General features: G+C 64.9%; 396 protein-coding genes, 3 tRNA genes, 3 rRNA genes, 6 pseudogenes and 1 riboswitch (2 of these 409 only partly in view). Of the genes and pseudogenes, 133 read left to right on the top strand and 275 right to left on the bottom strand.

Annotated elements, in window-relative coordinates:
- A protein-coding gene (glnA, locus tag J5251_RS13620; protein ID WP_139003746.1) for a type I glutamate--ammonia ligase crosses the window boundary here: on the bottom strand, positions 1–565 show its 5' portion. The gene continues 776 nt to the left of window position 1, outside the view; only the first 565 of its 1,341 coding nucleotides appear in the window; the start codon lies at positions 563–565; the stop codon falls past the left edge of the window.
- Positions 566–711: 146 nt separating this feature from the next.
- Between glnA and panB the strand changes: the two genes are divergently transcribed.
- A complete protein-coding gene (panB, locus tag J5251_RS13615) occupies positions 712–1,590 on the top strand; it encodes a 3-methyl-2-oxobutanoate hydroxymethyltransferase (protein WP_208574249.1) in 879 nt (292 codons plus the stop codon).
- A gap of 36 nt (positions 1,591–1,626) precedes the next feature.
- Here panB and J5251_RS13610 read toward each other — a convergent pair whose 3' ends face one another.
- On the bottom strand, positions 1,627–1,791 hold the full coding sequence (locus tag J5251_RS13610; RefSeq protein ID WP_139003748.1) for an SPOR domain-containing protein: 165 nt from the start codon (positions 1,789–1,791) through the stop codon (positions 1,627–1,629).
- Positions 1,792–1,871: 80 nt separating this feature from the next.
- Between J5251_RS13610 and map the strand changes: the two genes are divergently transcribed.
- Positions 1,872–2,750 carry a type I methionyl aminopeptidase gene (map, locus tag J5251_RS13605; protein WP_208574248.1) on the top strand — a complete coding sequence of 293 codons (879 nt, stop codon included), beginning with the start codon at positions 1,872–1,874 and terminating at the stop codon, positions 2,748–2,750.
- 52 nt (positions 2,751–2,802) lie between these two features.
- Positions 2,803–3,615, top strand: coding sequence for a polyphosphate--glucose phosphotransferase (gene ppgK / locus J5251_RS13600; protein WP_208574247.1), 813 nt, complete (start codon positions 2,803–2,805; stop codon positions 3,613–3,615).
- Positions 3,616–3,708: 93 nt separating this feature from the next.
- Here the strand turns inward: ppgK and nrdR are convergent, their stop codons facing one another.
- Complete coding sequence (nrdR, locus tag J5251_RS13595; protein WP_139003751.1) at positions 3,709–4,209, bottom strand: transcriptional regulator NrdR; 501 nt, start codon at positions 4,207–4,209, stop codon at positions 3,709–3,711.
- Positions 4,210–4,321: 112 nt separating this feature from the next.
- Positions 4,322–5,671, bottom strand: a complete 1,350-nt coding sequence (hisD, locus tag J5251_RS13590; protein WP_244250674.1) for a histidinol dehydrogenase — start codon at positions 5,669–5,671, stop codon at positions 4,322–4,324.
- Positions 5,672–5,850: 179 nt separating this feature from the next.
- Between hisD and J5251_RS13585 the strand changes: the two genes are divergently transcribed.
- Positions 5,851–6,381, top strand: coding sequence for a flavin reductase family protein (locus tag J5251_RS13585; RefSeq protein WP_240792901.1), 531 nt, complete (start codon positions 5,851–5,853; stop codon positions 6,379–6,381).
- Positions 6,382–6,393: 12 nt separating this feature from the next.
- Here J5251_RS13585 and dnaE read toward each other — a convergent pair whose 3' ends face one another.
- The 23 genes from dnaE to dinB all read right to left on the bottom strand — a co-directional run bounded on the left by dnaE (position 6,394) and on the right by dinB (position 33,573).
- Positions 6,394–9,936 (bottom strand): DNA polymerase III subunit alpha, encoded by a 3,543-nt coding sequence (gene dnaE, locus J5251_RS13580; RefSeq protein ID WP_139003823.1) that lies wholly within the window; start codon positions 9,934–9,936, stop codon positions 6,394–6,396.
- A gap of 61 nt (positions 9,937–9,997) precedes the next feature.
- Positions 9,998–10,954 carry an RluA family pseudouridine synthase gene (locus J5251_RS13575; protein ID WP_208574246.1) on the bottom strand — a complete coding sequence of 319 codons (957 nt, stop codon included), beginning with the start codon at positions 10,952–10,954 and terminating at the stop codon, positions 9,998–10,000.
- Positions 10,926–11,534 carry a signal peptidase II gene (gene lspA / locus J5251_RS13570; RefSeq protein WP_208574245.1) on the bottom strand — a complete coding sequence of 203 codons (609 nt, stop codon included), beginning with the start codon at positions 11,532–11,534 and terminating at the stop codon, positions 10,926–10,928. Before lspA ends, J5251_RS13575 begins: the two co-directional genes overlap by 29 nt.
- A gap of 132 nt (positions 11,535–11,666) precedes the next feature.
- On the bottom strand, positions 11,667–12,362 hold the full coding sequence (locus J5251_RS13565) for a DivIVA domain-containing protein (protein ID WP_208574244.1): 696 nt from the start codon (positions 12,360–12,362) through the stop codon (positions 11,667–11,669).
- A 164-nt stretch (positions 12,363–12,526) separates the two neighbouring features.
- Positions 12,527–12,814 carry a YggT family protein gene (locus J5251_RS13560; RefSeq protein ID WP_074702604.1) on the bottom strand — a complete coding sequence of 96 codons (288 nt, stop codon included), beginning with the start codon at positions 12,812–12,814 and terminating at the stop codon, positions 12,527–12,529.
- A 72-nt stretch (positions 12,815–12,886) separates the two neighbouring features.
- Positions 12,887–13,420 carry a cell division protein SepF gene (locus J5251_RS13555; protein ID WP_208574243.1) on the bottom strand — a complete coding sequence of 178 codons (534 nt, stop codon included), beginning with the start codon at positions 13,418–13,420 and terminating at the stop codon, positions 12,887–12,889.
- 44 nt (positions 13,421–13,464) lie between these two features.
- Positions 13,465–14,235 (bottom strand): YggS family pyridoxal phosphate-dependent enzyme, encoded by a 771-nt coding sequence (locus J5251_RS13550; RefSeq protein WP_208574242.1) that lies wholly within the window; start codon positions 14,233–14,235, stop codon positions 13,465–13,467.
- The gene (locus J5251_RS13545) at positions 14,232–14,942 is read right to left on the bottom strand and encodes a polyphenol oxidase family protein (RefSeq protein ID WP_208574241.1); all 711 of its coding nucleotides are present in this window, start codon (positions 14,940–14,942) and stop codon (positions 14,232–14,234) included. Before J5251_RS13545 ends, J5251_RS13550 begins: the two co-directional genes overlap by 4 nt.
- A gap of 35 nt (positions 14,943–14,977) precedes the next feature.
- Positions 14,978–16,183: a cell division protein FtsZ gene (gene ftsZ / locus J5251_RS13540; protein WP_139003759.1), complete on the bottom strand. Its 1,206-nt coding sequence runs from the start codon at positions 16,181–16,183 to the stop codon at positions 14,978–14,980.
- A 205-nt stretch (positions 16,184–16,388) separates the two neighbouring features.
- On the bottom strand, positions 16,389–17,279 hold the full coding sequence (locus tag J5251_RS13535) for a cell division protein FtsQ/DivIB (RefSeq protein ID WP_208574240.1): 891 nt from the start codon (positions 17,277–17,279) through the stop codon (positions 16,389–16,391).
- Positions 17,280–17,443: 164 nt separating this feature from the next.
- Positions 17,444–18,874, bottom strand: a complete 1,431-nt coding sequence (gene murC / locus J5251_RS13530) for a UDP-N-acetylmuramate--L-alanine ligase (RefSeq protein ID WP_208574239.1) — start codon at positions 18,872–18,874, stop codon at positions 17,444–17,446.
- The gene (murG, locus tag J5251_RS13525; protein ID WP_139003762.1) at positions 18,871–19,977 is read right to left on the bottom strand and encodes an undecaprenyldiphospho-muramoylpentapeptide beta-N-acetylglucosaminyltransferase; all 1,107 of its coding nucleotides are present in this window, start codon (positions 19,975–19,977) and stop codon (positions 18,871–18,873) included. Before murG ends, murC begins: the two co-directional genes overlap by 4 nt.
- A gap of 29 nt (positions 19,978–20,006) precedes the next feature.
- Entirely contained in the window at positions 20,007–21,362 is a 1,356-nt protein-coding gene (gene ftsW, locus J5251_RS13520; RefSeq protein ID WP_208574238.1) for a putative lipid II flippase FtsW, read from the bottom strand.
- A gap of 18 nt (positions 21,363–21,380) precedes the next feature.
- Complete coding sequence (gene murD / locus J5251_RS13515) at positions 21,381–22,925, bottom strand: UDP-N-acetylmuramoyl-L-alanine--D-glutamate ligase (protein WP_208574237.1); 1,545 nt, start codon at positions 22,923–22,925, stop codon at positions 21,381–21,383.
- Positions 22,907–24,016, bottom strand: a complete 1,110-nt coding sequence (mraY, locus tag J5251_RS13510) for a phospho-N-acetylmuramoyl-pentapeptide-transferase (RefSeq protein ID WP_139003765.1) — start codon at positions 24,014–24,016, stop codon at positions 22,907–22,909. Before mraY ends, murD begins: the two co-directional genes overlap by 19 nt.
- Positions 24,013–25,539, bottom strand: coding sequence for a UDP-N-acetylmuramoyl-tripeptide--D-alanyl-D-alanine ligase (locus J5251_RS13505; RefSeq protein ID WP_208574236.1), 1,527 nt, complete (start codon positions 25,537–25,539; stop codon positions 24,013–24,015). Before J5251_RS13505 ends, mraY begins: the two co-directional genes overlap by 4 nt.
- A gap of 6 nt (positions 25,540–25,545) precedes the next feature.
- Entirely contained in the window at positions 25,546–27,192 is a 1,647-nt protein-coding gene (locus J5251_RS13500; RefSeq protein ID WP_208574235.1) for a UDP-N-acetylmuramoyl-L-alanyl-D-glutamate--2,6-diaminopimelate ligase, read from the bottom strand.
- Positions 27,192–28,970 carry a peptidoglycan D,D-transpeptidase FtsI family protein gene (locus J5251_RS13495; RefSeq protein WP_244250672.1) on the bottom strand — a complete coding sequence of 593 codons (1,779 nt, stop codon included), beginning with the start codon at positions 28,968–28,970 and terminating at the stop codon, positions 27,192–27,194. The genes J5251_RS13500 and J5251_RS13495 overlap by 1 nt, the downstream gene beginning before the upstream one ends.
- A 36-nt stretch (positions 28,971–29,006) precedes the next feature.
- Positions 29,007–29,735, bottom strand: a complete 729-nt coding sequence (locus tag J5251_RS13490; protein ID WP_208574234.1) for a hypothetical protein — start codon at positions 29,733–29,735, stop codon at positions 29,007–29,009.
- On the bottom strand, positions 29,732–30,721 hold the full coding sequence (gene rsmH / locus J5251_RS13485) for a 16S rRNA (cytosine(1402)-N(4))-methyltransferase RsmH (RefSeq protein ID WP_208574233.1): 990 nt from the start codon (positions 30,719–30,721) through the stop codon (positions 29,732–29,734). The genes J5251_RS13490 and rsmH overlap by 4 nt, the downstream gene beginning before the upstream one ends.
- A gap of 200 nt (positions 30,722–30,921) precedes the next feature.
- Complete coding sequence (mraZ, locus tag J5251_RS13480) at positions 30,922–31,353, bottom strand: division/cell wall cluster transcriptional repressor MraZ (protein WP_208576174.1); 432 nt, start codon at positions 31,351–31,353, stop codon at positions 30,922–30,924.
- Positions 31,354–31,684: 331 nt separating this feature from the next.
- A complete protein-coding gene (locus tag J5251_RS13475; protein WP_208574232.1) occupies positions 31,685–32,065 on the bottom strand; it encodes a DUF3040 domain-containing protein in 381 nt (126 codons plus the stop codon).
- Positions 32,066–32,247: 182 nt separating this feature from the next.
- Positions 32,248–33,573, bottom strand: coding sequence for a DNA polymerase IV (gene dinB, locus J5251_RS13470; protein WP_244250671.1), 1,326 nt, complete (start codon positions 33,571–33,573; stop codon positions 32,248–32,250).
- 113 nt (positions 33,574–33,686) lie between these two features.
- Between dinB and J5251_RS13465 the strand changes: the two genes are divergently transcribed.
- Positions 33,687–34,790 (top strand): polyprenyl synthetase family protein, encoded by a 1,104-nt coding sequence (locus tag J5251_RS13465; protein ID WP_208574231.1) that lies wholly within the window; start codon positions 33,687–33,689, stop codon positions 34,788–34,790.
- A 56-nt stretch (positions 34,791–34,846) separates the two neighbouring features.
- Here J5251_RS13465 and J5251_RS13460 read toward each other — a convergent pair whose 3' ends face one another.
- Positions 34,847–35,200 (bottom strand): Rv2175c family DNA-binding protein, encoded by a 354-nt coding sequence (locus tag J5251_RS13460; protein ID WP_171059248.1) that lies wholly within the window; start codon positions 35,198–35,200, stop codon positions 34,847–34,849.
- 218 nt (positions 35,201–35,418) lie between these two features.
- On the opposite strand from J5251_RS13460, the gene J5251_RS13455 reads away from it, so the two are divergent.
- Both J5251_RS13455 and pknB read left to right on the top strand, forming a co-directional pair.
- Positions 35,419–36,966 carry a lytic transglycosylase domain-containing protein gene (locus J5251_RS13455; protein ID WP_208574230.1) on the top strand — a complete coding sequence of 516 codons (1,548 nt, stop codon included), beginning with the start codon at positions 35,419–35,421 and terminating at the stop codon, positions 36,964–36,966.
- A 102-nt stretch (positions 36,967–37,068) separates the two neighbouring features.
- A complete protein-coding gene (gene pknB, locus J5251_RS13450; protein ID WP_432264401.1) occupies positions 37,069–39,123 on the top strand; it encodes a Stk1 family PASTA domain-containing Ser/Thr kinase in 2,055 nt (684 codons plus the stop codon).
- Positions 39,124–39,150: 27 nt separating this feature from the next.
- On the opposite strand, the gene J5251_RS13445 is transcribed toward pknB, so the two are convergent.
- On the bottom strand, positions 39,151–40,536 hold the full coding sequence (locus J5251_RS13445; protein ID WP_208574229.1) for a class II 3-deoxy-7-phosphoheptulonate synthase: 1,386 nt from the start codon (positions 40,534–40,536) through the stop codon (positions 39,151–39,153).
- Between the two features lie 103 nt (positions 40,537–40,639).
- Positions 40,640–41,596 carry a lysophospholipid acyltransferase family protein gene (locus tag J5251_RS13440; RefSeq protein WP_208574228.1) on the bottom strand — a complete coding sequence of 319 codons (957 nt, stop codon included), beginning with the start codon at positions 41,594–41,596 and terminating at the stop codon, positions 40,640–40,642.
- A 158-nt stretch (positions 41,597–41,754) separates the two neighbouring features.
- Between J5251_RS13440 and J5251_RS13435 the strand changes: the two genes are divergently transcribed.
- From J5251_RS13435 to J5251_RS13425, 3 genes are all read left to right on the top strand, one after another.
- Positions 41,755–42,528, top strand: a complete 774-nt coding sequence (locus J5251_RS13435) for an alpha/beta hydrolase (RefSeq protein WP_208574227.1) — start codon at positions 41,755–41,757, stop codon at positions 42,526–42,528.
- Positions 42,521–43,006 (top strand): hypothetical protein, encoded by a 486-nt coding sequence (locus J5251_RS13430; protein WP_208574226.1) that lies wholly within the window; start codon positions 42,521–42,523, stop codon positions 43,004–43,006. The genes J5251_RS13435 and J5251_RS13430 overlap by 8 nt, the downstream gene beginning before the upstream one ends.
- Positions 43,007–43,176: 170 nt before the next feature.
- The gene (locus J5251_RS13425; RefSeq protein WP_244250670.1) at positions 43,177–44,991 is read left to right on the top strand and encodes an AMP-dependent synthetase/ligase; all 1,815 of its coding nucleotides are present in this window, start codon (positions 43,177–43,179) and stop codon (positions 44,989–44,991) included.
- Positions 44,992–45,017: 26 nt separating this feature from the next.
- Here J5251_RS13425 and J5251_RS13420 read toward each other — a convergent pair whose 3' ends face one another.
- A complete protein-coding gene (locus tag J5251_RS13420; protein WP_208574225.1) occupies positions 45,018–46,433 on the bottom strand; it encodes a mycothione reductase in 1,416 nt (471 codons plus the stop codon).
- Between the two features lie 193 nt (positions 46,434–46,626).
- Entirely contained in the window at positions 46,627–50,052 is a 3,426-nt protein-coding gene (locus J5251_RS13415) for a pyruvate carboxylase (RefSeq protein ID WP_139007431.1), read from the bottom strand.
- A 306-nt stretch (positions 50,053–50,358) separates the two neighbouring features.
- Between J5251_RS13415 and J5251_RS13410 the strand changes: the two genes are divergently transcribed.
- Entirely contained in the window at positions 50,359–51,198 is an 840-nt protein-coding gene (locus J5251_RS13410; protein ID WP_139007432.1) for a ParA family protein, read from the top strand.
- Positions 51,199–51,298: 100 nt separating this feature from the next.
- On the opposite strand, the gene J5251_RS13405 is transcribed toward J5251_RS13410, so the two are convergent.
- The 14 genes from J5251_RS13405 to J5251_RS13340 all read right to left on the bottom strand — a co-directional run bounded on the left by J5251_RS13405 (position 51,299) and on the right by J5251_RS13340 (position 63,440).
- Positions 51,299–51,889, bottom strand: a complete 591-nt coding sequence (locus J5251_RS13405) for a MerR family transcriptional regulator (RefSeq protein ID WP_139007433.1) — start codon at positions 51,887–51,889, stop codon at positions 51,299–51,301.
- A 219-nt stretch (positions 51,890–52,108) separates the two neighbouring features.
- Entirely contained in the window at positions 52,109–52,615 is a 507-nt protein-coding gene (locus J5251_RS13400; protein ID WP_139007434.1) for a bifunctional nuclease family protein, read from the bottom strand.
- A gap of 11 nt (positions 52,616–52,626) precedes the next feature.
- Positions 52,627–53,358 (bottom strand): transcriptional regulator FtsR, encoded by a 732-nt coding sequence (gene ftsR / locus J5251_RS13395; protein WP_240793298.1) that lies wholly within the window; start codon positions 53,356–53,358, stop codon positions 52,627–52,629.
- Between the two features lie 21 nt (positions 53,359–53,379).
- Positions 53,380–53,862: an FHA domain-containing protein gene (locus tag J5251_RS13390; RefSeq protein ID WP_139007462.1), complete on the bottom strand. Its 483-nt coding sequence runs from the start codon at positions 53,860–53,862 to the stop codon at positions 53,380–53,382.
- A gap of 81 nt (positions 53,863–53,943) precedes the next feature.
- Positions 53,944–54,330, bottom strand: a complete 387-nt coding sequence (gcvH, locus tag J5251_RS13385; RefSeq protein WP_139007436.1) for a glycine cleavage system protein GcvH — start codon at positions 54,328–54,330, stop codon at positions 53,944–53,946.
- 204 nt (positions 54,331–54,534) lie between these two features.
- Positions 54,535–54,608: transfer RNA gene (locus J5251_RS13380), tRNA-Pro, on the bottom strand.
- Between the two features lie 88 nt (positions 54,609–54,696).
- Positions 54,697–56,253 (bottom strand): ribosome biogenesis GTPase Der, encoded by a 1,557-nt coding sequence (gene der / locus J5251_RS13375; RefSeq protein WP_139007437.1) that lies wholly within the window; start codon positions 56,251–56,253, stop codon positions 54,697–54,699.
- A 124-nt stretch (positions 56,254–56,377) separates the two neighbouring features.
- A complete protein-coding gene (cmk, locus tag J5251_RS13370) occupies positions 56,378–57,082 on the bottom strand; it encodes a (d)CMP kinase (RefSeq protein WP_139007438.1) in 705 nt (234 codons plus the stop codon).
- Complete coding sequence (locus J5251_RS13365) at positions 57,079–58,197, bottom strand: prephenate dehydrogenase (protein WP_208574224.1); 1,119 nt, start codon at positions 58,195–58,197, stop codon at positions 57,079–57,081. Before J5251_RS13365 ends, cmk begins: the two co-directional genes overlap by 4 nt.
- A gap of 3 nt (positions 58,198–58,200) precedes the next feature.
- Complete coding sequence (locus tag J5251_RS13360) at positions 58,201–59,313, bottom strand: pseudouridine synthase (RefSeq protein WP_208574223.1); 1,113 nt, start codon at positions 59,311–59,313, stop codon at positions 58,201–58,203.
- A gap of 31 nt (positions 59,314–59,344) precedes the next feature.
- Positions 59,345–59,977 (bottom strand): SMC-Scp complex subunit ScpB, encoded by a 633-nt coding sequence (scpB, locus tag J5251_RS13355; protein ID WP_208574222.1) that lies wholly within the window; start codon positions 59,975–59,977, stop codon positions 59,345–59,347.
- Complete coding sequence (locus tag J5251_RS13350) at positions 59,970–60,890, bottom strand: segregation and condensation protein A (RefSeq protein ID WP_208574221.1); 921 nt, start codon at positions 60,888–60,890, stop codon at positions 59,970–59,972. Before J5251_RS13350 ends, scpB begins: the two co-directional genes overlap by 8 nt.
- On the bottom strand, positions 60,890–61,777 hold the full coding sequence (locus J5251_RS13345; protein ID WP_139007443.1) for a ParA family protein: 888 nt from the start codon (positions 61,775–61,777) through the stop codon (positions 60,890–60,892). Before J5251_RS13345 ends, J5251_RS13350 begins: the two co-directional genes overlap by 1 nt.
- Positions 61,778–62,039: 262 nt before the next feature.
- On the bottom strand, positions 62,040–63,440 hold the full coding sequence (locus tag J5251_RS13340; protein WP_244250669.1) for a cation:dicarboxylate symporter family transporter: 1,401 nt from the start codon (positions 63,438–63,440) through the stop codon (positions 62,040–62,042).
- 124 nt (positions 63,441–63,564) lie between these two features.
- Between J5251_RS13340 and J5251_RS13335 the strand changes: the two genes are divergently transcribed.
- Together J5251_RS13335 and J5251_RS13330 are read left to right on the top strand one after the other, a co-directional pair.
- Complete coding sequence (locus J5251_RS13335; RefSeq protein WP_208574220.1) at positions 63,565–65,259, top strand: sensor histidine kinase; 1,695 nt, start codon at positions 63,565–63,567, stop codon at positions 65,257–65,259.
- The gene (locus tag J5251_RS13330) at positions 65,252–65,965 is read left to right on the top strand and encodes a response regulator (RefSeq protein WP_244250668.1); all 714 of its coding nucleotides are present in this window, start codon (positions 65,252–65,254) and stop codon (positions 65,963–65,965) included. Before J5251_RS13335 ends, J5251_RS13330 begins: the two co-directional genes overlap by 8 nt.
- 17 nt (positions 65,966–65,982) lie before the next feature.
- On the opposite strand, the gene J5251_RS13325 is transcribed toward J5251_RS13330, so the two are convergent.
- Positions 65,983–67,899 carry an acetate--CoA ligase gene (locus tag J5251_RS13325; RefSeq protein ID WP_279633626.1) on the bottom strand — a complete coding sequence of 639 codons (1,917 nt, stop codon included), beginning with the start codon at positions 67,897–67,899 and terminating at the stop codon, positions 65,983–65,985.
- Positions 67,900–68,066: 167 nt separating this feature from the next.
- On the opposite strand from J5251_RS13325, the gene J5251_RS13320 reads away from it, so the two are divergent.
- Genes J5251_RS13320 through J5251_RS13305 form a run of 4 tightly spaced genes read left to right on the top strand, consistent with a single transcriptional unit; the run spans position 68,067 to position 72,334 of the window.
- Positions 68,067–68,723: a GntR family transcriptional regulator gene (locus J5251_RS13320; RefSeq protein WP_208574218.1), complete on the top strand. Its 657-nt coding sequence runs from the start codon at positions 68,067–68,069 to the stop codon at positions 68,721–68,723.
- Positions 68,720–70,255 carry an MmgE/PrpD family protein gene (locus tag J5251_RS13315; protein ID WP_208574217.1) on the top strand — a complete coding sequence of 512 codons (1,536 nt, stop codon included), beginning with the start codon at positions 68,720–68,722 and terminating at the stop codon, positions 70,253–70,255. The genes J5251_RS13320 and J5251_RS13315 overlap by 4 nt, the downstream gene beginning before the upstream one ends.
- Complete coding sequence (gene prpB / locus J5251_RS13310) at positions 70,256–71,161, top strand: methylisocitrate lyase (RefSeq protein ID WP_208574216.1); 906 nt, start codon at positions 70,256–70,258, stop codon at positions 71,159–71,161.
- 30 nt (positions 71,162–71,191) lie between these two features.
- Positions 71,192–72,334: a bifunctional 2-methylcitrate synthase/citrate synthase gene (locus J5251_RS13305; RefSeq protein WP_139007451.1), complete on the top strand. Its 1,143-nt coding sequence runs from the start codon at positions 71,192–71,194 to the stop codon at positions 72,332–72,334.
- A 91-nt stretch (positions 72,335–72,425) separates the two neighbouring features.
- Here the strand turns inward: J5251_RS13305 and J5251_RS13300 are convergent, their stop codons facing one another.
- The 27 genes from J5251_RS13300 to argC all read right to left on the bottom strand — a co-directional run bounded on the left by J5251_RS13300 (position 72,426) and on the right by argC (position 104,396).
- Positions 72,426–72,914, bottom strand: a complete 489-nt coding sequence (locus J5251_RS13300) for an 8-oxo-dGTP diphosphatase (protein WP_139007452.1) — start codon at positions 72,912–72,914, stop codon at positions 72,426–72,428.
- Between the two features lie 39 nt (positions 72,915–72,953).
- A complete protein-coding gene (gene xerD / locus J5251_RS13295; RefSeq protein ID WP_208574215.1) occupies positions 72,954–73,934 on the bottom strand; it encodes a site-specific tyrosine recombinase XerD in 981 nt (326 codons plus the stop codon).
- 6 nt (positions 73,935–73,940) lie between these two features.
- Positions 73,941–74,624 carry an NUDIX domain-containing protein gene (locus tag J5251_RS13290; RefSeq protein ID WP_139007454.1) on the bottom strand — a complete coding sequence of 228 codons (684 nt, stop codon included), beginning with the start codon at positions 74,622–74,624 and terminating at the stop codon, positions 73,941–73,943.
- A gap of 2 nt (positions 74,625–74,626) precedes the next feature.
- Positions 74,627–76,333, bottom strand: a complete 1,707-nt coding sequence (locus J5251_RS13285; protein WP_139007455.1) for a CTP synthase — start codon at positions 76,331–76,333, stop codon at positions 74,627–74,629.
- Between the two features lie 124 nt (positions 76,334–76,457).
- Positions 76,458–78,182 (bottom strand): DNA repair protein RecN, encoded by a 1,725-nt coding sequence (recN, locus tag J5251_RS13280; RefSeq protein WP_208574214.1) that lies wholly within the window; start codon positions 78,180–78,182, stop codon positions 76,458–76,460.
- On the bottom strand, positions 78,179–79,171 hold the full coding sequence (locus J5251_RS13275; RefSeq protein WP_139007457.1) for an NAD kinase: 993 nt from the start codon (positions 79,169–79,171) through the stop codon (positions 78,179–78,181). The genes recN and J5251_RS13275 overlap by 4 nt, the downstream gene beginning before the upstream one ends.
- The gene (locus J5251_RS13270; protein WP_208574213.1) at positions 79,168–80,022 is read right to left on the bottom strand and encodes a TlyA family RNA methyltransferase; all 855 of its coding nucleotides are present in this window, start codon (positions 80,020–80,022) and stop codon (positions 79,168–79,170) included. Before J5251_RS13270 ends, J5251_RS13275 begins: the two co-directional genes overlap by 4 nt.
- Before the next feature lie 7 nt (positions 80,023–80,029).
- Positions 80,030–80,251: a hypothetical protein gene (locus tag J5251_RS13265; protein ID WP_139007459.1), complete on the bottom strand. Its 222-nt coding sequence runs from the start codon at positions 80,249–80,251 to the stop codon at positions 80,030–80,032.
- Between the two features lie 44 nt (positions 80,252–80,295).
- Positions 80,296–81,279 carry an HAD-IIA family hydrolase gene (locus tag J5251_RS13260; protein ID WP_208574212.1) on the bottom strand — a complete coding sequence of 328 codons (984 nt, stop codon included), beginning with the start codon at positions 81,277–81,279 and terminating at the stop codon, positions 80,296–80,298.
- 4 nt (positions 81,280–81,283) lie between these two features.
- Positions 81,284–82,066: a hypothetical protein gene (locus J5251_RS13255; protein ID WP_244250667.1), complete on the bottom strand. Its 783-nt coding sequence runs from the start codon at positions 82,064–82,066 to the stop codon at positions 81,284–81,286.
- Positions 82,067–82,239: 173 nt separating this feature from the next.
- The gene (locus tag J5251_RS13250) at positions 82,240–83,091 is read right to left on the bottom strand and encodes a hypothetical protein (RefSeq protein ID WP_208576238.1); all 852 of its coding nucleotides are present in this window, start codon (positions 83,089–83,091) and stop codon (positions 82,240–82,242) included.
- Between the two features lie 437 nt (positions 83,092–83,528).
- Positions 83,529–83,645, bottom strand: a 5S ribosomal RNA gene (gene rrf / locus J5251_RS13245).
- Positions 83,646–83,851: 206 nt separating this feature from the next.
- Positions 83,852–86,994, bottom strand: a 23S ribosomal RNA gene (locus J5251_RS13240).
- A 458-nt stretch (positions 86,995–87,452) separates the two neighbouring features.
- A 16S ribosomal RNA gene (locus tag J5251_RS13235) occupies positions 87,453–88,976 on the bottom strand.
- Together the 16S, 23S and 5S rRNA genes form the textbook arrangement of a ribosomal RNA operon.
- 605 nt (positions 88,977–89,581) lie before the next feature.
- Positions 89,582–90,892, bottom strand: coding sequence for a tyrosine--tRNA ligase (gene tyrS, locus J5251_RS13230; RefSeq protein ID WP_139006041.1), 1,311 nt, complete (start codon positions 90,890–90,892; stop codon positions 89,582–89,584).
- Between the two features lie 13 nt (positions 90,893–90,905).
- Positions 90,906–93,161, bottom strand: a complete 2,256-nt coding sequence (locus tag J5251_RS13225; protein ID WP_139006040.1) for a HelD family protein — start codon at positions 93,159–93,161, stop codon at positions 90,906–90,908.
- 127 nt (positions 93,162–93,288) lie between these two features.
- Entirely contained in the window at positions 93,289–93,828 is a 540-nt protein-coding gene (locus J5251_RS13220) for an adenine phosphoribosyltransferase (protein WP_139006039.1), read from the bottom strand.
- Between the two features lie 107 nt (positions 93,829–93,935).
- Positions 93,936–94,580: a DNA-3-methyladenine glycosylase gene (locus tag J5251_RS13215; protein ID WP_139006038.1), complete on the bottom strand. Its 645-nt coding sequence runs from the start codon at positions 94,578–94,580 to the stop codon at positions 93,936–93,938.
- Positions 94,580–95,578: an SRPBCC domain-containing protein gene (locus tag J5251_RS13210; protein WP_171059412.1), complete on the bottom strand. Its 999-nt coding sequence runs from the start codon at positions 95,576–95,578 to the stop codon at positions 94,580–94,582. Before J5251_RS13210 ends, J5251_RS13215 begins: the two co-directional genes overlap by 1 nt.
- Before the next feature lie 202 nt (positions 95,579–95,780).
- On the bottom strand, positions 95,781–97,202 hold the full coding sequence (argH, locus tag J5251_RS13205; protein WP_208574211.1) for an argininosuccinate lyase: 1,422 nt from the start codon (positions 97,200–97,202) through the stop codon (positions 95,781–95,783).
- A gap of 2 nt (positions 97,203–97,204) precedes the next feature.
- Positions 97,205–98,413 carry an argininosuccinate synthase gene (locus J5251_RS13200; protein ID WP_208574210.1) on the bottom strand — a complete coding sequence of 403 codons (1,209 nt, stop codon included), beginning with the start codon at positions 98,411–98,413 and terminating at the stop codon, positions 97,205–97,207.
- Between the two features lie 40 nt (positions 98,414–98,453).
- Complete coding sequence (locus tag J5251_RS13195) at positions 98,454–98,975, bottom strand: arginine repressor (protein WP_139006034.1); 522 nt, start codon at positions 98,973–98,975, stop codon at positions 98,454–98,456.
- Between the two features lie 23 nt (positions 98,976–98,998).
- Positions 98,999–99,961: an ornithine carbamoyltransferase gene (gene argF, locus J5251_RS13190; RefSeq protein WP_208574209.1), complete on the bottom strand. Its 963-nt coding sequence runs from the start codon at positions 99,959–99,961 to the stop codon at positions 98,999–99,001.
- Positions 99,958–101,304 carry an acetylornithine transaminase gene (locus J5251_RS13185; protein WP_208574208.1) on the bottom strand — a complete coding sequence of 449 codons (1,347 nt, stop codon included), beginning with the start codon at positions 101,302–101,304 and terminating at the stop codon, positions 99,958–99,960. The genes argF and J5251_RS13185 overlap by 4 nt, the downstream gene beginning before the upstream one ends.
- A complete protein-coding gene (gene argB, locus J5251_RS13180; protein ID WP_139006031.1) occupies positions 101,301–102,209 on the bottom strand; it encodes an acetylglutamate kinase in 909 nt (302 codons plus the stop codon). The genes J5251_RS13185 and argB overlap by 4 nt, the downstream gene beginning before the upstream one ends.
- Positions 102,210–102,216: 7 nt before the next feature.
- A complete protein-coding gene (argJ, locus tag J5251_RS13175) occupies positions 102,217–103,368 on the bottom strand; it encodes a bifunctional glutamate N-acetyltransferase/amino-acid acetyltransferase ArgJ (protein WP_139006030.1) in 1,152 nt (383 codons plus the stop codon).
- Positions 103,365–104,396, bottom strand: coding sequence for an N-acetyl-gamma-glutamyl-phosphate reductase (gene argC / locus J5251_RS13170; RefSeq protein ID WP_139006029.1), 1,032 nt, complete (start codon positions 104,394–104,396; stop codon positions 103,365–103,367). The genes argJ and argC overlap by 4 nt, the downstream gene beginning before the upstream one ends.
- A 156-nt stretch (positions 104,397–104,552) precedes the next feature.
- Between argC and J5251_RS13165 the strand changes: the two genes are divergently transcribed.
- From J5251_RS13165 to J5251_RS13155, 3 genes are all read left to right on the top strand, one after another.
- Positions 104,553–105,518: a quinone oxidoreductase family protein gene (locus tag J5251_RS13165; protein WP_139006028.1), complete on the top strand. Its 966-nt coding sequence runs from the start codon at positions 104,553–104,555 to the stop codon at positions 105,516–105,518.
- 73 nt (positions 105,519–105,591) lie between these two features.
- Positions 105,592–109,467: a Pls/PosA family non-ribosomal peptide synthetase gene (locus tag J5251_RS13160; protein ID WP_432264400.1), complete on the top strand. Its 3,876-nt coding sequence runs from the start codon at positions 105,592–105,594 to the stop codon at positions 109,465–109,467.
- Positions 109,464–110,876, top strand: a complete 1,413-nt coding sequence (locus J5251_RS13155) for a M1 family metallopeptidase (RefSeq protein ID WP_208574207.1) — start codon at positions 109,464–109,466, stop codon at positions 110,874–110,876. Before J5251_RS13160 ends, J5251_RS13155 begins: the two co-directional genes overlap by 4 nt.
- On the opposite strand, the gene J5251_RS13150 is transcribed toward J5251_RS13155, so the two are convergent.
- The 3 genes from J5251_RS13150 to pheS all read right to left on the bottom strand — a co-directional run bounded on the left by J5251_RS13150 (position 110,842) and on the right by pheS (position 115,270).
- On the bottom strand, positions 110,842–111,564 hold the full coding sequence (locus J5251_RS13150) for a 4'-phosphopantetheinyl transferase family protein (RefSeq protein ID WP_139006027.1): 723 nt from the start codon (positions 111,562–111,564) through the stop codon (positions 110,842–110,844). The genes J5251_RS13155 and J5251_RS13150 overlap by 35 nt on opposite strands.
- 79 nt (positions 111,565–111,643) lie before the next feature.
- Positions 111,644–114,187, bottom strand: coding sequence for a phenylalanine--tRNA ligase subunit beta (pheT, locus tag J5251_RS13145; RefSeq protein ID WP_139006026.1), 2,544 nt, complete (start codon positions 114,185–114,187; stop codon positions 111,644–111,646).
- Between the two features lie 3 nt (positions 114,188–114,190).
- Positions 114,191–115,270, bottom strand: coding sequence for a phenylalanine--tRNA ligase subunit alpha (gene pheS, locus J5251_RS13140; protein WP_139006025.1), 1,080 nt, complete (start codon positions 115,268–115,270; stop codon positions 114,191–114,193).
- Positions 115,271–115,503: 233 nt separating this feature from the next.
- Between pheS and J5251_RS13135 the strand changes: the two genes are divergently transcribed.
- Positions 115,504–115,932, top strand: coding sequence for a hypothetical protein (locus J5251_RS13135; protein ID WP_139006024.1), 429 nt, complete (start codon positions 115,504–115,506; stop codon positions 115,930–115,932).
- A gap of 54 nt (positions 115,933–115,986) precedes the next feature.
- On the top strand, positions 115,987–117,048 hold the full coding sequence (locus J5251_RS13130) for an Rv2578c family radical SAM protein (protein ID WP_208574206.1): 1,062 nt from the start codon (positions 115,987–115,989) through the stop codon (positions 117,046–117,048).
- Positions 117,049–117,210: 162 nt separating this feature from the next.
- Here J5251_RS13130 and J5251_RS13125 read toward each other — a convergent pair whose 3' ends face one another.
- Positions 117,211–117,657: a (deoxy)nucleoside triphosphate pyrophosphohydrolase gene (locus J5251_RS13125; protein ID WP_240793140.1), complete on the bottom strand. Its 447-nt coding sequence runs from the start codon at positions 117,655–117,657 to the stop codon at positions 117,211–117,213.
- Positions 117,658–117,831: 174 nt separating this feature from the next.
- Between J5251_RS13125 and J5251_RS13120 the strand changes: the two genes are divergently transcribed.
- Positions 117,832–119,091 carry an MFS transporter gene (locus tag J5251_RS13120; RefSeq protein WP_208574205.1) on the top strand — a complete coding sequence of 420 codons (1,260 nt, stop codon included), beginning with the start codon at positions 117,832–117,834 and terminating at the stop codon, positions 119,089–119,091.
- Here the strand turns inward: J5251_RS13120 and J5251_RS20685 are convergent.
- The 5 genes and pseudogenes from J5251_RS20685 to infC form a co-directional block, all read right to left on the bottom strand.
- Positions 119,025–119,258 (bottom strand): annotated as a pseudogene (locus J5251_RS20685) (cation diffusion facilitator family transporter); the annotation flags it as partial. The gene J5251_RS13120 and the pseudogene J5251_RS20685 overlap by 67 nt on opposite strands.
- Positions 119,259–119,291: 33 nt before the next feature.
- Positions 119,292–120,203: a TrmH family RNA methyltransferase gene (locus J5251_RS13115; RefSeq protein ID WP_208574204.1), complete on the bottom strand. Its 912-nt coding sequence runs from the start codon at positions 120,201–120,203 to the stop codon at positions 119,292–119,294.
- Positions 120,204–120,248: 45 nt separating this feature from the next.
- The gene (rplT, locus tag J5251_RS20680; RefSeq protein WP_139006018.1) at positions 120,249–120,953 is read right to left on the bottom strand and encodes a 50S ribosomal protein L20, sunset domain variant; all 705 of its coding nucleotides are present in this window, start codon (positions 120,951–120,953) and stop codon (positions 120,249–120,251) included.
- Between the two features lie 117 nt (positions 120,954–121,070).
- Positions 121,071–121,265, bottom strand: coding sequence for a 50S ribosomal protein L35 (gene rpmI / locus J5251_RS13105; RefSeq protein ID WP_074702678.1), 195 nt, complete (start codon positions 121,263–121,265; stop codon positions 121,071–121,073).
- Between the two features lie 139 nt (positions 121,266–121,404).
- The gene (gene infC / locus J5251_RS13100) at positions 121,405–122,391 is read right to left on the bottom strand and encodes a translation initiation factor IF-3 (RefSeq protein WP_244250665.1); all 987 of its coding nucleotides are present in this window, start codon (positions 122,389–122,391) and stop codon (positions 121,405–121,407) included.
- Between the two features lie 363 nt (positions 122,392–122,754).
- On the opposite strand from infC, the gene J5251_RS13095 reads away from it, so the two are divergent.
- Positions 122,755–123,186, top strand: a complete 432-nt coding sequence (locus tag J5251_RS13095) for a DUF1844 domain-containing protein (RefSeq protein WP_208574203.1) — start codon at positions 122,755–122,757, stop codon at positions 123,184–123,186.
- Positions 123,187–123,244: 58 nt separating this feature from the next.
- Here J5251_RS13095 and J5251_RS13090 read toward each other — a convergent pair whose 3' ends face one another.
- From J5251_RS13090 to J5251_RS13065, 6 genes are all read right to left on the bottom strand, one after another.
- Positions 123,245–124,093 (bottom strand): SseB family protein, encoded by an 849-nt coding sequence (locus J5251_RS13090; protein ID WP_244250664.1) that lies wholly within the window; start codon positions 124,091–124,093, stop codon positions 123,245–123,247.
- 5 nt (positions 124,094–124,098) lie between these two features.
- A complete protein-coding gene (gene priA, locus J5251_RS13085) occupies positions 124,099–124,842 on the bottom strand; it encodes a bifunctional 1-(5-phosphoribosyl)-5-((5-phosphoribosylamino)methylideneamino)imidazole-4-carboxamide isomerase/phosphoribosylanthranilate isomerase PriA (protein WP_139006015.1) in 744 nt (247 codons plus the stop codon).
- Positions 124,843–125,041: 199 nt separating this feature from the next.
- A complete protein-coding gene (hisH, locus tag J5251_RS13080) occupies positions 125,042–125,683 on the bottom strand; it encodes an imidazole glycerol phosphate synthase subunit HisH (protein ID WP_139006014.1) in 642 nt (213 codons plus the stop codon).
- A complete protein-coding gene (gene hisB / locus J5251_RS13075) occupies positions 125,680–126,297 on the bottom strand; it encodes an imidazoleglycerol-phosphate dehydratase HisB (protein WP_139006013.1) in 618 nt (205 codons plus the stop codon). Before hisB ends, hisH begins: the two co-directional genes overlap by 4 nt.
- A gap of 75 nt (positions 126,298–126,372) precedes the next feature.
- Complete coding sequence (locus J5251_RS13070) at positions 126,373–127,467, bottom strand: histidinol-phosphate transaminase (protein ID WP_139006012.1); 1,095 nt, start codon at positions 127,465–127,467, stop codon at positions 126,373–126,375.
- A gap of 61 nt (positions 127,468–127,528) precedes the next feature.
- On the bottom strand, positions 127,529–127,903 hold the full coding sequence (locus J5251_RS13065; protein WP_139006011.1) for a LysM peptidoglycan-binding domain-containing protein: 375 nt from the start codon (positions 127,901–127,903) through the stop codon (positions 127,529–127,531).
- 275 nt (positions 127,904–128,178) lie between these two features.
- On the opposite strand from J5251_RS13065, the gene lexA reads away from it, so the two are divergent.
- Entirely contained in the window at positions 128,179–128,943 is a 765-nt protein-coding gene (gene lexA, locus J5251_RS13060; protein ID WP_139006010.1) for a transcriptional repressor LexA, read from the top strand.
- A 312-nt stretch (positions 128,944–129,255) separates the two neighbouring features.
- Here the strand turns inward: lexA and J5251_RS13055 are convergent, their stop codons facing one another.
- Positions 129,256–131,289 carry an ATP-dependent DNA helicase gene (locus J5251_RS13055; RefSeq protein ID WP_432264426.1) on the bottom strand — a complete coding sequence of 678 codons (2,034 nt, stop codon included), beginning with the start codon at positions 131,287–131,289 and terminating at the stop codon, positions 129,256–129,258.
- Positions 131,282–132,829, bottom strand: coding sequence for a GTPase HflX (gene hflX, locus J5251_RS13050; protein WP_208574202.1), 1,548 nt, complete (start codon positions 132,827–132,829; stop codon positions 131,282–131,284). Before hflX ends, J5251_RS13055 begins: the two co-directional genes overlap by 8 nt.
- Positions 132,830–133,244: 415 nt before the next feature.
- Here hflX and J5251_RS13045 point away from each other — a divergent pair, with 415 nt between their 5' ends.
- A complete protein-coding gene (locus J5251_RS13045; RefSeq protein WP_208574201.1) occupies positions 133,245–133,856 on the top strand; it encodes a class I SAM-dependent methyltransferase in 612 nt (203 codons plus the stop codon).
- Between the two features lie 2 nt (positions 133,857–133,858).
- Here the strand turns inward: J5251_RS13045 and dapF are convergent, their stop codons facing one another.
- The 6 genes from dapF to J5251_RS13015 all read right to left on the bottom strand — a co-directional run bounded on the left by dapF (position 133,859) and on the right by J5251_RS13015 (position 139,374).
- The gene (gene dapF, locus J5251_RS13040) at positions 133,859–134,794 is read right to left on the bottom strand and encodes a diaminopimelate epimerase (protein ID WP_139006007.1); all 936 of its coding nucleotides are present in this window, start codon (positions 134,792–134,794) and stop codon (positions 133,859–133,861) included.
- Complete coding sequence (gene miaA / locus J5251_RS13035; RefSeq protein WP_208574200.1) at positions 134,791–135,714, bottom strand: tRNA (adenosine(37)-N6)-dimethylallyltransferase MiaA; 924 nt, start codon at positions 135,712–135,714, stop codon at positions 134,791–134,793. The genes dapF and miaA overlap by 4 nt, the downstream gene beginning before the upstream one ends.
- Before the next feature lie 13 nt (positions 135,715–135,727).
- Positions 135,728–137,257: a tRNA (N6-isopentenyl adenosine(37)-C2)-methylthiotransferase MiaB gene (gene miaB / locus J5251_RS13030; protein ID WP_208574199.1), complete on the bottom strand. Its 1,530-nt coding sequence runs from the start codon at positions 137,255–137,257 to the stop codon at positions 135,728–135,730.
- Positions 137,258–137,330: 73 nt separating this feature from the next.
- Positions 137,331–137,807, bottom strand: coding sequence for a regulatory protein RecX (locus J5251_RS13025; protein ID WP_431188578.1), 477 nt, complete (start codon positions 137,805–137,807; stop codon positions 137,331–137,333).
- 87 nt (positions 137,808–137,894) lie between these two features.
- The gene (gene recA, locus J5251_RS13020; RefSeq protein WP_139006004.1) at positions 137,895–138,947 is read right to left on the bottom strand and encodes a recombinase RecA; all 1,053 of its coding nucleotides are present in this window, start codon (positions 138,945–138,947) and stop codon (positions 137,895–137,897) included.
- 205 nt (positions 138,948–139,152) lie between these two features.
- Positions 139,153–139,374: a DUF3046 domain-containing protein gene (locus J5251_RS13015; RefSeq protein ID WP_139006003.1), complete on the bottom strand. Its 222-nt coding sequence runs from the start codon at positions 139,372–139,374 to the stop codon at positions 139,153–139,155.
- A 62-nt stretch (positions 139,375–139,436) separates the two neighbouring features.
- On the opposite strand from J5251_RS13015, the gene J5251_RS13010 reads away from it, so the two are divergent.
- Positions 139,437–139,928 carry a MarR family winged helix-turn-helix transcriptional regulator gene (locus J5251_RS13010; protein WP_139006002.1) on the top strand — a complete coding sequence of 164 codons (492 nt, stop codon included), beginning with the start codon at positions 139,437–139,439 and terminating at the stop codon, positions 139,926–139,928.
- A 98-nt stretch (positions 139,929–140,026) separates the two neighbouring features.
- Here the strand turns inward: J5251_RS13010 and J5251_RS13005 are convergent, their stop codons facing one another.
- The 6 genes from J5251_RS13005 to dapA form a co-directional block, all read right to left on the bottom strand.
- The gene (locus J5251_RS13005) at positions 140,027–140,467 is read right to left on the bottom strand and encodes a helix-turn-helix domain-containing protein (protein WP_074702696.1); all 441 of its coding nucleotides are present in this window, start codon (positions 140,465–140,467) and stop codon (positions 140,027–140,029) included.
- Positions 140,468–140,609: 142 nt separating this feature from the next.
- Complete coding sequence (locus J5251_RS13000; protein ID WP_208574198.1) at positions 140,610–141,110, bottom strand: CinA family protein; 501 nt, start codon at positions 141,108–141,110, stop codon at positions 140,610–140,612.
- Positions 141,107–141,706 carry a CDP-diacylglycerol--glycerol-3-phosphate 3-phosphatidyltransferase gene (gene pgsA / locus J5251_RS12995; protein ID WP_208574197.1) on the bottom strand — a complete coding sequence of 200 codons (600 nt, stop codon included), beginning with the start codon at positions 141,704–141,706 and terminating at the stop codon, positions 141,107–141,109. The genes J5251_RS13000 and pgsA overlap by 4 nt, the downstream gene beginning before the upstream one ends.
- Before the next feature lie 18 nt (positions 141,707–141,724).
- Positions 141,725–144,565: an FtsK/SpoIIIE family DNA translocase gene (locus tag J5251_RS12990; RefSeq protein ID WP_208574196.1), complete on the bottom strand. Its 2,841-nt coding sequence runs from the start codon at positions 144,563–144,565 to the stop codon at positions 141,725–141,727.
- A 138-nt stretch (positions 144,566–144,703) separates the two neighbouring features.
- Entirely contained in the window at positions 144,704–146,395 is a 1,692-nt protein-coding gene (locus J5251_RS12985) for a ribonuclease J (RefSeq protein ID WP_139005998.1), read from the bottom strand.
- An 8-nt stretch (positions 146,396–146,403) separates the two neighbouring features.
- Entirely contained in the window at positions 146,404–147,315 is a 912-nt protein-coding gene (gene dapA / locus J5251_RS12980; protein WP_139005997.1) for a 4-hydroxy-tetrahydrodipicolinate synthase, read from the bottom strand.
- A 139-nt stretch (positions 147,316–147,454) separates the two neighbouring features.
- On the opposite strand from dapA, the gene J5251_RS12975 reads away from it, so the two are divergent.
- The gene (locus J5251_RS12975; protein ID WP_139005996.1) at positions 147,455–148,657 is read left to right on the top strand and encodes a heparan-alpha-glucosaminide N-acetyltransferase domain-containing protein; all 1,203 of its coding nucleotides are present in this window, start codon (positions 147,455–147,457) and stop codon (positions 148,655–148,657) included.
- A 98-nt stretch (positions 148,658–148,755) separates the two neighbouring features.
- Here J5251_RS12975 and J5251_RS12970 read toward each other — a convergent pair whose 3' ends face one another.
- From J5251_RS12970 to J5251_RS12920, 11 genes are read right to left on the bottom strand one after another with little or no spacing between them, the layout of a single operon-like run.
- Positions 148,756–149,244, bottom strand: a complete 489-nt coding sequence (locus J5251_RS12970; protein WP_139005995.1) for a hypothetical protein — start codon at positions 149,242–149,244, stop codon at positions 148,756–148,758.
- Positions 149,237–149,995 (bottom strand): 4-hydroxy-tetrahydrodipicolinate reductase, encoded by a 759-nt coding sequence (gene dapB / locus J5251_RS12965; RefSeq protein ID WP_139005994.1) that lies wholly within the window; start codon positions 149,993–149,995, stop codon positions 149,237–149,239. The genes J5251_RS12970 and dapB overlap by 8 nt, the downstream gene beginning before the upstream one ends.
- A 16-nt stretch (positions 149,996–150,011) precedes the next feature.
- A complete protein-coding gene (locus J5251_RS12960) occupies positions 150,012–150,443 on the bottom strand; it encodes a molybdenum cofactor biosynthesis protein MoaE (protein ID WP_139005993.1) in 432 nt (143 codons plus the stop codon).
- Complete coding sequence (locus J5251_RS12955; protein WP_431188576.1) at positions 150,433–151,050, bottom strand: MogA/MoaB family molybdenum cofactor biosynthesis protein; 618 nt, start codon at positions 151,048–151,050, stop codon at positions 150,433–150,435. Before J5251_RS12955 ends, J5251_RS12960 begins: the two co-directional genes overlap by 11 nt.
- Positions 151,047–151,532, bottom strand: a complete 486-nt coding sequence (gene moaC / locus J5251_RS12950; RefSeq protein ID WP_139005992.1) for a cyclic pyranopterin monophosphate synthase MoaC — start codon at positions 151,530–151,532, stop codon at positions 151,047–151,049. The genes J5251_RS12955 and moaC overlap by 4 nt, the downstream gene beginning before the upstream one ends.
- Entirely contained in the window at positions 151,520–152,734 is a 1,215-nt protein-coding gene (locus J5251_RS12945; RefSeq protein WP_208574195.1) for a molybdopterin molybdotransferase MoeA, read from the bottom strand. The genes moaC and J5251_RS12945 overlap by 13 nt, the downstream gene beginning before the upstream one ends.
- Before the next feature lie 29 nt (positions 152,735–152,763).
- A complete protein-coding gene (locus J5251_RS12940) occupies positions 152,764–154,434 on the bottom strand; it encodes a molybdopterin-dependent oxidoreductase (protein WP_208574194.1) in 1,671 nt (556 codons plus the stop codon).
- 49 nt (positions 154,435–154,483) lie between these two features.
- Positions 154,484–155,551 carry a sulfate/molybdate ABC transporter ATP-binding protein gene (locus J5251_RS12935; RefSeq protein ID WP_139005989.1) on the bottom strand — a complete coding sequence of 356 codons (1,068 nt, stop codon included), beginning with the start codon at positions 155,549–155,551 and terminating at the stop codon, positions 154,484–154,486.
- Entirely contained in the window at positions 155,548–156,435 is an 888-nt protein-coding gene (locus J5251_RS12930) for an ABC transporter permease (RefSeq protein WP_139005988.1), read from the bottom strand. The genes J5251_RS12935 and J5251_RS12930 overlap by 4 nt, the downstream gene beginning before the upstream one ends.
- A complete protein-coding gene (modA, locus tag J5251_RS12925) occupies positions 156,432–157,259 on the bottom strand; it encodes a molybdate ABC transporter substrate-binding protein (RefSeq protein WP_244250663.1) in 828 nt (275 codons plus the stop codon). The genes J5251_RS12930 and modA overlap by 4 nt, the downstream gene beginning before the upstream one ends.
- The gene (locus J5251_RS12920; protein ID WP_139005987.1) at positions 157,256–157,675 is read right to left on the bottom strand and encodes a TOBE domain-containing protein; all 420 of its coding nucleotides are present in this window, start codon (positions 157,673–157,675) and stop codon (positions 157,256–157,258) included. The genes modA and J5251_RS12920 overlap by 4 nt, the downstream gene beginning before the upstream one ends.
- Positions 157,676–157,789: 114 nt before the next feature.
- Here J5251_RS12920 and moaA point away from each other — a divergent pair, with 114 nt between their 5' ends.
- Both moaA and J5251_RS12910 read left to right on the top strand, forming a co-directional pair.
- Positions 157,790–158,896 carry a GTP 3',8-cyclase MoaA gene (moaA, locus tag J5251_RS12915; protein WP_139005986.1) on the top strand — a complete coding sequence of 369 codons (1,107 nt, stop codon included), beginning with the start codon at positions 157,790–157,792 and terminating at the stop codon, positions 158,894–158,896.
- 7 nt (positions 158,897–158,903) lie between these two features.
- On the top strand, positions 158,904–159,179 hold the full coding sequence (locus J5251_RS12910; RefSeq protein WP_139006047.1) for a MoaD/ThiS family protein: 276 nt from the start codon (positions 158,904–158,906) through the stop codon (positions 159,177–159,179).
- 142 nt (positions 159,180–159,321) lie between these two features.
- Here the strand turns inward: J5251_RS12910 and J5251_RS12905 are convergent, their stop codons facing one another.
- The 9 genes from J5251_RS12905 to J5251_RS12865 form a co-directional block, all read right to left on the bottom strand.
- A complete protein-coding gene (locus tag J5251_RS12905; protein WP_139005985.1) occupies positions 159,322–160,809 on the bottom strand; it encodes an alanine/glycine:cation symporter family protein in 1,488 nt (495 codons plus the stop codon).
- Between the two features lie 241 nt (positions 160,810–161,050).
- The gene (locus J5251_RS12900; RefSeq protein ID WP_139005984.1) at positions 161,051–162,427 is read right to left on the bottom strand and encodes a M16 family metallopeptidase; all 1,377 of its coding nucleotides are present in this window, start codon (positions 162,425–162,427) and stop codon (positions 161,051–161,053) included.
- A 66-nt stretch (positions 162,428–162,493) separates the two neighbouring features.
- Positions 162,494–164,752 (bottom strand): polyribonucleotide nucleotidyltransferase, encoded by a 2,259-nt coding sequence (locus J5251_RS12895; RefSeq protein ID WP_208576165.1) that lies wholly within the window; start codon positions 164,750–164,752, stop codon positions 162,494–162,496.
- A gap of 328 nt (positions 164,753–165,080) precedes the next feature.
- Positions 165,081–165,350: a 30S ribosomal protein S15 gene (rpsO, locus tag J5251_RS12890; RefSeq protein WP_139005983.1), complete on the bottom strand. Its 270-nt coding sequence runs from the start codon at positions 165,348–165,350 to the stop codon at positions 165,081–165,083.
- A 150-nt stretch (positions 165,351–165,500) separates the two neighbouring features.
- Positions 165,501–166,481, bottom strand: a complete 981-nt coding sequence (locus J5251_RS12885; RefSeq protein ID WP_139005982.1) for a bifunctional riboflavin kinase/FAD synthetase — start codon at positions 166,479–166,481, stop codon at positions 165,501–165,503.
- A 103-nt stretch (positions 166,482–166,584) separates the two neighbouring features.
- Positions 166,585–167,028 (bottom strand): hypothetical protein, encoded by a 444-nt coding sequence (locus J5251_RS12880; RefSeq protein WP_171059411.1) that lies wholly within the window; start codon positions 167,026–167,028, stop codon positions 166,585–166,587.
- Positions 167,029–167,042: 14 nt separating this feature from the next.
- Entirely contained in the window at positions 167,043–167,417 is a 375-nt protein-coding gene (locus J5251_RS12875) for a hypothetical protein (protein WP_139005980.1), read from the bottom strand.
- A complete protein-coding gene (gene truB, locus J5251_RS12870) occupies positions 167,417–168,325 on the bottom strand; it encodes a tRNA pseudouridine(55) synthase TruB (RefSeq protein ID WP_276608395.1) in 909 nt (302 codons plus the stop codon). Before truB ends, J5251_RS12875 begins: the two co-directional genes overlap by 1 nt.
- A gap of 61 nt (positions 168,326–168,386) precedes the next feature.
- Entirely contained in the window at positions 168,387–168,869 is a 483-nt protein-coding gene (locus J5251_RS12865) for a nucleoside deaminase (protein ID WP_139005978.1), read from the bottom strand.
- 197 nt (positions 168,870–169,066) lie between these two features.
- Between J5251_RS12865 and J5251_RS12860 the strand changes: the two genes are divergently transcribed.
- The gene (locus J5251_RS12860; protein ID WP_208574193.1) at positions 169,067–170,203 is read left to right on the top strand and encodes a ScyD/ScyE family protein; all 1,137 of its coding nucleotides are present in this window, start codon (positions 169,067–169,069) and stop codon (positions 170,201–170,203) included.
- A gap of 104 nt (positions 170,204–170,307) precedes the next feature.
- Here the strand turns inward: J5251_RS12860 and rbfA are convergent, their stop codons facing one another.
- The 5 genes from rbfA to rimP form a co-directional block, all read right to left on the bottom strand.
- Positions 170,308–170,778, bottom strand: coding sequence for a 30S ribosome-binding factor RbfA (gene rbfA, locus J5251_RS12855; protein WP_139005976.1), 471 nt, complete (start codon positions 170,776–170,778; stop codon positions 170,308–170,310).
- Positions 170,779–170,856: 78 nt separating this feature from the next.
- Positions 170,857–173,772: a translation initiation factor IF-2 gene (gene infB, locus J5251_RS12850; RefSeq protein ID WP_139005975.1), complete on the bottom strand. Its 2,916-nt coding sequence runs from the start codon at positions 173,770–173,772 to the stop codon at positions 170,857–170,859.
- A 136-nt stretch (positions 173,773–173,908) separates the two neighbouring features.
- Positions 173,909–174,310 carry a YlxR family protein gene (locus J5251_RS12845; protein WP_139005974.1) on the bottom strand — a complete coding sequence of 134 codons (402 nt, stop codon included), beginning with the start codon at positions 174,308–174,310 and terminating at the stop codon, positions 173,909–173,911.
- Positions 174,311–174,372: 62 nt separating this feature from the next.
- On the bottom strand, positions 174,373–175,350 hold the full coding sequence (gene nusA / locus J5251_RS12840; protein WP_208574192.1) for a transcription termination factor NusA: 978 nt from the start codon (positions 175,348–175,350) through the stop codon (positions 174,373–174,375).
- 1 nt (position 175,351) lies between these two features.
- Positions 175,352–175,966 carry a ribosome maturation factor RimP gene (gene rimP / locus J5251_RS12835; RefSeq protein ID WP_139005972.1) on the bottom strand — a complete coding sequence of 205 codons (615 nt, stop codon included), beginning with the start codon at positions 175,964–175,966 and terminating at the stop codon, positions 175,352–175,354.
- A gap of 113 nt (positions 175,967–176,079) precedes the next feature.
- Here rimP and J5251_RS12830 point away from each other — a divergent pair, with 113 nt between their 5' ends.
- Both J5251_RS12830 and J5251_RS12825 read left to right on the top strand, forming a co-directional pair.
- Complete coding sequence (locus tag J5251_RS12830) at positions 176,080–177,315, top strand: DUF4439 domain-containing protein (RefSeq protein ID WP_208574191.1); 1,236 nt, start codon at positions 176,080–176,082, stop codon at positions 177,313–177,315.
- A complete protein-coding gene (locus J5251_RS12825; protein WP_208574190.1) occupies positions 177,312–178,295 on the top strand; it encodes an aminoglycoside phosphotransferase family protein in 984 nt (327 codons plus the stop codon). Before J5251_RS12830 ends, J5251_RS12825 begins: the two co-directional genes overlap by 4 nt.
- A gap of 30 nt (positions 178,296–178,325) precedes the next feature.
- Here J5251_RS12825 and J5251_RS12820 read toward each other — a convergent pair whose 3' ends face one another.
- From J5251_RS12820 to J5251_RS12745, 16 genes are all read right to left on the bottom strand, one after another.
- Positions 178,326–179,135 carry a TSUP family transporter gene (locus J5251_RS12820; protein ID WP_139005969.1) on the bottom strand — a complete coding sequence of 270 codons (810 nt, stop codon included), beginning with the start codon at positions 179,133–179,135 and terminating at the stop codon, positions 178,326–178,328.
- On the bottom strand, positions 179,132–180,931 hold the full coding sequence (locus J5251_RS12815; RefSeq protein WP_208574189.1) for a proline--tRNA ligase: 1,800 nt from the start codon (positions 180,929–180,931) through the stop codon (positions 179,132–179,134). Before J5251_RS12815 ends, J5251_RS12820 begins: the two co-directional genes overlap by 4 nt.
- Before the next feature lie 131 nt (positions 180,932–181,062).
- Positions 181,063–181,989, bottom strand: a complete 927-nt coding sequence (locus J5251_RS12810) for a GNAT family N-acetyltransferase (RefSeq protein ID WP_432264399.1) — start codon at positions 181,987–181,989, stop codon at positions 181,063–181,065.
- A complete protein-coding gene (ispG, locus tag J5251_RS12805) occupies positions 181,943–183,109 on the bottom strand; it encodes a flavodoxin-dependent (E)-4-hydroxy-3-methylbut-2-enyl-diphosphate synthase (RefSeq protein WP_139005967.1) in 1,167 nt (388 codons plus the stop codon). The genes J5251_RS12810 and ispG overlap by 47 nt, the downstream gene beginning before the upstream one ends.
- A gap of 90 nt (positions 183,110–183,199) precedes the next feature.
- Entirely contained in the window at positions 183,200–183,490 is a 291-nt protein-coding gene (locus J5251_RS12800; protein ID WP_139005966.1) for a YciI family protein, read from the bottom strand.
- A gap of 34 nt (positions 183,491–183,524) precedes the next feature.
- The gene (locus tag J5251_RS12795; RefSeq protein WP_208574188.1) at positions 183,525–185,075 is read right to left on the bottom strand and encodes a hypothetical protein; all 1,551 of its coding nucleotides are present in this window, start codon (positions 185,073–185,075) and stop codon (positions 183,525–183,527) included.
- A gap of 92 nt (positions 185,076–185,167) precedes the next feature.
- On the bottom strand, positions 185,168–186,535 hold the full coding sequence (locus tag J5251_RS12790; RefSeq protein ID WP_139005964.1) for a M50 family metallopeptidase: 1,368 nt from the start codon (positions 186,533–186,535) through the stop codon (positions 185,168–185,170).
- A complete protein-coding gene (gene dxr / locus J5251_RS12785) occupies positions 186,532–187,743 on the bottom strand; it encodes a 1-deoxy-D-xylulose-5-phosphate reductoisomerase (protein ID WP_139005963.1) in 1,212 nt (403 codons plus the stop codon). Before dxr ends, J5251_RS12790 begins: the two co-directional genes overlap by 4 nt.
- A gap of 111 nt (positions 187,744–187,854) precedes the next feature.
- Complete coding sequence (locus tag J5251_RS12780; protein WP_139006044.1) at positions 187,855–188,520, bottom strand: NAD(P)H-binding protein; 666 nt, start codon at positions 188,518–188,520, stop codon at positions 187,855–187,857.
- Between the two features lie 61 nt (positions 188,521–188,581).
- Positions 188,582–189,391: an HpcH/HpaI aldolase/citrate lyase family protein gene (locus tag J5251_RS12775; RefSeq protein WP_139005962.1), complete on the bottom strand. Its 810-nt coding sequence runs from the start codon at positions 189,389–189,391 to the stop codon at positions 188,582–188,584.
- A complete protein-coding gene (locus J5251_RS12770; RefSeq protein ID WP_139005961.1) occupies positions 189,391–189,945 on the bottom strand; it encodes a MaoC family dehydratase in 555 nt (184 codons plus the stop codon). The genes J5251_RS12775 and J5251_RS12770 overlap by 1 nt, the downstream gene beginning before the upstream one ends.
- Positions 189,942–190,595: a CoA transferase subunit B gene (locus J5251_RS12765; RefSeq protein WP_139005960.1), complete on the bottom strand. Its 654-nt coding sequence runs from the start codon at positions 190,593–190,595 to the stop codon at positions 189,942–189,944. Before J5251_RS12765 ends, J5251_RS12770 begins: the two co-directional genes overlap by 4 nt.
- A gap of 2 nt (positions 190,596–190,597) precedes the next feature.
- A complete protein-coding gene (locus J5251_RS12760; RefSeq protein WP_139005959.1) occupies positions 190,598–191,368 on the bottom strand; it encodes a CoA transferase subunit A in 771 nt (256 codons plus the stop codon).
- Between the two features lie 39 nt (positions 191,369–191,407).
- A complete protein-coding gene (locus tag J5251_RS12755; RefSeq protein ID WP_208574187.1) occupies positions 191,408–192,583 on the bottom strand; it encodes an acyl-CoA dehydrogenase family protein in 1,176 nt (391 codons plus the stop codon).
- On the bottom strand, positions 192,576–194,660 hold the full coding sequence (locus tag J5251_RS12750; protein WP_208574186.1) for an acetyl/propionyl/methylcrotonyl-CoA carboxylase subunit alpha: 2,085 nt from the start codon (positions 194,658–194,660) through the stop codon (positions 192,576–192,578). Before J5251_RS12750 ends, J5251_RS12755 begins: the two co-directional genes overlap by 8 nt.
- Before the next feature lie 5 nt (positions 194,661–194,665).
- Positions 194,666–196,270: a carboxyl transferase domain-containing protein gene (locus J5251_RS12745; protein ID WP_208574185.1), complete on the bottom strand. Its 1,605-nt coding sequence runs from the start codon at positions 196,268–196,270 to the stop codon at positions 194,666–194,668.
- A 159-nt stretch (positions 196,271–196,429) separates the two neighbouring features.
- Here J5251_RS12745 and J5251_RS12740 point away from each other — a divergent pair, with 159 nt between their 5' ends.
- Both J5251_RS12740 and J5251_RS12735 read left to right on the top strand, forming a co-directional pair.
- Positions 196,430–197,092 (top strand): SACE_7040 family transcriptional regulator, encoded by a 663-nt coding sequence (locus J5251_RS12740; protein WP_208574184.1) that lies wholly within the window; start codon positions 196,430–196,432, stop codon positions 197,090–197,092.
- A 34-nt stretch (positions 197,093–197,126) separates the two neighbouring features.
- Positions 197,127–197,594 carry a GNAT family N-acetyltransferase gene (locus J5251_RS12735; protein WP_139005954.1) on the top strand — a complete coding sequence of 156 codons (468 nt, stop codon included), beginning with the start codon at positions 197,127–197,129 and terminating at the stop codon, positions 197,592–197,594.
- Positions 197,595–197,598: 4 nt separating this feature from the next.
- On the opposite strand, the gene J5251_RS12730 is transcribed toward J5251_RS12735, so the two are convergent.
- Genes J5251_RS12730 through pdhA form a run of 3 tightly spaced genes read right to left on the bottom strand, consistent with a single transcriptional unit; the run spans position 197,599 to position 201,109 of the window.
- Positions 197,599–199,005, bottom strand: a complete 1,407-nt coding sequence (locus J5251_RS12730; protein ID WP_208574183.1) for a dihydrolipoamide acetyltransferase family protein — start codon at positions 199,003–199,005, stop codon at positions 197,599–197,601.
- Positions 199,005–200,015 carry an alpha-ketoacid dehydrogenase subunit beta gene (locus tag J5251_RS12725; protein WP_139005952.1) on the bottom strand — a complete coding sequence of 337 codons (1,011 nt, stop codon included), beginning with the start codon at positions 200,013–200,015 and terminating at the stop codon, positions 199,005–199,007. The genes J5251_RS12730 and J5251_RS12725 overlap by 1 nt, the downstream gene beginning before the upstream one ends.
- Positions 200,012–201,109 (bottom strand): pyruvate dehydrogenase (acetyl-transferring) E1 component subunit alpha, encoded by a 1,098-nt coding sequence (gene pdhA, locus J5251_RS12720; RefSeq protein ID WP_208574182.1) that lies wholly within the window; start codon positions 201,107–201,109, stop codon positions 200,012–200,014. Before pdhA ends, J5251_RS12725 begins: the two co-directional genes overlap by 4 nt.
- Before the next feature lie 213 nt (positions 201,110–201,322).
- Between pdhA and J5251_RS12715 the strand changes: the two genes are divergently transcribed.
- Positions 201,323–201,820, top strand: coding sequence for an Lrp/AsnC family transcriptional regulator (locus J5251_RS12715; RefSeq protein WP_139005950.1), 498 nt, complete (start codon positions 201,323–201,325; stop codon positions 201,818–201,820).
- A 24-nt stretch (positions 201,821–201,844) separates the two neighbouring features.
- Positions 201,845–202,916, top strand: a pseudogene (ald, locus tag J5251_RS12710) (alanine dehydrogenase).
- Between the two features lie 116 nt (positions 202,917–203,032).
- Here the strand turns inward: ald and J5251_RS12705 are convergent.
- Both J5251_RS12705 and J5251_RS12700 read right to left on the bottom strand, forming a co-directional pair.
- A complete protein-coding gene (locus tag J5251_RS12705; RefSeq protein ID WP_139005949.1) occupies positions 203,033–204,649 on the bottom strand; it encodes a solute symporter family protein in 1,617 nt (538 codons plus the stop codon).
- Positions 204,649–205,020: a DUF485 domain-containing protein gene (locus J5251_RS12700; protein ID WP_139005948.1), complete on the bottom strand. Its 372-nt coding sequence runs from the start codon at positions 205,018–205,020 to the stop codon at positions 204,649–204,651. Before J5251_RS12700 ends, J5251_RS12705 begins: the two co-directional genes overlap by 1 nt.
- Positions 205,021–205,284: 264 nt before the next feature.
- On the opposite strand from J5251_RS12700, the gene J5251_RS12695 reads away from it, so the two are divergent.
- From J5251_RS12695 to J5251_RS12680, 4 genes are all read left to right on the top strand, one after another.
- Positions 205,285–206,487 carry a histidine kinase gene (locus J5251_RS12695; protein WP_139005947.1) on the top strand — a complete coding sequence of 401 codons (1,203 nt, stop codon included), beginning with the start codon at positions 205,285–205,287 and terminating at the stop codon, positions 206,485–206,487.
- Between the two features lie 88 nt (positions 206,488–206,575).
- Positions 206,576–207,295 (top strand): LytR/AlgR family response regulator transcription factor, encoded by a 720-nt coding sequence (locus J5251_RS12690; RefSeq protein ID WP_139005946.1) that lies wholly within the window; start codon positions 206,576–206,578, stop codon positions 207,293–207,295.
- Positions 207,292–207,783: a hypothetical protein gene (locus J5251_RS12685; protein WP_348272918.1), complete on the top strand. Its 492-nt coding sequence runs from the start codon at positions 207,292–207,294 to the stop codon at positions 207,781–207,783. Before J5251_RS12690 ends, J5251_RS12685 begins: the two co-directional genes overlap by 4 nt.
- Complete coding sequence (locus J5251_RS12680) at positions 207,780–209,273, top strand: cation acetate symporter (RefSeq protein ID WP_139005945.1); 1,494 nt, start codon at positions 207,780–207,782, stop codon at positions 209,271–209,273. The genes J5251_RS12685 and J5251_RS12680 overlap by 4 nt, the downstream gene beginning before the upstream one ends.
- A gap of 12 nt (positions 209,274–209,285) precedes the next feature.
- Here the strand turns inward: J5251_RS12680 and J5251_RS12675 are convergent, their stop codons facing one another.
- The 6 genes from J5251_RS12675 to rpsB all read right to left on the bottom strand — a co-directional run bounded on the left by J5251_RS12675 (position 209,286) and on the right by rpsB (position 214,350).
- Positions 209,286–209,876: a DivIVA domain-containing protein gene (locus tag J5251_RS12675; protein WP_139006042.1), complete on the bottom strand. Its 591-nt coding sequence runs from the start codon at positions 209,874–209,876 to the stop codon at positions 209,286–209,288.
- Between the two features lie 113 nt (positions 209,877–209,989).
- Complete coding sequence (locus J5251_RS12670; RefSeq protein ID WP_139005944.1) at positions 209,990–210,916, bottom strand: phosphatidate cytidylyltransferase; 927 nt, start codon at positions 210,914–210,916, stop codon at positions 209,990–209,992.
- Positions 210,916–211,473: a ribosome recycling factor gene (gene frr, locus J5251_RS12665; RefSeq protein ID WP_139005943.1), complete on the bottom strand. Its 558-nt coding sequence runs from the start codon at positions 211,471–211,473 to the stop codon at positions 210,916–210,918. Before frr ends, J5251_RS12670 begins: the two co-directional genes overlap by 1 nt.
- A gap of 113 nt (positions 211,474–211,586) precedes the next feature.
- Complete coding sequence (gene pyrH / locus J5251_RS12660) at positions 211,587–212,336, bottom strand: UMP kinase (protein ID WP_208574181.1); 750 nt, start codon at positions 212,334–212,336, stop codon at positions 211,587–211,589.
- Positions 212,337–212,514: 178 nt separating this feature from the next.
- Positions 212,515–213,354 carry a translation elongation factor Ts gene (gene tsf / locus J5251_RS12655; protein WP_139005941.1) on the bottom strand — a complete coding sequence of 280 codons (840 nt, stop codon included), beginning with the start codon at positions 213,352–213,354 and terminating at the stop codon, positions 212,515–212,517.
- Between the two features lie 126 nt (positions 213,355–213,480).
- Complete coding sequence (rpsB, locus tag J5251_RS12650; RefSeq protein WP_208574180.1) at positions 213,481–214,350, bottom strand: 30S ribosomal protein S2; 870 nt, start codon at positions 214,348–214,350, stop codon at positions 213,481–213,483.
- 470 nt (positions 214,351–214,820) lie between these two features.
- Between rpsB and J5251_RS12645 the strand changes: the two genes are divergently transcribed.
- Positions 214,821–215,408, top strand: coding sequence for a M23 family metallopeptidase (locus J5251_RS12645; protein WP_208574179.1), 588 nt, complete (start codon positions 214,821–214,823; stop codon positions 215,406–215,408).
- A 19-nt stretch (positions 215,409–215,427) separates the two neighbouring features.
- On the opposite strand, the gene J5251_RS12640 is transcribed toward J5251_RS12645, so the two are convergent.
- From J5251_RS12640 to J5251_RS12615, 6 genes are all read right to left on the bottom strand, one after another.
- Positions 215,428–216,618, bottom strand: coding sequence for an acyl-CoA dehydrogenase family protein (locus tag J5251_RS12640; RefSeq protein WP_208574178.1), 1,191 nt, complete (start codon positions 216,616–216,618; stop codon positions 215,428–215,430).
- 244 nt (positions 216,619–216,862) lie between these two features.
- Positions 216,863–216,936, bottom strand: a tRNA-Ile gene (locus J5251_RS12635).
- Positions 216,937–217,027: 91 nt separating this feature from the next.
- Positions 217,028–218,233 carry a glycosyltransferase gene (locus J5251_RS12630; protein ID WP_244250661.1) on the bottom strand — a complete coding sequence of 402 codons (1,206 nt, stop codon included), beginning with the start codon at positions 218,231–218,233 and terminating at the stop codon, positions 217,028–217,030.
- A 57-nt stretch (positions 218,234–218,290) separates the two neighbouring features.
- On the bottom strand, positions 218,291–219,208 hold the full coding sequence (locus J5251_RS12625; protein WP_139005936.1) for a DMT family transporter: 918 nt from the start codon (positions 219,206–219,208) through the stop codon (positions 218,291–218,293).
- A 57-nt stretch (positions 219,209–219,265) separates the two neighbouring features.
- Positions 219,266–219,919 (bottom strand): CDP-alcohol phosphatidyltransferase family protein, encoded by a 654-nt coding sequence (locus tag J5251_RS12620; RefSeq protein ID WP_139005935.1) that lies wholly within the window; start codon positions 219,917–219,919, stop codon positions 219,266–219,268.
- Positions 219,920–220,020: 101 nt separating this feature from the next.
- Positions 220,021–220,863, bottom strand: coding sequence for a phage holin family protein (locus tag J5251_RS12615; protein ID WP_208574176.1), 843 nt, complete (start codon positions 220,861–220,863; stop codon positions 220,021–220,023).
- Between the two features lie 220 nt (positions 220,864–221,083).
- Between J5251_RS12615 and J5251_RS12610 the strand changes: the two genes are divergently transcribed.
- Positions 221,084–222,505: a GH1 family beta-glucosidase gene (locus tag J5251_RS12610; protein ID WP_208574175.1), complete on the top strand. Its 1,422-nt coding sequence runs from the start codon at positions 221,084–221,086 to the stop codon at positions 222,503–222,505.
- 97 nt (positions 222,506–222,602) lie between these two features.
- Here J5251_RS12610 and J5251_RS12605 read toward each other — a convergent pair.
- The 11 genes from J5251_RS12605 to J5251_RS12555 form a co-directional block, all read right to left on the bottom strand.
- Positions 222,603–222,675, bottom strand: a tRNA-Asn gene (locus J5251_RS12605).
- Positions 222,676–222,847: 172 nt separating this feature from the next.
- Positions 222,848–224,893 carry a DNA primase gene (gene dnaG / locus J5251_RS12600; protein ID WP_208574174.1) on the bottom strand — a complete coding sequence of 682 codons (2,046 nt, stop codon included), beginning with the start codon at positions 224,891–224,893 and terminating at the stop codon, positions 222,848–222,850.
- A 161-nt stretch (positions 224,894–225,054) separates the two neighbouring features.
- On the bottom strand, positions 225,055–226,359 hold the full coding sequence (locus J5251_RS12595) for a deoxyguanosinetriphosphate triphosphohydrolase (RefSeq protein ID WP_139005931.1): 1,305 nt from the start codon (positions 226,357–226,359) through the stop codon (positions 225,055–225,057).
- Positions 226,343–227,524 (bottom strand): tRNA dihydrouridine synthase DusB, encoded by a 1,182-nt coding sequence (dusB, locus tag J5251_RS12590; protein WP_208574173.1) that lies wholly within the window; start codon positions 227,522–227,524, stop codon positions 226,343–226,345. The genes J5251_RS12595 and dusB overlap by 17 nt, the downstream gene beginning before the upstream one ends.
- A 127-nt stretch (positions 227,525–227,651) precedes the next feature.
- Positions 227,652–229,097, bottom strand: coding sequence for a YibE/F family protein (locus J5251_RS12585; RefSeq protein WP_244250660.1), 1,446 nt, complete (start codon positions 229,095–229,097; stop codon positions 227,652–227,654).
- Positions 229,098–229,179: 82 nt separating this feature from the next.
- On the bottom strand, positions 229,180–230,091 hold the full coding sequence (locus J5251_RS12580; protein WP_208574172.1) for a GNAT family N-acetyltransferase: 912 nt from the start codon (positions 230,089–230,091) through the stop codon (positions 229,180–229,182).
- A gap of 76 nt (positions 230,092–230,167) precedes the next feature.
- Complete coding sequence (locus tag J5251_RS12575; RefSeq protein WP_208574171.1) at positions 230,168–231,556, bottom strand: glycine--tRNA ligase; 1,389 nt, start codon at positions 231,554–231,556, stop codon at positions 230,168–230,170.
- A gap of 357 nt (positions 231,557–231,913) precedes the next feature.
- Positions 231,914–233,869, bottom strand: a complete 1,956-nt coding sequence (locus tag J5251_RS12570; RefSeq protein WP_208574170.1) for an HNH endonuclease signature motif containing protein — start codon at positions 233,867–233,869, stop codon at positions 231,914–231,916.
- A 151-nt stretch (positions 233,870–234,020) separates the two neighbouring features.
- Positions 234,021–234,233, bottom strand: coding sequence for a hypothetical protein (locus tag J5251_RS12565; RefSeq protein ID WP_208574169.1), 213 nt, complete (start codon positions 234,231–234,233; stop codon positions 234,021–234,023).
- A 68-nt stretch (positions 234,234–234,301) separates the two neighbouring features.
- Complete coding sequence (locus J5251_RS12560) at positions 234,302–235,513, bottom strand: hypothetical protein (protein WP_208574168.1); 1,212 nt, start codon at positions 235,511–235,513, stop codon at positions 234,302–234,304.
- Positions 235,510–236,517, bottom strand: a complete 1,008-nt coding sequence (locus J5251_RS12555; protein ID WP_208574167.1) for a DMT family transporter — start codon at positions 236,515–236,517, stop codon at positions 235,510–235,512. The genes J5251_RS12560 and J5251_RS12555 overlap by 4 nt, the downstream gene beginning before the upstream one ends.
- A gap of 102 nt (positions 236,518–236,619) precedes the next feature.
- On the opposite strand from J5251_RS12555, the gene J5251_RS12550 reads away from it, so the two are divergent.
- The gene (locus tag J5251_RS12550; protein ID WP_139006621.1) at positions 236,620–236,847 is read left to right on the top strand and encodes an RNA-binding S4 domain-containing protein; all 228 of its coding nucleotides are present in this window, start codon (positions 236,620–236,622) and stop codon (positions 236,845–236,847) included.
- Positions 236,848–236,977: 130 nt separating this feature from the next.
- Here the strand turns inward: J5251_RS12550 and J5251_RS12545 are convergent, their stop codons facing one another.
- A complete protein-coding gene (locus tag J5251_RS12545; RefSeq protein ID WP_139006620.1) occupies positions 236,978–237,628 on the bottom strand; it encodes an alpha/beta hydrolase in 651 nt (216 codons plus the stop codon).
- Between the two features lie 81 nt (positions 237,629–237,709).
- Here J5251_RS12545 and J5251_RS12540 point away from each other — a divergent pair, with 81 nt between their 5' ends.
- A complete protein-coding gene (locus J5251_RS12540) occupies positions 237,710–238,558 on the top strand; it encodes an SGNH/GDSL hydrolase family protein (protein WP_139006619.1) in 849 nt (282 codons plus the stop codon).
- 13 nt (positions 238,559–238,571) lie between these two features.
- Positions 238,572–239,867, top strand: coding sequence for a winged helix DNA-binding domain-containing protein (locus tag J5251_RS12535; protein WP_244250659.1), 1,296 nt, complete (start codon positions 238,572–238,574; stop codon positions 239,865–239,867).
- A gap of 60 nt (positions 239,868–239,927) precedes the next feature.
- Here J5251_RS12535 and metX read toward each other — a convergent pair whose 3' ends face one another.
- Positions 239,928–241,007: a homoserine O-acetyltransferase MetX gene (metX, locus tag J5251_RS12530; RefSeq protein WP_139006631.1), complete on the bottom strand. Its 1,080-nt coding sequence runs from the start codon at positions 241,005–241,007 to the stop codon at positions 239,928–239,930.
- A gap of 81 nt (positions 241,008–241,088) precedes the next feature.
- Entirely contained in the window at positions 241,089–242,408 is a 1,320-nt protein-coding gene (locus tag J5251_RS12525; protein ID WP_139006618.1) for a bifunctional o-acetylhomoserine/o-acetylserine sulfhydrylase, read from the bottom strand.
- Positions 242,409–242,474: 66 nt separating this feature from the next.
- Positions 242,475–242,589: riboswitch (SAM riboswitch) on the bottom strand.
- 110 nt (positions 242,590–242,699) lie between these two features.
- On the opposite strand from J5251_RS12525, the gene J5251_RS12520 reads away from it, so the two are divergent.
- Positions 242,700–243,341 (top strand): VOC family protein, encoded by a 642-nt coding sequence (locus J5251_RS12520; protein WP_139006617.1) that lies wholly within the window; start codon positions 242,700–242,702, stop codon positions 243,339–243,341.
- Positions 243,342–243,453: 112 nt separating this feature from the next.
- On the opposite strand, the gene J5251_RS12515 is transcribed toward J5251_RS12520, so the two are convergent.
- Positions 243,454–244,242, bottom strand: a complete 789-nt coding sequence (locus tag J5251_RS12515) for a CPBP family intramembrane glutamic endopeptidase (RefSeq protein WP_139006616.1) — start codon at positions 244,240–244,242, stop codon at positions 243,454–243,456.
- Positions 244,243–244,384: 142 nt separating this feature from the next.
- On the opposite strand from J5251_RS12515, the gene J5251_RS12510 reads away from it, so the two are divergent.
- Complete coding sequence (locus J5251_RS12510; protein ID WP_208574166.1) at positions 244,385–244,984, top strand: TIGR03086 family metal-binding protein; 600 nt, start codon at positions 244,385–244,387, stop codon at positions 244,982–244,984.
- 64 nt (positions 244,985–245,048) lie between these two features.
- On the opposite strand, the gene hutI is transcribed toward J5251_RS12510, so the two are convergent.
- The 5 genes from hutI to J5251_RS12485 form a co-directional block, all read right to left on the bottom strand.
- Positions 245,049–246,281: an imidazolonepropionase gene (gene hutI, locus J5251_RS12505; protein WP_139006614.1), complete on the bottom strand. Its 1,233-nt coding sequence runs from the start codon at positions 246,279–246,281 to the stop codon at positions 245,049–245,051.
- Positions 246,278–247,732, bottom strand: a complete 1,455-nt coding sequence (locus J5251_RS12500; RefSeq protein ID WP_208574165.1) for an amidohydrolase family protein — start codon at positions 247,730–247,732, stop codon at positions 246,278–246,280. Before J5251_RS12500 ends, hutI begins: the two co-directional genes overlap by 4 nt.
- Positions 247,729–248,928 carry an allantoate amidohydrolase gene (locus tag J5251_RS12495; protein ID WP_139006612.1) on the bottom strand — a complete coding sequence of 400 codons (1,200 nt, stop codon included), beginning with the start codon at positions 248,926–248,928 and terminating at the stop codon, positions 247,729–247,731. The genes J5251_RS12500 and J5251_RS12495 overlap by 4 nt, the downstream gene beginning before the upstream one ends.
- A 71-nt stretch (positions 248,929–248,999) precedes the next feature.
- A complete protein-coding gene (gene hutU, locus J5251_RS12490; protein ID WP_208574164.1) occupies positions 249,000–250,682 on the bottom strand; it encodes a urocanate hydratase in 1,683 nt (560 codons plus the stop codon).
- A gap of 50 nt (positions 250,683–250,732) precedes the next feature.
- A complete protein-coding gene (locus J5251_RS12485) occupies positions 250,733–251,437 on the bottom strand; it encodes an IclR family transcriptional regulator (protein ID WP_244250658.1) in 705 nt (234 codons plus the stop codon).
- Between the two features lie 200 nt (positions 251,438–251,637).
- On the opposite strand from J5251_RS12485, the gene J5251_RS12480 reads away from it, so the two are divergent.
- The 3 genes from J5251_RS12480 to J5251_RS12470 all read left to right on the top strand — a co-directional run bounded on the left by J5251_RS12480 (position 251,638) and on the right by J5251_RS12470 (position 255,482).
- The gene (locus J5251_RS12480) at positions 251,638–252,666 is read left to right on the top strand and encodes an ABC transporter substrate-binding protein (RefSeq protein ID WP_208574162.1); all 1,029 of its coding nucleotides are present in this window, start codon (positions 251,638–251,640) and stop codon (positions 252,664–252,666) included.
- Positions 252,667–252,715: 49 nt separating this feature from the next.
- On the top strand, positions 252,716–254,296 hold the full coding sequence (gene hutH / locus J5251_RS12475; RefSeq protein WP_208574161.1) for a histidine ammonia-lyase: 1,581 nt from the start codon (positions 252,716–252,718) through the stop codon (positions 254,294–254,296).
- Positions 254,297–254,360: 64 nt separating this feature from the next.
- Entirely contained in the window at positions 254,361–255,482 is a 1,122-nt protein-coding gene (locus J5251_RS12470; protein ID WP_208574160.1) for a sialate O-acetylesterase, read from the top strand.
- 62 nt (positions 255,483–255,544) lie between these two features.
- Here J5251_RS12470 and J5251_RS12465 read toward each other — a convergent pair whose 3' ends face one another.
- The 3 genes from J5251_RS12465 to tdh are packed head-to-tail and all read right to left on the bottom strand — an operon-like array spanning position 255,545 to position 258,834.
- Entirely contained in the window at positions 255,545–256,552 is a 1,008-nt protein-coding gene (locus J5251_RS12465) for a DUF695 domain-containing protein (protein ID WP_139006606.1), read from the bottom strand.
- 10 nt (positions 256,553–256,562) lie between these two features.
- Positions 256,563–257,777: a glycine C-acetyltransferase gene (locus J5251_RS12460; protein ID WP_208574159.1), complete on the bottom strand. Its 1,215-nt coding sequence runs from the start codon at positions 257,775–257,777 to the stop codon at positions 256,563–256,565.
- Positions 257,778–257,787: 10 nt separating this feature from the next.
- On the bottom strand, positions 257,788–258,834 hold the full coding sequence (gene tdh / locus J5251_RS12455; RefSeq protein WP_208574158.1) for an L-threonine 3-dehydrogenase: 1,047 nt from the start codon (positions 258,832–258,834) through the stop codon (positions 257,788–257,790).
- 271 nt (positions 258,835–259,105) lie between these two features.
- Here tdh and J5251_RS12450 point away from each other — a divergent pair, with 271 nt between their 5' ends.
- The 7 genes from J5251_RS12450 (at position 259,106) to J5251_RS12420 (ending at position 268,913) form a co-directional block, all read left to right on the top strand.
- Positions 259,106–260,314 carry a cytochrome P450 gene (locus tag J5251_RS12450; protein ID WP_244250657.1) on the top strand — a complete coding sequence of 403 codons (1,209 nt, stop codon included), beginning with the start codon at positions 259,106–259,108 and terminating at the stop codon, positions 260,312–260,314.
- 151 nt (positions 260,315–260,465) lie between these two features.
- Positions 260,466–261,806 (top strand): helix-turn-helix domain-containing protein, encoded by a 1,341-nt coding sequence (locus J5251_RS12445; protein WP_244250656.1) that lies wholly within the window; start codon positions 260,466–260,468, stop codon positions 261,804–261,806.
- Positions 261,807–261,825: 19 nt separating this feature from the next.
- Complete coding sequence (locus tag J5251_RS12440; protein WP_208574157.1) at positions 261,826–263,355, top strand: DHA2 family efflux MFS transporter permease subunit; 1,530 nt, start codon at positions 261,826–261,828, stop codon at positions 263,353–263,355.
- A 143-nt stretch (positions 263,356–263,498) separates the two neighbouring features.
- Positions 263,499–265,022 carry an acetaldehyde dehydrogenase ExaC gene (gene exaC / locus J5251_RS12435; RefSeq protein WP_139006602.1) on the top strand — a complete coding sequence of 508 codons (1,524 nt, stop codon included), beginning with the start codon at positions 263,499–263,501 and terminating at the stop codon, positions 265,020–265,022.
- Between the two features lie 2 nt (positions 265,023–265,024).
- Entirely contained in the window at positions 265,025–265,426 is a 402-nt protein-coding gene (locus J5251_RS12430; protein ID WP_208574156.1) for a DUF779 domain-containing protein, read from the top strand.
- A gap of 260 nt (positions 265,427–265,686) precedes the next feature.
- Entirely contained in the window at positions 265,687–267,843 is a 2,157-nt protein-coding gene (locus J5251_RS12425) for an amylo-alpha-1,6-glucosidase (RefSeq protein WP_208574155.1), read from the top strand.
- Between the two features lie 14 nt (positions 267,844–267,857).
- Positions 267,858–268,913 (top strand): glycosyltransferase family 4 protein, encoded by a 1,056-nt coding sequence (locus tag J5251_RS12420; protein WP_208574154.1) that lies wholly within the window; start codon positions 267,858–267,860, stop codon positions 268,911–268,913.
- A gap of 22 nt (positions 268,914–268,935) precedes the next feature.
- Here J5251_RS12420 and J5251_RS12415 read toward each other — a convergent pair whose 3' ends face one another.
- The 3 genes and pseudogenes from J5251_RS12415 to J5251_RS20675 form a co-directional block, all read right to left on the bottom strand.
- The gene (locus J5251_RS12415) at positions 268,936–269,022 is read right to left on the bottom strand and encodes a hypothetical protein (RefSeq protein WP_244250952.1); all 87 of its coding nucleotides are present in this window, start codon (positions 269,020–269,022) and stop codon (positions 268,936–268,938) included.
- Positions 269,019–269,333: a hypothetical protein gene (locus J5251_RS12410; protein ID WP_208576237.1), complete on the bottom strand. Its 315-nt coding sequence runs from the start codon at positions 269,331–269,333 to the stop codon at positions 269,019–269,021. Before J5251_RS12410 ends, J5251_RS12415 begins: the two co-directional genes overlap by 4 nt.
- A pseudogene (locus tag J5251_RS20675) lies at positions 269,264–269,413 on the bottom strand (phosphotransferase); the annotation flags it as partial. The pseudogene J5251_RS20675 and the gene J5251_RS12410, both read right to left, overlap by 70 nt.
- Between J5251_RS20675 and J5251_RS12405 the strand changes: the two are divergent.
- On the top strand, positions 269,342–269,569 hold the full coding sequence (locus J5251_RS12405) for a hypothetical protein (protein WP_208576236.1): 228 nt from the start codon (positions 269,342–269,344) through the stop codon (positions 269,567–269,569). The pseudogene J5251_RS20675 and the gene J5251_RS12405 sit on opposite strands and share 72 nt — an antisense overlap.
- Positions 269,570–269,653: 84 nt before the next feature.
- Here J5251_RS12405 and gatB read toward each other — a convergent pair whose 3' ends face one another.
- From gatB to J5251_RS12305, 20 genes are all read right to left on the bottom strand, one after another.
- Positions 269,654–271,168, bottom strand: coding sequence for an Asp-tRNA(Asn)/Glu-tRNA(Gln) amidotransferase subunit GatB (gene gatB / locus J5251_RS12400; RefSeq protein ID WP_139006597.1), 1,515 nt, complete (start codon positions 271,166–271,168; stop codon positions 269,654–269,656).
- Complete coding sequence (gene gatA, locus J5251_RS12395; RefSeq protein WP_208574153.1) at positions 271,168–272,697, bottom strand: Asp-tRNA(Asn)/Glu-tRNA(Gln) amidotransferase subunit GatA; 1,530 nt, start codon at positions 272,695–272,697, stop codon at positions 271,168–271,170. The genes gatB and gatA overlap by 1 nt, the downstream gene beginning before the upstream one ends.
- A gap of 4 nt (positions 272,698–272,701) precedes the next feature.
- Entirely contained in the window at positions 272,702–272,998 is a 297-nt protein-coding gene (gatC, locus tag J5251_RS12390) for an Asp-tRNA(Asn)/Glu-tRNA(Gln) amidotransferase subunit GatC (RefSeq protein ID WP_139006595.1), read from the bottom strand.
- 59 nt (positions 272,999–273,057) lie between these two features.
- Positions 273,058–273,558, bottom strand: coding sequence for a GNAT family N-acetyltransferase (locus J5251_RS12385; RefSeq protein WP_208574152.1), 501 nt, complete (start codon positions 273,556–273,558; stop codon positions 273,058–273,060).
- Positions 273,559–273,643: 85 nt separating this feature from the next.
- A complete protein-coding gene (locus tag J5251_RS12380) occupies positions 273,644–274,345 on the bottom strand; it encodes a hypothetical protein (RefSeq protein WP_208574151.1) in 702 nt (233 codons plus the stop codon).
- 58 nt (positions 274,346–274,403) lie between these two features.
- The gene (locus tag J5251_RS12375; protein WP_208574150.1) at positions 274,404–274,892 is read right to left on the bottom strand and encodes a DUF2087 domain-containing protein; all 489 of its coding nucleotides are present in this window, start codon (positions 274,890–274,892) and stop codon (positions 274,404–274,406) included.
- A 35-nt stretch (positions 274,893–274,927) separates the two neighbouring features.
- Entirely contained in the window at positions 274,928–277,174 is a 2,247-nt protein-coding gene (gene ligA, locus J5251_RS12370) for an NAD-dependent DNA ligase LigA (protein WP_208574149.1), read from the bottom strand.
- Between the two features lie 56 nt (positions 277,175–277,230).
- Positions 277,231–277,932, bottom strand: a complete 702-nt coding sequence (locus J5251_RS12365; protein ID WP_139006590.1) for a hypothetical protein — start codon at positions 277,930–277,932, stop codon at positions 277,231–277,233.
- A gap of 87 nt (positions 277,933–278,019) precedes the next feature.
- A complete protein-coding gene (locus J5251_RS12360) occupies positions 278,020–279,624 on the bottom strand; it encodes a serine/threonine-protein kinase (protein ID WP_208574148.1) in 1,605 nt (534 codons plus the stop codon).
- Positions 279,621–281,075: an FHA domain-containing protein gene (locus tag J5251_RS12355; RefSeq protein WP_208574147.1), complete on the bottom strand. Its 1,455-nt coding sequence runs from the start codon at positions 281,073–281,075 to the stop codon at positions 279,621–279,623. Before J5251_RS12355 ends, J5251_RS12360 begins: the two co-directional genes overlap by 4 nt.
- Complete coding sequence (locus J5251_RS12350) at positions 281,075–281,929, bottom strand: PP2C family protein-serine/threonine phosphatase (protein ID WP_208574146.1); 855 nt, start codon at positions 281,927–281,929, stop codon at positions 281,075–281,077. Before J5251_RS12350 ends, J5251_RS12355 begins: the two co-directional genes overlap by 1 nt.
- Entirely contained in the window at positions 281,926–283,254 is a 1,329-nt protein-coding gene (locus tag J5251_RS12345) for an RDD family protein (protein WP_208574145.1), read from the bottom strand. Before J5251_RS12345 ends, J5251_RS12350 begins: the two co-directional genes overlap by 4 nt.
- Positions 283,239–285,794: a transglutaminaseTgpA domain-containing protein gene (locus J5251_RS12340; protein WP_244250655.1), complete on the bottom strand. Its 2,556-nt coding sequence runs from the start codon at positions 285,792–285,794 to the stop codon at positions 283,239–283,241. The genes J5251_RS12345 and J5251_RS12340 overlap by 16 nt, the downstream gene beginning before the upstream one ends.
- The gene (locus J5251_RS12335; protein ID WP_208574144.1) at positions 285,791–287,134 is read right to left on the bottom strand and encodes a DUF58 domain-containing protein; all 1,344 of its coding nucleotides are present in this window, start codon (positions 287,132–287,134) and stop codon (positions 285,791–285,793) included. Before J5251_RS12335 ends, J5251_RS12340 begins: the two co-directional genes overlap by 4 nt.
- A complete protein-coding gene (locus J5251_RS12330) occupies positions 287,134–288,108 on the bottom strand; it encodes an AAA family ATPase (RefSeq protein ID WP_139006584.1) in 975 nt (324 codons plus the stop codon). The genes J5251_RS12335 and J5251_RS12330 overlap by 1 nt, the downstream gene beginning before the upstream one ends.
- A 69-nt stretch (positions 288,109–288,177) precedes the next feature.
- Entirely contained in the window at positions 288,178–294,261 is a 6,084-nt protein-coding gene (locus J5251_RS12325) for an Ig-like domain-containing protein (RefSeq protein WP_244250654.1), read from the bottom strand.
- 295 nt (positions 294,262–294,556) lie between these two features.
- Positions 294,557–300,697 (bottom strand): Ig-like domain-containing protein, encoded by a 6,141-nt coding sequence (locus J5251_RS12320; RefSeq protein WP_208574143.1) that lies wholly within the window; start codon positions 300,695–300,697, stop codon positions 294,557–294,559.
- 170 nt (positions 300,698–300,867) lie between these two features.
- Positions 300,868–302,013 carry an adenylate/guanylate cyclase domain-containing protein gene (locus J5251_RS12315; RefSeq protein ID WP_171059462.1) on the bottom strand — a complete coding sequence of 382 codons (1,146 nt, stop codon included), beginning with the start codon at positions 302,011–302,013 and terminating at the stop codon, positions 300,868–300,870.
- A complete protein-coding gene (locus tag J5251_RS12310; protein WP_208574142.1) occupies positions 302,000–302,584 on the bottom strand; it encodes a PH domain-containing protein in 585 nt (194 codons plus the stop codon). Before J5251_RS12310 ends, J5251_RS12315 begins: the two co-directional genes overlap by 14 nt.
- Before the next feature lie 36 nt (positions 302,585–302,620).
- Entirely contained in the window at positions 302,621–303,508 is an 888-nt protein-coding gene (locus tag J5251_RS12305; RefSeq protein ID WP_208574141.1) for a biotin--[acetyl-CoA-carboxylase] ligase, read from the bottom strand.
- A 231-nt stretch (positions 303,509–303,739) separates the two neighbouring features.
- Here J5251_RS12305 and J5251_RS12300 point away from each other — a divergent pair, with 231 nt between their 5' ends.
- Both J5251_RS12300 and J5251_RS12295 read left to right on the top strand, forming a co-directional pair.
- Positions 303,740–305,335 (top strand): acyl-CoA carboxylase subunit beta, encoded by a 1,596-nt coding sequence (locus J5251_RS12300; protein ID WP_139006579.1) that lies wholly within the window; start codon positions 303,740–303,742, stop codon positions 305,333–305,335.
- The gene (locus tag J5251_RS12295) at positions 305,332–305,679 is read left to right on the top strand and encodes an acyl-CoA carboxylase subunit epsilon (RefSeq protein WP_244250653.1); all 348 of its coding nucleotides are present in this window, start codon (positions 305,332–305,334) and stop codon (positions 305,677–305,679) included. Before J5251_RS12300 ends, J5251_RS12295 begins: the two co-directional genes overlap by 4 nt.
- 86 nt (positions 305,680–305,765) lie before the next feature.
- On the opposite strand, the gene J5251_RS12290 is transcribed toward J5251_RS12295, so the two are convergent.
- Positions 305,766–306,626, bottom strand: a complete 861-nt coding sequence (locus J5251_RS12290) for an SDR family oxidoreductase (protein ID WP_208574140.1) — start codon at positions 306,624–306,626, stop codon at positions 305,766–305,768.
- Between the two features lie 88 nt (positions 306,627–306,714).
- On the opposite strand from J5251_RS12290, the gene J5251_RS12285 reads away from it, so the two are divergent.
- Positions 306,715–307,182: a MarR family winged helix-turn-helix transcriptional regulator gene (locus J5251_RS12285; RefSeq protein ID WP_208574139.1), complete on the top strand. Its 468-nt coding sequence runs from the start codon at positions 306,715–306,717 to the stop codon at positions 307,180–307,182.
- Between the two features lie 111 nt (positions 307,183–307,293).
- Positions 307,294–308,205, top strand: coding sequence for an SDR family oxidoreductase (locus J5251_RS12280; protein WP_208574138.1), 912 nt, complete (start codon positions 307,294–307,296; stop codon positions 308,203–308,205).
- 7 nt (positions 308,206–308,212) lie between these two features.
- Here J5251_RS12280 and J5251_RS12275 read toward each other — a convergent pair whose 3' ends face one another.
- The gene (locus tag J5251_RS12275) at positions 308,213–309,472 is read right to left on the bottom strand and encodes a serpin family protein (RefSeq protein WP_244250652.1); all 1,260 of its coding nucleotides are present in this window, start codon (positions 309,470–309,472) and stop codon (positions 308,213–308,215) included.
- Positions 309,473–309,649: 177 nt separating this feature from the next.
- Here J5251_RS12275 and J5251_RS12270 point away from each other — a divergent pair, with 177 nt between their 5' ends.
- The 3 genes from J5251_RS12270 to J5251_RS12260 all read left to right on the top strand — a co-directional run bounded on the left by J5251_RS12270 (position 309,650) and on the right by J5251_RS12260 (position 314,052).
- On the top strand, positions 309,650–311,389 hold the full coding sequence (locus J5251_RS12270) for a DUF885 domain-containing protein (protein ID WP_208574136.1): 1,740 nt from the start codon (positions 309,650–309,652) through the stop codon (positions 311,387–311,389).
- A gap of 165 nt (positions 311,390–311,554) precedes the next feature.
- Entirely contained in the window at positions 311,555–313,000 is a 1,446-nt protein-coding gene (locus tag J5251_RS12265) for a dicarboxylate/amino acid:cation symporter (RefSeq protein ID WP_208574135.1), read from the top strand.
- 386 nt (positions 313,001–313,386) lie between these two features.
- Positions 313,387–314,052 carry a Maf family protein gene (locus J5251_RS12260; protein ID WP_244250651.1) on the top strand — a complete coding sequence of 222 codons (666 nt, stop codon included), beginning with the start codon at positions 313,387–313,389 and terminating at the stop codon, positions 314,050–314,052.
- A gap of 47 nt (positions 314,053–314,099) precedes the next feature.
- Here the strand turns inward: J5251_RS12260 and J5251_RS12255 are convergent, their stop codons facing one another.
- Both J5251_RS12255 and J5251_RS12250 read right to left on the bottom strand, forming a co-directional pair.
- Positions 314,100–314,798: a hypothetical protein gene (locus tag J5251_RS12255; RefSeq protein ID WP_208574134.1), complete on the bottom strand. Its 699-nt coding sequence runs from the start codon at positions 314,796–314,798 to the stop codon at positions 314,100–314,102.
- Complete coding sequence (locus tag J5251_RS12250) at positions 314,795–315,916, bottom strand: serine/threonine-protein kinase (protein ID WP_244250951.1); 1,122 nt, start codon at positions 315,914–315,916, stop codon at positions 314,795–314,797. Before J5251_RS12250 ends, J5251_RS12255 begins: the two co-directional genes overlap by 4 nt.
- A gap of 312 nt (positions 315,917–316,228) precedes the next feature.
- Here J5251_RS12250 and J5251_RS12245 point away from each other — a divergent pair, with 312 nt between their 5' ends.
- A complete protein-coding gene (locus J5251_RS12245) occupies positions 316,229–318,013 on the top strand; it encodes an acetyl/propionyl/methylcrotonyl-CoA carboxylase subunit alpha (protein ID WP_208574133.1) in 1,785 nt (594 codons plus the stop codon).
- A 257-nt stretch (positions 318,014–318,270) separates the two neighbouring features.
- A complete protein-coding gene (locus J5251_RS12240; RefSeq protein ID WP_074698676.1) occupies positions 318,271–318,537 on the top strand; it encodes a GlsB/YeaQ/YmgE family stress response membrane protein in 267 nt (88 codons plus the stop codon).
- Positions 318,538–318,606: 69 nt separating this feature from the next.
- On the opposite strand, the gene J5251_RS12235 is transcribed toward J5251_RS12240, so the two are convergent.
- Positions 318,607–320,010, bottom strand: coding sequence for an MFS transporter (locus tag J5251_RS12235; RefSeq protein WP_139005803.1), 1,404 nt, complete (start codon positions 320,008–320,010; stop codon positions 318,607–318,609).
- A 192-nt stretch (positions 320,011–320,202) separates the two neighbouring features.
- Between J5251_RS12235 and J5251_RS12230 the strand changes: the two genes are divergently transcribed.
- Positions 320,203–321,411 carry a Bcr/CflA family efflux MFS transporter gene (locus J5251_RS12230; RefSeq protein WP_208574132.1) on the top strand — a complete coding sequence of 403 codons (1,209 nt, stop codon included), beginning with the start codon at positions 320,203–320,205 and terminating at the stop codon, positions 321,409–321,411.
- A gap of 48 nt (positions 321,412–321,459) precedes the next feature.
- Here the strand turns inward: J5251_RS12230 and J5251_RS20520 are convergent, their stop codons facing one another.
- Complete coding sequence (locus J5251_RS20520; RefSeq protein ID WP_279633593.1) at positions 321,460–321,582, bottom strand: hypothetical protein; 123 nt, start codon at positions 321,580–321,582, stop codon at positions 321,460–321,462.
- A gap of 119 nt (positions 321,583–321,701) precedes the next feature.
- On the opposite strand from J5251_RS20520, the gene J5251_RS12225 reads away from it, so the two are divergent.
- The 3 genes from J5251_RS12225 (at position 321,702) to J5251_RS12215 (ending at position 325,387) form a co-directional block, all read left to right on the top strand.
- The gene (locus J5251_RS12225; protein WP_208574131.1) at positions 321,702–322,025 is read left to right on the top strand and encodes a hypothetical protein; all 324 of its coding nucleotides are present in this window, start codon (positions 321,702–321,704) and stop codon (positions 322,023–322,025) included.
- A 59-nt stretch (positions 322,026–322,084) separates the two neighbouring features.
- Positions 322,085–324,586: a Tex family protein gene (locus tag J5251_RS12220; protein ID WP_244250650.1), complete on the top strand. Its 2,502-nt coding sequence runs from the start codon at positions 322,085–322,087 to the stop codon at positions 324,584–324,586.
- 180 nt (positions 324,587–324,766) lie between these two features.
- A complete protein-coding gene (locus tag J5251_RS12215) occupies positions 324,767–325,387 on the top strand; it encodes a DUF3060 domain-containing protein (protein WP_208574129.1) in 621 nt (206 codons plus the stop codon).
- A 251-nt stretch (positions 325,388–325,638) separates the two neighbouring features.
- Here J5251_RS12215 and J5251_RS12210 read toward each other — a convergent pair whose 3' ends face one another.
- Together J5251_RS12210 and J5251_RS12205 are read right to left on the bottom strand one after the other, a co-directional pair.
- The gene (locus J5251_RS12210) at positions 325,639–326,379 is read right to left on the bottom strand and encodes an SGNH/GDSL hydrolase family protein (protein ID WP_208574128.1); all 741 of its coding nucleotides are present in this window, start codon (positions 326,377–326,379) and stop codon (positions 325,639–325,641) included.
- Between the two features lie 183 nt (positions 326,380–326,562).
- Entirely contained in the window at positions 326,563–327,966 is a 1,404-nt protein-coding gene (locus J5251_RS12205) for an NAD(P)H-quinone dehydrogenase (RefSeq protein ID WP_139005809.1), read from the bottom strand.
- Between the two features lie 111 nt (positions 327,967–328,077).
- On the opposite strand from J5251_RS12205, the gene J5251_RS12200 reads away from it, so the two are divergent.
- Complete coding sequence (locus J5251_RS12200) at positions 328,078–328,878, top strand: purine-nucleoside phosphorylase (protein WP_139005810.1); 801 nt, start codon at positions 328,078–328,080, stop codon at positions 328,876–328,878.
- Positions 328,879–328,890: 12 nt separating this feature from the next.
- Positions 328,891–330,771 (top strand): phospho-sugar mutase, encoded by a 1,881-nt coding sequence (locus J5251_RS12195; RefSeq protein ID WP_208574127.1) that lies wholly within the window; start codon positions 328,891–328,893, stop codon positions 330,769–330,771.
- 94 nt (positions 330,772–330,865) lie between these two features.
- Here J5251_RS12195 and J5251_RS12190 read toward each other — a convergent pair whose 3' ends face one another.
- Both J5251_RS12190 and nirD read right to left on the bottom strand, forming a co-directional pair.
- Positions 330,866–331,783, bottom strand: a complete 918-nt coding sequence (locus J5251_RS12190) for a sirohydrochlorin chelatase (RefSeq protein ID WP_244250649.1) — start codon at positions 331,781–331,783, stop codon at positions 330,866–330,868.
- Positions 331,780–332,202 carry a nitrite reductase small subunit NirD gene (nirD, locus tag J5251_RS12185; protein WP_208574126.1) on the bottom strand — a complete coding sequence of 141 codons (423 nt, stop codon included), beginning with the start codon at positions 332,200–332,202 and terminating at the stop codon, positions 331,780–331,782. Before nirD ends, J5251_RS12190 begins: the two co-directional genes overlap by 4 nt.
- Positions 332,203–332,582: 380 nt before the next feature.
- Between nirD and nirB the strand changes: the two genes are divergently transcribed.
- From nirB to J5251_RS12170, 3 genes are read left to right on the top strand one after another with little or no spacing between them, the layout of a single operon-like run.
- Positions 332,583–335,360 (top strand): nitrite reductase large subunit NirB, encoded by a 2,778-nt coding sequence (nirB, locus tag J5251_RS12180; protein WP_208574125.1) that lies wholly within the window; start codon positions 332,583–332,585, stop codon positions 335,358–335,360.
- A gap of 2 nt (positions 335,361–335,362) precedes the next feature.
- On the top strand, positions 335,363–336,391 hold the full coding sequence (gene cobA / locus J5251_RS12175) for a uroporphyrinogen-III C-methyltransferase (protein ID WP_208574124.1): 1,029 nt from the start codon (positions 335,363–335,365) through the stop codon (positions 336,389–336,391).
- The gene (locus J5251_RS12170; protein WP_208574123.1) at positions 336,388–337,596 is read left to right on the top strand and encodes a uroporphyrinogen-III synthase; all 1,209 of its coding nucleotides are present in this window, start codon (positions 336,388–336,390) and stop codon (positions 337,594–337,596) included. Before cobA ends, J5251_RS12170 begins: the two co-directional genes overlap by 4 nt.
- A 158-nt stretch (positions 337,597–337,754) precedes the next feature.
- Here J5251_RS12170 and J5251_RS12165 read toward each other — a convergent pair whose 3' ends face one another.
- Positions 337,755–338,093: a hypothetical protein gene (locus J5251_RS12165; protein WP_139005816.1), complete on the bottom strand. Its 339-nt coding sequence runs from the start codon at positions 338,091–338,093 to the stop codon at positions 337,755–337,757.
- 145 nt (positions 338,094–338,238) lie between these two features.
- Entirely contained in the window at positions 338,239–339,702 is a 1,464-nt protein-coding gene (locus tag J5251_RS12160; RefSeq protein WP_139005817.1) for an aldehyde dehydrogenase family protein, read from the bottom strand.
- 258 nt (positions 339,703–339,960) lie between these two features.
- Between J5251_RS12160 and J5251_RS12155 the strand changes: the two genes are divergently transcribed.
- From J5251_RS12155 to J5251_RS12145, 3 genes are all read left to right on the top strand, one after another.
- On the top strand, positions 339,961–340,746 hold the full coding sequence (locus J5251_RS12155; protein ID WP_208574122.1) for a VOC family protein: 786 nt from the start codon (positions 339,961–339,963) through the stop codon (positions 340,744–340,746).
- A 150-nt stretch (positions 340,747–340,896) separates the two neighbouring features.
- A complete protein-coding gene (locus J5251_RS12150; protein ID WP_208574121.1) occupies positions 340,897–341,733 on the top strand; it encodes a hypothetical protein in 837 nt (278 codons plus the stop codon).
- 133 nt (positions 341,734–341,866) lie between these two features.
- Complete coding sequence (locus tag J5251_RS12145) at positions 341,867–342,100, top strand: hypothetical protein (RefSeq protein ID WP_208574120.1); 234 nt, start codon at positions 341,867–341,869, stop codon at positions 342,098–342,100.
- A gap of 52 nt (positions 342,101–342,152) precedes the next feature.
- Here the strand turns inward: J5251_RS12145 and J5251_RS12140 are convergent, their stop codons facing one another.
- From J5251_RS12140 to J5251_RS12125, 4 genes are all read right to left on the bottom strand, one after another.
- Positions 342,153–343,055: a formate/nitrite transporter family protein gene (locus tag J5251_RS12140; RefSeq protein WP_139005836.1), complete on the bottom strand. Its 903-nt coding sequence runs from the start codon at positions 343,053–343,055 to the stop codon at positions 342,153–342,155.
- A 138-nt stretch (positions 343,056–343,193) separates the two neighbouring features.
- Complete coding sequence (locus J5251_RS12135) at positions 343,194–343,991, bottom strand: class I SAM-dependent methyltransferase (RefSeq protein WP_139005837.1); 798 nt, start codon at positions 343,989–343,991, stop codon at positions 343,194–343,196.
- A 9-nt stretch (positions 343,992–344,000) separates the two neighbouring features.
- Positions 344,001–345,536 (bottom strand): putative bifunctional diguanylate cyclase/phosphodiesterase, encoded by a 1,536-nt coding sequence (locus J5251_RS12130; RefSeq protein WP_208574119.1) that lies wholly within the window; start codon positions 345,534–345,536, stop codon positions 344,001–344,003.
- A gap of 82 nt (positions 345,537–345,618) precedes the next feature.
- On the bottom strand, positions 345,619–347,274 hold the full coding sequence (locus J5251_RS12125) for an ATP-binding protein (protein WP_208574118.1): 1,656 nt from the start codon (positions 347,272–347,274) through the stop codon (positions 345,619–345,621).
- A 168-nt stretch (positions 347,275–347,442) separates the two neighbouring features.
- Here J5251_RS12125 and deoC point away from each other — a divergent pair, with 168 nt between their 5' ends.
- The 4 genes from deoC (at position 347,443) to J5251_RS12105 (ending at position 350,675) form a co-directional block, all read left to right on the top strand.
- Entirely contained in the window at positions 347,443–348,114 is a 672-nt protein-coding gene (gene deoC, locus J5251_RS12120; RefSeq protein WP_208574117.1) for a deoxyribose-phosphate aldolase, read from the top strand.
- A 56-nt stretch (positions 348,115–348,170) separates the two neighbouring features.
- A complete protein-coding gene (locus J5251_RS12115) occupies positions 348,171–348,410 on the top strand; it encodes a hypothetical protein (protein ID WP_139005840.1) in 240 nt (79 codons plus the stop codon).
- A 293-nt stretch (positions 348,411–348,703) separates the two neighbouring features.
- Entirely contained in the window at positions 348,704–350,050 is a 1,347-nt protein-coding gene (gene nhaA / locus J5251_RS12110; protein ID WP_139005841.1) for a Na+/H+ antiporter NhaA, read from the top strand.
- 223 nt (positions 350,051–350,273) lie between these two features.
- A complete protein-coding gene (locus J5251_RS12105; RefSeq protein WP_139005842.1) occupies positions 350,274–350,675 on the top strand; it encodes a hypothetical protein in 402 nt (133 codons plus the stop codon).
- A gap of 49 nt (positions 350,676–350,724) precedes the next feature.
- Here the strand turns inward: J5251_RS12105 and J5251_RS12100 are convergent, their stop codons facing one another.
- Positions 350,725–351,555: a response regulator transcription factor gene (locus tag J5251_RS12100; protein ID WP_208574116.1), complete on the bottom strand. Its 831-nt coding sequence runs from the start codon at positions 351,553–351,555 to the stop codon at positions 350,725–350,727.
- Positions 351,556–351,768: 213 nt separating this feature from the next.
- Here J5251_RS12100 and J5251_RS12095 point away from each other — a divergent pair, with 213 nt between their 5' ends.
- Both J5251_RS12095 and J5251_RS12090 read left to right on the top strand, forming a co-directional pair.
- Positions 351,769–353,487, top strand: coding sequence for a sensor histidine kinase (locus J5251_RS12095; RefSeq protein ID WP_208574115.1), 1,719 nt, complete (start codon positions 351,769–351,771; stop codon positions 353,485–353,487).
- A 50-nt stretch (positions 353,488–353,537) separates the two neighbouring features.
- Entirely contained in the window at positions 353,538–354,176 is a 639-nt protein-coding gene (locus J5251_RS12090; RefSeq protein WP_208574114.1) for a VanZ family protein, read from the top strand.
- A gap of 24 nt (positions 354,177–354,200) precedes the next feature.
- Here the strand turns inward: J5251_RS12090 and J5251_RS12085 are convergent, their stop codons facing one another.
- From J5251_RS12085 to J5251_RS12075, 3 genes are all read right to left on the bottom strand, one after another.
- Positions 354,201–355,727, bottom strand: a complete 1,527-nt coding sequence (locus J5251_RS12085; protein WP_244250648.1) for a M20/M25/M40 family metallo-hydrolase — start codon at positions 355,725–355,727, stop codon at positions 354,201–354,203.
- A gap of 205 nt (positions 355,728–355,932) precedes the next feature.
- Positions 355,933–356,958, bottom strand: coding sequence for a M20/M25/M40 family metallo-hydrolase (locus tag J5251_RS12080; protein WP_139005845.1), 1,026 nt, complete (start codon positions 356,956–356,958; stop codon positions 355,933–355,935).
- A gap of 23 nt (positions 356,959–356,981) precedes the next feature.
- Positions 356,982–357,836, bottom strand: a complete 855-nt coding sequence (locus J5251_RS12075; protein WP_139005846.1) for a hypothetical protein — start codon at positions 357,834–357,836, stop codon at positions 356,982–356,984.
- 301 nt (positions 357,837–358,137) lie between these two features.
- Between J5251_RS12075 and J5251_RS12070 the strand changes: the two genes are divergently transcribed.
- Both J5251_RS12070 and J5251_RS12065 read left to right on the top strand, forming a co-directional pair.
- A complete protein-coding gene (locus J5251_RS12070) occupies positions 358,138–359,451 on the top strand; it encodes a UDP-glucose dehydrogenase family protein (protein WP_171059402.1) in 1,314 nt (437 codons plus the stop codon).
- A 114-nt stretch (positions 359,452–359,565) separates the two neighbouring features.
- Positions 359,566–360,483: an HNH endonuclease gene (locus J5251_RS12065; protein WP_139005847.1), complete on the top strand. Its 918-nt coding sequence runs from the start codon at positions 359,566–359,568 to the stop codon at positions 360,481–360,483.
- Between the two features lie 9 nt (positions 360,484–360,492).
- Here the strand turns inward: J5251_RS12065 and J5251_RS12060 are convergent, their stop codons facing one another.
- Positions 360,493–360,771, bottom strand: a complete 279-nt coding sequence (locus J5251_RS12060; RefSeq protein WP_139005848.1) for a DUF1707 domain-containing protein — start codon at positions 360,769–360,771, stop codon at positions 360,493–360,495.
- A gap of 281 nt (positions 360,772–361,052) precedes the next feature.
- On the opposite strand from J5251_RS12060, the gene J5251_RS12055 reads away from it, so the two are divergent.
- The 4 genes from J5251_RS12055 (at position 361,053) to J5251_RS12040 (ending at position 364,290) form a co-directional block, all read left to right on the top strand.
- On the top strand, positions 361,053–363,152 hold the full coding sequence (locus J5251_RS12055; RefSeq protein ID WP_208574113.1) for a M1 family metallopeptidase: 2,100 nt from the start codon (positions 361,053–361,055) through the stop codon (positions 363,150–363,152).
- 115 nt (positions 363,153–363,267) lie between these two features.
- Complete coding sequence (locus J5251_RS12050) at positions 363,268–363,477, top strand: helix-turn-helix domain-containing protein (protein WP_139005850.1); 210 nt, start codon at positions 363,268–363,270, stop codon at positions 363,475–363,477.
- A gap of 77 nt (positions 363,478–363,554) precedes the next feature.
- Positions 363,555–364,055: a DUF2505 domain-containing protein gene (locus J5251_RS12045; protein WP_139005851.1), complete on the top strand. Its 501-nt coding sequence runs from the start codon at positions 363,555–363,557 to the stop codon at positions 364,053–364,055.
- Between the two features lie 13 nt (positions 364,056–364,068).
- Positions 364,069–364,290: an SCO4848 family membrane protein gene (locus tag J5251_RS12040; RefSeq protein ID WP_139005852.1), complete on the top strand. Its 222-nt coding sequence runs from the start codon at positions 364,069–364,071 to the stop codon at positions 364,288–364,290.
- Positions 364,291–364,440: 150 nt separating this feature from the next.
- Here the strand turns inward: J5251_RS12040 and J5251_RS12035 are convergent, their stop codons facing one another.
- Both J5251_RS12035 and J5251_RS12030 read right to left on the bottom strand, forming a co-directional pair.
- Positions 364,441–365,133 carry a TMEM175 family protein gene (locus J5251_RS12035; protein ID WP_244250647.1) on the bottom strand — a complete coding sequence of 231 codons (693 nt, stop codon included), beginning with the start codon at positions 365,131–365,133 and terminating at the stop codon, positions 364,441–364,443.
- Between the two features lie 13 nt (positions 365,134–365,146).
- Entirely contained in the window at positions 365,147–366,436 is a 1,290-nt protein-coding gene (locus J5251_RS12030) for a S8 family serine peptidase (protein ID WP_244250646.1), read from the bottom strand.
- A gap of 425 nt (positions 366,437–366,861) precedes the next feature.
- On the opposite strand from J5251_RS12030, the gene J5251_RS12025 reads away from it, so the two are divergent.
- The 3 genes from J5251_RS12025 (at position 366,862) to J5251_RS12015 (ending at position 368,578) form a co-directional block, all read left to right on the top strand.
- Positions 366,862–367,155: a DUF1540 domain-containing protein gene (locus J5251_RS12025; RefSeq protein ID WP_139005855.1), complete on the top strand. Its 294-nt coding sequence runs from the start codon at positions 366,862–366,864 to the stop codon at positions 367,153–367,155.
- Between the two features lie 313 nt (positions 367,156–367,468).
- Positions 367,469–367,894: a PRC-barrel domain-containing protein gene (locus tag J5251_RS12020; RefSeq protein ID WP_139005856.1), complete on the top strand. Its 426-nt coding sequence runs from the start codon at positions 367,469–367,471 to the stop codon at positions 367,892–367,894.
- Positions 367,895–368,107: 213 nt separating this feature from the next.
- Entirely contained in the window at positions 368,108–368,578 is a 471-nt protein-coding gene (locus J5251_RS12015) for a DUF4383 domain-containing protein (RefSeq protein ID WP_139005857.1), read from the top strand.
- A gap of 280 nt (positions 368,579–368,858) precedes the next feature.
- Here the strand turns inward: J5251_RS12015 and J5251_RS12010 are convergent, their stop codons facing one another.
- The 3 genes from J5251_RS12010 to J5251_RS12000 all read right to left on the bottom strand — a co-directional run bounded on the left by J5251_RS12010 (position 368,859) and on the right by J5251_RS12000 (position 373,290).
- The gene (locus tag J5251_RS12010; RefSeq protein WP_139005858.1) at positions 368,859–369,707 is read right to left on the bottom strand and encodes an LssY C-terminal domain-containing protein; all 849 of its coding nucleotides are present in this window, start codon (positions 369,705–369,707) and stop codon (positions 368,859–368,861) included.
- Positions 369,708–369,714: 7 nt separating this feature from the next.
- The gene (locus J5251_RS12005; protein WP_208574111.1) at positions 369,715–370,197 is read right to left on the bottom strand and encodes an SRPBCC family protein; all 483 of its coding nucleotides are present in this window, start codon (positions 370,195–370,197) and stop codon (positions 369,715–369,717) included.
- A gap of 177 nt (positions 370,198–370,374) precedes the next feature.
- Positions 370,375–373,290, bottom strand: a complete 2,916-nt coding sequence (locus J5251_RS12000) for a GH25 family lysozyme (RefSeq protein WP_244250645.1) — start codon at positions 373,288–373,290, stop codon at positions 370,375–370,377.
- A gap of 288 nt (positions 373,291–373,578) precedes the next feature.
- On the opposite strand from J5251_RS12000, the gene J5251_RS11995 reads away from it, so the two are divergent.
- Together J5251_RS11995 and J5251_RS11990 are read left to right on the top strand one after the other, a co-directional pair.
- The gene (locus tag J5251_RS11995; protein WP_139005860.1) at positions 373,579–373,824 is read left to right on the top strand and encodes a hypothetical protein; all 246 of its coding nucleotides are present in this window, start codon (positions 373,579–373,581) and stop codon (positions 373,822–373,824) included.
- 68 nt (positions 373,825–373,892) lie between these two features.
- Positions 373,893–374,924: a matrixin family metalloprotease gene (locus J5251_RS11990; protein WP_208574110.1), complete on the top strand. Its 1,032-nt coding sequence runs from the start codon at positions 373,893–373,895 to the stop codon at positions 374,922–374,924.
- A gap of 45 nt (positions 374,925–374,969) precedes the next feature.
- On the opposite strand, the gene J5251_RS11985 is transcribed toward J5251_RS11990, so the two are convergent.
- Positions 374,970–375,110, bottom strand: a complete 141-nt coding sequence (locus tag J5251_RS11985) for a hypothetical protein (protein WP_208574109.1) — start codon at positions 375,108–375,110, stop codon at positions 374,970–374,972.
- A gap of 409 nt (positions 375,111–375,519) precedes the next feature.
- On the opposite strand from J5251_RS11985, the gene J5251_RS11980 reads away from it, so the two are divergent.
- Positions 375,520–375,945, top strand: coding sequence for a hypothetical protein (locus J5251_RS11980; protein ID WP_139005862.1), 426 nt, complete (start codon positions 375,520–375,522; stop codon positions 375,943–375,945).
- On the opposite strand, the gene J5251_RS11975 is transcribed toward J5251_RS11980, so the two are convergent.
- The 3 genes from J5251_RS11975 to J5251_RS11965 all read right to left on the bottom strand — a co-directional run bounded on the left by J5251_RS11975 (position 375,942) and on the right by J5251_RS11965 (position 380,035).
- Positions 375,942–378,032: a transglycosylase domain-containing protein gene (locus tag J5251_RS11975; protein ID WP_171059405.1), complete on the bottom strand. Its 2,091-nt coding sequence runs from the start codon at positions 378,030–378,032 to the stop codon at positions 375,942–375,944. The two genes, J5251_RS11980 and J5251_RS11975, sit on opposite strands and share 4 nt — an antisense overlap.
- A gap of 86 nt (positions 378,033–378,118) precedes the next feature.
- A complete protein-coding gene (locus J5251_RS11970) occupies positions 378,119–379,444 on the bottom strand; it encodes a DUF2254 domain-containing protein (RefSeq protein WP_139005863.1) in 1,326 nt (441 codons plus the stop codon).
- A gap of 30 nt (positions 379,445–379,474) precedes the next feature.
- Complete coding sequence (locus tag J5251_RS11965; RefSeq protein ID WP_205676826.1) at positions 379,475–380,035, bottom strand: hypothetical protein; 561 nt, start codon at positions 380,033–380,035, stop codon at positions 379,475–379,477.
- A 234-nt stretch (positions 380,036–380,269) separates the two neighbouring features.
- Between J5251_RS11965 and J5251_RS11960 the strand changes: the two genes are divergently transcribed.
- Complete coding sequence (locus J5251_RS11960) at positions 380,270–380,773, top strand: hypothetical protein (RefSeq protein WP_139005864.1); 504 nt, start codon at positions 380,270–380,272, stop codon at positions 380,771–380,773.
- A gap of 29 nt (positions 380,774–380,802) precedes the next feature.
- Here J5251_RS11960 and J5251_RS11955 read toward each other — a convergent pair whose 3' ends face one another.
- Complete coding sequence (locus J5251_RS11955) at positions 380,803–381,153, bottom strand: hypothetical protein (RefSeq protein WP_208574108.1); 351 nt, start codon at positions 381,151–381,153, stop codon at positions 380,803–380,805.
- An 872-nt stretch (positions 381,154–382,025) separates the two neighbouring features.
- Here J5251_RS11955 and J5251_RS11950 point away from each other — a divergent pair.
- Positions 382,026–383,600, top strand: coding sequence for a GAF domain-containing protein (locus J5251_RS11950; protein ID WP_139005866.1), 1,575 nt, complete (start codon positions 382,026–382,028; stop codon positions 383,598–383,600).
- Here J5251_RS11950 and J5251_RS11945 read toward each other — a convergent pair.
- A complete protein-coding gene (locus J5251_RS11945; protein WP_139005918.1) occupies positions 383,597–384,289 on the bottom strand; it encodes a response regulator transcription factor in 693 nt (230 codons plus the stop codon). The two genes, J5251_RS11950 and J5251_RS11945, sit on opposite strands and share 4 nt — an antisense overlap.
- 219 nt (positions 384,290–384,508) lie before the next feature.
- On the opposite strand from J5251_RS11945, the gene J5251_RS11940 reads away from it, so the two are divergent.
- Positions 384,509–384,856, top strand: coding sequence for a hypothetical protein (locus J5251_RS11940; RefSeq protein ID WP_139005867.1), 348 nt, complete (start codon positions 384,509–384,511; stop codon positions 384,854–384,856).
- Positions 384,857–384,881: 25 nt separating this feature from the next.
- On the opposite strand, the gene J5251_RS11935 is transcribed toward J5251_RS11940, so the two are convergent.
- Both J5251_RS11935 and J5251_RS11930 read right to left on the bottom strand, forming a co-directional pair.
- Positions 384,882–385,436 (bottom strand): hypothetical protein, encoded by a 555-nt coding sequence (locus J5251_RS11935; protein WP_139005868.1) that lies wholly within the window; start codon positions 385,434–385,436, stop codon positions 384,882–384,884.
- A gap of 73 nt (positions 385,437–385,509) precedes the next feature.
- On the bottom strand, positions 385,510–385,971 hold the full coding sequence (locus J5251_RS11930; protein WP_171059406.1) for a MarR family winged helix-turn-helix transcriptional regulator: 462 nt from the start codon (positions 385,969–385,971) through the stop codon (positions 385,510–385,512).
- A 125-nt stretch (positions 385,972–386,096) separates the two neighbouring features.
- On the opposite strand from J5251_RS11930, the gene J5251_RS11925 reads away from it, so the two are divergent.
- From J5251_RS11925 to J5251_RS11910, 4 genes are all read left to right on the top strand, one after another.
- On the top strand, positions 386,097–387,923 hold the full coding sequence (locus J5251_RS11925; protein WP_240793129.1) for an ABC transporter ATP-binding protein: 1,827 nt from the start codon (positions 386,097–386,099) through the stop codon (positions 387,921–387,923).
- A gap of 36 nt (positions 387,924–387,959) precedes the next feature.
- Positions 387,960–388,112 (top strand): hypothetical protein, encoded by a 153-nt coding sequence (locus J5251_RS11920; RefSeq protein ID WP_171059407.1) that lies wholly within the window; start codon positions 387,960–387,962, stop codon positions 388,110–388,112.
- Positions 388,113–388,205: 93 nt separating this feature from the next.
- A complete protein-coding gene (locus J5251_RS11915; RefSeq protein ID WP_139005870.1) occupies positions 388,206–388,646 on the top strand; it encodes an Hsp20/alpha crystallin family protein in 441 nt (146 codons plus the stop codon).
- A 259-nt stretch (positions 388,647–388,905) separates the two neighbouring features.
- Positions 388,906–390,582, top strand: a complete 1,677-nt coding sequence (locus J5251_RS11910) for a RecQ family ATP-dependent DNA helicase (protein ID WP_276608394.1) — start codon at positions 388,906–388,908, stop codon at positions 390,580–390,582.
- 52 nt (positions 390,583–390,634) lie between these two features.
- Here the strand turns inward: J5251_RS11910 and J5251_RS11905 are convergent, their stop codons facing one another.
- Positions 390,635–391,921 (bottom strand): alanine racemase, encoded by a 1,287-nt coding sequence (locus tag J5251_RS11905; RefSeq protein ID WP_244250644.1) that lies wholly within the window; start codon positions 391,919–391,921, stop codon positions 390,635–390,637.
- 162 nt (positions 391,922–392,083) lie between these two features.
- Between J5251_RS11905 and J5251_RS11900 the strand changes: the two are divergent.
- Positions 392,084–392,338: pseudogene (locus tag J5251_RS11900) on the top strand (polyphosphate kinase 2); the annotation flags it as partial.
- Positions 392,339–392,340: 2 nt separating this feature from the next.
- Here J5251_RS11900 and J5251_RS11895 read toward each other — a convergent pair.
- Positions 392,341–392,940 (bottom strand): annotated as a pseudogene (locus tag J5251_RS11895) (polyphosphate kinase 2); the annotation flags it as partial.
- A gap of 120 nt (positions 392,941–393,060) precedes the next feature.
- Here J5251_RS11895 and J5251_RS11890 point away from each other — a divergent pair.
- Positions 393,061–393,558 carry a GNAT family N-acetyltransferase gene (locus tag J5251_RS11890; RefSeq protein WP_139005872.1) on the top strand — a complete coding sequence of 166 codons (498 nt, stop codon included), beginning with the start codon at positions 393,061–393,063 and terminating at the stop codon, positions 393,556–393,558.
- Positions 393,559–393,613: 55 nt separating this feature from the next.
- Positions 393,614–394,822, top strand: coding sequence for an MFS transporter (locus J5251_RS11885; protein ID WP_208574107.1), 1,209 nt, complete (start codon positions 393,614–393,616; stop codon positions 394,820–394,822).
- Here the strand turns inward: J5251_RS11885 and J5251_RS11880 are convergent.
- Positions 394,819–395,841, bottom strand: coding sequence for a LacI family DNA-binding transcriptional regulator (locus J5251_RS11880; protein WP_139005874.1), 1,023 nt, complete (start codon positions 395,839–395,841; stop codon positions 394,819–394,821). The genes J5251_RS11885 and J5251_RS11880 overlap by 4 nt on opposite strands.
- A gap of 156 nt (positions 395,842–395,997) precedes the next feature.
- Between J5251_RS11880 and J5251_RS11875 the strand changes: the two genes are divergently transcribed.
- Both J5251_RS11875 and J5251_RS11870 read left to right on the top strand, forming a co-directional pair.
- On the top strand, positions 395,998–397,113 hold the full coding sequence (locus J5251_RS11875; protein WP_139005875.1) for a Gfo/Idh/MocA family oxidoreductase: 1,116 nt from the start codon (positions 395,998–396,000) through the stop codon (positions 397,111–397,113).
- On the top strand, positions 397,110–397,940 hold the full coding sequence (locus tag J5251_RS11870) for a TIM barrel protein (protein WP_139005876.1): 831 nt from the start codon (positions 397,110–397,112) through the stop codon (positions 397,938–397,940). Before J5251_RS11875 ends, J5251_RS11870 begins: the two co-directional genes overlap by 4 nt.
- Positions 397,941–398,016: 76 nt before the next feature.
- On the opposite strand, the gene J5251_RS11865 is transcribed toward J5251_RS11870, so the two are convergent.
- The 6 genes from J5251_RS11865 to J5251_RS11840 all read right to left on the bottom strand — a co-directional run bounded on the left by J5251_RS11865 (position 398,017) and on the right by J5251_RS11840 (position 404,273).
- Positions 398,017–399,039 carry a Gfo/Idh/MocA family oxidoreductase gene (locus J5251_RS11865; protein ID WP_139005877.1) on the bottom strand — a complete coding sequence of 341 codons (1,023 nt, stop codon included), beginning with the start codon at positions 399,037–399,039 and terminating at the stop codon, positions 398,017–398,019.
- Positions 399,040–399,058: 19 nt separating this feature from the next.
- Positions 399,059–400,162, bottom strand: a complete 1,104-nt coding sequence (locus J5251_RS11860; RefSeq protein ID WP_139005878.1) for a Gfo/Idh/MocA family protein — start codon at positions 400,160–400,162, stop codon at positions 399,059–399,061.
- Complete coding sequence (locus J5251_RS11855; RefSeq protein ID WP_139005879.1) at positions 400,159–401,163, bottom strand: Gfo/Idh/MocA family protein; 1,005 nt, start codon at positions 401,161–401,163, stop codon at positions 400,159–400,161. The genes J5251_RS11860 and J5251_RS11855 overlap by 4 nt, the downstream gene beginning before the upstream one ends.
- Before the next feature lie 51 nt (positions 401,164–401,214).
- Positions 401,215–402,120 (bottom strand): ATP-binding cassette domain-containing protein, encoded by a 906-nt coding sequence (locus J5251_RS11850; protein WP_139005922.1) that lies wholly within the window; start codon positions 402,118–402,120, stop codon positions 401,215–401,217.
- Between the two features lie 50 nt (positions 402,121–402,170).
- The gene (locus J5251_RS11845) at positions 402,171–403,211 is read right to left on the bottom strand and encodes an ABC transporter permease (protein ID WP_139005880.1); all 1,041 of its coding nucleotides are present in this window, start codon (positions 403,209–403,211) and stop codon (positions 402,171–402,173) included.
- 66 nt (positions 403,212–403,277) lie between these two features.
- On the bottom strand, positions 403,278–404,273 hold the full coding sequence (locus J5251_RS11840) for a substrate-binding domain-containing protein (RefSeq protein ID WP_139005881.1): 996 nt from the start codon (positions 404,271–404,273) through the stop codon (positions 403,278–403,280).
- 303 nt (positions 404,274–404,576) lie between these two features.
- Here J5251_RS11840 and J5251_RS11835 point away from each other — a divergent pair, with 303 nt between their 5' ends.
- Together J5251_RS11835 and iolB are read left to right on the top strand one after the other, a co-directional pair.
- The gene (locus J5251_RS11835; protein WP_139005882.1) at positions 404,577–405,317 is read left to right on the top strand and encodes a GntR family transcriptional regulator; all 741 of its coding nucleotides are present in this window, start codon (positions 404,577–404,579) and stop codon (positions 405,315–405,317) included.
- A gap of 55 nt (positions 405,318–405,372) precedes the next feature.
- Entirely contained in the window at positions 405,373–406,275 is a 903-nt protein-coding gene (gene iolB, locus J5251_RS11830; protein WP_208574106.1) for a 5-deoxy-glucuronate isomerase, read from the top strand.
- 28 nt (positions 406,276–406,303) lie between these two features.
- On the opposite strand, the gene J5251_RS11825 is transcribed toward iolB, so the two are convergent.
- A complete protein-coding gene (locus tag J5251_RS11825) occupies positions 406,304–407,329 on the bottom strand; it encodes a LacI family DNA-binding transcriptional regulator (RefSeq protein WP_208574105.1) in 1,026 nt (341 codons plus the stop codon).
- Positions 407,330–407,689: 360 nt separating this feature from the next.
- Between J5251_RS11825 and J5251_RS11820 the strand changes: the two genes are divergently transcribed.
- Genes J5251_RS11820 through J5251_RS11810 form a run of 3 tightly spaced genes read left to right on the top strand, consistent with a single transcriptional unit; the run spans position 407,690 to position 410,829 of the window.
- Complete coding sequence (locus J5251_RS11820; protein WP_208574104.1) at positions 407,690–408,967, top strand: phytanoyl-CoA dioxygenase family protein; 1,278 nt, start codon at positions 407,690–407,692, stop codon at positions 408,965–408,967.
- Complete coding sequence (gene iolG, locus J5251_RS11815; RefSeq protein WP_208574103.1) at positions 408,930–410,051, top strand: inositol 2-dehydrogenase; 1,122 nt, start codon at positions 408,930–408,932, stop codon at positions 410,049–410,051. The genes J5251_RS11820 and iolG overlap by 38 nt, the downstream gene beginning before the upstream one ends.
- A 7-nt stretch (positions 410,052–410,058) precedes the next feature.
- A complete protein-coding gene (locus J5251_RS11810) occupies positions 410,059–410,829 on the top strand; it encodes an SDR family oxidoreductase (RefSeq protein ID WP_208576149.1) in 771 nt (256 codons plus the stop codon).
- A gap of 12 nt (positions 410,830–410,841) precedes the next feature.
- On the opposite strand, the gene J5251_RS11805 is transcribed toward J5251_RS11810, so the two are convergent.
- From J5251_RS11805 to iolC, 8 genes are all read right to left on the bottom strand, one after another.
- Positions 410,842–411,246 (bottom strand): tautomerase family protein, encoded by a 405-nt coding sequence (locus J5251_RS11805; RefSeq protein WP_139005886.1) that lies wholly within the window; start codon positions 411,244–411,246, stop codon positions 410,842–410,844.
- Positions 411,247–411,459: 213 nt separating this feature from the next.
- Complete coding sequence (locus tag J5251_RS11800) at positions 411,460–412,332, bottom strand: sugar phosphate isomerase/epimerase family protein (RefSeq protein WP_139005887.1); 873 nt, start codon at positions 412,330–412,332, stop codon at positions 411,460–411,462.
- A 94-nt stretch (positions 412,333–412,426) separates the two neighbouring features.
- Positions 412,427–413,440 (bottom strand): Gfo/Idh/MocA family protein, encoded by a 1,014-nt coding sequence (locus tag J5251_RS11795; protein ID WP_208574102.1) that lies wholly within the window; start codon positions 413,438–413,440, stop codon positions 412,427–412,429.
- A gap of 46 nt (positions 413,441–413,486) precedes the next feature.
- Positions 413,487–414,407: a sugar phosphate isomerase/epimerase family protein gene (locus J5251_RS11790; protein ID WP_208574101.1), complete on the bottom strand. Its 921-nt coding sequence runs from the start codon at positions 414,405–414,407 to the stop codon at positions 413,487–413,489.
- Positions 414,408–414,463: 56 nt separating this feature from the next.
- Positions 414,464–415,960: a CoA-acylating methylmalonate-semialdehyde dehydrogenase gene (locus J5251_RS11785; RefSeq protein WP_208574100.1), complete on the bottom strand. Its 1,497-nt coding sequence runs from the start codon at positions 415,958–415,960 to the stop codon at positions 414,464–414,466.
- A gap of 50 nt (positions 415,961–416,010) precedes the next feature.
- Entirely contained in the window at positions 416,011–417,957 is a 1,947-nt protein-coding gene (gene iolD, locus J5251_RS11780; RefSeq protein ID WP_208576148.1) for a 3D-(3,5/4)-trihydroxycyclohexane-1,2-dione acylhydrolase (decyclizing), read from the bottom strand.
- Between the two features lie 14 nt (positions 417,958–417,971).
- Positions 417,972–418,889: a Cgl0159 family (beta/alpha)8-fold protein gene (locus J5251_RS11775; RefSeq protein WP_208574099.1), complete on the bottom strand. Its 918-nt coding sequence runs from the start codon at positions 418,887–418,889 to the stop codon at positions 417,972–417,974.
- Positions 418,886–419,878, bottom strand: a complete 993-nt coding sequence (gene iolC, locus J5251_RS11770) for a 5-dehydro-2-deoxygluconokinase (RefSeq protein WP_208574098.1) — start codon at positions 419,876–419,878, stop codon at positions 418,886–418,888. Before iolC ends, J5251_RS11775 begins: the two co-directional genes overlap by 4 nt.
- Before the next feature lie 272 nt (positions 419,879–420,150).
- Between iolC and J5251_RS11765 the strand changes: the two genes are divergently transcribed.
- Complete coding sequence (locus J5251_RS11765) at positions 420,151–421,218, top strand: ROK family glucokinase (RefSeq protein ID WP_139005893.1); 1,068 nt, start codon at positions 420,151–420,153, stop codon at positions 421,216–421,218.
- Positions 421,219–421,263: 45 nt separating this feature from the next.
- Here the strand turns inward: J5251_RS11765 and J5251_RS11760 are convergent, their stop codons facing one another.
- The gene (locus tag J5251_RS11760) at positions 421,264–422,061 is read right to left on the bottom strand and encodes an alpha/beta fold hydrolase (RefSeq protein ID WP_208574097.1); all 798 of its coding nucleotides are present in this window, start codon (positions 422,059–422,061) and stop codon (positions 421,264–421,266) included.
- A gap of 141 nt (positions 422,062–422,202) precedes the next feature.
- On the opposite strand from J5251_RS11760, the gene J5251_RS11755 reads away from it, so the two are divergent.
- Positions 422,203–422,934 carry a GAF and ANTAR domain-containing protein gene (locus tag J5251_RS11755; RefSeq protein WP_208574096.1) on the top strand — a complete coding sequence of 244 codons (732 nt, stop codon included), beginning with the start codon at positions 422,203–422,205 and terminating at the stop codon, positions 422,932–422,934.
- Positions 422,935–423,131: 197 nt separating this feature from the next.
- Here J5251_RS11755 and J5251_RS11750 read toward each other — a convergent pair whose 3' ends face one another.
- The 3 genes from J5251_RS11750 to J5251_RS11740 all read right to left on the bottom strand — a co-directional run bounded on the left by J5251_RS11750 (position 423,132) and on the right by J5251_RS11740 (position 426,413).
- Entirely contained in the window at positions 423,132–423,962 is an 831-nt protein-coding gene (locus tag J5251_RS11750) for an alpha/beta fold hydrolase (protein ID WP_208574095.1), read from the bottom strand.
- A gap of 98 nt (positions 423,963–424,060) precedes the next feature.
- On the bottom strand, positions 424,061–424,960 hold the full coding sequence (locus J5251_RS11745; RefSeq protein ID WP_208574094.1) for a diacylglycerol/lipid kinase family protein: 900 nt from the start codon (positions 424,958–424,960) through the stop codon (positions 424,061–424,063).
- A gap of 76 nt (positions 424,961–425,036) precedes the next feature.
- Positions 425,037–426,413, bottom strand: coding sequence for a protein kinase domain-containing protein (locus J5251_RS11740; protein ID WP_208574093.1), 1,377 nt, complete (start codon positions 426,411–426,413; stop codon positions 425,037–425,039).
- A gap of 644 nt (positions 426,414–427,057) precedes the next feature.
- Between J5251_RS11740 and J5251_RS11735 the strand changes: the two genes are divergently transcribed.
- Positions 427,058–427,768: a TetR/AcrR family transcriptional regulator C-terminal domain-containing protein gene (locus J5251_RS11735; RefSeq protein ID WP_208574092.1), complete on the top strand. Its 711-nt coding sequence runs from the start codon at positions 427,058–427,060 to the stop codon at positions 427,766–427,768.
- Between the two features lie 65 nt (positions 427,769–427,833).
- Here J5251_RS11735 and surE read toward each other — a convergent pair whose 3' ends face one another.
- From surE to J5251_RS11720, 3 genes are all read right to left on the bottom strand, one after another.
- Positions 427,834–428,610, bottom strand: a complete 777-nt coding sequence (gene surE, locus J5251_RS11730) for a 5'/3'-nucleotidase SurE (RefSeq protein ID WP_208574091.1) — start codon at positions 428,608–428,610, stop codon at positions 427,834–427,836.
- Entirely contained in the window at positions 428,607–429,593 is a 987-nt protein-coding gene (locus J5251_RS11725) for a 1-phosphofructokinase family hexose kinase (protein ID WP_208574090.1), read from the bottom strand. The genes surE and J5251_RS11725 overlap by 4 nt, the downstream gene beginning before the upstream one ends.
- A 155-nt stretch (positions 429,594–429,748) precedes the next feature.
- Positions 429,749–430,402: a DUF2278 family protein gene (locus J5251_RS11720; protein WP_208574089.1), complete on the bottom strand. Its 654-nt coding sequence runs from the start codon at positions 430,400–430,402 to the stop codon at positions 429,749–429,751.
- Between the two features lie 579 nt (positions 430,403–430,981).
- Here J5251_RS11720 and J5251_RS11715 point away from each other — a divergent pair.
- The gene (locus J5251_RS11715) at positions 430,982–431,980 is read left to right on the top strand and encodes a S1C family serine protease (RefSeq protein ID WP_208574088.1); all 999 of its coding nucleotides are present in this window, start codon (positions 430,982–430,984) and stop codon (positions 431,978–431,980) included.
- Positions 431,981–432,476: 496 nt separating this feature from the next.
- Here J5251_RS11715 and J5251_RS11710 read toward each other — a convergent pair whose 3' ends face one another.
- Together J5251_RS11710 and J5251_RS11705 are read right to left on the bottom strand one after the other, a co-directional pair.
- Positions 432,477–435,344 (bottom strand): S8 family serine peptidase, encoded by a 2,868-nt coding sequence (locus J5251_RS11710; RefSeq protein ID WP_208574087.1) that lies wholly within the window; start codon positions 435,342–435,344, stop codon positions 432,477–432,479.
- Between the two features lie 210 nt (positions 435,345–435,554).
- Positions 435,555–436,151, bottom strand: coding sequence for a hypothetical protein (locus J5251_RS11705; protein ID WP_208574086.1), 597 nt, complete (start codon positions 436,149–436,151; stop codon positions 435,555–435,557).
- A 257-nt stretch (positions 436,152–436,408) separates the two neighbouring features.
- Here J5251_RS11705 and J5251_RS11700 point away from each other — a divergent pair, with 257 nt between their 5' ends.
- Entirely contained in the window at positions 436,409–438,229 is a 1,821-nt protein-coding gene (locus J5251_RS11700) for a calcineurin-like phosphoesterase C-terminal domain-containing protein (RefSeq protein WP_208574085.1), read from the top strand.
- Positions 438,230–438,318: 89 nt separating this feature from the next.
- Positions 438,319–440,145: a calcineurin-like phosphoesterase C-terminal domain-containing protein gene (locus J5251_RS11695; protein WP_244250643.1), complete on the top strand. Its 1,827-nt coding sequence runs from the start codon at positions 438,319–438,321 to the stop codon at positions 440,143–440,145.
- An 89-nt stretch (positions 440,146–440,234) separates the two neighbouring features.
- Here the strand turns inward: J5251_RS11695 and J5251_RS11690 are convergent, their stop codons facing one another.
- Entirely contained in the window at positions 440,235–441,920 is a 1,686-nt protein-coding gene (locus J5251_RS11690) for a DUF222 domain-containing protein (protein ID WP_208574084.1), read from the bottom strand.
- Positions 441,921–442,358: 438 nt separating this feature from the next.
- Between J5251_RS11690 and J5251_RS11685 the strand changes: the two genes are divergently transcribed.
- Entirely contained in the window at positions 442,359–443,717 is a 1,359-nt protein-coding gene (locus J5251_RS11685; protein WP_208574083.1) for a hypothetical protein, read from the top strand.
- Between the two features lie 5 nt (positions 443,718–443,722).
- Here J5251_RS11685 and J5251_RS11680 read toward each other — a convergent pair whose 3' ends face one another.
- On the bottom strand, positions 443,723–444,199 hold the full coding sequence (locus J5251_RS11680) for a universal stress protein (RefSeq protein ID WP_208574082.1): 477 nt from the start codon (positions 444,197–444,199) through the stop codon (positions 443,723–443,725).
- A gap of 164 nt (positions 444,200–444,363) precedes the next feature.
- Positions 444,364–447,165: a hypothetical protein gene (locus tag J5251_RS11675; protein ID WP_208574081.1), complete on the bottom strand. Its 2,802-nt coding sequence runs from the start codon at positions 447,163–447,165 to the stop codon at positions 444,364–444,366.
- Between the two features lie 347 nt (positions 447,166–447,512).
- Here J5251_RS11675 and J5251_RS11670 point away from each other — a divergent pair, with 347 nt between their 5' ends.
- The 3 genes from J5251_RS11670 to J5251_RS11660 all read left to right on the top strand — a co-directional run bounded on the left by J5251_RS11670 (position 447,513) and on the right by J5251_RS11660 (position 450,122).
- Complete coding sequence (locus J5251_RS11670; protein WP_208574080.1) at positions 447,513–448,934, top strand: alpha/beta hydrolase family protein; 1,422 nt, start codon at positions 447,513–447,515, stop codon at positions 448,932–448,934.
- A 30-nt stretch (positions 448,935–448,964) separates the two neighbouring features.
- The gene (locus J5251_RS11665) at positions 448,965–449,549 is read left to right on the top strand and encodes a DUF3237 domain-containing protein (RefSeq protein WP_208574079.1); all 585 of its coding nucleotides are present in this window, start codon (positions 448,965–448,967) and stop codon (positions 449,547–449,549) included.
- Positions 449,550–449,957: 408 nt separating this feature from the next.
- A complete protein-coding gene (locus J5251_RS11660; protein WP_171059430.1) occupies positions 449,958–450,122 on the top strand; it encodes a hypothetical protein in 165 nt (54 codons plus the stop codon).
- Positions 450,123–450,288: 166 nt separating this feature from the next.
- On the opposite strand, the pseudogene J5251_RS20370 reads toward J5251_RS11660, so the two are convergent.
- A pseudogene (locus tag J5251_RS20370) lies at positions 450,289–450,451 on the bottom strand (helix-turn-helix domain-containing protein); the annotation flags it as partial.
- 716 nt (positions 450,452–451,167) lie between these two features.
- Here J5251_RS20370 and J5251_RS11655 point away from each other — a divergent pair.
- Positions 451,168–451,515 (top strand): hypothetical protein, encoded by a 348-nt coding sequence (locus tag J5251_RS11655; RefSeq protein ID WP_208574078.1) that lies wholly within the window; start codon positions 451,168–451,170, stop codon positions 451,513–451,515.
- Between the two features lie 101 nt (positions 451,516–451,616).
- Here the strand turns inward: J5251_RS11655 and J5251_RS11650 are convergent, their stop codons facing one another.
- Positions 451,617–451,913, bottom strand: a complete 297-nt coding sequence (locus tag J5251_RS11650) for a hypothetical protein (RefSeq protein WP_139006189.1) — start codon at positions 451,911–451,913, stop codon at positions 451,617–451,619.
- Between the two features lie 487 nt (positions 451,914–452,400).
- Here J5251_RS11650 and J5251_RS11645 point away from each other — a divergent pair, with 487 nt between their 5' ends.
- From J5251_RS11645 to J5251_RS11635, 3 genes are all read left to right on the top strand, one after another.
- Complete coding sequence (locus J5251_RS11645; protein WP_139006190.1) at positions 452,401–453,018, top strand: TetR/AcrR family transcriptional regulator; 618 nt, start codon at positions 452,401–452,403, stop codon at positions 453,016–453,018.
- 107 nt (positions 453,019–453,125) lie between these two features.
- On the top strand, positions 453,126–454,367 hold the full coding sequence (locus J5251_RS11640) for an MFS transporter (RefSeq protein WP_208574077.1): 1,242 nt from the start codon (positions 453,126–453,128) through the stop codon (positions 454,365–454,367).
- A gap of 32 nt (positions 454,368–454,399) precedes the next feature.
- Entirely contained in the window at positions 454,400–456,049 is a 1,650-nt protein-coding gene (locus J5251_RS11635; protein WP_244250642.1) for an amidohydrolase, read from the top strand.
- Between the two features lie 89 nt (positions 456,050–456,138).
- Here J5251_RS11635 and J5251_RS11630 read toward each other — a convergent pair whose 3' ends face one another.
- Both J5251_RS11630 and J5251_RS11625 read right to left on the bottom strand, forming a co-directional pair.
- Positions 456,139–457,098, bottom strand: coding sequence for a 2-hydroxyacid dehydrogenase (locus tag J5251_RS11630; RefSeq protein WP_208574075.1), 960 nt, complete (start codon positions 457,096–457,098; stop codon positions 456,139–456,141).
- A 51-nt stretch (positions 457,099–457,149) separates the two neighbouring features.
- A complete protein-coding gene (locus J5251_RS11625) occupies positions 457,150–457,857 on the bottom strand; it encodes a GntR family transcriptional regulator (protein WP_244250641.1) in 708 nt (235 codons plus the stop codon).
- A gap of 179 nt (positions 457,858–458,036) precedes the next feature.
- On the opposite strand from J5251_RS11625, the gene J5251_RS11620 reads away from it, so the two are divergent.
- The 4 genes in view from J5251_RS11620 to J5251_RS11605 are tightly spaced (at most 52 nt apart) and all read left to right on the top strand, a layout consistent with a single transcriptional unit that may run on beyond the window.
- On the top strand, positions 458,037–459,101 hold the full coding sequence (locus J5251_RS11620) for an Ldh family oxidoreductase (protein WP_244250640.1): 1,065 nt from the start codon (positions 458,037–458,039) through the stop codon (positions 459,099–459,101).
- A 52-nt stretch (positions 459,102–459,153) separates the two neighbouring features.
- Complete coding sequence (locus tag J5251_RS11615) at positions 459,154–460,215, top strand: DctP family TRAP transporter solute-binding subunit (RefSeq protein WP_139006196.1); 1,062 nt, start codon at positions 459,154–459,156, stop codon at positions 460,213–460,215.
- A complete protein-coding gene (locus J5251_RS11610; protein WP_139006197.1) occupies positions 460,212–460,763 on the top strand; it encodes a TRAP transporter small permease in 552 nt (183 codons plus the stop codon). The genes J5251_RS11615 and J5251_RS11610 overlap by 4 nt, the downstream gene beginning before the upstream one ends.
- A 10-nt stretch (positions 460,764–460,773) precedes the next feature.
- A protein-coding gene (locus tag J5251_RS11605) for a TRAP transporter large permease (RefSeq protein WP_208574072.1) crosses the window boundary here: on the top strand, positions 460,774–461,373 show its 5' end (the start). The gene runs 681 nt beyond the window's last position; 600 of the gene's 1,281 nt are visible here — the first part of the coding sequence; it begins with the start codon at positions 460,774–460,776; the stop codon falls past the right edge of the window.

The raw sequence follows: 461,373 nt of genomic DNA, 5'->3' as shown, positions 1-461,373 counted from the left end.
CTTCATGATGGCTGAACTCCACGGAGATGCCGACGTTCTCCAGCATTGTCACGGCGGTGCGGCGGAAATCCTGGGCCACGCCGCCGGGAACATGGTCGAAATACCCGGCGCGGTCTACCGGCACCGGCACACCGTCGGGGCCGAGCTCCTGCGACTTAAGCAGATAGAACTCGATTTCCGGATGGGTGTAGCAGGTGAAGCCCATGTCGCCGGCCTTGCGCAGGGTCCGCTTCAGCACGTTGCGCGGATCCGCAACAGACGGTTTGCCGTCGGGTGTGAGAACGTCGCAGAACATCCGCGAGGTCTGTTCCGCCTCGCCGCGCCAGGGCAGGATCTGGAAGGTCGAAGGGTCCGGCTGGACCAGCATGTCGGATTCGAAGACACGAGCCAACCCCTCGATGGACGAGCCGTCGAAGCCAAGTCCCTCCTCGAAGGCGCCCTCGACTTCCGCAGGAGCCAGCGCCACGGACTTTAGCGAACCGACGACGTCGGTGAACCAGAGACGGACGAAGCGCACGTCCCGCTCTTCGATGGTTCTCAGGACAAATTCCTGCTGACGGTCCATGGATATCCTTCCGCGCCTGGCCACGGCAAAGCCTCCGGCTTGCCTGCTTACTACTGTACTTAGCCTAATGCTCCCGGGCGCCTGTGCCGTGCAACAGTGACGGGTGCGGCTGGAGTGAACAAAGGCCGCGGCATTAGGCTCTACCCATGACCTCACAGACTTCCGGCGCCGAACAGCCCGCCCCGTACGGCGCGGGTGCCGGCGCTCATCGGCCGTCCGGATCCAAACCGGTGTCCCGTGTCCGCATCCATCACCTGCAGCAGGCCAAGGACAACGGCCAGCGATTTGCCATGCTCACCGCGTACGAGCAGTACACCGCCGAAATCTTCGATGAAGCAGGTGTCGAAGTCCTGCTTGTTGGCGATTCCGCCTCCAACAACGTGTACGGCAACGAGACGTCTCTGCCGGTTACCGTCGATGAACTGATTCCGCTCTGCCGCGCGGTGAGCCGTTCCGCCAGACGCGCCCTTGTCGTGGTTGACCTACCGTTCGGCAGCTATGAGGTCTCCCCCGCCCAGGCGATCGAGAGCTCCGTACGGTTTATGAAGGAAGCCGGCGCCCACGCCGTCAAGATGGAAGGCGGAGCCTTCTACGCAGACTATGTCCGCGCCATGGTCCAGGCGGGCATCCCCGTTATGGCGCACATCGGCTTCACCCCGCAAAGCGAACATTCACTTGGCGGCTACCGGGTGCAGGGCCGCGGCGAAGACGCGCAGCGGGTTGTTGACGACGCGCTGGCACTCGAAGCTGCCGGCGCGTTTGCCGTCCTGATGGAAATGGTGCCGGCCCAGGCCGCCGCGGACGTGGACAAGGCCCTCCACGTCCCCACCATCGGCATCGGCGCCGGCGCTTCCACGACGGGGCAGGTGCTGGTGTGGCAGGATATGGCCGGGCTGCGCGGCGGTAAACTCGCCAAATTCGTCAAGCAGTACGCCGACCTACGCGCGACGCTGTCGGACGCCGCCAAGGCCTACGCCGACGACGTCCGCAACGGTTCCTTTCCCGGCCCGGAGCACTCCTTCTAGCTGCCCCGCACCAGCGGTTCCGCGCGCTGGAAGGCGCTACTCGTCGTCGTCCGCGTCCCAGGCCTCGTTGCGCTGCTGCACTTTTTCGAGCGCCTTTTCCGCTTCCTCGCGGGTTTCATAAGGACCGATGAGCTGCGTCCAGTCGGACTGTGCCCCCACTTCGACTTCGTGGGTGACGACGTTGTACCAGAACTCCGGCATTTGGCTACTCCCTTGCGTTGCGGCTGCTCGGCCCGTACGGATTAGCGCCCGATAGCGGACCGGGTTATAAGATCGATGGTATGCCCCACAACGTAGCAACAGCACCCCTGGGCACCCTTGTCCAGGGAACCGTCAGTCCAGTCCGGCCCGTTCCGACGTCGATTCCCCGGCCCGAGTACGTCTGGAAGCCGGCGCCGGCCAAGTTCACCGGCTCTGAGATCAAGGACGCCGAGACGATCGAGCGGATCCGGGTGGCGAGCAAGATTGCTGCGCAAGCGATTGTCGAAGTGGGCAAGCATATCCGCCCTGGCGTCACCACCGACGAACTGGACAAGGTGGGTCACGAGTTCCTGCTTGACCACAGGGCCTACCCGTCGTGCCTTGGCTACCGCGGGTTCCCGAAGTCGCTGTGTTCTTCCGTGAACGAAGTCATCTGCCACGGCATACCGGACACCACGGTGCTGCATGATGGCGACATCGTCAATATCGACATCACCGCTTACATCAACGGCGTCCACGGGGATACCAACTACACCTTCCTCGTCGGTGAGGTTGACGAGGAGTCCAGGCTTCTGGTTGAACGCACCCAGGAATCACTGAACCGCGCCATCAAAGCAGTTGCCCCGGGCCGCCAGATCAACGTCATCGGCAGGACCATCCAGTCCTATGCCAAGCGCTTCGGCTACGGCGTGGTCCGGGACTTCACCGGCCACGGCGTCGGCGAAGCCTTCCACTCCGGACTGATCATCCCGCACTATGACGCCGCTCCCGCGTACAGCACGGTCATGGAACCGGGCATGGTGTTCACCATCGAGCCCATGCTGACGCTGGGCACCATCGAGTGGGATATGTGGAACGACGATTGGACCGTCGTGACCAAGGACCGCAAGCGGACCGCGCAGTTCGAACACACCCTCGTGGTGACCGACTCCGGCGCGGAAGTCCTGACTTTGCCCTGAGACGCCAGTAGGCTGATGGCCAGACGTATTCGAACGACAGTGCGGAGATCCCATGCCCAGCAGCGCCGACGAGAAGGCTGTCAAAAAGGCAGCCCGGTCAGTCATTGGCATTGACATCGGCGGAACCGGCATCAAAGGCGGCATCGCAGACCTGAAAAAGGGCAAACTGCTGGGCGATCGCTTCCGCATCGACACTCCCCGTCCTTCCACCCCCGAGGCAGTTGCCGACGTCGTGGCAAAGATCGTGGAAGAACTGTCCTCCCGCCCGGAAGCCCCGGCGGCCGGCAGCCCGGTCGGTGTTACGTTCCCCGCCATCATCCGCCACGGGGTCGCCAAATCCGCCGCGAACGTGGACCCCAGTTGGGTGGACACCGACGTCGACGCACTGCTCACCCGGAAGCTGGGGCGGGAAGTCCAGGTCATTAACGACGCCGACGCCGCGGGCCTGGCCGAAGCACGTTACGGAGCGGGTGAAGGAGTCGAGGGGACGGTGCTGGTCATCACCTTGGGGACCGGCATCGGTTCGGCCTTCATCCATGACGGCAAACTCATACCGAATGCGGAACTCGGGCACCTGGAGATCGACGGTTTCGATGCCGAGACCAAGGCATCAGCTACTGCGCGTGAACGCGACGGACTGGACTGGGACGCCTATGCGGTGCGTCTGCAACGCTATTTCTCCCATGTCGAGTTCCTGTTCTCGCCCGAACTGTTCATTGTCGGCGGCGGCATTTCCAAGCGCAGCCAGGACTTCCTCCCCAAGCTCGATCTCAACACCAAGATCATTCCCGCCGAGTTGAAGAACAACGCCGGTATTGTGGGCGGAGCTCTGCAGGCAGCGCTCAGTTTCAAGTACTTCAAGTAAGGAAAAAGGGCCCGCAGCAGCGGACCCTTCCCTGTGGTGCCGGTGGCGGCCATGGCTTCCCCTCCGTGGCCGCCACCGGAAACTGTGGCGTTGTTACTGTGCGGTCAACGGCCGCTGAGTTCCTGAGGGGCCCTGGTTCTTACCGGCCTCCGCTTCAACCCGCAGCCGGTCTATCGCGGCTTCGAAATCCTCAAGGGAGTCGAACGCCTGATAGACACTGGCGAACCGCAGGTAGGCCACCACATCCAGATTCTTCAGCGGCCGAAGAATCGCGAGACCGACTTCGTGGGCGTCGATTTCCGCTGCCCCGCTGGACCGGATGGATTCCTCCACCTCCTGGGCCAGCATGGCCAGGTCGTCCTCAGTCACGGGGCGGCCTTGGCAGGCCTTCCGAACGCCGTTGATGACCTTGGCCCGAGAGAACGGCTCCGCCACGCCGGAACGCTTTAGAACGCTCAGGCTGGTGGTTTCGAGGGTGGTGAATCGCCGGCCGCATTCAGGACACAGCCGACGTCTGCGGATGGCCGAGCCATCATCGGTCAGGCGGCTGTCCACGACCCTGGAATCAGGATTACGGCAGAACGGACAGTACATACCGGATCCTTTCGTGTTCCAGACAGCAACTGAACAATCATAAAACTACATCTTGCGAATTACAAGCGTGTTATTACTACATCTTGTGTCTGCGCCAGACTGCGGCGCGTGGTTATGGGAATCTGACGGTGACAGCATCCCCATGCGCCGGCAGGTCTTCCGCCGTCGCCAGCGAAACAATGTGCCCGCCTACTTCGCGGAGCGCACGCTGATCATAGTCGATAATCTGGATGGCTTTCAGGAACGTGGTGACGTTGAGGCCGGACGCGAAGGTAGCGGTCCCGCTCGTCGGCAGGACATGGTTGGAGCCGGCGCAGTAATCGCCCAAGCTTACCGGCGAATAGTTGCCCACAAATATGGCGCCTGCGTTGCGGACACGCGCGGCGATCCCCGAAGCATTCACCGTGTGGATCTCGAGGTGCTCCGCCGCATAGGCGTCACAAACCGCAATGCCGTGCTCGACGTCGTCAACCATGATAACGCCGGACTGGGGTCCGGAAAGGGCCTCGCGAACCCTGTCAGCGTGCTTCGTGCCGCCAATTTGGACAGCAAGTTCCCGACGGACGGCCTCAGCCAGTTTCTCCGACGGCGTCACCAGCACGGATGCGGCATGGGGATCATGCTCCGCCTGGCTGATTAGGTCGGCCGCGACGAAGGCCGGCTCCGCGCTGTCGTCCGCAAGGATCGCAATTTCAGTGGTGCCCGCCTCCGCGTCAATACCCACCACGCTTTTAACGAGGCGCTTGGCGGTGGCGACAAAAACGTTGCCGGGACCGGTGACCACATCGACCGGTGCCAGCGCGGGACCGAAATCATTGGCGGGAACACCGTAGGCAAACGCCGCCACTGCCTGCGCGCCGCCGATGGCGTAGACCTCGTCAATGCCCAGCAGACGGGCGGCAGCCAGAATCGTTGGGTGCGGCAGGCCTCCGAAGTCTTTCTGCGGTGGTGAGGCCAAGGCGATCGAGCCAACGCCGGCGGCGATCGCCGGCACGACATTCATCACCACAGACGAAGGATAGACCGCCAGCCCGCCCGGGACGTACAGGCCCACCCGCGAAACCGGTACCCACTTGTGCGTAACCGTAGCGCCTGCGGCGATCTCCACCGTGGCATCGGCGGGCTTCTGCGCGTCGGCAAAGACCCGCGCCCGTGCAATGGACTCTTCCAGAGCGGCACGGACCGCAGGATCAAGTGCCTCCAGCGCTCGGACCAATTCTTCCTGCGGTACGAGGGGGTGCCGCTGCTGCACGCCGTCAAACCGCAAAGCAAGTCCGGCCAGCGCCGTGAACCCGTCGCTTCGCACCTTGTTGATGATCTCCTCGACCGCATCCGAGGCAACGTCAAAAGTCGTCTCTGCGCGGGGCATGGCGGCCTTCAGTTCTGCAGTATTTAAATGGCGCCCGCGCAGGTCCAAAAGGGGAAACTGGGAAAAGGATTCAACGTTCGAAGCAGGATTCACGTTTCCATTCTACTGAGCCGGGTCCAGTCGTTTGCTGCCGGCGGCCGTGGTTGAGGAGCAGGCAGGAAAATTAGCACAACTTAACACAATGCCCTGCGCCGCCTGATGCCGAATACGCTGAACATTAATGGGTCAGGATGTCTTCTGTCCCCACCGAGTAGTTCTGGAGAAAAATTGTTGTGAGTGCCGAATCCGCAGCAGCTCAGTCTGTCACGCCCGCCGAGCAACTGCTGGGAACCACCTTCCGGGAGGTCTTCCGGCGGCACGCTGCCGGCGTGGCAATTCTCACCGTTGAGTACGAGGGCAAGCCCTTTGGCTTCACGGCGACCTCGGTGGCGTCCCTGTCGGCGGAGCCACCACGCTTCACCTTCAACATGGCCCGCTCCAGCTCATCCTGGCCCGCCGTCGCGAACTCGACCTATATTGGCGCGCATATTCTCGGCCAAGACAACCGCGGGCTCGCCGACCGCTTCGCCCGTACGAAAGACCGCTTCAGCGGAGACCATTGGGAAGCAGGTCCTTACGGCGTTCCTCTTCTCAAGGATGTCCATGCCTATCTGGTCGGCAAGATCCAGATGCGCGTGTCGTTCGAAAACAACGCTGTGGTGATCGTCGAGGTGGTGGAAGGCTCCCTCGGCGACGAAGCGACGCCGCTGCTGTACCACGGCGGCTCCTACATGCGCCCAAGCCCGCTCGAGTACCAGATCTAAGTCCCGGAGGCGTTAGACGTCGAGGCAGGCGGGGCCCAGCAGCACCTTAAGATCCCCAAAGAGCGACGGCGTGGGGTTGACCCGGAGATCGACGCCAAGCTTCATCACTTCCACTTTCCGCGAGCTGTTCAGCCGTACCTGGACTTCGGTGGTTCCCGGGTGTGTCCGCAACACATCGCCAAGGGAAGACACCACGGTCTCGGTCGCCTTGAAGCTGGCCATGGAAATTACCACCGGTCCGGAATGGCCATCGCTGAGGTCAGGAACCGTCAGCTCCTGGGCATTCAGCGTTACCGCGCCGTCATCACGGCGTTGCAATCTGCCGCGGACGACGACGATCAGGTCTTCGGCCAGAATGGTCGAGATCGGTCCGTACACCTGGCCGAAGAACATCACTTCCATGGAGCCGCCCAGATCTTCCACCTCGGCACGGGCGTACGCGTTGCCGCTGTTCTTGGCGATCCGGCGCTGCAGGGAGGTGATCATTCCGGCAATGGTGACGATGGCACCGTCCGCCGGACCGTCTTCGCCGATGACGGAGGTGATCGTCATGTCCGCATGCTGGCTCAGCAGACCTTCCAAGCCCTGAAGCGGATGGTCCGAGACATACAGGCCGAGCATGTCGCGCTCGAACGCCAGTTTGTCCTTCTTGTCCCATTCCGGCAGATCCGGAACTTCCACGGCCAGTCCGCCGGAGGATTCACCGCCGTCGTCAAAGGCGCTAAAGAGATCGAACTGGTTGGCGGCCTCGTTGCGCTTAAGCACAATGACGGAGTCAACCGCTTCTTCATGGATCATGGCCAGGGCACGGCGCGGATCGCCGAGCGAGTCGAATGCGCCGGCCTTGATCAGTGATTCGATGGTCCGCTTGTTGCAGACAACCGCGGGAACCTTCTGAAGGAAATCGCTGAACGAGCTGAAGTGCCCCTTCTCCTCGCGGGCGGCAACCATGGCGTGGACCACGTTGGCGCCGACGTTGCGGATGGCGCCCATGCCGAACCGGATGTCCTTACCCACCGGAGTGAAGTTCAGGCTGGATTCGTTGACGTCCGGCGGAAGCACCGTAATGCCCATGTGGCGGCACTCATTGAGGTACATGGCGAGCTTGTCCTTGTCGTCACCGACGGAGGTCAGCAGCGCAGCCATGTATTCGCCCGGATAATGCGCCTTGAGGTACGCCGTCCAATAGGACACGACGCCGTACGCGGCCGAGTGTGCCTTGTTGAACGCGTAGTCCGAGAACGGGAGCAGGATATCCCACAGCGTCTTGATGGCTGCGGCGGAATAGCCGTTGTCCTGCATACCCTTTTCGAAGCCGGCGTACTGCTTGTCCAGTTCCGACTTCTTCTTCTTGCCCATGGCACGCCGCAGAATATCTGCCTGGCCGAGCGAGTACCCGGCCAGTTTCTGCGCGATCGCCATAACCTGTTCCTGGTAGACGATCAGGCCGTAGGTTCCGCCCAGGATTTCGGCCAGCGGCTCCTCAAGCTCCGGGTGGATGGGAGTGATCTCCTGCAGCCCGTTCTTGCGCAGCGCGTAGTTATTGTGCGCATTAGCGCCCATCGGCCCGGGGCGGTACAGCGCAAGCACCGCGGAAATGTCTTCGAAGTTATCCGGCCGCATGAGCTTCAGCAGGGACCGCATCGGACCGCCGTCGAGCTGGAAGACTCCCAGGGTGTCGCCGCGGGCCAGCAGGGCGTAGGAGTCAGGATCATCCAAGGTCAGGTCCTCAAGCACCAACTCGAAGTCCCGGTTCATCTGGATGTTTTCCAGCGCGTCGGTGATAATTGTCAGGTTCCGCAGACCAAGGAAGTCCATCTTGATCAGGCCGAGGCCCTCACAAGTCGGATAGTCGAACTGCGTGATGACCTGGCCGTCCTGCTCACGGCGCATGATCGGAATGATGTCGATCAGCGGATCAGAGGACATGATCACACCGGCCGCATGGACGCCCCACTGCCGCTTCAGGCCCTCGAGCCCGAGCGCGGTTTCGAAGACCTTGGCTGAATCCGGATCCGACTTGAGCAGCTCCCGCAGCTCTTCGGCCTCGCTGTAGCGCTTGGCCTCCGGATTGTGGACGTCCTGCAGCGAAATGCCCTTGCCCATGACGTCAGGCGGCATCGCCTTGGTCAGCCGCTCACCCGTCGAGAAGGGGTAACCCATCACGCGCGAAGAGTCCTTCAGCGCTTGCTTGCCCTTGATGGTGCCGTACGTGACAATCATGGCCACCCGCTCGTCGCCGTACTTCTCGGTGACGTACCGGATGACCTCCGAGCGGCGCCGATCATCGAAGTCGACGTCGAAGTCAGGCATGGACACACGGTCCGGGTTTAGGAACCGTTCGAAAATCAGACCATGCTTGAGCGGATCGAGGTCCGTGATGCGCATGGCATACGCCGCCATTGAACCGGCACCCGAACCACGGCCCGGTCCTACCCGGATACCGTTGTTCTTGGCCCAGTTGATGAAGTCGGCCACGACCAGGAAGTACCCGGGGAAGCCCATCTGGGAGATAACGCCGACTTCGTAGTCCGCCTGCTTGCGGACGTCGTCGGGAATACCTGCCGGATAACGGTAATGAAGGCCCTTCTCAACCTCCTTGATGAACCAGGACTCCTCGTTCTCGCCTTCCGGAACGGGGTACCGCGGCATGTAGTTGGCCTGGGTGTTGAACTCGACGTTGCACCGTTCGGCGATAAGCAATGTGTTGTCGCAGGCCTCCGGGTAGTCGCGGAAAATTGCGCGCATCTCGGCCGGAGATTTCAGGTAGAACTCATCGGCGTCGAACTTGAAGCGCTTAGGATCGGCCATCGTCGAGCCGGACTGGACGCACAGCAGCGCCGCGTGGGCCTTGGCGTCCTCGGCATGTGTGTAGTGCAGATCGTTGGTTGCCACCAATGGCAGCTGCAGCTCGCGGGCCAGCTTGAGCAGATCCGCCTGGACATTGCGCTCGATGTCCAGGCCGTGGTCCATCAGTTCGCAGTAAAAGTTCTCCGGCCCCAGGATGTCCCGGAAATCCGAGGCCGCCTGCATCGCTTCCTTGTAGAGGCCCAGCCGCAGCTTCGTCTGCACCTCGCCCGAGGGGCAGCCCGTGGTGGTGATCAGGCCCTTGCCGTAAGTCTGCAGCAGGTCCCGGTCCATGCGGGGCTTGTACAGGTACCCCTCAAGTGACGCCAGCGACGACATGCGGAACAGATTGTGCATGCCCTCGGTCGTCTCGGCCCACATCGTCATATGCGTGTACGCGCCGGCGCCCGAGACGTCACCGCGGCCACCGTCGCCCCAGCGGACACGGGTCTTGTCCGACCTCGCCGTGCCGGGCGTCAGATAGGCTTCCACCCCGACGATCGGCTTAATGCCCGCGTTGTTGGCCTTGTTCCAGAAATCGAAGGCCCCAAAGACAAAACCGTGGTCCGTGGTGGCCACGGAGTCCATGCCCAGTTCATGGGCATGTTCGAAGAGATCCGTCAGGCGGGCTGCGCCGTCAAGCATGGAGTATTCGGTGTGGTTGTGGAGATGTACAAACGAATCAGTACCGGAAATCGAGCTAGTCACAGTTGCCACCACTTCATTCTAGGCGGGCACGTCTCATGCCGCGGTTCCGCCGTCGTACAGATCAGACCCGGTGTTCGGCCAGTGCATCCAGTGCGTAGGCCAGATCCTGGGGATATTCGCTTTCGTACTCCACCCATTTGCCGGTGACCGGATGGTCGAAACCGAGTTTCTTGGCGTGGAGCCATTGCCTGGTCAGGCCCAGTTCGGCCGCGAGCTTCGGATCCGCCCCGTACGTCAGGTCCCCGGCGCACGGGTGCCGGAGGGCGGCGAAATGAACGCGGATCTGGTGTGTCCGCCCTGTTTCCAAGTGAACTTCGACCAACGAAGCCTTTCCGAACGCTTCAATCACCTTGTAGTGGGTGATCGAGTTCCGCCCGTCCTCCACGACGGCGAAGCGCCAGTCGTAGCCCGGGTGCCTGCCGATGGGGGCGTCGATGGTTCCTTCGAGCGGATCCGGCAGGCCCTGCACCAATGCGTGGTAGACCTTGTCGACCGTACGTTCCTTGAAGGCCCGCTTCAGCAGTGTGTATGCGTGCTCTGTCTTTGCCACGACCATGACTCCCGACGTGCCGACGTCGAGCCGGTGCACAATGCCCGCACGCTCCGCCGCGCCGGACGTGGAAATCCTGTATCCCAGTGCGGCCAGTGCCCCCACCACCGTGGGGCCGACCCAGCCGGGCGAGGGGTGGGCTGCCACTCCGACAGGCTTATCAATCACGACGAAGTCATCATCATCACCGAGAACCTTCAAATCTTCCACCTCTTCGACGACGATCTCCAACGGATCCCGCTCTTCGGGTCTGCGGATTTCAAGTTCTCCGGTGTCCGGCAACCGGTCCGATTTGCCCAAGACTTTGCCGTTAAGCCTGACGTTGCCCGCTGTGCACAACGCCGCAGCCGCCGAACGCGATATGTCCAGCAAGCCTGCTATTGCCGCGTCGGCACGTTTGCCCGACGTCTCCGGGTCAAGGGAGAACTGGTGAAGCTGATCAGGCACCGCGCTGCTCCGTGTTGCCATCTTTCGGCGGCTGTTTTCCGGACGATACGCGTTCGCCGTCGATGCCAATGCCCATGAAGGTCAGAATGCACCAGAGTATTACGCCGCCGACCACAGCGGAATCCGCAATATTAAAGATGGCGAAATTGGGGAACGCGATGAAATCCACGACGTGGCCAACACCGAACGATGGTTCCCGGAAGAGCCTGTCCGTCAGGTTCCCCAGCGCACCGCCAAGAAGAAGGCCGAGGGCGACGGACCACCAAGCCGAACGGACCTTGCGCGCGTAGAAGATGATGGCACCGGACACCAGGACCATCACTATCGTAAAGACCCATGTGTAGTCCTGGCCGATCGAAAACGCAGCGCCGGAATTCCGGATGAAGTGCCAGTGCAGCAGCGGGGGCAGCACCGGAATGATGTCGCCCTCCGTCATGGTGCTGACGACCCACCATTTGGTCAGCTGATCGAAGAGGTAGGCAAACACGGCGCAGCTTGCCAGGATCAGGACAAAACCAGCAGGGCGCCGGTTGCGGACACCGGTGTGCTGGCTTTCAATGCGGCTGTCCGCGGGCTGGTCCGCGGAAGATGGTTCAGACATGATTCTTTTCTAACGGCAATAGCGGATGGCGGCACGGAAGCCGGCTAGAGAAATGGCCGGTGTCAGGGAACTCCCGGCACCGGCCATCCTTACCCTTGGACAAGGGCTCAAAACTGGGTCAAGCTGAGGACTCTAGCTCTCCTTGACGTCCGGAGTCGCGAAGGATCCACGGGCTTCCAGATCGCGCAGCTGGCCCTCGATGTAGGCCTTGAGGCGTGAACGGTAGTCCCGTTCGAAGCCGCGCAGCTGCTCGAGCTTGCGCTCCAGTACAGCCTTCTGCTGCTCCAGAGAGCCCAGCGTCTTGCGGCTCTTCTCTTGTGCATCGTTGACGAGAGTGCTCGCTTCCATCTGAGCTTCGGCAATGATCTTGTCGCGCTGCTCGACGCCGGCGTTGACATATTCGTCGTGAAGCTTCTGCGCCATGGCCAGAACGCCCGCGGCGGACTCGGCAGTGGCTGCGTGGCCGCCACCGGCTGCCGGAGCGGCCGGTGCCGGAGCACTGACCACGGGAGCGGCCGCCGTAGCGGGAACAGTCGCTGCGGGCTTCTCGCGCTTAGGCTCTTCCTTGACCTCCTCCTGCGGCTCCTCTTCCTTGGCCGGTTCGACCTTGGGAGCGGCTGCAACAGGGGCCGGGACGTTACCAGCGGATGACTGGCCCGAGGTGGCTTCGCCGAGCTTCTTACGGAGCTCGTCGTTTTCCTGGTTCAGCCTGCGCAGTTCTACGACGATTTCATCAAGGAAGTCATCGACCTCGTCCTGGTCGTATCCTTCACGGAACTTCGTCGGTTGGAACCGCTTGTTGACAACGTCTTCTGGCGTCAGAGCCATGTGGTCACCTCATACTGGTTCTTGTGGATCATGATTTCGTGCCAATGCACTCATGACAACGGTAGCGAATAATCGCCATGACGATTTACATTCACTAGGGATATCTGAATCAGAGTATATCTTTTCGAACTTGAAAACTAACCGCGCCTGGAGCAGGTCAGTCCCTAGGCAAGGCCTGCAACGATGAACAACGCAATGCTCGTCAGAATGAAGAGCACCAGGAATGCCAGGTCCAGCGCAAAGCCGCCGATGCGCAGCGGCGGAATCATCCGTCGCAGTGCCCTCAGCGGTGGATCAGTCACAGCATAGATGGCCGATGCAGCCACCAAGGCGACGCCACGCGGGCGCCATTGCCGGGCAAAAGTCTGGACAACATCAAAAACAATGCGGATAATCAGCGCCAACTGGAACAGCATGAGCACTAAATACAGCAGAGCAAAAATAATGGACACGCGGGTTCCACGATTCCTAGCGGTAGACGAGCAGTTAAAATGAGCATACTGCCGTATGGGCAGGATGCTCCGCTAGCTCTGGTTGAAGAATGTCGCCTGGTGGTCGCTGGCCTGCTTATCCTCGCCGAGTACTTCCATGGTCGACGGCGAGAGCAGGAACACCTTGTTGGTGACCCGTTCAATGCTGCCGTGCAGTCCGAAAACCAGTCCGGCGGAGAAGTCGACCAGGCGTTTGGCGTCGGCTTCACCCATGTCGGTCACGTTCATGATCACGGGAATACCATCGCGAAAGCTTTCACCAATGATCTTCGCGTCATTGTAGGAACGGGGATGGACTGTAGTGATCTGACGCAGCACGGATGACTCCTCACGGGACGACGGGGCACGCTTGATCGGCGTAACGGGAGCACGATATTCCTCCGCCACCGGCTTCAGGGGCGACGGCGCGCTCTCCACCCGGCGCTCCTCACGGCTCTGTTCCACACGCTGGTCCTCGTCCCGGTTCTGAGGTTCCTTGCTGGGCGACTCGTTTTCCTCGAACTCGTAGTGCTCGTCACCGTCGGCGAGCCCAAGATAGATCATTGTCTTGCGCAAAGCGCCGGCCATGGTTAGCTCCTATCGTGTCTTCAACACTGCTCTCGCCAAAAACGCTACCTCAAAGCAGGTCTCGGTCCGAGGACATCTGAGCCGACACGCAGGTGTGTCGCCCCGGCCGCTATGGCCGGCTCCAGGTCCTGGCTCATGCCAGCGGAGACCATCCATGCGTCCGGAAAAATTTCGCGCAGGCTGGCCGAATAATCCATTAACCGGCCAAAGGCCGGAACCGGGTCCGTTCCAAGTGGCGCAACGGCCATTAAGCCGCCCAGCCGGAGACCATTCGCTGCGTCAATGGCGCGCGCGAGTTCCTCTATCTGCTCCGGTTGGGCGCCTCCTCGAGGACCGGCCGCCTCCCCCGTCCCGGGCACCTCCGTGCGCTCATCGAGGTCCACCTGGATCAGGCACAGCAGTTCCGGCCGCGGGGGTTGGTCGGCGGCGCTGCGGCGTTCCTGCTCAACGGCAATCGCTTTATCCAGGGCGCCGATCAAAGAGGAACGGTCCACTGAATGCACGGCGTGCGCGTACCGCACCACAGACTTGGCCTTGTTCTTCTGCAGCTGCCCGATGAAGTGCCAGCGAAGAGACTCCCCTGCCGCGGTGTCCGCCAGCTCCGCCGCTTTTTGCGAGGCTTCCTGGTCCCGGTTCTCCCCCACATCCGCAACACCGAGCGCCGCTAGCGCGGCCACGTCGGCGGCGGGAAAGAATTTCGTCACCACAATCAATTCGGGCACAGGACCGGTGCGTCGGGCAGCAGCGTCCTCAATTCTCGTCCGCACCTTCGTCAGGTTTCGGCGAAGCTCCTCAGTCCTGTCCATGTCAGTCATTTCTCTCTCCATACGAGGCCCGCGAAGCGGCCTGTCTGCGGATCGCGCCGGTAGGAGAACAACCGGGAATCCTCGAGGGTGCATCCGTCCAACCGCCGCGTTTCCACGCCCATTGTTTCCAATTGGCCCGCCGCGCCGGCCGGCAGGTCCAAAGCCGGCGTTCCCCAAGAAGTTTCAGAGTACAGCTGCGGCAGTTGCTCACAGGATGCCGTCCTCATGAGACCGGGGACCTCGTAACAGCGCCCGCAGATCGAAGGACCAATCCATGCCCGGATGCCCGACACCCCCGCGGCCCGCAGTTCGGAGACCGTGTTCACCAGGATTCCATCCAGCAATCCCCGCCTGCCTGCGTGCGCGACGGCGGACGCAAGTCCTCCGCCCGCGGTGGAACCAACGAAGACGACCGGCAGGCAGTCGGCCACCATCACCGCAAGCGGCACGTCCGCTTCCGGTGATACGAGCGCATCAATTTCCGTTTCCGGCGGAGGCCCCGGCTGCGCGGTCGATGCCATGCCCACGTAGGCGGAATGGACCTGGTTCATGAAGCGCAACGAGCCAGGTTCCATGCCCAGTTCGGCCTCTAACATTCTGCGTCTGTCCTGGACAGCCGCCGGCACATCGCCCACATGCAAAGCAAGATTGCCGGCAGCCTTGTCGGTAAACGCCACCCACAGGCCGTCGCCGACCTGTTCACGCCACCAAAGCACTGCCGGCAATCCTGTCTGTTGTCGCGTTGTCGGTTCTATTTGAGGAAATCCGGGACATCCAGGTCATCCGTGCGGCCGGCCGTCAGATCCGGCTCGACGACGGCAGGCAGGTCTACGTCGAAGCCTGCATCAGCCGGGACGTCGTAACGCTGCGGCATCTGCCCCCAACTGCCGCTGGAAGCTGCAGGCGCGGCTGCCGGGACGTGTGCGTGCTCGGCAGGCTGGGACGGCGGGACGGCCGGCGCTGCCGGGGCGTTCGCGGGCTTCTGCGCAGGCTGCGCTGCGGACGTAACATCCACCTGGTCAAAACCCGCGGCAATAACAGTGACGCGGGCCTCGTCGCCGAGGGCATCGTCGATGACCGCACCGAAGATGATGTTGGCCTCCGGGTGGGCCACTTCCTGCACGAGGCGGGCGGCCTCGTTGATTTCGAACAGACCAAGGTCCGATCCGCCCTGGATGGAAAGCAGCACGCCGTGCGCACCGTCGATGGATGCTTCCAGCAGCGGTGACGCGATGGCCAGTTCGGCCGCCTTGACTGCACGGTCCTCGCCGCGGGCGGAACCGATACCCATGAGTGCCGAGCCGGCGCCCTGCATGACGGACTTCACGTCAGCGAAGTCCAGGTTGATCAGGCCCGGCGTCGTGATCAGATCGGTGATGCCCTGGACGCCGGACAGCAGGACTTGGTCGGCCGAGCGGAAAGCGTCGAGCATCGACACGTTGCGGTCGCTGATGGAGAGCAGCCTGTCGTTGGGGATCACGATCAGCGTATCCACTTCATCGCGCAGCGTCTCGATACCGCTTTCGGCCTGGTTCGACCGCCGACGGCCCTCGAAAGTGAAAGGACGTGTAACGACACCGATGGTCAGCGCTCCCAAAGAACGCGCGATACGTGCCACCACCGGAGCGCCACCGGTACCGGTGCCACCGCCTTCACCGGCAGTTACGAAAACCATGTCGGCGCCGCGAAGCACCTCTTCGATTTCCTCAGCGTGGTCTTCGGCAGCCTTGCGGCCAACTTCCGGATCAGCGCCTGCGCCGAGTCCACGCGTTAGTTCACGCCCTACATCCAGCTTGACGTCCGCATCGCTCATAAGCAGAGCCTGCGCATCAGTGTTAATAGCAATGAACTCCACGCCGCGGAGCCCTACCTCGATCATTCGGTTGACGGCGTTCACTCCACCGCCGCCGATGCCGACGACTTTAATGACGGCCAAGTAATTTTGCGGTGCTGCCACGTCCTGTGTCCCTTGTTCGAATCTGTGCACTGATCAATTCCGTCAGGCCGGAGCGGACACCGGCCCAATGGTTCACTCGGTAACCTTAACCCTCAACTTGAGGGTTAGAGTTATGTCAAGTAACTTCTATTCCGAGACGCTAGGCGCATCCCCGGCGTCATGCAACGACCGCTGCCGCGTGTCGCTTTTCTGTGTAGATTGAGTTTCAACGCGTGACCGGCATGGTCGGGGTCGAAACGTCGTAAACCTCTACCTCAACGTCTGGTTCGGGCGCATTGAGCAGCGCTTCGAAAACCTTGGCCTTCAACTCAAGCTGGCTGTCATTGCCCCACAGCACCTTTTGACCGTTGGCCAGCTGCAGCTCAACCGAGTCGATTGACTTGGCCGATGCGTGTTCCAACTCAGCCAGGACATCCGCTGGAAGTGCACTGAGGACAGCGGTGATAGTCCGGAATATCTCCTGGTCCTTGCTGGCAGCACTTTCGTCAATCAACGGCAGCTCAGCGGACTTGCGCTCTTTCACCGAGCCGATCCGTTTGCCTTCTGCATCGATCAAGGCGAACGTTTTGCCCGTTTCCAGGACGGCGACAGGAATTCGTTCCGTGATTTCCACAGCGAGTTCCGAGGGCGGCCGGGCCTCGACAGTAACGTCCAGAACGGCCGGCAGCCCCTCGAGCAGCGGCCGAACGTCGTCGTCGCCGACCTGTGGCAACGGTTGCTCTTTCAGCGGCGCAAGTGCCTCGTCGACCGTTTCCTCCGACGTCAAATCGGTGCCGCTGACCGTAATGGTCTTGATCGCGAGGACCGGAGAGAAAACCAGTACCAAAATCAGCGCCACTACCAGTACCGCTGCCGCTCCGGCGCCGATCCAGATTCGGCGGCGCAGCTTCCTTCCGGGCGGTTCCGGAAATGCCACGACGGTTGTACTGCGCGGGGCAGGCCCAACCTTCTCTTCCGGAACGGAGCCGGATCCGGTTGCGCCGGACGTGGCCGTGTTTTTCTTGCGCACCTTCGGTCGTGCCGGTTTTGCCGCCGGCGCCGTCCTCGTCCCGGTTTCCGCCGGCAGGACACCAACTTTGCCGGAATTGACCCGCACGTTCCCGCGGGCTGCTTGGGTAGCAGCCTGCCGCCCCGCAGAACCCGACGCTGGCTGTTGAACCGCATCATCCGCGCGTCTGGCGGACTCGTCCGCAGGGGACAGCGGAGCCTGTTTCCGGGAACCAGCAGGAGTCACGGGTCTGCGCGGCTTCCTGCTAACCATCAAGCCGCGCCGTCCGCTGTCCGCTGGGTCAGGCGTTCTACCAACTGTGGGCCAAATTGCGTGACGTCCCCGGCGCCCACGGTCATAATGATGTCGCCCCGCCGGGCCCGGTCGACCACTGATTTCAGCGCCCGGTCCGGGTTCTGCTCGTATCCGCCGGGCCGCTCGAGCCGGGACGTGATTAGCTCACTGGTCACACCGGGAATGGGATCTTCACGCGCCGGGTAGATATCGAGCACGGTCACCGAGTCCGCCAGCGACAAGGCCTCCGCAAACTGTGCGGCAAATTCCCGCGTCCGAGAGAAAAGGTGCGGCTGGAACAACACATGGACTCCGTGGCCGCCGGCAACCTTTTTCGCCGCTGACAAGGCCGCGTGAACCTCGGTCGGATGGTGGGCATAGTCGTCGAAGACCCGGACTCCGTCTGCCTCGCCCTTCGCCTCAAAACGGCGTGCAGCCCCGGTGAATCCAGCCAGTCCGTCTGCAGCAGCGGCCGGATCAACACCGCTGCAAAGTCCGACGGCGAAGGCCGCCGTCGCATTGCGGATATTGTGTGCACCGGGCACTTGGAGCCGGAGCTCGTGCCGCTGCCCGTCGACGACGATCCAGCTGCTGCTGGTCCCCGCGGAAAAACCGCTGTCTTCAATGCGCACGTCCGCATCGGGCGAATATCCGTAGCCGAGGATGCGGTGGCGCGCGCCGGACTCCCGAACCCTGTCCGCCAGATCGCGCGCCCCCTGGTCGTCTACGCAGACGATAAGTGTTCCGTCTTCAGGCAGAAGGGCAGCGAAGTTGTCGAAGGAAGCGTAAACGGATTCGGCCGAACCGTAGTGGTCCAGATGGTCGGCCTCCACGTTCGTGACCACAATGACTTTCGGACGGTAGTTCAGGAACGAACCGTCCGATTCGTCAGCTTCGGCCACGAACAGTTCACCGGCACCGTAGGCCGCATTGACCCCAAGCGCGGCCACGTCCCCGCCGATGGCAAAAGACGGTTCCTTGCCCGCGGCCTGCAGCATGACGGTAACCATCGCCGTCGTCGTTGTTTTGCCGTGGGTACCGGCGATGGCGATCAGCTGCTGCGATCCGATCGAAGCGGCCAGCGCGACGGAACGGTGGATGATGTTCAGTCCCGCGGAGACCGCCGCCTGCAACTCGGCGTTATCGGGACGGATGGCCGTTGAGACGACTACGGTGTCCGCGTCCGCAACATTGGCTGCGTCATGGCCGATGTAGACCTTCGCCCCCAGCCGCTCCAGCTGGCCCAGAACCTTGGAGTCGCGGCTGTCGGAACCGGAGACATTGACGCCCCGGGCCAGCAGGATCCGGGCGATCGCGGACATGCCCGCACCGCCGAGTCCGACAAAGTGGACGCTGCCCAGATCCTCAAAAGCAAGTTCCCGGGTTGTATGGAAATCAACCGCTTTCACTGCTGCCTCCCTGTGGCTTCGAAAACCATTGCCGCCATGCGTGTATCTGCGTCCCGGATGCCCAGCCCGGCGGCGGCCGTTGCCATGGCCTGCAGCTTGTTGTGGTCATGCAGCAGTGCAGGCAGTTCTGCCGTTGCCCAGTCAGGCGTGAAGTCGGCGTCCTTGACCATCACCGCTCCCCCGGCCCCGACGAGGTCCGCGGCATTCAGTGCCTGCTCGCCGTTGCCATGCGGCAGCGGAACAAGAACAGCCGGCAGGCCGACGGCAGCGATCTCGCAGACAGTAGCTGCGCCGGCCCGGGCCAGCAGCAGATCTGCTGCGGCGTAGACGTTTTCCATACCGTCCACGAATTCGACTTGGTGGTAGCCGGGAACGCTGACCAGGCTGCCGTCGGCCTCCCGAAGCTCTTTCCCTTTGCCTGTTATGTGCAGGGTCTGGATACCGGCCGCCGCAAACTTCTCCAGCGACGCCCGGATGGTGCGGTTGATGCTGGCGGCGCCCGAGGATCCGCCCGTAACGATCAACGTTGGCTTATCCTGTTCCAAACCCAGCCGGTCCCTCGCAGCGGCACGCGCAGCGGACCGGTCCAGGGTTGAGATTTCCCGACGCATCGGCATTCCGACCCAGGTGGCATCAGGCAGCTTGGTGCTCCGGAACGCCACCGCCACGTCATCGGTCAGCCGGGCACCGACGCGGTTCGCCAGCCCCGGGCGGGCATTCGCCTCATGGATCACCAGCGGCACCTTGGCCAGCTTGGCAGCGATGTACATGGGCGTGCTGACGTACCCGCCAACACCGACGACGACATCCGCTCCCGCGCCTTCGATGATGCTGCGGGCCTGCTTCACCGCCGTGCCGAACCGGAACGGCAGTTTAAGCAGATCCAGGGAAGGACGACGCGGGAATGGAACCCGCTCGATCGTGGCCAGCTCATAGCCGGCAGCGGGAACCAGCCTGGTTTCCATGCCTGCAGCCGTGCCGACGGCCAGAATTGCGGCGTCGGGTGCCTGCTCCCGGATGGCTCCCGCGATGGCCAGCAGAGGGCTGATGTGTCCGGCGGTGCCGCCGCCGGCGAGAACCACGGACGGTTCATGGGTCTTCATAAAAGTACTGGTACCTTCTGCCTCGGTCATTACTTGCTGATGTTTCCGGCTGGCTCCGGAGCCAGCCGCTGCGCCAGGTTCCTGGCACGTTTCTTGGCGCGGTTCCTGCCCGCCCGGGCATCAGGCCGGGCAAAAGATAACAGTACCCCGACCGCGGCAAGTGTGATGGTCAGGGCCGACCCGCCGTAGGAAATGAACGGCAGCGGAACACCGACGACGGGCAGCAGCCCGGTCACCACGCCCATGTTCAGGAACGCCTGGCCAATGAGCCACACCATGATGGAGCCGCCGAAGATCCGGACGAACGTATCGTTCTGCCGCATCACCGTACGCACTACCGCAACCGCCATCAAACCGAACAAGAGGACGACGACGAAGGTGCCGAGCAGCCCCAGCTCTTCTCCGATGATGGCGAAGATGTAGTCGTTGTGTGCTTCCGGAATCCAGTTGTACTTTTGCCGGCTCTGTCCGAGGCCGACACCCCACCAGCCGCCCGACGCCAGCGCGAACAGGCCGTTGCACGACTGCATGTTCAGGCCGGTGGTGACCTCGCAGCTCTGGTCCAGCCACATGGTGATGCGGCCCATCCGGTTGGGGCTCGCCACGACCATGACCAGCACACCGGCTACCGCCACCAGCCCAGCCGAAACGAACATTTTCAGCGGAGCTCCGGCGAAAAACATCGCCCCTGCAAGAATAAGCATGAGGATCATTGCAGTACCCAGATCCCTGCCCAGCAGCACTAAGCCGATGATCAAACCAGCGCCCGGTACAACAGGAATGACCAGATGCTTCCAGTCCCGCAGCAGGTGTTCCTTGCGGACCAGAACTGTAGCCATCCACAGCGACATGCCAAGTTTGGCGACCTCGGACGGCTGGCCGGTCATCCCGCCCGGGAGCTTGATCCAGTTGCGGTTGCCGCCGACCGACTCGCCTAGCGGAGTGAACACCAGAAGCAACAACACCACCGAAATGGCCAGTGCAGGCCAGGCAAGCTTCTGGTAGGCCTCCGGGCTGAGCCGGGACAGAATAAGCATCACTGCAATTCCGAGACCGGCGAACACGCCTTGTTTCAGGAATAAGCTGAAGGGTGACTCGCCGTCGGCAATGGATTCCACGGCGGATGATGAAAGCACCATCAGCAGGCCAATGGCAGTCAAGGCCAGGGCCGAACCCAGGATGAGGTAGTAGCTGAAACCGGTCGGTTCCTGACCGGTTCCCTCAATCCGGTCGAGCAGTGCCTTGGCTTTGACCAGCAGCCCGGTTTTGCTCCCCTCGGGGCCTTCCTCCGGACTCCGGAGCTTCCTGACGGCGGAACCGGCCGACCGGGCAGACGCCTTCGACGCCGGTTTCCGGGATGGTTCCCGGTTGGGCGTGTTGACCATTACTGCTCCTTACGGGCTCTACGCCTGACCTTCCTGAATGCCACGGACCGCTTCGATGAATGCATCGCCGCGATGGGCGTAGGACGTGAACTGATCCATGGAGGCAGCCGCCGGAGCCATCAGCACGGTATCCCCGTCTACGGCAATTCCTGCTGCCGCGGCCACAGCTGAAGCCATGATCTTCCCCCCGGTGACATGTTCGTCTCCGCCCGCGGGCTCTCCGTTATCAGTGTCTCGCGCCGGAACCGTGATCACCGGAACATCCGGAGCGTGTCGCTCCAACGCCGCCAGTAAGCCCGTGCTGTCCTGGCCAATAACGACGACGGCTTTCAACCGTCCGCTGTGTGCAACGACGAGTTCGCTGTAGTCCACACCCTTGGACAATCCGCCGGCGATCCACACCACCGAGGAGAACGCCGCCAGCGAGGCCGCCGCCGCGTGTGGATTGGTTGCTTTGGAGTCGTTGACCCAGAGCACTCCGTCGATTTCGGCGATTTTCTGGATTCGGTGCGCGCCCGGGTTGTAATTGCGGATGCCGTCGCGGACCGCGGCCGGTTCCACCCCATAGGCACGGACCAACGCTGCGGCCGCAAGCGCGTTGGCCACGAGATGCCGCGGGGCCAGTTCGCCCAAGTCCGTCAAGGCCGCCAGCTCAGCTGCCGAGTCCTTGCGTGCTTCGATAAAGGCGCGGTCAACAAGAAGATTTTCGACTACGCCGACCATGCTCACGGCAGGCATACCGGTGGTGAAGCCGATGGCACGGCAGCCCTCCACGACGTCAGCCTCTTCCACCATCGCCTCGGTCTCACGCTGTTCGGCGTTGTAGACGCAAGCAACCTTGGTGTTCGCGTAGATCTTGGCCTTGTCCGCAAGATAGTTCTCGTACGAACCGTGCCAGTCCACATGGTCCTGCGCGATGTTCAGGCAGACGCTGGCCAGCGGCGAGAGCGAATGGGACCAGTGCAACTGGAAGCTGGAGAGTTCGACGGCGATCACGTCATAGCCCAGCGGGTCCCGGATGGCATCCAGAATGGGGGTGCCCACGTTGCCGGCCGCAATGGCCCGCAGTCCGGCCGCCTGCAGCATCGAAGCTGCCAGGCCTACTGTTGTGGTCTTTCCGTTGGTCCCGGTAATGACGAGCCATTCGGCGGTCCGCCGCCCGGCACGCTCGCGTACCCGCCAGGCAAGCTCCACATCGCCCCAGATGGCAATCCCGGCTGCAGCGGCAGCCGCGAGCAGGGGCTGCCGCGGGCTCCAGCCGGGAGAGGTGACCACGAGTTCGGCAGGTTCGCCGTCAACCAGCGGAAGCGACTGGGTGTGCTCAGGCCCCAGCAGCACCTGATGCGCACCGACGATTTTCAGCGTGTCCGCCTTGGCCCGGTTTTCCTCTGTGTCCTGGGCGTCGACCAGAACCACTTTGGCTCCGAGTTCAATCAGCGTGTCCGCCGCAGAGAAGCCGGACAGGCCTATGCCGGTGACGACCACCCGCAGTCCGGGCCAGTCTGCGTCCCAGGATGTCAGTGATTCAAGCCGTTCGTTTGTGCTCACAGTCCAACAACCCATTCAGCGTAGAAGATGCCCAGTCCTGCAGCCACGCACAGGCCGGCTATGACCCAGAACCGGACCACCACTGTCACCTCGGCCCAGCCTTTGAGCTCGAAATGGTGCTGCAGCGGTGCCATCTTGAAGACGCGTTTGCCGCCGCTGAGTTTGAAGAACGCAACCTGGATGATGACCGAGAGGGCAATCAGGACAAACAGGCCTGCCAGGACGACCAGCAGCAACTGGGTGCGTGAAAGGATCGCGAAACCGGCGATGGCGCCGCCGAGGGCGAGCGATCCGGTATCGCCCATGAAGATCTTGGCAGGCGAGGTGTTCCACCACAGGAAGCCGATCAGGGCGCCGCAGAGCGACCCGGCCAGCAGGGCAAGATCCATCGGGTCCCGGACCTCGTAGCAGACCTCGCCCGGCACCTTGACGGAACCGCAAGCCTGATTGAACTGCCAGATACCCATAAGCATGTAGGCGCTGAACACCATGACGGAGGCGCCTGCCGCCAGGCCGTCGAGCCCGTCGGTCAGGTTCACGCCGTTGGTAGCTCCGGTCACGATCAGGTTGGACCAGATAATGAACAGAATGGTGCCGAGCACGGTGCCGCCTGCGGCCAGGTCCAGCCACGGTATATCGCGGACCACGGAGATGTTCATCGACGCTGGAGTGCGCCCGGCCTCATCCGGGAAGTTCAGTGCCAGGATGGCGAACAGCACGCCGACGATGCCCTGGAGCACAATTTTGGACCAGGCCCGCAGTCCCAGGCTGCGCTGCTTCGAGATTTTCAGGAAGTCATCCAGGAAACCAACCAGCCCCATACCGGCCATCAGCAGCAGCAGCACGCCGCCGGAAACGGTGGGACCGGGGTGGTCCTGGTTCATCATCCATTCGAGCAAGTGCGTGCCGAAGTAGGCGATGACAACAGATCCGACAATGACGGTCCCGCCCATGGTCGGCGTACCGCGCTTGGTGTGGTGCGAAGTCGGACCGTCATCACGGATGAACTGGCCGTAGCCTCTTTTGACGAGCAACCTGATGAACAGCGGCGTGCCGACGAGGGCAAGCACCAGAGCCATTGCCGAGCCGATAAGCAGGGAAATCACGACTGGATACCTCCCTCTGCAGGAATCGGTGTTTCTGCTGCGCCGGACGGCGGGGCAGGTGGGGACGGCTCACGCAGCGCTACCTGGTCTCCGAGGTGCCGCAACCCGGCACCGTTGGAGGACTTGAACAGCACCAGGTCGCCCGGTCGCAGGTCCCGTTGGAGCATCTTGTAGGCATCTTCCGGCGTCTCGACGAACGTGGATTCATCGCCCCAGGAGCCCTCCATGACGGCTCCGGTGTGCATGGCTCTGGCCCCGGTGCCCACCACGATCAGCTTCGCGATGTTCAAGCGGACCACAGTCCGCCCGATCGCGTCGTGCTCGTGGATGGAATCCTCGCCTAGCTCCAGCATCTCGCCGAGTACTGCCCAGGTACGCCGTCCCTCGCCGCGGCCAAGTTCGGCCAGGGTCCGCAAGGCGGCACGCATCGACTCGGGGTTCGCGTTGTAGGCGTCATTGATGACCGTTACACCGTCCGGCCGCTCGGTGCGTTCCATCCTCCAACGGGACGCCGGGCCGCGGCCGTTCAGGCCGCTGGCGATCAGCTCGGCGCTGATGCCAAGCGACCAGGCCGCGGAGGCCGCTGCCAGCAGGTTGGTGACATGGTGGATGCCGATCAGCCCGGAAACAATCCGGCTTTCGGTTCCATCAGGAAAGCGGACCGTCAGTTCCGGGTGCCCGGCGGCATTGGTGCGCACTTCGGTGGCGCGCAAAACTTCAGCCCCGGCAGCATCCGGCGAGAACCCGGCGTCGGCGGTGAAATAGAGCAGCTTCGCCTTGGTGCGGGTCTCCATCTGACGTACGCGCAAATCGTCGGCGTTGATGATGGCAGTGCCATCGGCTCCGATCGCTTCAACCATTTCACCCTTTGCGCGGGCGATGTTCTCCACGCCGCCGAACTCGCCGGCGTGGGCTGTTCCCACACCCAGTACGACGCCGGTGTCCGGCTTCACCATATCCGTCAGGTAAGTGATGTGTCCCAGCCCGGTGGCTCCCATTTCCACCACTAGGTAACGGGTGTGGAAGTCGGCGTTGAAAATGGTCAGCGGAACGCCGACTTCGCCGTTGTAGGAACCCACCGGGGCCACGGTCGGACCGGTCTGGGCCAAGATGCCCGCGAGCAGATCCTTAGTGGTGGTCTTGCCCGCGCTGCCGGTGATTCCGACGACCGACAGCGGGCCGTGGGCACGCAGCCGCGCGACGACGTCGGCGGCAATGGCTCCCATGGCCTCCACGGCGTCGGGCACGATGATCTGCGGCAGGAGACGGCCGGCGTCGTCAGTTATTTCGCGTTCGGTCAATGCCAGCACGGCGCCGGATGCAAAAGCCCTGGGCACGAACAGATGCCCATCCGTCTTGTCGCCGGGCTTCGCCACGAACAGTGACCCGGGAATCACTTCCCGCGAATCCGTCGCGGCGGAATTAACCGTCACCGCGGCGGTATCCTCCGAACCATCTGTCGGTTCCCCAATGATGCGCCCGCGTGTAATTGCCGCAATTTCGGCTGCAGTAAGTTCAATCATGACGATCTAGGACTCTACCGCGTCGGCGCCAAGGGCATAGAATCCATGCCGGCGCAACGCCTGCCGCAGCTCCACCCTGTCATCGAGGGCCAGGTTCACGCCTTTGACCTCCTGCCAGACCTCGTGTCCGCGGCCGGCAACCAGGACGGTATCTGCTGCCGTGGCCATTTCCACAGCGTGGTCGATCGCCGCGCCGCGCGGAAAGACTTCCTCGATCACGGTGTCCAACTGCTCGTCCCGTCTCGCCGCGAGGGCGCCCGTCAGGACGCCCTGCCGGATGGCGGCTTCGTCTTCGCCGTGCGGATCATCGTCGGTGACGATAACGACGTCGGCACCCCTGGCTGCGATGGCTCCCATCAGGGGCCGTTTAGTCTGGTCGCGGTCCCCCGTCGCACCAAAAACAATGATGACGCGGGAGTCGGCTTCGGGCCGCCGTACGGACGCCAGAGTGCGCTCCAGCGCATCGGGATTGTGTGCAAAATCAACAATTCCTGCCGGCTGCTCGCTGATCAGCTGCATCCGTCCGGGAACATCCACTGTGAACGGATCCCTCGCATCCAGCGCCGCTTGGAGCCGCTGGATGTCAACACCGGAGGCGAGCACCATGACTGCCGCCAGGGCAGCGTTGGACACGTTGAAGTCCCCCGGCAGGCCCGTATGCAGCCGCAGCACGCCGTCCGGGCCGTGCAGCTCGAATGTATGTCCCAGCCCTGCGCGCTGAATGGACTCAACCCGCCAGTCCGCAGGCGTGCCGGTGGCACTGAGCGAGACCGTGGGCACGCTGGGACTTTCGGCCAGCCGGCGTCCCCAAGCATCATCCACGCAGACAACGGCGCGGCGGACCCGCTGGGGTGTGAATAGCTCGGCCTTCGTCTGGAAATACTCGTCCATGCTGCCATGCAGGTCCAGATGGTCCTGCGTCAGGTTTGTGAACCCTGCCACATCAAAGCGGACTCCGTCCACCCGCCGGTAGGAGATGGAGTGTGAGGACACTTCCATCGCTGCCGCATCCAGACCCCGTTCGCGCATCAGGCCGAGGATGCCGTGGACTTCCGGAGACTCGGGCGTGGTGAGCGCGCTGGGAATCGGTTCGCTGCCCGCGGTGATTTCGATCGTCCCGATCAGGCCCGTGGTTTGGTCCAGTGCCTTCAACAGGGAGTTCACGAAGTACGTGGTGGTTGTTTTCCCGTTGGTACCGGTGACGGCGAAGAGGCTCGGCCGGGTACCTGCGGGCTGGCTGTTGTAGACCCTGGCCGATAGTGGTCCAACGAGGGCGCGTAGGTCCGGGGCTACCAGCACCGGCACCGTGCCCAGGTCTTGCGCCGCGACCAACTGGGTTCCGGCGTCGTCCGTGAGAATTGCCGCCGCACCCGCCGCGGCGACCTGCGCGGCGAACTCGGCACCATGCCGGTTGGCTCCCGGCAGACCGATGTAGAGGTCCCCCGGCTCCACGGCGCGCGAGTCGATCGAAAGCCCGCTCACAGCAGTGTCCCAGTCTGTTCCTGCAGCCGACGCCATGGCCGGCAATCCGGCGTCGGCCAGGACCAACTGCAGTTCCTGCAGGGTGACGGGCGCGACAAATTCAGGCCGCATAGGCGAGGCAGACCTGTGCGGCTGTCGGGGGGTGGTGCTCACAAAGTTCTCCAGAATCATTACTCGAGCGGAAGTTTAACCGGCTTGGTGGTGGACGGCGGCACATTGTAGGTATTGAGCACTTGGCTCATGACCTTTTTGAAAACCGGACCGGCGGTCAGCGAGAACACGCCACCCTCCGGCCGCTGGATGGTTGCCACGACCACATACTCAGGGTCCTCCATTGGAGCGATGCCTGCATAGGAAATCGTATAGCCGCTGAACCCGCCGTCGTCGGACGGCGCCTCTGCCGTACCCGTCTTCACACCAATGCGGTAGTCCTCGATATTACCCGGCAGGCCACTGGCCACGTGCGAGTCGGTCTCCAGCATGTCCTGGACCTGGTCCGCTGTCTCGGAGGAGACGGCCCGCCCAACTTCCTCCTTGGCCACGGGGTGCTCGGTACCGTCGGGGTCGATATAGGCGTCGATCAGCCGCGGCTCCATCCTGACGCCGTCGTTGGCAATGGTGGCGAAGGCGACGGCGGTGTGCAGGGCCGTCTGCGCCAGGCCCTGGCCGAAGAGGACGGTGAATTCCTGCCGACCGTCCCAAGTCTCCGGCGGTGCCAGCAGGCCAGCGGTGGTCCCGTGGAGACCGATGTCGAACTTGTGGCCGACGCCGAACCTGCGCAGGTAGTCGTAGCGCTGCTGCCTGGTTAGCTGTTCCCCAATCATCACCGTGCCCGTGTTCCAGGAATTCGCGAGGATGCCCGCCGTGGTCAACGTCTTGGCATCGTGCGGCCGGGCATCGATGAACGTCTGTCCGTTGACTGTGTACTCGGGCGGAATCTTATATTTGGTAATCGGCGTCGTGATGCCCTCTTCGATAGCGGCGGCCATTGTGATCATCTTTGTCGTCGAGCCGGGCTCGAAGGCCTTCGTCGCGGCATAGGATTGGCGCTGGCCGTCAGGCGTGGCCCCGGGATCGTTGGGATCCAGCGTGGTGGAATCGGCCAGCGCGATGATGTCACCGGTCTTGGCGTTCATCACAACGATGCTGCCGTACTCGGCGTTGTATTCCTTCACTTGCTCGGCGATGGCCTCCTGGGCATACCACTGCAGGTCCGAGTTCAGGGTGAGCCTGACACTCTGGCCGTCCTGAGCGGGCACTTCTTCGTTGGTGGCCACCGGGATGCGGATGCCGTCCGCGCCGATTTCGAAGGTGCGCTCACCGGGCGTGCCGGCAAGCACTTCCTGCTGCGTGGCTTCAATGCCTTCAAGCGGCGTGCCGTCGGACCCCAGGAAGCCGACTACCGAGCCTGCCACCTCGCCCACCGGATAGGTCCTGGTGGTGGTCTCGCGCGACTGCAGGCCGGGGAAGGCCAGGTTCTCGACTTTCTCCTGGATTTCAGGCGTGACCGATTTCGCTACGTAGTTGAACGGCTTATCACCGACGACGGCGTCCCGCACCGTTGCGACGTCCTGCCCCAGGATGGCCGCGAGCTTCTCAATCTCGCCCTCGATCTGCACATCTTCAACCTGGCGGGTTTCCTGGTTGAACCGTTGGAAATCCTCAACCAGACGCTGGTCCACAACGATGTCGAAACGTTGCACACTTCGGGCCAGCACGGTTCCTTCGGCGTCAAGGATTTCGCCTCGCAAGGCGGGTATTTCCGAGGTACGCAGGCGCTTGTCGATTGCAGCCTGAGCCATGCCGGCGGTATCGAGGCCCTGTAGCTGGAAAAGACGTGCGCCGAGGATGACCAGCAGGACCAGTACCAGCGCGAGTCCTGCGCGGAGCCTTCGGGCCGTCACTTCGGCCCGCCGCTTGCTTTGGACTTGGGCCTTGGTTCTTGCCACTAGGGATCCTCGTTCGTCTCACCGGGCAATTTATTGTTACTGCCCTGTTTTTTGCTTCGGTGCCGGAATGGTTCCGCCGTTCAGCTCCTCGGGGCTGAATGTCTTCTCACTGCCGCCGGCTGACGGCTGTTCGGCTGCCCGCTTCGGCTCAGCCGGCTGCTGTTCTGCCTCCGGTGCCTTTTCCGCTGCTGCCGGAGCTTCGGCCTCAACCGGAGCCTGGGCTCCCGTTTCAGCTCCTGCCTCGGCTTCAGCGGCTTCAGCGGGTGTCAGTGCCTGCGCCGGGAGTTCCGGACGCTCCACCAACTGTGACGGCGCAGAGCCTTCCTTTGCCGCCTGCGGGTCCCCGCTGACCTTCATCGTTTCTAAATCAATGGAACCGACCGAAGGCGAAACCACCATTCCCAATTGTGCAGCCTCCGCTGCCAGATTCTGTGGAGCCTGGCGGTTTTCCAGCTGCTGTGTCAGTTTTTCGTTCTGCTGGGCCAAGGCAACCTGCTCGCCGCGCAGCTTCACGATGTCATACTGTCCCCCGGACACGGAGATATTGAGTACGAGCACGCACCCAAGGGCGGCAACGAGCACGACGAAGCAGAACACGGCAAATGGCACGCGCTTGCGGGCCGGTCCGGTAGGTACCACCGAGAGCGGTGTGCGGGGCGCCGTGTTCCGTTCAGGCAGCGCGGCGGCATACCGGGCGTCCCGGGCCGTGCTGCCCTCCACCATGGGTTGAACTGCCGGCCTGGTGTTCCGAGCTGTTGCACTCATGAGGAGCTCCTGTTCCGAATCCGTTCTACCGCCCGCAATCTGGCCGAAGCCGCCCGCGGGTTTTCTGCGATCTCTGCTTCAGTCGGCACCTCGGTGCCCTTGGTCAAAGTTTTCAACTGCGCCTTGTGCTCCTCCAGCTCCACAGGGAACCCGACGGGAGCCGACGACCGCGAGCCGGAGGCGAAAAAGCCCTTGACGATCTTGTCTTCCAGGGAGTGGTAGGACATGACCACTACCCGGCCACCCATACCCAGTACGTCCAATGCAGCAGGGATGGCGCGTTCAAGCACCTCCAGCTCTTCGTTGACTTCGATCCGCAGCGCCTGGAAGGTCCTCTTCGCCGGGTGCCCGCCGGTACGTGCCGCCGAAGCCGGGACCACTTTGCGGATTGCGTCCACCAGCTGACCGGTTGTTTCGAGGGGAGCTTCATCACGGGCTGCCACAATGGCTGAGGCGATCCTGCCGGCGAACTTCTCTTCGCCCCATTTGCGGATGATACGGACCAGCTCGTCCTGGCTGTAAGTGTTTACTACGTCCGCCGCGGTCCGCCCTCGGCTGGTGTCCATGCGCATGTCCAGCGGCGCGTCGTAGGAATAGGCGAAGCCGCGGTCCCGTTCGTCGAGCTGCATCGATGAGACGCCAAGGTCAAAGAGCACTCCGTCCACGGTGTCCATGCCAAGATCACGGACCACGTCGGCGATCTCGTCATAGACCGCGTGCACCAAGTCTGTCCTGTTGCTGAATTCAGCCAGCCGCCTGCTCGCGAGTCCCAGAGCCTGCTCATCCCGGTCGATTCCGATCAGGTGCAGCTGCCCGTACCTCCGGAGCAGCGCCTCGGAATGGCCCCCCATGCCCAGGGTGGCGTCAACGACAACGGCACGTCCGGTGGATTCAATGGCCCTCTCGATTGCCGGAGCCAGAAGGTTGATGCAGCGGTCGCGCAGCACGGGGACGTGACGGTCCTCTGTCGGGCGATCCTCGCTCATCCAGCCTGCTCCTCCGGTTGTTTTTGTTGCCTGGGTTCTTCTGCTTCCTGCAAGTCCTTTAAACCGATTGATTCTTGGACCAGATCCCCATCCGCGCCTAGCCTCTCCGCCTGATTCCGGGGAAGGTGATTCAGGTGGTCGTGCTGGGCGGCTGGAGATCTCATTCAAGAATCCGGCGGTAGTGCTGTATCCGACCAAGGTCAGAAGATTCCAGGTATTGCATCTTCATCTGTTTCGGAGAAGGCGGCTTCCTTCTCTGTCAGGTACTCGTTCCAAGCCTGAGCGTCCCAGATTTCTGCACGCGTTCCGGCACCGATAACGGCGAGTTCCCGGTCCAGGCCTGCATAAGTACGAAGCGCGGATGGAATCGTAACCCGGCCTTGCTTATCAGGTACCTCATCAGAAGCTCCGGACAGGAAAACCCGAATGTAGTCACGAGCCTGCCGTGACGATATGGGCGCCTTGCGCATTTCTTCATGCACCCGTTCGAATTCCCGCTGACTGAAGACGTAAATGCAACGCTCTTGTCCCCGCGTGAGCACGAGTCCATCGGACAGTTCCTCACGGAACTTGGCCGGGAGAATCAACCGCCCCTTTTCATCCAACCGCGGCGTATGTGTTCCGAGGAACATCGCCACCGCCTTGCCGATAAAGGAGTTAGTCAACCTCCTGCGTTCACCACTAACCTCTGATGTCCTCCACTTTACTCCACAATTCACCACAGTCAACACATAAAGCGCAGATGCGGGTATTTCCCTTGGGCTGTATTCCGCGCCAGTTCAGGGCACGATGAAGGTGGTGGAAGGTGGAGGGAATTGGCTCCGGCTGGCGCCCAACAGCGCTCGAATCCGTTAAATAAGAAAAGACCCGTCCTGGACGGGTCTTTCTTTTAGCTCTGATTTCCGCCGATGGGAGGAAAGTGGAGTAAGGAGGCTGGCTGGTTAAGGTTCCATGGCGATGTGGTTATTGACGGTCCTCGCCTTGGCGGCGTTCGTCCCACCGGTTCTCCAGGTTGGACATAAACCCTCCCTTGGATGGCGGGGAAGACTTGCCGGCCGTGGAAGAAGCATCCTTGCCCCCTCCTGAGCGCCTGCTGGTCGCCCAATAAACACCGGCCCCCATCACTATGAATCCGAGAACACCCAAGGCAATGATTTGGTTGGAGATACCAATCAACAGCACCAGAATGCCCGCCACCGCAATCAGCGAGCCGACAACTATGTGCCTCGTTGACAGCGACCGGCCCGAGGCCGACTCCATATGGCTGGCAAATTTGGGGTCATCAGCATGCAGTTGCTGCTCCAGCTGATCCAGCAGCCGCTGTTCATGCTCTGAGAGTGGCATCTGAACCTCCTTCTTCCTGTCCCCCGTAGTCCGCTTATCTATGAAACGGACGTGCTGGGAAAAGAGTTCCTCGAACTTCCCGTAAAAACTTCATTTCCTTACTACTAAGGATAGATTGCAAACGGTTCATTCGAAAGCTGCATGTCCTTATTGACGGCTTATCCAGCGCTCATGACGGTTGATCAAGTCCTATCGTCCGTCCGGCCTGGCTCCGAGCGCTTCCGGCCACCCTTTGCAAGCCCCGTTTCCCCACCTGCATCACCGGTCGAAACTTGGTTCCGCCTAGGTTTGATACCCCGTTGAGCTGGCGGCAACAAGGCGGCGGGCATGACTCCGCCACGGCCAAACTTCATGTTCACCTTGTCCAGTGCCTCCTCAGCAATCCGCCAGTTATCCTCGGTGCCGTCAATGGTCAGTTGCTGCCCCGCGCCGGCCGTTGGCTCCAGCTGTTCTGCACGCAGCCCTATCAGCCGAACAGGCATCGGCCGCTCGCCCAAACCGGCAAGCTGTGCCACGGCCGCTGCATACAGCTGATGGGCGCTGTCGGCGGGCTCCGCGAGGCGCCGGGATCTGCTCAGGGTAGTGAAGTCCGCGTAGCGAAGTTTCAGCGCCACTGCCCTGCATTGCATTCCGGACGCCCTTAGCCTCACTGCGGTTCTGTGCGCAAGACGCAACAGTTCGCGCTGCAGCTGCGCGGTCTCCGAGACGTCGTCGGCAAAAGTCTCTTCGGCGCCTACACTCTTCTCGAGCCTTTCCGGTGTCACTTTCCGGTCGTCGATCCCCCAGGCCAGCCGGTACACATGGTCCCCAGCAGTTCCGAGAACCCGACGCAATGTCTGTTGGGGCGTGTGGGCCAGATCCGCGACCGTATGGATGCCGAGCCTGGCCAGGATGTCCCGGGTCTTCGCCCCCACGCCCCACAGCGCCCCCACCGGTAGCGTGTGCAGGAACTCGACCGTGCGCTCCTGCGGAATCAGCAGCAGCCCATCAGGTTTGGCATGCGTGGAGGCGATCTTCGCCACGAACTTGCTCGAGGCAATCCCGACCGTGGCCGTGATCCCCAGCTCCGACCGGATGGTCTGCCGGATGAGCGCACCGATCTCCAGAGGTTGGCCCAGTCTGCGGATCGAACCGCTGACATCGAGAAATGCTTCGTCGACACTCAGTTGCTCGACTTCGGGGGTGATGTTCCGGAAAATCTCCATCACCTTTTCGGATACGCGGTGGTACTTGTACTGATGCGGTTCGATTATCACCGAATGCGGGCTCAGGCGCTGGGCACGCGACATCGGCATTGCGGAACGAACCCCGTGCTCCCTGGCTTCATACGAAGCTGAGAGTACAACCGACCTTCCCGACGGCGATCCAACAATCACAGGCCGGCCGACTAAATCGGGACGCTCTAGGAGTTCGACGGCGACAAAAAACGCGTCCATGTCGACATGCATTATGGTGCAGTTCTGTTGCCGTACCTCGCTCACCTCTCTATGGTAAGTTCCGTTGGCCATGACGGCGCTTTACCGTGGCTAGACTGGTCAGGTACCCGCCTGCCCGTCGAGGAGTATGTCTTGCTGCAATATCACCGGCCCGGATCGCCTCTTTCTGAGGAAAGCCGGTGAATATGGAGACGTCTGACAACAGAAACCGTTCGACAGCCGAGCAGGAGAAATTCCAGAACTGCCTCGTCACGGGGTTGCAGGAGTTTCTCGGTGAACAACGGGCGCAGTTACAGGAGATTTCCGAGGACGCGGCTGAACTGATAGATGCCGTCGCGGTTCTGGCAGATGGCGGAAAACGGTTGCGTGCCTTGCTCGCGTACTGGGGATGGCGCGGAGCCGGCGGTGCTGAGTTGGCCGGACAGGCAGTTCAAGCGGGTATCGCCATTGAACTTTTCCAGGCTGCGGCATTGATTCATGACGACATCATCGACCGTTCGGACACCCGAAGGGGAAAACCGAGCGTTCATCGTGGCTTTGAACTCCGGCATCGCCAACGCGGGTGGTCCCTGGGCGCAGAACGGTACGGCGAAGCCGCCGCTATCCTCGCAGGTGACCTCTGTTTGTCCTTCAGCGAAGAAGTCTTCGCCGGAATCGGTTCGGAGGGCGCCTCCGGAACAACTGCCCGGAAGATCTTCAACAGAATGCGAGCCGAGGTGATGGCCGGTCAATACCTGGATGTACTTGAAGAAGTAGCGGGTCCCGGCCGGCCGCGGGAGCACGCAGTGGACCGGGCGCTGAAGATTCTTCGTTATAAGTCCGCCAAGTATTCCACCGAGCATCCGCTCTGCCTAGGGGGCGCGTTAGCCGGAGGTGACTCGGAACTGATCAGCCGTTATTCCGCATTCGGGCTCCCATTGGGAGAAGCGTTCCAGATCCGCGATGACGTCCTTGGCGTCTTTGGCGACCCTGAAACAACAGGCAAGCCCGCCGGCGATGATCTCCGTGAAGGCAAGCGGACCGTATTGATCGGATTGACACTCAACAACTGCAGCGCTTCTGAGCGTGACTATCTCGACAAGCATCTGGGATCTCCTGATCTCACGGGAGCGGAAATCGACGGGCTCCGCGCGATCATCGAACAATCGGGGGCCCTCGGCTCAGTTGAGGCGATGATTGCCGAACTCAGCGATGCTGCTTTTGGCGCTTTGGAGTTGCTGCCCGTGGATACCGTTGTCGGCGAGGCCCTTCAACACCTCGCCGACCGCGCGGTGCGGCGCACCGCTTAAGTTGGAATTGCGTTCAGCCGAGTGCCCCGGTCCAGCTACGGTCCGGCCAGCGTGCTCTACCAGGCGAGAGCCTGGGCGCGGCGCCGGATCTCGGTTTTGCGGCCCTCGAGCAGTGCGTCGATCGGGCGACCCGGGAGTGTTTCATCGGCAGTAAAGAGCCAGCGCAGTATTGCCTCGTCACTGAAGCCTGAATCGCCGAGAACAGCAATCGTGCCCTTAAGGCTGTCAAGGATCTGATCCTCGACAATGAATGCAGCGGGAATGGATCGGATATTTCTCTCCCCTATCCGAACGGCAATCACGGCTCCTTCATCAATAAGGCTGTGGACCTTCTTGATTGACACGTCGAGACGTTCGGCCACATCGGGCAACGGCAACCATTCGGTAATTAATTCTTCGAGTTCACTCACGTAATAAGCGTGCCATGAGCGGGCCTTTCAAACCACTTCCGAAGTCGACACGCCGCCCCAGATATCCATGCACCAAATTTCGCTTTTGTGTTATGCGGAATTGGTGTAGATTCACTCAAGTCACAAGTTTCACATTGATAACAACCGAAACACACGTAACTCGTACAACAGCCTACGGGCCTTCGGCACATGCCGCTGACCACTGATGAGGAATGTCCATGACTGACCAGCGCCCGTTCTCCAGCAGCCGCGCCCAGGGACGGACTGCAGCCCAGCCTTCCCGCAAGCTGCTGACCGCCGCGGCCACCGCGGCGATTCCCGCCGTCGTACTTTCCTCCGCTGCTTTTGCGCTTCCGGCCCAAGCGGCGGAGCAGGCTCCCCGCATGGCACTGCAGCCCAAGCTGGCCGGTCCGGACCTCCCCGTGCAACTGTCCAGGATTGTTCCGGCTTCGGATGTTGCCCTCCAACTCCCGTCCACCCTGCGTCCGGCGCTGAAGCCCACTCCGTCAGCCCATACCGTCAAGTCGGGCGAAACCATCAGTGGTATCGCCGCTCGCTACGGCCTGGGCACTTCGAAAGTTCTCAGCCTCAACGGCTTGAAGCCCAGTTCGGTCATCTACCCGGGCCAGAAGATCAAGCTCTCGGGCAGCGCATCCTCGGGAGCCACCAAGTCATCATCGGGCTCCTCCTCTTCCTCCGGTGGGTCCTACACGGTCAAGTCGGGCGATACGTTGTCCGGAATTGCCGCCCGCCACAGCATGGGCCTGAGCAAGATCCTCTCGCTCAACGGCCTCAAGGCCACTTCCACCATTTACCCGGGCCAGAAGATCAAGGTCAGCGGATCGGCTGCGTCCGCGACCACCACCGCCAAGACCTCGACAACAGCCTCGGGCTCCGGTGGGTCCTACACGGTCAAGTCGGGCGATACGTTGTCCGGAATTGCCGCCCGCCACAGCATGGGCCTGAGCAAGATCCTCTCGCTCAACGGCCTCAAGGCCACTTCCACCATTTACCCGGGCCAGAAGATCAAGGTCAGCGGTTCAGCCGCCACCGTACAGACCGCTAAGACCTCATCGACAACGGCTTCGGGCTCCGGCTCCTCCTACACGGTCAAGGCCGGCGATACGCTGTACGGCATTGCGATCAAGCACAACATCACACTGAGCAAGCTTCTGCAGTCGAGCGGGCTGAAATCGACGTCGGTCATCTATCCGGGCCAGAAGATCAAGGTCTCGGGTGCCGGCAGCGGCGGGACGGATGTGAACGCTGCATCCGCTGAACCTTTGGTGCCCAGCACCTTCCTCCATTACTCGTACCCGAAGGCAGTGGTTGCGAAGGCAAACGAGAACAAGCGCCTGCTGCTCTCCACCCCGCAGCCCAGCCAGTCGCAGATGAAGGCCATCATTGCGGACACGGCACGCAGCATGGGCGTTGATCCGGCACTTGCCTTGGCACATGCCTACCAGGAGTCCGGTTTCCAGCAGACCGCGGTCTCCCCCGCCAACGCTATCGGCGCCATGCAGGTGATTCCGTCCTCGGGCGACTGGGCCTCGGATCTGGTTGGCCGGAAACTGAACCTGCTGGATCCCTACGACAACGCCACTGCCGGCGTGGCCATCATCCGCTCGCTCGTCCGCACCAGCGATGATCTCGACGACGCGATTGCGTCGTATTACCAGGGCCAGCACTCGGTAAAGACCCATGGCATGTTTGACGACACCAAGACGTATGTGAAGGCCATTAAGGCGCACATGAAGAATTTCTAATAGCAGCACGGTGGGTGCGCCCAGGGGGCGCCCGCGGTAGCGGCGAGGGTCCGGATCCATGTTGATCCGGGCCCTCGCCGTGTTAGGACATAGGATCGAAGAGTGCAGGAACGGGTTACGGATGCAATGGTCGGTGCAACAGTGGACGGGCGATACCTGATTCTTTCGCGTCTCGCGCGCGGCGGCATGTCCACCGTCTATCTGGCCACCGACACCCGCCTGGACCGGCATGTGGCGTTGAAAATCATGTATCCGCACTTGGCCGAGGACACCAGTTTCCTGGAACGATTCGTCCGAGAGGCCAAGTCTGCAGCAAAGCTCTCGCACCCCCATGTGGTCGGCGTCTTGGACCAAGGGTTCGACGGCCACGTTGCCTACCTAGCGATGGAATATGTCCCGGGGCATACATTGCGCGATGTCCTCAATGACAAGGGTGCTTTGACTCCGCGGCTGGCCCTGGCATTGCTGGATCCGGTCATCGAGGGGCTGGCGGCCGCCCACGAAGCGCACCTTGTTCATCGGGATGTGAAACCCGAGAACGTGCTAATGTCCTCCGACGGCCGGATCAAGATCGGTGACTTCGGGCTCGCTCGTGCGGTTTCCACCACCTCGAACACGGGGACCCTGATCGGAACCGTAGCGTACTTGGCGCCGGAACTGGTGACGGGAGCGCCCGCGGACGCGCGCAGCGACATCTACTCGGCAGGCATCATGCTCTTCGAGATGCTCACTGGCCGGCAGCCCTTTACCGGCGAGGTTCCCATTCATGTCGCCTTCCAGCATGTGAACTCCACGGTGCCCGCACCATCCACACTGGTGCCCGGCCTGGCCAAGGACCTTGATGAACTGGTGCTATGGTGCACTTCCTCCGATCCCGAGCAACGTCCGGTCGATGCCGGCGCCCTCCTCGGGGAGCTGCGACACATCCGCACCACGCTGAGCGACGCCGATCTCGATTCGCCGAGGGCAGGATCGTCCGGCGTTGCGCCCGCGCCGGACGAACAGAGCCTGCCCAGCCCGGCCAGCCCGCAGACCGAAGTTATCGGCCAAGACGACAACCGGACCACAGTGATTGCGCCGTCATACCAGCACACGCAGGCCTTGACCCGGCCGCAGGCTGCGATGAATGCCCGAAACGGCCGCGGGCAAGCGACAGATTCTTCCGATGTCTCTGATACGGCAGCCCCGCTGACGAAACGCGAGGCTAAAGCCCGCTCGAAGGAGCTGTCCCGACAGGCACGGCGACCCGAGCAATCCCTACGCAGGCATCCCCGCAGACGGGGCCTGCTCTGGGCCATCGTGCTGGGGATCCTCGCGGTACTTGTCGCGACCGCCGGATGGTTCTTCGGTCTGGGGCCGGGAGCGCCAGTGGAAATTCCGGGAGTCTCAGGCAAACCTGTCGGCGAGGCCCAGTCCATCCTGCAGGATCAGGGGCTGAGCTTCCGGGTTGAGGAAGCCTTCAACGAGGAGCTCGAAGCCGGTGTGGCGATCGGAACCGATCCACCGGCGCCGGAGCAGATCCGGCGGTTTGAAACGCTGACTCTGCTCGTTTCCAAAGGTCCCCAGCTATTCCCGGTGCCGTCCGTCACCGGAATGACTGTTGAACAGGCCCAGACTGAACTGACCGAGGCGCATCTGGCGGCCGGCGATGTGACCGAAGCCTTCGACGAAGAAGTTCCGTCCGGCCAAGTCATCGGACAGCAGCCTGCGGCTGAAGAGCAGCTGCGCCGAAACACCCCGGTGGATCTGACGGTCTCCAAGGGACCAGAGCCGTTTGCCGTCCCCGATGTCACCGGATTGTCCCGGGACGAGGCGACCGCGGCTCTGGAGGATGCCGGCCTGACCGTCGAATTTACTCCGGAGGCTCAATTCCATCGGGACGTTCCCGAGGGGAACATTGCCGCACAGAATCCAGCGCAAGGCAATGTCATCCGTGGCGATACCGTGACGCTGACGCTGTCAAAGGGCCCACGCATGGTTCACGTTCCCAACCTTGTTGGCCAGCAGGCGAACGATGCCCGGCGTCAGCTCGAAGAGCTGGGTTTCAAAGTCGAGATTAACGAGATCCTAGGCGGATTCTTCGGCACCGTGCGGGTGCAGGATCCCGTGGACGAGTCCATACCCGAAGGCTCCGTCATCACGCTGACCGTAGTCTAAGCGGACGGCGGAGCCTTACGGCGGGAATCAGGAGCGCTTGGACAACGCTCCCGCTACAAGGAACGCCATTTCCAGGGACTGCATGTGGTTCAGGCGCGGATCACACACCGATTCGTACCGGTCCAGGAATGCTTCCTGATCGATAGGATCCGCACCGCCCAGGCATTCGGCAACGTCGTCGCCCGTCATCTCCATGTGCATGCCGCCCGGGAAGGTGCCCAGGCCCTTGTGCACCTCGAAGAAACCGCGGACCTCATCGATGACGTCGTCGAAGTTGCGGGTCTTGTAACCGTTCGGCGAAGTCACGGTATTGCCATGCATAGGATCGGTCACCCACAGCACTTTGGCGCCGCTGGCCGTAACTTTTTCCACCAGCGGGGGAAGCTTCTCCCGGATATTACCGGCGCCCATTCTGGTGATGAAGGTCAGCCGGCCTGGTTCACGCTCCGGATCCAGTTTGTCGATCAGCCGCAGGGCATCATCCGCCGTAGAGGTGGGGCCAAGCTTCACGCCGATGGGGTTGCGGACCCGGGACAGGAAGTCCACGTGTGCACCGTCGATCTGGCGGGTCCTCTCTCCGATCCAGAGGAAGTGGCCGGAGGTGTCGTAAGGCAGGCCGGTACGGGAATCGATCCGGGTCAGGGCACGTTCGTAATCGAGCACGAGGGCTTCATGGCTGGCAAAGAATTCCACCCGCTTGAGCGCCTCGAAATCCGCGCCGCAGGCATCCATGAACCGTACCGCGCGGTCGATTTCGCGGGCCAGGGATTCATACCGCGAATGAGCTGGGTTGGCGGTGAATCCCTTGTTCCAGTGGTGCACCAGCCGAAGGTCGGCGAAGCCGCCTTGGGTGAAGGCGCGGATCAGGTTCAGGGTGGAGGCGGAAGTGTGGTACGCACGAACCAGCCGTGACGCGTCGTGGCCGCGGGTCTCCGGGGTAAAGTCGAAGCCGTTGACCATGTCGCCGCGGTAGGCCGGCAGCGTGACACCGTCCCGGGTTTCATCGTTGGAAGACCGAGGCTTTGCGAACTGTCCTGCCATCCGGCCCATCTTGATTACGGGCAGGGAAGCACCGTAGGTCAGCACCACTGCCATCTGTAGGATAGTGCGCACACGGGCACTGATCTTATCCGCGGTAGCGCCTTCGAATGTTTCGGCACAGTCGCCGCCCTGCAGGAGGAAGGCCCGGCCTTCGGCGGCTTCGGCCAACCGTCCGCGCAGCACATCCACTTCCCCGGCAAATACCAGCGGCGGAAGGGCGGAGAGCTCGGCTAGAGATGACTCGTACACCTTGCTGTCCTGCCACGTTGGCTGTTGGACAACAGGCAGATCACGCCAGGCATCCAGGCCGGGATATTCGGCGGCGCCGGGCTGCGGAGTGGATACAGGGGCAGATGCACTAAGTTCAGTCACACATCAATGCTAGACCCCTTGAACTCTCGTTTCCGCCCCGCCGTAATGCGTGCGGCCGAATGAGTCACATTGACGGCATTGTCCTACCTTGGCCTGCCCCGGCTCAGGACCCGGGCTTGCGCGGTTTCCGGCCCCGGCCGGACTCCCCGGAGTCGTTGCTGCCGGCGGAGTCAGTCGTGCCAGATGATGCGGCATGGGTATCTGGCTGCGCGCGGGGCACATGCTCTGTATGCGCGGCATCGGGTGCCTTGGCAAGGGATTCCGGGCTACCGATGATCGTGATGGCACCAGGTGCCTTGACTGTGCCCGGCTTCTGCAGAGCCTCGCCGGCAGCCCCCACGGCTTCAGCCTTACGCTGCTCCTGCCCGGCCTTGGCGGACTTGCGCGCTGCCTGCTGCGCCTTCACCGTGTTGGCATACACGTCAACGTATTCCTGGCCGGAGAGCCGCATGATCTCGTACATGATTTCGTCTGTGACGGAACGCTGAATGAAGCGGTCGTTCTCCAGGCCTTCGTATCTTGAAAAGTCCAGCGGCTTCCCAATAATAGTTCCGACCCGTCGGATGTTCGGGATGCGTCGGCCGATGGGCTGGACCTTGTCGGTGCCTATCATGGCGACCGGGACCACTGGCACTCCTGTGCTCAGAACCAGTTTGGCGACGCCGGTTTTGCCCCGGTAGAGCCGCCCATCAGGACTGCGTGTGCCTTCCGGGTAAATGCCGAGCAGTCCGCCCGCATTCAGGACATCCGCTCCCCCTGACAACGACGACGCCGACGCGGCTCCGCCTGAACGGTCCATCGGCAACTGGTTGGTAAGCCGGAAGAAGGCGGCTGTCATCCTGCCTCTCAATCCACGGCCGTTAAAGTACTCGGATTTAGCCAGGAACACCACGGGCCTGGGCACCGCCAGCGGCAGGAAGATCGAGTCGGAAAAAGACATGTGGTTGCTGGCCAGGATTGCCGGACCATCTGGAATGTTGTCGAGGCCCTTGATCCATGGGCGGAACAGGAGCCGGACCACCGGTCCAATGAAGATCGTCTTCATCACCCAATAGAACACGTGAGCCCTTCCAGTTGAGCCGAGCGCAGCGCCGGTCTCTTCGATTTCCGTTTGTGACTCTACTCTAGGTAATCCGCAGCCCGCGTAGACTCCCCAGTCCCAGTGGCAACGGCGAGGGCGGATAGAAGATTATAGGTACCAGATGACAACATAGTGTCATGACCACCTTGGAGCCGCCCCGGCCCTTTGCGAGCAATGGCCACGGTCCTCATTCACGGATCGGCGTGGTGCTCAGCCACGGGTTCACCGGGTCTCCCCGCAGTCTGCAGAACTGGGCCGATTATCTGGCCGCGGCGGGATTCGCCGTTCGACTGCCGCTGCTGCCCGGGCACGGCACGACCTGGCAGGAATTGGCCAAGACCCCATGGGAGCACTGGTACGGCACGGTCGAGCAGGCATATGACGAACTCGCGCGCGATCGCAGCGCGGTCTTCGCCGCAGGTCTTTCCATGGGCGGCGCATTGGCCCTGCGGTTGGCTGCGTACCGACCGGTCGCCGGTGTCATCGCGGTCAACCCGGGGCTCACGTTCGCCAACCCTGTTGCCCGGTTTGCCGGCGTACTCAAATACATCGTCAGATCCACCCCCGCCATCGCCAACGACATCAACAAGCCCGGGCAGGATGAACAGGCGTATGCCCGTACCCCAGTGGCCGCTGTGCACCAGTTGAGCAGGCTCTTCGCCGATACCACCGCCGCGCTGCCACGAGTGGAGGCTCCGGCACTGATTTTCCGCTCCACCGTAGACCATGTAGTCCCGGAGTCCAGCACGGCCCTGATCCGCAGGCAGATCGGCTCCCGGCGCTTGACGGTCGTTGAACTTGGCAACAGCTACCATGTGGCCACCATGGATAATGATGCTGAACAGATCTTTGATCACTCGGCCCGGTTCATCCTCGAAAATGCCGGCGAAAGGAACGCCACGAATGTCTGAGCGTGAACCGTCGCAGGACGATGCTGTCTGGCAGGATCTTGTCGCCCGGCTCGAGTCAGCCGAAGCAGCGCCGGATCCGCAGGACAAGAACACTTCAGGTCGGGACAGTCCAGAGTCAGCTGACGCCGGCAATCAACCCGCAACAGGCTTGTCCGGCCCCAACTTTCCGGCAGAAAGTTCGCCGGAAGGCGGCGTGCCCGTCTCGGGCCCCAGGGACTACTACGCGACCGACCCTGAGGACGACGAGTTCGTACCGCCCGAGCCTGCGCCCCTGGGCACGGGCGAACCTCTGCTGGTGCTGGCTTGGTGCGGCGCTGTCGGCGGACCCCTGGCCTTGCTGCTCATGGCCATGTTCTGGCGCAGCGCGCCCTTTGCCGTCGTCGTCGGTTTGATCATCATGATCATAGCTGCCGGCACGTATCTCGTCTCAAGGCTGCCCGGCGAGAGGGACAGCGGCGACGACGGCGCCCAGGTCTGAGAAGCCCAGGCACAGCCAGGTGGAGCCGAAGGTGCTGGAATCGCTGCAACACCCAGCCGGGCGGCACTCCGTTATCGATTCGTACGTTACCAGCGAGTACTGCAATGTGATTTAGGTTATAGGCTAAGGGAAACCCCTTGGGGTGGTTTGCTGTCAATAAAGGAGTCGATGTGCGCGAATACAGCGTCCCAGCCATGGTGGATGTTCCCCGGAACTCGAACATCACGGATCTCGTGGTTAAGCAGGCCGGAAAAGCTTCCAACCCCGCATTATTTTCCCGCAAGGATGCCTCCGGGACATGGCAGGACATCCGCGCCACCGAATTCCTCGCCGACGTTGTGTTGCTTGCCAAGGGAATGGCTGCCAGCGGGATAGCTCCCGGGGACCGCGTGGGGATTATGGCGCGTACGCGCTATGAATGGTCGCTGGTGGACTTTGCCATCTGGTTCGCGGGCTGCGTTTCCGTGCCCATTTACGAGACATCCTCCCCCAGCCAGGTTGCCTGGATCCTGGGTGATTCCGGTGCCGTCGGTGCCTTTGTCGAAAGCGCTTCGCACGAGAACGTCGTACGCCAAGCGGTGTCGAATGAGTCACTGGATGCCGTCAAGCACGTCTGGCAGCTGGACGGTACGGGATTGGATGCGCTGCGTGCTGCCGGTGCGGATCTCGAAGACGGCGTCATCGAGGAGCGCCGCGGACTCGCTGGGCTGGATGACCTGGCGACCATCATTTATACCTCCGGTACCACAGGCCGGCCCAAGGGATGCGAACTGACCCACGGCAACTTCGTGGAGCTTTCGGCAAGCGGCGCCGCCGCACTGCCGGCCGTCGCCCATGAGGGGGCCCGGACCATCATGTTCCTGCCACTAGCCCACGTCTTCGCGCGCTTCATCTCGGTTCTGTGCGTTACCTGTGGTGCCACCGTGGCCCATACCCCGGACGTCAAGAACCTGCTGCCGGATCTGCAGAGCTACCACCCCACCTTCATCCTCGCGGTGCCCAGGGTCTTCGAAAAGGTTTACAACAGTTCCATGCTCAAGGCCGAGGACGGCGGCAAGGGCAAGATTTTCCACGCCGCCGCGGACACAGCGATCGCCTGGTCCAAGGCGGAGCAGGCCGGCAAAATTCCCTTAATGCTGAGCTTGAAGCACAAGCTCTTCGACAAGCTCGTCTTCCACAAAATCCGTGAGGCCATGGGCGGGCGCGTCGAGTACGCGGTTTCCGGCGGCGGTCCACTGGGCGAACGGCTTGGCCACTTTTTCCATGGCATCGGATTGCTGGTCCTCGAAGGTTATGGTTTGACCGAAACCACGGCGCCCATATCCGTCAACACTCCCAGCCTTGTGAAGATCGGCACGGTAGGGGCTCCCCTGCCGGGCAACGCGGTCAAGATTGCCGACGACGGCGAGATCCTCACCAAGGGTATCTGCGTGATGCGCGGTTACTTCAACCGTCCGGACCTGACCGAGGAAACTTTCGTCGACGGCTGGCTCCGCACGGGTGATATCGGTGAACTGGACGACGACGGCTTCCTGAAAATCACCGGCCGCAAAAAGGAGATCATCGTCACTGCAGGCGGGAAGAACGTCATCCCGGCCCTGCTGGAAGACCAGATCCGCGCCGACGCCCTGGTGTCCCAATGCGTGGTGGTCGGCGACCAAAGGCCGTTCATTGCGGCGCTCATCACTTTGGATGATGAGGCTCTCCCCGGCTGGCTGGAACGCCACGGACTCCCGGCCGGTACTACGGTTGCCGAAGCGGCTGAACACGAAAGGGTCCGGGCCGAAATCCAGTCGCTGATTGACCATGCCAACCAGTCGGTGTCCCAAGCCGAAGCGATCAAAGCCTTCAGGGTAGTTCCCACGGACTTCACCGAAGCTTCGGGGCACCTGACTCCGTCACTGAAGATCAAGCGCGCGCAGGTCATGCAGGACTATGCGTCCGTAGTGGAGGAAATCTACGCGACAGCCGGTTCCCGGCGCTAGCCAAGGCCTGGAACGGCCTGCTGGCGCTAGGTGGACGGCGCGTCCGTCCCCAGCGCCAGCAGAGCATTTTCAACTACTTCAGTCAAGGCCGGGTGGATCCAGTACTGACCGCGCGCCATGGTGTACGCGTCCAGGCCGAAGGACATCGCTTGGATCAGGGGCTGGATCAAGATAGAGGCCTCGTGGCCCATGATGTGGGCGCCGAGCAGTCGTCCTGTGGCCTTGTCGGCGATGAGCTTGACGAATCCGGTTGCGTCTTCCATCGCCCATCCGTAGGCCGTGGTTCCATACTCCTGGATGACCGTGACGATTTGGGCGCCGCTTACCTCGGCATCCTGCCGCGCCTGTTCCTCAGTCAAACCGACGCTGGCAATCTGCGGACGGGTAAAGACTGCAGATGGTACGAACTGGTGGTCGCTGCGGCGCAGATCTTCGGGACGCTCAAGGTTATGAGTCACCACCCGTGCTTCATGGTTCGCCACGTGCTTGAGTTGGTATGGGCTGCTGACATCGCCCAAGGCCCAGATGCCCTCGGCGGGACTGCCGCCGGCGAGCACGCGCTGGAATTCATCGACAGCAAGCCGACCGTCTTCCTCCAGGTCGAAGCCGGCAGCCTCAACATCCAGGGAATCGGCATTGGTCAGCCTCCCGGTCGCCACCAGGACAATGTCAGCGTCGACAACAGCTTCACCGCCGTCGGTGCCGGCGATGGTGGCACGTACCCCTGGCCCTGACTCCTCAATCCGCGAAAGCGTCCAGCCGAGTTTCAGATTCCATTGCGCAGCAGCCGCGGCGGTGAAGCGCTCCGAAACAATCCGGTCCTCGGACTTCAGCAAGGGTGCCGACCGGTTGATTTGCGTCACCTCACAACCAAAGCCAGAGAAAACTGCGGCGAATTCGGCTGCAATGAAACCGCCGCCGACGATGAGTACACGCGCCGGCAACTGATCGATCCGCATGACGGTGTCGGAGGTGTGCACTTGCGGCAGGTCAATACCGGGAACATCCGGCAGGTGGGCACGCGAACCGGCCGCGATAACGATGTGCTCGGCCTCGATGCTTTGACCGCTTGCCGTGACCAAGGTTTTCGGTCCGGTGAACTTCGCGTATTCCGGATACAGCGTGACGTTGTCCAGTTCCTCGTCGCGATAGCGCCGCCCGCCTTCGGAGATGGCGTCGATCCGGCCGAAGACACGGTCCCGCAGCTCCTGCCACCGCACGTCCTTGACCGCCATGTCCACTCCAAGCGAAGCCGCTTCCTTGGCTGCGGAAGCCAGCTGCGCCGGGTAGACGAACATCTTAGTGGGAATGCAACCAACATTCAGGCACGTACCGCCGAACGTCCCGCCATCGATTATTGCCACCTTCTTGCCGTCCCAGTAAGGAGTTATCAAGGAGTTGCCCGAACCGGAGCCGATAATGGCCAAATCGAAGTAAGTCACGGACAACCATTTTAGACGACATATATGGTGGGCTCCGTAAGTGGCACCGGCTCCCGGCCCGTCCAGCCGGCCACTACCGCCGGGAAGTCCCGTGCGCCGGCTCCGCCGGACCGGCAAAGAGCGGCCCCCGAAAACCAAACATCCGGGAGCCGCTCACTACTGCCGCTTAACAACAGAACCTACGTATCAGCCACTACTCAATGACGAGCAGCAGGTCACCGCCTTGAACCTGCTCTACGGAGGAGATCGCCAACCGCTTCACCGTTCCGGCAACGGGGCTGGTGATGCCTGCTTCCATCTTCATGGCTTCAATGGTGGCAATGGTGTCGCCCACCGCGATTGCGTCGCCCACCTTGGCTGTCACCGTGACGGCACCGGCGAAGGGCGCGGCAACCTGGCCCGGAACGTTCGGATCCGCCTTCTCGGCAACCTTTGCCTGGGATTCAACGCTTCGGTCCCGCACAGCCACGTTGCGCTGCTGGCCATTGAGCGTGCAGTGAACCGTTCGCATGCCCTTCTCATCCGGCTCGGAAATTGCACCGAGCGTCGCGATGAGGCGCACGCCCTTCTCAAGTTCGATAACGTGCTCGGTGCCGCGCTGCAGTCCGTAGAGGTAGTCGCGGGTATCGAGCACAGATACGTCACCGTATGTTTCGCGGGTCGTTTCGAAGTCCTTTGCGGGACCGGCGAAGAGCAGCCGGTTCAAAGTACTGCGCCGGGTCGCGGAATCGGCTTGGAGCGCGGCCGAGTCCTCGGCACTGAGTTCGACGTCGCGGACCTTGATCTTCCGGCCCTGCAGTGCCTTGGTGCGGAACGGTTCCGGCCAGCCGCCGGGAGGATCGCCGAGCTCGCCGGAGAGGAACCCAATAACAGAGTCCGGTATGTCGTAGCTCTGCGGATTCTCGGCAAAATCGGCCGGGTCGACCCCGGAACCCACAAGCTGGAGAGCCAGGTCACCGACGACCTTCGAAGACGGCGTGACCTTGACCAGGCGACCGAGGATACGGTCCGCCGCCGAGTACATGTCCTCAATGTCTTCGAACTGCTCACCCAGTCCAAGCGCGATGGCCTGCTGGCGCAGATTGGAAAGCTGTCCGCCCGGAATCTCGTGCTGGTAAACCCGCCCCGTGGGGCCGGGCAGCCCGGACTCGAAGGGGGCGTATACGCGTCGGACCGCTTCCCAGTACGGTTCAAGCGAGCCTACGGCCGCAAGGTCCAGACCGGTGTCTCGCTCGGTGTTCGCCAGGGCGGCGACCAGTGCGGAGGCCGAGGGCTGGCTGGTGGTGCCGGCCATGGCTGCGCTGGCAACGTCGACGGCATCCACGCCCGCTTCCACGGCCGCGAGCAGGGTCGCCAGTTGGCCGCCCGCTGTATCGTGCGTGTGCAGGTGGACAGGCAGATCGAAACGCTCGCGCAGTGCCGTCACCAATTTCTTGGCTGCCGCAGGACGCAACAGTCCGGCCATGTCCTTGATGGCGAGGATGTGCGCGCCGGCGTCGACGATGCGCTGGGCAAGGTCCAGGTAGTAGTCGAGTGTGTAGAGGTCCTCCGCGGGGTCCATCAGGTCTCCGGTGTAGCAGAGGGCCACCTCAGCCACGGCTGTCCCCGTCTCGCGTACCGCGCGGATGGCCGGTTCCATTTGCGAGACATCGTTCAGGGCGTCGAAGATCCGGAAAATGTCGATGCCGGTTGCTGCTGCTTCCCTCACGAAGGCAGCGGTGACTTCCTCCGGATAGGGCGTGTAGCCGACGGTGTTGCGTCCCCGCAGCAGCATCTGCAGGCAGATGTTCGGAATAGCTTTACGCAGGGCGGCCAGCCGTTCCCACGGGTCCTCGCCCAAGAAGCGCAGCGCCACATCGTACGTCGCACCGCCCCAGGCCTCCACGGAGAACAGCTCTGGGGTCAGCGTGGAGATTGCCGGACCGGCCGAGACCAGGTCCCGGGTACGCACGCGGGTAGCCAGCAGCGACTGGTGGGCGTCGCGGAAGGTGGTGTCGGTGACGGCGACAGCTTGCTGCGCGCGCAGGGCCGCAGCGAACTTCTCCGGTCCGAGTTCTTGGAGCGACTGCCGGGTTCCCTTCGCCGGGATCACCGGCAGGGCGGCCGTGGATTCGAGCGCTTCGCGGGCGATCTGGGGCAGCTTATCCACCGGTGCGGTCTTAGCCGTCAGCGCACCATTGGGCTGGTTGACTGTCACATCAGCCAGCCAGGTCAGCAGCTTCGTTCCGCGGTCGGCGGAGACGCGCGCTTGGAGCAACTCCGGACGTTCGTCGATAAAGGAGGTCGCGACATTCCCGGCGACGAACTCCGGATCATCGAGGACGGCCTGGAGGAACGGAATGTTCGTGGAAACACCGCGAATGCGGAACTCCGCCAGCGCCCGGCGCGCGCGGGCGACAGCCGTGGCGTAGTCACGGCCGCGGCAAGTCAGCTTGACCAGCATGGAGTCGAAGTGGGGGCTGATTTCGGCACCCGCATAAACGGTACCGCCGTCGAGCCGTACACCGGCGCCGCCCGCAGAGCGGTAGCCGGTGATTTTTCCGACGTCGGGCCTGAAGCCGTTCGAGGGATCTTCCGTGGTGATACGGGACTGCAGTGCAGCGCCCTTGATCGCCACCGTATCCTGGCTTAGACCGATGTCAGCGAGCGTCTCACCGGAGGCAATGCGCAGCTGTGCCTGGACCAGGTCCACGTCCGTGATTTCTTCTGTAACGGTGTGCTCAACCTGGATCCGCGGGTTCATTTCGATGAACACATGCTGACCAGCGCGCTCGCCCACCGTGTCCACGAGGAACTCGACCGTACCTGCATTGGTGTAGTTCAGCGCCTTCGCGAACTTCACCGCATCCCGGTAGAGAGCCTGGCGGATGTTCTCGTCCAGGTTCGGCGCAGGAGCAATCTCCACAACCTTCTGGTGCCTGCGCTGCAGCGAGCAATCCCGCTCGAACAGGTGCATGACGTTGCCTTCGCCGTCGGCGAGGATCTGTACTTCAATGTGCCGAGGTCGCAGCACGGCCTGTTCCAGGAACATCGTCGGATCGCCGAAGGCCGTGTCGGCCTCGCGCATGGCGGCCGAGAGGGCCTCCGGCAGTGCCTCACGGGTGTCGACACGCCGCATGCCACGGCCGCCACCGCCGGCAACGGCCTTAACGAAAATGGGGAATCCGATTTCATCGGCCGCTGCCAGCAGTTGATCCTTGTCAGCGGACGGAGCAGAGGATTTCAACACCGGAATCCCGGCCTTGCGGGCAGCGTCCAGAGCGTGAACCTTGTGGCCGGCAAGCTCGAGGACATCGGCCTGCGGGCCGACAAAGGTGATTCCAGCGCCGGCGGCTGCACGGGCCAGATCCGGGTTCTCGGACAGGAAGCCGTAGCCGGGGTAGATCGCGTCGCAACCCGATTCCTTAGCAACACGGATAATCTCGTTGACGTCGAGGTATGCCCGTACCGGGTGTCCTTGCTGGCCGATCAGATATGCCTCATCGGCCTTCTGGCGGTGGATCGAATTCCGGTCCTCGTGAGGGAAAACCGCCACAGTCTTTGCGCCCAACTCGTAGGCGGCGCGGAAGGCACGGATGGCGATTTCACCACGGTTGGCCACCAGGATTTTTGAGAACATGTCGCTCCTGCGTCATTGCGATCGGTCGGGGGTTGTGGTGCAAGTCTCAAGTACTGCTATTGCGCGTGGCAAGTAAGTGTTGCGCACATCACGAAATGCACCCACTTGGAACGTAATGATAGCGGTATCCGGGTGGACCCGGACCACCTCCGGCGGAGCCGACAGGCGGGACAGGTGCCGGAATCCCTTATCGACGGGCAGGCACCATATGATGGTGGAGGGATTTTTGGTTCTCGGCCGGTCCCGACTGGTTCACCAGCAGCGGGCAGCCGTCATGACAAGACATGTTAGGTATTGGTTTAACACGTGCAAGTAGTGAGCATCAGTAGTCTCAAGGGCGGCGTCGGAAAAACGTCAGTTACTTTGGGCCTGGCATCCGCGGCACTGGCGGCAGGAATTCCCACACTGGTCGTAGATCTGGATCCGCACGCAGACGCGACCACGGGTCTCGGCGTCCGGCCTTCGCGCCAGACGGATATAGGCCGCCTGCTGAAAAACGCGCGCCGGGCGGATCTAGCGGCGAACGTTGCACCCAGCGGCTGGGTCGCCACCGCTGCAGCCAACGGGCAGCATTCTGTGGGCCGGCGGATTCTCGACGTCGCCGTCGGCTCTGCATTCACCGGGATTTATGACCGGCCTGACCTCGGCCGCCGGGACCTGCGCCGGCTCTCCACGGTCCTCTCCCGGGTTGAAGGGTACTCGCTGGTACTCATTGACTGCCCGCCCTCCCTCAATGGCCTCACCCGCATGGCATGGACGGCAAGCAACCGCGTGCTGCTGGTTGCCGAACCGAGCCTCTTTTCCGTTGCCGGAACGGAACGCACTATGCGGGCCATTGAATTATTCCGCGACGAATACGCGCCGAATCTCACGACGGCGGGAGTGGTCGCCAACCGCGTACGCTCCGGTTCAAATGAACACACGTTCCGCCTGGCCGAGATGAAATCCATGTTCGGTGAGCTGCTGCTGGCTCCCACCATTGCCGAGCAGGCTAACTGGCAGCAGATCCAGGGTGCCGCTCACGCCATCCACCATTGGCCTGGGGAATCAGCGCGTCAGGCCGCGGGCCTCTTCGACGAACTGCTGAAGAACCTGACGGACTCCGGCCGCATGCGCAACCGCGTACTGCGCCGGACTCCCAGCTGACCGGCCCCTCCCGCAGACACGAAGGAAGGGCACCCGCAGGGGTGCCCTTCCTTATTAGTCTTGTGCGTACGCGGTGTGCGTGCCGCCGGGCTTGTCAGTGCTAACTGATCTTGCGGACCCGGCGCCGGCTCAGTTCATCCTCGGGGAAATCCTGTTCTGCAACGTGTTCGCTGGGCAGTGCGGCAAGGCTGCCTTCGACTTCGCGCCACACACGTCCGACCGCTATGCCGAACACACCCTGGCCGCCCTGCACCAGATCTATGACCTCGTCCGCAGAGGTGCATTCGTACACGCTAGCACCGTCACTCATCAACGTGATCTGGGCCAGGTCTTCCACGCCGCGCTCCCGCAGGTGTTCCACGGCGGTACGGATCTGCTGCAGAGAAACTCCGGTGTCCAGCAGACGCTTGACTACCTTCAGGACCAGAATGTCCCGGAAGCTATAGAGCCGCTGCGAACCGGAGCCCGAAGCCCCGCGTACTGCAGGCTCCACCAAGCCGGTACGGGCCCAATAGTCCAGCTGCCGGTAAGTGATTCCTGCGGCTTTACAGGCCGTTGGGCCACGGTAGCCGGCGTCTTCATCCAGAACCGGCAGGTCCTCGGTGAACAGCAAACCCTGTGCACTAGCGGGAATCGCGGCACCCGGCGTTACGGCGTGCGACAACTCGCCCGCATCACCTTTAGGACTCACGTGAACCCTCCTTGTCGAAAGTTCCCTAGGGGGAAGTCGGCACCGCCGACACTCTCAGGGTTTGCTCTAAGTCTGCCCTGTGTTATCCGGCCATGCAATGGGAACTGTATGCTTCGACGTTAGAACGGCCGGGCGCTTGGGTCAAAGACGTTGGCTTTTAGAATTCGGCGTGTCGGCCGGAATCGCGCAATCCCGCGTCCTGCCGTGGCACGCCCGGCACTATTTCTCGAAGTCCTCCGGCTCGACATCGGCCAGAAACTCGCGGAACTCGCGCAACTGCGATTCAGCATTTTCCTCGGCGGGTCCGGCTTCGCCTTCTTCCTCCTCGGAAGCCTCGGCAATCTGCACCCCGGCTTCCTCCATGACTTCTTCCGCGCAGTAGATCGGGCAGGGAACCCGCAGAGCCACAGCGATCGCGTCCGATGCCCTTGAGCTGACTGTTTGGCCGCCGTCGAACACTAATTCCGCGTAGAAGACGGTGTCCTGAACGGAGACAAGCCGCACCTCGGTGATCGTCCGGTCGAGCTCCCGGACAACACTGCATAGCAGATCGTGCGTCATGGGGCGCGGGGGCTTGATGCCCTGCTGGGCAAAAGCTATTGCGCTGGCCTCGGGCGCCCCGATCCAGATCGGGATGTGTCGTTCGCCCTCGGTTTCCTTGAGCAGGACCAGCGGCTGATTGGAGGGTAGTTCAATCCGCACCCCGACAACCTCGACTTCGAGCATGGCTCCTCCGATCAGCGGTCCATTCGCGCGATATGTCCATTGACCAAGGCGCTGTGCAGGTTCAGGCAAAGATCGCTGATTTCCTTGGCGGTTTCGGCCGCCCGTGCTTTTGAGGCCACATCCCGCCGTGACGAGATGGGAGCCACGGCACGCTCCACGAGACCGAGTTCCCGGTCCGCGGCAGTCCGAAAGGGCCTCAGGTGCCGCGGCTCTATACCGTGGGCCTCGAGTTGTACGCAGGCCTTGACAACTTTAAGGGCGTGCTCGTCAAAGCGGGAATCCGCGGCCTGGATAAGTCCGAAGCTGACAAGCTCCTGGACCAATGCCGTCGAAGCACCGGCCGCATCACGCAGCTCCGCCAGAGTCAGGGACCGCGCCCGCCCGTTGAGCTCTTCGGCCAGCTGGCCGGAAACCATGCGCGGGGTCAGCGACATGCCGCCAGGCAGGGCCTCGGGCCGCTCCCCCCGGTCGATCGCGTCAACGTAGTCCTTGATGACCTTGAGCGGGAGGTACTGGTCCCGCTGCAAAGCCAGCACGAAACGAAGACGCTCCACATCCTGGCTCGTGTACTTGCGGTATCCCGCCGGCGTCCGTTGCGGGGAAATGAGGCCCTTTTCTTCCAGGAACCTTATTTTGGAGGCGCTGATCTGCGGAAATTCCGCATTCAGTTCCTGCAGCACTTCCCCGATGTTGAGGACGCTGCTACGGAACGTGTCCCTGCCGGTGCCGAGCGGACGCCGTATAGGTTGGGATGCGGGCACCGCCTAGGCCTGGCCCTTCCCAGCGGCCCCGCTGCCGGCGTAGTAGGTCAACCGGAACTTTCCGATCTGCACCTCGTCACCGGTCCGCAGCGCCAAGCTGTCGACGCGGTCGTTGTTGACGTATGTGCCGTTCAGGCTGCCGGAGTCCACCACGGTGAATCCTTCGCCGGTGCGGCGGAACTCGACATGCTTGCGGGATACGGTCACGTCGTCGAGAAAGATGTCCGCTTCCGGGTGCCGGCCGGCGGTCGTCACGTCTTGATCGAGCAGGAAGCGGGCGCCATGGTTGGGTCCGCTATGAGCGATCAGCAGGGCCGACCCCGCCGGCAGCGCCAATACCGCGGCTTCCTCTTCCGTGGTCAGCTGCGGTTTCGGCAGGTAAGTCTTTGCCTGCGGGGGCAGGCTGATGGAAGTGGTCTCGGCTGAAGCCTCCGAAGCACCATGGTCATGTCTGGTGCCTCTTGCGTTGTGCTCTTCGCCCACCATTAAATCGTCCTCCCCTGCAAAAATAGCGGTCAACCGGTCGGTGACCGGTTGACCGTTCAAAAAACTACGGTACCGGTAGCTCTAGCCTACCTGCTGTTCGTACTCCGAAGCACTGAGCAGTGATTCGGTTGCCGAAGCATCAGCGAGCCGTATTTCCATCAGCCAACCTTCACCATAGGGATCTGAGTTGATCAGAGCCGGATCCGATTCCAGCGCATCATTGGATGCCACTACTTCACCGGTGACCGGTGCGTAAATGTCGCTGACGCTCTTAGTGGATTCGACCTCGCCCACAACGTCGTTGGCGGTGATGGTGGTTCCGGTTTCCGGAATCTGCACGTAGACGACGTCGCCGAGTGCGTCCTGGGCAAAGTCCGTGATGCCGATACGGACAACTCCCTCGGTGCCTGCAGCGGTCACCCACTCGTGTTCGGCGGTGTAGTGAAGGTCTGCTGGAACGTTGCTCATGTAAATGCCTCTCTTGCGCCGCTGGATCTTCTGGGCCGGTGTTGCCGACGGCAACGGGCCACAGCTGAAAGTATAGGCACAGAAATTCACCCTCCGACAGCCAGCGGCGACACATGTCGGCACGCACCGCCGCTCACCACGCGAGCCTGCGCACGCATGAAAAAAGTCCCGGTGATCAACGATCACCGGGACTTTTACCTGCTGTCGGGTTGACAGGATTTGAACCTGCGACCCCTTGACCCCCAGTCAAGTGCGCTACCAAGCTGCGCCACAACCCGTTGTCCTGCCGGGGCCTGCCCGGCTGAACTACCTCAAATACCTTACAGCATATTTTGGCCGGCGATTACCACCCGTGCCCCGCGTTACTTAACGCTGGCGGCTGCGCTTTTCGCGCACACGCATGGCGACGTCGATGGGCGTGCCTTCGAAGCCAAACGTCTCGCGCAGGCGGCGGGTGATGAAGCGGCGGTATCCGGGATCCAGGAACCCAGTGGTGAACAGCACAAACTTCGGCGGGCGGCTCGATGCCTGGGTACCGAAGAGGATCCGGGGTTGCTTGCCGCCGCGCACAGGGTGCGGGTGGGCGGCCACCAGCTCGCCGAGGAACGCATTGAGCCGTCCGGTAGGGATGCGCCTGTCCCACGATTCCAGGGCCGTGTCGAGGGCTGGCACCAAGCGGTCCTTGTGCCATCCGGTCTTGGCGGAGATATTGACGCGCGGCGCCCAGTCTACGTGGGCCAGGTCCTGCTCGATTTCGCGTTCCAGGTAGCGTCGTCGTTCGTCGTCGAGCAAATCCCATTTGTTGAACGCCAGCACCAAGGCCCGGCCTGAGTCGATGGCCAGCTGCAGGATGCGTACGTCCTGCTCGCTGAGCACCTCGTCCACCGCCAGAAGAACGACGGCGACCTCCGCCTTCTCCAACGCGGACTGCGTCCGCAGCGAGGCGTAGAAGTCCGCACCTTGCTGCATGTGGACGCGGCGCCTGATGCCCGCGGTGTCCACGAACCGCCAGGTCCGTCCGCCGAGCTCGATCATTTCATCCACCGGGTCGCGCGTGGTTCCGGCCAGCGGGTCCACCACAACGCGTTCGCTGCCGGCCAGCTTGTTCAGCAACGAAGACTTGCCGACGTTCGGCCGGCCGATCAGGGCCACGCGGCGCGGCCCTCCGCTGCGTTCCAGTCCCCCGTAGGCGGAATACTCGGGCAGGACCTCCATGACGGCATCGAGCATGTCGGCGGTCCCGCGGCCGTGCAGTGCCGATACCGGGTACGGTTCCCCGAAGCCCAGTCCCCACAAAGTGGAGGCATCGGCTTCCTGGGCCATGTCGTCCACCTTGTTGGCGACCAGGATGACGGGCTTCTTCTTGCGCCGGAGCATGCGGACCACGGACTCATCCGTTGCCGTTGCGCCGACGTTGGCGTCCACGACCAGCAGCACGGCGTCGGCCATGTCGGCGGCGATCTCGGCCTGTTCCGCCACCCGGGCATGGATGCCCTTGGCATCGTGCTCCCAGCCGCCGGTGTCCACGAGGGTGAAATTGCGGCCGCTCCAGTGCGCGGCGTAGGTCACCCGGTCGCGGGTCACGCCGGGGGTGTCCTCCACGACGGCCTCGCGGCGGCCCAGAATGCGGTTGACCAGGGTGGATTTGCCCACATTGGGACGGCCGAGGATGGCGAGGACGGGATCTAAGTGTTTTGGCGCATCCTCGTCGAAGTCCTGGTCCATTCCGGCCAGAAGAGCGGCGTCCTCTTCGTCCAGCTCATAGTCCGCCAAGCCGGCGCGCAGGGACTGCGCGCGCTGCTCAGCCTCGGCGTCGTCGATTTCCTCGAGACGCTCGGCGATGTTGTCTTCGCCGGCGGGCTCGTACTCGCTGCCGGTGTATCCGTCTCCGGTGGGCCCGTTGCCGGATTGTGTGGCGCTCATGGTCGCTGTCCTTCTGTTAATGCATGTAGATCGGTTCTGCCGCAGTGTCCATTGAAACACGCTGGCGGATTCAACCGTGACGCTGTATAGCCACAGGGCGGCCGAGGGCCGGTTTTCGTGTAGGTCAGTGCGCAGCGCTGCGGACTGCAGCGAGAACGGCCTCGACAGTTTCCTCGAAGTCCAGGTCGGAGGAATCCACGGTGAAAACGCCGTCGGCGGCCTCGTGGAAGTTGACCACTGTTGAATCCTTTGCGTCCCGGGTCAGGACCTGCTCCTGCAGCTGCGCATCGCTCTGGGTTCCGCCAAGTTGGATACCGCGGCGGCGCAGCCGGGCTTCTTCGCTGGCGGTGAGCAGGATGCGGGCCTCGGCGTCCGGGGCCACCACGGTGGTGATGTCGCGGCCTTCGGCAACGATCCGCCTTCCTGAGTCCGCGATGATCTGCTGCTGGCGGCGGATGAGCTCGGCCCGGGCGCCCAGGGTGGTGGCCACCGCGCTGACCGCCGAGGAGATGCTGGGCTCACGGATGGCCAAGGTCACATCAGTGCCACCTACGCTGACCAGTTCGTGGTCGGGATCCGTGCTGATCTTCAAGTCCACTTCGCGGCTGGCCTTCTCGACGGAAGCCGCTTCCTGCAGGTCCACACCGGTATCCAGACAATGCCAGGTGACCGCGCGGTACATAGCGCCCGTGTCCAGGTACGCCGCATGCAGCCGGCGGGCGGTTTCCCTGCTGACGCTGGATTTGCCCGAACCGGACGGCCCGTCGATGGCCACCACCAGTGGTTTCCCCAGCCGGTAGTGCCTCATATCCGTAGCTGCCGAGCTCATTGCAGTACCTTCCATCCGTGCGAATCCAAGTAGTCAATCAATTCCTGCCGTCTGCTGGGCAGGACGGAAATTTCCACCATACCCACGTCCTGTCCAGAGGAGTGGTCCAGCCGCAGATCCTCCAGGTTGATGCCCACCTCGCCGATCTCAGTCAGCAGCTGTGCAATCTGCCCGGGCCGGTCATCCACCAGCACGGTCAGCCAGGCGAACGACTGCGGCGGCGCGCCGTGCTTGCCCGGGATCCGGGCCTGGCCCGCGTTGCCTTCGCTGATCAGCTGCGCGAGATCCAGCCGCGCACCGGCAGCCTCCGGATGCTCCAGGGTGCCGATCAGCCGGTTCAGGTCCTCACGAACGCCGTAGAGGATCTGAACCAGCTTCGCTGCGTTGGCGCCCAGGATCTGCACCCAGAGGGCAGGGTCGCTGGCGGCGATGCGGGTGACATCGCGCAGCCCCTGCCCCGCAAGGGAGAGGGCATGCGGCTCGGTGTCCTGCAGCCGGCTGGCCAGCAACGAGGACATCACCTGCGGCAGGTGGGAGATCAGGGCCACCGAGGCATCATGTTCATCCACGGACATCTTCGAGACCACTGCCCCGAGGTCAATGGCCAGCGCCTGCGCCGTCTTCAAGGCAGCGGCGCTGGTCTGCTCGTTGGGGCACAGCACCCACGGCATGGAGGTGAACAGTTCGCCGCGGGCCGCCACCGGGCCGGACTTCTCCCGTCCCGCCATCGGATGCGTGCCGATATAGCGCGCCAGATCCGCAACTCCAAGTGCCGGGTCCTGCTGCAGTTCGGTGAGTACGGAGGCCTTGACGCTGGCAATATCAACAACGACGGCGGACGGATAGTCCCGCAACGCCTGCGAAACCACCCGGGCGGTCACGTCCGGAGGGGACGCCACGACGACAAGCTGCGGGGACAACTCCTCCCCCGGGTCCAGAGCCCGTCCGGCTCCGATATCCTGGGCGACGGCCTGTGCCGAGGGCGAGGGATCCGAGAGGACGACGTCGACGGAGCGGGCGCGCAGACCGAGTCCGATGCTGGCGCCGAGCAGACCGGTGCCGATAACCAGAACCGGACCCGAGAGATGGGTGGCCTGTAGGTGTGCAGGATTCAAGCTTTACATCCCTACCGTTGCCAGCAGGTGACCGATTTCCGTCCTGCCCAAGGCGCGGATAGTGCCCTGCCGCTGGTCGTTCAGCCTGATCGGACCCACCTGGGTGCGGACCAGCCGCACCACCGGATGTCCGACGGCGTCGAAAAGCCGGCGCACAATCCTGTTCTTGCCCGAGTGCAGCACAACCTCCACCAGAACGTGCCCCGGGGTCGAATCCACCAAGCGGAAGGAATCCACCTTGGCCACGCCGTCCTCGAGCTCGATGCCGTCCTTCATCTGCGCGCCGATGCCGTGCGCCATCGGGCCGCGTACCTGGACCAAGTAGGTCTTGGGCACCTCGTAGGACGGGTGCGTCAGGCGGTTGGCCAGTTCGCCGTCGTTGGTCAGCAGCAGCAGACCCTCGGTGGCCTGGTCCAGCCGGCCCACATGGAACAGGCGCTGGTCCTTGTTCTTCTTCAGGTAATCACTGACACAGGGGCGGCCTTCCGGATCCTCCATGGTCGAGACAACGCCCTTGGGCTTGTTGAAGACGAAGTACACCAGCGACTCGTCGGTCTGGATCCGCATGCCGTCCACGTGGATCACGGCCGTGGCGGGGTCTACACGCACGCCGAGCTCGGTGACGACAACGCCGTCGACTTCCACGCGGCCGGCTTCGATCATGTCTTCGCAGACACGGCGCGAGGCAACGCCGGCACCGGCGAGCACCTTCTGCAGCCGCACGCCCTGCGGATCATGCTGATCGGAGGTCTCGCCGTGCCCGGTTCTGGGCGTCTTGGCCTTCTTCGGGCGGTTATTTACCGGACCGAGGTTCTGGCCGAAACGCTCCTTGCCGTAGGCGCGCGGCCCGGCGGACGCGGCGTTGGGGCCGGGCTTCCGACCCGCAGAGGCGCCGGGCTTGCGGCCTGCGGCTGAACCCGGCTTGGCGCCGGCGGACTGGCCCGGGCGCGGTTTGCCGGCCTGGGGCCCGTCCTGCGGCTTGCCGAAGGACTTCCCGGAGCGGCCCTTGCCGGCGCCGCCGGAGAAACCGCCACCGGGTTTGCCTGACTGCCGGGGGCCCTTGCCGCCGCCGCGTGGGTTGTTGCGGCCGGAACCGGATCGGGGCGCCTGTGTCATGGTCTGTCCTTAGAACTAGCGAGAGTCAGTCTTAGATATCGGAGTCGTCGATGTCTGCCAAATTTTCCAGCCCCGGCAGATGCGGTGCCAGTTTGGGCAGCTCGGAAACATTTCCTATACCCAATCTTTCCAGAAAATACGAGGTGGTCTTGTACAGGAGGCCTCCTGTCTCCGGATCCGTGCCCGCATCCTCAATCAGACCACGCTGGACGAGGGTCCGCACCACCGAGTCCACATTCACGCCGCGGATGGCCGAAACCCGCGCCCTGGACACCGGCTGGCGGTAGGCAATCACGGCCAGCGTCTCCAACGCGGCCTGGGTCAAACGGGCAGTCTGTCCCTCCAGGATGAAGCCGGATACGATGTCGGCAAAATCACTGCGCGAGAAGATCCGCCAGCCGCCGGCAATGCTGCGCAGTTCGAATCCCCGGGGTGAACCGTCCGGAGAGCCCGCGCCGTCGTAATCCCTTTGGAGCTGCACCAGCAGCGTCCGGACTTCGGCAATTGGCAGACCCAGGGCGGTGGCCAGTTCGACGTCGGTGGCCGGCTCATCGATGACCATCAGTACCGCTTCGAGGGCAGCTCGGGGGCCGCCGGGGAGGGACTGCAGATCCGCGCCGGATTCTTCCGCGGCCAACGGCGCGGCATCGGCTCTGTCAGTCATCCTGCCCTTCCTTTCCGGCCGCGGCGGGAACGGGTCCGTCCCCGGGGACGGACCCGGGCGCCGGCACATCTTCGTATTCCTCGCTAAGCCGTTCGGTACTCCAGTCCCTGTCGGGTCCGGTCCAACGCACCGTCAGATCCCCCAGCGGCGACGCCTGGTCAAAGGCGATGACTGCGTCGCGGAACATTTCCAGCAGGGCCAGGAAGCGGGCGACCACCACCGTGGTGTCGGCAGCATCCGCGGTCAGCGCCCGGAAGGACAGCGGCCCGGCGTCTTGGAGCCGGTCCGCGATGATCGCCGCCTGCTCCTTCACACTGACGGCCGGAGCATGCAGGTGCGCCAGCCCCACCTCCGTGGGCTTTGGTGCTTTCGGCTCCAGCGCCTTGCCCGCCAGTTTGGCGAAGTCCGCCAGCGAAGTCCGCCAGATTAGCTCCGGCAGCAGCGCCGCGAACTGCGGCTCCAGACTGACTTGGCGCGGGTAGCGGGCAGCTTCTTCCTCCAGCCAGCGTCCCATCAGCGCGGCAATCTGCTTGAACGCCTTGTACTGCAGCAGGCGGGCAAAGAGCAGGTCCCTGGCTTCGAGCAGGGCGATGTCCTCGTCGTCCTCCACTTCGCCAGTGGGCAGCAACCGTGCCGCCTTGAGATCCAACAAGGTCGCGGCGATAACGAGGAATTCGCTGGCTTCGTCCAGCGCCCAGTCCTGGCCGGACTCCTGCAGGCGACGGGTGTAGGAAATGAACTCGTCCGTGACCCGGGCCAGTGCGACCTCGGTGATATCCATCTCATGTTTGGAGATCAGGCCCAGCAGCAGGTCGAAGGGGCCGCTGAAATTGTCCAACCGTACTTCGAAACCGGGACGGCCCTCGGCCCGCGGTGCCGCCAGCGTCTCCGCCGCCGGTCCCGCGTCAGTCATCAGGGTGCGCCGCCGCGGGCGATCAGCTCCCTGGCCAGCTGGCGGTAGGCACCGGCCCCCGCGTGGTTGCCGGCATAACTGGTGATCGGCTCCGCGGCCACCGTGGCGTCGGCAAATTTGATCGTGCGCTTGATGACGGTCTCGAAGACCTTGTCGCCGAAAGCTTCGAGCAGCCGGCCGATGACCTCGCGGCTGTGCAGGGTGCGGGCGTCGTACATAGTGGCGAGCACGCCGTCGATCTGCAGGCGCGGGTTCAGCCGGTCCTGGACCTTCTCGATGGTTTCCACCAGCAGTGCCACGGCCCGCAGGGCGAAAAACTCGCAGATCAGCGGGATGATCACGCCATGGGCGGCGGTCAGGGCGTTGACGGTGAGCAGGCCCAGCGAGGGCTGGCAGTCGATCAGGATCACGTCGTAATCGTCTTCGACCTTACGCAGCGCCCGGTCCAGCACCTGTTCGCGGGCGACCTCGTTGACCAACTGGACTTCCGCCGCGGAAAGGTCGATGTTGGCCGGCAAGAGATCAATGTTTTCGAAGTCCGTGCTCTGGATGGCCTCCTGGATATCGGCCTTGCGGTCCATCAACACGTTATAGACGGTGAGGTCCAACTCGTGCGGGTTAGTACCCAGCCCGGCGGAAAGGGCTCCTTGGGGATCGAAATCCACCAGCAGGACACGCCGCCCGGCCTCGGCCAGCGCGGCGCCCAGATTGATGGTCGACGTGGTCTTGCCGACGCCGCCCTTCTGGTTGACCATGGCGATGATCCGGGCTGGTCCGTGTGAGGTCAGCACGGGTGGCTCGGGAAATTCAGTGAGCGGCCGGCCGGTGGGGCCCATGACCGCGTCTTCCGCTTCCTGCAGAGTCGTCGAACCCTGTTCGCTACTCACGTATCTATCCCAGCTTCCATCGTTTCGCGGCTGTTCTTCTTCCAGACAAGGTTACAGTCACGATGCTGTCATTTCCCGAATATGCCAAGCGTCACCGGCGAGCCTTTAGCTTCAAGTAGAGGTCTAAGGTTTACACTTCCCAACCCTTGTGACAATTGCCTGGATCGCCAGAGACGGACGACGAAACACCGACGGCGGCACGCGCCGGGAAGGCACGTACCGCCGTCGGTGTGGAACCCAGGTTCGCGGGTTCGTGGGACTGCTACTGGCGGGAGGTCGCCAGTTCTGAGTCGCGTGCCGGTGCCGCGGCCTCGCGGACGGGCTCCCGAAGATCCTCGACGATTTCTTCCGACGCGTGGCCGGCGTTCATGGTCTCTTCGTCGAAGGGAAGCCGCCCGTCCAGGACCTCGTCCACCCGGGGGCGGTCGATTTCCCTGGTCCAGGTGCCGATCAGCACGGTGGCCACGGCGTTACCGGTGAAGTTGGTCAGGGCGCGGGCTTCGGACATAAAGCGGTCGATGCCGACGATGAGACCCACGCCGTCAACCAGGTCCGGCCGGTGGCTCTGCAGACCGCCGGCCAGCGTGGCCAGGCCGGCACCGGTGACACCGGCAGCACCCTTGGAAGCGATGATCATGAAGACCAGCAGCGAGATCTGCTCGCCGAGCTCAAGCGGCTTGCCCATAGCCGTGGCGACAAAGAGCGCTGCCATGGTCAGGTAGATGGCGGTGCCGTCCAGGTTGAAGGAGTAGCCGGTCGGAACCGTCACCCCGACCACGGGCTTGGAAACGCCGAGGTGTTCCATCTTTGCAATCAGGCGGGGCAGCGCGGCCTCGGAGGACGAAGTGGAGAAGATCAGCAGGTACTCGCGGCCGAGGTACTTCATCAGCTTGAAGATATTGACCCCGGTGCACAGCTTCAGGATCAGGCCCAGTACTACGGCTATGAAGAGGATACAGGTGATGTAGAAGCCGATCATGAGGGTGGCCATGCTGATAATGGCCTGGACGCCGGTGGCGCCGACGACTGCTGCAATGGCACCGAAAGCGCCGATGGGAGCCAGCCACATGACCATGATGAGGATGCGGAACACGAGCGTCTGGATGTGTCCGATGCCGCGCAGGATCGGCTTGCCTGCCGGGCCCATCTTCTGCAGCGCGAAACCGACGATCAGCGCGACGAACAGGGTCTGCAGGATGTTGCCCGCCGTCAGCGACGACAGCAGTGTCGTGGGGATGATCCCTAGCAGGAAGTCAACGGTGCCGTGGCTCTCAGCGGCTTCCACCTCGTAGCCGGTGCCCGAAATGTCCAGGCCCTCGCCCGGGTGGATCACGTTGCCGACGACCAAGCCGAGGCCCAAGGCAAAGGTAGACATGAGCATGAAGTAGCCCAACGCCATGCCGCCGACCTTGCCGACCGTGGCGGCTTTGGCGATCGAACCGACGCCGAGCACAATGGTGCAGAAGATGACCGGGGCGATCATCATCTTGATCAACCCGATGAACGCGGTGCCGATGGGCTTGAGCGACTGGGCGAAGTCAGGGGCGACCAACCCGATCACAGCACCGAGCACAACAGCTACGATAACCGCGATGTAGAGAAAGTGCGTCTTGTCCTTCTTGGGCTTTGGCTTAGTCTGGGGAACCTTCAGCGTCGATGCCATGGGTTGCTCCTTTTGAAAGGTGAGGTGCCGCCGGGGTCGGCGGAGCGTTGCAAACCATGTTGCCCGTCACAGTGACTGCCATCACCATTACGTTCATACTGTTCGCAGACCGAAAGGAAAACGCATGAAGAGCTGGAGCCTCGCGGCGCGGATATTCGCCGGCCAGCTCATTTTCCTGACGGTGCTGACGGCTGTTGTAGCCACAGTTTTGTTCCTCGATGCGCGGGACCAGAATTACAGCCGCGCAGAGCAGCGCATGCGATCCGTCGCCGTGACCATCGCAGCGAGTCCCTTTGTCCTGGAAGCGGTCCAGACGCCTAATCCAACCTCGGCCCTGCAGCCGTATGCGCGCGCTATCATGGACGATGCCTCGGTGGACTTCATCACGATCATGGCCCCGGATGGCACCCGCTTTACTCATCCGGATCCCGCCGAGATAGGCAGGACGTACATCGGCAGCACCGAGCAGGCGCTAAGAGGAGAGATCTGGACCGAAACTGTTGCCGGCACCTTGGGCCCGTCCGTCCGGGCGATTGTGCCGATCCAGGACGAGGACGGCACCGTCCACGGCATGGTGGCCACCGGTGTCACTGTCACCAATGTCTCGGTGGCCATTGCGGCCAGGCTCCCCTTCGTGATCCTCACCGCCGTGGCCGTCATGGCGGCGTCGTCGGTGGCCTCGTGGCTCCTCAGCCGCTACCTGAACCGGGCCACCTTGGGATGGGGCCCGGAGCAGCTGTCCAGAATTTTCATCTTCTACGATTCGGTCCTGCACTCGGTCCGCGAAGGCGTGCTCCTGGTCGGTCCCAGCGGACAGCTGGTGCTCTACAACGACCAGGCGGCCCGGCTGCTGAACCTGCCGCCCAGGCCGCCGGGAGGCCCGGCTCTGGACATCGCCGACCTGAAGATCCCGGGGCCGCTGAAAGAGCTGCTGCTCAGCGGCCGCGTTGCGCGGGAGGAGGTGCTTGTGACCGATGACCAGGTACTGGTCGTCAGTCAGGACCCTGCCGTGCGCCCGCCACAGCGGGCTCGGACTGCCGGTGCCGCGGCAGGAAGCCGTGCCGCAAAGCCGGCCGCGCCGCTGGGAACCGTGGCGACCTTACGCGACCGGACCGAGGTCCAATCCCTGGCCGGCGAGCTGGAGTCCATGCATACCCTCACCGACGCGCTCCGGGCCCAGACGCACGAGCACTCCAACAGGCTGCACACCATCGTGTCGCTGATCGAATTGGGCAGGGACAGCGATGCGATCGAGTTCGCGGCCCGCGACCTGCAGCAGTCGCAGCAGCTGACGGACAAGGTCGTCTCCGCCGTGGACGAACCCTTCATTTCGGCGTTGCTGGTGGGCAAGGCAGCCCAGGCCAACGAGCGCGGCATCGAGCTCAACATCACTGCGGACACTGCCTTCGGCGCCGAAACGGTGCCTGCCGGTGCCCGCGCCGGCCTCGATCCGGCCGCGCTCGTAACCATCGTGGGAAACCTGCTCGATAACGCCTTCGACGCGGTCTCAGGGTCCGAGCACCGGGAAGTCTCGATAGACTTCCTCAGCACTTCCGAGAAATTATGGATCGAGGTTCACGACAGCGGGCCGGGGATTCCGGAATCGGAGCTGGAGAGCATATTCAGCCTTGGCTTCAGCTCCAAGGCCGACGGCGGCAGGCGCCGCGGTGTGGGCCTGGCCTTGGTGCGCCAAGCCGTAAAGAGATTGGGCGGGCAACTGACCGTGGACAATGAGGAAGGAGCCGTATTCACCGTGTCGCTGCCGCTGCATCCGCTCCAGCCTGCTACGGAAGAGGAAACCGGAGGCACCATTGCCTGATCCGATCCGTGTCCTCGTGGTCGAAGACGAATCCGTGGCAGCCGCCGCCCATGCGGAGTATGTGCGGCGGATCGAGGGCTTCCAGCTCGCTGGTGTGGCGCGGACGGGTTCGGAGGCCCTGGCGTTCCTGGGACTGTCCCCCGGAAGGCAGCAGGAGTCCGCCGTCGCCGTCGATCTGGTGCTGCTGGACATGAACCTGCCGGACCTGCACGGACTGGATATCCTGCGCAGAATCCGCGGTTCCGGCCTGCCGGTGGAAATCATCGCCGTAACCGCAGTCCGGGAACTGCCGATTGTTCGCAAGGCCATTTCCTCCGGCATTGCGCAGTACCTGATCAAGCCGTTCACCTTCGCCGCCTTCAGCGACAAACTCCATCACTACCGGCAGTTCCGGGACAGCCTTGCCCAGCACGGCAGTGCCACCACCCAGGAGGCCGTGGACCGCGCCTTCGCCGCGTTGCGCACCCCGGCCGCGGCCACCCTGCCCAAAGGTTTTTCCGAAGAGACCCTGCAAAGCGTCATCACGCTGCTGAAAAGCAGTCCATCCCCCATCTCGGCGGTTGAGGTCACCGAACGGCTGGGCATGTCCCGGGTGACCGCACGCCGGTACCTGGAGCACCTTGCGGAGCAGAACGCCGCCGTCCGGTCTCCCCGTTACGGCACGCGGGGGCGGCCGGAATTCGAGTACACCTGGCGCCGGGCGTGATGCCGGCGAGCGCCGGGCTAGGGCTGCAGCAGGCGCACCAGGTCGTCAATCACCAGTGGATCCTCGATAGTGGAAGGCACGGTGTACGCCTCGCCGTCGGCGATCTGCCGCATGGTCTTGCGCAGGATCTTGCCTGACCGTGTCTTCGGCAGTGCGGCCACGATCCGTATCTCCTTGAAGTCCGCGACCGGCCCGATCTGCGAGCGCACCAGGTCCACCAGTTCCCGCTGAAGCTGTTCCTGCGCCATCTCGCTGCCGGCCTTGAGCACCACAAACCCGCTGGGCCGCTGTCCCTTGAGGTCATCGGCAATACCGACGACCGCGCATTCGGCCACCGCGGGATGCCGCGCCACGGCCTGTTCCATTGCCCCGGTGGAGAGCCTGTGGCCGGAGACGTTAATGACGTCGTCGGTGCGGCCCATCACGAACAGATAGCCGTCCTCGTCCAGGTAGCCGGAGTCCCCCGTGGTGTAATAACCGTCGAAGATGTCCAGGTAGGACCGGATGTACCGCTCGTCGTTGCCCCACAGCGTGGTCAGGGTTCCCGGCGGCAGGGGCAGCCGCAGCACGATGTTGCCTTCGGTGCCGGGCGGCACCGGCTGCCCGCCGGCGTCGACGATTTCCAGCCGGTACCCCGGCACCGGCACGGTGGGCGATCCGGCCTTGACCGGAAGCTGCTCCACGCCGAGCGGATTGGCTGCGATGGCCCAGCCGGTCTCCGTCTGCCACCAATGGTCGATTACCGGCACCTGCAGGGCAGCCGAAATCCACTCGTACGTCTCAGGATCCAGCCGCTCGCCCGCCGCAAACAGTGTGCGCAGGGACGAGATGTCATAGTCCTTGACCAGCGCGGCGGCCGGGTCGGCCTTGCGGATGGCCCGCAGCGCAGTGGGGGCGGTAAAGAGCACATCCACATGATGGTCCTGGACTACCCGCCAGAATGCGCCGGCATCCGGGGTCCCTACCGGCTTGCCTTCGTAAAGCACAGTGGTGGCTCCGGCAATCAGGGGTCCATAAACAATGTAGGAGTGTCCCACCACCCAGCCGACGTCAGAAGCGGTCCACATGACGTCGCCCGGGCCAACGTTGTAAATGTTCTTCATCGACCAGGCCATGGCCACCGCATGGGAGCCGTTGTCCCGCACTACGCCCTTCGGGGCGCCGGTTGTACCTGACGTATAGAGAATGTAGAGCGGGTCGGTCGCCTTGACCGACACCGGGCCGGCCGGCTCGGCGGTTGCCGCCAGCGCGTCCCAGTCATGCCAAACCGTACCGGCGGTCGCGAAGTCCTCGACGGTATGTTGGAATCCCTCGCGCGCTTTGACGATCACATCGGCAACGGCGTGGCCTGCCAGCCCGATGGCTTCGGCGACCGCCGGCAGGTACTCGATCCGGCGCGACGGTTCGATTCCGCCGCTGGTGGTCACGATGGCCGAGGGGCGTGCATCATCAATCCGGGCGGCGAGTTCCTGTGCCGCGAATCCACCGAACACCACTGAATGGACCGCTCCGAGCCGGGCTACCGCCAGCATGGCCACGGCGGCCTCGGGAATCATGGGCATGTAAATGATGACCCGGTCGCCTTGGCCAACTCCCCGGCCGCGCAGCACGCCTGCAAAGCGCTCAACCTCGGACAGCAAGTCCTGATAGGTGTAGGTGCGCTGCAGCCCCAGCATCGCCGAATCGTAGATCAGGGCGGCATCCCCGCCGCGGCCGGCGGCAACATGGCGGTCCAGGGCGTTGACGCTGGTGTTGAGCTCACCGTCCGGAAACCAGCGGTACATCGGCGGGTTGCCATCGTCGAGGGCCTGGGCAGGCATCTGGTCCCACTGGATGGCCGAGGCGGCATCGAGCCAGAACTTCTCCGGCTCATCGCAACTGGCCTCGTACATAGTGCGGTAGCTGTCCACGCTGATCCCTTTCGAAGCTTCGATGTGATGCTCGCCATACTATCGGTCGAAACCCGCGTCCAACAAGAGTCCTGTATACATTTCTCGCCTATTCAGCCGAGAAAGTCTTATCAGCCCTTGCTTACTTCCCTGCTGTGTATACACTGGTACTGTATTCAAACTCACCACGACCTGCAGAACGGGAGGTTCCAATGCGTGCCAGCGAGCGTGCCTATTGGGCCTTGCGGGAGGACATCGTCGAATGGCGGCTGCCGCCGGGTACCGTCCTCGGGGAAGTGGAACAGGCCGAACGGCTGGGGGTTTCCCGCACTCCCCTGCGTGAAGCACTCGGACGGCTGACTGCCGAAGGCCTCGCTGCCCCGCACAGCGGCCGCGGCGTCGTCGTCACCGCCATCTCGCTCGATACCGCTGCCGAACTCTTCGAACTCCGCACCGCACTGGAGTGCCAGGCCGCGTCTCTGGCGGCACGGCGCGGGGATCCGGCAGTCTTCACGTGCCTGCAGCAGGAGTTCGCCTCGGCGGCCCAGCTGCTGCGCGGCGATGATCCGGCCCGCCATGATTACTACGCTCTCGTGGGCCGGCTGGACCGGGCCATCGACGAGGCCATCGACAACGCCTATCTGCTGCAGGCGCTGAAAAACCTGCGGGTGCATCTGGTCCGGATCCGCCGGCTGGCCAAAGACAATCCCGAACGCCTGCTGGCAGCAGCCACGGAGCACGCCAACATCGCCGGGGCCATCGCCGCCGGGGACGGCCAGCTCGCCGCAGCGGCCACCGCAGTACATCTGTATCAAAGCCTGGAACATCTCAAAACCACCCAACCGTCAGCCGAGAGGACAGCCTCATGACCGTCAACCACAAAGTCCGCGTCTACCGCAGTGAAGAGAACCTTCCGCGGCAGGACCAGCTCGCCTACAAGATCGCCAAGGTCGCCGTCGACCCGGTGGAAGTCAGCGAAGACGTGACCGAAATGGTCATCAACCGCATCATCGACAACGCCTCCGTGGCCGTTGCTTCGCTAAACCGCGGCCCGATCGTGGCCGCCCGTTCGCAGGCGCTGAGCCACCCGGTCTCGGCGAACGGCAACGGAGCAGGAATCTACGGCGTTGCCGGCAAGACCTCGCCGGAGTGGGCCGCCTGGGCCAACGGTGTCGCCGTGCGCGAACTGGACTACCACGACACCTTCCTCGCCGCCGAGTACTCCCACCCGGGCGATAATATTCCTCCCATTCTCGCCGTCGCGCAGCACACCGGCGCCAACGGACGCGACCTTGTGCGCGGAATCGCCACCGGCTACGAAATCCAGGTGGATCTGGTGAAGGCCATCTGCCTGCACAAGCACAAGATCGACCACGTCGCCCACCTCGGCCCGTCCGCCGCAGCCGGCATCGGCACCCTGCTGGGTCTCGACGTCGAAACCATCTTCCAGGCCGTGGGCCAGGCACTGCATACGACGACGGCGACCCGCCAGTCCCGCAAGGGCGAGATCTCAACGTGGAAGGCCCACGCACCGGCATTCGCAGGCAAGATGGCTGTGGAAGCCGTTGACCGGGCCATGCGCGGGCAGACCTCGCCGGTTCCCATCTACGAGGGCGAAGACGGCGTCATCGCCTGGATGCTCGACGGACCCGAGGCTGCCTACGAGGTGCCGCTGCCCGCCGACGGCGAAGCCAAGCGCGCCATCCTCGACACCTATACCAAGGAGCACTCGGCCGAATACCAGGCACAGGCCTTAATCGATCTGGCCCGCAAGCTGCACGGCGCGCACCCGGAAGCCACCGATCCGGCGAACGTGGACAAGATCCTCATCCACACCTCGCACCACACGCACTATGTCATTGGCTCCGGCGCGAACGACCCGCAGAAGTACGATCCGATGGCCTCCCGGGAAACGCTGGACCACTCCATCCCGTACATCTTCACCGTCGCCCTGCAGGACGGAAAGTGGCACCACGTCGATTCCTACACCCCTGAGCGTGCGGGACGTGCCGATACCGTAGACCTCTGGCACAAGGTGACCACGGAAGAGGACCAGGAATGGACCCGCCGCTACCATTCGCTGGACATCAGCGAAAAGGCCTTCGGCGGCCGCGTGGAGATCACGCTCAAGGACGGCAGCACCATTGTGGATGAGATTGCCGTTGCCGATGCGCACCCGCTGGGTGCCCGCCCGTTTGCCCGCGAGCAGTACATCAACAAACTGCGCACGCTGGCTGCCGGCCAGAACGGCAATCGTCTGGTGGAGGAGGCCGAAATCGACAGGTTCCTCGCCGCCGTCGAACGTCTGCCCGAACTTGCCGCGGGAGAACTGGACCAGCTTAATATTGCAGCGGCCGACGGCGTCATCAACCTGAGCGCCGGACCGAAGGGGCTTTTCTAAATGCTGTACGCGAAAACCACCCCCGAGCAGAAGCGTGTAGCGCTGCGCGAAGGCCTGGCCTCGGGCACGATCCAGCAGTTCCCCGGTGCTTTCAACCCGCTTTCGGCACGGCTCATCGAGGAGAAGGGCTTCAACGGCGTCTACATTTCCGGCGCGGTGCTGGCCAATGACCTGGGCCTGCCCGACATCGGACTGACCACACTGACCGAAGTGGCAACCCGGGCAGGACAGATCGCTCGGATGACCGAGCTGCCGGCGATCGTCGACGCCGACACTGGTTTCGGCGAGCCCATGAACGTGGCCCGCAGCATCCAGGAACTCGAAAACGCCGGGATGGCCGGCTGCCATATCGAGGACCAGTTCAATCCGAAGCGCTGCGGCCACCTCGACGGCAAGAACGTAGTGGATCTGGAGACGGCCACCAAGCGCATCCGCGCCGCGGCGGACGCGCGCCGCGATCCGAACTTCCTGATCATGGCCCGGACCGATATCCGGGCCGTGGACGGCATCGAAGCAGCGCAGGACCGTGCCAAGGCCCTGGTGGATGCCGGTGCCGACGCCATCTTCCCCGAAGCAATGCGCAACCTGGAGGAATTCCAGGCCATCCGCGACGCCGTGGACGTACCGGTGCTGGCGAACATGACGGAGTTCGGCAAGAGCGAGCTGTTCACCACCGAGCAGCTGGCCTCGGCCGGCGTCAACATTGTCATCTATCCGGTAACACTGCTGCGCAGCGCCATGGGCGCTGCGGAACGCACCCTGGACACGATCAAGGCCAAGGGTTCGCAGCAAGCCGACGTGGAAAACATGCTGACCCGTGCACGTTTGTACGAATTGGTGGATTATGAAGCTTACAACCACTTCGACACTTCGGTCTTCAACTTCCAGGTACCCGGACAACACTGACGGCATCGCTGTCTTGATAAAGGAGTCGCTATGACCAGCGAAGCAACCACAGAAGCACCGCAGATCCACAAAGGACTTGCCGGCGTCGTCGCCGACACCACCCGCATTTCCAAAGTCAACGCGGACACCAATTCCCTGCTCTACCGCGGTTACCCGGTCCAGGATCTGGCTGCCCAGTGCAGTTTCGAGCAGGTCGCGTATCTGCTCTGGCACGGCGAGCTTCCCACCAACGCGCAGCTGGCGGAATTTACGGCCCACGAGCGCTCCGGGCGGGCACTGGACCCAGTGGTCAAGTCCGTCATCGATACGCTGCCCACATCGTCCCACCCCATGGACGTGTGCCGAACGGCGGCGAGCGTCATCGGGGCACGGCATCCGCACTCGGAGGACTCGTCCCCGGAAGCCAACCTGGCCAAGGCCAAGGACCTCTTCGCCGCGTTCCCCGCCGTCGTCGCCTACGACCAGCGCCGTCGGCGCGGCCAGGACGTTGTCGAGCCCCGCGAAGACCTGGACTACTCGGCTAACTTCCTCTACATGACCTTCGGTGAGGAAGCTGCCCCCGAGGTGATCGAGGCCTTCAACGTCTCGATGATCCTCTACGCCGAGCACTCATTTAACGCCTCGACCTTCACGGCGCGAGTCATCACCTCGACCCTGGCGGATCTTCATTCCGCGGTCACCGGGGCCATCGGCGCGCTCAAGGGCCCGCTCCACGGCGGCGCCAATGAGGCCGTGATGGACACCTTCGAAGAGATCGGTACCGAAGGAGGCGACATCACCCGGCGCGCGCAGGCGTGGCTGGAGGATGCCCTGGCCACCAAGAAGAAGATCATGGGGTTCGGACACCGTGTCTACAAGAAGGGCGACTCGCGTGTCCCGACCATGAAGGCCGCCCTCGACAAGATGATCGCTTACTACAACCGGCCGGACCTGGCTGAGCTGTACACGGCGCTGGAATCGGCCATGGCCGAGAAGAAGAACATCAAGCCGAACCTGGACTATCCGGCGGGCCCGACGTACCACCTGATGGGCTTCGACACTCAGACGTTTACTCCGCTGTTCGTCGCCGCCCGCATCACCGGTTGGACGGCACACATCATGGAGCAGCGTGAAGCCAACTCCCTGATCCGCCCGCTGAGCGAGTACAACGGACCGGACCAGCGTTCGCTCTGACCAATAACAGCCGCAGCGCAGGATGCCCGCCGTGCTTCCGGCTGGCATCCTGCGCTGCAGGTAGTTCCATGGCTTGCGGCAGGGCCCGGCTCTACGGGAGCGGCTCCAGCGGATCGAATCTGGCCGCGGTTTCGTTGTCGTCGTTGAGCACGATGCGGAAGTTGGGCATCGCCCCGGTGAGTGCCATGGGCAGCCACGTGCCGGCGTCGTGCCACATGAGCGCCAGCGGCAGCGCATCCAGCCTGAACCATTCCGGAACAATTTCCTCGGATTCTGCCGGTTCCCCGGTCCAGCGGCGCGCTACAAAAAGCGCGGCATCCATGTTCCAGAGCGGCCGTGACGGAAAGTCGAACAGGATTCGTCCCGCAGGTTCCAGGTCCTCCTGCCGGACCGTCACGCCCGTCTCTTCCAAGACCTCGCGGCAGGCAGCCTCAGCTACGGTCTCCCCCGGCTCGAGCTTTCCGCCGACCCCGACGACCTTGCCGGTACCGAAACCGGACTTCTTGTGGCCCAGCAGTACAGCAAGTCCGCCGTCCATTTCCCGCACCAGGAAGCACAAAGCCACGGCCACTTCACTCATGAGCCGAGTCTATCCTTCCTGACCTGCCCCCAGGACGTGCTAGCCCAGCGCACGCGGGTGGGCCGCGGCGTAAACCTCGCGCAATGTGTCGGCGTTGACCAGTGTGTACACCTGTGTGGTGGTGACCGACGCGTGGCCCAGCAGCTCCTGCACCACACGCACGTCCGCGCCGCCTTCAAGCAGGTGGGTCGCGAATGAATGCCGCAGCGTGTGCGGCGAGACGTCCCGGCCAATGGCGGCCTTTTCTGCCGCCGTTTTCAGGATGGTCCATGCGCTCTGGCGGCTCAGCCGTCCGCCACGGGCGTTCAGGAAAAGCGCGGGTGTGCCGCGGCCTTTGGCAGCGATGCCCGGACGGGCGCGGACCAGATAGTCGTCAACGGCTTTGGCCGCATAGGATCCCAGCGGCACCAGCCGCTCCTTGGAGCCCTTGCCCAGCAGACGTACGACAGCGGGTCCCTCGTCGATGGTTTCGACGCTCACGTCATCGACGTCGAGACCGACGGCCTCGCTGATCCGCGCGCCGGTTGAGTAGAGAAATTCGAGCAGCGCACGGTCACGCTGGCCGGTGGGCGTTTCGGTGCCGACCGCTTCCAGAATCCGGGTAACTTCGCCGACCGAGATGGCTTTGGGCAGGCGTTTGCCCGGCATCGGCGGGTGGACGTCGGTGGCCGGATCCGTGGCGGTGATCCCCTCCAGGCTCCAAAACTTGTGCAGACCGCGCACCGCGACAATGGTCCGTGCCGCGGAACGGACGCTTAGGGCCGACGCGCCGTCCGATCCATCGGAGAGAACCTGCGCGAAGGCAGTGACGTCATGGCGGCTGATTTTCGCCGGGTCATTGACCGACCGCTGTTCCAGGAAATGCAGGTACCGCTTCAGGTCACGGCGGTAGGCGGCCACGGTATTGGCCGCCAGGCCGCGTTCAACGGCCATGTGCTGCAGATAGTCCGATACGGCCCTGTCCAGCGCCGTCGTTCCTAGATCACCGGCCGTGGTGGCGGCCTGCACGCTTCCGGCCATGCAACCTCACTGCCCCGTCCCGGCGGCCGGCGCCGGGTGGTGCCGCTGTGAGGGATGCTCCGGCCAGGGTGCGTCGGCCGGACGGAGCCCTTCAAATCCGTGCCGTGACGCTTCGGCGGCAGCCAGTACGCCGGCGACGGCCGACGGATTGTGCAGGCGGCCTGCCATCACAGCTTGGACGGCGTCGTCGAGATCCACCCACAGGTGCTCGATTTCTGCTTCTTCATCCGTCCGTGTATGCAGGTCAGCTTCGGGAACGTCAGTAAGGTTTCTGGCCAGGTAGATGCGGATGGCTTCGCTCGACGAGCCCGGTGAATTGAAGAAATCCACCAGCACGTCCCAGCGGCCGGCCGCGAGGTCCGCCTCCTCTGCCAGTTCCCGGGCAGCCGCAACCACAAAGTCCTCGCCCTCGACATCCAGCAGGCCGGCTGGGATCTCCCACAGCGACATCCGGACCGGCTGCCGGTACTGCTTCAGGAGCAGGATGCGGCCGTGGTCGTCCATGGCCACGACGGCTACCGCGCCCGGGTGGGCGATGTAGTCGCGGACCAGGACGTCCTCGGCGTCGCCGGAGAGACTGAAGGTATCGCTGACGACGTTCCAGATCCTGCCCTCGTACAACGTCTCGGAAGCAACCAGCGTGCGCGGATCAGGCTGGTCGGCAAACACCTTTGGACCGGCAGCGGACATGGCTAGGCTCCGGCTTTCGAGACCGGCTTGTCGTGGTTGAGTGCCGCGGCAACCAGGCCGGCGAACAGCGGATGCGGCCGGGTCGGACGGGAGCTCAGTTCCGGGTGCGCCTGGGTCGACACGTAGTACGGGTGCACCTTCTTGGGCAGCTCGACGAATTCCACCAGCTTGCCGTCAGGCGACGTTCCGGAGAACACGAGGCCCGCCGCTTCCAGCTGCTCCCGGTACTTGTTGTTCACTTCATAGCGGTGGCGGTGGCGTTCGCTAACCTTGGTGGAGCCGTAGGTTTCGGCAACCACGGAGCCGCCCTTGAGCGCGGCCTCGTAAAGCCCCAGCCGCATCGTGCCGCCGAGATCGCCCTTGCCCTCGACGATCTCCAGCTGTTCTTCCATGGTGGCGATCACCGGGTGCTTGGTATCGGGGTCGAACTCGGTAGACGAGGCGTCCTCCAGACCGACCACATTGCGCGCGTATTCCATCACCATGGACTGCAGGCCAAGGCACAAGCCCAACGTCGGTAGCTTGCGTTCGCGGGCGTACTTCAGCGCGCCCAGTTTCCCTTCCAGACCGCGGATGCCGAAGCCACCCGGGACACAGATGGCATGGACGCCGGCGAGAGACCTGGCCGCACCTTCTGCAGTGGCGCAGTCATCGGAGGGCACCCAGCGGATCTTGACCTTGGTTTGATTGGCGAAGCCACCCGCGCGCAGCGCTTCCGTCACGGAAAGGTAGGCGTCCGGCAGGTCGATGTACTTTCCGACCAGGGCGATCTCGATCTCGTGCTTGGGATTGTGGACGGCCTCCAGCAACCTGTCCCACTTGGTCCAGTTCACGTCCTTGAACTTCAGATCCAGGTGCTGGACGATGTACGCGTCCAGCATCTGGGCATGCAGGGTCTTCGGGATGTCGTAAATGCTCGGGGCGTCCGGGCAGCCGATCACTGCATCCGCGTCCACATCGCACATGCGGCCGATCTTCTCCCGCATGGCCTCCGGAACTTCGCGGTCAGAGCGGATGACGATGGCATCCGGCTGGATGCCGATGGAGCGCAACGCTGCCACGGAGTGCTGCGTCGGCTTGGTCTTCAGTTCCTGAGACGGGCCGATGTAGGGCACCAGCGATACATGCAGGAAGAAGACGTTATTGCGCCCTACATCCTGCCGCACCTGGCGGGCGGACTCGAGGAACGGCTGGGACTCGATGTCGCCGACGGTGCCGCCAATTTCGGTGATGATGACGTCCGGCGCCTTCTTGCCCTCGGCGGGCAGGCGCATCCGGCGCTTGATTTCATCGGTGATGTGGGGAATGACCTGTACGGTGTCCCCGAGGTACTCGCCGCGGCGTTCCTTTGCGATGACCGTGGAATAGATCTGGCCCGTTGTCACATTGGCCAGCCCGTCCAGGTTCTCGTCCAGGAAGCGCTCGTAGTGTCCGATGTCCAGATCCGTTTCGGCGCCGTCGTCGGTGACAAAGACTTCGCCGTGCTGGAAAGGGTTCATCGTGCCCGGATCCACGTTCAGATAGGGATCCAGTTTCTGCATGGTCACGGAGAGTCCACGCGCCCGGAGCAGGTGTCCGAGGCTGGAAGCTGTCAGACCCTTCCCGAGAGAAGACGCCACGCCACCGGTGACGAAGATATGTTTGGTCGTCTTGGACGACTTGGAAAACCGGGAATTTGTTCGCTGCACCACGGAATTCGAGCCTATCACCTTTCCAGCGGCTCCGACTGCCAGAACCGCTACGGCCACCCGTTCGTGTTGGATGACACAGCCTCAGCTTCCCGCCGCCAATATTGCGGTGGCGGGAGTCTGTTCCTCCAGCCGATCGTACAGCTTAGCGGCTTCCTTTGGCCCCTTCGATCAGTTCCTGTGCATGGGCACGGGCCAGTTCGGATTCCTCCTGGCCGGCTAGCATCCGGGCCAGCTCCGTCACCCGCTCTTCATCCGAGAGCAAGGTGACGTCGCTGGCCGTCACGCCTTCGGCATTCTTAGCTGCGGCCGCTGAGGTTTTATAGACGCGGATGTGCTGGTCGGCGAAGGCCGCGACCTGCGGCAGATGGGTAACCACGATGACCTGGACGTACTTGGCCAGCATGGCCAGCCTGCGCCCGATCTCCACCGCTGCTTTACCGCCGACGCCGGAATCAACCTCGTCAAAGACAAACGTCGGCACCGGGTCCACCGCGGCCAGTACTACTTCAATGGCGAGCATGACCCGTGAGAGCTCACCGCCGGAGGCACCCTTGCCCAGCGGACGCGGCGGCGCGCCCGGGTGCGGCTTCAGCAGGAACGCGATGTTGTCCGCCCCGTGCGGTCCAAGCTCCTCGGCAGGCTCAAGCTGGATGTGCAGTTCGGCGTCCGGCATGGCCAGTGCGGCCAGCTCCTTTCCCACCTTGCGGCCGAGTTCGCCACCGGCTTTGCCGCGCATGGCGGTGATCTTGCCGGCGGTTTCGGTCAGTTCGATATCGAGCGCCGCGATTTCCGTTTCCAGCGCCTCGATCCGGCTGGAATCGTCAGTCAGCTCTTCCAGACGCTGGCGGGCGGTTGCGCTCCAGTCCAGCACCTCGTCGATGCTCGGTGCATACTTGCGCACCAGTCCGGCGAGGCTGGCCCGGCGCGCCTCCAGCTCCGCCAGCCGTTCGGGGCCTTCGTTGTCCAGCGAAGCGGAGTAACTGGCCAGATCTGCGGCAACGTCGGCCAGGATATAGCCAACTTCTGCGAGCCGGCCTGCGGCCTTGCCCAGTTCCGGGTCATCTGCCTGGACCTGCTCCAAGGATCGTTTCGCCGCGTCCACCAGCGAGGTGGCATCGCCGGAGTCGGTGAATTCCTCCGCGATCAGCGCCTGGTGCGCCAGCTGTGCGGCAGCGCGCAGCTGCTCTACGTTGGCCAGCTTGGTGGCCTCCGCCTTGAGCACCAGATCCTCACCAGGCTGCGGGTCGATGCCGTCGATTTCCTCCAGTGCCAGCTGCAATGACTCCGCTTCGCGCAGCCGTTCACGGGCCTCGGTCCGCAGCGACTGCAGCTCCGCCGTCGCCTGCCGCCAACGGTCGTAGGACTGGCGGAACGCCGCCAGGGCCTTGGCCAGCTTGGGTCCGCCGAACTTGTCCAGGGCCTCCCGCTGTGCGGACTGGCTCTTCAGCCGCAGCTGTTCCGACTGCCCATGGACCGCCACCAGCTGTTCGCCGATTTCAGCCAGCGTGCCCACCGGAGCCGAACGGCCGCCGACATGCGCCCGACTGCGGCCGTCGGCGTTTACGGTACGGGCCAGCATCAGCTCTGCTTCGCCATCGTACTCTTCAATGTCCGCACCGGCTTCCTGTGCGCGGGCGATGGCGGGACTGTCCGGGGCAAGCCGGACCACGGCTTCGGCGACGGCGGAGGAAGCACCGGTGCGCACCGCGCCGGCATCCGAACGGGCACCAAGCAGCAGACCCAGCGCGGTCACCACCATGGTCTTTCCGGCGCCGGTCTCACCCGTGACTACGGAAAGCCCGGGGCCCAGCGGCAACACGGCCTCCGTAATGACACCGAGGTTGCTGATTCTGATTTCGTCAATCATCGACGTTCCTCCTCGGGCGGGGTGTGATGCGGTTCGATCGTCCGGATAGTATCCAACGGCGTCGTCTGCGGCTGGGCCTCGTCCGCGCTGATCGGACCGCGCCAGCCCTTGGTCGGCAACTCGAACTTGCGTACCAGCCGTTCGGCAAAGGGCGTACGTCTGGTCCGGGCCAACCGGACCGGCTTGTCCGAGCGCGTTACCTCAACACGGGAACCGGGCGGCAGGTCGAGGCTGCGCCGGCCGTCGCACCAGAGCACGCCATTGGCGTCAGTGCGGTTCAGCAGTTCCACGGCCATGACCGAGTCCGGGGCCACCACCAGCGGCTTGGCAAACAGCGCATGCGCACTGATCGGGACCATCAGCAAGGCTTCCACCTCGGGCCAGACCACCGGTCCCCCGGCCGAGAAACCATAGGCCGTCGAGCCGGTGGGCGTGGCCATCACCACCCCGTCGCAGCCGAAGGAGCTAATGGGCAGCGCGTCGACTTCGACGACGACCTCAACCATCCGCTGGCGGTCCCCCTTTTCCACGGTGGCCTCGTTCAACGCCCAGGTGTGGCCGATCTTGCGCTTGTCCAGCCAGACCTGCACGTCGATGGTCATCCGTTCCTCAACGGTGTATTGGCGCTCCACCACCCAATGGACGGTCTGGGCAAGGTCTGCACGTTCGCTTTCAGCCAGGAAGCCCACGTGGCCCAGGTTCACGCCCAGCAGGGGTACATCAGAGTCCCGGACCAGTTCGGCGGAGCGCAGAATGGTACCGTCCCCGCCGAGCACCATGCCCAGGTCCACGTCCTTGAGCTTCACATCTTCGTCCAGGATCTCGAGCGGAGCGGCCAGATGGGAATAGACCTGTCGGATGTGCTCCGCTTCTTTGCGCCGCATCACCGGAACCAGGCCGGAGGCATGGAGCTGGGCACACGTTTCCTGGGCGGCGGCCAGAGCGTCGTGGCGTCCGGTGTGGGCCAGAACCAGAATCCGTCTGCTCATGCGTTTACTCCCGGTAGTTTATTGGGTTGTTCCGCATCCGGCGGTTCCGGATACTGTTCCATGGCGTTGCGGACGGCGGCATCAAGCTCAGTTCCGATCCTAGCCGGGGCCCGGATAGCGGGCACCTTCATCCACAGGAAGAATTCAACATTACCGTCCTGGCCCGGCAGCGGACTGCGGGCCAACCCCTTGATGTGCAGTCCGTGCTCCAGCCCGCTGCGTACTACCTTTTCCACCGCCCTTCGCCGTTCGGCTTCCGAACTGACGACGCCGGTGCTCGCCAATGACTCACGCCCCACCTCGAATTGCGGCTTCACCATCAGCACCATGTCGCCGTCGGGCTCTGTCGCCGCGCTGAGGGCCGCTATCACCAAGGTCAGCGAGATGAAGGACAGGTCCGCAACCGTCAGCGAGACCGGGCCGCCGATATCGGCACTGTCGAGGTACCGGGCGTTCACGCCCTCGAAGAGATGGACCCGCTCATCGGCGCTCAGTTGCGGCACCATCTGGCCGTGGCCGACGTCGACGGCAGCTACCTCCCGCGCGCCGGCTTCAAGGAGCACCTGGGTGAAGCCACCGGTGGACGCCCCGGCATCCAGGCATCGGCGGCCCTCGGGCTCTACCGCAGGGAAGGCACGAAGCGCGCCGGCCAGTTTGTGCCCGGCCCGGCTGACGTATTCAGGCTCGCCCCCTGCCGCCACCTCCAGCTTGTCATCAGCTGCCACAGAGGCGGACGCCTTCCGTACCACGTTCCCCCCGCGGCTCACCAGGCCGGCGGAGATAAGCTTTGCGGCATGGGTCCGGGACCTTGCCAGTCCGCGAGCTACCAGTTCCTGATCCAGTCTCGTCATTCCTGCCTCAGTCTGCTCCAGCATCCAGATCAGCCAGCAGGCCATCATGCATGTAGGTAAAGACGGCAGCATGTTCGGTTATCGGGACTTGCGGCAGCGAAGTCAACGGCTCAATGATTTCGTCCACGCTCTCGTCCTCGGTGGACACAACCGAGACCGGCCACTGCGTAACGGCTGATTCCGGCGACAGCTGTCCAGCGGAAGTGATCGGGTCAGACATCGGATCCATCGGTCAGTTCCTTCCACCATCAGGGGCTGTTCCCCCGGCCTGTTTCAGTCTATCGACGCGTGCGCGGCCAGTTCCGGCATGAACGCGGCTGGCGTTTCGGGGTGGGCGTTCCACCATGCGGCGCAGGCAGCCCGCCAGGTGTCGAGCTCATTGCGGTCACCGCTATAACGGACAACGCCGTTCTCGACCGTAGCGCTCGAGCGGCCGCAGGTGAAAATTCCATCGGCAGAAGTTACCTGCGGATACGGCTGGTACAGATCGCCCAGGTTGGCCAGCAGGTAGCGCGGCCGTTCGGCTGTCCGGGCGGCGAGGATCGTTTCCACCGTATCGACGCCGGTCAGCACCGCCGCCGTATGCATGCCAGCGTTGTTGCCGCCAAGGATGTCTGTGTCCAGACGGTCTCCGACGACAAGCGGTGTCACCGCATGGAGGCTTTCCGCCGCCGTCGTAAAGAGAGCCGCCTCAGGCTTACCTGCCACCAGCGGCGTCGCCCCCGTGGCTGTCTGGACAGCAGCCACCAGCGCCCCGTTTCCCGGCGCTATCCCCTCGGCGCGGGGAATCGTCAGGTCCGTATTGGTGGCTATCCAGAATGCACCAGCTGCTATCGCATACGATGCCTCGGCCAGATCCAGCCAGCTCACCGCAGGATCAAAGCCTTGGATGACGGCGTGGGGCCGCTGGGCAGCGGAATCCACGGGCACAAACCCCAAGGCTTCAATCTCCTGGACCAAGGTCCGGCTGCCGGTTACCAAGACCTTGGCTCCCGGCGGCACATGCTTTGCCAGCAGTGCCGCGCCGGCACGGGCGGACCCAAACACTTGGTCCGCACGCGCCGGCGCACCGAGTTCCCGAAGATGCGCCGCAACCTGCTCGGAAGACCGGGACGCGTTGTTGGTGATATAGCCCAGTCTGACACCGGCCGCCGGCAACCTGTCGAGAGCTTCAGTCGCTCCTGCTATGGCACCGGCACCGGCGTAAACCACCCCGTCCAGATCACAGAGCAGAGCGTCATAACCGTCGATCAACATCGGTTCAGTCTTCGTCTCCGGGGTGCTTGACGTCGTGTTCCCCGGCAGCCGGGTCCTGGATTTCATGGAGGTCTTCGTCCTCGAGCGCTGCCTCGGAAAGACGCGGTTCAACGTCCTTGCCCTCGGTATCGGCTTCCGCACCTCCTGATACTTCTTCATCTGGTTCGGCGCTGCCTGCTGCCTCGCCCGGAACTGCCTCGTATCCAGTGGACACCTCGCGTGGACGCCTGGTTTCCGGCTCCTCATCTTCATCACCGAGGTCGAAGATTTCCGGCTCGGCAAACTCTCCTACGCCTAACGCGCTCTCTGCCAGTCGCGCTTGGCGGCGCCACTGCTCGGCTTCTTCAGCGCGCTTCACGGACTCAAGGGCGTCGGCGTAGGCCCGGAACAGCCTGGGGCTGTATGAGAATGCCCGGTTCTTGTCGAGCTGCGGAATCTCAAGCGCAGCCACGGCAGCGTCATACTGCTCCAGATCCATCCGCGCGCCCGACGCCACAATCGCCAGTTCCACCTTGCCGGCAGCGTCCAGGTCCGTAGCTTCCTCGGAACGGATCATCTCGAGGGCACGGTCAGGTCGGCCAAGTCCGCGCTCACAGTCGGCCATCACGGGCAGGTGTGCGTTGGAGCCGCTGATCCGACGGTAGGTACGGAATTCCCGCAGGGCCTCTCCGTAGTGGCCGGCGGCGTAGGCAGTCAGTCCGACAGCCTCGCGGACCGGAGCCATCCGGCCCCCACGGCGGCTGGCAGCTAAGGCATGCTGGAACGCGAGCTCGGGATCGTCGTCCATGAGACGCGCCGCCATCACCAGGTGCTTGGCAACCCACTCTGCGCTCTTTGATTCCAGCGTTCGCAGCTGTGCACGGATAACCCGGTCCAGTTCCTGCCCGGTAACGTCATCGTCGATCTGGGGAGAGCGGGGACGATCGGCCCTGTTGGAGCTGCGCAGATCCTGTGCATTCTTCAGCGGAGGCTGACCAGCGCCTCGGTCCGCCCCATACTTCCGTTCGCCGAAGCGATCTTCCCCGTCGCGGCGCGGCTTGAATCCCTCCCCGCCCCGATCGGAGCCACGGGGGCCGCCACGGTCCTGGCGCGGGCGGTCACCGAATTCGCGCCGGGGCTTGAAACCCTCAGCCCCACGGGAACCGCCACGGTCTTCACGCGGACGATCGGTGTATTCACGACGAGGACCATCACCGCGATCCTGACGGGGACGGTCACCGTACTCACGGCGAGGCTTGTAACCTTCAGCCCCACGGGAACCGCCACGGTCTTCACGCGGACGATCGGTGTACTCACGACGAGGACCATCACCGCGATCCTGACGCGGACGGTCACCGTACTCACGGCGAGGCTTATAGCCCTCGGCACCACGGTCTTGACGGGGACGATCGGTGTACTCACGACGAGGACCATCGGTGCGATCCTGGCGAGGGCGGTCACCGTACTCGCGGCGAGGTTTGTAACCTTCAGCCCCACGGGAACCGCCACGGTCTTCACGCGGACGATCGGTGTACTCACGACGAGGACCATCACCGCGATCCTGACGCGGACGGTCACCGTACTCACGGCGAGGCTTATAGCCCTCGCCTCCCTGGCCGGAGCCGCGAGGGGCACCACGGTCCTGGCGCGGACGATCGGTGTACTCACGACGAGGACCATCGGTGCGGTCCTGACGGGGACGGTCGCCATATTCACGGCGGGGACCGGATCTATCCCGGCCAGCTGCACCTTCACCGCTGCCGCCACGGCGATCGTCGCGTGCGCGGAAACCGCGCGGGTCACCGCCCGAATTGCTTGTGCCGCGATAGGCACCGCCTTGCCGTCGTGCTTCACTGTCCCGACGTGGCCCCTCGCCACGTCCAGCAGGTTTGTCAGATCCTGAGCGGACGCCGAAGTTGCCCCGTCCGGCACCGCCCTTGTCGTCTCGTTCCCCACGACCACGGAAATCAGCCATGCCGGAGCTCCTCTCAGTGCGGGCCTGGCACCCCTCAAAGGAGCCTTCAGCCGCCATCTCTATTTATCTGGTGATTTGTGTTGATCTATTGATCAGAACGCGGCACAAGATGTGCCACCAGACCAGTCTAGTGCAGACCATCAACACGGCCGGCTGACTGGGCTGTGATACCACTTACGACGGCGGGCCCTGGCTTCAGCGCTCGGACGGGCCGACGGCGATTCCCGCCATGAAGATGGCCTTAAATGGGTGAAGGGCTCCACCGTCATGGTGGAGCCCTTCACGCTCAAAAGATGTCCGGCGGTGACCTACTCTCCCACACCCTCCCGGGTGCAGTACCATCGGCGCTGTGGGTCTTAGCTTCCGGGTTCGGAATGGGACCGGGCGTTTCCCCCACGCTATGACCGCCGTAACCCTTGCCACCCTCCGGGCCCGGTTCCGCGGGCTGGGGGTGAAACCTGTGGTTACATCAGTTCATGGTTGGACTGTATGCAATTGTGTGTTCCTGCGGACGGTTGTTGTCCGGGAACCACATAGTGGACGCGATGCACGTATCTTTTCCTTCCCCTGTATGTTGCCGGGAACCGTTTGAAGTCGGTTCGGCGGCCAGGGAAGTGTGTGGTGTAAGTTATCGGCCTATTAGTACCGGTCAGCTTCACAGGTCTTTAGTCCCTGCTTCCACATCCGGCCTATCAACCCAGTGGTCTGGCTGGGGGCCTCCCACACCTCGAGGGTGTATGGAAATCTCATCTTGAAGCCGGCTTCCCGCTTAGATGCTTTCAGCGGTTATCCAATCCGAACGTAGCTAATCAGCGATGCACTTGGCAGTACAACTGACACACCAGAGGTTCGTCCGTCCCGGTCCTCTCGTACTAAGGACAGACCTTCTCAAATTTCCTGCGCGCGCAGCGGATAGGGACCGAACTGTCTCACGACGTTCTAAACCCAGCTCGCGTACCGCTTTAATGGGCGAACAGCCCAACCCTTGGGACCTACTCCAGCCCCAGGATGCGACGAGCCGACATCGAGGTGCCAAACCATGCCGTCGATATGGACTCTTGGGCAAGATCAGCCTGTTATCCCCGAGGTACCTTTTATCCGTTGAGCGACGGCCATTCCACAATGTGCCGCCGGATCACTAGTCCCGACTTTCGTCCCTGCTTGAGATGTCTCTCTCACAGTCAAGCTCCCTTGTGCACTTACACTCGCCACCTGATTGCCAACCAGGCTGAGGGAACCTTTGGGCGCCTCCGTTACTCTTTAGGAGGCAACCGCCCCAGTTAAACTACCCATCAGGCACTGTCCCTGACCCGGATTACGGGCCGAAGTTAGATGTCCAGAGTGACCAGAGTGGTATTTCAACGATGACTCCACCCGAACTGGCGTCCGGGCTTCACAGTCTCCCACCTATCCTACACAAGCCACACCGAACACCAATACCAAACTATAGTAAAGGTCTCGGGGTCTTTCCGTCCTGCTGCGCGTAACGAGCATCTTTACTCGTAGTGCAATTTCGCCGAGTTTATGGTTGAGACAGCGGGGAAGTCGTTACTCCATTCGTGCAGGTCGGAACTTACCCGACAAGGAATTTCGCTACCTTAGGATGGTTATAGTTACCACCGCCGTTTACTGGGGCTTAAATTCTCAGCTTCGCCCCCGAAGGGGCTAACCGGTCCTCTTAACCTTCCAGCACCGGGCAGGAGTCAGTCCGTATACATCGTCTTGCGACTTCGCACGGACCTGTGTTTTTAGTAAACAGTCGCTTCCCCCTGGTCTCTGCGGCCCACACCCGCTCCACAGAGCAAGTCTGTATCACGGGGCAGGCCCCCCTTCTCCCGAAGTTACGGGGGCATTTTGCCGAGTTCCTTAACCATAATTCTCTCGATCGCCTTGGTATTCTCTACCTGATCACCTGTGTCGGTTTGGGGTACGGGCGGCTAAAACCTCGCGTCGATGCTTTTCTCGGCAGCATAGGATCACCAGATCCCCCCATACGGGGGTCCCGTCAGGTCTCAGGCTTAGTGAACGGCGGATTTGCCTACCGTTCGCCCTACATCCTTGGACCGGGACTACCATCGCCCGGCCTGGCTACCTTCCTGCGTCACACCTGTTAATACGCTTACCTCCCCGGTTCAGGTCCCGCGCGCCCCGCACACACTGGCCCCGAAGGGCACGGATGCACGGTTTGGACGGTTAGTATCACCGGCTCGGTATGGGCGGTTTTTCGCCGGTACGGGAATATCAACCCGTTGTCCATCGACTACGCCTGTCGGCCTCGCCTTAGGTCCCGACTTACCCAGGGCAGATTAGCTTGACCCTGGAACCCTTGATCATTCGGCGGACGGGTTTCCCACCCGTCTTTCGCTACTCATGCCTGCATTCTCACTCGTGTAGGCTCCACCGCTGGTTTCCACCGCGGCTTCACTGCCCACACGACGCTCCCCTACCCATCCACGCCCCTGAACCAAGGGAACAAGTCCCCGGCTTGGGTAATACATGAATGCCACAACTTCGGCGGTGTACTTGAGCCCCGCTACATTGTCGGCGCGGAATCACTTGACCAGTGAGCTATTACGCACTCTTTCAAGGATGGCTGCTTCTAAGCCAACCTCCTGGTTGTCTTCGCAACTCCACATCCTTTCCCACTTAGCACACGCTTAGGGGCCTTAGTTGGTGGTCTGGGCTGTTTCCCTCTCGACTATGAAGCTTATCCCCCACAGTCTCACTGCTGCGCTCTCACTTGCCGGCATTCGGAGTTTGGCTGACGTCAGTAACCTTGTAGGGCCCATCGGCCATCCAGTAGCTCTACCTCCGGCAAGAAACACGCAACGCTGCACCTAAATGCATTTCGGGGAGAACCAGCTATCACGGAGTTTGATTGGCCTTTCACCCCTACCCACAGCTCATCCCCTCCATTTTCAACTGAAGTGGGTTCGGTCCTCCACGCGCTCTTACACGCGCTTCAACCTGGCCATGGGTAGATCACTCCGCTTCGGGTCTAGATCACGCCACTGCAACGCCCTGTTCAGACTCGCTTTCGCTACGGCTTCCCCACACGGGTTAACCTCGCGACGTAACACTAACTCGCAGGCTCATTCTTCAAAAGGCACGCCGTCACAGCTGCTAGGGCTGCTCCGACGGATTGTAAGCACACGGTTTCAGGTACTGTTTCACTCCCCTCCCGGGGTACTTTTCACCTTTCCCTCACGGTACTTGTCCGCTATCGGTCATCAGGTAGTATTTAGGCTTACCAGGTGGTCCTGGCAGATTCGCACGGGATTTCTCGGGCCCCGTGCTACTTGGGATACTCTCCAAGCGGCAGCACACATTACGGTTACAGGGCTAACACCTTCTCCGGCCGGCCTTTCAAGACCGTTCACCTATGCATCTGCACTCACTTCAGCTGTCCGGCAGAACAGCAACGGAAAGTCCCGCAACCCCGGCCATGCAACGCCCGCCGGCTATCACACATGACTCGGTTTAGCCTCATCCGCGTTCGCTCGCCACTACTAACGGAATCACTGTTGTTTTCTCTTCCTGCGGGTACTGAGATGTTTCACTTCCCCGCGTTCCCTCCACGTACCCTATGTGTTCAGATACGGGTCACCAGGTAACACAAGTGCCCCTGGCGGGGTTTCCCCATTCGGACATCCTGGGATCAAAGTTCGGTTATCAACTCCCCCAGGCTTTTCGCAGATTCCCACGTCCTTCTTCGGCTCCTGATGCCAAGGCATCCACCGTGTGCTCTTAAAAACTTGACCACAAAAGATCAAAATCAGCATTTAATATCGAGAGAACCACAGATCCAAAACAGATCCAGGTTCATCAAAATTGCTTCTTTATAAGATGCTCGCGTCCACTATGTAGTTCTCAAACAACAACCCCGTCGCACCCATCCCCGCACCACGTATTCACCGTGGCCCGGACCCGGACTGCGCAGGAAACCAGAAACAAACAAACACCGGCCCATGAACGGCCGGTCCCTGTTGCCTCAGGACCCAACAGTGTGCCAAACAACAACCCCCCGGACAACCCCCACACGTTCCAGGCACCCCCGAAAGGACACCGTACTGGCATGGAAACCGCCAAAAGACCATCTATCCGTTGATATTCCACCCTCGAGCACCCACCGCAGAACAAACGCCTGCGCAATGGGCTCTCCTGCAAACCGCACAACCAACACTCGGGAAGGTTCCGCTAAATTTGAGGCGCTCCTTAGAAAGGAGGTGATCCAGCCGCACCTTCCGGTACGGCTACCTTGTTACGACTTAGTCCCAATCGCCGGTCCCACCTTCGACGGCTCCCTCCCACAAGGGGTTAGGCCACCGGCTTCGGGTGTTACCAACTTTCGTGACTTGACGGGCGGTGTGTACAAGGCCCGGGAACGTATTCACCGCAGCGTTGCTGATCTGCGATTACTAGCGACTCCGACTTCATGAGGTCGAGTTGCAGACCTCAATCCGAACTGAGACCGGCTTTTTGGGATTAGCTCCACCTCACAGTATCGCAACCCTTTGTACCGGCCATTGTAGCATGCGTGAAGCCCAAGACATAAGGGGCATGATGATTTGACGTCGTCCCCACCTTCCTCCGAGTTGACCCCGGCAGTCTCCTATGAGTCCCCGCCATAACGCGCTGGCAACATAGAACGAGGGTTGCGCTCGTTGCGGGACTTAACCCAACATCTCACGACACGAGCTGACGACAACCATGCACCACCTGTAAACCAGCCCCGAAGGGAAACCGCATTTCTGCGGCGGTCCGGTCCATGTCAAGCCTTGGTAAGGTTCTTCGCGTTGCATCGAATTAATCCGCATGCTCCGCCGCTTGTGCGGGCCCCCGTCAATTCCTTTGAGTTTTAGCCTTGCGGCCGTACTCCCCAGGCGGGGCACTTAATGCGTTAGCTACGGCGCGGAAAACGTGGAATGTCCCCCACACCTAGTGCCCAACGTTTACGGCATGGACTACCAGGGTATCTAATCCTGTTCGCTCCCCATGCTTTCGCTCCTCAGCGTCAGTTACAGCCCAGAGACCTGCCTTCGCCATCGGTGTTCCTCCTGATATCTGCGCATTTCACCGCTACACCAGGAATTCCAGTCTCCCCTACTGCACTCTAGTCTGCCCGTACCCACTGCAGACCCGGGGTTGAGCCCCGGGCTTTCACAGCAGACGCGACAAACCGCCTACGAGCTCTTTACGCCCAATAATTCCGGACAACGCTTGCGCCCTACGTATTACCGCGGCTGCTGGCACGTAGTTAGCCGGCGCTTCTTCTGCAGGTACCGTCACTTTCGCTTCTTCCCTGCTGAAAGAGGTTTACAACCCGAAGGCCGTCATCCCTCACGCGGCGTCGCTGCATCAGGCTTTCGCCCATTGTGCAATATTCCCCACTGCTGCCTCCCGTAGGAGTCTGGGCCGTGTCTCAGTCCCAGTGTGGCCGGTCACCCTCTCAGGCCGGCTACCCGTCGTCGCCTTGGTGAGCCATTACCTCACCAACAAGCTGATAGGCCGCGAGTCCATCCAAAACCAAAAAATCTTTCCACCAACCACCATGCGGTGAAAGGTCGTATCCGGTATTAGACCCGGTTTCCCAGGCTTATCCCAGAGTCAAGGGCAGGTTACTCACGTGTTACTCACCCGTTCGCCACTAATCCCCGGTGCAAGCACCGGATCATCGTTCGACTTGCATGTGTTAAGCACGCCGCCAGCGTTCGTCCTGAGCCAGGATCAAACTCTCCGTTAATGTTTACTAACAGACACAACACCGGCCCCCGGGAAAACGGGAACCAGCACTGCACTAAATTCAAACCAGGCTAAAAAACATCGCGGAAACACCACGGAGGCGGTGCCCCACGACAATAATTCAACCAATAAAAAATTGGTATCAACAAACTTGGCACACTATTGAGTTCTCAAACAACAGGAGCAAACGAATACTTTTTGAAACTCGAATTACTTGAATTCAATTTGTTTCGCATTTCTTCGTTGCGATGTTCATAAATTTATTTCATTCGATATCTCTTGTCAAATCGGCGTTTTCCGCGATTTTCCATTCAATAAAGAATGCACCCGCAACGATTTTCAGCGTCTCCGGCTTTTGCATCAAGTGCACGCCGGAATTGCTTCCGATTTATCTTGGGATTTTGTCCTCCTGCTCGCTTTGTCTATTTCGACTCAGCGGCGGCGACTCAGAAAACAATACACAAGGTTGCGGGCTCCTGCAAATCCGTCTGAACTACCGCACAAAACCAGGCGGACCCGTCCCCGTGCCCGCCGCCGTGCCGGCAGCTGGCAGGGACCGGGCCCGCCTGGTTGGCTTGCCGGGATTTCCCGACGTGCAGCCTTTGGCTATGCAGGTACTTCGACCATCGCCAGGGTGCGCTTGCCCCTTCGCATCAGCAGGTACTTGCCGTGCAGCAGCTTTGTAGCGTCTATGACTGCATCCGGATCCGTGATTTTTTCGTTGTTCACGTACGCACCGCCTTCGGCTACGGTGCGACGCGCGCCGGAATTGCTCGGCACGAGACCGGACGCAACCAGCAACCCGATGATGTTCAAGGAACCGCGCTCCACAGTGGCGCTGGGCAGCTGCGACGTGGCGGAAACCAACGTGGCTTCGTCCAGCGCTTCCAATTCTCCCTGTCCGAACAACGCCGCCGAAGCAGCGATCACCTTGTCGGTCGCTTCCTCACCATGCACCAGCGAGGTCACATCGTAGGCGAGCACGCGCTGGGCCTCGCGGGTGTGGGCACGTTCAGCTACTGCCTTCTCAAGCTCTTCGATTTCCGTTCTGCTCCGGAAGGTGAAGACCTTCAGCCGCTCGACAACGTCGGCGTCGGCCGTATTCAGCCAAAACTGGTACATCGCGTACGGGCTGCACATCGCGGCGTCGAGCCAGATGGCGTTGCCTTCGCTCTTGCCGAACTTCGTTCCATCCGAGTTGGTGATCAGCGGAGTGCCGATGGCATGGACGGACTTGCCCTCGACCTTGCGGATCAACTCGGTACCGCTGGTCAGGTTGCCCCACTGGTCCGACCCGCCGGTCTGCAGCACGCAGCCGTAGTGGCGGAACAGTTCCAGGTAGTCCATGCCCTGGAGGATCTGGTAGCTGAACTCCGCGTAGCTGATGCCCTCGTCGGAGTTTAGCCGGGAGGCGACGATGTCTTTTTTGATCATGGTGCCCACACGGAAGTGCTTGCCGACGTCCCGCAGGAAGTCCAGCACACTCATCGGCGCAGTCCAGTCCAGGTTGTTCACCATCCGGGCAGGATTCTCGCCCTCGAAGCTGAGGAACCGCTGTACCTGGCTCTGTAGGTAACCGACCCATTCGGCGACGGTTTCCTTGGTGTTCATCGTCCGCTCCGCGGTGGGGCGCGGATCCCCGACCAGACCGGTGGAACCGCCGACCAGTCCGAGGGGCTTGTGGCCCGCCAGCTGCAGCCGGCGCATGGTCAACAGCTGGACAAGGTTGCCCAGATGCAGACTCGGCGCCGTCGGGTCGAAGCCGCAGTAATACGTGATCGGTTCACCGGCCAGCAGCTTTTCCAGCTCCGCCTCATCGGTGGAGACATGGACCAGTCCGCGCCACTTCAGTTCCTGCCATACATTGGCGAAACTGGGGTCATTGCTTTGGGAACTCAGAAACGTATTAGTTGACACGGACTCTAAAATATCAGCCTTCGATGCCCGGTGGGACATCGCCCTCGGCCAGAAGACGAAGACGCTGGGTGGGACGCGTCATCGCGACGTACAGATCGCCAACCTTGCCGCTGACACCGTCGAGCAGTTCCGCCGGTTCCAGCAGGACAACGCCGTCGAATTCCAGTCCCTTGGCTTCCTTCGGTCCGATGACCGTGATGTCCTGGTCCAACCCGCCGGCTCCCGCGCCCACGCGGCTTCCGTAGACAGCCGCCAACGCCTTCCGTGCTGCTTCCACGCGATGGTCCGCGGCGATGACTGCCAACAGGCCGCCGTCGAGGGCGTCGAGCTCCTCCGGCATGGCCTCGAGCAGCCTGCCGAGAAGTCCGCCGTCGTCCACCTTGTCAATAATCGGTTCCCAGTTACCGTCCCGGACTGCCTTGGGCGCAGAGACTACGAGTCCGGCCGCGTTAGCCATGCGCACCGCGGCTTCCGCGATTTGCGACGGGGTGCGGTAGTTCACTGTCAACTCTTCCAGCCGCCAGCGGTCCTGGGCAAAGGGCTCAAGGACCTGCTGCCACGAGTGCGCCCCGGCAGCGGAGCTGGTCTGGGCGATGTCGCCCACCACCGTGAAGGACTTCAGCGGGCAGCGGCGCATCAACAGCCGCCACTGCATGGCCGAAAGTTCCTGCGCTTCATCGACCACGATGTGGCCGAAGGCCCAGGTCCGGTCCGATGCCGCCCGTTCCGCCGCGGTAAAGCGCGTCTCCTGGATCTGGTTGTGGGCCGCCAGGTCCTCGGCGCTCACGAGACCGTCGATCCCGCTGGCCTTCAACGCCTCGTCCAGGTTCACGAGGGACTGCTCGGCATTAGCGACGTCGCGGGCACGCTGATGCTCCCGCTGGGACTTGTCGCGGGCGCTGGAAACATCCATCGGGCCGAGGAGTTCGGCAGCCTCATCGAGGAGCGGCACGTCGGCCTCGGTCCACCGCGCCGACGGATCACGCAAGAGCAGTGCCCGTTCCGCGTCGCTCAGCTGGGGCGTAGCACCTTCGAGATGCGCGGGCTTGCTTAGCAGTTCGCCGATCAGTTGCTCCGGCGTCAGCGGCATCCAGCACAAGTTCAGCGCCACCCGCACGTCGCGGGAAGTACGCACGTCTTCCGTCAGGTAACTGCGGTCCGCATTGTTGCCCGGCCCGGAGGACTCTTCCAAGGCCTGGGTCAGCTGCTCGGTCAGTTCGCGCAGCAGGATCTTCACGAACGTCGTGCGCGCCTCGTTGTGCGGCTTGCCGGTGGACCGAGCCCTGTCCCGGGCGCGGATCACCTGCTTCGGAGTCAGCGTAAGGATAGTGCCCTCGACATTGAGCTTGCGCGGTCCCGCCGGGATGCGCTGCCGGTTAGCCACCGCGCGCGCCACCACCTTGGCCATGGACGCGCGGCCCTTGAGCTCGGCGACGGCCTGGTTGGTCTCCGGCACGGCGCTGATCCCCGGCATCAGCTTGCCCAGAGTGGACATCACCACACCGGTCTCGCCAAGTGACGGCAGGACGCGTTCGATGTACTTCATGAAGGAGTTCGACGGCCCGACCAGCAGGACGCCGGCGGACTTCAACCGCTCCCGGTGCATGTACAGCAGGTACGCCGCGCGGTGCAGGGCAACGGCGGTCTTGCCCGTGCCCGGCCCGCCCTGGACCACCAGCACGCCCGGCATGGGGCTGCGGATGATCCGGTCCTGCTCGGCCTGGATGGTGCCGACGATGTCCGACATCTGGCCGGTGCGTTTCGAGTTCAGCGCTGCCAGCAGGGCGCCTTCTCCCTGCAGGTTGCCCGAATCGAGCATCGACGCGTCCAGCACGTCGTCCTCAACGGCTTTGACATCGCGGCCCTTCAGGATCAAGTGGCGCCGCCGTCGTACGCCTTGGCGCTCGAAGGCCGTGGCCTGGTAGAAGACTCCGGCCTCCGGAGCCCGCCAGTCCACCATGAGCCGCTGCAGATCAGCGGTGCTCAGTCCGATGCGGCCGATGTAACGGGATTCCCCGCTGTCCAGATCCAGGCGGCCGAAGACAAGGCGGTCGTCGACGGCGTTGAGCTGGGCGAGCCGGTCCTCGTACATGGTGGCGAAGGCGTCACGTTCAGAAATATTCTGCATCGTGCCCACGGCACCACCGCTGCGGACCCGGTCCAGCTGCTGCTGTTTTTCGGCGCGCAACTCATCCAGACGCTGGTACAAACCCGCGACATAGTCCCGCTCGTGTTCAAGTTCCGCGTGTGCCGAAACCGCTTCCTGCATTATGTGTTCCTCCCGCAAAGGCAGAGCGTCAATCTTACAGTGCCCGGCATGAAATTACCTGAACGCCCACGTCAGGGCCGCAGCGCGGCGACAGCATCGGAGCCGATCCGGAAAAAACCGGATGTAATTATTCGCGGACCAGCGAGCGGATCCGGTGGCCTGCCAGCGCCGCGCGTCCGCGCAGGCCGGTCAGTTCAAGCACGACTCCGAAACCGGACACCTGCACTCCGGCACGTTCGAATAGCCGGCAGGCCGCGCCGAGGGTGCCGCCGGTGGCCAGCACATCGTCCAGAATGAGCACGCGCATGCCGGGCTTGAGGTCGTCGGCATGCAGTTCCAGCGTCGCCGAGCCGTATTCGAGGGTGTAGTCCTCCGAGTAAACCTTGCGCGGCAGTTTGCCCTTCTTCCGGACCGTCACCACGCCTTTGCCCGACGCGTACGCTCCGGCGGCCGCCAGCAGGAAGCCGCGCGCTTCGATGCCGGCCACCGCGTCGAACTGCCCTTCGAAGGGATCGATGAGGGCGTGCACAATGGTGCGCAGTGCAGGACCGTCCGCGAAAACGGGCGTCAGGTCCCGAAAAACAATGCCTGGTTTCGGGTAGTCGGAGACGGTTGCCGAAAGCCGGCTGATCACTGATTCAGCGGACTCAGAAGCTCGTTCACTCACCCCACTACCCTACCGGCCACGAGCCTGCAGGAATGACGGCATGACGGGAAGACCTGCTTGCGCGGACATCTTCCGGCTCCGTGGCTCAGGACTTGCCCGCGTGTCGATTAGCCGGCCGAGCGGCGGCGGGGTTTGGCCGCGCGGTAGGGCGAGACCGTTCTCTCCCCCTCCAGCCAGAACCGCCAGGGGTAGCTGTCGGTCCCGCCCTCACCGCTGACGCCCACCCGGGGCCCACTGCGCACATGGGCTGCCGGAGCGGACGTGGCCGGCAGCCGGAGCTCGAGTTCGCCGGGGATGAACGCCCGGCCGTTATCGGCCAGCGTCAGTCCCAAGGCCTGCGCAAGGCGGCCGGGACCGCGGGCCAGCTCGGTATCGTTTTTTGCCGACGTACGACGGCGGTACGCGAGTTCGCGTCCGTGGGTCACCTCACCGGCGCGGATCAGGACACCGGTGGCTATTCCGGCATGGCCGCAGACGATGTTGACGCAGTGGTGCATTCCGTAGGTGAAGTAGACGTAAATGTGGCCTGCCGGTCCGAACATGGCCCTATTGCGGTTGGTCTGGCCGCGGAAGGCATGCGATCCCGGGTCGCTTTCGCCAAGGTAGGCCTCCACCTCGGTGATCCGCACGCCCACGGCGCCCTCCGCCGTCGTCCGCAGCAGGTGCGCACCGAGCAGTCCCGGGGCCACCTCATCGGCGGGACGTGCGAGCCATTTAAGCAGTGCTCCCGGGATGGCGGGGAGGGTCTCCACTACGATCCGGTGCTGCCGGCCATCCGGCGGTAAAAATGTGTCAAGGCTTCCCGGTGGTGCGCGGAAGGGTGGACTTCGGCTCCGGAGAGGTACAGATCCAGCGCGTCGAGCCGCTCGTGCCACAGTGCCATGAGTTCGGCGACGCGGGCCTTCGAGCGCAGCCCGTGGTGGAGTTTCAGGAGTGTCTTGCCGTCGGAGTTCTCCAGCAGCCAGTGCACCGAACTTTGCTCCACTTCCGGGCTGCACCAGCTGTACTCCAGTCCCTGCTCATTCACCAAGTAGGTCACGTCGCCGCGCATGGTGAATTTCTCGAAGTCTAACCGGACGTTCCCGCCGACCTGCAGCTGCAGCGTCCCGGGTGCGAGCCATTTCCCGAACATGTCCGGCTGTGTCAGGGCCTGCCAGATGGTAGACCTGTCCGCGCCCAGCAACCGGTCAAAGTGGACGCAGTCGTGGCCGGAGTCCTTGCCGAGGGTGCCCATCGTGTGGGAAAGGGAGTACTCGCGGGAGTACGCTTCGCGCAGCTTTGCCCAGCGGTCCGGCTGTGACTGCGGCGTACGTCCGGCCGCCACATCCTCGAACGCGTCCAGGATGGTTTCCCAGCCCGCGGCGCCTTCGGTCAGGAACGCCCGGCTCTCGGACCGCGCCCGCAGCTGCACCAGGGTGCCGCCGTTGCTGTTGAGCATTCGCCACTCGAGCACGGATTCATTGTCCAGCTCGTCCTCCCAGGTGATCTGCAGGCTCAGCGGTGCATTCAGCTGCAGCACGGTACCGGTGACGGTGCCGCCGACCTCCAGTTCGTAAGGCTGCCCCAATTCCCAGCCGGTGAGCAGGTTCCCCAGCCACTTGGCCACGTGTTCGGGCTCCGCCAGCAGGCTCCAGAGGTAGCTGTGCGGGTAGTCGAGCTGGCGGTCAAAAGCCAGCACATAGTCGGACGCGATCCGTTCGATCCGTCCCGACGGAACTACTTTCTCATCCTGCGGGCTCAGCGTCGTCATCGTCACTTCCTCGGCTCGGCGCTCCGGCTGCATCTCTGTTTCACAAACTACCCCAAAGACCCAAGTTACTGGTCGGTAACTTCGGTTTTCAGAGGAGACTCGGAGGGCATAGCAAGAGTGTCGGAGGGCGGAGAACGACGGCGGATCCGCACCTGCCCGCTGCCGGTGCGGATCCGCCGTCGTTAGTTGGTTTTCGCGGTGGTCAGGCGCCCGCGGCGTAGGCGCGCACCGGCTCCAGCTGCGCCTTCAGCGCCTCCAGCTGGCTGGCGACCGCGGAGGGAGCGGTGCCGCCCTGGGAGCTGCGGCTGTTCAGCGAACCTTCCACGCTCAGGACCTCACGCACCTGCGGGGTCAGGTGCGCGGAGATACCGGCGTAGTCCTCATCGCTGAGATCCCACAGCTCGACGCCGCGGCTTTCGGCCAGCTTTACGGCTGCCCCGGAGAGTTCGTGCGCCTCGCGGAACGGCACGCCCTGGCGGACCAGCCACTCGGCGATGTCCGTGGCGAGGGCAAAGCCCTGCGGAGCCAGCGACTCGAGCCGCTCGGTGTTGAACTTCAGCGTAGCGATCATGCCGGAGACTGCCGGCAGCAGCAATTCCAGGGTGTCCGCCGCGTCGAAAACGGGTTCCTTGTCTTCCTGCAGGTCCCGGTTGTAGGCCAGCGGCAGACCCTTGAGCGTGGCCAGCAGCCCGGTCAGGTCGCCGATCAGGCGACCGGCCTTGCCGCGGGCAAGTTCAGCCACATCCGGGTTCTTCTTCTGCGGCATGATAGAGGATCCGGTGGAGTAGGAGTCGTCCAGCGTGACGAAGGAAAATTCCTTTGTCGCCCAGAAAATGACTTCCTCCGAGATCCTGGACAGATCCACGCCGATCATGGCGGACACCCAGGCGAACTCGGCGAAGACGTCACGGGAGGCGGTGCCGTCGATGGAGTTCCAGGCCGCGGAGTCGAAGCCTAGGTCGGCCGCGACGGCGTTCGGGTCCAGGCCCAGCGAAGACCCTGCGAGGGCGCCGGAGCCGTAGGGCGAAACCGCAGCGCGCTTGTCCCAGTCGGCCAGCCGCTGCACGTCGCGGAGCAGCGCCCAGGCATGGGCCAGCAAATGGTGGCTCAGCAGCACCGGCTGCGCGTGCTGCAGGTGCGTGCGGCCCGGCATGGCCACACCGTGGTGCGCCTCGGCCTGACCGATCAGGGCGTCCACCGTGGCAAGGACGCCGCCGGCGATGATGCGGGCGTGGTCGCGCAGGTACATCCGGCCCAGCGTGGCGATCTGGTCGTTGCGGGACCGGCCCGCGCGGAGCTTGCCGCCGAGCTGCGTGCCGGCCCGCTCGATCAGGCCGCGCTCAAGCGAGCCGTGCACATCCTCGTCCGACTCGGCGGCGACGTAGGCACCGGAGCGGACATCGGCGTCGAGTTCATCGAGCGCCGCCAGCATGCCGGCCAGTTCGCCGTCGTCAAGCAGTCCGGCCTTGTGCAGCACCCGGGCGTGGGCGCGCGAGCCGTTGATGTCGTAGAGCGCCAGACGCCAGTCGAAGTGCGTGGACTTGCTCAGCGCTGCCAGCGCGTCCGCGGGGCCGCCGGCAAAGCGTCCGCCCCAGAGTGCGCCTTCATTGGTTCCGTGTGCCATTCTTAGTTGCCTTCCGCTGCGCGCTGGTCGCGTCCGGACGCGACCTTGGAGGAGAGACCGAAGATCTCGATGAAGCCCCGGGCCATGGACTGATCGAACGTATCGCCGCTGTCATAGGTGGCCAGGTTGAAGTCGTACAGGGCGGTGTCCGAGCGGCGTCCGGTCACGGTGGCGCGGCCGCCGTGCAGTTCCAGCCGGATCTCGCCGCTGACATATTGCTGTGTGTCGTCGATGAAGGTGTCCAGCGATCGCTTCAGCGGCGAGAACCACTGGCCGTCGTAGACCAGTTCGGTCCAGCGCTGGCCCACGGTCTTCTTGAAGCGGGCCTGCTCACGCTCGATGGTGACGTTTTCGAGTTCCTTGTGCGCCGCGATGAGTGCCATAGCGCCGGGGGCCTCGTAGATTTCGCGGGATTTGATGCCCACCAGTCGGTCTTCAACGATGTCAATCCGGCCCACGCCCTGGGCGCCGGCGCGGTGGTTCAGCTGCTCGATGGCCTGCAGCGGGGTCACGGCGTGTCCGTCGATGGCGACCGGGATGCCTTCCTTGAACGTAATGACCACTTCATCGGCCACCGGCGGGAATTCCGGCGAGGCGGTGTAGTCGTACACGTCCTTCGTGGGCGCGTTCCAGATGTCCTCGAGGAAGCCTGTCTCCACGGCCCGGCCCCAGACATTCTGGTCAATGGAGAACGGGTTCTTCTTGGTGGTGACGATCGGCAGGTTCCGGGCTTCCGCGTAGGCAATCGCTTTGTCACGGGTCAGCGCCAGGTCGCGGACCGGGGCGATGCATTTGAGCTCCGGGCCCAGGGTCTGGATGCCCACTTCGAAGCGGACCTGGTCATTGCCCTTGCCCGTGCACCCGTGGGAAACGGTGGTGGCGCCAAACTTGTTGGCCGCCGCCACGAGGTGCTTGACGATCACCGGACGGGAGACGGCGGAAACCAGCGGGTAGGCGTCCATGTACAGCGCGTTCGCCTTCAGCGCCGGCATGCAGTATTCGGTGGCGAACTCGTCCCGGGCATCGGCCACGTAGGCCTCGACGGCGCCGCAGTCCAGGGCCCGCTGCCGGATGGTTTCCAGCGACTCGCCGCCCTGCCCCACATCCACCGCGACGGCGATCACTTCGGCCCCGGTTGCCTCGGCGATCCAGCCAATGGCAACGGAGGTGTCGAGGCCACCGGAGTAGGCCAGAACAATGCGGTCAGTCACTTGGGGTGTGCTCCTAATGCTTTGCAGGGTTGGAATGTATTCAGGTCTGGCTGTTGCGGGCGGGCTCGTCCGCGAACTGCAGGAAGCGGGCGGCCAGGTCGGCGCCGCCGTTAGGGTCCCTGGTCACCAGCAGCACGGTGTCGTCACCGGCGATGGTGCCCAGCACGGAGGGCATGACGGAATGATCGATGGCCAGGGCCAGGAAGTTCGCGGCTCCGGGCGGTGTCCGCAAGACCACCAGGTTGCCGGAGGCCTCGGCGGTAACCAGCAGGTCCGCGCACAGCTTAGCCAGGCGGGCATCCAGAATCTCCTGCGTGATGCCGGCCTGCGGGGCGCGCTCACCGCCCTCGGACCTGACGGCGTAAACCAGCGCGCCGTCCTGGCTGCGCACGCGCACAGCACCGAGTTCCACCAGGTCGCGGGACAGGGTTGCCTGCGTCACTTGGACGCCTTCGGCAGCGAGCAGCGCCGCGAGCTCTGCCTGCGAACGCACGGACTGCCCGGTCAGGATCGCTGTGATACGGGCCTGGCGGGCGGTCTTGGTGGTGGGCATGCTGGTCACGGCCTGTTGTTCCTTCAGCGCCTTCAAGAAAGCTTCTGCAGCGGTGCCAAACCGGCCTTGTCCATCAGCCAGGCCATCAGGGCCTTCTGAGCGTGCAGCCGGTTCTCTGCCTCATCCCACACCACGGACTGCTCGCCGTCGATCACGTCGGCCGCGATTTCGTAACCGCGGTAGGCCGGCAGGCAGTGCAGCACGATGGCGTCCGGCGCGGCCAGCTTCATCGCCGCTGCGTCCACGGCGTAGTCCCTGAACAGTTCCAGCCGCTGGGCCTTTTCCTCCTCCTGGCCCATGCTGACCCAGGTGTCGGTGGCGACGATGTCGGCAGCGGCCAGTGCCTCGGCCGCGTCGGAGGTAATGAGTACCGAGCCGCCGGTTTCCGCGGCGCGCGCCTCGGCTTCGGCGACGACGTCGGCAGCAGGCAGGTAGCCAGCCGGTCCGCCGATGCGTACATGCATGCCCGCCGTGACGCCGGCCAGCAGGTAGGAGTTGGCCATGTTGTTGGCCGCATCCCCCAAGTACGTCATGGTCAGACCGGCGAGCTCGCCCTTGTGCTCCCTGATGGTGAGCAGGTCCGCCAGCAGCTGGCACGGGTGGTAGTCGTCGGAGAGCGAGTTGATCACCGGCACCCGCGAGACGGCGGCCATTTCCTCGAGTCCGGAGTGGGCGTAGGTCCGCCAGACCACGGTCGAGACCATGCGCTCCAGAACCTTGACGGTGTCCGAAATGGACTCCTTGTGTCCCATCTGGGATTCGCCCGGATTGATGATCAGCGGCACGCCGCCCAGATCCGCCACGCCGGTAGCGAAGGACAGCCGGGTCCGGGTGGAGGTCTTGTCGAAGATCACCGCCACGGTCTTGCGCCCGGCACCCTCCGCGGCATACGGCTGGTACAGGTACGGCGACTCCTTCATCTGCGCGGCCAGGTCCAGCACCGAGAGCTGTTCGGCCGGGCTCAGGTCGGTGTCTTTGAGGAAGTGGCGGATCATGGCGTGTCCTTCGGGGCATCGGCGTTGGGGGCTGCGGGGTGGGCCGCGGCAGTGGTTTCGGCGGCAGTTTCGGCTGCTGCTGCCAGGATGGCGGGCAGCGCCTGGATGAAAGTCCCAGCCTGCGTGCCGGTGAGGATCAGCGGCGGCGCGAGGCGCAGCGTGCGCGGACCGGGGTTGTTGATGATGAATCCGGCCTCCAACGCTGCACGGACGGCCGGTGCGGCAACCTCCTCGACCAGGTCGAAGCCGATCAGCAGGCCCTCGCCTCGGACCTCGGTGACGCCGTCGATACCAGCCAACGCGGTACGAAGCTGCGCGCCGACGTCGTTCGCATGCTGCAGCAACTGCCGGGCCTCAATCGAGTGCAGCGTGGCCAGCGCGGCGGCGGTTGCCACCGGGTTGCCGCCGAACGTCGTGCCATGCTGTCCGGCGGTCAGCAGGGTGGAAACCTGCTCGCCGAACGTCACCATGGCGCCGATGGGGAACCCGCCGCCCAGGCCCTTGGCCAGGGTGATGGCGTCCGGAAGGATGTCCTCGCCGCCGGCCACGCTGCCCTGATAGGCGAACCAGTTGCCGGTGCGCCCCACGCCGGTCTGGACTTCGTCCAGGATCAGCAGCGCGCCGGCCTCGCGGGTGATTTCGCGGGCGGCCTTGAGGTAGCCGGCAGGCAGCGGCCGTACCCCGACTTCGCCCTGGATCGGCTCAAGAACGACGGCGGCCACCGTTCCGTCGACTGCGGCCCGCAGCGCGTCCACGTCGCCGAAGGGGATGTGCTCCACGCCGCCGGGCAGGGGCTCGAACGGTTCCCGGTAGGCCTGCTTGGCCGTCAGCGCGAGGGCGCCCATGGTCCGGCCATGGAAGGCGCCGTCCAGGGCGATGATCCTGTTCCGCGTGGCGGTGGAGTTGCGGCGGGCCAGCTTGAAGGCCGCCTCGTTGGCCTCCGTGCCGGAATTGGCGAAGAAAACCTTCGAACCGGCCGGGGCCTGCGCCAGCTCCAGCAGCTTTTCGGCCAGCGCGATCTGCGTCGGGCTGGTGAAGAAGTTGGAAATATGGCCCAGCGTGGACAGCTGGCTGGAGATGATGCTGGTGATGAACGGGTCCGCATGGCCCAGGGCGTTCACGGCGATGCCGCCGAGCAGGTCCAGGTACTCCTTGCCGTCGGCGTCCCAGACGGTGCAGCCGTTGCCGCGGACCAGCACGCGCTGCGGCGTGCCGAACACGCCCATCAGCGACTGGTTGTAGCGGGCCAGCAGTTCCTGGTTGTGCAGCCCGTCGAGGCTGGCCAGTTCCGACGCCGAGCCGGCCGCCGGCTGTGCTGCTGCCTGTTGGATTGCCTCACTCATTTCTCGTCTCCGTCCGGAACAATTTGGGTGCCGATGCCGGCAGCCGTAAATATTTCAAGCAGGATCGAGTGCGCCATCCGGCCGTCGACCACCGCGGCACGCTCCACTCCCCCGTCGACCGCCTTGAGGCAGGCTTCCATCTTGGGGATCATGCCGGACTCGAGCTTCGGCAGCAGGTTCCGCAGCTCGGAGGCGGTCAGCGAGGAAATCAGCGAGGACTTGTCCGGCCAGTTGGCATACAGCCCCTCGACGTCGGTCAGAATCACCAGGCGCGAGGCATGCAGGGCATCGGCCACGGCAGCCGCGGCCGTGTCCGCGTTGACGTTCAGCACCTGGTTGGTGCCTTCGCCGTCGTTGTTGATCTCCGGGGCCACGGTGGAGATTACCGGGATCCGGCCGGCCTCAAGCAGATCCAGGATGGCGGAAGGATTCACACCGACTACTTCGCCGACGAGGCCCAGATCAACCTCTTCGCCGTCCACCACCGTGCCGGTGCGCACGGCCTGCAGCAGACCGCCGTCTTCACCCGAAAGCCCGACGGCGTAGGGGCCGTGCGAGTTGATCAGGCCGACCAGTTCCCGGCCTACCTGGCCGGTGAGCACCATCCGGACCACGTCCATGGCCTCCGGCGTGGTCACGCGCAGGCCGCCCTTGAACTCGGATTCAATGCCGAGCTTGGAAAGCATAGCGTTGATCTGCGGGCCGCCGCCGTGCACCACCACTGGCTTGATGCCCACATGGTGCAGGAAGACGATGTCCTCGGCGAAAGCCCTGCGCAGCTCATCGTTGACCATGGCGTTGCCGCCGTACTTGATGACCATGGTGGTCCCGGCGAAGCGCTGGATCCACGGCAGCGCTTCGATCAGCGTGCCCGCCTTGTCCTGAGCTACAAGCATCGTGTTCATCGGTACCTCAGCTCGAGTATGCGGAGTTCTCGTGCACGTAGTCGTGCGTGAGGTCGTTGGTCCAGATGGTGGCGGACTCGTTGCCGGCATTCAGGTCTATCATCACGATGACCTCGCGGGCTTCCAGATCCACGAGGTCGCGGGAGTCCCCCACGCCGCCGTTGCGGCACACCTGCACGCCGTTCATGGTGACGTTCAGCTGGTCCGGTTCAAAGACTGCGTCGGTGGTGCCGACGGCGGAGAGCACGCGGCCCCAGTTGGGGTCCTTGCCGAAGATGGCGGTCTTGAAGAGGTTGGACCGGGCCACCGCACGGCTGACCACCTCCGCATCCCGTTCGGACGCGGCATTGATGGTGGTGACGGCGATGTCGTGGCTGGCGCCCTCGGCGTCGGTAATCAGCTGGCGGGCCAGGTCGGCGCAGACGGTGGTCAGTCCGGCGCTGAATTGGGCCAGGTCCGGGACCGCGCCGGAGGCACCGGAGGCCAGCAGGACTACGGTGTCGTTGGTGGACATGCAGCCGTCCGAGTCCGTCCGGTCGAAGGTCACCCGGGTGGCCTCGCGCAGGGCCATGTCCAGGGCGGGGGCTTCGACATGGGCGTCGGTGGTGATGACCACCAGCATGGTGGCCAGGCCGGGGGCCAGCATGCCGGCGCCCTTGGCCATACCGCCGATCACGTAGCCCGAGCCGTCGAACCGCGACTGCTTGGCCACACTGTCGGTGGTCATGATCGCGGTGGCGGCGTCAGCGCCGCCGTCGTTGTTGAGGGCCGCCGCGGCAGCCTCGACGCCGGGAAGAAGCTTGTCCATGGGCAGCTGCTCGCCGATCAGCCCGGTGGAGCACACCAGCACATCGGAGGCGGAAATGCCCAGCAGTGCGGCGGTTTTCTCCGCGGTGCTGTGGGTGTTCTGGAAGCCTTCGGGGCCGGTGCAGGCGTTGGCCCCGCCGGAGTTCAGGATCACGGCGTCCGCCCGGCCGTCGCTAATCGCCTGCCGGGACCAGTGGACGGGGGCAGCGGCCACGCGGTTGGAGGTGAAAACTGCGGCGGCCGATCTGGCGGGACCGTCGTTAACCACCAGGGCCACGTCCGGATTGCCGGAGGCCTTCAGCCCGGCGGTCACGCCTGCGGCGCGGAAACCTTGTGCAGCGGTGACGCTCACGGTGCTACTCCCTGGTGGGTCAGGCCGGCGGTCTCCTCAAGACCGAGGGCGATGTTCATGGACTGGACTGCGCCGCCGGCGGTGCCCTTGGTCAAGTTGTCGATGGCGCAGCTGACGATCACGCGGCCGGCATGCTCGTCGAAGGCCAGCTGGATGGCTACGTGGTTGGAGCCCTGGACCGACTTGGTGTGCGGCCACTGACCCTCCGGCAGCAGGTGCACAAAGGCCTCGTCCGCATAGGCCTCGGCCCAGGCCCGGCGCAGCGCTGCGGCGTCGGTCCCCGGCTTCACCCGGGCCGTGGCGGTGGCCAGGATGCCGCGGCTCATCGGCGCGAGCGTGGGCGTGAAGGAAACCTGGACGGTTTCGCCGGCGGCAGCGGAAAGGCCCTGCTCGATTTCGGGCGTGTGCCGGTGTCCACCCCCGACGCCGTACGGACTCATGCCGCCCATGACCTCGGAGCCCAGCAGATGCGGTTTGACCGACTTGCCCGCCCCGGAAGTCCCCGACGCGGCAACGATGACCACGTCCTGGGTTTCCAGCAGGCCGGCGCTGAAGCCCGGTGTCAGGGCGAGCAGCGAGCTGGTGGGATAGCAGCCCGGCACGGCGATCCGTTTAGCCTCGCGCAGGCGTTCGCGGTGGCCCGGCAGCTCGGGCAGGCCGTATGGCCAGGTGCCCGCATGGACCGTGCCGTAGAACTTTTCCCACACGAGCGGGTCTTCCAGCCGGTGGTCCGCTCCGGCGTCGATCACCAAGGTCTCTTCGGGCAGCTTGGCGGCGATCTCCGCACTGGCACCGTGCGGCAGCGCCAGGAAGACGACGTCGTGCCCGGCCAGGTTTTCCACGGTGGTTTCCGTCAGCTCACGCTCGGCCAGAGTATGCAGGTGCGGCTGGAGCGCACCCAATCGCGAGCCGGCATTGCTGTGCGCCGTGATGGCCCCGATGGAGACCTCTGGATGGCTGGCCAGCAGGCGGAGCACTTCTCCGCCAGCATAGCCACTGGCACCGGAAACAGCTACCGAAAAAGTCATAAGGTCACTATACAGGAAAACTTATTCACAGGAGGTCATAATTATGCACGATACGATGAAGCCAGCATCTGCAGCGGAGACTGCAGGTGCGCGAAAACGCCAGTCTAGCTGCCGCGGCACGCGCGTGCGCGGTTGATTACAGGAGGACCACACGCCATGGCCCAAGCAATAGTTGCCGAAGCGCCCGGAGGACCCGAGGTTATGCAGCTGCAGGAGGTCCAGATCCCCACACCGGCCCCGGGCCAGCTGCTGGTCAAGGTTGCGGCCGCGGGCGTGAACTTTATCGACACCTATCAGCGCAGCGGCGTGTACAAGGTCCGGTTCCCGTTCACCCCAGGCAGCGAGATCGCCGGGACCGTCGAGGCCTGCGGGGACGGCGTTACGGGTTTTGCCGCCGGCGACCGGGTGGCCACCTCCGAGGCACGCGCCGGCTATGCGCAGTATACGCTCGTTGACGCGGACGGCGCCCTGCCTGTCCCGGACGGGGTCAGCGACGAGACAGCCGCGGCCATTCCGCTCCAGGGCATGACGGCGCACTATCTGGTCAATTCGAGCTTCAAGGTCCAGTCCGGCCAGACCGTGCTGACGCACGCTGGTGCCGGCGGCGTGGGCCTGGTCCTGACCCAGCTGCTCAAGGCCAAGGGTGCCAGGGTCATCACGACGGTCTCCAGCGATGAAAAGGAAAAGCTGGCACGGGAAGCAGGAGCGGACGAAGTACTGCGCTACGACGGCTTCGCGGAGCAGGTGCGCGAGCTGACTGGCGGCACTGGTGTGGACGTGGTGTACGACGGCGTGGGCAAGGATACGTTCGACGGCTCGCTCGCCAGCCTGCGGATCCGCGGCACGTTGGTGCTCTTCGGGGGCGCGTCCGGGCAGGTTCCGCCGTTCGACCTGCAACGGCTGAACGCGGCCGGCTCGCTGTTCGTGACCCGGCCCAAGCTGGCCGACCACCTGCTCACCGCGGAAGAACGCCGCTGGCGCTCGGAGGAGCTTTTCGCCGCGGTCCTGGACGGTTCGCTCCAGATCCGGGTGGGCGCGAGCTACCCGCTGGCCGAGGCGGAGCAGGCGCACTCCGACCTCGAGTCCCGCCGCACCACCGGCAAACTCCTGTTGATCCCGTAACCTTCGCCACTTTTGGGCCTGGTACCGGCCGGTAGGCCACCTCTTGTTCACCTTCGTTGGCCATGGTGTTCAAGTGATTGTGCATGAACCCCAGCTGCCCGGTGCCGGCAGCGCTCCCCCGCCCCGGACCCTGATAGACATCCTGACGGCGAGCGCGGAGGCCTACCCGGACGCTTCGGCGCTGGACGATGGGCAGCAGCCCCTGAGCTACGCCGAACTGCTGGAGGCCGTCCGCCGGCAGGCGAAGCTGCTGCATGAGGCCGGGCTCGGGGCGGGCGACAAGGTGGGCATTCGGATTCCTTCCGGCACGCGCGAACTGTATGTCAGCATTCTCGCGACCCTGTACATCGGCGCGGCCTACGTCCCGGTCGATGCGGATGACCCCGATGAACGCGCCCGGCTGGTTTTCAGCGAGGCCAAAGTGGCCGGCATTCTGAAAGCCGATGGCGAAATCGTGACGTCGCCGGAGCGTCCGGCGCCGTTCCCGAATCCGCGGCCGGCCGAGCTGGCAGACGATGCCTGGGTGATCTTCACCTCCGGCTCCACCGGGACGCCGAAGGGCGTTGCTGTCACCCACCGGTCCGCCGCCGCCTTTGTGGACGCCGAGGCCCGGATCTTCCTGCCGCATGAGCCGTTGGGTCCGCAGGACCGGGTGCTGGCCGGGCTCTCGGTGGCCTTCGATGCCTCCTGTGAGGAAATGTGGCTCGCCTGGCGGCATGGCTCCTGCCTCGTGCCGGCGCCGCGCTCCCTGGTCCGCAGCGGCATGGATCTGGGCCCGTGGCTGCTCAGCCGCGGAATTACGGCGGTTTCCACGGTGCCGACGCTGGCCGCACTGTGGCCGGCCGAGGCGTTGGAAAATGTCCGCTTGCTCATCTTCGGCGGCGAAGCCTGCCCGCCGGAACTGGCACGCCGGCTGGCCGTGGCGGACCGCGATGTCTGGAACACCTATGGCCCTACGGAGGCAACCGTGGTGGCCTGCGCCGCGCCGCTGGGCGGGGACGGTCCGGTGCGGATCGGCCTGCCGCTGGACGGCTGGGACCTGGCCGTGGTGGATTCCGATGGCGTTCCGGTCATCGAGGGCGGCACGGGCGAGCTGATCATCGGCGGCGTGGGCCTGGCCCGCTACCTCGATCCGGCAAAGGACGCGGAGAAGTACGCGCCGATGCCGTCCCTGGGCTGGGCGCGCGCCTACCGCAGCGGCGATCTGGTCACCTATGACCCGGCCGGCCTGCTCTTTGTCGGCCGGGCGGATGAGCAGGTCAAGCTCGGCGGCCGACGGATTGAACTCGGGGAAGTGGACAGCGCCCTGCAGGCCCTGCCCGGCGTCTCCGGCGCCGCGGCCGCGGTGAAGACCACCGCCGCGGGCAACCAGATCCTGGTCGGCTACCTGGCGGCGCCCGCTGATTACGACGTCGACAGCGCCCGCGAGCTCTTGGGCGGCCAGTTGCCGGCTCCGTTGATCCCGCTGCTGGCCGTCGTCGACACCCTGCCCACCAAGACCAGCGGCAAAGTGGACCGCAACGCCTTGCCCTGGCCGCTGCCGGGCTCCGAGCCGGCCGACGGCGCAGGAGAGCTCCGGCTGGAGGCGGACGCCGCCTGGATTGCGCAGCAGTGGAGTTCGGTGCTCGGCCTGCCGGTCGCCTCGCTGGATGCGGACTTCTTCGCCAGCGGCGGGGGCTCGCTGGCTGCGGCCCAGCTCGTGTCGGCCCTGCGGGTCCGGTACCCCACCATTGCCGTGTCGGAGATCTACGCCCATCCCCGCATCGGCGCCCTCATTGAGGCCGCGCGCCAGTCGGTTCCGGACGGAGTGCAGGCCGAGCCGAGGGAACGGCAGGTCCGGCGCACGCAGCGCAAGAGCCAGATCTTCCAGACATTGATGGGGATCCCGCTGACTGTCCTGGTCGGCATGCGCTGGCTGACGTACCTGATGATCCTCAACAACTCACTGTCCCTCCTGGGCGTGCTGACGGCGGCGCCGACCTTGTCCTGGTGGTGGGTCCTTGCCAGCTGGGCCGTCTTTGTCAGCCCGCCCGGGCGGATGGCCATCTCCGTGCTCGCCGCCCGGCTGCTGCTGCGGGGGCTCCGGCCCGGTACCTACCCGCGCTCGGGCCGGGTGCATCTGCGGTTGTGGCTGGCCGAACAGATCGCAGACATGGCATCGGCCGTCTCCCTCGCCAGTGCCCCCTTCGTCCCGTACTACGCACGCGCTCTCGGTGCCGACATCGGCCGGGACGTGGATCTGCACTCGGTACCGCCGGTGACCGGCCTGCTCACGCTGGGCCGGGGGGCGTCCGTCGAACCCGAGGTAGACCTCTCCGGCTGGTGGCTCGACGGCGACAGGGTCCATATCGGTGCCATCAGCGTGGGGGCCGGGGCCACCATCGGGGCGCGCAGTACGCTCATGCCGGGCACCAGCATCGGTGCCGGCGCCACCGTGGAGCCCGGCTCCGCTGTCACCGGCAAGGTCAAGGCCGGTCTCAATTTCTCCGGCTCCCCCGCCGAACGCACCGGCAAGTCAAAGCACGCCTGGCCGGAACCCCCGGCAAAATCGAGCCCGTTGTGGAGCATCTTCTACCCCTTGGCTTCCGCTGCCCTGGCGCTGATCCCTTTTGCCGCAGCGGCGGCCGCGATCGCCGTCGTTATTTTCCTGGTGCCCGGCAACAGCAGCCTGTGGGCCGCGTTTGTGCCGTTGCTCGCCGCCGTGCCGGCCGCGGCGTTGGTCTGGTTCCTGACCAACCTGGTGCTGGTTCTCGTTACGGTCCGCCTGCTGGGGCTCGGCGTGCAGGAGGGCTATCACCGGGTGCGCAGCCGGGTGGGCTGGCAGGTCTGGGCCACCGAACGCGTGCTGGACATGGCGCGCGACATCCTCTTCCCCATCTACGCGAGCCTGTTTACCCCCGTCTGGCTGCGCCTGCTGGGCGCCAAGGTAGGCCGCAACGTAGAGGCATCCACCGTGCTGCTGGTTCCCAAGATGACCACCATCGGCGAGGGTGCTTTCCTGGCGGACGACACCATGGTGGCCTCGTATGAACTTGGCGGCGGGTGGATGAAGATCGCCCCGGCCAAGATCGGCAAGCGGTCCTTCCTGGGCAACTCGGGCATGACCGCGGCCGGACGGCGCGTGCCGAAGAACTCGCTGGTTGCCGTCCTGTCCGCCACACCGTCGAAGGCCAAGGCCGGTTCCTCCTGGCTGGGCAGCCCGCCGGTACGCCTGCGCCGGACCTCCATCGAAGCGGATTCCAGCCGCACCTTCGCCCCGCCGGCGAGGCTTAAGCTGGCGCGCACACTCTGGGAATTGTGCCGTTTTGTTCCGGTGGCCGTCACCGTGGCACTGGCCCTGGTGGTTCTCGCGGTCTTTGACTGGCTGGCCGGAACCTACGGCTACCTCGCCGCCGCCCTCGCCGGCGGCCTGGTACTGATGCTGGCCGGCGCCGCCGCGGCCGGCACTTCGGTGCTGGCCAAGTGGCTCCTGGTCGGGCGGATCAAGCCCGGCGAGCATCCGCTGTGGAGCTCGTTCATCTGGCGGAATGAAGTGGTGGACACGTTTGTGGAACTGGTTAGCGCGCCGTGGTTCGGCCGCGCCGCAGCCGGCACACCCGCTTTGGTCTGGTGGCTGCGGGCGCTGGGCGCGAAGATCGGCCATGGCGTCTGGTGCGAGAGCTACTGGCTCCCCGAGGCGGACCTGGTCAGGCTCGGCGATGGTGCCACAGTCAACCGCGGCTGCGTGGTCCAGACCCACCTGTTCCACGATCGGATCATGAGCATTGATACGGTGGAACTCGCAGCCGGCGCCACGATGGGCCCGCACGGAGTCATCCTGCCGGCCGCTTCCCTTGCCGACGGCGCCACCGTTGGCCCGGCTTCCCTGGTGATGCGGGGAGAGACCGTGCCCGCGGCGAGCTACTGGATGGGCAATCCCGTACGACCTTGGACGTTTACCACCTCATGACCTGCCTATCATCAAGTCCCGCCGATGCCTCAGCCGATGGTCCTGCCGCTGCATTGCCGGCAGCTGTGTCTGCGCCGCTGCCGGATCCCTATCTTCCGGGCCGCGGCACCGGCGACCTGCTCGTCACGCACTATGACCTTGACCTGGAGTGCAAGCTGGCGTCCAACCGGCTGGCCGGACGCGCCGTGCTCACCGGACGCACGCTCAGGGACACCAGCCGGCTGGAACTGGACCTGACCGGGCTGCAGGCCAGCCGCGTCCAGGTCAACGGGCAACGCCCCAGGAAAACGTCGCAGCGCAACGGCAAACTGGTTCTCGCACTGAAGGAACCGCTGCCCGCAGAGACCCGGCTGGTACTGGATATCCGCTACGAAGGCACTCCCGCACCGATTAACGGCGATTGGGGCGAGGTGGGGTGGGAGGAACTCACCGACGGCGTGTTGGTCGCCGGGCAGCCCGACGGCGCCTCCTCGTGGTTCCCTTGCAACGACCACCCCAGCCAGAAAGCTACCTTCCGCATCAGCACAACCACGGACGCCGGCTACCGCGCTGTGGCCAACGGCGAACTGGTAGGCCACCATAAAAAGGCCTCCCGGGAAACCTGGGTTTATGAAATGCGCGAACCCATGGCAACCTATCTGGCCACGCTCCAGATAGGCCGGTACGTCCTGCAGGATCTTGTGCCTCCGGGGCCAGCCGGCCCGGAGGGCGATGCCGTCGCGGCCCAGCTGGTCGCAGCGCCTGCACCGCTGCTCACGGACGCCGTCGCGGCCCTGTCCCGGCAGGAAGACATGATGGCAGTATTCGTCCGGTCTTTCGGCCCGTACCCCTTTGACCGGTACACCGTAGTGGTGGCCGAGGACGAACTGGAAATCCCGTTGGAGGCCCAGTCGCTGTCCATCATCGGCCGCAACCACCTGGACAACGGGTGGGAGGCGCAGCGCCTGATCGCGCATGAGCTCTCGCACCAGTGGTTCGGCAATTCGTTGACGGCAGCAAGCTGGAAAGATATCTGGCTGCACGAAGGCTTCGCGTGCTATTCCGAGTGGATCTGGTCCGAGGCCTCCGGCTCCCTGCCTGCCGCCGGCCGTGCCAAAGCCGCCTGGCAAATGCTCGCAGCGCTCAAACAGGACATCACCGTGGGCGATCCGGGTCCGCAGCTGATGTTCGATGACCGGGTCTACAAACGCGGTGCCCTGGCCCTGCACGCCCTGCGGACCGCGCTCGGCGACGAGCCGTTTTTCCGCATTCTGCGCCGCTGGTGCGCCGACTACCGGCACGGATCCGTCTCAACAAGCCAGTTCATCGAGCTCGCTGACTCGGAAGCGGGGCGGCCGGACTTTTCCGCCGCCACGCTCCTGGAGCCATGGCTGGTCAGCGCGGCACTGCCAGAGTTTCCCGGAAAATAACACCCGGGTCGGCCGAACCGCCGATGGCGAGAGCCGCGGTCAGCGTTGACGGGACGGCCGTCCCGTCGGCCATGGCCGGGGTGAGCTGCAGGTCCACGAGTTGCACGCCCGGCCGTTCCCCGGCGGAACCGGGCCAGATGGTCAGCAGTGCGCTTCCTTCCGCATCCGCCACCCCTACCTCATCGGGGGCAAGGCGCAGGCCGTGGCCGGTGGATTTCAGCACGGCTTCCTTCCGTGTCCAGAGCTGTGCGCGGAGGCGCCGGCGGTCAACAGCCCGGGCGAGCAGGGCGCGTTCGTCGTGGGTGAGCATCACGGCGTCGATGTTGTCGGCCTCGCCGAAGGCCGCCGATCCGGTGTCCTCCAGGTCCACACCCAGGAGCACCGGCCGGAAGGACAGCGCGGCCAGCAGCCAGCCCCCGCTGCGGCTGTAACTGACCCGAACGGGCGCAGGATTTCCGTCCAGCAGCAGGTACGGCTGGCCATGGCTTCCATCGTTGCCGCGCAGGCAGTCCCGGCAGTCGAACGCCAACTGCACACGTTCGGTTTCGACGTCGAGCTCATCCGCGGCCAGGCGACGCACTGCGTCACGCGACAGGTTGCGGATGGCACCCCGGCGGAAGCCGCGGCTGGACATGCCGGAACCGGAATCGGCCAGGCGGACCAGCCGCAGGATGACCTCACCCCTCATACACTTACCTCCAAGACCGCCAACGACGGCGGGGCCTACCAAGGCGCGCCCCGCCGTCGTTGTTCAGTTCGCTCTTTGCTTAACGCTGGACGGCGCCGAACCGTTCGGCGGCCAGAGCCACCGCGGCGGCCCGGGCCTCCGAGGCCTCATCGGCCGTCAGCGTGCGGTCATCGGCGCGGAAGCGCAGCCCGAAGGCCAAGGACTTCTTGCCGTCTTCAATGCCTGTGCCGGCGTACACGTCGAAGAGCGCGATGTCCTCCAGCAGTTCGCCGGCGCCCTCGCGCAGGGTCTCCCGGACTGCCTCCGCGGCCGTGTCCGCATCCACCACCAGCGCCACATCCTGCGTGGCCACCGGGTAGGTGGAAAGGTGCTTGGCGACGATAACGTCCGGGGCTGCATCGAAGAGCGCGTCCGCGTTCAGCTCCAGCGCTACAGTGCGTTCGGGCAGGTCCTGCGCGGCGAGCAACTTCGGGTGCAGTTCGCCCGCGTAGCCCACGCTCTGGCCGTTGCGCAGCGAAATCCTCGCCGTACGGCCCGGGTGGAAGGCCTGGTGCGAACCTTGCTCCACTACCAGTTCGACGCCGAGCACGTCACCCACCAGCCGCGCTGCATCCAGCGCGTCCGCCCAATCCCAGGGACGCGGGGTGTGGTTGGCGCCGGCGGGCGAATCGTGGCCCATGAAGACAGCCGCAAGGTGCAGCGGCTGCTCGGGAATGCCCGCATACAGTTCGTCCAGCACCTCCTCCGGGGGCCGCACGCCCAGCGGCGGGATCTCCGCCGAGCCGAGGCGGCCGTTGGGCAGGAAGACGAGCCCGGCCTCGTACAGGGCCAGGTCACGGAAGCCGCGGGAGTGGTTCCGGCGCGCCGTTTCCAGCAGCCCCGGCAGCACGGAGGTGCGCAGATAGCCGTGTTCATCGCTGAGCGGATTGGCCAGCTTGAGCGCGCTGCGTTCCTCGCCGTCCGCCGCGGCACCGAAGGTGTCATTGGCGGCCTTGGTGACAAACGGGTACGAAAGCACCTCGGTCAGACCCGCGTCCGCGAGCGCCTGCATGACGCGCCGGCGCTGCTGCTGCACGCGCGTCAGGCCGCGCCCGGGAGGCGCCACCGGCAGGGTCGCCGGGATGTTGTCATAGCCGACCAGGCGGGCGATCTCCTCAGCCAGGTCTTCCTTGATCTCCAGATCCTGACGCCAGCTCGGCGCCGTAACCCTGTACCCGCCGTCGTACTTTTCAACATCCGCGCCGAGGTCCGTAAGCGCCACGGTGATCTGTTCCTCGGTGAAGTCGATGCCGATCCTTTCGGCCGCAAAGCCCGCCGGCAGATCAATAACAACGGCGGCCGGTTCCTGCCCGGCGTCGGTCACCGTGGTGTCCGCGGTACCGCCGGCCAGCTCGGTCAGCAGGTCCACGGCGCGCTGCGCGGCCTCGTCGGCCACCTGCCAGTCCACGCCCCGCTCGAAGCGCTTGGACGCCTCGGAGGGCAGCTTGTGGCGGCGGCGGGAGCGGGCAATGCTGACCTCTTCGAAATGAGCCGCTTCGATGAGCACATTGACCGTGCTGTCCGAGACCTCGGTGGCTGCCCCGCCCATTACACCGGCAATGCCGATTGCACCGGAATCGTCGGTGATCAGCAGGTCCTCGGGATCCAGCTTGCGCACCTTGTCGTCCAGCGTCCGCAGCGTCTCCCCCGCGTTGGCGCGGCGCACCACAATGTCGCCCTGGAGCCGGTCCAGATCGTAGAAGTGCAGCGGCTGGCCCAGCTCGAGCATGACGTAGTTGGAAATGTCCACCACGAGCGAGATGGAACGGATCCCGGCCAGGCGCAGTCGCGAAGCCATCCAGGTCGGCGTCGGCCGGGTGGGGTCCACGCCGCGCACCGTGCGGGCGACAAACCTGTCGCAGCCGGGCTTGCCGTAAATGGGTGCCTGGTCTTCGAGCCGGACAGGGTAGCCGGGGCCGGTGGAAGGATCGACGACGACGGCGGCGGCCGGATCCTTGAACCCGGTACCCGTAGCATGGGCGAATTCGCGGGCCACGCCACGAATGGAGAAGCAGTAGCTGCGGTCCGGGGTCACGTTGATCTCGGCAGCCTCGTCGTAGAGGCTGAGCACCTCGAGGGCGTCCGCCCCAATTTCGGGATCCAGGCCCAGGGTCCCGAGCACGAGGATGCCGTCATGGTCATCACCGATGCCGAGCTCCCGCACGGAAGCGATCATGCCGGCGGAAACGTGGCCATAGGTCTTGCGCGGGGTGATCCTGAAGTCACCGGGCAGCACGGCGCCGGGCAGGGTGACGACAACCTTGTCCCCCGGCTCGAAGTTGTGCGCGCCGCAGACAACGCCCTGCACCCCGGAGGGGTCGATGCCGTCTCCGGTCAGGGTCTGCTCCTGGCCCTCCGGCACCACCCGGACCTGGCACCAGTTGATGGTCTTGCCGTTGGACTGCGGTTCCTTTTCGGCCGAGAGCACCTGCCCGACGACTACCGGGCCCTTCAGTTCGTCGAGCGGACGGTGAACGTCCTCCTCTTCGAGACCAACCTTGACCAGTTCGGCCATGACGTCTTCAGCGGTTGCTTCCGCCGGTACCTGGGCATACTCGCGCAACCAGGAAAGTGGGATACGCATTACTTAGATCTCCATCCCGAAGTGTTCGCTGAACCGTACATCGCCTTCAATCATGTCGTGCATGTCGCCGACTTCGTTGCGGAACATCAGCGTGCGCTCGATGCCCATGCCGAAGGCGAAGCCCGAATAGACCTCGGGATCGATTCCGGCAGCACGCAGCACGTTGGGGTGCACCATGCCGCAGCCGCCCCACTCGATCCACTGCGGGCCGCCCTTGGCACCCGGATGCCAGATGTCCAGCTCCGCGGAAGGCTCGGTGAAGGGGAAGAAGTTCGGACGCAGCCGGATGCTGGCGTCGGCGCCGAACATCTGCCGGGCGAAGTGCTCCAGCGTCCCGCGCAGGTCAGCCATGCTCAGGCCCTTGTCGATGGCCAGGCCTTCGAACTGGTGGAACACGGGTGTATGGGTGGCGTCCAGTTCGTCGGTGCGGAACACCTTGCCCGGGCAGAGCACGTAAATCGGCACCTCGCGCTCCAGCATGGACCGCACCTGGACCGGCGAAGTATGCGTACGCATCAGCAGGTGGGCTTCCGGCGGCTCCACGAAGAAGGTGTCCTGCATCTCCCGCGCGGGGTGGTCCGGCTTGAAGTTCAGCGCGTCGAAATTGAACCACTCGGACTCCACCTCGGGACCTTCGGCGATTTCCCAGCCCATGCCGACGAAGATGTCGCTCACGCGTTCCTGCAGAATGGACAGCGGGTGCCTGGCACCAGCACGACGACGGCGCGGGGCAGCCGTAACGTCCACGGCCTCATCCACGAGGATCTGCGCATCCCGCTCCGCCTCGAGCTCCTCGGTACGGGTAGTCAGCGCCTTATTCAGCCGTCCTCGCGCCGGGCCCACAAGCTTGCCGGCCGCAGCCTTTTCTTCCTTGGCGAGCTTGCCGATCTCGCGGTTGGCCAGGCTCAGCGGCGACTTCTCACCGGTGTGGGCAATGCGGGCGGCCTTCAGTTCTTCAAGGTTGGCGGCAGCGGCAATCGCGGCCAGCGCCTGCTCGACGGCGGCGCCAATGGCTGCCTCGTCCAGCGGATGCGGCGCCGCGGCGGCCTGCGGGGTCTCAGTCCCCAGTGTGGTTTCAGACATGTATGTTCTTACCTATTGATTCTGTATGCAGGTGTGTCTTCGGCTCATGAACAGGTGCCTCGAATACGCTATGGCAGCGCTTCAGGTGCCCGGCACATCGGTCATGTCTCAGCACAAACAGTCTAGTGGACAGTGCCGACACCTCCGACATCGTGGGAGCGGACGCCAGTTGCTGCCCATCGACGGACACGCCCTCCGGGAGGCGCCGCACCTGCAGAACCTATGATGTTGGCATGACCGCCGGTGAGCGCCTGCGCCGCTACCTGAACCTGATCAATCTCTCCACCCTGGTGGGACTCGCCGTAGCGAAGGCGGCGGGATGTTCCCTCCAGCCCGGGCCCCGCGGCCTGCTTGTTGCGCAGGGTTACACCTGGCCGGTGCCCAAAGCATCGGCCTTCACGCTGGGAAACGTGGTACTGCTCCGCCCGACCGCCGCGCATCTGGCCGCCAATTCCGTCCTGATGGGTCACGAGGCACGCCACAGCACCCAGTACGCCTGCTGCTTGGGACTGCCTTTCCTGCCGCTGTATGGCGTGGCCGCGCTCTGGTCGCTGCTGCGAACCGGCGATCTCGCCTCGCGCAACATCTTCGAACGGTGGGCAGGCCTGCGCGAAGGGGGCTATTGTGAGCGTCCCGTGCGGCGCCGACGCACGAAGAACTAGTCTGAACCTGCGCAGCCCTTGCCGAAGACCTCGAACGTGTGTTCGAATTGTCTTATGCGTTGGGACGGGCAAGCTTTGGATTCTGTTGATGATCTGGCGTTGCCGGGCCTTGCGAAGATGGCAGGCCTGGTGCGCTCCACGCAAACCCCCGAGTTCAGCGGAGTCACCTTCCACGAAATTGTCTGCAAGTCTGCGCTCAGCAAAGTTCCTACGCAGTCGGCCATGCCGTTCGAGTGGACCATCAATCCCACCCGCGGCTGCCTGCACCAATGCACCTACTGCTTTGCGCGCAAGACCCATGAATATTTGGATCTGGATGCCGGGCGGGACTTTGACACCCAGATCATTGTCAAGACAAACATCGTCGAAGTGCTTCGCCGCGAACTGGCCCGGCCATCGTGGAAACGGCAACCAGTTGCGCTGGGAACAAACTCGGACCCCTACATGCGTGCCGAGGGCCGCTACAAACTTATGCCCGGCATCATCGAAGCTCTTGCCGACTCCGGAACGTCGTTCTCCATCCTCACCAAGGGGCCCTTGCTGAAGCGGGACCTGCCGCTCCTGGCCAAGGCCGCCGAAAGTGTGGACATCGGAATCGGCGTGTCTCTTGCTTTTGCGGATGCGCGGCTTCAGCAGCAGGTCGAGCCCGGGACACCCACGCCCAAGGCCCGGCTGGACCTCATCAAGGCGGTTGCGGACGCGGGCTTTAATTGCAACGTCATGGCCATGCCGATCCTGCCGTGGCTTACGGACGGGGACGAGCATTTGGACCGCTTGTTCTCCCAGCTGGCTGCTGCCGGAGCGTCTGGCGTCACAGCGGGCGCCCTGCACCTGCGCCCAGGTGCGCGGGAGTGGTACCTGCGGTGGCTGGGCAGGGAATACCCGGAGCTTGTGGGCAGGTACCACGGACTTTACAACGGCGGCACCTACGCCTCCAAGGACTACCGCCAGTGGCTGGCAGGACGGGTAGCAAAGCTCAAAACCCGCTACTCGCTATCCGGCGGCGCCGCCCATCTGCGCGTCCGCACGGCCGTTCCGGCAGCCGAGGGGCAGGCTCCGGCCCCTGGACATACAACCCCGGAGGCATCGCCTGCTTTGGAGCCCACGCTTTTCTGAGCGTCTGGCACCCTGCCGGCAGTCGTCGAGGCAAAGTCCGTGGTGGCTCAGTCAGCAGCACGAACAGGAAGAAGCCCGCCCAGATCCTGGCTCCGGCATTTCTCCCGGCTTCTTCGTTCAGTCCACCATATTCATCCGTTCAGGATCGGCGTATTCATCCGTTCAGGATCGGGCGGTGTCTACCTGTTCCACCGTCTCCAGTACAGCCGTGATGATCGGAAGATCGGCGGGAATCCAAGGCAGGGCGTTGAGTTCAGCGTGCCGCAAGGGCACCCAACGCAGCTCGTCGTGGTCCTCGAGCGGACGAGGTTCGCCGTCGAGAATTCGTGCGTTCCAGACCCGCATCGCGGCAGTACCGTTAAGCTGCCAGCCCTGTTCCAGCGGACCTAGAACCTCCGAGCCAAGCTGGACGTCGACACCTAACTCTTCGCGGATTTCACGTAGAAGCGCTGCTTCGCAGCCTTCTCCCGGCTCCACCTTGCCTCCGGGAAATTCCCACAGGCCGGCCAAGGATTCCGGTGCCGTTCTCCGGGCGACCAAGAGTTCGGAAGGCTCCGTAAGAGAGTCCAGGATCGCGGCTCCGACGATCTGTTTTAGAGGCTGTTCCACGGAACCGAGTCTACCGACTGTACGGTGCCTCCCCTGAACCGGCCCGTCGCCTCGGTTAGAGTGGAAATGGACAACGACGTCGGCGCGTTGCACTCCCACCATCTGCCGGCAGAAGCCCTGCGCCTATACCTCCGACTGCTGGCCGCCTGACTTCGACCGAGAGCTTCTGCATTTATGACTTCCAAATCCGCCCGACCCGTCAGAGAACCCGGCAACAGCACCCATGTTGTTTGGGCGATTATCGCCCTGGCCGCAGGCGGATTTGGTATTGGAACAACGGAATTCGCCATCATGGGCCTGCTCCAGGACGTGGCTGAGGGTCTGCAAATCAGCATTCCCGAGAGCGGCCAGCTGATCTCGGCCTACGCCCTGGGCGTGGTCGTGGGTGCGCCTATCCTGGCTGCACTCGGTGCCAGAGTGCCACACAAATACATGGTTTTGGGGCTCATGGGGTTGTTCACCATCGGCAACCTCTCGTCGGTGGTGGCAGCGGATTACACCACAATGCTCCTGACCCGCTTCCTGTCCGGTCTCCCCCACGGCGCTTACTTCGGCGTCGCTGCCGTGATCGCGGCTTCCCTTGTTGCCCCGGCCAAGCGCGCCCAAGCCGTGGCCGCCGTCATGCTGGGGCTTTCGGTGGCAAACGTTGTCGGAGTTCCGCTGGTTACGTGGCTTGGCCAGCAATACGGTTGGCGGCTCATGTTCGTGGCCGTGGGCGTCATGGGCGTCATTACCCTCGTCCTCCTCCAGCGTTTCGTCCCATTCACTCCTACCCATGCCGAAGCGAGCATCCGCAAGGAGCTCAGCGCACTCAAACGGATCCAGGTCTGGCTGGCTTTGCTGATCGGCATCGTCGGCTTCGGCGGTTTTTTCGCGGTGTATTCGTATATCAGCCCAACCATGACCGACGTCACGGGCGTGCCCGAATCGGCACTGCCGCTGATCGTGGGACTGTACGGCCTCGGCATGGTCGCTGGAAACCTTGTCGGCGGCCGGCTTGCCGACCGCTCGGTTATGGGCAGCATCTACATAGTCATGACGGCGATCATTATCGTGCTGGTGCTGTTCTGGGCAGCAGCGGGTATCCCGTGGCTGGCAGTTCCGCTCGTCTTCCTGCTTGGCGCCGCAGGCTCCAGTCTCATCCCGGGACTGCAGACCCGTCTGATGGATGCCTCGCCTGATGCGCAGACACTGGCCGCGTCGCTGAACCATTCGGCCCTCAACATGGCGAACGCGCTAGGCGCCTTCCTCGGAGGAGCTGTCATCGCAGCAGGATGGGGATTCAAAGCACCTGCCCTCGTCGGTGCCGGGTTGGCGTTCCTCGGACTGGCAGTTGCCGCTATTTCCGGCCTCCTTGATCGCCGGCGTCATGCTCCTGTTGATTCCGAAGCCGCGGATGTTCTGTCAGCACGGAAGATATCCGGCTCCAAGTAGATCACGCGGGCATTCGGCACAGCCTCACGGATCGGCTGTTCGGCTGCATCGATCTGTTCGGCGATCTCGCGGCCTGATGCGCTGTGGGCAATAGTCACCTTCGCAGCCACCAGCAGTTCCTCGGAACCCAGGTGCATCGTCTCCAGGTGAATGATTCTGGTCTTGTTGTCGGCGCCGATTGCCTCTTCGAACAAGCTATATCAATCCCGCTGTGCCCGGGCCGAGGCATACAAACAAACTGTAGCTGCGGTTCCGACGTTGAGACTTTCGGCTTCCCCGTAAATCGGTACGGCGACACGCCATTGCGCCACCTCCAGCTCGGCGGTCGATAGCCCCTTTGCCTCGTTGCCGAAGAACCATGCTGTGGCTTCCTCGAGGCGCGGCATCTTGGATTCTGCGGCCATGACTTCGGCATCACCTCCGCTTTTAAGCCGACGGCCCGCGCTTTGGTCTTGCAGGCGATCTAGATCTACGTTTCCATATCCATCGGCAGCGAGCAGAGCAAGGCCGTGATTGAGGAGTTCGTCGGTCAGCGAGATGAAATCCTGACCAACGACGATGGGCAGGTGGAAGAGCGATCCGGCGGTCGAGCGGACAGCTTTCGGATTGTAGATGTCAACGCTTCCCTCGGTGAGGATTACCGCATCTGCACCGGCGGAATCGGCCGCGCGGAGAACGGTCCCTGCGTTGCCAGGATCCTGGACACGGCACATGACTGCCAGCAGCTTCGGGCCTGCCGCCAAAACAACGTTCAGGGGCCGGTCCAGGAAATTGCAGACAGCAACGATGCCCTGCGGGCTGACTGTATCTGCCATGGCAGATACAACTTCCTCGGTCGCGTACCTCAAGGGGATCCCGGCGGCGAGGTCGGCCAATTCGGGCAGCCGTTCGAGACACGATTCGGTGGCGAATACTTCAACTACGACGCCGCTGCCACCGGGCGTGGCATCGGCGCGGTGTGCGGCCAAGGCTTCGCGGACGGCCTGCGGACCTTCGGCCAGGAACTGCCTGCGCTTTAAACGCGCTGAGCGCCCGGCAAGCTTGGCTACGTCTTTGACCCGATCTGCTCGGGGGTTCGACATAACGGCTTGCGGGCGCCCAGTAGTGCTCATAAAGCGACTATAGCGTCACCACAGATGCTGCTTGAAACGGCAGTCTTACTCGGCGATCTTCTGGCGTGCCTCGCCACCTGCAGGCTCGTAGCCGGCAGCCTTGGCAGAGGCAACAGTGTCAAACCAGTACTGAGCAGCAGTCTGCTCGTACCAGGTCGAGCCCGGAACGTGGTACTTGTTGGACTCAGCGTTGCCCTTGATGGTGAATCCCTCGGGGGCGGGCTGACCGTCAACAACAAGAACCGCACCCGCGGGAGCTTCGGTGTTCTCAGCGGCAGCGGCTTCGCTCTTCTCGGCCTTTGCCGGGGACGTCTCGGCCTTCTTCGCAGCCTTGGCGGCTTCGGCCTTCTTCACAGCCGGCTTTGCCTCAACAGCTGCGGGAGCGGAGGTGTCAGCGGGGAGGGAGTCCTTGGCAATCTGAACCAGGGCAGCGAATGCATTGGCATCCGAGACAGCCAGTTCGGCAAGCATGCGGCGGTCAACCTGGACCTCGGCGGCCTTCAGGCCCTGGATCAGGCGGTTGTAAGTCAAGCCGTTAGCGCGGGAGGCAGCATTGATGCGCTGAATCCAGAGGCGGCGGAAGTCGCCCTTGCGCTTGCGGCGGTCACCGTAGCTGTACACGAACGAGTGCAGCAGCTGTTCCTTGGCCTTGCGGTAGAGTCGGGACCGCTGTCCGCGGTATCCCTTTGCGCGTTCCAGGATTACCCGGCGCTTCTTATGGGCATTTACCGCCCGCTTCACACGTGCCACGTGCGTACTCCTTAAGTGTTGATACCCAGAAGCCTAAGTTGAATGTCCCTCAGGCTTGGGAGCTAGTTGAAAAGATGTGGCGGACCGGATGGTCCCACCGTGAATCAGAAGGAAGAGCTAGATGCCCAGCATCTTCTTGATGTTCTTCACATCAGCCGGAGCCACGATCTTGTCGCTGGCCAAACGGCGCGTGAGAGTGGAAGCCTTGTGCTCCAGGTAGTGACGGCGGTTAGCCTGCTGCCGCTTGAGCTTGCCCGTACCGGTGAGCTTGAAGCGCTTCTTGGCGCCACTGTGGGTCTTCTGCTTCGGCATAGCTGCCGTTCTCCTTACGTCTTCCTCCGGCCATACGGCCATCGGTTCATGCGGTACCCGATTCGGGTACCGGCGGTGTACATGTCTGCCGGACACCGGATGCAAGCTGCAACCGGTACCAGGTGAAACCCGGCGTGGTTCAGCTCTTGGAGCTGCTCCGGCCGGAAGGCTTGGGTGCTGCGGGTTTGGCAGGAGCCTTGGCCGCGGCTGGTTTCGGCTTGGCCATGGGCTTCGGCATAGGAGCCTTAGCTGCGGGCTTCGGTGCCGGAGCTTCCGACTGCGCCGCCGCAACCTGCGGTGCCGGAGTTTGCGGTGCCGGAGCTTCTGCCTCGGCCGGCGCAACCTTCGCTGCCGGAGCTTCAGCTTTAGACTCCGGAGTCTCGGCCTCAGCCGGGGCAGCCTTCGGCGCCGGAGCCTCGGCTTCGAGAGCCTGTGCCTCTTCCTTGGGCGCTTCCTGCACGGGTGCAGCTTCTGCCGGTGTCTCCGAAGGAGTCGGCTCAGCTGCGGCCTTGGTCAGCTCTTCGGGCAACAGATCACCCAAGCTCTGGGTCATCGGAGCCTGATCCGAGGAAACGTCTACGCGCTCCTTCTTGGCTTCGTTGGCTGCCTTTGCTTCGGCTTTCTGGGCTGCCCGACGTGCTTCTGCCTTGGCTTCAGCCTTGTTCTTAAGCGGGCCGATAACCATCACCATGTTGCGGCCGTCAATGCGAGGGCTGGATTCGACCAAACCGACCTCGGCAACATCATCAGCGAACTTCTGGAGCAGGCGAATGCCCATCTCCGGGCGCTGCTGCTCTCGGCCACGGAACTGGATCATGGCCTTGACCTTGTCCCCGGCGCCGAGGAAACGCAGAGCGTGACCACGCTTGGTTTCGTAGTCATGCTTGTCAATCTTCAGTCGGAAACGGATCTCCTTGAGTACCGTATTCGTCTGGTTCTTGCGCGCTTCACGGGCCTTGACTGCAGCTTCGTACTTATACTTGCCAAAATCCATGAGCTTGCACACCGGAGGCTTGGCCTGCGGTGCGACCTCAACAAGATCCAGATCCGACTCGGAGGCCAGACGCAGGGCGTCCTCAATACGGACAATACCGACTTGTTCTCCAGCCGGTCCTACCAACCGCACCTCAGGGACGCGGATCCGATCATTGATTCGTGGCTCGCTAATGTGTTGCTCCTGTTGTTCTGGTAACGAGTACCGCCTGCAATAAAAGAAGGCCTCCCATTGCACGCGCAATCGAAGGCCTCAAACGTCGGCTGCGAAACGACACCGCATGACGGGCGCTTCCTGTTCATTCCTGCTGTCCGACAGGACCGCCAAAATGAACATGCCGACCAGGAACCCGGCAGCTCTGGAATATCCATGCCAACAGGTGGGAGAGGTCTCCGCTTGCATATTGATTCGGGTTGCTTCCGCCGGCCTGTAATGCCGTGTGCTTTTGGGCACGAAAATAACTTGAATCAATCGGTCTGTGACAAGCTTACCAGTATGAGCACGCCAGATAACAATCCTGCCCCCGCAACAGACCACCGCCATAGTTTTGAATCCGCCGATGGTTCCGGCCCCCGGGCCAGCACTCAGGAGCAGGAAGTCCTGACCCAGATGCGCGACATCGCCGAAGTTCCGGCGGTAGAGGTCATCACCACCGCCGCCGTCCACCTGATGAGCGCCGCAGCCGTCAAGTGCGGCTTGGCCGCCGGCGACGATGCCGAAGAGCTCAAAGATCTGGACGAGGCGCGGAAACTGATTACGGCCTTGGCTGGCTTCGTGACCGCTGCCGCACCGGAGATTGGCAGTCAGCATGCCGGTCCGTTGCGCGATGGGCTGCGTTCCCTGCAGCTGGCATTCCGCGAAGCATCGACGATTCAGGACGAACCGGGCAAGGGCCCGGGCGAAAAGTACACGGGTCCGGTCAGCTAAGTCCGTCCCGCCTATATCAAGTTCGACGCCGGAGTCTCGCTCCGGCGTCGAGCTTTTATTATCGGGTGAAGCTGATCTCCAAGGAGTCCACCCGCTCCATAAAGTCCGGGTCGCCCCCCAGCCTCCGTTGCAAACGTGCGGCCAAGGCCTGCAGTTCCGTCCGCCCAAGCCCCTCACGAACCTTGAGCACGAGGCGCAGCTCAGGACCGGCTCCGCCACCGGCAACAATCTTGCCGGTGGCGGTTTTTGCCCCGATTCCACCACCAGGTGCCAGACCGACACTGCTGATATCGGCCTCCATCGCGACTGCCTGCGAAACGATCCCAGTCAACCGTTCGTCTTCGTAAGACGGCACCCATTCCTGCTGTTTGGCCAGCGCCCACATGCCGGGCCGGCGGACAACGAAAGTAAGTTCAGCACCAGGATCAACAACAAGCAGTTCCGCCTTCTCGGCGACCGCGGAAAGTGCGGCACGTGCAGCGTAGACAGCCACGGGCCGCGCTTCCGGATGCCAGGCTTCCAGGGCGGCGATGGAGGTAAACACGGGTAACGCTCGTCGACCATCCGGAGCCTGCACCGTCACGAGCGCCATGTCCGCCTGTTTGTCGGCAGACAGTCCGTGGACACCGGCTTCTTCCTCAGCCAACTGCGCGACAATCGGCACAAAGACCCGCGCCGTCGCCAGGGCGCGGACAACATCGGCTTCACCACCGGTGCCGCCGATGAGCGCGGACAATGCTTCGGTGTAGGCAGCATCGGCGGTGCCGTCGTCCTGGTCGAAATTGTGCAGTGGATTACCCTGGCCGCTCAGGTCCCGTCCTTCCCAGGCCTGTCCGGCGGAGTCAGTGCTTCCGCCGGCGCCTGCCAGCGCCGCCGCTATGTGTCCGGGAAGCTCTCGCTTTTCCACTTGGGTCAGCGACGGCCGGCAGTATCCAGGGCCTGCGGCAAGGTAAAGGCACCAGCGTAGAGTGCTTTACCCACAATCGCACCTTCAACACCGAGCGGCACCAAGGCACGCAGGGCCACAAGATCATCGAGACTCGAAATTCCGCCGGAGGCAACGACCGGCTTGTCCGTACGGGCGGCTACTTCCTGCAGCAGTTCGATGTTCGGGCCCTTGAGGGTACCGTCTTTGGTCACGTCGGTAACAACATAACGTGCGCAGCCGGCATCCTCCAGTCGAGCCAGCACCTCCCACAGATCGCCGCCCTCCTTGGTCCACCCGCGCGCTGCCAACGTCGTGCCCCGCACATCAAGCCCGACGGCGATGGCGTCACCGAATCGATCGATAGCCCGGGCGGTCCACTCAGGATTCTCCAGGGCTGCTGTGCCGAGATTCACCCGGGCTGCCCCGAGTTCCAGCGCCCGCTCCAAGGAGGCGTCATCTCGGATGCCTCCAGAAAGCTCAACCTTGATGGAGAGTTCCTTGACGACGCGCTGGAGTAATTCGGAGTTCGAACCGCGGCCGAAGGCTGCGTCCAGATCTACCAGATGGACCCACTCAGCGCCGTCGTTCTGCCAAGCCATTGCAGCGTCCAATGGATCGCCGTAGCTGGTTTCGCTGCCGGCCTCGCCCTGAACGAGGCGGACGGCCTGGCCGTCGGCAACGTCCACTGCGGGTAACAGTTCCAGAATCGGGGCGTTGTCAGTAGTCATTCGGTATATCTGCTTTCTGGGTTGGTTGGAAAGTTCTACTCGGACGGGCCGAGTGTGAGCAGGTAAGCGGCTAGCAGTGACATTCCGGCTAAGACCCAGAAGCTAATGACAATAGCCTTAGGAGCTTTCTGGCTGCGGAAGGATAAGGCGCCGCCAATAAGCAGTCCGGCGACCCCCATGAGCACGATGCTCCACATATCTAGCCCAGCGTCCGGAGCCAGTTCCGCAGCAGCTCCGCTCCGGCATCGCCTGACTTTTCCGGGTGGAACTGCGTGGCGCAAAGCGGGCCGTTTTCAACAGCGGAGATGAACCTTCCTCCGTGTTCGGACCAAGTCACCTGCGGCGGGGTCATGGCCGGCTGGGACACATCGAAGTCCCAGCGCTGCACTCCATAGGAGTGGACGAAATAGAAGCGCTCATCCTCAATGCCGGCAAACAGGCGGCTGCCTTCCGGGGGCTCAACCGTGTTCCAGCCCATGTGCGGTACAACATCGGCAGCAAGACGCTCCACCGTTCCTGGCCACTCCCCCATACCCGGGGTACTGACGCCGTGTTCAACACCCTCCTCAAACAGCACCTGGAGACCGACGCAGATGCCAAGAACCGGCCTGCCTCCGGCAACGCGGCGCCCTATCCAGCGCAACGCATCCACCTTCTTCAACTGCTCCATGACAGCGGCGAAAGCGCCGACGCCGGGAACCAGCAGGCCATCCGCATTGAGAACGTCCTCGGAGGCATGACTCAGCGTTACTTCCGCCCCGACATGCTCAAGCGCGCGCACGGCGGACCGGACGTTGCCGGATCCATAGTCGAGGACGGTGATTTTTGGGGCTGATTTCACAAGGCCCCCTTCGTGGAGGGAATACCTTCCACCCGCGGGTCAGGTTCGATAGCAGCACGCAACGCCCGCGCAAAAGCCTTGAACTGCGCCTCAACAATGTGGTGCGGGTCCCTGCCGCCCAAGACCCGCATATGCAGGCAAATTTGTGCATGCAGGGTGACGGCCTCGAAGACGTGCCGCGTCAGCGAACCCGTGAAGTGACCGCCAATCAGGTGGTACTCCTGGCCGGCAGGTTCCCCGTCGTGCACCAGATAAGGGCGTCCGGAAATGTCTACCACAGCGTTGGCAAGGGCTTCATCCAGCGGAACCGTGGCCTCGCCGAACCGCCTGATTCCTGCCTTGTTGCCGAGGGCACTCTTAAGGACCTCCCCCAGGGTGATTGCGACGTCTTCAACGGTGTGGTGGACGTCGATATGGGTATCCCCGGATGCCTTCACCGTCAGATCCATCAGCGAGTGCTTAGCCAGCGCCGTGAGCATATGGTCATAGAACGGCACAGTCGTGCTGATATCGGATTGGCCCGTGCCATCGAGGTTCAGTTCCACCAGGACGGAAGATTCACTTGTAGTGCGTTCAAGGCGCGCGGTGCGTCCGGTGGCAATATCCACGGTCATTGGAGTCCTTTGAAGAAATTCGATTTGGCTGTCCACGAAGACGTGCGCCTCTTATACCAGTCTAGGAGAAATCGCTCAGACAAGCTCACGCAGGCGGTTCAGGAACGCAGTGGTCTCCGCCTCAGTGCCGGCAGTAACCCGAAGATGGCCCGGTATCCCCACATCACGGATGAGCACCCCTGCGTCGAGCAAACCCTGCCACACTGCATGCGGATTGCCTACTCCCCCGAAGAATACGAAATTCGAATCCGAGGGCGCGGGACGCAGACCCATATTCGTGAGTTCGGACACGATCCTGTCACGCTGGCCCTTGATGTCTTCGACATTGGCCAACAGCGCATCCGCATGATCCAGGGCTGCAACGGCAGTTGCCTGGGTGATGGCGGACAGGTGGTACGGCAGGCGGACCAAGCGCAAGGCATTCGTCACTTCGGGTGCAGCGGCCAGATAGCCGACACGTGCCCCTGCCAAAGCGAACGCTTTACTCATGGTTCGCGAAACAATCAGACGCTCCCTGCCCTGAAGCAATTCCAAAGCGCTGGGGGTGCCGGAGTGGGCAAACTCGGCATATGCCTCGTCCACAATGACCATGGTGTTGTATTCGGCACCCGCCTCGTACACAGCTTCTACAACATCCAGGCCAAGAGCCGTCCCTGTCGGATTGTTGGGAGAACAAAGAATGACGATGTTTGCAGCTGATTCCTTGACTGCCCGCGCGGCTGCCTCGGCCGTCAAACTGAAGTCGGCGGAGCGGGCGCCGGTTACGTATTCAGTGTCGGTTCCGCTTGCCAGCAACGGGTACATCGAATAAGTAGGGGGGAAGCTGAGTAAGCGGCGGCCTGGACCGCCAAAAGCCTGCAGAATCTGCTGGAGGACTTCGTTCGAACCGTTGGCAGCCCAAATGTTTTCTTCCGTCAGCCCATGGCCCAGGTAACGAGCTAACGATTGACGCAGCTGTGTAAATTCGCGGTCCGGGTAACGGTTCAGCCCCAACGCTGCCGCATCTACGGCAGCCGCAATAGCTTTGTGAACACTATCGGGAAGTGGATGGGTGTTCTCGTTAACATTCAGCAGCACCGGCACATGCAGCTGGGGGGCGCCGTATGGTTCCAAGCCTCGGAGGTTTTCCCTGAGAGGCAGGCGATTCAGTCGTTCTAGCTGGTCACTCACCGATCAAGCTTAAGCTCCGGCCGGCCCGGGGCAGGAATCGGGCCAGCCGGAGGGTCTCATATTACGGCCGCTGGCCGATACCGCTGATGGGAACATGGAGTTGCTGTCCGGCGTGCACGATGGAGCCCGGGAGGTTGTTCAATTGGGAAATCTCGGCAATCACATCATGTGGATTCCGCTCCGGTGCAACGGCACTGGCGACTTCCCACAAGGTCTGCCCGGAGCCGACCGTGACAGTAATGGTCTCGCCGGCTCCTAGGCCGTTGCTGGTGGAGGCCATTGCGGGAGCAGTAAAGAAACCGATCAGCGTCAGCAGAGCAGCGGCCGACAAGATAAGCGGAAGGCCGATCAGCAGCAGACGGCCGCGGCGAGTGAGCTGGAGTGGTTGCGCGCTGCGCGGTACGGCAGGCAACTGCGGTGCGAGCTGTGCAGACATGTTGACACCTTTCCCGATCTTCGAACGCTGATGTCCGAGATCATCCAATTCGAATTTACGTTCGAATCCTTCTTCACCAGTTTTAGCACTTATGATCGAACATTGTCGAGACTCACTAGAACAAATGTTTGAAAGTTCCCCGCGACTCCCCTAGCGTTAAAACCAAAGGTGGCCGTACATGCAGTGCATCAGCTGCCACTGACAAAATAAGCTTCCGGTTCGAATTCAGGCGGCACTGCTGAATCGGACCGGACGGAGAAACCGGAGTCCGGGCCATGTCGAAGAACGTTTCCAAAGCAGCTGCCACAGCAGACAGCAGACAGGCAAAGCCGCCTCGGGCTGCAGGGAAGTCCAAGGGCCTGACTGCGCGCCAAAAGAAAATCCTTGAAACCATCCAAGCGTCTGTAAGTGCTAATGGTTATCCGCCGTCTATGAGGGAAATCGGTGACACAGTCGGACTGGCAAGCCTGTCCAGCGTGACCCACCAGCTGATACAACTCGAAAAGATGGGTTACATCCGTCGTGACCCCAAGCGTCCCCGCGCCATGGAGGTGCTGACTCCGCTGTCCATTGAGGACGGCGGTGTCCAGACAGCCGGGGTGGAACAACTAGACGCTGTCCGAAGTATCAACGGTTCCACCATTTCAGAACTCGGCGGTGCGTCGGATACGGCCATGGTTCCCCTCGTCGGTCGCATCGCTGCCGGCGGCCCCATCCTGGCGGACCAGGTCGTCGAGGACGTTATGCCCCTTCCGAGACAATTGGTTGGCCATGGCGAACTGTTCATGCTTAGGGTCTCCGGGGATTCCATGATCGACGCAGCCATCTGTGATGGCGATTGGGTTGTCGTACGGCGGCAGCAAAGCGCCAACAACGGAGATATTGTTGCAGCCCTGCTCAACGACGAGGCAACTGTAAAGACATTCCGGCAGCGGGACGGCCACACATGGTTGCTGCCACAAAATACCCAATACGAACCGATCCTTGGCGACCATGCAACGGTCATGGGCAAAGTGGTTTCAGTGATGCGCACTCTATAGACGGATGCATTTCGCCAAGGATGTCCCGGCGCGCGACCGCGTGCCAGGGATTTTCACACCGGATGCGGCGCCGCACCCTTATGATCCTTGCACTGACGTCCGTCTCTTCGGCCGGGCCGGATCATAAGGGCCGGTGTCTTCTGCGTCACGATTACTGTGGGTGGCCGTCGCCGCGCCCCATGGCCTTCCTGGTAGGGGTGTGACGACAGGGCCATCCGTCAAGCCTGGGAGCTCCCCGCTATGATCCAGCATGCCGCCCGGAGTCTGTAGTCGCGCGGTAATATCATGGGCCTCGTTTGGCGGAAGTGCGGATCAGCCCGGCTGACGGGCTGAGAGCCGTTCCAAAATCTGCAGCGCCACGCTCCGGTCCTTAGTCGACCAGAATGGTGGCAAAGCAGACCGGAGGAAACCACCATAACGGGCATTCGCCAAACGGGAATCCAGTACCGCGACCATGCCGCGATCACCTGCGGCGCGAATAAGGCGCCCAGCTCCCTGAGCCAGTCGGACTGCGGCGTGGGTAGCGGAGATTGCCATAAAACCGTTGCCGCCGGCTTGCGCCACGGAACGGGTCCTCGCTGTCATGAGCGGGTCATCGGGACGTGGAAACGGAATCCGGTCAATGACGACCAACCTGCAGGCGTCTCCGGGTACGTCCACACCCTGCCAAAGTGTCATCGTCCCAAACAAGCAGGTATCCGGTTCCGCCGCAAACTGCTTAACCAAGGCAGCGATCGACGACTCGCCCTGGCACAGGATTTCATTGCTGATCCGCCGTCGCATTTCGGCGGCCGCTTCCTCAGCTGCCCGCCGGGAAGAGAACAGACACAATGCTCCGCCTCCTGAGGCCTTCAGCAGTGCTTCCAGTTCATCCAGTTGCTCCGTGCTGGTTCCGCGTTCAGGCTTCGGCAAATGCGAAGCCACATACAGCACTCCCTGCTTCGGATAGTCGAACGGGCTTCCAACATCCGCGCTCGAGTACGCCGGTGCACCAGCCCCCATCAGTCCCAACGATCCGGCTACCGCATCAAATGCGTTTCCGATGGCCAACGTCGCCGAAGTCAGAACCACAGTGTGGCCGTCGAACAAGCCCTCACGCAGCCGGGAGGCGACGGACAGGGGTGCCACGTTGACTGTTGCGGGCTGGGTATCGTCCTCTGCCGCGAAATCGGTTCCGGACGCGAAATTGCTAGGCCTGGTAATCCACACGACTTCCCGGGCCTGGGCTGCCGAGAGTATCCGGTCGCAGACTTCCAGCACGACAGTCAGCCTGGAGCGGGCCATCTGCCGCCCACCGTCCGCACTGTTCGATGTGTCCGATTTGGAGTCGGAAAGTGCGACCCGGCAAGCCTCACGCAACTGCGTCAGCGCCATCTCATGATCGTCACGGAGCCCGGACGCCATCAGCCCCGTGGTAGTGGCTGCCAAGGCTGCTTCGAGGCTCTTCGCCGCGCTGTTGATCGACTCGACGCTGGCCGCAGTATGCTTGCGGGCCATGGACGCCGCCGTATGCACCATCGCTACTGAGAGCTGGCCGGCAACCGCACTAGTGACGCGGTCCTGCAGTTCATGTGCCTCGTCGATGACAACCACGTCGTATTCCGGGAGTACCGACAGGCCCTCAAAGGCATTGATAGCCAACAAGGCATGGTTGGTAATCACCACGTCCGCTTCACCGGCCCGTGTGCGGGCTTGCTCACTGAAGCACTCTGTCGCCATCGGGCACTTCTGCGCTCCGAGGCACTCCATGGAACTCACCGAAACCTGTCGCCAGGCACGATCGCTGACGCCGGGGACGATTTCATCCCGATCGCCGGTGTCAGTCTCGTCCGCCCATTCCCGCAGCCGTACCACTTCTTTTCCCAGCCCGGAGGCCGGGCCACCGGTTGCCGGGGCAGGATGCTGTACAGCATCCTCGCCAAGAGTAAAGAGAGCGTCGGGAGCGTCTTCGTCGGGGAAACCACCGGCCAGTTTGTGCCGGCAGAGGTAGTTGTTGCGCCCCTTCAGGAGGGCTACATCCACCGTGCGTGGCAGCTCGTCCGAGATGGTTTCGAGCAGCCGCGGCAGGTCACGCTTGACGATCTGTGACTGCAAGGCCAGCGTCGCAGTGGAAACAACGGCGGGTTTCTCGCTCTCAAGGGCATGGACGATCAGGGGAATGAGATACGCCAATGATTTGCCGGTGCCCGTACCCGCTTGAACGAGCAGATGTTCTTGTTTGCTGAACGCCTCAGCAACGCGATCAGCCATCTCATGCTGCCCAGCGCGGTTCTGCCCGCCCATGGCGCGCACCGCAACGTCGAGCAGACGCAGCGCTTCCTTCTCGGTCAACGACGCCTCAACCACGATGGAGGAAAGGCCCGAGCTCTGCAGCCAGCCCTTCACGGACCTTCACTTCCAGCTTCGTTCCGTTTTCTACATGTTCGACGGAGAGAATCTCCGCATCAGGGCTGTGTAGCCGGCTCACCACTTCGCCACGGTCATAGGGGATCAACAATTCAAGCTGGACCGTTGGACGTGGAATTCCGTCGCTAATGGCCTCAAGCAGTTCCGGGATTCCTTGACCTGTACGTGCCGAAACCACCACGTGCCGCGGTTCACGCTGGCGCAGACGCTCGACGACAAACGGGTCGGCTGCGTCCGCCTTGTTCAGGACTACGATTTCCGGGAGCTTTCGCGCGTCGACTTCAGTGAGTACCTCCCGGACCGCGGCAATCTGCCCTTCGGGATCCGGATGGGAAGCGTCGACAACGTGCAGGATGAGATCCGCATCCGCAGCCTCTTCCAACGTGGAGCGGAATGCCTCGACCAGTTGAGTAGGCAGCGAGCGAACGAAGCCGACCGTGTCGGTCAGGGTGTAGCCGAGTCCATCGGCAGTTTCGGCTTTCCGCACCGTAGGATCCAGGGTGGCGAAAAGCGCGTTTTCAACCAGGACGCCCGCATCGGTCAGACGGTTCAGCAACGACGACTTGCCCGCATTGGTGTAGCCGACTATGGCGACGGACGGAACAGCATTTCGTTTTCGATTTGCCCGCTTCGTGTCACGGGCAGGTTTCATCCCTGCGATTTCCCTGCGCAACTTCGCCATACGGGTACGAATCCGGCGGCGGTCCAGCTCGATCTTGGTTTCACCGGGACCGCGAGAACCAATGCCGCCGCCGGCGGCACCGACGCGACCACCGGCCTGCCGGGACATTGATTCGCCCCAGCCGCGCAATCTCGGAAGCAGGTATTCGAGCTGAGCCAGTTCCACCTGCGCCTTGCCTTCGCGGCTCTTGGCATGCTGGGCGAAGATATCAAGGATCAGTGCCGTACGGTCGATCACCTTGACCTTGACGATGTCTTCCAATCCCCGTCGCTGGGACGGAGAAAGTTCGCCGTCGACAATGACGGTATCCGCACCGGTGCTCATGACGATATCGCGCAGTTCCTGCGCCTTGCCAGATCCAAGGTACGTGCCGGGGTCCGGCTTGAGCCGGCGCTGCACCACACCGTCAAGCACCTCGGAACCGGCAGTCTCTGCCAACGCCGCAAGCTCACGCAATGAATTATCGGCGTCGTCAGCGGTACCTTCAGTCCACACACCGGCAAGGACGACTCGTTCGAGCCGCAGCTGCCGGTATTCGACCTCGGTAACGTCTTCAAGTTCAGTAGAAAGACCCGCAACGCGGCGCAAGGCGCGCCGTTCGGCCAAGTCCTGTTGCTCGCCGTCGAATTCCGAGTGTTCCTCGTCCAAGGTCGAGATGGCCTGTGCCCTGCCTCTGACACCGCCGGACTTTGTCCGTGCCGCAGTATCCTTTGCCAGAATCCGGTCAATGACCGCCTGGATTTCCTCCGGGCTCAGCTCTGGTTCCGACGAGGGCTGGCTGTTGCTAGTGGTGGACATGCTCTCCTTTGAAAAGTCTGTAGTTCTATCGTAGACCTCAGCGGCCTCGGGCACCGAGGGGCCAGCCGGTCTATGTTGATGAGGGGTCAAGAAAATCCTCCTGACAACGGCGGCGCAGGGCCGCCGGCACTTAATCTGGTGGGAGCCGCTGCCTTTGCTTCGGCCAATGAAGTTCGGAAACTGCGGCACACACCGCCACAGGTTCACGGAAGAAGAAACTCAGTTAGTTCCCGGATGGACTGTGCGCGATCTTCCCTCGGAGCTGGGCTCAACGTCAGAGAAGATTCGGTGCGGGCCAGGGTGCCCGCAACGGCACAGTCACTTATTCCACATGAAAATACCATACCAGCACTTCGACCCGCCTTAGGACTGCCTAGATACACATTCCCCGCCCGGCGCACTACTCTGGCGGATTATGGCCACAGATCATTACTTCAGTGCGGAGCCCGAAAAACCCGAGATCCGCAAGCCATTGACCGTGGTGCTGAACGGACAATCGCGCCGGCTGACGACGTCCAACGGCATTTTCAGTCCTGACGGCATTGATAAGGGGACAGCGGTTCTCCTGGACGACGTGCCCGCACCGCCGGCCAGTGGGAACCTCCTGGATATCGGCTGCGGCTGGGGACCGATCGCTCTCACTCTTGCCTTGAAGTCGCCCGGAGCAACGGTTACTGCCGTCGATGTCAATAACCGCTGCATCGCCTTGACCAATGACAATGCCCGCGCCCTCGGGCTGGCCAACGTCCGCGCTTGCCTTCCTGAAGAAGTGGACCCTGAACTGCGCTTCGATACGATCTGGTCCAACCCCCCGATCCGGATCGGCAAGAGCGAACTGCACTCCTTGCTCATGCTGTGGCTGCCGCGACTGGCGCCCGGGGGAAACGCCTGGTTGGTGGTGCAGAAGAATCTCGGGGCCGATTCGCTTCAGCGCTGGTTGGCCGCCGAGCTTCCCGGGGAGTATTCGGTACGCCGCGAAAGCACGGCCAAGGCCTTCAGAATCCTGCGGGTCACCCGGGCAGCCTGAAGCTACGCGATGGTCCCGCTGGCCACCAGAACCGCCGGCCCGCTGAGCTGTACATGTTCCTTGCCGTCGATACCCGGCAGGAAGCTGACATGCACGGTGCCGCCAGGCACCTGCACCTGCCATTCGTTCGGTGCTCCTGCGCCGGCCCAATGCCTAATGGCCACGGCCGAGGCGCAGGCCCCGGTTCCGCACGATTGTGTTTCGCCGACCCCGCGCTCGTGTACCCGCATGGTGATGTGTCCCGCGCCGTCGTGAACCAGCGGCTCGGCCGGAACAACGAATTCGACATTGGTGCCGTTGGCGGGCACCGGATCAACTTCGGGTGATTCGAACAGCTTGGTGGCCGCCAGCTCGTCGAGTTCAGCCAATGCCACTACGGTATGAGGATTTCCCATGCTGATGCTCAGCGCCGGCCGCGGCACCTCCAGTCCCTCCGCATTGACCAGGGAATCCATGGCTTTGGCGACCGCCTGGTCAGGAAAGATGAATTCCCAGGGCCCCATATCCACCGCATAGCCGTCTGTGGAGCGCGTAATGATCTTGAGTCCGGCGCGCGTGCCGATGGTCAGGGACTGACCCTCGCTCAAGGTGACATGGCCCTGCTCAATCAGGAAGTGCACGAACACACGGACGCCGTTGCCGCACATTTCCGAGAGGGAGCCGTCCCCGTTGCGGTAGTCCATGAACCATTCGGCTTCGGGCGCCACGGCGAGCAGGTCGCGGCCCTCGGCCAGATGTCTGGAGCGTACAGCGCGGATCAGGCCGTCAGCGCCGATGCCCTGATGGCGGTCGCAGAGAATAGCCACTGCTTCCGGACCGATGTCCTGTACACCGTCGGGATCGGCAATCAGGACAAAGTCATTGCCGGTGCCATGACCTTTCGAGAAGGCGGTCCCGGAGAGAGAAGTCAGAATTGCTGCGCTGGAAGAATCGGTCACTGTCCAAGCTTAGCGACCTCGGCCACCGCCTTGTCCACGAGGAGCTCGTCCTTCCATGGCAGCCACTGGATGCGTGGGTCGGCACGGAACCAGGTCAGTTGGCGGCGGGCAAACTTGCGCGTGGCCACAATCGTTTCGTCAACCGCCCCTTCGATGGAAAGCTGTCCATCGAGGACCCGCAGGAACTGTGAGTAACCCAACGCGCGCGAGGCCGTCTTCCCGTCCCTCAATCCGTGCCCTTCCAGCCTACGGACCTCGTCCAACAGGCCCTGCTCGACCATTCGATGAACACGCAGCGCCAGGCGTTCCTTGAGCTCGTCCCGGTCTACCTCCAAGCCAATCTGTACAGCCGGTTGCCAGTAACGGCGGTCAGGCATGTATGAGCTGAAGGGCCGTCCAGTCAGAGCATGGACTTCAAGGGCACGCACCACCCGGCGCGCATCCCCGAGACGGGCCGCCGACACCGGATCGACAGCTGCCAGCCGTTCCCGCATGACCTGCAAGCCTTGCGCGTCCAGCTCTGCTTCGAGTTGGCCGCGCAGCCCTGGATCGGTTCCGGGGAAATCGATGACATCCAGGGCCGCCCTGACATACAGACCGGATCCCCCGACGAGAATGGCCCGCCGGCCTCTGTCATGTATGTCGGCGATGGCCGCCCGGGCCTGCTGCTGGAACGCAGAGACGCTGGCTTCCTCGTGGACATCAAGAATGTCGAGCAGGTGGTGGGGTATGCCGTGGCGTTCGGCGACCGTGATCTTCGCCGTGCCGATATCCATGCAGCGGTAGAACTGCATGGCATCGGCGTTGACGATCTCGGCGTTAAGCCGATGCGCCAGCGCGACAGCCAGATCCGATTTTCCCGACCCGGTAGGTCCGACGACCGCAACGACCGGCGGCCCAGCCGTGGACCCGTAGCCCATATGCGTCGCCGGCTTAGTTGCTGCGGACGGGCAGTACCGGCATCCCCAGGGACACGGCGGCCTTGACTCCGCCGGCGGCCCCTGCCGAAGGCACACCACAGGAGTCAGCCTGGGAGCGGTCCCACGCATCTCCCGCACGGGAGCGGCGTAGTGAGTAGTCGGCGGCGCTTTCCGGATCGGCAACGAGATGGAACGGTGCCGCCTCCGTAATCACCACACTCACCAGGTCCCCGGGGCGCGGTGGCTCTGCGCCTGCCGGCACGGAGAAGTGGACCAGCCGCTGATCGCGGGACCGACCAGACAGCCGATGGGTCTCGCTGGCTTTGCGGCCTTGCTGAGCGGTTACCATGACTTCGACCCGGCGTCCTACCTGCTTGGCGTTCTCCTCAGCGGAGATCCTGTCCTGCAAGGCCGTCAGGCGCTCATAGCGTTCCTGGACCACTGATTTGGGCTGCTGGTCGGGCAACTCCGCGGCCGGTGTCCCCGGACGCTTCGAGTATTGGAACGTGAATGCGGTTGCGAAGCGGGACTTCTCCACCACATCCAGCGTTGCCTGGAAGTCTTCCTCGGTCTCCCCGGGAAATCCCACGATGATGTCGGTGGAAATGGCTGCGTGCGGAATACGGTCCCGGACTTTATCCAGGATGCCCAGGAACTTGGTTGACCGGTAGGAGCGGCGCATGTCCTTGAGCACCTTGTCCGAGCCGGATTGCAACGGCATGTGCAGTTGGGGCATGACGTTGGGCGTTTCCGCCATCGCTTCGATGACGTCGTCGGTAAATGCGGCGGGATGCGGACTCGTGAACCGCACCCGCTCGAGGCCCTGGATATCGCCACACGCGCGCAGCAGCTTGGCGAACGCACCCCGGTCGCCGAATTCGACGCCGTACGAGTTGACGTTCTGCCCGAGCAACGTGACTTCGATGGCGCCGTCGTCGACCAACGCCTGGATTTCGGACAGAATGTCCCCGGGCCTGCGGTCCCGCTCTTTGCCTCGAAGCGAGGGAACGATGCAGAACGTGCAAGTGTTGTTGCAGCCCACCGAAATGGAGACCCAACCCGAGTAGACCGCATCCCGCTTGGTCGGCAGTGTGGAGGGAAAGACGTCCAGGGATTCGAGGATCTCCAGCTGTGCCTCGTTATTGTGCCGTGCCCGTTCCAGCAGCGTCGGCAGCGAGCCCACGTTATGCGTGCCGAAGACCACATCAACCCACGGGGCCTTTTTCAGGATCGTCTCCCGGTCCTTCTGGGCCAAACATCCGCCGACGGCGATCTGCATACCGGGGTTCTGTTCTTTGACAGGAGCCAACTGGCCGAGATTTCCGTACAGCTTGTTGTCCGCGTTTTCGCGTACTGCGCACGTATTGAAAACTACGACGTCGGCCTGGGCGCCCTGCGCTTCTACCAGACCTGCGTTCTCCAACAGGCCGGACAGGCGTTCGGAGTCATGCACGTTCATTTGGCAGCCAAAGGTTCGTACCTGATAGGTACGCTGTGTGCCTTGGGGCAGGATCGCTTCGGGGGCAGGGATGGTCACGCTCACCTCTTAAGGGTAAGACCTGGGCAGCAGGTCGCCACAATCGGCTCCGGAGGAGCCAATGCGAATGGCCGACCTGTCAGTCCCAGAGCTCCTGCGGGGCGTCGAGTTCCTCATTCACCACGCGAAACGCCATCGACGGCGGATAGCCCTTCCTGGCAAGCATGGCCACCAGACGCCGAACGTGCTTGTCCCGAACGAGGCGATCGGCCATATTCCAGTCAGGCCGGATTTTCCGGCGGATCAGCTCCCTGGCGCTGTCCAGCTCGTCCTCGGGTGTCAACTGGTCGAGCGCTTCTTCCGCTATCTCTCCGTCGATGCCTTTGTCCGACAATTCCCGCTTGAGCGCCCCACGGGCCAACGCCCGTGTCTGGGACCGGCTCAGCACCCACATTCGGGCGAATTCAGCGTCATCAATGAGCTGTACCTCTTCGAACCTGTCCAGCACGGCAGTCGCGACGTCAACTGGTACGTCGCGCTCGGCCAGCTTCTCCGCCAGTTGTTTCCTGCTGCGGGGAGCCATTGTGAGCTGGCGCAGAACTATTGAGCGCGCCACCTCATGCGGGTCCGCTTCGGAAGTCTGGTCCGCAGGGCTGCCGGGGGTCGGCTCTGCGGCCCTGCTTCGTTTGCCGGTCACGGCAGGCTAGAAGCCGTCGACGGCCTTGAGCTTGGGCTCCCCGCCTTCGCCCTCGTCCGGCACAACCCCGATGCCAAGCTTTTCCCTAATGCGGCGTTCGATCTCGTCTGCCAGGTCCGGGTTGTCTACCAGGAACCTACGCGCATTTTCTTTACCCTGGCCCAGCTGGTCACCGTCGTAGGTAAACCAGGCTCCGGACTTCCTAACCAGGGAATGCTCAACACCCATATCGATCAGGCCGCCCTCGCGCGAGATGCCGTGGCCGTACAGAATGTCGAATTCCGCCTGCTTGAAGGGCGGTGCCATCTTGTTCTTGACGATCTTGGCCCGGGTGCGGTTACCGACGGGGTTGGAGCCTTCCTTCAAGGTCTCGATCCGCCGAACGTCTATACGTACCGAGGCGTAGAACTTCAGGGCCTTACCACCGGTGGTCGTCTCCGGGCTGCCGAAGAAGACGCCGATCTTTTCGCGCAGCTGGTTGATGAAGATCGCGGTCGTCTTGCTCTGGTGCAGCCGGCCTGCGATCTTACGCAGCGCCTGGCTCATCAGCCGTGCCTGGAGCCCGACGTGGGTGTCGCCCATTTCACCTTCAATTTCGGCACGCGGAACAAGCGCCGCAACCGAGTCGATGACGACGATGTCCAACGACCCTGAGCCAATGAGCATGTCCATGATCTCCAGCGCCTGCTCGCCGGTATCCGGCTGTGACACGAGCAAAGCGTCAGTATCAACACCGAGCTTTTTGGCATATTCGGGATCCAGGGCATGTTCCGCATCGATGAATGCGGCGATACCGCCCTTGCGCTGCGCATTGGCAACAGCGTGCAGCGCCAATGTGGTCTTACCGGAAGATTCCGGACCATAGATTTCCACCACGCGTCCGCGCGGCAGTCCACCGATGCCCAAGGCGACGTCCAGTGCAATGGAGCTGGTGGAAATGGTTTCGATCGGCGCCCGGGTGTCATCGCCCAGGCGCATGATCGAACCCTTGCCAAACTGCTTATCAATTTGTGCAAGCGCTGCTTCCAAAGCCTTCTCGCGGTCAGCTGGTGCGGCCATTCTTCACCTCGGTATCTTGGGGCCCGGCAGGGCCATGTTCATTGCTCATTCTGACCGTAGCTTTCCGCACTGACAGAATCTGATCAGGGATGGCATTTGTGGATAATCCGCGCATGCGGCGGGGATTCCAGCCTCTGTGTAGGAGCATATCCGTTCAAAAGCGCTGATTCGAACACATTTACGATTTCTCATTTGCGTGTCGGAATTAGCGGGAGGGTTTGATATCGCGGCCCAGACGGCGTTCGGCGGGCACATCCTGCATCTCGCACACCGCCAACCAGACTGACTTTGGCGGTATGCCAGCTTCGAGAGCGGCCGCGGCAGTCCTCCCGCCGAGACTCGTAAGGACCAAATCCGAAGCGAGGACGCGCGAATAGCCCGGCCCGAATTCATCATCCATTAGTCGCCAAAAGTCACTTATGCGCACGTTTCCATACTCTCACGGCGGCGGCTGCGACGGGAGTTCCGCCGCCTCACTACAATGGCTTCATGACCCGACAGGATCCCGCACCGGATGAGACTGGCTTCGACGTCGCAATCGACGCCCTGGAACAGCAGCTCAGTCTTTTGTGGCGCCGCGCACGAGCCAACTCCCATCGCGTGGCACGCCAGGTGCATCCGGACATGGAGCCGGCCGCTTACGGCCTGCTGATGCTGCTGCAGCGGGAAGACTCGATGCGCCTGACCGAGTTGGCAGCCAGCATCGGGGTGGGTAAGCCTTCCGTCAGCCGCCAGGTCGCACTGCTCGAGCAGCTCGGTTTGGTACAGAAGGAAACGGATCCGTTGGACGCCCGCGCCCAGGCCATCACCCTGACCGAAGCCGGACGGGAGAAATTACATTCCGCCCAGACGGCCAGGAAGGCAGCCTTCCATGACCGGCTCGGCGACTGGAGTGTGGACGATCTGACGTCCCTCGCCCAGTTGCTTGACCGCCTCAACGAGTCTTATGCCCATGAACAGCCGGTGCACGACCAACCCTGATTCAAGCTGCGGACGCTACGCCGCAGACACAAAAATCTGCGCAACACAAGAGCGGGCCGGTTACCTGATCGTAGGTAACCGGCCCGCTTGTTGGCTTGTTAGGACCGCGCGGATGCGAGCCCGCGGCTCAGGCCGTCCGGCAGTTCGTCCGGAATGTCGGCGACAAACTCGCGGGAAAGTTCCTGCGGCACGGTATCCGGTATGACGACACCTTCTGCATCAGCGACGCGATCACTGACTTCGCGGAGCATCAGGGAAAGCGGTACATCAAGTGCCGAGCAGATGGACGACAGAAGCTCTGAGGATGCTTCCTTCTGACCACGCTCCACTTCGCTAAGGTAACCGAGGGAAACACGGGCGCTGTGTGATACTTCGCGCAGGGTGCGGCCCTGCCGCTGCCGGACGTCGCGCAAGACGTCACCGATCTCGTGGCGTAGCACTACCATTTTGCGCTCCTTCTGCTCCCGGTGGGATTCTTCCGTCAGACCCACATCACGCCAACGGACGACGCCGTTTACGGACACGGGTTGCTTGACCATCTGTATCGCCTTACTCCCTCAATGCTTGGCGGCTGCTGCCGCTTGTCTCCAGCTTAGGCCAACTACCGTAACAGTTGCTGACACCATTGATAACTACTGGGCTAATTATTTTGTTCCCGTGACGTGCACGGTGCGGGATAAGTCACCTTTGACCACGCGCCGCCGTGGTGCGCTGGATGGCCTCCAGCAACCGTTCCAAGGCGGCTTCTTCAGCCTGGGCACGGATCTCCGCCCGTCCGCCACCGAAGGTAAAGGCAACGGCGTCCGAGCCGTCGGTGTCGGCGGTTCCAATGAATACGGTGCCTACTGGCTGGCCCCCGTGCGGTTCCGGACCCGCCACACCGGTGGTCGAAACAGCAACGTCGGCGCCAAGGACCCGCCGGGCTCCTTCAGCCATCTGTCTGGCCACGTCGGGGTGAACGGCACCCTCTCTCGCCAGCAGATCACGATCAACACCGAGCACGCCGGACTTCACGTCGCTCTGGTAGGACACGATGCCGCCCTGCAGGGCAGCCGAGGCACCCGGAACGGTAGCCAGCGCAGAAGCGACCATTCCGGCGGTCAGTGATTCGGCCGTGCCGATACGCACGCCGTCCGCCACCGCCGCCAAGACAATCTGCTGCGCCAACGTATGCTCGTTCACTTTCCGGCCTCCGGTCGCGCTCCGGACCGCAGCCGCACGGCTTTGAGGACATAGTCAACGCCGGTCACCACCGTGACCAGCACCGCCACCAACATGACACTAAAGGCGATCCAGACCGCCCACTCCCCCAGCCAGGTTCCCAGGGGCAGCAGATACAAGAAGATGGCAAGGGTCTGGAGCACGGTCTTCAGCTTGCCCCCTCGCGACGCCGGCATGACGCCGTACTTGATCACCACGAACCGCAGCAAAGTGATGCCGAGTTCGCGCACCAGGATGACCACAGTGATCCACCAGGGCAATTCGCCGAGGACCGACAGGAGGATCAGTGCAGACCCGATCAGCAGCTTGTCGGCGATCGGATCGGCAATCTTTCCGAAGTTGGTGATCAGTCCCCTGCTGCGGGCCAGGTCGCCGTCCAGTTTGTCCGTGTAGATAGCAACGGCGAAAACGACGACGGCGAGCCACCGGAACAGCCCGTGCTCGGCGTTGTCCGCGAGCAGAAGCCAAATAAAGACCGGTACCAGGAGGATGCGCAGCGTCGTCAGGACGTTGGCGATATTGAGCGTGGGCACCGGATGGGCAGGTGAATCAGTCACGACGCTAAGGTTACCCGTCTATCTGCCGGTCAGGCTCCAGGCATCTTCTGATCCCTGGTCGTCATCGTCGTCGTAATACTCCGCGGCTTGCGACCTGGCATCCAGGTCTGCCTGGACAAGATCCTCGGGCCCGTCCTGGTCGAAGTTGTGGTTGGCATTGGCGTTGTCGGCGAGAGCATCTGTCATGGGATCAGCGCCCGGTGCAGCGGCGGCTGGGACATCGTCGCCGCGGATCGCAGCCAGCGTCACTGCGAGGTCGTCCGGCTTCACCAGCACGTCACGGGCCTTTGAACCTTCGGACGGCCCCACCACCCCGCGGGATTCGAGCAGGTCCATCAGTCGCCCGGCCTTGGCAAAACCGACCCGGAGTTTGCGCTGCAGCATGGAGGTGGAACCGAACTGCGTGGTCACAACCAGTTCGGTGGCCTGCAACAGCACCTCCAGGTCATCCCCGATGTCGTCGTCGATCTGCTTCTTGGGCGCCTCGACAGCCACATCGTCGCGGTACACAGCCTGCAGTTGATTCTTGACGTGTTCGACAACCTTGTGGATCTCGGATTCGCTGACCCAAGCGCCCTGGACGCGCATGGGCTTGTTGGCACCCATCGGCAAGAAGAGCGCGTCGCCCTGGCCGATCAGCTTTTCGGCGCCCGGCTGATCCAACACCACGCGGGAGTCGGTGACGGACGACGTGGCAAACGCCATACGGGAGGGCACGTTGGCCTTGATCAGGCCGGTGACGACGTCGACCGAAGGGCGCTGAGTGGCGAGCACCAGATGGATGCCAGCAGCGCGGGCCAACTGGGTGATTCGGACGATGGAATCTTCCACGTCACGCGGGGCGACCATCATGAGGTCGGCAAGCTCATCCACGATCACCAGCAGGTAGGGGTACGGCTTGACGATCCGTTTGGAGCCCTCCGGCGGGACCACCTTGCCGTTGCGCACGGCCTTGTTGAAGTCGTCGATGTGTTTGTAGCCGAAATTGGCCAGATCGTCGTAGCGGGTGTCCATTTCCCGGACCACCCACTGCAGCGCTTCGGCGGCCTTCTTCGGGTTAGTGATGATGGGCGTGATCAGGTGCGGAACGCCTTCGTAGGCGGTCAGTTCCACGCGCTTCGGATCCACCATGACCATGCGGACCTCGTCCGGCGTCGAGCGCATCAGGATCGAGGTGACCATCGAGTTCACGAACGCGGATTTACCGGCACCGGTGGCGCCGGCCACGAGCAGGTGGGGCATTTTCGCCAGATTGGCCACCACGTAGCCGCCTTCGACGTCCTTGCCGACGCCCATGACCATCGGATGGTCCGTCTTGCGCGCGTTGTTGGACCGCAGCACGTCACCGAGCGACACCGTCTCACGGTCTGTGTTCGGGATTTCGATGCCGATGGCGGACTTGCCCGGGATGGGGCTCAGTATCCGGACGTCCGAGCTGGCTACCGCATAGGAAATGTTCTTGGACAGCGCAGTCACGCGCTCCACCTTGGTGCCCGGCGAGAGTGCGATTTCATACCGCGTCACGGTCGGGCCGCGGGAGAACCCGGTCACCCGGGCCTCCACCTTGAACTGGTCCAGCGTCTGGGTTAGCGCGGCAACGACCGAGTCGTTCGCCTCGGAGCGCTCCTTGGACGGCGGCCCCGCCGGCAGGTAGTCCGAGGGCGGCAGCGTGTACGCCACATCGCCCGAGAGCTGGAGCTGCTCGGTCCGCTGCGGGATAGGGGTCGCCGGCGGCTGCGGCTGGACCGGGTTGGCTGGAACCGCCGCCACGCTCCCGGTCGAGGCAGGGGGCACAACGGGGAGGGCCTCGGTGGCGCCTTCCGGCATAAGGCCCTGATCGCGTTTGAGCTTCTCGGCGGCAAGCTCGGACTGGGTGGGGCGGCGTACGCCCGGCGGCACCTTCGGGGCGGCCGGTCCTGGGGCTGCTGCCCTCGGAGCGTCCTCGTCTTCGATGACGGGAGTCTCGAAGGCCTCGTCGCCGTAGTAGCCCTCGTCCTGCTCTTCGTCTTCGGGTGCATGCTTGTCCCGGCCGAACCGGCGCTTCCGGGGCTTCTTGGCCTTCGGTTCGCTCTGGTCCGATTCATAGAGGTACCTCTGGTCATGGCCGTTGGCCGTGACCTCGTTGAGGTCCTGGCCCATGAGGCCTTCGTAAAGTGCGCGGAGCCGGGCCGGAATATGCCGGAAAGGCGTAGCGGTCACGATGAGCAGGCTGACGAAGGCCAGCAGAGCGTAGACCGCAACCGCGAGCCACTCGTTGATGGAGGCGAGCGGCGAAGAGATAAGGAAACCGACCATACCGCCGGCCGCCCACAACGCATCCAGTCCGTCGGCGAGGCCGGGCTCGCCGCCGATGACGTGTGCCAGGGCGGTTCCGGAGAGCGTCATCAGAGTCAGCCCGATGGCGATCCGGTTGTTTCCGCGGGCATCCTCCGGGGAGCGCATCAGGCGCACGGTGAAGATCAGCAGGAAAACCGGCAGCAGCAATGCCATCCAGCCGAACGTCCCGCCGGCCACGGCGTGGACGACGTCGGCGAATCCGCCGGTGAGGGCCCACCATTCAACCGCCGCAATGACCACGGCCAGCAGCAGCATGAAGAAACCGGTGCCGTCACGGCGCAGGTCCTTGTCCGGGTGCACATCCGGACCGAGTTTGCGGATGCCCGCCGCGACGATGTGCGCGGTACCCATCCAAGCGCCGCGGACCATCCTCAACGGCAGCGGAAGGTGGTCCTCCGGCTGCACATTGAGAGCTTTGGTTTTGGCCGCGCCGCGTCCCGCAGTAGAGCGCGAAGCACTGCCTGAGTTCTTACCGCGCGACTGCTGGGTGCCTTTTTTGGCAGGAGAAGTACGAGTCGCCATATCGGATACGTTACCCGCAAAGGTCCGGCAACTGGGGGATTTGCCATCCAGTGCGAGCAGGTGTCAGCCGAATCACGGGCGCCCGACCCCGCCAGCTGCGGCACCGGCGGCGAGCCGCGGTGTGTACCGGAAAGCAGATCAGGCTTCGAGCACGACCGGCACGATCATGGGCCGCCGGCGGTGCCGCCTGTTGACCCAGGTGCCCACGACCCTGCGGACCACCTGCTGCAACTGGTAGGTGGTGTGCTCCTTCGTCCCGACCACGGCTTCCTCCAGGGCGGCAGTGATCTGGGGCTTGATGACGTCAAAGACCGCGTCGTCCTCGGCGAAACCGCGCGCATGGATTTCCGGACCGGAAACGATCTTGCCCGTACTGCGGTTGACTACGGTGATCACCGAAATGAAGCCTTCTTCGCCCAGGATCCGGCGGTCCTTCAGGTCCGAATCGGTTATTTCCCCGATGCTGGAGCCGTCCACATAGACGAAACCGCATTCAACTTGGCCCACGATCCGAGCCTTGCCGTCGACGAGGTCGACCACGCTGCCGTCATCGGCCAGCAGGACATTCTCGTCGGCGACCCCGGTCTGCCGCGCCAGGTTGCCGTTGGCGATCAGGTGGCGCGTTTCGCCGTGGACCGGCATCGCGTTCTTGGGTTTAAGGATGTTGTAGCAGTACAGCAATTCACCGGCAGCGGCATGGCCGGAGACATGGACCTTGGCGGTGCCCTTGTGGATCACCTCGGCACCCAGCTTGAGCAGGCCGTTGATGATCCGGAAGACGGCGTTCTCGTTGCCCGGGATCAACGACGACGCGAGGATCACGGTGTCGCCCTTGCCCACTTGGATCCGGTGGTCTCCGTTCGCCATCCGCGAGAGGGCAGCCATCGGCTCCCCTTGGGAGCCGGTGGACATGAGCACGATGCGGTCATCCGGGAAATCTTCGACGTTTTTCAGGTCAACGATGATTCCCGGGGGAACGTTCAGGTAGCCCAGCTTCTCGGCGATGGCCATGTTGCGGACCATGGAGCGGCCGACGAAAGCTACGTGGCGGCCGTGGGCGGCCGCGGCGTCAAGCACCTGCTGGACTCGGTGGATGTGCGATGAGAACGACGCGACGATGATCCGCTTCTGGACCTGCCCGAAGAGCCGTTCCAGCACCGGTCCGATTTCCTTCTCCGCGGTAGTGAAGCCGGGGATGTCGGCGTTGGTCGAATCCGACATGAACAGGTCCACGCCTTCTTCGCCAAGCCGGGCGAAGGCACGCAGATCCGTCAGGCGTCCGTCCAGCGGCAACTGGTCCATCTTGAAGTCGCCGGTGTGCAGCACATTACCCGCGGCTGTTCGGATGAAAACAGCCAACGCATCCGGAATGGAGTGGTTGACGGCAACGAACTCGCACTCGAACGGCCCGAACTGCTCGATCTGGCCTTCGGAAACGGTCAGCGTGTCGGGCTTGATGCGGTGCTCGGTCAGCTTTGCCTCGACCAGCGCCAGGGTCAGCTGGGAACCGATCAACGGAATGTCCTGGCGCATGCGCAGCAGGTACGGAACCGCGCCGATGTGATCCTCATGCCCGTGGGTCAGGACCACACCAACAATGTCGTCCAGCCGGTCCTCGATATATGAGAAGTCCGGCAGGATCAGATCCACGCCGGGCTGGTGTTCTTCAGGGAAGAGGACACCGCAATCCACAATCAGCAGCTTCGAGTTGATCTCGAACACCGCCATGTTCCGGCCGATCTCGCCCAGGCCGCCCAGCGGCACTACGCGCAAGGTACCGTCGGCGAGTTTCGGCGGGGTCCTCAGCTCTGTAATTGTGGACTCGCTCATACTTTAGATCAAACCTCCAGGTTCCAGCCGGCCTCTTCGAGGTCTGCGCGGATCATTGCGATCTCGGCGTCGGACGGCTCGACCAGAGGTAAGCGGACCACCGAGTTGGGCAGTACGGACTGCCACTTAAGAATGAGTTTGGACGCGACCGCCCCTTGGATATGGGTCATGACGGCCCGCTGGACCGGATCCAGCTCAAAGTGCAGTCGGCGCGCCGTAGCCAGATCACCGGCATGCATGGCGTCGACCAGCGCCCGGTACTGCGCCGTCGCAACATGGGCACTGACTGAAACGAGGCCGACGGCACCTGCTGCCATCAGCGGCAACGTCAGCGAGTCGTCGCCGGAGTACACATCCAGATCGGTGTTCGCCAGGACGCGTGTGGTCTCCTGGTAATCCGCCTTGGCATCCTTCAGCGCGACGATGCGCGGATGTTCGGCCAACCGGTACAGGGTCTCGGTCTCGATCCGGATGCCGGCGCGGCCGGGGATGTCGTAGACCATCACAGGCAGATCGACCGCATCCGCGATGGCTTCGATGTGCGCCTGGACACCGGCCTGGCTGGGCTTGTTGTAGTACGGCGCGGTGACAAGAAGTCCGTCCACGCCCAGTTTCGCCGCTTCCTGGGACAGACGGATAGAGTGCCGCGTGTCGTTGGTGGTGGAGCCGGCGATGACCTTTGCACGTCCGCCGACGGCGTCGACCACGGCCCGGAACATTCCGAGGTTTTCCTCGTCCAGCAGCGTGGAGGTCTCCCCCGTGGTCCCGGTGACCACCAGTCCGTCGCAGCCGTCCTCGACGAGCTTCAAGGCCAGTTTTCCGGCGACCTCATAATCGACGTCGCCCTTCTCGTTGAAGGGGGTAACCATGGCAGTCACCAAGGTTCCGAAGGTGTACTCACGGGAAGAAGACTCAGACATAGACAAAACGTTACCGCGTGGACCACGGTTTGCTGCAACGGCCCCCGGGAGTTTCGTATCACGGCACCGCTTCCACCTGGAGGAGCTGCGATTGTTACGCCGCAGGCCCCGAAACAGGGGGCTGTGAGAATATCGGATTATGGCATCCCCACACAACGGTTCCGCCGGGCAGCGGCTGGCCGGAATCGACGCCGCCCGGGGCCTGGCCCTGCTGGGCATGATGGCCACCCATATCTTTCCGTTGTGGACGTCCGGCGCCAACCCGGAGCCTAATTTCACCGGCCTCGTGTTCTCCGGCCGGTCCTCCGCCCTCTTCGCGGTCCTGGCCGGCGTCGGACTCGGCCTATTGACCGGCGGCAGCCGCCCGCACAGCGGCCGGTCGCTGCTGGCCGACCGGTCCGGAATTGCGGTGCGCGCGGCCATTATCGCCCTCGTTGGTCTGATGCTTGGCACGCTGAACGTCAGCATTGCGGTCATCCTCGTCCACTATGCGGTGCTGTTCCTGTGCGCCCTGCCGTTCCTGCAGCTGCGTCTGCCCGTGCTGGCAGCGTGGGCAGGCGGATGGCTGGTGCTTTCCCCCGTGGCTGCCTACCTGCTGCGCCCGTGGCTGGAAAACTCCCTCGGTTTGGAGAGCCTGGGGCACAATCCGATGATTCTCGACGTGTTTATCCCGTCCAGGTTCCTGGCCGACATCTTCGTCACCGGGTACTACCCCGTGCTGCAGTGGCTCGGCTACATCCTTGTTGGGCTTGTCATCGGCCGGCTTGATATCCGCCGCGCCGCAGTCCAGCTGTGGCTGTTATCCGGAGGCCTGGCGGCAGCGGCGCTGGCCAAAGCCGGCTCGTGGCTCATCATGGACGGCCTGGGCGGCTACGGACAGTTGGCTTCCACCGAGGCTGCGCAACGTGCGGATTTCGCCCTGATCTACCAGGTGAACCTCAGCTGGGTGGACACGGATGATTCCTGGTGGTGGCTGGGAATCTCCGGCCCGCATTCCGGCACAACCTTCGATCTGCTGCATACCTCCGGTACGGCGGCGGTGGTGCTTGCCATCTGCCTGCTGCTGACCACGAAAAAGCCGAATATGCTGCTCCCGCTCTCGGGCGCCGGTGCCATGACGCTGACCCTGTACTCGGTGCATGTCTGGGTCATGAGCCTCATCCCAAAGAATGCGGCCTGGCCCGGGGACAACGAAATTTACTGGGTGCAGGTCATCGTGGCCCTGTCCGTGGGCACAACGTTGAAGGTGCTGGACATGCGGGGGCCGTTCGAATTCATCACGTCCACCGCCTCGCGGGCAACCCGCGATGCCATCCGCGGCGGCCACCGCCAGTACAGCTGACGCACGCAACTTCGGTTACGCATTCCAACTTTCGACGGCGGCACGCCGACCCGCCGCTGCTGACGGCGCTACACAGTCTGCCGTCCACGGCGGCGGCTTCAGCTGCGGCTGAGCTCGATGGCCCTGCGCATGGACTCGCGGGCCCGCTTGCGGTCGCGGGCGGCGTCGTAGGCGCAGGAGAGCCGGAACCAGCTGCGCCAGTCCCCGGGCGCGGCTTCGGCCTCCGCCTTGTACCTCTCGAACTCGGCATCTGCCGCCTCGCGGACGATGCGGCCGCCCGGGGTGCGCGGCAGGTTATCCACCGGCAGCCCGCCTTCAGCCTCAAGGATCTTGGCGAGTTTGGACATGCGCGAGCCGAAGAGGATTTCGCGGATCAGGGCCCAGGCGCCCACCACTGGCAGCACCAGCAGGGCGGCGCCGAGGGCAATCGCCACCGGCTGCGGGTCCTGCAGAAGCAGCCAGGCGCGGTGCACGGTCAGCGCCATGTACGCGAGCAGCAGGAAGATGATGGCCGACACCCAGATCTTCTCGCCGTGGCGTGAATACCAGGAGGCGGAGCCGGTTCCCGGGGTTGCGGAGTCAGTCATTGAGGTCAAGGTATCCGTCCAGGCCGTAGGTCAATCCCGGGTGGGCCGCCACGGCGCGCACGCCCAGCAGGACTCCGGGCATAAAGGAGGCACGGTCAAACGAATCGTGCCGGATGGTCAGCTGTTCCCCGGGGCCGCCGAGCAGCACTTCCTGGTGCGCCACCAGGCCGCGCAGCCGCACGCTGTGCACCCGCACCCCGTCCACGTCCGCGCCGCGGGCGCCGTCGAGGGACTTGGTGGTGGCGTCGGGGCTGGCCGAAACTCCGGCCTCTTGGCGCGATGCGGCAACCAGCTGCGCGGTGCGTACCGCGGTGCCGGAGGGCGCATCGACCTTGTCGGGATGGTGCAGTTCGATGATCTCCACCGATTCGAAGTACCTGGCGGCCTTGGCGGCGAATGCGGACGCGAGCACCGAGCCCAGCGCGAAGTTCGGCGCGATCAGCACACCGGTTCCGGGGTGCGCTGCCAGCAGGTCGGCCAAGTTGCGGCGCTTCCGTTCGTCCCAGCCGGTGGTTCCGACAACAGCGTGCATGCCGTGTTCGACGGCGAAACGTACGTTAGCTTCGGTGCTGTCCGGCGTGGTCAGATCCACAACGACGTGCGCGCCGGTGTCGACCAGCGAATCCAGGCTGTCCGCGCGCCCCAGTGCCGCCACAAGTTTGAGGTCTTCGGCGGCGTCAACGGCCTTGACCGCCTCCGCGCCCATTCGTCCGCCGGCACCGAGCACGGCCACCGCAAGTTGTTCAGTCATGGTTTCCAGCGTATCGCTACTGGCCGATGCCTACCCATTCGGTACGTCCGTCCGCGAAATGCTGTTCCTTCCAGACCGGCACCCGCTCCTTGACCGTGTCCACGAGTTCCGACGCCGCGGCGAACGCTTCGGCACGATGGGCGGAGGCGACGGCGGCCACCAGCGCCGGATCCCCGATCTGCAGCGATCCAATCCGGTGCGCAACCCAGATGCGCACGCCGTCGTACTTCGCGGCAATGTCGGCGGCGACCTCGGCAATAACCCGGCCGGCGCTGGGGTGTGCGGAGTAGCCCAGTGCCGACACCGCTTCCCCGCCGTCGTGGTTGCGGACTACGCCGCTGAAAGTCACGACGGCGCCGCATTCGGGTGACTCCGCTGCGGCCATCGCCTGTGCAACGTCCAAGGGGGAATCCGCGACCCCTGCGTACAGCACTTCGCTAGTGCCCATGATGCCCTCCGGTTTTGTGGCTTGTGGTGTGGGTGAAGTTCTCCGCTGAGGCAAGGTGTCCGGCGCCTTCGTGACCGGCGTCGCGGTGCCCTTCCAACTGGGTGCAGATGTGCTCGATCAGCGGCTGCAGTACCGTGAGCCCGTCGCGGACGCCTCCGGGCGAGCCCGGAAGATTGATGATGAAGGTTCCGTCGGCCACGCCGGCCACCCCGCGGCTCAGGGCGGCCAGCGGCGTGTGGGGCCGGCCTGCCGCGCGGATTGCTTCCATGATCCCGGGCACTTCCTTATCCAGGAGCGCAGCGGTGATCTCCGGGGTCCGGTCGTCACGGGTCAGGCCGGTGCCGCCGCTGGTAATGAGGACCCGGACGCCCTCGGCCAGCATTCTTTCCAGCGCCGCTCGGACCTCGGGCCCGTCCGGGACCACGCGCACGGGCAGCGGCTCGAAGCCTTCGGCGGCCAGCCACTCGGAGATGATCGGCCCGCTGCGGTCCTCGTATGTCCCGGCTGCCGCGCGGGTGGAGGCGACAACGATGCCGGCGGTGCGCCGCGTGCCCGCGCCTCCGTTGGTGCTGGCAGCGCCAATGCTGGTCCTGGGTTCAGTGCTCACAGCGTCCAGTCCCCGCTCTTGCCGCCTGATTTGGCCAGCACCTTGATGTCGCCGATGACGGCGTGCTTGTCCACGGCCTTGATCATGTCGTACAGGCTCAGCGCCGCCACCGAGGCCGCGGTGAGCGCCTCCATTTCGACGCCGGTGACTCCCCGGGTGCGAACGGTCGCCTCGATCCGCACCTCGCTGGTGCCGGGGAAGAAGTCAACCGTGACTTTGCTGATGGGCAGCGGGTGGCACAGCGGAATCAGCGACGGCGTCTGCTTCGCTGCCATGATGCCGGCCACGCGGCTGACCGCCAGGGCGTCGCCTTTGGGCAGGTCGCCGGAGGCCAGCAGGGAGACAACGTCCGCCCGCGTAGTCAGCACTGCCTGGGCGGTGGCTTCACGGGTGGTTTCGGCCTTGGTGCTGACGTCCACCATGTGCGCCGTGCCGTCCTCACGGACATGGGTCAACCGGTCCTGCTCGCTCATAACAGCCATACTTCCACGTTCCGCCCGGCCGGGACCTCCGTTACGCCGACGGGAAAATGCACCAGCGCGTTGGACGCTGCCAGCGCGTGAAGCAGATGCGAGCCGGGACCGCCGATCAAGGTGACGGAGCCGCCGTCGTAATGGCCGCGACGGATCTGGTGCTTGGCCTCCGGGGACTGGACAGCCTCGGCCAGCGGCACCTGCAGGACGGTGCGCGGCTCCGGGTCGCCCAGCACCTCGCTGAGCGCCGGACGGAGGAAAGTCTCGAAGGACACCAGCGAACTGACCGGGTTGCCAGGAAAGCCCAGATAGGCAACGCCGGCGACCGTGCCGATGGCCTGGGGACCGCCGGGCTGCATCGCCACCGGGCCGAATTCCACCTGGTCGCGGGCGAGGGCCTGCTTGACTACCTCGAAGGCGCCCTTGCTGATGCCGCCGGAGGTCAACAGCAGGTCCGGTTCGTGCCGTTCCAGGTCCTCGTGCAGCCGGGCCAGGAAGTCCTCCGGAGAATCGGCCAGGATCCGGCTGCCGGCCACGTCCGCGCCGGCCTCGGCGAGCCCGGCTGCCAGCAAGGTGGTGTTGGCATCGAAAATCTGTCCGGGACCCAAGGCGCCGCCGGGTGCGATGACCTCGTCGCCGGTGCTCAGCAGCAGCACGCGCAGCCGCGGCCGCACCGCTACCTCCGCGACGCCGAGCGCCGCCAGCAGTCCCAGTTGGGCCGGCTTGAGCCGCGTGCCCGCGGCGAGGGCAAGGGTGCCGGCGGCAACGTCGCTGCCCTCGGCGCGGACGAACTGGCCGGCCGGAACGCTGGCCGGCAGCCTCACCGTCAGCCCAGGGGCGGGCGTGCGGAAACCATCCGGGTCCGCCTGTTCGATAGGGACGACGGCGTCAGCTCCGGCCGGCAGCATGGCTCCGGTCATGATCGGCGCCGCGAAGCCTGCGGCCAGCGGCGGAGCCGGGTAACCTGCGGCGATGGTTTCGGCCACCGTAAACTCCGACCGGCCGCCCGCTGCGGCGCTGTCCACGGCATAGCCGTCCATCTGCGAGTTGGCGAAGGGCGGCAAGCTGACCGGGGCGCTAATGTCCCTGGCCAGGATCCGGTTGCGGGCCTCGAGCAGCCCGACCGTGTCATCCTGCCGGCCGTTGCGTTGCACGGCGGCACGGACCAGCTCGGTGACCGCTTTGCGGTGCTCAGCTACTGTAGCGGCCACGCCGGACTCCCTTCTCTTCAGGAGCCATCCTAAGCGACGGTCACGCTCACGGTATGCCAGCCGGTGGCGCCATCCGGCACCACCGGAGCGCTCTCGCCGGTCTGCACCATTCCCGCCGCATCGATGGCCCGGACCTGGATCCGGTGACGGCCTGTCGGCGCGTTCCACCGGTACCGGTATTGCCGCCAGGTGTCCGCGGAGATGGGAGCGCCCAGTTCGGCATCCTGCCAGGCGCCGTCGTCGACCCGCAGCTGCACGGCGCTGATCCCGGTGTGCTGGGACCAGGCCACGCCGCCGATGCCCACCTCGCCGGGGTCCAGCCGCGCGCCGTTGCGGGGGGTATCGATCCGTGAGCTCATCTTCACCGGGCCCCGGGCACTCCAGCCCCGAGTGGTCCAGTAGGCAGTCTCGTCCTCGAAACGGGTGAGCTTCAGCTCGGTGACCCACTTGGTGGCGGAGAGATAGCCGAAGAGCCCGGGCACTACCAGCCGCACCGGAAAGCCGTGTTCGAGCGGCAGTGGTTCGCCGTTCATGCCGATGGCCAAGAGCGCGTCCCGCTCGTCGGTCAATACTTCCAGCGGTGTCGAAGCGGTCCAGCCGTCGACGCTGCGCGAGAGCACCATGTCCGCGCCGGCCTGCGGGCGGGCCCTGGCCAGCAAGTCCCGGACCGGCCAACCCAGCCACTTCGCATTGCCGATCAGGCCTCCGCCCACCGGGTTGGAGACGCAGCAGAGCGTGATGTACCGCTCCGCCAGCTCCTGACCCGCCAGCTCATCGAAATCCAGCTCCACTTGCTGCTCAACCATGCCTGTCACCTTCAACCGCCACTGGTCCACATTGACCACGGGCACCGCCAGTGCGGTGTCGATCCGGTAGAAGTCCGGATTCGGTGTCACGAGCGGCGTGATGCCGGCTAGCGGCAGTGTTGCGCCTGCCGGAATCGGTTCCGCAGGATCCGCCGGGGCGGGAAGCCGGAAGGCCTGGCGGAGGCGGGCTGCGCCCTGCTGCGCACTGCGGATACCCGTAGCGACGACGGCGGTCAACGCGGCCGCTGCCGCGGTACCTCCCAGCCACAACAGGAAGGTGCGCCGGGCCGGGTCCAACCCCGGACCGGCCGGCCGTACAGGAGCGACAGTGGCTTGGACGCAGCGCCGGACCAGGATCTGCAGCATCACCAGGGCCACGGCCCCGGCGACCATCAGGGCGGCCAACGCCAACTGTTCGGCCTGCGGGCTGGCCAGCACGGCCACCGCGCCCGCCGCTGCAAAGCCGAGAACGACAGCGCTGCCGGCGTACCGCCGTCGCACCTCGAGCACTCCGGCCACGCCGCCGAGGGCCGCGATAACCAAAGCCATAGCAACGAAGAATGCGGCCTTGTCCGCCGTCCCGAAGACCGCAATCGCCAGGTCCTTCACCAGCGGCGGCAGCACGTCGATGACGGCAGAACCCACCGCTGTCAGCGGCGAGACGGAAGGGCTCAGGAACGCCGCGGCCAGCTCGCCGGCTGCGGTTCCCAGCAGCGCAGCAGCGGCGCCGGCGGCCGCAGCCCATCGGTTCGGCGCCGATTCGTTCCGGATCGATTCGTCCGGCGCATCTTCGTTGGCCGCCGGTCGGTTCGGTGCCCCTCGGTTCGGTGCCCCTCGGTTCGGTGCCCCTCGGTTCGGTGCCCCTCGGTTCGGTGCCCCTGGGTTCGGTGCCATCGGGCCTCCAGCCTCGCGGGTTTTCCGGCGGTTGCGCCGACCGAATGGGTCAGGCGCTCTTGGCCGGATAGATGCTGACCTCCGCCGCCTTGACGGCAAAGAACATGCTGCGGCCCGGGTAGATATCCAACTCCGCCGCGGCAGCAGCCGTGACCTCTGCGGCGAGCTGACCGGCCCGTACTTTTAAGTGTCCGGCGGCCGGCTCCAGATCGTCAACGGTCACCGCCAGCACATTGCGCGGGCTGCCGTGCGGCCGCTCGGCAAAGACGGATACGGCAGCGGGGCGGAAGGCGGCCACCGCGGACTCCCCCGGTTCCAGCGGCTGGACTGCGGTCCCCGCCACCGGCGATCCCGAGGGAATACCGGCTTGGCCCTCGCCCGCACGCAGACCATCCGCGGCCGCCGTGCCGCCGATGACGTTCAGGCCGGCCAGTTCCGCGGTGAAGGCACTGCGCGGATGCGCGATGAGCTGCTTCGGAGTGCCCTGCTCCACCACGCGGCCCTGTTCCAGGACCAGGACGCGGTCTGCCAGCAGGAGGGCATCGAGAATGTCGTGGGTGACGATGACGGCGCGGCGGCCGGCGAGCACCCGCCGGAGCATGCGCCGGATCACAGGAGCCGCGGTGGCATCCAGCGCCGCGAGCGGTTCGTCCAGTAGCAGCAGGTCCGGTTCCGCCGCCAACGCCCGGGCGATCGCCACCCGCTGGGCCTGTCCGCCGGACAGCTCGGCCGGGCGGCGCGCGGCCAGTTGCGTGGCCTCGGCCTCTGCCAGCCACTCCAGGGCACGTTTCCGGGCAGCGCGCTTCGGGACTCCCTGGCTCCGCGGGCCGAAGGCGACGTTCTCGAGTGCGTTCAGCTGGGGGAACAACAGCGCATCCTGGGACAGCAACGCCACCGACCGCCGGTGCGGTGGCAGGACGATGCCCGATCCGAACAAGACGCGCCCGTCCAACACCGCCTCGCCGCGGTCCGGGCGGACCAGCCCCGCGATGATGGCCAGCATGCTGGACTTGCCGGCCCCGTTCGCCCCCATCAGGGCGACCGTCTCGCCGTCGTTCACCTTGAAACTGACGTCCACTTGCCGTTCGGCCAAGGCGGCTTGCAGGGTAAAACTCACCGCCGGACCCCGTTCCGGAGGCCGGTGCGCCCATAGGTCAGCGCCACAATCACGACGGCGGCCGCGACCAGCAGCATCGAAAGGGCCACCGCGGCGTCCGGGTCCGTCTCGCGCTGGAGGTAGATTTCCAACGGCAGTGTGCGGGTCATGCCGGTCAGGCTGCCGGCAAAGGTCAAAGTGGCACCGAATTCGCCCAGCGCCCGGGCGAAGCACAGCACGGTGCCTGACGCCAGCGCGGGCAGCAGCAGCGGCAGCGTCACCCGGCGCAGCACTGTAGCAGGACGGGCACCCAGGGTGGCGGCGGCCTGCTCGTAGCGGCTGCCTGCGCTGCGCAGCGACGCTTCAACGCTGAGCACCAGGAACGGCAGCGCAACGAAGCTCTGCGCGAGCACAACGGCCGTGGTGGTGAAGGCGATCTGTATCCCCCAGAGCTCCAAGGTGCTGCCCAGCAGGCCCTGGCGGCCGAACGTATAGAGCAGTGCCATCCCACCGACAACGGGTGGCAGTACCAGCGGCAGCAGCACCAGCGCCCGGAGCAGCTTGCGGCCAGGGAAGCTGGAGCGGGCGAGCACCAGTGCCAGTGGCGTGCCCAGCAGCAGGCACACCAGGGTGCTGGCGGTGGCGGTCCGCAGGCTCAGGCCCAAAGCGGCCAGTGCGCCGTCGCTCGTTATCAGCGGCCAGAAACCGGCCCAGTCCACCCGCAGCGCCATGGCCAGCAACGGCAGCAGCACCAACACGGTTCCGGCCGCGGCGAAGACGAAGACCGCAGCCGGCAGCCCCGTCGTCCCCTGCCTGCCGGACTGCCGCCCCGCCGCGGGCAGCCGTGTGCCAAGGCCGGCTGTTCCGTCCTGCGCGGGCCTTGTGCTGGCTGGACCCCCGTTCATGGCCTGCCGAACCCTGCGTCGGTGAGCACACTCTGCCCTTGCTCACCGGTCACATACTGCACGAACTTCCGGGCGAGCTCCTCCCGGCCGGAACCGGCGGCGCCGGCAGTAACCGCGATCGGGTAGGTCACCGCGGCGTCCGCAGCATCCGGCACGGGGATGGTGCGGACCGCGTCCCCGGCGCGCATGGCATCGGTCCGGTAAACAAAGCCGGCATCCGCCTCACCCGCGGTCACTTTTCCGAGGACCGCCGTCACCGAATTTTCCTCGCTGACCGGTGCCAGTCTCACGCCAGCGGCTTCGGCCAGATTCCGGGCCGCGGCACCGCACGGCACCTGCGGGGCACACAGCACCAGCTTTATGTCCGGCCGTTCCAGGTCCGCCAGTGTTTCGATGCCCATTGGGTTAGCGGACGGCACCACAAGGGCCGGCGTGTTGGTGGCCAGTTCCTGCACGCTGCCCGCAACTCCCCCGGCCTCCTGCACGCGCGCCAAAGTTGCGGTGTCCGCGGAGGCAAAGACGTCGGCAGGTGCGCCCTCGATGATCTGGGTGGCGAGGTCGGCCGAGCCGGCGAAGTTCAGGCGGACAGTACTGCCCGGGACCTCGGCCTCGAAGGATTCCGCCAGCGCAGTGAACGGCGCGGCCAGCGACGCGGCCGCATAGACCGTGATGGTGCTCTCCTCCACGCCTCCTTGATTGGATGCACCGCCCGAACCGGTGCCGCAGGCAGCAAGCCCGATGGTTCCGGCCAGCGCCAGCAGAGCTGCGGCAAGCCGTCCGGGCCTCGCAGTGCTCTGACTGGTCCGCTGTACCGTCAAACTCACGGCCGTGCCTTCGCTGGCTGGGTGGCCGGCGTCTGTACGATCACGTTGGTTGCCTTCACGACTGCCGTGGCCACCGAGCCTGGTTCCAGCCCCAGCTCGCGGACGGCCTCGGCACTCATCAGCGATACGACCCGGTGCGGACCGCACTGCAGCTCCACCTGGGCCATCACCGTGTCCATCACCACGGAAGTCACCAGCCCCACAAAGCGGTTCCGGGCCGAGCTGCCGGCCGCGGCCTGGTCAGGTGGCAGGGCGGCCTGTTCTTTGGCCAGAGCAGCCAGCTCCGTCCCGGCGACCACGGTCCGCCCGGCGGGGTCCTGCTGCCCGGTCAGCGTGCCGGCATCGATCCATCGTCGGACGGTGTCGTCACTGACTCCGAGGAAGCGCGCAGCCTCTGCTACTCGTATTTGCGTCACGAAGTCCAGCATAGTTCCGCAATTGCGGGTTGAACAGGTTAACAGCAGCTACCCGCTGTCCACATGGGGAGACGGGGCTCGGCAAGGCAGGCGGCGCTGACGTACCCTCGATACATGAGCGTTAATTTGGGGATGCCGCAGATCGCGGCCGGCGCCCGCGGCAGCGGCGCTTTGCCCGCGCGCCCGGTGGATGCCGGCCCCGGACTGATTGATCGTTTCGGCCGCTCCGCGACGGACCTGCGCATCTCCCTGACGGACAAATGCAATCTGCGCTGCACTTACTGCATGCCGGCCGAGGGCCTCGACTGGCTGAACAAGGCGCAGGTCCTCACGGATACCGAAATCGTCCGCCTGGTGGACATCGCCGTCAATCATCTGGGAGTGCGCGAACTGCGCCTGACCGGCGGCGAGCCACTTGTGCGCGCCGGGTTGGCCGACATCATCACCAGTGTCCGGAACAACCATCCGGATCTGCCGGTATCGCTGACCACCAACGGCCTCGGACTCGATAAGAAGGCCCGGATCCTTAAAGACGCAGGACTGTCCCGCATCAACGTTTCGATGGATTCGCTGCATCCTGAGACCTTCGCCCAGCTCACCCGCCGACCGTTCCTGGACCGCGTGCTCAAGGGGATCGAAGAAGCGGACCGGGTGGGCCTCGGTCTGATCAAGATCAACGCGGTGCTGATGCGCGGCATCAACGACCTGGAAGCGTCCGGGCTGCTGGAGTGGGCCGTCAGCCACGGCTACGAACTGCGCTTCATCGAGCAGATGCCGCTGGACGCGGACCACGGTTGGACCCGGCAGAATATGATTTCGGCCGCGGAGATCCGCGCGCTGCTGGAACAGGAGTTCGTCCTCACCGCGGATCCGCGGCGCCGTGACGGTGCGCCGGCGGAAAGGTGGGAAGTACGACGGCGCTCTGCCCCCGGCGTCGTAGTCGGCACTGTAGGCATCATCGCCTCGGTCACCGAGCCTTTCTGCGCCGACTGCCGCCGGACCCGGATCACGGCCGAGGGCAAGGTCCTTTCCTGCCTGTTCTCGCATGAGGAGACCGACCTGCGCGACCTGCTTCGCAGCGGTGCAGGAGACGAAGCCATCGCCGAGCGGTGGCGCGAGGCGATGTGGGCCAAACCACGGGCGCACGGAATGCACCATACAGGGCTGGGCGCCGAAGACTTCGTCCAGCCCGAGCGAAGCATGAGCGCGATTGGCGGTTGAATTGTTGTTGTTGATCAGGTACTTCGGCGCGGCCCAAGCTGCGGCCGGCGTCGAAGAGGAAAAGGTCGTCCTGCCCGAAGGCAGCACTCTGGCAGCCGTTCTGGACGTGCTGGTCCGGGAGCACCCGCACCCCGGCACACTATCCACGGGGGGCGCGCCGGCCCTGGAGACGGTCATCGCGCGCAGCAGTTTCCTGCGCAACGAGATCGCCTGCAAAGACCGTTCGACCGTCCTTGCAGATCAGGACATCATCGACATCCTCCCGCCTTTCGCCGGCGGATAACCGGCAGCATCCTGCCTCCGTGCCGCTGCGCCTCTGTGCCGCCGCTCCCCGATCCCGCCGCGTCGGCTGGATGGCAATGATGAAGGGTCCCGCTTCCTGAACCGGAAACGGGACCCTTTATCGCTTTGCACAGGTGTGGAGACTACCTGCTACCGCCTTGTGGCACCTGACGCTCGTGGTGATGCGAGGACCCGACAACGTCGCCGGCCTTCCACTCATCCCAGCCGGGTTGGTCCCGCATGAATGCCTCGATCTCGTCCTTGTTTGCTCTGAGCTCCGGATCGTGTTTGAGGTAGTGCCGGGTCTCACGCGCAATCAGGCCGGAGAGGATGAGCAATCCGATCAGGTTCGGCAGGGCCATCAGACCGTTCATGACGTCGGAGAAGTTCCAGACAACAGCCAGCGGAACTGTGCAGCCGACGTAGACGACTATGGAGAACACCACGCGGTAGGGGGTCACCCCGCGGCGGCCGAACAACCGCTCCACATTGCGTTCGCCGTAGTAAGCCCAGCCGAGAATCGTCGAAAAAGCGAACAGGACCAGCCCGATCGTGACGATCCAGTGCCCCCAATCGCCGGGCAGGCCGTGGCTGAACGCCTCGCCCGTCATGGTAGCCGCTGAATCACCACCGAGATCCCAGACACCGGTAGTAATAATGACCAGTCCGGTGCAGGTCACCACGATTATGGTGTCGATGAACGTCTGCGTCATGGAGACCAGACCTTGGCGCACCGGGTGCGTAGTCTGTGCGGCGGCTGCAGCGATGGCTGCGGAACCCAAGCCCGACTCGTTGGAGAAAATACCGCGGGCCACGCCCATCTGGATGACCAGCATGATGGCGGAGCCGGTAAATCCGCCCACTGCAGCGGTGCCGGTGAAGGCGTCGGTGAAGATCAGGGCGAGGGCGGCGGGAACGCCGTCAATATTCGCGATCAGGATGTAGATGGCGCCGAGCACATAGAACACGATCATGATGGGAACAAGACCGGCGGTCACCCGGCCGATGGACTTGATGCCCCCCACGAGCACCAAAAGGGTCAGAACCGCGAGGACGCCACCGGTAACCCACAGCGGGATGTTCCAGCTGTTTTCCACGTTCGTGGCGATGGAGTTGCCCTGGGTCATGTTGCCGATACCGAAGGAGGCCAGGAAGGCAAAAATGGCAAAAGCGATGGCAAGGAACTTGCCGAAGCCGTTTTTGATGCCCCGCTGCAGATAATACTGCGGACCGCCGGACTTTTCGCCGGCGTCATCCGTGGTACGGAAACGCACCCCAAGGAACGCTTCCGAATACTTGGACGCCATTCCCACCATGGCCGTGACCCACATCCAGAACAGGGCGCCGGGCCCGCCAATGCCAATGGCCGTTGCGACACCGACAATGTTGCCGGTGCCCACCGTGGCAGCCAGGGCCGTGGTCAGCGCCTGGAACTGTGAGATATCGCCTTCGGCCCCGACATCTTTGCGTGTGAACAGCCCGAGCCGCAGCGCCACTGCCAGTTTCAGGAACTGGAGACCGCCCAGGCGGATGGTCAGATAGAGACCGGTGCCCAGCAGCAGCGGTATGAGCAGAAATGGACCCCAGACAACCGAGCTAACGGTCGAGAGAAACTCCGTTAAGTCTTCCAAAACATTCTCCAATTACGGTGCGGTAAATGCATGTGACTGCAGTCACCCACAGCCGGAATCAGTCTAGTGCCTCATTGGAGTCCATTTACATTTCCTGTGCGCCCACGGACCCCTCAACGGCAGGACCGGAGTCATCCAAAGGTCCGATAACACTCCGGCCCCCCAAGCGCCCGGAAAAGGCAGCAGCCGGGTGCCCGGTTCTTTTCCGGACACCCGGCCGCCGGGTGGAAATTGCGGAACTTCAGAGACCAAAGTCCGCCGGTGAATCAAACGGTCCGACGACGGTTACCGTGCGCGGTGCGGCGGCCAGTTCGGCAGCCAGCGCCTGCACTTCCTCCGGTGTGACGGCGCGGATCCTCGCCAGTGTCTCGTCCGCGTCCAGGAACTCTCCCGAGACGAGTTCCGCCCGTCCAAGCCGCGACATCCGCGACCCGCTGTCTTCGAGCGCCAGGACGATGCCGCCGGACAACTGCCCGACTGCCTTGCGCAGTTCTTCGTCCGTAATTCCGTCTGAGGCCAGCTTGTCCAGTTCGGCACCCAGCAGTTCGATAACCTGCTTGGTCTTCGCCGGAGAGCAGCCCGCGTACATACCGAAGTAGCCGGCATCCGCGTATGACCCCGCGAAGGAGTAGGTGGCGTAGACCAGGCCGCGTTTTTCCCTGACTTCCTGGAACAGCCGCGACGACATGCCGCCGCCAAGAACCGCGTTGAGGACACTCATGACGAACCGGCGCTCGTCGGTGGCGACTAGGGATTGGCAGCCCATGACGATGTTGGCCTGCTCGACCGGACGCCGGTGTACGTGTATACCCGCTACGGACGTGATCTCCGTGCGCTCGACAGAGCGGCGCTGAACCGGAGCGGCTCCGGGTTCGAGTACCCATCCCGCGCCTTCCAGAGCCTGCAGAACCAGCCGGCAGACGTCGTCGTGCTCCAGTCCTCCCGCTGCGGTCACAACCAGCTCATCCGGACGGTAGTACCGCTGGTAGTGGTCCCAGACGGCAGTGCGGGGCACGGCCATGATCGCCTCGGGGGTGCCGCCGATGGGCCGGCCAAGGGGGTGGCCCGCCAAGACGGCCTCGACGAACTTCTCGTGGCACACGTCCGAGGGATCGTCGTTGTCCATCGCCAGCTCTTCGAGGATGACGTCGCGCTCCTGCTCCAGCTCGCTGTTGTCCAGCACGGCGGAGGTGATCATGTCCGCGATGACATCGATGGCCATAGGAAGATCGGTATCGAGCACGCGGGCGTAGTAGCAGGTGTTTTCCTTGGCCGTCGCGGCATTGGATTCCCCGCCGACCTCATCAAAAGCCGATGCGATCTCAAGCGCTGTGCGCCGCTTCGTTCCTTTGAACAGCAGGTGCTCCAGGAAGTGCGTCGAACCGTGCTGGCCCTCCGCCTCGTCCCGGGAGCCGACGCCAACCCAGAAGCCAATGGTTGCCGAACGCTGCCCGGGCATCGCTTCCGTCAGCACGCGGACGCCGCCGGGAAGTACGGAACGCCGCACCACGGAGCCGCCCGGATCCCCATGGATCAACGTGGGATCGGACCCGCCAAGATCGGTGGCGTCCGTATGGCCTTCCGTGGCGGATAGCGGCAAATGGATTCCTCGGGACATAGCGGAACTCCCCGCCGCAGAGCGTGACTCTGCAGCGGGGAGTTCGTTGCCAAATGCTTCAGGCATTTACTCTGCGGAACCTTCCGCCGGCTCCAGGACATCCTCGCTGGAAGCCTCGTCGCCGGCCGCCTCGTCGGCAACAACCGGAGACAACGAGAGCTTTCCGCGGTCGTCGATCTTAGTGATCTCGACCTGGACCTTCTGGCCTACGGAGACAACGTCGTCGACATTGTCCACGCGCTTGCCGCCGGCCAGCTTGCGCAGCTCGGAGATGTGCAGCAGGCCGTCCTTGCCCGGCGTCAGCGACACGAAGGCGCCGAACGTGGTGGTCTTTACAACCGTGCCCAGGTAACGCTCGCCCACCTCGGGAACCTGCGGGTTCGCGATGGCGTTGATGGCGGAGCGGGCTGCTTCGGCGGACGTGCCGTCGGTCGCGCCGATCAGGACGGTACCGTCATCTTCGATGGAGATATCGGCGCCGGTGTCCTCCTGGATCTGGTTGATCATCTTGCCCTTCGGGCCAATGACCTCGCCGATCTTGTCCACGGGGATCTTGACCGAGATGATCCGCGGAGCGAACTCGGAAAGTTCGTCCGGGGTATCGATCGCGGCCTCGAGCACGCCCAGGATATGCAGGCGGGCTTCGCGGGCCTGCTTCAGCGCAGCGGCCAGAACCGAGGCGGGAATGCCGTCGAGCTTGGTGTCGAGCTGGATCGCGGTGACGAACTCGGCAGTACCGGCAACCTTGAAGTCCATGTCGCCGTAGGCATCTTCGGCACCGAGGATATCGGTCAGCGCGGCGTAGCGGGTCTCGCCGTCGACCTGGTCGGAAACCAGGCCCATGGCGATGCCGGCAACCGGAGCCTTCAGCGGCACACCGGCGTTGAGCAGGGACAGCGTCGAGGCGCAGACCGAGCCCATCGAGGTGGAGCCGTTGGAGCTAAGGGCTTCGGAGACCTGGCGGATGGCGTACGGGAATTCTTCACGCGAGGGCAGCACCGGAACCAAGGCGCGCTCGGCGAGGGCACCGTGGCCGATTTCGCGGCGCTTCGGCGAACCGACGCGGCCGGTCTCACCGGTGGAGTAGGGCGGGAAGTTGTAGTTGTGCATGTAGCGCTTGCGCGTTACCGGCGACAGCGAGTCGATCTGCTGTTCCATCTTGAGCATGTTCAGCGTGGTGACACCCATGATCTGGGTTTCGCCGCGCTCGAAGATGGCCGAACCGTGTACGCGGGGCAGAACCTCCACCTCAGCGGTCAGCGTGCGGATGTCCGTCAGGCCACGGCCGTCGATGCGGACCTGGTCCTTCAGGATGCGCTGGCGGACGACCTGCTTGGTGACGGAGTTGAAGGCAGCCGAGACTTCCTTCTCGCGTCCGGCGAACTGGGCTTCCTCCGACCCACCGAATTGTGCCACGATCTCTGCCTTGAAGTCGTCCGCAGCATCGTTGCGGGTCTGCTTGTCGGCGATCGAGAAGATCTCGGTCAGCTTGGTGGCAGCAGCGGCTTCCACGGCAGCAAACACGTCGTCCTCGTAATCCTTGAAGACCGGGAACTCGACGGTCGGCTTGGCAGCGGCCGCGGCCAGCTGGGCCTGGGCGTCGCACAGGGACTTAATGAACGGCTTGGCCGCTTCCAGACCCTCGGCCACAACCTCTTCGGTCGGGGCGGGGGCGCCCTCTTCCTTGATCAGCTGCCAGGCGTTGTCCGTAGCTTCGGCCTCCACCATCATGATGGCGACGTCGTCACCGGCGACACGGCCGGCGACAACCATGCTGAAGACGGCCTTCTCCAGTTCGGTGTGCTTCGGGAAAGCAACCCACTGGCCTTCGATCAGCGCTACGCGCACGCCGCCGATGGGGCCGGAGAACGGCAGGCCCGAGAGCTGGGTGGACATGGAGGACGCGTTGATCGCGACAACGTCGTACAGCACGTCCGGGTTGATCGCCAGGACGGTGACAACGATCTGCACCTCGTTGCGCAGGCCCTTCACGAAGGCCGGGCGCAGCGGGCGGTCCATCAGGCGGCAGGCCAGGATGGCTTCCGTGGACGGGCGGCCTTCGCGGCGGAAGAATGATCCGGGAATGCGGCCGGCAGCGTACATGCGCTCTTCGACATCCACCGTCAGGGGGAAGAAGTCAAAGCCCTCGCGCGGGGACTTGCCGGCGGTGGTGGCGGACAGCAGTGCGGTGTCTTCGTCGATGTAGACCATCGCCGAGCCGGCGGCCTGCTGTGCAACGCGGCCGGTTTCAAACCGGATAACGCGCTTGCCGAAACGGCCATTATCAATGACCGCTTCCGAGAACTGAATTTCGGGACCCTCCAAGAGAGTCACCTCCGTTTCTGTGGTGTCGGAGGTGACCAGCATCGGCCCAGACTTGCGTGCTTCCCTCGGTGGGAAGCGCCTGCGGCTGGCCCTGGGGCCTGTCAACACCCGGTCTTCGATCGAGACCCCCGGGCGGCTGCGCATTGCTGCACCGTCCACTCCCGGAAATCACTACCGAGGACCGCGAATGCTTACGACGCCGGTCACTCCTGTTTTCTATTATGGTTGCCCACCTGCCGGATCCGGCCGGTGGATTTGCGCCATGCAAAGCGAAGGCGGCTCTTTCCTATGCCTTCAGCAGTTCAGAAAGAGCCGCCTTCACAGCAGACTAGCGGCGCAGGCCGAGACGCTCAATGAGCGCACGGTAGCGCGTGATGTCGGTCTCGCGCAGGTAAGCCAGCATGCGGCGGCGACGACCAACCAGGGCCATCAGGCCGCGGCGGGTGTGGTGGTCATGCTTGTGCATCTTCAGGTGTTCCGTCAGGTCCGAGATGCGGCGGGACAGAACTGCAATCTGTACCTCGGGTGAACCCGTGTCGCCCTCGTGGGTGGCGTATTCCTTGATGATTTCCTGCTTGATAGCGGCGTCCAATGCCACAATAACTCCTAGAAGTTGTGCCGTGAGGCCCGTATCAGCACTTCGCTGCCGGGGTCTTCACGCTTGGCCGGGGTTGCCGGATCAAGCACGAAGAAATCCAGCCGCCACGGACCGCAGCCGAATTCAGCCCTCAGTTTACCTGTCCGGGAGTTAGTCTGTCGAAAGCAGCGCCCGGGACTGGTCGACGTCGATCTCCATTTGGGCGATCAAAGCCTCCGGTCCGGTGTAGGCGACCATGCCGCGCAGCCGGTGGACGAACTCCACCACTACCTGCTGGCCGTAGAGGTCGAAGTCCCCGTTCGCTTCCTTCGGGCGGTCGATGACGTGGGCCTCGACACGGCGGCTGGCGCCCTCGAAGGTCGGGTTCGAACCCACCGAGATGGCAGCCGGCCAGCGTCGTCCGGATGCGTCGATCAGCCAGCCGGCGTAGACGCCGTCGGCGGGGATCAATCCGCTGGCATCGGGAGAAAGATTAGCGGTCGGGAAACCCAGTTCGCGGCCGCGGGCATCCCCATGGACCACCTCGCCGCGCACCCGGTGCAGCCGGCCCATCACCTGGGCAGCCGTCGCCACGTCGCCCTCAGCCAGCGCTTCCCGGACCCAGGACGAGGAACAGCGCCGGCCCCTGAGGACGGAATCCGGTGCATCCGGCTGGTCCGAGCCGTACTCTTCGATCACGTCGACGGCGAAGCCGAACTGCTCGCCGAGTTCCTGCATGGTGTTCAGGTCACCGGAATTGCCCTTGCCGAACCGGACATCGTGGCCAATGACGACGGCGGACGCCCCCAGCGCTTCAACGAAGACTCTGCGGACAAACTCCTCCGGCGTGTCCGCTGCCAGTTCGAGTGTGTAGGTCATCATGAGCAGGCCGTCGATACCGGTCTCTTCGAGCGCCTCGATGCGGTCCTGCAGTCCCATGATCTGCTGGGGCGCTGCCTCGGGACGGTGGATCTGTGCGGGGTGGGGGTCAAAGGAGATGGCGACGGCGTTGGCGCTGTGGCGTGCGGCAGTCTCCACGAGCTTGGCCAGCACCTGCTGGTGGCCGCGGTGCACGCCGTCGAAATTGCCCAGCGTTACCACTGATGGACCAAAACCGGAGGGTACTTCGGTTAGGTCTTTCCAGTAGTGCACAGCAGGCTCCTCGCATCGTTAGCTATTCATGAGCTGTTCAGTCTCGGCGCACCCGGTAAAAGTCCGGCGGCGCCGTTGTCCATTATGGACGATCGCGGCGGTATTACCGCATTCGTTCCTGCCCGGGCCGGTGCCGCCAGAGCCACCAGAGTCCGAGCAGCGGCAGAACCAGCGGGATGTAGCCATAGCCTTGCCCGAAGCCGGACCATACGGTGTCCTCCGGCAGCAGGGCCGGATCCAGCAGGCTCAGCAGACCCACGGCAACAACTCCGAGCAGTTCAACGCTGATGGCAGCGACGGAGATCCAGTACCAGCGCAGGCCCTTCTTGGCCAAAGCGACGGTGGCCAGGATATAGACCACGGCGGCAAAGGCCGAGAGCAGGTAGGCGACCGGCGCCTCGGTGAATTTCGTCGCAATCTGATAGGACGCCCGGGCCGTGGCCGAGATGGCGAAGACTCCGTATACGGCCACAATCAGCCGACCCGGGCCGCTTGAACGGGAGCCGGTTTCCACCGGTTCTGCCGGGGTTTCCTGAGGGGAAGTCATGCTGTTCTCCGCTTTCATACTGCCAAGGCTCCATCCCAAATCTGCTCCATCCGCACGAGCATCACGAAAATGGTCAGGCCCACCGCACCCAGGATCAGGTTGCTCCAGCGGGTTCGTTCCAGAATGGACCACCAGAAGGCCGCGACCGGCACCAGCAGGGCGGTAATCCAGTACCCCCAAAACTCCCAGACCTCTCCCGCGACTGACTCTCCCCCGGCCTGCCGCACAATGGCGGCGATACCGTACACCAGCAGGAAGAGTTCGACGGCGGCTACCGAGAGGATCGTGATGTCATTGGGCGGCTGCCTAATCACCGCAGCGACAATGCAGATCAGTGCGGCGAGAAGGCAAACAATTGCTCCGGTAATGAAAAAACCGTCGACGACCACTAACGCTTACCCTCATCATTCCCGGCGGCAAACACCAGCAGGGGCTTGGCGGTTTCGCCCTTGTTTTCCAAAAGTGCAATCAAAGTCCCATCCGGCGCAAACGCTGCCACCGGCGCCGGGTCCTGCCCGGCGGAGATCCGCCGTCCATGGGAAAGATCGGCTGCTTCGGCGTCGTTCAGTTCACGTGCCGGGAACAGTGCGCGCGCAGCATCGTCCAGCTCGAGCATCTGCAGTTCCTCTGCCAGTTGCTCCAGCGTTGCTGCGGCCTCGATGCTGTACGGCCCGACCTGTGTGCGGCGAAGGGCTGTCAGATGCCCTCCCACCCCCAGCGCAGTGCCGAGGTCGCGTGCGAGGGCCCGGATGTACGTTCCGGACGAGCATTCCACGGTTACGTCCACGTCGAGCAGTTTGCCGCCGCGTTCGCGCCGGATCCGATGGATGTCGAAACGGCTGACAGTCACCGGCCGGGCAGCCAGTTTCACCTCATTGCCGGCCCGGACCCGTGCATAGGACCGCTCACCATTGACCTTGATGGCGGAAACGCTGCTGGGCACCTGCTGGATTTCTCCCGTCAGCGTGGCGACGGCGGCGTGGATCTCCTGCTCGGTGACCGCGGCGGCAATGGTTTCGCTGAGGACGTCCCCCTCGGCGTCGTCCGTGACAGTCGACTGGCCCAGTCTGATGGTTGCAGTGTAGGTCTTCGAGGTGCCCACAATGTAAGTCAGCAGCCGGGTCGCCCGGTTGACGCCCACCACCAGCACGCCGGTGGCCATCGGGTCCAGGGTGCCTGCGTGGCCCACTTTTCGGGTCCCCGCCAGTCGCCGCATGCGGCCCACCACGTCATGGCTGGTCCACCCCTGCGGCTTGTCCACGATTATTAGTCCTGAACGGACCGGCCCGGAATTCACGCCTTTCAGTATATGGGGTTGGCGGCCTGGTCCAGTCACGCCGGCGGCGGCCCCGGGTACCTCAGTACTCCGTTTTGGCATCGAGTTGTTCCCAGCTGCGGAAGGGTTCTTGCGAGGTCGGCACCACAATCTGTTCCACCGGCATGAGACTAAGATCTCCCCGGCCCTGGATGTAGTCATAGAAGGCGGCGTCGTCAAAGCCGGCCCGGGCTGCATCGTGGCGGTCGGCGGCAAAGAACACCCGGTCCAGCCTTGACCAGAGCGCAGCGGAGAGGCACAGCGGACAGGGTTCGCAACTGCTGTAGAGGGAGCAGCCGGCGAGATTGAAGGTTCCGAGTTCGCTGCAGGCATGGCGGATAGCCACGACTTCTGCGTGCGCCGTCGGGTCATTGTTGGCGGTCACGCGGTTGCTGCCCTCGAAAATCCTTCCGTCAGGGGCCACCACAATCGCGCCGAAGGGGCCGCCTTCGGCATCGACGTTTCGCATGGCCAGGGCAACTGTCCGGGCCAGATATTCGGCTACGCGATCAGCATTGTTTTCCATGGTTTCCTTTAATCCTTTGATCGTTGACAGCGGGATGACGCAGGACTACCTTGACCCTACTGCTATCACGGAAGCATCCGTTGGGGAGCACCGAGGGCCGCCGGTGCTGTTGCCTCATAGGCATTACCATCTTCATCCAACAGGCCCCATCCGTGCCTGCCGGGCACGCCTGCCGGTCATGCACAGGAGCAATAGCTGTGAAAAGCACCAAGCTATACATCGCCTTGCCCATCGCCCTTGGAATGGTTCTGACCTCCGGGATCGCCCCAGGCAACGCGGCGCACGGTGATCACGATTCCCGTCCGCGCCACGTCGAAACACTCACCGTGGATCCCCCGCTGTTCTCGCCGTTGAGCCTGGCTACCGGCAGGCACAACACCGAGGTCTACGTGACGCAAAACTTCGCCGGCACCCTCGACCGCATCACTGAGGACGGGGACTTGCGCAAGGTCTATAAGACGGCAAAGAAGGGAACGGAAGTCGGCGCGGTATCGCGCTTCCGCGACACCTTGTATTTCATGGAGGGTACCGGTGCCGGCGAACACGATCCGGCACCGAACGTCCAGGTGATCAAGTCCCGGTCGGATGACGGCAGGGTCCATGACATCGCCGATGTTGCCAAGCATGAGGCCAAGCATAATCCGGACGGGAAGGTGACCTACGGCTTCCGCCACGTCGACAGCAAGAGCTGCCTCGACCAGATCAAGATGCCCATGGACCGGCCCGACAAATACAAAGGCAGCGTGGATTCGCACGCATATGCCACGGCGGTGAACCGGCGCAGCATCTTTGTGGCCGATGCCGGTGCCAACGCGGTCTTCAGGATCAACAAGGATTCCGAACGGGTGAGGACCGTTGCGGTACTTCCCGCGACCAAGGTCAAAATCACCGAGGAACTCGCCCGGGAGAAGAAACTGCCGGACTGTGTTATCGGTGAACGTCTGTATCTTGAGCCGGTACCTACCGACGTAGAAATCGGCGACGACGGTTGGCTGTACGTCAGCACGCTACCCGGCGGGGCCGAAGACACCAGCTGGGGAGAGCTCGGCGCCGTCTACAAGGTCCACCCGTGGACGCGAAAGACTATCGATATAGCGGACGGATTCGCCGGCGCCACCGGGCTGGCGTTGAGCAGGCGCGGGGATATTTACGTGGCCGAGATGTTCGGCGACAAGATCTCCGTCGTCAGAGAGGGCAGCGAGAGAGTGCGTACCTTCCTCAAGACCAAAGTCCCGGGAGCGGTGGAGATCAAGGGCCGGACCCTTTACGCCACCATGAACGCTGCACCGCAGATGCCCGCGGCCGGACAGGTGATCAAGGTCCGTCTCCGGTAAGAGCACGGCGTCGCGCCGGTTGCAGCAACTATCCGGCTGCCGGCGGAACCCAGAAGGCGGCAGACGTAAGGTCTGCCGCCTTCTGCACTGCGGATCGGCGTAGGCTACTTGGCTGCCTCGTCCGGTTCGTCGGTAAAGCCCTCTTCGTCGTCGTCCTCTTCGTCCTTGCGGTAAGGATCGGACTCGCCGGCGAAAACTGCTCCCTCTGCCAGGGCCGCAACCTCAGCATCGCGGGCCTTGGCGGCCCGCAGCAGTTCTTCCAGATGACTGGCGTTAACCGGGATCTCGTCCGGAACGAACTCCAGGGTCGGGGTCAGCCGTACCGTGATGTTCTTGCCCACCTCGGAGCGCAGGACGCCTTTCGCGGACTCCAGCGCCTTGCGGGTGTCCGCTTGCTGGGTCTCGTCGCCGAAAACCGTGTAGTAAAGCGTGGCGTGCTGCAAGTCGTTGGTGACGCGGGCGTCCGTAATGGTGACAAATCCGAGACGCGGGTCCTTGACCCTGCGCTCCAGCGCTTGTGCAACCACAACTTTAATTCGGTCTGCCAGTTTTGCGGCGCGTGCTGGATCGGCCATAGCCCCTCCTCATGGTGTGTTGGTGAAGGTGCAGGCGCCCGGCGGTCATGACCGCCAGGCGCCTGCATTGGAGAATCCCTAGGCGCGCGGCTTCTCGCGCATCTCGAAGGTCTCGATCATGTCGCCTTCCTTCAGGTCGTTGAACGACCCCAGGCCGATACCGCACTCGAAGCCTTCGCGGACCTCGGTGGCGTCATCCTTGAACCGCTTCAACGAGTCAACGTTGAGGTTGTCGCCGATGATCTTGCCATCGCGGCTAACACGGGCCTTGGTATTACGCCGGATGATGCCGGAGCGGACGATGGAACCTGCGATGTTTCCGTGCTTGGACGAACGGAAGATCTCGCGGATTTCAGCCGTACCAAGCTGGAACTCTTCGTATTCCGGCTTGAGCATGCCCTTGAGGGCCAGCTCGATATCGTCGATAGCCGAGTAGATGACCGAGTAGAAGCGCATGTCAACGCCCTCGCGGTCAGCCAGTTCAGCCACGCGCTCGGCGGGCTTGACGTTGAACCCGATGATGATCGCGTTGTCGACCGTCGCCAGGTTGACGTCGTTCTGCGTAATGGCACCGACACCGCGGTGGATGACGCGCAGCTGCACATCTTCACCAACGTCGATCTTGAGCAGCGAGTCTTCCAGAGCTTCAACCGCACCGGAAACGTCACCCTTGAGGATGAGGTTGAGAGTGTCAACCTTGCCCTCGGCAACAGCCTTGTCGAAGTCTTCCAGGCTGATGCGCTTGCGGCGCTTGGCCAGGGCGGCGTTACGGTCCGCAGCCTCACGCTTCTCAGCGATCTGGCGGGCAGTCCGCTCGTCGTCGGTAACCAGGAAGGTGTCGCCGGCACGCGGCACGGTAGACAGACCCAGTACCTGGACCGGCCGGGACGGCTCCGCGGCTTCGACCGTGTCGCCGTTCTCGTTGAACATGGCGCGGACGCGGCCGTGGGCAATACCGGCAACGATCGTGTCACCTACATGCAGCGTTCCGGACTGGACCAGCACGGTTGCCACCGCACCACGGCCCTTGTCCAGGTTCGCTTCGATGGCGATACCACGGGCGTCCTTGTTCGGGTTGGCGCGCAGGTCCAGCGCAGCGTCTGCTGTCAGCAGCACGGCCGAGAGCAGATCGTCGATGTTCAGGTTCTGACGGGCAGAAACGTCCACAAACATCGTGTCGCCGCCGTACTCTTCCGGAACCAAACCGTACTCGGTCAGCTGGCCGCGGATCTTGTCCGGGTTGGCGCCTTCCTTGTCGATCTTGTTCACAGCGACCACGATCGGCACATTGGCAGCCTGGGCGTGGTTGAGCGCCTCGACGGTCTGCGGCATCACGCCGTCATCGGCTGCGACTACCAGGATGGCGATGTCGGTGACCTTTGCGCCACGGGCACGCATGGCGGTGAACGCCTCGTGGCCCGGAGTATCGATAAAGGTGATCCGACGGTCGCGTCCATCGTGCTCGACGCCGATCTGGTAGGCACCAATGTGCTGGGTAATGCCGCCGTGCTCGCCTTCGACAACCTTGGTGTTGCGGATTGCGTCGAGCAGTCGTGTCTTACCGTGGTCAACGTGGCCCATGACCGTGACAACGGCCGCACGCTTCTCCAGCTCTTCATCGCCCTCAGCCTCGAGTTCGGCTTCGAGGTCGATGTCGAAGGAGTCCAGCAGCTCGCGCTCTTCGTCTTCGGGGGAAACAACCTGGATCTTGTAACCCAGTTCCTCACCCAGTAGTTCGAAGGTTTCCTCGTCCAGCGACTGCGTGGCCGTGGCCATTTCGCCGAGGTGGAACAGCACGGTGACCAGTGCGGCCGGGTTGGCCTCGATCTTGTCGGCGAAGTCCGTGATCGAAGAACCACGGCGCAGGCGCACAACAGTACTGCCGTCGCCGCGGGGTACGCTCACGCCGCCCAGCGACGGAGCACTCATCTGCTCCAGTTCCTGGCGCTTGGCGCGCTTGGACTTGCGCTGCTTGCCGCGGCCGGCGCCTCCCTTACCGAATGCACCCTGGGTGCCACCGCGTCCGCGGCCACCCTTGCCGAAGCCACCACCGGCCGGGGCACCGCCACCGGGACCGCCGGTGCCTGGACGTCCGGGAGCACCCGGACGGCCCGGAGCACCGCCGCGGCCGGCAGGTGCCGGACGCTCGGTACGGTTGGGCATCATGCCCGGGGTCGGACGTGCGCCGCCGGGACCGCCGCCCGGACGGGGAGCGCCGGGACCGCCGCCCGGACGGGGAGCACCCGGACGCGGAGCACCCGGACGGGGCGCACCCGGACGCGGAGCACCGGGGCGGGGACCGCCCTGGCCTGCAGCCGGACGCGGTCCGCCCTGTCCCGCTGCCGCCGGACGGGGAGCCCCGTCACGGCCGCCGCGGGGCATGCCTTGGGAAGTTGCAAAAGGATTGTTTCCCGGACGCGGTGCACGCTCGCCATCACGCTCGCGGTCGCCACGGGCGCCGCGGGGCATGCCCTGCGAGGTTGCAAACGGGTTGTTCCCGGGGCGGGGGGCGCCGCCTGCACGGGTGCCGCCTGGACGCGGAGCAGCGGCGCCGGGCTTGGCTGGTGCTGCTGCTCCTGGTTTCGCCGGTGCCGGAGTGTCGGCCTTGGCAGCCGGTGCCGCCGGCGCGGCCGGAGCCGGAGCCTGGGGAGCCGACGCTGCAGGAGCAGCGGGAGCCGGAGCCTGGGCGGCCGGAGCTGCAGGCGCTGCGGGAACACTGGGTGCGGCCGGCTGTGCGGCAGCCGGCTTCGCTTCGGTTTTGGGCCCGGGCGTCGGAGCAGCCGCCGGCTTCGGTGCAGCCTTGGCTGCCGGAGCGGGGGAAGCGTTCTTCGCCGGAGCGGCGGGATAGGCGTCGCGAAGTTTCTTCACGACCGGAGCCTCAATCGTGGATGAGGCGGACCGGACGAATTCGCCCAGTTCCTGCAGTTTTGCTACTGCATCTTTCGAGGTAATACCGAGCTCTTTTGCGAGCTCGTGTACGCGGACCTTGGCCACATTTCTCCTGTCTCGGTCCGCACCGAGCCAGGCACGAACCGTCTATTTCTTGCTGCGGCCTTTTGCGCCGTGCAGAACGCACATCGCACTCAGACCGTGGGCAGCGCACAACAGATAAGTCATCGTTGGGCACTCATCACTTGGCACTCATCGGGTTTCCATCAGTTTTCTGACCCGCTTTCAGGTTGGACGGTTGGTGTGATCCGGTCGCGTTTTCCACGGCCGGATCAAGTGCTTGGAAGTAGCCTTCCACGGCACGGCTATCAACTTTACCCCTAAAGGCCCTGTTGAAGGCACGCCGCTTCACAGCCATTGCCAGGCATTCGGGTTGGGGATGCAGCCAAGCACCCCGCCCGGGCAGGCGGCGAAATTGATCCACGACAACGGTGCTGGCACCATCTGCTGTGACCAAACGCAGCAAACCGGCCTGATCATCCCGACGGCGGCAACCCACGCAGGTACGCTGCGGCGAAGCCACAACGGTGTCCTGCTGGCGGGAATCATGCCCACCGGGCTGGAAGTCGGAAGACCGGACCATGTTTATTCTAGCGCTTTCCCTAGCCAGTCTACGAACTGGAGCAGCGGCCGCAGTGCCGGAGGCTACTGCTGGACCGCCACGGCGTCGGACACGATGTCGATCCGCCAGCCGGTGAGCTTGGCAGCCAAACGGGCATTCTGGCCTTCTTTGCCGATGGCGAGGGACAGCTGGTAGTCCGGCACGACCACCCGTGCGGCACGCAGGTCAGCGTCCGTGATGGTGACCGAAGACACGCGCGAGGGAGAGAGGGCATTGCCGATGAACGTTGCCGGATCCTCGCTGAAGTCCACGATGTCGATCTTCTCATCGTGAAGTTCGGTCATGACGGCGCGAACGCGCGAACCCATCTCGCCAATGCAGGCGCCCTTGGCGTTGAGGCCGGGAATGTTGGCCTTCACAGCGATCTTGGTGCGGTGGCCGGCCTCGCGCGCCAGCGCCACGATCTCGACGCTGTTGTCCGCGATCTCCGGGACTTCCAGTTCAAAGAGCTTGCGGACCAAGCCCGGGTGCGAGCGGGACAACGTGATTGAGGGACCCTTCATGCCGCGGTGCACATCCACCACATAGGCACGCAGGCGGGCGCCATGCGGGTACTTCTCCCCCGGCACCTGTTCAGGCGGCGGCAGCAGTGCCTCGACGGTGCCGAGGTCAACTTGGATCATGTTGGGATTGTGGCCCTGCTGGATCAGCCCGGAGACGAGCTCGCCCTCCTTGCCACGGAAAATGCCGAGCACATTGTCATCCTCGGCGTCCCGCAGCCGCTGCAGAATGATCTGGCGCGCGGTGGAAGCCGCAATGCGGCCGAACCCGCTCGGGGTATCGTCGAACTCGCCGACAACTGTGCCGTCCTCGTCAATTTCGGCGGCCCAGATGGTCACATGGCCGCTCTTGCGGTCCAGCTCGGCACGGGCCTTATCGATCGAACCCGGCGTCTTGTGGTAAGCCACCAGCAGCGCCTGCTCGATCGTGGGAATGAGCAGGTCCAGGGGGATTTCGCGTTCACGTTCCAGGAACCGCAGGGCGCTCATGTCGATATCCATGTCAGGCCTCCTCATCTTCTAGTTCGCCGCGCATCTGAGCTGCGGCCAGGTCTTCATCCAGGTGGGTGAATTCTATTTCCACCTTGCCGCTGCGGATGTTCGCAAAGGCCAGTTGGACGGGTTCCCCGTGCTTGGGCTTCATGCCCTTCTTTACGGGAATGTCGGGCCGTATCGTGACGGAATCGTCCCCGACTTCCAGCAGTCGTCCGGTGACGTTGTCGCCGTCGAGAACTTTCACCGACACCTTGCGGCCGAGATTGCGGCGCCAGTGCCGCGGCTCGGTCAGCGGTCGGCTCACGCCGGGGGAAGAAACTTCAAGGTCATAGGGGGCGCCCTCATCATGCGGGTCCTCGTCCAGCGCGGCGGACAGGCTCTGCGAGACCTCCGCAATCTTGTCCAGGCTCACACCGCCCTGCTGGTCCTCGGGCAGATCCACGATCACGTGTACGGTGCGCTGGTTTCCGGCGATGCGCACTTCGATGTCTTCCAAGTACAGGTCGCTGGCAGCCACGGTGGGGGCCAATAGTTCCTTCAGCCGCGACGCTTCCAATTGGGTCTGGGCGCCGGATGGTTTCCCCGACTGGAACACGCCGGTGTGATCGGGTCGATCCGCCATAGCTGCCTCCCGCTAGATGTTGTTGTAGCTACTAGACTAGCGACTTTCTCAAGCCCTCGTGACACGCTGATGAGCCACGCGCCGCACCGTGTGGTGCGTCCGTGCCTGCTGCCATGACATTATCAACTGTTGTGGGAACAACGTCAGGACGGCCGGCCAAGGGCACGGCCGGAACCAAGGCCGGCGGCAGAGCCGGCCGCTTTTTCCGGCGCACCTTACTGCTTTTGCTTGCCGCCGCACTGGTCGTCAGCATCGGCACCGTCGTCACCAGCCTGGAGACTGTCCCTCCCCCGCTGAGCACCACCGAGCAGGCACGCCTCGACGCCGGGCAGCGGCTTCTGGCAGTAGCCGGAGATCTTCGTCACCTCGCCTCGGTAGAGGGCGATTCAAACAACGACGACGGCGCCTCGGCAGCCCTGCTGGCTGCCGCTTCCATGCTGGAACAGCAGGCCGGACTGTTCCCGCTGCAGACCATCTGGCCGTCAGGAGCCGCCGCCCCGGATTCCGATCCCGGGAACGGTCCCGGGAACGGTCCCGGCATCCTCGATGCAGAGGCACCCAGCCCCACCCCCACCAGGCCGGCCTCGCGCGAAGCCGGGGCACCGACCCTCGATGGCACGCTCCAACGGCTGGCCTCGACCTCCCGTTTCCTGCTCTCCGCGTCCTTGGAGGTGGATCCCGGCCTTGCACGCCTGCTGGCCTCCGTCGGCGCGTCGGCCTACAACCAGGCATCCTTGCTGCACGAGGCTTATCCGGACACCGCTCAGCCCATTCCCTGGAATTCCGAAGTGGTGGATCCGCCGGACGAATGCGGGCGGCCCGACGCTGAAGACCAGGAGTCCCAATCTTCGGCGCCCGGGGGCGAACTGCCTGCGGAAGCACAGGCCGTATCCGCCGTCGTTGTGAGTGAATACAAGCTGGCGTTCCTGTACCAGACCGCGCTGCCCCGGATCACGGGTGCACATCGTGAAGCCGCGGCCGAGAACTATGCCGCGCATCGGGACCTGATGGAACGCTGGGAGGAGCTGGCCGAGGACGGCTGCGTGGATCTGCCGCTGCGCGAGCCTGCCTATGCACTTCCCGAAGGCTTCCTCGACGAGCCGTGGCGGGAGCTCGGCGAGGCGGAGCGCGAGGCTGCGCTGGCGCTGGGAGACCTGGTGGCCCTAGGCGACGGCACGCTGCAGGCGGCCGCAGCCTCGGACCTGCAGCGAGCGGCCGAGCGGATCGCTGCCACGACCGGAGAAGCGCCGCTCACCCCCGGCCTCGACCTTCGGGCAAGCGGCAATGCAGTCTCCCCTTCCGATACGTCCGAATCGCCGGCGCCGGCCGGGAAGGACGGCCCGCAATGATCCCGATGGAGCTCCCGGCCGACCTGCGGCTCAACGCGCTGCAGTTGCCCGGCGGCTCCCGCTGGCTCCAGAAGTTCAACAATCTGTGCGCCGCCGTGCTCGAAAGCTGGCAGTTGGAGGCGGACCCCGCCGGCGGGGGCCCCTGGTTCGGGCAGCTGGCGGCAGTGGTGCCGGTGCGCACCCCGTCCGGCACACCCGCGGTGCTGAAGCTCGCGGTCCCCCACGATGAAGCGCTGCTCGAGCCCGCTGCGCTGCGGATCTGGGACGGCCGCGGTGCCGTGGCCCTCCTGCGCACCGGGGAGGACCCTTTTGTGCAGCTGCTCGAGCGGCTGGACGGCGACCGGTCCCTGCTCGATGTCCCGCTGGACGGGACGGCGGCGGTCTGGGGACCGTTGGTGCGGCAGCTGCACCGGTCCCCCGAAGCGGCGGAAGAATGGCCGCCCTTTGAAACCGTAGCGGCGACGGCCGAGCAGTGGTCGGATTCTCTCCCTGCGGACTGGTCCGCGCTCGGCGAGCCCTTTGACCGCTGGCTGCTCGAATGCGCCCTGGAGGTCTGCCAGGTCCGGGGCACGGTGGGGCGCCGTGAAGCCCGTGATGTTCTGGTCCACACCGACCTGCATTACGGGAACGTGCTGGCCCGGATGCATCCTGCAGGCAGTTTCGCGGCCATCGGTCCGAAGCCCATGCTGGGCGAGGCGGAATTCGAGGTGGCGCCGATGCTCTGGAACCGGATACCGGACCTGCATGCCACGGATCCGGAAACCCATCTGGTCCGCCGGTGCGAGGAACTCTGCGCGGCGGCAGAGCTGCAGACGGAGACCGCACGGCAGTGGAGCATCGTCCGCGAGGTGGCGAACGCACTGGACTATCTGCAGCGCGGCAACAGCGGCCATGCACAACGCTCCCTCTGGGTTGCCTCCACGCTCGCCGGACGAACCCTCCCCGGGCTTCCGCCTGCACACGAACTGCCACTGCCGTAAGCGGGGCCCCACCGCGGCATGCCCGGCGGCCTAAGCGCCCGGGTGCCCCAGGAAGTTCTCCTGCACCACGTCGTAGCCCAGCTTGATGATCAGGGCCGCGACCACGAGCAGGAAGACCACACGGATGAATTTGCTGCCCTGGGTTACCGCCATCCGGGCGCCCAGGTAGCCGCCGGCCATGTTCGCCAGGCCCAGAATCAGGCCGAGTCCCCACAGCAGGGCACCGCTGGGCAGGAAGAACAGCAGCGCGCCGAAGTTGGTGGCCATGTTCACGATCTTGGCCTTCGCACTGGCGGCCAGGAAATTATAGCCGAGCATGGCCACCATCGCGATGATCAGGAACGAGCCCGTTCCCGGGCCGATCAGCCCGTCGTAAAACCCGATGACCAGTCCGATGCCGGCAGCGGTGCCGAAATGCCGCGCCCCGGTGTAGCGCAGTTTGGTGAGGGTGCCCGCGGTCGGACGCAGGGCAGTGAAAATTGCGACGGCGATGAGCGCCGCTACAATGATCGGCTTGAACACTTCAGAGGGCAGCACCGTGGCGACGATCGCGCCGCCGAAGCTGCCCGCCAGCGCGACGGCGGCCATGGGCAGCGCGGTCTTCAGGTCGGGGTGGGCGCGCCGGTAGTACGTGATGGCGCTCGTAGTGGTCCCGAAAATCGAGCCCATCTTGTTAGTCGCCAGCGCCTGCACGGGGCTGATGCCGGGCACCAGCAGCAGGGCCGGCAACTGGATCAGGCCGCCGCCACCGACCACTGCATCAACCCATCCGGCGGCGAAACCGGCCACCACCACAAGGATGATGGTGGCCAGTTCCAGTTCCTCCAGTCCGGAGATCACTTCCCGGCGAGGGCGGCCACCTGTGCGACCGCGTCCTCCAAGGGCACGTTCTGCGCTTCGCCGGTGGCGCGCTCCTTGACCTCGACGACGCCGTCGGCCAGGCCGCGGCCGACCACGAGGATGGTCGGCACACCGATGAGTTCCGCGTCGCCGAACTTCACGCCGGGGGAAACCTTGGGCCGGTCATCGTAGATGACCTCCAGTCCGGCGGCCGCGAGCTCTTCGGAGAGCTTGTTCGCGGCATCGAAGATTTCCGGTCCGCGGCCGGTTGCCACCACGTGCACGTCGGCAGGGGCAACGTTGCGCGGCCAGATCAGCCCCTTGTCGTCGTGGTTGGATTCGGCCAGGGCAGCTACGGCGCGGGTGACGCCGACGCCGTACGAACCCATGGTGACGGTGGCCAGTTTGCCGTTCTTGTCCAGCACCTGCAGCCCCAGCGCCTCGGCGTACTTGCGGCCCAGCTGGAAGATATGGCCCATCTCGATGCCGCGTGCGGCCTCCAACGGACCGGAGCCGTCAGGGGCTTCGTCGCCGGCGCGTACGTCAACGCACTCGATGACGCCGTCCCAGGTGAAGTCGCGGCCGGCCACCAGGCCGAAGACGTGCTTGCCGTCAACGTTGGCACCGGTGATCCAGCTGGTCCCGGAGACCACGCGCGGGTCCACGAGATACAGCAGTCCCGTCTTGCCTTCGGTGCCGAGCACCGCGGCGTTCAGGCTTTCGCCGGGGCCGATGTAGCCCCGGACCAATCCAGGGTGCTTCTTGAGATCGTCGTCGTTTGCAGCCTCGATGCCGATCTCCCCGCCAATCGGCAGGAAGCCGCCGATATTGGCTTCAACGCGCTTGAGGTCCACGGCACGGTCGCCTGGCACACCGAGCACCACAACCTGGCGTTCCCCGGTGGGCAGCGTGACGGCCAGGACCACGTTCTTCAACGTGTCGGCAGCCGTCCATTCGCCCTCCGGACGCGGCGCCAGCTCGTTGGCGGCGGCCACCAGGGTGTCGATGGTCGGGGTGGCAGGGGTGTCCTTGACCTCGGCCTCGGGCGCGTTGGTGAAGTCGATCTCCGCCGGGACCACGGTGGTGACCGCTTCGACGTTGGCCGCGTAGCCGCCTGCCGAGCGGACGAAAGTGTCTTCGCCGACCTCGGTCGGGTGCAGGAACTCCTCGCTCTTGGAGCCGCCCATGGCACCTGCGGTGGCCTTCACGGGCACAACTTCGAGTCCCAGCCGCTCGAAAATACGCAAATAGGCGCCGCGGTGGGCCTGGTAGCTGTCCTCGAGTCCGGCGTCGTCAATGTCGAAGGAATACGAATCCTTCATGATGAACTCCCGACCGCGCAGCAGCCCGGCCCGGGGGCGGGCCTCGTCGCGGTACTTGGTCTGGATCTGGTAAAGGCAGACGGGCAGATCCTTGTACGACGAGTACAGATCCTTGACCAGCAGCGTGAACATTTCCTCGTGCGTGGGAGCCAGCAGGTAATCCGCGCCCTTGCGGTCCTGCAGGCGGAAGAGCCCTTCGCCGTACTCAGTCCAGCGGTTGGTTGCCTCGTACGGTTCGCGCGGCAGCAGCGCCGGGAAATGGACCTCCTGGGCCCCGATGGACGACATCTCCTCGCGGATGATGGTTTCCACCTTGGCCAGGACCTTCAGCCCCAGCGGCAGCCAGGAGTAGATGCCCGGAGCCGCGCGGCGGATATACCCGGCGCGCACCAGCAACCGGTGGCTGGCCACCTCGGCATCGACGGGATCTTCGCGCAGTGTGCGCAGGAACAGGGTGGAGAGTCGCAGGACCACGCTTGGTTTCCGTTTCTAAAGTTCGTTGTGTCGCAACAGCAGATCAGTAACTAATCCTACGGTCGCCGGACGGTTCGGGTGAATTTGCGGCAGGGTGTCGCCGGCAGCGCATCCTGTTGGCTGGCAGCTTCTTAGAAGAGCACGGTGGCGAAGGTGCCGACCTGCTCAAAGCCCACACGCCGGTAGGCGGCAACGGCGCGCTGGTTGTAGTCGTTGACGTACAGGCTCGCCACCGGGGCAAATCTGCGTGAAAGCTCGACGACGGCGGCCATGTACGCTGCCGCAAGTCCGTTGCCGCGATAGGCCGGGTTCATCCAAACGCCCTGGATCTGCACGGCATCGGCCGACACGTTGCCCAGCTCGGCCTTGAAAACCACTTCGCCGCCGGGTGCGCGGTAGATCAGGGAATGCCCCTTGTCGATCAGGCTCCGCACCCGCTGGCGGTAGTGGTGTCCGCCGGCAGCCATCGGGGAATAGCCGACTTCCTCTTCGAACATGGCCACGCAGGCCGGCAGCAGCACGTCCAGGTCCGCCCCGGTGGAGAAGCGGACCGCCGGATCCGCAGCCACGGCGGGCTTGCCGCGCAGTTCCATCAGCGGTTGATTGGGCCGGACGTCGAAGGGCCGGGTGGAATTGTGCTGGAAGGTACTCCAGATGCCGAGCACGGCTTCCGCCGGACCGAAGATGGACGACGTCCGGCGGTTGCTGGAGGCCAGGAACTGGCCGAGGTTGGCGCCCTGTTCCGCGGTGAGCGCCGTGGGGACCAGGTTGACCCCGCTCCAGCACGCACCGGCCAGAGCGCCGTCGGCGAAGTAGCCGAGGATTTCGGCGCCCGAGGGGGTGGGCGCGGCGGTTTTTGCTGATTCCAGATGCGCGGCGAGGAAGACGTTTGAGACGGGATCCTGTTTCACCAACTCCCAGAGACGAGGCGTGTCCGCGTCGTCGAGGACCCGGATTTCGGCATGCCCCAGCGCCGCCGCGGCTTCGCAGCCGGAATCCGTGCGCAGCCGGTTAGCTGACGTTAACCACGGGGCTACCCTTGACAGCATTTTCGCCATCGGTCTCCCCCATTTCCTCCGCAATTCTCATTGCTTCTTCGATGAGTGTCTCAACAATCTGGTCCTCGGGCACAGTCTTGATGACTTCGCCCTTCACAAAGATCTGGCCCTTGCCGTTGCCGGAGGCTACGCCCAGGTCCGCCTCGCGGGCTTCACCGGGTCCGTTGACAACACAGCCCATGACAGCCACGCGCAGCGGAACTTCCATGCCTTCGAGTCCGGCAGTGACCTGGTCGGCGAGCGTGTAGACATCCACCTGGGCGCGGCCGCAGGACGGGCAGGACACAATTTCCAGCTTGCGCGGACGCAGGTTCAGCGACTGCAGGATCTGGTTGCCCACCTTGATCTCCTCTACCGGCGGTGCCGAGAGGGAAACACGGATGGTGTCGCCGATGCCCTTGGACAGCAGGGCACCGAAAGCGGTGGCGGACTTGATCGTGCCCTGGAAAGCCGGACCGGCCTCGGTAACACCCAAATGCAGCGGCCAGTCGCCGCGCTCCGCCAGCAGTTCGTACGCGCGGACCATCACCACCGGATCATTGTGCTTGACGGAGATCTTGAAGTCGTGGAAGTCATGCTCTTCGAACAGCGAAGCTTCCCAGACCGCGGACTCCACCAAGGCCTCCGGGGTGGCCTTGCCGTACTTCTGCATCAGCCGGGGATCCAGCGAACCGGCGTTGACGCCGATCCGGATGGAGACTCCGGCGTCCTTGGCTGCCTTGGCGATCTCCTTGACCTGATCATCGAATTTGCGGATGTTGCCCGGGTTCACCCGCACGGCCGCACAGCCGGCGTCGATCGCAGCATAGACATACTTCGGCTGGAAGTGGATGTCGGCAATGACCGGGATCTGCGACTTCTTCGCGATGATGGGCAGCGCCTCGGCGTCGTCGGCGCTGGGGCAGGCCACCCGGACGATGTCGCAGCCCGACGCCGTCAGTTCGGCGATCTGCTGCAAGGTGGCGTTGATGTCCGTGGTGGGCGTGGTAGTCATGGACTGAACGCTGACCGGCGAGTCCGATCCAACGCCAACCGAGCCGACCTTGATCTGGCGCGTTTTACGGCGCGGTGCCAGAACAGGCAGCGGTGCGTTTGGCATTCCAAGGTTGACCGAGGTCAAAACATCCTCCAGGGGGCAGTTTGCAGAACAGCTTTCATTATCCTCCGCCAACCCGGATCTAGCGAAGATACCGGCCAGCTGTGGGAAAGATCATGCGTAGTCGGCGAAAGCTCCGGTCACGGGCTTCCACTCGGTTACCCGCAGGCCGGAAACAAAGTTCTGCACATTGAACGGGTCCTGCTTCAGTTCCTCCAGCAGGGCGGCTTCGCTCCCGGCGGTGAACAGCAGCAGCGCACCGGTGCCGTCGGCGTACGGGCCCGATGCCAGCAGACGGCCTTCGTTGACGAACCCCTTCAGCCATTCGCGGTGGGCGGCACGATGCGTGTCGCGGCCCTCTTCGGTATCGGCAGCGTAAACATACTCGACGGCAAAAACACTCATGCCGACACCTTACCTGCCCTCGAGGCCGGGTTTGTCATTGGTAGGACACGAACCAAGGCGCAGGTTTGACGTCGCCGTAGGTCTTCTCCGGGGAGAACATCGGGGTGTCTTCATCGTAGAAGTTCTTCCAGCCCATCCAGACGTCGTCGGGCAGGTCCTGCCGCAGCGCGCTCCAGGTCTCCATCTTCTGCCCGGGTCCCCCGTGGCCGTCGGCATGGATCACGACGGCGAGCTCGTCATGCCCGGTCTCAAGCTGCTCCCGGTTGGAGATCATCCGCAACTGGAACTGATGCAGGATCAGCACCTTCTGCGGCAGGCTGTTCCCGCGGGTCAACCGCGCCAGCCAGTCGCTGACCTCGTTGATCTCTGCTGCGGTCACCGAGCCGATCTGCTCCATATGCCGCTCGCCGTCCTGCAACCGCCACTCCGGGTCCAAGGCCAGGCCGACATGCGGTTCCTTGAGCAGTTCCTCGTAGGCCTTGGCCTGGGTGAGGAAGTCCGTTCGGCCGGGCTGCAGGTCCAGCACCACATACACGCCGGCTTCGCCTGCGGCGTCTACCCAGGTCCGCAGCAGGTCGATGTCCGTGGCGGAAGAATAATCGCCGTCTTCGCCGGCGGAGCCGGTGGCGACCGTGGCAATGATCTCGAACGCCGGAATTACCGGCTCGTCGCTCAGGTTCTTGTACTCCCCGGCCAGCTTCTTGGCCCGGGCGATGGCAGCCTCCACATCCTGTTCACCGAGGGCACCCAGCGCGGGACCGGACGGGTGGCCGTAGAGCGCAACCATCCGCCGCGTCGGGAAGGCCAGCATGCCTCCGCCGGGCAGTTCCGCTGCCGTTAGGGCGGTTTCGGTCCGGGCCGCGAACTGTGCCGTATTGCCGAAGTCCCCGCCGATGGCAAGAACGTTGTGCTCCGGTTCGGCGCGCAGGAAGTCCACGGTTTCGGGCGCGGCCCGGGGGTCGGCCGCAGCATCGACGTGGGTGCGCACACCGGCGGCTTGAAGCACCGCCATGGTGGCCGGGAGTTCCTTGCGGGCGTCCTCGTCGAGCAGGACAGAGTACGGGGACGCTTCTTCGGTACCCGCAACTTCATCCAGCGGTTGCTCCGGAGCAAGAATCCCGACGCCGCCCAGTACGCTTTCCCACTCCGCCGCGCCGGCGGCTCCGGCCGGCGCGCCGAAGGTCTTGACCTGGCGGACACCAAGCCGCTGCAGTTCGGCCTCAAGCCCGTCCCCGGCCAGCAGCAGGGGCACTCCGGCAGGACCGGCCTCGGCGGCAGCCGCTTCGATGGCAGCGGCATCCCCTTCCGGGGCCACCACAGCCACCGGGCTGGACTGGAACAGGGTTTGGCTGGCGGCCAGCGCCGCCTCGGCGTCGCTCCCGGTGATGACGGCAGGCTCCGCGGCGGCAGTGTTGAGATAGACCCGGTTTTCGTCCCGGTCGGACCCGTTGTCCGCTGCGGTCCCGGACGCACCGGACCTGCCGTTCTGCCCGGCCGTACACCCGCTCAGCACCAGCGCCGCGGCCAGTGCCGACGCGGCCAGTGCCCGGGGCAAGCCGGGCTTACCGCTGCCGTGCTTGGACATGCCACCTCCATACGTCGCTTCTGCTGCCAGTGTATCCAGCGGCACCGCCGTCATTGTGGAGGTCCTGATGCAGGCGGTTCGGTCCTGCGTTGCTACCCGAAGATGTTGACCGGTTTAACGATGTCGGCGTAGATCAGCAGGGCGCCCATGCCCATCATCAGGATGGCCACCGCATAGGTCAGCGGCAGCAATTTGGCAATGTCCACCGGCCCCGGATCCGGCCGGCGGAACAGCTTGGCGAAGCCGCGGCGAACCGCTTCCCACAGCGCCCCGGCGACGTGTCCGCCGTCGAGCGGCAAAAGCGGGATCAGGTTGAACACGAACAGGGCCAGGTTCACCGAACCGACCAAACCGATCAGGGACGCCGCCCGCGCCTCGAAGGGGATTTCTTCCATGGCGCTGATCTCGCCGGCAATCCTGCCCACGCCCACCACGCTCATCGGCCCGTTGGGATCGCGCGGGGCATCGCTGAAGGCGGCCTCGGCAACGTCGGCCAGCCGCTGCGGCAGGTTCAGGACGACGCCGGCAATCGCCTGCAGGTTCTCTCCCACCGCGGGCAGCACGGCAGTGACCGGCTGCGGGACCAGTTCCTGGGTCGAGCCCATGCCCACGAAGCCGACCTCTTCCATTACCGGGTCGCCGTTGCTGTCGAGCACCAGCTCGTTGGACTCGTCAAAGACCGGACGTTCCGAGAGCACCGGCGTGATGGTGGTGCTGATGCTCCGTCCGTCGCGCTCAAGCGTGATTGGCGTAGCCTCGCCGGCGGCGTCCCGGATCCAGCGGGTGAGTTCGTACCAGTCCGTCACCGGCTTGCCGTCGAAGGAGGTGACGGTATCGCCGGGCAGGATTCCCGCCGCCGTTGCCGGTGCCTGCGGATCCGACGGCAGGCAGTCGGTCTGCCCGGTTTCGGCCTGCTGCGCGGCGCTGACCACGCACTTGTTGACCTCGCTGATGGTGGTGCTGGGCTGTGCCGAGCCGAAGCCCACCATGACGATCCCGAGCATGACCACGCCGAGTACCAGGTTCACGAACGGGCCGCCGAGCATAATGATGATGCGCTTGTAGACCGGCAGTTTGTAGAACACGCGGTTCTCGTCGCCCGGCTGCAGCCGCTCCGCCTCGGCCTGCCGGGCGTCGTTCGCCAACTGCTGGAACATGCCGGTGCTGGACTGCCGCACTGACTCCGCAGCGCCTGATGCCGCCGTTCCGGCCTTGACCTTCGCCGGCGGGTACATACCGATCATGGAGACATAGCCGCCGAGCGGAATCGCCTTGACGCCGTACTCGGTTTCGCCCTTTTTCTTCGACCAGAGGGTCTTCCCGAAGCCCACCATGTACTGGGTGACCCGGACCTTGAACAGTTTGGCCGGCAGCAGGTGGCCCACCTCGTGCAGCGCGATGGAGAGCGCAATGCCCACCGCGACGAAGAGGACGCCGAGAATAAAGAGAAGTACGGTCACATCATTCCTAAACGTTTGCGGGCCTCGGTTCGTGCCCACGTTTCTGCCGCCAGCACGGACTCCACGGACAACTCGGCGGAGCCGGCGTGGTCAGCTACCACCGCGGCGACAGTGTCCACGATATCCACAAAACCGATCCGGCCGGCGTGGAAAGCATCCACCGATTCCTCGTTGGCGGCGTTGTAGACGGCCATGAAGGTGCTGCCTTGGGCGGCGGCCTGCTTGGCCAGCCGGACCGCGGGAAATACCTCGTCGTCCAGCGGCTCAAAGGTCCACGTCACGGCGCTGGACCAGTCGCACGGTTTGGCAGCCCCGGGGACCCGTCGCGGCCAGCCGAGTCCCAGCGCGATGGGGAGGCGCATGTCCGGCGGCGACGCCTGGGCGATGGTCGAACCGTCCGCGAACTGGACCATGGAATGGACCACGGACTGCGGGTGCACCACCACATCGATCTTGTCCAGCGGCACGTCGAAGAACAGGTGCGCCTCGATGACTTCAAGCGCCTTGTTGACCATGGTGGCCGAATTCGTGGTCACCATCCGGCCCATGTCCCAGGTGGGATGCGCCAGCGCCTGCTGCGGGGTCACGGTGCCCAGTTCCGCTCGGGTCCTGCCGCGGAACGGGCCGCCGGACGCGGTGACGATCAGCCGGTCCACCTCGGCCGCCGCGCCGGAGCGCAGCGCCTGGGCCAGTGCGGAATGCTCCGAGTCCACCGGAACCAGCTGGCCTGGTTTCGCTGCGCGCTTGACCAGCTCGCCGCCGGCGATGAGGGACTCCTTGTTCGCCAGCGCCAGCAGATGGCCGGCTTCCAGCGCAGCCAGGGTCGGCACCAGGCCGATCGAACCCGTAATGCCATTGAGTACGACGTCGGCGTTCGGCCAGGCGGCGATTCCCGCCGACGCTTCGTGCCCGGCAAAGAGTTCGGGCTCGTAGCCGCTGATGCCCGCATCAGCCGCCGCTGCCTTGATCGCCGTCGCCAAGTCCTCGCGGGTGCCGTTGGCAATGCCTATGGCCTCCGCCCGGGTGTGGACGGCCTGCCGGGCAACCAGTTCCAGATTGCCGCCGCCGGCCGCCAAGGCGGTCACCTCGAACCGTTCCGCAGCGCCGTCGATCACCTCGATGCCCTGGGTCCCGATGGAACCGGTGGACCCCAGCAGCACTACTTTCCGTGGTCGGCCGGCCGCATCTGGGTCGCTAAGAAAATCCATGTCTTCCAGTATCCCGCACCCGGCCCCGGCCGGACGCAACCGGACACTGGCAGCGCACGGTGCGGCACCAGATGCTGGGACGGCTCAAAAATCCGCAGCAAGACTCCGCACCTAGGCGAAGGCGGCTACTGCATCCTTGACCGGAACGTCTCCGGAAATCAGGTTGAGCAGTTGACGCGCGCCGGCACCCGTGCGCAGCAGTTCCGCCAGCACGGCCGCAACGTCGGCGCGCGGCACGGGACCGCGTTCCTCGACCAGGTCCAGGCGCACGAGGCCGCTGCCGGCGTCGTCGGTCAATTGGCCGGGACGGACGATAGTCCACTTCAGTCCGCGTGTTTTGAGATCCTCTTCGGCTGCCAGCTTGGCCCGGAGGTAGGCAACGAAGACCTCGTCCATGCCCTCCGGGATGGCGCCGTCCCGCACGAGGTCATTGCCCATTGAAGAAATCTGGATAAAGCGTTCGACACCGGCGGACTCGGCGGCATCCGCCAGCAGCACCGCGGCGCCAAGATCTACCGTTTCCTTCCGCTCCTTACCGCTGCCCGGCCCGGCTCCGGCCGCGAAGACCGCCGCGTCGGCGCCCTTCAGGATTTTCGCGACCTCGTCCACCGAGGCGCTCTCCAGATCCACCACCTCGGGGATGGCACCGTCCACCATTAGATCGGCACTCTGCTCCGGTTTGCGGATCAGCCCCACCACCTCATGCTGGTCCGCGGCCAGGATCCTGGTCAGTTCGCGTGCGATTTTTCCATGTCCACCTGCAATAACTATGCGCATGACCGGTGCAACCACACTTTCCTACGGACTATTCCATTCCTGCGGCCGCTCGTGTCGCCCGTCATCCTGTCAGCCCGGCCCGGCGCAATGTCTGCTCGGCGTGCTTGATCAACGGGCCATCTACCATCTTGCCCCTGAAGCGGAACACGCCCGGTTCCGTCCGGGCCGCCTCCAGCAGCGCCGCGGCATCGGCGACGGCCGCCTCGGATGGCAGGTACGCGGCGCGGATGACCGGGATCTGGCTTGGATGGATCAAAGCCTTGGCACCGAATCCGCAGGCCACAGCGTCGTCGGCCTCGGCAGCCAGACCATCCAGATCCGGAATGTCCACATAAACCGAGTCAATGGCCGTCTTGCCATAGGCACCGGCCGCCAGCAGTACCTGCGAGCGCGCCTGCCGAGCGACGTCCCGGTAGGTCCCGCCGGCGTTGCGGCTGGAGGTCCCGCCGAGCGAGGCCAGCAGGTCTTCCGCGCCCCACATCAGCGCGACGACGTTTCCGGTACGCGCGATATCCGGGGCGGAGAGGACGCCCAGCGCTGTCTCGCACAACGCCACGACGCCGTACCCGGCCAGCCCGGCGATGGCCTCGGCATTCTCGGATTTTGCCAGCATGATGGTGGAGTAGCCGGTACGCTGCAATGCCGCCATGTCCTGTGCGTGGTCTTTTGTTCCGAGCGGGTTGACGCGCACTATGGTTCGCTCCGGATCCAGCGGGTTGTCAACGACGGCTTGCCGCGCCTGCGCCCGGTCCGCGGGCGCCACGGCGTCTTCCAGATCCAGGATGACCGCATCCGCGCGGTCCGCCGCCTTGGCATAACGCTCGGGCCGGTCTGCAGGACAGAACAGGATGGCCGGACCCATGGTAAACATCAGCCGAGCTCCTGGTTCCGGAAGCGGTTCCTGGCCTGCGGCTCGGTCTGGCTTTGCCGGTGCCCTTCTTCGGTCCACATCAGGCAGCTGCGGACGGCCGTGGCGACGATGTCTTCGTGCTGGTTCCGGCCGGTATGGCTCAGGGTGACAATGCCCTGGCCGCGCCGCGAGGCCGAGAGCCGTTTGTCCGTCACGGTCGTCTCCGTGTACAGCGTGTCGCCGTGGAAAAGCGGATGCGGGAAGTTGATGTCCGTCAGTCCCAGCTGGGCCACGATGGTGCCTTGGGTGAGCTGGGTGACGGATTGGCCCACCACAGTGGCGAGCGTGAACATGGAGTTGACCAGCCGCTGCCCGAACGGCTGCGATGCGGACCAGTCCGCGTCCAGGTGCAGGGCCTGGCTGTTCATGGTCATCGTGGTGAACAGGACATTGTCGGCTTCGGTAATGGTCCGGCCCGGCCGGTGCGCGTAGACGGTGCCGGGCTGGAGCTCGTCGTAGTAGAGGCCGCGCTGCGTGATGGTGGTTCGCAGGTCTTCGCCACTTCCGGTGCTCATACGTCGTTAACCTCATGTTCCTCGATGTTCAGCTCGGCACCGGTGGCGGCAACGACCTCGTCCACGCTGACACCGGGCGCTACTTCACGCAGCACCAGCCCGTCTTCGGTCACATCGATGACGGCCAGGTCGGTAATGATCCGGTCCACACAGCCCTTGCCGGTCAGCGGGAGCGAGCAGCTCTTGAGGATCTTCGGGTTGCCTTTCCTATCCACGTGCTCCATCATCACGATCAGCCGTTTGGCGCCGAAGACCAGGTCCATGGCCCCGCCCATGCCCTTGACCATCTTGCCCGGTACCATCCAGTTGGCCAGGTCCCCGTTTTCGGCGACTTCCATGGCCCCGAGGACCGCCACGTCCACGTGGCCGCCGCGGACCATGCCGAAGGAGGTCGCCGAGTCGAAGATCGCCGCGCCCCGGTTGAGCGTGACCGTTTCCTTGCCGGCATTGATCAGGTCGGGATCAAGGTTTTCCTCCGTGGGATAGGGCCCGACGCCGAGAATGCCGTTCTCGGAATGCAGCACCACCTCCACGCCGTGCGGTATGTAATTGGGGATCAGGGTAGGCATCCCGATGCCTAGGTTCACGTACTGCCCGTTGCGCAGCTCCTTGGCTACGCGGGCGGCGAGTTCGGTGCGCGTCAGTGCCATCGTCAGTTCCCCTTCCCCGCGCCGGTCTCGGTGACCGTACGCTTCTCGATCCGTTTCTCCACCTCGCCGGCCACTACGACGCGCTGGACGAAGATGCCGGGTGTGTGGATGTGCTGCGGATCCAGCTCGCCCGGTTCCACCAGTTCCTCCACCTCGGCGATGGTGACCTTGCCTGCCATCGCCGCCAGCGGATTGAAATTCATTGCGGTCACGTGGAAGACCAGGTTGCCCAGCCGGTCGCCCTTCCACGCATGCACCAGACCGAAGTCCGGCCGCAGCGACTCTTCAAGCACGTAGTCGGCGCCGCCGAAGCTGCGCACCTCCTTAGGTGCCGATGCAATCGCAACGTTCCCCTCGGCGTCGTATTTCTGCGGCAATCCCCCTTCGCTGACCTGCGTGCCGACGCCCGCCGTCGTATAGAAAGCAGGAATGCCGGCGCCGCCGGCGCGAAGTTTCTCGGCCAGTGTGCCCTGCGGGGTCAGCTCCACCTCAAGTTCGCCAGCGAGGTATTGCCGGGCGAACTCCTTGTTCTCGCCCACATAGGAGCTGACGGTGCGGCGGATCCTGCCGTCCGCCAGCAGCACGCCGAGGCCCCAGTCGTCCACGCCGCAGTTGTTGCTGATGGTTTCCAGCTCCTTGGTGCCGCGGTCGTGGAGGGCTTGGATCAGGGTCACCGGTATGCCGCAGAGGCCGAAACCTCCCACGGCCAGCGACGCCCCGTCCTGGATATCGGCCACGGCTTCCGCCGCGCTGCCTACAACCTTGTTAATCACGTTGTCCCTAGCCTTCCGTCGATCGTGGCTGGTGCGCGGTCAGAGCCCCAGTTCGCGGGCGATAAGCATCAGCTGCACCTCGGTGGTCCCTTCGCCGACTTCGAGAATCTTCGAGTCCCGGTAATGCCGTGCCACCCGGGACTCGTTGATGAACCCGAATCCGCCGAAGATCTGCGTGGCGTCGCGGGCGTTGTCCATGGCCGCTTCGCCTGCCACCATCTTTGCAATAGCGGAGTGGGTTTTGAAGGGCTTGCCCGCAAGCATCCTCGCCGCGGCGTCGTAGTAGGCCAGCCGGGCGGTGTGGGCACGGGCCTTCATGCGGGCGATCTTGAACTGGATCGCTTGGAAGGAACCGATATTGGTCCCGAAGGCCTGGCGGTCCTTGGCGTAGCGCACCGATTCGTCCACGCAACCCTGGGCCGCGCCGGTGGCGAGCGCGGCGATAGCGATGCGGCCCTCGTCCAGGATCTGCAGGAAGTTGGCGTAGCCCCGGCCGCGCTCCCCCAGAAGGTTGGCTTCCGGCACGTGCACGTCCTTCAGCGTCAGCGGATGCGTGTCCGACGCATTCCAGCCGACCTTGTTGTAGGCCTTCTCCGCGGTGAAGCCGGGCGTGTCCGTAGGCACCAGGATGGTGGAGATTTCCTTTTTGGTGCTCCCGTCCTCCCGTTCCGAGGTGCCCGTGACCGCCGTGACGGTAACCAGCTTGGTGATGTCCGTACCGGAATTGGTGATGAATTCCTTGTTCCCGTTGATGACCCATTGGCTGCCCTGGTCCCCTGCCACCAACCGGGCCCGGGTCTTGGTGCCTCCAGCGTCCGATCCGGCCTCGGGTTCCGTCAGGCCGAAGCCGGCGAGCGCCTGGCCGCTGGCGAGCATGGGCAGCCATGCAGCCTTCTGCTCCTCGGTGCCGAAACGGTAGATCGGCATGGCGCCCAGTGAGACGCCGGCCTCCAAGGTGATGGCCACCGACTGGTCCACCCGGCCCAGCTCCTCCAAGGCCAGTGCCAGCGCGAAGTAGTCCCCGCCCATGCCGCCGTATTCTTCCGGGAAGGGCAGCCCGAAAAGGCCCATCTCGCCCATCTGTTTGACCACCTCGTAGGGGAAGGTGTGGTCTTCGTCGTGTTTGGCGGACACCGGGGCCACTACTTGGTCCGCGAAGTCCCGGACGGTGTCCACCAGGTCCTGGTGGTCCTCGCTGAGGGAAAAATCAGGCATGCTCGGCTTCCTTCTGTTCCGTTGCTTCCGTCCCGCCGGCAGGATCTGCTGCGGCGACGACGGCGACAATCTGGCCGGCTTTGACCAGATCGCCGGGTTTGAGATGGATACTTACTTCTCCGGCCACGGCCGCGGTCAGCTGGTGCTCCATTTTCATGGCTTCCACGGTCAGCACGGTCTGCCCGGCCTCGACGTGCTCCCCGTTGCCCACGGCGACAGCGGTCACCGTGCCCGGCATCGGCGAGCGCACCTCGGGTGACAGCTCGCCCTCCTCGCGGTGGATCCGCTCCAGCGCCTCGGCCAGGCGGCGCTTCCGGTCCCGTACCGTCAGGCCGGCACTGAAGCCGGCATCGGCGAGCCAGATCGTCCCGGTGCCGGGGTCGACAGCGTGGCGCAAGGGCTGGCGCACCCCATTGACGACGGCGGCGCCCGCCTCAAGCTCGAGGCTTACTGTAAAGCTGCTGCCGGCTACGTCCGCGCGGAAGCTGGCCACGCCGCCCGGGCTCCCGGAATCCATACGGGTCAGCGCAACCTCGCGCGGTTCCCCGTGGGGCATGGCAAAACTGACTACGGTGGGCACGGCGCCGCCCACCCGCCAGCCATCGCCGGCGGTCCACGGGGAGCCGGGCGGCACGGTCTGCCGTGAAGCCCGGCTGTCCTCCAGCCAGGCCACCGCGGCAACCGCGAGTTCGCTGCCGCTGATCCGGCGGAAGGCCAGGTGCGGCAGTTTCCGTTCGATCAGCGTGGTGTCCAGGTGGCCGGCGCGCACGTCGTCGTCGTTCACGAGCAGGCGCAGGTACTCGACATTGTTGGGCACGCCCAGCACCACGGTCTCCCCCAGTGCCCGGTCCAGCCGGTCGAGGGCCTCCTCCCGGTCCTCGCCCCAGGCGATAACCTTGGCGAGCATCGGGTCGTAGCTGCTGGAAATTTCGAGCCCGGGCAGCAGCGAACTGTCCACCCGGATGCCTTCGCCGGATGCTTCGTGCAGCGCCAGCACCGTACCAGCGGAGGGCAGGAAGTCCTGTTCCGGATTCTCCGCATACACGCGCGCTTCCACCGCATGTCCGATAAGAACGACGTCGGACTGGGCTATCGTCAGCTGCCCGCCTGCCGCGATGCGCAGCTGCCATTCGACCAGATCCAGCCCGGTGACCAGTTCCGTCACCGGGTGCTCCACCTGCAGCCGGGTGTTCATCTCCATGAAGTAGAACTGATCCGGCGCCTCGTCGGAGACCAGGAATTCGACCGTGCCGGCGCCGCTGTAGTCCACACTGCGGGCGGCGTTGCAGGCGGCCTCGCCGATCCGGGCGCGGGTGGCCTCGTCGAGCAGGGGCGAAGGGGCTTCCTCGATCACCTTTTGATGCCGGCGTTGGAGGGAACACTCGCGTTCGCCAAGGTGGATGACGTTGCCGTGGTTGTCGGCCAGAACCTGGACTTCAATATGGCGCGGGCTGCGGATCAGCTTCTCCAGGAACAACGTGTCGTCGCCGAAGGCGGACGCAGCCACGCGGCGGGCGGTGGCCAGGGTTGCCGGCAGCTGGTCCGGGCGGTCCACCACGTGCATGCCCTTGCCGCCGCCCCCGGCCGAGGGCTTGATCAGCAGCGGGTAGCCCACGCCGTCGGCCGCATTGATCAGCTGCTCATCGCTCAGCCCGGGTTCGGCCAGGCCGGGCACCACCGGCACCTGGTAGCCGGCCACGTGGTTCTTGGACCGGATCTTGTCCCCCATGACGCCGATGGCCTTCACATTCGGCCCGATGAAGGTGATGCCAGCGGCCTCCAGCGCCTCGGCAAAGGCGAGGCTTTCGCTCAGGAAGCCGTAGCCGGGGTGGACGGCCTCGGCACCGGTTCGGCGGCAGGCTGAGATGATGGCCTCGATGTTCAGGTAGCTGGCGGTCGGCGCCGGCGGGCCGATCCTGACCGCAAGGTCGGCTTCGCGCACGTGCCGGGCACCGGCGTCGGCGTCTGAATAGACCGCGACCGTGCGGATGCCCAGCCGGCGGCAGGTGCGGATCACCCGGCAGGCTATTTCCCCGCGGTTTGCGATCAGTACCGTAGTGAAGAGCTGTTCGGGCATGGCGCTCACATTCTGAACAGGCCGAAGGACGTCTCCGGCAGCGGCTGGCGGGCGCAGACATCCAGCGCGAGCCCAAGGACCCGGCGTGTGTCCGCCGGGTCGATGATCCCGTCGTCCCAGAGCCTGGCGGTGGAATAGTACGGGTTGCCCTGCGCCTCGTACTGCTCGCGGATGGGCGCCTTGAAGGCTTCCTCCTCCTCGGCCGGCCATTCGCCGCCCGAGGCTTCGATCTGGTCGCGCTTGACCGTGGAGAGTACCGAAGAGGCCTGGTTGCCGCCCATCACCGAGATCCGGCTGGCCGGCCACATCCAGAGGAAACGCGGCGAGTAGGCGCGCCCGCACATGGAGTAGTTGCCCGCGCCGAACGAGCCGCCGATGATGACGGTCAGTTTGGGCACCCGCGTGGTGGCGACGGCGGTAACCATCTTGGCGCCGTGTTTGGCGATGCCGCCTGCCTCGTAGTCGCGGCCGACCATGAACCCGGAGAGGTTCTGCAGGAAAACCAGCGGGATGCCGCGCTGGTCGCAGAGCTCGATGAAGTGGGCACCCTTGAGAGCGGACTCGCTGAACAGCACGCCGTTGTTGGCCACGATCCCGACCTTGTGCCCGTGGATGCGGGCGAAGCCGGTGACCAGCGTGGCACCGTACTCCCGCTTGAACTCGTGGAACAGGCTCCCGTCGACCACCCGGGCGATCACCTCCCGGACGTCGTAGGAGGCGTTCACATCCGTGGGGACCGTCCCGTAGAGCTCCGTGGGATCGGCCGACGGGGGTTCCACGGCTGCCACGTTCCAGGCCGGCTCGGCTACGGGAAGGGTGGAAACGATGTCGCGGACGATTTCCAAGGCATGCTGGTCCGTTTCGGCCAGATGGTCCGTCACCCCGGAGACCTTGGCATGGACGTCTCCGCCGCCGAGGTCCTCGGCAGTGACCACTTCGCCGATGGCCGCCTTCACCAGCGGCGGGCCCCCCAGGAAGATAGTGCCCTGGTTGCGCACGATGACGGTTTCGTCGCTCATCGCCGGCACGTAGGCCCCGCCGGCCGTACAGGAACCCAGGACGGCCGCAAGCTGCGGAATCTTGCGCGCCGAGAGGTTGGCCTGGTTGTAGAAGATCCGGCCGAAATGCTCCCGGTCCGGAAAGACCTCGTCCTGTTTGGGCAGGAAGGCTCCACCGGAATCCACAAGGTAGATGCACGGCAGGTTATTTTCCAGCGCCACTTCCTGGGCCCGCAGATGCTTCTTCACCGTCATCGGGTAATAGGTTCCGCCCTTGACCGTGGCATCGTTGGAGATCACCAGGACGTGGCGCCCGTGCACAAGCCCGATCCCGGTGATGATCCCGGCGCCGGGCGAATCGCCGTCGTACATTCCATCCGCGGCCAGCGGCGAAAGCTCCAGGAAGGGGCTGCCCTCGTCCAGCAACGCATCGACGCGCTCGCGCGGCAACAGTTTGCCGCGGTCCACGTGGCGCCGGCGGGATTTTTCCGGTCCGCCAAGCGCCGCCGTCGCGAGCTTGCCGCGCAGTTCCTCAACAAGTGCGCGTTGCGCCGCTTCGTTCTCCAGGTAGCCCGGGCTGGTAGTGTCCACCCGGGAAGGCAGTGTCTCCATCGACATCTTTCTTCGCGCGGTAGGTGTCATTTTCCAGTCCCGCTGCCGTTCAGCGGGCTGGTCAACAAACACTGTTTTGGTTAGTCTGTACTAACTGAAATTCAGGTTAGTGCGCGTTAACCGGATTGTCCAGCATTCATCCGAACAGGAGGAACGTACGTGTCCCCTAGCTCAGCCACCGGAACCGGTCCACCAGCGGGTCCAGGGCCCGCGGCCAGTGCCGATACGGGCAGGGTCACCGGCCGGAGCCTGGCGAAGGCCTCGCGCCGCGCCGCCCTGCTGTCCGCCGCCGCGAAACTCTTTGCAGAGCGCGGCTTCAACGGCGTCTCGATCGAGGATCTCGGCTCCGCCGCGGGCGTCAGCGGCCCCGCCGTCTACCGGCACTTCAGCAGCAAGCATGCGGTGCTGTCGGCCCTGCTGAGCGGAGTGAGCCGGGATCTGCTTGAGGGTGGACAAGCCGTGGTGGAAAATTCCCCCGGGCCCGAAGAGGCGCTGCGCGGCCTGATCGAGTTCCAGGTGGACTTCGCCCTGCGCCATCCGGACGTCATCCGTGTCCACGACCGTGATCTGGACAGCCTGCCGCCGGAGGATTCACAGACCGTGCGGGCCCTCCAGCGGGCCTACGTCGAAGTCTGGGTTGCCGTCCTTTCCCGCCTGCTCCCCGAGCAGGAGCCCGCGCGCTTGCGGATGCGTGCCCATGCGGCCTTCGGTCTGATCAACTCCACGCCCCACACCACCCACCGGGGCAAAGCGGTACGCGACAAGACCTGGCGGCGCAATCTGCTGGAACAAATGGCATGGGCAGCGCTGAAAGCCGAGTAGGCTTCAGTAAAGACCCCTAGCCGAAAGGTTTGCCATGATTGAGCTACGCCCCGTGGAACCTGCCGACCTCGACAAGTTCTTCGAGTACCAGCAGGATCCCGACTCCAACCGTATGGCTGCTTTCACCGCCAAAAATCCCTCCGACCGCGGAGTTTTCAACCACCACTGGCAGAACATCCTCAACGACGAGGCCATCACTGTCCGCACCGTCACCGCCGACGGCGAAGTGGTTGGCAGCGTTATGGCCTACCCTTCCGACGGCTATCCGGAACTGACGTTTTGGACCGCGAAGTCGCACTGGGGGCATGGCATCACCACGGCCGCGGTGGAGAAATTCCTCGGCGAATTCACCGCCCGCCCCATCCGCGCGCGGGCGGTCAAGGACAATCTGGGCTCCATCAAGGTCCTGGAGAAGGCCGGCTTCAAGGCCATCGGCGAGGCCCAGGGCTTTGCCAACGCCCGGGCCGCCGTGGTCACCGAAGAAATCCTGGAACTGGTCTAGTCCCTCACACCATCGTCAGGACCATCCCCGGCTCGGCCAGGATGGTCCCGACGTCGGCCAGGAACGTTGCACCCTGCTGTCCGTCCACGAGGCGGTGGTCGAAGGACAGGCTGAGCGTGACAACTTGGCGCAGGGCAATGCCGCCCTGGTATTCCCAGGGTTGCCTGCGGACCGCGCCCATGGCCAGGATCGCCGCCTCCCCCGGATTGATGATGGGGGTGCCGGCGTCGATGCCGAAGACACCGATGTTCGTGATCGAAATGGTTCCGCCCGACAAGTCTGCCGGGGCTGTCTTGCCCGATCTTGCCGCACCCGTCAGCTCGCCCAGGGCCTGGGCGAGCCGGTGCAGGTCCAGCGTGTGGGCGTCCTTGATGTTGGGCACGATCAGTCCGCGCTCGGTCGCGGCCGCGATGCCCAGATTCACATAGTTCTGCCGGACGATCTCCTGGTTGTCCTCGTCCCAGCGCCAGTTCAGCGAGGGATTGCGTTCCAGCGCGATGCACAAAGCCTTGGCCAGGACGGTCAACGGCGTGACCTTGATGTCCCTGAAGGCACGGCTCTCACGCAGTTTGGCCAGCAGCTCCATCGTCGGCGTCACATCCACGGTCAGGAACGACGTGGCATGCGGGGCAGTAAACGCGCTGGCCACCATTGCAGCGGCGGTATGCTTCCGTACGCCTTTAATGGGAATGCGGCTTTCGCGCTCGGCGGCACCCGCCAGCCACCCGCCCGCACGCGCAGCGGCTGCAGTCGGCTGCTCCTGACTCCGCTCGCCGCCCCCGGCAGCGCCGGCGTGGAAACGCTCGACGTCGGCCCGCGTGATCAACCCCTGCTCACCCGTTCCGGTCACCCCAGCCAGGTCAATGCCCAGGTCCCGGGCAAGCTTGCGGACCGGAGGAGTGGACCGCGGCCGCTCCTGCACGGATTCTGCCCGCATCCCGGCAGGTCGGGCGGGCGTTGCACTAACGGGTCCGGGCGCCGGCGGCGTGCTAGCCACCGGAACCGCTCCCCCTGCGTCCACGGCATCGGCACGACGGCGGCGTCGCGGTGCGCCTGCTGCTTCGGCCTGTGCGCCGTACCCCACCAGATTCGCCTCGCGGCCACCCACCATGGCGGTTGCCGTACCGTTCGAAGAGCTGCCACCTGTGCCGTTCTCGGACGGGTCCGAGCCCGCCACTTCGAAGGAGACAATCGGTTCTCCCACATTGACCGTATTGCCCGGTGCTTCATGCAGGGCAGTGACGACGCCGGCAAACGGGGACGGCAATTCCACGACGGCCTTGGCGGTTTCCACTTCGCCCAAAATCTGGTTCAGCTCTACCCTGTCACCCTCGGCAACGTGCCAGCTGACGATCTCCGACTCGGTGAGACCTTCGCCTAGATCGGGCAGCTTAAAGACTTTGATTCCCATCAATTCCCCTCCAACCCGCTGAGCGAATTCGTCCGGCCCAGGACGCGGTCCACACCATCCAAAATCCGGTCCAGATCAGGAAGATGGTGGTGTTCCATCTTTGCCGGCGGGTAGGGAATATCGAATCCGGTGACACGGACGGGTGCGTGTTCCAGATGGTAGAAGCACCGTTCAGTGATGCTCGCTGCCACCTCCGCGCCGAGTCCTCCCGTCATGGCTGCTTCATGGGTGATGACCAGGCGGCCGGTCTTGCGGACCGAGGCCTCCAGCGTGGCGAAGTCCAGCGGGGAAAGCGAGCGCAGGTCGATGACTTCCACGGCGATACCTTCTTCCCGGGCGGCCAGTGCAGCGTCCTTGGCGACCTGCACCAGGGCGCCGTACGCCACCAGGGTCACGTCTTCGCCGGGGATCTCCACGCGAGCCTGCTCGAGGGAGAATGATTCCAGGTCCACCTCTTCGTCCACCTCCCCCTTGACGTGGTACCGCCGCTTGGGTTCGAAGAAGAGCACCGGGTCATCGCAGGCTATGGCCTGCTGGATCATCGCGAATGCATCCTGCGGATTGGATACCGAGATCACCCGCAGGCCGGAGGTATGCATGAAATAAGCCTCCGGCGATTCCGAATGATGCTCCGCTGCTCCGATTCCGCCGCCGAACGGAACCCGGATAGTCAGCGGCATCTTGACCCTCCCCTGGGTGCGGTAGTGCAGTTTGGCTACCTGGCTCACTATCTGGTTGAACGCCGGATAGATGAACCCGTCAAACTGTATTTCGCACACCGGCCGGTATCCGCGGTACGCCATACCGACGGCTGTACCCAGAATGGCGGATTCCGCCAGCGGGGCATCGATGACCCGGTGGGCACCGAAGTCCTTTTGCAGTTCGTCAGTAATGCGGAAGACGCCGCCCAGCTTGCCGATGTCTTCGCCGATCAGCACCACCTTGGAATCGTGTTCCATCGCCTTGCGGAGGCCGGTATTGATAGCCCGGCCGAAAGTCATGGTGCTCATCGCGTGCCTCCCCCTGCAGCCTCGAATGAGGCAAGATAACGGGAATAGTGCTCCCGTTGGCGCTCCAGCACCGAGTGCGGTGTGGTGTAGACATTGTTGAAGACGTCCAGTTCGCCGGGCTCGGGCAGGGTCACACAGCCGTGCCGCAGTAGCCCTGCGACCTCGTCCGCCTTGGCGTTCACCCGATCGGTGAAGTCACCGGCCAACAGCCCTTCGGCTTCCAGCAGCTTGGCCAGCCGGTCGATCGGATCGCGGCCCTTCCAGTCTTCAAGTTCGTTCGGGTCCCGGTATCTGGTGGGATCGTCCGCCGTCGTATGCGGACCCATGCGGTAGGTGACCGCCTCGATGAAGCACGGTCCGCCGCCGCTGCGCGCCCGCTCCAGAGCCTCGCGCGTCACGGCCATGCAGGCGAGGACATCGTTGCCGTCCACGCGCACGCTCGGAATGCCGAAGCCGGGGGCACGGTCCGCGATGTCCCGCTGCGCCTGGAGGGTGACCGGTTCCGAAATGGCCCACTGATTGTTCTGGCAAAAGAAGACCACCGGCGCCTGGAAGCTGGCCGCGAAGACCATGGCCTCGTTGACGTCGCCCTGGCTGGTGGCCCCGTCACCGAAATACGCCACGGCCACGGAGTCTGCGCCGTCGAGCTTGGTTGCCATGGCGTAGCCGGTAGCGTGCAGAGTCTGCGCCCCAATAATGACCTGCGGCGTGGCCATGTTGATCTCATAAGGATCCCAGCCGGAGGGTGCGTTCCCCCGCCAGACCCTGATCATGTCCGTATAGTCGGCCCCGCGGCAATAGGCCACGCCATTCTCGCGGTAGCTGGAAAAGACGAAATCGTCCTTGCGGAGCGCGCGACCCGATCCAATCTGTGCCGCCTCCTGTCCCAGCAACGGGGGCCAGAGCGCCAATTCACCCTGTCGCTGCAGGGCGGTCGCCTCCTGGTCCACCCGGCGCACCACCACCATGTCTTCGTACAGCCCCTGGAGGCAGGCCCCGTCGATATCCGCTACCCATTCATCGTAAGGACCGGCAGCCCGGGTTCCCTCCGGTGTCAGCAGCTGGACGAGATTTTCCCCGGATACTGACCTCATGCCATGTAAGGACACTTGATGCACGCAACCTTTTCTCGTTGTGTCGGTCCCGCGGATCTTGTGGATCCGGCGGCACCTTTGCAGACCTCCCAGCGCCTTTGCCGGCAGGTAGTTGTGACGATACTCACAGAATGCAGCTAGCGCAATGTCTCCACGCAAAACTGGGCATTATGCTCTGTCGCACCGGTTTTGGTCGTGCTAACGTTGCGCATTATGCAGCCCCTGGATGGCACCGACACGCGATTGCTGATGGCCCTGGCGCAGGACCCGCGGCGCACCGTCGTGGCCCTGGCCCAAGAGCTGGGGCTGTCCCGCAATACCGTCCAAGCCCGCATGAGCCAGCTGGAGAAGAAGGCCGTTTTCCTCTCCTTCGACCGCCGCATCAGTCCGGCCGCCCTGGGCTATCCGCTTGCTGCCTTCATCCACATCCATGTCCAGCAGCCCAAGCTGGAGCAGATCACTAACGAGCTGGCACTGATTCCCGAAGTACTGGAGGCTTTCGGCATCACCGGACAGGCCGACATCCTGGCCCGGGTAGTCTCCACCGGTGCCGAAGACCTGTTCCGGATCAACGGGAAGGTCCTCGCCATCGACGGCGTCGAGCGCACGGACACTTCGCTGGCCATGCATGAGCTGGTGCCGTTCCGCATCGGGCCGTTGCTGCAGCGCACCGGCGAAATGCAGCGCAGCGGCGGCCCGGACGCGGACTGAGGTAGAGAGAAAGGCGTAGATGCCATGCGTGTTGGTGTTCCCCGAGAAGTAAAGAACAACGAGTTCCGGGTCGCCATTACTCCATCCGGCGTGCACGAGCTCACGCTGGCCGGCCATGAGGTGCTCGTGGAAACCGGGGCAGGCAACGGCTCCTCCATCACGGACGAGGATTATGCCGCCGCCGGTGCCAGTGTCCTCGGCTCGGCGGACGAGACGTGGGCGCGGGCCGAGATGGTGCTGAAGGTCAAGGAGCCGGTAGCGCGAGGACCTGATCCTCTTCACCTACCTTCATCTTGCCGCCGATGCACCGCTGACGAAGGAACTGTGCGACCGCGGCGTGACGGCCGTGGCCTACGAAACGGTGCAGCTGCCGGACCGCTCGCTGCCGCTGCTGGCGCCGATGTCCGAGGTGGCAGGCCGGCTCGCACCGCAGGTCGGGGCCTACACACTGATGAAGTCCCAAAGCGGGCGCGGGATCCTGCTTGGCGGCATCCCCGGCACGCACGCGGCCAACGTCGTCGTTATCGGTGCCGGAGTGGCGGGCTCCAACTCGGTATCCATCGCCGTCGGCATGCGGTCGAATGTCACGGTGCTGGACACGAATGTCCGTCGGCTGCAGGAACTCGACGATCTCTACCAGGGCCGGGTCAACACCATCGCCAGCAATGCACTGGAACTCGACGCCGCAGTCAGCGAGGCGGACATGGTCATCGGAGCGGTGCTGGTGCCGGGGGCCAAAGCGCCGAAGCTGGTCAGCAACGAACTGGTCAGCCGGTTGCGGTCGGGAGCCGTGCTGGTGGACATCTCCATCGACCAGGGCGGCTGCTTCGAAGACTCTCGTCCCACCACCCACGCCTATCCCACCTACCCGGTCCACGACACCATGTTCTACTGCGTTGCCAACATGCCCGGGGCCGTGCCCCGCACCTCCACGTACGCGCTGACCAATGCCACCCTGCCCTACGTCAAGGCGATAACGCGGGACGGGCTGGACGCGGCTGCCCGCAAGCTGCCGGAACTGCTGCCCGGTATCAATACCCGGGACGGCCGGATCGTTTCGGAGCCGGTCCGGCTGGCCCACCCGCAGCTGGCCTGACCCCGGTTACGCCACTACATGTTAGGGACGCGCCTGGAAGCTGGCCTGCAACGCACGAAGCGGGCCCGGAAATCTCCGGGCCCGCCGCGGTGCCGTGCAGTTGTATTGCCGTCCGGCTAGTGGTCGACTGCCTTTTCGGCGCCGACGCCGGTCAGTGAACGGACTTCCATTTCCGCCTGCTTGGCCGGATCCTCGACGCGCTTGTCGAGCACCGTGCCCAGCCAGCCGAGGAAGAACGCCAGCGGGATCGAGATGATGCCGGGGTTCTTCAGCGGGAACCAGGCGAAGTCCGCTCCCGGGATCATCGAGGTCTCCGAGCCGGAGACCACCGGGGAGAACGCGATCAGGAACAGCGCAGCGGCCAGGCCGCCGTACATGGACCAGATGGCGCCCTGGGTGGAGAACTTCTTCCAGAACAGCGAGTAGATGATGGTCGGCAGGTTCGCCGAAGCCGCCACCGCGAAGGCCAGCGCCACCAGGAAGGCGATGTTCTGGCCCTGGGCGCCGATGCCGCCCAGAATGGAGAGGACACCGATGACCACCACGGTACGGCGGGCAACCTTCACCTCGCCGTCGGCGTCAACCTGGCCCTTGCGGACCACGTTGGCATAGATGTCGTGTGCAAAGGAGGCCGCGGCAGTGATGGTCAGGCCGGCCACCACGGCCAGGATGGTCGCGAACGCGACGGCGGAGATCAGCCCCAGCAGCAGCGGGCCGCCGAGCTCGAACGCCAGCAGCGGTGCGGCGGAGTTCACGCCGCCGGGAGCGGCCTCGATGACGTCCGGTCCGATCATCGCGCCGGCACCGTAGCCGAGCACCAGCGTGAACAAGTAGAAGGCGCCGATCAGCCAGATTGCCCAGACCACGGACTTGCGGGCCTCCTTGGCGGTCGGAACGGTGTAGAAGCGCATCAGCACGTGCGGCAGCCCAGCGGTACCGAGTACCAGAGCCAGGGCCAGCGAGATGAAGTCGAACTTGGAGGTTTCGCTGACGCCGTACTGCATCCCCGGATTCAGGATGTCAGTGGTGCCGGCCGTAGCGGCGGCATCGCCGAGCAGCGCGGAGAGGTTGAAGCCGTACATCGCCAGGACCCAGATGGTCATGATGAACGCGCCGGCGATCAGCAGGCAGGCCTTGATGATCTGCACCCAGGTGGTGCCCTTCATTCCGCCCACCAGTACGTACAGGATCATCAGCGCGCCGACCACCACAATGACGATGGACTGGCCGAGCCGGTCGTCGATGCCCAGCAGCAGGGAGACAAGGCCGCCCGCGCCGGCCATCTGGGCCAGCAGGTAGAAGAAACAGACCGCCAGCGTGGTCGTTGCGGCGGCGATGCGCACCGGGCGCTGCTTCAACCGGAACGAGAGCACATCGGCCATGGTGAACTTGCCGGTGTTGCGCAGCAGTTCCGCTACGAGGAGGAGAGCCACCAGCCAGGCGACCAGGAAGCCGATGGAGTACATGAAGCCGTCATAGCCGTTGATGGCGATTGCCCCGCAGATCCCGAGGAAGGAGGCGGCGGAGAGGTAGTCGCCGGCAATTGCGGTGCCGTTCTGTCCGCCGGTGAAGGAGCGGCCGGCCGCGTAGTAGTCGGCGGCCGTCTTGTTGTTGCGGCTGGCCCGCAGCACGATCACCATGGTGATCGCCACGAAGAGACCGAAAATGGTGATGTTCAGCCAGGGCTCGCCGACCTGCGTCTCGGCCTGCGTGGTGGTGGTCAAGGGAAGCATCAGTTCTTTTCTCCTGCCTGGGGCTTGACGGCCGCGGACTCAAGCTCGCTGCGCATCTCGGCCGCGATCGGATCCAGCTTCTTGTTTGCGAAACTGACGTACCACATGGTGATCACGAACGTGCTGACAAACTGGAGCAGTCCCAGGATCAAACCGATGTTGATGTTGCCGATCACCTTGGTGGACATGAAGTCGTGCGCATAATCGGCCAACAGGACGTAGGCGAAGTACCACAGCAGGAATGCGATGGCCATGGGGAACACGAAGCTGCGGTGCCGGCGCCGCAGCTCCTGGAACTTCGGTTCCTGCTGGACTTTCTCGAAGTCCACGGCTGCCGTGAAATCGGCCTCCGGGGTGGGATTTTGTCCCATGTCTCCTCCTCTTGGGGATTTTGTGACTGCAATCACTCTCTTATGTGATTCGGCACATGTCTTTATGCCGGGCGGGAGCGATCGGTGAACGGCAACCGGCCTGCGGTGAACGGCGGGCCGCTGCGCCGAACAGCATGTGGCGAGGGCACTTCCCAGTGCGGGCGCGGCAGCGATGGTGCGCCGTCCGTCGCTGTCCGGCGCCCTCAGGTTCAATCGACGACGGCGGCGCCCGGGTGACGTTGTCATGGGGGTTATCGTGGAGGAATGTTCAGCACGGCCGTCGACATCGCGCTCATTGTGGCCATCGCGGCCGTCACGGTGGCGGTCATCGCACTGATCGGCTTCAAGCTCGCCCGCTCCAGCCGGGATCTGGGGTCCGAGGCCGAGCTGGCCACGTACACCACTTTGCATACCGCGGGCCTGGCGGCGCCGTTCCTGCGCACCGGGCTCTCCCCCGCCGGCGCAGGCAAGGCCGCCCGCTACCTGCGCGAAATGCTCGGCAGCAACGATCTGGTCATCACGGACGAGTCCTCGATGCTGGCGTGGGACGGCACCCACGCACCGCGGGAAGCAGAGGCAATGGCACTGGCACGCAAGGTGCTGGACAGTGGCCGGACCCAGGTCTTCCGCAAGCCCGGGCTCGCCGTTCCCGGCGCGGACCTGCGCGAGAACCCCGTGACGGAGGCCGTCTTCTCCCCGATCCAGGTGCAGGACCGGGTGGTGGGGACGGTCGGCGCCTACACCGAGCATGTCGGGGCGTCGCTGGTCCGGGCCGCGAATGAGGTTGCCGGCTGGGTAGCCACGCAGATCGAGCTGGCGGAGCTGGACGCCTCGCGCACCTTGCTGATGGAGGCCGAAGTCCGCGCGCTGCGCGCGCAGATCAGCCCGCACTTCATCTACAACTCGCTCAATGCCATTGCGTCCTACATCCTCACCGACCCGGTACGCGCCCGCGAACTGGTCATCGAGTTCGCCGACTTCACCCGCTACTCGTTCCGGCGCCACGGCGACTTCACCACCGTGGCGGAAGAACTGAAATCCATCGACCGCTACCTGCTGCTGGAACGCGCGCGATTCGGCGACCGGCTCAAAGTCAGCCTGCAGATCGGTCCGGAGGTGCTCAGCACGGTGATCCCCTTCCTATCCCTCCAGCCGCTGGTGGAGAACGCGGTCCGGCACGGCCTGGAGGCGAAGGAGGGCACCGGCCACATCACCATTACCGCCCACGACGCCGGCGCCTACGCCGTCGTCACTATCGAGGACGACGGCGTGGGGATGGATCCTGAGCATCTGCGGCAGGTGCTCGCCGGACACACCGAGGGCGACCACGTGGGCCTGCGCAATGTGGACTCCCGGCTGCGGCAGGTCTATGGGGACGAACACGGCCTGGTGGTGGAAACCGCTCCCGGGCAGGGCACCCTGATCACCATGCGCGTGCCGAAGTTCCAGCCGGACAACGTCGTCTAGGTGACAATCCCGTCCACGCGGTGGTAATCCCGTCGAAGCGGCGCCGTGCAAGCGGAGCAGGAGTGCGTAACGCAATAGACTGTCAGGCATGGTCAACGTTGTCATCGCGGATGATGAATTCCCTGCCGTCGAGGCCCTTGCCTACCTGCTGTCCCGGGACCCGCGGATAGAAAACATCTACAAGGCCATGAGCGGTGCCGAGGCATTGCGGGCGTTGGAAAGCCACGACGTTGACGCACTGTTCCTGGACATCCACATGCCGGCACTTTCCGGGCTGGACATCGCCCGTGTCATTTCCCGCTTCAGCCGGCCTCCCGCCGTCGTATTTGTGACCGCCGACGAGGACCAGGCGCTGCAGGCGTTCGAACTGGCCGCGGTGGACTACCTGCTCAAGCCGGTCCGGCCCGAACGGCTGGCCGAGTCCGTACGCCGGATCTGCGAGCTGATCGAAGACGGCGACGCCAAACCCGAGGTCATCACGGTGGACCAGGGCGGCATTACCAAGATGATCAGGCGTGACGAGATCAAGTACGTACAGGCCCAGGGCGACTACGCCCGGCTGCACACGGCCGAGGCCAGCTACCTCATCCGGGTTCCGCTGAACGATCTCGAGCAGCAGTGGGAGGACGCCGGCTACCTGCGCATCCACCGCTCGTATCTGGTGGCAATGAACCAGGTCCAGCAGGTGCGTATCACGGCCGGCAAGGCATCGGTGCTGATCAACGGGGCGGAACTGCCGGTGAGCCGGCGGCATCTGCCGGCCGTGCGGGACAAGCTCGAAGCCAACCGCGTCAGGCCGCGCGGATGACCGGGCAGCCCGAGCGGCCCACGGATCATCCGGAACCACCCGCACCGCCGGCAGGCGGCCGCGAACCGCGCGCCGACCGGCCCAAGCGCGTGCGGGTGACGGCGCCGCGGTCAAAAGCCCCGCTGGCGCCGGGCCGCTACAGCGTTTCGCGCGAGCTGGCTGAGCAGTCCGAGGTCGGCGAGATCTTCATCCGCTCGCTGATCCGCTCCCAGCTGCGGCTGGCGCTGGTGGTCGCCGGCGGATTCGGCGTGATAATGGCCGGCGTGCCGGTGCTGATGGTCCTCTTTCCGCACATCAACGACATCACGCTGTTCACCGTCCCGTTGCCCTGGCTGCTGCTGGGCGTGGGCATCTATCCGGTCATCCTGGTCAGCGCAGCGCTCTACAACCGCGCCGCGGCCAGGAACGAGCGCCGCTTCCGCCAACTGGTGGACGATGACCGCCTTGCCCGGCCGGGTTGGTCAAGCTCGCCGGGAGGCGCTGAATGAACCCGCCGGTCGGTCTTGCCGCGCTGGCCGCGGTCTGCGCGGCAACCGTGCTCATCGGTGTCTACGGGCTGCGGATTTCGCGTACCACCGGGGACTTCTACGTCGCCTCGCGGACGGTGCGGCCGTGGTGGAACGCCTCGGCGATCGGCGGCGAGTACCTCTCGGCGGCCAGCTTCCTCGGCGTGGCCGGCCTGATCCTGGTTTCGGGCATCGATGCCCTGTGGTTCCCCATCGGCTACACCGCCGGCTACTTGATGCTGCTGCTCTTTGTGGCGGCCCCGCTGCGCCGGTCCGGCGCCTACACCATTCCGGATTTTGCCGCCGCCCGGCTGGATTCGCGCCCGGCCCGCACCGTCACCAGCCTGCTGGTGGTCATCGTCGGCTGGCTCTACATCGTCCCGCAGCTCCACGGCGCCGCGCTGACTGTGCGGATCACTACCGGCCTGCCCGGCTGGGTGGGCGCCGCCGCCGTCGTTGTTGTGGTGGTGCTGTCCGTGGTGACCGGCGGGATGCGCTCGATCACCTTTGTGCAGGCCTTCCAGTACTGGCTGAAACTGACCGCGTTGGCCGTGCCGGTGATCTTTGTGCTGCTGGCCCTCGGGAGCACTTCGCAACCGATTACCGACGGCGGCGCGGTCTTCCGCAGTGACCTCGATGTCTCCGACGAGGCGTCGCTGTACCGCAACATTTCGCTGATCACCGCGCTGCTGTTCGGCACGCTGGGCCTGCCGCATGTGCTGGTGCGTTTCTACACCAACCCCGACGGCCCCACCGCCCGGCGCACCACGGTCATTGTGCTGGGACTGCTCTCGCTGTTCTACATTTTCCCCACGCTCTCCGGTGTGCTCGGCCGGATCTACACGCCGGACTTGGCCACCGGAAGCCAGGCCGACGCTACGGTCCTGCTGCTGCCGGCCCGGATTTTCGACGGCGCCGCCGGGGACCTGCTCTCGGCCCTGGTCATTGCCGGCGCGTTTGCCGCGTTCCTGTCCACCACGTCGGGCCTGGTGGTGTCGCTGGCCGGCGTGGTCAGCCAGGACCTGTTCCGAGGCAGCGTCCGCGGTTTCCGCTGGGCAGCGGTGCTCTCCGCCGTCGTGCCGTTGGGGGTTGCGCTGGCCACGGACTCGCTGGCCCTGGCCGGAAGCGTGGGCACGGTGTTCGCCTTCACCGCGTCCACCATCTGCCCGCTGCTGCTGCTGGGCATCTGGTGGCGCGGGCTGACCGACGCCGGAGCCATCGCCGGCATGGTCACCGGGGCGGTGCTGTGCGGGGCGGCGGTCATGCTTGCCGCATTCGCAGGAAACGCACTGGGCCGGTTCGAGGAACTGCTCGCCCAGCCGGCGGCCTGGAGCGTGCCGGTGGCGTTCGTGGTCACTATCGCCGTATCGAAGCTGACGGCATCGCGCCGGCCCCTGACGGTGGCGCGGGTGATGGCGAGGCTGCACTCGCCCGAACACCACCATCCGGCGCCGCGCACGGTGGGCCGGTGATCACGCAGCTGATCAGTCGATAGCCGCCATGAGCTCGACAACCCGGTCCAGGAACGCATCCACCTGGGTTTCCTCGTAACCGTCCTGGCCCTTGGCCTCGCGGAACACCGAACGGCGGACAATGTCGACGCTCAGCGGCTGGTCGTTTTCAAAGTAGGCCAGCAGTTCGGAGCACAGCGCGTCCACGTCCTGCACGTTGTAGCTGGGGGCATTGCGCTTGGCGGGACGGCGGAAGCGGTCCCCGGGCTCGCGGTGGAGCCGGGCGCGGAGCACCGCCGAAACGCGGCCGATCTGGGCCAGCCAGGCCTGTTCTCCCTCGGCGGCGATCAGCGCATCGCGCTCCCGCTGGGCGAAAACATCCTCCAGCCGGTCCAGTGCCGAGTCGACGGCGCGCGGGTCATAACCGCCGCGGGCCGGTTCAAAGGTCATCGCGCGCACGTCGCGGCTGGTGATCTGCCCGCTGTCGGGGTCGTTGGCGTTGTAGTACTCCCGGGCGCGGGCCAGGAACTGGTCCACTTGGCGGACGTTGTAGCCGTGCTCGCGGCGTCCCACGCGTTCAAACGGTGCGCTGCCCCGGCCCGCCTCATTCTTTTGTCGCACCATCGTCGTCGATGCTTCCCTCTTCAGTAGTGACATCTGGTATGCCAAACTCCCCAATCCCTGTGCCCGGCATGCCCGCCGGAACGCGTTCTTGAATTATTTATGCGGTGGCCCGCCTAGATCGCCCCTGGCGCCAGCAGCACGGCCAGCACATAGGCCACCGGCGCGGCGAAAACGATCGAGTCGAGCCGGTCCATGACGCCGCCGTGGCCGGGCAGGATGTTGCTCATGTCCTTGATGCCGAGCTCACGTTTGACCATGGATTCGGCCAGGTCTCCCGCCGTGGAGGCGGCGACGGTGGCAATAGCCAGTACCAGCCCGAACCACCACTGCAGGTCGAGGATAAACACCGAGCAGAGAATTCCAACAACGACGGCGCCACCCACCGATCCGGCGAACCCCTCCCAGGATTTCTTCGGGCTGATCTTCGGAGCCATCGGATGCTTGCCGAACAGTACTCCCACCAGATAACCGAAAGTGTCGTTGGAGACAACCAGCAAGAGCATGGTCATCACTTTCAGCGCGCCGTTGTCCTCGTCCAGCAGCAGGACCGCAAAGCTGATAAACAGCGGTACCCAGCAGAGAATGAACACTCCGCTCATGATGCTGCGCACGGCGTCCTGCGCCCGGTCCAGGCATTTGTAGACCATGAGCGCAACCGCCGTCGCCACGAGCGCGAAGGCCAGTGCTTCCGGGCCACCGTAGTACGCAGCTAGCGGCATGGCGAAGGCTCCGGCATACAGCGGGACCTGCGGCACAAAGATGGTCTTGACTGTTAGCGCGCGGGAAACTTCCCAGACCCCGATCAGGGCGAAAACCGATACCAGCACCACAAACGCGTCAGGCAGGAAGAAGAGTCCCACCAGGACTGCCACGAGGAGCGCCAAGCCGACGATGATGGCGGCGGGAAGGTTGCGCCCTGCCCGTGAAGGCGTGGCCGCGGCCCGCAGCGCCCGTCGCCCTGGTCCGGCCTTCTGAGACCCGGAACCAGCCTCAGGTGCCGGCGAACCGCCAGCCTGGGTGGAAGGCTGGTCGGTACCCATCAGACTTCGAGCAGCTCAGCTTCTTTGCGCTTGAGCAGCTCATCCACGTTGTCCGTGTGGGCCTTGGTCCTGGCGTCCAGTTCCTTTTCGGCGCGCGCTCCCTCGTCTTCGCCGATGTCGCCGTCCTTGACCTGCTTGGCGATGTTGTCCATCGCCTTACGGCGGATATTGCGGATGGAAACCTTCGCGTCCTCGGCCTTGCTCCGGACAATCTTGACGTATTCCTTACGGCGTTCCTGAGTCAGCTCCGGCAGGACCACGCGGATGACGTTGCCGTCATTGGCCGGGTTGGCGCCGACGTCCGAATCGCGCAGGGCCTTCTCAATGTCGTTCAGCGCCGACTTGTCGAACGGCGTGATGAGCAGAGTGCGCGCTTCCGGGTTCTGGAACGAAGCCAGCTGCTGCAGCGGGGTCGGGGAACCGTAGTAGTTGACGGTGACCTTCGAAAACAATGCCGGGTTCGCGCGGCCGGTACGGATAGTAGCGAAGTCTTCCTTGGCCACTTCCACCGCCTTGTCCATCTTCTCGGCAGCCTCTAGCATTGTTTCTTCGATCACGGCGTCTCCTCAGACAATTATGTCCGCCTTCATGGCGGCAAGGACTCTGTTATCCATCCTAGGCTATCCGGAACCGCCGACGGGCAGGCGCTCCGGGTAATGCGCGGGTGCGCTTAGGCGGACACGAAGGTCCCGATCTTCTCGCCCAGGATGGCGCGGCTGACATTGCCCTCGCCCTCCATCCCGAAGACCACCATGGCCAGCTTGTTGTCCTTGCACAGGCTGAATGCCGTCTGGTCCATGACACGGATATTGCGGCGCATCGCGTCGTCGTAAGTCAGGCTGTCCAGCTTCTCAGCCGCCGGATCCTTCTTCGGGTCCGCCGTGTAAACCCCGTCTACCCCGTTCTTGGCCATGAGTACGACGTCGGCATGGACTTCCAGCGCACGCTGGGCAGCAACGGTGTCAGTGGAGAAATACGGCAGGCCGGCGCCGGCACCGAAGATAACCACGCGGCCCTTTTCCATGTGGCGGATGGCCCGGCGGGGAATGTACGCCTCGGCAACCTGGCCCATGGTGATGGCGCTTTGGACGCGGGTGTCAACGCCGGCCTGTTCGAGGAAGTCCTGCAGCGCGAGGCAATTCATGACGGTGCCCAGCATCCCCATGTAATCGGCGCGGGAACGGTCCATCCCGGACTGCGAGAGCTCGGCGCCCCGGAAGAAGTTGCCGCCGCCGACCACGATCGCAACCTCGACCTGTCCCACGGTTGCAGCGATCTGCTTGGCGATGCCGCGGACGGTGTCCGGATCGACGCCGAGTTTACCCCCGCCGAAAACTTCGCCGGAGAGCTTGAGCAGAACGCGGCGCCGCTTAGGGTCCACCTCGGCGGAATGGGTTTCGGTTGCGTGCTGGGGTTCCATCGTGCCTCCCGGGCGTGCTGTCGGTCCTGGGAAAAGGACCTGTAGGGATTGAACTGGACTAAAGACTGAGATTCTGGGCAGGAAAAAGGGGCGGCCACCTGTGGGTGACCACCCCCTCCTCGCTACACGGTGCTGCGCCGCGGACGGCGCATGCCATTATTTGCTAAGCGCGATGCTATCAGGCGCCTACGCGGAACCGGGCGAAACCGGATGCATTCGCACCGGCCTGCTCGAGGACCTTGCCAACGTTGACCTTCGGGTCCTTGGCGAACGGCTGGTCGAGCAGCACGATCTCCTTGAAGAAGCCATTGAGGCGGCCTTCAACGATCTTCGGCAGCGCAGCCTCGGGCTTGTTCTCGGCGCGAGCGGTCTCGTCGGCAATCCGGCGCTCATTCTCAACGGTCTCGGCCGGAACTTCTTCGCGGACCAGGTAGGTCGGCGAGTAAGCAGCAATGTGCACGGCCACGTCATGCGCGGCCTCGACAGCAGCCTCACCCACGGCGTCAACAGCGAACAGCACGCCAACCTGGGCAGGCAGGTCCTTGGACGTCTTGTGAAGGTAGGCGTCAACGGTCTTGCCTTCGAGGCGTGCCAGACGGCGGACAACAACCTTCTCGCCGAGGATGGCGCCCTCTTCGACGACAACCTCGCTCAGCGGCTTGCCCTCGACGTCGGTGGCCAGCAGTGCGTCCAGTTCGGCAGCGCCGGACTCGACGGCAACCGAGAGAACCTTGTCGGCCAGTTCGATGAACTTAGCGGACTTGGCAACGAAGTCGGTTTCGCAGTTGACCTCGACCATGACACCGACGGTTCCGTCGATGACCTTGGCAGCAACCAGACCTTCGGCGGTGGAGCGGCCTTCACGCTTGGTAGCGCCCTTTAGGCCCTTGATGCGGATGAGCTCCATGGCCTTGTCGGCGTCGCCGTTGGCCTCATCGAGAGCCTTCTTGACATCCATCATGCCAGCGCCGGTGCGCTCGCGCAGAGCCTTAATATCAGCAGCGGTGTAATTCGCCATTTGGACTCCAGTCCCTCCGTAATAAGTAGTTGTGTGTTCCGCCAGTGCGGCCGGCCGAATTTCGGCCGGCCGCACCAGCAGACATCCTCCGCAGGCGGCTAGATCACCTGCGGCTGAAGATCAGATTTACTTGTCGGTCTCTGCAGCCGGAGCTTCAGCAGCCTCGGCCGGAGCCTCAGCTTCCCCGGCAGGAGCCTCTTCGGTCTTGGCTTCAGCGGCCGGAGCCTCGGAGTTACCTTCGAGCAGCTCGCGCTCCCACTCGGCCATCGGCTCGACGGGTGCCTCGGTGTTGCCGGCTGCCTTGTTCTGGCGGGCGATCAGGCCCTCGGCCACGGCGTCGGCGACAACGCGGGTGAGCAGGTTGACGGAGCGGATGGCGTCGTCGTTGCCCGGAATCGGGAAGTCGACCTCGTCCGGATCGCAGTTGGTGTCGAGGATGGCAACAACCGGGATGTTCAGCTTCTGCGCCTCGTCAACTGCGAGGTGCTCCTTCTTGGTGTCCACGATCCAGACCACGGACGGAGCCTTGGTCAGGTTGCGGATACCACCGAGAGTGGTTTCCAGCTTGTTCTTCTCGCGCTGCAGCAGCAGGAGTTCCTTCTTGGTGCGGCCGGAGCTGGCAACATCCTCGAAGTTGATCTCTTCGAGTTCCTTCAGACGCTGGATCCGGCGGGAAACGGTCTGGAAGTTGGTCAGCATACCGCCCAGCCAGCGCTGGTTCACGTACGGCTGGCCAACGCGGGTGGCCTGCTCGGCGATTGCTTCCTGGGCCTGCTTCTTGGTGCCGACGAAGAGCACAGTGCCGCCGTGGGCGACAGTGGCCTTGACGAACTCGTAAGCGCGGTCGATGTAGGACAGCGACTGCTGCAGGTCAATGATGTAGATGCCGTTGCGCTCGGTGAAGATGAAGCGCTTCATCTTCGGGTTCCAACGACGGGTCTGGTGACCAAAGTGAACGCCGCTGTCGAGCAGCTGGCGCATGGTAACGACTGGCATGTCGTCACTCCTTCCGGCAGGATTCCCGGCTTCAGCGCGGGTAGATTCTGCCAATAGACGGTTATTAGCTCGCCGCCCGGGTTCGGGCGAAGCTCCTGGCTTCCGTCAGTCCTGTTCGCGAACGGGACGTAAGTCCGGACCGGCTTTACCGGACCGCCTGGACATACCCCTGCCGTAGAAGACTCTGCGGCGGGAAACGGAAACGCGTAGTCAGCTCCCCCACCATGTATCCCGGTCGTAAATTCCGAATGGATAAACAGGACCAAGACATGACTCATGGAGGCAGAAAACTGCTTTGCCTAGTGTACTACACGTCGGGGGCCGGACTTTGCCGCTCTTCGACCCCCGGAACCTGCGTACTTCGATTGGCCTTTCCACCCTTCCTGCACAACTGCCGCATGCCGCGGCCGTACGCACAGCCGGCGGCGGGACCCTCGCGCCGCTGCATCACAACGCGGAGCATCGACCCTATGGAATTGCCCGGCCCCCTTGAACAGTCCCCCAGAAGAATCCAACTGCCCTTCTCGCCGCACATTCTTCGGCTGGCGTGGGCAGCCGCCGTCGTTCTTCTGCTGACTGCAGCCGACGTCCCGCTGCCCGGCACACCGCCCTCGACGGGCGCGACCGGAAATTACGCCCCGATATGGAACTGGCCGACGGATCCGAACCCGGCCGTGCTGGCAGCGTTTGATCCCCCGCCGGAGCCCTGGTCCCGGGGGCACCGAGGGGTTGATCTGAAGATGCACGACGGCGCTTCAGTACTCGCTCCGCAGAACGGTACTGTCAGCTTCGTCGGCTGGGTTGTGGACCGTCCCGTCATCACTATCGATCACGGCAACGGGCTGCGCAGCAGCTTTGAACCTGTATCCAGCGAACTGAAGAAGGGCGATCCAGTGGACAAGGGCGCCGTGCTGGGGACCGTGGACGGGGCATCGCACTGCCCGCCCGGCTGCCTGCACTGGGGCGTGCGGCGGGGGGAGGAATACATCAACCCACTGCAGTTCGTTATGGACATGCGGCCCTCGGTTCTGCTCCCCCGGCCCATGGAAAGAAGCTAGACACCCGAGAAGTGGACGGCTAAACGAACGCGGCGATACCCGTGATGGCCCGACCGGTAACCAGCGAGTTGATCTCCCGGGTTCCCTCGTAGGAGTAGATGGCCTCGGCATCGGCGAAGATCTTGGCCATTTCGTAGTCGGTGACAATGCCGTTGCCACCGAGGATGCCGCGGCCGAGCGCGACAGACTCACGCATGCGGGCCGTAGTGAACGCCTTGGCAAGTGCAGACTGTTCGTCCTTCGCAGCTCCCGCGTCCTCCAACTGGGCCAGGCGCACCATCATGCCCGTGGACGCCACCGTGTTGCCCAGAATCTGGACGAGCTGTTCCTGCACCAACTGGAAGGAGGCCAGCGGTTTGCCGAACTGGTGCCGCTCGACCGCATAGCGGCGTGCGACGTCGAAGGCCGCCATTTGCTGCCCAACCGCCTGCCACGCCACAGCCAGGCGGGTCACCTTCAGCACCTTGTTGGTGTCCTTGAAGCTGTTGGAGCCCTTCAGGTGGAAGTCATCAGGCACTACCACGTTGTCGAGAGTAATGTCCGCGTTCTGCACCGCGCGCAGGCTGATTTTGTTCTCGATCTTCGTGGCCTGGTAGCCCTCCAGCGTGGTGTCCACCAGGAATCCCTTGACCTGGTTATCCGCCACATCCCGGGCATAGATCACTACCCAGTCGGAGAATGTGGCATTGCCGATCCAACGCTTGGCGCCGTTGAGGATCCAGCTTTCCCCGTCCCGGATGGCGGTGGTGCGCGTGCCGCCGGCAACGTCCGAACCACCGAGCGGTTCCGTCAGCCCGAAAGCCCCGATCTTCTTCAACGAATAGATGTCCGGCAGCCAGGCATCCTGCTGCTCCTGCGAGGCCAGAGCCTCGATGGATCCGGTGAACAGCCCGTCATGGACTCCCATGAAGGTCGCGATGGAGGTATCCGCACGAGTGAATTCCGCATGCAGCAGCCCGGCCAACAGGTTCGAAAATCCTTGCCTGCGGACAGGGCTGACAACGTCGAGTTCGGCCAGTTTCGGGATGAGTTCCATGGGGAACTCTCCCCGGTTCCAATAGTCCACAGCGATCGGCCGGACTTCCTTTGCCAGCCAGTCCCGGACATCATGCAACCGGGCCCGCTCCGGGGCCGAGAGAACTTCTTCGAAGGCATAGAAGTCCCCATTGGCATACGGGAGATTCTTCGGATCAATGGCAGTCCGGCCCATGGGTGCATCCTTTGCTGACGGATCCAGGATGCGACAGCACATCCCGGTCATTATGTTACTCGTCAGTAACATAACCTATTCGTCAGGCGCGGGGCAACCTTGGCGCTGTGAAACCCGGTCGGTAACATGGGACATCCTCGGCAACCGGGAACAGTGATAACGCCGGGCACGGCAAAGGCCCCGGCTGGATCCCGAATCGGATCCGGCCGGAGCCTCTGTGTCCAGCACCGCTGGGGTCTTGCCGTAGGGCGACTGGGACTTGAACCCAGGACCAAAGGATTATGAGTCCTCTGCTCTGACCTGCTGAGCTACCGCCCCATAACTGCCTCGCGATCGCTTGCGAGCAGTTTCGACGTAGCTATCCTAATGGCTACGCGCGGCCCCGCGCACCTTGAGACGCCCGCCGCCGTCAGCTCGGCAAGAAGTCGTCCACCGATCCGCCGCGGTAGAGCTTCTCGAAGGTGTCCATGGTCTTGTCGATGGCGTGTTTGGCCGCCTTGTCGTGGCTGGCCTCGCCCATGGCCTGGATGTCCTCCGGTGACTGCTTCAGTACCAGGTCCAGTTTGGCGGCCAGGTCGACCGGATCCCGCGGGGTGAAGAGGTAGCCATTAACGCCGTCATCAACGAGGTGCGGCAGGGCCATGGCATTGGCCAGGACCACCGGCTTGCTCGCGGACATGGCCTCCAGCGAGACCAACGACTGCAGCTCCGCCGTCCCCGGCTGGCAGAAGACGGTCGCCCGAAGGTAGGCCAGCCGCAGTTCGTCGTCGTCGACGTGGCCCAGGAACTTCACCCGTCCGGTCAACCCGAGCTCGGCCACTTTGGCCTCGAGCATGGGCCTCACTTCGCCCTCGCCAACGATTTCCAGATGGACGTTGAGATCAGGGTCCGTCAGTGAGATCGCTTCAATCAGCACGTCCACGTGCTTCTCCTGGGCCAGGCGCCCGGCAAAAAGCACCGTTGGATGGTCCGGTTTCTCAACGACTTCGCCCGGCGCCAGTTCGTAATGGGCCGAGTCAATGCCATTGGAGAGCGGAAGCACTTTGTGCAGGAAGGCGTGCTCCTTCATGGCCTTCGCCGCCAACGGCGTGGGAGTAGTAACTACGGCTGCCTTGCCCATGATCTTGCCCATGTCGCGCCAGGAGTTCTTGGCAACAATGTCAAGGAACCACTGCGGGAACGGGAGGAACGGCTCGAGGTTTTCGGGCATGAAATGGTTCGTAGCAATGGCCCGGATACCGCGGCGTACCGCTTCAGCCATCGTGGCCTGGCCGATCATGTAGTGGCACTGGATGTGGACCACGTCCGGCTGGACTTCGTCGAAGATCCGCTTCATGTCCCGTTTGATCTCCCAGGGGAAGCAGATGCGCCATAACTCATGCGTGGGTACCGAATGCGAGCGAAGCCGGTGCACGGCCGCCTCAGGGCGCTTCTCCACATAGCTAATTCCCCGCTCCGGGCGCGCCGCGATCACATGCACGTCATGCCCTCGCTTGGACATGGCCTGGGCCAGCCGCAAGCCGAAGACAGCCGCTCCGTTAACGTCCGGCAGATAGGTGTCGGCAGCGATCAGGATCTTGAGCGGCCTCGGTCCCTGTCCCTTGTTCTCACTCACCTGGCGCAGAACTCCCTGGTCGGTTGTGGCGATGCTGTTCATATGATCTGTTCGTACCTAAGGCTTCCTGGTTGCGGCGGTCTGGGCCCGCCGTCGTGCTTCTTCTCGTTTTTGCAGTACGTCCGGATGATGTCTTGAAAGGGCAACGACCCCCACAATAGCAACCAAACCCGCGCCAATCATGGCAATCGCGATGACGGGTTCGACGTCGGGTTTCAGCTCCCCCAGCAGGAAAATGCCGATGGCAATTCCCACAAGTGGGTCGATGACAGTTAGTCCGGCGATCACCAGGTCCGGCGGTCCGCTGGAGTACGCGCTCTGGACAAACCACGCTCCCAGGCCTGCAGTGGCAATGATCGCGATGATGCTGTAAACCGGCACGTTGGCCAGGAAGCGCCCGTTGGGATCGAACAGGTGCAAGCCGATGATGCGTACCAGGACCGCGACAAACCCGAAGAGCATCCCGGCGCCCACGATATATGCGAAGGCGTTGAGCCGGTGGCGGAACATCAGTTCCAGCGAGAGGAAAACCGCAACAACGACGGCGAGCAGCAGCACCGTCGAGAGCTCTTCCGCCGCCGTGACCCGGTGGCTTTCGCCGGTGACATTGACCGCCAGCAGTACGAAACCGGCGCTGCCCGTCACGCAGGCGGTGATCGCCACGATGGTCATCCGGTTCAGCCGGATCCCCTGGTCCTTCGAATTCACGATAGTTGTGATGACCAGGGCTATGGCACCGATCGGCTGGACGACCGTGAGCGGAGCGCTGAGCAGTGCGAAGACATTCAGGCCCATGCCAACGCCCAGCAGCAGCAGCCCAACAACCCAGCGCGGATTCCGCAGCAGGCGCAGCAGTCCGCTGGCACTGAGCGAAAGCCCGCCGGTGTTCGCCTGCACCGCACTTGCCTGGCGCTGCGTTCCGAGGGCCAGGAAGAATGCGCCTGCCAGCGCACAGAGGATCGCTAGCCAGACCATACGGTCCTGACTGCCGATGTCCTGGTTGCACTAGGTTTCCCGCCTGCCGGCGGACCGTCAACCATTCGTGTGCCCGTCGACAGCGGAGCCGGCAGGGTTGTCCGGATGCTGCGCCCGTCCAGCAAGGTGTTTCCGCCAAACTCCACGCATGTATCCCCACCACGCCAGCAGATGTCCCACGCAGCCGAGGATGAGGATTGCATAGGCGATTGCCGCCAGCCAGTCCTCGCCGGGTTGGAGGGCCTTATGCAGTAGCAGCAGCGGAGTTCCGACCAGCAGCAGGGCGGTCCGGATCTTGCCGATGTTGGTCACCGGCAGGTTCGGATTGCCGTGGAAGAGAGCAAGCGAGAACGCCAGCAGGATCCCGTCCGGGATGACGATGGCCAGCAGCAGCCAAAGGGGCGCGATGCCGGCGACAACGAACGAGATGGCTACGATGATCAACGCAAGGCGGTCCGCGACCGGATCCAGCCATTTCCCTACCGAGGACACCTGGTTCAAGCGGCGGGCCAGATAGCCGTCAACCCAGTCAGTTGATCCGAGGATCACCAGCACGATGGTGGCCGCTGCGTAATCCTCCAGCATGATGTACCGGATAAACAGCGGGACGGCGAGGAAGCGAAGGACAGTGATGATGTTCGGTACCGTCCAGAAGGTTTGCAGTTCCCGGTATTCGTAGTTGTCCCGGGCACCGGCACCAATCAGCTTCATTGCCCCTCCCCTCTTCGCTGATGCGCCTCCCGCCGGCAACGGCGGGGTGCTGATGTGCAGTTATGCAGCCTGCGGTGTACGGTCCAACCGCAGGCCGTCGGTTACTGACGCAGCAGTTTGCGCAGCAACACGAAAAACGCGGCCAGAGACGCAGCCAGTGCAGCCAGCGGCTTCCATCGGTCCTGCAGGTCATCCTGGAGACCTGACGCGGAACCGGTTCCCGTAGCCGATGTGCGGGCATGCGAGCCCGAAGCCGATCCCCTGACCGCCGCCATGCGGGTCTCGGCAGCTTCACGGGCCTTGGCGGCGGCCTCGCTGGCATTGGCCTTGATCCTTTCGCTCTGCGGCTTGGGATCGAGCTTCTCGCCCAGTCCATCGCGGATCCGCGCGAGGTGTTCGCGGCGTTCTCCGGAGCGGTTGCGCAGTTCCTCGATGGAAGGAGCGGGTTCCTTGGGTGTTTTGTCTTCCTCAGCCTGCTCCGGCTTTTCCTGTTTCGCCGGCTTCTGATCCAGCGTGGCCGGATCAAAACTGCGGCCCTCCTTCAGTACGCCTATGTCGTACTTGATGCCCCGCAGGGCATGCTCGGGCAGCAGCGGCATGGTCTTCTTCAGGCGCAGGGCACCGATCAGGCCCACGATGGCGGCCAGGACCAGGAACAGCAGGGCCACGAGCAGAGCCGCCAGCCAGGGTTCCATGACTTCGCCGAGTCCCATAATGCCGGCCACGAGCAAGGCAATCACCATGAAGGCAACGAACACCAGAGCGACGGCAAGAAGGGCTGCGGCCACTCCGACTTTGACGCCTTTGCCCTTTAGCTCGGCGGCGGCCAGCGAAAGCTCATCGCTGATTTGGCGAGGCACCAATCTCCCGGCCATTTTGACCAGTGACACCAGGGAGGATCTGCTTCCAGCAGTAGTGGTCCTGGTGTTGTCAACGCGAGTCATGGGCTCTGCCTCCATTGCTAGTTTGGTAGTGCTCGAGTGTCCACAGTCTAAAATTATCATTCTGCCTGAATTCAACCCCTCAGCCACGAGGACGACATTCAAACGCGAAGATCTTCGGCAATTGCAATGCTTCCGAGACAGTAAACGCTTACGCTCCGATACTTCCAACACTATGCTGACAGCCAGCCATTGACACCATCAGCACAGGTCGGAGCCGGATATGAGCGAAGTGTTGCATTTCCCAAGGGGCTTTCTATGGGGAGCCGCCACGGCGGCCTACCAGGTGGAGGGCGCCGCCGGCGAAGACGGCCGTGGCGATTCGATCTGGGACACGTTCTGCCGCCTGCCCGGCGCCGTCGTCGACGGACACACCGGAGACGAAGCCTGCAACCACTACCACCGCTACCGGGAGGATGTCGCCCTGATGCGGTCGCTGAACTTGGGTTCGTACCGGTTCTCGACCTCCTGGCCACGCATCCAGCCCGACGGACGGAAAACCAATACTGCCGGGCTGGACTTCTACTCCCGCCTTGTCGATGAACTGCACGCTGCGCAGATCAAGCCGTGGCTGACGCTCTATCACTGGGACCTGCCGCAGGCGCTAGAAGACGACGGCGGTTGGGCCAACCGGGATACGGCCTACCGTTTCGCCGAGTACGCGCTGGCCGTCCACGAGGTGCTCGGCGACCGTGTGGATGTGTGGACCACGCTGAACGAGCCGTGGTGCTCTGCGTTCCTCGGCTATGGGTCCGGCGTGCACGCACCGGGGCGCCAGTCCCGCCCGGATGCCCTCGCCGCCATGCACCATTTGCTGCTCGGACATGGCCTGGCCGTAACGGAGTTACGGCAGTTGGCCCCCAAGGCCAAGCTTGGTCTCACACTCAACTTCACGGTGGTCGATCCTGTCGACCCCAACGATCCAGCAGATCTTGATGCAGCGCGGCGCATCGACGGCCAGTTCAATCGTGCTTTCCTGGACCCGGTGTTCCACGGCGCCTATCCGGCAGACTTCCTCGCGGACGTCGCCAAATACGGACTTGGAGAGCGCATCTTTCCCGGTGACATGAACACAATCAGTGCGCCCATTGACACACTGGGAGTGAACTACTACCACGGTGAAGCTGTAACCGGCCATCCCCGGGCGGACGCCGGGAATGCACATGCCGCGCCTGTGGAACGTGAGCTTGCGCCACCCTATCCGGCAGCCGACCAGGTTTCCGTGGTGCCGCGGGGGCTGCCGACAACGGCGATGGGCTGGGAGGTGCAACCGGAGGGTCTGTACCGTCTGCTGACACGGTTGCAGGAGGACTACAGCGGTCCAGCAGGTACTGCGCTCTACATCACGGAAAACGGGGCAGCCTATGACGATGTAGTCGGCCCCGACGGTTCCGTGGAGGATCCGGAGCGGCTCGAATTCATTCGCGCGCATCTGTTCCAGTGCCACAAGGCGATCGGCGCGGGAGTAGACCTACGCGGCTACTTCGGCTGGTCACTCATGGATAACTTCGAGTGGGCCTGGGGATATCACAAGCGTTTCGGCCTCGTGCGGGTGGACTACACGACCTTCGAGCGGACGGTCAAGGCCAGCGGCTCCTGGTTTGCCAATGTGGCCGGCACCAACAGCGTGCGCGCGGGCATGTAGGGGAAACAGTCGGCCGATAGCCGCCGAACCGGCGGCCATTGGAAACGGGCAATAAAAATCCCCGTCCTGATGTCAGGACGGGGATTCTTTATGGTCGCTCCCCCGACTGGACTCGAACCAGTAACCCTTCGATTAACAGTCGAATGCTCTGCCAATTGAGCTACGGGGGAAAGCAGCAGATACAACCTTACAAGGCTTTTTCCCGGAAGTGAAATCCTGAACTTTTCCAGTTTCTGACGTAAAAAACGTCGGTTCAGAACACCATTTCCGGAAGCTTTGCGGCTCCATCAAGGCCTCAATGAGTGTACTTAAACCTGACCGGAAATGCCAAATCGGCGCCTGCTATTCCGAGCGCAGTGACCGGCGCTGCATTTCGAGCTCCATCAATTCCCGGTTCAGCTGCTGGAACAGCTCCGGATCCGCCGACGGGTCCATCCGCTGGAGCTGGCCCATCTTTTCGGCTTTAAGCTGGGTGATCTGCAGGTCGAACAGCCGGTTCAGAATGCCCTTGCAGTAGGACTTCAGCGCATCATCGTTGTGCGCAGGCAGGGGCGTGACCGCCAGCTCGGACACGAGCGAGCGAAGTTCCTCGGGAACTTCCTGCCTGACGCTTTCCACCCATTGCGACGGCGTAGCCCCGGCAAACCCGGCAGCCCGCACCGCATCATGCACCAGGGCGTGGGCGGGAGTGCGGAACCTCACTTCGGTAAAGCTCTGCCATTGTCCGGCGTCCAGCAGACCAGGCTGCTGGAGCGCGACTTCGAGGGCTTCCCGCTCCATGCGCGCCACCGGATCCCTGGGGTCGGGTCTGGTGAAGGCCGGAGCCGGCACAGGATTATCGGGACCTGCACCGTGCTGGCTGGATTCGTAGGGATCTGCCGGATACTGCCGGCCTTGCGGCTGACGCTGGGAAAACTCCCCGGAGCGTCCACGCTGGCCCGGATACCGGTCCTGGCCCGCTTTCCCCGGCTGGCCCGATCCACCCTGCTGGGTCTGCTGCGCCGCGCCCGGTCTTGTCTGGCCGTTGCCGCCGTCGGTGGGTTCCTGTTGCTGCTCCCGCAGGCGCTTGGCTGCGCCCGAGACAGCACGCAGCACCTCGTCCACCTCCATACCGAGCCAACCCGCCAGTTCACGGGAGTAAGCAGGCCGCATCGCGGAGTCGCGGATCTGGGCCACCACCGGTGCCGACGCCCGCAGCGCCTGAACGCGGCCTTCGACCGTGTTCAGGTCGAACTTCTTCAAGGTTGCCTTGATAGCGAATTCGAACAGCGGTCGCCGCGATCCGATCAGATCCCTGACCGCCGCGTCTCCCCTGTTAAGCCTCAGGTCGCAGGGATCGGCCCCATTGGGTTCCACCGCCACAAAGGTCTGGGCGATAAACCGTTGGTCCTCGTCGAAGGCCCGCAGGGCAGCTTTCTGGCCGGCGGCATCACCGTCGAAGGTGAAGATCACCTCACCGCCCGTGCCGTCATCGGAAAGCAGCCGCCGGGCGATCTTGATGTGGTCCGTGCCGAAGGCGGTACCGCAGGTGGCAACCGCGGTACCGATGCCCGCCAGGTGGCAGGCCATGACATCCGTGTACCCTTCCACGACGACAAGCTGACGGTTCCGGGCAATGTCCCGCTTGGCAAGGTCGATCCCGTACAACACCTGGGATTTCTTGTAGAGGGTGGTTTCCGGAGTGTTCAGGTACTTCGGTCCCTGGTCGTCCTCGAAGAGTTTGCGTGCACCGAAGCCGACGGTATCCCCCGCGATGTCCCGAATGGGCCAGATCAGGCGGCCGCGGAAACGATCATAGATGCCCCTGTTGCCCTCGGAAAACATGCCGGTCAGCTTCAGCTCCTCCTGGCTGAAGCCCCGGCCAGTGAGGTGTTTGAGCAGCGAGTCCCAGCCCTGCGGCGCGTACCCCACGCCGAAGTGGTCTGCGGCCGCCTGGTCGAAGCCGCGTCCGGACAGGAACTGCCGGGCGGTGGCAGCGCCCGGCGTCAGCAACTGCTCCCGGAAGAACTCCGCCGCGATCTTATGGGCATCCAGCAGCCGCTGCCGCTTGCCGACGTCTTCGCGGCGCGGCCCGGTTCCGCCGTCTTCGTAGCGGAGTGTGAAGTTGATCCGGTGGGCCAGTTTCTCCACGGTCTCACTGAACGTGCTGTGGTCCATCTTCTGGACGAAGGAAATCACGTCGCCACCCTCTCCGCAACCGAAGCAGTGGTAGCTGCCTACCTGCGGGCGGACATGGAACGAGGGTGAGCGCTCGTCGTGGAACGGGCAGAGGCCCTTGAACGAACCGATGCCAGCGGATTTAAGCGTGACGTATCCGTCAACAATTTCCTTGATATCTGTGCGCTGGCGGACCTCATCGATGTCTTCACGTTTTATCAGTCCGGCCATGCAACCAGTTTAGGCAATCGTTCCAAATCGTCCGGCGCCCGGCTGCCGCCTGTGCACGGCCACCACACCGCTCCCGGGTGTGCAGGGATGGTGTCCACCGGGCAGGGCGTGTTCACCCGGCGATGGGGTCATGCGCAGCTGTCCGGCCCTTTCGATGCGTATCAGAGCAGGGTCCGGTGCGAGCCCATCAGGCGTTCATGCAGGGCGATTGCCGATACATCGGTCAACGACGCAATCTGGTCGATGACCACGCGAAGCCGGGCGCCGTCGTCGTTAGCTGCATGCCAGTCGGCGGCGAAGGGCTGCTCAAGATGCTGCGCGCCGGTGGCGTGAAGTTCGTGCACCAGGTCCGTAAGGATTTCCTGCTGGCGCTCGTAGATGGGCTGGCGAAGGTCAGTGGTCATGACGAACGTGGTGGCCAGACCCTTCATGACGGCGATCTCCATGACTGTTTCCTGCGGAACGACCAGTTCCGCAGCATATCTGGTCAGCGAGTCCGGGCCGTAGATGGAGCGGGTGGCTTCCAGCGCGCTGGAGCAGAAGCGGCCGATCAGCTGGCTGGTCATGTCCTTCAGCGCGGCCATCGCCCTGCGGCTGCCGTCCGCTTCCGGTACCCACACGCCGGAGGCCTGCAGGCGCGAAAGTGCGGCGTCGACCTCCGCCGGGTCACTGTGCGGCAGGTACCACTGCTGGGTGTAGCCGATGACGCGGCTGCGGTGGTCCGGGTTTTCCATCCACTTCAGCTGCACGCGCCCAGCCACGATGGCGTCCTCGACGTCGTGCACGGAGTAGGAAATATCGTCGGCCAGATCCATGACCTGCGCCTCGATGCAGGAGCGCCGCTCGGGCGCACCCTGCCGCAGCCAGTTGAAGACCGGCAGGTCGTCCTCGTACGCGCCGAACTTGCTGGTGCGCTTGCCGTGGATGACCGGTGCGTCCGCCACCGACCACGGGTACTTGCAGGCCGCATCGAGGCTGGCGCGGGTCAGGTTCAGCCCCGCGGGGGAACCGTCTGCATGCAGCACCTTCGGCTCCAGCCGGGTCAGCAGGCGCAGCGTCTGGGCGTTGCCCTCGAACCCGCCGATGGCGTGGGCTGCGGCGTTGAGCGCGGTTTCCCCGTTGTGTCCGAAGGGCGGGTGCCCGAGGTCATGCGCCAGGCAGGCGGCATCCACCACGTCCGGGTCGCAGCCCAAGGTGCGGCCGAGCTCGCGGCCGACCTGCGCGACTTCCAGGCTGTGCGTCAGCCGGGTGCGGACAAAGTCATCCGTGTCCGGGGAGACCACCTGGGTTTTCGCCCCGAGCCGGCGCAGCGCCGAGGAATGCAGCACGCGGGCACGGTCGCGCTCGAAATGGGTACGGTAGGTGCTCTTGGCGGGCTCGGCGACCCAGCGTTCCTGGTCCGTTTCCGTATAGCCGGGCATCAGCGGCGCGGGAGTAATGACGGTGTTCTCAGCCACCGGAAACATCCAATTCGGCAGCAGAGATATCCGCCTGCTGAGCGTCGTTGAGCAGCCGCGATTCCAGCCACTTCTCCGGCAAGGCGGTGCGCTTGGGCGAGCCTGCCCGGCCGCGCGGCCCCTCGGCGTCGACACCCGGATAGGGCGCGCTCATGTCCAACGTGTCCAGCAGCTCGCGCAGCACCTCAAGCGTGGGAACGGTGGCCAGTTTGGCGCGCAATTCGCCGCCAACCATATAGCCTTTGAAATACCAGGCCATGTGCTTGCGGATGTCCCGCAGGGCCTTCCCCTCGTCGCCGAAGGTTTCGATCAGCAGCTGCGCGTGGCGGTAGACGCTTTCAGCAACCTCCTTCAGGCCGGGGCGGAAACGTCGGTCGCTGCCCTCGAATGCGGCCTGCAAATCGCCGAATAGCCATGGCCGGCCCTGGCAACCGCGCCCGACGACGATGCCGTCCACCCCGGTTTCGCGAACCATGCGGATGGCGTCCTCGGCGCTCCAGATATCGCCGTTGCCGAGCACCGGAATGTCAGGCAGCGCTTCGCGGAGGTTGGCAATGGCGGACCAGTCCGCCTTGCCCGAGTAGAACTGGGAGGCGGTCCGGCCATGGAGCGCGACAGCGGCAACCCCGGCGTCGCGCGCGATCCGGCCGGCATCCAGGTACGTCAGATGGTCGTCGTCGATCCCCTTGCGCATTTTGATGGTCAGCGGGATGTTGCCCTTGGACGCTTCCTTCACCGCAGTCTGCACAATCCCGGTGAACAGGTCCAGCTTCCAGGGCAGAGCCGAGCCGCCGCCCTTGCGGGTGACCTTAGGCACCGGGCAGCCGAAATTGAGGTCGATGTGGTCTGCGCGGTCCTCCTCGACCAGCAGGCGTACGGCGGCGCCGACGGTCTTGGGATCCACGCCATACAGCTGAACGGAGCGGACCTTCTCGTCCTCGTCGTGCGAAATAATGCGCATCGACTCCGGACTGCGCTCGACCAGCGCCCGGGAGGTCACCATTTCGGATACGTAAAGTCCGCCGCCGTACTCGCGGCAGAGCCGGCGGAATGCCTTGTTGGTGATCCCGGCCATGGGCGCCAGGATCACGGGAGCATCAACGGTCAGGGGCCCGAGCTTGAGCGGAGGCAGCTCCAAGCGGGTGTCCGACGTGGGTACAGCGGTAACAGTCACTTACCTATTCTCTCAAAACCACGCAAATCTGCCGAAACCACTGTGGATAGTGCCCCAGGCCGGCGGAAACGTGATGAAATGGGCGGCCCACTGGCAGGCAGAGGCCGCACTCTCCCCGGCGCTCTTCTCAGCCCTCTTCCGCGCGGCGCCGCCCGCGCCGGGTGGGCAGCTCGGGCTGAGTGGGCAGCTCAGGCTGAGTAGGCAGCCCGTGCTGAGGGTGCGGCCCAGGCCCAGGTGAGCTGTCGACGTCGTTGGTTAGATGGGCGCGCTCGGCCGCCTGTCCACGGTCTATGCCTGCGACCGCGAGGGCCTCTCCCCCGGCTACTCCCACGGTGACTTCCTCGGCACTGCGGATGCCGGTGGCCTTGACCACCAGCACGGCGATCAAGGTGGTCACCGGGATCGCCAGAACCAGCCCGATGGAACCGACCAGGGTGCGGACGATTTCCTCCGCAAGCTCGCCGCTGGTGAGCGTGTCGAACAGCGGACGCTCATAGAGAGAGACCAGGATCAGCACCGGGAGCGCGGCTCCGGCATAGGCAAACGCGATGGTGTAGACGGTGGAGGCAATGTGGTCGCGTCCCACGCGCATGGCACCGGTGAACAGCCGCTTCGCCGATGCCCCCGGCGCCAGCTCGTACATCTCCCAGACGGCGGAGGACTGCGTGATAGTCACATCGTTCAGCACGCCGAGCCCGGAGATGATCAGTCCGCACATGATGATGCCAGAGAGCGACAGCTGGCCGCCCATGTTGACCAGCTGATAAGTGTCCTCGTCCCCCACACCGGTCAGATAGGCAGCGTCCGTGGCCCAGGCCGACATCACCGCCGTAATGCCGAGCCCGAACAGCGTGCCCAGCAGCGCGGTGGAAGTCCGGGCGGAGAAACCATGCGCGAAATACAACACGCCCACCATGATCACAATCGAGCCGATCAGCCCCAGCAAGAGCGGCGGCTTGCCCTCCACCAGCCCGGGCAGGATGAACTGTGCCATCACGATGAACCCGCCGACCAGCCCGAGCATTGCCCGGAAGCCGCGCCAACGGGCCACTGAAACAACGACGACGGCATACAGCACGGCAAGCAGCACGATCGGAATGCTGCGGACAAAGTCCACGAAGATGAACGTACCCGGTTGATCCGGCATGATCTCGCTCAGGTTCAGGTAGCGGATCTTGTCCCCCGCTTCCACCCCGCGGGACTGGGCGATCTCCGGCGTCACTTCTACTTGCAGTGGCGATCCGCCCGCATCGGGCTGGGTGTAGGCGACCATGCATTCCTGGGCTTCTGCCCCCGCCTCAACGGCTGCAGCCGAGGACGGGCAGGTTTCGATCGCCACCCGCTGCACCGTTCCGACGTCGAAAGTCACGCCTGGGGCAGTGGCATACGGATCAGTGACGGCGACGCCGGTACGGTCACCTGACGGCCAAAGCGCGATCATGCCGATCAGCGTCAGAACGGTAATCGGCAGCAGGATGGCAGCGAGCAGGAGGTTGGCCTTGCGCCGGGCAGCCAGTGTTTCGGCACTCGGCGGCCCTTGATCCTCGGTTGCATGGGAGTGGGAGTGGCCCAAGGAAATCCTTCGCGCGTGAGGGTGGATACTGCTGGATAGCGCGGCGCTCCAGTGGTGGCGCGACCGCGCAGCGGGTGGAGGATCAGTCGCTGACGATGGACGTTACCGGGCCGAGTTGCTGTGCCGTGCCAGCGGCAAGCAGCGGTTCCAGCACTGCCACCACGGCCGTCATAGACTCATCCACTTCCAACTGCACCGGGTACTGGTGCACCAGCATCGCAAGCAGTTGGCGGACAGCCTGCTGGGCCGTCTCCGGTTCCAGCGCCGTGTCGTAGCCGAGCAGCACGTCTGCCGGAGCGTCCGTCCGCTCCTGCGTGTAGCTGACGGCGAATGCACTGATGGTTCCGCCCTTATCCCGGGGCGCGCTGCGCAGCACCACGGCACCGGAGGCACCGGTCGAGTCGCTGAGCAGCATCTGCTGGGCGCGCCCGAGCGTCATATCCGCCCGGTCCCAAACATGCACGGAGTTGTAGAAGTCCGTCACCGCCGTCGTCAATTCCACAGATCCCGTGGCTGCTTCTTCCAACTGCGGACCGTCTGCTTCAGTCAGGTCCGGAAGCGGCAACGCACCTGGCTGCACGACGATCACCCGCGAGGTCTGGATTGGCGTCAGCCCGGAGGCCTGCGCGAAGCCGGCACCGCTGCTCTCCGGCTCCACCTTCGCGCGCAACCGCGTAACGCCCGACGGCGATTGCTCGGCTTCCTTGCGCAACATGCCCAGAAGGGTGCTCGCCAAACCGGCACGGCGGTGGTCCCGCGCCACTTCGACGTAAGTCCACAACCGCTCCGGATGCAGGCTCGTTTCATAGACCACGCCGGCGGCGACGGCGATGCCTTGGTCCTCAGCAACTATGCAACGGGACCACGGCTGATCCGACGACGGACGCAGCACCCCGCGGAAGTGCTGAACCTGCGTGGTTTCCGGGTCGCCCCAGATTTCCAGCAGGGCCAGATCATCCCCGTCGCGCCATTCACGGTAGTTCAGCTCTGCCATGGTTACTCCTAGCGAAATTGCTTGAGGTAGGTGCCGGTTTCCCGGCACCTACCGGGTGAAGCTCGGTACGGGCCGGTTACGCGCCGATAAGCCGTGCAGCCAAGTAACCTTCGACCTTGTCCAGGCTCACCCGCTCCTGCGCCATCGAGTCGCGTTCACGGATGGTCACCGCATGGTCGTCAAGCGTGTCGAAATCAACCGTGATGCAGAACGGCGTACCGATTTCGTCCTGGCGGCGGTAGCGGCGGCCGATTGCGCCGGCGTCGTCGAAATCGATGTTCCAGGTGCGGCGCAGCTGGGCACCGAGATCCTTGGCCTTCGGCGACAGGTCCTCGTTACGGCTCAACGGCAGCACGGCGGCCTTGATCGGAGCCAACCGCGGATCCAGCTTGAGTACCGTGCGCTTGTCCACGCCGCCCTTGGCGTTGGGAGCCTCGTCTTCCGCGAACGCGTCCACAAGGAACGCCATGAATGAACGGGTGAGTCCGGCAGCCGGTTCGATGACGTACGGGGTATAGCGCTCATTCGTCGCCTGGTTGAAGTAGCTCAGGTCAGTACCCGAGTGCTTCGTGTGGGTGGACAGGTCGAAGTCCGTTCGGTTGGCAATGCCTTCGAGCTCGCCCCACTCCGATCCCTGGAAGCCGAAGCGGTATTCAACATCCGTGGTGCCCTTGGAGTAGTGGCTCAGCTTGTCCAGCGGGTGCTCGAACAGACGCAAGTTGTCCGGGTCGATACCCAGGTCCACGTACCACTGCAGACGGTTTTCGATCCAGTACTTATGCCATTCTTCATCCGTGCCCGGCTCGACGAAGAACTCCATCTCCATCTGCTCGAACTCACGCGTGCGGAAAATGAAGTTACCCGGAGTGATCTCATTGCGGAAGCTCTTGCCGATCTGGCCGATGCCGAACGGCGGCTTCTTCCGCGAAGTAGTGAGCACATTGTTGAAGTTCACGAAGATGCCCTGCGCGGTTTCCGGGCGCAGGTAGTGCAGCCCCTCCTCGCTGGCAACAGGGCCGAGGAAGGTCTTGAGCAGACCGGAGAATTCTTGAGGTTCGGTCCATTCACCCTTCGTGCCGCAGTTGGCGCAGGCGATATCCTTCAAACCATTTTCGGGCGCGCGGCCCTTCTTCTCTTCAAATTCTTCTTCAAGGTGGTCCGCGCGGTAACGCTTGTGGCAACTCAGGCACTCAACCAGCGGGTCGCTGAAGACGTCCACGTGGCCGGATGCTTCCCACACCTGGCGGGGCAGGATGACCGAGGAATCCAAGCCAACAACATCGTCGCGGCCACGGACAACGGACTGCCACCACTGGCGCTTGATGTTTTCTTTAAGTTCGACGCCGAGAGGCCCGTAGTCCCATGCCGAGCGGGATCCACCGTAGATCTCACCGGCCTGGAAGACGAAGCCGCGGCGCTTGGCCAGCGAAATGATCGGATCAAGCTTGGATTTGGCTGCTGCCATCAGGTGGTTCTCCAGTCTCTACAGGGCCGCTGGGTGCGGTCCGGCTCAGTTCGGGCGCAGATCGGAATGAGCCTGCGTTTGCAGGCAGTCAGGACGGTCTTTGCGCACAGGTCGGTGCATAGCGAAGCTACAAGGTTAGCCTACCCAAGTCCTGCCGACTCCCCCGACACCGTTCCCATGACATGACGTCGTTGTGATGAAGAACCGCTTTACTAATCGAAGTCTTAGGCTTCTGGACCTATCCTCCGGTGCTGACCAAGGGTGCGGATTATCGGTGCTGATCCCTCTGGAGGCCCCTGGACCACCAATGCAGGCCGGACCATCAGTGGAAGCGCACTCACGCCGCTTCACCATTGGTCAGAATGGTGGTTCTTTTTCAGCTTCGGGTGGTGGTTTTTTGAGTTTGAGCCGCCGGCGGAAGCTCTTGGGCAGGGCGTTCAGGACGCGGTCGGTGAAAGTGGGTGGTCCGGCGCCGGTGTCGCCGGGTTTGGTGGTGTAGGTCTGGTTCCCGGGCGTCGTGGTGGTGAATTCCCCGGGCCTGGTCTGGGTCACCTTCCAGCCTGCGAGGGACTTGAGCCGGTGGTCGGAGCGGCAGCGCGGGCCGAGGTTGGTGTAATCGGTGCGGCCGCGGCCGCCGTTCGCGTGGTAATCGATGGTGTGGTCCAGATCGCAGTCCTTGGCCGGGACATTGCAGCCCGGGCCGGTGCACGTCGTATCGCGGTGGCGCACCGCGCGGGCCAGGTCCGCCGGCGGACGGTACACGGTTTTGCCGTAGGAGAGGATGGTTCCGGTTTCGGGGTGGGTCAGGATCCGGTAGAACGACGCCGCGCCCTCGCAAAGTGTGCGTGCGGCGTCGGCGGGGATCGGCCCGTATCCGTCGAGGGTGGCTGGTTCCTCGTCCAGGCCCATCAGGGTAAATACCGGCACGGTGAGCGCGACTTCGGGCCGGATCCCGGCCGCGGGCCCGGTCTGCATTCCGGCGTGCAGGAGCAGGTCCGTGAACACGTCAGCGCGCAGCTGCCCCAGCGTGCGGGTCTCCGTGGAGCATTGCAGGCCGCGCGCAGCCCGGGTGAGACGGTCGTGGATGGCGTGCGCTTCCTCTGCCGGCAGGTACGCGCCGAGGAACGCCATCCCGTCGTCCGCCGGTTCCAGCTGCACGGCGCGGCACCGGATCTGCCGTTCACGGCGCATCTTGATGGTTTCCGGGTTCAGCAACTCGCGCTGCTTGCGCGCCGCGGAGCGCAGCTCGCCCGGAGTTTTGTCCGTCGCCTCCACGAGCAGGGCTTCTTCGAACCCGGGTTTCGCGTCGTCGGGCAGGGTGTCGCCCTGCCGGGTGATCACGCCCGCGCGTTCCAGGTCCAGGTCCCCCGCAGTGAGCGCGGCCAGTGTGCCCGGGTAGTGCTCGCACAGATCCTGCGCGGTTTCGTACCGGTCGCGCGCCTGTTTCTCGGTGATCCGGTACAGGCAGGCCAGTTCCTTCACCACGGACTGCTCGGCCAGGTCCTCCAGCTCGGCCCGGCCCGGCGGCGGCGCCCCCGGGTCCCGCGGCGGCAGTTCCTCCACCGCGGTTTGCCCGATCCGGTGGGTAAGACGCACCAGGCCCGCGTCCAGCCACGCCGCCAGCCGCCGGCCCGCGGCCAGCTGCTCCACCGCCGACCGGTAATCCAGTTCCGCGAAGCCCCGCACCCCGGCGGCAACCACAGCGGCATCACCGGCGGCGGCACCTGCGGCGGGAGTATCGCCGGAATCACCGGCCGTGTTCACAGCGTTGCTGCTGCCGGCGTAGGCGGTGGCCGTGCCGGTGGCGGTGGGGGTCTCAGTCGCGTTCCTGCTGCCGGCGTTGGCGGTGGCCGCGAAGAGGCCAAACCAGTCGGCCGGGCCGCCGGCGCTGATCCGGGCCAGGCGTTCGGCGTAATAGTCCTCATGTCCTTCGGTGAGCAGTTCGGCGGGGACATGGCCGAGTTCCTCCGCGGTGCCCCAGCAGGCCGGGACCGGCCCCGTCAGCGGCGGGCAGTCCCACTCCACTTCACGCTCCCACGGGGCGAAGTCATCAGGCTCCGGGCTGCCGTACAGCGGCGGCTCGTCATCGCAGCGCGGAATGTCCTGCCCGGCCAGCGGGTCCGGACCGCAGGATTCAAGCGTGGGCGGTTCCGGGACCGGGCCCATGGCAGCTGCCCGGATCTCCTCCATATAGGCAGCCATCGTGGCGTGCTTGGGCGGTTTGCCCGCCGCGATGTATTCGCGCGCCTGCGCCATGCCCTGCTTCCGGCTCTGCGCGCACTGGACATCCAAAACCGCCAGGGCCTTCCGCACGGCCTCCTGCCGTGCCCCGGGGGTTCTGGGCCGGCCCGGCATCAAACACCGCACCGGAAGGCCATGGCTCACGGACACGCGCCCCGCGGGCCTATGCCCATGGGCAGGGATCCCGGAACCCGGAGACGAATGCTCTTCCGTTGCCATGACTTCAGTCCATCATCCGGTTATGACAGTTCGGAGGTTCAAAAACACCAAGATCCCGCATCCGCGAAATTTCTTCAAAATTCTTTTCAGCACCGGTTTTTCCCGAGCCCGGCAGGAAGCACATTGGCGCCGACCACACCGTCGCCGACCACACCACCAAATCCACACCGCCCGCGGGTAACCCACCAACCTGCGACGAAAGCTTCTGCGTTGCCATGAGTCCAGTCCACCACCTACCACCGACAACCAAACCCCAAAACAGCACCGTCGAGGCGACCTGTGGAATTAGGGCAGGATGCCGGGAAAGCCCTCGATCTTCTCCTGGCCGGTAATGCGCCGGGCGACACTCTCCATGGTCACGGCTTCGCTGTCGATGCCCGCGTGTTCCCTTGCATCGGAACGGCTGTCCAAAGGGCCGTCCAACTGCGGCGACCAGATCGCCTGGATCCGAGGATCCGCCCCGCGGAACATTTCACGCAGCACAGGATCCGCTTCCACGTTTTCCTGCAGTCCAAGCAGCGGGGCGTCCTCTTCGTCTTCCAGCGCGTGATGAACCAGATACAGGAGGGACTTGTTATAGAAGGTGATGTTCAGCAACTTGCACTCGTCATCCAGCGCCCTCTGTTTACCCAGGGCGAAAGTAGACAGGGTTTGGACGCCGTTGCCGATGCGGGACACGATGTCCCGTTTGAACTCCTCGATCAGGATGGCCGGGTCGAGGAAAATGATGGATTCAAATGCCGGCACTCCTTCCTCGAACGCCGCACGCAGGAAATACGAGTGGAAGATGGCCCCGGCGCTATGACCGACGGCGTGCAACGTGACCGTGCCAGGGTTCTGCCGGAGGAACTCAGCCAGCTTTCGCGCCACATATCGCGCTCCGCCCTCATCGGTGCCGACGCCGACTTCGACGACATCTGGACCGGCATCGCCGACTTCGACGACATCTGGACGGCCATCGCCAGCTTCAGCGCCAGGACCGGCGTCGCCGGCGGCGCCATCGCGGTCGTGAGCAATTGGGCTTGGGCCATCGGCGCGGTCAACGGACCGCGCGGCGGCTGCCTTAAGATCGGCCCAAACTGATCGCCCACCGGCATGTCTGGCGATCCATTCGACGAACTGATCGGCGGCCTCTTCGACGGGAACGGCCGGCCGCAGCCGGTCGATGCCTTGCCGGATCCTGGTACCGAGGGCTTGAAGCAGACCTGTCTCCCAGACGAAATAGACCGGGTAGACGCCGTTGGCCAGCCACCAAGGAACGTGATGCGCCGCGGCTGCGAGGCCGGTCCGCTCGGGCACCAGACCGCCATGGGCCCAGAACATTAACGGCACCGGGCTGTCGGGATGCTCAGCGATGAACCGGGGCAGGTGGACCTCGAAAATCCGGTCCACATCCTCGGCCGTGGTCGAGGCCAAGCCGCCGGCAGTCAACCGGCCGTTCCGCAGGTTCACCAAATGGGGGCCCAGGGACATAAAGCCGCCGTCCGCCGTCGTCATCGGTTCCCCTTTCCTGCTCCAACGAGGGCTTTGCGGCGCAACGGATTAAACGCCGTCCGTGGCCAGGGCAGCGTGGCGAGCACCATCGCCACGAGAGTCAGCAGCGTACCCAGCACCGTCGCCGTCGTAATAATGGTGCCGGGCGCGGGAAACACCACATCCAGCAACAGGGAGCCGAGCACCTGTCCGGCAATCATGCCCAGGCCGGTCAGCAGGACGCCCAGGGAGCGCACCAGCACTGCGGCGAGGGCGAGGAAGAGGCAGCCGATCGGGCCGCCAAGGTAGTACCACCATTCGTCCGGCAAAGGATTTCCGACGCCGGCGACCGCCACTTTCACGAGCCAAGCGGCGACCAGCAGCACCATCCCGACGGTGAGGTTGACCAGGGTGGCGGGCAGCGGGGAGCCGAAATGCTGTGTCTGCGTGCCGTTGAAGGCCTGCTGGAAACTCTGCATGAATCCGGCTGCCAAAGGAAGCAGCACCGGGATCAGCCATTCGCTGACCTCGGAACCGGCTGAAAACTTCGGCGATACGGCCCAAGCCACCGCGGCTACGGTCAGCAGTGCGCTGAGCACCCGCATGATCGTGACCGGCTTCTTGCCAGCGGGACCCAGGCCGAGCCGGTCCACCAGCAGGCCGCTCAGCGACTGCCCGGTCACGGCCGCAACGGTGAAGAGGGCGACGCCGATCAACGAGATGGTTATTCCCTGGCTCACCACCAGGAAGGCACCGCTGAGACCGGCCAGCAGGTACCAGCGGGGAAACTTTTTCTGCCGTATGGCCGGTGCGATGCGCCGCACTCCCGCCCGACCGCTGGGCACTAGCAAACAGATCAGGAAAATCAGAACCAGCCCGGTGCCGAAGCTCACGACCGCGGTCGCGAGTCCGTCGTCAAGCACTTCTCCTAGCGCCCCGTTGATCCGGCCTTGAACGGGCATGCAGAGACCCGTCACCACGGCCAGCGGCAGGCCAAGCGCAAGCGGCATTCTGGGAACGTGCGACACGGTTTCACCCTATGTCAGGGGCACCGCCGCGGCGGGCACAACGCACCCGGTCCACCGCAATGTGGCGAGCACCATGGCCGCTGCGTCAGGCAGAATGTACTTATGGCCTCTGATCACATCAATGACATTTCCATCCGCGACGACATGATCCGGCTGGGACAGCTGCTCAAGCTGGCGAACCTCGCCGAGGACGGGATCGAGGCCAAGGAGTACGTCGAGAACGGCCTGGTGCAGGTCAACGGGGAGATCGAGACCCGCCGCGGCCGCCAGCTGCACTCCGGGGACACGGTCACCGTCAACGGCGAGACCGTCCGCGTCGTTCAGGAGTAGGCCGGGCGCCGTCAGCATGCCGGCCGCCGGCGTCGCGGTTAAGCCAAGCGCCGCCGTCGTTCTTCGGCAGCAGCGCAGGAGCTTGACAACCAAATAACGACGGCGGCGGCACGGGTTTGGGTGCGAGCTTTTACTTCGCGTTGAGCACCTTGTAGGTCAGGAATTCCTTCACGTGGGCGAGTTCCTGGGCGTTGATGCCGTGGCCGATGTTGGCGTAGAGCACCTTGGTCAGGTCGACGTGCTCGTTGAGCCAGGCGTGGCTGTACTCGATCTTGTCCGGCGTGATGACCTGGTCCTCCTGGTCGCGGCCCCAGAACACTGCGGGCTTGAGCGACTTGACCGCCTCGTCGTTGAAGAACGGGTCGCCGTCCGCGGGGATCACGAAGCCGGAGAGGCCAATGACTGCGGCGATTTCCTCGGGGCGGTGGCGCATGATGGACGTCGCAACGGCCATGCCCATGGAGAATCCGAGGACGGAAACGCTGCTGTGCTGGTCCTTGACGGTGTCCAGCCAGGACCATACGTCAGCGGCGGCCTTGGTGACCTTATCCACGGAGAAATCCGGCTCGTGCATCAGCGGGAACCAGGAAAAACCCGGACCCAGGGCGACGGGGGCGCGGACGGCTGCAACGGTGAAGTCTTCGGGCAGCCCCGGAACCAGGCCCATCAGGTCCTCTTCGTTAGAGAGGTAGCCGTGGAAGAGCACCAGCAAGGGAGTGCCGGCCCGCTCGGATTCAGGCTTGGACCAGACGACGACGGGCTTATAAGTAGTTTCGGTCATGCTGCCATTCTGACACATTGATACTTGAAGCTTCAACTTGGGTGCCGAAGGTCTTTGCCATTGGAGAGCCGCTGGCGCAGGATGAACTTTGTGAGTAACTTGCCTGAGGCAGCTTCGCAATCGCTCGAAAGCGCCCGTCATCCCTGGAGCCGCTTTGTTGCCATCGGAGACTCGTTCACGGAAGGGATCGGCGACCCGGATCCGGACAGCCCCGGCGGTAACCGTGGCTGGGCCGACCGCGTAGCCGAGGAGTTGGCACGTGACCACCCGGATTTCGCCTACGCCAATCTCGCCATCCGCGGGCGGCTGCTGCAGCAAATCATCGACGAACAGGTCGGCCCGGCCGTTGAGCTCGCACCGGACCTGATCAGTTTCTGCGCGGGCGGAAACGACGTCCTCCGGCCCGGCTCGGATCCGGACGCCTTAGCCGAGAAAATCGATGCTGCCATCGAAACGCTGGCGGCAACGGGGGCAACCATTGTCCTGTTCACCGCACCGGATGTCGGCGATACGCCCCTGATCGGCAGTGTCCGCGGCAGGGCGGCGATCTATAACGAAAACCTGCGCACCGTGGCGACCCGTCATGACGCGGTCATCGCCGATATGTGGGCACTGCGGGAGCTGAAGGATCCGCGGATGTGGGCACCGGACCGGCTGCATTTCTCGCCGCTGGGGCACCACACCATTGCTGCCATGGTGCTGGACGCGTTGAACGTGGAGCACAGCCTGCAACCCGAAGTCCCGAAGCCGCTGCCGCCGAAGAACTGGCGCACCGCCCGCGCCGAGGATCTGGTCTGGGCCCGCCAGCATCTGTTCCCCTGGGTCCTGCGGGCTCTTCGCCACCAGTCACTGGGCGACGGGATCTCCCCCAAACGCCCGATAGCCGGTCCGATGTTTGGCCCCGGCATGCCGCCCGGCGCGGCCGGATAAAGGCTAGCTGAACGTGGATTCCGCGGGCAGCGCGCATGGCGGCCAGGAGATTTCCGGTGCTGGTGGGCTTCAGGACGGGACTGCCCTGGCAACTGGGATTGTCCGGCACCGGTTGCTCGCGCAGCAACTGTGGGGAGATGGAGCGTACGACGCCGAGGCCTGCTTGCGCTCATTGCTCGCCGTCCAGGCGCAGGAGTATGCGTATGCCCGGTGGACATTGGCGCAACGGTGCGCAGGACAGGCCAGGGACAACGCGGCAGCAGTGGATGCCGCCATTGCAGCAGGCACAATACTACGGACCCATGTGCTCCGGCCGACCTGGCACTTTGTCCTTGCGGAGGATCTGCGCTGGCTAATGACTCTGTCTGGACCGAGGCTGAGGGGCGGCAATAAGACTCGTGACCGGCAGCTGGGGCTCGACGCAGAGACCGTCCGCCGCAGCAGCGGCGTCCTCGGCGCGGCCGTAGCCGGTGGCCGGCATCTGACCCGCGACGAGTTGGCGGCGGAACTCGAACGAGCGGGTCTGCTGGAGGATACCGGCGAGCGGCTCAATGGGGCGCCACTGCGTGGCCAGCGCCTGGGCCATATGGTTTTCCACGCGGAAATGGACCAAGTGCTTGTCAGCGGCGTCCCGCGGATCAGCGACAGCGGCGCGCTCCGCCAGACCTACGCGCTTTTCGACGAACGGGTGCCTGCCCTGGCAGCGGACTTCGACCGCGACCAGGCACTTGCCGAACTGGCCCGGCGCTACTTTTCCAGCCGCGGACCGGCCACGGTCAAAGACTGCGCCCTGTGGTCCGGCCTGACTCAGACGGACGTCCGGCGTGGACTGGCTGTGCACGCTGCGGACAGTCAAGAAGACATAGGGGCGGGCGACCGTTCCCAGCTGCAGTCGTTGAGCGCCGATGGCTACGAATTCCTCATGGCATCAGGCTCCGCACTCGCTGCCATGGAAGCCTCCACCACTACTTCAAATGCTGGCCTCGCACCGCCTAGCACTGCGCCGGCAGCCCCTCGGATCGACTTGATCCAGTGCTACGACGAATACGTTATGGGCTACACGCCGACCAGGCACTATCTGGGCGGGACGGCTCCTGCCGCGGTGGCCAGCAAGCATCCCAGTCACGTGACCCTGCTGGACGGGCGAATGATCGGAAACTGGCAGCACACACTGAAGCCGGAGTCCGCCGTCGTCAGTTTCTTGCTGAACCGGGCACTGACGCCGGCGCAGAAGCGCGCACTGGATGCCGCCGTCGCCCGGTATGAAACTTTCCTGGGCCGCGCTGTCTCGGTAGACCTGCTCGGTTGAATCGCCTGTACAGGAAACCTTCCGCGACTACCCGATCCGGCAACCCGGGACGTAGCCGGATCAGCTGCGCGGGAAGAACTGGGCAACCAGCTCATGGTGCAGCTGGTGGATGTCCGTCAGGAATCCGTCGTGGCCGGTGGGCACCTCGATCATGTGCACCTTGGGCGGCGTGGGCAACGCTTCGGCCAGCTGGCGCGACTGCTCCGGGAAGTACAGCCGATCCGAGTCTACGGCCGCGATGAAGAAATCCGTTTCCACGTCGGCCAAGGCCTGCTGGATCGAGCCGCGGCCGCGCGCGACGTCGTGGCTCATCAGGGCTTCGGTCATCAGGACGTAGCTGTTGGCATCGAATCGGCCCGCCAGTTTGCTGGCCTGGTGGTCCAGGTAGCTTTCCACGGCATACCGCCCGCGCTCTGCCGGGTTAGCGCTGCCGAAAGGCTGCTCGGTCCCCTGGGCAGTGCGGCCGAAGCGGTACTCGAATTCGGGCTCGGACCGGTAGTTGATGTGCGCGATCCTGCGCGCGATACCGAGGCCGCCGTCGGGCGCGGGCCCTTCGTAATAGTCGCCGCCGTTGAAGTTCGGGTCCAGCCGGATGGCCAGCACCTGCGCCTGCGCGAATGCGATCTGTTCCGCGGTGCTCGCCGCGCCGCAGGCAATCACCGCACAGCGTGCGGTCCGCTCCGGGTAGGTAGCGGCCCATTCCAGCGCGCGTGCACCGCCCATGGAGCCGCCCAGAACTGCATGCCAGCGCTGGATCCCCAGCTGGTCGGCCAGCCGCGCCTCGGCGTGGACCGAATCGCGGATGGTCACCAGCGGGAAACGCGAACCCCAGGGCTTGCCGTCAGGCGCCGGTGAGGACGGGCCGGTGGAGCCGTAGCAGCCGCCGACCATATTGGCCGCCACCACGAAGTACTCGTTGGTGTCGATCGTGGCGCCGGGCCCCACCAGGGGATCCCACCAGCCCGCCTCATCCGTATCTCCGCGCGCCACATGGGTGCTGCCGGTCAGGGCATGCGCAATGAGCACGGCGTTGGAGGCATCCTCGTTGAGGGTGCCCCAGGTTTCGTAGCCCAGAACGACCTCGGGCAGAAAACCGCCCGTTTCCAGCTCGAGGGCTCCGATGGACGCGTAACGCAACATGCCGTCCGCCGCCGTGTCCAGCAGTTCCTGTGGTTGCAGAGTTGTCAATGCTATGCCTGTGATTCCTTCATGATGCCGCGTTCAGGCGGCACCCTTGGATGCGCGGAACCCGGCTTCGAGGTCCGCAAGAATATCGTCGATGTGCTCGATCCCCACAGCCAGCCGGACCAGGCCGGGCGTCACACCGGCGGCTGCCTGCGCCTCCGGAGACAGCTGGGCGTGGGTGGTCGACGCCGGGTGGATGACCAGCGAGCGAACGTCGCCGACATTCGCCACATGGGAGTGCAGTTCCAGCCCGTCGACAAAGCGCTTGCCCGCCTCGAGCCCGCCGGCGATTTCGAACGCGATGATGGCGCCGGTGCCCTTGGGACCGTACTTGCGGCCGCGCTCGTACCACGGGCTGGAAGGCAGGCCGGCGTACGCAACGGACGTCACGGCGTCGTTCTTTTCAAGCCATTCGGCCACCTTCTGCGCATTCTCCACGTGGCGCTCCACCCGCAGGCTCAGTGTCTCCAGACCCTGGGCAATCAGGAACGCGTTGAAGGGAGCGGCGGAGGAGCCAAGGTCACGCAGCAGCTGGACGCGCGCCTTGAGGATGTAGGCCAGGTTCGCGCCGAGCGCGCCGCCGACGCCGAGGTCGCGGGCGAAGACCAGGCCGTTGTAGCTCTCGTCCGGGGTGTTGAAACCGGGGAACTTCTCCGGATCCTTGCCGAAGTCGAAGTTGCCCGAATCCACGATCACGCCGGCGATGGCGCTGCCGTGGCCGCCGAGATATTTGGTGGCCGAATGGACCACGATGTCGGCGCCCCACTCGATCGGGCGGATCAGGTACGGGGTGGCCAGCGTGTTGTCCACGATCAGCGGCACGCCGGCCTCGTGGGCGATGGCGCTGATGCCTTCGACGTCGAGCACGTCCTGGCGCGGGTTGGACACGACCTCGCCGAAGAACGCCTTGGTGTTCGGCTTGACAGCCGCGCGCCACTGGTCCAGGTTGTCCGGATCCTCGACGAAGGTCACCTCGATGGCGAACTTCTTCAAGGTGTTCTTCAAAAGGTTGTACGTGCCGCCGTAGAGGCTCGGGCTGGCGACGACGTGATCGCCGGCTTCGGCAATGTTCAGGATGGAGAATGTGGACGCAGCCTGGCCGGAGGACAGCAGCAGTGCACCGACGCCGCCTTCCAGATTCGCGATCCGGTTCTCCACGGCCTCCGTGGTGGGGTTGCCGATACGGGTGTAGATGGGGGCCAGTTCGGCCAGCGCGAAACGGTTGGCCGCGCTTTCGGCACTCGGGAAGACGAACGACGTCGTCTGGTAGATGGGCAGGGCACGCGCGCCTGTTGCGGTGTCCGGCTCCTGGCCTACATGGATCTGGCGGGTTTCGAATGACCAGTCATTTGACATGTGGAACTCCCTCTTGTCTCAAAGGGGTCTGCCCTGGGAACCGGATTTCCGGCGTTTTCCTCGGGTGACCCGCGCTTGCGTCCCGCCTGATAGCGGGAGCCTGGTCCTCACCCGGGGCACCCCACCGCGGTTGGAGGGTTGCCGGCCAGCTAGCCGGGGCTTGTTGCTGGCACTCATGACCTGTATCTAGGTTCGGCGACGGGTACTTTTTCAGCAAGTATGTGACGGTGTGTGAATGTCAGTTAGGCGACCCTTAGTCGAGAGGCACATCACAAAGTGCCAAAATGAGGCATGCGTTTCGATCATGTCTCATATGCCTGTGAACCCGATGGCCTGGCGGCTACAACCGAACGGATTTCGGCAGCCCTGGGTATCGAAGCCGTCAAGGGCGGCGTCCACCCCCGCTTTGGAACCCGCAACATGATTTTCCCCCTGACGGACCATCATTATCTTGAGGTCGTCGAGGTGCTGAACCACCCGGCGTCGGACAAGGCGCCGTTCGGCCAGGCCGTGCGTGCCCGCTCCGAAGCAGGCGGCGGCTGGATGGGCTGGTGCGTGGAGGTTGACGATCTGGCTCCGTTCGAGGAGCGCCTGGGCCGCCATGCTGTACCCGGCGGCCGCAAGTTCCCGGATGGCCGCGAACTGACCTGGCAGCAGATCGGCATCAAGGGCCTCATCGCGGACCCCCAGGTTCCGTACATGCTGCGCTGGGACGACGGCACCGAAGAACTGCATCCGTCGAAGGCCTACCCAGCAACGGCGAAGCTGATCGGGTTGACCATCGGCGGCTCCTCCACCCGTGTGGCGGACTGGCTGGGAACACCGATCGATGCGCTCCTGGATGACGTCAAGGTCGCCTGGACGGCGCCGAACGGCACCCCGGGCATCATGTCCGTACGGTTCGAGACCGACAAGGGCGTCGTCGAACTCTAACCGCGGTTATTTCAGAGGTTACGCTCCGTTTTGGTATTGGCTCGACTGAGTCACCATCCAAGCGGAGCGTTTCTTTTGCAGACACAGAGGGAAGACGCCGCGGCGGGAGAAGTTATTCGCCGATGCCGATGGCGGAGCCGAAGAGGGCATAGCCGACGAACCCTGCGATGTCGAGCAAGGCATGGGCTATGACAAGGGGCATTACGCGTTTGGTGCGGGTGTAGGCATAGCCGAAGACAATGCCCATCAGGAAGTTGCCGATGCCGGGCCCGATCCCCTGGTACAGGTGGTAGCTGCCGCGGATCACGGCGCTGGTGACAATGATGCTCCAGGTGCCCCAGCCCAGCTTGGCCAGCCGGTTGAAAAGGTAGCCGACCACAACCACTTCTTCCAGTACCGAGTGGCGCAAGGCGGAGAGAACCAGGACCGGGACAGTCCACCAGTACTCGTCCAGCGCGGCCGGGACAATCGCCGTCGTAATGCCCAGGGCCCGTCCGCCCGCATAGACGCCTATGGTGCCCGCACCGATCAGCAGGGCCAGCCCGAAGCCCAGTCCAAAGTCTACGCCGGGCCGGGCGAAGGTAAACCCGATTTTCCGGAAGGCCTCGCGGGCGCGTTCACCCGGGGTTGCCAGCAGGAACAGCACCAGCGCTACAGGGACCAGGGCAAAGAAGATTGCCAGGAGTTGGTAAAGCAGGTCGAACAGCTCCCGCTCGTTCAGGACCGGGTTCAGCGCCGTGGTCTGCGACCCCAGTGGGGCCCGCGTCATCTTTTCCAGCAGGTTCACAAGGGCGTAGACGGCGGACTGGCCCAGGGAGAGCCCCAGAACGATCAGCACTTCGGCCCGGTAGTAACGGCGGGTGCGTGGCACGGTATCGGTGGTTGCGGTCTGGCTCTGCATGGGTCCATTTTGCCAACTCCTGCTGGGAGCGTGCTCAACAAGGACCGATCCTCGCAATCCCGCGGCCTGCTCTGGACGCCGGGGAACCTGCGTGCGAAGGTCGGAATGACAAATAAACAGCCGAAGGACAGGGAGGCCCGGCGTGCTCAATCTGGAACCAGCCGCACGGCAGGTGGCGGAAATTGTCAAGGGCATCGGGGACGGCCAGTTGGCCGCGCCAACGCCCTGCGAGTACTACAGCGTTGGGGACCTGCTCGATCACTTCATGGGCCTGACCGTCGCCTTCAGGGACGCGGCGACCAAAGCGTCGCTGGAGTCCGGCTACAAATCCGTGCCGCCTGACAGCCCGGATAATCGTCCCTCAGCTGCGAACCTGGACCCGGATTGGCGGAACCTTCTCCCCCAGCGCCTGGATGACTTGGCTGCTGCCTGGCAACAACCGTCTGCCTGGCAAGGAATGGCACAGGCCGGCGGCGTGACTATGCCGGCCGAACTCATGGCCCTGGTGGCTACCAACGAGTTGGTGGTCCACGGTTGGGATCTGGCCGCTGCCACGGGCCAGGCGTTCGACGCCGACACAGCCAACCTGCAGGCGGCCTACGAATTTGCCGAGCTCTCCGCCAAGGACGGCGAAGATCGCGCGGGCCTGTTCGGCCCGGTCATCGAAATTCCGGGCGACGCACCGCTGCTGGACCGTTTGCTGGGGCTGACAGGACGAAACCCCGGCTGGACCGCGAAGTAGCGGCAGCCGGCATCACGGACCAGCGGCCGCCCGGCTGGCGGCCGGAGGCAATCACCGGCGAAAATCAGCGCACTTTCACGCCTGCGCGCCAGACCGCGGCAGTCAGCGGCATGCCGGGCCGGTAAGCCAGATGCGTGGCCGAGGGTGCATTGAGCAGATGCAGGTCGGCCCGGTGCCCGACGGCGATCGAGCCCACCGCGCGCTGCCCATCGACGTCGGCACCAACGTGCTTGCCCAAGGCAAGGGCGCCCGCATACGTCGCCGCCCGGACTGCTTCATGGACGCTCAGTCCCATCTGCAGGACCGCCGTGGTCACGCAATAGTTCATCGAGCTTGTGTAGGACGTGCCCGGGTTGCAGTTGGAGGCAAGGGCAATTTCGACGCCGGCATCCAGCAGCTGCCGTCCCGGCGCCAAGGGCTGCCTGGTCGAGAGATCGCAGGCCGGCAGGCACGTGGCCACCGTACCGCGCTCCCCTGTCCCGGCCACGCGGTCCCAACCGGACCAGCTGTCCGCCAGTACTTTGACGTCCGTGTCCGCCAGATAATTGACATGGTCGACACTGGCGGCGCCGAACTCTACGGCGAGCTGCACGCCCGGCCCCTCGCCCAGCTGGTTGCCGTGCACACGGAGTCCGAGTCCGGCATCGCGGCACGCGGCCAGCACACGCCGCGACTGCTCCTCATTAAAGGCGCCGCGCTCGCAGAAGACGTCAGCCCACTGCACGTATGGCCGGACCGCCTCGAGCATCTCGCCGCAGACCAGCTCGGTGTAGGCATCCGCGTCCATTCCATCCGGGACCAGGTGCGCACCCAGATACGTCACTTGGTCCGCCACGGTGGAGGCGATGCGCGCGGACCGCGCCTCGTGCTCCACATCCAGCCCGTAGCCGGTCTTCGTCTCAACATAGGTTGTTCCGCCGGCGACCGCCTCGGCGACACGTCCCATCAGCAACCGGGTCAGCTCGAAGTCGTCGGCGGCCCGGGTGGCCCCGGTGGTCACGGCGATACCGCCTGCCGCATAGCTTTCCCCCGCCATCCGTGCCTCGAATTCAGCGGTGCGGTCCCCGGCGAACACCAAGTGTGTGTGCGAATCCACCCATCCCGGCAGCACCGCACGGCCTTCGGCGTCGTAAATTTCATCTGTCTGCGGCGCCTGGCCGGCAGGTCCGATCCAGCTGATCCGTTCACCCTCAACAACGACGGCGGCGCCACGCAGCACTGAGGCGGCCCCGCGTGCCGGGTCCTGGGTCATGAGTTCGCCGATGTTGGTGATCAGCGTGGACTGCGTAGCGGTCATCTTTGGAGGGCTCCCTTGGCTGCGGTGTCGCCGGCTCCTGCGGCGTCGACGTCGGCGATGGCGGCCGCGAGCAGCCGGGCGGGATCGCCCAGCGTCGCGTGGATGCCTTGGCGGGCGGCAAGGCGCCCGCCGATGACAACGGTCCTGACGTCTTGCGCGGTAGCGGAAAGCGCCAGCTGGTCCGGCTGCGAGCCGATGGTGCGCAGACTGCCGGGGTCCACCGCCATCAAATCGCAATACTTCCCCCGTTCGAACCCGGGCAGCCTTCTGCCCTGCGAACGGGCGCCGGCATCCGAGGCCGCCTCATGCAAGGTTTCGGGCGGGAACCAGCCGCGCTGCCCGGAACGCAGCCGTTCGCCATGTTCGAGCGCGCGCATTTCCAGCCACGGATCGACGACGGCGTGCTGGTCGGTGCCAAGCGCGATGCGCGCCCCGGCGTCGCGCAGAGCTGCGGCCGGACCGATGCCGTCCGCCAGGTCCGCTTCGGTTGTCGGGCACATCACCACGGTGGCATGGGCGGCGCCGAGCATGGCGATATCCTGCTCCGTCAGGTGGGTGGCGTGGATGGCCGAAAGCCGGGGGGTGAGCAGACCGCTCCGACGCAGCAGTGCCGTCGGAGTCAGCCCGGTGGCCTGCACGCAGGCTTCGTTTTCGGCCGGCTGTTCGGACAGGTGGATGTGCAGCGGAATCTCCGGCGGCAGCTTCTCGGCGATGACCGGCAGCACGTCGGCTGGCACCCCGCGCACCGAATGCAGGGCGGCACCAACAGTGACCTGATCCGGGCTGAATTCCCGTGAGACAGCTTCGCGCAGGGACTCAAGCCGCGACAACCACGCGTGGACATCCGGGTCGCCGAACCGCAACTGTTCCGGCGCGAGCTCCTGCCCGATGCCCCCGGCGAGATAGCAGGTGTCCAGCAGCGTCAGCCTGATCCTGGCGTTGACCGCCGCCCTGGCCAAGGCGAGCTCCATGGCATGCGGACCGTCGGCTCCGATCGAGTCTGCGCCGGCGCTGGCCCCGTTGCCGGCACTTCCCGGGCTCCCGCCGCTGCCCGTGCTCCCGTACGGTGTGCCGTCCGGACGGTGATGGACGTAGTGGAATTCGGCCACGCTGGTCCAGCCCGTCACCACCATTTCGGCAAAGACGGCGGTTGCCAGCTGCTTATACAACGCCGGACTCAGCGCCCCGGCCGCGCGGTACATCTGCTCCCGCCAGGTCCAGAAACTGCCCACACCCATGTCGTGCGTGCGGCCCCGCAGGACGCGGTGGAATGCGTGCGAATGGGCGTTGGACGCAGCCGGAAAGGCCACGCCGGAGACGGGCAGGTCCGATGCTTTCCGCTCCGCACCTATTTCCAGCCGGGTCACGATTCCGGATTCGTCCACTTCGACGCGCACACCCGGCACCACGCCGCGTCCGCGGATCCAGGCTGCTTCGCACCAGACGCTCACAGCAGTCCCTCCAATACGTCGGCCAGCGCACCCGCGCCCGCGTCGGCGTCGTCGTCCTCAACATGTTCTTCCGGCGAGTGGGAAATGCCGGTGGGGTTGCGCACGAAGATCATGCCGGAAGGCACATAGCCGGCCAGCACGCCGGCGTCATGGCCGGCTCCCGTCGCCAACACGGGCGCCCCGGGCAGCGCATTTTCGAGTTGCCGCTGCAGTGCCGGATCAAAGTGGACCGTGCCCGAATAGGACTCCTCCGTCAGCGTCACGGAGCAGCCTTCGAACGCCGCGATTTTTTGCGCCTGGCCATGGATCGCCTCCACGAGCGCGGCGGTCACGGCATCTTCCGGATGCCGGACGTCGAGCCACAGCTGGACCCGCGAGGCGATGACGTTGGTGCCGCCGGGAATCGGTTCCAGCCGCCCCACCGTGGCGCGGGCGTCCGGCTTGGCCGCGGCCGATTTCTGCACGGCAATGATGATCTGCGCTGCCGCCACCATGGGATCCGCCCGGTCCTGCATCAGGGTGGTTCCGGCATGGTTGCCCTGGCCGCTGACCGTCAGCTTCCACCGGCCGTGGCCCAGGATGGAACTGCCGACGGCGACCGCCGGCCCCTCCTCGCCGAGGCCGCGGCCCTGCTCTACATGCAGTTCAACGAAGTCGCCGATCCGGGCCAGCGCTTCCTCATCCCGCCCGAAGTGTTCGGGGTCCAACCCGTTCCCCTGCGACACCTCAGCAAAGGTACTGCCGTCCGCGTCGCGCAGGTTCCGGGCCTTGTCAGGGTCGATGGCGCCGGTCAACAGCCGTGAGCCGAGGCAGGCCACGCCGAAGCGTGAGCCCTCCTCCTCGGGGAAGACCGTGATGGCGAGGGGCCGGTTGGGCTGCACCCCGCGCTGCCGCAGAACGTCGACGGCGGCGAGTGCCGAGGCCACGCCGAGCGGACCGTCGAAGGCGCCGCCGCCGGGGACCGAGTCCAGGTGGCTGCCGGTGACAAGCGCGCCTTTTTCCGGCGCGCCCCACCAGGCCCAGATAATGCCGTTGCGGTCTGTCTCCACCTCCAGCCCGCGCCGCCCGGCCTGCTCGACGAACCACCCGCGCAGGTCCAGCTCCGCCGTTGAATACACCGGGCGCGAGTACCCGCCGCGGGCAGTATCACGGCCGACGTCGCTGATTGACTCGAGCAGCTGGGAAACGGTTTCCAAAGAGACCTCCGGATGGGACAGGCGGACAGGACGACAGGTCACGACGGGCGGGCGGGCGGGACGGGGCAGGATCAGGACTCGTTCATCGGTACCCGCACCCCGCGCTCGGCAGCAACCTCAACGGCCCGATCGTAACCCGCATCCACGTGCCGGATCACTCCCATGCCCGGATCGTTGGTCAGCAGCCGTTCCAGCTTCTGCGCCGCCAGTTCGGTGCCGTCGGCCACGGAAACCTGGCCGGCGTGGATGGAGCGGCCGATGCCGACGCCGCCGCCATGGTGGATGGACACCCAAGTGGCACCGGAGGAGGTGTTGACCAGGGCGTTCAGCAACGGCCAATCGGCAATCGCGTCGGAACCGTCCGCCATGGATTCGGTCTCGCGGTACGGAGAGGCCACGGAACCGGAATCCAGGTGGTCACGGCCGATCACGATCGGCGCCGAAACCTTGCCCTCGGCCACAAGCCGGTTGAACAACAGCCCGGCCTTCTGGCGCTCGCCGTAGCCCAGCCAGCAGATACGCGCCGGCAGGCCCTCGAACTCGACGTGCTCCTGCGCGGCGTCGATCCAGCGGTGCAGATGTTCGTTTTCGGGGAAGAGCTCCTTGATCGCCTCGTCCGTAACGCGGATGTCCTCCGGATCACCGGACAGGGCAACCCAGCGGAACGGGCCCAAGCCCTCGCAAAAGAGCGGACGGATGTAGGCCGGGACGAATCCGGGGAACTCGAACGCGCGGTCGTAGCCGCCCAGGCGCGCCTCGTCGCGGATGGAGTTGCCATAGTCGAACACCTCGGCGCCGGCGTCCTGGAACTCCACCATCGCCTGCACATGGCGGGCCATGGATTCCTGCGCCTTCTTGGTGAAGCCCACCGGGTCGCCCTTGGCCTCGGCGTCCCACTGGTCCACCGAGTACTCCAGCGGCAGGTAGCTCAAGGGGTCATGCGCCGAGGTCTGGTCGGTGACGATGTCCACGCTGATCTCGCCGGCCTGGTGCCGGCGCAGCAGCTCCGGGAACACCGCGGCGGCATTGCCCACGTAGCCCACGGACAGGGGCCGCTTCTCCTGCTTGGCACGCATGACCTTGTCCAATGCGGCGTCAAGATCCGTTTCCACTTCGTCCAGGTAGCGCTTGCCGGCACGACGGCGCAGACGCGTCTCGTCGACGTCGACAATCAGGCACGCGCCGCCGTTCAGGGTCACGGCCAGCGGCTGCGCGCCGCCCATACCGCCGCAGCCGCCGGTGAGCGTCAGCGTTCCGGCCAGCGTGCCATTGAACCGCTTGTCGGCGATGGCGGCGAAGGTCTCGTAGGTGCCCTGCAGGATTCCCTGGGTGCCGATGTAGATCCAGGACCCGGCGGTCATCTGGCCGTACATCATCAGCCCTTCGGCCTCGAGCCGGCGGAACTCCGGCCAGTTGGCCCAGTCGCCCACCAGGTTCGAGTTGGCAATCAGCACCCGCGGCGCCCATTCATGGGTGCGGAAGACGCCCACCGGCTTGCCGGACTGGACCAGCAGGGTCTCGTCTTTCTCAAGGGTGGCCAGCGTGCGGACAATTGCGTCGTAGGCCTCCCAGGAGCGCGCCGCGCGGCCAGTGCCGCCGTAAACCACCAGATCCTCGGGACGCTCGGCGACCTCGGGATCCAGGTTGTTCATCAGCATCCGCAGCGGCGCTTCGGTCTGCCAGCTCTTGGCCGTCAGCTCGGTGCCTCGGGGGGCGCGAACGGTGCGGGAGGAATCGTGTTGCGTGAAGGTCATTTCTGAAGGCTCTTTCTCTGCGGGAAGCGGGTAGTTATCCGGCTGTCGGGTTAGGAAGTTTGAGGATTAACGACGGCGGTGTCCCCGTCCGGCCCGGCGAAGACGCGGCCTGCTTCGGCGGCCAGGAGGGCGCCGAAGGTTTGGGCGGCTTCGGCGGTAGTTCGGTAGCTCGGCGCGACGATACTCAGGGCTGCGACCACCTTGGAACCGGCCATCACCGGGGCGGCCACCGCAGTGATGTCCGGCTCGACTCCTTCGGCTACGACGGCGAAGGACCCGGGCGCCACCTTCCCCTGCAGGGCTTCCCCGGCGGCGCTGCCGACCATGGGGAACGTGCGGCCTACCCAATTGATATGGCGCACGGTGTGCGTGCCTTCCTCGATGGCCAGGTACAGCCCGTCAGTGCTGCCGGCCGCCACGCTGAGATAGGCGGATTCGCCTGTCCGGGCAACCAGCGAGCGCAAGGCGTCCTGGCTGGTGGCGACCAGCGATTCGTGGCTCAAGGCCTGGACGCCCAGCTGGACCATACGGAACCCCGGCCGGTACAGGCCGTCTTCGCGCTTGGCCGCGAAACCGTTGGCTTCCAGGGTCCTCAGCAGCCGGAGCGCCGTGCTCGCCGAAAGGTCTGCCGCCTTGGCCGCATCGGCAAGTTTGACGCCGTCGTTCTCGCAGACAACGCGCAGCAGACCCAGGGCGCGGTCGGCGGCTCGGGTTGTGGCATCCGGCGCCGCAGCAGTCTCAGTAGTGGTGTCCACCATGGAGGGCCTTTCCGGTCGGGATCGTCGTTTCATCGACGTTGCACTTAGTAAAACATCAATTTCATCTAGTGGCAATGCCCCTTTTGTGCTTCACCATTGACGGCAAGCCGATCGCTCTGTACCTTTTCCCTATCAGCCCATAAATTTTACTGTCTGAAATGGCCTTGCCATTCAGCGGCAGAACTGGAGAAATTCCCATGGAAAAGCTCTTCCGCGGATCCACCACCAAGCGCCGTACGTTCATGACGTGCGCGTCCGCCGCCGCCCTCACGGGTCTTCTGGCGCTGACCGGCTGCGGATCAGGCAGCCCTTCGGCACCGGAGAACGCCGCGAATTCCAACGGCGCCGCACCCCAGGAGGGGCTGGATCAGGTGAGCGTCGGACTGATCCCCATCACCGACGTCGCCCCCATCTATCTGGGCATGCAGGAGGGCTACTTCGAGGACGAAGGCATCCAGCTCTCCGTCCAGCTCGCCCAGGGCGGGGCGGCGATTGTGCCGGCCGTGATGACCGGTGAATACCAGTTCGGCTACTCCAACGTTGTCTCGCTGCTGATCGCCCAGGACAAGACGCTACCGGTGAAGGTGGTCTCCAACGGCTCGAGCTCCACCAACGTGCCGGGCAAGGACGTCACCGAGGTAGCCGCCATGCCCGACAGCGGCATTGAATCCGCCGCGGACCTCGTGGGCAAGACGGTGGCGGTCAACGCCCTGAACAACTTCGCCGACGTGACCATCCGCAACTCCATCGAAAAAGCCGGCGGGGATCCACAGGACGTAAATTTCGTCGAGATGCCGTATCCCAATATGCCCGCTGCGCTGGAGCGCGGGGATGTTGACGCCGCTTGGACCACCGAGCCTTTCCGCACCCAGATCCTGGAGGCCGGCGGCGAGATCGTGGCCAGCCCCATGACGGACCTGACCGAGAACTTCGATTCGGCCTTCTACTTCACGTCCGAGCAGACGCTGCAGGAGGACCCGGAACTGGTGGAACGCTTCCAGCGGGCGCTGGATAAGTCCTTCACCTTCGCGATGGAAAACGAGGACGAGGTCCGCACCATCATCCAGGACTACGCGAAGATCACGCCGGAACTGGCCGAGACCGTGGAAATGTCCAAATGGTATCCCGAGATCAACATGGACGGACTGCGGGCATTGGGCACCGCGGCCCAGAAGTACGGAGTGCTGGAAAACGAACCGGACTATGATGCCCTGATTGCCAAGTAGCCGTATCCGCCCCCGCCACCCAACCCCCGCACCTTCAATGAAAGGCACCATGTCCCAGCTTCAGCCCGTCACCATCTCCACCGGCCCGCTCTCGCCGGAGGAAGTCATCGCCGTCGCGCGCCACGGTGCACCGATCGAGCTCAGCGCCGCGTCCCTGTCAGCCATGGCGGAGTCCCGCGCGGTGATCGACGCTCTGGTCACCGATGACAAACCGCACTACGGCGTTTCGACAGGCTTCGGCGCCCTTGCCACCAAGCAGATCCCCATCGAGCTGCGCACCCAGCTCCAGCGCAGCCTGATCCGCAGCCACGCCGCTTCCTCCGGCACCGAAGTGGACCGCGAGGTGGTCCGCGGCCTGATGCTCAACCGGCTCTCCACCATGGCGACCGGCCGCACGGGGGTCCGCCCAGTGGTGGCGCAGGGCTATGCCGCCATGCTCAACGCCGGCATCACTCCCGTGGTCGGCGAGTACGGCTCGCTCGGCTGCTCGGGGGATCTGGCGCCGCTGGCACACTGCGCTCTGGCGCTGATGGGCGAGGGCGAAGTCCGGAATAACGACGGCGCGCTGGTGCCTGCCGCCGAGGCGCTGGCTGCCGCCGGGCTTGAGCCGGTGGAACTGCGGGAGAAGGAAGGCCTGGCGCTGATCAACGGCACGGACGGGATGCTGGGCATGCTGATCATGGCCTCGGCCGATCTGCACCTGCTGCTGAAAACCGCGGATCTGGCCGCCGCCATGAGCATCGAGGGGCTGCTGGGCACGGACTCGGTCCTGGCCGAGGACCTGCACGCGCTGCGCCCGCACCCCGGGCAGATTGCCGCCGCGGCCAACATGCGCCGGATTTTGGACGGGTCGCCGCTGATCGCAGAGCAGAAGTCGTCGGATAGTGGCGACGGCCACCGCTTCACCCGCGTGCAGGACGCCTACTCGCTGCGCTGCGCCCCGCAGGTCCACGGTGCCGCTAGATCCACCCTGGCGCATGTGGAATCCGTGGCCGGTTACGAGCTGTCCTCCGCCATCGACAACCCGGTGGTTACGCCGGACGGCCGGGTGGAGTCCAACGGCAACTTCCATGGCGCGCCGGTCGGCTACGCCCTGGACTTCCTCGCCATCGCCGTTGCGGACCTGGCCTCGATGAGCGAACGGCGGACGGACCGTTTCCTGGACAAGGCGCGCAGCCACGGGCTCAACGCATTCCTGGCCGACGATCCTGGCGTGGATTCCGGCCACATGATCGCGCAGTACACCCAGGCGGGCATCGTCTCCGAACTCAAGCGGCTGGCCAACCCGGCCTCGGTGGACTCCATCCCGTCCTCCGCCATGCAGGAAGACCACGTCTCCATGGGCTGGTCAGCCGGGCTGAAGCTGCGCCGGGCGCTGGATGGCCTGACGCGTGTGCTGGCCATCGAGCTGCTCACCAGCGCCCGGGCCCTGGACATGCGCGACGGCGGCCTGGACTCCTCCCGGAGCGCCCCGGCCGTCACCGCGGTCCGGCGTGAAATTCGCAAGGTGGTCGAAGGCCCCGGAACGGACCGCTATCTCTCCCCCGAGATTGAAGCGGTACGCATCCTGGTGGACAGCGGCGTGCTGATCGAGGCCGTCCAGCAGGAACTCGGGTCGGCGCTAAACTGATCGGAGTAATTTTGCCAGCCGGCGGGTGAGTCCGCCGGCGCCCGGTCTGGAGGGGGACGCGAGCATGGGCACGGACGAGCCTGCCACAACGCAACAATCCGGCTCCCCAGCCGGCAGCCCCGCCAGTCCCAGCCGTCGGACCCTTTTCCGCCGCGCCGCCCCTATCATCGCGGTTGGTCTTGGTTCCGGGGCCCTGGGGGCGGGAGCGGCCCATGCCGCCGTCCGCCCGGGCAGTCCGCTGCCGGGGAGCCTGGGGCTGCCCTCAGACGAGGACATTGCCCGGCTGATCGCCGATCCCGCATCAGCCACGCACCGGGCGCTGGCCAACCTGCTTAGCCCTGCCCAGCCGGCCGGCGGGCAGGGCATCCAGAGCGCTGAGAACGTTGCCGGAGCCGCTGCGGGCAACGGCCGCACCGACCCGCGCAAGTCCGGCGCCGACGTCGTTCTCTTGCTGGGGCAATCCAACATGCAAGGCTCGGGGCTTCCCTATGATCCGGCCATTGACATCAGACTGGAGGGCATCGACCAGTTCGCCGGCTCGGGGCCGCATGCCGGGACCGTGATTCCGGCCGTGGACGCGCTGTTCCACGTCACGCAGAACCTGCGCGACGGTGCGCCCACTATCGGCCCCGGAATGGAATTCGCCCGTCAGCTCTGGCTCAACCAACCGGCGGACCGCAAGGTGTTGCTCGTGCCGGCGGCACTCGGCGGCACCTCGATCACCGGCAACGCGGACTATTCCTGGGACCCGTACAACACCACAGCCTCTGTGAACCTTGCCCGCCGGGGTCTCGATGCGTGCCTTCGCGCCCTCGCGCTCAACCCCTCGCACCGGCTGACGGCCATCCTGTGGCACCAAGGCGAATCGGACGCGCTGCCCAAAGTGGGCCAGGACTGGTACCGGCGCAAGCTCCTGCAGATCATCGACCTGTACCGTGCAGAACTGGGCCCGGTCCCCTTCCTCATTGGTGGCATGGTGCCCGAATGGATCGCCGCGGACAAGAAGATCCGCGGCCGCATTGACGCAGCGCACCGTTCCATTGCCTCCCACCGGCCGCAGACCGCCTTCGTCGAGGGACCAGCCGGCGCCAACGGTGCCAGCGACGGCATCCATTTCAACGCTGCCGGCGCCCGCGAGCTCGGCCTGCGCTATTACCGGACTTTCTCCGGCATGGCCGCCAGCTGAACCGGCGGCAAAAACTCCTCGCAGCGTACGACGGCGGGGGCTGAGCGCCGCGATAGCCCGCCCTATCTGATCCTGAGGTGGTTGACGCCGGACCACCCGGGATCAAGTTCCGCACCGACGCCGGTCTGTCCCTCTTCCCAGGCCGCCGCGGCCGCTTCCAGGTCCCAGCCGGCGGAGGTAGTCGAATCCACGTAGAAGTGCAGAATGCGGCGGCCGTCCGTTGTTTCGGCCGCAACCAGACGGCCGTTGCCGTTAAGCGCTTCGGCGAGCGCCTGTTCCATCGTCTGCAGCCGGCGCCCCGAGTCCTCGCCCGGCAGCCCGTCCTTCAAGACCTGGGCATAGCTGAGCTGCACGGCCACATGCTGGTCGAAGTCGGGCCAGAACGCCGGTACCAGCGGAACCTGCACGTAGGCGGAAATGGGCCGGTCCTCGATCGAGCGGCCGTGCAGCTCTTCCCAGATGGGCTCGCCGTGCCCGTCGAACGCGCCGGCGCGCAGTTGCTGCACGACGGCCGGCAGGTCACTCAGCGGGATATCCCCCGGATGCGGCTGCAGCACCGGTTCGATAATGCCGATCCACGCGTTCACGTCCTGCTGGCCGATGGCATGGTCCAGCATGATGGCCACCGGGACCAGCCTCTTGTCCGCGGGGAGCCGGCCCAGCTTCGGGTGGTAGACCGAGATGTCCGCCGAATACCGGTTGCGCATCAGGCCCACCCGGAAGTCTTCGCCCGCGAACTCCTCGCCGCCGACCCCCAACGTCAGTTCCTCGAAGCGCGCGGCGGCCTGCCGGGCATCCGCATACTCCCAGTGCCGGTCCGGTGCCGGAGCCGCCTTGAGCACACGCCGGGCCAGGGCCGCGTGCTCGGGACTATCGGGGAAGATGACCAGTTCGTGTTCCGCCGTCGTTCCGGGCCCGAGCTCCCAGGCCAGGCCCGGATCGATCCTCGCGATCCGCCGGCCCAACTGCTTGACGTAGTTCTCGGCGTAACCCTCTGCCCCCTGTGCGATGCGCCCGGCGGCATCTGCTTCCCACCAGGCCCAGAACTCCCCCACAGCATCTACGTCCATGCTCCCTGTCCTACCCGCTGACTGCGTCCCGCGAAGCGACGAACGCACGCACGCAAGCTTCGACGTCGTCCGGGCTGTGGGCGGCGGAAAGCTGCACGCGGATCCGGGCGGCACCTTGGGGAACCACCGGGTAGCTGAAGGCCGTCACATAGACCCCGTGCGCGAGCATCTGGTCCGCCACCTTGCCGGCCAGCACCGCGTCGTGGAACATTACCGGGATGATGGCGTGCTCCCCGGCCAGCAGCTCGAACCCTTCCTCGGCCATGCGGCGCCGGAAGAGCGCCGCATTTTCCTGCAGCCGGGAGCGCAGTTCGCCGGATTCGCGCACTAGCTCCAGCGCCCTGAGCGTGGCGGCGACGATGGCCGGGGCTACCGAGTTGGAGAACAGGTAGGGCCTGGCACGCTGCCGGAGCATCGCCACGATCTCCGCGCGCCCCGAAACGTATCCGCCGGAGGCGCCGCCAAGGGCTTTGCCGAAGGTCCCGGTGTAGATGTCCACCCGGTCCGACACCCCGGCGTGTTCGGGCGTACCGGCACCGGTGGCGCCCATGAACCCTACGGCGTGCGAGTCATCCACCATGACCAGCGCGTCGTATTTTTCGGCGAGGGCGCAGATATCCTGCAGCGGGGCAAGGTAGCCGTCCATGGAAAAGACGCCGTCGGTGACGATGATCCGGCGTCGCGCCCCGCCGCCGTCGTTCATTGCCGCGGTTTCCTGGAGCCGGGCTTCCAACTCCGCCATGTCCCGGTTGGCGTAGCGGAACCTGGCCGCCTTGGACAGCCGGATGCCGTCGATGATGGAGGCATGGTTCAGCGCGTCCGAAATGATCGCGTCCTCCGGTCCGAACAGGGACTCGAAGACGCCCCCGTTCGCGTCGAAGCAGGAAGAGAACAAGATGGTGTCCTGGGTACCAAGGAATTCGGAGACCCGGCGCTCAAGCTCCAGGTGCAGGTCCTGCGTGCCGCAGATGAAGCGCACGCTGGCCATGCCGAATCCACGCTCGTCCAGCGCTGACTTGGCCGCAGCAATCATGTCCGGGTGGTCGGCCAGGCCTAGGTAGTTGTTGGCGCAGAAGTTGAGCACCTGGCGGGACGGGCCGTCCAGGCTGCCGGCAGTGATGTGGCTGGACTGCGGAGAGCTGATCCGGCGTTCGGCCTTGAACAGCCCCGCGGCGCGGATTTCATCCAGTTCCGCGGCCAGCTGGTCTTTGAGGGCAGAGTACATGCGAAGCTCCTTAGATCCTTCTCCAGTCAAGGACAACCTTGCCGCCGGCGCCGTGGCGGGCGATTTCGAAGCCCCGTTCCCACTCGGCGGCCGGCAGCACGTCCGTGATGACTCCCGAAATGGCCTCGTGCAGCACCGGGTTCGATTGCAGCATGGCACTCATCGCATACCAGGTTTCGAACATCTCCCGCCCGTAGATGCCCTTGAGCGTGAGCATGTGCGTGACCACCTTGCCCCAGTTGATGGCGATGTCTTCGGTAGGCAGGCCCAGCAGCGCAATCCGCCCGCCGTGGGTCATGTTGTCGATCATTTCCCGCAGCGCACTGGCCCGCCCGGACATCTCCAGCCCGATGTCGAAGCCCTCGGTCAGGCGCAACTGCTCCTGGGCCTCGGCCATCCGTTCATGGCTGACGTCTATGGTCATGTCCGCGCCCATCCGCTTGGCCAGGTCCAGCCGGGATGCGGAGATGTCGGTAATGGCGATGTTGCGGGCACCTGCGTGGCGGGCAACAGCGATAGCCATCAGCCCGATCGGTCCGGCCCCGGTGATCAGCACGTCCTCGCCGACCAGCGGGAAGCTCAGGGCGGTGTGGACGGCGTTGCCGAACGGATCGAAGATGGCGCCGAGTTCGGGGGTGATGGACGGATCGCGGTGCACCCAGACGTTGGTCTCCGGAATCACCACGTACTCGGCGAAGGCCCCGTCCCGCTGGATCCCGACGCTGACGGTCCGGATGCACATCTGACGCCGCCCGGCCCGGCAGTTGCGGCAGGTACCGCAGACAATGTGCCCCTCGCCGGAGACGCGGTCCCCCACCTTGACGTCCCGCACCAGGCTGCCGGCTTCCACCACCTCGCCGTAGAACTCATGCCCGGGGATCAGCGGCGTGGGAATGTTCTCCTGCGCCCACGGATCCCACGCCTGGATGTGCAGGTCAGTCCCGCAGATTCCGGTGGTCACTACTTTGATCTTGACGTCGTCCTCACCGGTTCGCGGCTCGGGACGGTCAACAAGCTCGAAGCCGGCCTGTGGCCCGGATTTGAACAGCGCCTTCACTGACACTTCCTTCCGATTCGGATTGCCGCGGCCCGCGGGCGGACCGGGATCGCCGGCGCCCGACGTGACCGCGGTCACGCAATGGAACCACTCTACTTAAGCGGTAGGACAGTTGGGAGATTGAATCCGGTCGTGGTGTTGAACAGCCGAAAGCTAACGACGGCGGGTGGCGGCCGCCGTCGTTAGTTATCAACATGGGGCGGTCGCTTCTAGTGATCGGGGCGTTTGGACGATAATTTGTCAGCAGGACTGCAGAGAAAGCGAGGCCGACGTGACCGAAGTGCTGGCGTACCCGGGTGTCCAGGTGTTTAGCGACGACCCGTATTCGGACGGGAACCTAGCGGATCCGTACCCGCTGTTCGAGCGGATGCGCGCGGCCGGGCCGGCGGTTTACCTGCAGCAGTACAACGTGCTTGCGTTCACCCGCTTCGAGGAATGCCGGGACATTCTGGCGGACCACCAGACGTTCATCAATGGTGCCGGTGTGGGGCCGAAGAACCTGCACAAGGAGCCGTCATGGAAACCGCAGGGCATCCTGGATTCGGATCCGCCGGTACACACCCCGCTGCGCAAGGCCATGGCCTCGGTCATCTCGCCCAGGGGAACGCGTGCGTTGCGCGCCGGATTCGAGGCCTTCGCCGCGCAACTGCTGCCGCAACTGCTGGAGCGCGGGGAGATCGACGGCGTCAAGGACCTGGCGCAGGTCTATCCCCTCCGGGTCTTCGGCGACGCGGTGGGCATTCCGCGCGAGGGCCGGGCTGAAAACCTGATCAGCCAGGGCGCCATGAGCTTCAGCTACTTCGGCCCCGAGGACGAGCGCCAGCAACACTTCATCGAGCAGGGCGCCGGCACCTTTGACTGGGTCATGGACCATACCGCACGCGCCAAGCTGGCACCCGGCGGACTCGGTGCACAGCTGTGGGACCGCGCCGATGCCGGGGACATCAGCGCGGAAGCGGCGCCGTTGCTGGTCCGGGCGCTGCTCTCCGCGGGGCTGGACACCACCGTGATCGGGCTCGGGAACGCACTGAAACTCCTCGCCGAGCACCCCGAAGAGTGGGCCAAGCTCCGGCAGAATCCGCGGTTGGTCAAGTTCGCCATCGACGAGGTGCTCCGGTTCGATTCGCCCTTCCAGTCCTTTTTCCGCACCACCGGCAGCGATACGGTATTCCGCGGCATCCCGATTCCGGCCGAAACGAAGATTGTCCTCTTCCTCGGGTCCGCGAACCGGGACCCGGCGCAATTCGGGCCGGACGCGGATGAATTCCGTATCGAGCGCGATGCCGCCCGCATGATCGCCTTCGGCAACGGCATCCACCGCTGCGTCGGCCAGCCGATCACGAGGCTGGAGATGGAAGTGGTGCTCGGCTGGCTCGCCGAGCACGTCGAACGCCTGGAGCTAGCCGGCGAGCCCGTCCCGTACCTGCACAACACGCTCAAGGGGTGGGAATCCCTCCCACTGCGGCTCATCCCGGCGTGAGTGAGCGGAGGCGCCGGCGGGCCGCCGGTTTCGCCGTGATGCTCCGGAAGATAACGGCGGCGGCTCCCGACTTGCGGCGCTGGGTAGACTGTGAGGCACGCCACTACTTTTCCTTCAGGCAAGGTGGCTGACCTCAGCGAGCGGAGCAACGGTGCATTCCCACGTCCGATCGGCCTTCGGGCCTGTCCAGCAACAGGCCTACGCTGCCCACGAACTCCTCGATGACGCCGTCCGCACGATGCCCAGAGCGGGTGTCGGTACCTTGTCGGGCTTACGGAAGGTAGTGCGCGAATCCTGGGAACGCTCCATGAGCCTGGTCCCGGACCCGGAGGACGCGCTGGCACGGGTGGACCTGGTCGACGAGGAGCTGGAGGAGTACCGGCTGAGCCACCCGCTGGCGGCGATTATGCCCGTCATCCACCGCCTTCTGGTGTTGCCGAGCCATGACACGGGAATGCTGGTGGCGGTCGGCGATGAGAACGGCCGGCTGCTCTGGGTTGACGGGGATACCCGGTTGAAGCGCCAGGCCGAAAAAATGACCTTCATTGCCGGCGCCGACTGGTCCGAAGGCACCGTAGGCACCAGCGCGCCGGGCACGGCGCTGGCGCTGGGCCGCGGCGTGCAGATCTCCGGGGCCGAGCATTTCAGCCGCATTGTCCATCCGTGGAGCTGCACCGCCGTCCCTGTACGTGATCCCGATTCCGGCGCCGTCCTCGGCGTCGTGGACATCACCGGCCGCGAAGAGGCGGTCGCCCCGCACACGCTCTCCCTGGTCCAGGCCACCGTAGCCGCGGCAGAGGCGCAGCTGCGCATCGAACGCCTGCAGCGCGGACAGGCGCAACCCACAGCCAAACCACCGCTCAAGGCGCAGGCCCCGGGCCGGGCCTCGAGGCCCCGGCTCTACAGCAACACGCTGTCCATCACCGGCCGGGACCAGGGCCAGCTGAGCCTGGAGGGCCATACGTTGGATTTGTCCCTGCGCCACACGGAGATCCTCACGCTGCTCGCCCTGCATCCGCGCGGGCTGACCGCGGACGCCCTCGCCGACCTGCTTTATCCGGATGCCCAGAGCATTACCCTGCGGGCCGAAATGGTCCGGCTGCGCAAACTCATCGGCTCGGCCAACCCGGCGGCGGTTCCGCAGTCCCGGCCGTACCGGCTGCCGCAGGAACTGATCCTCGACGCCCGCCAGGTCCTCAATTACTTGCAGCGCGGTGCCCACCGCCTGGCCCTGAACATTTACCAGGGGGCGCTGCTGCCCATTTCGGAGGCCCCCGGCATCGTGCGCTTCCGCGAGGAGGTCAGCGTGAACCTCCGCGAGGCCGTACTCAACGATGCCTCCGCGGAAACGCTGCTGCGTTACCTGCAGCTGCCGGAAGCAGAGTACGACGCCGAGGCCTGGCTCAGTGCCCTGCGCGTCCTCCCGGCGCGCTCGCCGAGACGCACCGCCGTCGTTGCCCATCTTGAACGGATCGAAGCCGAGCTGCGCTGAGCCGTGGTAAATTCCAGCGGTGGATAACGTCAGCCGCCCCTGGCCCGCGCTCTGGTCCCTGGTCATCGGGTTCTTCATGATCCTCGTGGACACGACGATTGTCTCGGTGGCCAACCCCGCGATTATGCGCGGCCTGCAGACCGACATCAACTCGGTCATCTGGGCGACCAGCGCCTACCTGCTGGCCTACGCCGTACCCCTCCTGATCACCGGCCGGCTGGGCGACCGCTTCGGACCCAAGAACCTGTACCTGACCGGGCTCGTGCTGTTCACGGCCGCGTCGGCCTGGTGCGGTTTCGCCAACGACATCCAGATGCTAATCCTGGCGCGCGTCTTCCAAGGGGCCGGGGCGTCCATGATGACGCCGCAGACGATGGCCGTCATCACGCGGATCTTCCCGCCGGACCGGCGCGGGGCCGCGATGGGTCTGTGGGGCGCGGTGGCCGGCCTGGCAGCACTGACCGGTCCTATCCTCGGCGGATTGCTGGTGGACTCGCTGGGCTGGGAGTGGATCTTCTTCGTCAATATCCCGGTCGGCCTGCTTGGCTTCCTGATGGCGTGGCGCTTCGTCCCCGCTCTGCCCACCCATTCGCATACCTTTGATCTCGCCGGCGTGCTGCTCAGCGCCGCCGGAATGTTCCTGCTCGTCTTCGGCATCCAGCAGGGCGAAACCTACCATTGGGGATCGATTGCCGGACCGATTACGGTCTGGAGCCTGATCATCGCCGGAATTCTGGTGCTGGCCGCGTTCGTGCTATGGCAGTCCCGGAACCGGAAGGAACCGCTGCTGCCGCTGAAGATTTTCCGGGACCGCAACTTCTCGCTGGCCAACGGCGGCATCACCACGGTGGGTTTCGCGGTCACCTGCATGTCGTTGCCGCTGATCTTCTTCTTCCAGAGCGTGCGTGGCCTCACCCCCACCGAGTCCGCGCTCATGCTCGCGCCCACCGCCATCATTTCCGCCGTGCTGGCGCCGCTGGTCGGACGAACGATCGACAAAGTCAATCCGAAGTTTTTCGCCACGGCTGGGCTGGTGCTGATGGCCGGTGGCCTGGGCTGGTACGCCTTGCTCATGACACCGACGACGGCGGTAGGCCTGCTCCTGCTGCCCGCCGCCGTGCTGGGTCTGGCCAACGCCTGCGTCTGGGGCCCGATGTCCACCACCGCCACAAGAAATCTGCGTCCGGCCGACGCGGGTGCCGGTTCCGGTGTCTACAACACCACCCGGCAGATCGGCGCGGTCCTGGGCAGCGCCTCCATCGCAGCCTTGATGCAGGCCCGGCTGGCCGAGGAACTGCCCCGCGGTGCAACTGTTTCCGGAGCCCAGGCTGAGGCGGGAGCTGCGGTGCTGCCGGATTTCCTGCATGCAGGTTTTTCGACGGCGATGGCCCAGTCCCTGCTCCTGCCGGCGGCGGTGGCACTGGCGGGCGCCGTAGTGACGCTCTTCTTCGCCCGGCCGCAATCGGTCACGGATTGGGGAAAACCGGTTTCGGAAACGCCGGGCCCAGCGGCCGTAGAACCGGCAGAGCCCCCGCACCGGCCGCGGTAACAGGATTCAGTGTCGGGGCGGCGCCGCCACCGGGAACTGGCCGATCCACCGTGCAACCTTGGTGCAACGTTGCGGCCCCTAGTCTGTGGTGCATGAGCGGGAGTCGACGATGACGCGCTCAAACCACGCTGAAGGAGTTAGCAATGACTGTTTACGCACAGCCGGGCCAGGATGGTTCGAAGGTCAGCTTCAAGCCGCGCTACGAGAACTGGATCGGCGGCGAATGGGTGGCCCCGGCCAAGGGCCAGTACTTCGAGAACATCTCCCCCGTGACCGGCAAACCATTTTGTGAGGTAGCCCGCGGCACCGCCGAAGACATCGACCTGGCCCTCGACGCCGCGCACAAGGCGGCCCCGGGCTGGGGCAAAGCCTCCGTGGCCGAGCGCGCCTCGGTGCTGAACCGGATTGCGGACCGGATCGAGGACAACCTCGAGATGCTTGCCGTCGCCGAGACCTGGGACAACGGCAAGGCCGTACGTGAGACCCTCGCCGCCGACATCCCGCTGGCCGCGGACCACTTCCGCTACTTTGCCTCCGCCATCCGGGCGCAGGAGGGCCGGCTCTCCCAGCTGGACGACGACACCACCGCCTACCATTACCACGAGCCGCTCGGCGTGGTCGGCCAGATCATCCCCTGGAACTTCCCGATCCTGATGGCCGTCTGGAAGCTGGCCCCCGCGCTGGCGGCCGGAAACGCCGTCGTACTTAAACCTGCGGAGCAGACGCCGGCGTCGATCCTGGTGCTGATGGAACTGATCGCCGACATCCTCCCCGCCGGCGTCGTCAACGTGGTCAACGGCTTCGGCGTCGAGGCCGGCAAGCCGCTGGCCTCCAGCCCGCGGATCCGCAAGATCGCGTTCACTGGCGAGACCACCACCGGCCGGCTGATCAGTCAGTACGCCAGCCAGAACCTGATTCCGGTCACACTCGAGCTCGGTGGCAAGAGCCCGAACATCTTCTTCTCCGACGTCGCGGCCGAAAACGACGCGTTCTACGACAAGGCACTCGAGGGCTTCACGCTCTTCGCCTTCAACCAGGGAGAGGTCTGCACCTGTCCCTCCCGCGCGCTGGTCCAGGGCTCCATCTACGATTCGTTCATGGCGGACGCGCTGGCGCGCACGGAAAAGATCATCCAGGGCAACCCGCTGGACTCCGCAACCCAGATCGGCGCGCAGGCCTCCAACGACCAGCTGGAGAAAATCCTGTCCTACATGGACATCGGCAAGCAGGAAGGCGCGAAGGTCCTCACCGGCGGCGAGCGGAACATCCTCGACGGCGACCTGGCCGGGGGCTACTACGTCAAACCGACCATCTTCGAGGGCACCAACGACATGCGCGTTTTCCAAGAGGAGATCTTCGGGCCGGTGGTCTCCGTGACCCGGTTCAACGACTACTCCGAGGCCCTTCAGATTGCCAACGACACGCTCTACGGCTTGGGTGCCGGCGTCTGGTCCCGCAACGGCAACGTGGCCTACCGCGCCGGCCGCGAGATCCAGGCCGGCCGGGTGTGGGTCAACAACTACCACGCCTACCCGGCCGGGGCAGCCTTCGGCGGCTACAAGTCCTCCGGCATCGGCCGAGAGAACCACGCCATGATGCTGGACCACTACCAGCAGACCAAGAACCTGCTGGTCAGCTACAACGAGAACAAACTCGGTTTCTTCTAAACATGGCCGACCTCGTGAATCTCGATGCCACGGTAGCGATACCCGGGGAAGATTTCTCCCGGGTAGCGCTGACACCGGCCGCGGTGGAACTGCTGCAGAAGCTGTGGGGAATCCACGGGCCGCTGATGTTCCACCAGTCCGGCGGCTGCTGCGACGGCTCCTCGCCCATGTGCTATCCGGCCGGGGAGTTCATCACTGCCGAAGCGGATGTGCTCATGGGGGTCTTCGAGTTGCCGGAGTGCGGTCAGCTTGGGTTCTGGATGTCGCGGGAGCAGTTCGCCTACTGGAAGCACACCCACCTCACCGTCGATGTGGTCGACGGCCGCGGCAGCGGGTTCTCGGTGGAAGCTCCGGAAGGCAAACGGTTCCTGATCCGGTCTACCCTGATCGACGTCGCGAACTGATCCAGTTCCGGCCCGGACGGCGGCTGTGCCTTGCGGCGCGGCCGCCGTCTGCGCGATTCGTGAATGAGAGCTTCGGACTTTCGACGGAGGTCTTTCCACCGGTCGGTTTTGGTGCTTCCATGTTAGTTGGGGGTAGAGGAAACCTACCTGACGGAGCATGCTGTGGACGGCAAGTTGCGCGTGATTGTTCATTCAGCTGGCATGGTCCGGTACGCAGCGGATAGACGTTTCACAGCCCGGACATCCGGAATGGCCGCACCATGACCGGCTGGAGCGACGAAAACACCGCCGGTTCTGCCGGCGAAGGCGCCGTGACCCTCCTGCAGGGAACGTCCTTCTGCATTTCCTTTGCCAATGGCGACATGAATCCTGAACGGCCGCACGGATTCTTCTATCGGGACACACGGTTCATTTCAGACTGGTCCCTCTCCGTGAACGGCCGGCCGGTCGAGCCGCTGGAAGCCATCCTTTACGACCCGTACCGCGCCGTCTTCATCGGCCGGGCCGAACGCACGGACGGGCTCGCCGACAGCAATCTGCTGGTCGAGCGCCGTCGAAGCCTGAACCACGGGGTCCACGAGGACGTGACCGTCTCCAACCACTCCAGGGAACCGGCGGCCTGCCAGGTTCAGCTCACCGTCGGCGCAGATTTCGCCGACCTGTTCGAGGTGAAGGCGGGCTTGAAAGAGATTACCCACGCCCAGCCGGCCCAGCGGCACACCGACAACCTGATCATTGCGTCCGAGGGTCTGCCGATCACCGCCAGGATAGTCGTGGCCGCGGAGGGTGCCGAGATCGCGGGAAACCACATCAGTTACAGCGTCGTGATTCCCCCGCAGCAGAAATGGACTGGATCATTCACCGCCCTGCCGGATATGGACCGGAGCCGTTCCCTGGACGGCCTCAATCCGCGCCAGCAAGTGCATTCGACCCTGCCCGAGGAACGGCTGATGGAATGGCGCCGGAACGTTCCGCTGGCCCGGATGGATAACAAAGACGTCGAAAAGGTGCTCGAACAGAGCCAGGCTGACCTCGGGTCGCTGCGCATCTTCGACCCGGATCATCCCGGCCGCGTAGTGGTGGCGGCAGGATCTCCGTGGTTCATGGCGCTCTTCGGCAGGGATTCGCTGCTGACGTCCTTCATGACCCTGCCACTTGATCCGTCACTGGCCCTCGGCACATTGCAGACCCTGGCAGAGCGGCAAGGCACGGAGGTGGATCCGCGCAGCGAGGAACAGCCCGGAAAGATCCTCCACGAAGTCCGCTTCGGAGCCAGCGCCGGACAACTGCTGGGCGGTGACAACGCCTATTACGGGTCCGTCGACGCGACGCCGTTGTTTGTCACGCTGGCGGGCGAGTTGACCCGCTGGGGCTTCTGGCCCGAAGTAGCCAATTCCCTCCTGCCCGCGGTCGACAAGGCGCTGGATTGGATCACACAGTACGGCGACATCGACGGCGACGGATTCGTCGAGTATGCGAGGGCCACCGACAAGGGCCTCCTGAACCAGGGTTGGAAAGACTCCTGGGACGGGGTCAATTTCGCGGATGGAAGACTGGCCTCGCCCCCGATCGCTTTGTGCGAGGTCCAGGGCTACGTTTATGCGGCCTACATCAGCCGGGCGCTGATGGCACAGTGTGCCGGCGACAATGAGCTGGCGGCCCACTGGGGATCCCGGGCGGCCGATCTGAAAACGGCATTCAACGACCGATTCTGGCTTGAGGACCGCGGCTACTTCGCCATCGCCCTGGACCACGACAAGCGCCCGGTGGACTCCTGCGCTTCCAACATGGGGCACTGCCTATGGAGCGGAATCGTGGATAACGACAAGGCGCCGCTGGTGGCGCGGCGGCTGATGTCCCCCGAAATGTTCTGCGGCTGGGGCGTACGTACCTTGGCGTCGGATATGGGTGCCTACAACCCGGCCAGCTACCACAACGGATCTGTGTGGCCACATGACAACGCCCTCATCGCCGCCGGACTGATGCGCTACGGCTTCATGGACGAGGCGACCCGGATTGCCCTGGCCTTGTTTAACGCGGCTACCCAGTTCGGTGGCCGGCTGCCGGAGCTGTTCTGCGGATTGGACCGGGAATCGTATCCCGTGCCGGTGGCCTATCCAACATCCTGTTCGCCGCAGGCCTGGGCCGCAGCCGCACCCGTACATCTCATGCGGGTGCTGCTGAGGTTCGATCCGTGCATGACGCACAACGGGCTTTGGCTGGCACCGCTGATTCCGGCCGAGCTGGGACCGCTCCACGTCACCAACCTGCCGCTGGCGGGCGCACGCATTTCCGTGAGCGTGGCCGACGGGCAGACCGAGGTGGACGGTATTCCGGAATCCATCGAGCTGCACCGAAAACCGCGCAAGCCGCTGGCAGATCTACTGGACGTCTACGCAAGCAACACCGGGAACTAGCGCAGGAGCACCACATGCGCATTGGTATCGTCGCCCCACCATGGATCGCTGTCCCGCCGTGCGGCTACGGGGGCATCGAGGCCGTCATCGATACCCTGGCCCGGGAGTTCGTGTCCGCCGGCCACGAGGTCAGTCTGGTGGCCGCCGAAGACAGCGACTGCCCGGTACCGAAAGTGTGCGGACTGCCCGCGCGGCAGATCAGTGCTTTAGGGGCCGCCGTGGACGAACTGACCCATGTGGTCCTGGCCCATGAGGCGCTGGACGGCGTCGACATCATTCACGACCATACGCTCGCCGGGCCTTTGTCGCGCCACCGTCCGCCGGGTGTCCCGCTGGTCACCACCGCCCACGGCCCCCTGACGGGCTCGTTCCGCACTGTCTACCGCGCCATCGCGGCCCATACGCCGTTGATTGCCATTTCCCGGCATCAGGCGGTCTCCGCTCCTGAAGTTTCGGTCCGTCAGGTCATCCATCACGGCATCGACGCATCGACGGTTCCGTTGGGCGGCGGCGACGGCGGCTATGCCTGCTTCCTGGGCAGGATGCATCCGGACAAAGGCCCTCTGCAAGCGATCGAGATAGCCCGCGAAGCCGACGTCCCGCTGCGCATCGCCGCACGGGTGATGGAAAACGAAGAGCGCGACTTTTTCGACGCGGCCATCCGCCCCCAACTGAAGCCGCCCATCGAATTTCTGGGCGAGCTGACGGCGCCGGAGAAGTATGAGCTGCTGGGCAGTTCGATCGCCCTGCTGAACCCCATCCAATGGCCCGAGCCATTCGGCATGGTCATGATCGAAGCCATGGCAACAGGTACGCCGGTCATCGCCACGCTGCGGGGCTCCGCCCCGGAAATAATCGAGGACGGCGTGACCGGTTTCCTGCGCCGCGGAAACCACCAGCTCGCCGTGGCGCTCCAGCAGGCGGCCGCCCTGGACAGGCGCCGGTGCCGTCAGGTGACCGAGACCTACTTCAGCGCGGCACGCATGGCCGAGGAACATCTGCGGTTCTTCACCGACGTCGTCGCGCAAGGCGCGCGGCGCCGCTCCAGCAGTCCCATCGTGGTCGCCTGAAACCAGGCAGCCACCGGCGGGATCAGCCGTCGAGGACGTCGAACACCAGACGGGCTGCGGCCAGATCCGTGGCGGGATCCCCGGCTGTTAGATCGCCGAAGTCGATCACCGCTGCCAGCGTCCCGCCCCGCGTGACGAGGTTGGCCGCCGCCGCCGGACCTGTTCGTTACGCCTGTGCAGGGGCACGCCGCGGACGGGGTTGGCGGGGGCGTCGGCAGGAGCCAGCTGCTGGAAGCCGTCCACGAACCGGGCAAGTTCCGCCGCCCACGCCCGCCGGGCGGAAAGGCGCTGCGCGGCGCCGTCGTACCTTGAAACCATGGCGTGACGGACCAAGGCCAGGGGAAGACCGCCGACGGCGTTCCGCAGCGGACCGGGGTCGGTGTGGGCATGGCCAGTCCGCGGGTCAGTTGGGGCAGCCACCGCTGTTCGTGTTCGATCAGGTGCGCAGCGGCCTCGCGCCGGGGCAGCCGGACCGCAAGATTGCTGTCGAGGCGGAAGATGGCGTTGTCCCAGCCGTTGGCTGCCAGGCGCAGGCGCAGGCCGGCCAGGTCTGGGAACTGCTGGGTGAGCAGGCGCCGGACCAGCTGCTCGGTCACATCGATGTTCGCAGCGGGCATGAGGGGCATTGGACCATTTTCCATCCACAGAGCAGATAACGCCCCTTCCGAGGTGTCGGAGGGGCGTTACCTGCTCTGTGGATCAGGTGAGGGCAAGCGGGAGCTGGTGGGCTAGCGGGCCCGCTAGCCCTGGACGCCGAGGCGTTCGAAGATCAGCTCGCGCACGCGGCCGGCGTCGGCCTGGCCGCGGGTGGCCTTCATGACACCGCCGACAATCGCGCCGGCGGCCTGCACCTTGCCGCCGCGGATCTTCTCCGCGACATCCGGCTGGGCGGCGAGGGCGGCGTCGATCGCCTCGAGCAGCGGGCCGTCGTCGGACACCACGGCCAGGCCGCGCTTCTCGATGACCGCTTCCGGTGTGCCCTCGCCGGCGAGAACGCCGTCGAGCACCTGGCGGGAGAGCTTGTCATTAATCTTGCCGGCCTGGACCAGCTTGTCCAATTCCACGATCAGCTCGGGTGTGACGCCGACGTCCACGGGATCCACTTCGGCTTCCTTGGCGCGGCGCGAGACCTCGCCCATCCACCACTTGCGGGCCACGGCGGCGGACGCACCGGCGGCGATGGTCTCTTCGATGGCATCCATAACGCCGGCGTTGACCACGTCGCGGAACTCCGCGTCCGAATAGCCCCAGTCCGTCTTGAGGCGCTTGCGGCGCTCGGCCGGCGGCTCGGGCAGCTGGGCGCGCAGTTCCTCGATCCACTCCTCGGTGGTCACCACCGGCAGCAGATCCGGCTCCGGGAAGTACCGGTAGTCATCGGCGTCGGACTTGGGCCGGCCCGAAGTGGTGGACCGGGTGTCCTCGTGCCAGTGGCGGGTCTCCTGGACAACCTTCTCGCCGGAGTCCAGCACCGCAGCGTGGCGCTGGATCTCGAAGCGCACGGCACGTTCGACGGCGCGCAGCGAGTTCACGTTCTTGGTCTCCGAACGCGTGCCGAACTTTTCCTGTCCGTGCGGGCGGAGCGAGACGTTGGCGTCACAGCGCACATTGCCGCGTTCCATCTTGGCGTCGGAAACGCCCAGGTTCTTGACGATCTCGCGGATGGCTGCCACGTAGGCCTTGGCCAGTTCGGGGGCCCGGGAGCCGGCACCCTCGATCGGCTTGGTCACGATTTCCACCAGCGGCACGCCGGCGCGGTTGTAGTCCACCAGGGAGAAATCCGCGCCCTGGATGCGTCCGGTGGCGCCGCCCATATGGGTCAGCTTGCCGGCGTCCTCCTCCATGTGGGCGCGCTCGATCTCCACCGTGAAGACGGTGCCGTCTTCGAGCTCGATGTCGATGGAACCGTCGAAGGCGATCGGATCCTCATACTGCGAGGTCTGGAAGTTCTTGGGCGTGTCCGGGTAGAAGTACTGCTTCCGGGCGAAAGTGCAGGACGGGGCGATCTTGCAGCCCAGGGCCAGTCCGATCTTGATGGAGGACTCCACGGCAGCCTTGTTGACCGCCGGCAGCACACCGGGCAGACCAAGGTCCACCGGGGTGACGGCGGTGTTGGGCTCATCACCGAACACGTTGGGTGCCGAAGAGAACATCTTGGTCTTGGTGTTGAGCTCCACGTGGACCTCGAAACCGAGCACCGGATCGTACTTCTCCATGGCCTCTTCGAAGGACAGGATCTCTTCCGTGACAGCAGACATTATTTGGCTCCTGAAGTGGTTTCGGCGCCGCTGAACTGGCGAAGGTCGGGGGCCTGGGACAGCAGCGGGCCGCCCCACTTTTCCTCAAGCAAGGTTTCCAGCACGTGGCCGGCGCGGTACAGGCGGGCGTCCTCGCGGGCGGGGGCCAGGAACTGGATGCCCACCGGCAGGCCGTCGGCCAGGCCGCCCGGAATCGAGATGCCCGGGATGCCGGCCAGGTTAGCCGGAATGGTGGCAACGTCGTTCAGGTACATGGCCAGCGGATCGTTCAGCTTCTCCCCCAGCTTGAAGGCCGGGACCGGGGAGGTCGGGGAGATCAGCACGTCGGCCTGGGCGAACGCTGCGTCGAAGTCCCGCTGGATCAGGGTGCGGACCTTCTGCGCCGAGCCGTAGTAGGCGTCGTAGTAGCCGGCGGACAAGGCGTAAGTGCCCAGGATGATGCGGCGCTTGACCTCGTCGCCGAAGCCGGCGGCGCGGGTGGCGCCCATGACGCGCTCGATGGTGAGCGGGCTCTCGGCCGGCAGTACCCGGTGACCGAACCGGACGCCGTCGTACTTTGCCAGGTTGGAGGATGCTTCCGAGGGCATGATCAGGTAGTACGCGCCCAGGGCGTACTTGAAGTTCGGGCAGGAAACCTCGACGATCTCGGCGCCGGCCTCGCGCAGCAGGTCCAGCGACTCGTGGAAACGTGACAGCACGCCTTCGTCGTAACCCTCGCCCTGCAACTCTTTAATGACGCCGACCTTCATGCCGGCAACGTTTCCGGTCTTCGCGGCCTCGACCAGCGCGCCCACCGGATCGGTCAGCGAGGTGGAATCATGCGGGTCGTGGCCGCCGATGACCTCGTGCAGCAGCGCCGAGTCCAGCACCGTGCGCGAGACAGGGCCGATCTGGTCCAGCGACGAGGCCATCGCGATGGCGCCGTAGCGGGAAACCCCGCCGTAGGTCGGCTTCACGCCCACCGAACCGGTGACGGCTGCGGGCTGGCGGATGGAGCCGCCGGTGTCCGTGCCCAGCGCGAGCGGGGCCTCGAACGCGGCGACGGCGGCCGCGGAGCCACCGCCGGAGCCGCCGGGAATCCGGCTCAGGTCCCACGGGTTGCGGGTGGGGCCGTAGGCGGAGTGCTCGGTGGAGGAACCCATCGCGAACTCGTCCAGGTTGGTCTTGCCCAGCATCGGCATGCGGGCCGCCCGGATCTTCTTGATGACCGTGGCGTCGTACGGGCTCATCCAGCCTTCGAGCATCTTCGAGCCGGCCGTAGTGGGCTGGCCGACGGTGACTATCAGGTCCTTGATGGCAATGGGCACACCGGCCAGCGCCGGCAGGTCCTCGCCGGCGGCGCGTGCCTTGTCCACATCCGCGGCGACGGCCAGCGCTTCCTCGGTGTTGACGTGCAGGAAGGCATTGATATTGCCGTCCACCTCGGCGATGCGGTCCAGGTGCGCCTGGGTGACCTCCACGGAGGTGACTTCCTTGGCGGCCAGCATTTCCGCCAGCCGGGCAGCGCTGTGTCGGGTCAGTTCACTCATGTCTTTACTCCTCGTCCAGAATGGCGGGGACCTTGAAGCGGCCGTCGGCCGAATCCGGTGCACCGGAGAGCGCTTGCTCCTGGGTCAGGGTCTCGCCGACAACGTCCTCACGGAACACGTTGGCCAGCGGGATGGGGTGCGAAGTGGCGGGCACCTCGGGGCCGGCCGCTTCCTGGACGGATTTGATCGAGTCAACGATGACGTCGAGTTCGCCGGCCATCTTGTCCAGCTCTCCTGCGGTCATCTCAATGTGGGCCAGCCGCGCCAGATGCGCCACGGCCTCACGATTGATCTCAGACATGAGTCTCCTACGCGAATGGATTGGGTTTTCTAGAAACAGTCTACTTCTTGGCCCGGTGCTCAGGATTCCAGTCTCTTGACGAACACGAACAGCCCGATGTCCTCGTGCGGCACCTTCCAGTCCCGCTCGCGGATCCGCTCGAAGCCCAGCGATTCGTACAGCCGGTGCGCGTTGGTCATGTTGTCGATACTGGTGAGGCTGACCGAGTGGATGCCTTCCAGGGTGCGGGCGTAATCAACAACGGCCTCTACCAGGGCCCGGCCGATCCCGGCACGCTGGATCGACGGATCCACCGCCAGCATGCGGAACTCCAGCTCCCCGGCACGCGCAATGTCCGAGTACTCCTGCCCCTCGAACGTCAGCGCCACGGAACCTGCCACCTTGCCATCCAGCTCGGCGACCCAGACAATGGCGAGCCGGGCGCGGTGGGCAACATCACCGAGCATCTCCAGGTAGCCGTCGCCCTCGGCGATGTGACCGCCGTGGACGTAGGCCTCCCGCGTGATCCGGGCAACGTCGTCGTAATCGGCTTCGGTGGCCGGGCGGATGGTAATGCTCATCAGGTAATGCAGTCCTCAAGGGTCAAGTGGAAGTACGACGGCGGCAGCCGCCTATCAATTCTGCCTCACCACGGGCTGTGGCCGGCTACCGGAGTGGTTCAGGCCACTGCGCCCGCGGGGCAAGCTGCGGGGCTACGCGTTGCTCCAGTGCGGCGACGGCTTCCTCCGGCAGGGCGAGCAGGCCGTCCAGCTCCTTGCGCGCCCGCAGGTAGGCGAGCTGGCGCTCGGCTCCCGTGGCCGCCTCGTCAACAGCGAGCGTTAGCAGTCTTCTGGCGGTATTGAGCCGCTGGCGTTCGGGGCCGCTGAAGTGCTGGTCCTTGATCCGCCGGGCCTCGCGTTCGGCGATCTCGAAAGCCAGCTCGAAGGCGCGGACGGCGTCGCGGTATTCCAGCAGCCGGGCGTCGGTGGTAATTTCGGCGGCGCGGCCTGGCCGTAGCGCGTCCGCCACGCCTTTGGCGCGCAGGAAGTCAACGGTCAGGGGTTCGCGCACGTCGGACATCATCGGGTAGTCGATCAGCTTGGCGACATCCAGCTCGTATTCCAGCCAGCGGGCGTTGACCCGGTCATGGTCTGCCATCAGGGCTTCGATGTCGCTGACGCGCTGCGCCTCCCAGGCCGTGGCCTGCCGGCGTTGTTCGGCCTCCGCCCGCGCTTCCACGCGGCGGCGTTCAGCTTTCCGGCGATGGTGCTTCTTGACGTGCGACATTCTCTTGCCGGCACCGGAGAATACTGCGACTCCGATCCAGATGGCCCACCACCAGGGAAAGTCGGCAAAGAACTCATTCATGCCCGCTCACCCTTCCATCGTGCCACCCGGCTTCCGCCGGCTCAATGGCCTGGCGGTGTCAGCGGGCCCGGCGGTAGGCGCTGCCGTCCCGCTCCCGGTCCAGGTAACCGTAGTCCACAAGGGCGCGCCGGAGCAGGGGCACGTCGTCGGTGAAAGCGGCGAGCTTCGCATTCAGCTGCTTCTCCGTCAGCGTCGCATCAGGACCGATGATCTGCGGGATCAGGAACTCGAACAGTTTCAGGCGGTCCGTCGCCCGTTTGGGCAGCCCCTCGATCCGGCCCGCCAGGAGGAAGCGTTCGGCGCCTTCGGGCTCGGGACGGCGGGCAGCGGCCAGCGCTGCCTTGAAGGCCTGCTCGTTCACCACGAGCCGTCCGCCGTCGTCGTTCAGCAAGGAACAGTCCACCAGTTTTTGGCGTTCCTGGGCCGATAGGGCAGGCTGCTGGCCCAGGACGAAGGCGGCATAGAGCTCCCGCAGCCTCGAACTGGCCAGCGCGGCCATGATGGCCTGCCAGCTGACCGGCGTACCCGGCTGACCGTCACGATCCATGTCGCCCTTCCTTTCGGCTCAGTCCGCGCGTTGCTTCAGTCTGCGCCGGGACCTTCCGGACCGGGCTCGGCAGCGCCGGCATACCCTGCGCCGGTTTCTGCCGTGCCGGCCATAACCGTATCCGGACCGTTTTCCAGCAGTTTGACGAAGCCTTCCTCGTCCAGCACGTGCAGGCCCAGTTGCTCGGCCTTGTCCAGCTTGGACCCGGCGCTCTCCCCCGCGACCACGTAGTCCGTCTTTTTCGACACGGAGCCGGAGGCCTTGCCGCCGCGGCTGATAATGGCTTCCTTGGCCTCGTCCCGGCTGAAGTTCTCCAGCGAGCCGGTCACCACGATGGTCAGCCCCTCCAGCGTCCGGGGCTTGCTCTCATCCACCTCGTCCGCCATCCGCACGCCGGCCTTGGCCCAGGTGTCCACGATTTCGCGGTGCCAGTCCACCTCGAACCATTCGATGAGGGCGCGGGCGATGATCGGTCCGACGCCATCGACGTCCGCCAGCTGCTCTTCCGATGCCGCCCTGATGGCTTCCATGGATCCGAAAGCCGTCGCCAGCGCGCGGGAGGCAGTGGGCCCCACGTGCCGGATGGACAAGGCGACGAGGACCCGCCAGAGTGGCTGGCTCTTGGCCTTCTCCAGCTCGGTGAAAAGCTTGCGCGTATTGGCGCTCGGCTCCGAGGGCTTCTTGGGCGTTCCCTTCGTGTAGAAGTAGGGCACCAGTTCCACCTCGCCGGTGGCCACGCCCTTGGACTTCTTCTGGCGGGCGATCTTCACCTCCGCCAGCATCTCCGGAGTGAGGTCGAAGACGTTGGCCTCGGTGGTCAGCGGCGGCTGCGCCGGTTCGGCCGGCTGGGTGAGGGCGATCGCCGCTTCCCACCCGAGCGCCTCGATATCGAACGCGCCGCGCCCGGCCAGATGGAAGACCCGTTCACGCAGCTGCGACGGGCAGGACCGGGCGTTGGGGCAGCGGATGTCGACGTCGCCCTCTTTGGCCGGCGCCAGCGGGGTACCGCAGGACGGGCACTCGGTGGGCATCACGAATTCGCGTTCGGAGCCGTCCCGCAGCGCCACCACGGGTCCCACGATTTCCGGAATCACGTCTCCGGCCTTGCGCAGCACCACGGTGTCCCCGATCAGCACGCCCTTGGCTTTCACCACGTCCTGGTTGTGCAGGGTGGCCATCTCGACGGTGGAACCGGCCACCTTCACCGGCTCCATCACCCCGTACGGCGTAACCCGGCCGGTGCGGCCCACGTTGACCTGGATGTCCAGCAGCTTGGTGTGCACTTCCTCCGGCGGGTACTTGTAGGCCACGGCCCAGCGCGGGACCCGCGAGGTGTGGCCCAGGCCCCGCTGCAGCCCGAAGTCGTCGACCTTGATGACAATGCCGTCGATCTCGTGCAGCAGATCATGGCGATGGTCGCCGAAACGCTGGATGAACTCCAGCACCTCCTCATAGGTGTCCAGCACCTTGAAGTAGGGGCTGGTGGGCAGGCCCCAGTCCTTCAGCAGCGCGTAGGTCTCCGACTGGCTGCCCGCGGACAGGCCCTCGCGGGCACCGATGCCGTGGACAAACATGCTCAACGGCCGCTGCGCGGTCAGGGCGGGATCCTTCTGCCGCAAGGATCCCGCGGCGGCATTGCGCGGGTTGGCGAAGGGCGCCTTGCCTGCCTCCACCATCTTCTCGTTCAGCTCCAGGAACGCCTTGGAGGGGATGAAGACCTCGCCCCGGACCTCCACTTCGGCCGGCAGGTTCTTGCCCTTGAGCCGGCGCGGGATGTCCTTGAGGGTCAGCGCGTTGTGGGTGATGTCCTCACCGGTGTGGCCGTCGCCGCGGGTGGCGGCCCGGACCAGTTCCCCGTCGCGGTAGAGCAGGTTGACGGCCAACCCGTCGATCTTGACCTCCGTCAACCACTTCAGGTCCTGCGCGCGGCCGAGTTTTTCCACCGACGACGATGCCCGGCTGACCCACACCTGAAGCTCATCGAGGGAGAACACGTCCTCCAGCGAGTACATCCGCTGCAAGTGCTGAACCGGGGTGAAGGCCGCGGACACTTCGCCGCCGACCTCCTGGGTGGGCGAATCGTTGGCCACCATCTCCGGGTGGAGCGCTTCGATCTCCTCCAACCGGCGGTAGAGCTGATCGAACTCGGCGTCGGAGACCAGCGGGGCGTCCTCGTTGTAGTACGCGTAGCGGTAGCGCCGGACGTCCTCGGTCAGCTGCTCGTACTCGTCCCGGAGGGCGTCACTGGGGATTTCATTGGCCTGCACTTCCACTTTGCTCACGGAACTATCTTGCCCTAAAGCACGGCCCGTGGCCGGGATCCGCCACGACAAGCCGGTCAGTCTTCGGGATCCCGCTGGGTCTCCAACAGCGGCAGGTCCGCCGCGGTGACCAGATGCGAGGTGACCGCGTGTTCCACCAGCCGCGCGCGCCGATTGGTGGCCAGCTTTCCGCCGCCTCCCCGGAGCCCGGCCACGCCCACCCGGTCCAGCTTGTCGCACACGTTGTCCAGCTTGCGGTTGAACTTGGTTATCGGCCAGCCCAACCGTGCGGCGGCCTGCGACGAGGAGGGGATGGAGCTCAGGCCCGTGCCGTCCCTTTTGAGCATGGGCTCGGCCAGGGCCAGGATCAGTGCCTTCTGCGAATCCGTGAAGATCACCGGACCGATGGTCGTCTCCCCCACTGCATCGTGGTCCCGGGCTTCCTGCCGGAAGGACGGTGTTTTGACGTGCACCGAGAGCTCGTAGGTAGTCGGCCCGGCCGTAAAGACCACGTTGGTCTGGCTGAAGACCATGGGAATCCGGGCCCCGGGCGCCAGCCAGGCCTGCATGCCGCCGCTGGTGTCCGCGATCGTCGCCGAGATCATCGAGCCGACGTTGGCCAGCCACCAGATGTTCTCGTACCGGCAGATCTCCAGGAACTTCCGGTGCAGGTACGGATTGTCGTCGATTTCCAGGTCGCCTTCGCGGCCTATCCTGAAGACGTCGTCGTCCCCGGCGTCGTACCATTCACCGCAGAACTCGATACTGACTTCGGCCACTGCTGTCCCCCTATTGGTCACTGGTCTGATCGTGCAAAGTTCAACAGCCGCTGAGCCGGCCGTGGCACGATGTTGTTCGGTTCCAGATTAGTCGGCGCAGCCGCGGACCGGGTCCGACGACTTTCCGTTGGCCCGCAGCACCACCACCTCGATGCACGTCCGGTCCTTCTCGGCCAGCGGGATGCTCACGCCTGGATCCGGCGTCCGCTGTGGCTCACCCTTGCCCAGTGCGGTTACCGGCGTCCAGATGAACAGGTCGCCGTCGCGCTTGTCAGGGTTGGTCCAGGTGAAGACGGCCTCGTCCCCGTCCACTTTGCCCGCGAGTTCTTCCGGCGGCACCACATTTCCGGACAGGCCCTCGATGGCGTTGGCCGGCGGCTGGCTGACCGGCGGCTCCGATTCGGCCGCTTCCGGTTCCGGCCCCGTTACCACCAGCACGGCAGCCACGGCCAGGACAACCACCGCGGCGGCTCCGCCGATAATCCCGACCAGATTCTTCCGGCTTCGAGGCACGACGGCGGTGTCCCCGGCGTCGTGGTGAGTGTCACCAAAGCCGACGGTGGGCTGGGTGGCGGATCCGTCGTCGTACGCAGTGTTTTCCACGCGCGCCGGCGGCGACGGAACCCAGTCGGTAGTCGGCTCCGTGCCGCTGTGCGTAGACCGCAGGACCGTCCGGTCATCTGGTTTGTTAGTGGGCTCGGGGAAGCGTGGGCGGAGCACCGTGGGCGAATTGGTCGTCGCGTCCGGATCGATCGAGACCACCTGGCGCACCCGGGTGGCTTCCCCGCCGTCGTCCTGCGGCTGTTCATCCCCCGGGTGGGCTTCCTCGAGCACTTCGAACGGTGTGACCGAAAGGTTCAGCTCCGCCTGGATCCGCTGCAGCGCCAGCGCGAAGGCGTGGGCCGTCGGGAACCTGGAGGACGGTGCCTTGGCCATGGCCGTCGCGAGAGCCTGTTCAAGGGATTCGGGCACGTCGGCCCGGCGCAGCGGCGGCATCGGTGACGTGGCGATGCGGTTCATCAGTTCGCGCTGCGAGTTGTCTCCGCCGGGCCGGACGAAGGGCGAGCGGCCGGCCAACAGGGTGTAGAGTGTGGCGCCGAGTGCCCAAATGTCGATCTTGATGCCGTCGGCGCCCTCACCCTGGAAGGCTTCGGGCGGGGACCATGGGATGGACATGCCGGCGTCGTCGTCGATGCTGTCGGTGGTGCTGGAGATGCCGAAGTCGGTCAGCGCGGGCCTGTTGTAGTCCGTCACCAGAATGTTGGCCGGCTTGATGTCCCGGTGCGCAATGCCGGCACGGTGGGCGGTTTCCACCGCGGAGGCCACCTGGATGCCGAGCGAGAGCACTTCATCTACACCGAGCGGGCCGCTGCGGTAGCGCACGTCCAGGCTCGGGCGCGAGCAGTACTCCATGGCCAGGTAGGAGTGGCCGCCGCCGGTGATGTCCGCCTCGTAAATGGTCACGATGAACGGGTGGGTGGACAGCTGCGCCATCAGGTTCGCCTCGGACTCGAAGCGGCGGCGCGCGCCTTGGGTCTTCAGGTCGGCGACGAGGACCTTGACGGCGACCTTGCGCTTAGGCCGGTCCTGTTCGTAGAGGTAGACGTCGGAGAAACCGCCGGAACCGAGCAGGCTGACGTACCGGTAGCCCTCAATTGCAGGGGGTGGTGCGGGAGGACGCTTGGAACTCACGGCAGGTCCTCGAACCGCAGCGAGATGCCGTCGCCCAGGTCGGCGATGTCCCCGTCGAGCAGGATCATGGATTCGCCCGCTCCCAGCCGTCGCGGCGGCTGGCCTTCGCGGATCATCATGGTGCCGTTGGTCGCTTTCAGGTCGCACAGCATGACGTGCCAGCCTTCCAGCCGCACCTCGAGATGTGAACGCGAAATGTCGCCGCTGACACTGCGCACCTGGACCAGGCGCGGCATGCCGTTGCCCTGCACGCGCGAGGCGGACGGCTGGCGTCCGACGATTACCGGCCGGTCAAGCTCGATGACTTCCCCGGTGGAGAGCCGCATCCGGCCCAGGCTGGGGCGCTGCACCTGGCTGGCATCGTCAGCCAGTCCGGCCGCGCAGATGCTGCAGTTGGAACTGGTAGGCGGGTTGGCGTGCCCCTGCGGGCAGACTCGTGCCAGCACCATCGGGCCGGTGGCCGGCCGCTGTGCCTGATCCGGAGCGGGAGCGGGCTTTGGCGCCTGCGGCAGGTCGCGGCGCAGCAGGGTCTGCCCGTCATGGTCGCCCTCGGGTGCTTCGGCTGTTCGGTCCACCGGCTTCACCGGGCGCAAATCCCGGGCAGCTTCAGCAGCGGCTGATTCCGCTGCCCGTGCCCGTGCGGAAGCCGACGGCGTCAGCCACGGCACGGAATCGATCAGGCTTGCCGGCGCGGACTGCTGAGCCGGGGCAGACTGCTGTGCCGGGTTAGCCGGAGACGGGGACGCATTCGCAGGCACTTTGTTCTCTGGAACCGGGACGGACGTGGACGGCGGCAGGTTGGCGCGCTGGGCCTTGGTATGGATGACCGTGTCCTCGAGGTCGTCTACCTCGTCCACCTCGTCCACCTCGTCCAAGGCATCAGGATCGTAGATGCCGGTGACTTCGATGCCCTCCGGGACATTCGGCTCCGGTGCCTCGTCCACGAGTGGTGCCGGGCGTGAAGCGGATTCAGCTGCGCCCGCCGCGGATTCAGCCGGGCCGGCTACTGGCGCCACACCGACGCGGATGCCGCCGAGCTGGACGATGCCTTCGGCCAGCGGAAGCCACCGGCCCTCGCCGTCGCGCCCGTCATTGATCACCAGGTCAAACAGCTCCTGGGCGGGCAGCAGCCGCTCGGTCCAGGTGGTCACGCCTTCTCCGGAAAGCTCGGCCGAGGTCCCCACGCCGTCGCTATTGAGGACCACGTCGCCGCGCAGGATCGCGTGCAGCTTATCTTGGAAGGACACGATGGCGAACTGCGGAATGGAAGCCAGGTCCATGCCATAGCCGCTCACCACGGAACCGAGCACGGATTCCGGCGCCGGTTGCGTGCCGAGGACGTCCCATACGGCCATGACCACGTCTTCGCGGGTGCTCTGTTCCAGCAGCACGATGGCGCCACCACGGACCAGCCCGAGCCAGCGGCCCGGGCAGTATGTAATTGCTGCCATCAGACCTGCCCCTGCTGTCCCGCCGGACCCGACCCGCCGGGCTCCAGCCGCGGCAACGTATCCGTCTCTTCGTCCTCGGTACGCGGCGCGCTAGCTACCTGCGCGGCGTCCTGCGCCACATCGGCGGCATCGACGACGATCGCGGTGATGTTGTCCCGACCGCCCGAGCACAGCGCCGCCTGGATCAGCGCCTGGACAGCGTCCTGCGGGCGCACCGTGGAACCGAGGATGGCGTGGATGTGCTCGTCGCTGACTTCTGAGGTGAGACCGTCGGAACAAATCAGCATGCGGTCCCCGGACTCGACCGGAAGCATCCAGAAATCGGGTTCGGAATCGTCGCCGGTGCCCAGGGCACGGGTCACCACGTGCCGGCGCGGATGGACCAGCGCTTCCTGCGCGGTGATCCGGCCCGCCTCCAGCAGTTCCTGGACTTCCGAGTGGTCAACGCTGATCTGCTCCAGGATGCCCTGGTTCAGCCGGTAGGTCCGCGAATCGCCCACGTTGAACACCAGCCAGTACGGCACACCGCGTTCCTCAACCAGCGCCGCGCCAGTGACCGTGGTGCCGGCGCGCGACCCGGCAGCGGCCCGGATCCGCCGGTCGGCATCCGCAATAAGCTGCTGCAACTCGGCCGCACCCAGCTCGTGGCGGCGGACATACTCGGTCATTGTCTCCACGCAGATCCGGCTCGCCACCTCGCCGGCCTCGTGGCCACCCATGCCGTCGGCCACGGCGAACAGCGGCGACGCGGTGGTGAAGGAGTCCTCGTTCAGCTCACGCCGCAGTCCGCGGTCCGTGCCCGCTCCGACTGTGAGCCTGATGTTCCCGATGGGGCTCGGGTTGTCCTGGGTCATGCCTGACCAATGACGAAGCTTCGGTCGCCGAATTCCACGGTTGCTCCTGACTTGGCCGCTACCGGAGCACCGGGGACAAGCTGCTGGCGCACGCCGTCCGATCCGGTCACGGCGGTGCCATTGGTTGAATTGCGGTCATTGACCCAGACGGCGCCGCCCTCGACGCGCAGTTCCAGATGGGTCTTCGAAACGGAACGGTCCAGATCGGCGAAGTCGATCAGCTGGTCCACTTCTTCACCTGCCGCCGCGGCCGGGTTCCGGCCGATCAGCGCGCTGGATCCGATGGCGACCTCGCGGCCGTCGTCAAAGCGGATATTGATGCCGGCCGGCTCCTGTCCGGAACCGGCCGCGGGCGCGGGGGCTGGCGCGGCGTCGCGGATCCTGGTGTACGCGAACTCGTCATCGACGTGCGACGGCGGTGCTGGCGTGGGCGCGGAGCCTTCAGGCACGTTTTCGGATACGTTCGGGGCGGCTGGTGCCGCGGTGACGGGAGCGGCCGACGTATCCGCGGGCGCGGCCGACGGATCGCCGGTGTCACCGGCGGGTGCGTTATCGGCCGGGGTGCTGACTCCGGTAGTGCCGCTGAAGCCCGGGATGCCGGAGATGATGCCGCCCGAACGGGCAGCGTTGTCGTCGAAGGGCGGCCACTGCGGGCTCGGTTCAGAACCGGGGATACCGCCGTTGCGGGTCGGCTCTCCCATCAGGCCGGCACCGTGAGCGCCGGACGCGGCGCCGGCGCTGGTTGCACCGGCATAACTTGCCTGCGCAACACCCGCCGGCCCTCCGCTCGGCGTGAAGGTGCTGTGGCCGTAAAGGCCGCCGGTGGTCAACGGGTCGCGCCCGGCGTTCACGTCCAGGGCCAATGTCTTGGCCACTTTGTCATGCCAGCCCTGCCGCTGGTGGTTGGCGTCCCAATGGTTCGAAATGACAACGATGACCGCACCGATAACCGGGACCAGCCCGCCGACGGCGATGATCAGGCCGCGGACGAAAATGGCCGCCCAGCCGGGGGCGTTGCCGTCCTCGTTCGAGGTCCGCAACCCGAGCAGGACGTTGCCCGGAGTTTTACCCGTCCGCGCTTCCCAGCCCCACTTCCAGATGCCATAGGCAAAGGCCAGCAGCGAGGTGATGCCCAGCCAGAGGAACAGGCCGGTGGCGGCGGAGGCCACGGCCTCTTCAGTACCTGAACCGGCTGCACCCAGCAGCCCGGCCATGCCGACCCCGTAGCCGATGCCCACCAGCACGGCGGGAGGGAGTTTGTCGATCAGCCACGCGCCGACCCGCTTGCCAGCTGAAGCGCTGACGAGGTTCAGTCTTGCTGCCACGTATGGCTCACTCCCTTGTGTTGTTCCTCGGTCGGTGACTCTACTTTACGGTTTGTGCTCTCGGCGGGGCCAAAGGACCGGCCGGACACGCCCCTACCGAGCTTTTGTGACAGTCTGAAGCGTGCCTCGGCCACCAGCGAGCGGGGCGAGAACCGCGCCCGCTGGCGCTTCCAGAAGCCCACCGATGAGCCGATTTCGTCCAGCGACTTCTCCACCATGTCCCAGTACTCGCGCACCTGTACCTCGGTGGGCTCGACACCGCCGAACACGGCAGCGTCCGCCCGGTGCGCCAACGCCGTCGTCGTGCCGGAAGCCGCGGGGAACGCGTCCGCCAACTCGCTGGCATGCTCGCGCCGGGTGGCCTTGGCATTGGCATTGGCGCCCATGTCCGTGGCCAGCGACATGACCTCGCTCCAGCCGCCGCTGACGCGTGTGCTGGGCAGGCCTTCGGCGGCGCGGCGCTTTCGGCGGCGCAGCTTCAGCCAGGCGATCAGCAGCAGCGGGATCAGCAGGATGGCGAGCGGAATCATAGCCACGCCGATGGCAGTCACCAGCCAACCCCACTGCTCCCAGAAGCCCTTCTCGTTCCGCTCGGCGTCCTGCGGTTCCGGCGCCGAGTCCGGTGGCAGTTCGGCCGGTTCCTGCGGCGGTGGCGGCGGCTGGAGCACCTGCGGCTTCGGGGTCGACTTCGGCTGCTGCTGCGGCGGGGTCGGCTCGTTGTCCTTGTCCGGCGTCGGGTCGAAGGCCACCCAGCCGGCGCTGGTGAACGCGATCTCCACCCAGGCGTGAACGTCCTTTCCCTTAATTTCCACGGGTTGTCCGGCGGTGCGCTCGATGCTGGGGTCCGGGTAGAACCCCATCACCACGCGGGCGGGCATGCCCAGGTGGCGGGCCATCAGCGCCATCGCCACCGCGTACTGCTCGTCGTCGCCAATCATCTGCTCGGCGTCCAGCAGCGTGGTCATGCGGCTGGCGCTGTGCCCGGAGAGGCTGCGTGCCTCGTCCTCCTTGCCGTTGGAGAAGAAGCCGTTTTCGTGCAGGCTCCGCTCCAGCTGGCGGACCTGCTCGATCGGCACGGTTTCATCGCCCACCAGTTCGCCGGCCTTGGTCCCGATGATGTTGGGCACCTGCTCCGGTTCGGGCAGGTTCAGCGGCGCGAAATCGTACTGGGCCAGCTGCCCGTCCTCGGGCTTGGCCGGGAAGGACACGTTGACCGAGTAGTTGTCGCCGGGCCGGACGTACCGGGTGGAGAGTGCGGTTTCGGAATCTTCGTTGTAGTAGAGGGATCCCGCCACCTCGTCGGCCCGCGGCCCGTCCATCGCCACGCCATTGAGCTGACCGCCGGCCGGCAGCCACACCCCGTTGTAGTCCGCGATGTTGAACGTCATCTGCGCGGTGTCCGAGTTCGGGTTTCCGCCGTCGCCGTCCACGTTGCCCAGCGACTGGGCATCGCCCACGGGCGCGTAATTGCCGCCGCTTTGCGGATTCACGTTGTAGACCACGCCGTCGTAAGTATCCAGCGCCGCCAGCCTCACCCGCTCCCCCGGCGGCAGGCCCTGCACCGTGAACAGTGTGTCCTCGGACTTGTCCTTCACAAACTGGCGGAAGTCCATCAGCGGCGACGGGTAGTCGTACAGCTGAACCGGGGGAACAACGACGTCGCGCAGCACCTTGCGCTCACCGCCTGCGGTCAGCGCGGGGCCGGCCAGCGCGGTGACCGCCGTCGCCAGCACCAGCACCCCGGCGCCCAGCCCCAGCCGCCGGAGCACGCCGGTCCGGTGGGCGGCTGCATCGGCGGCCTGCGGGTTGGCGGAGACGTGAGCGGTGCTGTCGGTGCGGGAAATGTGCTGGCGCCAGGCCAGCCACGATACGGTCCCGGCCACCAGCAGCACGCCCCGCAGCAGCGGCAGGGTAGGCGCATTGGTGCCGAAAGCGATGCCCAGGATGAACATCGCTGTCACGGGCAGGATGGTCCAGTACGGGGTCTTGACCCGCCAGGCGAGTGTGCCGGCCAGCAGCGCCGCGGCCAGCGAGCCCAGGAACGGAACCACCAGCATGCCGCCGTTCACACCCACCGGCGCGGCGACGGTGAGGATGTCCTTCCAGGCAAAGATGAAGCCGGTCAGGACGGTGCGCAGGGATTCCAGCGAAGGTACGACGCCGGCAATCGCTTGGGTGGGCGCGGCAAAGGCGCTGCCGAGCAGCACGTAGGCCAACAGGCCTGCGGTGGCGGTCGACAGCAGGCCCAGCCGGTACCAGACGCAGGTCAGGGCCAGGCCCAGCCCGGCCACGATGCCCCCGAACCCGGCGACCAGATAGCGCAGTTCGCCCGCAAAGACGTTGTGGAAGCCGAGCACGCCCATCCCCAGCAGCAGGGTGAGCACGGCGGCATCAATGCCGAGGTGCTGCCAGGATCGCGGCAGCACCAGCCCGCGCTCCTGCGGGGACAGCCCACGGTCGCGTGATGCTGCACGGTCCCCGGTCCCGGCGGCGCGGCGGCTCCGCCTGGGTGCGGTCCCGGGGCTGTCAGGGGCGCTCATGCGGCAGCCTTTCGCAGAATGATGGCGAGGTCGTCCAGGTTACCCAGCGAGAGGACGGTCAGGTCGCCGATGGAGGCTTTGCCCGCGTCCATCCCGTGGGCACATCGGATGGCAAAGGCGCGGATGCCGGGCGGAACGGCAGCCGCGGCACGGCGCAGCTGTGTGGCGGTGACATGTTCACCGACAATCAAAAAGAACACGGAGGCATTCGGTACCGTGTCGGCTGCGGACCGCGCGAGGTCTACCGCCGTCGTTCGCTGCGGCCGGCCCTCGATCCGGGTCATTTCATCCAGCAGGTTGCGCCCGGTTTCGGTCCGCAGCGGCCCCTGCTGGGTGAGCACCGACAGGTTGCGCTGCTCGCGGATCGCCTGCAGCCCGATGGAGGCGCCTACCGAGACGGCGAGCTCGAAATCATGCTCGCTGGTGTACTCCTCAGTGTTCGTGGAAACGGCGACGGCCAGGTGGGCGCGGCGGGTTTCCTCGAACTGGCGGACCATCAGTTCGTTGGTGCGGGCGGTGGTCTTCCAGTGGATGTGCCGGCGGTCGTCGCCGGGAACGTAGTCGCGCAGCGCGTGGAAGGACACATCCGCGCTGGAGAGATCCTTGGTGGGCAGCCCTTCCAGATCACGGATGAAACCGGAGGCGGAGCCGATCAGTGCGGTGGTTTTCGGGTGGACGAACAGGTCGGTCGGCTGCGTCCACATCATCTGCCGGCGCAGCAGCCCCAGCGGATCGGCCCGAACGGAGCGCACCGGTCCGACGACGATGACCGCGCGGCGCTGGGTGGGGATCGTGAAGAGGTCCTCGTGCACCTGGCCCGGCTTCATCCGCGGCAAGTGGAATACTGCGGTGGAGGCGCCCACCGGCAGTTCCAGCGCCGCCGGAAGCAGCGGCCTGGGGTCGGTATTGGTGACTTCCACGCTGCCGATGGCATGGTCGCCCACGGCCACACGAGTGCGGGCGAGGTCCAGTTTCACGCCATAGGAGGAGCGACCGAGCACAAAGCCGATGGCAATCAGCAACAGCAGCACCGCCATCAGTCCGCCCGCTTTGGCTTCGGCCCAGCCATAGGCGGCGCCGAGGCCGAACAACAGCACAGCCGTACCCAGCACGATCCAGCCCAGCGGCGAGACGGTGGAAACCGTTGGCTGCACGTATTTGGCGAGTACCGCCGTCGTTCTTTGCCAATGCGGTGCCAGGAACTCGCCGGCCAACGCCGCCGTTTCCTTGGCCAGCTTCAGCAGCGACGCCGGATGCAGTTTGCTGCTGCGTTCCGGTGTGGCCTTGCGCAGCAGGCGTTTGAGCCGGACGCGGCCGGCGCCCGGTTTTGTGGTGGACATTAAACCGAGACGCTGCGCTGCTGCGGTGCGGCCACCTCGGCCAGTACGCGCTTGAGCACGGCCTCGGGGGTGGCGCCGGCGAATTCGGCCTCGGGATCCATCACGAAACGGTGCGTCCAGACCACCGGGGCCAGTTCCTTGATGTCGTCCGGCAGCACGTAGTTGCGGCCATGGACGGCGGCCCACACCTTGGCCGCCCGCACCATCGCCAGTGCGCCGCGGACAGACACGCCCAGACGCGTTTCGTCCGCCGTGCGGGTGGCGTCGCAGAGGTGCGAAACGTACTCCAGCACGGCGGTATCGGTGTGGTTGGTGGTGGCCAGGTCCGCCATGTCCGTCACGGCCGCGGTGGTGATGATCGGCTTCAGCGCCAGCGACCGGTCCCGGGTGGTGCTGCCGCCGAGCAGCTCCACGGTGGAGGCCAGATCCGGGTAGCCGATGGAGGTCTTGATCAGGAACCGGTCCAGCTGGGCCTCGGGCAGGCGGTAGGTGCCCGCTTGTTCGATCGGGTTCTGGGTGGCGATGACCATGAAGGGCCGGCCGGCCTCGTAGGTCACGCCGTCCACGGTGACGCGGGATTCCTCCATGACCTCCAGCAACGCGGACTGGGTCTTGGGCGAGGCGCGGTTGATCTCGTCCGCGAGCACCACGTTCGCGAAGATCGGGCCCTTGTGGAACTCGAAGTTCTGCGTCTTCTGGTCATAGATGGTGATGCCCGTGACGTCCGAGGGCAGCAAGTCGGGGGTGAACTGGATCCGCGAGTTGGTGCCCTGCACGGTGGCTGCGAGCGAACGCGCCAGCATGGTCTTGCCCGTGCCCGGGGCATCCTCGAGCAGCACGTGGCCCTCGGCGAGCATGGCGGTCAGGATCAGCTTGACCACGTGCGGCTTGCCCAGCACTGCCTGGCCGACGTTGCCGACCAGCTTCTCGAACGTCCCGGCGAACCATTCGGCCTGCTCTGCTGTCATCGTCATGGGGATTGTGTCTTTCTCTTGTACAGGGCGGAAATCATTCGGTTGGGGCGTACTGTGCGGAGCCGGCCGTCAACCGCTCCAGTTGGAGAAGGCAAAATCTCCCATTCCTTCCACGGACATGGTGATGGCACCTGGTTCGGGGGAATCAATTTTCGCGATGCACTTGGTCTGGACCCTGCCGCTATGCGCAAATCCTATCGGTGCCCGCCCGTAGTTCGGATCCAGGTTGCTGCCGTTTGCCCGGCACCAGACATCCCGGGTACCTTGCGGGAAGTTCCGGTAGTCCACAATGACGTAGTGCCAGCCGGACGTCCCGTCGACATTCACCCTGTCGCCGCGGTAGATCCCCGTGATCTCGGCCGGCGGGACAACCTGGGTCCGGCTGAAGCTCCTGCTGCCGTCGGACCGGCTCACGGTCACCGTGATGGTGTAGGACTTGTTGGGTTCCTCCGGGCTGGTCCAGCTCCCGGCACCGGCGTTCACCGCCTGGCCATTGACTGTGACCGAGGAGCCGGTGATCTCCCGGCCGTTGCCGTAGGCCTGCCAGTTGGCGTTCCAGGTAAACGTGACTTTCGGCCCGGCAGTGGACGCGGCAAGGTTGGAGGCATCGGTGATCGGTCCGTAGGCGCTGGTGGCGTTGGAGGCCGGGCTGGCCGCCCCGGGGCCGCCGGCATTCAGCGCCCGGACCTTCCAGGTGTGGTTCTGCCCGTTGGTCGGCGACGAGACGGTGGCACCCGGACCGCCGAAGGCACGCCAGCCGCCGCCGTCGATCGCGTATTCGTAGCCGGTGATCGCGCTGCCGTTGTTGTACGGCGCGGCAAAGTCCAGCTTGACCTGCTCGTTGGCCCCGGTGGCCGCCGCGCTCACGCCCTGCACCTGATGCGGAACACCATAAGGCACTACGGCGGCAGAGCGGCCGCTGCGCTCCCCTGCGCCGGCTTTGTTGTGCGCGACGACGTCGAAGGTGTAGCTGCTGGCGGTTTTCAGTCCGGTCAGCGACAGGCCGGTGGTGGCGGCGGAGAGCCCGTTGCGGGTATCGGCCAGCGCGCCGTTCTCGAAGATCCGCAGGTCATAGGCTTCCACCGGAGCGCCGTTGGTGTTGGCCGGGGCGGTCCAGGCCACGTCGATCGAGCCCTCGTTCACCGCGCTGGTGGTCCGCGTGGCCGTGGGCGTCGACGGGGCACCGGGCACGCCGGCCGGAATCTCCTCGGCGGAGTAGGCGCCCCAGTCGGAGGGTGTGGAGGCACGGTTGTTGGCCTGCACGCGCACCTTGTACGCGGTGCCGTTGGCCAGCCCGTTCCAGACCAGCGAGTTCCCGGTCACGCCGTTCTTCTGCAGCTCGCCCACCGGCGGGGCCGGCGAAATCTCCAGGTTGAAGGACTCCACCGGCGAACCCTGCGACGCCGGCGTCTGCCAGGTCACCGTCAGCGCGCCGTCGCCGAACACCAGCTGCGGCGCTGCCGGGGTTTCGGGTTTCACATCCGGACGGACGACGCCGGACGCCGGCGAGGGTTCGGAGGTCCCCACCGCGTTGGTGGCCGTCACGGTGAAGTTGTACTCCTGGTTGTTGGTCAGGTTCTCCAGCGTGCAGGTGTTGGCCGCGCACTCCTGGCTGAACCCGCCGCCGGACACCGTGTAGGAGGTGATCCGTTCACCGTTGTCCGCGGGCACCTCCCAAGTCAGTACGGCGGTCTGGTTGCCCTCGCTGACCATCCGCGGAGTGCTCGGCGCGTCCGGCTTGCCCTTCACGGTCAGCGTGACGCTGCCTTCGGTCTCGCGGTCCGGGTCCTCGGTGGCGTCCTGGATGCGGTAGATCACCCCCATGGTGCCGACGAAGTCTTCGTCCGGGGTGATCGCCAGGGTGTCGCCGCTGACTGCCACGCTGCCCTGCCCGCCGTCCTGCGGCTGGGCGCTGAGGATCTTCAGCGGCGTTTCCGGGAACGGGTTCGAATCGTTGTCCAGCACGGGAACGGTCACGGTCTCGCCCTGGTGCGCGTCCGGCACCAGGTCATCCACGGCCACGGCGGGCGGCCGGTCCGTGGCCACCACGCTGATCGTCACGGTGGAGGAGACCGGATCGTGGTTGCCATCGGTGACGCTGACATTAATGGTGCCCTCGGTGCCCTTGGCCGCGTTGCTCTTCGCCCGGGCAGTGAGCACGCTGCCGTCGATGGATACGTCCACGCCGTCGACGGAACCACCGGTCACGGCGAACTCCAGCGCGTCGGCGTCCTGCGGATCGGGATCGCTCGCCGCCTCCCGCAGGTCAAGGGTTGCCGGCTCGCCGGCCTGAGCCACCAGGAGCGAGTTGGCGCTCAAGGTCGGCGGCGCGTTCTGCTCCGGCAGCGGCAGCACGGTGATCGGCACGGTCAGCGTAGCCTTCAGCCCGTCCGGATCATCCGGGCCGGAGCCATCGGTGACCTCGAAACTGACCGACGCGGCACCGGCGTAACCGTCGTTGGAGGTGAAGGTCAGACCCGTGGCGCCGTCGATCCTCGCCGAACCGGCCACGGCGGCCACCTTGTCGTCCTGGGTCAGGCGCGGAGTCCTGCCCTCGCGGACCGCCACGAGCTGCCCGATGTCCAGCGCCAGCGGTTCACCGGAGCGCACCTCGAGCGGCTGCTGTTCCTTCAGCGCCGGCCGCTGGTCACCGTTGCCGGGCACGACGATAAACGCGGTTGAGGTCAGCGAGTCCACGTCCTCGAGTGTGTAGGCAATGATCTGCGTGTCGGCCCGGACGGGCACGGTCAAAGTCCGGTCCTCGGCCACAGTAGCGCCGCCGGCCGGGTCGTCGATGCTGATGGCCAGCTCGCTCAGGTCGCCGTCGGGGTCCTCGTCATTATTCAGCAGCGGAACGCTGACCTGGTCCCTGCCGGTGGTCTCCGCCACCGCCACCCGGTCATCCCGCGCCACCGGCGGCAGCAGCGGCGCATCCGGATCCACCTTCACGGTCAACGTTCCGGTAGAGGTGCCGCCGCGGCCGTCCGTGATGGTATAGCGAACGACGGCGGTGCCTTCCGTTTCCGGGGCAGCAATCCGCACGCGTCCCTCCCGCAGGCTCAACTGCAAGTCCGCGTCCGAGCTGAGACCGTCGGCCGTAAAGGCGATGCGGTCGCCGTCGGGATCCGAATCGTTCTTGAGCACGTCCACCGAGAGGTTCCGGCCGGGGCGCACGCTCGCCTCGTCGTCAACGGCGTTGGGCGGCTGGTTGGCGTCTGAGGACGGGGCGATGCCGATGGAAATGGTCGCGGTAGAGCGGGCACCGAGGCGGTCCTGGACCACGTAGCTGATGGTGTCCGTGCCGGTCGAGCCGCTGCCGGCGGTGTATTCGATGGCGGCGGCCTTGATCATCGCGGTGCCCAGGGTCGGCGCGCGTTCCAGCCCCGCCAGGCTGACCGAGTCCCCGTCCGGGTCGATGCCGTCCAGCGGCACCGGGATGCTCACGGTCTTGCCGGCCAGCACGCGGGCGGTCAGGTTCTTCGGCACGGGACGGGCGTTGTTTTCGGCGTCCGGTCCGGTGATGCGGATCCGCAGCTGCGCGCTGGCCACCTGGCCGTCAGGACCGCTGATCCGGTAGACGGCGGTGACCGTTTTTCCACCGTTTGCCTCCGGCCCGGCCTTGAAGCGCAACTGGTTGCCGGAGATCGCGATGGTGCCGTCCGCCGCGGCCGGCGCTTCCACCAGTTCGGTGTCCAGGGTCAGCGCGGCGCCGTTGGGATGTTCGTCGTTCTCCAGCACCGGGATGTTGACGATGTCGCCGGCCCGGACCACCGCCTCGTCATTGTTGGCCCGCGGCGGCAACAGCTTGGCCGGCGCGGGAACCGGGAAGATCGCCACTTCTCCGGTGGCGCTGCCGGAGCCGTTTGAGGCGGTGTAGGTGATGGTCAGCGGCGAGCCCAGTCCGCGGGCATCGTTGACGCGCAGGATGGAGTGGTTCAGCACAGCCACGTCCACCGGGGCACCGCGCGGCACGGAAACCGACTGGACCACCAGCACGCCGCCAGCCGGATCCGAGTCATTCGCCAGCACGTCCACCAGTGATTCCCCGCGCGAGGGCAGCAGCACCACATCGCGCACGGCCGTGGGCACGCCGCTGCCCTGCTCGGCTTCGGTGACGTCCACCCGGATCAGTCCCGGGGAACTCGTGGGGCCGGTGGTGGCCAGGTACTCAAGGTAGTAGGTGCCGGCGGCAGCGGAGCTGAAGGTGACGGTTCCGACGTCGTAATTCCCCTGCACGGCGGCGTTGGGCACCTCGCCCACGCTGGCCAGGCGCATGGAGCCGCCGGTAGGGTCCGCATCGTTGCGCAGCGGGAAGATAGTGACGTCCTCGCCCACCGTGGTGCGCACGTGGTCCGGGTTGGTCACCGGGGCCAACTCGCCGCGCGGTTCGACCTCCACCGTGACCTCGCCGGTGGTGCTAGTGCGGCCGTCGGAGACCGTGATGGTCACCTTCTTCTCGCCGTCGGAGGTCCCCACGTCCTGGTAGGTGAGCACGCCGTCCGGCCGGGTGCGGACAATGTCCCCCGGGTCCTCGGCTACCGCCCCCATCAGCAGCAGGTCATCTCCGTCCGGGTCCAGCCAGTCCGTCAGTACGTTCCGGCTCAGGCTCTGCCCGGATTCGACGGCGAGGATGGTCTCGCGCTTCTGTTCCGGCGCGGCGTTGGAACCTTGCGGGACCACGCGGAGCCTGACCTGGGCGGTGTCCGTGCCGCCGCGGCCGTCGTTGACCTCATAGCTGAACGACGACGAGCCGGAGGCTTCCTCGGGCAGCACGATCTGCAGACCGGTTCCCTGGTAGATCCGCTGGACGGTTCCGGTGGCGGGCTGGTCGCCGTTGATGGTAACCGTGAGCAGGTCCCCGTCCGGGTCCGAATCGTTGAAGAGTACCGGCAGCACGGTGGTGCGGCCGGCGCGGACCCCGAACTCGTCGGCCACGGCAACCGGCGCCTGGTTTTCTTCCTGGCGCTCCGGCAGCCGGGTGGCCGCGGTGATGTCGGCGGATTCGGTGGTGTCGTCCTCGTCGTCGCCCTTCGGCGGGATCAAATCGCCCCAGTTGTTGACCAGCTGCAGGTTCTTGTTGACCAGCCAGACGTTGCCGGCGTTGACGTCGTTGAGCACCACGACGTCCCGGTTGGTCCGGAACACCAGCTCGGACTGGGCGGACAGGGACGGGATGGGCTGCGACAAGTCGAAGGCATCATCGGCGCAGTCGCGCAGGTAGCCGGCATCGCCCGTCCACGCTGCGTGGATGCAGCCGGCCACCTGCACCGGCGCGATGGGCGGCGCGGGGTTTTGGATTTCGGTCAGCTGGGCCTCGCCGCCGTCCAGCGGCGGGGCGAGCAGGCCGTTGGCGGTGGCGATGGCCACCCTTTCGCTGACGTCGCCGGGTTGCTGCAGCCTGGCATCCTGCGCATCTTCCAGCAGCACCGTCTTGCCGGAGGGCAAGTACAGGGTGCCGCCGGCCGGATCCAGCAGCACCGGTTCATCGCCCACGGTCGTCAGTTGCAGCCCCTCCGCACCCTTGATGCCCGGCAGGTCCTGCGCGGAGACTTCCTCGAACAAACCACCCTCCGGGGCACGGTATCCGGTGAGCCTGCCGGCCTCCGGATCGGCAACATAGACCGTATCGCTGTTACTGACGACGGCGATGGCGCCCGGTGCGTCTTCGGCCAACGGCTGCGTGGCTTCAGGAGTGAAGGAATCCAGACCGTTCGCGGCGACGGCCCAGACTTGCCCCGAGGCCGGGTCGCTCACCGCGGCCACGCCGGTGCCCAGCGAGAACTTGGCCGAGCCGGGCAGCTGGTTTTCGGCACCGTGGATCATTTCGGCCACGCTCACGGTGCTGACGGCGTTCTGGTCCACGTTCTGCAGCAGCACCGTGGCCGCTTCCTGCTGGACATCGAAACTGGCGCTGGCAGGCTTGAAGCCGCCGTCGAGCAGTTGGGACTGGTAGTTCAGGTGGCCCACCAGCGACTGGGACTTATTCGTCACCCAGATGCCGCCGTCGTTGAGGTCCACGTCCGCGGTGTCCGTGCCCGGGTGCAGGAAGATGCCCGCGCCGATCACGGCGAGCGCCACGGAGAAGGCGGTGGCGGGCATGGCCCTACGGCGGAAGGCAGCATTGCGCGCCTGGCCGAAACCCTTGAAATTCACCGCTGAGAGACCTTTGAGAGACTGATGGAGACAGATGTTTGCCCGGACCCGGGACTGCGGCCCCCTTGCCGCCCCAGTAAGTGTAAACCGGCTGGTGAAACGCTGCCACGGGGAGAACTACCCATGGCAGTGCGGCCGTGGAGTTGTCCCAGCAGGTCTTGATTGTCTTGCTGCCTGCTCTCGGCGCAAGGTCCCGACCGGCTTCTGGTAAACGTCGGCTCGGGTCCGCCGGTCCGGAACGCCCCCAAACGAAGAACACTCGGAAGAGAAACAGTTCAAGAACGTGTTCCGAAAGCTAGCCGTTGCACCGAGGCATACCGGACGGGGCACTGCCACCCATGTTTCCGCCCTTGCCCGCCTCATGGATATGCACGCCCTTGATCACGAGGCCCTTGTTCTTCCCGCCGCTGACTTGCCTGTACCAATTGCCGCTGGGCCACACAACATAACAATCAACCGTGAGGTTGCTGCCCCAGGTAGCCCAGTGGTCATTCCGGCACTGACCGTTACTGAAGTTGTCGCTGCTCCCGTCTTGGCTCTCCATGCAAGTGCGGTGGTTCGTCTCCAGCTGAGTGCCGCTACCGCCGACGACAATGTCCCAGTTGGTCTTCGGCGGTGGAGGCGGTGGCGGGGCGTCACCGCTGCGTGCAGTTGCCGAGGCGATGGCCCCGGCAGTGCCGCGCGAGTTCTTCGACCGCACATCGATCCTGACCTGTTCGTTGTAGCCGTTGGTATTGACCGTTCGGCTGCCGTTGTTGTCCACGTTCTGCCAGGATGAGCCGTCAATCCGAATCTGGATCTGATTAACATCGTGTGTACTGGTGTTAGGTGCAGACCAGCTGAGCGTCACCTTCTTCTGCTCGGCCCCACCGTTCTTGCCAGAGGCGCTGGGCGTGCCCGGCGCGCCGTACGGCTTCACCGCACCGGATTTTGCGCTGGCGGGGCTGTTGTAGCTGGCGCCGTCGCTATTGGCCACGGCCGTGACCTGAGCGGTGACGGCGGCGCCGTTGGTGAAGCCGGTGACCTTCTGGCCGTTGGTAATGGGCATGGAGCGGCCGTCGTTGAAGCTGGCGCGGTAGCTGACCTCGCCGGCCCGGGCGCCGTTGCGCTGCGCGGCGGTGAGCTCGTTGAAGGAGACTGTCACCGCCCGGCCGGCGCCGCCGGTGTTGGCTTCCTTCAGCGACACCCCGGTGGGCGCCGCGGGGGCGCCCACGGCCCGGCGGGCGTTGGACTGGGGGCTCGCCTCGCCGTCGCCGGCCTTATTCCGCGCGGTCACGGTGTAGGTGTAGTCGGTCTCCGAGTTCGGCGCGGTCACGGTTTGCGAGGTCGCGTTGACCGGCGGGAACGTCCGCTGCAGGTCCCCGCCCTGGTACTCGCGTACGGTGTAGTCGAGGATTTCGCCGCCGTTATTGCCCGGGGCGCCCCAGCTGACCTTCAGCTGGCTTTGCTCCCCCACCGATTTCACCCGTTCGGTGCTCGGTGCCGCTGCGGCGGCAGGCGGTCCGGCCGGCACTTCCTTGGCTGAGTATGGACTGAACTCGCTGGGCTCGGGCGCCTTGTTGTGCGCCTGGACCCGCACTTCGTAGGCCTGACCGTTCTCCAGCCCTTCCCAGGTGTAGGCGGTACCGGTCGGGCCGGTCTTTTGCAGCTGGCCGCTCGGTGGGGCCGGCGAGATTTCCAGCGTGTAGCTCTCGATGGCGGAGCCCTCGGTGACCGGCGGTTTCCAGCTGATGTCCAGCGATTTGTCGCCGAACTTCAGCTGCGGCGCCGCCGGCGCTTCCGGCCGTACATCGGGACGTGCGACGGCGGACTCCGCCGAGGCGTCCGACTCACCGACGCTGTTTTCGGCGACCACGGTGAAGGTGTATTCGACGTCGTTGGTCAGGCCGGTCAGCGTACAGGTGGTGGTCGGGCAGTTCCGGCTGAAGCCGCCGGTGCCCGTTACCCGGTAGTTGGTGATCGGATCGCCGTTGTCCGCGGGGGCCCCCCAGGACAGCACCACGGTCTGGTCGCGGACGGAGTCCACCAGCGGCGTGGTCGGCGCCTCGGGCCGGCCCTTGACCACCAGCGAAATGTTGGCGCTGGCCTGCCGCGAACCTTCCTTGGTCTTGTCCTCCACGGTGTATTCGACGTTCATGGTTCCGGAGAAGCCGGCCCCGGGCGTGACCACAATGTTCTCGCCCTGCACCTGCGCGGTGCCGCCGTTGCCGGCCGTCGCCTTCACGATGTTGAGCGGCGTGTCCGGGAACGGGTTGACGTCGTTCTCCAGTACCGGCACCGTGACCGGCTGGCCCTGCACCGCCTCCGGAATCTCGTCGTCGTTGGCCACCGGCGCAGGCCGGGTGGTCGCCGTCGCGGTCGCGGTGACCCTGCTCATGACCTTGTCGGAACGTCCGTCCGTCACGGAGACATTGACGACGCCGGTGGCGCCGGTCTCGATGCCGGCGTCGGCGGAGACGTTGAGGACGCCGCCGTCGAGGTTCATCGCAAAGCCTTCAGGCACGCCGCCTTCGAGCGCGAACTCGAGGTTCTCCAGGTCTTCGGGGTTGGGGTCGGTGACCAGCGGGGCAAGGTTGTAGGCCACGGCGTCTTCGCCCTTGGCCACATCCACGTTGCCCGTGGTGAACTCCGGCGGGAAGTTGCGGTTCTCGTCCGGGATGACGTTTGTCATGATCGTCAACGTGGCTTTCAGGCCCTCGGGATCGTCGGGGCCGGAGCCGTCCGTCACTTCGAAAGTGACGGAGCCGCGGCCGGCATAATCGATGTCCGCCTGGTAGCTCAATGTCTGCGCGTCCTGCACCCAGTCGTCGTTGCTGGTGCCGATGGCGGAGACCTTGTCCACCACGGTGATGCGCGGGGCGCGGCCGTCGCGGACCTCCACCCGGTCCGCCAGGTCCAGGACCAGCTCCTGCCCGGCGGTGACATCCACCGGCGTGGTGTCGCGCAGCGTCGGGTACTGCTCGCCCAGTGCCGGAACCCAGATCACCGCGGTGGCCTGCAGTCCGTCGACGTCGCGCACGGTGTAGGGAATCAGCTGCACGTGCTCGGTCAGTTCGACGTTGACCTCGCCGTCCGCGGTGACGGACGCCGTCGGGTAGCCGCCGTTGAGCAGGATGTCCATGTCCTCGGCGACGCCGTCGGGATCCTCGTCGTTTTCCAGCACCGGAACATCGATGGCGGTTTTGCCCTTGGTGTCCACCGGCTCCACGCGGTCATCCCGGGCCACCGGCGCCAGCAGCGGCGCATCCCGGCGTACTTCGGCCGTCACGGTGCCCACGGCGGAGCCGCCCCGGCCATCGGCCACGGTGTAACGGACGTTGACCGTGCCCTCTTCCTCTGGCGTGGTGAACTGCACGCGGCCCTTGTTGGCGGCGGCATTCAACGACTGCGGTTCGCCCGCGATCTTGTCCGGGTCCAGCTGGATCGGGTCGCCGTCGGGGTCGGAGTCATTCGCCAGGGCGTCCACGGCCACGGACTTGCCCGGCCGGATCATAATGCCGTCGTCCAGCGCGATCGGATTCTGGTTGGTCTCCTGTGCCGGGGCGATGCCCACCAGCACGGTCGCCGTGTTGGTGGCGCCAAGCCGGTCCTTGACCAGGTAGGTGAAGGTGTCCGTGCCGGCGCCCTGCTCGCTGGCGGTGTAGTTGATGTAGTTGGGGCCGGTGACGGCGGCGCCCTGCTGCGGCGCGCGGTCGATCCCTTGCAGGAACACCGAGTCCCCGTCCGGGTCGATCCCGTTGAGCGGGATCGGAATGCGCACGGTGGAGCCGGCGATCACGCGGGCCTCGAGGTTCTTCGGGGCGGGCTGGGAGTTGGACTCGTCGTCGCGCGGGATGATGTTGATCCGGATCTCCGCCGAATCCTTCTGCCCGGCCGAGTCCACCACCTCGTACACCGCGTACACGGTTTTGGCCGTCCCGCCGGCGATGAAGCGCACGGAGTTCTCCGCAGTGAAAATCTCCCCGTCGGCTTTGTCCACCGTCTCGGCCAGTTCCGGCACCAGCGACAGTTCATCGTTATTGGGATGACTGTCGTTGTGCAGCACATCCACGGTCACCACGTCGCCAGCACGCACGGTGGCGGTATCGTTCTCGGCCTGCGGCGGCAGCAGCTTGTCCGGGCCCTGCACCGAAATGATGCTCACCTCGCCGGTAGCGGACGCGAACCCGTTCGAGACCGTGTACTTGATGGTGGCCTGCTGGTTCAGGCCCTTCACGTCGGTGACCCGCAGGATGTTGTGGTTGAGCACCTCCACGCTGACCTCGGAGGCGCCGGACTCCACGCCCTGGACCACCAGCACACCGCCGGCCGGGTCATTGTCATTGGCCAGCACGTCCACCAGCACCTGGCCGTTCTGCGGCAGCAGCGCCACATCGCGCACGGCCACGGGAGCGCCGTCGCCGGCGGTAGCACCGACGTCGACCCGCACCAGTCCGGTGGAGCTGGCCGGGCCGTTGGTCACCAGATACGTCAGGTAGTAGGCACCCGGAGTTTCGGCGCTGAACTTGATGGTGTTCGCATCGTAGTCCGGCACCGCGGTGGCATTGCCCACCGGTTCCGCCTTGGCCAGCCGCAGCTGCCCGCCGTTGGGGTCCAGGTCGTTTTTCAGCGGCGAGATCTGGATTTCCTGGCCCACCGTGGTGAAGAAGTGGTCCGCATTCGCCACCGGCGGCAGCGCCCCGGGCGGCCGCACGTCCACGATCACCGTGCCGCTGACCGTCTCGATCCCGTCCGAAACCTGGATCTTAACTTCCTTCTTGCCGTAGGTCTTGCCCACGTCCTGGAAGGTCAGCAGCCCGTCCGGCCGGGTCCGCACCAGGTCGCCGTCGGCGGTGTTTTCGGCGCTGACCAGGAACAAGTCGTCGCCGTCGGGGTCCACCCAGTCCGTGAGGATGTTCTGGCTGATTTCCCGGCCCTGTTCGAGCAGGATGCTGGTCTTGCGCTTGGCCTGCGGCGGCTCGTTGCTGCCCTCGGCCCGGACCGTGATACTCACCGTGGCGGTGTCCGTACCGCCGCGACCGTCGTTGACCTCGTACTCGAAGCTGTGCCGGCCCGGCGAGGCGCCGGCGTCGATGACAATCTGCAGCCCGGTCTTCTCGTAGATACTTTGGACCGTGCCGACCGACGGCGGATTCCCGCTCAGCGCGGCGGTGAGCACGTCCCCGTCCGGGTCCGAATCATTGTCCAGGATTGTCAGCGTGGTGGTGCGCCCCGCCCGGACCCCGAAATCATCATCCTGCGCCGCCGGCGGCCGGTTCTCCTCGGTCCGGTCCGGCAGCGTGTTGATCGGGTTCTCGTCCGCGGAGTCCTCGTCCTCTTCGTCGCTCTCCTGCTCCGGCGGAATCAGGTCGCTCCAGTTGTCTACCAGCTGCATGTTTTCGAGCACCAGCCAGACGTTGCCGGCGTTGACATCATTAAGTACGACGACGTCGCGGTTTACCCGGAACACCAGCGAGGCGTTGGAGCCGATGCCCTTGATCGGCTGGACGAGGTCGTCGGTGTCGTTGCCGCAGTCGCGGATGTAGTGGTTGGCGCCGGACCACGCGGCGTGCAGGCAGCCATTGAGCTGGACCGGCGCGGCGGGTGTGCCGGTGCCCTCGATCGGGGTGCGGGTGGCCTCGGAGCCGTCCAGCGGCTGCTTGATCAGGTCGGTTTCGGTGGCGATGGCGGCAAAGTCGCTGCCCTTGCTGCTCTGCTGGAGTTTGGCTCCGTCCAGTCCGGACAGCTCCACGCTGCGGCCGCCGGGCAGGAACACAGTGCCGGAATCGGCGTCGAGGACCACCACTTTGTCCCCGACGGCGGCAATCTGCGCGTCCCCGGTGTCCTCAAGGTGCTCCGCGGACTGCGTTTCGACCCGTTCGGGCACACCTTCGTCGTTCACACGGTAGGTGTAAATTTCATTGGCGTCCGGGTTGGCCACGAAGACCGTATCGTCCGGGGCGACCGTGGCCACCGCTCCCTTGGCGTCGGCGACAACGGGTTCGGCGGTTTCCTCACTGAAGGAAGCCAGTTCGGCGGCCGGACTGATAAAGACCTGGCCCTTGACCTTGTCCGTGATGGCCAGCAGGTCCTCGCCGAAACTGACGTCGGCACTGCCAGGAAGCTGCTGCTCGGCCCCGCGCGACATCTGCGCTACGTCGACCGGGCTCAGCATGGCCTGGTCCTGGTTTTCCATAAAGACGGTGCCGGCATGCTGCATCACGTCGAAGCCGGTGCTGTTGGCGAGGAATCCGCCGTCGAGCGTTTTGGAGGGGTAGTTGAGGTGGCCCACCATGTTGGCGCTGTTGTTGGTGACCCAGACGCCGCCGTCGTTCAGGTCTACGTCCGCCGTGGGGAAGCCTTCGTAGTACAGGGCACCGCCGACCACCAGTGCTGTGGCAACCGAAAAAGTGGTGGTCGAAGCGACGGCTTTCCTGCGCTTGTTACGCCCAAACAATCTGCTGCCTTCGCAAAGTAGTTTCTTCCCCGCTGCTCTACTGCGCGCAGGCGGCCATGCCTGGGCGCGCCGAGGATCCTCATCTTCGGTTTTGTCCGTGTTTGACTATGGCAGGTTAACCGATTGAGGTAAACCGCCGCCGATGGGCACAACTACCCATGCAGTATTGGTCAGTCCACGATCAAGCCGGTGCCCGTGCCGTGGGCCAGCGTCACCGGGTGGATCTCGCCGAAACCGCGGATGGTACGGACCTTCTGCGGCATCAGCACAAAGCGTTCGTCTCCGGCCAGTGTGGCCGCAGTGGTCGAATCCAGCAGCACCGTGCCCGGTTCCGCCAATGCGGTCAGCCGGGAGGCGAGGTTCACCGTGGGACCGTAGATGTCACCGAGCCGGGAGACGATGCCGCCCCAGACCATGCCCACCCGGGCGGAGGGCAGCAGCTCGTCCTCGGCCATCGCCTTGGCCAGGGCCAGCGAAATCTCCGCACCGGCCTGCGGCGTGGATGCCAGGTAGAGCACTTCATCGCCGACCGTCTTGACCAGCCGGCCGCCGCCAACGGAAATGATTTCGGCGCACTTGTTCTCGAACCGCTGCACCAGCTGGGCCAGCGTCTTCTCGTTCATCTGGCGGGACAGGCTGGTGTAGGAAACCAGGTCCGCAAAGCCCACTGCGCGCAGCAGCGGCATCGAATCGTCGTCGTGCTCGCCGGCCGCCCCCAGGCCGGCCTCGGCCCGGACGGTCAGCCGCGCGACGGCCGCGTTGAGCTGGCGCCGGTACGAATACAGCAGCACCTTCTCCAGCGATTCGATCAGGTTTGGCAGTTCGGTGACGAGGCGTTTGCGGGCCTCGGCGTCGGTGATCCGCATCTGGTGGACCATTTCTTCCACCAGGGCCTCCACCTGCCAGACCACCATACGGTCCGTCATCTGCCCGATGGAGCGGGTGATGGAGATGGCCGCTTCCTCGGTCAGCCGCTCGTCGCGGACCATGTCGATAATGGTGGTCAGCGCTTCCAGGTCAGCCTGCGTGAAGGCCACGTCCTCGTCGCCGAGGTTGGCAAAACCCAGCGCGCGCCAGATCTTGCGCGCCGAGAGCAGGGACACCCCGGCCCCGGCGGCCACCTCGCGGCGGCGCATGGTCCGTTCGGAACCGAGCAGCCGCACTTCCAGGTCCCGGACCGCCTGCCGGTTCACCTTGTTCGGCTGCGGGTCCTCGCGCACATCCGCCTGGACCGCGCGGACCTCTTCCTTGGGCACGATCCTGGGCATGGACAGCGTCAGCGGCTCCGGTTCCCGTTGCTCGCTATTGCTGGTCATCGCCTTGCCAACCTTCCTCGCCGTATTCCATCTCCTGCAATCTTTCCATGTCTACCCCATCAAACATCGCAGTCCGCGGCAGATCCTCGATGGCCTTCACCACCAGTGAACGGAACCGAACCACCTCCGGCACGTCCGGCAGCACCGAATACCGCCCGTAGCCCACGTCCGCCCTCAGCTGCCCGCTGCGCAGCATCCGCTGCAGCAGGCTCTGCTCGGTGGCCAGCCCGAAAATCGATGCCAGCAGCAGCTGGTGTTCGCGCCGCCTGCCCCAGCCCTGGCGGATAATCAGCCGCCGGTTGGTGAGCAGGTACCTGGTGCCCAGCCACCGCAGCAGCGGCAGCACCGACATTTTGCCTGCCAGCAGCACCGCCAGCAGCAGCCCGATCAGCAGCAGGGGCATACGCCAGTCCGCCAGCCAGGCGGGCAGGTCTTCCCGGCTCAGCCAGCCGGCGCCGAAACCGCCGGCGGCCAGCACTGCCAGGAACGCGATGGCAGGCCAGAACAGGCGCCTTGCCTGGGGACGGGTGATGACGATTGCCCGCTCCCCCGGGTCCAGTTTCAGCCGCACCGCAGCTCCGGGACCGGGGTGGTTGAGTGGGGCAAATCATGAACCTTCGTAGGGGCGCAGATGTACGACGTCGCCGGCGGACACTACATGTTCGGTGCCGTCCGCTTCACGCACCTTGAGCGCGCCGAAGCTGTCCAGCCCGAACGCCTCGCCGATGATCTCCCCGCCGTTCGGCAACTCCGCACGCACCTGCTGGCCGAGCGTGACCATGACCTTCTGCAGCCGGGACAGCAGGCTGCTGCCGTCCTTCCACTGCGCCTTCGGGTCCCCGTTGACGTTACAGAACTGGCGGTAGCGCTGGGCAAAAACCCGCAGGTAGGACATCAGCAGGATGGTGCGGTCCGTCGTCGCGCCCTTTTCCAGCGCCACGGAGGTGGCCGTGGGAACGGGCAGATCCTCCTTGCCCAGGGTCACGTTCACGCCGCTGCCAATAACGACGGCGGGCGGCGTGCCGTCCGGGTAGCTCACCATCTGCGCGAGGATGCCCGAGATCTTCCGGCCACTGACCAGCACGTCATTGGGCCACTTGACCTTGGCCTCCAGCTGCGCGTATTCGCCTAGCGCCTCGGCCAGGGACATGGCCGCCAGCAGCGAGAACCAGCCGTAGCTCTGTGTAGGCACGGGATTCCCGGCTTGGTTGAAAGGGCGCAGCAGCACGCTGACGATCACGGAGGAACGCGGCGGGGCAGTCCACTGCCGGTCCAGCCGGCCGCGGCCCTGGGTCTGCTCTTCGGCCACCAGGACACTCAGATCGGAGAAACCCACCTTGTCTCCGCTGGCCTTGGTGGCCAGGTCGGAGTTCGTGGAGCCGGTGGACTCCACCAGTTCCAGCTTCCGGTAGGGTCCCAGCGGAGCACAGAGCGCATCGCTGAGTCCTTCGAAATCCAGCGCCGGTCGGTCAACGTCGGAGAAACTCTGGCTCATGAATCCATCCTACGCAGAGCGGCCCGTTTAGGCACCGGACGCGCGGGCGGCAAAATGTCTGCGCACGAAATTGTAGGATTGCTACAGCTATTGACCCACCGGCGCTCACTAGACTTGGTGAAACAGTGCCGCGGTCGGCAGACTTTTTGTACGAAACCTACTTAACGCCTCCCCGCGGGTACACCAAGCACCGCCACCAGCAACGCCAAGCGCGCAGAATCCGGAGATTTCATGAGCCTCGAAACAGATCTTGATCTGTCGACCACTGCCGGCAAGATCGCGGAATTCCGCCGCCGCCAGGCCCAGGCCATGCAGCCCTCCGGCGCCGAAGCCATTGAAAAGCAGCACGCGCGCGGCAAACACACCGCCCGCGAGCGCATCGAACTGCTGGTGGACGAGGGCTCCTTCGTAGAGTTCGACGCGCTGGCCACGCACCGCTCCACCGCCTTCGGGATGGAGAAGAAGAAGCCGCTCGGCGACGGCGTGGTCAGCGGCTACGGCACGGTAGACGGCCGGCTGGTGGCGCTCTACAGCCAGGACTTCACCGTCTACGGCGGTTCCCTGAGCCAGGTCAACGGCGAAAAGATCGTCAAGGTGCAGGAGTTCGCGCTGCGCAACGGCTGCCCGGTCGTCGGGATTAACGACGGCGGCGGTGCCCGCATCCAGGAAGGCGTCGCCTCGCTGGCCATGTTCGCGGACATTTTCCGCAACAACGTGGCCGCTTCCGGCGTCGTTCCCCAGATCTCGCTGATCATGGGCCCGTGCGCCGGCGGTGCCGCCTACTCCCCCGCGCTGACGGACTTCGTGGTCATGGTGGACAAGACCTCGCACATGTTCATCACCGGCCCGGACGTCATCAAGACGGTCACCGGCGAAGAAGTGGACATGGAGACCCTTGGCGGCGCCCGGCAGCACAACGCCACCACCGGCACCGCCACCTACCTGGGCGCCGATGAAGCCGACGCCATCGAGTTCGTCCGGGAACTGCTGGATTTCCTGCCTTCGAACAACCTCACCGAAGCCCCGCTGCTGGACTTCGACGAGGTACTCGAGACCACCGAAGCGGACCTTGAACTGGACACGCTCATTCCGGATTCGGCCAACCAGCCGTATGACATGCGCACGGTCATCGAGCACGTGATGGACGACGGCCATTTCCTGGAGATGCAGTCCCTCTACGCGCCCAACGTCATCATCGGTTACGGCCGGGTAGAGGGGCACACCGTTGGCGTCGTCGCCAACCAGCCCATGCAGTTCGCCGGTACCCTGGACATCAACGCCTCGGAAAAGGCCGCCCGCTTTGTCCGGCACTGCGATGCGTTCAACATTCCCATCCTGACGCTGGTGGACGTCCCCGGCTTCCTGCCCGGCAAGGACCAGGAGTTCAACGGCATCATCCGCCGCGGCGCGAAGCTGCTCTATGCTTACGCCGAGGCCACCGTGCCCAAGCTGACCGTCATCACCCGCAAGGCCTACGGCGGCGCCTACATTGTCATGGGTTCCAAGAAGCTCGGCGCGGACCTGAACATTGCCTGGCCCACCGCCCAGATCGGCGTCATGGGTGCCCAGGGTGCGGTCAACATTCTTTACCGCCGGGACCTTGCCGCCGTCCAGGCCGAGGGCGGCGATGTTGAAGCCCGCCGCCAGGAGATCGTTACCCAGTACGAGGAAGAACTGCTAAATCCCTACCAGGCGGCCGAGCTCGGCTACCTGGACGCGGTGGTGGCGCCGTCCGACACGCGGCTGCAGATTGTCCGTGGCCTGCGGGCACTGCGCGACAAGCGCGCCACCATGCCGCATAAGAAACACGGAAACATCCCGCTGTGACCGCCGGCCACGCAAGGACACCTATCCGCCCGACGGGCACAGCCGCCGGCCATACCCGCTGGTCCAGCCCCGACCAGGCCGCTACGCGCTGGTCCGGAAATGAGGAACGCATGCACGCAGAAGCCGAGACCCAGTCCGAGCAAGCCCCGTTGTTTACTGTTGCCAAAGGAAATCCCAGCGCCGAAGAACTCGCGGCGCTCACCGCCGTCGTTCTCGCGCTGCAGACCTCCTCTTCCGAGGAGGAAACCGGCGGCAAACCGCGCCGCCGCAGCTCCCGCCGTCGTGAATTGCTGCGCCCGGTGGTCCAGCACGGCCCCGGCGCCTGGCGGCACACCTTCCGGTAAAGCGGCACACCTTCCGGTAAAAAGAAGACCGGCAGCCCCCAACGAGCTGCCGGTCTTCGGTCTTTGTGCGGGACTTGGTCCGTGGATCAGGCGGTGTGTGCCGCCCGCACCGCTTCAGCCAGCGGCGTGCTGGGACGGCCGATCAGCTTCGCCAGATCCTCGCTTTCGGTATCGAGGTCGCCTGCGGCCGTGTTGGCCTCAAGCGCGGTGAGAAAGCCTGCCATGCCCTCGTCCAGGCCGGCGGCGAGCAGGCCCTGCTGGTACTCGTCAAGGGTGACGTTGCGGTAGCCGATGCTCCGGCCGGTTACGTCGGCGACAGCGGAGGCGAATTCCACCATGGTGAAGGGCGTACCGCCGAGTTCGTAAACGGCGTTCTCGTGGCCCTCGCCGGTCAGCACCACGGCTGCCGCCTCGGCGAAGTCGGCCCGGGTGGCGGCGGCAATCCGTGCCTCGCCGGCGGCGCCGATGACCGCACCGGTTGCCAGGTACTGGCCCAGCTGCCCGGTGTAGTTCTCGGTGTACCAGCCGTTGCGCAGCAGGGTAAAGGGGATGCCGGATTCGCGGATCAGGGCCTCGGTGGCCTTGTGCTCCGGAGCCAGGGCCAGCTCGCTGGTGTCCGCGCGCAGCACGCTGGTGTAAGCGATTCGCTTCACGCCCGCGGCCTTAGCAGCCTCCAGGACGTTGCCATGCTGCCGGACGCGCTGGCCGACCTCGCTGCCGGAGATAAACATGAGGGTGTCCACGCCTGCCAGTGCCGAAGCCAGGGTTTCGGGCTTGTCGTAGTCGCCTTCGCGGGCCGTCACTCCGCGTTCCAGCAGACTTGCGGCCTTCGCCGTATTGCGTACGACGGCGACAATAGCTGCGGCTTCGATCTCGCGTTCCAGCAGGGCATCGATGACGAGTGCACCCAGTTCGCCTGTTGCTCCCGTTACTGCATACGTGGTCATGTTGCTCCTTGCGTTGATTACTTGCAACCGAAACTAATGTAGGCGGAATTATTTGAAGCGTCAAGTGAATTCCCGGTAGAGTTGTTCCATGACAGAGCCGCAGTGGTTGAATCCCGAGGAACGCAGAGCATGGCTGGCCGTTGCCTCGCTGATGTTCCGGCTTCCGGCCACGCTGGAGTCCCAACTGCAGCGCGACGAGGACCTGACGTTCGCCGGCTACATGGTGCTGGCCATGCTTTCGGAGTCCGACACCCGCGAATGCCGGATGAGCAAACTGGCTGAGCTGACCAATACCTCGCAGTCCCGGCTTTCCCGGATTGTCGCCCGGCTGGAAAAAGACGGCTATGTCACCCGGGCCATGGACGCCAACGACCGCCGCGTGGTGCTGGCCCGCATCACCGAAGCCGGCATGGCCAAAATCGATGCCGCCGCACCGGGCCATGTAGCCGCGGTCCGGGCCGCCGTCTTCGACCGCCTCGACGAGGAACAGGTCCACCAACTGGCCGCGATCAGCCGGACGCTGCTCGGCAGCGACTTCCCGCACTTGCCGGAGTAACCTCCGGGGCCTTCTTTGGCAGGGCAGGCATCCAGCAAAAGAGCTGCCGGCCAAGGGGCGCGGCCGGGAGCGCTGTTGCCCGGCACCTGACGCAGGACTAACGTCGGCCGCATGCAAACATCGTTGACAGGCAAAGTCGCTCTCGTCGCCGGAGGGACCAGGGGCGCGGGCCGGGGGATCGCTGTCCAGCTCGGTGCGGCCGGCGCCACCGTCTACGTCACCGGGCGGACCACCCGGGACCAGCCGTCGGAGATGAACCGGCCGGAAACCATCGAGGAGACCGCGCAACTGGTCGAGGAGGCCGGCGGCCACGGAATCGCGGTCAGGGTGGACCACCTCGTGCCGGACGAGGTGCGCTCCCTTGTCTCGCGTATTGACGCCGAGCAGGGCGGCCTGCACATCCTCGTCAACGACATCTGGGGCGCCACCGTCATGGAGTGGGACAAATCCGTGTGGGAGTCCTCGCTGGATGTTGGCCTCCACATGCTCCGGCTCGGCGTGGACACCCACGCCATCACCAGCCACTTCGCCCTGCCGCTGCTGATCCGGCAGCCGGGCGGACTGGCCATCGAAGTCACCGACGGTACGGACGAATACAACGCGGAGAACTACCGGGCCTCCTTCTTCTACGATCTGGCCAAGGCGGCGGTGAACCGGATGGCTTTCCTGCTGGCGCACGACCTAAAGCCCCACGGCGCCACGGCGCTCTCGCTGACACCGGGCTGGCTGCGGTCCGAGGCGATGCTGGACGAATTCGGCGTGACCGAAGCGAACTGGCGCGATGCCACCACGCGCATCCCGCATTTCGCCATTTCCGAGAGCCCGGCCTACGTGGGCCGGGCCGTCGCGGCGCTCGCCCAGGATCCCGAGGTCTCCCGCTGGAACGGGAAGTCACTCTCCAGCGGCAAGCTGGCCAAAGTCTACGGCTTCACCGACGTCGACGGCAGCCAGCCCGACGCCTGGCGGTACATGCGCGAGGTCCAGGACCCGGACAAACCAGCGGACACCACCGGCTACCGTTGAGCCGCCGTCAGCGCGGATCCATCACGGTGCCCAGGAAGAGCGGCAGCCCCGTCTCTGCGTGGATGATCTGGTAAAGGAACGGGCGGTTGAAGTCCAGCTTCACATCCGGCGGCGGCGGGAGCGAGCCGGCCATCACATCCAGCTGCGTAACCGCGGCCGCCACGGTGCCCTTCTCCCCCACGGTGATGTTGGCCTGCTGCGTCGCCCCGGTGACCCGGGCCTCCGGCTGGATGGCGTGGAGGTCCGGCGCCGGGCCGAGAGTCTCCGCCAGTCCCAGGCCGCGCAGCACCGGAATCAGGTTCTGGGTGTAGTCGTGCTCCCACTTCGGCAGACCCAGGGACACCCTCGCCGGATTGGCCGCAGCCATCGCCCTGTTCACTGTTGCCAGCGCTGCTTCGTCCAGCACCGGCGAACCTTCGTCCGGCAGGACCAGGCGCATCAGGAAGCCTTCGTTATAGGGCAGGTCCATCCCCTGCCAGCCCTCGCCGCGGGCGTAGTCGGCGCGCAGGAGTTTCCCCATTGCTTCCGCCTGGATCACTTCCCCGTTCAGCAAGGTGAAGTCCTCGGTCTTGGTTGACGACGGCGAGAACGGATCCGCCCAGGCCGCCGCGAAGTACACCGCGTTCAGCAGGGTCAGCGTGTTGTCCTCGTCGTACCCGCCGGGCGCTTCCGTGATCCGGCCGCCGGTGTTGTGGTCGACCCAGGCGTCCAGTTTGTCCTTGGTGGCCGGATCCGCATAGTCCACCGGATAGACGCCCGAGCCGTAGTGCTCCGCCAGTCTGGCCAGGTACTCCTCGCCGGTAGGCGTGCCCGCATCGACGAACACCCCGTTGGCCAGGTGCAGCAGCGGCGTGACCGGAGGCTCGTCCTCGTCCACGGAGCCGGGATCGCCGTCGTGCTCCTGCCACGCCGTGAGCAGCGCGTTCATCGCTTCGTCCCGGCCCTGGGCAGGCAGGCCGAGCGCAGCGTCCATTTCCGCAGCCGTCGTGGTGCCCGCGCCGGCACGTAGCATGGCGAGCGCGTAGAGCAGGCTCGCCGGGCTGGTGACCTGGTTTGCCTCCGGCCGTCCGGCAAGCATCGCAGCACCGAGTTTGAGCGTGGCGTCCTGCAGCGATGCCGCCGCCTCCGGATACTCATGCAGAGCGACCGACTGCTGTTGAACCCCGTCCGCCGCCAGCAGTTCCGGCTCCGGCGCGCTACACCCGGCCAGCGTCAAAACCGGCACCAGCCCGAGCGCAGCGAGCACCGCCGTCGTTCTGTTGCGCACATCCCTGCACCGCCCTCTTGTCTTCCCTGCCGCGCCGCTCCGGCCGGCCCCATGCATTCAACCTACGTTCACCCGGCGGCAAACAACAGGCCCGCGCCGGGCACAATCCGGACACGGAAGGCCTGCGTTACCCACAGGCGGTGTCCGCAGGCAACCGATGGCAGGTAGGCTCGGCTTGTGACTAACCAGACATCTGAAACCACCCTGGATAACACGGCCGTGCGGAACCCCTCTGCGATCGACGCGGTGGCGGACTCCTTCACCGAGTCGCTGCTGGAGATGAACCCCTCGCTCGCCACGTCGCTGGGCATCCCCGGCCACGAAACCGAATACCCGGATTACTCCCCCGCCGGTGCCGAGGCGCTGGCCGAATGCACCCGCGAGGCACTGCGCCGGCTGGAGGACCTGGAGCCCACGGACGATGTGGACCGTGTAACCCTGGATGCCATGCGCGAGCGGCTGGGGCTGGAGCTGGAGATCCACGAGACCGGCCTGGACCTGGCGGACCTGAACAACATCGCCTCGCCCTCACAGGACATCCGTGCCATCTTCGACCTGATGCCCACGGCCACGGCGGAAGACTGGAACAACATCGCCGGCCGGATGAGCAACGTGCCGGACGCCATCAGTGGCTATGCCAGCTCGCTCCGCGCGGCGAAGGAACGCGGGCTGGTGGCGGCCAAGCGCCAGATCCGAACCGTCATCGAGCAAACCAGGGCGTACGCAGCCGAGGACGGCTTCTTCCATTCGCTGGCCGCTTCCGCCCGGATTGACGACGGCGACGGCGGGCTGCCCGAGGACTTGCGCAAACGCTTGGCTGCCGGCGCCGAGACGGCTTCCCGCGCCTACGCGTCGCTGGCTGCATTCCTCGAAAACGAGCTGCTGCCGGATGCGCCCGAGAAGGACGCCGTCGGCCGGGAGCACTACTCGCTGATGTCCCGCCGCTTCCTCGGCGCCACGATCGACCTTGCAGAGACGTACCAGTGGGGCGTGGAGGAACTGGACCGCATCATCGCCGAGCAGGAAGCCGTGGCCCAACAGATCAAGCCGGGCGCTTCCATCGAAGAGGCCATGGCCGCGCTGGATACAGACGAGTCGCGGCAGTTGCACGGCACGGACGCGCTGCAGGCCTGGATGCAAAAGCTCTCGGACCGGGCGGTGGCGGAACTCTCCGGCACGCACTTCGACATCTACGAACCGATGCGCCGGCTCGAATGCCGCATCGCGCCCACCCAGGAAGGCGGCATCTACTACACCGGGCCGTCCGACGACTTTTCCCGCCCGGGCCGCATGTGGTGGTCCGTGCCCGAGGGCGAGGACACCTTCACCACGTGGAAGGAAACCACCACCGTCTACCACGAGGGTGTGCCCGGCCACCACCTCCAAATTGCGACGGCGACCTACCGCCGCGAGCTCCTGAACAACTGGCGCCGGAACATCTGCTGGGTGTCCGGCCACGGCGAAGGCTGGGCACTGTACGCCGAGCGACTCATGGAGGACCTGGGCTACCTGTCCGATCCGGGTGACAAGATGGGCATGCTGGATGCCCAGCGCATGCGCGCCGCCCGCGTGGTCTTCGACATCGGTGTCCACCTGGAACTTGAGGTGCCTGCGCGCTGGGGTTCAGGGACATGGACGCCGGAGAAGGGCTACGAGTTCCTCAAGAAGAACATCGCCATCAGCGAGGGCCAGCTCAAGTTCGAGTTCACCCGCTACCTCGGCTGGCCGGGGCAAGCGCCCTCCTACAAGCTGGGCCAGCGGCTGTGGGAGCAGATCCGCGACGAGCGCCGCCGCCGCGAGGGCGGGTCCTTCGACATCAAGCGGTTCCACAGCGAGGCCCTCAACCTGGGCTCGGTTGGGCTGGACACCCTGCGCCGCGCGCTGCTGGGCGACAACACGGCCCCGTCCGAGGCCTAGGCCGGGCCGCCGGCGATCTTCCTCACACGGGCTCCGGGAATAACTTCACACACCCCGTACATCGGCGGGCCGTCACGGGAAAGGTGACGGTCCGCCGTCGTATGTCGATGTAATATTTCGCAACGCTGCCTTTGGCTTGGTATACGCGCCCTCTATGGTCTTCGGGTGACTACTGCTACCAGCCCCGAAAAACAGGCCCGGAGACTGCCCTCGTGGGCCACCGCCTTCGGCCCGCAGATCATTGCCGCGCTGATTGCCGGCCTCATCCTTGGTCTCGTGGCCAAGAACATGGGCGACTCGGCCGCCGGCGAACCGAACTGGCTCACCGAGACCCTGACGACCATCGGCTCCAGCTACATCTCGCTGCTGAAGGCGGCCGTGGTGCCGCTGATTTTCACCGCCGTGGTCAGCTCCATTGCCAATCTCCGCGCGGTCTCCAACGCGGCCAAGCTGGCCTGGAACACGCTGCTCTGGTTCGCCATCACCGCCTTCATCGCCGTGGTGATCGGCATGGTGCTGGGCACCGTCATGCGGCCCGGCGCCAGCGCCGCCGGGGAAGTGCCCGGCGAGTACACCGGGCGCACCGGTGACTGGTGGGCGTTCCTGACCGGGCTATTCCCGGGCAACTTCCTGGGGCTGGAAGCCAGCACCAAGGTGGCCGAATCCGGCGACATGACCACGAGCGTCAGCTTCAACGTGCTGCAGATCCTGGTCATCTCCATCGCCGTCGGCATCGCCGCCCTGAAGGTGGGCGCGCCCGCCGAGCCCTTCCTGAAGCTCAACGCTTCCGCGCTGGCCGTGATCCAGAAGGTGCTGTGGTGGATCATCCGCGTGGCCCCGATCGGCACCGTCGGCCTGATCGGCAAGGCCGTTGCCACCTACGGCTGGGACACCATGGGTTCGCTGGCCATGTTCACGCTGTCCATCTACGTGGGCCTGGCGTTGGTGGTCTTTGTGGTCTACCCGGTGCTGATCCGCGCCCACGGGCTGTCCGTCAAGCAGTGGTTCTCCGGCGCGTGGCCCGCCATCCAGCTGGCCTTCGTGTCGCGTTCTTCCATGGGCACCATGCCGCTGACCCAGCGGGTGACCGAGCGGAACCTGGGCGTACCCCGGGCCTACGCGTCCTTCGCCGTGCCGCTGGGCTCGACGACCAAAATGGACGGCTGCGCCTCGATCTACCCGGCGATCGCCGCGATCTTCGTCGCCCAGTTCTTCGGTGTGCAACTCGACTTCACGCACTACCTGCTGATCGCTTTGGTGGCCGTGCTTGGCTCGGCCGCGACGGCCGGAACCACCGGCGCTACCGTCATGCTGACCCTGACGCTGTCCACGCTGGGCCTGCCGCTGGAAGGCATCGGCCTGCTGCTGGCCATCGACCCGATCCTGGACATGGGCCGCACCGCGGTCAACGTGGCCGGCCAGACCGTGGTCCCCACGATCGTCTCCAAGCGCCAGGGCATCCTGGACCTGAGCCTCTACAATGCGAAGCGCACCGGCGATCCGTTTACCGACGACGCCGCTGTGGACGCGGACGGGGTAGGCCAGACAGAAACCGGAGCCGAGGCAAGTAGCGACCGCCGCGAGGAAGACCTGGTCGACTCAAGGAACTAACCGCTTGCTGGGGACGCGGGGCTAAGCTCGACGCCCCAGGCGGACAGAACCAATGACAGCAGTACATACAAGAAAACGCTCGGCCGGGAAATCCATCCGGCCGAGCGTTTTGCTATTCAGGAACGGTGTATCCCCCAACGATCCACCGGGCCCGGAACGATACAGCCCCCAACGGTGCACCGGTCCATTCCGCTGCCTTCGCCACTCTGCTGTGCAAGGGGGCAGCCGGAAGAATCCCCGTGGAGATCATACGGTCCGGAGGGGCATGGTGATAAATCAACATTCTAAATGTCGGTTTGTGTGCTGCTTCCGGGCTGCAGCGGAAGCGACGGCGTTCTTCGCTGGCTGCTGTGGGCCTTGCTGATGCGGGCATTACGCTTAGTGACGTGACTTATTTGCGCCTGATTCTCGCCTCCGCCTCCCCCGCCCGCACCAAACTGCTCACCGACGCCGGCATCTCCCACAGCATTCTCGTCTCCGACGTCGACGAGGATGCGGTCACATCGCACTACGGGCTGACAGACCCGCATGACACCGCCCTGGTGCTCGCACGGGCCAAAGCTGAAGCCGTCGCCAGCCTCCCCGAGGCGGAGGGTGCGCTGGTCCTGGGCTGCGACTCCGTCTTCGAACTCGACGGCGAACCACACGGCAAGCCGTACGAACCCGAGATTGCCCGCGAGCGCTGGCACCGGATGAGCGGCCGCCACGGCGTGCTGCACACCGGGCACTGGCTGGTCGACTGCAGGGATGTGCCCGCGGACGCCGACGGGGATGCGGCTTCGGATAGCACCGTCGGATCAGGCGCCACCATTGGTGCGGTTGCCTCGGCTGGCGTGTACTTCGCCAAGCTCAGCGATGCAGAGATCGACGCCTACATCGCCACTGGCGAACCGCTTCAGGTAGCCGGTTCCTTCACCATCGACTCGCTGGGCGGGGCCTTCATCGAGCGCGTCGACGGCGACCCGCACGCCGTCGTCGGTCTTTCGGTTTCCACCCTGCGACACCTGCTGGCGAGTGCCAACGTACAGATTACGGACCTCTGGGGGCAATAACAGCCGGCTGCAACCCGGGCGCTCTGCCCCTAGAGCCCCTTCGGGAATCAGTTGTCGTCCCTGCCGGAATTATCCTTGCCGTGGCCGGAACCGGGACCTGTCCCAGCCCCTCCGTTGTTCCTGTCGTTCCCGGATCCACCCGGGCCTGTCGCATCATCCTGGTCGGCTCCGTGGTCCTCCTTGATGGCGTTGTTGCCCTTGCCTGGAAGTGCATTGTCCTGCTGGTTGTTGTTTCCCTGACCGCTGTCCGGCTCAGCCGGTACGGGCGAGGTTTCGGAAGGGTCCGGGGCGGAGACGGTGGGAGGTGGTGCGGGCGCCGGGGCCGGCGGAGGAGGAACCGGCTGCCCCTGGGTCGATTCCGTATTCCCAACAGTGTTCGGCGCCTTCGGGGCAGCCGCTTCCGTTTCCGGGTTCGCCGCTTCCGAAGGGGGCGACGCAGCAGCCCGTTCCGCGGCGAGGTCCGCGCTGAGTTGCTCGATGGCCGCCTCGATGCTCTGGTAGCGGGCGAACGAGACGTCCCCGTCCCCTGCCGCCTGTCTCAATTCCTCCGTCAGGTCGCCCAGGCCCTCGATCGCCTTCTCATAATCCCCGGCTGCCGCGTCGGTCCGGACCTCGGCTGCGAGGGCCTGCATTCTTTCTGCGGCTCCCGCATTCAGCTGTGGCGGCGCCGTGCAGGCGCTGCCGAGCAGCGTGACAGAAACCGCCGCAGCAGCTGCGAAACGGCGAATACTTTGTGGCTTCTTCATGGGACAAGGTTCCGTTCAAGGTTCCGCATGTGCTCTTCGAGCTCTCCCGTCAGGACCGGCGATGGTGTCGGGTCAGACGTCTGAGCCTCTTGCGGACTGGACACTAGCGAAGGTAGAAAGACCGCAATACCCGCGAGCACGAGGACTGCAGCTATTGTCCAGACGGCAAGCTTGCGCATGCGCCGTGACCGCAGAGGTCTTGCCTTCACGGAAACCGGCATGGCCGCCGTACTGCCCTCCGGCCTTTCCTCCGGCGCCAAGGCGGGCTCCGGCTCCCACGCCCTGCTATCCACATCAGCCAGCGCGGCAGCTACTTCGGCGGCGTCCGGCCGGGCAACCGGATCCATCGCAGTCATCTTTGAAAGAAGGCGAACCCATCCGGGGCCGATCTCCGCTGGGATAACCGGTCCACGTTGCAGGCGGGCCACGGCCGATTCCACCGGACTGCCGGGGAACTCGACGTGACCGGTCAGGCACTCCAACAGGACCAGTCCAAGGGAGTAGATATCACTGGATGTTCCCAGGGCGCCGCCCTGGGCCTGCTCCGGGCTCAAATAGGTTGCGGTTCCGACAGTCTGCCCGGTGGCGGTCAGCCGTGTTCCTTCAATGACGCGGGCAATGCCGAAATCCATGAGCTTGGCCCGGGCCTCACCCGTATCCGCATCGAACGCGAGCATGATGTTCGCCGGTTTGAGGTCGCGGTGGATCACACCCCGACCGTGCACATAGTGAAGTGCTGCCGCCAGTTGGTGACCGATCTTTGCTACATCCCTGGCCTCCAGCCGCCCCAACCGAAGCCGGTTTCGCAGGTCCTTGCCTTGCGCGAGCTCCATCACGACAAAGGAGCGGGTCCCATCAGAGGATGATTGCTCCGTACCGGCATCATAAACAGTCACCAGGCCGGGGTGGTTGAATGTCGACAGCAGTTGCACCTCTGCCTCCTGACGCCGCAGCTCCCCTTCGTCGCGGACATCGGGGCGGAACACCTTAACCGCAACGAACCGGCCCAGCACGTCGTCCATGGCCTTATAGACCGCTGCGGATCCGCCCCGCCCGATCAGTTCCTGAAGCTTGTAACGGCCACCCAGGCTAACTGGCAGAGACTGCCCCAAATACACGTCCCCCAACTGCCATCCTTTGCTCCCAAGGGCACCGCGTTGGCGCGCTTGATTTTCCCTACGGGTTTACCGACAGGTATACAGGAGGCGAACGGCCGGCGGAACCTAAAGCGGTGAATCGGCCTTGAGGGATTATCGTCACAGTGGGACTACGGCTTCCTGGCGGAGGAGCGGCCCCGCGCCAGTTTCCGGCACCGATCGTTTTTGTAGAACACCTACAAAGAATCACGCCCACACACGCACAAATGGCATGGTTATTGGGCGATACCCGCAAAACCGCGCTAGGCTCCTCAAGGATAGAAGGAGCTTTGAATGACCCAGCGCATCACCAAGGTACTGATCGCCAACCGTGGTGAAATTGCCGTCCGCGTAATCCGAGCCGCACGGGATGAAGGCCTCGCCTCCGTCGCCGTTTACGCAGAGCCTGACCGGGATGCGCTGCATGTCCGTCTGGCCGACGAGGCTTACTCCCTGGGCGGCAGTACCGCCACGGAGTCCTATCTGGCCATGGACAAGCTGCTCGACGTGGCCGTAGCCTCCGGTGCCGACGCCGTCCACCCCGGCTATGGCTTCCTCGCCGAAAACGCGGACTTCGCGCAGCGGGTCATCGACGCCGGGCTGATTTGGATCGGCCCCTCCCCCGACGCCATCGCCAAACTCGGCGACAAGGTCCAGGCCCGGCACATCGCCGAAAAGGTTGGCGCCCCCCTTGTTCCCGGCACCGCAGATCCCGTCCAGGGCGTCGACGAGGTTCTCGCATTCGCGGACACCTACGGCCTCCCGCTGGCTATCAAGGCTGCCTACGGCGGCGGCGGCCGCGGCATCAAAGTGGTCCGCGACCGGGACGAGATCCCCGAGGCCTTCGACTCCGCGGTCCGCGAGGCCACCGCGGCCTTTGGCCGGGGCGAGTGCTTCGTCGAGCGCTTCCTTGATGCCCCCCGGCATGTGGAAACCCAATGCCTCGCGGATGCGCACGGCAACGTCGTCGTTATTTCCACCCGCGACTGCTCGCTGCAGCGCCGCAATCAGAAGCTCGTCGAGGAGGCCCCCGCCCCGTTCCTGAGCGCGGACCAGAACTACCGGCTTTACGAGGCGTCCAAGGCCATCATGCTCGAGGCCAAGTACCAGGGCGCCGGCACGTGCGAATTCCTGGTCGGCCAGGACGGCACCATTTCCTTCCTTGAGGTCAACACGCGCCTGCAGGTGGAGCACCCCATTTCCGAGGAGGTTGCCGGCGTGGACCTGGTCCGCGAACAGTTCCGGCTGGCCTGCGGCGAGGAACTGGGCTACGGCGATCCCGAGATCCGCGGCCACTCCTTCGAGTTCCGCATCAACGGCGAGGATGCCGGCCGCAACTTCATGCCGGCCCCGGGCACCGTGGAATCGATGAAGCTGCCCACCGGACCCGGCGTTCGCGTGGACTCCGGCGTGGAAGCCGGCGAAGTGGTCGGCGGCAACTTCGACTCCTTGCTCGCCAAGCTCGTGGTCACCGGCGCCAGCCGCAACCAGGCCCTGCAGCGCGCCCGCCGCGCCCTGGAGGAGATGGAGATCGGCGGCATGCCGACCGTCCTGCCGTTCCACCGCGCTGTGACGGCAGATCCGGACTTCGCCCCGGCAGACCCACTGGAGCCCTTCAAGGTCCACACCCGCTGGATCGAGACGGAGTTCGTCAACGACATTCCCGCCTTCGATGCCGCGGCGTCAACAACCACCGACGACGACGGCGAACGCCAGCGCGTCACCGTTGAGGTGGGTGGCAAACGGCTGGAAGTCGTCCTTCCCGCGGGCCTGAACACCTCCGGCGGCGCCGCCACCAAGTCCAACGGCAAGCCCAAGCGCGGCCGCGGGCGTTCCGGCGGCTCGGCTGGCCCGACGGCCAGCGGGGATGACCTGTCTTCACCCATGCAGGGCACCATCGTGAAGGTGGCCGTCAGCGAAGGCGACACGGTCGCGGAAGGCGATCTCGTCGTCGTGCTTGAGGCCATGAAGATGGAGCAACCGCTGACAGCCCACAAGGCCGGCACCATCGCAAAACTGACGGCGAAGCCGGGCGCCACGGTCTCTGCCGGCGCCGTACTGGCCGCCATCATCGACTAGGAGCGGCGCCGCTCCTGCCCCAGCAGCTCCTGCCCGAGGTGCCCGGTTCCGTTAACGGACCGGGCACCGCTGGTTAACGCACGCGCTGGCTCATGCCCCCCCTTCCCCAACAAGCGGCGGCAAACCGTCGCCGCGCAAAATTCCTTTGGCAAAAAGACAATACAATAAGCATGCTTTGTTGTACCGTGGGAATTGGTAAGGGACACTCCCCGGCAATCCCGTCGGGGGACCATTGATCACCGTAAGGAGAGAGCATCATGGGTTTTCTTGCTTTTCTTATTCTCGGACTAATTGCGGGCGCTATCGCCAAGCTGATCCTGCCGGGTGACCAAGGCGGCGGCTGGATCGCAACCCTAGTACTCGGCGTCGTCGGCGCCCTGCTGGGCGGCTGGGTTGGCAGTGCCGTCTTCAACGTTGGGCTGGAAGAGTTCTGGAGCATCCAGACCTGGCTCGTTGCCATCGCCGGCGCCCTTGTTGTACTGCTGATTTGGGGCTTTATCACCAAACGGAAGGCAGTCCACTAACGGACAACCGAATTCTCTAACAAAAAAGGCCCGCGGTTCCTGTTGGAACCGCGGGCCTTTACGACGGGGTCAGCTGCTCAGTCCCTCGTAATCCATGTCCTTGGTTTCCTTGGTCAGGAACAGGGAGATCAGCGTAATCACGGCCGCGCCACTGAGGTACATGCCCACCAGGAAGGTGCTGCCATCGGCCGCCTGCCACAGCGCCACCGCGATGAACGGCGCCACGGAGGCACCCAGGATCGAGGAGAAGTTGTAGGCCACGGCCGAACCGGTGTACCGAACGTTGGTCGGGAACAGCTCCGGCAGCATGGCACCCATGGGGCCGAAGGTCAGGCCCATCAGGGTGAAGCCGATGATCAGGTGCAGCATGGTGCCGGCGAAGCCGCCGCCGAAGAGCGGAACCCAGAAGAAGCCGAAGGCCACGATGCCCAGCGAAACCCAGATCAGCGTCTTCCGACGGCCGAATTTTTCTGCCAGCGGGCCGGCCACCATCGTGAAAATGCCGAAGAAGACGACGCCGATGATCAGCATCAACAGGAAGTCGTTGCGGGCGTAACCCAGGCCAGCGGTGAACGCCGAGGGGTCGAAGTCCTTGCCGGCGGCGGCAGCGGCCGCAGCAGCGTCGTCCACCGTCTTGGCAGCGGTGCCGTAGGACAAGGTGAAAGTGGTCATCAGGTAGAAGAGCACGTAGGTGGCCAGCATGATGAAGGTGCCCAGGATCAGCTGGCGCCAGCTGGACTTGAAGACGCGGCCCAGCGGCAGCTTGGTGACCTCGCCCTTGTCCACGACCTTCTGGAAGGCCGGGGTTTCCACCAGCTTCAGGCGGACGTAGAGGCCGATGATGACCATGACGGCGCTGCCCAGGAACGGAATGCGCCAGCCCCAGGACATGAACGCTTCATTGCTCAGGTTCAGGCTGAGGATCAGGAAGAGCGAGTTCGCCAGGATGAAGCCGATCGGGGCGCCCAGCTGCGGGAACGTACCGTAGATGGCCCGCTTGTTCGCCGGAGCGTTCTCGGTCGCCAGCAGCGCGGCACCGCTCCATTCGCCGCCAAGGGCCAGGCCCTGGGCAAAGCGCAGGACCACCAGCAGGGCCGGAGCCCAGAACGACCAGCCGGTGACCTGCGCGGTGGGCAGGCAGCCGATCAGGAAGGTCGCGATGCCCATGGTGAGCAGCGAGGCGACCAGCGTGCCCTTGCGGCCGAACTTGTCGCCGAAGTGCCCGAAGACGATGGACCCGAGCGGCCGTGCAATGAAGGCTACGCCGAAGACGGCGAAGGAACTCAACAGAGCGGTGGCGGCATCGGCGCCGGGGAAGAACAAGGCCGGGAAAACGAGCACGGCGGCCGTGGCGTAGACGTAGAAGTCGTAGAACTCAACGGACGTGCCAATAAGGCTGGCAACAATCACGCGGCCGCGGGAGTTAACCGGGGCCTTGGAGGCACCCGTTGAGGCTGGTGCTGCAGAAGACATGGGTGTCGGCTTTCGATGAAAACGAATGATTACCGCCGAAAATTCTACGCCCCTCCGTCCAGTATCCGGACATCGTTCCAGTATTTGGACACCTCTGGACACAAGCCGCCAAAATACCCTTGGGCTTCCTAGCGTCGCTCTACCGCGTCATACAGCCATGACTTGCTGCCGGAGCGTGTTTGGATAAGGGCCATGACTGCACAACGTACGACGCCGGCCATGTCGGGACCGCTGCTGGCTGTCCTTGCGCTGTTGGCCGCCGCCGCGCCGTTGTCCTCTGACATGTATCTGGCGTCGCTGCCCATGATCGCCACCGACCTGGGAGTGCGTGCCTCCGGCGCCCAGCTCACGCTGACGGCGTTGCTGCTCGGCATCGCGCTCGGGCAGCTGGCGTTCGGTCCGCTTTCGGACAGGTACGGGCGCATCCGGCCGCTCATGGTGGGCGTCGCCATCGCCGTCGTCGCTTGTATTGCCGCTGCGCTGGCCCAGGATATCTGGTTCCTGATCGGAGCCCGCTTTGTCCAGGGATTTGCCGCTGCCGCCGGGATTGTCATTGGCCGTGCCATCATCTCGGATCTTAACGCCGGTACCGGTGCGGCGCGGGCTTTCACCCTGCTGCTGACCATTTCCAGCCTGGCTCCGGTCCTGGCTCCCCTGCTGGGCAGCGTCCTGCTTGCCGCCGGCAGTTGGCGCAGCATCTTCTGGGTATCTGCCGGCATATTCGCGGTGATGCTCGGCGGTGTCCTGCTGGTGGTCCGCGAAACCCATCCTCCGCATGCCCGCGACAAGGCCGCCCTGCTTGCCGCCAGGGACGTGGTCCGAGGGGCTTTCAAAGGAGGTTTGTTCCCGGCCTACGTGCTCCAGTTCGCTTTCACCTTCGGCGTGATCATCTCCTATATTTCGGCCTCGTCCTTTGTCTACCAGAACCTGATGGGCCTCAGCGCCATCGGCTACGGCACGGCCGCGGCCATCAACGCGCTGGGGATGATGGCCTGCGGCCTGGCCTCGGTCCGGCTGATCCGCCGCTTCGCCGTGCGGCGCATTATTGCCGCGGCCCTGACGGCACAGCTGATCATGACCGCAGCCATCTTTGTCCTGGTTGTGTCCGGTGCACCAGCCATCTGGGCGGCCCTACCCATCTTCTTTGCGATCAGCTGCTCGGGTTTCCTGATGGGCAACACAACCAGCCTGGCCATCGGCACCGTCCGGCAGGCCGCAGGCCAAGGCTCAGCCTTCCTGGGCGCCTCCCAATTCGTGCTGGGCGCCGTCGTCACCCCGCTGGCGGGTATCGGCGGAGGCTTCACGGCCGTTCCCATGGCCATGCTGATGCTTGGCTGCTGCCTCTGCGCCGGCGCACTGTTCCTCGTCTCCGGCCGGATCGCAGCGCGCCGGGCCGCCTGAGTACCGCGGCGGACCGGCGGCCTCCAGCCCCGCCCGGACCCGCAGCCCCTACGCCAGCATGGCGTAGGCAACCGCTGCCAGCACCAGCACGGCCAGCACCGCCACCACGGTATTGGCGATATTCCTCTTCTTGGCGTCGCTCAGGCGGCGCCATTTCCGTCGTAGTCCCATTGGATCCCCACACCCGATGATTGGCAGTTGGCCCCATGCTAGTGCCTCGCCCTGGGAATAACAGGGGGCCGGCGGCCCCCTGACGAATATTGTCCGAGCCGGCTGCCATGCTCGCGTTCGTGAATAAAGTGGATGTTGTGACCGCCAGGGAGTACGCAAGGAACGACGGCGGACGCCCGGTTAAGCGCGGAACAGTCACCCGGGCGCCCTACCGCCGCGAGCCCTATGTCCGCGCGCGCATTGGTGGCGGCGCCAATGACACCGTGGATGCGAAGGCCATTTCCTGGGACCGCAACACGGTCCAGCTCAAGTGGGTGGACGACAACGGTTCCATGCGCACCCAGTGGGTTCCGGCGTCGGACGTTCGACGCATTACCCGGGACGAATCCGCTTGGCGGGACCCCTATGACGACTACGGCTTTTACTACCCTGACGAGCAGTGACGCTCCGCGCGCCGCCACCATTTCGCACGCCGCCGCCCGGATACGGCAAAATGGATCGGGTGACGCAAACGCCCAACTCCGCAGTGCCCGCCGCCAACCCCGCCCTGAAGCCTGTTGATCCGGACCAGCTCAACGCCCGGATCTACGCCCAGATTGCTGAAGAACTCGGCGTCAAGCCCTGGCAGGTCAAGGCCGCTGTAGAGCTGCTCGACGGCGGTTCCACCGTGCCGTTCATCGCCCGCTACCGCAAGGAAGTAACCGGCACGCTCGATGATGCCCAGCTGCGCGATCTGGAAGAACGGCTGCGCTACCTTCGCGAACTCGAGGACCGGCGTCGTTCCGTGCTGGAAAGCATTGCGCAGCAGGGCAAGCTGACCGCCGAGCTGGAGGCGAGCATCAAGGCCGCGGACACGAAGGCCCGGCTCGAAGACATCTACCTGCCGTTCAAGTCGAAGCGGCGGACCAAGGCACAGATCGCCCGCGAGGCCGGGCTCGAGCCGCTGGCGGACGCCCTGCTGGCCAACCCCGGCCTTGAACCTGAGGCTGAAGCAGCCGGCTACCTGAACGCCGAGCATGCCGTCAATGATGCGGCCGAAGCGTTGGCCGGAGCGCGCTCGATCCTGGTGGAGCGGATCAGCCAGGACGCGGATCTGGTCACCGAACTGCGCGAGCGTCTCTGGAAGCAGGGGCTGGTCCGTGCGCAGGTGCGTGAAGGCATGGAGTCCGATGGGCAGAAGTTCGCCGACTACTTCGACTTCGCGCAGGTTCCTTCGGGCCTGCCCTCGCACCGGGTCCTGGCGTTGCTGCGCGGCGAGAAGGAAGGGGTGCTGGACCTGAACATTGTCGAGGGCGACGCCTCGGACAAGGAAGAATTCGCTGCTGCGCGCGGCCGCTACGAAAACGCCGTGGCCTACAAGCTCGGCGTCGCTGACCACGGCCGGCCGGCTGACAAGTGGCTGATGCAGACGGCGCAGCTGGGCTGGCGCCGCATTCTGGTTAAGCTCGCGATCGACCTGCGCGTGCGCCTCTTTACCGACGCCGAGGACGAGGCCGTGCGGATCTTCGCGGCCAACCTGCGCGACGTGCTGCTGGCCGCCCCCGCAGGGAACCGCGCCACGCTCGGACTGGATCCGGGCCTGCGGACCGGCGTGAAGGTCGCCGTGGTCGATGGCACCGGCAAGGTGGTCGCCACGGACACCATCTACCCGCACGCGCCGGCCAAGAAGTGGGACGACTCGCTGGTCACCCTGGCCCGCCTGTCCGAAAAGCACAACGTTGACCTGGTGGCGATCGGCAACGGCACCGCCTCCCGCGAGACGGACAAGCTGGCCACCGAGCTGATCAAGCTCCTGGCGCCGAAGCAGAAGATCCAGAAACTGGTGGTCTCCGAGGCGGGCGCCTCCATCTACTCGGCGTCCGCACTGGCTTCGGCCGAGCTGCCGGAGCTGGACGTCTCGCTGCGCGGTGCAGTGTCGATTGCCCGCCGGCTGCAGGATCCGCTGGCCGAACTGGTGAAGATCGATCCGAAATCCATCGGCGTCGGCCAGTACCAGCATGACGTCACCGCCACCAAGCTGGAGCGTTCGCTGGATGCCGTGGTGGAGGACTGTGTGAACGCCGTGGGTGTGGACGTGAACACCGCTTCGCCGTCGCTGTTGGCCAGAGTGGCTGGCGTCGGGCCGCTGCTGAGCGAGAACATCGTGTCCTTCCGGAACGAGAACGGGCCGTTTGCCAAGCGTTCGGACCTGAAAAAGGTGCCTCGGCTGGGCGCCAAGGCGTTTGAGCAGTGCGCGGGCTTCCTGCGGATCACCGGCGGCGCCGAGCCGCTGGATTCCTCCAGTGTGCACCCCGAGGCCTACGGCGTTGCCCGCAAGATCCTTTCGGCCGCCGGGGCCGCGGCCGCCGATGTGCCGCGCGGCGTGGGTTCGCTGGCAACGCTGGACCCGCAGACCTTCGTGGACGACTCCTTCGGCCTGCCCACGGTGCGGGACATCATCTCCGAACTCGAGAAGCCAGGCCGGGACCCGCGGCCGACCTTCACCACGGCGTCCTTCTCCGAGGGCGTGGAAAAGATCTCCGATCTGGTCCCGGGCATGATCCTCGAAGGTACCGTCACCAACGTGGCTGCCTTCGGCGCTTTCGTCGACGTCGGCGTGCACCAGGACGGGCTGGTCCACGTTTCGGCCATGTCCAACAGGTTCATCTCGGACCCGCACGAAGTGGTTAAGTCCGGCCAGGTAGTCAAGGTCAAGGTGCTCGAGGCCGATCCGGACCGCAAGCGCATTTCGCTCACCCTCCGGCTGGACGACGAAGCCGGCGCCAAGCAGGGCGGACGCGCCGCAGCAGGCCGGGACGCCTCCGCAGACAAGGGCTCGTCGGCGAACACCAGCCAGGGCAAGGGTGGCCGGCCCGGCCCATCCCGTGACCGCGGGGATTCCAAGGGCAACCCCCGCTCCGGCGGCCGCCCCAACCCACCGCGCGGCCGGGACAGCCGCAAGGAACCGGCTCCGGCAAACACCGCGATGGCCGAAGCGCTCCGCCGCGCCGGGCTGAGTAAATAACGGCTGTCTGGTCACTGGGCGGTCTTCTCGACGTCGGAGTTGCTCGGTATATCGGCGCGGCAGGTCGGGGCCGTTGCAGTCATTTTCCAACCTGCCTGGGCTAGCCTCCGGATAGGGCGATGGCTCCGCCGGCCTCAGCGGGCGGGTGTCCATCGCGCACGCTGATCGAGGGAGTGTCCGATGAAGCACCAGCCGGCCCTGCGCACCGTGGTGGGTCTTGCCGCCGTCGTATTCCTGATGTCGGGCTGTACGGCGACCGCCACGACGGACACCGCCACCCCGATCGGCAGCGCTGTGAACGGCTCTGCTCCCGCGCCGGCCGCACCTGCGCCGGCCCCGGCTCCCGCCGCGGCCGAGAGTCCCCCTGCAGTTGCGGCCCCCGCCTCGTCGACGCAAAGCAGCACCGCATTGGCGCAGCCGATCCTGTCGCCCGGCCGGGAACGCAAACTCACGCTGGCCGACGCGGACGTGGAACTGGTCTGCGACGGCGGCGGGAAGATCGAAGTGCTGGCCAACGGCATTACGCTGACGGTCACGGGCCATTGCCGGGAGATTGACATCCTGTCTTCCGGCACCACCGTGCGCGCCGAATCGGTCAATGAAATCGATGTCGACGGGCCCCGGAACACTGTGACGGTGGAGAAAGCTGCCGGGCTCCGGGCCGAGGGCAGCAACAACACGCTGCACGCCGATGAGGTGGGCCAGATCAGCCTCGAGGGACAGGGCAATCAGGTCACGTTCGGCGCCGGCAATCCCCGGATCAACGACGAGGGTTCCGGCAACAGCATCTCGGTGAAGTGAGTGCGCGCCCGGCAAAGTGACCGGAACCACCCGCGCCGCTCCCCCGCTCCGCGGCCGGAACAGGCTAATCTGTCCCTGTGGTCAAGGTAAAAGGAAAAATTCAACCGGTGGAAATCAAGGAAATTGAAGCCGAAGGAGTTGACTATGCCGAGGCCAAAGCCGCCCTGGAACAGCAGGTTCCGGAAGGCTGGCGGCTCCTCCAGGTCCTGACCGTCTAGGTTTCGGCCCCGCTCGTCCACTTCACCGCTCGTCTACTTCACCGCGTTGATGACGCGTTCGGCGATTGCCGCATGGCCGGCGTCGTTTACATGGACACCGTCCGACTGGATCATCTCGAGCGTGAACACATCGGGATCCAGCAGGCTCACATAGGTGGCATCGACGCTTTTCGCTGCTTCCTGCACAGCTGCGTCGAGGGCAAAGACGGTCTGGTCCACAGCGCTTGGCGTGGACGGGCCGACGGCGATAACCTCGGCGTCAGGCAACTCCGCGCGCAGTTCCTCATAGACGCTGGAGATGGCCTGGAGCGTGCCCTGCGGGTCGAACTGGTAGGTGCTGAAATCGTTCTGCCCGCCGGAGACGACCACCACGTCCGGATTGTCCGCGATGACGTCATCGAGCCGGTCCACGTACCCCGGACCTTGCGCGTTGGTGGCGTACCCGGTGCCCGAGATCCCGTGGTTCATCTCTTCCCAGCCCAGCTCCAAGGCGACCAGCGTGCTCCAGCGGTCCTCCTGGCTGGAGGCGCCGATACCCTCGGTGTAGGAATCGCCGAGGAATGCCGCAACGGGCGGCTCGGCTTCATCGGTCTCCGTGGCTGTGGCGGACGGCGTGGGGCTGGCACTGGTGGTTTCCGTTGGAGCGGACGACGGCGTGGCTTCCGCCGGCTGGGTTGTCCCGCCCACCGGTGTTGCGGACGGCTTGGGCAGGAAGGCGTAGACGAATGCCGCCAGCGTGGCCAGCAGCAGAACCGCCAGTCCGACGTTCTGCAACGTCTTGTTTTTGAGAACCTTGTTCCGCCGGTGCACCCGCCCCGCCCCTCTTCAGATGAATCGCGCTTGCCGTCCGGACTCAACCCTATCGGGAAGATCCGCGACTGCTAGAACAGATGTCGGCGGGCCCTTCCGCAGCGGGGCGGTACCGGGACCACAGTCCCGAAACCGCAAATTCCGCGTCTACAGGTGGACGTGCAGCCGGCGTGCGGCCTCGGAGATGGAGCCGGTCAGCGACGGGTAGACGGTAAACGTGTTGGCCAAGTCATCCACATGAAGCTTCTGCGTCACGGCCAGCGCGATCGGGAAGATCAGCTCGGAGGCGCGCGGGGCCACCACAACGCCGCCGATCACAGTGCCTGAACCGCGGCGGGCAATGATCTTCACGAAGCCCTCCGTCACGTTCATCATCTTGGCCCGCGGGTTGGTGTTCAGTGACAGCTTGATCACATCCCCCTGGTACTTTCCGGCCGCGATGTCCTCCTCGGTCACGCCCACGGTGGCGATTTCCGGACTGGTGAAGATGTTGGAGGCAACCCGCTTGAGCTTCAGCGGCGTCACCGAATCGCCCAGCAGGTGCGCCACGGCGATGCGGCCCTGCATTGCTGCCACGGAAGCCAGGGCGAAGACCCCAGTGCAGTCACCGGCAGCATAGATATGCGAGGCCGTGGTGCGCGAGACGCCGTCCACCTTGATGTGGCCGCTTTCAGACAGCGCCACCCCGGCCTCTTCCAGACCGATGCCCGAGGTGTTGGGAATGCCGCCGACCGCCAGCAGGCAGTGCGACCCGTCCACGATCCGTCCGTCGTTCAGCGTGACCCGGACGCCGTCGTCGGTCCTTTCCACGGCGTTGGCACGGGACTTCGAGAGCACGGTCATCCCGCTGCGGGCGAAGACCTCTTCCAGCACCTCGGCGGCGTCCGCGTCCTCGCCGGGCAGCACGCGGTCGCGCGAGGAAACCAGCGTGACCTTGGTGCCGAGCATGCGGTAGGCGGAGGCGAACTCGGCGCCCGTGACGCCGGAGCCGACGACGATCAGGTGCTCCGGGATTTCGGTCAGGTTGTAGACCTGGGTCCAGTTGAAGATGCGTTCCCCGTCAGGCTTGGCCGAGGGCAGCTCGCGCGGAGTCGCGCCGGTGGCGACCAGCACTGCATCCGCGTCGATGGTCTCCGTACCGGTCTCGGTTTCGACGGTGATGGTGTTCGAATCGGCTAGCCGGCCGTTGCCGATGATGACCCGGACGCCTGCACGTTCCAACCCCCGGTGGATGTCCGAGGACTGGGTTTCGGCGAGCTTGAGCAGCCGCGAGTTGACGGTCTGCAAGTCAGCGTAGGCGGCGCCGGAGCGCTCGTCGAAACGTACGCCCAGATCGTGGGCGCCGGCCACACGACGCATGGCATCCGCCGTCGCAATAAGGGTTTTGGAGGGCACAACGTCGGTGAGCACGGCCGAGCCGCCCATGCCCTTGCGCTCAATGACGGTCACCTTCGCCCCGAGTGAATTGGCCACCATGGCGGCTTCGTATCCGCCCGGGCCGCCGCCCAGGATCACCAGACGGGGGGCGCTGAAATCAATTTGGTTCGTCACACTCGCCATTCTGTCGCACCTGATCACAGCACTCAACCTGATCAGGTGCGACGGCGGCGGCATCCGGCGTGAGCTATGGAGCCTGCGGCGGGCAGCGGGTAGGTTATCTGTGTGACTACTGATCCGTTTGAACTTGCCTCCGCTGCCGCCTCGTACATTGCCAAACAGACCGGCGTGCAGAACCACGACGTGGCGCTGGTGCTCGGTTCCGGCTGGGGTGGGGCCGCTGAACTGATCGGCGAGACCACCCACACGCTGGATGCCTGGTTGATTCCCGGCTTCTCCGCCCCGACCGTGGAGGGCCATGTCGGTACCATCCGGTCCGTGCTGACTCCGGACGGCAAGCGGGCCCTCGTGCTCGGCGCCCGGACGCATTTCTATGAGGGCAAAGGCGTCCGCGCGGTGGTCCATGGCGTGCGCACAGCAGCGGCAACCGGCGCGAAGACACTGGTGTTGACCAACGGCTGCGGCGGGCTGAATCCGGATTGGAAGCCCGGTACGCCGGTACTGATCAGCGACCACATTAACCTCACGGCCAGGTCGCCGCTTGAAGGCGCGACGTTCGTGGATCTGACGGATCTCTACTCCTCCCGCATCCGTGCGCTCGCCAAAGAGGTGGACCCGAGCCTGGACGAGGGCGTCTACGCCCAGTTCACCGGCCCGCACTACGAGACGCCCGCGGAGGTACAGTACGCCAAGCGGATCGGTGCGGACCTGGTAGGCATGTCCACCGCGCTGGAGGCCATCGCGGCCCGTCACGCCGGGATGGAAGTTTTCGGCATTTCGCTGGTCACCAACCTGGCCGCCGGCATCAGCCCGGTTCCCCTTAGCCACCAGGAAGTGATCGAAGCCGGGCAAGCCGCCGGAGCGCGCATCTCGCGCTTGTTGGCCGATATCATCGCCAAGCTCTAAGAGGACCGAGTAATGGCATTGACTGACTCCGAACAGGATCCGTTCGCTTCTCTTACCGCCGCGGCCGAAGCCTGGATGGCGCAGGATCCGGACCCGCAAACCGTGCAGGAACTCCGCGAACTGCTGGAGCGCACCCGCGAGGAAGGCCAGACCGGATCCGCGGCCCGGCAGGAGCTGGCGGACAGTTTCAGCGGCCGGCTCGAGTTCGGCACCGCCGGACTGCGGGCGGCCCTGGGCCCCGGGCCGAACCGGATGAACCGGGTTGTGGTGCGGCATGCGGCCGCCGGGCTGGCGAGATTCCTGGTAGCCAAGGTGGGCACCCATGGCCGGCCGCGCGCCGTCGTTGGTTATGACGCCCGGCGCAACTCGGACATTTTCGCGCAGGAGACCGCGGCCATCTTCACCGAGTCCGGTATCGAAACGTTCCTGCTGCCGTCGGCGCTTCCGACTCCGGTTCTCGCCTATGCGGTGCGTGCCCTCGAGTGCGACGGCGGGGTGATGGTCACGGCGAGCCACAATCCGCCGCAGGACAACGGCTACAAGGTCTACCTGGGCGGACGTGCGGTGAAGGAAAACGGCCGGGGCGCACAAATTGTGGCGCCGGCAGATGAGCAAATTGCCGCCGAGATTGTCGCGTTCGACGGACTGGAGGGCATCGCGCTGGCCGAAGGCGGCTGGACCGTGCTGCCGGCCTCGGGCGAACCCGATTCCATCGAGGACGCCTACGTTGACGCTATTACCGCGCTGGCCGATCCGCGGCATTTCCCGTCGCGCCGGCTGAAGATCGTGCTGACGCCCATGCACGGTGTCGGCGGGAAGACCGCGCTGAATGTACTGCAGCGTGCCGGCTTTGAGGACGTCACTCTGGTGGAGGCGCAGGCTGAGCCGGATCCGTTGTTTCCCACCGTGGCCTTCCCGAACCCGGAGGAACCCGGTGCGCTGGACCTGGCCCTCGAACTGGCCGAGAGGATCGATGCGGACATCGTGCTCGCCAATGATCCGGATGCGGACCGCGCCGCCGTCGCCGTGAAGTGGCCCGAAACCGGCAAGTGGGGCATGCTCCGCGGCGACGACGTGGGCGCCCTGCTGGGCACGCACATCGCGGGCCGGCTCAGGGCGCAGGCGGAAATGGATTCAGCTAACGACGCCGTTGATGCGGCCACGGGGAGCGCTGGTTTCGCGGGCGAGGTTGCCGGTGGGTCCGGCTCCGAGGGCAGCCAGTCCGGACCGTCGGGGGCGGCCGGCGGCAATATTCCGGTCTTCGCCAACTCCATCGTGTCCTCGCGGCTGCTGGGCAAGATCGCCGAGCGGCACGGCATCGCGCACGTGCAGACGCTGACCGGCTTCAAGTGGATCTCGCGCGTGCCCGGCCTGTCTTACGGCTACGAGGAGGCGCTCGGTTACTGCGTGGCGCCGGATCTGGTCAAGGACAAGGACGGCATATCCGCCGCCCTGCTGATTGCCGAGTATGCGGCCGATTCCATTGCCAAGGGCCGCGACGTCCGCGACGAACTCGACGAGCTCCATCTGGCGCACGGCATCCACGCGACCGACCAGCTCTCCGTCCGGGTGGGCAGCCTGGATCTGCTGGGCGCCATGATGCACCGGCTCCGCGAGAACCCGCCGTCGTCGTTCGGCGGTTCTCCGGTGGACTCTACGCTGGACCTCGCAGCAGGCAGCGCCGACCTGCCGCCGACCGACGGATTGCAGTACCTGACCCGGGATGGTTCACGGGTCATCATCCGGCCCAGCGGGACCGAGCCGAAGCTCAAGTGCTATATCGAGGTGGTCCAGCCCGTGGACGGCGCCGATGAACTGCCCGCGATGCACGACAAGGTCCGCGGCACGCTGGAGACCATCAAGGAAGACATCAGCGACGCCCTCGGGCTGTAGTGGCCGGGTGCGCTGGCAGGCGTAGATGTGCATGGGTGCACATGCATGACACGCCGCACTGGCTTACGGCGGCGAGTTACCGGAAAGCCGGGCCTCAGCCGCGGCTGAACCTGTCCAGCACCAGGTTGACCAGTTCGGCGGGCGGTTCCTGATCCGGCACCAGCAGCGGTTCCGTGACGATATCGGCGCCGCAGCCCGCAGCCAGCGAGGCGAAATACCCGGGAGCCAGCAGGTAGGTCGCCACCACCACGCGCGCGTTCCGGGCGGCGAAGCGCCGTTTGGAAATTCTGGCCTGCCCCGCAGAGACGGCTGACTTCAGCTCGGGCTGCGCGGCGGAGATGTAGCCGGTGGCCACGTTCATTCCAAGGTACTTACCCAGCATCTGTGCCGTGATTTCACAGTCGGCCACGGCCCGGGCATCGGTGGAGCCCGCCGAACCAAGGATGACGTGGTCGCCGCGGCGCAGACCGGCTTCCTGCAGGCGCCGGGCCAGGACCTTGACCAGCCGCTGCTCTGGGCCGAGGGCACCGGCCACAGACGCATCCCCGTGCCCCGCGGCGGCTTCGGCCAGGTCAACGTGGACGTGGTAACCGGCGGAGAGCAGCAGCGGCACTATCCGTTTTCGACCACCCGGGGCAGCGGGTTCCGACAACCTGGCCTCTCGAGCCAGCCCGCCCAGAACGGTAGCGACGTCGGGCTGCTGCACATCCACGAACGCCTCCGCCACGTGCAGATCCGGCCGGCGCCTGGCCACGGCACGGACCAGGTTGCCAATGGCTGCCTGGCCGGCCGGCGAACTGGTGCCGTGGGACGCCGCCACCAGCGAAGCCACGGTGTGAACATCCACCAATCCACCCCACGGCTCGCAGATCACCTTGTCCGGCATTTCAGCAGAATCAGGCGCCGGCAGCGGGATCCGCCTCGGCCGCCTCGGCAGGAGCCGCCCGTTCAGCGTCTTTACGGTGGCGGTGTTTTCAAACGGTGTGTCGGTCAGTGCGTCAGTAACAGTCATGCGGCGATTCCGACGGCGGCGCGGCCCGGCACTCCAACGGTCACCACACCATCCCGGAGCCGGACCGGGTAGACGCGCAGGGACAAGGCCGGATCGGTGAAGCATTCGCCCGTCGCCAAGTCGTAGACCTCTTTGTACAAGGGTGACGCGAGCGTCCGGTGCCAGCCCTTATTACCGACGATGCCGCGGGCCATAACGTGGGCTCCGGTAGCCGGGTCGCGGTGGGAAACCGCGTAGACCTCGCTGGCGGAGACCTTGATCAGAGCCACCTGTTCGCCATCGATCAGCGCGGCCTCGCCCCAGGCAACTTCCAGATCGGCAACGCGGCAGACGGTATGCCACTCGAGGGCATCGGCGGCCAGTGCGTCAGGGCGCAGCTCGGACGCCGTAAGTATCTCGGGAGCGGTAAGTGCGGTCATCATGAACCCCGTTCGGTGTTGAATCGGTTGTCGATGGCTACCAAGCTACGGAGCCCGTGTTTCATCCGGCCCTCGGCGCTGTTTCGGGTTCGTAAAACGCTTCTCACGGCCCCGGAAAGGCACCTGTGATGCGCCGGACCTTCCCCATCGAACGGGCAAATCCCAGCGGATGGTGCGCCCCGCCGTCGTTTGTTTCGGGCAGGTTTCGGATTCTTCACGCCATGCCCCGGAAATGGCTAGGGAAAAGTCAACTGCGGGAAACAGCAGGGAAATTCGAGCGCAACGGCGGGATCCTACGCTGGGATGCAATGCACCGGAACCTGCAGGTAACACTGCTCAGGCCGGGGCGAGGAAACTGCACCCTAACCAGAGGTAGGCCCATGAACCAGTCGGAATCCACTGCATCGCGCAGGATTGTGGTCATCGGCGGCGGCCCCGCGGCTCACCGCTTCGTCGAGGCCATGTGCGCCCGGAACACCATCGCCGCCGGCCAAACGGTCATCACCGTGCTGACCGAGGAAGTCCATCTGCCGTACGACCGCGTGGCGTTGAGCAAGGCGCTGACCGAAACGGACGTGGACCTTACGCTGGGCGAGAAAAGTCTCTGGGAGAACGACGGCGTCACCTTGGTTACCGGGGCACGTGCAGTGGATCTGGACCTGGCCGCCAAAGAAGTCATTACGGAGGGCGGCGCCCGCTACCCGTACGACGAGCTGGTGCTGGCCACCGGCTCCAACGCGGCCACCCTGCCGATCCCGGGCAACGAACACACCAGCGTTTACCGCACCCTGGAGGACGTCTGGGGCATCAATCAACAGGTCGCCGAGCTGACCGCGAAGCATGGCCGCACCATCAACGCGGTGACGATCGGCGGCGGGCTGCTGGGGCTGGAGGCCGCGGCCGGGTTGCAGAGCCTCGGCGCCCATCCGGTGATTATCGACGGCGGCAAGTGGCTGATGGGTACACAGCTGGACGAGGGCGCGGGCCAGGCCATGGGCCGGCTCGTCGCCGGAAAGGGCCTGGAGGTTCACGGCGGCGTATTCCCCAAAGCCGTCCTGACCGAGCCCGGTGCGGATGGCGAATCCGTGGTCACCGGCGTGGAAATGGCAGACGGCCGGATCATCCCGGCGGACATGGTGGTGGTCTCCATCGGCGTCCGGCCACGCGACGAGCTGGCGCGCACCCTCAACAACCGGGCCAAGGCCGAAGCCGAGGCCGCCGCCAGCCAGGCCGCCGGCACACCGGTCGAGCTGGGCGATGAGGACTTCGTCCCCGTCTTCCGGATGGGCGCTCGTGGCGGCATCGTAATCGACGAAACCTGCGCCACCGACGTCGAGAATATCTGGGCCGTGGGCGAAGTCGCCAACTTCGGCGGCATGTGTGTAGGACTGGTGGCGCCTGCGAACTCCATGGCGGAGATCGTCGCGGACCGGCTGTCCGGCGGGCAGGCGACCTTCGCCGGCTTCGACACCGCCACCAAACTCAAACTCTCCGGCGTTGATGTCGCCAGCTTCGGCGACGCCTTCGCCAAGACCGAGCATGCGCTGGAAATTGTTTACGCGGATCCGGCCCGAGGCGTCTACCAGAAGATCGTCACCACCGACGACGCCAAGACCCTGCTCGGCGGCATCTTCGTTGGTGATGCCGCCCCGTACCAGAGCCTGCGCCCGCTGCTGGGCCGCGAGCTGCCCGCCGAACCCGGTGCGTATCTCTCCGCTGCCGGCGGCGGGGACGCTCCGGACACTGAACTGCCGGACGATGCGATCCTGTGTTCGTGCAACAACGTGGCGGCCGGCTCCATCCGGGACGCGGTCAACGGCTGCGGCGCTTGCGAAGGCCAGGACCCGGTCCAGGACCTCGGCGGGCTGAAGGCCTGCACCCGCGCCGGCACCCAGTGCGGCTCGTGCGTGCCGATGCTCAAGAAGCTGCTCGAAACCGAGCTGACCAAGAACGGCATCACAGTTTCCAAAGCCCTGTGCGAGCATTTCTCCCTCTCCCGCGCGGAGCTCTTCGAGGCAGTGCGTGCCTTGGGGCTGACCAGTGCCGAGGAGATTTTCCTGCGCTTCGGCACCCCCGTGGAGCTGGAGCTCGAGGATGGCACCACGGCAACCAGTGCCCCGCTGGGCTGCGACATCTGCAAGCCCGCCATTGGCTCCATCCTCGCGTCACAGCTGACCGAATACCCGCTCGACGGCGGCCGCGGCACGCTGCAGGACACCAACGACCGTGCACTGGCCAACATGCAGAAGAACGGCACCTACTCGGTGGTCCCGCGCATCCCGGGCGGCGAGATCACTCCCGAGAAGCTCGCCGTGATTGCCCGCGTGGCACAGAAGTACGGCCTCTACACCAAGCTCACCGGCGCCCTGCGGATCGACATGTTCGGCGCCCGGCTGGAGCAGCTGCCCGACATCTGGAAGGAACTGGTCGAGGCCGGCTTCGAGTCGGGCCAGGCATATGGCAAAGCATTGCGCAATGTGAAGACTTGCGTCGGGTCCACCTGGTGCCGTTTCGGCGTGCAGGACTCGGTGGCCATGGGCATCGCGATGGAGCTGCGGTACCGCGGGCTGCGGGCCCCGCACAAGTTCAAGATGGGTGTTTCCGGCTGTGCCCGGGAGTGCGCCGAAGCCCGAGGCAAGGACGTCGGTGTGATCGCCACCGCGGACGGCTGGAACCTGTATGTAGGCGGAAACGGCGGGGCCAACCCGGCGCACGCCCAACTGCTGGCCAAAGACCTGGACAACGAAACCCTTCTCAAGTACATCGACCGCTACCTGATGTATTACATCCGCACTGCGGACCGGCTGCAGCGCACCGCCCGCTGGGTGGAAGACCTGGACGGCGGCATCGAACATGTCAAGGATGTCGTCATCAATGACGTCCTGGGGATCGCCCATGACCTCGAGGCAGCAATGGCACGTCACGTTGATAACTACGAGGATGAGTGGGCCGCTACTCTGAAGGACCCGGACCGGCTGCGGCGTTTCCGCTCCTTCGTGAACGCCCCGGACCAGAAGGATGATTCCATCGCGAACGTCAGCGAGCGCGGGATGATCCGGCCCGCCACAGATGATGAGCGCGCAGCGGCAGCCACCGGTGAAGGCCCGGTCCTGCTGGGCGCTTCAATCCCCGTCCGCCAGCCCGCTTCACAGGAGTAACCATGCAGCTCAACGCCGACCTCACCGGCCAGACAGTCCTGGTCACGGGTGCCCCCGCGGCCGCACGCCGCGCCATCCGCCGCTACCGCGCCGCCGGAGCCACCGTGCATACGCTCGCCTCCCCCGCAGATTTCCGTTCCGAACTGCTGGACGGCGTCGTGATGGTAGCGGCAATCAACGACGGCGACAGCGGCTGGTTGCCGTTGCCGGAAACCTGCCGCCGCCGCGGGGTCCTTCTGGTCAACGAGGAAGCCGCTGCGCCCGGCGGCCGCGTCACGTTGGTTGGCGGCGGCCCGGGCACGGATGACCTGCTCACGGTGCGGGCACGCCAGGCGTTGCTCGAGGCGGACGTGGTCTACTTCGACCGGCTTGCCCCGCACCGGAACCTGACCGTCCTGGCCCCCGGCGCCGAGCTGATCGACGTGGGCAAGCAGCCCGGCCACCACAAGGTCAAGCAGGCCGACATCGAAAACCTGATGATCCAGTCGGCCCTGGCGGGCAACAACGTGGTCCGGCTCAAGGGCGGCGACCCGTTCGTGTTCGGCCGCGGCGGCGAGGAGGTCATCAGCTGCGCCAAGGCCGGCGTGCCGGTCAGCGTGATTCCCGGTGTCACCAGCGCCATCTCCGTTCCGGCCGCCGCCGGAATCCCGGTCACCCACCGCGAGGTGAGCCACATGTTCACCGTGGTCTCGGGACACGCCCCGCTGACTGATGACGAGCACCTGCATCTCGCGGGCCTCGGCGGCACCGTCGTCGTCCTGATGGGTGTGGGGACGCTGCCCCAGTTCACGGCCGGTCTGCGCCGTGCCGGCATGCGGGCCGACATGCCGGTGGCTATCGTGGAGCGCGGCTACAGCGACTCACAGCGCACCACGGTCTCCACACTGACAGGCATCGTCACCGCAGCCGGCGCTGCGCGGGTCAAGTCTCCCGCGATCCTCGTGATCGGCGAAGTGGTCAAGCTCGCCCACGGCTGCAAGGAGACTGCGGGCCGGCTTGCCCGGCTGGCGGACAGCGTGGGAGCACAATGAGCGCAGCACCCCTGACCGACCGCACTGATCCGGACGCGGGAACCGCTGGCCCGGACACGGGAGCAGCCAACCCGGCCACCGGCCCTCTGCCGGTCCTGGCGCTGCCGAACGCGGAGGCCCTCGCGGGCTTCCGCATCGGTGTCACTTCCGACCGCCGGTCCGAAGACCTCATCTCCGCCTTGGAGCGGCGCGGCGCCGTGGTGCTGCATGCCCCCGCGATGAAGATCGCCCCCGTTGAAGAGGACCATCTGCTCATGCAGGACACGGCCGCAATCCTGCACGCCCGCCCCGACATCACCTTGATCACCACGGCCTACGGCATGCGCCGCTGGTCAGAGGCGGCCGATGCCCATGGTCTCGGCGAGGACCTGATGGACGTGCTTGAGGCCTCCCGGATCTTCGTCCGCGGACCCAAGGCCCGCGGCGCCGTCCGCGCGGCCGGTTTGAACGATGTGGGCATAAGCCACGACGAACGCACCGCCACCATGGTGGACATGCTGCTTGAGGAAGGCGTGGACGGCCTCATGGTCGCCATCCAACTGCACGGCTACACCGACACCGAGCAGCTGGCCCGGCTGCGCGCGGCAGGCGCCTCGGTGCTGACCGTCACTCCGTACCGGTGGGTCAAGCCGGAAGGCGCCGGCGACAACGTCCCCCGGCTCATCGAGGCCGCCGTGAACCGGCACCTCGACGTGGTCACTTTCACCAGTGCCCCCGCAGTGGATGCGTTGTGGAGCACTGCACATGAGATGGGCGTTTACAATGCCTTGGTAGCTGCCTTCAAGAACGACGTCGTTGCCGCAGCCGTCGGACCGGTCACCGCGAAGCCGCTGGAGGACGCGGGCATCCGTCCCATTATGCCGGAGCGCTACCGCATGGGAGCCCTTATCCGGCTGGTGGTGGAGCACCTGTCCGAGAACCAGATCCAGCGCGTGGATACCGCTCTCGGTGCCGTTGAAATCCGCGGCCGCTCGGTCATTTTAGGCGAGGAACGAGTGGATCTCTCGCCCACGCCCATGGCGATCTTCCGGGCCTTGGCCGCGGCCGGCGGCGCTGTCCTGCCCCGGGAAACACTTATCGAGTGCCTGCCGGACGCTCCTGGCGAACACGCTTTGGACATGGCCATCAGCCGGCTCCGCCAAGCACTGCCGGATGCGTCGCTGGTGGCCACCGTCATCAAGCGCGGCTACCGCCTGAACGTCTAGCCCCGGCCAGCAGCTACCCCTGCCGGTAACCGCAGCCGGGTCAGTTCGGCTCATCCGGGCACCGCCGCTGAACTGCCGCAGCCGGCCTCATCACCGCCGTAGTTACGGACAGCGGTCCCCCTAGGGACGAGACGTACCCCCGCGCTGCAGCCGGCGCGCTAGCCGCAGCTGGAAAGCCGGTCGGAAGTTCCTGTGCCTGGACCGCTCTGGGAACTCATTGAAATGCCGACCACCGTGGCAGTGATGTCCTCCAGCGCCGTCTGCATGAAGGCCAGGGACCGCATGTTCTCGGCCCGCTGTTCCTTCGGTGCTTCCTGGGAAGACTTCAGCCAGGTGTACCGGGTGACCTTGCCGTCGAGCTCTGCCAACAGGGTTTGGATTTCCTGCAGGAGGCATTCGCCGTGCGCGCCAAGAAATTCGCCAAGCTCCAACGTGCTGTCTGAGGGCCTCGTGGCCACCGGCCCGTCGGTACGTAGCATCGCCACCTCATGCGGCATTTTGTCCCCTTTCCAGGGAGTCTCGGTTCACTATCCTCGTAGTGACAACAGACACATACGATACCTTGTAGGACAGGTTGATGGAAGGATTTACCGATCATTCGTTTCACTTGTTATCTAACCGCAAGAAGACGACGTTTTCCCGCTAAAACGGGTACTGCGCGTGGCCGTACTGCTGAATGGTCACCCAGCGCAGCTCGCTGAACGAATCGATCCCGGCCTGCCCGCCGAACTTGCCGTAGCCGGAGTTCTGCACGCCGCCGAACGGTGCCATGGGCTCGTCCGCCACCGGCTGATCATTCACATGGACAATCCCGGTACGCAGCCGCTGCGCCACCTTAAGTCCCTCGTGGATGTTCTCGGTGATCACGCCCGCGGTCAGGCCGTACTTAGTGTCGTTGGACAGCTCGATTGCATGCTCCGGGCTGTCGGCCTCCAGCACGGTAGTCGCGGAGCCGAAGATCTCATCGTGGTAGATCTTCATATCCGGCGTGGTCCCGGTCAGCACGGTGGCAGGAACCAGCGAGTTTTCCAGCTTGTGGCCGCCTGCCACGGCGGTCGCACCCTTGGCCAGAGCGTCGTCGATCAGGCTGTACTGGCGCTGCGCGGACTTCGCATTGACGGCAGGCCCGATTACGGTCTCCGGGTCGGTCGGGTCGCCGGTCGGCAACGCTGAGACCTTCGCCGCGAACCGTTCGGTGAACTCGGCTGCCAGGCTCTTGTCCACCACCACCCGGTCCACCGACATACAGATCTGCCCGGCATTCATGAAGGACCCGAAGGCCGCCGCATTCACCGCATAGTCCAGGTCTGCGTCCTTGAGCACCACCAGGCTGTTCTTCCCGCCGAGCTCAAGAACGGCCGGCTTCAGGTGCTCGGCCGCCTGCATGCCGATCTTCCGGCCCACGGCAGTGGAGCCGGTGAAGTTCACACAGCGGACGCGCTCATCGGCGATCATGGTGCTTACGACGTCGGCCGCATCCTCGGGCGCATTGGTCACCACATTCAGCACCCCGTCGGGGATCCCGGCGTCAAGCAGCGCGTCGGCCAGGAACAGTCCGCAGGACAGCGGCGCGTCCTCGCTCGGCTTCAGCACCGCCGTGTTTCCCACCGCCAGCGGAACCGCGATCGCCCGGATGCCCAGGATGAACGGCGCGTTCCACGGCGACATGGCACCCACCACGCCGAACGGCTGCCGGACCGCCAGGGAGTACACGCCGGGCATATCCGTGGCGAGCACATCGCCCTGCGGAGCGGTGGTTGCTGCCGCCGCTTCACGCAGAATGTTCGCGGCCAGGCCGATATTGAACAGGGCCCAGCTCCGCACGCCGCCCACTTCGCCGGCCATCAGCGAGACGCCGTCTTCGGCCCGTTCCTCGAGGAGGTCGGCCGCCCGCAGGAAGATCTTCCGCCGTGCGCTCGGCGCCATGCCCGCCCATTGATCGAAGGCCCCGGCGGCGGCGTCGACAGCACGGGTCATGTCCTCCACACCGGCGGCAGCCACCGTGGCGTAGGGCTGTCCTGTGTAGGGGTTGATGTCCTCGGTGGTCTTGCCGGATACGGCGGCAACGTGCTTTCCGCCGATGATCAGGTCACGCTGAATTGCCATGATGTGCCTCCCTGTCCGGCAGGCGCCCGGTGTCCGCGCCCGCGCACTGCAACACGCACAGCCGCGCCTGCAATGAAAAATAAGGTTACTTCCCTTGCTACCACGCACGACGGCGGAAAGATAGGTGCACGTCTATCCCGCCTTCCGCACTTCCAGGCAGGCGGGAGACCTGTGTCCTCCTCCGGCGCCATCCTGTCCGTGCGCGCGATTAGACTGGCCGGGAACTGCAACATCAGCCGCCCGAACACAGGAGCAGCCATGAGCACAGTCGAAAAGTTTCCGCAGGGCGCCCCGGCGTGGGTCGACCTGCAGTCGCCGGATCCGGAGGCGTCCAAGACGTTCTACAATGCCCTGTTCGGCTGGCGGTACACGGACAGCACCAGTTCGGCCCAGGGCAGCTACGCTACGGCCACGATCGGCGGCATTCCCGTCGCCGCCATCGCCGGGCAGACCACGGAAGCGGTGGAAGCAGGTGTGCCCACTGCCTGGAACACCTACTTTGCCGTCGATGACCTTGATGCCACGCTGGAGAAAGTGATCCCCGCCGGCGGACTGGTCGTCATGCCCGCCACGGATGTGTCCGGGTCCGGACGCATGGCCGCCATCGAGGACGGTATCGGGACGCCGCTGCTGCTGTGGGAATCCGGGCAGCACACCGGTGCCGGGCTGATCAATGAGCCCGGCACCATCGTCTGGCATGAACTGGCAGCGGACAACTGGGACCACGCCGTGCCGTTCTACCTCGCCGTGCTCGGCGGGGAGCCGCACGAGGAGCAGGTCGACGGCGGTACTTTCACCATGCTCAAGGCCGCGGGAATGTACGTGGCAGGCTTCAAGGAGCCCGAGACCGAGGACAGATCTCCGCGCTGGGAGGTCTACTTCGGCACCGAAGACGCGGACACCGCCGTCGTTGTTGCGCAGAAGGGCGGCGGGACGGTCTTGCGGGAACCGGTGGATATTCCGGGCGTGGGGCGGATAGCCATGCTGCAGGATCCGCACGGCGCCATTTTCTGGGTGCTGCAGGAGCCGGCAGTGGAGGGCTGATTCCCTAATACTCAACACCGGGCCCCCATTATTGGGGCGTTGACCCAAGTACGCGGTGCACCGATTATGGAGTCCCATCCATAATCATTCGCGGGCAGTTCCTCCAGCGGGGCAGTAGGGCCTTGCCCGTCACTCGAGAAAGACCTCGACGTGAAGCGCCTAACTACTGCCCTGCTCTGCAGCGCCCTCACAGCCTCAGTGATGCTTCCCGCAGCGCCGGCTACGGCCGCCCTGCCCGCCACGTCCGTCGTGGCCGTCGGAAGTTCGAATTCGAAGGCCTTGTTCAGCAACGCGGGCGGTTATGTCGCTTCCTATAAACGCTTCTCGCAGCAGTACGTCCTGAGGAACATCAAGACCAACCGGTCAGGTGTGCTGCAGGAATCGCGTAATGGCAAGTGGATCACGCTGCAGAGGCTGACCTGGAAGAAGCAGGCCGGGAAGGCCACCTCCACGGCAGTTACCGTCCGGACCACCCACACCGGGGCCACCGTCAAGAAGAAGTACCGCCTGGTGGTCAACGCCAGCAGCAAGGAAGCCCGGTGGGAATCGAAGCACGTCACGCTGCGGCACGAGAACCCCAGGTCGTACAAGGGCTATAAGAAGACCGTCTACAACCAGGTCAAAAAGTACTGCCCCAACGTGATCATCCTGGAAGAGGACCGGCTGCGCAGCTACACCTACAGCACCTCACTGCGGATGAATGTCGCCCGCCGGCCGGCGGGCAACCTGCTGAAATATGCGGCCCTGCATGAATGCGCGCACATCCGCGAGTTCAGCCTCTACCCGCCGTCGCAGCAGGGAACGCTGCGGGCCAAACTGAACAAGATCTACAAAACCACCGGTACGGGCGGGATAGAACAGGCAGCGGACTGCATGGCCTTCCGGATGGGCGTGAACAGCAAACTCATCTTCGGCACCTACACCAAGAACTGCGCGGGTGCGCGGGGAACAGCGGCGGCCACGCTCCTGGCCGGTAAAAAGCTCTGACTCCGGGTGCGCCGGGCCGACACCGCGCGGAGCCCCGGGAGCACCCGGCCGCGAACGGCCCGGAGTCAGAGACCACTTCTCAGTTGATGCATACGCCCTTTTGCCGGCGTAACGAATGTGGAACTATGCGCACATGAACGAAAACGAACCGGACCCCTCCGGCCACGGCCGCCGCGAGCATGACGGCAGCCCGCATACCGGGCCCATCGAGACAGGCGGAGCGTTGCCCGTCGACGACCCGAGGGCCGTTTCCAAGCGGCGGCGCGAAGCCGAGGAAAAGCTCGAGCAGCACCAGCAAGAAGCCAAGGAGCATGCCCGGGAAGCTTCAGACGAGCGCCGCGTGGATGGGCCTGGGTCGGGACACTGAACCCAGGGTCGCACTGCCGGGAAACGCCTGCCGTTCGGCTCAGCGCGTCCCGTCAGCGTTTGGCCGGCACGCCCTGTGCGGACGCCAGTGTCTCCAGTTCGTTCTCCAGCTGGAGTTGCTCCGCCAGCCCGTACCCCTGCTCCTCTTGCAGCTCCGGCAGTGGCCCCGCAGCAGGGGTTTTGAGGTGCGCGAAGTAGAGCGCGAACCCGGTCAGCAGCACCCCGCCGAGGAAATTGCCCAGCAGCACGGGCCCCTGGTTCCACAGCCACCAGTCCCCCACACCCACATCGGCGCCCAGCATCATGCCCGCCGGGATCACGAACATATTGACCACCGCGTGCTCAAAACCCTGGGCGAAGAAGCACGTGATCGGCAGCCACATCGCCAGGATCTTGCCGCCAGTGGAAGTGGAGGTCATCGCAAGCACCACCCCTAGCGTGACCATCCAGTTGCCCAGGACGGCCTTGATGAACACGAGCGCAAACCCCGCGCCGCCCAGCTCGGCGTACGCCAGTGTTTTAGCCTCCGCGAGGTTAACCAGCGTGGCGACCATCGGGTCGGCGTCGGAAGTCCCCATGCGGGTGATCACCGCGACGTACGCCGCCCCGTACCCCAGGCACCCGACCAGATGCCCAAGGATGACCACGGCGTAATTGCGCAGCATGTCCGCCATGCAGGCCTGCTTCCGGTGAACCGCCAGCGGGATGACGGCGAAGGCGCCGGTAACAAGTTCCAGGCCAAGAATCACGATGATCACAAAGCCCAGCGGGAAGATGATCGCGCCGACAATTCCTGTGGTCTGTCCGGCCGCAACCAGGGCCAGCGTGGTGGCGCAGGCGAGGATCGCCCCGCCGAGAACGCCGCGCATCAGCAGTTGCAGATTGCCCGCGTCGGCCTTGGCCTTGCCCGCCGCGACGGCTGCCTCGACCACCTGTTCCGGTTTGACGTAGGACATGTTCCTCCGATGGCTCGTTCGGCTGCTCGTTGATGTGCAGCAACGCTACGGAAACAGTGTCCCGGCCGGATTGCACCTTGATGTCTGCTCTGTAAATTGAGCCTCACCCGTCTCGGCGGCGGCAGTGAGATTCAGGGCTCAGTTGGTCTGCAAGACGGCGAAGTAGCCGGGAATTTGCTCCGTCACCGAGTCCTGTTTCATCGGCACCGCCTCGATGACCGCCGGCCCGTCAGCCAGCAGCTGCCACTTTGAGGCGGGAAACACCGCGGTCAGCTCCCGCTGGCCGAAGTGTCCGGGCATTGGCAGGCCCTCGATGGCGCGCCGCAGCGGATGCGGAATGCCGTGGCGGGTGGCTCCAAGATGGCCAACATACTGGAACCGGTTGCCCTGGAAGTTGGTTTCGGCGAGGAACACTCGGCCCTGCTCCCCCGCCAGCGTGTGCAGGTTCGCCGCCAGCCGTGCCTGTTCCTGCGGCTTGAGCACATGCAGCACGCCGCGGAGGAACACGTTCGCGGAGCCGCCCAGCCGCTCGCGCAGCAGGTCCCCGGCGCCGTCGGCCACCGCGTCCATCGCCGCGAACTCGACGTCACGGATGCCTTCGGCTTCGGCCTCCGCCTGGGCACGGCGGATGGCGCTGGCGGAGACGTCCACGCCCAGCATCTGCGGGAACAGGGTGGCCAGCCACCGCGTGTAGGTTCCGTTGCCGCAGCCGATGTCGACCACCGGCAGCGCCGGATCAAAGTGCTCCTTGATCGGCGCGAGGTAGCTCAGGCGCTCGGACTCGGCCGCGGCGTCCCACAGGACCTCGCCGTCTTTGCCCGTGCGGGTGATGCCGGCCCAGTAGTTTTCCCACGCATGATGCGGATTTTTGGGTACGCGGGAAGCCAGGCGGGCTAGCTTGGGGAGCAGCAGTGCCGAGTCCCAGATTTTTGGCATGAAATTACCTTACGCAGGCGGCAGGGGTGAATTGAGTAAAGCCACGGTTTCTTCCGCCGGGACAGGCCTGCCGAAGTAATAGCCCTGGCCAAAGCGGCAGCCCAGCCGGCGCAGCTGGATAGCCTGCTCCGCGGTCTCGATGCCCTCGACAATAGCCTGCAACCCCGCCGACTCGATCAGCTGCAGGACCGCCGCCACGAAGGTCCGCTGACCGGCGTCGTTGTCCATCCCCTCGATCAGGGACTGGTCCACTTTCACCGTGTCGGCGGGCAGCGAGCGCAGATAGCTGATGGAGGAATAGCCCGTGCCAAAGTCATCGATCTGCAGTCCGACGCCGAGCCCGCGGATTTTTCCCAGCACCTGTGCCTCTTCGGTTTCCCGGGTCATCAGCACGGTCTCGGTGATCTCGAAAACCAGCCGTCCCGGGTCGATGCCATACCGCTCCAACGACCCTGCGATATCCTCCAGCAGGTCGTTGCGCAACAGCTCCGCTGCGGAGAGATTCAGGTGGAGCTTAAGGTGCGCAGGCAAGGGTTCGATGTCGTTCCAAGCCTTAAGCTGTTGCAGCGCCTCCTGCAGGACCCACCGGCCCAGATCCACGATGAGTCCGGTTTCCTCGGCCACCGGGATAAAATTCTCCGGCATGATCATGCCGCGGGTTGGATGCACCCAGCGGACCAGCGCCTCGATCCCGATGATGCTGCCGGTGGCCAGCTCCACCACGGGCTGGTAGTACAGCGACAGTTCGCCGTTCTCAATGGCGTTGCGCAGTTCGGCAGCTGTGCGCGAGCGCTGCTGCGTGGCATGGAGCATTGACGGGTGGAAGATCTGGACGTTGTTCCGTCCGCGCGATTTGGCCTCGTACATGGCGACGTCGGCGTCGCGGAGCAGGGACGCGGCCGACGTCCCCTCGGTGCCGATGCTCACACCGATGCTAGCCATTGCCCAGACGGAGACCGTGCCCACGGTGATGCTGCTTTGCAGCGCCGCCTGCGCGCGATCCGCAATCGCCCGGACATCCGCCTCGGTGGCCTCGGGGATAAGGATAGCGAACTCATCCCCGCCCAGCCGGGCCACCGTGTCCGTGTCCCGGACGGCTGAACACAGCCGGCGGCCCACCTCCACCAGGACTTCGTCCCCGGCACCGTGGCCGAGGCTGTCATTGATCGGTTTGAAAGAGTCCAGGTCCAGCATCAGCACGGCCGGCGCACGTTTCCCGCCCTCAGCCGCAGCCAGTGCCTCCTGCGTCCGGTCACGCAGGGTCGAGCGGTTGGCCAGACCGGTGAGCGCATCCGTCATCGCCATCCGCTGCAGCTTTGCCTGTGCCTCGATGAGCGCCGCGGTCCGCTCCTCGACGCGCTGTTCCAAGTCGGAGTAGATGTAGTGGAGCTCCTCGGCCAGCAGATTGACGCCGGTGATGACGGCGTCTATGTCATCCCGTTTCTCAGACGGCTGGATCCTGGCGCTGAGGTCACCCGCGGCCAGCTTGACGACACCCTCGACCAGCTGTTGCAGCCGCGGGTCCTCAGCGGGTGCGGAGTCCATGGGTTCCCTTCAAAATGGCAACGTACGACACCAGTTTATGTGAAACCTTTATCTTCAGCTGGTACCTCAATGGGTACCTCTTTTAGCGGCGCGCGGGCAGCTGGACGTAAACCGTGGTCCCTTCATGCAGCCGGGACGAAATATGCAGTTCGCCGCCGTGCTGGTGCACCAGATCCTGCACAATGGACAGTCCGAGTCCCGTGCCCTGGATGGCGGCGGCGGTGGCATTGGAGGCACGGTAGAACCGGCCGTACAGCTTGGGCACCTCGTCGGCCGGGATGCCGATACCGGTGTCACGTACCTTGACGCAAGCCCGCGGAACCCCGGAGTCACTCCTGCCGCTGCTGATACCGACGGCGACACTGCCGCCGGCGGGCGTAAACTTCACCGCATTCGAGATGATGTTCACGAACACCTGCTCCAGCTGTTCCTGGTCGGCGTCCACCTCGACGTCCGAAGCTGGCTCCCGAAGGCTCAGATCAATCCGGCCGGCTGTTGCCGCAGGCGCCAGCGTGCTGATGACGGACTGCAGCAAAGCGACGAGCTTGACCGGCTGGATGGACTGCTGGATGTTTCCGGCGTCGCTCCTGGAGAGCGTGAGCACATCCTCGACGAGGTTGTTCAACCGATGGGCATTACGATCCACAATCTCGAGCATTCTGGCTATCTCGTGCGGAAGCTGGCCCACGCCGTCGTCCATGATCATGTCCAAGTAGCCGATGATCGAACTCAGCGGGATCCGCAATTCATGGTTGACCGTGGCGACGAATTCGCTTTTCGCCTGGTCCAGTTCACGCACCCGGTCAAGTACTTGCCGCTGGGCGGTGATGAGCTGGCCCTGCACCAGACCGTGAGCGAGGTTGCCGGCAACGTGCTGGATCAGCGACAGCTCGATCGGCGCCCATTCGCGGGCGCGGCTTATACCGGCGAGCCAAAGCAACCCGAAGGATTTGCCGCCGTGGCCAAGCGGTACCACTACCGAGGTCTTGAGCCCGTCCTTGCCGGCCGCTTTCCTCAATGACTCGCAATCGGGCAGCTCCGCGCCATCGTGGTCCGGCACGGACAGGACGGTCTCGTCCTCCCATAGCATCGCCGCCAGCCGCTCAGCCTCATCCGCGGGCAGGGCGGGTGCGGAAGCGTTGATGCCGTAGCTGTCCCAGCCCATTTCCAGCGCCGGGACGCGTTCGTCGCCGAAGGTACGGATCCAACTGCGGTCAGCCCCGAAAGTTTCGCTCAAGCCGGCGATTACCTGTTCGGCCATGAACTGCGGATCGTTCGACGATCGGATCGCCGCCGAAATCGCCCGGGTGCGCTGGCGCAACTGCGCGGTGGAATCGCGCCGGAGTTGCTGCCGTTTGGTCCGCTTCAGCAAGGTGCGGATCCGCAGCACCAGCTCCTGTTCCGGCACAGGCTCCATCAGGAAATCGGCCACGTCCAGGGCCGCAATTTCCTCGGCTGACATGGCCTCGCTGGCCAGCAGGATGACCGGCAGGTTTCCGCCGGTTGCGTCTGCGGCTTCGGCCGGCAGTCCGGCCAGCACGTCGGCTCCGTTTCCGTCCGGGCCCACAGCAACGACGGCGACATCAGGTGCTGTTCCTGCCGCCCCGGTTCCGTCCACCACCGAGATGCCCGCTGCACGCAGGGCCGCCGGGATGCCCGTCAGCGCGTCCGGACATCCCGCGACCAGCGCCAATGGGGCAGGTTCGCCGCCGGCCGGTGAGTCCGCGGTAGATGTCATTCCAATATCTCACCACGTCTTTGGCGCTTGAACCTACCGGTACACCCTTTTTTCGGCCTGCCGTCGGACCCGTTCACCGCCATCGCAGGCGACTCGCCGTGACCCATGCGGGGCCAGTGCTTCTATGCAAAGATGGGAGCTCCAGAACAAGCTGTCGAAAGGGTGACTATGTCCGGGATCGCCTCCTACATTGACCACACGCTGCTCAAGCCGGATGCTTCCCGCGAAGACATCCTTGCCGTGTGCAAGGAGGCCGTTGAGCACAAGTTCGCCTCGGTCTGCACCAACCCGCTCTGGACTGCCCTGGTGCACAACACACTCAAGGGTTCCGGCGTAAAGACCTGTTCCGTTATTGGATTTCCGTTCGGAGCCACTCCCACCGATGTGAAGGTCTACGAGGCCCGCGGAGCCAATCTGGACGGCGCAGACGAGATCGACATGGTCATCAACATCGCCGCTGCCCGTGCCAATGACCGCAACTCGCTGTACACGGACATCGCTGCCGTGGCCGATGCCGTGCACGCCGGCGGGGCTGCACTGAAGGTCATTCTGGAAACACATTTCCTCACCGATGAACAAAAGACCCTGGTCTGCGAGGTCGCGGCCGAAGCGGGCTCGGATTTCGTGAAAACCTCCACCGGTTTCAGCGGCGGCGGGGCAACTGTTGAAGACATTGCCCTGATGCGCAAGGCGGTCGGTCCGAAGCTCGGAGTCAAGGCTTCCGGGGGCATCCGCTCTATCGAGGACGCCCGCGCGATGCTCGAAGCCGGTGCCACGAGAATTGGAGCGAGCTCATCAGTCGCTATTGTTAACGGTGAGCAAGCTACTTCCGCATACTAATCCGCTCAATTTTGGGCACTTCTTTTAGCACGGCATTAACGAGGAGAATCAGTTCCATGGCAACCCCCAAGCAGCGTTCCCATTCCGGTGAAGGCCACCTGGTTAGCAATATCATCACCTTCGTCATCATGATGGTCCTCTTCGCGGGAGCCCTCCTCTCCTTCGGACTGGAGCCGCAGATCGGTGCCATTCCGGCTTTCGGCATCGGGCTGCTGCTCTTTGCCCTCGCATTCTTCATCCCCAAGGAGATCCTTGGGCGCTCGGACTCGCACGAAGAACTCAACACTTCCCGCTAGTCCAGGCTTTACAGCCCCACACACCTGGGCGCACAGCCTTTTTGTTGCAGGAGAACTCCGGTGCTCGGCTCTGGTCGAAAACCCGGTGGCACCTGCAGCAGGCTGTGCGCTCAGCTAGTTAACGCCAGTCAACCCACCCCGCAACGTGGCCTTCTTCGGGGCCGCCTGCAGTGTCCTCCTGGTGCAGTAACAGATGACGCACCTCACGCGCATGGATGTAAACTGGCTCACGGTGTGACGGGAAGTCTGGTCGTCGAGTACATCTGTGATGTCAAAAATCGTCTGGAGAACCAGTGACTAACCCCGCCCCCGGAAACGGCAAGAAGACCATTCTTAGCCGAGGCAGCTACCCGGAATATGTCCGGCTCAGCGATCTGATGCGCAAGGAAACCGTCGGCGGCATCATGCTGCTAATCGCCGCGGTAGCAGCCCTGATCTGGGCCAACTCCCCCGCCGCGGACAGCTATTTCGCCATCCGCGACTTCAAGATCGGCTACGAGCCCTGGCACCTCGACCTGAGCATCGGGAAATGGGCCTCCGACGGCCTGCTTGCGATCTTCTTCTTCCTCACAGGCCTGGAGCTCAAGCGGGAGTTCGTTGCAGGCGACCTGCGCTCCCCCAGCCGGGCGATCGTGCCCATTGCCGCAGCCTTCGGCGGCGTAGCAGTTCCTGCCCTCATCTACGTGATCGTCAACCTGACCGCCGGCCCCGAGGCGCTGCGAGGCTGGGCCATTCCAACCGCCACGGACATCGCTTTCGCCGTCGCTGTCCTCGCGGTCATCAGCTCGCACCTGCCCAGCGCCCTGCGCATCTTTATCCTCACGCTGGCGGTGGTGGATGACCTGATTGCCATAGCGATCATCGCTTTCTTCTACACCGCCGAAGTGCACGTCCCGTTCCTGCTCCTGATGTTCGTCCCGCTGGCGCTGTTCGCTTTCCTGACCCAGAAGTACGCTAAGTTCTTCGCCAAGAACCACATCGCCGCGTGGATCATCCTGCTGCCGCTGGGCATCATCACATGGGCTCTGATGCACTCCTCCGGTGTTCACGCCACCGTCGCCGGCGTACTGCTGGGCTTCATGGTGCCGGTGCTGCGCAGCAGAAAGGACGGCGGCCCGGATGCCGGCCCCGGTTTAGCCGAGCAGCTGGAGCACCGCTTCCGCCCGCTCTCCACCGGCTTCGCGGTTCCAGTTTTCGCCTTCTTCTCCGCCGGCGTCGCGTTGGGCGGTTGGGAGGGTTTTGGCGCCTCCCTCACCGATACTGTTGCTTTGGGCATCATCCTTGGCCTGTTCCTTGGCAAGCCCATCGGCATCATGCTGACCACTTGGACCTTGACCAAGCTCAGCAAGGCTAATCTGGACCCGACGCTGAAGTGGATCGACGTTTTCGGTATCGCGCTACTCGCCGGCGTCGGCTTCACCGTCTCGCTCCTGGTTAACGACCTCAGCTTCGCCCTCGGCACTGAGCATCACGATCATGCGAAGGTTGCGGTGCTGACCGGCTCCCTCATTTCCGCGCTAGCCGCCACCGTCATTTTGCGCGCCCGCAACCGCCACTACCGCAAGATCGAGGAACTCGAGACCGCAGACACCGACCAGGACGGCATCCCCGATGTGTTTGAGGGCGAGGGTCGCAACTAACTGATGTCGCCTTCCTGTGTCGATGCCGGTGTCCACCCTTCAACTGGTGGCGGTTACCGGCAGATGCGGGCGGACGTTGCACGTCAGGCAATCTTGAGCCGATCTTGAGTCTTTTTTGCCTTGCATCCTGAGCGTCGCAAGGCACGATGAATGTCGTAGCGAAGTAGAGGTCCAGGGATCAAGTGCGAGCGGTCGATTGACTGGCAGAAGGGCGGTAGCAAATATGCCGAAAGTTGCGCCGCTGGTCTCTCTGGAAACGCTGCATCAGCTGGCGGCTGAGCTTGAGGATGAAGAGACCTGCCGGGCATTCGTCCGTAGCTTCATCGGCATCTGGGATGAACGACAAGTCCGTTTGTGCCAAGCTATCCGGGCTTCCGATGCGAAGGCTGCCATGGACGTTGTCCTGAGCGTGAAGGTTTCCAGCGCGATGGCCGGCGCTGGCAGGCTGTCCCAATTGGCAGCGAACCTGCAGGCAATGCTGCTCCGTTTGGGCGAAGACATTATGACTTCCTGCACTTTGGACCTGTTGGACGAGATCACGGCATGCGGTCGCGCCACGATGGCCCAGCTACAACTGGACTACTTGGAACCACAGGCAGGTTGTCGGAGGAACGGCGTCAATTAATCCGGCAGATGGACGCGGCGAGGCCAGACGCCCGCACACGGCGGGTCGGTTAGCGGAGAGTCTTGGGGGCTAGCCGGTAACCGACTCCGCGAACTGTTTCCAGCCAGCGGGGCTCGCGCGAATTATCGCCCAGCTTCCTGCGCAGGTTACCGATATGGACCTCTATAGCGCGCATATCGGCGTCGCTGATAAACGAGCCAGTGTCGTAGTCCTCGTAGCGGAGCCGGCGGACAAGGTCCGTCTTAGTACGCACCACGCGCCCGCTTTCCATCAACGCGTGGAGCAGGTCGAACTCCGTGCGGGTCAGCTCAATCTCCTGGCCGTTGACCTCTGTGGTCCGCGTGCGGTGGTTCAGCAGAAGCCCGTTATGCAAGTATGTGCCGGTTTGGTTTCCATTAGTCGCCGGTTCGGCCACCTGTTCCTGCCCCTTGCCTTCCGGCTGCCCTGATCCATTTGCCGGAGCGGCAGGCACCGACACGCGGCCCACGGAAATCGCACCAGTGTCGCCCATCCGCGGCCGCCGGAGCATAGCTGCCACGCGGGCCCGCAGCTCTCGCGGGCGAAACGGTTTGGTGATGTAGTCATCTGCGCCGGATTCCAGCCCCAGCAAAGTATCCAGCTCTTCGGCGCGGGCGGTGAGCATGATGATGTAGCTGTCACTGAAGAGACGGATCCGCCGGGCTACTTCGAACCCGTCCATATCCGGCAGGCCAAGATCCAGAGTGACGATGGAGGGGTCGTGTTCCTCTACGGCTTGAACGCCTTCTTCCCCGCTGGCTGCAGCATAGACCTCGAAACCAGATTGAATCAGAACAGCCTCGATGAGGTCCCGTATGTCGCGGTCATCTTCGACAATGACTGCCACCCGTGATGCTTCCAAAATCCCCCCGAACTTCCTGCCCGCACGTCAATGATGCGCCTCGCCGCAACAACTGTTCGTATTATACCTTTCACCTCGGACACTTTTTCCGACCTTGCCGGGCTACGATGGCCGGAACGGGACAGGCCCACCTTTATACTGATTTTCCGGCGGGCAGGACAAACTGTGCCGGTATCACGTGTCATCTGCTGCAGGAACAGGAAACCGGGGAACATGTCCGCAGTCGTCAAAAACGCGCTGGCCATGCTCGGCGTGCGGAAGCAGTTTCATGAACTGAATCTGCGGCACCGTGTCTTCCTGAGCCAGATGCCGCTGGTGATTTGCGTGGCCCTGGTGGCCCTGGTGGCGGCATTCTTCTTCCCGGCCACACTTGGTAACGACGCTTTCCAGGCTGGGCTCATCATGTTGGCAGTTCTGACGGTAGCCAGCTTTCTGGTCCCCTGGGACCGCTTGCCCTACCCCACCTACTGGGTCATCCCGCTACTGGATTTCGTTGTCGTAGCGGCGCTGAGAACAGGCGGTGCGGAGTCGCTGAGCGGGCTGAGCATGCTGGCGGTTTTCCCGGTGTTCTGGTTGGCATGGTCCGGAGTTGCGCCAGTTGCCGCCAGAATCATCAGCTTCTTCGCGCCCTTGATGCTGGTCTGGGTACCTGTGTTGACCTCAGGTGAGCCGGTCACCGCAGCCGGGCTGGCCGATCCTTTCCTGATTCCCATCATCATGCTCGCCATCTGCGTCACGGCGTCGATATTCAGCCTGAGCGAGACGGACAAACAGGGAGTCCTCGAAGCCAAGGACCGCGAACTTCAGGCTGTCCTGGAAGAAACCAGGGACCGTTCCAGGCTCATGCAGACGATGATGGACACGGTCGGCGTCGGTCTGGTCGCTGTCGACAAAAACGGGCACGACATCCTGATGAACCGGCGCCAACTGCAGAACCACATGCTGGCCGCTCCCGCGGGCAATATTGATCCCAATGAAGGCCAGCTGCACGTGTACAAACCGGACCGTACCTCGCTGATCCCGCCGGATGAGCGGCCGGTCCTGAGGGCCGTGCGCGGGGAGACCTTTTCCGACGAATTGGTCTGGATCGGCGAGGGCAAGCAGCAACGGGCCATGTCCATCTCCGCCAGATCCATGCGGGACGACGACGGCGCCTTCGCCGGTTCTGTAGTTGCCTTCAGCGATGTCACGGATCTGGTGAACGCCCTGGCTGCCAAAGACGATTTCGTGGCCAGCGTGTCGCACGAGCTGCGCACACCGCTGACCTCAATCATCGGCTACCTCGATCTGGCGCTGGAAGAAACCCAGCTGAAGGATCCGGACGGCTCCATGGCCGTATCCCTTCGTGTGGCGCTGCGCAACGCCGAACGGCTGCTCCAGCTGGTCTCGGACCTGCTCACCACTGCCTCCGGCCCGGCCAAGATCGAGCAGCGCAACGCCGATCTGGCCGACGTCATCGCATCCTGCCTGGCTTCGGCAACACCTCGGGCGGAGGAAGCCGGCGTCGTGCTGGTCAATGAAAGCCCCAGCGATCTCGAGGCGTTCATTGACCATGACCGAATGTGCCAGGTGCTGGACAATCTGCTCTCCAACGCGATCAAGTACTCCCCCGCCGGCGGTCGCGTTACCGTCCGTGCGTGGCGGGCGGAGGGCAGTGTCGGCATCGAGGTGGAAGACCACGGCATGGGCATCGCGGAAGAAGACCTGGGCGGGGTCTTCACCAAATTCTTCCGCACTCCCACGGTCCGCCGCGCGGCCATCCCCGGAGTTGGCCTTGGCCTGGTGATCACCAAGGCGATTGTTGAAGCGCACGGCGGCGCAATCAACTTCACAAGTGAGCTCGGCAAGGGCACCACATTCAGGGTCCTGCTTCCGGCCGACGGCGGGAACCCGGTGCTTCCGACGGAGGCGACGTCGGCGGACAAGGTTTGATGCGGCACACGTTAGGGACCAAACTGGGGACGTGGGCAGCGAAGTTGGGAATGCAGGGTAAGGAGTTCGGGACGAAACTGGCACCGCTGGCGGCACGGTTGAAGTCCGCTGTGCTGGCGATGCGCCGGTCGCGGCCCTGGGCCAGGCTTGAGTCCTGGTTCCGGCGAAGGCACGATGCCAAAAACGGAGCCCGGCTGCTGACCGCACCTGCTGGTGGGCGGCGCGGGCATCTGCCCGGCTTCCTGCTGATCGGCTACCTGTTGACGGTGGCCCTGGTCGTGCTGTGGCCAACGCCGGTGGACCGCGATGCGAGCGGCACGATCCTGCAGGTGCTGGCGAAGCTGCACGCCTTCGGTGCGCCGGACTGGATCGATTACAACTTCGTCGAGACCAGCGCCAACATTGTGATGTTCGTGCCGCTCGGCCTGTTGGGCGGGACGCTCCTGCGTGCGGGTTACCGCTGGATCGCCGTCCCTGCTGCCTTCGCCGTCTCGTTCCTGATCGAACTGGTCCAGGACACGTTCCTGCCCGGCCGGTTCGGGACCATGCAGGATGTGCTGGCCAACACCCATGGCTCGGCGCTGGGCCTGGTGGTCCTGTATGCGTTCCTGGAATACCGGCGCGTAGCCAAAGAGGACGCCGCCGCCGAACATCCGGAACAGATGAACGACGGCGGCGCCAACCACTAGCTGTAACGCAGGGTTTCTATTGCCTTACTTCAGTGCGGAGTGCCCCTTAAACTTCATGTCGGCAACACCGCTGTTGGAGCCGCCCTTGGCCGTCCCGTTGACTGCGGACGTCGTCTCGGCAAAGGTGAGCGTTGCGTGCGCCACAGCGTCTGACATCTGATCGAGCGCCTCCGTACTCAAATTTTCGATATCGTCGCACGCCTGGTGGTAGCAGGCGTCGTAGGCCGCCCCCTCCGTACCGCCGAAAACAGCTGCCTCCTCCTTGGTTTTCACTCCTTCCGCTCCGGTGAACAAGCCGCCTGCCGGAATGCCGTTTTCGATGAAGGCAGCATAGTCGGACCGGCCGCTGAAGGCCGTGGGTGCTGATGCCAGCTCCTGAGAGGCAAAGTAGTCGTTGAAAACATGTTCGATGTGGGCCGATCCGTTCGGGCCGACCTGGCCGAAAGCATCGCCGTCGCCGTCATACACAAAACGCACGAAGTTTGGCGAGCCAACCATATCGAAGTTCAGGTTGAGGGCGTGCTGCTTAATCTCCTCCTTGGTCAACTGTGAGACATAGTGGGTGGAGCCGATCAGTCCGCTTTCCTCTGCTCCCCAGAAGGCAAAGCGCACGCGGTTGCGCGGCCCGTCTTTGTCTTGCTCAGCCATCTGGATAGCCGTCTCAAGGATTGCAGCGCTGCCGGAGCCATTGTCGTTGATGCCGGGACCTTCGGCCACGCTGTCCAGGTGGGCGCCGACCACTACGGTGCGGTCTGCGCGACCGGCGGTGTCCGCCAGGATATTGAACGTGGTGGATTGCTTGACTTCGGCATCCACCTTCACGTGCGCCGTTGTCGCCGGATTTGCGGCCAGAGCCTGGCCCACTGCGTAGGTGGCACCGACCGTCGGGATCGCAACGGCTTCACCCAACGTTCCGTTCAGGAGCCCCGTCCGGTCGTCGCCATTGCCCTGATTAAAGATGATGGCTGCCGAAGCACCTGCCTCCGCAGCCAGCTGCGCCTTTACTCCGAATGTGCAGGTGCCCCGCTGGATAAGGGCGATGTTGCCGGCCGTAAAGCCTTCGAAGTCGGCGGCTTCGCAACCGCTGGTCGAGGCCGCCGGATCGGTGAAATTCACATCCACTGCTGTTACTGCCGCCGTCACGTCGCCGGCACCCGAGTACTCCATGGTCGTAAAGTCGGTTCCGTTGGCATAGGTCTTCTCGGTCGGCGAAACCTGGACCAGCTCCGAGTCCGTATGTTCAATGAACTGCTGGTAGTCGAAGTACTGGCGCTGCGGGTCGTAGCCGGCATCCTTCAATTCGGACTCGATGTATTCCGCCGTTGCCTCGTAGCCAGCGGTTCCGGCTGCGCGGTTGCCGTTATTGTTGTCGGCGGCCTTCTGCAGTTCTTTGAGGTGGTCCATGATGCTCTCAGCAGTAACGGCTTCACGCAGCTTTTCCGTGTCCGTCCCGTTGTCCGCGTAGGCGGGCAGCCCGGCGCCGAGTGCCAAAGCGACGACGGCGGTTATCGCCCCGACACGCTTATTGCGACGATGATTCATTTTCGTCATTCCCCTGATTTCGGTTGAATGTCGCCCGGCATGGCCCCCAACACCGGTCGTGTGGCTGACGTTAGTCGAGGGATTCACGGGCCGGAAGAGCGCACAACCAGTTGCCCCTTCGAGGAGGCAAAATCACCATCAGGGGTTGACAAAAACCTCCTGCCTGATCCGGCAATCGAAGCCGACAGGCAGGCTGCAGTACGGGCTAGGCCGCTTAGCCCTCCGCGGGAGTGGCCGTGGCGAAGGCTATTGTCGCGTGTGCCAGCGCGTCGGCCATTTCCTCCAGCAGGTCCGTGTCCACGTTCTCGATCGTGTCGCAGGACTCGTGGTAGCAACTGTCGTATGCCACTCCCGCCTCGCCGCCGAAGCCCTGCACCTCGGCCCCGCTCTTGGTGCCCGCATCGCCGGTGAAGAGCCCGCCGGAGGGAATCCCGGCTTTGAGGAAAGCCGCGTAGTCGGAGTCGCCATCCAAGAACGGAGTGGGCAGCACCTCCAGCCCGCGGTCGGCAAAATAGTCGACGAAAACGTCCTCAATCTCATTCGAACCGTTGGGGACGTTGTCGCCGAAGGTTGAGCCGTCGCCGTCGTGCACAAATCGTACGCCGTTGGGCGAGGCCACCATGTCCAGGTTCAGATAGACCGCATGCTGCCCGGCCTCGCTGCCGCTGAGTTCGTCCACGTAATGCTGCGATCCGTACAGCCCCTCCTCCTCGCCGCCCCAGAATGCGAACCGCACCTTGTTGATCGGCTCGATCCCGGAATCCGCCATCCGCAGCGCCGTTTCGAGGATGGCACCCACCCCGCTGGCGTTGTCGTTGATGCCGGGCCCGCGGCGCACCGAATCCAAATGCCCGCCCACCACAATGGTGTGCTCGTCGCTGCCGCCGGTTTCCGCGAGGATGTTGAAGGTCTCGATCTCCTCGCCGTGGTCCTCGTAAGTGAAATGCTGGCGCACAGGGGCGTACCCGGCCGCGCGCAGCTGCTCCTCGACATACCGGGCGGATTCCTCGTAGCCGGAACTGCCGGCGGCCCGGTGGCCGCCGTTGGCATCGGCCACGTCCTGCAGCGCCTCGAGGTGGTCCATGATGTCCCGGGCGCTGACGGCCTCGCGCAGCGCACCGGTGTCAGCGCTGTGCGTTGGAACGAGCGGCGGCGGAGCGGCGGAACAACCTGCAAGAACAACGACGGCGGCCGCAGCCACTGCGGCAAGACCTGCCCGGGCACTTCTATGCATTTTCATGGATATTCCCCCTTGCGTTGAAACTAGCGCATCTGCACCACTGGCGGAAGTACTTTTTGCGTCAAACTCAGGCACAGCCAGAAGCAGGCCGCATAGGCGCCCAGAACCGACGCGGAGACAAGCGACGACGGCGAAAAATCCGCCCCGACCGAGGCATCCAGCAGCACCCCGCCGAGCAGCAGGAACAGGCCGCCGGCCACCGTCACCGCACCGGGCGCCAGCACGCTGGCGATCAGAACCACCGCAACACCGGCGATCGCCCAGATCCAGCGGTCCCCGGGCAGCCCCAGCGTCCCCAAGCCGGTCGGCGCTAGGCAGAAGGTCAGCAACACCAGGGCGGCATACGTGCACATGCCCACGTCCAGGATCGAACCATGGCTGCCCATCTTGTGGAGCGTATTCGGCAGCACCGCGATGAACGCAGCGGCCAGTAGCGCAATGTAGGTTGCGGTCCAGAATGGGCGCGGCAACCCGGCTGCGGACGACTGGGCCGCCAGCTCAAAGTAGGCGGTGGTCGCGTAGAACACCGCCGCCGCGGCAATGATGAACTCAATGAAAGACCTGACAAGGTGCAGGCTGCCCGACCGCGCGGGCCGCTGCCGGACAAAGCTGCAGAACAGGCCATAGGCAGCGCCCGCCGCCAGGCCTGCACCGATCAGCTCTGAAGTCCCGCCGCCGTTAAGCCCTGCCAACAGGGCCGCTGCCATGACGCCGGTGAAAAACGTGGACGGCAGCATCGCGGGATCGGTCTTCAGCAACCGCGGCGGTTTGCGCTGCAGCGCGAAAAACAGGAACACCAGGGCCAGACACAGCACGCCGACCAGGACCGTTCCATTGTCCGCAGCAGCTTGCACGCGCTCGCTCATGAATCCGGTCATGGCAGCACCAACTGTTCGCTACGGCTGGCTGTTCGGTATTTTTGTCCAGGTTGACGGATGGCACTTTGGACGCGAACAAGTACAGACATATGAGTTCCCCAACTCCCCAATAATCGCCCATCGCATGGCCGTCCCCAGGTGGCTCAAGCGTTTAGGCTTGGCCTCACCCTAAGGTATGAACCTCAAGGTCCCCTCAAGTTCAGCGGCGCCCCTCAAGTTCAGTGGCGTTTTAATCTTCTCTTCATGTTTGCGGGATACTGTCAATAGGGTTTTTCCAAGAAGTCTCGTTCAAAGGATCTGTATGCGTATCTCCGTCATTGGCTGTGGTTACTTAGGCGCCGTCCACGCGGCTTCCATGGCCAAGCTCGGCCATGAAGTCGTTGGCATCGATGTGGACCAGCGCAAGATCACCGAGCTGCAGGCCGGCCGCGCACCGTTCTTCGAGCCCGGCCTGCCGGAACTGCTGACCGAGGTCCAGGAGACCGGGCGGCTGAAGTTCAGCACGTCAATGGCCGACGCCGAAGGCGCCCAGGTCCACTTCGTCTGCGTCGGTACCCCGCAGCGCAAGGGCGAATACGCCGCGGACCTGACCTACGTCGACTCCGCGTTCTACGAACTCATCCCCTACCTGCACGAAGGCGACATCGCCGTCGGCAAATCCACCGTTCCCGTGGGCACCGCAGCGCGCCTGGCCGACATGGTCGCCGCCAAGGCACCCGGGGCCGTCCTCGCCTGGAACCCGGAGTTCCTGCGCGAAGGCCACGCCGTAAAGGACACCCTGACCCCGGACCGCTTCGTCTACGGCGTCCCCGCCGGCGAACGGGGCGCACGCGCCACCGCCGCCCTGGACGAGGTCTACGCCACCCCGCTGTCCAACGAGACCCCGCGCCTCGTGGTCGATTACGCCACCGCCGAACTCGTCAAGACCGCCGCGAACTCCTTCCTGGCCACGAAGATCTCCTTCATCAACGCCATGGCCGAGGTCTGCGAAGCCGCCGGCGCCGACGTCTCCGCCCTGGCCGATGCTATCGGCATGGATGACCGGATCGGCCGCAAGTTCCTCAACGCCGGCGTCGGCTTCGGCGGCGGCTGCCTGCCCAAGGACATCCGCGCCTTCATGGCCCGCGCCGGCGAACTCGGCGCCGACCAGGCCCTGACCTTCCTGCGCGAAGTGGACGCAATCAACATGCGACGCCGCTCCCGCGTGGTCGAGCTGACCCGCGAACTCGTCGGCGGCTCCCTGATCGGCAAACGCATCACCGTCCTCGGCGCCGCATTCAAACCCGAGTCCGACGACGTGCGCGACTCCCCCGCGCTCAGCGTTGCCCAGCAGCTCCAGTTGCAGGGCGCCACCGTCACGGTCACCGACCCGGAAGCGCTGCCCAACGCGAAGGGCCGCTTCCCCGAACTGTCCTACGAACCGGACACAAAGACCGCGCTGGCCAAGGCCCACGCCCTGGTACTCCTGACCGAATGGAAGGAATACCGCGAACTGGACCCGGCCGCCGTCGCAAATCTCGTGGACGAAAAGAGCATTCTCGACGGCCGCAACGTCCTCGACGCCGCAACCTGGCGCGAAGCCGGCTGGACTTACAAGGGCATCGGGCGCCCTTGATGCTAATGGACGCGTCCGCAGTCTTGGCTTGAAGCGGCCCGACGAGGCTTTTCAGCGAAAACCGCGGACGCATCCACGGCGGAAGAACGGGCCAGCTGGACCAAGGAGGATTCCATGAACGCAATCGTCCTCGGCTGGGATCCTGCCGATTGGAATGTGTGGCAACCGGCTTTCCCCGAGGTGGTGGAGCTTGTCACTGAAACCGGCGCGTTCCGGACCAGATGGAGCCTTGGCTTGCCTCAGGATCGCGCTGGACAAGCAGAAATTTTCCCGGCGCCGGGGCCTGCCCCGGGCACCGAGGTCTGGCTGCTGCTCACGGGTGGGAAGCACCGGGGTCTGATCGGCCATGGCGTGGTGGGACCCGACGGTGTCTCCGTGTCCCGATCCGCGGGCCTGGAACCAGGCCCTACCGTCGACGTCGATTTCGACGCCCTCCTGCGCCAAGGCGAACATGTTCCCCACGATGAGTTGGCCAGCCGTGTTCCCGGCATGCCGTGGGGCTCGGTCCGTGGCTGGGGCGAGCCTATCCCGCCCGCCGAACTTCCCGCGCTGCGGGACGTCTGGGCCGACTATGCCGGGCCATCCCAGTTCGAGGCGACGCTGGCCGTGCCGGGTGCGCTTCCGGATGAGGCCCTGCTGAAGGTCTCCGCCAACCGGTACGAGGTCAGCCCGCAGGCGAGAACGGCCTGCATCCGCCACTATGGATCCAGCTGCGCGGCCTGCGGTTTCAACTTCGAAGCGGCCTACGGCGGGCTCGGCAAAGACTACATCCAGGTCCACCACATCGTTCCGGCCGCCGAACAGGGCCCGGACTACCAGTTGGATCCGTTGACCGATTTGGTGCCGCTCTGCGCCAACTGCCACGCGATGGCTCACCAGCGCACGCCCGTCCCCTACTCCCCCGCAGAATTGAGGCGCTTGATGGCGGCGCCGCCGCACGTTTCCGGCTCAGTGCTGAGCCCCGAGGAAGAAGCGGCCCAGCGGGATGCCGCCCGGCTGCTGCAGATCAAGGGCACCGGGGACCAGGAATGACCTGACGGGCTACACGTTGCTGGTTTCGCCGAGGACGCGCAGCCGCTCCTGATATTCGTCCAAAGTGATCTGGCCGTGGGCCAGCCTCTGGTCCAGGATCTGCCGTGCCATGCTTCGGGGCGGCGGTGCATGATGCGTTGCTGTCGGGGTAAGCAGGAACGGCTCCTGCCCACTGCGGGTAGCAATCACAAAGGCCCGCACCACCATGACTGCCAGCAGTACCACGACCATCAGCAGCACCAGGCCGAACAGCCAGGCTCCGCCGACTAAGAACCATTCTGCATTCATTGCAATGCATCTCCCTCGACGCGGAAGCAACCTTGCCATAGAGCCGCGGACAACGTCGCCTCTGAACAGTGTTTCTTATAGCCAGATTACCCATCTCCGGCGTGGAGATACAGGGGTGCGGGTGGCACCGCAACGTAAACGTTGCAACATAACTTTTTCCCAAGCACCGGGACCAAGAATGGCACCGGGGCGCAGTAACACTGCACCGGTCGTATTCATTGACACCACTTGCAGAAGCGGCGCAAGGTAGAGACACCGACTGCGCTGTTTCAGGGGGCAGCATGAGCAACAGATCCTGGTCAGGCACGGAACCAACTGGCCCGGCAGTATGGCGCAGAACCGGCATCGCGGTAGCCGTGGCGGCATCGCTGGCCGCGGGCCTGGCTGTCCTACCGGGAACGGCCGCCCTTGCGGCGCCTGATCCGCGGTTGTTCGAATCCCAATCCGGCGCGGCCAGCGTGGGCGATAAGTACTTCCCGCAGGCCGGCAACGGCGGCTACGACGTCAGGCACTACCAATTGGATCTGTCCTACCATCCGCCCACGGACAAGCTCGACGGCCTTGCCACCATCAGCGCCCGTGCCGCCCAGGATCTGTCCTCCTTCAACCTGGACCTGCGCGGACTCTCGGTGGATTCCGTCGAGGTCAACGGCCTCTCTGCCTACTGGTCCGTTCCGGAGGACGGCGAGCTGAAGGTCCGGTCTCCGCAGAACATCCGCGAGGGCGACAAGTTCACCGTGGTCGTCAAGTACTCGGGCGTGCCCAAAACCATCAAGGAGCCCGGCCTGGCCGGCTTCATCCATACCGAAACCGGTGCCACGGTCACCGGCCATCCGCTGACCGCGCCCACCTGGTTTCCGTCCAACAACCACCCGCGGGACAAGGCCACCTACACCTACAACATCTCCGTGCCGGACGGCTGGGAAGCCCTCGCCAACGGCGCGCTGAAGGACAAGAAGTCCAGGAGCGGCCGGACCACGTGGACGTGGGAAGCCAAGGAACAGCTGCCGGCGTACCTAGCCTCGATGAGTGTAGGCGAGTTTGAGATCGACTCCTACGCCAAGGACGGTATCGATTACTGGGACGCGGTGGATCCGGAACTGAAGTCGGTCATAACCCCGCGCAACGGCAACGGTCTGGCCTGGTCCCGCACCTCGGACTCCTCCTACAAGCGGCTCAGCCGCACCATCAGCATTCCTAACGACGGCGCCGAGCTGTCCTTCTGGCTCGAACGCGACACGGAACCGGGCTGGGACTTCGCGTTCGTGGAGGCCCGTACCGCCGGCGCCGAGGACTGGACCACGCTCAAGGACACCACCGGCCACGCCACTCACGACACCGGGCTGGCCTGCCCTGCTTGGCACGAGGTGCACCCGTTCCTCAAGCATTATCAAACCGACGACGGCGAGGGCAGCTGCACGGCGGAAGGCACCTCAGGCAACTGGTGGGCTGCCAGCGGCACCAGCGATGGCTGGGAGAAGTGGGAGTTCGATCTGTCCGCCTACAAGGGCACGGACGTGGAGCTGTCCATCACCTACGCCAGCGACATCAACGGCCAGCGTGACGGCGTGCTGATCGAGGACATCATTGTCTCCACCGACGAGGGCAGCACGTCCTTTGAGAACGACCGCAACCGGGACCGGCTGGAAGGCTGGACCATTCCCGGTGCGCCGGAGGGCAGCCCCGGTAACGAAAATGACTGGGAAGCCGGGGTTTCCACGCCGGTCTCCATCGGCGCAAGGGTTGAAAAGGGACTGGCCCGCCAGCCCGAAATCATCGGTTTCCTGGCCGACAATTTCGGTGACTATCCCGCGGAGGCCGCGGGCGGCGTCGTTAGTGGAATAGACGGTCTGGGGTTTGCCTTGGAGAGCCAGAGCCGCCCGACCTATGCGGAAGACTGGTTCTACGATCCGGCCAGCGCCGACTCGATGATGGTCCACGAGCTGGCGCACCAGTGGTTCGGCGGCAGCCTCTCGCTCGCCTCGTGGCGGGATGCCTGGCTGGCGGATGGTTTCGCCACCTACGCGCAGTGGCTGTGGAACGAGGAACAGGACCTCGGCAAGGCGCAGGATGCGTTCGAATTCTACGGCGGCATTCCGGCCGACGATCCCTTCTGGGACCTGCGCATTTCGGATCCGGGAGCGGAGCGGGTCTTCGACGCCTCCGTGCAGGCCCGCGGCGCGATGGTGCTGCACGCACTGCGCGGGGAGCTCGGCGATGACACGTTCTTCGGCCTGCTCAAGAGCTGGAGCACGGAGAAAGCCGGCAAGGTCGTCTCGACGAAGCAGTTCATCCAGTTCGCCGAGCAGTACTCGGGGCAGGATCTGACAGAGCTGTTCGACACTTGGCTCTTCACTCCGGGGAAGCCCGGCGCCCTGTGACGCGATCAGGTAACGGCGCGCCACCCGCGGTATCGAAACGACAACACCAGCGTGTTTCCGCCACCCACGCCACGGCCGAGGCCTACAGTGGCGTTACCTTTCCTGGGGAGGAAAAATGTCACGTGAACAGAACCTGGACATCGGCAGCTTCCTGACAGTTTCGGACGTCGCAGCCCGGCTCAATGTCAGCAAGATGACCGTGTACCGCCTGGTGCATTCCGGCGAGATGCCTGCCGTCCACATCGGCCACTCGTTCCGGATCAACGAGACGGCGGTCGCGGCCTACCTGGCGGAGGCAGCGGTGGAGGCGGATCCGTCGAGTTAGCACCGGAGGCGCCGCATCCGTGCAAGACAGTAGGATGGACTCTGATCCCAACCGAGACCGATCTTTGGAGTCCACCTATGGCCTTGAGCGCCTCCACCAACCTGTCCCACCCCGTTGCACGGGTCACCGAGACCTTTGTCAGCGCGGACTTCCTCCGCCACATCAGCGAGATGGTCGGCGGCAGCCTTGTCTCCGTGGAGCAGGAGGGCGACGTCGATGGTCCCTTCACCCTCACCGTGGTCCGGAACATTCCCACCACCCGGCTCCCGGACATTGCGCGGAAAATGTTGGGTGAGTTCCTGAACGTGACGCAGACCGAGCAGTGGCAGGCCCCGGAAGCCGACGGCTCCCGCACCGTCAACGTCGGCGTCAAGATTGCCGGAGCGCCGGTTGACGTTGCCGCCGTGCAGAAGCTGGTTTCCGAGGGCGGTTCCACCCGTGTGGATCTCGAAGGCGAAGTTTCCTCCGGCATCCCGTTCCTCGGCGGCAAGATCGCTTCGGCAGCCGAGCCCATGCTGGGCAAGGCGCTGAGGATCCAGGCGGAGCAGGCCGAAGCCTGGATCGCCGGCCGGGCATAAGGGCTTACCGACCGTGAACGTACCTGCTGCCCTGGCCTGGATCCTGGTCTTCGCCGGCTTCTGGAGCGTCATCGCCTGGGTGCCGTTCCTGCTCCAAGTCTGGAAGGACCCGCGGTCCAAGGACAACAAGGGCAATATGACCAGCTACCTCACCACGCGGTTCATGCTGATCACCACGTCTATGATCCTGGGGATCGCCACGCTGGTGATCGGTTTCCGGCTGATGGCGGGCTAGCTCCAGCCCGCTGGAGCCAGCCTCATGCTGGCCGCGATTTTTCGCGAGAACGTCCCTGCCGCACCAGATCGTCCCTCCCACGAGGGCGTCGGAACCGGCAGGGACGTTCTCGCCGTTCCCAAGGAGCGGGTTGCGTTGGCAGGGGGCTGACTAAGGGGCATCCGCACCTTTCCGGCCAATTCTCCGGGTGATCACCATGGCGGGAATGATGAGCAGCCACATATACATGGCGGCATCCGTGTGGAAGAACGCCACCGGGATGCTCAGCACGAAGACCAGCGGCACCGGCAGGATGGACCAGAACACGTACCGGTACATAGCCCGGTCCACGTCCTGGGTCATTAGCTTTGCCCGCCACGCATGCACCCAGATCAGGTTCAGCATCACGAAGACAGCTGCCGTCACGCTCGCGTAGAGCACCGCGGGCCACGGCGAAATTTCGCCGCCATAGTTGCTCAGGAAACTGGTAGGCATCGGCAGGACCGCAATGAAGAACAGCAGAAGCAGGTTCAGCCACTGCAGACGGACATCGTAGCGGCGGATGACAATGAATTTCCGGTGGTGGTTCATCCAAGCAGTGCTGATCACGGCGAAGCTCACGGCATAGGCGAAGAACTCCAACATCGCCGCCAGCAGGGCAGCGCCCAGATGCTCCTGGTCCAGCCCTTCGGGAATGATGATTTCCAGGACCAGCAACGTCATGGCGATGGCAAAGACGGCGTCGCTGAAAAACACCAGCCGTTCGAGGGAGGCACCGGAGCCGAAAAGCCTCCGGTGGCGCTCCCGCAATCCTTCGTGGCGCTCCGGCACTCCTTCCTGCCCGGCGCCGGTGCCCTCCGTCAAAGCCGGACTAGGGTCAGAACAGCGAACCGCGGATGAGGTAGCCGTAGTAGATCGAGCCCGACTGCCGTGGATCCCCCTCGTAGCCATGGTCAGGGTTGTCGTTGTTGTACTCCTCGGTCGCCTCCACGAAGCGGTCCACCACGTCCTCCACGGACCCGGCGCAGGTGCCTTGGTTCAGGCAGAGCGCCACGGTTCCGGCCACTGCAGGCGAGGCGAAGCTGGTGCCGTGCGGGGAGGCTGTTCCACCGCCGCGGGCTGTTGTTTCAACGCAGACGCCTGGTCCGGCAACGGTGTGCTCCTGGTCGTCGCCCTGGGTGGCGAAGTTGGAGAAGCTCGCGGGCCGGTCGTCGCTGGCGTAGGCACTCACGTCCTGGCCCAGGCATACCGGCGATGCCTCTCCGCCGGGCCTGCCGTCGAAGTCACCGATCGCCGTGGCAGTCAACACCTCGTCATAGGCTGCAGGAACCACTCCGGCCACATCGGTCGCGCCGTTGCCGGCCGCCACCACGTACGTCACGCCGGCTTCCACCGAACGGCAGATCGCCGCATGCATGGGGTCGCCGCTCTGGCTTCCGCAGGCGCCGTCGTCGGTCCCGGGCCCGGCGATGCTCACGTTGGCGACTGCAATGTCGTTGTCCGCATTGTTATCGGTCCGTGTCCCGGTCACCCAGTCATAGGCGCAGATCAGGCTGGACTCCGAGATCGTCCCGGCGTCGCTCAGCACCCGCACGGACCAAATCGGAGCGCCGGGGGCCATGCCCACCACGCCCAGATCATTGTCGCGGGCCGCCGCCACACCGGCCACCGACGTCCCGTGGCCCATCACGTCCACCGGCGCCGGCACGTTTACCGCGGAGCCGCTGCTGCAGTCGACGCCGCCGCGGACATTGAGGTCCGGATGCGTGGCATCGACGCCGGTGTCGATGACGGCAATGTTGACGTCGACGGACCCCGTGCCGTCGCCGGCTTTGGCGCTGGACTGATCAGCGCCGGTGCGCGTCACGCTCACCGGCGTCTTCTGCGCCGCGAGGGTGAACTGCCGGTCCAGGGCAACGTACGCCACCGCCGGGTCGTTGCCCAACTGCTCGGCGTTGGCAGCGGTCATGCTCGCGGCGTAACCGGAGATGGCCTCGCGGTACGTCGAGGTCTCCTCGACGTCGAATTCCTCCTGATGGTCCGCCGCGATGTCCTCGACATCGGCAGCGGAGTCCTTTAGCACAACGATGTAATCGTCTTCGGTCTCGGCCAGTGCCGGCGATCCGAGAAAAGCCATTCCGGCCGTAGCAGTTGCTGATGCAGCCACAATGGCCAGCAAACGGCGTGCTACTGGATGCAGACTCCCCATGATTTCCTCCGAAGCAGGTTCGATCCCAATATCCCCAAAATCGATATGCGGCCACCTGCCCCCAAGCGCTTCACCATATCGTTATAAACCCCTTTGGAATCACAGTATGGACCTCGAAGGAAGAAGCGTCCATAGCTGGGGCAAAATCATGCGCCGCATGACGTTCCGCCCGGAAATCCACATCAAATGGGGTCCGCAGGTGGTTCAGTCTGTGCCTGGCCGGATGTAAGTTGCCACTGCCCCACAGATGCTTCCTTGATTCTGCAGCGCATCCGGGCCGGGGAAATAGCGCATTAAATCAGCACTAATTTTTCAGCGCCATGCGGGCTTACCGTGGAAAGAGGCGCCGTCCGTCCCGGGCGACCTGACATGGAGGTTCTGCCGTGACTGTTACCACCAGTGTTGCCGACTGCAGCGTGACCCGCTGCGGGTTCAATGATCATGAAGGCTGTACCGCGGTTGCCATCACCGTAGGCGGAGGTGAAGACCATGCCGCCTGCGCAACGTTTGTTGATATCGGAAAGCATGGCGGCCTGCCCAAGGTTCTCGCCCAGGTGGGCGCCTGCCAGCGGGCGGAGTGCGTACACAACGACCACCTGCTCTGCAACGCACCCGAAGTCCACGTCGGCCCCGGTGCGGACAACGCGGACTGCCTGACCTACTCACACAAGAAGTAGCGGGTCTGCCCGGTAAGGGCTTCTGGCACCGCAGCGCTCATAATCCGGCCTTTGCGCTGGAGTGGTCCTCCCACCGCTCCGGCGCATTGCCATGCCGAAAATCAGGGGACGATCACGATTGCGGCGCGCAAACGATGTACCAGCCGCCCAGGGCGGCGTATGGAGTCACAGGTGGATAACATGCGTTGCAGCCCCTCCGCCCCCTCCGTAACGTGAAAAACAGGACACCACAAGAAGACCTGGCCGGGATGGAGGAGTCCGTCACAACACACCGCCGAACCCGCTCGATACTGATTGCCGACGAGGAGAAACCATGACAGATGATAAAGCCGCCAGCCTCCAAAAGCTCAGCGACATTGCCCGGACCGTCTCCCAGGATGACGAGGACATCCGGGGCAGGAACGTCAAGGCCAGAGACGGTGAGGAACTCGGTGAAGTCGACGACCTTCTGGTCGACCCGGCGGAGAACAAAGTACGCTTCCTGGTGGTCGCCTCAGGAGGATTCCTCGGGCTGGGCCAGACAAAATCGTTCATTCCCGTTGAAGCCGTCTCCGGTATCACTGCCGATGAGGTCCGTATCGACCAGGCCAAAGACAAGATAGCAGGTGCGCCGACCTACGATCCTGACATTGTCGAGGAACGCGGCTACTACGAGGATCTCTACGGGTACTACGGCTACACGCCCTACTGGGCACCCGGGTACATCTTCCCCGGCTACCCCTATCCCTCGGTGAGGTGAAAGCCGTCCCTTCCTGACCGCCCGCACGCACGTCTTGTACATTGCCGTCCTACCCCAGTTTGGCCTGGTCCATCATCGGAATTCACTTCTATGCGGCCCTCCTGGCTCTCATGACAGCACTGAGTAGATAAAGGCAGGCCAACAAGTAGACAGCGGGGGCTGGCCCAAAGTCAGAAGCACGGCCTTGCCGGCCGCAATCCTAGGGAGAAGAAAATGGTCAACATGCATAAACGGCGTCCGGACGAACGCCGGGCCCATGCAACGCCGGTGCAGAAAACCGCGCGGGTCGCCGCCATAGTCCTGGGCCTGCTGGGAATCCTTGGCTTTATCCCGGGCATTACCGCCGAGTACGGCCAGCTGGAGGTAACAGGTATCGGCGCCGATGCCCTCCTTTTCGGGCTGCTGCCGGTCACCATTACGCACAATGTTCTGATGCTGCTGTTCGCTGCCGGCATTTATGCTGCTGCCCAGCGCAGCGTCGGCGCGACAAAAGCCACCCTGATCGGGCTGGGGTTGTTCAATGTCGCTTGCGCAGCCTACGGACTTATCAATGTCAGGTACGGGTCTACTTTGTGGGTGCCCGCAGGCGAAGTGGACAACTGGTTCCATCTGGTGCTCGGGGCGGTACTGTTCGCCCTCGGTCTGATCAGAGGTCCGAAAAACCTGGACCGCGGGAAGCCGTGATCCCGGGGATCTCGGCGTGCGCCGCTGTCCCGAGCCCTGACGCTGGCCTTGCCCGCTTAGCCGGGAAAGGCCGGCTCCAGAACCACAGGGGGTGGCTGCGCCGCCCAGCTGTGTCCCACGCGCCAGTAGAGAACATCCGAGGTCTGGACGTAGATGTTGTCAGGCCCGTTCCCTGCGCTGATTTCTGCAGATGCCGTCTTAGGCACTGCCACCAGTACACGGAACGCGTGGTCGAATTCGAGGAGGAGCTGGTTTTCGTCGACGACCGGGTCGAGGAAACTTAGCCAGCCAGGGTAATGATGGGGAGGTCCCCGTCGGTTTCGATGGCATCTCCTCCACCGTTCCTGCTGTGGTAGCCGGTGGAGAAGTGCCTGACCGTGTGGACGGCAGCACCGGCTGAATGCAACGCGGACGCAACCACGTCCCGCTCGTTGTCCGTATTCTCTGCAATCTTATGGGTGATCTGGAAGGTGAACAGGGATAGCCCCACCCGACGATCGAATGTTGCTGCGCCGACCAGATCCACCTTGAAGCCGCCGGGCAGCCACCATCCCGGCGGACAGTTCCAGAACCGGACATGGTGGCGTTCCGCCGGGCTGCCTGCTACCTCCCTTTCAAACACCAGCGTTTGCTTGTGCCCGAAAACAAACAACGGGCTGACGGGCGCAGCGGGATAGCTGCGCCGTAACAGGGAGGCCCGGACAATGTGCCAGCCGGTTCGCCAGGTCAGCGGATCCGCTTCCACCCACCCGGCGGACAGCATGGCGATCCGCAGCTGGGCGGCAGTGCCGATGACCGCCAGGTTCAACGGATCACCCAGCAGGCCGTCCCCGGTGCGTGTCCGGCCGATGAAATAGCTCGGCACGTAGATCCTCGTCAGCAACCGGTTCAGCCGTGGCAACAGCACGTAAGCCGCCAGCACCCAGATAGGCAGGAACAGCCAAAACCGGCGCCCGCCGTCGTCAATCTCGTCAAGCAGCAGCTCGTAAACAATCCAGCCTGCCAGCGCAGTGGACAACAAAAAGAACAACCGTTGGAGCCAGAGCAGGGCAGTTGCCTCTATCCGCTGCAACCAGCGCCGGTTTGAAACCTTGAGCTTCGGTTCCCTGTCCCTACCTCGCGTATTCATCGTCCGCTCAGCGCGGCTGGCCTTCGACCAGTGCCTTGAGCCGCTGGAGGCTTTGGGCGATGCCTGCGTGCATGACCGCCCGCCGGTTCTTGTTTTCCTTGCTGCCAGCCTCGATGATCCACCAGCCGATCCGCGTGATCGGGCGCACCACTTCGTAGGATTCGGTCACCCGGGTTCCTGATTCTTCCTGCTCGAACCGGTAGCGCCAGACCAGGGTCCCGGCGAACGGTTCGGTCCGGGCGAACGCGAACTCCCGGCCCGGCTCGGCCGTGGTGATCACCGGCTTATTGTGCCAGCTGGCCCGGCCGACCGTGTTGCGGGCTTTGAACCTCGTACCGACCTCGGGTCCTGAAGCGCCGCCAAGCCACACGCATTCGGCAACCTCTGGACTGTATTCAGGTGTCCTGGTGACGTCCGCAACGATGGCGTACACGGCCTCGGGAGCGGCGTTGATGTGCGTAGTGAGCTCATCCCGGTCCAGAGTCTGCACAGCAAAGCTCCTTCATCGATCTTCCGCACCCCGCACGGGGCGCTAATGAAGTTCAGCATCCGCCTGCCCAGGCGGTGCGTCAAGGATCCCGGCAACACGAAGCGGCGGCCCCGGGCTCAATGCCCGGAACCGCCGCCTGGTGTTGCCGCTGGATGTCTCTGGATCCTACGAGGGCTCTTACAGCGTGCCCTTGAGCACCCCCGGCTTCACGCCGTTGTTCGTGAAGCGCGTGCCGGCGTAGTAGTACAGGGCACCAGTCGACCGGGTAGCCAGCAGATCCGCGTTATTGTCCGCGCCGGCGTCCCCGGGCCCGAGGATCCGGTTGTACTGGGACCAGCCGCTGCTGCCGATCTTACGTTCCGCGGCGAACCAACCGCCCGAGGAGGCGGCGGTGCGTCCGGCCAGCAGCCACAGCGTGCCATCGGGCTTGCGGGCCGTCAGGTCGCCGGTGCCGCCGTCGTCGTAATCGCCGACTGCGGTGAGGTGGTCGTACTTGTTCCAGCCGGTGGCGATCCGGCTGCGCGCGGAAACCTTGCCTGTGCCGGTTCCCGGATAGAGCCACGCCGTGCCGTCCGGTCGCACGCCGATCAGGTCCTTCTTGCCGTCCCGGTTCACGTCGCCGGCGCCCAGCAGCGTGTTGAACTGGTTCCAGCCGCTGGCCCCGATGCGGATCCGGGGCATGTAGCCTTCACTGATGGAATTGACGCGGCCGGTGCCCTTGTAGAGCCAGAGCGAGCCATCGGACTCGCGGGCCAGCAGATCGTTGGCGCCGTCCCGGTTGAAGTCGCCCACGCCGACAATAGCGGTGTAGATCTGCCAGCCGGTGCCGATTCGCACCGCGGCGGCGTGCCCGCCCCGGCCATTGCCGGCCGCGAACCACAGCGTGCCGTTGGTCTTGCTGGCCACCAGGTCGGTCTTGCCGTCGCCGTTGAAATCCCCCGGCGTTGCCACCAGGTTGTAGGCGTTCCAACCCGTTCCGGCCGCCACGCGCGGCAGCATGCCGGAGCTGTCCTGCATCTGGGTGCCGGCGTAGAAACGCAGCGACTTGTCCGGGTAGATGCCCAGCAGGTCCGGCTTCTTGTCGCCGTTGTTGTCGCCCGCCCCGAGGACCTGGCTGAACTTCTGCCAGCCGCTGGTGCCGACCTTCTCCGGCACGCCGAACGAGGCATTCATGGCTGCCTTGCGCCCGGTCCCCCGGTGCAGCCACAGTGTGCCGTCAGATTTGACCGCGAGGACGTCGGCTTTGCCGTCGCCTGAGTAGTCGCCCGGAGCAGCGAGCTTGGTGTACTGCCAGCCCGAGGCTACCTGGACCCGGGAGCCGGTCTTCCCTGTGCCCAGGCCCGGGTACAACCACACCTTCCCGTCCGCGCCCGTGGCCAGCACGTCCCCGCGGCGGTCCCCGTTCAGATCGCCGGCGGCGATGACCTCAGTGAACTGGTTCCAGCCGCTGGAACCGACCTTGACCCTGGGCATGAAGGCCTGGGCGCCGCCGGCGCCGGTGCCCTTGTAGAGCCAGAGCGAACCGTCCCGGTGGCGGGCCAACAGATCAGGGTAAGCATCGCCGTCGTAATTCCCGGCGCCGATCAGCTTGTTGTAGAGGTACCAGCCGCCGCCGATCTTCACGGCGTTGCCGTAGCCGCCGGCGCCGTTGCCCGGGTAGTACCAGAGGCTGCCGTCGGTGCGGCGCGAGACCATGTCGGTCTTTCCGTCGCGGTTCAGGTCGCCGGGCACCGCGCTTGTAACGGTGTAGTCGCCGGCCGGCTTGGGCGCCACCGCCGGCGCCGGGGCCGGGGCGGGTTCAGGTGCGGGTGCCGGGGCCGGGGCGCTCACACCGTTGGGATACTTGGCGAAGGCGACGAGCTGCGCCTGCGTGCCACGCCAAACGTTGGAGTCGCCCAGGAACGGGCCGGATTCGCTGTACTGCCAGATGTCGTAGCGGGTCCAGCCGGCGGGCAGCCACGGATAGGTGACGTTGCCGGTGGAGAAATGCGCGATGTGCAGCGGGTGGTCCTTGAAGGCGCTGCTGTAGCCCAGGCACTGGTTCCACCAGCTGCCGTTGGTGTAGATTGCCGGGACGCGGCCGGTCCGGGCCTTGATCTGGTTGGAGAAGTCGCGTACCCAGTTGACCAGCTGCGAAGGGCTCATGTTGTAGCAGGTGTTGCCCAGCTCCGGGTACGGGTTGAACTCGATGTCGAGCAGCGGCGGCAGGGTCTTGCCGTCGGCGGACCAGCCGCCGCCGTTGTTGACGAAGTAATCCGCCTGGACCTTGCCGCTGGTGACGTTCGGAATGGCGAAGTGGTAGGCGCCGCGGATCATGCCGACTTTGTAGGAGCCGGAGTACTGGCTCCCGTAGCTCGGGTTCTTGTAGCTGGTCGCTTCGGTGGCCTTCACGTAGGCGAAGCGGGCGCCAAGGTTCCACTCGGTCTGCCAGTTCACGCTCGGCTGCCAGCCGGAGACGTCCATGCCCTGGATGCCAGGGGCCCGCCAGTGGCTGCGGTTGGTGGCCGCGGCGATGGTGACGGCAGCCGTCCGCTCGATCTCGAGGACGTCGAGCGTTTCGGCGAGCTCCTCCTGCGCGTCTTCCTGCTTTAGCTCCGCTTCGCGTTCCTGGCGCATCTCCAGGCCCTTGCCCATCTCGGCGCCGTGTTCGCCCTGCAACTCCTCGAGCAGGGCCAGCTTCTGCGCCTGCGTCAGCTTGTCCACGTCCACTTCGACGGGGGTGTCGGCCGATGGGGCGCCGGCATCTTCGGCGGGTTCGGTGCCGGTTCGGCCCGGCTCGGAGACCGCCGGCGTCTCAACGGCCGGCTCCTCGGCAGGATCGACGGCGGGTGTTTCCGCCGGTGCGGCATCCTCCACCGGATCCGCGGATTCGAGTGCGTCCGGTAACGTTTGCGGTTCTGCCAGCCCGTTGCCGGCCGTCTTATCAACCGACGACGGCGGCGCCTGGGTTTCGGTTGGTTCGGTCACCATGACGGCCGGGGCGGGGAGGGATTCGGCCGCTGCCGCCGGCTGCATGATGAGCACTCCGGCCACGCTCATGCTCAGGACGGTGGTGCCGGAGACAACGCGCTGCCAGGCCTTCCGCGAGATCAATCGTTTATATAAAGGGCCGCAGGCAGGCGGGCGCGAATGAACAGTGGTCACAGGTAACTCCAGATAGCGAGACTTTGGTGCACCGCCCCAATCCGAGACACGCGGCGCCGATTAAGAGTAACCGATTCACCACCTGCTTGGGTTACGGTTTGATCACGCTCGCGCGTCTGGCTGGCGTCCGGATGTGTTGTGCCTTGTCAGGGGCTGCAAGGTATTTCCAAGGTGACCCAAGTATCTTTTCACCCAACACTGCAACCTACGCCGGACCGCCGGTTGAAAGACAGGTTCATGAGCTACGCGACGAAGACCTTGGCCTATCCGCGCCGCCGCGACATCCGCCTCGGCACCGCCGATCCCGTTCCGCCCACCGGCATGATGGCCGCAGTCCCGCTGGTCCGAGTACCCTCGGGCGCACCGCTGCCAATGCGCCGGGATCTGCGGACAGGCCCGCGTCTACGGCAGGTCCGGAGCATCACCGCAGCCTTCGCCTTCGCCGCCTGTGCCGCGGCCCTTTGGTTACTGCTGGGCCGGTAACTGCCGGTCGCAGAATTGTCCGGCCCGCGAACTGGAGCCGGGTGGATCAGGCAGTTGGGGGAAAACAAATGCCACATAGCCGAGGGGGCAGGCCGCACCCTCCGCCCGCCGGGGACGTCAGCCGCAGGGTCACCGGGACGCCGGAGGGCCTGCGCCGCTCCGCGTCCGGACGCGTCCCCCTATGGGCGCTGGACGAGGGGACCGGAGAGGAACCGCTCCCGGCGGGCTGGCGGACTCCCCCGGTTCCCGCCGATTTCCCTGTTTCCCCGCGCACTCAACACCGCCGGAACCAGGGTGGCCTCCACCGGAACCGCCGGCATCCTCTTTGGCTGACCATCGCGGTGTCCATCACTGTTGTCGGTGCCCTGCTGCTTGCTCCGGCCGTGGGGAGCCGGGCGCTCAACGCCCTGCCGGCGTTTTTAGCGGCAGCCGATATGCCGCCGCCGGGCGTTGAAGCTGCGGATGCGCCGCTGGGTACACCGCCGGCCGCCAGCGGATCGGACCAGTACCGATTCCTCGAATTCGACGGGCTGGACCAGCCTTTCGTCGCCTTCGATCCCTGCCGGCCGATCCATTACGCGGTCCGCGCGGAGGGCGCCCCGGCCGGAGGAGCGGAAATGATCGAGGAGGCCGTCGGCATCATCTCCGAGGCTTCCGGGCTGCAGTTTATTAACGACGGCGAAACCACCGAAGCGCCTCGGTCCCAACGGCCGAAGTACCAACCGGACCGGTACGGTGAGCGCTGGGCGCCGGTGCTTATTGCCTGGTCAACGCCGGCGGACAACCCGGATCTGGGCGGCGACACCATCGGCTTGGGCGGCAGCTCCCCGGTTGGCCTTGAGGGCGAAACCATGGTTTATGTCACCGGGCAGGTGGAACTGGACGGCCCGCAGATGCGCGAGGTGCTGCAGTACCCCGACGGCTGGGAAGGTGCGCGGTCCGTCGTGGTGCATGAACTTGGCCATGTTCTGGGGCTGGACCACGTGGACGATCCGGGCCAGCTGATGTACGCGGGTGGGAACTCGCAGACACAACTCGCCGACGGGGACCGTGCGGGTCTTGCCCTCCTCGGTCAGGGCGAGTGCGTCCCCGAGCTTTGACGCACCAACCTGTGGCCAGGGGAACGTCGGCAGCAGACGCCCGGGTCAGTCCGTTTCCGGTCCGTCGCAGTAGGGGCAGCGGTCGGAACGGGAACCACAGGCGTCCGGAAACGCGTCTGCGGTGATGCCGCTGGTGGAATCGAAGGTGATCTCGGTCGGTTTGTCTTCCAGAACAGTGTGGGTCATTGCCAGTCCTTAGTGCGGCTTCTCATCCTGCAGCCGGGAGGGTCCAGATGCGGTGCCGCGGCAGGGTATGCTGCCACGGCACCGTTCGGTTCCAGGACTTCAGGGCAAGAGGTCGGTCGAGGCCCTGGACCTGCACTCCCGGACGGAGTGCGGACCGGTCTTCCGGTTGAGGATTGCGGTCTTGGTCACAGACTATGGGAGGCAACGGGGTCTCGTCAGTGTGCAAGCGCACAGGAACCGATAGCAGTCTATGTGCCGCTGACAAGGGCTTTTTCTCCCCCTCGCCCGGTGCGGAAGGGACGGATAAAATGGCGGAACAAGTGACCCAGTGCGCTCCGGCCCAGCCGACCAAGCCTTCTTAGGCGACCTCCCCGAATACCCGCTCTTTGTCGCATCGGACTTTCCCATCATGAAAACCCTGTCACGCGCTTTGGCTGCGGCCGGAGCCGCCGCACTCCTGACCGCCTTTTCCGTCGCCGCACCCGCGAGCGCAGCCGGCACCATCACCGCTCCCGACGAAGGCGAACTTCTCGGTAACGGCGCAGCTGTCACCTTGTCCATCACCTACGAATGCGACACCGGGCAGAATGCGAACGTCTTCGCCGAAATCGCCCAGGCCGTCGACGATGACCGTGTCGCCACAGGCAACGGGTTCGCCGCTCCGGTCGACTGCACCGGCGCCGAGCAAAGCGTGGAAGTATCCGTGCTGGCGTCCGGCGGCTTCTTCGCGTTTACGGAAGGGACCGCCGTCGCCCGGATCTTCCTGGCCACCTGCACTGTGGGAGCCTGCGAGCAGGTGACTGCAACCGCGGAACTGGAGCTGGTGGATGATTAGCGCATGCTGAAGGGAATCTCGCCGAAGTCCCCGGTCTCGTAGAGCGGAGCCACTTCGCGCATGTACTCGGTCCACTGCGCCCCGGCGATGGTGGAGCCATCAACATAGTCGCGGACCACGCCGTTGATCGGGACATAGTTCAGCGACGAGTAGGACGTCCAGTTGCCCACCCAGGACGCGGTGGAAATGCCCTTGGTGTAGCCAACGGTCCAAGTCTGTTCAGAGAGGTCGGTGGTGCCGGTCTTGGCTGCGGCCGGCACGCCGATGGGCGAGATGTTGCCCGGCATCTCCTGTACCAGGTCCTGCAGCGGCTTGCTGATGGCTGCCGCCACACCGGGTGCCAGGACCTGCTCGCACCCCGGTTCCGGGATCTCGTAGCTCTTGCCTTCGGAGTCGGTGACCTCTGTCAGGGCGATCGGCTCGCAGTACTCTCCCCCGCTGGCGAAGGTGGCGAACGCGGCGGCCATGGTCAATGGAGAGACTTCCTGCCCGCCGATCACGAAGGACGGGTTGTTCACGACCATCGGTTCACCGTCCACCGCGCGGTGCACGCCCAGTTTGCTGTAGACGTCGCGGATTTCGCACAGGTCCAGCGCTGCAGCCTGGGCCGCGGTCGCTGAGTTGACCGACGAGGTCAACCCCTCGCTCACGGTCATCGGGCGGTCGTAGCCTGGCAGCGCGTTCTTGAAATCCCACTCGCTGAAGTACGCGGTGGCCGGCAGACAGCTAGCCGTCCAGTTGTACCCGCCGGGATAGTAGGTCCGGCTGGCATCCACCACGTCGCTAAGCGCGTTCCCGGCCTCGAGCCATGCGATGGTGGTGAACGGCTTGACGGTCGAGCCCGGCTGGAAGCCATACGGCGTTCCGCCCATGTCCGGATCCACGTTGAAGTTCAGCTCTGTGTTGCCCTCGCCTGCCTCGGGCGTGTAGTTGGTGTTCTGCGCCATCGCGAGGATCTTCCCTGTGCCCGGTTCAACCGACACCATGGCTGAGCCGGCGCCGGACCCATCGCCCACCGGAACCTGCTCCTCGATCTGTTCCTGCGCTTCCTCCTGCAGGCGCGAGTCCAAGGTGGTCTGGATCTTGAGGCCGCCGCGGGCCAGCAGCTTGGCGCGCTCGGCGGCATCTGCTCCAAAAGAGTCGGACTGCATCACAAGGTTTTCCACGTAGTTGCAGAAATAGGCGGCGAACTCGGCCCCCACGCAGCCCGACTGCACCGGCTGCAGGTCAATCTCCAGATCCGATGCGACGGCGTCGTCGTACTCTTTCTGGGTGATCTTTCCATTGCGCAGCATTGCACCCAGGACAGTATCCCGGCGTTCCTTGGTTGCCTCCGGGTTGGTGACCGGGTTGAAGTAGTTTGGCGACTGCACCATGCCGGCGAGCATGGCGGACTGCGCTATGTTCAGCTCGGCGGCCGGAATCCCGAAATAGGTTTGCGCCGCGGCCTCCACACCGTAGGTCTGGCCGCTGAACAGGACAATGTTCAGGTACCCCTGCAGGATTTCCTCTTTCGAGTACTCCCGTTCGACGGCGATGGCCAACTTGGCTTCACGCAGCTTGTCCGTGATGTTCTTGGTGCCGCTGATGGTCAGCTCATCGGCACTCTTGCCCTCTTCAACGCCGTTGTCGATCAGCACGTTGTTCACGTACTGCATGGTCAGCGTGGATGCTCCCTGCAGGCTGCCGCCGGCGAGGTTGCTGGCCGCGGCGCGCATGATGCCCTGCAGGTCCACGCCGTTGTGCTCGTAGTAGCGCGAGTCCTCGATGGAGACGATGGCATCCTGCATGTGCTGCGACACCTTGTCCAGGGTCACCGGCACTCGGTTCTCCGCATAGAAGGTGGCAATGACCTCGCCGTCCGCGGAGTAGATGGTGGACGGCTCGTCCATGGGATTGGTCTCAAGATCGCTCGGCAGCTGGTCGAAAATGTCCACCGAAGTGTTAGCCCCCGCTGCGGCTACGGCGACCGATGGCACGAGCAGACCCGCCGTCAGGACGCCGCACAGCACGCTCACGCCGAAGAAGAGGGCAAGTTTGCCCAGCTTCGTCGATCTGTCCAGCAAAGGAGTTTTGTGAATGCGCATGCCTTTAACTGTAAGGTGCAATCCTGACAGATTGCTTCGAGAAAGCAACCACTGTGGATTGCAATCCGAGAACGACGTCGGGACGTTCAGTTTGCGAGCAGGGCGGCCGCTTCGTTCGCGGCCTGCATGAGGCGGTTGCGCTCATTCCCCTCGAGCGAGGCCGCGTCAATGGCATCGCGCAGCTGTTCCAGCTGCAGTGCGAGGGCGGCACGGTAGCGCCCGTCCTTGTCGCACCAAGCTACTTCCCGCAGCAGCTCGATCAACCGGGCGGCCACCATCGGATCCTTGGCGCCGTACAGGCGCGGCTGGCTGACGGCCAGGTCCAGCAGCTCCTCGATGCCCGGCAGCGCGAGCACCACGCGGACGCCGCCGTCGTCGTCGGTCATCATGCGCGGTCCCGGATTCCGGTCCACCAGGGCGCAGAGCAGGCTGGACAGGTGGCCCAGAACATGGATCGCGGTGGTCGGGTCGTTGATCCCCGGGGACAGCGCGCGGACCGCCACATCCACCAGCTGGCGGAAGCCGAACGCCACATCCTGCACGTTGGTGCGCTCGAAACCAGTGGCCACAGCATCGTTCACCAGTTCCCCCAGCTCAGCGGCTTCCTCTGCACTAAGTGCGCCGCCGGAACCGGTCTTCCAGGCGCGGGCAAAGGGCACTCCTTCGATCAGCGAGCTGCCCGGTTCCCGGTCGATCCGCACCACCGTTCCGGTCTCCCGCGCCGCCTGCAGCAGCGCTTCTTCGTCGATGCTGGTCAGGAAGCCCGAGCGGGCGGACATGATGGGAATGCTGCCCGGGGCCGGCTCCGGTTCCTGCGGCTGGGGCGGGACGCCAACGGGAAAGATCCGGTCCATGGTGACCTTGGTTTCCTCGTGCACGTTGCGCATCATGGTCTCCACCCGGATCTCGCGCGTCAGGTGCGCCAAGAACAGGACCAGCCCCATCACGCTGGCCAGCGACAGCACAAACGAAACGGTGACGGAGATTTCCGGGACAAACGGCCCGTCTTCGTCCTGCTGGGTCCGGACGCTCCGCAGCACGGTCAGCGCGAAGACGAACGTTGCCAGGAACAACGCGAGCGTCACGTGCACAAACCGGTCGCGCGTGAACGTGCGCAGCAGCCGCGGGGAGAACTGGCTGCTGGCCAACTGCAGCGTGACCACCGTGAGGGAAAAGGTCAGCGAGGTGACGGTGATGAGCGACCCGGAAATGGCCTCCAGCACCGAACGCGCCGCTTCCGGCCCGCCGCCGAACAGCAAGGCTGTCACTGCCGGCGGCAGGCTGTCGTCAACGGCGGCATCAAGGCGAGGCAGGAAGATGCCAAGTCCCACCGAGACAACGACGGCGATCGCCGGCACCGGCCATAACTGGGTCCGCAGGGCGTCCCGGATGCGTTCGCTGCGCCTCTTCATGCCCTCATTCTGCCCCAGCCCGGGCTCCTGTCACCGGGACGGGTTCATATCCACATTCACTGCCATGATGTAGGGCTCCTGGTCCCAGCCGGCATAGAGCGGGTCGTCGAGGTCCGCGCCGAGGTCGTCCTCGACGTACGGCAGGTCCAGCACGGTGTGGACTATGCCTTTGACCTGCACAGGTTCGCCTGGCTTGAGGTCGGCCAGGTCGCCGTCGTAAATCACCAGCAGCGGCTCAACCGCTGTATCCTCGGTGCCGGCGATGGTGAAGGCCTCAGGCGCCACCACCTCGTTCACGTCGGCCGAGACCGTGACGGTCTGCCCTTCGAGCGAGTCCAGTTCGTCGACGAACTTCTGGTCATACAGCCCCTCATAAGGGCCGCCGGGTACCGACGGCGACGCCGAGCGCGGTGCCTCGGCGCCCAAGGGATCGTCGGCCGCCTCCTGAACGTCCTCAACGTCGACCCCGCTCTCGGGTCCCGACGTTCCGCAGCCGGCCAGGCCAAGTGACGCGAAAACCAGGGCGCCCGGAACCCCCAGACGGACCATCCAGCTCCTGGATTGCTCATTTTTGGACTGATGAATAGACATGGTCCTGCTCCTTCGGTGTGCAGTTCATTGAGCTGTTTTCACCGTAGGAACACGCCTTAAGGGAGGTCAACCGTCGTGACGGAACCGGAACGAGGGAACACGCGGCGTTATCTACCCGTTCTGCGTCCGCGCCCGGCCGGTTACGATCCGGTCAATTCCGTTGCCCGGATTGATCAGTGTGCTTACGTTGGGAATATAGGTACCTGTTGGACGACCAGCGTTAGGACCCCCATCATGAGAAAATCAGGCATCCCCCTGCGGCATCTGATCGCCGTGCTGGCGGCTCTCGCCATGGCCTTCACGCTCTCAAGCTGCGCAGAAACGGACGTGGAAGAAACAGATCCGGTGGCCAACGGGGTCGATGCGGACATTGGAAACATGCAGGTGCGGAGCTTGCTGATCGTCGCCGCGGCCGAAGGCCAGCCGGGCCGACTGCTGGGCACGCTCTCCAACACGGCCGACGAGCCCACAGAGGTCACCATCGCGGATGCAAATAGTGAAGTGACGGTATCGGTCGATGGCGGCACGGACTATGGCTTCGACACAAACCCCCACCAGCTCCCGACCGTCACCGAACCACCGGGCGCGCGCGTACCGGTCACCGTCACCGTCGGGTCCGAGAGTACTGAACTGCTGGTCCCGGTCTTCGACGGCACACTGGAACCCTACCGCCAGTACCTGCCGCCGGGTGCTCCGTCGCCCAGCGCCTCTGAGACGGCCTCGGACCCGGCCTCTTAGCCGCCGTCGCCCTGGCGCCTGGCAAATATCTAAGCTGCCAGGGGCTCCAGCACCTGCAACCGGCATTCGGAATGCAGCGGGTCTGACTTCTCCGGCAGGCAGCCACGCTCTACCGCGGTCTGCAGATCCGCCAGCGCTTCGGCACCGGCGTGAGCCTTGGACAGATCGACAACTATTTCCATGCCGGGCACTAGCGCGTTGGTACGCCGGGCAATGGCGTAGAGGGCCTTGAGGTTTTGGATCGTCACCGTTCCGCCCACCTGGATCCGTGCGGACTGCATTGTGGTGTCCAAACGCACCAGCACCTTGAGTTTCCGGCTCGCAGTGCCGGCGAATCCGCTCTGGTCCGCAGCATTGCGTAGTAGCTGTGTTGTTGTCATACCCGTCCTTCTGAGATTCCCGGGGAACTGCTGATGGCTGCCGTGGACCGCCGATTGCCTAGGCGGTCCACGGCTGCATTTCCGTACTGGGACCCCGGGCGCCTTTGCTCGGGGTCCCAGTACGGAATCGGGATTGCCACTTACGTGGTGCGGCCAGTCCCCCCCTGCTGGCTCCCGATATGCACCTCCTACAGACTCCCGTGCCCCGGCCATTGCCAATAGGGCCCAAAGTCCCGCCATCGGGTCAGGCGTACCAAAACCACCCCGGCGGCTCCCAGTCCGAGGGAACATCATGGCCGCTGAATTGCCCGCATTTGAGGCAGCTGTAACTGGCTTCGGCTGAGGTAAGACCGGTCCCGGGCTGCAGCCGGGGCGGAACGAACTCCTCAATAATCAGATACTGGTCCGAGCGGCAGGTCTCGCAGAAAGGCAGTTCCGGCCCGGTACCGATCGTGGGAACCGCTGTTGCCGCTTCATCATCTTGCCAGGCGGGTAGAACCATAAGGGGTTGCCTCCGGTCTTGCTCAAGACTTGTGCCGGACGTCATTGTTCCGGCGCAGCAGCTGTCAGAAGCCGCATGAGCAAGAGTCTGCCCTACCGATCTTGGAAAGAGGAGGGCCTTTCGTCCCCCAATTGTTACAAAGGAGCAAGAATCCGCTGATCAAACCATTCAACCCGCGCCACGGCGGTCGGTTGCCTCGTTGAAGACCCACCGACAGCCCGGTCCGGGGCCTGCGGGAGCTTGACGCGTGTTGCCCTCGGCAACTTAGATAGCAGTCCATAGCTTTAGCACAACAGCCGGGCTGCAGAGTACGAACATCGGTTGGGGGACGTATGGGGATTCCTGGTTCACCGGATGAAGGTAGGACCGGATGAAGCATCTGCTCGCGGCCGTGATGGCAGTCGCCGAAGACCTGAGTCTGGAAACTGTCCTGCACCGGGTAGTGGAATCGGCCTGCCAATTGGTGGATGCCCAGTACGGCGCGCTGGGGGTTGCCGGTGAAGACGGCACCTCGCTGAGCCACTTCATCACGGTCGGCATCGACGAGGAAGAACACCACCGCATCGGGGACCTGCCAACCGGGCACGGCGTGCTCGGGCTGCTGCTGCGCGAACCCGTGGCACTGCGGCTCAACCCGCTGAGCGGACACGCGGACGCCCATGGCTTTCCGCCCAACCATCCGCCGATGCAGTCATTCCTCGGGGTACCGATCCGCGTCCGCGGCGCAGTCTTCGGCAGCCTGTACCTGACGGAGAAGAAGGGCGGCGGCAGCTTCACCGTCCGGGACGAGGAATTCGTCTCCACCCTTGCCGCGGCCGCAGGCGTGGCGATACAAAATGCCCGCTTGTTCGAGGCCTTGAGACGCCGCGAGCAATGGCTGCAGGCGTCGATGGAACTGAGCATGCGGCTACCCTCCAAGTCCCAGGACCCGCGCGATCTGATCGTCGACCATGCACTGGCACCGGCCGGGGCCGCGCTGGCGGTCTTCGCCACCCCTGCCCAGGACGGGATGATCGCCCGGTGCGAAGCTGCCGCAGGCGCGCGTGCGGGGGAAGTTGTCCGACAGAGCGTCCCGGTCTCGCTCACCGCCCTCCACTCCGTGCTGGAGACCGGAAAGCCCGTGCTGTGCGAAGCGGCAGATCTGGTGGACCCGGAAAAAGCGGAGGGGCTGGGGGCCGCGCTGGTGGCCCGGCTGTCCCCGCGCGGCGGCGAACCCAGCCTGCTGGTGCTCTGCCGGGAGGCCGGGGCCGACGGTTTCCATCCCGTTGATCTGGACATGGCCGAGATCTTCTGCACACATGCTTCACTCACCATGGAACTGGCACAGGGCCAGAGGCTGCGTGAACAGCTGGTGCTCTTTGCCGACCGGGACCGCATTGCCAGGGACTTGCACGACGTCGTGATCCAGCGTTTGTTTGCCGCCGGCCTGAACCTGCAAAGCCTGCGCCGGTACACCATGGACGACAGTGCGCAAGAGCGAATCTCCGACGTCACCCGGGAACTCGACGAAGCCATCCGCGAGCTGCGCGACACCATCTACTCCCTGCGTGCCGATGCCCAGGAGGAAGTACTCAGCAGCAGGATTGTCCGGGCTGTGCAGGAAGGTACCCGCGCGTCGGCCTTCACCCCCCGGCTTGAAATATCCGGTCCCATCGATTCGGACGTGCCGGACAAGGTGGCCGAACATCTGCTGGCCGTCATCCGGGAAGGGCTCAGCAATGCGGTGCGCCACTCGGATGCGGACCATATCGAGGTCTCCGTGGCAGCTATCGACAAGCGCATCCGCCTGGCCATCGAGGACAACGGCCGCGGCTTCGCCGACCCCCTGCGGCGCAGCGGGCTGGCCAACCTCGAGCAGCGCGCGGAAGAACTCCACGGCACGCTGGAAATCAAGAGCGCCCCGGGAAAGGGAACGAGCTTGGTCTGGACAGCTCCGCTGGCTTAGCCGGTCCCGTCCGGCTGCGCTTCGCCGGCGGCCTTGGCCACGAATACCGCCGCCTGCGTCCGGCGTTCGAACCCGAGCTTAGCCAGGATGGAGGACACGTAGTTCTTGACCGTCTTCTCGGCCAGGAACAGCTGGTCGCCGATCTGCCGGTTGGTCAAGCCCTCGCCGATCAGCGCCAAAATGCGCAGCTCCTGCGGGCTCAGTGCCTCCAGCCGGGGATCCGCCGCCTCGGGCCGGGCCAGGCCCTGCAGGATCCGGGCCTTCAGGTCCGGTTCGAAAAGCGACTCCCCGTTGGCGGCCTTGCGCAGCTCCGCCACAAGATCTGTTCCGACGATCTGCTTGAGCACGTAGCCCAGCGCCCCGGCGATGACGGCGCTGCGCAGGGAACGTTCGTCGTCGTAACTTGTCAGAATCACGCACCGCAGCGACGGATCCACCGAGAGCACGTCCCGGCAGACCTCGATCCCGGTGCCGTCCGGCAACCGCGCATCGAGAATGGACACGTCAGGGCGCAGGACCGGAATCAGACCCGTTGCCTCCCGCGCCGATCCTGACTGTCCAATGACCTCGAAGCCCTCGCCCTCCAGCAGGTCCTGGAGGCCGCGCCTGACCAGCTCGTGGTCATCGAGAATAAAAACCTTGATGGTGCCCTCCGCCGAATCCGGCTGAGCGCGCGCTGCTTCGTCCACCTGTTCCCCAATCACGATGGCACCCCCATGTGCTCGGTCATATGGTCCGGTCCCCTAGTTCATTGTTACCGGATCCACCCGATTCTCCAAGTGGCGAAGGTCCCTGGGGAAATGTGATCGAAACGCTATCTGGCTAGGACATTCGGAGCAGGCCCGCCCCATAGGATGGAAAAAACACTCCCATCCGACGTCCGGCTTGCCCGGCTGAAAGTCGAGTTGATGAATCCCCCGGCTGAAAACGCCCCTTACCCCCGCCGGCGCGACATCCGCAGCGGTGCTGCGGATCCGGTACCCCCAACCGGCATGATCCCCGTGGTTCCGTTGCCGACCAAGCTGTCCGTACCGGCCCAGCCGGCCCTGCCCGCCCGCAAGGAACTGCGGACCGGGATGATTCAGATCGTTCCACCCGCACAGGGCCAGCCCTCCTCGGAAACGCGCTACGTTCCGGCGCCAAAACCAGAATCAACGACGGCGGACCCGGCCTCGCACCGTAAGCCGCTCTGGATCGCCGGCGGCGCCGCCGTGGTGGTGGGGCTCCTCGCCGCGACGTTCCTCTTCTGGCTCTGACGCTTCTGGCTGCACCCGCTGGCTGCTAGGGCCGGGCCTGCCCGGGTCTGCACCTTCCCACGAAGCGGGCGATCGCCACGGCAGACAGGGTTGCCAGGATGGGGATGAGGACAAGCGGACCTACTCCTGCCAGTCCATTGGCGGCGGCCAGCAACCCCATCAAGCCGATCCAGCACAGCACTGCCGCGTAGGCCGTGACCACCGCAAGGCCGTTGAAGAAGCGGGAGTCGCTGGCCAGGTACCGGCCGAATGCCGTCCGGGGACCGGGCCGCCGGTGCTGCTGCCGCCCAGCGGCCTTGCGGTGCTGGCCCGTCGGCGCCTTCCGGTGCCGGCCTTCTGCAGAGACGGCAACCGGCTCTCTCAGCCAGAGCCACCAGGCTGCGTATAGTCCTGCGCTGAACAGCACGGGGAAGAACAATATATGCGGTATCGCATAGACAAGGGCAGGCACCGCGGCCAGCAGGGCGATGGCTCCGAACCAACACAGGCCCACGCCGTAAACTCCGATGACCACGAGGGTTCTTCTGGCGCCGCGGCTGAGTGCCGGACGCTCTACGGGGATGAGTTCCTGGCTGGACATATCCGCTCCGCTGCGAGACTGGACGAACTGGTGCTCTTTCCATCACAGCACGGTCAGCCCGTGTTGGCGAGACCTACTGGGCGCTGTTCTCGGACGCCCGGTCGGCGGTCAGGGCGGCGTCTTCTTCGCTCCGCAGGAGCCGGCCCAAGGTGGCCGCTAGCTCGGCGCGCTCCTCGTGGGCCAGGACCGCGAAGAACTTCTCGGCCTGCTCCAGCTGCGCGGCACGAATGGCCTCGGACAGCTCGCGGCCGGCGTCGGTCAGGGTGACAACGGTGGCACGGCGGTCGGCCGGATCCGGCTGGCGCACGCACCAGCCCCGCTCCTGCAGTCCGTCCACGACTTCGGTGGCGGAGCGCGGAACAATGTGGAGGCGTTCGGAGAGCTCCCCCAGCCGCAGCTGGCCGTGGCGCCTGAGCATTCCCAGTGCCCGCGACTGTGATGGTGCAACATCCCACGGCGCTAGCGCGTCCCGGGAGAGGTGCCGCAGCCGCCGGGCTACGGCCCAAAAAGAATCCAGCAGGTTTTCATCAGCCACGGGAATAGACTATCAGCGGTAGCAGTTGTACCCTCATAGTGAGGTTACCTCAGCAATTCTGCTGGTCCCTTAGTCATCAACCGGCCGTCCACCAGAACGGCCTGGCACCCCTCCAGAGAAACGGGGTGGTTCCCACGGAATCCATCAATACCATTAGCTTCGGCTCCGGCGGCGGCCGGGGCGGCGGACCGGACCGCGCGCCCTCCGCTGCCGAACGCGACCAGGCACAGCACGTTTCGCTGCGGCGTATCGCGGCGCTGTTCCGCCCCTACCGCTGGCAGCTCACGCTGGTCACCGCCATTATCATCGCGTCCTCCGTGGTCTCGATGGCCTCGCCCTTCCTGCTGCGCGCCGTCATCGACACCGCGCTGCCCGAGCAGGACGTCCGGCTGCTGGTTTTCCTAACCGCCGGCATGCTGGCCGTCGCCGTCATCACGGCCGCTTTCGGCGTGGTTCAGACCTGGATCAGCACCCGGATCGGGCAGGAGGTGATGCACCGGCTGCGCTCGGACGTGTTCGCGCACCTGCAGCGCCAGTCCATCGGCTTCTTCACCCGCACCCGCGGCGGCGAAGTGCAGTCCCGCATCACCAACGACATCGGCGGCATGCAGACGGTGGTCACCTCCACTGCCACGAGCATCGCGGCCAACCTGACCACTGTGGTGGCCACCGCCGTCGCCATGGTGGCCCTGTCCTGGCAGCTGAGCCTGGTCTCGCTGCTGGTGATGCCACCGGCCGTGATCCTTACCCGCAAGGTCGCAACCATGCGGCGCGAAATCACCACCCGCAAGCAGCGCGAGCTGGCGAACATGAACGTCACCATCGAAGAGTCCCTCTCCGTCAGCGGCATCCAGCTCAGCAAGACTCTGGGCACCGGACCGGCGCTGGCCGCCCGCTTCACCGAGTCCTCAGGCCGGCTGACCGATCTGGAACTGCGCTCCGAACTCGCCGGCCGCTGGCGCATGGCCACCATGAGCATCATCTTCGCGGCCGTCCCCGCCGTCATCTACCTGGCCGCGGGCCTGCCTGCCACCGCCGCGAACATGACCATCGGTACCGTGGTGGCGTTCACCGCGCTGCAGAGCGGACTGTTCCGGCCCCTGATGGGACTGCTGAACGTCGGCATCACACTGACCAGCTCGCTGGCCCTGTTCGCGCGCATCTTTGAGTACCTCGACCTGCCGGTGGAGATCAAGGACCCCGCCTCCCCCGCCGTCGTTGTTCCTGCCGATCTCAAGGGTCACGTGCGGTTCGAGGACGTCAGCTTCAGCTACCCGGGCAGCGGACTTCCCGCGATCGACGGCGTGAGCCTGGACGTCCCGGCCGGCACTACCCTGGCGCTGGTGGGGCAGACCGGTTCGGGCAAGAGCACGCTCGCTTCCATGGCCGCCCGGCTTCATGATCCCGCTGCCGGCCGCATCACGATCGATGGCGTGGACATCCGCACCATGGCGCTGGCGGACCTGGCCTCGGTGGTCGGCATGGTCAGCCAGGACACCTACCTGCTGCACACCACCGTGCGCGAAAACCTGCGCTATGCCAAGCCGGATGCCACCGACGAACAGATCGAACAGGCCGCCCGCGACGCGCAGATCCACGAGCACATCATGGCGCTGCCGGACGGCTACGACACCATAGTCGGCTCCCGCGGCCACCGCTTCTCCGGCGGCGAAAAGCAGCGCATCGCGATCGCCCGGACGCTGCTGCGCAACCCCCAGGTGCTCATCCTCGACGAGGCCACCAGCGCGCTGGACACCCGGACCGAGCGAGCCGTGCAGGAAGCCTTCGACCGGCTGGCGCAGGGGCGGACCACCATCACCATCGCGCACCGGCTCTCCACCGTCCGCAACGCTGACCAGATTGCAGTGCTCGACGGCGGACGGATCGTTGAGACCGGGACGCACCATACCCTGGTGGAAGAAAACGGCCGTTACGCCGCGCTGGCTGCCTGAGCCGGTCGGGGCGAGTGGCTGCGTCATACTGGGAGCATGAAGCAATTGCTCACCGTCCTCGTGATTGCGGCCATTGTCCTGCTGGTGCTGGGCATCGCCGTCCAGGCCGTGAAGTTCCTGCTCTACGTGGGCTTGGCCGTGCTGGTGGTCTCCGGCGCCGTCCTGCTGCTGACGCGCGAACAGGACTGACTCCGGGCTCCCTCCTCACAACCGGGACTTTGTCCCTTGTCATCGAATTCTTCCGGTGGGAATCTGTAAAAAACCCATTGAAAGGACATGGCCATGGCTGAGCTCAGCAAGAGGCATCCCTTCGACGCCCGCAGGTCCCCCGGCGAACTGCTGGAACCGCTCCGTCGCCTCTTCGATACGGAAATGGAGTCCTCGTCCGGCATCCGGGTCGAGGAGTTTGTGGACGGCCAGACGATGGTGGTGCGGGCCGAGCTGCCGGGCATCGACCCGGACCAGGATGTGGACGTTTCCGTGTCGGACGGCGTCCTGCACATCAAAGCCGAGCGCCGGGAACAGACCGAGCACCGGGACAAGGACGGTTACCGCTCGGAGTTCAGGTACGGCTCATTCACCCGCGACGTCACGCTGCCCAATGGCGTTAACCCGGATGACATCAACGCCACGTACCGCGACGGCGTGCTGGAAGTCCGGACGCCGATGCCGCCCAAGCCTGCTGGAACTCCACCGCGCAGGGTGCAAATCAACCGCGGGTGAATTAAGAATGCGAAGACCCCCGCCAGTCTCGGAGCGGGGGTCTTCGGGGCGTCCCGGACGGATGAATGGGGGAAAGCATCCGGTCCGGAAGCGGCCAATATCTTGGGGGAAGATAATCGCGGCCAGCTGTGCCGTGTACAGTCTGCCAACTCACCGCACACTTTGGTGAATCGTTTGTTACAACACGTGTAATATTCAACGTCCGGCCCAATTTTGCCCTATTTCCCCATCCCGGTCGATCACGGGAGAAGATCGAGAAGTGGCAAACGTAGAACAAGACATTTCAGAACGGCCGACGACGGAACAGCTGCGGGACATCGCGGAGCATTCCTTCGGCATGGAGACCCTTCGCGAGGGCCAGCTCGAAGCCATGGAAGCAGCCGTTGGCGGCAGGGACGTTCTCGCCGTCATGCCCACCGGGCACGGAAAGTCGGCCGTGTATCAGGTGCCCGGCATGGCAATGGCGGGCACCGCCGTCGTTGTTTCGCCCCTTCTGGCACTCCAGCGCGACCAGGTGGAGGCCATCAACGCGGACCTGCAGGCGGAACGGGCCTTCGCCATCAACTCGCAGGTACGTGCCAAGGCAGAGCGTTCCGCGTGGGAGGCGATGGAGAACGGGGAGGCGAAGTTCATTTTCCTGGCGCCGGAGCAGCTGGCCCGCGAGGAGACCATGGCGCGGCTCGCCAAGCAGGACATCAGCCTGTTTGTAGTGGACGAGGCGCACTGCATCTCATCGTGGGGGCACGACTTCCGACCGGACTATCTCACGTTGACCGCAGTGGTGAAGCGGCTGGGCCATCCGCCGGTGATCGCACTGACCGCCACTGCCTCCCCGCAGACCCGCAACGAGATCGTGGACCGGCTGGGCATGCGCGATCCGCACATCTATGTGCACAGTTTTGACCGCCCCAACCTGAACCTTAGCGTGCAGCGCCACCACGAGGAACGCGGCAAGCGGGACGCTGTGCTGGACCAACTCGCGGAGCTCCAGGGGCCGGGTCTGCTCTACGCCGCCACGCGCAAGGACACCGAGTTCTACGCGGCGGAGCTCGCCGGGCGCGGGCTGCGGGCGGATGCCTACCACGCAGGCCGCAAGGCCTCCGAGCGCGCGGCCATCCATGAGCGCTTCCACGCCAACGAGGTGGACGTCGTGGTGGCCACCACCGCGTTCGGCATGGGTATCGACAAGCCGGACGTGCGGTTTGTCGTGCACGCGGACATCACCGACTCGCTGGACAGCTACTACCAGGAGATCGGTCGGGCAGGACGGGACGGCGAGCCCGCCCGCGCCGTGCTGCACTACCGCTCCGAGGACCTGGGGATGCAGCAGTTCTTTGTCGGCGGCACTCCGGCGGAAGAGGACCTGGCCGCGGTGTTCGAGGCCGTCCGGGACCACTCCCCCATCCGCGCCGCCGGGCTGCGCGAACACACCGGCCTGACCCCGCGGAAACAGACGCGGGTGCTGAATCTGCTTGAGCACAGCGGCAGTATCGCGGTGAACCGCAGGGGCTACCGCGCCGTCGGCTCCATCAGCACCGAGGAAGCCGTGGAGCAGGCGCTGGCCGAATCCGAGTCCCGGCGGCTGATCGACAAGTCGCGCATCGAAATGGCGCGCGGCTATGCCGAGACGAACACCTGCCGGCGGGACTGGCTGCTCAATTACTTCGGCGAGGAGACTGACGGCTACTGCGGCAACTGCGACAACTGCGAAGAGGGCTCTAAGGCTGAGGCCGAGGCGCACGAGGCTGCGATGCCGGAGGGCTACGAGATCCAGCGGCCGGTCACGCACCGCGAGTGGGGCCACGGGATTGTCATGGGCACCCAGCCGGACCGTATCACCGTGCTCTTCGACTCCGTGGGCTACCGGGACCTGGCATTGAAAGTCATCGAGGAAGATGAAGGTCTGCTGACGTCCGACGGCGGCGGCGCGGCTTAATCCCACGGGTCCCCGTTCCGCAAATCCCCCGTTCCGCCGCTCCCCGCCTTGCCTAGAAGAAGGTCTCGATTAGCCGCGTGACCTTGGCGCTGGCTCCGGGCGTGAAGCTCTCCACGGCAGGGATCAGCCGCCATTTGTCGAACATGGTGCACGGGTGCGACAGTCCCAGCACCACCAGGTCCCCCACGGCGGGCTCGGCGCCGTCGGCCGTTCGCAGGAACGAGTGTTGGTCATTCATCCCGCCCACGGTAGCTCCGCGCAGGTCGGAAGTCTGACCCGTTGTCCGGGACACAGCGGTCAGCGGGATCGGGAAACCCTCGTCATAGGGGAAGTCCCGCTTGCCGCCGTCGAGCAGGGCCAGCCCGGGCTCCGGCTGGGACAGCACCCGGCAGACGGCGCGGGCCGCCGGCATCAGGCTTTCGTCACCAGCGGACGCGCGGTCCGGGTCGAAGGGCGACAGCGCATGGTAGATCCCGTGATCATGGATGATGTAAGCGCCGGACCGCAGGACATACCGGGCCGTATCGGACTTCCGTGCTTGCGCGAACAGCTCACTCACGACGTCGGGATAGTTGCTGCCGCCGCAGGTCACCAGCACGTCGCCGTCGTCGTACAAAGGGCTGATCCTCTGGTGCAGCTCCAACAGATCAGAAACGTAACGGTGGAGGAAGTCCAGCGTCGCCTCGTTCCGGTCATGCCCGAGCGCTCCCTCGTAGCCGGCCACCCCTGCCAGCCGCAGGACGGGTGAGGCGTTTACCGCTTCGGCGAGCGCAACTGCCTCGTCCACGCTGCGGCAACCGGTCCGCCCTCCCGGCGCACCCAGCTCCACCAGCACGGACAGCGGACGGGCCAGCGTGACCCCGGCCAGGGCTTCTTCGGCAACGGCGATGGCAGCGGGATTATCCAGCCAGGACCAGATGAAGCACTCCGGATCCTGAAGTTCCCCGGCGACCCAGCGGATGGCGTTCGGGTCCGTGAGCTGGTTGGCCAGCAGGAGCGCATTGAAGGAACGGGCCCGCCCCACCCGCAGCTGGCTCGGATTGGCCACGGTAATACCCGTGGCTCCCGCGTCGAGCTGCTGCTGCCATAGCTCCGGCGCCATGGTGGTCTTGCCGTGCGGCATCAGTTCCAGGTCCCGCTCGCCCAGCCAGCCGGCCATGAACGCGACATTGTGCGCCAGGGCTTCCTCGTCCAGCACCAGCATGGGAGTCCAGAAATCCGCCAGGTCCGGACCGGACGCGACGTACTCCTCAACGGTCCGGCCGGCCGCGTCGCCGGGCAACCCCTTGTCATCCGCGCTGATCATCCGGGTCTGCTGTACCTGCTGCTGTGGGTTCAACGTCGCCCCCGCCTTTCGTCGTCGTCGTCGGTCTTTGCCTCCAGCGTAGTAGGCCGACGACGGCGGAGCTCACGTTTGCGGGTCAGTCGCCTACTGCCTCGCGGCCGCGGCGCACAATCAGCGGATCCGGCTCGTAAACTACGGAGCTGTCCTTGTCCTCGTACCAAGTTCTGGTTCTCGGTGACGCGGCACGAACAACGCACCCGTTTCGCGATCCGCCAGATCGACCCGGTGCGCCGCTGGAAGCTCTCGCCGATGGACCTTGCCTCCCTGGACCGGTGGGAGGACTACACCCTGGCGAAGGAAGACACATTCCTGCGCACCGATACGGACCACGCCCCGTGGATCACCATCAAGTCCGATGACAAGAAGCGGGCGCGGGTCAACGCGATGCGCTTTTTCCTCAACCAGTTCGACTAGAGGTGGATGCCGGAATCGACCAGCATCCGTTCGAAGACCGGAGCCTGCCCCATAAAGGTCTCGTACTCCTTGGCACTGCAGAACTCCATCACACGCTCCACGTTGGCCCGGTTGTACCAGGAGCGGTCGAACATCACGATCTCGCCGGCCGTGGGCAGATGGTGGATGTAGCGCTGGAAGTACCACTGGCCCTGTTCGCGGTCGGACGGTTTTCCCAGCGCCACCGTCCGGGCGGCGCGAGGATTCAGATGCTCGGCGAAGCGCTTGATCGTCCCGCCCTTGCCTGCCGCGTCGCGGCCTTCGAAAACGATCACATGCTTGAGGTCATGGTCCTGGCTCCAGTACTGGAACTTCAGCAGCTCCACCTGCAAGCGGTATTTCTCCAGCTCGTATTCTTCCCGTGACATCCGTGCGTCGTACGGGTAGTCATCCCGCCACGTCTCCACTGCCGAACCACCGGGATCAATGAGCTCAGGGTCCTCGCCCTGCCCGCCCCGCACTGAGTAGCCCAGCTCCACCAGTTGGTCGATGGCCTCGCGCAGGTTCTCCCTGACCCAGCCTTGATTCTCAATCGACCAATGTTTGCCGTCCTGAGTCATCCCACCACCCCTTCCGGCTCGCGAATTCACGGCACTCTAACAACGCCGGGTGAACGGTTGGTGAACTCGCTCCACCTGCGGCGCAGGCCGGGCAGCCGCCCCGCGTGATGGAATGAGGGAATGGAGATCCGGCCTTACGCCGAAACCGATGCGCCAGCTACTCTGAGCGTGTTTCTGGCAGCGGTGATGGAAACTGCTGCGGTCCACTACTCGGCGGAGCAGATCGCCGCATGGGCGCGACCCGCCGAACGGGACGTCAACCAATGGAACTTGGCGCGGACGTCGCTCAATACCTACGTGGCCACCATCGGGTTCGAGGTGGCCGGCTTCGCTGACCTCGGAGACGATGGATACATCGACATGATGTTTGTCGCCCCCAGGTTCGGTCGACGCGGCGTCGCCGGCGCCCTGCTGACGCATCTCCACGGCATTGCGTTAATGGCCGGCACGTCGGAGCTGTACACCAATGCGAGCATCACGGCACGGCCGTTCTTCGAGCGGCACGGGTTCACCGTGGTCGCCGAGCAGCACCCCGTCACACTCGGCGTAGAGATGACCAATTACAAAATGACGCTCCCGCTCCAGAACGGTCAAGGCACTACCACGCCAAATCCATGACTGCGCCTGACCTGCAAGATGGTTCGCCGCAAGACCGATCTGGAAGACTGATTGGATGAGGAGTTCCCGCGGCTTCATCGCCGCCCTGATCGTGCTCTGCCAAAGCTCCCAGTCCTTGGCGTATGCGGGCATCGCGCTGTTCCTGCCCCTGATCCGGACCGAGCTGGGGCTGACCTTCACTCAGTCCGGCCTCTTCGCCATCGCGACCACCGCCACCTACGCGGCCATGCAGATGCCGGCCGGTTACCTGGCCGACCGCTTCGGCGCCAAGCGGGTCTTCCTGATCGGCACGCTCGGCGTGAACCTGACCGCCCTGGGCTTTGCGCTGCTGCCCAGTTTCGGTTGGCTGCTGCTGGACCAGGCCGTTTCCGGGGTGTTCCGCTCGCTGATGTTCGCCCCGGGCATGGTGCTGATGGCCCGGCAATTCCCGCCTGAGCGCCGCGCCACCGCGATGGGCTTGTTCGTGGCACTGGGCTTCACCTCCAACATTTTCCTCAATACCCTGGGCCCGATCCTCGTGGGGCCCCTGGGCTGGCGCAATCTGTTCCTGATTTTCGCCGCGCTGGGTCTGCTCTTCCTGGTCGTCTACTGGAAAACGCCCGAGGCGCCCGGCACCGCACAGGACACCCGGCCCGTCCGCCTGCACGAGTTGGCCGCATTGATGAAGGAGCGGATCCTGTGGCTCTGCGGAGGCATCCAGTTTGTCCGCCTGGCGGTCACGGGCGGCACCGCGATGTGGCTGCCCACCTACCTCGTGGCGGACAAGGGCATGTCGCTGCAGGCCGCGGGGCTGGTCCTCGCCGCCGGCGCGCTGCTCTCGGCTCCGGCGAACTTCCTCGGCGGCTACATCGCCGACCGCTTCAACCGCCCGGTCGCGGTCATCGCCGCTGCCCTGGTGCTGATCAGCGGCACGCTGCTGCTGATCGTCCAGGCCCAGTCCCCCGCCGCCCTGCTGGTCCTGGTGGCGGTCAACCAGTTCCTGGTGCAGATCTATTTCGGTCCGCTGTTCGACATCCCGGTCCGCGCGCTCGGCCGCGAATTCGCCGGCACCATCAGCGGCTTCTCCAACTTCTGGGCCAACGTCGGCGCACTGGCCTCGCTGTACCTGCTCGGCTCCGCCAAGGACACGCTCGGCTCGTTCGACGCCGGATTCTTCCTCCTGGCCGGACTCTGCGCCACGGCCCTCCTCCTGGCAGTGCCCGTGTCGCGTGACCTCACCAGGCGAACGACGACGACGGCGCCAGGTTCCGTCACGGCACCCTAGACGCGCGCGGGAGCCGGTCCGGTGGTGGCGCGCACCACCAGTAGCGGCTGATGCACCAGGCCGGAAGGCTCCTCGGAAGCAAGCCGGGCCGCCGCACAGGCCACGGCGGCTTCTGCCAGCCGCGGGGCCTCCTGGCTGACCGTGGTCAGCTGCACGTGGCTGAGGCGGGAAAGCTGGCTGTCGTCGTACCCCGCCACGGAAAGATCCGCTGGCACCTTTAGGCCGGCCCGCCGGACGGCCTCGAGTACCCCGAGGGCGCAGCGGTCGTTGAAGGCGACGATGGCATCCGGAGGCGGACCTGCGAGCAGCTCGCCGGCGGCACGGATGCCGTCTTCTTCGTGTGCTCCCCCGTTGACCACCCGGATCGAGGAACCGAACCCGAATTCCCGCATGGCTGCCTCGTAGGCCGTCCGGCGTTCGGAAGCGGCAACAGCAGCAGCCCCGTCAACATGCGCGATATCGCGGTGGCCCAGGGACACCAGGTGCTCCACGGCTGCGCGGACCCCGGCGCCGTCGTCGCTGCGGACCACGTCCACGCCCTCGGCCGCCACGGGACTGAGCAGACTGACCACCGGCACTCTGTGCGCGTACGCTGCCAGCTCCACGGAAGCGGAGGACGGGGAGATCATCAACGCGGCCTCGATGCCCGCATCCAAAAGCGACTCCACGGCCCGGGACTCCGGCCGTCGCTCGCCCACGGCGCTGAGGGCCACCTCGAAACCGGCGGCCTCGGCCGCAGCGTAGATGGATTCGACAATCTCGCCATGGAACGGCTCGGACACGGTGAAGGTGACGCCGAGCAGACGGGTCCGGCTGCTGCGCAGCAGGCGGGCACGCGAATCCGGCCGGTAGCCCAGCTCGCGGGCCACCTCGAGCACGCGCTGCCTGGTCGCCTGTCCCGCCCCTTCGGCACCACGCATCACAATCGAAGCCAGGGCGCGCGAGACTCCCGCGGCCGCCGCCACATCAGCCAAGGTGGTTCTGCGGGGGGTTGTCCCCGCGGACCGCTCACGCTCCATTGCTCCTCTTCCGGTTGGTTCGAATCCTCGACCCCGAAACTGATACTAGATCGATCTAGACAGCACTGTCCACGTGTGCCACAGTTAATCCATCCTGCTACTAGATCGTTCTAGTCCGGCCGTTCTGTGCCGGACCCCCATCCTGAAGGAGTACCCATGGCATACATTGAACGGACCGCGGATCCGGCACGGCCGGTCCGGCTGGCCCTGATCGGTTCCGGCTGGATGGGCGCGTTCCATGCCGAAAGCGCCGCCACCCGGATCGCCGGAACACGGCTGGAAGCGATCGCCGATCCTGCCCTCGGTCCGGCCACTGAGCTCGCGGACCGGCTCGGGGTCGCAAAGGTTACGGCCGACCCTGCCGACCTGTTCGCCGATCCTGACATTGATGGCGTCATCATTGCCGCTCCCGTCCGCTTCCACGCGTCGCTGATCGCGGCCGCTGCTGCCGCCGGCAAACACGTCTTCTGCGAAAAGCCTGCAGCGCGCACGCTCGAAGAGCTGGACGACGCCCTTGCCGCCGTGGCCGGAGCCGGCGTCGAACTGCAGATCGGGTTCAACCGGAGGTTTGCGGCGGACTTTGCGGAGGCCAAGCGCAGTATCGATGCCGGAACGGTGGGCGAACCGCGGCTGCTGCGTTCCCTCACCCGCGACCCGAATACGACGGACACCATTCCGAACGCGGACCGCACTCCGCAGTGGACCATCTTCCTCGAGACCCTCATTCATGACTTCGACACCCTGAACTGGTTCAACCAGGGCGCGGTTCCGGAGCAGGTCCACGTCATGGCAGACGCGCTGGTGGAGCCTTCCCTCAAGGACCAGGGCTACCTCGACACCGCCGTCGTCACCATCCGCTACAGCAACGGGGCCATCGCCGTCGCCGAGGCCAACTTCAGCGCGCTCTACGGCTACGACGTCCGGGGCGAGGTTTTCGGTTCCGCAGGCATGGTCCAGGCCGGCTCGCTGCAGGAAACCGCGGCGACCACCTACACGGCCCACGGCTCCAGCGGCGCCACCCCGCGGCTGAACGTGGAGCTGTTCCACGATGCCTACACCGGCGAGATCGCCCACTTTGCCGAGATAATCCGCAGCCGGCGCGACGGTACGCCCGCGCCGGAGTTTGCCGCTCCAAGCGGTGCCGATGCGCGGGCGGCCCTCGCCCTCGTCCTGGCCTGCATCAGGTCCGTCGAGACCGGCGCCCCGGTGAATGTGGCCGACGTCGATCAGCCGGCTTCCGCCGGCAAGACTGCCCCGGCGGCCGCCCGATGAGCGCGGCAACCGACGCCAAGCAGGTCGGCACCGGCGGCATCCGCCTCGCCGTGTGCGCCGAGATGCTCTTCCTCGAGCTGCCGATCGAGGAACGCGTCCGGCGCATCTCCGAGGCAGGATTCGACGTCGAGCTTTGGGACACGCGGAAACACGACATCGAACGCCTCGCCGCGACCGGCGCAACGTTCTCGTCCATGACGGGCTACTCCGCCGGCAGCGTTATCGAGCCGGATACCGCCGGGGATGTGGTCCGGACCGCCGCAGAGCTCATTCCGACAGCCTTGGCCCTCGGCATCAGCCGCATGGTGGTCCACCCGGCGGAGCTGATCGACGGTCAGGCCGCACGTCCTGCCTACCGGGCAACCGGCCGGATGTGGCTCACGGGACTGCGCACGCTGGAAAAGCTCGGCGAGCTGGGCGCCAAACACGGCATCACGTTCGCGCTGGAGAACCTGAACACGATCGTGGACCACCCGGGCATTCCGCTCGCCCGGGCCACGGACACACTGGCATTGGTCGAGGCCGTGGAGCATCCGAACGTCAAGCTGATGCTGGACCTCTACCATGCGCAGATCGGCGAGGGGAACCTGATCGACCTGCTCGGCCGCGCCCTGCCGCACATCGGCGAGATCCAGGTGGCGGACGTCCCGGGGCGCTGCGAACCCGGGACCGGGGAGATCAACTACCCGGCCATTGCGCGGACCCTGGACGAAATTGGCTACCAGGGCACAGTCGGAATGGAGGCGTGGGCCGCATCGGACAGCGGGCTCGCCCTGACGCGCTTCCGTGAGGCCTTCACCCTCCGGACGGCGGACGCCTCGCGCTAGAGAGGGAAACGGCCGGGGCTGCGCATCTGCTGCGCAACCCCGGCCATCGTCCTCGTCCCGTTATGGGCGTTTGGCGTCAGAGTTCCACCTTCACCGGGCTGCCGGTTTCCAGCGACAGCTGGGCGGCGTCGGCAACCCTGGAGGCCGCCACTGCGTCTTCCGGGGTGCAGGGGTTTTCCCGCTGGCCTTCGATCAGCTCGAGGAACGCCAGCATCTCGGCCCGGTACGCGGCGTCGAAACGCTCGGCGAACGTCTTGTGGGTCTCCCCCTGCGGGAATTCGACGCCGGCTTCGGTCGACCGCAGGGCCGTCTTGTCGTCCAGGCCCACCATGACGGAGGACTTGGAGCCCTGGATCTCGAGCCGCACGTCGTGGCCGGCACCGTTGTAGCGGGTGGCCGAGACGGTTCCGACGGTTCCGTCGTCGAAAGTGACGACGGCGAGCGCAGTGTCCACATCCCCCACGGCGCCGATGGCGGGATCGCCGTTGTTCGAGCCGCGCGCGTAGACCTCCACGATTTCGCGGCCGGTCAGCCAGCGCAGGATATCGAAGTCGTGCACCGAGCAGTCGCGGAACAGCCCGCCGGAGGTGGCAAGGAACTCGACCGACGGCGGGAACATGTCGCCGGTAACGGCCCGCAGGGAGTGGATCCAGCCCAGCTCCCCCGCGTCGAGCCGGCGCTTGGCCTCCAGGTAGCCGGCGTCGAAGCGGCGCTGGTGGCCGATCTGCACGACGCCGTTGTGCTCGCGGATGTAGTCCAGGACGGGCAGCGAATCGGGGACGTTCCCGGCCACCGGCTTTTCGCAGAAGACGGGCACGCCCGCGTCCACCCCGGCACGGATGAGTTCCGGGTGGGTTGCGGTTCCGGTGGCGATGACCAGGCCGTCGATCCCGCCGTCGAGCATCTCCCGGACACTGGGGACAAAATCCGCCCCTACAGACGCGGCCACGGTGCGCGCGTAATCCGCCGCGACGTCGGTGATCTGCAGCCGGATCCGGATGCCCTGCTCCGCCAGGCCGGCGTTGAGGGCAGCAATGTTTCCGGCGTGCATGGTGCCGATGCGGCCGGCGCCGGCGAGACCGAGGGTGACGTTCTTCATCGTTTCCTTTGCTAAGTAATTACGGCTGCTCAGTATCGTGCAGTGTGAGGCTGTCTAGTCGCTGTGGCTCGCTGGCCGCGGCGTGCGGTTCGTCGGGAAAGCTGAGGCCCAGCTGGCCACGCAGTTCGTCGGCCAGCCGCATCGTCTTGACCGATTCGGCCAAGGGACGCTCCGCCACCTCCAGCCCACCGGCTGCGATCGCGCGGGCAACCGCCGCGGCCTGGAAGTGCAGCCCGCCCAGATGATCGCCGGCCGGCTCCTCGTAGCGCAGTTCCCGGCCGTCCGCGGTGCGGACCGTGAAGCCGCCCGGCGCGTTGAAGGGTCCGTCCAGGGTGAGCGTGGCTTCGGTGCCCACGATAGTGGCTGTGGTCGGAGTGAACCCGTAGAGGTTGGTGTTGACCACCGCGTGCGCCCCGCCGGCGAAATCCATCACGGCGGAGATCTGCCCGTTGACGCCGGCCGGGTGCGGGGTTCCGACAGCGTGCACCGTCTCGGGCAGGCCCAGTACCGAGGAGATGAACGCCAGCGGGTACGTGCCCAGATCCAGCAGCGGTCCGCCGGCCAGCTTCGGGTCGAAGATGCGGTGGCCGGGTTCGAAATGCTCGCCGTATTCGGCCAGCACGGTGACCAACTGCCCCAGGGCACCGGCGTCGAGAAGCTGCCGCACGGCGTCGTACTTGGGCAGGAAGAACGTCCAAAGTGCTTCGGCGGCCAGCAGGCCCCGCGCCTCGGCCAGGGCGGCAATGTCCTCGGCCTGCCGCGCGTTGATGCCGATCGGCTTCTCGATCAGGACGTGCTTGCCGGCCTCGAGCGCCAGGCGCGCGACGGCGTGGTGGTGGTTGTGCGGCGTGGCCACGTAGACGATGTCCACGTCCGGGGCCGCCGCCATTTCCTCGTAACTGCCGAAGGCCGCTTCGATGCCGAACCGCGCGGCAAAGTCCGCGGAGCGTTCCGCCGAGCGGGAGCCGACGGCGGCCAGGACCTGCCGGGTGTGCTGCTGCAGCGAGGCGGCGAACCGTTCGGCGATCCAGCCCGGCCCGGCTATGCCCCAGCGCAGCGGCGGGGCATCGCGGGAGTCCGGCACCCGGCTGACGGGCAGGGCATCGGGGAAGACCGCGCTCATACCTGTTCCACCCGGGTGAAGGCGCCGCCGTTGTGCATGGAAGCCACCATGGCCTCAGCGGCAAGAGTGGCGCGGAGTCCGTCCTCGGCGCTGGCCAGCGGTGAATCCGTCCCCTCCTGCAGCGAGTGGATCCAAGCCTGCAACTGGCGCCGGTAGGCCTCGGCGAAACGCGGCCGCCAGTCCTGCGGGTACTGCGTGTAGCTCTTCAGCTCCGCGTTGTAGGCCACGGAGGCCGGTTCCAGGAAGCGGCCGGTGCCGTGCTCGCCGACCACCTCGCACTGCGTCGAGTAGCCGTGCCCGGCGTTGAGGAACAGTTCCAGGGTGGCCAACACGCCGGAGCCCAGGCGCATCATCATGAACGCCGGATCCTGCAGCCCGAACGCTGCCTTCGACGTCGGGAGGATTCCGGGTACCCAGGCCACCTCCGTGATCGGGCTATCCAGCAGCCAGGGGAAGGAGTCCAGTTCGTGGATCGCGGAGTTGGTGACGGCGGACTCGCTCGTGGCGCCCGGCGCGGCGGAGACGTTCCGGCTGATGCCGTGCAGCAGCAGCGTCCGGCCCAGCCGCCCCTCTCCGATGGCCTCACGGACCTCGAGATGCCCCGGGTCGAAACGGCGCATGAGGCCCACGCTGACCAAGGACCGGCCGTGCCCACCGCGGACCCTGCGCTCGGCCTCCACAACTTCCCGCGCTTCCGCCGCCGTGGGGGCCAGCGGCTTCTCGCACAGCACCGGCTTGCCGGCGTCCAGGCAGGCCTGGACCAGCTCGGCGTGCGTGGAATCGTGGGAGGCGATGACCACGGCATCGACGTCGTTCGCTTTGATCAGTTCCAGCGGATCCGACACCGCGCGGGCCCCGAGGACCGTCGCCGACGCCTTCGCCCTTTCGACGTCGATGTCCGCGATGACGGTCAGCGAGGCACCGCCGATGTTGCGGGCCAGGTTCTGTGCATGGTCGGCGCCCATGATGCCCGCGCCGATCACTCCCGTGCGGATGGTCATGCTCCTCTTTCCTGTCGGTTCCTGTTGTCTGCGGTTCGGCTCCAGCCCGGTTTAGCTGCGGCGCGGTTCGGTGCTCGCGACCTCGGCCTCGACCTCCGCCACAACGTCGCTGTGGCCGCCTAGCGACTCCAGCTCGTGCGCCAGCTCGGCCAGTTCGGCACCGCCGGCCATCTGCGCGGTCAGCTCCTCGAGCGTGATGTCCTTCTTGTTGTAGTAGCCGATCGACTTGCCGCGCTTGAGCAGCAGGAACCGGTCGCCCACGGGGAAGGCGTGATGCGGGTTGTGGGTGATGAAGATGACGCCGAGGCCGCGGTCGCGGGCCTGCAGGATGTAGCGAAGCACGACGCCGGACTGCTTCACGCCCAGCGCGGCGGTCGGCTCGTCCAGGATCAGGACCTTGGCACCGAAGTGGACGGCGCGGGCGATCGCCACACACTGGCGCTCACCGCCGGAGAGCTGGCCGATGGGCTGCTCCACGTCGCGCAGGTCGATGCCCATCTCCTGCAGTTCCTTCTTGGTGATCTGCTTCATCTTCTCCACGTCCAGCCGCTTGAACGGTCCGACGCCCGTTGTCAGCTCGGACCCGAGGAAGAAGTTGCGCCAGATCGGCATCAGCGAGACGACGGCGAGGTCCTGGTACACGGCCGCGATGCCGGCGTCCAGCGCCTCCCGGGGCGAATTGAGGTGGCGCGGCTCGCCGAAGATGGAGAAGGTTCCCGCATCGTGCTTGTGCAGGCCCGCGATGATCTTGATCAGCGTGGACTTTCCGGCGCCGTTGTCGCCGAGGACGCAGGTGACGCGGCCTGCGTCCACGGCCATGGTCACGTCGCTCAGGGCGATGATGTTGCCGTAGTGCTTGCCGACCTTGTCCAGCTCCAGCAGATGGACCGGTGTGCTGGTCAGCGGGTCCTTCTCGCCGCGAAGCAGCTCGTCCTGGCTGATGTCCTTGTGTTTCATGATGGTCATTTCCTTTAGCTCCTGCTTAGGTCTTGGCTGTCCCGGTTCGCTTACTTCTGCTCGGCCCGGCGCTTCACCACGAGGTTGACGATGGTGGCCAGGAGCAGCATCAGCCCCAGGAAGAACTTGAACCAGTCCGGGTTCCACTCGGCATAAACAATGCCCTTGTTGGCCATGCCGAAGATGAATGCGCCGATCGCGCCGCCGATCGCCGAGCCGTAGCCGCCGGTGAGGAGGCAGCCGCCGATGACGGCAGCGATGATGTAGAGGAATTCGTTGCCGATGCCTTCACCGGACTGCACCGTGGAGAAGGCGAATAGGTTGTGCATGCCGAGCACCCAGGCGCAGAAGCCCACGCCCATGAACAGGCCGATCTTGGTGCGCACCACCGGGACGCCCACGGCGCGCGCCGCATCGGCGTCGCCGCCCGAGGCAAAGATCCAGTTGCCGATCTTGGTGCGCAGCAGTATCCACGACGCCACCGCGACCATGGCAATCCAGATGAAGACGGTGATCTTCACGTCCACGCCTGCGATGTTCACTGAGGAGGCGAAGATGGCGCGGGCCGATTCGAAGCCGTCCATGTTGGCGATGGAGGGGGTGGAAACGCTGCCACCGATGGCGCGGGTCAGGCCGAGGTTCAGGCCGGTCAGCATCAGGAACGTCGCCAGGGTGACGATGAAGGAGGGCAGCTTGGTTTTGATCAGGATCCAGCCGTTGATGAAGCCGACGCCCAGCGAGAGGGCCAGCGCCAGCACCACGCCAACCCAGATGTTCATGGAGAAGTACCAGCTGAACAGCGACGCCGTCAGCGCCGAACTGATCACGGCGACACCGGTGGAGAGGTCGAACTCGCCGCCGATCATCAGCAGGGACACGCCCACGGCCATGATGCCGATGGTCGAGGCGCCGTAAAGAACGGTCGCGATCGAGCCTGGCTGCAGGAACACGGGCGCCACCGCGGCGAAGAAGATAAAGAGGGCGATGGCACCGACCAGGGCGCCGATCTCCGGGCGGCCCAGCAGCTTGCTGAGCGTACTTTTCTTGGCTACCCGTTCATCTGCCGCGGGAGCTGTTGCTGTGAGAGTCATGTCATTTCTCCTTGGATGCTGTGGCGGAACCGTTTGCGGGCTCCGCCACAGCGGTCAACGGTGGGGTTAGCGGACGCCCTGCTCGGCGAATTCGAGAACCTCGGCGGCGCTCTCCTGGTCAACGATGGTCGGACCGGTCAGGACCGGCTGGCCGCCGCCAATCTCGAAGCCGCCGCGCTGGTTCTGCCACAGCGCGTCGATGGCCCCATAACCCTGCAGCCAGGGCTGCTGGTCGACGGTGAAGATGACGTCGCCGTCCACGATCTTCTGGGCCAGCTCGGCATTCATATCGAAGGACGCAGCCTTTGCCTCGCTGCCGGCAGTTTCGATGGACTGCAGAATGGTCAGTGTGAACGGTGCGCCAAGGCCAATAACGACGTCGGCAGCATCCGTTGCCTGCAGCTTCGCGGTAACGGTGGACTGCACTTGGGTCATGTCAGTGCCCTGGACGTAGAGGATCTCCGTATCGGGAACCTTGGCCTTGACACCGGCGCAGCGGTTCTCCAGGCCCACGTGGCCCTGTTCCTGGATCACGCAGATCGGATGCTCGTAGCCGTCCGCAGCGAGCCGTTCGCCAACGGCCTCGCCGGCGAGCTTCTCGTTCGAGCCGAAGTGGGTGAACGCACCGAGGTCGGCGAAGCGGTCCTCGCCGGCGTTGAGGCTGACCACAGGGATGCCGGCATCCGTGGCCTGCTTCAGTGCCGAGGCGAGCGCGTCCGGCTTCGCCAGGGTAACGGCGATGCCGTCGACACCCTGGTCCACTGCCTGCTCGATCAGCTGGGCCTGGCGGCCGCCTTCGGGATCGGAAAGGTACTGCAGCTCGACGTTGTCCTTGGCTGCAGCTTCCTCCGCGCCCTTGCGGACGATGTCCCAGAATGTGTCACCCGGGGCAGCGTGCGTAATGAGGGCAATGTTCATGCGCTCGGTCTCGGCAACGGCACCGCCGCCGCCTTCCCCGCCCGATTCGGGGGCGCGACCTCCAGCGGAACAGGCCGTGAGGGTGAGTGCGGGAACCAGGACCGCAGCAGCCGCCAGTTTCCGCAGCGAAAGCTTGTGTGACACGAGAATCTCCTTTGTTTTCGCGAACCGGCCTTCCCCGAAGACCGGTGGTACTGCCTCCCGGCATCCGTCAGCAGATGCTCGGTCAGTGCCTTGACACCAAGCATGGGTGACAGGGATCACAGAAGTCAATAGTATGTAAGGACATATTCACATTGCGAAGAAACCGTTACGGAGACGAACCGCCGAGGCAGTAAACGATCGCCCTCCGGTGGTTCGTAATCGCTGATACCATCACCGCAGGGCGTTTGTCCTTACATTTCGACCAAACAGCCACTAGACCAGAAAGCAGGCGGAGGAGGAGCAATGAGCGCAGACCTCAATATCCCCATAGACCGGTCCTCCCCGGTGCCGCTCTACCATCAGGTAGTACAGGGCATTGAGGCGGCCATCCACAGCGGCGTGCTGGAGTCCGGCTCCCGCCTGGACAACGAGATTGAACTGGCCAGTAAGCTGAAGCTCTCGCGGCCCACCATGCGCAAGGCCATGGACGAACTGGTTCGTTCCGGCCTCCTGGTCCGCAAGCGCGGCGTTGGCACGCAGGTGGTTTCGAATCAGGTCCGCCGGCACCTGGAGCTTTCCAGCCTCTTCGACGATCTTCAGCGCACCGGACAGAAGCCCACCACCGAGGTCCTCGAGTTCCGCCACGGCAAGGCAGATGCGGCCATTGCGCAGGCACTCGCCTTGCCCTCCGGCGTGAACGTCTACCACTTCACCCGGCTCCGGAGCGTGGGCGGTAAACCGTTAGCCCTGATGGAGAACTGGGTCCGGGATGACATCACGGACATCACCGAGGAAGGCCTTCGGCAACTGGGCCTCTACCAGATTCTGCGCGACGCCGGCGTGAACTTCCGTCTCGCCAGCCAGCGGATTGGCGCCATGGTGGCCGATTCGCGGCAGGCCCGCCTGCTCCACACCGATGCGGGCTCGGCGCTGGTCACGATGGAGCGCACAGCCGTGGACGATACCGGCCGCAACGTCGAGACCGGCCACCATGTCTACCGCGCCGATTCCTACAGCTTTGAGATGACCCTGGTCCAGCGCTGACCGCCGCGCTTCCGTCGCTCCCCCATCCCGATCCCGAACTGAAAGGCCTCCAGCTATGCCCGAGTCAACGCAATGGGTCTATCCCCTAGGAACCGCCGGCGACGGCGCCTGGCAAGTCTCGCTCGGAGCGTCCGACAGCCCCACTCCGGTGGACGGCTGGGCGCACACCGGCATCAAGATCGCCGAGCTCGCGCCCGGCGAGGCCGTAAAGCTCGCGGCCGAGGCGGAGGAACGGATCGTCATTCCGCTGCAAGGCGCTTTCACCGTAACGGTGGACGGCACGGACTACCAGCTCCGCGGCCGCGGCTCCGTCTTCGCTGGTCCCTCGGACGTGCTCTACACGGGGATCGAGACCGCCGTCGCCATTTCGTCGCCCCAGGGCGGACGCGTAGCCGTGGCACTGGCACCCGCCAAGGCCAGCTACCCCGTCCGCCTGATCAAGGCCGAAGACACTCCCGTTGAACTGCGCGGCTCCGGGATCTGCTCCCGTCAAGTGCACAACTTCGGCACACCCGCAGCCTTGGAGGCGGACCGGTTCATTGTCTGCGAGGTCATCACCCCGGCCGGCAACTGGTCCTCCTATCCCCCGCACAAGCATGACAAGGAGAAGGACGGCGAGACCAGCCTCGAGGAAATCTACTACTTCGAGACCCGGCTGGCCCAGGACGCGCCGGCCCCCGCAGCAGTGGACCCCATCGGCTATGCCCGCGTCTATGCCTCGGACGAGCGGCCCATCGACGTCAACGCCGAGGTCCGCACCGGCGACGTCGTGCTGGTCCCCTACGGCTGGCATGGACCTGCGATGGCTGCTCCCGGCTATGACCTGTACTACCTGAACGTGATGGCCGGTCCCGGCCGCGTGCGGGAGTGGCTGATCAGCGACGACCCGCACCATGGCTGGATCCGCCAGACCTGGGACGGCCAGGAAATGGACCCACGGCTGCCCTTCACGGCCTGACCCGCGCCACGCCGCTCCGGCCGGGCTCCTACAGTCCGGCCGGAATATTGTGCGGGGTCACCACGTCGATCTTCGACGCCTCGCCCGCCTGGTCCTCGGGCAGTGCACCGTGGTGGCGCATCAGGATCCGGCAGCAACGGTTGAGGTCCTGCCGGAGGTCGTGGTGCAGCAGCGCGCTGATCCGCCCCTCCCGCAGCAGCCGGACGTTGTCCGGGTTCAGGTCGTGACCAATGAAGACTGCCGGTGTCCGTTCCGCCTCGGCGAAGGCGGCCAGCAATCCGGCATTGCCTCCTCCGATGGAATAGACCGCGGCCAGTCCTTCATCGTCAGCAAGTGCCCGCGCCATGATGTCGCGGGCGTTGGCGTCCAGCCCGTTCGAGCCGGCCAGGTAGCTCACGGGGCGGTCCGGTTCCAGTTGGCGCATCGCGGTGCGGAACCCCATTTCCCGTTCTTCCTCGCCGCGGAAGGCATCGCTGCTGACGGTCACGGCCACGCTGCCCGGCTGCCCGCCCAGCCATTGGGAGACCAGATAGGCCGCCGTCGCGCCCGCCGCCCGGTTGTCGATCCCGACGTAGGCGAGCCGACGGCTGACCGGGACATCCGTCGCCAAGGTCACCACCGGTATGGCCTGGGCGTGCAAACGTTCGACTGCGGCGGCCACTTCCGGCACGTCGGGCGCCTTGAGGACCACGCCGTGGCTGCCATGGGTTGCAATGCGGTCCAGTTGAGCGACACAGCCGGCCAGGGTCCAGTCCTCGTGCAGATGGAAGCGGGCGCGGAACACCGCGGGGCGCAGCAGCGGCAGCTCATTTTCCAACGCCCTCCGCACCGCCGTGTTGAACCTAGCCGGAGCGTCCGAGACGACATCGATCAGGAAGCGCCGCCCGGTCAGCCCCAGTTGGTGGCGCTGGCTTTCCAGCTCCTGGATGGCCCGCCGCACCTGCCCGGCCGTCACCGCGCGGACGCCCGGGCGGCCATGCAGGACCCTGTCCACGGTGGCATCGCTGACACCGGCCTGCCGGGCGATCTCGCGCACGGTAAACGGATGGGCCACGACGTCTCCTTTGCTCCTTCAGCGGCGATGGCTGGGTGCTCCCTCTCCGGTTGTTGCCCCTTGAGGTATTCATGATGGATTCAGCCAGCGGCTTGGGCCAGCATGCCAGACTCCCGCCCGGTCCGGCAACAGTGTGACCGCCTGCATGCCCGGGCGACCCAAGGACTCAGGAACGCACGTCGGCTGATGGATTCCTGAGGTACTTTCCCCTTGCCGGTGTGACGCCGAACAACAAGACTGGTCTCAGTGCAGCTGCCCCGGCAGCATATCGAAAGGCACTTGAACCGTCTCCTGGCTTTAGCACCATTGCCTGTCCCCGCAGGCGCGATCCAATCCACATCCATCACCAAAGGAGTTGCCATGGCCATTACCGCCCAGACCGGCACCGGTGCACCGTCCAGCAGTGCAGTAACCGGAACACAGTCCGGCAGCGCAGTATCCGGAACACGGTCCGGCACCGCAGGCCTCATCGCAGGCGCCCAGTGGTTCCACGCTGAGGACTGCCGCCTCGAGGACTTCATCCGGACCGTCTCCACCGAGACCAGGCGCGAGGACTATCCCTTCGCCTCCGCGGTGGAACGCAAAGTCCTGATCTACGGCGCGGACGTACAGCAGCGCGCGGAAGACCCGGCTGTCCGCCGCGACATCCAGGCCGAGCTGGTCCGTGCCCTGACGGACGGACCCGGCATTGTGGTGTTCAAGGGGGCCTTCGCCGATTCTGCCGTCGTTGACCGCGCCACCGCTGCCTTCAACCGGCTGATCGAAGCGCAGAAGGCCGCAGGGACGGCTGCCGGTGACCACTTCGCCCCGCCCGGCGCGAACGACCGTGTCTGGGGCGCGCTGGACAAGCTCGCGCTGGCAGACCCGGAGGTCTTCACGGAGTACTACGCGAACGACATCCTGGCCTTGGTCTCAGAGGCCTGGCTCGGCCCGAACTACCAGGTGACCTCCCAGGTCAATGTGGTCAACCCGGGCGGTGCCGCCCAGACCGCGCACCGCGACTACCATCTGGGTTTTATGGGACTGGAGGAGGCACAGACGTATCCGGCGCACATCCACCTGCTCTCCCCGGCGCTCACGTTGCAGGGCGCGGTGGCCCACTGCGACATGCCGGTGGAATCCGGGCCCACGCTCTACCTGCCGCATTCGCACAAGTACCCGGCCGGCTACGTGGCATTCCACCGATCAGAGTTCACTGAGTATTTCGAGCAGAACTACGTCCAGCTGCCGCTGGAGAAAGGCGACGCCGCATTCTTCAACCCTGCCCTGTTCCACGGGGCCGGGCACAACCGCAGCGCGGACATCCGCCGCATGGCCAACCTGCTGCAAGTCTCGTCCGCGTTCGGCCGCGCCATGGAAACGGTGGACCGCACGGCCATGAGCAAAGCGCTCTATCCCATCCTGCAGCAACAGCGCACAGCCGGTGCGCCGGAGCGCTCCGTGCGCAACGTCGTGGCGGCTTCGGCCGAGGGCTATGCCTTCCCCACGAACCTTGACCGGGACCAGCCGATCGGCGGCATCGCCCCGGAGAGCCAAGCCCAGCTGGTGCTGCGCGCGCTGGCGAGCGGCATGGACCTGGCTGCGTTCGAGGCGGAGCTGGATGCCCAGCAGCAGCGCCGCCGGACACAGGTGGGCTGACGTGTCACCCGATCCCGGCGGCTCCGGCCGTCCGCTCCGGCTGGGCCTGATCGGGTCCGGCCGGATCGGCGCGGTCCACGCCGCAAACCTCGCCGCGCACCCCGGGGTGGACTTCGCGTGGGTGACCGATCCCGTCATTGAGAATGCCCGGCGGCTGCAGGACCTGTACGGGGCGAGCGCCACGGAATCCGCAGAGCAGATCCTGGGCGACGGCGGGCTGGACGGCGTCGTCGTCTGTTCCCCTACTCCGACACATGTAGACCTCATCCTCGCCGCGGTGGAGCGGGACGTGGCCGTGCTCTGCGAGAAACCCGTGGACCTGGACCTGGAACGCGCCCGGGCCTGCCAACGGGCGGTGGGCGGCGCGGCGCGGCCGGTGATGATCGGGTTCAACCGGCGCTTCGACCCGTCCTTCGCCGCGGTCCGGCAGCGGGTGGGCGCGGGCGAGGTTGGCCGGCTGGAGCAGCTGGCCATCACCAGCCGCGATCCGGCGCCTGCACCTGAGGCCTACATCCGGACCTCGGGCGGCATCTTCCGGGACATGACGATCCACGATTTCGACATGGCCCGGTTCTTCCTGCCCGACATCGTCAAGGTCACCGCGCACGGCGCCAATCTGTTCAGCCAGTACATTCGGGATGCCGGGGACTATGACTCCGCCGTCGTTGTCCTGGCTGGTGCCGGCGGCGAACAGGTGACGATTACGAACTCCCGGCACAGCGCGTACGGCTACGACCAGCGGCTGGAGGCATTCGGCTCGGACGGCATGCTGAATGCGGAGAACTTCCGGCCGACGTCGGTGCGCAGCCACTCGTCGTCGGGAACCGAGCAGGCCGACGCGTATGAGCCGTTCTTCCTCGAACGCTACGCCGCCGCCTATCGGGCGGAGCTGGAGCATTTCCTGGCCTGCATCCGGGAGGGCACCGCCGCCAGTCCGGGAATCGACGACGGCGTGGCGGCCCTCGAACTCGCGGAAGCGGCAGCGGAGTCGGCGGCGACCGGCAGGACCGTGGCCGTCAGCACGGGCGCCGACGCCGGCACGACAGGAGCAACCAAAAGGAAAGGACAGCACAGTGGGATTTGAGGGCCTCATGCGGGACAAAGTCCTGCTGGTCAGCGGCGGAACCCAAGGGCTCGGGGCAGGCATTGCCCTCGCCGCCGCGGAGCAGGACGCCGCGGCGGTCGCCGTCGTCGGCCGCAATGCGGAAAACGGTGCGGAGACGGTGGAACGGCTGGAAGCCGCCGGGACGCCGGCGGCGTTCGTCAAGGCCGATCTGGCCGACATGGCGCAGCTGGGCAGCGTGCTGGAGACGGCGGTCGAGCGTTTCGGCCGGGTGGACGCCCTGGTTAACGCTGCCGGGTTGACCACGCGCGGCACCATGCTGGACACCACCGAGGAACTGTTCGACGCGCACGTGGCGGTGAACCTGAAGGCGCCGTTCTTCCTCATGCAGCAGGTAATCCGGCATCTCAGGGAACGCGGGGCGCCGGGCAGCATCGCCAACATCATCACCATGAGCTCGCACGGCGGGCAGCCCTACTTGGCGCCGTATGTTGCGACCAAGGCCGGCCTGGCCGGCCTCACCAAGAACGCCGCGCACGCGCACCGGTGGGACCGGATCCGGATCAACGGCATCAACATCGGCTGGACCGAGACGGAGGGCGAGGACGCAATCCAGCGCCGCTTCCACAACGCCGGCGACGACTGGCTGGAGAAGGCCGGCCGGTCGCAGCCGATGGGCAAGCTCGGGCAGGTGGACGAGATCGCTGACTTCGTGGTGTTTCTACTGTCGGAGCGGTCCGGAGTAGTCACGGGCTCAGTGATCGACTGGGACCAGATGGTCCCGGGCGCGCACGACTAAAGAACCAGCCGGTCAGCGCTCGGGAACAGCCAGTTCGCCGGTGACATACTGGGCTCGCCCGAAACCGAAGGACCAGTCCCCCGGCCCGTTCTCCATGTAGCCGATAAAGACGTCTTCGCTGGCGACGCCGACCTCGGCCAGGGAGTCGTGGATGGCCTCGAACAGGCTCGCCTTGGCGACGGCGCTGCGGCCTTCCTGGGTGAAGATCTGGATCATGACGACCCCGCACGAGCGCTCAAAGCCAAGGCCCGCGTCCTGGGCGACAATCTGGCCCGGAGGGTGCACGGTCAGGATGTGGAAGTAGTCACGCTCGGGAATCCCGTACTCCGCGACGACCGCGGTGTGGATGGCTTGGCTGACGGCTTCGAGCTCCTGCTCGGCGCGGCCTTCGATGACGTCAATGCGGATCAACGGCATGTACGCCTCCTTCAAGAATCGTTTGTCCTGACATTCTAACAATATGGTGGCACTCCGTAAAGGGTTGGCACCGTACCGGTCGCGGACAGCACGAAGGGCCCGGGCCGGCTGTTCTGCCGTGCCCGGATCCCTCTTCTTCCGACCGCTCGTGGTGGACAGTCCCCTCGGTCAGGGAAGAATTTACGGCAGCCGGGGTACATGGTGCTGCGGCGGTTACTGGAAACCGCCGACGTATTCCTTCATCGTCTGCAGCTGGTAACGGGACACTTCGAGGGCGTTCTCGTTTTCGGCGAAGACGCTGGAGACCATGACCGAGTCCGGCCGGTCCAAAAACCCGTTCTCGGCCAGTCCGCCGAAGAATTCCTGCCAGTCCACGTCGCCGTCGCCGATCTTAAGGTGCTGGTGCACCCGCACCGGATTGCCGGGCGGGTTGGTGATGTAGCGCAGCCCGTGCGAGGCATGGTGGTTCATGGTGTCCGCAACGTGGACAACCCGGAGCCGGTCCCCCACCGCGTCCATGATGTCGGCCGGCTCATCCTTCATGTGGAAGCTGTGGGCGGCGACGTAGACAAAGCCGAGGTTCGGGGAGTTCACGCCGCGGATGACCCGCCAAGCGGCGAGGCCCTCTTCGACGAAGTCGTCCGGGTGCGGGTCGATGGCCACGTGCACGCCCTCGCGCTCGAAGACGGGGACGAGCTCCTCCATGGACCGGTAGAACGCGGCCTCCGATTCCTCGGGCTGCTCGGGCCGGCCGCTGAATTCGGTATTCATCTGGGTCACCCCGAGGTCGACGGCGATCTGCACTGCGCGCTTCCAGTAACGGACAGCGGCCTGGCGCAGGTTCTCATCCGGAGAGGACCAGCGCAGCACCGGCAGCACCGACGCGATTTGGACGTCCGCCTCGGCGCAGGCCTTCTTCAAATCGGCTACCAAGGCGTCATCGGCCTTTGGATGGGTGAAGAACGGCAGAACGTCCTTGTGCGGAGTGAGCTGGATGTACTTGTAGCCCAGTTCCGCGGCGACCTTGGGAAACTCGAGCACGGAGTGGCTGTGGTGGAACGGGGTGGGATCCAGGGCGATCTTCATCGGTAGCGCTCCTCGTGGATTCGGGTTGATTTCGGGGCGGGCCGGACATGGAACGGCGGGAGGAGCCTTGCCGGGCGCCTCCCGCCATGGGTGTTTAGTTGTAGAGCGCGGGCTTCGGGTTCAGTGCGACGGTGACCTTGCCGCCGGTCTTCTGTGCCTCGACACCGGCTTCGCAGCAGGCAGCCGTGGCGTAGCCGTCCCAGGCGCTCGGACCGCCGATCCCATCCTTCAGTGCGGCATCGACCCACGCCTGGATTTCGACGTCGTACGCTGCGCCGAAGCGTTCCTCGAAGCCAGGCGTAACCTTGCCGCCCCAGCGGCCCTGCGTCCGCACGTAGGGGCCGGAGTCGCTGCCGATGCTGACCACGCCCTCTTCGAAGGAGGCCTGCGTGGCAACCTCGTAGCCGTACTGGGCGTTGACGTAGATCTCCACGTCGGCCAGGACGCCGGACTCGGTCTCCAGCAGTACGTGCTGCGGATCGTGCTGGCCTTCCGGCGCGTTGCGGGTGCGCTTGCCCGTCCGCACCTGGACCGAGGTGATTTCCTCGCCCGTGAAGAAGCGGACGGCGTCGAACTCGTGGACCACCGAGTCGTGGATCAGCATCTCATTGGTGAAGCCGGGCGGGGTGGTCGCGTTGCGGTGCTGGTGGTGCAACACCAGCAGTTCGCCGAGTTCGCCGCTGCGGATGAGGTCGCCCAGCTGCGCGTATTCGGCGTCGTAACGGCGCATGAAGCCCACTTGGATCCGCTTGCGGCCCAGCTTCTCCTCCGCCTGGACAACCTTCCAGGCGGATTCGGCGTCGGGGGTCAGCGGCTTCTCGCACAGGATGGGGATGTCCTTGGCCAGCGCGACATGCAGGATCTCCTCGTGCAGGAAGCCCGGGGTGGCGATCAGCACGGCGTTGATGTCCGGGTTCTCCAGTGCGGCCTGGGCATCGGTCAGCGCCACGGCGCCGGGAATGCCGGCGATGGCGGCGTTGGCACGGTCCACATCGATATCGACGACGGCGGCCACCTCGGCGCCGTGGATGCGGCGGTGGATGCGCTGGATGTGGTCAATGCCCATGCGTCCGGCGCCGATGACGGCAACGCGGAGGTTCTGGCTCATGGTGTTTCCTTCTGGCTTGGAGTGGTTGCGTGCGTTGCGGGACTGGTTACTGGACGCGGGTCCGGGAGCCGCAGGAGAGCAGGTAACTGCAGGTGCGCTTGGCGATGGGCATCGGCACACCGAAGTCCGCCACCGGGTACATATCCTGTTCGACGATGCCGAAAATGGGCTTGTCCAGCTTTTCGACGGCGTCGATCACCTTGGACAGGTCCGGCAGGCCGTTCGGCGGTTCCGTCATGACGCCGGCCAGGTTCGCGGCGGCCCATGTCATGTTCTGCTCGCGGACGGTCTTCAGCACCTCCGGATCAATCTGCTTCAGATGCAGGTAGCCGATCCGCTCCGGGTACTTCTCGATCAGGTCCACGCTGCTGGCGCCGCCGTACTCGGCGTGGCCGGTGTCCAGGCAGAGCGTGACCAACTGCGGGTCCGTGTTCTGCAGGAAGCGCTCGATGTCCGGCTGCACGCAGACGTGCGAGTCGGCATGGGAGTGGAACTGCTGCTGCAGCCCGTACTCCTCGGAGAGCACCTTGCCCAGACGGTTGTGGCCGTTGAACAGGTCGTCCCATTGCTCCACCGTCAGCTCGCCGTTCTCCACCGCCTCGCCGGTGACGTCGTCGCGCCACATGGCGGGGATGACCACAATGTGTTCGCCGCCCATGGCCGCGGTCAGTTCCGCGACCTTGCGGGCCGGCTCCCACGCGATATCCCACTGGTCCACGCCGCGGTGGAAAGCGGTGAAAACGGTGCCGGCGGAGACCTTGAGGTCGCGCGCCTTCAGCTCGTCCGCCAGGCGGGACGGGTCGGTGGGCAGGTAGCCGTAGGGGCCCAGCTCGATCCACTTGTAGCCGGACTCGGCTACCTCGTCCAGGAAGCGCTCCCACGGGGTCTGCTTGGGATCATTTGGAAACCAGACGCCCCAGGAGTCGGGGGCCGTGCCGATGATCAGCTTGTTCTCAACCTCGGACATTGATCAGTCCTTTCAGCCTTGTAGTTGGCGGGTCAGTCTGCGGGCCGGAGCGCGCGTCAGTGGGACGGGAACGCGAAGGAGGCGTTGGAGGCCTGCTTCGGCTCGGGCCAGCGCTGGGTGACAACCTTGCCGCGGGTGTAGAAGCGCACGCCGTCGGGTCCGTAGATGTGGTGGTCGCCGAACAGCGAGTCCTTCCAGCCGCCGAAGGAGTGCCAGGCAACCGGCACCGGAAGCGGAACGTTCACGCCGACCATGCCGACCGTGACGCCGCGGGTGAAGGCGCGGGCGTAGGCGCCGGAAGCGGTGAAAATGGCCGTGCCGTTGCCGTACGGGTTGGAGTTGATGACCTCGAGGGCCTCCTCGATGTTGGCCACGCGCACCACTGCGAGGACCGGTCCGAAGATTTCCTCCCGGTAGGCGGTCATCTCGCGGCGGACGTGGTCAATGACGGTCGGGCCGACAAAGAAGCCGTTCTCGTGGTCCTTGACCATCAGGTCGCGGCCGTCCACGACCAAGGCGGCGCCGTCTTCCTGGGCCTCGCCGACGATCTTCTGCAGGCGGGCCTTGGAATGCGGGGTGATGACCGGGCCCATGTCCGCGTCCGGCTCCATGCCGTTGGCAACCTTGATGGCCTCGGCGCGTTCCTTCAGCTTGGCCACCAGGGACTCGGCCGCGTCGCCCACGGCGACGGCTACGGAGATGGCCATGCAGCGCTGTCCGGCGGAGCCGAAGGCCGCTGCGTTGATGTGGTCCGCGGCGAGGTCCATGTCGGCATCCGGCATGACCACGGCGTGGTTCTTGGCGCCGCCCAGGGCCTGGACGCGCTTGCCGTGCTTGGTGGCGGTCTCGTGAACGTACTTGGCGATGGGGGTGGACCCGACAAAGGAGATGCCGTCCACGTCCGGGTGGGTCAGCAGGCCGTCAACGGCTTCCTTATCGCCCTGCAGCACGTTGAAGACGCCGTCGGGCAGTCCGGCTTCCTTCCACAGCCGCGCCATGAACAGGCTGGCGGAGGGGTCGCGCTCGGAGGGCTTGAGGATGAACGCGTTGCCGGTAACGATCGCGACAGGAGCCATCCACAGCGGCACCATGACGGGGAAGTTGAACGGGGTAATGCCGGCGACGACGCCGAGCGGCTGGCGGAAGGAGAAGACGTCGATCCCGCCGGCGACCTGGTCCGAGTACTCGCCCTTCAGCGACTGCGAAGCGCCGCAGGCATATTCGACAACCTCAAGGCCGCGGCCCACTTCACCGGCGGCGTCGGAGACAACCTTGCCGTGCTCGCTGGTGACAATCTTGGCCAGTTCCTGCACGTTGGCGGCCAGCAGTTCGCGGAACTTGAACAGCACGGCAGTGCGCTTGGTCAGCGAGGTTTCAGCCCAGATTTCGGAGGCTGCCTTCGCCGCGGCGACCACGGCCTCGATGTCGGCACGGTTGGCCAGGCGAAGTTCGCCCGTGGTCTCGCCGGTGGCCGGGTTGTAGACGGACTGGGTGCGGTCGCCCTCGCCGGCGGTCTCCGCTCCGTTGATGAAGTGCGTGATCGTGGTGCTCATGTTGTTCTCCTTGGTGTTGCAGGTGGAAAGTTTCGTGCGTCGTCTGGGGATCAGCCGATCAGCGGCTTCTGCCGGGCCTTGTGGTCCGCGTAGGTCTTGTAGGCGTTCTGCGTAGAGTCCAGCTCGGAGACCGAGGCCACCGGCACATCCCACCAGGACTCGGAATCCGGCGCGTCGATCAGCGGATCGGATTCGACGTGGATCAGCACGGGACCGGATCCTTCCGGCTCGGCCTTGGCCTTGGCCACCGCCGCCTCCAGGTCCGCAATGACGTTCTCGCCCGGCTCCACCCGGATCACCCGCACACCCAGCGATTCCGCGTTGGTGGCCAGGTCGATCGGCAGCTTCTCGCCGTCGTCGAACGTGTGGTGCTTCTTGTCCAGCGTGCGGTATTTGGTGCCGAAGCGCTGGGAGCCGAGCGATTCGGACAGCGCGCCGATGGACGCGTACCCGTGGTTCTGGATGAGCACCGTGATGAGCTTGATCCCCTCGGCCACTGCCGTGACCAGCTCGGTGTGCATCATCAGGTAGGAACCGTCACCGACCATTACGACGACGTCGCGCGCCTGGGCGCCGGCAGAACCCTCCGCGGCGCGGCCTGCCTCGTCGATGGCGGCACGTTTCACGCCGAGGCCGCCGGGAATCTCGTAGCCCATGCAGGAGTACGCGTATTCCACGTGGTAGCCGAACGGGTCCCGCACGCGCCACATCTTGTGCAGGTCGCCGGGCAGCGAGCCGGCCGCGCAGATGACCACATCGCGGGCGTCCATGGTGCGGTTGACGGCGCCGATGATCTCGTTCTGGCTCGGCAGCGGGGTGTGCCGGGTGTCGAAGGCCTCGTCCACGGTCTTGTTCCACCGGTCCTTCTCGGCCGCCACCTGCTGCTCGAGGTCCCCGGCCACGCGGTAGCCCGAGAGGCTTTCCACCAGCTTGACCAGGCTCTTGCGGGCATCGGCGACGATCGGCAGGCTGGCGCCCTGCTTGTACGCGTCGATCGGGGCCACGTTGATGTTGACGAACTGCACGTCCGGGTTCTGGAACGCCGTGCGCGACGCGGTGGTGAAGTCCTCGTAGCGGGTCCCGATCCCGATGATCAAATCCGCTTCGCGGGCGACGGCGTTGGCCGCCGTCGTACCGGTGGAACCCACTGCGCCGAGGCAGTACGGCGCGTCCCAGGGCAGCACGCCCACACCGGCTTGGGTGTAGGCGACGGGGATGCCGGTCAGCTCGGCCAGCTCGGCGAGCTGCTCGTTGGCGAAGGAGTACAGCACGCCACCGCCGGCGATGATCAGCGGGCGCTTGGCCGCGCGGATCATCTGGGCCGCCCGGCGGATGTCATCCTCTTCCGGCTCGGGGCGGCGGATCCGCCACTCGCGCTCGGCGAGGAATTCCTCGGGCACGTCCAGCACTTCGGCCTGCACGTCCTGCGGCAGGGAGATGGTGACGGTACCGGTCTCGGCCGGGTCCGTCAGCACGCGGAGCCCGTGGTGGAAGGCGGAAAACAGCTGTTCCGGGCGGGTCACGCGGTCGAAATACTTGGACAGCGGGCGGAAGGCATCGTTGACCGTGATGTCATAGGCGTCCGGGCGCTCCAACTGCTGCAGCACCGGATCCGCCGCACGGGTGGCGAACGTGTCCGAGGGCAGCAGCAGCACGGGCAGCCGGTTGGTGGTGGCCAGCGCGGCGCCGGTCAGCAGGTTCGACGAACCGGGGCCGATGGAGCTGGAGATCGCGAAGGTGGCGCGGCGGCGCATGTGCCGGGCGTAGCCCACGGACTGGTGCACCTGGGCCTGCTCGTTGCGGCCCTGGTAGTACGGCATGAGTGACGGGTCCTGGACCTGCCACTGCTTCAGCGCCTGGCCCACGCCGGCAACGTTGCCGTGGCCGAAGATGCCGAACATGCCCGGGATCAGCCGTTCGCGGTGCTCCGCTCCCCCGACGTTATCCACGGTGTACTGCTTGCCCAGGAACTCTACAACCGCCTGGGCCACGGTCATTCTGCGGGTAGCCATCAGCTGGCGATCTCCTGTCCGGTACGGGTGTTCAGCAGGGTCGCGGCGGTAGCGACTGCTTCCTTCACGCTGCCCTCCTTCGGATACAACAAGGTCCGGCCAACGGTCAGGCCCTGGACGCCGGGCAACCGCAGTGCAGCTCCCCAGCTTGAATAGATTTCCTCCGGCGTGCCGGTCGGGTCCCCGCCCAGCAGGACGGTGGGCATAGTAGTGGCTGCCATCACGCGTTCCATGTCCTGGACCACGGGCAGCTTCATCCAGGTGTAGGCGCTCGTGGACCCCAAGCCGGAGGCAATCGCGATGGACTTGATTACGGCATCCGTGCTCAGGTCGTTGCGGATCCGCCCGTTGTCCCAGACGGAGATGAACGGCTCCACCATGGCGACCAGCCGGCGCTCGGCCAGGCTGTCGATCACCTTGGCCGTTGATTCAAGCGTGGCGACGGTGGCCGGGTCGCCCAGGCAGATGCGGGTGAGCATCTTGCCGCCATTGGCGCCGAGGGCCTCCAGCGCAGCGGCGGTGTGACCGGTGAAGCGGTCGTCCATCTCGTTGACATAGCCGGCCAGGCCGCCGCGGTTCATCGACCCGAACAGCAGCTTGCCGTCCAGTGCACCGAGCAGCAGCAGGTCGTCCATGATGTCCGGACTGGCCAACACGCCGTCCACGGCCGGGTTAGCCAGTGCTTCCTGCATCCGGTCCAGCAGGTCGCGCCGGTCCGCCATCGCTGTGGGATTATCACCGACGGCGAGGGCGCCGCGGGCGGGATGGTCCGCAGCCACGATGAAGTTCTGTTCGCCCAGCTTGAGCCCCGGATGCGGCCGGCGCGCGGCGGCCGCACGGGCCACGGCGTCGGGATCTTCGAGCCGGATACGCGAGAGATGTTCGTAGCGGCGAGGGTTGTCGTCAAACCCGCTCATCGGACTGCCTCCACAGGTGCCGGGACGTTGCGTCCGCGCTCCGCCAGCAGGGAATTGACCTCATGAGGAGTAGGCATGGCATCGGCGCAGGATAGGCGCGAGGCCACCAGCGCGCCGGAGGCGTTGGCGTAGTCCAGGACCAGCCCGAGCGGCCAGCCCGACAGCAGGCCGTGGCAGAAGGCGCCGCCGAAGGCATCGCCCGCGCCGAGGCCGTTGACCGTTTCCACGGGCACTGGGGCCGAGACCACGCGTTCGGTGCGGGTCTTGGCCATCACGCCCTCGGGTCCAAGCTTGACCACGGCGATCTCGACGCCGGCCTCAAGCAGCCGGTCCGCCTGCTCGTCGGGGGTGCCTTCACCCACGGCGACGGCGCATTCCTTGTCGTTGCCGATGGCCACGGTAACATGCGGCAGGATCTTGGATACCTGCTCGCGGGCCTCCTCCTCGGAGGCCCAGAACATCGGACGGTAGTCCAGGTCCAGGACCGTGTATTGACCGGCCTGCAGGTTCTCGCGTTGCCTCGCCTCATGGGCGGCCAGATGGGCGGAGCGGCTGGGTTCCTGGCACAGGCCGGTAACGGTGGACCAGAAGATGCCGGCTGCACGGATGGCATCGAGGTTCAGTTCGTCGGCTGCTATCTGCAGGTCCGGGGCGGTGGGGAAACGGCCGTAGAAGTAGAGGGGGAAGTCTTCCGGCGGCATGATGGCGCAGAACGTTGCCGGGGTTTGCAGACCCGGAACTGCGGTGATGAAGCTGTCATCCACACCGAACTTGCGCAGTTCGCGGTGCAGGTACTCGCCGAACGGGTCCTCGCCGGTACGGGTGATGATGGCGCTGCGGCGGCCGTGCCGCGCGGCGGCCACGGCAACATTGGACGGGGATCCGCCCAGGTACTTGCCGAACGAACTGACGTCTGCCAGCCCGACCCCGATCTCATTCGGATAAATGTCGACGCTGATCCGTCCCATAGTAAGCAAATCGTGAGCCACTTAGATCCTCGGCCTTTCTGTTTCGGGGGGCCCTTCACGGCCGCCTGGCGGCCGGCTGTGAGCCGAACCACACCAACTACTTTGCACGACGGCAAATGTCCTGTCAAACATTTGTACTGACATACTTACATGAGCCGTAAAACTTGCCTCAGTAGATGTGGGAGCCGGCTGCGGCGGAAGGCAGGAAACGCCGCTCCCCAGCCCGGTCTGCGAGGTCCGCCATCGGAGCTAGTATCACCGTCAGCAGCAGAAGTGCCTCTAGTATGAAACAGATGAGAGTTGACGACCCTGGCCGCCCGCGCACTCCAAGAGTTCCCCCCGCGGCCCTGCGCAGTGGCCGCGTTCCGCGTGCACGCCCCCAGCTCCGGCTGCCCAGCAGACTGACCCGCCGGGGCCTGTCCATCGGGATCGACATCGGGGGCACCAAAGTCGCCGCCGGCGTGGTCGACGCGGACGGGCGGATCCTCGCCGAAGAAGTGCGCGCCACCCCTGGGCACGATCCCCGCGAGGTGGAGCAGGTCATCGTCTCCCTCGTCCGCTCCCTGTCCGCCGAGCACCGCATCCTGTCGGTCGGCATCGGCGCGGCCGGGTGGATGGACCGCAGCGGCAGCACTGTCCTGTTCAGCCCGCACCTGGCCTGGCGCAACGAGCCGGTGCGAACCAATCTTGAAAAGCTCCTCCACCGCAGGGTCTCGCTGGCCAACGACGCCGATGCCGCGGCGTGGGCGGAATGCCGCTTCGGCGCGGGCAGCGGGCAGAGCCGGCTGGTCTGCATCACGCTGGGAACCGGCATCGGCGGTTCCATCGTCATCGATGGCCGGCTCGAGCGGGGAAACTGGGGTGTGGCCGGCGAATTCGGCCACCAGGTCATCGTCCCCCACGGCCACCGCTGTGAGTGCGGGAACCGAGGCTGCTGGGAACAATATGCCTCCGGCAACGCCCTCGGGCGCGAAGCACGCGAACTTGCCCGCGCCAATTCCCCGGTCGCCCAGGAGTGGCTCCGCGCGGTGGATGGCCGGGCAGAGGACATCACGGGCGCCGTCGTCACTTCCCTGGCCCGGGACGGGGATCCGGCCAGCATCCAGTTGATCGAGGACATCGGCGAGTGGCTCGGCCTGGGCTTGGCAAACCTTGCGGCTGCCTTGGACCCCGGGATGTTTGTAATCGGTGGCGGACTTTCCGAAGCCGGCGAGCTGCTGCTGGAACCGACCCGCCGCGCGTTCGGACGCAACCTCACCGGCCGTGGTTTCCGCCCAGCAGCGCCCATCGAGCTGGCCGCGCTGGGACCGAAGGCGGGACTGATCGGAGCCGCCGATATCGCCCGTTTCTCCTGGCGTTGAGCCCCTGAGACAAACTACCGCAGCCTGAGCTCACGCAACCCTAGGCTAACGCCCGCTGCCTCCCGCCAGCTGCCCGTCGAGAAACGCCAGCACCTCGGTCGATGCCGGATCGATGAGGTGGCCGCCCTCCACGACTTCGTGCCGCGACCCGGGGATCAGGTCCGCCAGCACACTGTCGACGGCACGGAAGACCGGCGGCGACGCGGCACCGGAAACAAGCAACACCGGCTTTCGCACGTGGGCCAACTGCTCCTGGTCCGGCCTTGAAGACCCGCCCTTCAGCTCGGCCAGGATGGCAGGAGCGTTATCGAGCACCATGCGCCGCCAGGTCCCCGGTAGCTGCGCCCAGCCGTCGTCGCCGAGGATCTCGCGGTAGAAGCAGTCCGCCCCGGCCTCCGGTCCCCCGGTTGCCGCGGCCGCGGCGACGTTCGCCTCCAAGGCGCCTTCCCACGCATGGGCCTCCGCCGTCATGGTCACGATGGCCGGCTCCAGCAGGACAAGGGCCCTGACCAGGCCCGGGTAGCGTTGCACAAGATCAACGGCGATCTCACCGCCGTAACTGCGTCCAATAACGACGGCGGGGGTCGCCTTGAGTGCCTGCAGCAGCGCCGCGGCGTCCTCTGTATGTTCGCCCACCGAGGTCATCGTGTACGGTTCCGGCCGCTCGCTGCGGGTGCAGCCGCGCCGGTCGTAGATGATCGTCCGTCCACGTTTGGCAAGTTCGTCCACCGCCGCGCCCCAGACCTTCGCCGAGCTGCCGGTGCCGTGGATGCACAGGATCGGAACGCCGTCGCCATGTTCCTCGTAGTAGAGGGACACCCCGTTAACACGGATCTCGCTCATGGATACAACGCTACGCGCATCCCAAACCACCCGTCCACGGCTACCACACGAGCGCCGGTGGACATCCATGGGGCGCACTCCTGCGGACAGCGCGTGGAACACGGGCGGTCTTTTATGCCCAGGGCACTTTAGACTTGTCGGATGCAAGAGAATTACGCGGAGACTCCTGTGGCGGAACAACTCCAGGATCTGATCCTCAGCAACGAGGATGTTGACGACTTCCTTGAGGACCTGGCCGTCTTTTCCTCCGACATTCTTGGCGGGGCCGTCGAGGTGCACTGCGGAGTGACTTTGAAGCGTAACAAGCGAGCCCTCACGGTAGCCAGCAGCAGTGCCCAGGCCAAGCTGCTGGACGAAGTTCAATACGGTTTTGGCAGCGGGCCTTGCCTGCACGCCATTGCCACCGAACACACAACGGTCATATCCGATGTGCGCACGGATAACCGGTGGCCGGACTACTTCGCTGCCGTTGCCGAATTCGGCTTCTACTCCATGATGGGAGTGCCGCTGATCCTGGGTGAAAGCGGCGGTGCCGCGTTGAACTTCTATGCGCGGGAACCGGACACCTTCGGGGCGGACGCCGTGCGGATCGCCGAAGGCTATGCCGCCCAGGCGTCGCGGGCGCTGCAGCTGGCTCTGCGTCTTGCCCACAGGTCGGAAACTGCTGACCATCTGAAGCGGGCCATGGACTCGCGGACCACTATCGATCTCGCCGTCGGGATCATCATGGGCCAGAACCGCTGCAGCCAGGACGAGGCGTTCAGTATCCTGAAGAACGCCTCCAGCAGCCGGAACGTCAAGCTCCGCCAGGTTGCAGCAGGAATCGTGTCCGCCATCGGCCAAGGACCGGTGCAAACCTCCTTCGAGGATTGAGCCGAACGCCGCCCTGCGCGACGACCAGGGGCATCGCTGCAAGCGCGGACTCGTCCTCAATCGCCACCGGGACGCTGTTGTACCCGGCTCAGTCTGGGGTTCCGTCGGGTAGTCAAGGCGTGAAGATCCGGCTGCTGCAGCGTGCGCTCACCCGTTCGGACCAAGTTGAGGCTTCGCTCTAAGGCTTCGGTCCGGATCTACGCTAGGGTGAAGGCCAGTATGGCGGCTGCTGTCCTGGCGGCCGCACCGTAGTGGACGATGTGCGGTTTGCCCGGTATTTCCAGGAAGCGTCCGCGCGCGGCGATGGCGGTCAGGTTTTGGCACCAGGACCGGGACGCTACCGGGTCGCGTGAGCCCCGGACTACCAGTACGGGCTGGGCGATATGGCTCACTCTCTTTTCCAGATCGTAAGACATCATTACCGGCAGTTCGGTCAGATACCAGCGTATGCCGGAGCGCACGTAGTCGGTAAACACTATGGCGTTGCCCGCCAGGCTCTCCGTGAGCGAGTCAGCTCCCAGCAGAAGGGCCTGGATCAGGACATTCCGGCGTGCTGAATCGACAACGGGGCCGATCAGCACCGCGTGCGAGACTAAGTCAGGGCGCAAAAGGGCAAGTTCGGTGGCGAACTGCGTGCCCATGGAATGCCCAACCACCACGACGGGTCCGGTGCCCAGCTCGTCGAGCGTGCCGGCGATGACCGCGGCATACTCGGCCACGGAAATCTGCCGGTCCGGTTTGGCGGCTGCGCCGAATCCCGGCAGGTCGAAGGAATGGACATCTCCGTATCCCGCCAGGACCTGCTGCAGTCTGCGGTAGTAGCGGTGGGACATACCGATACCATGCAGCAGCACAAAGACCGTGGCAACCGACGTCGTCTGCGGCCCGGCCAGGGAGTACACGTGGGCATCCAAGGAACCTGTGGTCACGATCCTTGCCCTGAGCTCATCGTGCGCGCCCACGCGGGTTCCGTGGGTCCGCGCAACTCCGGCCAAGGCCGCCCTGCCTTTCTGGGTAGTGCGCTGCATTGGGTCTACCTTTCGTGAGCCCTGCGAAGGTGCCGCCGCGTCGGGTTCAGTCCGTGGCCAGCGGTCGGCGCCTTGATCTTTCCGTTCCTGCAATGCGCTCACCCGAGAATGGGCAGGGCGGACGGTACGCACTCGACCTTGACGAAAGTTCCGGCGTCAACGGACTTCACTTCACCGTCGATCTGGTACGGCAGGGGCTTCAGCGTGGTGAACTCGTAACTGCTCACGCTGGGCTGGTTTCCGAGGCCTTGGGTGGTGGCGCGCAGTGCCGTCAGCAGGACCCGCCACTTGGGCATGTGCGGGAAGATGACTACCTCGAATTTTCCGTCCGAGAGCTTGTCGTCGGCCTCGCTGAGCGTGGCATACTTCGCCATTTCGGCAATGTTGGCGAAGACGATGCTGTCGAACTTCCGGCGCTTGCGGTCCGTTTGGCGTATTTCGAAGGGCTGGAACTTTGAGAACGTGCGCACCACGGAGACCATTTCCTTGAGGGCCCCTTTGCTGCCCTTCTCCAGATCGATTGCCATCACCGGAGTCAGGCCGAACCCGATGTAGGAGTGCGCGTATTCGGCAGGGGTATCCGGTCCCCGGCCAGTGTGGATCCGCAGCAGGTCGATACGGCGTACCCGACCTTGGGCGATGGCTTCTGCCAGCGGCATGGTGCCCGTGGTCCTGCGGTGGTCGTTGGCGTTTCCGGCGGCCATGACAGCACACACCGCGTTGGGGTTGCCGGCCCGCATGACACCGTTGACGACTTCGTTGTACCCGCCGTCGCCGCTGACGGACACGATCAGGACATTCCCTCCTCCGGCGGCGGCGTCGTGTGCCAACGTGACGGCGTGCCCGGCATGCCCGGTGGGCTGCAGCTCGATTTCCGGTGTGTAGGTCAGCAGTTCACCCAACCGGTCGCGAAGCTGCTCCGCCAGTTTGGGCGCGTCACCGGTGCTGTTGGGATTGAAAATGATGACGATCGATTCAAAAGTCCGCGCCAAATCCATGACCGCCTCCAAGTACTTGAGTCGGGAGCCATGCCGGACCCCTCTATCGAAAAAACTGTATGCCCGCTGGGCACGGCTAGGCCATGACTGGTACCGGTTGGCGCGCGGCAATGCTCTGCCTTGTCTGCAGCCGCAACTCCAGATCATTCATCACAATTGCGGCCAGGTCGGCCAGTGTCCGGGCGTCCTCGTCGCTGAATTCCCGCGGTTCACGGTCGATCACGCAGAGGGTTCCGAGGTTGTAGCCGTCGGGTGTGCGCAACGGGACACCGGCATAGAATTGCAGCCCGAATTCCCCTGCTACCAGGGGATTGGTTAGGGTCCTTGGATCAGCGGTTGCGTCTGGGATGATCCACGGGCCATCTTGAAGAATAGCTGAGGCACACAGGCCCGGATCCCTGCCGATTTGTTCGACCTCCGTGCCGTGATGCGTTTTGAACCAGATGCGGTCATGGTCCACTATGCTCACAATCGCGACAGGCACGGAGAATACCCGTGCCGCGATCATTGCCACCCGGTCGAACATGCCGTCGGGAAGCGTGTCCAGGATCCGGTACCGGTGCACCGCCTGCATCCTGGACTCCTCATCATCCCACGGAGAGGACTCAACCCTGCGCCTCCCGGCGCCCCGGGAAATTTCCTGCCGTAGCGCCAGGGAGACCTCCAGGGCGGACGGCCTGGAGGAGGGGTCGCGAGAGAGCATTGAGGTCAGCAGTTCGGCCCATCGGGGCGCGAGGCCGGCCGGGACCTGCGGAGGATGCAGCAGCCGGGCCAGTGCCGACTGGATCGGGGCACCCGGAAAGGCCACCTCGCCGGTCAGCGCTTCGAGCAGGACCAGTCCGAGTGAGTACACGTCGCAGGACGGGCCCACAGGTTCCCCCACAGCCTGCTCAGGACTCAGGTAGTGCGGCGTTCCGGAAGTATCCCCATCGTCGAACCCGTCGTCTCCCAGGATCATGGCGACGCCGAAATCACTTAGCTTGGCACGCGGCCTCGGATCTTGGTGGTTGTAGTCAACCAGGAGAACGTTGGCCGGTTTGACGTCCCGGTGGACAATTCCGTGATGGTGGATATAGGCAAGGCCGTCAGCAAGATCATGGCCAATCAGCGCCACATGCGCAGCAGAGACCGGTGCCTGTGCGCGGCGCCGGCGAAGATCGGGGCCGCGCACAAGCTCCATGACCAGATAGGAGACGGATGCGTTCGTGGGGTCTACACCCGTATCGAACAATGTGACGAGCGCATGGTGGCTCATCCCGGCCAGGATCCGCACTTCGGATTCCTGCCGGCGGGCCTGCTCGGCGTCGCCGTGCCGGCTTCTATGGAATACCTTGACCGCCACGTCCCGCTCCAGCAGTTGATCGACCGCGCGGTATACGCTGGATTGACCCCCGCGGCCGACGAGCTCCTCGATCCGGTAACGCCCGCTGAGCAGGTGCCCTCTTTCAATCATGCCCAATATCAGATTTCCCTCAAGTCAGTGGCCTTGGACGCTGACCGCAGTCCCGGTGTGGGATGAACGCCAAGTCGGCAGAACCACGTCATTTACTACCAGTGCCGGATTTGCCGCGCCGGGATCCCGGCGGGCCGGTGCCGTGAACCGGGTTCAGGTCAGTCGTGGATAGCTGGCCAGGAAGTAATCAGCCGCGGCCGGACCTTTCATGCACAGGCCGTTGGGCCCGGCACCGACGCGGCTCCTCATGGCAGCCCGAAAGGTTTTCTCCGTCCGGCGCGGAGTCCGTGTGACTTCGCACCAGCTGACGTACAGACCGTACAGAGGACCGGGGGCAAGTGTGCGGTCCGATTCAAGGTCAGGGGCGGTCGCTTCCTGCAGGAATCGGTCGAAGTGGGAATGTGCCATGGTGGCTCTTTTCCTCAGGGTGCCTTGGTGCCGCCGTTTCGCTACAGCAGCAAATGACTTCGGAGCCGTGCACCAAGCACCGAAGCAGCCGCCGTCCCTGACTGGGGTGGCCGCCGATGGGACGAAGCCGAAGCGACGCCCTACACCGTAGACTTTAGGCGTAGACTACGGGTAATGCAAGTGCGGTGGACTGACAAGCACCTACCTTCCGCTGCGCTCCGATCAGGATGGAAACCATGCCCCCCTCGAACGACTCCCGGCAGGACCACGTCCCCCGCGGCAGGTCGAAGCTGACCCGCGAGGCGGTGCTTTCGGCCGCACTCGAACTCGTGGATGCCGAAGGCCTGGAAGCCCTGACGATGCGCCGGCTAGGGCAGGAACTGGGCAGGGACCCGATGAGCCTGTACCGCTACGCCGACAACCGTGCAGCACTGCTGGATGGCGTAACGGAACTGGTCCTGAACGAACTCGCCATCGTCCCGGACGACCAGGACTGGCAGGGGCAGCTGCGTCGGATCGCCCATGACCTGCGGTTACTAGCGCTCCGGCACCCCAACGTCGTGCCCCTGCTGGTAACGCGTCCCCTTTCCACTCCGCTGGGATTACGCCCCCTGGGCACACTCCGCCCGCTGGAGCAGATCCTGTCACTGCTGGCCGAGGCCGGATTCGGTGCCGAGGACTCCCTGCACGTCTACCGGGCCTACTACGGCTTCCTGTACGGCCACATTCTCAACGAACTGCAGGAATTCATCGTGGACCCCGAAGAAAACGAAGCCCTGCTCCGTCTCGGCCTGCACCGCTTACCCGCAAAGCAATTCCCGCACCTGCGCGCCCTGGCATCTGCCCTGGCCGACTACGACGGTGCCGCCGAACTCGATGAAGGACTCAACATCCTGCTCTCTGGCCTCGCAGCCCGGCTCACGCCCCGTCCGCGAACAGTCACATAGGAATCCCGTCCCGTCTGCAAAGCGGATTCCCCAACGCGTTGTTCGGCTAGGCTTTCTCCTTCGGGTTACGTGCGCGGCAGACTCCGCTCCAGATCGGGCAGCTTGCTTTCGGTCACCGGCTGGATGCTGGTCACGGTGGCGAAGCCGGCGGCCAGCAGCGCGAAGTCGCTCTCCGGCGGCGCTTCCTCCTTGCTGTCCGCAATGGCCAGACGAAGATGTTGCTGTCCGCGTTCGGCCATGGTGGTTTGGACAACACCGAATTCGGCCAGTGTCGCCGTCCGATATTCGGGCAGTTCAGGCGAGTCCGTGTTGGGCACATTGAGGTTCAGCACGGTGCCGGCCTCCTGCTCCAGCAGGAACGGCAGCAGTCCCGTCGCCAGCCGAGCGGCGTTGTCCCAGTACAGATGCGCAGGATGCATACCGGTGTCCAGCGACACCGCCATCCCGTGGCCGCCGTTGATGCCCGCGGTCAGCGCTGCGCCTACCGTGCCGGAGTGCAGGATCACACGTCCGACGTTCGCACCGCGGTTCACCCCGGAAAGTACGACGTCGGGCGGGTCGCCAAAGGCGCCATGGGTAGCAATCATGGCGATGAAGCCCGGCGCGCCGTGGACCGCGAACGCCGGAACACCGTCGAGGCCTTCCAACTTCCGCTCCTCGATGCGGATGCGGCCCTCGTCCTCCCGGGCGGTGATGGAGGCGCTGCTGCCGCTGGCTTCCACCACCGGTGCGGCAACCGTGACGTTGAGCCCGGCCTCCACGGCACCGGCAGCCAAGGCATGCAGACCCGGAGAGTCGATGCCGTCGTCGTTCGTAATCAGGACCATTTTCGGCTTGTTCATTGTTTCCGTATCTTCTGCGCGAGCTCGTCCGGACTAATTTGCTGCGACTGGTCTGCTTCAGCCTCGCCCTCGAAGGGAACCACCTTTACCAGGCTGCTCAGCTTATGGATCGCGGCCGCCTCGCCGGTGCCCAGGCCGTGCCTGGTCACGTTCAGCGCACCTGCTGCGGTTCCCAGCACCACGGCTTCATGCATGGAGCCGCCGTCGGACAGGGTCGCGGCGACGCCGGCGGTCAGCGAATCGCCGGCCCCGCTGGTGTCCACGCTCTGCATCTCCGGCATGTGTATCTCGCTGACCTCGCCCTCGTCCAGCAGCAGGGACGGCAGATGGGCGCGGGTGACAATCACTGTTTCCGCTCCCTCTTCGTTTAGCTTGCGCATCGCCTCGACGATGTCGGCGGGGCTGGAACTGGCCGCGCGGCCGGACTCCACGAGTTCGTCGTCGGCGATCTTGACCACGGCCAGCCCTCCGGCCAGCGAAGCAGTCAGCCGTTCCCCCGCCAGGTCGGTAATGACCCTGCAGCCCGCGGTACGGAGGTCCGCGGCCAACCGCCGGTACACGTCGGCCGGCACCGCGTCTTCCCGGGCAGCGCCGCTGAGGATCACCGTTCCGGCGTCCATTCCTGCCTTGATCGTTAGGCCGTACAACTCGTCGAGCTCGTGCCGGGAGAGCTTGTCGCCCGGGGATTCGGCGACTACTTTCCTTCCACCGTCCCGCCGGTCGTGGATGTACGCGCCGCCGTTGCCCTGACCCTCCACCGAGAGCACATGGACGCCTTCGTCGGCGATCAGATGGCGCACTATGCGCCCGGTCTCCCCGGAAAACACACCACACATCGTGACCGAAGCGCCCAGTGCGGTGAGCATCCGAGCCTGCCACACGCCCTGGCCTCCGGCATGGAGGTGGATGTCCGCGGTCCCTTCCAGATCCTCCACGGTCACGGTCAGCACCGGCGACGGAGCAAATATCACTATGGAGCCCATCGCAGGCTCCTTTCAATCCGGCGTTCAGCCACGCCAGCCTCCTTGCCTCGGGCAGGCGCGCAACTGTGCCCTGCCCGATCTTGATTGCGGTCTCGGATGTAATGGATCCTGCTTCCGACACTAACCCCGCTGCAAGGACCACTCAATGGGGTTCGCTATTTCCGCGGCTTGCCGTTCTCGTCCGTCCGGACCGACTGGGTGACGAACTTGTTGCAGAACAGCACAAACGAGCCGTCCTGCCGCTGCACCAGGGTGGCACCGTCCTGCCAGATGCCGTTTTCCGCCGACCATTGCGAATCGAGCGGGTCGCCCTGGTTCTGGTGGATGTTGTGCACGCCAAGTCCGTCTTCGAACGGTTCGCCGAAGACCCAGATCCGCTGCGCGACCTCAAGGAGCGGCTCAAGGTCGGCGAGCGCCTCGGTGCTCACGCCCGACTTCCACGGCACGGGGAAATGCACCCGGAACACCGCGGCCAGCAGTCCCGGAACACAACCCAGGTGGTGCCGCCAGCTCAGGTCCCGGTTGCGGATGAAGTCCAGCGCACCGGAATCCGCCGTGGACTCTAGCGGATGCCAACCGTCGCCGAGTTTGTCCACGCCCTTGAGCATCGAGGGCCGCAGCTCGATGATCCGCCACTGCACGCCGTTCGGAACGGCCTTGCTGTCGACGTCGATCGCACAGTGGTAGACACCCGCGGGCGTGCGCAGCCGCAGGTTCCCGTGGAAGTACTGCCCGTAGTCGTTCGGCGGATCCCGGAAGTAGTCCTCTTTGACCCCCGCCACCACCCCATACCCACGATTCAGTGCCATAGGAACCACCTCACCTGCCCGGCGTTGGGCTGTTTGTCCTCACATCCTAGGCACGGTCCCCGACCTCCCGCCAGAACCTATCCCACACTGGACCTTGCCCTTGAGCAGGAAAAACAGTCAGAGTACGACGGCGGGCGGCGGGCTTATTGCCGCCGGTTCGAGCAATACTCCCTGAAGCGAATAACGCTTCCCTAACGGCGAAATAACGCCGTATGAGCTACGTTTCCCGAGCGGTGAAATTGCGCAAGTACAAGTACCTATCCCGGGTGTGGACGTTGGTGTCCAACAATGAAGGAGTGCGCGATGACCTTCAAAAAAGTTTGTGCATGCGCAGGCGGGACTACAGTGGGCGTCCTGCTTGTCACGCTGTCTGCCGCGTGTGCACCGGCACAGCAAAGTGAACCGGCACCTGCTCCCGTCACGGTGACCCAGACGGTGGAGGCTCCGCAGGCACCGCCTGCTTCTCTACCAACAACAGCTGCTCCTCCTTCCACGGCCGCGGCTCCTGCCTCTACAGCCGCTTCGACTCCCGAGCAAACGCAGAGCTGGCCGGAAATAGTGAAAAAAGTAAGTTCCGGTGTGGCTCGAATCAGCACCACCACATGCGAGGGCGACTTTACCGGTTCAGGCTTCCTCATTGACGAGGATCTGGTGGTCACGGCTGCCCATGTTGTCGAAGGAGCAACAGCAATCAACGTCGCTCTCGACGAGCAACTGGTCGGGGCACAGGTTCTCGGTATCAACGAAGCCGCGGAGCTGGCCCTGGTCCGCACCAACAGCGATGTGCAGGGCTACCACTTCAGTTTCAACGAGACCGAACCGGCCCTGGGTACAGATGTGGCTGCCCTTGGGTTCCCGCTCAACGCGGCGCTGACCCTTACTAAGGGATCCGTCAGCGGCCTTGATCGCGAGATAGATCTCGGCGCTGGTCCCATTTCGAATATGATCCAAACCGATGCTGCCATCAATCCCGGCAACAGCGGAGGTCCCCTGCTGACTGTCGACGGCCGCGTCGCCGGTGTGGTTAGCGCAATCAGGCAGTTCTCGGATTCTGCTGGCACACGGGCCGAAGGTACGGCCTTTGCGGTCACTGCACCACGGGCCGCAGCGGCAGCAGAAGAATGGCAGGCCCGGGCAACTCCAGTTCCTCCGGCCGACTGCGGCGCAGCTCCGGCTCCGGGCTTCGGGGACATCGCGTCCACGGTTCTCTCAGACCATGACCAGGCGACCAATATCGCGCAGAGTCTCCTCGTCCACGGACAGGGCATCAACCGCGGTGCCTATGATGCCGCCTATGAGGTTTTCACTCCGGAAATGCAGGCAGAGTTCGGCGGTGTGGAGGCGTGGAGCAGCGGTCTCAGTTCCTCTTACTGGACTGACCTGACAGTCTTGGCGGTCAGCGGCGAAGAGGACACTTTGCTGGCTGACGTCGACTTGCGGACCATTCAGGATGCGGCCGACGGTCCCCACGGACAGACTTGCTCGGATTGGAAAATCCAGTACACCATGCAGTGGGACGGCTTGTCGTGGCGGATAGCCGGCTCGTCCTTGCCCCTTGGGGACCCAACCGCGTGCTGAAGAACAGGACGCGGGCCTCCAGCTACAAGGTTATGGAGTAAACCCCGGCGGCGAGGACCATCACGCCCAGGACCGCTACGGTTGCGTTCGCAATGCCGCGCTGAGCTTCGGGTTTCATCCGGCGCCACTTGCGCCGCAAACGTCGTATATTCATGCAGTTCCCCAACTGTCTATTGCATCTTCCCAAGGGGAGCACAACATTCTGCTGAGCCGGGCACGCGCTGACCCGATTTCGGGGGATCAAGTGAAGCACGTGCCCGGCAGTAACAGAACTGAGAGCCTCCCAGTACTTAAACGCACAAGGGCACGGCAAGGGAATACCTATCCCCAACAAGGAAGTATCGTTCCCCAACGCCCCAACTGCGCTGGCAGATGAAGGAAACTGCACCAACATTTTTCCTTCACTGCTGACAATAAAACTACAGCATCCTCATACCGGCGCCAAAGATGCGGGATTAAACGTTAGCGTTCCGTGTCGTGGAGCGCCGCCGTCGTTCTATTGGCCCGCCACGGTATAGCTCGACCAGCCGGTGCCGATGAGCTCCCGTTCGGCCCAACTGCTCTTGTTCGCTTGGTAGTACCAGAGCTTGCCGTCGCTGCCTCTGGCAATCAGCCCGGAGGTTCCCTCCCCCGCGTAGCCGTTGGAGGTGACGATGTTGCTCATCTTGTTCCAGCCGGAGCTGCCCACGATCCGGCGGGTCTCGCTGATGAACGTCCCGGAGCCGTTGCCACGGTAGAGCTTGAGCTGCCCTGCGGGGGTTTTGGCGACGACGTCCTTGTGCCCGTCCCGGTCCCAGTCCATCGCCGTCAGTGTGTAGTCGCTCCAGCCGCTGCTGCCCAGCACGTACCGCGGGGAAAGCCAGGTGCCGGAGTCGTTGGGGTACACGTAGAGCTTTCCGGTGGAGCTGTTCTTGGCGATCACCACCGGGTACTTGTCACCGGTCCGCCACTTGGTGACGGTCAAGTCGTAGGATGCCCAGCCGCTGCTGCCGATGGTGTGGCGGGTGAAGCCGCCGTCGCGCTTGGCCTGGTAGTAGTAGAGCCTGCCGGACTTGGACTGCGCGATGATGTCGATGTAGCCGTCGGCGTTCCAGTCCACGGTGTGGATCTCGTCCATGGTTGTCCAGCCGGACGCGCCGATCATGACCCGGGTGGATCCGGTGCCGCTGTGCCCGTAGTTCCAGAGCTGCCCGTGCGAATCGAAGGCCACGATGTCGCCCTGGGAAGTAATCGAGGGGCTGGCCTCCGGCGTGGCGTCCGCCGCGACCTCTACGCTGCCCAGGTTCCGGAAGTCCCCGGACGAGTTGCCCAGCGTGTCCCTGAGCGGGAACAGCGTCACGTTCCAGGTACCGGTCGGGGCACTTTCGGGAAGGGTCATGACCCGTTCCCAGGTCCCGTTTTTGACGTCGCCGGAGACGAATTTCATCTCGCCGAAACCTACGGTTTCAGCCGTCACCGGGTGCTCCAGTTGGACCGACGGCGGCACCGCGCCGGTTGCGTCGGTCACCTGCGCTTTCACGGTAACCGTGTTTGTACCGTCCGCGAGGTTCAGCGATTCCGGCGTCACGGTTGAGCCGGCCAGTGCGGGTGCGGCTGCGTCTACCTTGATGGCGGACGCGCTGAAGGAATGGGACCATTCCGTGGTCGAGCCTTCCTTCAGCGTGTACCCCGGCTGCGCAGTCGCGGTAACCACCACCGTGCCCGACCCCGGGTGGGTGCCGGCGGCTACCGGCTCGCCGTTGGCCCGGTAGCTGACCCCCTCGACCGACGGAACCGTGTAGGTATCGGCCGCGGTTCCGTCCTTGTCGGTGAACACCGCTTCCTTCGGGACCACCTCGACCACGGGAGGCTCCGGAGTCGACGAGGGGGCGGAGCCCACTGCCGCGGCAGCGTCGACCAGTCCAGCGCCGCAGCCCTGCGTACAGGTACCGGGCATCGGCCGTGCGCTGTCCTTGAGCCGCTGCTCCACCGCGTCGGGCGTCATGGTGCCACCGGAACCGGCGATCATCAGCGCAGCCACCCCGGCCACATGCGGCGCCGCCATCGAGGTGCCCTGCGAGTAGTAGTACGATTCCGCGCCCGGCGTCGTGGCGCCGTCGTTGAGCGTGGAGGCGATGCCGCTGCTGGTGGCGGTGCTCATGTCCCCGCCCGGCGCCGTCACGTCCACCACCGAACCAAAGTTCGAGTACTCGGCGCGGTTCCCCTCGCGTCCGCTGGCAGCCACGGTGATGACATGCTCGCAGTTCGCCGGGGTGGCGTTCAGGGCGTCCCGGTTCTCGTTGCCGGCGGCGACCACGACGGCCGTCCCCGCGTTGTAGGCGTAGTCGATTGCGGCCTGGGACGTAGAGGAGCAGGTTCCGCTGCCGCCCAGGGACATGTTGACCACATCCGCCGGGTTCGGGTTCGCCGGCACACCCGGCACGGTGCCACCGGCTGCCCAGATGATGCCGTCGGCAATGTCGGACATGTAGCCACCGCAGGCGCCCAGCGCCCGGACCGGCAGGACCTTTGCGCCGGGAGCCACGCCGGCTACGCCCTTGCCGTTGCCGGTCACCGCGGCCACGATCCCGGCCACGTGGGTGCCGTGCCAGGACGACCCTGTGCCGCCGGTATAGGACCCGCATTCGTAGGCGCCGTACCAATCCCCCGCGTCACGTGCGTCGGGGTCGCGGCCGTTGCCGTCGCGGGACATGGTGGGATCGGAGATCATGTCGTAGCCCGGCAGTACATTGGCATTCAGGTCGCTGTGGTTGGTAATGCCGGTATCGACGACGGCGACAACCGCGCCTTCGCCCCGGCCGGCATCCCAGGCGCCGGGCAAGCGCAGGCCGGCCCGCTCTTCCCAGAAGTTCCACTGCAGTTTGTACAGCGGGTCGTTCGGTGCCGCCGCTGCCGGTTGCAGCAGCGGGTCCGGCTCGACGTAGGCAACATCCGGGTTGGCTTCCAGTCCGGCCACAAGATCCTGACTTGCGGTTGAATCCAACGTCGCGGCCGTCTCGATCACCTGCGCCCCAGTCGCGGTGGTCCGCACTTCCTTGACGGAGATGCCCAAATCTCTGGCCGTCTTCCCGTAGGCGCGGCTGCGGCCGGCGGAACTGCGCCCCGCCTTCTCCTTGAACTTGACCACATACCTGCCCGACGCCGGTACATCGTCCCGGTCGAGTCCGGCATCGGGAGCTACCGGGAGTGGTTCGGTGTTTCCCGGGCCCGGTTTTTCGGCAGCGGCGTGCGGCTCTTCGGCGGTTGCGGGAAGAGGGTCATCGGCGGCGGACGCCGCGGTGGGAAACAGCAGGCCGCCCAGCAGCGCCGCTGCACAGAACGGGGCGACACTTAATGGGAAGCGGCGGGGGCGGAGCTGAGACATACGCATCCTGTCAACGGTGCGCCGTTGGGGAGCCGGCGCAGGAAAAGCACTTCAATTGGGAAGCGCCGCGCACGCTTCCGCTATTGATTGTACGTTTTATCCTCGGATTCGCACCACGGCTACCCATTAACAGGGAAGGAATTCAAGACGCCGGCCGCCGGGCTGAGGAACGAGCCGAGTTACCGGGTTTTACACGCCTGCTTGCCAGGCTCACTTTCCTTCGTTTCCACCGGACCTACGATCGGGCTTGGCTCCAGAAACGGTCAGCAGGGCGTCCTCGTACCCGCCGCCGAGGCCAATGCGGGTGATGTCCTTGAGCCGGTACTTGGTCATCTCGGTATCCCAGCGGGCGTGCCTGTCGATTTCGAGCAGCCAGACGCTTTTCCTGCCCCAGTCGACCGGGGCGCCGATAAAGCAGGCATCGGGCTTGTCTTTCTCCTGATGGATTGTGAGGGCATCCCTTCCCTCGCCCACAGTGCGGATGATGGCCTCTGCGCTGGAAAGGCTGATGGGTTGCTCCGGTGCGGCCGGCGGCCATTGCTTGAGCTTCTTCAGCAGCTCCGGTTCGAACCCATCTACCTTTTTGACCTTCGTGATGTCCTTGGTGCGCAGGGCAGTGAACCCGTCCAGGTAGCCTCCGTCACGGGTGTCCGCGATGAGGATCCAGTCGTCGGAAAGCTGCACAACGTAGCCGCGGATGACGTCCGCGTCGTTGATTTTCCGGCGAATATCAACGTAGGCCTTCTTATCCATGGCGCTCTGGAGGGCGGCAAGGACCTTACGCCTCGACTTCTTCTGCGACTTCATGCCATCAGCTTTCCACAGGCCCGGGGTTCCGGGAACCGACGGCCCGGCTTCCGGAACAGGAACCAGAGAATTACGACGGCGGGCGCCCACCCGCCGTCGTTGTTTGACGCAGTGCTTGGAGACTTCACCGTGGGTTGGGCGAGTCGCTACGTCTGCTTCCTGTTCGCGTGGTCTGCCGGTAGTGAAACGTTCACCAAACCTTGGAACAGTGCCTTTGGCGGCGAGAACCGCTGCCAACATCACTCGACCGAAGGATCATGGTGAACCCCATTACCACCCCCTCCAAGTCATCTTCTGCCAAACCCCTTGCCCTGACCGCCGGCACGCTGGCGCTGATTTTCGGCGGTGTCGCGCTCTCCCCCGCGGCCACCGCAGCCCCCGAAAACGCCCCCGCCGACACGGGCTGGGCCGCGGGCGCCTACCGCGGCAGCGTCGAGGTGGTCGAAGGGCCGGACGCCGACCAGGAAACCATCGACGGCAGCGTCTTCGACGATCAGAACAAGAACTCCGTACAGGACAACGGCGAGAGAGGCCTCGGCGGCGTGACCGTCTCCAACGGCCGCGACGTTGTCACCACCGACAGCCAGGGCCGCTACGAACTGCCGGCGTTCGAGAACATGACCGTCTTCGCCACCCAGCCGCGCGGCTACCAGGTGCCGGTGGACGAGAACAACGTGGCGCAGTTCTACTACCACCACCTGCCCGAGGGCTCGCCCGACCTGGAGCACGGCGGTATTGCCCCCACCGGCCCGCTGCCGGATGCGGTCAACTTCCCGCTGGCCAAGAGCTCGCTGACCCAGTCGCCCGAGCAGCACTGCCTGATTGGCGGCGACATCCAGACGTACACGGAGGAACAGGTGCCGTTCGCCCGCGCCGGCGTCTTCGCCGATCTGGCCGACCGCAACGACTACGCCGGCTGCGGCGCCCTGTTCATTGGCGACGTGGTCGGCGACGACCCCGGGCTGTACCCGCAGACGCGCGAGCTGACCAGCATGATCAACGGTCCGGCGCGCTTCCTGCCCGGTAACCATGACCTGGACTTCGACGCCGCCAGCAGCGAGCACTCGTTCGATTCGTTCCGCGCCAACCTCGGGCCGGAGTACTACTCGTACGACGCAGGCAAAACCCACGTCGTCGCGCTGAACACCGTCGAGTACCAGTCGGGCACGCCCTACAACGGCGCGCTGGACGAGAGGCAGCTCGAATGGCTGCGCAACGACATTGCCCAGGTACCGGAAAACAAGCTGATCGTCCTCGCCGCGCACATCCCGCTGCTGGACTACGCCGACCAGGGCAGCTCCAAGCACCAGGTCGACCAGGTCAAGGAGATCTACAAGATCCTCGAAGGCCGCGAAGTTGTAGCCCTGGGCGGCCACACCCACAGCATCGAGAACCTCCGCGAAGGCGACTCGCTGGCCGGCTGGTCCGACGTCTTCGGCGTCGACGGGCTGCCGTTCACCCACATTACCGCGGGCGCCATCTCCGGCGACTGGTACTCCGGCCGCATGCTGCCCGAGGGCTACCCGCTCGCCGTCCAGCGCGACGGCGGCCTGCCGGGCGTGCTCACCCTGGACATCAAGAACACCGAGGTCAAGGAGCGCTTCACCGTCCGCGGCGAAGACGATTCCCTGCAGATGGCGCTGGGCCTGAACACTCCGCGCTACCGCGGCTGGTACGCCGAGAACGTGGACAACAAGGGCTCCGCTCCTGAGTTCACGGACGCGCTGACCGTCTCGCAGGAAGAGCTGGCCAACCAGACCTGGCTGACCACCAACTTCTGGATGGGCAGCACCGGATCGACGGTGGACGTGAAGATCGACGGCGGCGACACTGCCGAGGCTGTCCGCACCCAGCAGATGCAGGGCGAAGGCCAGCTGGTCGGCGCCGAGTGGTCCGACCCGACCGCCGTCCAGGAGCAGCTGGTCCACGGCGGTAGCCTGGCCGACCGCATGATGCACCTCTGGCGGCTGGAACTGCCCACCGACCTCGCCGTCGGCGAGCACACCGCCGAGGTCACCGCGACCGATGTCCACGGCCGCGAGTTCACCGAAACGCTGACCTTCCAGGTCACTCAATAGTCCTGCCCCGCACTACAGCTGTCCGCCCAGCCCATCCGCTGGGCGGACAGCTGCTGCCCCAAGCCCACTTCATTCGACCGGAGAATCCATTGCATCCGAATGACCATCTCAGAAAACCGCTCTCCAGCCGGCCTGCCCGCCTGACCGCCAGCACGCTGGCACTCGTGGTCGGTGGCGTCCTGCTCTCCCCCGCCGCCATCGCCACACCTGACAGCGCTCCCGTAGATGCCGGCGGAACCGCCGCCTACCAGGGCGCCGTCGACGTCGTTACTGGAGCTGACGAGAACCAGAATGTTCTCGATGGCACCGTGTTCAACGACAAGAACCGCAACTCCAAACAGGACACCAACGAGCCCGGCGTCGCCGGCGCCACCGTGTCCAACGGCCGTGACGTCGTGACCACCGACGAGCAGGGCCGCTACGAACTGCCGGCGTTCGACAACATGACCGTCTTCGTCACCCAGCCCCGCGGTTACCAGGTTCCGGTGGACGCCGACAACGTTGCCCAGTTCTCCTACAACCACCTGCCCGAGGGCTCGCCCGACCTCAAGTACGGCGGCATCGCCCCGACCGGTGCGTTGCCCGACGCCGTGAACTTCCCGCTGGCCCAGAGCAAACTCACGCAGTCCCCCGAGCAGCACTGCGTGATCGGCGCCGACGTCCAGACGTATGACCAGGAAGAGGTGGCGTTCGCCAAGGCGGGCGTCTTCGCCGACCTGGCCGCCCGCGATGACTACGCCGGCTGCGGCGCCCTCTTCATTGGCGACGTGGTGGGCGATGATCTGTCCCTGTTCAGCCAGACCCGTGAACTTTCGGGAATGCTGAACGGCCCAGCCCGCTTCCTGCCCGGCAACCACGACCTCGACTTCGATGCCCTGGACGGAGAGCACGAGTTCGACACCTTCCGCGCCAAGCTGGGCCCGGAGTACTACTCCTACGACGCCGGCAAGGCCCACGTCGTCGCGCTGAGCACCATCGAGTACCCCACGAATGTGCCGGCAAAGAAAAGCAACTACACATACGGCCTCGGCGAGCGGCAGCTCGAATGGCTGCGCAACGACATCGCACAGGTGCCCAAGAACAAGGTGATCGTGCTGGCCTCGCATAGCCCGTTGCTCGAGTTCTTCTACAGCAACTCGCACACCACCAAGCAGCTCAAAGAGATTTACCAGATCCTCGAGGGCCGCGAGGTCATCACGCTGGGCGGCCATACCCATATGTCGGAGAACCTGCGCAAGGGCGACCTGATGGCCGGTTGGATGGATGAGGTTGGCGAGCAGGGCCTGCCGTTCACGCACCTGACCGTCCCCGCGGTTTCCGGCCATTGGTACGGCGGACGCGTGGTCGAGGAGGGCTACCCCACGTCCATCCAGCGTGACGGAACCCCGCCCGGCGTCGTAACGCTGGACATCATGAACACGGACGTCACCGAGCGATTCACCGTCCGGGGCGGCGACGAGTCGCAGCAGCTGGCGGTCGGCCTGAACAGCCCGCGTTACCGGACCTGGTACGCCGAGAACGTCAGCAAGCCCCGCGGCTCGGCACCGGAGTTCGGGAACCCGTTGACCGTCTCGCAGGAAGACCTGGCCAACCAAACCTGGCTCACCACCAACTTCTGGATGGGCAGCACCGGCTCCACCGTTGAAGCGAAGATCGACGGCGGTGAAACCGTTCCGGCAACCCGCACCCAGCAGCTGCAGGGCGAGACCGTCCGCGTCGGCGCCGAATGGTCCGACCCGGTGGCCATCCAGGAGCAGTTCGTCCACGGCGGCGGACTCGCCGACCGGTCAATGCACCTCTGGCGGCTGGAGCTGCCCTCCGACCTCGCAGTCGGAGAGCACACCGCGGAGGTCACCGCGACCGATGTCCACGGCCGCGAGTTCACCGAAACGCTGACCTTCCAGGTCGCTAAATAGTCCTGCACCAGCACAGCGCACGACGGCGGGTGGCAGCTTCACACTTCGCAGCCACCTGCCGTTTCTGCGTTCAACGCTCTTGGCGATTGTCACCAGGGTGGTTTGGCTGGCTGGAGCGGCCAGTCATCGAACGGCCTATTCCAGCCGTTCGTTTCCTCCTGCCGTGGCCGTCTCTTGGGCGATGTGCCTATTTGGGTTGCGTCTACGCTATCCGGCAGGGCGGTCAGGGCCGGTTTCTTCGGTGGCACGGATGGTCGACCCAAGTGTTCTGCCGGTGCAGGTGCCGGTGCAGGTGCTGGTGCAGGTGCAGGCTCGAGGGCAGGTGGATCCTGAAGGATCCCCGTCCGTGACGGAGCGGTGGGCAGTGCAACTCCTGCGTATCTGTAGCGGTTCCGCCGGGGTTTCTGGTCGGGGTCGATGTAGCGGGGCGGGATGAACCACGGGATTCCGTCCCGGGCTTCGATCTTCCAATTTTCATCGTGTATCAGGTGGTGGTGCCAGCTGCAGAGAAGAATACCTTTGTCTACTGACGTGCGGCCTTCATGCTTTTTCCAGAACTCGATGTGGTGGGCTTCGGTCCATGGTGCCGGCATGGTGCAGTCCGGAAAAGCGCATCCTTTGTCCCGGGCCACGAGTGCCCGGCGCTGTGCGGGGGTGAAGAGCCGTTGCGCGCGTCCGACGTCGAGGATTTCGCCCTTGCCGCCGAGGACTATCGGGATCAGGTCGGCGTCGCAGGCGATCTTGCGGACGGTCTTCGGTGTGATGAGTCCGCCGAAGACCGCGTGTCCCGAGGTGCCGATCCGGTCGATCAGGTCCTGGTAACCCATGGTGATCATGATCTGGGGCCGGTGGCCGCCGCTGCTCGGAAGCTTATCCGCGCAGAGGGCGATTTGGCAGGCGCCAACGAGTCCTTGCAGCAGTTTCTGCGGCCGTGTCGGTCCTTGCCACGCCGGATCCTGCTGCTCGTGGGAGAGCCCCGGGTTGTCGGCGCTCACGCAGGGGCCGGTCGCAGGAGGATCGTCATTCTCCGCAGCAAAGGTGGTGCGCAGGCGCGGGTTGGTGGCGGCGTTCATGACGGTGATGAGGTATTCGTACTGCTCGTCGGTTGCCGCGATCTCTATCCGGTGCAGACCCTGCCGCTTGCCGCGGATGAACACGCCCTGCTTCGCCCGCAGAAGCTCATCGCCTGGCTCCCGGCCGTCGGGGTCCAGGCCGGCTTCCCAGCGCTTGATGATCTCCCGCAGGACGTCCAGATCCGATTCGGCCGCCTGCAGGGTGAGCTGTTGTTCCATGGCGGCCAGGTCCTCGTCGGAGGCCGTCGGCCGGACCCGCTCAAGCGCGTCGCGGATGAGGGTGGCCGCCTGGCCGCTGATCTTGGAGGTGGCCAGGACCGCCCCGAGCCGTGCGAATTTCGGCGGTGCCTGTTCTCCGGTCATCAGCGTCGAGGGCATGGTGCTGGACCCCACCCGCAGCCTGCGCTGGGCTTCACTGCGGCTGATGTGCAGTTTCGAGCGGAGATATTCCGCGGTGTCCTTGAACTCCGGCTTCTTCGCCTTGCCGTCCTCACCTGGTCCCTGCACCGGATCAGCCAAGGTGAGGCGCTGATCGGTTTCGCCCACCGCCGCGATGTTCTGCTGCTCCACGGCGTGGGCGCCGATGAGCTGCAACTGCTCTACCGTTTTGGAGATCTCTTCGATGGCCGCCACCGAACCCGCTAAGTCCTTGGGGGTCTGCAGGAGCGCCGCCTGCTGGAATGAAGCGGCGAAATCCTGCATGGCAGCACGCACTGAAGCGAGGAAGCCTGCCGGCTCCTGATGCGCTTCAAACGGTGCAATTCCATACCCCCACGCTATAGAACACGCCTTCGAATAGCACGGGAAAAGCGGCAATGTGGAGGACAAGTGGTCGGAGTAGTCCTCGCGGATTCCTGACCTCCGGAACCTCCTGTTTTTCAAAGACATCGTCTTGTCGCCCTCGACGGTGAAGACAGCCGAGGACAGGGAGCACTGCGCGGCGTTCTCCGCGGTCGGCAGGAATGAGAACGTGTCGCCGTCCGACTTCGTGAGGGTGAACCAGTCCCCGCCGTCGGGCCCCAGCGCAACTTTAGGGCGCCGTCGTCTTACCCCCTGTTTGGTGGATTGACGCCTGGGCGATGCTGGGTGAGTCTGAACGCACGCGGGCGCGACGGGCGCCGCTTTGGGGAAGGACGCGTCATGAGGACTATGCGTGCGTCCACAGCCGTCGTACTTGCGACAGCCGCTGTGATGGCCCTGTCCTCCTGCACTCCCGGCGGGCCGGAACCACCCGACGCCGCCCCCTCTACTTCTACCAGCCCTCCGGGGGCCGCTGAATCCCCGCGAGAGCCCCACCAGTCCTACCGCTCCACAAACTCCTTTGACGCGCAGCTGCCCACCCCGTGGACGGACGGAGCCTCATGGGTGATTGAGGACGCGGTGGTCGGCACGTACGGCTTGGACACCGGAATTGCAGCCCTGTCCGAGGACGGCATCATGACGGTCTACGACCGGCGCGGTGGCGTGGTCTCACAGTCCGAGGAACCGAGGGAGCTGGCGCCCGACCGGACCAGGGGCACCGAAGTCGCACAACTCTACGAGGGCGGGAAGAAGTACCTCGCTGTATTCACCCAAGGAACGCCACCCGAGGCAGAAGGTGCAAGCCCGTCCCCCGGCGCCCTAACTGTCGTGATCACCGTGTTCGATGGGGCCAATGGCGAGCTGCTGCACCGCACGCTCCACACCCTCTCCTCTGACGGAGACGAGCACACCGGGCTGCTCGGCCACAGCGGCTCCCTGTATCTGCCCGTCGCCGAGGCTCCGTTGGTTTTCGATCCGGTCAGCGGTGAGTTCGAAACCGTTGAGGTTCCCGACGGCGACGAATGGGTCCTACGAGTGGACGGCGTGGACGTCTTCAACCGGGTCGATGACCTCGTGGACATGGAGCTTGATGACCGCCGCCAGCAGGGCTACGAGGCGTTCACCGGACAATGGCGCCATGAGGGGTTCATCGCCATCCCGAACGCGGTAGGACCGTACATCAACCTGGCCATCGGCAACGGTGGCGTCGCGACGGACAAGTGCCTCGTCGTCAACGTGCATAGCGGCGAAAGCATCGGCGCCTCGGAACGGCTGAACAACGGGTGTCTGCGAACCGGCTCCAACCACATCCATGGCTTCAACGGGCTCCTGTTCGTGGGGCATCGGGGAAACGGCTTCGCCTCCTTTGAGGAAGGCACCGTCCTCGTCGCCATGTTTGACCCGGAGACCCAGCGGCAGTGGGTCGAAAACGCCGATCCGCGCGACACCGAGTCGGAGGACTTCCGCCCTTACTTTGTCGGCGCGGACCGCATCGTCTACGGCAAGTACTCAGCGCCAGAGACCAGCGAAGGGCAGGCCGCCAGCTACGACCCTGCGCTGGGGACGGAACCTCGCACCTGGCACGAGGGCAATAAGACTGTGCTGCCCGCCGCCGTCTCCGGCGATGGGATCGGAGCCTTTCCTGACCTCGATGGGAACGCGATGGCGTACATTGTGAAGCCCGAAGCCGGACCATGATCGAGTCAGTCGTGCTCCCGACGTCCCCAGTGATGGGAGCGGCCGTGCACCTTCCCATCCTCGTGCAGCACCAGGACCGGGCACGCGGCATGGGATACGCAGGCCGAGCTCACGGAGCCGAGGTGCATGCCGCGGAAGCCGCCGTGGCCCCGCCGCCCTACCACCAGCATGACGGCTTCCTTTCCGGCCTCCACCAGTAGCTCGGGCGCGGGTCCGCGCAGCAGTTCGGTGCTCAGGTCGGCCGGCGGATTTTCGCCGAAAGCCTGCTCCACTGCGGCCTCAAGTTTCTTCTTCGTTGAGGCTTCGAACGCGTCGAAATCCGGCGGAACATACCCCTCGTAGATCGGGGGAAAATGCCAGCAGGAAATCGCATGGATGGATGCGTCAAGGGCAGGCGCCAGCCGCCCGGCCATGCGCAGCGCCTCGACCGAACCCTCGGAACCATCCACACCGACAACAATTTTGCCGCTTGCCGACCCCATCGCCGTTCTCCTTCGTTTAGGAATCCGCCCCGCAATTACAGAATGACAGGGAATGCGCAGTGTGGAAAGACGTCACTGATCACGGCCGGACCCCTCCTTGAAAACGACGACGGCGGGTGGCTGCGTTACGCAGCCACCCGCCTGGACGGTCACCCTGGTTAGGCTCAGGAACCGAGCCGCAGGGTCTCCCAGCCGCCTTGGCCGATGATGATCCGCTGGTTGATCCGGTTCTTGGTTACGGCGTAGTGGTACAGCGTGCCGTTCATATCCCGTGCGAGGATACCCATTCCGCCGTCAGACACATGGTCGGGAATGGCCGAGAGGTGCCCCATGGCGTTCCAGCCGGACCGGCCGACTACCCTACGTTCTTCGGATACGAACCGGCCGGATCCGTTGGAGCGGTACAGCTTCAGCTGGCCGGTGGTCATCTTTACCACCAGATCCATCCTGGCGTCCTGGTCGTAGTCCATGGCCATCAGGTCGAGGTTCCGCCAGCCGGAGGAGCCGATCAGCGTGCGGGGGCCATGGTTCTCGCCTGTCGGGTTGGTGTAGGCGTAGAGCTTGCCGTCCCGCAGGTTCTTGGCGATGACGCCGGGGAACTTGTCGCCGCTGCGCCACTCGGTCACCAGCACGTCGTAGCCCTGCCAACCGCCGCTACCGATGACTGCGCGCTGGAAGCCACCGGTCGCCCGGCCGTAGTCGACTGTCAGCTGGCCGTTCTTCCAGTTCGCCACGAGATCCTGGACGCCGTCGTTGTTCCAGTCGGCCACATCCACTTTGAGAGCGTTCTGCCAGCCTGCGGAAACGAAGGTTCTGGTAGCCAGGTCGCCGCCCTTCGCCGAGGGGTACGAGTACAGGGAACCGTCGCCCGCCACCGCGGCAATGTCCCCGGGCAGGATTTTCGCGGTCTTGTTCGCCTCGGGGAGCCGGTCCGGAAGCACCCGCAGGTCACGGGCCAGCAGGGCCGGCATGTCGTAGGACCAGTGGTTGACGCCGGGCAGGACCGTCATGGTGGTCTTGGTGAAGCCCTTGTCCGCATAGATCTGTTCGGCACGCTGGGCAGTGCCGAGCGCGGACCAAGTGGCCAGTGTGGTGCCGCCCATGCCGTCCAGGCTGCCGGCGATCCAGTTGACGTTCATGTTCTTAACTGCGGTGGACGGGGCCGTCGGCATGCTGCGGTATCCGCCGCCGCCGACGATGGTGGCGCCGCCGCCCTTGATCCAGTTCTGCTTATCGGCCAGGACCTCCATGCTGGTGAACTCTGCACCGCCGGAGTAGCCGTGGAACCAGACCCGGCTCGGGTCGACGTCGTACTTTGCAATTAGCATGGCCGCGAGTGAACGGAAATAGTCGCCGTTGCGGTCGATGTCTTCCCACCAGGTGATGCCGCCGACCTTGTCCGGGGTGATGACCGGGACCATGAGCATGTTCTTCTTGGCCGCCTCGGCCGCCATGCCCTTCATGATGGAGCCGGTGGGCTGGTGGACGTAGGACTGCGCCGGGTAGCTGTAGTCGCCGTGGAAGACGAAGACGATGCCCACTGGCTGCGAGGTATCCACGTTGTTGCCGAGCACATGGTACTGGCTTGTCAGGCCGTTGGGCGCGGTGTAGTTCCGGTACGTCAGGGTGCCGGGAGCGGGTGCGTAGGCCACGATCGCGGTCTGGGCCGTGGTGACCGTCCGGGACCGGTAGTTGGTTTTAGAGCCCGTGATCCGCACCGACAGCTTCGTGCCGGCGTCAGTGGTGGTCACCTTGTAGGTTGCGGCGGTGGCGCCGGTGATGTTCCTGCCGTCACGCAGCCACTGGTAGGTCAGGGTGGCCCCGGTGGTCCAGGTGCCCTTGGCGGTCAGGGTGCTGCCCACCAGCGCGCTGCCGCTGATGGTCGCGGCCACGCTGTTGGCCACTGTGCCCAGGATGACTTTGGCCGTCAGCGCCGAGGTGGCGGAGGTGGCAGTCATACCGGACTTTGTTCCGGTCACGCGGACGCTGATCCGCTGGCCGGCGTCGGCCGTGGTCACCTTATAGGTGGCAGCGGTGGCGCCCGTGATCGGCTGGCCCTCGCGCAGCCACTGATAGGTCAGGGTGGCGCCGGTAGTCCAGGTTCCGGCCTTGGCGGTCAGGGTCTGGCCCAGGACAGCGCTGCCGGAAATGGTGGGGAGGACGCTGTTCACGACGGGCTGCGGAGTCGCCTTGACGGTGACCGGGGCCTCGGTAGTAGTGGTCGGCGAAGGGGCCGGAGCAGGAGCATCGCTGGACGGTGTGGGATCCGGCGTTTCCGTGGCGGGAGCTTCCGTTGTCGGAGCTGGCGAAGGCGTTTCCGTGTCCGGAACGTCAGTGCTCGGGGCAGGCGTCGCGGCATCTGTGGCCGGGGCTGATTCGTCCGCTTCCGGAACCTCAGTCAGCGGTGCTTCCTTGGCCGGCTGGTCCGTGGCGGACCCGGTTGCCTCAGGGGCGGGCTTCGTCGACGACGCCTCGTCGGTCCACTCCGCCTCCACAATCTCGGACACTGTCTTGCTGCCTTCGACAGCAGCGCGGAACCGGAGTTTGGCGGCCTCGGTGAACTTGAACATGCGCTGGAACGCCTCATCGCCGGATTCCAGAGCGTCCGACGTCCACAGCTTGGCCCACTCGCCGTCCCAGTAAACCTGGAGCTCGATGGTCTTGCCGGTTGCGTTGGTAACCTGGCCCTCGAACTTGAGCTCCGGGTCGCCGGCCTCACGCTTCAGGATTTCCAGCTTCACAACCGGTTCGGCAGCAACGTCGGCAGTGCCGGACGGAGCGGGATCAGGTGTGGCAACGACAGATGCGGGAGCAGAGCTGCCGGTCGCATCGCCCGTGACCACCGAGGTTGCGTCGGTTGTCGACAGTCCGGTCTCGTCACCAGCGTAGGCCGGCGTGGCGGCCGGGATGATGAATCCCGCTGCCAGTATTCCGGCAGCCGCCAGCGCAACAAAACGTTCTTTCACAGTTTCGCCCCTCAAAAAACGATCGGCGGAACCGTGATACCGGCTCCGAGCTAAGGTAGGTACCCGGCAAGCCGTGACCATTCCCCACGGGAGAAGCGTAACGTTTCACTTAAAGCTTTCATACCCCAGTTAAACCCCAGTTTCGAACAACACGGGAACTAAACGCCAAGGAACGGCGGCGGCGATGCCATTACCCGCGCCCTGTCCATCTATCGGGCAAGATTCACGACGCCAAAACCTCTGCGGACACCGACATTGTGACGCACTTCATATTAATCGTTGACACGATCAATCATTCGGATAAGCATTAGTTGTCCGATTAAACGATCCACAGTGAGGTTTCCCCAATGACCCGCACCATGCGTCAACGCTGCCGCACGATTGTTTCAACATCCGCCCTTTCTGCCCTCCTCGTCGCCGCGGCTGTCTCCCCCGCCGCCGTAGCTGCACCGGCGTCGTCCGGCGCCACGACTGCGACGACCGCTGCCGCAGAACAAGTACCTCCCACCGTTGCCACCGGGACCCTCGACAACGGAGCCACCTGGCGTGCCGAGGTGCCCGCGAACTGGAACGGCAAGCTGGTGCTGTTCGCGCACGGCTTCCGTGGCGGTACCGACAACCCGGCGTGGGACAAAGGCTTCGCCCCCACTGCCGCAGAACTGATCAACCGCGGGTACGCCGTCGCGTCGTCGTCGTACGCCGAAACAGGCTGGGCGCTGGAGACGGCCGCGCAGGACCAGCTCGACACCATGGCCGCGTTCGAGAAGCAGTTCGGCGAAGCGGACCGCGTCATCGCCGTGGGCCGGTCTATGGGCGGCCTCGTAACCAGCATGATGGCCGAGATTCGGAATGCTGGCATCGACGGCGCCGTGAGTACCTGCGGACTGGTCGGCGGCGGAGTCGCCCTGAACAACTACCAGCTGGATGCAGCCCACGCGGCGGCCGAGCTTCTCCTTCCCGGGCAGGACATCCGGCTGACCGGCTTCACCACGCCGGAGCAGTCGGACGCGACCATCGCCAGCCTGAAGGCTGCGCTGCAGGAAGCCACGGAATCGGCCGAGGGAAGGGCCCGGATTGCACTGGTGGCGGCACTGCTGAACACGCCCACCCAGCTCGACGGCGTCGAACTGATGGATCCGGAGTCCCTGGCCGCCGCCCAGGCAGACCTTGTGCTGGACACCCTGCCGACCGTCATCGGGCGCCGTCACACCATCGTCAACGCAGCCGGCGGGGACAGCGGCTGGACCGCAGGCGTGGACTACGCCAAGCTCCTGCACTCCTCTGACCAGCGTCAGCAGGTGGAACACATGTACGGTCTGGCAGGCCTCGACCTGTCGACGGACCTTGCCACCATCACCGCCAACGCCGACATCACACCGGATGGAAACGCCCTGGAGTGGATGCTGCGCACATCTACTCCGACCGGCGAACTGCAGGTGCCGCTGCTCGCAACGCACACCCTTGTGGACCTGCTGGCGCCCGTGGAGTACCAGGAGGAGTACGCCGAAACCGTGCGCCAGGCGGGCGAGCGCTCCTTGTTCCGCCAGGCTTTCGTGGACCGCGAGGGACACTGTAGTTTCACGGTCGCCGAGAACGTCGCCTCGATCGAAGCCATGGACCAGCGGCTGGAGACCGGCAACTGGGGCAACGTGGCCAAGACCTCCGTGCTGCAAACGAACGCCGAGTCCATCGGCCTCGACGGCGCCGCCTTCGTCGACTTCCGGCCCGGCGAGTTCATCAACGACCGCGACTGGAACGCCAATTTCTAAACCGAGCTTCATTTTGGAAGGAGGAATGTCATGACCCAAAACATCCAGCGTCGCGTCATGCTCGGTGCAGGACTGGCATCTGTTGCCGGTCTCGCTACAGCCGGGTCAGCCGCAGCCGCCGACAAGGCGAAGCCAGCTCCCCCGTTGCCTGATAAGAAATTCGAGGAACTCCTCGCCGGTGTCCCCATGGACCGGGTGGGCGCCGAGCTCGCCTTCGAAGCAGTAGTGGATATCGCTCCTGCCGAGGATTTGGGCGACGGCCCTCTTGGCGGACGTCGGATTGTGCCCATCATCGGCGGCAGGTTCAAAGGTCCGCGGATCAGCGGCACTGTTGAGAGCGGCGGCGCCGACCGGCAGCTCATCCGGGGCGACGGCGTCCGCATGCTGGAGGCGATCTATGAGCTGCGCACGGATGACGGCGCCGTTCTGTCAGTGGTCAACAACGTGCTCATCGACCAGCCCACGCCGGAACAGCGGTACGCCAGATCGTTCCTGACCGTGACCGCCCCGACCGGCCCGCACGACTGGCTGAACCGGCGCATCCTGGTCGGAACGCTCAACTCACTGCGCCCCTCCAGGGATGCCGTGCTGATCCGCGTCTTCGTCCTCACCTAAGGTCTCAACTGCGGGCAAAGTACGACGCCGGGTGGTTGCGTTGCGCCGCCACCCGGCGATTCGTGTTGGAAATGTCATCTAGGCCGTCAGTCGGCCATACAAACCACCGCCGCCGCCGATGAAACGGCCTGAAGAAAAAGCGAACGACGTCGGCGCCGCAGATCCGGGCTTCCCCGAAGGCGAGACGCCAGCCAGAGAGTGAACGCTATGTACGCGACGATACCTACAAATATCACGTAACTTTGACGCTGCCGGCTTTCAGATAGCGAATGGCATCAGCTGCAACGACGACGATGACCATGGCAGCAGGGACGATTGGGAGGACCGGGAGAATGACTAGCGGGACTCCACAGCAACTTCACAGTTTCGTCACAGGCGGGTTCATGGCCGAGCCCATACCGTGGAAATGTGGACGAGAAGGAAGCCTATAAGCCCCGCCACTGGCCCTTGATAATCTTTGCCTTCGCGGTGACGGCGTTGTTCCTCGCCGCCATCGTTACCACTTTTTCCTCCTTCGGCCTGCAGCTGTTGACCCAGATTATTGAGTGGTTTCAGGCCATCGGCATTGTTTGATGGCCCAATCTTTTCCGGCACTTCGGCCTAGTTGCCCGTACGGGCTCCGTCGGTAACCTCCTCCCCGTTGGTCGGGCTCATCGCTCTCCCCCTCGGGATCCCGACTGCGGTCCAGCCGTCCGGCGGCTATTGCTTCGGCGGTACGCCGGTAGCCGTCCTGGATCTACTCTTCCAATTTCACAGTTCCACCCGCCACTGGTTCCGGCCGCCAATCCTGATCGCGGGCAGGTCCCGGAGCGGACCAGTGCGTAGGCCTGGGCGGAACTGACCTAGCGGATTTCCTGCACGTCAGAAAGTTTGAGGAAACGCTGCCGGCGCGCATCTGTCAAGGTCCGACTTTAGCCAAGGACAGGCGTGGATTCGGCGCCGCCCCGCCACGGGGAACAGCAGGACGGCGCCGAAATCCCCAACATAGTTACTGCAGCCCGCACGGCTGGGCGGGCCACGCGTCTTGAGCCAATCTTGAGCCGGACATGCGGAAACCCTGAGGTTGATCGTTCACGCTGGAGCCAGCAGATGGCGGGAGTTGCAGCCGGAGTCCGGGCTACTGGGGAGTGTCTGGACTGTCAGCGGCCGGCTCGTCTCAGCTCATCGGGTGCGGGGCACCGGCAGGACTTTGGGGAGACTGCCGGCCCCGGCACCTGTTCCTCGTTTTCCCTGCTTTATCCAGCCCGGGCTCCATGGATGCCCTGACATGCGAAATGGCCCGAAGTAAGACCTCCCCAAGCCAACTCCAGGGTGACATAAACCTGGTCTTTCGCTTCCTCAGGCCAACCTCAGGAGATCTGCGGTCGCCGGCGGGAAAATCGTATGACACGCCTGTAACGGCCTTCGGCCACAATCGTAGGAATGGCAGCCGGCCAGGCGACGACGCAGCCTGCTCCTTAGCCCTTCCGGGTTTGCATCTATGCCAGAGCAGCGTACAGCCACACTGGAGCCCGCCATGACCGTTCGACAAGCTTCAAGCCCGTCCCAGCCCGCTGCTGCCTCAGCAGGCGAGTTACCCCTTTACCGACTCCATCTGATGCGGGCAGGCTACTTTTACATGGCGGTTGGCCTCGCCATCTTCAAAGTGCCAGACCTTTTCAGCCAGGATGCCTCGAGAACCCTGATGGAAGGCGTTGTCACCTGCATCCTGACCGCCATGTGCATCCTCGCCTTCGTCGGATTGCGGTACCCGGTCCGGATGCTGCCGCTGCTGCTGTTCGAGTCAATCTGGAAGCTCATCTGGCTAGCTGCCGTAGCCTTGCCCGCCATCATGGACGACGCCGTTGACCCGGCCATGTCCGAACTGATATTCAACTGCTCCATGGTCGTCATCATCCTGGCCGTGATTCCATGGCGCTATGTATGGCAGCACTATGTCACCGCGAAGGGCGACAGGTGGCGGTGAGCACGTCACTGCACAGACTCCAGTTATCGGGTAACTGCACCAACGAAATCACGACGGCGGCGCCCGGCTTCCCACCGGGCACCGTCTCCTTCTCGGCCCGACTACATCAGCAGGTTGTGCAGCGGGATCTCCGTGGCTTCCGGCATGGTGGTGAACCCGCCCTCCACGCCCTTCTGCAGCAAGGGCATGAGAGTGCTGTCACGGAAAGATTCCCAGCTCTCCTTCGACTCGTGGACGGCGATGACCCTCCAGCCGCCGTCGGACGGTCCGGCCGCGTGGAAGATCTGCCCCGGCGGGCGCTGGCCCTCGCCGGGGTGGGCCGCGGCCACCGATGCCTCGTACTGGTCCTTGGTGCCGCCGGGAAAGAAATGCACGATTGCGTAGGCCGACGTTTCCATGAGTGCCTCCTTCGACTGTTGGAATAACCAATGGTGGCCCTGCTCCTGCACCATGACGATAGGTCTTCCGCTGGACCTCGCTCCCGGCCTGCCAGCATCCCGGTAGGGCCTAAAGTCCCTAGCGCTCCGGCCTGCTGAATCGTTACCCTGAACGTGACGCATCAACAACCGCGGCTTCGTTGGGGAGGCCGCGGAATTGTCGATGAAGGTTAGGGGAATCCGTGTGGAGTTTGGCGTGTTGGGGAACACCAGGCTCCACACGACCTCTGCCGCTGATCAACTGACACCGGAACGGCGAAACTCACTGCGCCATTCAGGAACCCCGCAGTTCTGATCCACACCGACGTGTAGCCACACCTGAAAGTTAGGCCGATTCTGCCTGCTCCCTTGCGCAGCCACTCGCCGCTCAGCGGTGGAACCGCAGGGTCGCAGGCATTCTGACATTCAAGTTAGATTGATAGGATCATCGCTGCGCAAGGAGTTCTTCATGGCCCGTCCCCGTTCCCCGCTCTTGTCGGTCGACGCCATCGTTGCTACGGCACTGGAATTAGTGGACGAGGAAGGCGACTTCAGCTTTCCCAAGGTCGCACGGCGGTTGGGCGTGAGCCAGTCTGCGCTGTACAACCACATCGACAACCGGGAGCACATCATTGAGTTGATGCGTGGAAAGGCATTCTCCCGCGTAATAGGAGTGGATCTTGACAATATGCCGTGGGAGGACGCGCTGCGAGCGCTAGTGCGCAACTATCGCGACTGTCTCCTCCCCCACCCCCGTCTAGTCCCGATGCTGATCACCCAGACGGTGCAGGATCCGGGCGTGATCGCGTTCTACGAGGACATGGCTACGGTGTTGGGACGGGCGGGTGTGCCCAACGAGGAGATCGTTCCCGCGATCAACACGATCGACTATTTGGCTTTGGGCTCAGCCTTAGAACTCACCGCCCCGGAAGTCGTGTGGAGTCTTCCTCCGGGACGCTTCCCCGCCTTCGCCCAGGCGGTCTCCAACCTGGGCACCCCCGCGGAACGTTCGGAGGCAGCGTTCGCCTTCGGGCTGGATCTCCTCATCGCCGGCGTGCGCGAAAAGGCGTTGAAAAAGATTTCCTGAAAGGCTTTCACTAACCTCTTGAAATTTGAGAACCGCGCCCACATAATAATGAAAGCCTTTCATTTAGTGACGCCCCGCACATCTTCTCTGACCGATGGAGGACAGCTATGTCCAACGACTCCTCAACTACGCATTCGACGCGTGTACCGCTGACTGCCACCCGCGCAGTTTCTATTTTCGGCATCAGCGTGGTCGGATTCATGACCGCAAACCTGGTTCCGATCATGCTCGTAGCCCTCATCGAGGAGCTCGCATTCCCAGCAACAGCCGCGGGTGCTCTCTTGACAGGTTCTCTGCTGGCCTGCGCAGCTACCTGCCTGCTGACGTCGCGCTGGGCTTCCCTCGACGGACGTTATGTCATCGCACGGAGCGGACTCGCATTGTCGGCTTTAGGCTTCGGTGCCGCGGCTTTTATTCCCTCCGTTCCGGCGGTCATTGCAGGCGTACTCCTCGGTGGCCTGGGAAGCGGCGGCGCCGTTTCTGCAAGCGGAGCCGCTTTGGGTGCTTTACGCAATCCTGACCGGGCATCGGGCATCAGCGGATTTGCCAACCGGGCGTTGGTCTCCGTGGTCCTCTTCGCCATACCGGCATTGGGCGCGGGAATGGGCAGCGCCTTCGGCCTGCTTGCGGGCCTGGCCCTGGCCGCGCTGTTCACCACAGGATGGCTTCCGGATCGCCCCGCCGTCGAATCCCCCGCTGTTGCAGCAGCAGCGGCCACCTCTCCCGCGGTATCGCAGCGCAAGACAACCATCGCGGGCCTTGGCCTGCTGGCCTGCTTCGCCCTCTGGGCACTGAGCGAAGATTCGCTTTGGGCCGTGGCGGCCACGATGGGTGCCGAACAGGCCCGGCTCGACGAAACAGGAATGGGCTTGGTGTTGAGCCTGTCTACCCTAGGCGGGCTAATCGCTTCGGCCCTGATTGGTGTGGCAGGTGGACGTTTGGGTCGCACTGTGCCCCTCGCCGCCGCACTGATAGCCGGCGGCGCCCTGAAATTCGTTTCCGGCATGGTTACCGATCCCGGCTGGTACATGGTGGTCATCATCGCTTGGAACACCATCTACATGCTCTCCTTCATCTACGTCGTCGCTACTGCGGCAGCGCTCGACGCAACGGGCCGCTGGTCCGCACCGGTTCTCGGGGTTTACCTCATCGGCTCCTCGTTCGCTCCCGTCTTCGGCACCTCCATCTCAACGGCCGCCGGCTACACCACCTTGGGAATGGTGTTGTCAGGCATGACCTTCGTCCTGCTGGTTCCGTTCCTCATCATTTCCAGATTCTCCGTGCGCGCTGAAGCTGCCCAGGGTGCAACTGCCCCCGAAACAAACCTCAATCAGGCAGCGATTGCCTGATGTCTAACCCACACCACTTAGGAAGTTTCCCCATGCCTGCCCGCACGCTCTACACCAACGCCACCGTCTTTACCGCGGACGGAGGCAACGCCGAAGCTTACGTCGTCGAAGGATCCCGTTTCGCCTACGTCGGCGATGAGGCCGGCGCCCGCGAGTTTGCCGGCGTAGAAGCTGAGGAGGCTGATTTGGAGGGCGGCTTTGCTCTCCCGGGTTTCATCGACGCCCACACCCACCTGCTGATGACGGGACAGGCTCTGCAAAAAGTCGCCCTGCGCGACGCGGCAAACCTGGCCGAACTGCAGGATCGCCTGCGCGAGGCCGTTCTGGATGCTCCGGAAGCGCCGCGCATCCTTGGCGCCGGCTGGCTCTACAGCACGCTTGCCGACCAAGCCCCCACCCGGGAACTGCTTGATGCCGCCGTTCCGGACCGGCCGGTCTATCTGGATGCGAATGATCTGCACTCCATGTGGCTCAACAGCGCGGCCTTACAGGAACTGGGCATCGACGACTCGACGCCGGATCCGATCGGCGGCCGGATCGGGCGGGATCCCGTCACCGGTGCGGCGGACGGCATGCTGTACGAAACAGCTGCCCAGCAGATCGCCTGGCCGGCGCTGGCCCGGACGGCCACGGACGCGGAGCGGGACTCGCAGTTGGAGGAAGCTTTCACGAACTACCTTGCCGCCGGTGTCACCAGCGCGGTGGACATGGCCGTGCAGGAGGACGATCTGACGGCATTTCAACGCGCCCTGCAGCGACACGGCGGAAGCCTGCCGCTGCGCGTCAAGGGACACTGGCTGATCTCACGCCGGGAGTCCACGGAGCAGAATCTTGCCCAGGTCTCCGAGGCTATGCGCCTGGCTGAGGAGGTCTCCGGCGACTGGCTCCGCATGTGCGGAATCAAAGTCGTCGTGGACGGCGTCATCGACAGCTGCACTGCGGCCATGAAGGAGCCTTACAGCGACGGCAGCACCTGCGAGCCCATCTGGGACCGGGCGTCCCTGACTCCCGTCGTGGTTGCCGCCGACGCCGCCGGCCTGCAAATTGCCTTGCATGCCATCGGCGACGAGGCCTCCGATATCGCTCTGGACGCCCTCGAGGAGGCCTACCGAATTAACGGTCCCCGCGACCGCCGGCACCGGATCGAGCACCTTGAAACAGTGACCGAGTCCAACGTCCGCCGGCTGGCCCGCCTGGGCGTGGTCGCCTCCATGCAACCGGTCCATGCCGACCCGTCGATCCAGGAGAACTGGCAGACCATGCTGGGCGACCACCGGACGGAGCGGGCCTATCCGTGGACCGAGTTTACGGCCGCAGGCGCCACACTGGCCTTGAGCAGCGACGCTCCCACTGCCCCGCACCACCCGCTGCCCAACATGTATGTGGCCGCGACGCGACGCTCCGCTTTGGACCCTGCCTTGTCGGCCAATCTGCCCGGCTATGCTCTGGACCTGGCCGACGCCCTGCGCCATGCCACCCGCGACGCGGCCTACTCATGCCGGGCCGAAAACACGGAGGGGCGCATCGCCGTCGGTCATTTCGCAGATTTCACGGTCCTCGACACCAACCCGATCGCCGCTGAGCCCGCGGAGCTTCTGACCAACCACGCCCGCCTCACCGTAATTGGAGGACGCGTCGCCTACCGCGCCGCCAGCGACGGGCTCATGGCCGGAATGAAGTGACCCTGGACCTCGCCACAAACTGAGTACGACGGCGGGTGGTTTCGTTCCAGCCACCCGCCGAGTCGTTCTGGTACCCCAAGACCACGGCGTCAAGACCAGGCTGTGCCCCGCTGGACCAGGTTTTCCGGTTCGGTGCCGGTACTGAGCGCGGCGAGCTGGCGCTTGAGCAGCCGCACTATGCGCGGAAAGAACGCGGAGGTGTTGCCACCGATGTGCGGGGTGATGAGGGCGTTGTCTGCCCGCCATAGAGGATGGTCAGCCGGAATCGGTTCGGGATCGAAGACGTCGATGGCGCAGCTGATCCGTCCGGATACCACCTCCGCAGTCAGTGCTTCGGAATCAACCACGGCGCCACGGGCGACATTCACCACCAGCGCATCGTCGGGCAGTGCCGCCAATACCTCCCGGCCAATCAAGCCCCGCGTCGCCTCAGTCAGCGGCGTAATCACGATAAGCACGTCGGCATTGCGTGCGAGCTCGACCAGCTCCTCCGTGCCATGGACATGTCCTTCACTGTCCTCGCGGGCCTTCGAGCCAACACGGGTCAATTCCACTTCAAAAGGCTCCAGCCTCCTTGAGATCTCGGCCCCGATGCCGCCTACTCCGACGAGGAGGACTCGCCGGTCCGCCAAGGAGAGCCGACGCTCGTGCCGCCACCGGCCCTCGAGCTGGTCCTGCGCTGCCTTGTCGATACCTCGCAGCGAGGCAAGCGTAAGGCCGATGGCCAGCTCAGCCGTCGCCGCCGCGTGAACGCCGGCGGCGCTGGCAACCGCTACGTCTTCGGCGACAGCCTCCCGAACGCCGTCGATCCCGGTGGTCTGCGCCTGCACGAGCTTCAGGTTGCTGGCCTTGCCCAGCTCCCCCAGCACCGCCCCCGCGTTCAGGTACGGGAGGACCACGGCATCGAGGTCTGCCAGTCCCGCCCCCTCTGGGTCACCTTCGAAGTCCCAGACCACGCCGCGCATGCCGCTGGGCAGCGGCTGGACAGAATCCAGCAGGTCCTGGTCAGGGAAACTGATCGTTTTGATATCGCTCGCTGTCGGGCTCATGGGGGTCCTCCCGTGGTTGGTTGAATGGAGTCCTGCGTCGGAACGGCTTGCTTATCGCTCGCCGCTGGGAGGGACGTGCGTTAATGCAGAACCGGCCGGTCTGAGTTCCTGTGGCCCGGCACCGTCTTCGAAGGCCTTGGCAAAACGCATGTAGGCGCTCGTGAGATGCTGCTGCATCGCTTCCTCCGCTCGGCCCGGATCGCAGTCGCGGATGGCCTGCCAGACCTGGCGATGTTCTTCCAAGGTGATAGCCCCGCCGATGTCGGCCGGATAAAGGCGGAAAATGTGCAGGTGGCAGTGCGTCTGGCTGTAGGCATTTCCCACCACCTTATTGTGCGTGGCGGAGAGGATGAGGTCATGGAACCTCGTGTCGTGGCTGACCAGTTCCTGCCGGATATCGGCCTTCGATTCGGTCTGCTCGCGGAACCCTTCCAGCTCCCGTTCGAGGCGGCGGGCGGGGTTTTCGAGCCGGTCCACGGCTGCTGAGCGGGCCGCCCACGGTTCAACCAGCAGGCGGAATTCAAACAAGTCCCGCAACGCCTCCAGGTCCAGCAGCGGCGTGGTGCTGTAGCCGCGGCCGGACGTAGCCACCACCAGGTTGTCGCCCTGAAGTCGATGCAGCGCCTCGCGGACAGGTGTAGGCGAGACACCCAGCTGCCGGGATACCGCGTCGATGTTCACTCGGGTCCCGGGTGGAATCCGGTTTTCCAGGATCTGTGCGCGCAGCTCCTCATAGACCTCCCCGGTCGACAACTTCATCCTGCTCTGCTCCGGCGACTCTGCCACGTGCATCCCTTTCGTCCCCTAGCAGGTTATCCCTGCCCGCCCCGTTTGCTGGAGCGGCTCATTTCGATCCTTCGCGAAGGACCACTTGCATTGTGCGATAAATCACATAGGGTTTTGACCAATCCTATATGAAGAGTAACGGGGAACACACTTTGGAACTTCAGAGCTACTCAACTCATGACCTCATCCGCTTCGCCTCCCAGGCGCTCCAAGCCGTCGGAGTGCCTGTCGCGGACGCGGACCTTACCGCCGAGTCGCTGGTCGAGGCAGACCAACGCGGCATCAACTCGCACGGCCTGCTGCGCCTGCCGCTGTACGTGGCAGCCATCGAGGAGGGCGGCATCAACCCGCGTCCGCAGCCGCGGTGGCTAAGGGATACCGGCTCCGCCGCCCTGCTCGACGCCGACGGCGCCCTGGGACAAGTCGCGATGCAGGCCGCCACGGACTACGCGATGGCCCACGCCTCCGACCGCGGCATTGCTGCGGTGGCGGTCCAGAACAGCAGCCACTACGGCGCCGGCATTTTCTGGACTGACCGCATGGCTGCCCGTGGCCTGGTAGCCATTTTGACGTCCACCACCGGACCCACCGTGGCGCCTTATGGGGGTGTCGCCAAGGTGTTCGGAACCAATCCCTTGACCATCACCGCTCCCAGCGCCAGCGACCACCCCTTGACTGCAGACATGGCGACCAGCACCGGTGCCTACGGAAAAGTCATTGCCGCAAAGAACGAGGGAACCAGCATTCCCGAAGGCTGGGCTGTAGACGCCCAGGGCATCCCGACCACCGATCCGGTCGAGGCGATGGCGGGAGCATTGATACCGTTCGGCGGCCACAAGGGCTCGGCTGTGTCCGCCCTGCTGGAAGCGATCGCGGCCTCCCTCGGCTCTGGAACCTTCGCCCATGAAACCGAGGACATCTGGTCCAACCCCGGATCACGGATGAACACGGGCCACCTGTTGATCGCCTTGGACACAGAGGCGTTCGCAGGCCGGCAGCACACCGAGGACCGGGTGTCCCGGCTCCAAGAGCGGATACGCGAGTCAGGTGTTAGCGGTGCAACAGTCCATGCACCGGGCGACATCGAGTACGCCAAGGGAAACCGGAACAGCGAGACGGTGGCACTTGCCGCCTCCACCACCCGCCTGCTCAATGAGCTTGCCGAAAAACTCAACATTGCCCAGGCCGCGCAAGCAGCCGAAGAACCCGCCCACTAGCCAGACCTCAGACAAAGTCAGAATTCACTAACAGTCCGAAGGAGAACCAACAATGTTGGATTCACAGCACACCGATTCCCGCAGCGCAGTCCGTGGCCACCGTGTTGCCAAGGCCCTGACCCTTTCCGTCACTGCGGCCGCAGCCGTGATGCTCGCTGGTTGCGGCGTGGGCGGTCCGGTGGAAGCGAGCGGCACCAATGCCGCCGGCGCCAACGGAGACCAGGTCCTGCGTCTGGCGCACGTCTACGAGGCGGGGCACCCGGTCGAGAAATGCGGCGTCGCAACGCTTAAGAAAGAGCTGGAAGGCAGCGGCATCACGGTGGAGAGCTACCCGGCAGCCCAGCTGGGCAGCGAGGCCGAATCTCTCGAGCAGGTAGCCACCGGAGGCCTGGACATGGCCATCGCCGGCCCCTCCTTCCTCGGCGTCTGGCACGAACCGGCGGCCGTCCTGGACGGCGCCTACCTCTTCGAGGACGTCGACCACTTCGTGGAAACCATCGAAGGACCCGAGATGCAGAAGGTCTACGACGAAATGAACGCGGAGACCGGCATCAAGGTCCTCTCGGGCTGGTACTACGGAACGCGTCACGTCACCTCGAACAAGGAAATCCACGGCCCCGAGGATATGCAGGGCATCAAGATCCGCACCCCGGATGCGCCGCTCTACCTGACCAACACCAAGATCATGGGCGGCACGGCCACCCCGATGGCCCTCGACGAGGTCTACCTTGCCCTGCAGCAGGGCGTCATCGACGCACAGGAAAACCCGATCCCCACGATCGCCTCGGCCAAGCTCAACGAGGTCCAGGACTACATCAACCTCACGGGCCACATGATCCAGGGCATCAATATCGTTACGGGGTCTGCCCTCTACGACTCGCTGCCCGAGGACCAGAAGACAGCACTCGCTTCGGCCATGGACGCTGCCTCGGACAAGGTCCGTGAATGCGTCGAGACCGAGGAGAAGGAAACCCTCGAAGAGTGGAAGAAGGGCGACGGCATCAAGGTCAACGAGGATGTCGACCGCGAAGTCTTCGCAGAGCGCGCCCGCCAGATGCTGCCGGGCGAAGTTTCCTGGGGCGACCTCTACAAGCAGATCCAGGATGCTAAATGATTCCCGAACACCCCGACGAGCCTGACTTCCTTGAGTCCAGAAGTCCCGTCCTGCGAAGCCTTGTGAACGTCGAGCGGCTGGCAGCTGCTGGCCTCTTGAGCCTCACACTCGTCCTGGTACTGGTGCAGGTTGTCAGCCGGTATGTCTTCTCAAGTCCGTTGTCCTGGACCGAGGAGCTGGCCCGCTTTGCACTGGTGTGGCTGACGTTCATCTCCGCCGGATTCGTCATGGCGAGGCGCCTGCACGTCACCGTCGACCTTCTCGCGGCCAAGCTCAACAAGCGGGCGGCAGTGCTGATGGATTCCTTCGCCATGCTGGTGGTCCTGGTCGTCTCGGCGGCAATGACCATCGCCGGGACCCAGTTCGCGATCTCCGCCGCAAAGCTGAACGCCCCCGCAACGGACATTCCGATGAGCGTCGTGTACACGGCCGCCGTCCTGGGATTCGCGCTCATCTTCGTGCATGGCCTGCTGAATACCTTGGTCAACCTGCGGCATCCGGAGGAAGTGCCGGAAGCCATGGACAATCTCGAAAAAGAATCCTTCTGAGGAAACCCATATGACATTGACCCTCATGCTCGTAGGCCTGCTGGTTCTCCTGGCCCTCCGAGTTCCCGTTGCGATTGCACTGCTGGTGCCCTCGTTGATCTACGTCACGATGGACCCGACCGCGTCCCTGGGCATAGCAGTGCAGCAGACTACGTCCGGCGTCAACAGTTTCGCCATCCTTGCCGTGCCCCTGTTCATCCTCCTCGGTAATGTCGCGAATGTTTCCGGCGTCTCGGACCGGCTATATACAACTGCCGTGGCCTACTTGGGCCACATCCGCGGCAGCCTCGGCTATGTAAACATCGCCACTAGCTTTGGCTTCTCGTGGATGAGCGGTGCCGCAATTGCTGATGCCGCTGCCATGGGCAAGATCCAGGTCCCCGCTATGAAGCAGCGCGGGTACAAGGAGGAATTCAGCCTTGGCATCACCGGTGCGTCCTCTTTGATCGCGCCGATGATCCCCCCAAGCATTCCGGCCATCATCTACGCGGTAACGGCCGGGGTATCCGTCGGAGCCCTGTTCATGGCCGGCATCATTCCGGCCCTGGTACTGATCCTCTGCCTGACGTTCATGGTCTGGTGGCTGACCCGCACCGAGCACCACCTCACC

Origin of the sequence: Arthrobacter crystallopoietes (assembly GCF_017603825.1) — a bacterium.
Classification (GTDB): domain Bacteria; phylum Actinomycetota; class Actinomycetes; order Actinomycetales; family Micrococcaceae; genus Crystallibacter; species Crystallibacter crystallopoietes_B.
The sequence above is the reverse complement of the archived record's forward strand: the minus strand, read 5'-3'. Positions and strand labels throughout refer to the sequence as shown.

Excerpts from the sequence above, each read along its gene's own strand:
- mraZ (WP_208576174.1), bottom strand. The coding sequence starts at position 31,353 with ATGTTCCTCGGAACACATACGCCGCGGTTGGATGAAAAGGGGCGGTTG.
- J5251_RS11670 (WP_208574080.1), top strand. The coding sequence starts at position 447,513 with ATGACCCGCACCATGCGTCAACGCTGCCGCACGATTGTTTCAACATCC.
- J5251_RS13005 (WP_074702696.1), bottom strand. The coding sequence starts at position 140,467 with ATGGTCAAGCAACCCGTGTCCGTAAACGGCGTCGTCCGTTGGCGTGAT.
- J5251_RS11720 (WP_208574089.1), bottom strand. The coding sequence starts at position 430,402 with ATGGCACTGAATCGTGGGTATGGGGTGGTGGCGGGGGTCAAAGAGGAC.
- J5251_RS12115 (WP_139005840.1), top strand. The coding sequence starts at position 348,171 with ATGGCAACCCCCAAGCAGCGTTCCCATTCCGGTGAAGGCCACCTGGTT.
- ftsW (WP_208574238.1), bottom strand. The coding sequence starts at position 21,362 with ATGGTCAACACGCCCAACCGGGAACCATCCCGGAAACCGGCGTCGAAG.
- J5251_RS12625 (WP_139005936.1), bottom strand. The coding sequence starts at position 219,208 with ATGGTCTGGCTAGCGATCCTCTGTGCGCTGGCAGGCGCATTCTTCCTG.
- J5251_RS13130 (WP_208574206.1), top strand. The coding sequence starts at position 115,987 with ATGCGTTGGGACGGGCAAGCTTTGGATTCTGTTGATGATCTGGCGTTG.
- rsmH (WP_208574233.1), bottom strand. The coding sequence starts at position 30,721 with ATGAGCGAGGATCGCCCGACAGAGGACCGTCACGTCCCCGTGCTGCGC.
- J5251_RS11640 (WP_208574077.1), top strand. The coding sequence starts at position 453,126 with ATGTCCAACGACTCCTCAACTACGCATTCGACGCGTGTACCGCTGACT.
- J5251_RS12290 (WP_208574140.1), bottom strand. The coding sequence starts at position 306,626 with ATGACCACGTATGCAGTAACGGGAGCAACAGGCGAACTGGGTGCACTC.
- dnaG (WP_208574174.1), bottom strand. The coding sequence starts at position 224,893 with ATGGCCGGACTGATAAAACGTGAAGACATCGATGAGGTCCGCCAGCGC.
- rimP (WP_139005972.1), bottom strand. The coding sequence starts at position 175,966 with ATGGCGGATCGACCCGATCACACCGGCGTGTTCCAGTCGGGGAAACCA.
- J5251_RS11985 (WP_208574109.1), bottom strand. The coding sequence starts at position 375,110 with ATGACCCACACTGTTCTGGAAGACAAACCGACCGAGATCACCTTCGAT.
- J5251_RS12430 (WP_208574156.1), top strand. The coding sequence starts at position 265,025 with ATGGCCGACCTCGTGAATCTCGATGCCACGGTAGCGATACCCGGGGAA.
- J5251_RS12355 (WP_208574147.1), bottom strand. The coding sequence starts at position 281,075 with ATGGCAGCAATTACATACTGCCCGGGCCGCTGGCTCGGGCTGGTCCGT.
- moaC (WP_139005992.1), bottom strand. The coding sequence starts at position 151,532 with ATGGCTGTTATGAGCGAGCAGGACCGGTTGACCCATGTCCGTGAGGAC.
- J5251_RS12140 (WP_139005836.1), bottom strand. The coding sequence starts at position 343,055 with ATGTCCTACGTCAAACCGGAACAGGTGGTCGAGGCAGCCGTCGCGGCG.
- J5251_RS12010 (WP_139005858.1), bottom strand. The coding sequence starts at position 369,707 with ATGAATACGCGAGGTAGGGACAGGGAACCGAAGCTCAAGGTTTCAAAC.
- rbfA (WP_139005976.1), bottom strand. The coding sequence starts at position 170,778 with ATGGCCGATCCAGCACGCGCCGCAAAACTGGCAGACCGAATTAAAGTT.
- J5251_RS13390 (WP_139007462.1), bottom strand. The coding sequence starts at position 53,862 with ATGGTGGGCGAAGAGCACAACGCAAGAGGCACCAGACATGACCATGGT.
- J5251_RS11700 (WP_208574085.1), top strand. The coding sequence starts at position 436,409 with ATGGTGAACCCCATTACCACCCCCTCCAAGTCATCTTCTGCCAAACCC.
- J5251_RS12800 (WP_139005966.1), bottom strand. The coding sequence starts at position 183,490 with ATGAGTGTTTTTGCCGTCGAGTATGTTTACGCTGCCGATACCGAAGAG.
- J5251_RS12990 (WP_208574196.1), bottom strand. The coding sequence starts at position 144,565 with ATGGCGACTCGTACTTCTCCTGCCAAAAAAGGCACCCAGCAGTCGCGC.
- pheT (WP_139006026.1), bottom strand. The coding sequence starts at position 114,187 with ATGCGTATCCCACTTTCCTGGTTGCGCGAGTATGCCCAGGTACCGGCG.
- J5251_RS12195 (WP_208574127.1), top strand. The coding sequence starts at position 328,891 with ATGGCATTGACTGACTCCGAACAGGATCCGTTCGCTTCTCTTACCGCC.
- gcvH (WP_139007436.1), bottom strand. The coding sequence starts at position 54,330 with ATGAGCAACGTTCCAGCAGACCTTCACTACACCGCCGAACACGAGTGG.
- iolD (WP_208576148.1), bottom strand. The coding sequence starts at position 417,957 with ATGACCGTGGCCCAGGCGGTTGTAGAGTTCCTGGGCAAGCAGTACACC.
- J5251_RS12745 (WP_208574185.1), bottom strand. The coding sequence starts at position 196,270 with ATGGAGACACTGCCTTCCCGGGTGGACACTACCAGCCCGGGCTACCTG.
- J5251_RS13120 (WP_208574205.1), top strand. The coding sequence starts at position 117,832 with ATGACTTCCAAATCCGCCCGACCCGTCAGAGAACCCGGCAACAGCACC.
- metX (WP_139006631.1), bottom strand. The coding sequence starts at position 241,007 with ATGTTGCGTTACGCGTCCATCGGAGCCCTCGAGCTGGAAACGGGCGGT.
- J5251_RS13500 (WP_208574235.1), bottom strand. The coding sequence starts at position 27,192 with ATGATTCTGGAGAACTTTGTGAGCACCACCCCCCGACAGCCGCACAGG.
- J5251_RS12575 (WP_208574171.1), bottom strand. The coding sequence starts at position 231,556 with ATGGCAGCAGCCAAATCCAAGCTTGATCCGATCATTTCGCTGGCCAAG.
- J5251_RS11880 (WP_139005874.1), bottom strand. The coding sequence starts at position 395,841 with ATGGAGCGTGAGCGGTCCGCGGGGACAACCCCCCGCAGAACCACCTTG.
- J5251_RS13315 (WP_208574217.1), top strand. The coding sequence starts at position 68,720 with ATGACCGTCAACCACAAAGTCCGCGTCTACCGCAGTGAAGAGAACCTT.
- panB (WP_208574249.1), top strand. The coding sequence starts at position 712 with ATGACCTCACAGACTTCCGGCGCCGAACAGCCCGCCCCGTACGGCGCG.
- rpsB (WP_208574180.1), bottom strand. The coding sequence starts at position 214,350 with ATGCCAGTCGTTACCATGCGCCAGCTGCTCGACAGCGGCGTTCACTTT.
- tsf (WP_139005941.1), bottom strand. The coding sequence starts at position 213,354 with ATGGCGAATTACACCGCTGCTGATATTAAGGCTCTGCGCGAGCGCACC.
- J5251_RS12810 (WP_432264399.1), bottom strand. The coding sequence starts at position 181,989 with ATGGCGAAAATGCTGTCAAGGGTAGCCCCGTGGTTAACGTCAGCTAAC.
- nrdR (WP_139003751.1), bottom strand. The coding sequence starts at position 4,209 with ATGTACTGTCCGTTCTGCCGTAATCCTGATTCCAGGGTCGTGGACAGC.
- J5251_RS12070 (WP_171059402.1), top strand. The coding sequence starts at position 358,138 with ATGCGTATCTCCGTCATTGGCTGTGGTTACTTAGGCGCCGTCCACGCG.
- J5251_RS12700 (WP_139005948.1), bottom strand. The coding sequence starts at position 205,020 with ATGGGACAAAATCCCACCCCGGAGGCCGATTTCACGGCAGCCGTGGAC.
- J5251_RS13415 (WP_139007431.1), bottom strand. The coding sequence starts at position 50,052 with ATGTTCTCAAAAATCCTGGTGGCCAACCGTGGTGAAATCGCCATCCGT.
- J5251_RS11920 (WP_171059407.1), top strand. The coding sequence starts at position 387,960 with ATGAAGCAATTGCTCACCGTCCTCGTGATTGCGGCCATTGTCCTGCTG.
- rpmI (WP_074702678.1), bottom strand. The coding sequence starts at position 121,265 with ATGCCGAAGCAGAAGACCCACAGTGGCGCCAAGAAGCGCTTCAAGCTC.
- deoC (WP_208574117.1), top strand. The coding sequence starts at position 347,443 with ATGTCCGGGATCGCCTCCTACATTGACCACACGCTGCTCAAGCCGGAT.
- J5251_RS11795 (WP_208574102.1), bottom strand. The coding sequence starts at position 413,440 with ATGAGCCAGAACCTCCGCGTTGCCGTCATCGGCGCCGGACGCATGGGC.
- dinB (WP_244250671.1), bottom strand. The coding sequence starts at position 33,573 with ATGGCCAACGGAACTTACCATAGAGAGGTGAGCGAGGTACGGCAACAG.
- J5251_RS12550 (WP_139006621.1), top strand. The coding sequence starts at position 236,620 with ATGGCCTCTGATCACATCAATGACATTTCCATCCGCGACGACATGATC.
- J5251_RS11615 (WP_139006196.1), top strand. The coding sequence starts at position 459,154 with ATGTTGGATTCACAGCACACCGATTCCCGCAGCGCAGTCCGTGGCCAC.
- J5251_RS13135 (WP_139006024.1), top strand. The coding sequence starts at position 115,504 with ATGACCGCCGGTGAGCGCCTGCGCCGCTACCTGAACCTGATCAATCTC.
- J5251_RS12725 (WP_139005952.1), bottom strand. The coding sequence starts at position 200,015 with ATGAGCACCATGACTTTCGGCCGGGCTATCAATACCGGCCTCCGCAAG.
- J5251_RS12930 (WP_139005988.1), bottom strand. The coding sequence starts at position 156,435 with ATGAACGGGGGTCCAGCCAGCACAAGGCCCGCGCAGGACGGAACAGCC.
- hutI (WP_139006614.1), bottom strand. The coding sequence starts at position 246,281 with ATGACCGCTACGCAGTCCACGCTGATCACCAACATCGGCGAACTCATG.
- J5251_RS11680 (WP_208574082.1), bottom strand. The coding sequence starts at position 444,199 with ATGGGGTCGGCAAGCGGCAAAATTGTTGTCGGTGTGGATGGTTCCGAG.
- J5251_RS11635 (WP_244250642.1), top strand. The coding sequence starts at position 454,400 with ATGCCTGCCCGCACGCTCTACACCAACGCCACCGTCTTTACCGCGGAC.
- J5251_RS12235 (WP_139005803.1), bottom strand. The coding sequence starts at position 320,010 with ATGTCTTCTGCAGCACCAGCCTCAACGGGTGCCTCCAAGGCCCCGGTT.
- J5251_RS12255 (WP_208574134.1), bottom strand. The coding sequence starts at position 314,798 with ATGAAGAAGCCACAAAGTATTCGCCGTTTCGCAGCTGCTGCGGCGGTT.
- argF (WP_208574209.1), bottom strand. The coding sequence starts at position 99,961 with ATGATCCGCCACTTCCTCAAAGACACCGACCTGAGCCCGGCCGAACAG.
- J5251_RS11970 (WP_139005863.1), bottom strand. The coding sequence starts at position 379,444 with ATGAAGAGGCGCAGCGAACGCATCCGGGACGCCCTGCGGACCCAGTTA.
- J5251_RS13320 (WP_208574218.1), top strand. The coding sequence starts at position 68,067 with ATGCGTGCCAGCGAGCGTGCCTATTGGGCCTTGCGGGAGGACATCGTC.
- J5251_RS11995 (WP_139005860.1), top strand. The coding sequence starts at position 373,579 with ATGAGCTACGCGACGAAGACCTTGGCCTATCCGCGCCGCCGCGACATC.
- J5251_RS12020 (WP_139005856.1), top strand. The coding sequence starts at position 367,469 with ATGACAGATGATAAAGCCGCCAGCCTCCAAAAGCTCAGCGACATTGCC.
- xerD (WP_208574215.1), bottom strand. The coding sequence starts at position 73,934 with ATGGCCGGAAGCGTGCAGGCCGCCACCACGGCCGGTGATCTAGGAACG.
- der (WP_139007437.1), bottom strand. The coding sequence starts at position 56,253 with ATGAGCGCCACACAATCCGGCAACGGGCCCACCGGAGACGGATACACC.
- J5251_RS12690 (WP_139005946.1), top strand. The coding sequence starts at position 206,576 with ATGGTCAACGTTGTCATCGCGGATGATGAATTCCCTGCCGTCGAGGCC.
- gatA (WP_208574153.1), bottom strand. The coding sequence starts at position 272,697 with ATGAGTGAACTGACCCGACACAGCGCTGCCCGGCTGGCGGAAATGCTG.
- J5251_RS12545 (WP_139006620.1), bottom strand. The coding sequence starts at position 237,628 with ATGACCGAAACTACTTATAAGCCCGTCGTCGTCTGGTCCAAGCCTGAA.
- iolG (WP_208574103.1), top strand. The coding sequence starts at position 408,930 with ATGCCCAGCAGCAGCGCCGCCGGACACAGGTGGGCTGACGTGTCACCC.
- J5251_RS13255 (WP_244250667.1), bottom strand. The coding sequence starts at position 82,066 with ATGGACGACGATCCCGAGCTCGCGTTCCAGCATGCCTTAGCTGCCAGC.
- J5251_RS11765 (WP_139005893.1), top strand. The coding sequence starts at position 420,151 with ATGAGAGTTGACGACCCTGGCCGCCCGCGCACTCCAAGAGTTCCCCCC.
- J5251_RS13335 (WP_208574220.1), top strand. The coding sequence starts at position 63,565 with ATGAAGAGCTGGAGCCTCGCGGCGCGGATATTCGCCGGCCAGCTCATT.
- gatB (WP_139006597.1), bottom strand. The coding sequence starts at position 271,168 with ATGTCTGCTGTCACGGAAGAGATCCTGTCCTTCGAAGAGGCCATGGAG.
- J5251_RS11800 (WP_139005887.1), bottom strand. The coding sequence starts at position 412,332 with ATGAAGATCGCCCTGGATCCCACCCCGTTCCACCACAGCCACTCCGTG.
- J5251_RS12900 (WP_139005984.1), bottom strand. The coding sequence starts at position 162,427 with ATGTCCCGAGGAATCCATTTGCCGCTATCCGCCACGGAAGGCCATACG.
- J5251_RS12160 (WP_139005817.1), bottom strand. The coding sequence starts at position 339,702 with ATGGCAATTCAGCGTGACCTGATCATCGGCGGAAAGCACGTTGCCGCC.
- J5251_RS13610 (WP_139003748.1), bottom strand. The coding sequence starts at position 1,791 with ATGCCGGAGTTCTGGTACAACGTCGTCACCCACGAAGTCGAAGTGGGG.
- J5251_RS13555 (WP_208574243.1), bottom strand. The coding sequence starts at position 13,420 with ATGGCCGGCGCTTTGCGCAAGACAATGATCTATCTTGGGCTCGCCGAC.
- J5251_RS13575 (WP_208574246.1), bottom strand. The coding sequence starts at position 10,954 with ATGGCAACACGGAGCAGCGCGGTGCCTGATCAGCTTCACCAGTTCTCC.
- J5251_RS12620 (WP_139005935.1), bottom strand. The coding sequence starts at position 219,919 with ATGAAGCTGATTGGTGCCGGTGCCCGGGACAACTACGAATACCGGGAA.
- J5251_RS11990 (WP_208574110.1), top strand. The coding sequence starts at position 373,893 with ATGCCACATAGCCGAGGGGGCAGGCCGCACCCTCCGCCCGCCGGGGAC.
- J5251_RS12125 (WP_208574118.1), bottom strand. The coding sequence starts at position 347,274 with ATGACATCTACCGCGGACTCACCGGCCGGCGGCGAACCTGCCCCATTG.
- hutU (WP_208574164.1), bottom strand. The coding sequence starts at position 250,682 with ATGACCTTCACGCAACACGATTCCTCCCGCACCGTTCGCGCCCCCCGA.
- J5251_RS13490 (WP_208574234.1), bottom strand. The coding sequence starts at position 29,735 with ATGAGTGCAACAGCTCGGAACACCAGGCCGGCAGTTCAACCCATGGTG.
- J5251_RS13455 (WP_208574230.1), top strand. The coding sequence starts at position 35,419 with ATGACTGACCAGCGCCCGTTCTCCAGCAGCCGCGCCCAGGGACGGACT.
- J5251_RS11710 (WP_208574087.1), bottom strand. The coding sequence starts at position 435,344 with ATGTCTCAGCTCCGCCCCCGCCGCTTCCCATTAAGTGTCGCCCCGTTC.
- J5251_RS13565 (WP_208574244.1), bottom strand. The coding sequence starts at position 12,362 with ATGGCTCTGACGCCAGAAGACGTTGTCAACAAGCGGTTCCAACCGACG.
- J5251_RS11875 (WP_139005875.1), top strand. The coding sequence starts at position 395,998 with ATGGCATACATTGAACGGACCGCGGATCCGGCACGGCCGGTCCGGCTG.
- J5251_RS11760 (WP_208574097.1), bottom strand. The coding sequence starts at position 422,061 with ATGAGCGAGATCCGTGTTAACGGGGTGTCCCTCTACTACGAGGAACAT.
- J5251_RS12060 (WP_139005848.1), bottom strand. The coding sequence starts at position 360,771 with ATGAATGCAGAATGGTTCTTAGTCGGCGGAGCCTGGCTGTTCGGCCTG.
- J5251_RS12190 (WP_244250649.1), bottom strand. The coding sequence starts at position 331,783 with ATGACTGTTACTGACGCACTGACCGACACACCGTTTGAAAACACCGCC.
- J5251_RS12245 (WP_208574133.1), top strand. The coding sequence starts at position 316,229 with ATGACCCAGCGCATCACCAAGGTACTGATCGCCAACCGTGGTGAAATT.
- J5251_RS11610 (WP_139006197.1), top strand. The coding sequence starts at position 460,212 with ATGATTCCCGAACACCCCGACGAGCCTGACTTCCTTGAGTCCAGAAGT.
- J5251_RS12735 (WP_139005954.1), top strand. The coding sequence starts at position 197,127 with ATGATTGAGCTACGCCCCGTGGAACCTGCCGACCTCGACAAGTTCTTC.
- J5251_RS11850 (WP_139005922.1), bottom strand. The coding sequence starts at position 402,120 with ATGAAACACAAGGACATCAGCCAGGACGAGCTGCTTCGCGGCGAGAAG.
- iolB (WP_208574106.1), top strand. The coding sequence starts at position 405,373 with ATGCCCGAGTCAACGCAATGGGTCTATCCCCTAGGAACCGCCGGCGAC.
- J5251_RS12080 (WP_139005845.1), bottom strand. The coding sequence starts at position 356,958 with ATGAAAATGCATAGAAGTGCCCGGGCAGGTCTTGCCGCAGTGGCTGCG.
- J5251_RS12645 (WP_208574179.1), top strand. The coding sequence starts at position 214,821 with ATGGAATTGCCCGGCCCCCTTGAACAGTCCCCCAGAAGAATCCAACTG.
- J5251_RS12075 (WP_139005846.1), bottom strand. The coding sequence starts at position 357,836 with ATGACCGGATTCATGAGCGAGCGCGTGCAAGCTGCTGCGGACAATGGA.
- J5251_RS12865 (WP_139005978.1), bottom strand. The coding sequence starts at position 168,869 with ATGGAAAACAATGCTGATCGCGTAGCCGAATATCTGGCCCGGACAGTT.
- J5251_RS12960 (WP_139005993.1), bottom strand. The coding sequence starts at position 150,443 with ATGGGCACTAGCGAAGTGCTGTACGCAGGGGTCGCGGATTCCCCCTTG.
- dxr (WP_139005963.1), bottom strand. The coding sequence starts at position 187,743 with ATGGATTTTCTTAGCGACCCAGATGCGGCCGGCCGACCACGGAAAGTA.
- J5251_RS12985 (WP_139005998.1), bottom strand. The coding sequence starts at position 146,395 with ATGAGCGAGTCCACAATTACAGAGCTGAGGACCCCGCCGAAACTCGCC.
- J5251_RS12280 (WP_208574138.1), top strand. The coding sequence starts at position 307,294 with ATGCAAACATCGTTGACAGGCAAAGTCGCTCTCGTCGCCGGAGGGACC.
- J5251_RS12135 (WP_139005837.1), bottom strand. The coding sequence starts at position 343,991 with ATGCCAAAAATCTGGGACTCGGCACTGCTGCTCCCCAAGCTAGCCCGC.
- J5251_RS11975 (WP_171059405.1), bottom strand. The coding sequence starts at position 378,032 with ATGCGCATTCACAAAACTCCTTTGCTGGACAGATCGACGAAGCTGGGC.
- J5251_RS13115 (WP_208574204.1), bottom strand. The coding sequence starts at position 120,203 with ATGAGCACTACTGGGCGCCCGCAAGCCGTTATGTCGAACCCCCGAGCA.
- J5251_RS11865 (WP_139005877.1), bottom strand. The coding sequence starts at position 399,039 with ATGAAGAACGTCACCCTCGGTCTCGCCGGCGCCGGCCGCATCGGCACC.
- J5251_RS12335 (WP_208574144.1), bottom strand. The coding sequence starts at position 287,134 with ATGTCCACCACAAAACCGGGCGCCGGCCGCGTCCGGCTCAAACGCCTG.
- J5251_RS12045 (WP_139005851.1), top strand. The coding sequence starts at position 363,555 with ATGGCCTTGAGCGCCTCCACCAACCTGTCCCACCCCGTTGCACGGGTC.
- J5251_RS12565 (WP_208574169.1), bottom strand. The coding sequence starts at position 234,233 with ATGGCAACGCAGAAGCTTTCGTCGCAGGTTGGTGGGTTACCCGCGGGC.
- J5251_RS12380 (WP_208574151.1), bottom strand. The coding sequence starts at position 274,345 with ATGAATGAGTTCTTTGCCGACTTTCCCTGGTGGTGGGCCATCTGGATC.
- J5251_RS11690 (WP_208574084.1), bottom strand. The coding sequence starts at position 441,920 with ATGCAGGATTTCGCCGCTTCATTCCAGCAGGCGGCGCTCCTGCAGACC.
- J5251_RS11835 (WP_139005882.1), top strand. The coding sequence starts at position 404,577 with ATGAGCGCAGACCTCAATATCCCCATAGACCGGTCCTCCCCGGTGCCG.
- J5251_RS12515 (WP_139006616.1), bottom strand. The coding sequence starts at position 244,242 with ATGCAGAGCCAGACCGCAACCACCGATACCGTGCCACGCACCCGCCGT.
- surE (WP_208574091.1), bottom strand. The coding sequence starts at position 428,610 with ATGAACAAGCCGAAAATGGTCCTGATTACGAACGACGACGGCATCGAC.
- prpB (WP_208574216.1), top strand. The coding sequence starts at position 70,256 with ATGCTGTACGCGAAAACCACCCCCGAGCAGAAGCGTGTAGCGCTGCGC.
- J5251_RS12770 (WP_139005961.1), bottom strand. The coding sequence starts at position 189,945 with ATGAGCACCGGAAGTGGCGAAGACCTGCGAACCACCATCACGCAGCGC.
- J5251_RS13065 (WP_139006011.1), bottom strand. The coding sequence starts at position 127,903 with ATGTCTGCACAGCTCGCACCGCAGTTGCCTGCCGTACCGCGCAGCGCG.
- J5251_RS11950 (WP_139005866.1), top strand. The coding sequence starts at position 382,026 with ATGAAGCATCTGCTCGCGGCCGTGATGGCAGTCGCCGAAGACCTGAGT.
- J5251_RS12715 (WP_139005950.1), top strand. The coding sequence starts at position 201,323 with ATGCAGCCCCTGGATGGCACCGACACGCGATTGCTGATGGCCCTGGCG.
- map (WP_208574248.1), top strand. The coding sequence starts at position 1,872 with ATGCCCCACAACGTAGCAACAGCACCCCTGGGCACCCTTGTCCAGGGA.
- J5251_RS11650 (WP_139006189.1), bottom strand. The coding sequence starts at position 451,913 with ATGGAAACGTCGGCCTACGCAATCGTGCATTTCTTTCCCGGCGGCACC.
- J5251_RS11845 (WP_139005880.1), bottom strand. The coding sequence starts at position 403,211 with ATGACTCTCACAGCAACAGCTCCCGCGGCAGATGAACGGGTAGCCAAG.
- J5251_RS13045 (WP_208574201.1), top strand. The coding sequence starts at position 133,245 with ATGGCCACAGATCATTACTTCAGTGCGGAGCCCGAAAAACCCGAGATC.
- J5251_RS12095 (WP_208574115.1), top strand. The coding sequence starts at position 351,769 with ATGTCCGCAGTCGTCAAAAACGCGCTGGCCATGCTCGGCGTGCGGAAG.
- J5251_RS11750 (WP_208574095.1), bottom strand. The coding sequence starts at position 423,962 with ATGCAGCGCACTACCCAGAAAGGCAGGGCGGCCTTGGCCGGAGTTGCG.
- lspA (WP_208574245.1), bottom strand. The coding sequence starts at position 11,534 with ATGTCTGAACCATCTTCCGCGGACCAGCCCGCGGACAGCCGCATTGAA.
- J5251_RS11645 (WP_139006190.1), top strand. The coding sequence starts at position 452,401 with ATGGCCCGTCCCCGTTCCCCGCTCTTGTCGGTCGACGCCATCGTTGCT.
- J5251_RS12970 (WP_139005995.1), bottom strand. The coding sequence starts at position 149,244 with ATGACTGACTCCGCAACCCCGGGAACCGGCTCCGCCTCCTGGTATTCA.
- J5251_RS12940 (WP_208574194.1), bottom strand. The coding sequence starts at position 154,434 with ATGGCACCGAACCCAGGGGCACCGAACCGAGGGGCACCGAACCGAGGG.
- nirB (WP_208574125.1), top strand. The coding sequence starts at position 332,583 with ATGAACCAGTCGGAATCCACTGCATCGCGCAGGATTGTGGTCATCGGC.
- J5251_RS12880 (WP_171059411.1), bottom strand. The coding sequence starts at position 167,028 with ATGACTTCCCCTCAGGAAACCCCGGCAGAACCGGTGGAAACCGGCTCC.
- J5251_RS13275 (WP_139007457.1), bottom strand. The coding sequence starts at position 79,171 with ATGAGCAGACGGATTCTGGTTCTGGCCCACACCGGACGCCACGACGCT.
- J5251_RS13010 (WP_139006002.1), top strand. The coding sequence starts at position 139,437 with ATGACCCGACAGGATCCCGCACCGGATGAGACTGGCTTCGACGTCGCA.
- pheS (WP_139006025.1), bottom strand. The coding sequence starts at position 115,270 with ATGTCTGAAACCACACTGGGGACTGAGACCCCGCAGGCCGCCGCGGCG.
- J5251_RS12085 (WP_244250648.1), bottom strand. The coding sequence starts at position 355,727 with ATGACGAAAATGAATCATCGTCGCAATAAGCGTGTCGGGGCGATAACC.
- J5251_RS11940 (WP_139005867.1), top strand. The coding sequence starts at position 384,509 with ATGAATCCCCCGGCTGAAAACGCCCCTTACCCCCGCCGGCGCGACATC.
- hflX (WP_208574202.1), bottom strand. The coding sequence starts at position 132,829 with ATGTCCACCACTAGCAACAGCCAGCCCTCGTCGGAACCAGAGCTGAGC.
- J5251_RS12595 (WP_139005931.1), bottom strand. The coding sequence starts at position 226,359 with ATGTTTCCGGTGGCTGAGAACACCGTCATTACTCCCGCGCCGCTGATG.
- nirD (WP_208574126.1), bottom strand. The coding sequence starts at position 332,202 with ATGACCGCACTTACCGCTCCCGAGATACTTACGGCGTCCGAGCTGCGC.
- J5251_RS11810 (WP_208576149.1), top strand. The coding sequence starts at position 410,059 with ATGCGGGACAAAGTCCTGCTGGTCAGCGGCGGAACCCAAGGGCTCGGG.
- J5251_RS12050 (WP_139005850.1), top strand. The coding sequence starts at position 363,268 with ATGTCACGTGAACAGAACCTGGACATCGGCAGCTTCCTGACAGTTTCG.
- cmk (WP_139007438.1), bottom strand. The coding sequence starts at position 57,082 with ATGAGCTCGGCAGCTACGGATATGAGGCACTACCGGCTGGGGAAACCA.
- J5251_RS12105 (WP_139005842.1), top strand. The coding sequence starts at position 350,274 with ATGCCGAAAGTTGCGCCGCTGGTCTCTCTGGAAACGCTGCATCAGCTG.
- J5251_RS12305 (WP_208574141.1), bottom strand. The coding sequence starts at position 303,508 with ATGAGCCAGAGTTTCTCCGACGTTGACCGACCGGCGCTGGATTTCGAA.
- J5251_RS12155 (WP_208574122.1), top strand. The coding sequence starts at position 339,961 with ATGAGCACAGTCGAAAAGTTTCCGCAGGGCGCCCCGGCGTGGGTCGAC.
- J5251_RS13260 (WP_208574212.1), bottom strand. The coding sequence starts at position 81,279 with ATGTTGATCGACGGTTATGACGCTCTGCTCTGTGATCTGGACGGGGTG.
- J5251_RS11705 (WP_208574086.1), bottom strand. The coding sequence starts at position 436,151 with ATGAAGTCGCAGAAGAAGTCGAGGCGTAAGGTCCTTGCCGCCCTCCAG.
- J5251_RS13300 (WP_139007452.1), bottom strand. The coding sequence starts at position 72,914 with ATGAGTGAAGTGGCCGTGGCTTTGTGCTTCCTGGTGCGGGAAATGGAC.
- J5251_RS12315 (WP_171059462.1), bottom strand. The coding sequence starts at position 302,013 with ATGACCAGCAATAGCGAGCAACGGGAACCGGAGCCGCTGACGCTGTCC.
- J5251_RS11735 (WP_208574092.1), top strand. The coding sequence starts at position 427,058 with ATGCCCCCCTCGAACGACTCCCGGCAGGACCACGTCCCCCGCGGCAGG.
- J5251_RS12580 (WP_208574172.1), bottom strand. The coding sequence starts at position 230,091 with ATGGCAGAGCTGAACTACCGTGAATGGCGCGACGGGGATGATCTGGCC.
- J5251_RS12615 (WP_208574176.1), bottom strand. The coding sequence starts at position 220,863 with ATGACTCGCGTTGACAACACCAGGACCACTACTGCTGGAAGCAGATCC.
- J5251_RS13475 (WP_208574232.1), bottom strand. The coding sequence starts at position 32,065 with ATGCCACTCTCAGAGCATGAACAGCGGCTGCTGGATCAGCTGGAGCAG.
- J5251_RS13305 (WP_139007451.1), top strand. The coding sequence starts at position 71,192 with ATGACCAGCGAAGCAACCACAGAAGCACCGCAGATCCACAAAGGACTT.
- J5251_RS12145 (WP_208574120.1), top strand. The coding sequence starts at position 341,867 with ATGAACGAAAACGAACCGGACCCCTCCGGCCACGGCCGCCGCGAGCAT.
- J5251_RS12375 (WP_208574150.1), bottom strand. The coding sequence starts at position 274,892 with ATGGATCGTGACGGTCAGCCGGGTACGCCGGTCAGCTGGCAGGCCATC.
- J5251_RS12695 (WP_139005947.1), top strand. The coding sequence starts at position 205,285 with ATGTTCAGCACGGCCGTCGACATCGCGCTCATTGTGGCCATCGCGGCC.
- J5251_RS11980 (WP_139005862.1), top strand. The coding sequence starts at position 375,520 with ATGAAAACCCTGTCACGCGCTTTGGCTGCGGCCGGAGCCGCCGCACTC.
- J5251_RS13095 (WP_208574203.1), top strand. The coding sequence starts at position 122,755 with ATGAGCACGCCAGATAACAATCCTGCCCCCGCAACAGACCACCGCCAT.
- J5251_RS12795 (WP_208574188.1), bottom strand. The coding sequence starts at position 185,075 with ATGTCCAAGCACGGCAGCGGTAAGCCCGGCTTGCCCCGGGCACTGGCC.
- J5251_RS11965 (WP_205676826.1), bottom strand. The coding sequence starts at position 380,035 with ATGTCTATTCATCAGTCCAAAAATGAGCAATCCAGGAGCTGGATGGTC.
- J5251_RS11630 (WP_208574075.1), bottom strand. The coding sequence starts at position 457,098 with ATGAGCCCGACAGCGAGCGATATCAAAACGATCAGTTTCCCTGACCAG.
- scpB (WP_208574222.1), bottom strand. The coding sequence starts at position 59,977 with ATGACTGACAGAGCCGATGCCGCGCCGTTGGCCGCGGAAGAATCCGGC.
- J5251_RS12465 (WP_139006606.1), bottom strand. The coding sequence starts at position 256,552 with ATGGACGTAGATGCTGTGGGGGAGTTCTGGGCCTGGTGGGAAGCAGAT.
- pdhA (WP_208574182.1), bottom strand. The coding sequence starts at position 201,109 with ATGAGGTCAGTATCCGGGGAAAATCTCGTCCAGCTGCTGACACCGGAG.
- J5251_RS11885 (WP_208574107.1), top strand. The coding sequence starts at position 393,614 with ATGAGGAGTTCCCGCGGCTTCATCGCCGCCCTGATCGTGCTCTGCCAA.
- dapA (WP_139005997.1), bottom strand. The coding sequence starts at position 147,315 with ATGTCTGAGTCTTCTTCCCGTGAGTACACCTTCGGAACCTTGGTGACT.
- J5251_RS12685 (WP_348272918.1), top strand. The coding sequence starts at position 207,292 with ATGACCGGGCAGCCCGAGCGGCCCACGGATCATCCGGAACCACCCGCA.
- J5251_RS13290 (WP_139007454.1), bottom strand. The coding sequence starts at position 74,624 with ATGTCCGCTGCCGGTCCAAAGGTGTTTGCCGACCAGCCTGATCCGCGC.
- J5251_RS12520 (WP_139006617.1), top strand. The coding sequence starts at position 242,700 with ATGCGTTTCGATCATGTCTCATATGCCTGTGAACCCGATGGCCTGGCG.
- J5251_RS12480 (WP_208574162.1), top strand. The coding sequence starts at position 251,638 with ATGGAAAAGCTCTTCCGCGGATCCACCACCAAGCGCCGTACGTTCATG.
- J5251_RS11790 (WP_208574101.1), bottom strand. The coding sequence starts at position 414,407 with ATGTCCGAGGTTGAGAACAAGCTGATCATCGGCACGGCCCCCGACTCC.
- J5251_RS12340 (WP_244250655.1), bottom strand. The coding sequence starts at position 285,794 with ATGAGCGCCCCTGACAGCCCCGGGACCGCACCCAGGCGGAGCCGCCGC.
- J5251_RS12170 (WP_208574123.1), top strand. The coding sequence starts at position 336,388 with ATGAGCGCAGCACCCCTGACCGACCGCACTGATCCGGACGCGGGAACC.
- J5251_RS11870 (WP_139005876.1), top strand. The coding sequence starts at position 397,110 with ATGAGCGCGGCAACCGACGCCAAGCAGGTCGGCACCGGCGGCATCCGC.
- J5251_RS13400 (WP_139007434.1), bottom strand. The coding sequence starts at position 52,615 with ATGCTCGAAGTCGAGGTTGTCGGGGTGCGGATTGAACTACCCTCCAAT.
- hutH (WP_208574161.1), top strand. The coding sequence starts at position 252,716 with ATGTCCCAGCTTCAGCCCGTCACCATCTCCACCGGCCCGCTCTCGCCG.
- gatC (WP_139006595.1), bottom strand. The coding sequence starts at position 272,998 with ATGTCTGAGATCAATCGTGAGGCCGTGGCGCATCTGGCGCGGCTGGCC.
- J5251_RS13550 (WP_208574242.1), bottom strand. The coding sequence starts at position 14,235 with ATGACTGACATGGACAGGACTGAGGAGCTTCGCCGAAACCTGACGAAG.
- J5251_RS11820 (WP_208574104.1), top strand. The coding sequence starts at position 407,690 with ATGGCCATTACCGCCCAGACCGGCACCGGTGCACCGTCCAGCAGTGCA.
- J5251_RS11955 (WP_208574108.1), bottom strand. The coding sequence starts at position 381,153 with ATGACAACAACACAGCTACTACGCAATGCTGCGGACCAGAGCGGATTC.
- J5251_RS11740 (WP_208574093.1), bottom strand. The coding sequence starts at position 426,413 with ATGATTGAAAGAGGGCACCTGCTCAGCGGGCGTTACCGGATCGAGGAG.
- J5251_RS13265 (WP_139007459.1), bottom strand. The coding sequence starts at position 80,251 with ATGGATCCGATGTCTGACCCGATCACTTCCGCTGGACAGCTGTCGCCG.
- J5251_RS11665 (WP_208574079.1), top strand. The coding sequence starts at position 448,965 with ATGACCCAAAACATCCAGCGTCGCGTCATGCTCGGTGCAGGACTGGCA.
- J5251_RS11725 (WP_208574090.1), bottom strand. The coding sequence starts at position 429,593 with ATGGGCTCCATAGTGATATTTGCTCCGTCGCCGGTGCTGACCGTGACC.
- J5251_RS12830 (WP_208574191.1), top strand. The coding sequence starts at position 176,080 with ATGACATTATCAACTGTTGTGGGAACAACGTCAGGACGGCCGGCCAAG.
- miaA (WP_208574200.1), bottom strand. The coding sequence starts at position 135,714 with ATGGGCTACGGGTCCACGGCTGGGCCGCCGGTCGTTGCGGTCGTCGGA.
- J5251_RS12350 (WP_208574146.1), bottom strand. The coding sequence starts at position 281,929 with ATGACCCAGGACAACCCGAGCCCCATCGGGAACATCAGGCTCACAGTC.
- J5251_RS11755 (WP_208574096.1), top strand. The coding sequence starts at position 422,203 with ATGCAAGAGAATTACGCGGAGACTCCTGTGGCGGAACAACTCCAGGAT.
- J5251_RS13350 (WP_208574221.1), bottom strand. The coding sequence starts at position 60,890 with ATGACTGACGCGGGACCGGCGGCGGAGACGCTGGCGGCACCGCGGGCC.
- hisB (WP_139006013.1), bottom strand. The coding sequence starts at position 126,297 with ATGACCGTGGATATTGCCACCGGACGCACCGCGCGCCTTGAACGCACT.
- J5251_RS13155 (WP_208574207.1), top strand. The coding sequence starts at position 109,464 with ATGACCTGCCTATCATCAAGTCCCGCCGATGCCTCAGCCGATGGTCCT.
- priA (WP_139006015.1), bottom strand. The coding sequence starts at position 124,842 with ATGACTACTGACAACGCCCCGATTCTGGAACTGTTACCCGCAGTGGAC.
- J5251_RS12540 (WP_139006619.1), top strand. The coding sequence starts at position 237,710 with ATGAACTTTGTGAGTAACTTGCCTGAGGCAGCTTCGCAATCGCTCGAA.
- murG (WP_139003762.1), bottom strand. The coding sequence starts at position 19,977 with ATGAAGACCCATGAACCGTCCGTGGTTCTCGCCGGCGGCGGCACCGCC.
- J5251_RS12300 (WP_139006579.1), top strand. The coding sequence starts at position 303,740 with ATGAGCCTCGAAACAGATCTTGATCTGTCGACCACTGCCGGCAAGATC.
- J5251_RS12470 (WP_208574160.1), top strand. The coding sequence starts at position 254,361 with ATGGGCACGGACGAGCCTGCCACAACGCAACAATCCGGCTCCCCAGCC.
- J5251_RS11745 (WP_208574094.1), bottom strand. The coding sequence starts at position 424,960 with ATGGATTTGGCGCGGACTTTTGAATCGATCGTCATCATTTTCAATCCC.
- J5251_RS12240 (WP_074698676.1), top strand. The coding sequence starts at position 318,271 with ATGGGTTTTCTTGCTTTTCTTATTCTCGGACTAATTGCGGGCGCTATC.
- J5251_RS12750 (WP_208574186.1), bottom strand. The coding sequence starts at position 194,660 with ATGCCCGAACAGCTCTTCACTACGGTACTGATCGCAAACCGCGGGGAA.
- J5251_RS12845 (WP_139005974.1), bottom strand. The coding sequence starts at position 174,310 with ATGGTCCGGTCTTCCGACTTCCAGCCCGGTGGGCATGATTCCCGCCAG.
- J5251_RS12130 (WP_208574119.1), bottom strand. The coding sequence starts at position 345,536 with ATGGACTCCGCACCCGCTGAGGACCCGCGGCTGCAACAGCTGGTCGAG.
- J5251_RS13165 (WP_139006028.1), top strand. The coding sequence starts at position 104,553 with ATGGCCCAAGCAATAGTTGCCGAAGCGCCCGGAGGACCCGAGGTTATG.
- lexA (WP_139006010.1), top strand. The coding sequence starts at position 128,179 with ATGTCGAAGAACGTTTCCAAAGCAGCTGCCACAGCAGACAGCAGACAG.
- J5251_RS12420 (WP_208574154.1), top strand. The coding sequence starts at position 267,858 with ATGCGCATTGGTATCGTCGCCCCACCATGGATCGCTGTCCCGCCGTGC.
- J5251_RS11855 (WP_139005879.1), bottom strand. The coding sequence starts at position 401,163 with ATGACCATCCGCACGGGAGTGATCGGCGCGGGCATCATGGGCGCCGAC.
- J5251_RS12975 (WP_139005996.1), top strand. The coding sequence starts at position 147,455 with ATGGCATCCCCACACAACGGTTCCGCCGGGCAGCGGCTGGCCGGAATC.
- J5251_RS13185 (WP_208574208.1), bottom strand. The coding sequence starts at position 101,304 with ATGAGTGAGGCAATCCAACAGGCAGCAGCACAGCCGGCGGCCGGCTCG.
- argC (WP_139006029.1), bottom strand. The coding sequence starts at position 104,396 with ATGACTTTTTCGGTAGCTGTTTCCGGTGCCAGTGGCTATGCTGGCGGA.
- recN (WP_208574214.1), bottom strand. The coding sequence starts at position 78,182 with ATGATTGACGAAATCAGAATCAGCAACCTCGGTGTCATTACGGAGGCC.
- J5251_RS13150 (WP_139006027.1), bottom strand. The coding sequence starts at position 111,564 with ATGAGGGGTGAGGTCATCCTGCGGCTGGTCCGCCTGGCCGATTCCGGT.
- nusA (WP_208574192.1), bottom strand. The coding sequence starts at position 175,350 with ATGGATATCGACATGAGCGCCCTGCGGTTCCTGGAACGTGAACGCGAA.
- ppgK (WP_208574247.1), top strand. The coding sequence starts at position 2,803 with ATGCCCAGCAGCGCCGACGAGAAGGCTGTCAAAAAGGCAGCCCGGTCA.
- J5251_RS13465 (WP_208574231.1), top strand. The coding sequence starts at position 33,687 with ATGGAGACGTCTGACAACAGAAACCGTTCGACAGCCGAGCAGGAGAAA.
- dapB (WP_139005994.1), bottom strand. The coding sequence starts at position 149,995 with ATGACTGAACAACTTGCGGTGGCCGTGCTCGGTGCCGGCGGACGAATG.
- moaA (WP_139005986.1), top strand. The coding sequence starts at position 157,790 with ATGAGCGTTAATTTGGGGATGCCGCAGATCGCGGCCGGCGCCCGCGGC.
- murD (WP_208574237.1), bottom strand. The coding sequence starts at position 22,925 with ATGGGTTGTTGGACTGTGAGCACAAACGAACGGCTTGAATCACTGACA.
- J5251_RS13270 (WP_208574213.1), bottom strand. The coding sequence starts at position 80,022 with ATGACGAGACTGGATCAGGAACTGGTAGCTCGCGGACTGGCAAGGTCC.
- J5251_RS12560 (WP_208574168.1), bottom strand. The coding sequence starts at position 235,513 with ATGACGACGGCGGACGGCGGCTTTATGTCCCTGGGCCCCCATTTGGTG.
- J5251_RS11960 (WP_139005864.1), top strand. The coding sequence starts at position 380,270 with ATGAGAAAATCAGGCATCCCCCTGCGGCATCTGATCGCCGTGCTGGCG.
- J5251_RS12015 (WP_139005857.1), top strand. The coding sequence starts at position 368,108 with ATGGTCAACATGCATAAACGGCGTCCGGACGAACGCCGGGCCCATGCA.
- J5251_RS11685 (WP_208574083.1), top strand. The coding sequence starts at position 442,359 with ATGAGGACTATGCGTGCGTCCACAGCCGTCGTACTTGCGACAGCCGCT.
- J5251_RS13225 (WP_139006040.1), bottom strand. The coding sequence starts at position 93,161 with ATGCAGGAAGCGGTTTCGGCACACGCGGAACTTGAACACGAGCGGGAC.
- J5251_RS11915 (WP_139005870.1), top strand. The coding sequence starts at position 388,206 with ATGGCTGAGCTCAGCAAGAGGCATCCCTTCGACGCCCGCAGGTCCCCC.
- J5251_RS12385 (WP_208574152.1), bottom strand. The coding sequence starts at position 273,558 with ATGAGCATTACCATCCGCCCGGCCACCGAAGCCGATTACGACGACGTT.
- J5251_RS12460 (WP_208574159.1), bottom strand. The coding sequence starts at position 257,777 with ATGTACTCTGCCCTCAAAGACCAGCTGGCCGCGGAACTGGATGAAATC.
- cobA (WP_208574124.1), top strand. The coding sequence starts at position 335,363 with ATGCAGCTCAACGCCGACCTCACCGGCCAGACAGTCCTGGTCACGGGT.
- J5251_RS11775 (WP_208574099.1), bottom strand. The coding sequence starts at position 418,889 with ATGAGCGGGTTTGACGACAACCCTCGCCGCTACGAACATCTCTCGCGT.
- exaC (WP_139006602.1), top strand. The coding sequence starts at position 263,499 with ATGACTGTTTACGCACAGCCGGGCCAGGATGGTTCGAAGGTCAGCTTC.
- J5251_RS12165 (WP_139005816.1), bottom strand. The coding sequence starts at position 338,093 with ATGCCGCATGAGGTGGCGATGCTACGTACCGACGGGCCGGTGGCCACG.
- J5251_RS13340 (WP_244250669.1), bottom strand. The coding sequence starts at position 63,440 with ATGGCATCGACGCTGAAGGTTCCCCAGACTAAGCCAAAGCCCAAGAAG.
- J5251_RS12675 (WP_139006042.1), bottom strand. The coding sequence starts at position 209,876 with ATGGTGCGACAAAAGAATGAGGCGGGCCGGGGCAGCGCACCGTTTGAA.
- J5251_RS12065 (WP_139005847.1), top strand. The coding sequence starts at position 359,566 with ATGAACGCAATCGTCCTCGGCTGGGATCCTGCCGATTGGAATGTGTGG.
- J5251_RS20520 (WP_279633593.1), bottom strand. The coding sequence starts at position 321,582 with ATGGGACTACGACGGAAATGGCGCCGCCTGAGCGACGCCAAGAAGAGG.
- J5251_RS12285 (WP_208574139.1), top strand. The coding sequence starts at position 306,715 with ATGACAGAGCCGCAGTGGTTGAATCCCGAGGAACGCAGAGCATGGCTG.
- J5251_RS13430 (WP_208574226.1), top strand. The coding sequence starts at position 42,521 with ATGTCTGAGCGTGAACCGTCGCAGGACGATGCTGTCTGGCAGGATCTT.
- J5251_RS12705 (WP_139005949.1), bottom strand. The coding sequence starts at position 204,649 with ATGCTTCCCTTGACCACCACCACGCAGGCCGAGACGCAGGTCGGCGAG.
- J5251_RS11860 (WP_139005878.1), bottom strand. The coding sequence starts at position 400,162 with ATGAGCGCGGTCTTCCCCGATGCCCTGCCCGTCAGCCGGGTGCCGGAC.
- argB (WP_139006031.1), bottom strand. The coding sequence starts at position 102,209 with ATGAACACGATGCTTGTAGCTCAGGACAAGGCGGGCACGCTGATCGAA.
- J5251_RS11890 (WP_139005872.1), top strand. The coding sequence starts at position 393,061 with ATGGAGATCCGGCCTTACGCCGAAACCGATGCGCCAGCTACTCTGAGC.
- J5251_RS12730 (WP_208574183.1), bottom strand. The coding sequence starts at position 199,005 with ATGGGAATCAAAGTCTTTAAGCTGCCCGATCTAGGCGAAGGTCTCACC.
- J5251_RS12670 (WP_139005944.1), bottom strand. The coding sequence starts at position 210,916 with ATGGGTACCGACCAGCCTTCCACCCAGGCTGGCGGTTCGCCGGCACCT.
- J5251_RS12425 (WP_208574155.1), top strand. The coding sequence starts at position 265,687 with ATGACCGGCTGGAGCGACGAAAACACCGCCGGTTCTGCCGGCGAAGGC.
- J5251_RS12525 (WP_139006618.1), bottom strand. The coding sequence starts at position 242,408 with ATGTCAAATGACTGGTCATTCGAAACCCGCCAGATCCATGTAGGCCAG.
- J5251_RS13505 (WP_208574236.1), bottom strand. The coding sequence starts at position 25,539 with ATGATTGAACTTACTGCAGCCGAAATTGCGGCAATTACACGCGGGCGC.
- J5251_RS12610 (WP_208574175.1), top strand. The coding sequence starts at position 221,084 with ATGAGCGAAGTGTTGCATTTCCCAAGGGGCTTTCTATGGGGAGCCGCC.
- J5251_RS12680 (WP_139005945.1), top strand. The coding sequence starts at position 207,780 with ATGAACCCGCCGGTCGGTCTTGCCGCGCTGGCCGCGGTCTGCGCGGCA.
- J5251_RS12775 (WP_139005962.1), bottom strand. The coding sequence starts at position 189,391 with ATGTTTACCATGGGTCCGGCCATCCTGTTCTGTCCTGCAGACCGGCCC.
- J5251_RS13435 (WP_208574227.1), top strand. The coding sequence starts at position 41,755 with ATGACCACCTTGGAGCCGCCCCGGCCCTTTGCGAGCAATGGCCACGGT.
- J5251_RS13210 (WP_171059412.1), bottom strand. The coding sequence starts at position 95,578 with ATGACGACGCTGAGCCCGCAGGATGAGAAAGTAGTTCCGTCGGGACGG.
- argH (WP_208574211.1), bottom strand. The coding sequence starts at position 97,202 with ATGGCACACGGAACCAATGAAGGCGCACTCTGGGGCGGACGCTTTGCC.
- J5251_RS11805 (WP_139005886.1), bottom strand. The coding sequence starts at position 411,246 with ATGCCGTTGATCCGCATTGACGTCATCGAAGGCCGCGCCGAGCAGGAG.
- J5251_RS13360 (WP_208574223.1), bottom strand. The coding sequence starts at position 59,313 with ATGACACAGGCGCCCCGATCCGGTTCCGGCCGCAACAACCCACGCGGC.
- J5251_RS12330 (WP_139006584.1), bottom strand. The coding sequence starts at position 288,108 with ATGACGATGACAGCAGAGCAGGCCGAATGGTTCGCCGGGACGTTCGAG.
- J5251_RS11625 (WP_244250641.1), bottom strand. The coding sequence starts at position 457,857 with ATGAAGTTGTCGACCGGGGAGGTCTATGAGGAGCTGCGCGCACAGATC.
- J5251_RS12640 (WP_208574178.1), bottom strand. The coding sequence starts at position 216,618 with ATGGGCCGGACTGCCATTGATCCGAAGAATCTCCCGTATGCCAATGGG.
- pyrH (WP_208574181.1), bottom strand. The coding sequence starts at position 212,336 with ATGGAACCCCAGCACGCAACCGAAACCCATTCCGCCGAGGTGGACCCT.
- J5251_RS12055 (WP_208574113.1), top strand. The coding sequence starts at position 361,053 with ATGAGCAACAGATCCTGGTCAGGCACGGAACCAACTGGCCCGGCAGTA.
- J5251_RS12765 (WP_139005960.1), bottom strand. The coding sequence starts at position 190,595 with ATGGCACTGACGCGCACCGAACTCGCCGCCCGCGTAGCCAAGGAGCTG.
- J5251_RS12090 (WP_208574114.1), top strand. The coding sequence starts at position 353,538 with ATGCAGGGTAAGGAGTTCGGGACGAAACTGGCACCGCTGGCGGCACGG.
- J5251_RS12215 (WP_208574129.1), top strand. The coding sequence starts at position 324,767 with ATGAAGCACCAGCCGGCCCTGCGCACCGTGGTGGGTCTTGCCGCCGTC.
- J5251_RS12230 (WP_208574132.1), top strand. The coding sequence starts at position 320,203 with ATGACTGCACAACGTACGACGCCGGCCATGTCGGGACCGCTGCTGGCT.
- J5251_RS11785 (WP_208574100.1), bottom strand. The coding sequence starts at position 415,960 with ATGAGCACCACGATCACGCACTTCATCAACGGAGCGGAGACCGCCGGC.
- J5251_RS11655 (WP_208574078.1), top strand. The coding sequence starts at position 451,168 with ATGGCGGTTGGCCTCGCCATCTTCAAAGTGCCAGACCTTTTCAGCCAG.
- J5251_RS12825 (WP_208574190.1), top strand. The coding sequence starts at position 177,312 with ATGATCCCGATGGAGCTCCCGGCCGACCTGCGGCTCAACGCGCTGCAG.
- J5251_RS12755 (WP_208574187.1), bottom strand. The coding sequence starts at position 192,583 with ATGCCTGATTTTTCCCTCAGCGAGGACCACCAGGACCTGGTGGACACC.
- recA (WP_139006004.1), bottom strand. The coding sequence starts at position 138,947 with ATGGCCGCACCAGCTGACCGCGAGAAGGCTTTGGAAGCAGCGCTTGCA.
- J5251_RS12780 (WP_139006044.1), bottom strand. The coding sequence starts at position 188,520 with ATGCGCATAGTTATTGCAGGTGGACATGGAAAAATCGCACGCGAACTG.
- J5251_RS11935 (WP_139005868.1), bottom strand. The coding sequence starts at position 385,436 with ATGTCCAGCCAGGAACTCATCCCCGTAGAGCGTCCGGCACTCAGCCGC.